The sequence below is a fragment of the Methyloprofundus sedimenti genome (assembly GCF_002072955.1).
Lineage (GTDB): Bacteria > Pseudomonadota > Gammaproteobacteria > Methylococcales > Methylomonadaceae > Methyloprofundus > Methyloprofundus sedimenti.
Window position 1 is genome coordinate 2,344,187 of sequence record NZ_LPUF01000001.1, and the last position, 461,373, is coordinate 2,805,559.

A 461,373-nucleotide genomic window follows, 5' to 3' on the forward strand; every position below is an offset into this window, starting at 1 on the left:
AAATCGCTGAGCTACTTTCACCAGGAAGTCGATTTTTATCCTTTATGGCTATGTCCGATGCGTTTATTTGAAACACCTATCCGAGGCATGGTCAACCCATTAGCCAATGAACAAATGTTTGTTGATGTCGGAATTTATGGTGAGCCTAACGTCGCTAATTTTAATGCCAAAGAAACGATGCGCAAACTAGAAGCGTTTATGCGTGATATTGGTGGTTTTCAGGCTCTATATGCCGATACTTATCAGACACGTGAAGAATTGCGCGAAATGTTTGACCATCATTTACTGGATAAATTACGCGAGCAGACCGGTGCCTTAAAAGCTTTTCCTGAGCCTTTTGATAAGGTATCGCGAGCAGCGAGAACTTAATTTTGTATTGATTTTAGAGAGATGCATCAATATAAATTAGGCAAACTAATTCTTTGTGAGCGCGAGCGACTTATCTGCATTTTGCAGGCATACTGTCAGCGCTCATAAAAAGATCAGTGTATTATGCTTAATTTCTTAGAATAAAAAAGTTGAAAAGGGTAACGGAATTACGCCCGACACCTATTTCAGTTGAGTATAACTGAAAAAAACCTCCGCTTTAAGCCCTCTCAAATCCCTACATTCAATAGCAGCTGTGTTATCAGAGTTACTTTCAAGCGCTGGTTATTTATGTGTGGAAGATGCCATTACAACCAAAGTCCAGCCTCGGAAACTAATATCAACGCTCAGTGAAAATGCTATAAACCATAGAGATGCAGGCCAATCAATCCAGATCATTATTCCGAGTAAAATCGAAATTAACCCCGTCAATCTGTTAGCAAAAGGGTTAGGGATTTCTGCAACGGATAACAAAATATTTCGGTATATGCCCTGAGTAAGCATATAACCAACAATCAAAAGGTTCAAATTATTAGCTGCTTCACCTTCGGGACTTAAAAAAACCAAAAAGCCGACCACAACATCTAATATTCCACCCTGCATATTATAGAGAAAACCTTGTGCGGTTTCTGACGCCAAAGCATCGATACAGCGAAAAATACCTACTACTAATACCACTAAACTAATAACAGGAATCCATGAAGCATTTTCACCCAGAAGGTATACATTAGGTGAAATCAGGCTTAATACAGCCATTAAAATGCCAACACAGATCATTACTGTGCCACGGATTTTGAACCACTTGGGCCTTGAAGTATAATGAATGAATTCTGCGTTTATTTTTGACATTATTTACCTATATTGTTTTATTTTCAAAGATTACTCAGGCTGATAAGTACAGAACCATCTTTTTCATAATGACCATTTTCGATGAGCTCTCTCGCTGCGTCCTGAATTACTTCTCTATGAAGATTAACTGATTGCATAGCGTTATCTTCAGTAGCGCCATATTTATTATGCAAAATTTTCAGGGGAATTCTGCAAAGTATCCTTTTTTTATCTAAAGTTGCTGCAATTGTAGCAACTTTAGTTGTGGCGTTCCAGCTCTCAAGTTTAGGAAAAGAAATCATAGTTTCTTCTCAATCAGGGAGCCCTGAGATGCCGCAAATTTTTTACTTTTATTTATTATACCGTTCATTTTCATTTGTATAGCTCCTTAAAAATAGATAGATATGTATCGTTCTAATCAGTCAATCCTGCTCCACTTTAAATACTCTCTTTGCCCAATTTATTGAGAATGTAATAACGTGAGTCTAATTTGTCATTGTAAATTTCACCAACGATCAATGTAGTATCTAGTGTCTGATGCTGATGCACTATAATCTGGAATTCTATTGGTAATGTATGCTGAAAATGAGGGCTTTTCTGGTTTAATTTTAACTAGCCTATACATTGCTAGAGCCTGATGTATATTTTTTGTAAAACTCAGGAAGGATTGCTTCCATACCAGGTTTTAGTTCATTTAAGATAGCTGTGCAAGCTACTTCCCTGTCATCAAAATGAATCATTTCTGGCTTTAGAACCTGATAAATTTCATGTTCTTTTCCAGCTAGAAGTACAACATCATTATCTTGTGCATCATTAATAATAAATTCTATTGCCTTTGCTCTATTTTGAATCATCACATAGTGATCGAAATTCGAGCCTATCCCCGATTTGATTTCACCCATAATTAGCTGGCTATCTTCCATGCTGCAGTTATCTTCTGTGATTACCAAGAAATCTGCAATATTACCGGCTATCTTTCCCATTTTGGCGCGCTGTCCAGGATCTCGATTTCCACTACAACCTAAAAGTACTAATAGCCGCCCTTGTTGATTTAGAGCAATATTTTTCAGCGTTTTTAACACATTATCAAGACTATCAGGTGTATGTGCATAATCAACTAAGACCGTGAAGGCTTGCCCTGCATCAACAGCTTCTAAGCAACCTCTAGGTGGAGAACAGGAAGATAAAGTTTCCTGAATAATCTTTTCGGAAATATTAATATGCCGAAGTATATTCATTGCTGCCTTAATGTTTAAAAGATTAAAGTGCCCTAAAAGCTTAGTTGTAAAATATATCGGTTCTTTTTTAAAGTGTTGTGGATAAATTGTATGTGCAGTGCCGTCACGCATAAAGCCTAACTTTGTCTGTTGATATGTGGCAAACGTTTTCTGGTAATCCAGATGATCTTCAGTAATATTAGTCAGTAATTTGATATTAAAATCAATATTTAAAATTCTGTCTTGGTCGATTTGTTCAGAAGATACTTCCATAATAAAATGAGTTCCCCCTTGTTCTAGGTATTCCCTCATTTGCTTTACAATATCAACTGATTCTGGTGTGGATAGGTCTTTATTGCCCGAGTTCAATGCACCTAATATAAAAGGTTTGTATCCTGCTGATTTTAGGACTTCTCCAATTAAGTACGAAACGGATGTTTTTCCGCTAGTTCCGGTAATGCCAATAACATAAAGATCCTTTGAAGGATGACTGCCAGGATCTAACTTTATGGATGTCGAGCCTTTAGTAATATGAACTTTGCTTTGATGACCTTTCAACGAAAGTCTTTCACGCTTTGAAGGTAGCTGGGAATCAAAATTATAATCACAATTTAGCTTAATCAGCTCTGAAGAAGATTGAGCTTTTTTATATGAGATATGTGGGCTTTTAGATACACGAGTTTCAGGTGTACGGGCTGTTTTTTCAGTCTCTTTTTTTACATGGTTATAAGACTGTTTTAAATTATGTGTTTCAAGGTTTTTAATTGAGTAGCCTCTTATTGTTTTTTTGAATATGAAATTATAAATTTCAGATTGCTAGCTTTAGCTGCCATGATAGTTTTTTAACTATTATCAGTTATGATGCTGCCTTTATGGCACTCTTTTAGCTGAAAAGTTCCTGGAGAGACGAGTGGCAAAATTTTAAACTACCTATTTTTTAAGTTCCGGTGTCTACATTGTTGTAGCGTAATCACACCACTCCCGTATTTAGTTAAATGCATAACAATTAACGTTTATAGCGGAGAATTTGCCCGCGAAATGGCTCTGTTAGATATTCTGTGTTCTCAGGCTTACCTTGGCTATGCGAATAACCCAAAGTTATCATTTTTTTACTGAATCGAGCATGATAACTACGTCCAGGATCGACAATGATTACTTCACAATGCGGTTTTGCGTGCAGATTAATGAAACCGGATAATAGATCAACATGATCGCCTTCATACAGTAAATCACTACCAACAATTAGATCAAACTTGCCTAAACCGCTCTTTTTATCACCCCATCCAGTGCGCACGAAAGGTATGGTTTTAGCTTTATTGAGTAGCGTATTTTCCAGCAAAAACTGTTCAGCTTCCGGATGATAGTCTGTAGCAGTAATATTTGCCAGGCGATGGTTCAGCATTAAACTTGTCAAACCGATCCCACAACCGACTTCCAAAATACGTTTTCCTGCAATTTTATAATCAAACAGGAGATGAGCAAGCACTTCACTCGATTGCCAGACAACACCGAATAATGACCAGATGGCTGATGATATGCCAAGTTTTTTGGCAATATCATCAACATCGAGATATTGTTGTTTATCTCGTAACGTTCGCAGATGAATATCGACATCACCAAATTCAATTGTTTGATAACAAACTCGTAACAAAGACATTAATTGTACACTCTTAAAAACATGCGGCTAGTAATCCGACGCGGGCAGTTCACACTGATCATTTAACTGAGCATAAGGTGGATTGCAGTCCCAATCATGTCCGGAATAATCGATATGAGCATTCTTCGGAACTATCAAGGGAACGCACATATCTTTTCTCGCCAAATATCCTCGTTCGCATTCCCACCCATCACCATAAATAGAATGCACGAAATACCCGTGCTCAGGTATCTTTACTGCAACGCAAGTTTTATTCTGAGATTTGAAACCACGATCACATTGCCAATCATAGCCATTAGAATTCAAATAGGCATGGGCAGGTATCATAATAACAACGCAAATTTTATCGTCCTTTCGGTAGCCCCGGTTACATTTCCAGCCATCTCCAAAAGGTGAATTTGTCAGGTACGCATTATCAGGCACCTTAATAGCATCGCAAATATTACCATTTTGTTGATATCCAGATTTACATTCCCATCCGCTCCCATAGGTTTGGGCATGAGCATTTTCAGGCATCACTTCATTATTGACTTTTGCAAATACAAGACTAGGGATACTAGTCGTAAGCATCAAAAGAATCAAAAGCTGAACTACATTGTCATTTGATGGTTGCTTTCCACTCATGAATAATTCCTTCTTGTAATCGTTGTATGCAACTAAATTTCATTGCTGGCATATTCGATAGTGTGAAAGTCGCTTGTTACAGATCAACTATAGCAAAGGTATCTGACGACAGAGATTCAATGAGGGGGAGGGAGTAAAGAGTGTTACTAGAATAAAATCTTTACCAGCCGTGCGCTATTGCAACTGTTCTTTGCGGGCCAGCCCGGTCATGGATTTATTTTACTATACACCTAATTGGGTAATTTAGATATTTATAATATCTTCCCGATTTTTTCAAGCATAAATTAAACTCAAGTTTCGAATAAGTAATATTAAACTTATATTAACCTACGGTTTAGGAGGAAGCGTAATCCAGGGGCTTTTACTACAAAAAAATTGAATGATTTCTATCTTATACTGGTCAGTTGTAAGTCCTGTCCAATGAGGACTTACAACTATCAATGTGGTGTCAATTTTAAAATAAGCGAAAACATAAAACTTTTTGAATTATTTTAAATTTTACTCATTGGAAGTAGTGGTATTAGAACCAGAGTTATTTATTCTAAGAGAAGTAGGCCATCAACTGCTTATCAAGTAACATGATTCCGCTCAATAAAGTCTGTACTTTGGGTATGCCGACACTTTGGTTGGCTGGTCTTCTTTTTAGAAGAGTATCTCCGGGTTATAAAATAGTGAGAACTTAATCCTTATAGGAACGGGGGTTTAATAATACCCGAAAGTATGGCGCAGGATTTTAGCTTCACAGGTGTGTTAGGAAAGCAGGCGCATAGCAGGCTACGCAAATGGTTTTCTAGCGCGGCTGTGGAGTCAAAAGGCAATTCAGACTCGGGCATTATTGAATTCTCGTTCCTTAGTGTCGACTGTGTGGATAGCGAGCTAACAGTTTGGCAAAGCCCTACCAACACTAGCTGGCCTGCTTTCCTGTTCAATTCAGCAAATTGAGAAAACGTCCAGTATCTGACCTTTCCACCTACACTTTATTGATGCTTTGGAAGCGGTCTTCACTACGTTGAATTAAAAATGCTAAACCTGTTTTACCGTATTGGAAAAAAAGAGCTATGCTACCTACAACAAATACGGTAACACGGCCTGCAAATCCGGGCTATCAACAAATATATCCGCTTGATCCCGGACAATTTTACGCGCTACCACCCCGCCAAAACCTATACAAAAAGCACCCGCTTTTTTGGCTTCCATATCGGTATTGCCATCACCTACAATAGCTAGATTTAAACCTGTCTTATTTAATTGGGCACAAACTTCAGCTTTTCCGCCATTCCTCGCTAAAGGAGATAGTTGATCGAAGTCTAAATAATCGCCATTGCAAGCGAATAAAACTTCAACTGCATGTACGTGGCTGGCATCAATATTTAATTTTGCTGCTAATGGCAAAATTGCCTGTTTTAACCCCCCACTAATGATATGTACCTGTTTACCCTGCTGGTGTAATTTCTGAAAGACTTCTGCTACACCCTGAACCATTTTTTCGATATATAAATCAGCCAGCCAATCGATCCCTTTCTTATCAGGCTTGATCAACGCCAAGCGCTGCGCATAAATCGATTCTAAAGAAACTTCACCATTCATGGCAGCATTGGTTAATGCAGCCATTTCAGTACCACAGCCAGCACGTTCAGCTAAAACATCAATGCCCTCTATCTCACTTAAAGTACTGTCACAATCAAAACAAATAATATCAAAACTCATCTTAGGCCCATTTAAAAAAACTCTGTACAGCAGGCTTTAGCCTACTGTGATTAATTTGAAATAGCAGAATAATAACCACTCTACTAAGGTTATAGCTCTATTTGTATCACTGCTTTTACAGCGCCTACCTGACACAGCTCTTGTAACACCGATTCATCTAATTTCTCAGAAACACTGATCACAGCCATTGCATTCTGACCATCTTCAGCGACACCGACCTGCATACGTGAGATATTAACATTAGCTTTACCTAGTACCGTGCTAATTGCAGCAATAACGCCAGGCTTATCTGCATGTTGCGTCACTAGTAAAACACCCTCTGGAATTACTTCGATTTCATACTCATTAATATTCACCAAGCGTGGATGTTTATCGCCTAATAACGTTCCAACCAAACTAATTTCTTCATCTCCGTAAAAAGCGGTCAATTTAACTAATGCCAGATAACCTGAAATCTTTTCAGTTTTTGATTCTGTTAAGGTAATACCCTGCCGTTTGGCGATATTTTCTGCATTGACACTGTTAACTGGTGTAGAAACATGGCTTTCTAACAAGCCCACTAAAGCTGCAACTGAAACTGAGCGCGCTTCTGCTTCTGTAGCTTTCCCCAAAAGAGAGACTTTAATGCCCTCTATAGGTTTAGTGGCTAAACCAGCCAGCACTTTACCAAGCCTGGTTGCTAAACCCATGAATGGTTGAGATTTTCTGAGTTTTTCGGCAGAAAGACGGGGTAAATTCAAAGCATTAATTGCTTCCCCGGTTTTTAAAAAGGTCACTGCCTGACGGGCGATTTCAACACTCACTGCCACTTGTGCTTCTCTGGTAGATGCACCTAAATGCGGCGTAAAAACGATGTTATCTAATGCTAATAATGGTGAATCTTTGGGTGGCTCGTGTTCATAGACATCAAGCGCTGCACCCGCAATATCTCCATTTTTAAGAGCATCGTATAATGCTGATTCATCAATGAGTCCACCACGGGCACAGTTAATAATCATGGCTGATTTTTTCATCATTGTCAGTTGCTTTCGACCAATAACTCCACGTGTTTTTTCTAATAGAGGGCAATGTAATGTTAAATAGTCTGCCTGTTGCACTAACTCCTCTAAGCCAACCGATTCGGCACCGCAATCAGCAAAAATATCGGGCGCTACAAATGGATCATAAGCAATGACGCGCATATTCAGCCCTGCTCCACGCTGTGCGACAATACGCCCAATCGTACCAAAGCCTAGAATAGCCAAAGTCTTATGTGAAACTTCCGAACCCACTAATGTAGATCTTTCCCATTTTCCTTCACGTATCGATTTATCAGCTTTAGGTAAATTGCGACTCAGGGAAAACATGTGCGCAATAGCCAGTTCAGCTGTGGTAGTCGCATTTGCATCTGGTGTATTCATGACAATAACCCCCTGCTCTGTTGCAGCGGGTATATCAACATTATCCACACCTATTCCGGCACGTCCGACTAATTTAAGGTTTTTTCCGGCACGTAGCACTTCATCGGTAACTTTAGTATCACTGCGGATTAATAAAGCGTCATAATCAACAATCGTCTCGCACAATTGCTCATGACTCATACCAGTATCAATATGAACTTGTATGCCTTCTTGTTCAATTAAGAAGTTAACCCCTGCGTCAGCTAATTTATCGGATATAAGAATTTTTTTCATATTAAACGCGTTTCTCGAATTAAGTACACTAAATAAGCTATTATTTTACCTGCTTTGCTATAATCTCATGAACTAAATTAATTAACTGTCATGCTTGAATTTAACAAATCGCTTTTATCGGCTCATCTCTGGAAGCATCGACTGGTTTTTTGGCTTGGTGCTATTTTTATAGGCTTATTAATTGCCGCCATGACTTTACTCAGCGAATGGGCGTCCGAGTTTTTTCGCAAGACCTCTGTGAGTTATCCCTGGTTTCAGTTTGTCACTCCTCCTGTAGGACTTGCGCTGATTGCCTGGATAACTTTTCGCTTTTTTCCGGGCAGTCAGGGCAGTGGTATTCCTCAGATTAAAACAGCGCTGGAAATCCCCTATACTTTAAGTGAACGTAAAAAACTGGTTTCTCTCCGTATCGCGTTCGGCAAAGCTTTTTTACCTATTTTGGGATTATTATCAGGCGCATCAGTCGGATTTGGCGGCCCTGCCGTCCATGTTGGTGCATCGCTAATGTCGTCTTTGGGTAAATTAGCTAACTTTCCTTCTCTGTATATGAGTAAGGGTCTATTATTAGCAGGTAGCGCTGCTGGCTTTGCGGCAATGTTTAGCGCCCCTTTAGCAGGAATTCTGTTCGCTATTGAAGAAATGGGACGCACACTGGAAGAGCGCATTAGCACTTTAGTGCTGACAGCGATTATTTTTTCCGGGGTAACAGCTTATTCAATTCTGCATCACACGATTTTTTTTACCGATAATACCTTAGATTTTCCTCTGGATAAAGAGTGGTTAGCCATTCCATTCTGCGGGGTTATCGGCGGTCTGTTAGGCGCAATATTTAGCCGTATTATCGTTAGCGGTTACCATAAATTAAAGAAGCTACAGCTTCCTATTGTGCTAGTTGCCTTTGTCAGCGGCTGTATTATTGCCTTGTTTGGTTATTTATCTCAAGGCGAAACATTTGGTACCGGCTACCAAATGGCTAAAAATATTATCTACAGTTCGGCATCAATTGATCCCATGTTACCGGTGTATAAAATGTTATCAACTTGTGCAACATTTTTTAGTGGCATTCCCGGCGGTATCTTTGTCCCTTCCATCGCCACTGGCGCTGCCTTTGGCGCCAATCTGGCACACTGGTTTCCTATTGCCCCGACGCAAGTCATGATTTTACTGACTATAACTGCTTATTTTGCCGGCATGTTACAGTCCCCTCTCACTTCATTTGCACTGATACTGGATATCACACATAGCCATGAAATTTCCATCCCCATCATTGCGGCAGCTTTTATTGCCTCGGGTGTTGCAAAACTGATTAATCCCCGGCCGCTTTATAGAGAGCTATGTGATGCTTTTCAACAATATCCAGTACCTGTAGCGACTACTGAAAAAGAAAATGTCCCGCAAGCAGAAAAATAAAATCTATATTCTGGCTTTGCTGTTTATCCTCAGCGGCCTTGCGCTGTATAGCTTTTACCCAGGTATTAAAATGGCGCCTGATGTCAGCTTTAAAACCATTAGCAATAAGCAGATACAGTTAAATCAACTACAGGGCAAAGTCTTGCTCATTAGCTTCTGGGCAAGTAATTGTCCTAGTTGCCTCAAGGAAATCCCCGATATTATAAGTCTATATCAGGAGTATCATCAGCGTGGTTTAGAAATTATTGCCATCGCTATGTATTACGACCGTCCGAATTATGTGGTTGAAACCCGTAAAAACTATCAAATTCCTTATGACATAGCGCTAGATTCAAGCATGGATTTAGCGACAGCTTTCGGTAATGTCGCGCTCACACCGACTACTTTTTTGCTTAGCCCACAAGGAGAGATCATCTATCAGATCACCGGCTCTTTTGATTTGCAAGCGATGCAAACACGTATTCAAACTTTATTAACTCAACAAGGAAATTAACAATGCTCTGGTTAAAAGCTTTTCATCTTATTTTTATGGTCACCTGGTTTGCAGGATTGTTTTATCTGCCTAGACTTTATGTCTATCATGCCATGAGTGAGGATAGCATCAGTAACGAACGTTTTAAAATCATGGAGCGTAAATTGTTCTATGGCATTATGACACCAGGAATGATAATTACCTTTATCTTTGGTATCTGGATGCTGATTGATTACGCCTGGGGCATGTATTCCTCTATGGGCTGGTTACATGTCAAACTCACCTTATTAGTGGGCCTGGTTGTTTATCATTATTACTGTTATCTTTATTTACAGGATTTTAAATTCGACCGCAACCAGCGCAGTCATGTTTTCTACCGCTGGTTTAATGAAATCCCAGTGTTATTTTTACTGGCAATTATTATATTAGCTGTAGTTAAACCGTTCTAAGCGTTGGTAACGTAAGCTTGCCCCTGATAACTCCTGGCTAACGCATCATATAATGCACAATAGCCAGGATAATCAACTGAATGAAGGTCAAAAGCCAAAAATAAAGTACAAACAGTGCCCACTTGACCTGCTTTGATTTATTTACACCTTTAAATCTGACTAACAACCAGCCACCAATAGTGCCTACGCACAACATAACAAAGCCAATCAAAGCATAGTTCATCAATAATCCTTAATGGGTGCAGGAGCCAACACTTGTCGTGAACCGCTGCCTTCAGCAGGACTCACTACACCGGCCATTTCCATCGCCTCTATCATCGTTGCTGCGCGGTTATACCCGACTTTAAAGCGTCTTTGCACACTGGAAATGGATGCTTTTCGAGATTCAGTGACAAATGCGACTGCTTGGTCATATAAATCATCTTTTTCTGAATCAATTGCTTCTTGTCCCGAAACAAAAGAGCCGTCATGACTTTCAGAATATTCCTGAGTGATTTCCTGTAAATAATTGACCGGTGCGGTTTTTTTCAAAAATTCAACCACATGATGTACTTCATGATCATCCACAAAGGCACCGTGAGCACGAATGGGAATGTTTGTTCCTGACGGCATAAACAGCATATCGCCATTACCTAACAAAAATTCTGCTCCTCCCTGGTCTAACACTGTTCTTGAGTCGATACGTGAAGACACTTGAAAAGAAATCCGCGAGGGCACATTCGCTTTAATCAAGCCAGTTAACACATCAACTGACGGACGTTGCGTGGCTAAAATTAAATGAATACCTGCAGCACGTGCCTTTTGCGCTAATCGGGCAATCAATTCTTCAACCTTTTTGCCTACAATCATCATCATATCCGCTAACTCATCAATGACAATCACAATGCTGGGCAAAGTACTTAGTGTAGGTATACTTTCTCCTTCAGCTAATCCTGTATCGTAGCTGTACATAGGATCTTTAATCGGTTCACCATTTTTTTCAGCTTCACTCACCAAATGATTAAAGCCCGCCAGATTTCTCACCCCGACTTTAGACATCAGCTTATATCGTCGCTCCATTTCAGCCACTGCCCAGCGCAGTGCATTGGCTGCATCTTTCATATCGGTAACGACCGGGGTTAATAAATGCGGTATCCCCTCATAAACGGATAGTTCCAGCATTTTTGGGTCGATCATTATCATCCTGACTTCATCAGGTGTCGCTTTATACAACATGCTTAAAATCATCGTATTAATGGCAACCGATTTACCCGACCCTGTTGTACCTGCCACTAAAAGGTGTGGCATTTTTGCCAAATCAGCAACGACGGGACTACCGGCAATGTCTTTACCTAATAACAAAGTCAGCGGAGATTTTGATTTAATAAATTTTGATGATTCCAGCCCTTTTCTAAACGACACCATCTCTCGTTGCTGATTAGGTATTTCCAGGCCAATAACGGACTTACCCGCAATGACTTCGACAATTCTAACGCTGGTGACCGATAAGGCACGCGCAAGATCTTTGGCCAGCCCAGAAATCCGACTCACTTTTACGCCTGCTGCCGGTTGCATTTCAAAACGAGTAATCACGGGCCCGGGTAAAACCCCCGTCACTTCTACAATAACATTAAAATCTTGCAAAGATTGCTCAACCAGACGGGACATATCTTCCAGTTCCTCGGCTGAGTAACCTTGCACATTAACCTCTCTTAAATCCAGTAATTCGGTATCTGGCAATGTACCTGGGCTTATATCCTGAAATAAATCAGTTTGTAATTTTTTAGTAACAACGGGTTTAGCAACGGCGGTGGCACTGCTCTCCAGCTCAACACTGTCAAGAAAATTAATGACTGGTGTTATCTTTGCTGTTGCCAAAGGGGGTTTTGCTACCGATTTTGCTGCTTCCTGTACTTGCCTTGGAAGTCCCTTTTCTGGTTCTCTTATTCCAGTATTTTCATCTGTCCCGGGATTCGTACGTGTAAACAGCACTGTTAATTTTTTATAGCATAAAGACATAAAAAATAGCGTATTTTTACCCACCGCTTCCATAAGTCTCAGCCATGAAATATGGGTATATAAGGTTATACCAGAAAAAAATACGGCTATCAGTAATAAAGTCGCGCCAGAATTACCAAAAGTAATGACCGAGGCTTCACCTAATTCTTGACCAATGATACCCCCACTGTTTCTAGGCAGTTCAATTTGACAGCGTAAAATATGCAAATAACAGAACGTACTGGCAGAAATAATGGCCGCTATCAGGCCAATCCAGCGTATAGATTTCATCAAACCGACAGTATCGATCACTTTTCCGGTAAAAAACAAATACCCCTGCCAAAAAATAATGACAGGAAAACTAAAAGCAACCACCCCAAAAAAACTGAACGAAAAATCTGCCAACCAGGCACCTACCATACCACCAGCGTTTTGAATCGCCATTTTCGAGCCACTATGCGACCAGCCAGCATCTTCATGACTAAAAGAAATAAGTGATATTAAATAAAAAAGAGCGACTACGATAAAACCGAACAAAGCAATTTCACGTAAGCCTCTAACCGATCTTTCTTCCATTACCGCCGCCATCATTACACCTAACTTCATAAAAAACAAAACTATAGGCCAATCATTACATAAAACACATGAAATAAAAAGGGCTAATCTTGAATTTTTGATGCTCCACAAGGCTAGAAAATAGTTTCTTATAATAAATATCTCTATATCTGATAGAGGTCATCATTTTGCAATTGTGGTAATATCCTATTTCTTAAAATTATAATAATCTGGAGGATCGTATGTCCAAAATTCGTTCTATTGTTTCCGCTATAGCGCTCGCTAGCTCTGTTTCAGTCGCTTCTGCATGGGAAGCTCTGCCAACTACAGCACCGGCACCGGCAAATAACCCGACAACAGCTGAAAAAGTTGAGTTAGGTCGTATTCTATATCACGACCCTAGACTTTCTTCTACCGGCACTGTGTCATGTGCATCATGTCATAACACTATGTTGGGCGGTGAAGATAACCGACCTAATTCTATGGGTGTTAATGGTCAAACCGGTGGGCGTAGCGCACCCACTGTGTGGAACTCGGCATTTAATGAAGTGCAATTCTGGGATGGCCGAGCTGCCAGCCTGGAAGATCAAGCTGCAGGTCCGGTGACTAACCCGATAGAAATGGGTATGAAAAACTGGGATGATGTTGTTGCCCGCTTGAAATCCATAGACGGTTATCAACCCTATTTTGAAAAAGCCTTTGGTAAAAACTCTATTTCTAAAGACAATGCGACGAAAGCCATTGCTGCTTACGAAAGAACGTTAATTACCCCTAACAGTGCTTATGACAAGTTTGCCAAAGGTGATAAAAAAGCCTTATCAGAACAGCAAATACGGGGATTTAATAAAGTAGTTGAACTGGGTTGTACTGGCTGCCATAGCGGCCCTGCTTTTAATGGTCCTGGAACATTCCAGAAATTCCCCGTTACCAGCAACCCTTATTTAGAGAAAAAATATCAATTTAGCAAGGATAAAGGGCTTTTTGAAGTCACAGGCAAAAGTGGCGATGAACATTTATTCAAAGTACCGACACTACGAAATATTGCTTTAACAGCACCTTATTTTCATAATGGTTCGGTTAAAACACTAGAAAGCGCAGTTAAAATCATGGCTAAATTACAATTAGGTGCAACACTAAACGATGCTGAAGCAGCCGATATTGTTGCCTTTTTAAATGGCTTAACCGGTGAATTTCCTAAACAGGAAATGCCTGTTTTACCTGGTACACCGGGAACATCGTTTTACTAATCGAAAGTCAACACGACTGCCAGTTTTGTTAACTGGCAGTCACCCTTCACGATATTCTTCTTTTAAACCAGAAGTGCCAAAGATCTTAACTATTACCTATTACTAGTAAATAATGATCAGTAATTATTTTGTCTGAATAGTCTAGAAAATCAGGATCAAGAAAACTTACAAATCAGATATTTGTCAATGATCGCGAATTCAAGCAATTAATGCAACACCCTGTGATTTATTTATATCAACCCTCGTTATTTGGCAAAATACTTCCCATGGAGTTCTGTAATTTAACCCTTTTCTTGGACGATGATTAAGTGCTGTAATTGCACTATCAACCTCATCTTGAGTTACCTTATCCAAAGGTTCTTTTTTAGGGAAGTATTGCCTTAATAAGCCATTGTGGTTTTCATTTAAACCTCGTTGCCACGAATGATACGGTTTGGCAAAATAAGTGCCGCAGTCGAGTGTTTTTGCAATGGCTTCATGCCTACAAAACTCACGTCCATTATCAAAGGTAATCGTGTGAACCCAACGTTTAAAAGGCTCAAGAGCATTGATAATCGCCTCTTTCGTTAATTCAGATTCTTTACGCTCAATTGAGATGGCGAAGTTGAGCTTTGAGACCCGTTCAGTCAGCGTCACCAATACGCCTTTATGTCCTTTACCGATAACAGTATCTGCTTCCCAATCACCTAAACGCGTTTTATCATCAACCACTTTTGGTCGCTCATCAATATCAACACGGCTGGGTATCGTTCCGCGATAATCATTTTTTCCATATCGCTTACGATAAGGTTTGGCTTGATGCCTCAAATAAGTATACAAATCGCCACCGGCTGCTTTGTTAGCTAAAATATAACGGTAAATAGTCTCATGACTGACGGAGTCCTTACCTTGTTGTTTTAAGCGTCCTGAAATACAGTCAGGACTCCATTTCTCTTTGATTAAAGGCGTTATTATCTGTTGTAACTCAGCCGTCATCTTGATGTTTTTGGGCTTATCAATATGGCGTTGTTTAGCTATTCTCTCAGCTTGCTTGTAACGATAACCACACTGACCTGTATTACACGTAATTTCACGTCCAATAGTCGATTTATGACGCCCCAATGTGATGGCTATTTGATTCTTAGAAACGCCTTGTTTTAGTTGCGTATAAATGTAAAATCTTTCCTCTTGGGTTAGATGGTTAAACGTGTTCATTGAGCACCTCTTTTTAGTTTCAGGTTTTAGTCGACGGAAACTATACCATCTAACCCTTTAAAGAGGTGTTGCAGTTATTATATGAATTCGGGGATTATGACAATCTGCAAAGTAAAAAGACTTCCAAATCTAAATAGACTTGGAAGTCTTTAATTTTCTTGCTTGAACCGCTCAGAAGCGACTGTTATTCGCATGTTAATTTTTCAGTTATACCTTCTTCTTTACTATTCCCATTTACCTTAGTGGCAATCGCTGCCGTTGCAAATAACACTGATGAAGCAATAACTTCACCTGAAATTAAACCAAACAGGGCAAGAACAAAACCAAGCCCCGTTAATACATCTTTCGCAAATTCGCTCATAGTAATACCCCTAATAAAACAGACAGCGGTTAAAGCCCGCACTGTCATTATAGGAGCGCATAAAAAGTTTTCAATGTCACTAAAAGCACATAGATTATTTCCTTTTTGGATACATTAAACAAGCTGAAAATCCAGCGTATTTAAAAAATCGACTGCACATAGGCTATTAAAAAACTTAAGGTGACTATACTCGTGATTGTTGAAATAATAATACTGGTCGCTATCGGGGCAACACAAACCTGAAATTTTTGTGAAAATATGTAAGCGCTAATACCAACAGGCATTGCTGAAGTAAGCAAGGCTACTGAAGCCCACAGTGGAGCAACGCTAAAAACGTGAAACACTAACACCCAAACCAGAAAGGGAAAAATAATATTTTTTAACAGCACAATCACTAAAGCGGGCGCAATATGGCCCTGTATTTTGTACTTATTGAGTGTGGTGCCAAGAACAAATAAAGCTGTCGGTATTGCTGCTTGACTCATCAAGGTAATCGCTTCTTTTAAAGGCGGGTATATCGGGATCTTAAAAATATTGACCAAGCCGCCCATAATTAAACTGCAGGTTATGGGGCTGGTAATAAGTTGTCTGATGATACCCAGAATATTTTGCAGCAAGGATGCCATTGAAAATGCGCTACGTTCCGCAATGATAAACCCCAGGGTGAATAAAATCAGGTTATGTATAGAAATGATAATAAGCAGGGGTAATATAGCACTTTCCCCCAGCGCATAAAGACAAACAGGTATGCCGACGATCGTTGCATTTGAATAGGCTGCCCCCATGCTAAATACGCTTTGTTCAGCGGCAGAAAACTGGAATAAAATTTTCCCCAGAAAAATTGCCAGTGCATAGATAAATAACAGGACAGCGTAATAAGCAAACAGGAATTCCCATTGCATAGAGGCTGGAATTTTTGCATTGACCGTACCTATAAATAGCAACATGGGGATAACATAGTCGAACGCAAACTTTGCTAAAGCATCGCAATCACTCTGCTTCAAGTGCTGTCGATTGGCCGATAAAAAACCCAATAGTACAATAGTTAATATCGGCATAACCGTATTAAAAACCTGCATATCTACTGTCTTGGTCTACGCGAGTAAAAGCACTATAGCAATTAAATAACTAACATTTGGTTACCCATACCCCTACATCAAGTTTCGACTCTGCCGTACCAAAGAATGTACCAGCTATCGGTGGTACTGATTCAGGCAGTCGCGCAACGGCAACAGCGATATGATCCGATCCAACAATATCGCCAATAGTAGGATCAAAGCCCTTCCATCCTGCACCTGGTAAATACACTTCTGCCCAGGCATGTGTGGCACCAAAATCTATTGCAGAGGGCCCTGAATACAGATACCCGCTAACAAAACGCGCAGCCAGACCTAAGCACCGCGCCGCTTGCATAAATAACACGGCAAAGTCACGACAAGAGCCAGTACCCTTATCCAGTGTTTCCTTCGCGGATTGAACACCAGGCTCTTCTCTTATACGATAAGTGAGTGATTGATTAATATGCGATCCCAGTTTCTGCAACAGCGTATAAGTCTGAATCGGCTCACCGATTTTCCATAAAGTTTCAAGCCATTTAGTAAGTATGATCCACGACTCTGGATCTGGATAGGCCATATAGGGTAATAGTAAAGTCCGGTCATCAACTGGATAAGCAAACGGGTAATCGAGCGCATAATCGGCAACCAGAAAATTGAGTGGATTCTCGTTATATTGCTGGATAAATACTTCACTTTCAATCACCAGCTGAGTGGTAGGCGAATCAAAGGTCGCAATGGCGACCGAATTACCTTCTGTATCTCGATGCCAAAGCAAGTTAGCTGACGGTGTGATACTCAGTTTTAATGATTCAACATGCAATTCATAGTCCTCTCTAGGGCGTAAGTGCAAATAATGAGGACCGAGTTTTACAGCTTCGGAAAAATTATAATAGGTACGATGAAGAATTTTATAGCGTTGCATAGTTTATCCTATTGGGTAATTTCTATAACACGTTGGAGCTTGAGCCGTTAAATAAAGCTATACGATATTTTCATTACTGATTTTTTAGAACTGAAAAACGAGTTCAACACATCTTATCCTTGCTCCTGACAATTGAATTATAAAAAAACTAAATCAATTTACGGCTAACAATGGCTAACCAGGGTTGCTCATTAACAGGTTTTCCTGGTGGACGATAATAATGATCCAGTATTTCGAAACCAACTCCTTCAAGGTATGCCTGACTATCCTGAAATTGCATGTAATGTCCGTATCTTTGCCCGTTCCAGCCTTCCTGATTACCTCTCGGGTTGGATAAAAACAAGATTCCTCCTGGTCGTAAAGCAGCATGCAATTCAGTCAGAACGCGTGGCAATTCCTGGCTGGGTACATGAAACAGCGACGCGTTGGCAAAAATGCCATCAAATGCCAGCTGCGCTAATGTTAGCTTAAGAAAGTTCTGCTGCAAAATCTCGCATTGCGTGTACTGGCGAGCCATACGACAAAACATCTTACTGCCATCCAGTCCGACAGTCCGATGACCTAATGATTGAAAATATTTAACGTCCCGCCCTGGCCCGCAACCAAAATCTAAAATATCAAGGATTTTTCCTGCTGGAAAAGGCGCTAAAAACGCCGCATAATTTTGAGTTACATTATGATCTTTGGTTCCATGCCAAAAAGAGTCGGCATTTTGATCATAATGACTTATGGTAATGCTTTCGATTTCAGTCAATCTGTTAATTCCCTGCTGCATAATTTAAATCTTTATTTCTGATCTGATTTGCCTATTAATATTAAACACAACGTGTTTAGTGCCGCAAAAAACTAATCCCAATATATAATGACTCAAAATTCATTTCACTTAGCCGGATTTCAGACGATGGCGTTTTACCTCTCCAGCAACAACTTATTGTGATATTTGAAATTGCTATGGTTGGCGAAAAAAACGATTAATTTTAACCATGGCTATTACTTGCAAAATTCAGTTTACTTCAGAAATATTGACTATGAGTTTTCTCAGGGCGCTTGAACTCGCTAATCCAAACTCACACTAAGCTGTTCCGGTTGCACTTAAATAATACAAAATGCCTTGCGTGCCTACCTCAGACTCATAAAAACCATGCTTTGTTAATAATTGCCTGTGTAATCAATCTTGCCTATTTCAACACCCTGATGTCGCAGAATTGAGTAAGTGGTGGTGAGGTGAAAATGGAAATTGGGAATAACAAAATCAAACAAATAAGCTTGACCTAAAAAATTAAGCTCTCTACTGCCAAATTTTACTGTTATTGGACGTTCTTCACTACCGTCTATTTGAGCAGCACTAACACTTTCTAAAAATGCTTGAGTCTTGGCGATACGGGCTTGCAGTTCGGCAAAAGTGGCTTCGTTATCTGCATAGCTGGGCACTTCGATGCCGGCCAATCGAGCAGCACAACCTTTAACCATATCGGTTGCAATCTGCACTTGACGGCTAAGCGGAAACATATCCGGTGTTAGACGCCCGTTGACAAAAATAGAAGGATCGATTTTCTTTGCTTCAGCATGAGCGGCTGCTTTATCGAGTATTGCCGATAAATTGCCTAACATACGCAAAAAAGAAGGGATAGAGGCTTGATACATGGTTAGAGACATAAGTGTAGTTACTCCAAATAATGACGAGTGCATTAAATACATTTTATAGGATATATTGACGCAAGAGGTGCATTATTTGCAATTTAAATTAATGCCTTTCGCATGTCAGCATGATCCCTATGGCTCTTTTAAGAAAATACCTTAGCAAACAAGGGTAAAAACAATTCTCTCACTTCTTTAGGTAAACTCATTAACGGTTTATCATTTTTCTGTTCTACAGCCATTACAGCAGCTTGTAATACTTGTAACGGCAACTGCATCTTCGGATATTTTTCAGCTTGATGCTGCCACTTTTTAAATGATGAAGCTAAATATTCATCTTCAACTCGGGATAAAACACCTGAAAACAGTTGCTGCGAGCTTGCTAATATCGCGATATTGTTGTTTTCTTGCAGATAAGCACGCAGCTTTTTTTGCCCTGTATCTTTAAGGTCACTATAGACATTATACCTTGACAGTCACTCTACCCTGGAGTATAGAATAAAGTAGGATATTAATCTGATGCAATCACAGGCAAACTAAGAGCTATGCAAGAATTAATATTAACTGAACCGCGCAGGTATTCGAATGCGCAAATAAAATGTAATCTTTAGACCGGCCAACAAGCAATAGTCATATTACTTTCTGCCGGCGCTGAATATTTATCATTTTCATCATCATAAAACTGAGGATAAAGACCATGCATGTAAGCTACGAACAAGCAGAGACGGCAATTGCAGCAGCGCTTGCTGAGTCAAATAAATTAGGCGTTCAAATGTGTATCGCCGTGGTTGATTCAGGTGCTGACTTAAAGTCGTTTGTCAGAATGAACGGCGCCTGGGTTGGCAGTGTCGATATCGCCATCAAAAAAGCCAAGACCGCTTGTTTTTTTGGCATGAACACCGGGCAAATAGGCCAGCTATCGCAACCGGGCGGACCACTTTACGGGATTGAACACTCCAATGGTGGTTTAATCACTTTTCCCGGCGGGATACCTATCGTCGATACCGATGGTATTCTGATAGGAGCCATTGGTGTGAGCGGCAGCTCGGTAGAAAACGATCATCAGGTTGCCAAAGCCGGCGTTGATGTCATTGGCCTTACTGATTTACCTGAACATCCATGGCGAACCTGATATCTAACGGAAAACTCAACGGCACCAGAGTAGCCTAATGTCCACCTCAGATTCGCTTGCTAACAGCAGCCAGCAATGGGTTTGCCTGCAATGCGGGTATAATATGATCGGTGAAATGCCTGATATTTGCCCGTTTTGCGGAGCTCGACATGATCAGTTCCTGCCCTGGGGTGAAGTCGAGCTGCGATATTGCGTTACCACTCACCCCGTCAATAATACTGTCAGTCAATTGCTATCCGTACCCAAACTAGGGCTGGAGCATGCGGCTTATCGCATTGAAACTGAGCAAGGTGCTGTCTGGATTGATTCTCCTTCCGCATTTAATCGTGAACTCGCACCGGTTAAAGCCATTTTTTTTACCCATCATCATTTCCTCGGCGCTTGCAATCAATATCGTCGTCTCTGGCACGCCGAAGTATGGCTGCATGATTTGGATGCCAAGCACCGCTTATCTGCATTATTTAATATTGACCGACGATTTTCAGATGACTTTAGTGTATTCGGCCTAAATGCTTATCACACTGGTGGCCATACACCAGGGTTTACCTTTTATATTTACCAGGACGTGTTGTTCATCTGTGACTATGTGTTTCTGGTAGATACTGACATGCACTTTAACCCTCACGGCCCGAATCAGGCAACCCGAGAATGCGCTCAGCGGATATATGACATTATCATCGGAAAGCCTCTCAATACAGTCTGTGGATATAACTATGTTGCAAATTTTACCGACTGGTTAATCAAGTTTGAGCACCTTTTACATAATGAACCCTGATCCTGATATGACACAATCTGCAGAACCGCTTAAAGAAAACTATGGCGAGAAAAATACAGCGCAGATTATTGTGTATTACGATGGTGCCTGTCCGAAATGTATTCGTGACAGGCAAAATTATGAAAAACTCTCTGGCCAATCCGGAGAAGCTGTTTGCTGGTTTGATATCACCGGTCAAGACAGTCAGTTGCGTAAGCTGGGTATTGATCCCCAAAAAGCATTATCCGAATTGCATATTCGCGATGAAAATGGCCGCATTGTTACAGAATTAGATGCCTATATTTTGTTAATGCAAAAAGTTCCTTTGCTTAAACCTATTGCCTGGCTGGTCGGCCTACCATTGATTAGGCCGCTTTTAGGGAGGTTTTATCACCAGCAAGTCAATAGCAGGTTAAAAAAAAGAGGCTTACTTTAAAATACCGCTTAGTCAGATCAAAGCGCTCAAATGACTGCCCTGACTTCTCAAAGAAATTTTTTTAAACTGTCGCCATGATTACTAAAATCATCATTGCCCTACTAGCACTAAGCCTAATTGCCTGCAATCCTGCTTATTTAAAAGACAATCATGAGCCAATCGTTGTTCAAAATTGCAGGCAGTTAATTAACATGACAGAGCAGACAATCAAAGATGCCGGGGTAACCGATACTCAAAATGCACGCATTGCCAATTTTCCGTATTTGCGCGTCAATCGCTTCTTATCCAGCTTTCGAGCTGAAGTACAAAATCAAACATTTGACAGCTGGCTGGATTTATTACAAGCCCTTGGCTTACAAGACTGGTCTATAGAACTGAATAATTTACCTTCGCAATATTCCTGGAAACTTGAGCAGCTAACAACAGATTTCTTTCCTGCAATGGCTTCCATACACTCTAAATTGACCTACTGCAGTAACACTTTAATGCGTTTTGAGTTGAGCCAGGATTTCAAACGCGAAGAACTTAAACGTAGCGCTATCGTGCCTTCAGAATATAACACCTGGCAACAAGTTTTAGGTCTTTATCCGCTCACGGCTATTCCTTTCCGTATAGGCATATACCGCTGGCATCAACAGGCAATGACTACCTTTAGCGGCCCCATTCTCTCGCTACCGGTTGAAGGACAAGTAGTGCTTTATACTCCAGCAGACAGCACGATAAAGCTAAGTCAGGAACAGGTAGCCGAAATCTTACAATCGTCTGCTAAGAATCCTTTGCACATTCCAATGCCCACAGAGCATCAGCAACAACAACTGTTTAAGCAGTTTGCGCCGCATTTTGAAATTGATACCGCCTCTGAAAATGATAAAATTGGCGCCCCCCAATGGGATAACAACGACAATATCCTGATAAACACAACCAAGCCAGTGGTCTTTCAGCTCATATCGCATACCCGCATGCAATCCAAAACCTTATTGCAACTGAATTACAACATTTGGTTTCCTGCCCGACCTAAAGAGTGGCCTCTGGATCTGCTAGGCGGTCGTTTAGACGGCATTATCTGGCGCGTGACATTGAACACAGACGGTAATCCTCTGATTTTAGACAGCATACATAATTGTGGTTGTTATCATTTTTTCTTTCCTACTCAATACGCGCGCCTGTCTGAATCCATATCACTGTTTCAGGAACCGGCATTTGCACCGCAGAACCAATTTAATTTTAATTTAGATCAACCAGTCATTGTTCGCCTTGGCAGCAATCAACACTATATCCAGAAGATACATTCAACACCGACTACTGACACGGTGAACCGCAATTATGTTACTGTTAATGCTGATCAACTGCGTTCTCTTGCCTATATCAACGAACACGACCGCAGTTTGTATAACGAAGCAGGCATCATCAACGGCAGCGAGCGCGGTGAGCGCTTTTTTTTCTGGCCCATGGGTATTCCAAATCCGGGGGCCATGCGCCAATGGGGACATCATGCGACGGCTTTTGTTGGTCGCCGTCACTTTGATGACGCTGACCTTTTCGAAAATATTTTAGTGCCAATCACACCACCTGATTCTGATCATTGAAAACCTTATCATTTGTGTTGCTGAGGCCAGTCCTCAAGAAAATACGTTTAGCTTAATTATTCAAAAAAGAGTTTTATATTTTCCTGCTAAGTGCCCATGTTTATTAAGAAATAAAGTTACCCACAAAACCTGTGGATAACTCTGTGTACTACTTATTCAAAACCCTGCTTAAGGCCTGAAGGTATTACTGTTCTGTTAAATTGTGTATTTTTTATGCAGCAGCATATTTATCTATTTTTCAATAACTTACAATTATCAATAGAAATAAAAGATATTTTTAATTTTAAATTTTCTGCTTGCTATCTGAAAAAATCACGGTGTGCATAAATCCTGCTGTTATGTAGTTTTTACTGACTATCGTATTTTCCTTTCTGGTTCAAAAGGCATTAATAAATTCCATAGAAGTTACGCATTGACGACAGGTTGAAATTCTGGGTTTAAATGGCTTATATTTGGCATAAACGTCTCAATAAATGAAGCCATGATATCTTTGAATAAATTTCTTTGCACGCTATAGCAATTACTAATGACCTCTGCGAAGCTCAATTTTTGTAATTGAACAAACCCACAAATTGCAGCAAAAAGGTGATTTTTAATGGCTCCTTTGCTGCGAACCTGAAATCGCTCAATGTTACATACTTGCTTAATTGCACGATGATATTGCTCAATTTGCCAATGCCGATCATGTTGTTCGGTAAAATCCCTACTGCCAAAGGACTTGGTTTGCTCGTCATTAGGTAGTGCACTTATATAATGGCGAAGTTGGTCTTTCAACTTTGTCCGAAATAATTTCACGTACCCAAAATTTTGGCTATGTCACCGTTAAGTATTGAAAATCACCCAGAGCAGAATGTAACAATTGCTCAGGGGTTAGATTGTGGTTCCGATCCATAATTCTGCACCAAGCCAAATAATTAGGTAAATACTTGGTGGCTACACCATGAAAGCGGTCTAGCCATGATTTAAAACGGTGGTGGTATGCATTGACATTTTGTATATGATAGGCCCCTTTAGTCACCCGCTGCCCTTGACTCATGTTAACGATTTCATGAGATACTTTTTCAGCTTTACAAAATGCACCATAAGTTGGATTGCCATCACTCACAAGGAGGGCATCCTGGTCTAGTATTGGCTTTAAATGCGTATCAAGAACAATTTTGCTTATTGGGCCATTACCTGTCACAAAATCTACGGTTTGTTTTGAGCGATCACGAGCAATTAAAATGCACATTTGCTCATCAGAAATCCCTCGCTTAGTCGCACAGCCCCCTCGTTTCCTTGGTTGACGATTGAGATGGCGTTCTCCTTTATGTGACTCAAGTAAGTAGGTTTCATCAGCTTCTGTAATGCCATGAAGAGCACTGGGACGATCCTGCTGAATCCAGCTTAAAAAACGGTGCCGCCATCGAAAGGTTGTATTTCGATGCACATTAATTTCTTTAGCTGCCTGCCGGACAGTCAATGATTCTGCGATAGCTCCTAAGTAATCAAGCCACTTTGACTTGAGGCGTAGATGAGCAAGAGGCGTTCCTGTCAAAGCATTAAATGTCTTTTTGCAGGCTTTACAGCGGTAGCGCTGAAGGCCATCTTTTATTCCATGCCTGTGGCTTTCGGTATGGGAGCAATGAGGGCATTTACCTTTGCTATCAAATATTGTTTCAATTAAATCAAAAACCTTAGGTTCGTCCTCTAGTTGATCCAGTGCTTTCGTTAGAACAGTGCGTTGATGGTGGTCAAGTTGATTTATTTCGGAAATGAACTCTAAAAACTCTGGGGCTTTCATAACTATCTCCTTAATTTACATGGGCTTTATTTACTTATACGCTCTTGTTATATGAAATTCCATACTTTACGGTGACATAGCCAAAATTTTTGAGCCAAACGACCAAGCCTTCCTCTGGAACTTCTAGTTGCTTAACTTGAACCCATGTTCCTTCTTCAACAGAAACCAAGCGGTTACTTTCCAGCGCAAAGAGCAATCCTATCTGATGATTTCTAATCCGTTTAAGATTTTTTACGCAACTGTACCAACTATCTCCTGTTACAAAGCCTGGCTCAAGCCCCCAAGATAATACCTCTGCAAGCATATCCAGAAAGTAGTCATTTTTTGTTTTCCCTTCGGCTTTATCTACCACTCGAAAATTGACAGGTTGGTGTTTTCCTTGAGTATCCGTGTAGTACAAAGTAACAAGGTTAATCCCTTTGACCGCTCGGTGATGCTTGCCTGACCAAAAATGACTGACAAAAGCCATGTACTGACTATGAGGCTTATCCAGTACGCTATCGTCAACACTTAAGGTTCCGCCCTTTAAATTCAAAGTAGGACTGGCTTCGTTATATAAATCGCGCCCGGTATACGATTCACGATTCAGAAATCGGTTGACGCTATCATGTGAAATTGACATAACTTCTCCTAGCCGGCAACAGCTAGCCTGTTTAGGCTCACTTAACAAAAATCCTATGTACATCGGTAAAGTACAACGAGCAGTTGATGGGCGGGTTATTTCTCTTATCAAGGTCTAGATTTATAGTGGATTCGGCATTTTTCTGTATTATGGTTTAACATTGACTGTCAATGCGTAACTTCTATTCCAGATGTGAGTAACTATTTTTGCGACAAACCAATAGCCCTTAGAAATCCGATACATAATTATTTGCAGCACAATCATCTTGTCTATCGCAACTGATGCAGCAGTAAATTTTCCTAGGTAATTACGGTACAATTAAGACTGCTGTTGATAACTCAACACCTCTCAATGAGAATTACTATATGAATCAATTAAAAAGCATTTGTGTCTACTGTGGCTCTAGTTCCGGACGTTCTAAAGCGTATGCGTCATCAGCCAGGGTGCTTGCGCAATCGCTGGTAAATCGTAACATCACATTAGTCTATGGCGGTGCGAGTATTGGCATTATGGGTTTGCTAGCAGATCAAATGTTGGAACTCGGGGGGAAAGTTATAGGCATAATACCAAAAGCATTAGCACATAAAGAAGTTATGCATAAAAATCTGACTGAACTGCATATTACTGAATCCATGCATGAACGCAAAATGTTAATGGCTGAACTTTCTGATGGGTTTATTGCGCTACCGGGTGGTATAGGTACGCTGGAAGAAATGTTTGAAATCTGGACCTGGGCACAACTTGGAATCCACAATAAACCCTGTGGCTTGCTGAACATTGACGGTTATTACGATACCTTAATCCAGTTTCTGGATCATATGTTAGTCGAGCAATTTGTCAAACAACGGCAACATGACCTGTTAATCATAGAATCTCAGCCTGAAAAATTGCTTGAGCACTATGTTAATTATCAGGCTGTTGCAACAACTCCGTGGCTTAACAAAGATGAAACTTAATAGCTTTAATATGAATTAAAAGGTTATTAAACTATACATTTTTTAGAGTTGTTGATTTCATTAAAAAAATAAAGCTATATTTATAACTATGCAAATCGACATTTATGTAGCTGTTTTTTTTCCAAAGTTATCCTGCTATAAAGCCCTTGTTCAGCAGATCACTAAAGTTGCAGAAATTTTTGCTCCTTTTATTTGCAGTCATTAAATATGAACAAAAAGCGAGAAACACGCAGCAAGCTTGACTAATCGATTCATTTCTCGGTGCATTTGCATAGATTTATAGCTTGTACTACTTCTTAATTGGCCACAAAAGTGACTTTTCGACAAAGAACTTAAAAGAGCACGATACAGTTGTACAAAATGTCTGTGCTCTCAGTGAAGAAATGTTACTTTTTGTACTCAATTACTGCTTGAAAACTAGCCAAAAGTTGAGCCATTCCAGCCCCAGAATTCTGCCGGACAATTACTAAATTCAATATATACACGATCGGCACTAATTTTTAGCTGGGTCTTCAATACCTGACTAATGGATTGCGATAAGGATTTTGCCTGTGCAGTTGAGAGCCCAATACTTTTACATTCCACATAAGCTAAAGGTTCGGAGCTGCCACCAAAGAGCATACTTCTCTCACCTTCTAATTCCACCATAATATAGCGTTCAGGCTTTCCTGTTTCACTTGCTAGTAATTGTGAAAACTCATGTAGTAACTCCGTTGTGTTTTCTTCAGCAATACTGACATTGGTTCTGAGTTTTATCAAAGGCATGATTATTTCCTTGTAGTAAATAAAATATTTATAAATAAGTAATAATGTACATTATTAACGACCATACACAGTTCAATCAATGATATCGATTGAATAAATTTTATTCTAACACTTTAATTAGGCAATTTTACTAATACTCGAATTTTGCCTCAGGGCAATCGGGTTTAAAAGTTTTTGAAAATACAAGTTAGATAAGGTATCAGATGTATCATATTAATTATAAATGACAGACAAAGTAACTTACATCTATTATCCATTATTTTTCAAGCATATAAGGCCCAAAAGTAAACAGACAGAAATGACCAACTGCATGTATCACTCTTTATGCGGTGATATGTGCTGCAGACAATTAGGCCGCTATTGAAGAATTTGGGGAAACTAAAAAAGACAGGTTTAAGAAACTATTAGAATTGGAGTACGAAATACCTTCACATGATACCTTTGGCGATGTCATTGCAGTCGTTGATAGCGAAGAATTTTTGTGAATGCTTTTCCAAATAGGTATGCGACTTAGCCGATCTAACAACAGGCGAAGTGATTGTGATAGATGGGAAATGCTTAAGATGTTGCAGTAATAAATAAAGTATCAAAGCTTTCAATTCAGCAGACTATGGTCAAACGCTATCGTAAGAAGATGGAAAATTTAAGAAAAGGATTAACTGAGTATGCATCCGGCGAAGCCAGAGAAAATGTGAGGACATTAATTGAAAAGACTAATTTAAACACCCAAGGCCAATCAAGAAGATCTATCTAGTGATCTTTATGAAGATTTGGCTGGAATACTTAAAATTACTACAGAGGATAAAACTATGAAAGACTGTTCAAGCCATTGATGCCCAACGGCAATAATGAAAAGTCTGATCAATGGTAGCGGGGGCAGGATTTGAACCTACGACCTTCGGGTTATGAGCCCGACGAGCTACCAAGCTGCTCCACCCCGCGATTGATTTGTTCCATTATACTGAATATTTCAGGTCTGGCAAGTTTAATTTTAAATTAAATTGATTATGACTAAACCAAGCCCGGCAATCAGGCCTGCAATGACATCATCTAGCATAATACCAAAGCCACCCGATATTTTTTGATCTATCCATTTTATCGGCCAGGGTTTAAAAATATCAAATATCCTGAACAATACAAATCCCAATATTAGATTTTGCCAGCTAAAAGCAACAAACCACATGGTAATTAAATAACCAGCAATTTCATCCCAGACTATTCCTCCAAAATCATGCTCTCCTAATTTGTCTGCCGCAACACCACAAATCCAGATACCTGCAACTGAACTCAATAAAGTAACAACACTATATAACCAAATATTTGTCTGTATTAAAGCTATATAAATAGGCACAGCCGCTAAAGTACCAAAGGTTCCAGGAGCCTTTTTTGCCAGGCCTGAGCCAAAGCCAAAGGCCAGACATAAAACAGGGTCTAATAATATTTCCCGTGCGCTTATTTGATTTTTTCCTGCTTTAGTCAAAAACATTATTTTTCTTACGTATTAAAGTGCTCGAAGCCACTTTTATTAAAAATTGAGGTTTCTCCATTTTGCATGATGCGTAGCCCCTGCTCTTCTTCAATAATACCTATACAGGTACAGGAGATATTTAATCTCCTGACATTTTCAGTATTTATGGTAAAACATAATTCATAATCGTCACCCGCGATCAATGGCATCTGCCAATCGTCCGTTTTCTGTATATAGCTTGTTACCGCTTCTGACATGGGTATTTGCGCATAATCAAGCTTGGCTCCGACCCCACTATTATTCAGAATATGTCCCAGATCAGCAGCAAGTCCATCTGAAATATCAATACAGGCATTTGCTAAAGAACGTAGTGCCAAGCCTTCTTTAATACGCGGTTCAGGCTTGTTAAATCGTTGTAAAACCTGCTGAACATCCGCCCCCCTAAAACCCTGTTTGATTTTTAAGCCCAAACCAGCGTCACCAATACAACCCGTCACATAAATCAAATCACCCACTTTTGCAGCTGAGCGTTTTAATGCCTGGTTATTTGGCACCAGGCCCATTGCCTGAATACTTAAAGTTAAAGGTCCTGAAGTAGTATCTCCGCCGATTAAATCAAGCTGATATTTATCAGCTAAGGCAAACAAGCCATTAGCAAATGCCTTTAGCCAGTCTGCATCGACTTTTGGCATAGTCAGAGCTAAAGTAATTGCAATAGGCTCAGCCCCCATACTGGCCAAATCACTTAAATTAACAGCCAATAATTTATGGCCTAATTGTTCAGGCAACACATCGGGGAAAAAATGCACATTCTCTACCATAGTATCGGTAGTAATCGCTAATTCATAGCCTTCAGGAATGGAAAGCAGTGCACAATCATCTCCGACAGATAGTCGGGTACTTTTACCTTGCGCAGGGCGGGTAAAGAACTGTTTGATCAAATTAAATTCTGTAAGTGCCATACGCAATGATTACTGTACGTTTTGTAGCTTTTGTAATTCTTTATTATGTTCGTCTAATTGCTTTTGCATATCTGACAGCTTCGGATTGACATATTCAAATGTACTGGGAACATTAACCTGAGCGGGATTATGAACAGGCTTTTTGTCCTGCTCATCCGCTTCTTCTTTCTTAGCATCAGTCGGTTCAATTGAATTCTGTGCTTGTTCTGGTTTTTCTTCAGTTACAGCTGGCAAATCTTCTGGCATTGTTACTTTTTTCTCCTGCCTGTGTTTGAGTAACTGCTCTTCATCAATATATTTACCGTTTATTAAATATTCCGCTTTTGCATGCTCTGGGCATGTTGCTGTTTGATAATAAACCTTACCATTTAACTCACATCGGGTAATCGCTGCAGCAGAGTTCATAAAGACCGAAAGCAAAAATATTAAAATAACGCGCATATAACCTCTTTACTCGCTTTAAACAGGGATGAAATTATAACGCTTATTATCATCGCCTTGCATTATTACTCTCTACTGAATTAATTTTTTATTACCTATTTTGTGTTCGTGAACTGCTTATTGAATGTTTTTACTTCAACCTGTCATTTATGCTATGCTTAAAAAACAACCCTGAATATATTAAGATGATCTTAATTTAAATGACTCGCTACCGGCTTTCAGTTTCTCTGATACTCATAATGGTAATAACACCCGTTACTTCAGCATTTGGCTATTGCCCGGACATGTTGATGATTATGCCCATACCTGGTCAGCAGACACACAATGTAATTGAAAATCAAACAGCGCCTTTTGCACACCATTCAGACAATAGCCGTACTCAAGACCAAACAAGTAACATCGTTAATCATGCTAATGAGCATTGTTACAATCATAGTTGTAGCGGCATTACAACCTCCCCGTCAATGCTTATAGCTCATTTGAGCATAAATCTCCCGTTTCTTGATTTCCCTTCTATATCGCCTGATAGCATCCATTTAGCGCCTGGAATAAAACCCCCCATACTCTGATTCCTCCACAAAAGCTTTAGTGTGTTTGTTATAAGCGCACTGACAGCGAATACTCTAAAGCATACTTTGATTATGCAGTTAGCTCATCCAATGTTGTAAAATCTCAATGAATACAGGCATTTAAAAACCTTCTCAAGATTTTATGAAAAACACCAAGCTCCCTATGGAATTCAGGCTTATATAGTGCTTTGATTCTTTCTGGATGTACAAACTGCATAATCAGAATCTATTCCCTTATGTGAGAAGAATTTATGGTTTTACCCAAAATAGTAGCGAATTTTATTTTGTTACTGATTTTATCCAGCGTTGCTAACGCTGAACAGCCTGGCATTTTAACGCTGCAGACCGCTCTTAATATCGCTGTAATGGATAACCCCAGCCTGGCACAAATACAGATGCGCTCTAAAGCCATGGCAGCGATCCCATCGCAGCTAGGTAGTTTGCCAGATCCGGTAATCAGTTTTAACGCCCTAAATCTGCCTGTCGATAGCTTTGATCTCGCACAGGAAAATATGACGCAATTACAGGGCGGTATTTCTCAGGCTATTCCTTTTCCTGGCAAACTGGCATTACGTGAACAAGCCGCCACCTACCAGGCCGAAGCCGCTGTGCATGACGTTATAGAAGCACGCTGGCTTTTACTGCGGGATGTAAAAAAACTCTGGTGGACGCTTTTTTATCTGGATCGATCACTGGATATTATCATTGCAAATCAGGATCTTTTACGTCAGTTTGTTAAAATTGCCCGTACCAAGTATGAAGTCGGTGAAGGCTTACAGCAGGACGTATTATTGGCACAACTGGAATTATCCAAGTTATTAGATAATGAACTCAGGCTAACCGGAGCAAAAAGTAAAACCCGCGCGCAATTAAATGCATTACTCAATCGACCCGCTGATCAAAAAATCATACTGGCCAAAGAATTTTCAGGCACGCTCCCTACTCTACTTAAAGAGTCTGAATTGTTTCAACAAGCAGAAAACTCCCGGGCAATGCTGGCTTCCCAACGTGAAACGATCAACGCTGCACAATCACGTCTGGATCTGGCCAAAAAAGATTTCTATCCTGATTTTAAAGTAGGCGCATTTTATGGCGGCCGTAGCGATACGCTTTCCGGTCTGGAACGCTCTGATTTACTCACGCTAAAACTAAGCATGACTGTGCCAATTTTTGCCTCCAGTAAACAACAACGTGCAGTTGACCAACGTAGCAGCGAATTAATGCAACAACGCTATGCTTTGCAGGATCAGTGGAATCAAGTCCGTGCTGAAATTTCAACTGCCTATAGTGAATTTCAACAAACTAAAAATCAAGCTGTGTTATATAACAGCGGCATTATTCCACAAGCCAGGCAAACCGTCGCGTCAATGCTGGCCGGCTATCAGGTTAACAAAGTCGACTTTTTAAATCTGGTGCGCAGCCAAATCACTTTGTATAACTATGAAACTCAATACTGGAAAGCTTTAACCCAGGCTAATCAAGCTCTAGCACAACTATCTGCTGTAGTCGGAAAGGAAGAAATTTATGAATAAGTCTACATGGATAACCGCCATTCTCATGTTAATTCTAGGTATCGGTATAGGCTATTGGCTGAATGTTATTTTACAAGATACCCCTTATCCTTTAGGGCACAAAAATATGCCTACGGAGAGCAGCGATAACCCCAAACAACCTTTGTTTTATCGCAACCCGATGAATCCAGAAGTGACATCACCCATACCCAAAAAAGGCCCTATGGGTATGGATTATGTCCCTGTTTATGCCGACGAAAAGCAGCCCGAGCAACGCAAACTATTATTCTACCGTAGCCCTATGAACCCGGAGGTAACTTCCCCCGTTCCCGCTAAAGATGCCATGGGCATGGATTATGTGCCTGTCTATGCGGATAACAATGGCACTGAAAGAGTACCTGTCGGCACGGTTACAATAGACCCAGTCACTGTACAAAATATTGGTGTCCGTACCGATATTGCTATCCGCGAAACCATCACACATACGGTACGTGCGGTCGGTCGAATAGCCTATGACGAAGAACACCTAGTCCGCCTGCACCCAAAAACTGAAGGCTGGATTGAAACCTTACGCATCGATAAAACCGGGCAATGGGTTAAAAAAAATGAAGACTTGCTGAGTATTTATTCACCGCAACTCGTGACCAGTCAACAAGAATACGTGCTCGCGTTGCGTAATCTTAAAGTCTTAGAACAAAGTCCTATTGAGGATATACGCCGCGGCGCGGAAGACTTAGTCAAGAGTTCTCGGGAACGTTTAAAATTACTTGATGTTCCTGCTCACCAAATGCACGACTTAACGCGTACCCAGAACATTAAAAAAAGTCTACATATTCATTCGCCGGCGGAAGGGATTATTATGAATATTGGCGCACGTGAAGGTCAATATGTCACCCCAGCCACCGAACTGTATATGATCGCTGACCTGTCTACTGTCTGGGTTTATGCCGATATTTACGAATATGAATTACCCTGGGTCAAAGAAGGCGATTCAGTGGAAATGCGTTTAGCTGGCGTACCGGGACGAATATTTAAAGGCTTATTGGCTTATATTTACCCTTATGCCGAACCCAAAACCCGCACCATCAAAGTGCGCCTGGCATTTGATAATTCAGAGTTGCTATTAAAGCCGGATATGTTCGCTGAAGTCACCATACTCGCTGGCAAACAGGTCGATGCCATCACCATACCCAGTGAAGCAGTCATCCGTTCCGGCACCAGTAATCAGGTCTTTGTCATACGTGCACCAGGAAAATTTGAACCACGGCCGGTAACCTTAGGATTATCGTCCAACGGAAGAGTAGCGGTATTAAGTGGCATAAAAGCAGGTGAAGAAATTGTAACCTCCGCACAATTCCTGCTTGATTCAGAATCAAAACTACGAGAAGTGACAGCAAAAATGCTCGAGCCAAAAGCATCTAAGTCCACCATGAATATGCCCCCCCTAACTACTGAGCAGATGCCGAGCAGCATGAATCAAGAAAGCGAAACGCACAGCCCTCAGCATGGAGAGAAAATAAATGATTGAGCGCCTGATTGAAAGTTCTTTAAAAGACAGGTTTATCGTTCTTCTCGCAGCCATTATTTTAGGTATAGGAGGTTTATGGTCATTTAAAAATATGCCTTTGGATGCGATACCTGATTTATCTGATGTTCAAGTCATCGTATTTACCAAATATCCCGGGCAGGCACCGCAAGTAGTTGAAGACCAGGTTACCTATCCGTTAACTACTGCAATGTTAGCCGTGCCAAAAGCCAAAGTAGTGCGCGGCTATTCGTTTTTTGGCCTGTCGTTTGTCTATATCATTTTTGAAGATGGCACCGATATGTACTGGGCCCGTTCGCGGGTGCTGGAATATTTAAATTATGCCAGCAACCGCTTACCACAAGGCGTCAACCCTGCTCTGGGTCCCGATGCGACAGGTGTCGGCTGGGTTTACGAATACGCACTGGTTGACAAAACCGGCAAACACGATTTGGCGCAATTGCGCTCAATTCAGGACTGGTACTTGCGTTATCCGTTACAAACGGTGTCCGGCGTTGCCGAAGTCGCCTCAGTTGGAGGTTTCGTCAAACAATATCAGGTAGAAGTCGACCCGAATGCCCTGCTCGCTTATGGCATTCCACTTGCCAAAGTTAAAACAGCCATTCAGCGCTCAAATAATGATGTCGGAGGACGCTTGGTAGAAATGGCTGAAACTGAATATATGGTGCGTGGCCTGGGTTATCTACGTGGCATTGAAGACCTGAACAGCATACCGTTGGGGGTGAATGAAAACGGCACACCTATTCGCCTGCAAGATGTCGCTCATGTGCATATAGGACCTGAATTGCGTCGTGGTTTAGTGGAGTTAGATGGCGAAGGTGAGACTGTTGGTGGTGTGATCATTATGCGCTTTGGTGAAAATGCAAAGTCAACTATTGCTGGCGTCAGAAAAAAACTCGATGAACTTAAACTAGGACTGCCAGAAGGAGTCGAAATCGTTACCGTTTATGACCGGGGCGATTTGATTGAACGCGCAGTCAATACATTAAAAGAAGCGTTAAGCCAAGAATTGATCATCGTCTGTCTTATGGTAGCTCTATTTTTGCTGCATTTACGCTCGGCTTTGGTCATTGTCATCACCTTACCTTTAGGCATTTTAATTGCCTTTATCGTGATGAAAATGCAAGGGCTGAATGCCAATATTATGTCACTGGGTGGTATAGCCATTGCCATCGGTGATATGGTTGATGGTGCTATTGTGATGGTCGAAAACGCACATAAGCATTTGGCTGAGGCAGCCGAAAAGAAGAAATCTGAGCTAACTAAAGATGAGCGCTGGCAAGCTATTGCTAATGCATCAAAAGAAGTCGGTCCCGCGCTGTTTTTTTCCTTATTAGTGATCACTGTATCCTTTATCCCTATTTTTGCCATGCAAGCTCAGGAAGGTCGATTATTCGGGCCACTCGCTTATACAAAATCTTACGCAATGGCTGCTGCGGCATTCCTGACCATCACAGTAGTACCGGTCTTAATGGGTTATTTTATTCGCGGAAAAATCATTCCCGAACACAAAAATCCGGTTAACCGTGCGCTACATTTTGTTCACTCACCGCTATTAAAAATCGCTATGCGCTGGCGGCCTGTCACCTTAATACTTGCTATAGCCTTGCTAGTATCCACAGCGTATCCATTAAGCAAAATCGGCAGTGAATTTATGCCGCCCCTGGATGAAGGCGATATTCTGTATATGCCCAGCACTTTCCCCGGTATTTCCATCACCAAGGCTAAGGAGCTATTGCAGCAAACGGACAAGATCTTAAAAACCTTTCCCGAAGTGCAAAGTGTATTCGGCAAAGTGGGTCGTGCCGATACTGCCACTGACCCCGCACCGCTATCAATGACCGAAACCACTGTGCGCCTTAAACCCCGAGGAGAGTGGCCAAACCCAAAGAAAACCACGCCACAATTGATGTCGGAAATGGATAAAGCCATTCATTTTCCCGGTGTTGCCAACGCCTGGACCATGCCCATTAAAACCCGTATTGACATGCTTTCCACCGGCATTAAAACACCGGTCGGTATTAAAGTATCCGGCCCTGATTTGAATGAATTGCAACGTTTATCCAAAGCCATTGAACAGGCGATGAAAACAATACCGGAAACCTTATCCGCTTTCGGTGATCGTGCGGTCGGTGGTTATTATCTGGATTTTGATATAAACCGCGAGGAAGCCGCGCGTTACGGGCTAACTACCGGTGACGTACAAGATGTGATTCAAAGCGCTATCGGCGGCATGAATATCACCGAAACCGTAGAAGGTTTAGAGCGTTATCCGGTCAATCTGCGCTACCCGCGTGAACTGCGCGATAATATGGAAAGTCTGAAACGCGTCTTGATTCCCACGCCCAGCGGTGCGCAAATCCCGCTAATTCTGGTCGCTGAACTGAACCTAAGACGAGGGCCGCCAGCCATTAAAAGTGAAAACTCGCGGCCTAATGCCTGGATCTATGTCGACATTAAAACGTCTGACATTGGCGGTTTTGTCAGTCTGGCAAAAAAAGTCTTGGCCGAGCAAGTTACAATACCTAAAGGTTATACCGTCAGCTGGTCGGGGCAGTTCGAGTATATGCAAAGAGCCGCAGAGAGACTACGCACGGTCGTACCGTTAACGCTGCTGCTGATATTTCTATTGTTATATTTCACTTTCCGCAATCTGGTCGAACCAGTCATCGTGATGCTAACCATTCCTTTTGGCTTAATTGGCGGTATCTGGACGATTTTCTGGTATGACTTTAACTTGTCCGTGGCTGTTTACGTGGGCTTTATTGCCCTGGCAGGAACCGCCGCCGAAACCGGCGTGATGGTACTGAATTTTATTGATATCGAAATTGCCCGCCTGCGCGAACAAAAACAAGCCCCCTTAACCCCCGAAGAAATTAAATCATCAGTAGAAAATGCCACTGCTTTACGTGTGCGTCCGGTTGCGATCACCGCCTTTACCACCATGTTGGGTTTATTACCGATTATGTGGGCAACCGGTACCGGAGCCGATGTTACCCAGCGCATAGCCGCGCCCGTTCTGGGTGGTATGGTAACGGTACTGATGTTAAGCTTATTGGTATTTCCGGTAATCTACAGCCTGGCTTTGCAAGTACAAGAACGGCGACAACAGTAGCGGGATGTTTTTAATCTGTTTATGCAATTATCATCCATAATGATTCAGACAGCTTGTTTAATAATTTGAATGTGTCTAGGATGAGCAGATCAAAGCCCGCATACCTCTAGGTAAAATTAACTTTGGGGGCTTGTAAATAATTTTTCACTATTTGTCAAAATGATAATGCCATGAAAACATCACAAACAAAATCAAGTACTCAAGATCAGCCCTCAGGTATTTATACCTGCCCTATGCATTCTGAAATACGTCAACCCGAACCGGGAAACTGTCCAAAATGCGGAATGACACTGGAACGACTACCCACATCAGATAATTCCAAAACGACCGAGTATGTTTGTCCCATGCATTCAGATATTGTGCGTACCGAACCCGGTAATTGTCCCAAGTGTGGCATGACTTTAGAACCTAGAGATGTTTCCGCAGAAAGCCAGGAAAGTCATGAACTGACAAATATGAGCCGACGATTTTGGCTAAGTTTACTACTGTCATTACCTGTCTTTATTCTTGCTATGGGACATGACTGGGTTAAACCATTACTTGCTGAAACTATCTCCTCCTTTGAACTGCAACTTATCGAATTCGTCCTAGCCACGCCCGTGGTTTTATGGGCTGGCTGGCCATTTTTTCAACGCGGCTGGCAATCTCTGGTTAAGCGCAGCTTAAACATGTTCACCCTGATATCCATAGGCATAGGCGTAGCCTGGGTTTACAGCGTGGTGGCCACATTTATACCTGATTTATTTCCGCTAACAGTACGCAATCCAGACGGTACGGTTGCTGTGTATTTTGAAGCGGCTGCGGTTATTACTACATTAGTGCTGCTGGGACAGGTTTTAGAGCTACGCGCACGCAGCCAAACCAGTCAGGCCATTAAGCTGCTATTACAACTGGCGCCAAAAACAGCGCGTTTAGTTAATACCAATGGCGAGGAAGTCGATATTCCGCTGGAACAGGTGCAGCCAGGCAATATCTTACGCATCCGACCAGGTGAAAAAGTACCTGTTGACGGCGTAGTGCAGGAAGGTCATAGCACTATCGATGAATCCATGGTCACAGGTGAACCCATTCCAGTAGAAAAAAATGTCGGCGATCACTTGATAGGCGCAACGATTAACAGCACCGGCAGTCTCTTGATGTGTGCCGAAAAAGTAGGCAGCGAAACTCTGTTAGCGCGTATCGTAAAAATGGTCAGCGAAGCACAACGCAGTCGAGCACCCATCCAAAAACTAGTCGATGTTGTGGCCGCATACTTTGTACCCACAGTCATAATTATCGCTTTGCTAACCTTAATCAGCTGGTGGTTATGGGGGCCTGAGCCCCGTTTTGCTCATGCTATCATCAACGCCGTCGCCGTTTTGATTATCGCCTGCCCATGTGCGCTAGGGCTTGCTACGCCAATGTCGATTATGGTGGGTACTGGACGTGGTGCTCAGGTGGGTGTTTTGATTAAAAATGCCGAAGCACTGGAGATCATGGAAAAAATTGATACGCTGGTCGTTGATAAAACCGGTACGCTAACAGAAGGTAAACCGCAACTGATGGAAACGATTGCTAATCACTCTTTTTCTGCACAAGACATACTGCGTTTTGCAGCAAGCCTGGAAAAAGCGAGCGAACACCCTCTAGCCGCCATTGTCAAAGGAGCCAAAGATAAAGGTCTTGATCTGATTCCAGTAGAAAAATTTGCTTCAGTGACAGGGCAAGGCGTTAAAGGCACTGTTAATCAACACTCTATTGCGCTGGGTAATAGTCGATTGATGGAAATGGAACACATTGACATCACAGCACTACAGGCAAAAACCGAAACCTTGAGCCAGGAAGGCCAGACCGTGATGTTTATCGCCGTAGACGGCAAACTTGGTGGCCTTATCAGTGTCGCTGATCCTATCAAACAGTCAACAGCCGAAGCACTTAAAGCCCTACATGCGGCAGGTATTAAAGTGGTTATGCTGACCGGAGATAATCAGATCACAGCCCATGCTGTCGCCAAAAAACTGAACATAGATCGAGTTGAAGCCGAAGTATTACCGGAACAGAAAGCAGCATTGGTCAAGCAATTACAGGATGAAGGTGCCATCGTCGCCATGGCCGGAGACGGTATTAATGATGCCCCGGCACTCGCTCAGGCGCATGTTGGTATTGCCATGGGGACAGGCACCGATGTTGCGATGGAAAGCGCGGGAGTCACATTGGTTAAGGGTGACCTACGCGGTATTGTCCGTGCCCAGCAATTAAGCCGGGCGACCATGAAAAATATCCGGCAAAACCTGTTTTTCGCCTTTGTCTACAATGCTTTGGGAGTTCCTGTAGCCGCAGGCATACTGTACCCGTTCTTTGGTATCTTGCTTTCTCCGATGATTGCCGCCGCAGCAATGAGCTTCAGCTCGGTTTCAGTTATTCTAAATGCATTACGACTTCGGAAGTTATCACTTTAATATTTTTAAACCGAAGTTTCCTAAATTTCAGGAAGAATCCGGGCAGGTAGAGTAATTTTTTAACCGGTTTGTCGATGCATCTAACTCCAATGCATAATCGCAAAGCCCTTTATATTTCTAAAGTTGGCATTTCAATTATTTGGAGATTTCCGTATCTAAAAATGGCCGCATTTTTTAATAACAGTAGCTTTAGCTACAATAATTATTTTCAATATAGAAGAGCAGCTCCATTATTTACTAGCGGGCTTTAACAGCCTGCAGATAATGGAGAAATGCCATAAAACCCTCAATACGGCATTATGCAGGAGCTAAAAATTTATAAACACCCACACCAACAACTACTAACACCACAACACCCCAACCAATAATATTTATATATTGACGCAGTTTGTTTGCAAAGCGCTCTCCTCCCCAGGCCAATAAAAGAGCAATCAGAAAGAAACGTCCACCACGCCCTATAAAAGACGCTAACACAAAAGGCAAAAACATCATGGATAAAGCGCCGGCGGCAATGGTAAAAACTTTATACGGTATAGGCGAAAAACCCGCGACAAAAACAGCCCAAAAACCCCAGTCTTTAAACCATTGCTCTGCGAGTTGATACTTGGTCCAATAATGCGATCCTTCCAGCCATGGCTGAATCAGATCAAAAGCAAAAAAGCCAATCGAATAGCCTAACATCCCGCCTATCACTGAAGCGATAGTAGTAATAAGCGCTAATCGCAAGGCCTTATCGCGTTGAGCTAATACCATCGGAGCCAACATCACATCAGGAGGAACAGGAAAAAAAGAAGACTCAGCAAAACTTAAAGCTGCCAGGTATTTCGTTGCATGACGGTGTTTAGACCATAGTATAGCCTGATCGTAAAGTTTTTGGAACATCGGAAAATAAAGGGAGAATAAGATTTATAATAAATGTCTTTAAGTATCTCATGTTTTATCAAATTAAATTAACAAAAATAGCATAACTGGTTGTTGAGGTCCTGCTTCCATAATGACCCTTTGAAACTTTAATAAACTGTCTGACTTTTTTGATTAGGTCGGAAATAGCATCAGTTGAGTGAGTGACAACGTAAATTTTTTATCAACGTCATACCAGTCAGGAAACCGGTATCTTGTCATTTTGATGTGTGTCAAAAAGCTAATGCTTGCTGAGTATTGTTATACACATTTTCTGTGGATAAGCTTGTGTGTATTTTTTGAGTAACTTCTTAAACCCACTGTATATAGTGGCCTAAGCTTAGATTGTACAAATTAAATACAAGTCTTTTGGATTCCTTTGTGCATCTAATCCTCTATCAATGTAAAATACAATTTATAAGCTTACTGACCTAAGTGACTATAATATTAATTTACACTTTTAATTTTTTATTTAATCCCCTTAATACTCTATTTCGCAATAGATTTGCCATAGCAAACCTAAGCCCCAATTTTTAACCAGAATAAGTTATAAATATCAACCATGAAAACACCCAAAAGTCTTGAATCACTGGTTCTTGATGGTTTTATCGATGAAGTGATCCACCCTCTAAAAAGCGGGAAGGAAGCCGCTGTTTATGTTGTACTCTCTGAAGGTGAAGTTCGCTGTGCAAAAGTTTATAAAACAGCAAACAAACGCAGTTTCCATAATCAGGCCACGTATCAAGAAGGACGCAAAGTCAGAAATAGTCGCCAGGCTCGTGCGATGGAAAAGAAAAGTCAGTTCGGGCGTAAGCAGCAGGAAGAAGTCTGGCAAAATGCCGAAGTCGATGCTTTATATCAACTTGCAGCTGCTGGTGTGCGCGTTCCGCAGCCCTATAACTTCGTTGAAGGCGTATTACTAATGGAGTTGGTCACGGATGAACACGGAGCCGCTGCGCCTAGGCTTAACGATCTTGAATTAAGCCGCGAGCAAGCTCTGGTATATCATGACCTGCTGATTAAAGAGGTCGTTAGAATGCTCTGTGCCGGGCTGGTTCACGGCGACCTTTCTGAATTCAATATCCTTATTGACGCGCATGGGCCTGTAATTATCGATCTGCCACAGGCTGTAGATGCAGCAGCGAATAATAATGCCGCCAGAATGCTGGAACGAGATGTCAACAACCTGGCTACCTACTTTGGACGTTTTGCGCCAGAACTGCTTGCAACCAGCTACGCTAAAGAAATCTGGAAAATCTACGCGAGCGGCAATTTAACACCTGATACCAAACTATCAGGCCATTTCAAGGGTAGTAACAAACGGGCTGATGTACAAAGTATCCTGCAGGAAATCAATGATGCACGGGATGAAGCGATAAAACGTAAGTACGAACACGTCGAATCATAAAATGCTAAGCAAGGAAAAATACCAGGCTACAGCTGAGTACAAAAACCACTAAAGAACATGCACGAAATAATATGAGCAACTTGTAGGATGGGCAAAGGTCTTTTTCGTGCCCATCTTTATATAGAGTACAGCCCTCAGTCTATAGGTAGCTAAATACATTATTTAGCTCAGCCAGCCAGCTTCATTTTTATAAGTAACAGCCGTACATAACCCCAATGTTAAACTCTAAAATATATCTCAATGTTCCTTATGCAGAAAAAGAGGCAGCTAAAGCGCTCGGTGCAAAATGGGATGCCGCAAAGAAAAAATGGTATGCACCAGCAGATAAGGACATAACGCTTTTTGCCAAATGGCAAACTGAATCCCCCTCTTCAACATCATGCCCTAAAAAACCGAAATCTAGTGCCTCTGGCAGCAATATACTTCTGGGCGTCACCACACATGCGCAAGATAAAAACTTTGTTGCCTATAACGGTGATGAGCCGCCGTGGGATTAACCAGCGTATGCTCACAAAATGAACACTTTAAAATACTTAAAGGGTTATCCTGCTGCAGTAAAAGATCAAATACAGATATTGATCAGCAATGATAAATTAGCGGAGTACCTGTTAAAAAAATACCCGGTTGCACATGATATCAGTAGCAATAAAGCGCTTTATATCTATGTCGTGGATTTAAAAAATCAATTTATACGCAAATCCGATTCGCTGAGTAAAGTGGTTTACGATGATAAACTCGATGTATTGCATCAAGCACTTGGCTTGCATTCTTTTGTCGCCAGAGTTCAGGGTAGTAAATTAAAAACCAAAAATGAAATTCGCATAGGCTCAGTATTTAAAAAAGTGCCCATTGAATTTCTCAGAATGATCGTTGTCCATGAATTGGCGCATATCAAGGAGAAACAGCACAACAAGGCATTCTATAAATTATGCCAACATATGGAGCAAAACTATCACCAGCTTGAATTTGATATGCGCCTCTATCTGACCTATCTTGATATGACTGGAAAGCTATACTGAATCAATCTAGATCTTGCGCCAATAAACCGGCATTGCCGCCTATGGCAGCAGTATTTGTTGTTAGTGTTTGTTCATTAGTAAATCTCTGCAAATAATTCGGCCCACCCGCTTTTGGCCCTGTACCGGAAAGCCCGGTACCGCCAAAAGGTTGCACACCAACAACAGCTGAAATCATATTTCGATTAATATATATGTTGCCTACTTTACTATTTTTAACCAGAGTGTTTATTGTGCTGTGAATACGGCTGTGTATACCCATTGTTAAACCATAACCACTAGAATTGATATCTGTAATTAGTTGCTCCAGTTCATTGCTATGATAACGAATAACATGTAATACCGGGCCGAAATTTTCCTTCGTCAGCTGCTCTAGCGAGCTTAATTCAATCAGTGTTGGTGGAAAAAAACAACCCTTGTTTAACGACTTATCAAGTTGCATTTGAAATAAAATACTGGCATGCTCACGCAGAGTTTCAACATGCTCCCTCAACTGCCTGGCAGCATCCATACTGATGACCGGACCTATATCCGTGGTAAAGTCCTGAGGGTCAGCAACAACTAGTTGCTGCATAACACCGATTATCCGCGAAATAATATTATCCGCATTAGCATGAGGGATATATAAAACCCGCAATGCTGAACAACGTTGGCCAGCGCTATTAAATGCTGATTGCACTGCATCCATGATCAGTTGTTCACTGTGTGCTGAGCTATCGGCAATCATCACATTTTGTCCCCCGGTTTCAGCAATCAAAGGAATAATACCGGGAAGTTGTGCAAGTTGCTGATTAATAACTCGGGCAGTCGTCAGGGAGCCTGTAAATGCTACTCCTGAAATACGCTGGTCGCTTAATAAATATCGCCCTACAGTCACCCCATCGCCCGGCAAAAAGTGCAATACATCCTTAGGAATACCAGCCTGATGTAATAGTTGAATACAGCGCATAGCAATCAATGGCGTTTGCTTGGCGGGTTTGGCAATGACTGTATTGCCACTGGCTAATGCCGCTGTCACTTGTCCTATAAAAATCGCAATCGGGAAGTTCCACGGACTAATACAGACAAAAACCCCTCGACCATATTGATAAAGCAGATTTTGTTCACCGGTAGGTCCAGGCAAGGTCAAGGGTTGCGCAAATAATTCCTGTGCAGATTGTGCATAATAGCGACAAAAATCGACCGCCTCTCGCACTTCATCCAGTGCATCTTTAATTGTTTTCCCGGCTTCACGCACACAGAGAGCAACCAGTTCCAGGCGATTTTCTTCCAATAGTTCAGCAGCTTTGAGCAGATAAGTTACGCGTTTATTTACTGCTGATAAACGCCAGTGTTGAGTTGCATCTGCAGCAATACTGATTGCATCAGCAATTGCTTTTGTATCGCTGTCTGTTACATGGCCGACTATTTGCTGGCTATATGCTGGATTGATTATTTGCTGCTCTATTCCCGCATACACTCTACCATTAACCAGTGGTGCAGCGTGCCAGGTTTGTATTTTAAAGGGCTCTAGGTATTGCTGTAGTCCGGATAATACTTCAAGGTCTGATAGGTTTAAGCCAGCTGAGTTAATACGCTGTTTTCCATATAAATCTCTGGGTAACACGCAGTTTGTAGATAACTGTTTTATGTTTTTAAAGTGGGCAACAGGGTCGGCTATGAGTTTTTCAATATTAATATCTGTATTTTCGACCTGATTTATAAAAGACGTATTAGCTCCGTTTTCTAGTAAGCGCCTGACCAGATAGGGCAATAACTCTTGATACATACCGACCGGCGCATAAATACGACAAGGGATTTGACCATTGGTTTGCCTCTGCAGTTGCCTGTACAGTTGCTCACCCATACCATGCAAGCGCTGAAATTCATAGCCTGGATGTTTCTTAGCCTTAACCATTTCCATAATAGCAGCAACAGTATGTGCATTATGCGTAGCGAACTGAGGGTAAAAGACATCGACTTGAGAGAGCATAAACTGTGCGCAGGCTAGATAAGAGAGATCAGTAGCCGTTTTATGCGTAAACACGGGATAATCTTTCAGGCCGTTCACTTGAGCACGTTTAATTTCACTATCCCAGTAAGCACCTTTTACCAGGCGAACGGGGATTTTGCATTGCTCCACTTTAGCCAATTCGGCCAGGTAATGCAGGGTATCAAGCGCTCTTTTTTGATAAGCTTGAACGGCTAAGCCTAAGCCAGACCAGCCTTTTAACTCAGGATCTGATATTACCCTGCTAAATACCTCCAATGACATTTCCAGTCGTTCGGACTCTTCGGCATCTACGGTGACACTAATATTTGCTGTGCGAGCTTTTTTGGCCAGATATAAAAGTTTGCTGCTGATTTGGTGCACCGCCTGCGTATGCTGAAACACTTCATAGCGCGGGCATAATGCAGACAATTTAATGGAAATCCCCGGAGTTTTATATAGATCACTATTAGCATGTCCGGCTAAAGCTGCAATAGCCTGTGCATAAGCATTGATATAACGCTCCGTATCACTTGCAGTTAATGCCGCCTCACCCAGCATATCAAACGAGTATAAATAACGGGATTGCTGGCTGGCAATGTGTAAAGCTGCTTCTATCGTCTCAGCAATAACAAACTGGTAGGCTAACTGCTGCATCGCTTGAGTTAATGCCGTACGAATTACTGGCAATCCTAGACGAGAAGATAGTCGAGAAAAAACGGATTGATAGGCAATGTTAGAGAATTTGAATTGTTGTTCGATTTTAGCAGTGAGGTTAAGCGTATGAGTGGCAAAATTAACCAGCAAAGAATCACTGTGTTGCAGATGTTTTTGCCAATCCGCTGTGCTTAATTTTTCATGTAAAAACAGATCTTGAGTATCGCTGTCCGGTATGCGTAATAAAGCTTCGGCTATTTCCATTAATACGATACCTTCATCTGAATTGAGCTGGTACTCGTGTAAAAATGCTTCCACTAGCGTTTGCTGGTCTCTTTTTTCTCTTATGGCTGAAACCAGAGTATGCGCTTGTTGGTGAATTGCTGTTACGGAATAGTCTGGCAATTTAAGCAATAACGCTTTAATTAGCTTTTGCTCATTCGCAAGATAATGCCGGTTTATTCGTTGGCGATTGTTTTCTAAAATAGTCTGCATGTAAATAGCACTCTTGTGAGCTGTTTATGGACTTATCTTGCAGGACATAAAATCTAAAATGCTCGGCGACAGCCATCAAGTATGATGGTGGTTTACTTGTTGAGCATACAATTATCTGATTTCCCAAAAGCCTCAGCCAACTTTTAGAGCTGCATAAGCATGATAGGTGATCATACAGCAACATAAGCCAATCAAAGAATAATAGCTTCCAACCGAAACCATCGATTAACGCTAGCAGAGTTCTGCTAGATACTGTTGCAAGTGCTTTTGACTAACAGAATGATAAGTTCCAATTGACGCATTTTGTACATTACCAATCATGATCTTAGCCCATGTGAATTCATCTAATACAACGCAATCTGGACCTCCACCCGTTACGATCCTTGTGAGTAAACACCTCTCCACCTAATAACACATATCGTCTAATTGAATAATGCCACACTCAATGGCTTACTGTCATCACAATCTTTCATGACTTTCTGCTTAAGGCTTCAAGCTGTATTGTATGAAACACTGAGTTGATGCATTAAAGCTAAAGAAGAGATCGACGTTTTAGCTTGGCTAATCAAATGCATCGCCATAAACCATGTCGTTAGTTTGTTCAAAAATTGTTCCAATTTTTAGTGAAGTCTGATGATCACAATGCTTACGTGCTTTTTAATGTGCAATAACTACCTTTGTTGCACTCAAGAGAACTAAATCTCTCTGTCCAGACATTTGAACAAAGCTTTCACCCCCTGATATTCAGTTCCATAGTCTTTAAATAACACCGTAAAGCTATTACAACTACAACTTTAGTCCTCGTATTACTTCAAGTAATCTACTCCAATCCCGCGTACTTTATCTTCGTGATGGTAATATTTATATTTAGACAAAGCCTCGATACCATGACAATCAACACAGAAAGTTTTCTCTACGCCTTTATGACGTAAAAAACTATTGCTTATATCACCCTCAATATTTTCCTGTTTTTTATAATCTAGAACTGGGTAATCTTTTTCTTTCGAATCTATTAAAGGTTTCCAGCTATGCGGGTCATGACAAGTAATACAGGCTATTGCACCTAATTCGGAGATCTTTTCATGATTGGTTTCTACTAAAGGCATCACTTTTTCATCAGAACGTAAAACCATATCCTGATATGGGTGCCCGTAAAACGCGATTGGTTTTTCTTTGCCTATACTGTCTTTTTGATGACAATTCATGCACATTTCATCTATCCTAAAACCAGGGGCTGTTTTATCTCGCGCCTGAACCTTTGTATTTATAACCGATGACAGGAATGGGCTTTTTGCTTCACCCCTATGTAAAGTATGACAGGCTCCACAGGCACCTGATTGAAGCGCTGTTTCTTCCTGCTGGTTTTGCGTTTCATCCGCGCTGACACGTAAATCATGATCCGTCCCTATCAACCGCTGCTTGCCAGCATGACAATTCTCACATAGCTGACCATCACGATGATCCTGTAGTAACGCAGGTGTGTTAGGCTTGCCAGAGTGCACAGCATGACAGCTTAAACAACCAATCTTTTTTACCTCTACCCCTGCAATTTTTATCACCTCATCCAGCTCCAGATTCATTGGGTGAATGCCTTTTTTAGCCGCGTCTTTTTCATCCTTGGCATGTTGTCGTTCATGACAGTCGAGACATAATTTTTCAGCATCTTTTATTTTGTCTGTATATAAAGCAGTTCCCAGAGTTCCTTTATGTACACTGTGACAACTTGAGCATTGTACTGTTTTAACTTTTACGCCACGGATTTCAAGTGCTTCTTCCAGCTCAACATTCACTGGGTGAACTCCGGCTTTCCGTGCCGCTTTTTCATCCTTAGGTGCCTGACGTTTATGACAACTTGCGCAAAGCGCGCCATTTTCATCAGTCTGAGTCAGTAGGTTTTTGGTCTTGCCTTCATGTACTTGATGACAGGATTGACAAGCGATTGCATCGTCTTTGGCCAAAACACCGCCACCCGCTAGCAGAATTTTAGGCAACCCTTTTTGTAAATGTGGATCATCTGTGGATAGATGCTGCGCTTTCTTTTCTGGTTTTTGCATTTTGACACCCAAAGGGTGATTCAAGCCAAATTGTCCGGCGTCTTCCCTACCCGATTTTTTAGTATTTTTCTCATGACAGGCCTCACACTGCTCACTACCGTAATCCGTTCCTCGTAACCAGGCATTATGGTTTTCTTCATATAAAGACTGAGGTTGTTCATTATCATTATGTGGCGTATGACAACTCGTACAACTTAGGTCATTTTTATCGCTATGTGGGTATAATTCAGGGATTTTATCCTTACGCAAGGGTTCTTTGTAATACGTCTGTTTTTTTTCTTGCGTGTCATAAACAGTAGGATGTTGATGACCGAATGGAATGGCTTGCCGGGAATCAAAAACCGCTCCATGATGACAGCTGTAACACATATTAACCGACGCAACAGGCAAAACGTTCTCGGAATCAAGCATTTTAGTGACATCGTCATTATTTCCCCAGCTAAAATGACAGACAACACAGTTCTTTCGTGATATTTCTTTTTGTTGTTCAGGTAGCGAGACTAAAACCTGATAGCCAAGTTGTATTTTTTGTATTAGATTAGCCTGAGAGTCTACTACATAGAGATACCCAGAGGGATCGTAAAATAATCGAGACGGTGTGGTCAATTTAATAACTTGCCCGGTCATATCTTGTAATAACCCTAAAAAACGTCCTTGATAATAAAGACTGATCGTCCCTAAATAACTATCACTTATATATTGATAATCCAGTGCATCAAAAACATTACCATTAGGCCGGTACATTTTATCCAGAGAAAAACGACCTGTTTGTGAATAATAGCGCCCCCCTCGATCGAACACTTGCACCCTGGCATTCAACACATCGACAACATTCAAATAACCATCCCGGTCTTGTGCAATTTGAAACGGGAACTGAAACTGTCCTTCCATTTCACCGCGTTCACCTACACAGTGTTTTTCTTTTCCACCCGATAATTCTAAATAACAGATACGATGCCAACGACGGTCTGCATAAATCAGTTCATTCTCTCGAACCAGTAGAGAGACGGGCTCGGGTAATGCGGATAAAGATTTAGGTTCCTTTGTCTCTTGCACTTTTGAACCATCTTCTGCTTCTAGTGACACTGGTGCCGTTAAATTAAAATCGCCTAACCATTTTCCCTGTAAGGAAAAACAGCTGATTTTATGTTGTAACGTATCTGCAACGTATAACACGTTGTTATCAATAGCCAGCGCCATTGCCCGGTCAAAGCGATGTTTGGTCTTTGCTGTATTGATCTCCCGTATTAATTGACCTTCAGTTGATAAAACAACAATTCGCGAATTTAACCCATCTAGTACATAAAGCAAACCTTGTGCGTCACTGACAATATCACTGGGCTGGTTGAAATTCGATTGTATCTCTATACGCTCTTTAGCCATGGGAATTTGCTGAGCGGCTGAGACAACTTGTGTTGGCAGCAATATAAGGAAAATTGCCGCCAACAGCCTGCAAAAAAAAACAAACAGTGGTAAAAACAAGTGCAAGACCTTCTTTACCAGAGTTTGAAATACAATCTTACTTTTTAAGTTACTCAGCATTATTTTAATAAACTCATGATCCGGATACGCTGTTCTTCATCCTTATAACGACTGAAAAACTGAGTCACAATATTATTCTGAATTTTTTGTAACTGATATCTTGTCGCTCCTAACTCAGCAAGATCAAGTAACGGATTCTTCTCGTTATGACAAGCCTCACACTTTGGCCCTTTTTCAGTTAAAGGGGCGTGTATCAAAGCCCTGCGCTCTGCCTTTAGTTCCAAAGCGCTCCCTTCTTGTTGCCAAAGTTTTCTGGTTTCTTCTGCAAACGCGTTATCGTTACGCAAACCGATGGCTTGCTGCTGATAAAACGGAGTTATTTTATAAAAAGAGTTAATTACATAAGTATCTTTGGTGATCACTTTTTTTTCAGGTAAGCTCGTGTCTTTATTCTCAGCTTCCACAGCCTGACGAAATAATTTTGGCTTGGGAGTAACAATACTTGCATCACGGGTATCTTGCCATTGATAACTTAACTGTACGTTCTCAGGCCGAAAATGGCAGGTTTCACAAGCGATATACTGAGTATGCATATTCATAAATGTACGACTGCGTATACTTTTTGTATGTGGAGGAGAAAGATGACAAGTTGTACAAAAGCTATTTCCCAGAGAAGCATCTTCTTTACCGCGCTTATGAAACGGAGGCACTTCCAGCTCTCCTCTTAAAACAATCTGTTTATGTTCTGTCACTTGCTTGAGTGATTTCTGTCTCTGCTCTTCAGTCAGTTGGGTATTATTTAGCGTTTGCAGGTATAAGCCTTCTGCCCATAAAACATTTGAGATACTGCATAGCAGCATAACCAATACTATTCTACCAACCATGCTAGACTCCATTATCTTCTTGATTAATATTGGTTTTTAGCTGTTTAGCATTACTTTCACCTGAAGCTTCTGACTTTTCTTTTTGCTTTGTATCACCTGATACTTGAGTAGCCCCAGTTTCAGCGATAACTGCTTTCTCAGTCACCTCGGCTCTCGGTTTAGGCGCTTTTTTTACTGCAGCACCTTTCGCTGCAGTCTTACGCTTCGCTTTCGATTTACGCCCTATCATAACGCGCTCAAAACGATCACCACCGACAATGGGAATGATTTTCTTGACATGACGAAAACCTATCCACCAGATCGCACTACTTATTGCAAAAACCAAACCGGCCAATAACAAGGGCCAACTACTCCAGAACCACTTTGATTCAAACAAGGCCTCTGCCTGAAACGGCTTATGCATTCGTGTTAAACTGAGCAATGACATGTCATGCATATCGGTCAGGGTAAAGCCTTCATTACCCGGTTTTTTAGCATAACCATGACAATCCGATTGGCCACAGGTTTTCGGTAAATTATCCGGATGTGACGCAGACTGAGGGTCAGTAAAAGCACGTATTTCATGCTTCCAGCCTTCAGGTGAATGGCAATCGATACACGAAGCACCATACGCGGAACCATCGACTATTAAACGTCCATGCAGAGTCTTGGCATAGCTGTCTGCACTATGCACGAAGCGGTCACTCGGAGAGTGTTTTTCCAAAGTCTCTGGATCTTCTTGTTCAACATCGCGCATTTTATCCAGATCACCATGGCAGGCAATACACATGTCATTATTTTCCTGGTTATTCCAGCGCCGCCCCACCAGTCTCCTTAAAATATGCCCACCAAATTGTCCCATCCAGGCCTGGCCTTGATGACAGTTACCACACTCGGTTTCGGCATGATCAAAATCAGCTTTGAATTGCTCTAACTGTGTTTCAGCAATATAGAGGGTATTACTATGACAGCGACGACAAGAAGGGTCTTGTTCAGTTTCAATCTCTTCCAGTCGATTGCCGCCAGTTAAGCCTTTATACCAGCCCCCTTCATGAACTGATTTAACCATTTCTTCATGAATGACATCATGCGAGTATTTAACCCCTTTCGAAGGCTCTTCAATATGGCAAGACTCACTACAATCCGCTTCCGTATTTTCTACTTCATGCGGATAATCGACTACCTCCCGATGGCAATCTTTGCATGGCACACTACCATGCAAGGAGCTCGCATAGTGACTACTATCAATCGTAGCGCTGCGCATAACCCCAAATTCATCTATATAATCTAGCCCTTTATAAGCATGACAAGACAAACACCCATCAGGGTCACTATATCGTGAATTAGCATAAACCTGCTCGTGACCCTGTACGAAAAACAATGTGAACAAAAAAATACGAAACACGCCTACGACAACCCTAATCTACTAATGTATTATAAAAAGGAACCAACAATCACAATTGATATGACGGTTAGTAAAATCATCGCATTGACCACACTGACCCAACTGACCGCGGGCCCAGCTTTTGTATCCCCTCCTTTATTAACATCAAAATGTATGGCCTGCCAATTAGGTAATGGGAAAATTTCAGTATTCTTTTTAATCCGTTTGGGTTCATTCACTTTATGACTAGGAGGTGTTGTCCATGCCAGAGCGTTCCAGTCACAGACATCAACACATTCATGACAAGACATGCATGAGACTTGATCTACAGTGGCAATTTTATCGACCATCTTAATAGCTCCACACATACAATTACGAGCACAAATATTACAGCCGGTACAACGCTCTTTCGCCACTCGAATACGACGTGCAAACGGAAAATTGGCACCAATGCGATTCACAAGTCCATCTGCTGCTCCAATAGGACACATAAACTGACAGTACGCTCTGCCTTTACTGGCAAAGACACCCAGTAGTAGCAATAAACCCAGATTCACCATACCAACACTCGAAACCAGAAAAACCATGCCTCGATACTCACCACTCATGGCTTCTATTAATCGAGGGATGGTGATGAAATTACATAAACTACAGGCACTGATACCTAAAGCCGGCATAGCTACAAGAAAAAAACCAAAATAACCGTAACGAATTTGTACCTGAGGTAAGGAACGAAATTCTATTTTCCAGCGATCATTCAGCATCCGTGAGCTTAATTCAGCCAAACCACCCACTGGGCATAGATAACCACACCACATCCGTCCAAAAAATAAAGTCGTCAGCATAATCAGGCTAAATGCCATCACCCCGATAGCAGCTGCATTCACATGCACGAAAAAATCCTCCCAGCTCATGCCTGGAAAATATAAATAAAAGCGGCGCATGCATAAAGACCCGCACAAATCATCGCTACCGACTAACTGTGGCAAAAAAGCCAGGGGGCCGAGCATACTCGCACTCGCTAGAATTATCAGAAAATATCGGTACTTCTGAACTTTAGGGATTGCTTTTATATCGTTTATGACTTGCATCACTCTTCCTTTTTTGTTGTTTTAATCTTTAAAATCATGACAAACCAGACACAATTGACCATCCTTAGCAGGCAAGCGTAATAAAGCCTCCTGAGTAATGCGCTGATAAGAGAATTGAACATTCATATTATGTAACTGGTTAAACGCTTGTAACCGGGCATCCTTATCCGCTGAAAACACTTCATTCCAGGGGTGCTCTTCATACTCGATACCTTTTTCTAGATCCTCAATAACGACTTGATTACCCGCTGGTTTTTCAGGATCAATCACCCCATATTGATGTGGTGTATGACAGCTGATACAAATAACTTCTTCTTTTTCGCTAAGCGGTACCAGAATATTCAATTCTTTACTGTGCTTATGAATACGCTCCAGCATCTCCTTTTGCGCGGGCTTAACCTGATGTTCGACAGAATTAAAATGAGGGTCTTTTAAATGACAGCCATAGCAAATTTTCTGCATCGACACACGTAACTTTAGTTCTGAAGACTCTAGTTTTTTATCTCGATCCGGCACTTCTTCATGGCAAAAAGTACAATTTTTCTTTTTAATTTCACCTTGCGAATCCAGCATGACATGAATATTGTCTCGTTGCGTTTTTTCCTCATCATGACAGCGATAACAAAAGCCGGTAATACGTCTATAACTGCCACCGATCAAAAAATCTACTGAATTTTTGTCTACTTTCTCAACAGATGTTTTATCAATATCCTTTAGTCCATGACAGGTAGCGCAAATTAATTCACCCTGCTCCCCTAATTTAAACTTTTCAGGCACCTCAATCGCCTTTGATGGTTTAACACCGACAATATGATGAAAAGGGGGTAATTCAGGTTTCTCTTCTGCAAACACAACCGTTGCGAAACCAAAAAGAATAAAAACACGAATAATTTTATCATGCACCCTTAAAGCCCTGTTTGTACAGCCATGCCATGCACATGGCAATCGAGACAAGATCCACCGACCTGATGCACACCACTCAATCCATTACCTGTATCTTCATCTGACTCTTCTACCTGAAACTCTGACTCATGACAAACAACACAATGTTGCGCATAGTTGCCATTTTCTACATCAATAAAAACCGGTTGCGAGCGTACTTGTGGGGGTAATAAAAAAGCGCCCGTATCACTACGATCAATGATCAATTTTTCATTATGAGTACCGTGCATTGCATGACAGTCAGTACATTCCACTAAGCTGCCATATTGATATCCGCTGTCTCGTAAACCTGCATAAGTACGCTCTCCACTCCCTTTAGGATAACCATGCTTATCAATATATCGATAATTTTTTTCCATCATAACCAGCGGATCACGCAAGAATCGTGGCGTCATTTCATAACCCGGCTGCTGTTTATCCTGATTATGACAACGTAAACAAAACTCGGTTTGATTACTGTATGGTAAATCCAGACCCCGTTGATTGATGAAGTGTGTTAAATCCACACTGGCTTCAAATTTACCATCCATATCAGAGCTATCATGACAGGCGATACATTCCGAATCAGCTAGAATACTGTCTTTATCCACGTTAAAATTATGGTTTTTAATCTCATTCATTATCGGGTTTTTAGGCAATAATGCAGAATTATGGCAAAGCACACACTTTCTTGGCGCTGACGTTCCATTCTGACCATGGCACCCCGTACAACTTGCATAACCGGTCTGTAAAACAATGTCACGTATCTCTGGAACAGTGCGGTGAATATTGCGCCTTACATGACAGGCTGCACAATCACTTTGCCCCCAGGCACTACCATCACTGCCATGAGTTTTAGTTAATAAGATTTGATTATTTGCCAGTGAAACATCACGCGCATAAAGCGTTTGACTGGCCATTAACAAACTCGCCAAGAAAAAAATTTCGATAAATAATGAACGATATTTACGCATAATTATTGATTATGACAATCCTGGCAATAAAATGAGTTATGGCATTGTGCGCAATTAGCAGGCATCATGCGCGCTTCTAAACCATGTCGATTTATATAGTTTAAAGGATGATAAGAGCGATTAAGTGTATCCCGCCGGAAATGGCAATTCGTACAAAACTTCTGGTCTAAATGACACGTTTCACATATCGCGGTATCTTGCTTACTATCCTCCTGATGATTCTGGATGTAGCCAGAGTTATGATCGGCTGGCCAGATTTTTTTGGGATCATCATGGCAAAGGTTACAACGCCACGGTCCTCGTAATTCAGTCACATGACAATCATGGCAAATGGCCTCAAGCGGCTCATTGGCAACCGTATTAAGCGGCTTACGTTTGGTTTCATCATGTTCATCATTTTTCTGAAAAGCGTGGCAAAGTAAACAACTATCCCCTTCCTCTTTCATGACTTCATAATGCACTTTATGCGGATAATAAATATCACTGCGTTGATCTCGTTTTTCCCACCAGGTTGCTTCTTTCTTATTATCTTTCGGATCCTGGCTCTGCTTTTCCTGACCTGGCACGGTAGGAATGAAGGGCTGTTCTGCTGCAACGCAAACCATACTCAGAGACAATAACAAACTATAAATAATCCAACGCATTACAACTTGGCCTTTGGCTGAAAATTATCGAAATACCAGGTCGCTTGCAAGCCTGCCTGATATTCATTATCTAAGCGGGAATTAACAATATAACTACCCGATATATCGATAAAAACATCACTGAATAATTTATACCGATAGCCCAACTGCGTTCCTGCTGCTTTATTCTGACCATAAAGGGGGCTCTCATCCAGTGAATACGCTAGATCCAAAACCAATAAAGATTTTCTTGATAAAGAGTATTCAGAACTAAAGTACAGGTTATAACTACTACTGGTCCCAAATTCGAGCATATCAAAATCGCCACTGAGCACAAAGTTTCTAAAATAATGACTCCGCACACCCGCATCAAATCCGTAGCCAATATCTTCCCCTTCATTTCTGGCTGCCCGCTTACCACCGATATGATAGGAAAATGTCTCGGTCAGTTCCTGATCATAACTGACTCTTACTAGATCCTGACGCCCTTGATGATAATCGCTGTAAAACTTTTCTTTAAACGTAGGATAAGGGATTTTTGGCTCATATAATGAATAGCTGACGCGGATGCGACTTGCTTCAGTAATATCCAGTAATAAGCTACTGTATACTTCTTCAAAAACACCCGTATTTGTTTCTAATGTTGCCATGAAAGAAAGTTCATACGCATGCAGGTAACTTTGTTCAAACTCCCCTTCGATGGTATTAGCCATAGTTAAGCGGGTTGAAGTATGCTCATCATGGAATTGCTGAAAGCCAAAGCGAAACAACCAGGTTTTAATCGGCAAGATCCTATTATCCCAATCGAGTTGCTGATTACTCATTAGCTCAAGTCCATAGAGCCAGTCACCTTGAACAGTACGTACATCCTCCTGACGTGTTGGTCTACCACCATAAACATTAAATGTTAAACCCTGGTTAGGTAGCTGATAGCGCACCGCGACGCCATCCAGGCTATAAAACCCTAAACTATCCGAACGTTGAAAACGTCCAGCTTGTATGGTGGTATCCCATTGTTCTATCAGTTTTTCAATAACAAGTTGATAAATATCACCCTCAAACCCAAATAAACTACTCTGCCTGGCAACAAAATCTAAGGATGTCCGCCAACTTTCATTATCAAATGCGACAAAACTACCCCACACTTCACCAAAAACCTGAGAATCATCCGTGTAACGAGTATAACGATTATCGCCTTGAACTTTTGCCTTTACAGTACCATTCCAGTTCCAGGCACTATTCGCACTGGGCATAGGTAATAACAATACAGTTGATAAAAAAAAAGGAACGGCCTTCATGCAAATAAATTCTTCAGCCTTAGTGATTATAAAAGTCGTCGCCTTGACGTTTTTTTATCATGGCCCAACCGACCAGTGATCCTAAAGCCACCACACACCCACCACAAACAGCACAACGCCCTTGTTGTGGAAGAGTACAGCTCGATGCAGTTAACAAATGCCCCGCCGCGATACCTGCACCAAACAACCAGGGAATACTTTGATTAAGACGTGTTATGGATGCATCACTTTTCACACTCTCACTTAAATCACCTACTTTTTTCATTAATTTACCTTCCCTCTTAAACAACAAAAGGAGCGCCTAAACTACAGGCGCTCCCCAGAAAATAGACTCTCACAAGCGAGAATTCGCGAGAATGATAAGTCTGATGCTTAACAAAATAACCATTCTAGTAACTAGCTTCGCTAAATATATCCTTATCAAACCATAAGTTAGACATTTTATTTTTGGCTAAGGCTTCCTTGTAAAACTATTTTTACTTGCCCCTGGTTGCATCCCTGCACTATATTTTGTTCCCCTATTCCCTAGTGAAACTCCTTATTTCCTTTATTATCCTAAAAAGCCAAAGCTTATCCCTTTACTTTGATTCGGCAATCCTTTGCCTCCTTGCCTATACTGCTTTCCTAAACAGTTCCTTAATCCCTGCATTGAGCATCCCGCCCTGCACTATCCTAAATCAAAATCCATATCAAACACAGATCCATTTGCGCCACTCCTAGTCAGTTTAACGTCCAGTCAAACAGGAAAATACCCTCTCGAATAAATTCCTTCTATTGAAATTGATACAGTCCCTACATCAATACCAACACAACATATAAAGCACCATCCATGCCAAAAATACATACCTGTAAATAATTTATGTATTTTGAGAAAATATTACTATTAATTCAATACCTTAAAATAATAAAATCTATTGAAATAAAAAATAGCTAGTCGCAAACCGCCCTAATTAATACATAATTAACAGGCTAAATGCCGCAACTACCCGACAAACCTAAGGCATTTGCCTTACTTTATTTTTAGTTCAGTTTACCTTCGAAAAGTGCCCTTTTTTAACAAAAGACACCCATAGCACTAACTGTTCTCCCATAGATTGAAAGCATAAAAAAAGGGGAAGTAAAATACCCCCCCCTTCTTTTTTAATGCCTGATAATAAAACTCAGGCGATTTAAGCTAGATCGTTATTATTTATCCGCAATAACAAAATAGCCTGGTTCAGTTGTTTTAAAGATGACATAACCTTCTTCATCATCGCTAGCAGGCACTATCATTAACAGATCCGACTCAAGTGCTTTGTAGACAGAATTCAATGCCCAGTTAGCCATAATGACATTAATATCGCTTAGATTGGTTTTAGTACCTTTATAAGCGACTTTAATAAACATTGGCACCCCATTATAGCTATCCACATGCTTTTTACTGCTATCACGTATATCAAAGAAATATACATTGGAGCGCAATTTCCCATAAGAACGTGCATCCAGGATGCCTTGCGCGGCATCTTCCGCGCCATTTATTAATCCTAAAGCACCGCGATAAGTCGGGAACAGGATGTTATTAACAGTATTACCGTCAATTGCCGCCGCCATGTTTCTTAAGTTAAAGTTACCTTTATTAACTTGAAACACGAAAGTATCAGTGCTAGGAAGATCTGGAGCCATTAAGCCGCCAAGCTCCGGTCCAAGAGCGTGTAGCAGGCTGTCTGTATTAAACTTTTTGAACTCACCGATAATCTCGGAAGCGCTGGAGTTTTTCAGACGACTCATAAAGGGATCAATTTTGGTCTCAAACAGAACATCTGAAACATTCTCAGTAATATCACCATTAGCCTGTAGTTTCATATAAGACAAGTCTAGCTTATAAAGTCCTTCTTCTACCAGACGTGGATCAGGAATGGTTCTAATTACTTGTGAATTAGCCTCACCGAGAATACCTTTGGGTGAAATCAATGCACTAAATGCACCACTTTGTTTACGTTCATGGCATTCCTCACACTGCACTGAGTCAGGTGATGGGCGCGTATTATGAGAAATAATATACTCATTTGATTCGCTCAACACTTCAGCTGTATCAGGGTTTTTGTAGCCTTTTTGAGTGAGTAAAGCATCATAAGCTTTTTTTAGCGCAACATACTGCTCATAAGTTTCAGGAGGAAGTACGGTTGGTGAGGGCGCACCGCCACCATGGCCGGCAACCAGTTTAACCGGAAGTGTACCCAGTGATTCGCCGGTAATGACATTTTTAATATTGCCATAAGGATTGCCTTCAGCATCTTCAAGAATTTCCTTAACGACAAGAAGCTCGTATTTTGCCAATATGCGCTTGCTTACTTTATCTTGCCAGTAACTGCGAACTCTAGGGTTATAAGGTACCATGGTTGACTTGCCATTTGCAGCAATGCGGTAACGATACATTAACTGAATAGGTGTACCACGACTTTTCTTATTATTGATATGACACGCCTGACAAGAAACTACATCAAAGTGAGTTTTGGTTATTTTTGTTAAGGACTCTTTACTATAGCCCGCCATATCGCCACTCGCTTTCCATAGTTCACGGTGAGCATCCAGTAAGGTGTCGTGACCTGAAGGAACAACCGCATTTTTTGAGTTGATATGGCACGCTTCACAGGATTTTGCATTAGGCGCATAGTCTAAATCATTGCGCACATCATTGTCTGAGTTCCCTTTTGGGAAATCATGATTAGCGTCTAAATCAACATTAGCTAGTGGCGACTTGAAATACTGCTTCGCATGACAAGAATTACAATTTTCAATATCACGGGTTTGGCCATTGTCATCGGTGTAGCTTTTGCCTTTATGTACATCGTCCTGATAATCATCCACCAAAGTACCATCAGCAGCATCTTGACCTGCTTCGGTCAGCGTTGCAGCTGCAGCATCACCGAAACCGTAAAAACCGCGACGTGAATTACTGGTTAAGTGACAATCCATGCAATTTTCGTTAGCAGGAAAGCGTAACATAGGAATGGTAGTTCTGCCGTTTTCATCAAAGGCATCGGCATGCCAGTTAAAAATAGGCATACCTTTTTCATCTAGTGTAGGCTGCATCGTTGCGGCGCCACCACCATGAGCCGCATGTTCTCCACCTTGCATTGATCTGGCTACGGTCACCAGGTTTTTACCGTCTTTATCAACGACTAATTCCATTAGACCTGATGCTGCCTGGCGAAAAAAGCCTTTACTAGCAAATTGTGAACGGGCAGTCCTGGGAGACGGAATGAGTGTTGTAAGGCCGCTATCTTCTGGAATTTTTAAATTAGAAATGTCTACATGACAGAACATACAGTCTGCTTCACCAACGCCACTTTTTTTCCAGTCCCAGAGCACTAAAGTTTGTTCTCCGGTGACGCTATCAACTTCACGTTCATAGTAATCGCCATCATTGAGGGCAATATCTTCGATCTTTTTTTCATCATAGCGAATGCCATCACGGTCTCTTTCAGCCCAGCCTCCACCAACATGACAAGACATGCAGTTTTTGACCTGATGCGCAGAACCATAGTCTGCAAAATCCAATGGATTCGAGTTGGTTTTTTTGGCTAAAACGGTTGGCGTATCGCCCCCCATACAGTTATAGCCACCGTAATAGCCAGGAGAGACCAGATGTGGTAAACCGCGTGTAGCGCCATAAGTATCACTGGCTTCATCGCGTCCTTGCTGGAAATGAAATGCATGCGTTAAGGCCTCATAATCATGACAGCCACTCCCCGCACAACTTTTTTTCGGGCTATACGGATTATTAGATTCCAGTACATGATTACCCTGCTCATCGAGCAAAGGGATCGGTGGGTGATTAACAGGCTTATCAAACGCGTTCATCACCGCGTAACTGTTAGTAAACATGAAAAGTAGATACAAACAACTCAGATTAATGAGCCATTGCTGCTTTCCATGAGGTTTTGTTGATTTCATAAGTCCCCTCCAGGTAAGTGAAATTCAGGTTCTTTTTAGTAACGCAAAGCTTAGCAATCGTTGAACTTTAACCAGAGCATTAAGTTCCTGTTATTTAAAACAGCCTGAGAGTACCCCCCAAAAAATAAAACCCACACACTTTGTTATCATTCAAAAGTTGAAATATCTTAGCCTTTAAAAAAACATGCTTTTGTTGAAAAAAAACATGCTAACCTCGACCCAAGCAATAATTAAGCCATACATGGCCATCCTGAATACGTAATCACATACAAAGGATATTTTCATAAATATTTTGTAACATTTACTGCAAGTTTAAGACTACAAGTCATTGTTTATTTGTATGTTTTTTAAATTATCACTTGGAATTATCAATTACCTTTATGCTGCATCGTGTACTTATATTAAGACTGACTTTTATTTAAATCAGTAGAAACTCTTTTTCCAAAATTCAGCTGGCAAGCTAAATGGCTCGGTAGTTCAAGCCTTATAACAATGTTTAATTAAAAGGTTTAGAGTGAGCGCAAAGACATCTCGATATTTCTCTTTGTGAGTTAGCGAGAGTTAAATTATGTGAATGTGGAGGAGAAAAATAAAGCAGCTACTTTTAAGCTCACTATATTATGCGACTGAACTAACCGTAACGTTTTAGATGGCCTTCCCTCCGAATCGACGGGGGGGTAGATCCACTTTTTTGAAACCAAATAAGTGCTCTAGTCTTAGAGCGCTAACAATATTGTTTAATTATTTGGTTAAGAGGCTGGTTAAATCAGAATGATTAACCGGGTATTAATTTTTCTTATACCGCTGTTATAACAACGGTATAAGACTTTTTCATCACGTACAAATCAATTTTGATGGACACTGCCACCTAGAAATGACTTTTATTCCACTATTTTATCAATCACCAGAGTCAGCTCTTCACCCTTATGCACTGCAACCTGCTTTGCTGTGACGTAAAAATCCCCTTTAGTGGCTCTCGGACTGCCTGATATGGCAACGCGAGCTGTGATATCAACAAACTCAGCTGAGGAGATTTTTGCAGTGGGCATCGCCGCTTTTGTATCATCCAGTATGATAGTTATCGGCAAATCCTGTACTTGCAATCTTTCTGCCGCTAATGGCATAGGCATTCCCGCTTTAGCGAAAACAAACACACGATCCTGACCACTCACTTTGGCACGCAATGCAGGGCTTATATCCAGATTAATTTTAATACTTGCCGATGCTATGACAGCCTCTTGTGCTGGTTTTGCTTGCTGTACGGGAGCCGGTTCACCTGACTGCTTACGCGCTTCGGCAATAGCAGGGTCAATAAAGTTGCTGACCAGTGCATTCCCGGCTTTGATTTTAGCTTTTTCCCACGAACTAATTGCCTTTGCGTAGGATTGTTGCTGATACGCATCCAGACCCTTTAAAATTAGTGCTGTAGGTTCTTCTGGATCAACTCTTAAAGCTTCATCTATCGCTACCTGCACCACTGGAATCATTCGCTCACCCGCCACTTGATACATCATCTGCGCGTAAGCTGCTTTTGCCGCTGCGTAGCCCGGGTTATTTTCTCCTAACAAGCCCGCAATTTGCTTATATACATCGCCCGCCTGTTGAAAATCTCCCATTGCAGCATAGGTATTTGCCAGCAGAAACCATTTTTCAATATCTTCAGGGTTTTCAGCTAATTTTGCTTTTAAAGCAATTAATGCAACCGAAAAATCAGTAGTGGTTTGTTGATGTTCTTCTGGACTATCAGCTAAGGCTAAATATTGTTGGAATTTATCACTGGCCCCCAGGCTGTTATAGGTTGCCAGACTACCCAGAATAAACACACTGGCAATAACAGCCATGACCAGCCAGTGCTGGATACCAGCGATATTAGCTGTTTTAACTATAGGCTGCTCTACAAACTGTACATCACCTAATAATGTTTTTTCCAGTTCCGTTTTTAATTGCTGAAAGGTGGATGCATCAAGATTGCCTTGTGTTTGTTCATTTTCCAGTTCTGCCAGACGCTCCTTAAATATGCTGATATTTTTCTGTTTCTGTGAAATACCTTGCTCATTGTTTTGCGTCCCTTTATAAATAGCTAAGGGCCACAATAATAGAATTACTGCCAGCAATAACATGGCTGCAATAACTATCCATAGTGTCATCATTATTTTTTTCCTTGTTTTGTTTTAAGCAAAGCATCCAGAGTTTTGGCTTCGCTATTAGATAGTGATGGCGCATGATCATTAGCTTCTTTATAAGCTTTGTTGCGGCTACGAATAATCAAAACGACAACCAGCAGACCTAATAATAAAAACAGGCCTGGTCCAAACCAAAGCAGATAGGTTTGTGGTTTTACTCGTGGTTCATAGAGTACAAAGTCACCATAACGCTCGACCATATAGTCAACAATTTCATCATCGCTTTTACCCGCATTCAACATCTGGAAAATTTTAGTACGCAAATCCTGAGAAATTTCTGCATTTGAGTCAGCAATATTTTGGTTTTGACATTTAGGACAGCGCAATTCAAAAGTCAGATGCTGAAAACGCTTTTCCTTTTCTGGGTCATCGAATTGATATACATCGATCGCAGCTGATAACATAAAACTGCTTAGCAGTATCAATAAACCGAATATTATTTTAATTTTCAACACCGCCCCATCCTTTGATTATCAGTTTTAATTCCAGCCAGTCTTGCGCTGTCAACACACCCACATGGCGATGACGAATAATACCCTGGGCATCCAGTAAATAGGTTTCTGGTGCGCCATAAACCCCCAAGTCCAGACCCAGCATGCCTTCTTCATCATAAATATTGAACTGATATGGATTACCCAGTTGCTGTAACCATTGCAAAGCCAGGTCACGCTCATCTTTATAATTCAAACCTATAACAGGAAGCTCCTCTGCCTGCGCAATTACCAGCAATTGCTCATGTTCTTGCCGGCAGGAGGGACACCAGGTTGCCCAGACATTGACTAACACTGGCCGACCAATAAAGTCTTTTTTAGTTAAAATACGCTCTGGCTGCTGCAAGGCAGGCAAGCTAAATTCCGGAAAGGGTTTATTTATCAATGCTGAAGGCAATTCTCTGGGGTCTATGCTTAAACCTTTCCATAAAAAAGCGGCCAGTACAAAAAATAACAATAAAGGAATAAATAATAGCAGTCTAGGCATGTGCAGCCTCCAGTTTGGCACTGCGTTGACGATAACGTTTGTCTGCAACAGTTAGTAATCCCCCTAAAGCCATTAAGATTCCACCCAGCCATAACCAGCGTACATAAGGTTTATAATGCATTCTAACTGCCCAGGCACCCTTTCCCAGTGGCTCCCCTAATGCAACATATAAATCCCGGAACAAGCTTGGATCAATATCCGCTTCCGTCATCATGGCATTTTTAACATTATAACGACGTTTCTCTGGATTTAAGGTCACAACAGCATTACCGTCTTCCGTAACCACAATAGTTGCCTGGTCTGCCATATAATTAGGGCCTTTTACTACATGCGTTCCCTGAAAAGTAAACAGATAGCCTGCAAGTTCAACACTATCGCCTTTTAGCATACGCATATCACGCTCTTCACTATAGGTTGACACCAGCGTGATGCCTATTGCCGTTACGGCAACGCCAATATGAGCGACCATCATTCCATAATAGCTGAGCGGAAGTTGTTTTAGCCTATTCGTAATCGACTGCGCATTACGAAATTTCCCTATAAATTCGGTGAGCACAGTACTCATAACCCAAAGGCTGACACTAATACCTAGAAAAACCCGGACGTCAAAACCACTACCATAGGTCAGTGGAAAGATAAGACCACACAAGATACTTATTGCTGCAGGCAACCAAAGCTTATCAATTACAGCTTTAACTGTAGTTTCTCGCCATCTAACAGCAACAGACAACCCCATAGCAACTGACATAGTACACATAATAGGTACAAATACAGCATTAAAATAAGGTGGGCCTACTGAGATTTTCCCTATTCCCAATGCATCAATCAATAAAGGATATAAGGTGCCTAATAGTACCGTCACCGCCATCACAGTCAGAAAAACATTGTTAATCAGTAAAAAAACTTCTCTGGACAGCCAGGAAAAACTTGATTCACTTTTTACATTAGGCGCTTTAAGTGCGTATAAGGTTAGTGAGCCTCCCATCGTCAAGGCTAATAACATTAAGATAAAGAAGCCACGCTCCGGGTCGCTGGCAAAAGCATGCACGGAGGTTAAAACTCCTGAGCGGACCAGGAAGGTGCCTAATAAACTTAACGAAAAGGCAAAAATAGCTAATAATAAAGTCCAACTTTTAAACACGCCACGCTTTTCAGTGGCTGCCAAAGAATGCACTAACGCTGTACCAACCAGCCAAGGCATTAATGATGCATTTTCAACAGGATCCCAGAACCACCAGCCGCCCCAGCCTAATTCATAATAAGCCCACCAGCTACCTAAAGTGATTCCCATGCCCAGAAATGCCCAGGCAATATTAGTCCAGGGTCTTGCCCACCGTGCCCATGCGGCATCCATTCTGCCAGATAATAAGGCAGCGATAGCGAAGGCAAAAGCAACCGAAAATCCGACATATCCCATATACAGCATGGGCGGATGAACAATTAAACCAAAGTCTTGTAATAAAGGGTTCAAATCTGCACCATCTGCAGGAAAGCGGGGCAAATAACGAGCAAAGGGGCTGGATGTAATTAATAAAAACGAAATAAAACCGGTTGCTATGATACCCATCACAGATAAAACACGAGCCAGCATATCCAGCGGTAATGCTTTACTAAAACGACTGACAGCAAAAGTCCAGCCACTTAAAATAAGTGCCCATAACAGCAAAGAGCCTTCGTGTCCGCCCCAAATCGCACTCAATTTGAATTGCATCGGCATTTGACTGTTGGAATGTTGTGCCACATATACAACGGAGAAGTCATCCTGCGAAAATGCATAGCCTAAACAAGTAAAGCTGATAACAACAAAAATGAACTGCCCCATCACCAATGGCTTGCCAAAAGTCATCCACATTTCATTACCTGTCGAGGCTCCATACATAGGTATCAAGGCTAAAACGACTGATAAAAATAAAGCTATAATCAGAGCAAACTCTCCTATTTCAGGGATCATTTGGCAACCTCCTGCTTTTTCTTCATCGACTCTGCAATTTCTGGCGGCATATAGTTCTCATCGTGTTTCGCTAAGACTTCATCTGCCTGGAAAATGCCATTCGCATCCATTTTTCCCTGCGCAATAATACCCTGCCCTTCACGAAATAAATCCGGCAAAATGCCAGTGAATTCGACCACCACCTGATGCTCAAAATCGGTTATTGCAAACTGTACTTTTAATGAATCTGTTGACCTTTTAACACTGCCATCAACGACCATTCCGCCTGCACGAATTCTAGCGCCTACTGGAGCTTCACCTTCAGCAATCTGGCTAGTTGAATAAAATAAATTAATATTCTCACTCAGAGAATACATCACCAGGCCTACTATCAAGGCTGTGCCGAAAACCAAGCCTAAAATAATGCTTAATCTTTTTTTTCTTTTTGGGGTCATACTCTTCCCTGTTCACGTCTTAGACGACGTTTTGCATTAATAAAAAACTGCCTTTTCAGCCAGTAAGCTGAGACGATATTATAAATAAATATGACCAAGGCGATGCCGTAACTTAGCCACACATAAAGCCCATGTTTACCCATTTGTAAAAAATCAGCAAATGATGTGAAATTTCCCATTACTAGAATCCTTTAAATAAAACTACCTTTCCCAATCTCTGCAGTGAGCGACATTTTGCATCACAGAATGTGGAGCTTTTGTTGACATATTGGTTTCCACGCAGAGCATGGCAACCAGAAGCCATATCAACTTCAATAATTTTCAATTACTTTTTTTACCCAGTCACTGCGTTTTTCACGCTGTAAAACGTCTATACGTGCGCGACTCATCAAGACCACAGCAAAAAAGCAATAAAAGCCCAGCACCATAACCAGTAATGGCATCCACATTTCCGGAGGCATTGCAGGTTTTTCTGTCACGGTAAAAGTTGCAGGCTGATGCAAGGTATTCCACCATTCAACCGAGTACTTGATAATCGGAATATTGACCAGGCCGACTAAAGATAAAACAGCCGTCGCTTTATCAGCGCTGGCTATATTTGTAAAAGCTGAATTTAAGGCAATCACCCCGATATACAGAAATAACAAAACCAGCATCGCTGTTAAACGTGCATCCCAAACCCACCAGGCACCCCAGGTAGGTTTACCCCAGATGGCACCTGTTGCAAGAGACATAACTGCGATAGATGCGCCGATAGGAGCACAGGCTCCGGCAACCACATGCGCAATTTTCATCTTCCAGATTAAGCCGATTGCGCCTGCCACAGCCATCAACATATAACAGGATTGCGCTAAAATTGATGAGGGGACATGTATGTATATAATACGAAAACTATTACCCTGCTGATAATCTGACGGCGCGAAAACCAGCCCCCAAACCAAACCAACTATTAATAATAGTATTGCTGCCGCACTAAACCAGGGCAATAAAGCCCCCGTAAAATCATAAAACCATTTAGGTGATGCTAATTGATAAAACCACCTGGGCATTTTTATTTTCATTGTTATCATCCTTAAGCATTAATCAATGCAAATATCTTAAAACCAACTAACTTCGTACACTAATCTTTAACGCTGCGGCTATCGCAAAGGGTGCCAGCATTAAACTAAATACTAAAATAGCGCCTAATAAGGCCAGATACCCCTGAATAGGCAAACCCATCGAACCTGCCTGCACTGTACCTGCGCCAAAGATTAACACTGGAATATACAAAGGCAATACGAGTAAAGAGATTAAAACACCGCCTCTACGTAAAGCAACCGTAAGACCAGCACCTATTGCGCCCATTAAGCTTAAAGTCGGCGTCCCTAATAATAAACTCAAAATTAGAGCGGGATAGCCTTGCTCAGGAAGAAAAAACATCATCGCAACTAAAGGTGAAATTATCGCCAGACAAAAACCGCTGACCAGCCAGTGACTCAGTACTTTTGCCATAACTATAACCAGCAAGGGCTCTGGACTGACCAGCATTTGTTCTAAAGAGCCATCCTCGTAATCAGAACGAAAAATACCATCAACTGATAATAAACAGGCTAAAAGAGCAGCGACCCATATGACCCCTGATGCAACTTCAGATAAAAAAGCAGGGTCAGGACTCACGCCTAAAGGAAACAGCACTGCGACCATCAGAAAGAAAGCCAGAGGGTTAATAATATCGTTACGATGGCGAAAAACCAGCAATAAATCACGCTTTAACGCGGCAAAGAAAAAACTCACGCCACTGCAACCTCGTCCAGATTAATCGGACGTATTATTTGTCCCGGAATCATTAGATCATGATGAGTCGTTAAAATAACGGCTCCCCCCTCTTGAATATGATTGGCAATCAACGCTTCCTTTTCCTTGACACCTTGTTTATCCAGGGCAGTAAACGGTTCATCTAAAATCCATAGGGGCGCACTACTTAGATATAAACGTGCCAGGCCAACTCGCCTCTGCTGTCCTGCGGACAAACTATGACAGGGAACATCTTCAAAACCACACAGCCCAACCTGTTTTAAAGCTTCTGCAATAGTACATTTATTTAAGCTCTTGTCCAGTTGCATCATCCAGCGTAGATTTTCTTCAGCCGTTAAAGAGCCTTTAACTCCTGCCAGATGGCCAACATATAGCATCGCTTGAAAATACTGTTCACGCTCGTCATCAAGAGCAACTCCATGCCAATATATTTCCCCGGTATAGGCATCTGATAAACCACATAAAATACGTAATAATGTCGTTTTTCCACTGCCATTTTGACCTATAATCTGTACCACCTCAGCAGCATTGATCTGAAATGAGAAATTTGCAAATAATACTCGTTCGTCTCGTTCGCAAAACAAATTTTTCACTTCTAGCATCTTGGATAATAATTGAACACAGTCGAGAGTTTAAAGAAAATAGTACTGAAGTCATCGCTTTAGAAGATTTTATAAGTAATCTTAAACTATGACTTATATAATTTTTGGGGAAAAACAAGTGAAAAGAGTCCTTTCTCAAATCTGCTGCTTATATTAATAACCGGTTATTCAACCATTTTTAGAGTGACTTTTCAAACATATTTTATAGTGAGTATATTATTATACTCTACCATACTTATCCTCAAAACGAACAATGTCGTCTTCGCCCAAATAACTGCCCGATTGTACTTCAATCATTTCCAGGGGAATCACACCAGGATTTTCCAGGCTATGTATTACACCAAGAGGAATATAAGTAGATTCATTTTCAGAAAGTAGTAATATTTCATCACCCTTGCTAACTAAGGCTGTTCCTTTCACCACAACCCAGTGTTCTGCGCGATGGTGATGCTTTTGTACTGATAATTTAGCGCCTGGTTTGACCACTATACGCTTGGTTTTATGCCGCTCGCCACTATCCACTGAATCATAATGCCCCCAGGGACGATAAACTTTACGATGTAAATCAGCTTCAATGCGTTGACTTTTTTTTAAGACCTCAACAATTTGTTTAACTTCCTGTACTCTATCTTTAGGGGCAATCATCACGGCATCATCCGTTTCAATAATGATCATATCCCGAATGCCAATTGCGGCAACCAGTTTATTTCCCGCGTGTATAAAAGAGTTCTCAGTATCTATTGCGATAACATCGCCTGTTAAAGCATTACCAAAGGAATCCTTTTTTCGTACTTCCCACAATGCCGACCAGGACCCCACATCGCTCCAGTCAGCATCTAGAGGTATCACCACTGCTTTATCTGTTTTTTCCATAACAGCATAATCTATCGAGTCTGATGGGCACTGGATAAAAATATCCTTATTTAAACGCACAAAATCCACATCAATCTTAGCATCCGCAAAAGACAAGCGACAGGCAGCCAACATTTCCGGCGAAAATTTTTCCAGCTCTTCCAGGTATCGTCCTGCTTTAAATGCAAACATGCCGCTATTCCAGTAATATTCTCCACTGTTTAGATAAGTTTCGGCGACCACTGCATCTGGCTTTTCAACAAATTCAGCCACCTTGAAAGCATCGGCAATATTTTCAGCAGATCGTTTAATATAGCCGTAACCTGTTTCAGCAGCTGTTGGAATAATGCCAAAAGTTACCAGATAGCCTTGTTCTGCCAATTGCTCTGCTTTAACCACTGCTTGCTGAAAAGCAGGAATATTTTCGATAACATGATCAGCTGGCAATACCAGCAGGATATCATCATAATTTTTTGCCGCTAAAGCCGCCAATGCTACTGCCGGTGCAGTATTTTTACCTACAGGTTCCAAAATTATAACGTCTGGTTGAGCATCAATTTCCCTTAATTGCTCGGCCATCATAAACCGATGGGCTTCATTACAAACAGCAATAGGGGCTTGTAAATGATCCAGCCCCTGTAAACGGAGTACCGTCTCTTGTACCATAGTTTTATCTGAGACCAGAGGCAAAAATTGCTTGGGGTGTTCGCCTCGAGATAAAGGCCATAAACGGGTTCCTGAACCACCAGAGAGTATTACAGGTATCATGATATTCCTTGTTTTATTTAAATATGGCTAAGTATGAAAACATTTTATAGAAAATGCTAGATTAAAGATCTACATAATTAATATTTGCTCATTGGCTACCGTCTTTTAGTAAATACTATATCCCTTACTTTTTCAATGGCCAACCTTTGTCAGTTTGATAAAAAAGCATGCTGTACTTTTTATTATCGTTGCGGGCGCCTCTTACAAAAAAAAGAGAGTAGCAGTTAAATAATCATCAGCATACTATTCATTGGCACCTTACTTTCGCTAGTGGTTTTTTATTTCGCTGCTCAACTGCTTGAAATCAGCCTTCAGGCATCTAACTTACCGGGCCTTATCAAGAGAACCATCAATCTTTAAGTAGTGAATTCCAGGCAAAACAAGACAATGACATTGCTTCGACAAAGAGCGTGTAAAGTATTTCTAATTTTCTTGAATGTATTTATTATAGCCAATATGAAAGCAATAGCCCCTCTTAAAGACTGCTAGATAATCTGTCATTGCGATTTATATTTTGAACATTACCGCCGCTGCTGACCAAAGTGTTTTTATGATCTGCGGCGGTTCATCGCCACCTTCGAGCATCAACAAAAAATGCTCGTGGTTAATGATAAAAACATATGCATGGCGGTCACCGCCCCATACTTCTTGCGAGCGTGTTGTAAGATATTCACAATGAGTAAACCTTCCATATGAATGTGCGCCCAACACCGAGCGCAAAACATTTTGCGTGTTTTAATTTTTCACGGTACATTAATCCTCAAGTTTTTCCCCGGGCACTCTGGAATATTTTAGCTCACCTGAGTGTAAGATTCGATTAAGCAACAGCAATAGGAAGGAGGATGTATGCCAAGTACAACTGGTATGAAGGGCGGGGGATATTATGACGCCCATTCAAAAGAGCAGCGCTCTGCATTGGAAGCATTTCTTCCCTGGATAGAAGAAGCCATTGCAGACTTGCCGATATTATCTGACAGCCAGGAATCTTTGGGCATTTTGGATATCGGATCTTCTGAAGGAGGCAATGCTATTTACGCTATGAATCGTCTGATCAGTGGACTACGTTGCATATCCAGCCTACCTATAGGGGTGTTTTTTAACGATCTTCCAACTAACGATTTCAATCATCTATTTAAGAATCTTTACCCTGATGGAGAAGCAGCTCTATCAGGCACGAATATCTTTCCCAGTGCAATTGGCGGTACAGCATACGGCCGTATTGTTCCTCCTCAAAGCTTGCATATTGCCACCACTTTCAACACAATCGGCTGGCTTGAGAAAAAACCGGATGCCAGACTTCCAAATTATATTCTCCCTATGGGGCCTGGACCATTAGCTCCGCGTGAAAGCATCTCGGTCTCGGAGACCGAACGAGCACCTTTTCGGATTCAAGCCGCAGATGATCTGCATCGTTTCTATACAGCACGAGCCGACGAGCTTGTTAATGGCGGTAAACTCCTGGTTCAGGTGTTCGGAAGGGATGAAAGATTCTCGACCAGTGATGGTCTTTATGATGTGCTGAGCGATTCGGTGCTTAACTGCGTCGAAGAAGGGACGCTCCCGCTCGAAGTCTATGAAAAACTCGTCTTCCCGATCTATTTCAGAAACCTGGAGGAGCTACTCGCACCTATTGCAACAGATGCACAGTTGGCCAAGTCTTTTCGTATTGACAAAGCCGAGACCTGCGAGGTTTCCGTCCCCTTTAACGTGGCGCTCTCGGATAACGGAGATATAGCTGCATGGTCTCGTAGCTACACAGGATTCTTGCGTGCCTTTACGGAGGCGATTCTTGCCTCAGCATTACCAGGCGATCTTCCTCTGGGTGATACGCTGGACAAGATCTATCATCAAGTGGAACATCGGCTCGCCGCCGATCCTGCCCGCTATGAATTTCACTACATTTCCATTGCTGCATTACTCACTCGTGTCTGAAGAATATTTCTTGCTATATAACGGTAAAGAATGGGGTCTGCTATTGAGAGAAATGATTAGTAAGTTTTAAATATCAAGTTGTCCGGCCCAAGAAAGTTCTATTCTCAACAAGGTCTGCACAACGATTTTACACAACATTGACCTGAATAGCCGACCGACCCACATAAGAAAAAATTGCTCGTAACCGCAGCCCAAGAAATATAAACGGATCCGGAATAAATCCCGTTTTTTTTCAACCCCAAATAATCAACATAATTCGATCGTTTTCGATATCGAGCAACACTTTTTCTGAGAATTTTTCCATCGGTAAAAGAAACAGAAACGACCTATACTTTTTCTTCTCTTGTTAATTGAATAGAATCTTAAAAAACATTTTTCTGTTATTATAACTTTGTTGCAATTCCGGACTGTACAAAATGATAAATCATCGAATTTTGATAAAGGTGTTATTTTGTTTTACACTGACAGCAGTTAATTTTATTGGCAATGCTGTCGCTGGAACTCGCCCTATTGTCACCGTGAAAGGCGAGGAAATTTTTCCGGTGCATGTTCAGGATCGTCTGGTTCGTTTGCTCCATGAATTGGGTGAACCAGCATGGTCAAAAAAAGAGACTGAGAAAATGATGAATCCGGTTTTTTCCTACTTGCGCGCTTTTACGGGCCGCCAGTTTGACCGCACATTAGCAGCTCTTCAGCGGGGCGACAAATATCGTCCGATGATTCGAAAGAAACTTAAACAGTATCAACTCCCTCTTGCCTTAGAAGCTTTACCCATGGCAGAAAGCGCGTTTCGTTATGACGCTCTCAGCAATCAGGGCGCTTATGGCTTGTGGCAATTTATGCCGGTAAGCGCCCGACGGTATGATTTGCATGTGAGCTCTCGGCTGGATGAGCGCGCAGATCCAGCACTAGCGACCAATGCAGCATTGAAATATCTAAAAGATATCAACAAAAAATTTGGTCGCATTTCAATTCTTTTATCAATTGCCTCTTATAATGCGGGCGAGGGTCGAATTCAAGGCATTGTTCGCAAAAGCGGGATAAATCGCAAGGCAAGAGGATATAGTCGGATTGTCCGTTTTCTGCCAGAGCAAACACGCGGATATGTGCCAGAATTTCTGGCAGCTGCGTTAATCCTAAAAGACCCTTCTTTTTTTGGTTTTCCGGTAACCCAATCACATGTTTACCGATATATTCAAATTCCAAAAGCCTATTCCCTGGATAAGTTAGTAAAACTGACACATATTTCCAGTAACACTCTGTACGAATTAAACCCTGAGTTGGGAAAACATAAACGCACTCCGACTAATAATTTTATTCTGCGACTTCCAAATAAATCGGCTATTCAACTCAACAAGCGCTTGCCAACAAGTATTGCCTGGCAACCTGTGACTAATCCCATTGACTTAAAATACCAACTAAAAGCTAAAACGCAGCTAGTTTATACTGTGCGCACAGGTAATTATTTAGGCGGTATTGCTGATCTGTTTAATATCCCCATTCAAGATTTACGTAAGTGGAACCAGATTAAAGGAAATAATATCAAAGCCGGTCAGCGCATTGTCATTTATACTAAAACGCCCCTGATGCGGAAATTTTATCTTATTAAATCTGGAGATAATCTGGGATTAGTTGCACAGACTCTTGGTGTTCCTATTGATCATTTAATGTTTATCAATGGCATGAATAGTCCACGCCAGCTCAAAATTGGAAATCGATTGTTTTACTATGAACAGCAGGTTTGATTATGAAATGCGCACGAAATAATATGAGCAACTTGTAGGATGGGCAAAGGTCTTTTTCGTGCCCATCTTTATATAGTAGCTTGATGGGATCGGGTCAGAGGGAGCCCCGCAGCTCCCGTCTGCCCACAGAACCGTGCGTACGGGTCCGTACACGGCTCCTCACGCAAGACGTATCCATTGAGAAACTTCAAACCAATGCTCTAACTTTCGGTCGGATCGTATTTCCTGCCCTTTCAGATTTATAAACCAACTGTTCGGATAAGCCCTCGTCACTGCTCGCGCATTGGAGAGTTGCCACCGTTTGTTGTTTGAAAAGACGGCTTTTGATGCTTGTTTTCGTGGTACGCCCCGTTTGACCAGTTTTCGATATAGATGCTGTTTTCTCTTTTGTTGATCGACTATTCGTGATCGTAGTCGTCGCCTGATATGGGCTTCGATTTTATTCAATTGTAAGGGGTAGTAAGTCAAACTGTAGTAATTTGACCAGCCCACATACCATTGATTGATCTCGTCCAGTGATGTATCCAGAGTCTGATGTGTACCTCGCGGTGTCAGTGCTTCGATTTTACTCATGGCTGTTTGCAGGGCTTTATGCGCAATGGCAATTGTCCCCTTAACCACGGTAAAACCTAAAAACTTTACCGCATCGGATTTAGCCACCTGGCTTTTCTCCTGATTCACTTTCAGTTTCAGCTTCTTTTCGATGAATTGGCTGACTTTTTCCATCACTCGATCTGCCGCTTTTTGCGATTTTACGAAGATATTACAGTCGTCCGCGTACCTGCAAAATTCCAGTCCACGTTTTTCCAATTCCTGATCCAGTTCATCCAGAACGATATTGCTCAGCAAGGGACTGAGTGAGCCCCCTTGCATTGCGCCTTCCTTGCTGGGGTTGACGATGCCATTGATCATGACGCCGCTACGCAACATGTTTCCGACTAGGCGAAGTATCCGTTTGTCGGATATTTTCTCGCCCATTCGGGCTATCAGCCTGTCGTGATGGATTCTATCAAAAAACTTGGATAGATCTATATCCACCACGTAGGGCTTGCCACTGTTCACTATCTGTTGTGCCGCTTGTACCGCTTCGTGCTGGCTTCGCCCTGGGCGAAATCCATAGCTGTGCGGTGAAAAATGCGGATCAAAGACCGGTTCCAGCAGTAGCTTTAATGTTGTTTGTACCACTCGATCCCGTACCGTCGGTATGCCGAGTAGTCGTACACCTTTGCCTCCCGGCTTGGCTATTTCTACTCGACGGACTGGCGAGGGTTGATAAGTCCAGTTTGCGAGTTCCTCTTGCAACTGACTTAGCTCTTCGTCTAAACGAGTTTCAAAGTCTGCAATGGTTATTCCGTCTATGCCGGGTTTACCTTTGTTTTTCTTTACCTGTTTAAAAGCGACGCCCAAGTATAAGGTTGAGCATAACTGGTCGAAAAGTCTGGGTTCCTCTATTAATAGGTCGTGTTCGTTCAGTTCACTTTTTTTTTCTTTCTTTTGCAATGGGCTTTCTTCAATCTCGCACAACCGATTCGTTCACTGTTTACGACGCGAATAGAGGGTTGTTCCTGTTAGGCTGATCTCAGTCCATCAGTTTATAATCAACGGCCATGGCCGCTTACGTGTTCCGCCCTTCACCTCCAACGTCCTGTTGCTGATTTGATGTTTTACCCTCCTTCATGTCACCATGAATTCATCGGCACCAAACTTTACGATTACTATGGCTTCATCTGAAAACCCTCGGTTCATAACGTCTACATTACTGTAGCGCTTAGGGCTTAAGGAGTCGCAGTTACTCCGACCCAAAGCCGACGGCTCTTCACTGGGTAAGATAGTCAACTATCTCTCGATCTACCTACCTTCAATACAACAACACGTTACGGTGAGAATATTGGACTTCGGTGGTCGCGGGCACCTTATCCCCTTGTTGCCGCCTTACGAAGGTTCACTTTCGTTTAGGTGATCGATTTGGCTAGAGCTTCCTTCAGATTCCGCATTGGCTCCCAATAACCGTGTTTCCCTGTTGGGTAGCTACCGGGAGTTTCTTTGGACACCCTTGCTTTCGCCTACTTTTTCCCTTCTCACAGGGCAAAGGCTGGACTTCCACCAGCTAGCTGACTATCATGCCAGTCACACCGCTAACGCTAAATAAACTATAACCCGACCTACCAGAAAATATTATTATATTCCTACTGGAATAGATAATACCTGCCCTACCCTGATATTATTACCTTTAGAAATTGTATTCGCTTGTTTAAGCTGATCCAAGGTAACCCCATATTGCAAGGCAATACCTAATAATGTTTCGCCTTTAGATATTTTATGCACTGACCCATCAGTTGTAGATGAAGCATTTAAAGCAAGCGAATATTTCTCTGCGTAAGACAAAATGCCTTTTTTAATTGCTTGTGCCATTTTCAATTGATAATGACGACTTTTGAGACGGCTCTCTTCTTTTGGATTTGATATAAAAGCGGTTTCAACCAGAATAGAGGGGATGTCGGGGGATTTTAACACCATAAACCCTGCTTTTTGTACTTTATGTGAATGTAAATCGCCAATATCCCCGAAATTCTTTAATACTTCTTTAGCGACAAGCTGACTGATATCCTGAGAAGCGGTTTGTGATAAATCCAGTAACACAGAAGCTAAAATATCATCTTTATCGTCCAGACTAACCCCTCCGACCAAATCTGCTGCATTTTCGTTGTTAGCCAGCCAGCGAGCTGCCTCGCTTGTTGCGCCTCTACGCGATAAGGTGAATACCGATGCTCCTGTTACACTTGAATTATTAAATGCATCTGCATGGATGGAAACAAATAAATCTGCATTTGCCTTTCTGGCAATGTTCATGCGCTCACGCAGACTGACATAATAATCACCCTTACGCACCATAACGGCTTTCATACCAGGTTGCTTATTAATTGATGCAGCCAGTTTCTGCGCTATTTGAAAGACTACCTTTTTTTCCAGAGTCCCATGCTTTCCTCTAGCGCCTGAATCCTTACCACCATGTCCCGCATCAACAGCAACAATAAACGGCTTAGTAAAATGATTAGTGGTTTTAACTGTTTTGCTTGGTTTGTAGGATGTTTTTTTACTGACGACATGCTGACTTTTGGTCGGCAAATCAATAACTAACCTCGGCCCATATTTTTTATTGGCCTGCAACACAAAACTTTTAGGTGCAACGTTATTCTGTAAATCAATAACCACACGTAAGTCTTTTTTATTTCGATGCGCAGTACGTATGCCTGTTAATAATGGATGACGTTTTTCTGGTTGCTTAAGGTTTTTGTCTAAATAGGAATCAGAAAAATCAATCACTAATCTATCTGGATTTGTTAATTGAAAAACCTTATGACTCGGTATTGCAGACACATCAAAGACTAAACGAGTGTTATTACCCACTGAACTAATACGTAATGATTTTATTTTAGTTTGCGCTGCAAAACAGACCGAGATATTTAAAATAACCAGAACAAATAAAATACTTAATTTCCGCATATCTCTCCCCTTTTTTGTTTATAATCTTAATTAGATTATAGCAGTAGGTAATTGTTTTTACACGGGGAACTTAAATATAATTTATTATTTTATTGCTATATCAAAATAATATACTTTCATACGGGGCTCAATTACGGTAATTTCTTTGTGTGAACCATGGAAGTGACGGGAGATAACAGGTATTTACCGGATAGCTTTATTGCAGTGATTTATATAGGAGCACACAGTACTAAAAGTAAAAGTCACCATCAGAGAGCGGACAACAGTGCCATTAAGGGCAGCTGATGATGAAATTGCATTGAATAGCATAAATTATCCGGGAGGATTGTGTTTTTCCTTACTTTTCAATGCTTAATGGTTTCCCTTCTATACCTGCATAGAAAACTATAATTTCAGCCGCTTCATGACCTTCATTCTTTCCGTAATGCCACTTATTGACAAGTTCAATAATAGTATCCCCAGCTTTCATGTGCAATGTAGTCTTGTCTTCCGCCACGACCGTTAATTCACCCTTTAGTAACATGCCTGCATTAATCAGTGGGTGTTTGTGTAACGGCAATTCTGTGCATGGGGGAATTATGATTTTCAATATCGATATCTCCGGTTGCCCATTTGCATAGTTTGGCAGCAGAGCACCGTCCCAACTTTTACTGGATTGTGTCAGGACGTCCACATCGATTTTATTTTCTATCTTTGCCGAAGCACTCATTAACAATAACAGCACTAAACCTATTACTTTAATTATACTTTTCATTTTGCCTCAATTTTTTACACATAATGACAAGCGTCAGTTGACGCTAACAGATAGTCAATAAATTCTGATAACGCCTTAATCATTGATAAAAAATGCCCTGCATCAGCGATGAACAGGAGCATATTATGTACACCAAAGGTATAGACTTACCTGATTACGTACAACTCACCACCATTAAGTTAGGGAATAAATCTATATTAAACAAAATATTACACTTATGTTGGGTTAGATTTTTATTGCTTTGCAACAAAAATCTAACCTATATTATTAAGATCTGTGCTTTATTTGTTAAATCTTGTTCGCTGAAAAGGCTAATCGATATAATTTATCAATACTCAAAGCAATTCATACCTAATCACCATCGGTGCTGACACTCTAGCAAATGATATGCTATTATTTCCTTACTAGTATAAATGCTTCTCACCCATCGCTCTATGAGTGACCGACATCAACAATAATAATGAAAAAACAAGCACTGGATTCTGACCAACTTTACACACCGTGTAATACCGAGCATTTTCATTTTGAGAATACCGATGAACTTGATGATGTAGATGTTTTTATTGGTCAGGAACGGGCCGTTGATTCCATTGAGTTTGGTATGCGTGTGGGCCAGTGTGGCTATAATATTTTTGCACTGGCTCCCTCGGGAACGGGAAAATTAACCACGATACAGCAACTCGTACATAAGGAATCCAGCCAGCACCCGGCACCGCCGGACTGGTGTTATGTTAATAACTTTATCGAGCACGCAAAACCCAGAGCGCTTGAATTTTCACCAGGAAAAGGCAAAGAATTTCAAAACGATATGCTGCAACTGGTTGATGAACTCAGTGTTGCTATACCCGCAGCTTTTGATGGTGATGAATATCGTGCCAAAAGCGAAGAAATTGAGGAGGAATACCGGCAACGCGAGATTGAAGAGATTAGTCAATTACGTGAAGAAGCCATTAACGCCAGAATTATTCTGACGGAAACACCGACCGGTTATGCATTTTCACCCCTGGATGATAAAAAAGACCCGATCACCCCGGAAGAATTTAATAAGCTAGATAAAGCGGAACAAAAAAAATATCAAAACAGTATTTTGGAATTGCAACAGCATCTGCAAAAATTACTGAATAAATTTCCTGCCTGGCGTAAAGAAGCTAGACGCAAACAGCAACAGCTTAACCGCACAACTGTCTCATTAGCTGTCAATCACACTATTGACGAGCTGAAACATAAATATTCTGACCATAACATGGTTACCTCCTATCTGGAAGATGTTGATGCTGATATTTTACTGCATGTTCGCGACTTTATTCCGCATCGCGAACAAATGTCACCTTTTATGGAGTCTGTTCAAGACGCAAATCCGTTTAAACGTTATCAGGTTAATCTGATTATCTCTAATGATGACAGCCAATTTGCCCCCGTCATTCTTGAAAACCACCCTAACTACGCTAATCTTCTGGGGCGTATTGACCATCAAGCCTATATGGGCACTCTGGTAACAGATTTCACCATGATCAAACCGGGTGCGCTACATCGCGCAAATGGTGGTTACCTTATTTTAGATGCCCGTAAACTCCTGATGCAGCCCTATGCCTGGGAATGTTTAAAAAGATCCCTGCAATTCGGTGAAATTCGTATCGAATCATTAGAACGCTCTCTCAGTCTAGTCAGCACTTCATCACTGGAGCCTGAGCCTATTCCACTCGATTTGAAAGTTATTATCTATGGCGATCGGATCATTTATTATCTGCTGAATCAATATGATCCTGAATTCCAGGATCTATTTAAAATTGCTGCTGATTTCGATGACTCTGTTGGCCGCGAAGGCACAGAACTGGAATATGCCTGCCTGCTTGCTACGCTGGCAAAAAAAGAAAAATTACTCCCTGTCAGTCGCCATGCTGTGGCACGCATTATTGAACAAAGTTCCAGACTTAGCGGTGATGCTGAAAAATTATCTACTCATCTACGCAGCATTAATGACTTGTTAACTGAATCCGATTATTGGGCCAGGTTTCACGGCCATGACGTCATCGCCAATAGTGATGTGCAACAGGCCATCGAACATAAAGTTCACCGGCTGGACAGAATTCGCGAAAAAGTATACGAAAATATCCACCGTGGCACGGTAATGATTGACCTGCAAAATAAAGTGATCGGTCAAATCAACGGGCTTTCAGTCATACAGCTGGGCGAATTTATGTTTGGCCAGCCTTCGCGTATTACTGCCACGACCCGTCTGGGCAATGGTAAAGTGATCGACATAGAAAAAGAAACTGAACTGGGTGGCGCAATTCATTCCAAGGGTGTTTTAATTTTATCCAGCTTTATCGCAGCTCGTTATGCACGTAAAACCCCTTTTTCCATGGCAGCCAGCCTGGTATTTGAACAATCCTACGGGTATGTGGAAGGAGACAGTGCCTCTTTAGCTGAGCTATGCGTCATTTTATCCTCACTAGCGGAAATACCTTTACGTCAGGATTTGGCCATTACCGGTTCAGTTAACCAACTAGGTCGAGTACAGCCCATTGGTGGCGTTAATGAAAAAATTGAAGGCTTCTTTGATATTTGTAAAGCACAAGGCTTAACAGGTAAACAGGGAGTCATTATTCCCGCCAGCAACATCAAATATCTGATGTTACGCTGGGATGTCGTGCATGCGGCAAAAGCAGGACAGTTTGCAATCTATGCCGTAGAAACGGTTGATGAAGCCTTGCAGTATTTAAGTGATATGGACGCCGGTACGTGTAACGATAAAGGAGACTTTCCTGAGCATTCATTTAATGGCAAAGTGCAGCAACAGCTGTTGACCTTTAATACCATCCAACAGCAAATCAGGGCAACTGAAAACACCCATGATGCTGGCAAGTAGATAGTCTGTAAAAGGGCAATTTCTTTGGGATTGGCAAGTAAAAATAAAGTCTAGGGCATCGCTTGTTTTGGTTACATGCTGTGACCAGCGATGCTCCACTGTGGCTTTTTTTCAGTTTCTTTCTGAATTGACATACGATGCCTAACGATAGATATAGCTTGACCCGAAAAACGAAGCGGTGTGATGTGATAGTCAGCCAGCTGCTGAAAGTCCAGCCTTTGCCCTGTAATAAGGAAAAAGCAGACGAAAGCAAGAGTGCTTTCTATAGTTCCAAGCCCCTGTGGAAGCGCCAATCTGAAAGCTCTACGTTCAGTGACACGGAGCATCGCGCCATACATTCCAACGCAGAGCGTTAGAACAAGTTAAATCCCCTGCTACCGCACCTACCTTTAGTCATTCCCACTCCGGCTTCATTGTAATTATTGAGTAAGTATTTGGTATTTAATCAACAAGTTCGCTATAGTTGTTGTTACATCGATGATTAAAATACTCTGTGATGATAAAAAACCGTTTTATAAAGCAGCTTGTTAACAGTTTTATCGACCTTATCCCCATTTTAGTTGTGGTACTGGTTTTTCAAATCCTTATCATTCAACAACCGATTCCTGATGTTGCTGAGCTGGTCATAGGTATGTTATTGGTTGTTCTGGGGCTTGCTTTTTTTATTCAAGGACTGGAACAAAGTCTGTTTCCTCTTGGTGAGGCCATGGCTTTTGATTTTGCCCGTAAAGGCAGTTTGTTTTGGTTGCTGGTTTTTGCATTTTTCCTGGGATTTGGCACTACCGTTGCAGAACCAGCGCTGATTGCCGTCGCTGATGAGGCGGCCTCTGTCGCAGCAGAAGGAGGAATGATCAATAAGTCTAAGGATGCAAAAGATGCCTATGCTCTTGGGTTGCGATTGACAGTGGCTTTGTCTGTCGGGTTCGCAATTTTGATAGGTGTTATTCGCATCATTAAAGGCTGGCCTTTGTATTATCTAATCATTTCTGGTTACAGTTGTATTATTATCATGACTGTATTTGCACCTGATGAAATTATTGGAATCGCTTACGACTCGGGTGGTGTGACTACATCAACCATAACTGTGCCTTTGGTGACGGCTTTGGGCCTTGGGCTCGCGTCGGCAATCAAAGGTCGTAATCCCATGATAGATGGCTTTGGTTTGATCGCTTTTGCTTCCTTGACGCCAATGATATTTGTAATGGCTTATGGAATGATTATATGAGTGAGTTGATGCTATCGCTTTGGGAGACTATGCTGGGTACCCTGCGTGATGTTATGCCGATTGCGGCCATCATTATCGGTTTCCAGATTCTTGTCATCCGTAAACCGATACGTCACCCAAAGCAACTTCTCAGCGGATTTTTTTATGTCTTGCTAGGTATCTCGTTATTTCTGGAAGGGCTTGAAATGGCGCTTTTTCCTCTGGGTGAATTAATGGCAAAACAGTTGACCTCGCCAGAATTTATTCAAGTGGATATTTCCTTGGCTGGCGCACCATGGAGTGCTTATTTTTGGGTTTATGTTTTTGCTGCCAGTATCGGTTTTGCGACCACATTGGCCGAACCTTCCGGCAATCAAGGCACAAGAAATTTCTGGTGGTGCGATTCAAGCCTTGGGCTTGAGATTGGCAGTATCGGTAGGTGTTGCCTTTGGTATTGCTCTTGGTGCTTTTCGTATTGTTACCGGCACGGATCTCTATTTATATATCGTTGCCGGGTATATCATTGTCATTATCCAGACGCTGTTCGCACCTAAGGTTATCATCGGTTTAGCCTATGATTCAGGCGGCGTTACAACGTCAACGGTGACAGTTCCACTGGTAACAGCACTTGGTCTAGGGCTGGCTTCTACGGTGCCGGGGCGTAGTCCACTGCTGGATGGCTTTGGTCTTATTGCATTTGCCAGTCTATTTCCCATCATTGCTGTATTGGGCTACGCACAAATTGCTGATTGGCGCAGCCGTTATAATAATTAAACTATAAGATAAAGAGGAATTTTTAATGCATTTCAAACTGATTATTGTTTTTGTAGAAGATGATAAAACGGATTTGGTTCTGGATACTTCGCGTGAATATGGAGCAACTGGCGCGACCGTGATTAATAATGCTCGAGGAGAAGGGTTGAAAACGTCAAAAACATTTCTGGGATTGACCCTGGAAACACAGCGGGACGTATTACTCTTGCTGGTTGAAGAGCATCTTAGCCGTACCATTTTGGAGGCTATTTCAAAAGCCGCAGAATTTGACTCCAAGCCTGGAATTGGGATTGCTTTTCAGATTGATGTAGAAGATGCCATTGGTGTTATGCGCCAGGTCGAAAAACTCACGCCGATAGTCGAGGAAGAATTATGAATGAAAGAGTAATCGTAAGAGTCTGTGATGTGATGAAAACGAATTTTGTCACTATAGATGGCATCGCTACAATCAGTGACGCACTGGATAAGATGAAAGCCAACAAAACCTCGGTGCTAGTAGTCAATAAACGTCATCCAGATGATGAGTATGGTCTGGTGACGGCAGGCGATATTGCTCGGCATGTGCTTGCCAGTGATAAAGCTCCGGAACGGGTGAATGTCTATGAGATTATGACGAAACCAGTCATATCAGTTCATCCAGATATGGATATCCGTTATTGCTCCAGATTGTTTGCCAAATATGACCTGGTTCGTGCACCGGTTTTGAATGGTCGAGAAGTAATCGGAACAATCAGTCCCAATGCTCTGGTTTTAGATGGGCTATCTAAAATCAATCAACGATCATGAAGAATATTGTCATGATACTCGAAAATGAAAGATACTGTGCGGGAATTGCTTAATTGATATCGATCAACTCTTTAGAGACCTGGTCCTGAAACTCAATGTGACCCATAAAACTGACTCATACCCCGGAATGAATCGTTAGAAATGACATGGCAAAAAGGCTAAAGTTGTTTCCCTGATTCCCGTGGGAACGAGTTAATCACTCTAACAACTATTTATGTTATTTCGTTTTTTGCTATTGTCAATTGGTCTTACTCAAATGAATTTTCTAAACTTTTACTGAAAGCATTTGATAATTCAATGTCTGTTGAAATGGACTCAAATCCTTTGTCTATTCATTTTTCAACAGCCTCTTTTACTTCACTGGAAAAAACAATTTCTCCATGTAGTCTGGCAGAGTAGCTTCTATAGAAAAACTGTTTTCAGACATCATGCCAGTCATACCGCTTCGCGATCACAAGCTAACCTTGTTCGTCAGTTTTATAATTTGCTCACTTTGTCTTTAGTTCCCGAAGGGCAGTTATTATCAAAACCAGGTCTATCAACTTCAATAGTAGCTACTTTAACTTTGCCATCTTTTTTTTCCCAACATAACCGTGCATACTCATAAGCAAACACTGTTCCATCAGATAACGTTGCAATAGTTTCACCCGTACTTTCTTGTTTAATAGAAAATTCTGGACTCCCTGTTTGAGGGTTCTTAATTTTTAAGTATACATTCCCAGAAGTTATAATTTTATTATTTGATTTTCGATTAAACACTGTTGCGATACTAGTTACAACCCTTGGCCTATCATACTTCATCAGTAATTCTAGACCTTCTCTATTTTGCTCGCTATTTAGTTCAGTTACAAAGTCGTTTACATCAAATAATATGAAAACGTGATATAAGCCAGTAGCACTATTTTCAGTTGAAATAGCACCCGAAACATTACCTTCTGCAATCTCTATTCCCGCTTTAGCAGCAGCTTCATAAGCAGCTTTACGAGTTTGATCATTAAAAGCTTCTGTCACTTTTCTTGCAGTAATTGCTTTTTCAAGTTTTGGCAGAAATTTAGGGTCAAAGGAGTTAACACTATCAGACCTTCCGACACCAGCCCACAAGAGATCTGTATTAATAGAACCTTTTTTTCTAAACTCTAAGCCCTTTATTTCCAGATATTTAGAATTCTCTTTTATATCGAAAACTTCTGGGCACCCAGTAAGTCCAATAATAATAAAACAAAAAGCAATTGCAATATTTTTCTTCACGATTATTCCTCACATGTGTACAGGGGTTTAAAAAACTAATCGGGATAGGGATGTAATATTTGAGGTCATAGTAATAATTAAAAAATAATTCCCCAAATATTGTGTGCCATGCCCGACACACATGCCAAAATCAGATGTTGTTGGCAGATATTCGATGAACCTGGGCAAAGCACTAAAATTTTAGATAAACATGACTTCTGAAAACTAGCTGCGCTACCAAGGGTCAGCTGGTTTTTTTTGATAGCATTTTTTTTGATATGCAACATATTCATCCAGTAATTGCCTGATGATCTTTTGATATTGCATATGATATGATTCAGTAACATCTTTAAAATATGAAAGACTATCAGAACTCAGTGAAATAGTAATTTTCGTATTTTTATTTCTTAAAGCCAATTCAGAGGGAAAAGGTAAAAATATGTTACCAATTTAAACTCACCAATGGGCTCACCATTTTGTATTGTGAAATTCCCCTAATAGTTGATAATATTCAATTAATTATGAAGATTAACTGCTAAAGTAATTCTTTTTAGTTCCTATGTCAACTACAACTCCTGAAAAAATCCTGCTTGAGAAAACCCGCGATACTATGCAACGCTTACATTATTCTATTCATACTGAGCGCACCTATTGTGACCGGATTACCCAATATATCCTGTTTCATTATTTGCAAGTTAGAGCCGTTCTACTTATTGAACCTGAGAAGAAAGTTGAGGTTTTTTTAACGTACTTAGCTGTTCAGGATAAAGTGGCTGCATTTACTCAAAATTGGGTCTTTAATACTCTCATTTTCTTGTATAAACGGATCCTTGAGTATTCAAATAATTTATACGCATGTGTTATAGCAAGAGAGAAGGCCTTGTAAGTCCGTTAGATGATTTGTAGTTGTTGCTGAAGATTATGAACCAACAAGGAGAGTCTCGATTAATATTGTTTATTTAAATCACGTGTTGTTTTCAAGGAGGGAGCGCAGACAGATCCGCTTGCTAGCTACTCCAGAGCTGTTGTATCGTATTCATTGCAGGCAAGCCAATACCTGAGTGTTTTATGCTCATGGACTGGCTTCTGAACAATCAAGGTCTTTATCTATATATTTAGCAAAGCGTTGCTCAAAGGCAGAAATATCCTGTTCCTGCTCTGCACTGATAGTGACTTGGGTGACTGAGTGTGTTTGCCAGCTGGGGGCTACATCCAACGGTTCGCTTGTTAGTCTGGCATATTGCTGTTTAGCAAATTCTGCTTTTTCGAGTGTACTAAATAAACCGAGTGAAATCCGCCATTTGAATATCCCTTTCTCGAACAGCCATAAATCTTTTATACCTTGCAGTTTAAGTATTTTCTGCCTGTTTTGTGCTAGCTGAAGAGTCTCAGCTGGCAAAGTAAGCACTATATAGTTACTAATATAAGGTACTTTCTGCCCGGCAAATGCCAATGTATAATTAGTTTGCTTATCTGTTTGGCTGATAAAGTCTGCTTTAGTTGCACTGGTTTTTAATTGATAACAGGCGACAACACTAGCAACGTGTTTAATCGTCTGATTTTTTTCAGCATCGCTTAGCGTTGAATCCGCTGGCTGTCCCTCTTTCTCTTGATGTCTAACCGTTTCTACTGGTTGCGAAAATTGTTCATTGACAGGGGCTGGCAATTCATCTTCCTGTATGACAGCAGGCTGCTGGTAAACGGGGTCAACAAACTCACTTGTCTCCGCATTTTTACTGTCTGTATCTGATAGCTTGCTTTGATTTGAAGCGTTTAATTGCCTGGGGTCAACATAATCCATTGCTTCAATTTCATCAACCGTCTCAGCTTGTTTTTCAGCATTACTGACCAGCTCACCTTCAGCAGTATCAACACTCTGTATGGACTCTTTTGCAATCGCGGGAGAATTGCTGAGTAAGATGATTTTTTGTGTATCACTGTTTGCCGAATCTATGGGGGGTGGCAAATAAATGTCAGGGGCACCTTTACGATATTCCCAGAGGAAGAAGGTAATATTGATCAACAAAACCAGGGAAAAAATAAATTTCACAATATATTTACTCTTTAGCGACGAGAGACAGGCCTTTAAGGACCAGTCGGGCATCAATGATAGCGACTAATTTTAAGCTATCAGCCAAAAATTCTGCATCCCCGCCGGTGAGTATTAATTGCACAGGATTTTTGTATTGAGCCAGTCCTTGCTCTATAAAACCTTTGATAGCGTTAAGGTTGCCATTATATATAGCCGCTTGTGTATCATTTGCCAGGCCCCGCGGGTATTGCTCTGAGCAACTGTTCAAGTTTGCAGTTCCTTTAGACAGGGCCTGTTGCAGCAAATTCAAGCCCGGCATAATCATGCCGCCTAAATGCTGACCAAGCTCATCTATAATATCCAGGGTTAGTGCTGATCCACAGGATACTATGCATACCGGCCTGGTGTAATAATGATATGCAGCTACCATTGAGAGCCAGCGGTCCACTCCGAGCCTGGTATAATCCGGGTAGGCATTGCGCACTCCATGCGCGTATTTCTGTGTTGTTATTTCCTGTATGATGATATCGGGCCATAATTGATAAGCAATGTACATGACTTGCTGTTTGATGCGTTGTGCTCCAACACAGGCCAGATAAATGCTTTCCGGTTTGCTTAATTGCTGCCAGGCAGCGCCTAATAACAGATCAATATTTGCATTAAGATATGCAAGAGCATGCATTTTGCCCAGATTACCGGCTTGCTGCTCCGCCCATTTTATGCGTGTGTTACCAATATCAATGAGTATCATAGACGACGAAAACTCACTTCTCCGGAGGCAAAACTTTGTATTTGTCCTGTTTCAGTTTGTAATAATAACAGGCCTGCATCATTGATACCCATCACAGTACCATCGATTTTTGTATTCCCCATAAATAGACTTACTTGCTGTCCCTGCATACAATCAAACTGTCGCCACTGATCTCGATACTGTGCAAAAGCAGCCGGGGTGTAATGATGCGTCACTGCTATAAGTTGCTCAAGCAGGGTTGCGAGCAGTTGATTGCGTGAAAGCTTATGGGAGTTACCCAGGATTTCGTTGATATCCACCCAATCCTGTTGTATTTGAGCTCCGTCTTGTTCTGCCAGGTAAAGATTTAAACCTAAACCGATAACCGCATGACAAGGTCCATCAGATTCTCCAGATACTTCAACGAGAATGCCGCCTAATTTTCGTTGCTGCCAATAGATATCATTGGGCCATTTAAGCCCTGCGTCATGAATACCATGTATTTTGAGTGCATTAATGACAGCAACACCGATTGCCAGACTTAAGCTCGACAAACTCGATGGGCCGCCTTGAAATTGCCAGGCAATCGACGCGTAAATATTACTGCCAAAAGGAGAAACCCATTGCTTGCCGCGCCGGCCTTTGCCTGCAGTTTGTTGTTCAGCTAAACAACACACTGCAGAAGTTTCAGGGCGGGCATTACATAAAGCAACAAGATAGCGATTGGTGGAGTCTATTTGATCATGAATTTCAAGCTCTGCCAGGCATTGCCTAGTCTTAGTATTCAATAAACTATAAATAAGTGACTTATCCAGCAATTCCAGAGCAGTATGCAGACGATAACCTTTGCCATTAACGGCACTTATCGCTATGCCCTGCTCTTCCAGGCTATTAAGCTGCTTCCAGATAGCTGATCGACTAAGACCAATCTGTTCAGCTAATTCTGTTCCCGAATGAAACTTACCATCAGCTAATATCCGTAATAAAAGCTTCTTGTTTGCTGAAAATTGCACCAGCTTCTCTAAAAATTGATTGAGAAATACACTATTGCAACATAAATTGCTGCCCAAGACTGCTTATAGACTGCGCAAATGAGGCTCCCATTTTTCCGGCAAGACGATCAATCAAGCGTTCTTGAACAGTAAAATCGACGCGTTTTTTAGCACCAATAATATCAGTTGCAACACTGTCATCATTACCAAAATCATCGACTAAGCCGATTTTTATTCCTTGTTCTCCAGTCCAGACCAGACCTGAGAAAGTATCATCATTGATGAGCAGGCGATCACCACGACCTTCTTTTACCGCAGCAATAAATTGTTGATGCACTTGTTCCAGCACGGCCTGCATATACTTCTTATCGCTTTCTTTTTCCGGAGAAAAAGGATCCATTAGTGCCTTATGCGCACCCGCAGTGACCAGGCGACGTTCCACACCCAGTTTTTTCATGGTATCAACAAAACCAAAACCATCCATAAGTACGCCTATAGACCCTACCAGACTGGATGGGTTAACGTAAATTTTATCGGCGGCGGCGGCAATAAAATAACAGCCTGAAGCACAAATATCTGAAGCAACTGCATAAATAGGCAATTCCGGATTTTCAGATTTTATTTTTCTTATCTCATTAAATACATATGAAGATTGAACTGGACTGCCTCCAGGACTATTCACATGTAAAATAATCCCTTTCGTGTTTTCGTCTTTAACGGCATTACGTAAAGATTTTATAATTGCATCCGCATTCGCTTCCTGGCCTTCTGCAATCGGTCCGGTGATATTAATCACCGCTGTATGTCCTTTACCCTCTGCATCATCCATACTTTGTTTTAGCGATGGATACATGCCTATGCCCAGGAGCGCGGCCAGATAAACAAACATTAAACTTTTAAAGAAAATACCCCAACGCCTGGTGCGACGCTGTTCGGTAACAGCGGAAAAAGCAAGTTTCTCTATTACTTCACGTTCCCAACCGGCATTCATGTCTTTTTTTTGATTGGGAGATTCGTCCCACTGGTTTTCACTCACTCTATATCTCCTGCGTTATATTTTACTGTCTGGTGTAAATACTATCGTTATTTTTACTCTATTTAAGGATACTAATTAACAAATAGACATCCTCTTGTTTTATGGGCATTATTGTATATATCAAGGGTACACGCCAGAATGTATAAAATGATGACAAGTTGCGGTTACAGCAGCTATTTTTCTTTATCTAGCAGGGCTTGCAAATCTACGGGTAATGGTGCGATTAATTTCAGGATTTCCCCACTTATCGGATGCGCAAATTGTAATTTATGGGCATGTAAAAATAAGCGTTTATAGCCACGCCGTCTAAAATCTTTATTAATTTCATTTTCGCCATAGCGCTCATCGCCGATAATGGCATGCCCCAGCCATGCTGCATGCACTCTGATCTGATGGGTACGTCCAGTATAGGGTGACGCTTCAACCAAGGTAGTGTCATGATATAAGGCTAGTCGTCTAAACAGGGTTTTAGATGGCTTGCCTGAGGAACTTATTTTTACCATTCGTTCGCCTCCCTGGCTAATATTTTTTAACAAGGGCTGGTCAACGATTATTTTTTGCTGTTCCCATCGGCCATGGAGCAAGGCTAAATAGTTCTTTTTAACGCCGTCTCCTCTAAAATACTCATGCAAAATACGTAATGTACTGCGTTTTTTAGCGATAATTAAACATCCTGAGGTATCACGATCCAGGCGATGAACTAATTCCAGAAAACGGCTATCCGGGCGTAATTCACGTAATGCCTCTATCACTCCTGAACTTATACCCGAACCACCATGCACCGCAAATCCGGAAGGTTTATTGATCACTAATATGGCATCATCTTCAAACAAGATATCCCGTGTAAGACTGGCGGTCAGGTATGCAGGTGCGGATACTAGCTGTTTTTCTTCAGTCACTCTTACCGGGGGAATTCTAACTATATCCCCTATACTTAATTTGTGTTTTGCATCGCAACGCCCTTTATTAATTCGAACTTCACCTTTACGTATAATCCGATAAATATGACTTTTAGGAACGCCTTTAAGTATATTCATCAAGAAATTGTCTAAACGCTGCCCTTCATGTGCATCTGTAATTTCTTTTAACTGAACCTTGGGAATAACTTTACTATCTTCTAATTTCATAAGCCCATAATAGTGTAATCTTCTGTGGTATTCTATAAGTTTATTACAATTGATAATGTAACAGGTTATAATTGTCAAGCTATAGACTGAAATATGAATTGTCTATGCAAAGCTTGATATTTAGGAGTCTATATTCATTTCAAAGACATAACAACATATAAAAAACCGGTTGTTCCCGTGAATAGTCACTGATAATAATAAAGCAAAAAAATAGAATTTGGGTTTTTTCGCTCGACCCATGACGAGCGATACTCGACCTGATAAAGACCGAACGATAAGATAAGACCGTGTATTTTGCTTATCAATCCAGACTGTAATAACTTTTAGATATAACACCAGTAGAGCGCTACTATACCTGTTAGCCATGCTCCTGAACATGTGTTTTCAACTTAACAGTCAATCACTTGATTGAAAGCCATCAAATTATATCGCTATTGCCAGTATGCAATATCAGTCGATGAAGTATGATGATATAAACACCAAAACTTTGAGTCTTTCTGTAAACTTCTGCGTAGTGAAATAACTCATAGCTTGCTATGCGCCATCACAGTTGAATTTTACTAGATCGTCTATTCGGCCTGTTGTTAGTAGCTATTTCTATAGCCATTAACTGGCTGTATTACAAAGTCTTATTTATCTTCTGCACGGAACATCAGGATCAAGCAAGGATAATTTAATGAAAAGAATGCTTATCAACGCGTCGCAGCCTGAAGAACTGCGTGTAGCTTTGGTAGATGGTCAGAAACTATATGATTTCGACATAGAACACCCTTCACAAGAACAAAAAAAATCTAATATCTATAAAGGTATTATTACCCGCATTGAACCCAGTCTGGAAGCAGCATTTGTTAACTATGGTGTTGATAAACATGGCTTCTTGCCACTTAAGGAAGTTTCACCCAGTGCTGTAAATTCAGACGACCCAAATTTAAGTCGTGCAAAAATCAAAGACCTTTTAAAAGAAGGACAGGAAGTCATTGTTCAGATTGAAAAAGAAGAACGTGGCAACAAAGGTGCGGCGTTAACAACGTATATCAGTCTGGCAGGAACCTATCTGGTTTTAATGCCAAATAATCCCAAGGCTGGCGGGATTTCACGTCGTATTGAAGGTGAAACCCGCAATGAATTACGTGACGCAATGGCTGGTCTGGAAGTTCCCGAAGATATGGGACTGATCGTGCGTACTGCCGGTTGCGGTAAAAGTACTGAAGAATTGCAATGGGACTTGAACTATCTATTGCAATTATGGGAAGCGATAGATCGCTCTTCTAAAGAACAAAGCATTCCTTTTTTAATTTTCCAGGAAAGCAATGTCATTATTCGTGCTTTACGTGATCATTTACGTGCAGATATAGATGAAATTCTGATTGATAAAGAGGCCTCTTTTAAATTAGTGCATAACTTCTTGAAACAAGTTATGCCGCATTATCTTAAAAAAGCGAAATTATACAGTGACGATGTGCCACTGTTTAATCGCTATCAGATAGAATCACAAATTGAAACTGCTTATAGCCGTGAGGTCCCGCTACCATCAGGTGGTGAACTTGTTATTGATCATACCGAAGCACTTACTTCAATAGATATTAACTCGGCACGCTCAACTAAAGGTAGCGATATAGAAGAAACTGCGCTAAATACCAATCTGGAGGCTGCTGATGAAATTGCTCGGCAACTAAGGTTACGTGATTTAGGTGGTCTGTTCGTTATTGATTTTATTGATATGTTGTCTAATAAAAATCAACGCTCAGTTGAAAACAGATTACGTGATGCCTTAAAGATTGATCGTGCTCGTGTACAGACCAGCCGTATTTCTCGTTTTGGTTTGCTGGAAATGTCGCGTCAAAGATTACGCCCTTCTCTCGGTGATACAACTCAACTTACCTGCCCTCGCTGTAATGGTCAGGGAGAAATTCGTAATGTTGAATCGGTCGCTTTGTCTGTATTGCGTATTCTTGAAGAAGAAGCAATGAAAAGTGGTACTGATAAAGTTATTGCCCATTTGCCGATAGAATGCGCTACCTTCTTACTTAATGAAAAACGCCCTGCTATCGATCAAATTGAATCACGCTTGAATGTACGTATTATTGTCTTGCCGAGTAAGTATTTAGAGACACCCGCATACGATATAGAACGCATTAAGTCAAAAGACGATGAAGGCACTGAAGAAACTGCCAGCTACACCCAGATAAAAGTAGAAGACACTTCATTGCCGGAATTTGCCAGGCAAGCAACACCTAAACCCGAGCAAGCTGCGATTAAAGAATTTTTGCCTGACGCACCTGCACCCGTGCAAAATAAAAAGACATCGGCTGGCTTGATTAATCGTTTCTGGACTAAACTCATTGGCTCCTCAGAGGAGATCTCAAAAGAACCAGCTGAAGAAACATCAGAAAAAAGCTCAAGACCGGCTAGAGCGCCTGGCGACAAGCCACAAAACAACCGCAGAAACCCGAATAACCGCAGAAATTCACCTAACAGAAACAGGAACCCGAATAATCGCGATCGTAACGCCCAGCAAGGCAATAAACCAGCTGATAACAGTGGTAATATTCAAAAACCAGCCGAGGTGAAAAGCAAAGAGCCCATAGCACCAACGACTGAGAGTAATGCCGAAGCGACTGAGTTAAAACCAAGAAACCAGAATCGCAAACCTAATCGTAGAGGTTATAACAGAAAGCCAAGAGCAGCAAAGCAAGGGACTGAAGACAATCAAGTCTCTGAGCCGTCTTCGCCTACACAGGAAAATACTAAAGTCGAGAAACAACAAGGCCCAAGTGAAGCTCCGGCGAAATTCGAAAAAAACACCGAAAGCCAGTCTTACGCAGCAAATTATCAAAAAATATTTCTGCCGCTAAAACAACACCATCAGAAACAAAACCTGATGTATCTGTATCTAATAAAGAAGACTAAATTAGGTATATAAAGGGCATAAACAGGTCATTCCTGTTTATGCCCTTTATCTTTTTATTTCTGTCTTTAGTGGAATTTATCTGCTATGATTGAAAAAATTTACAGATATTATTTATAGACATTTTAGAGAACACAAGAAACATGGCAAAAGAAGATCAAATTGAAATGGATGGTACGATTATCGAAACCCTCCCGAATACAATGTTTAGAGTTGAGCTGGAAAACGGCCACGTTATCACGGCCCATATATCTGGCAAAATGCGTAAACATTATATTCGCATCCTGACTGGTGATAAGGTTAAGGTAGAAATGACCCCTTATGATTTAACAAAAGGACGCATTACATTCCGTATGCGCTAAGCTTACGCCTAACGCATACCCCCCTAATTTAATTATTTTCCGGTAGACTTAGCTGTTTACTTTCAATGGCAAATGCTAATTCTTTATTCTGAACGGTCACATGTACATGACCACCCTGCTCTAGTTTTCCGAATAATAAATCGTTTGCCAAAGGTTTTTTAATTTTTTCCTGAATCAGTCTAGCCATCGGTCTCGCCCCCATTTTTGGGTCACAACCGTGCTCTGCTAACCAGAGTCTTGCTTCCGCATCAAGACTAAAGGTTACATTTTTCTCTAGTAATAATGTTTCCAGTTCAAAAATAAATTTATCAACAACATTTCCTACAATTGCGATATCCAAAGGCTTGAATTGAATAATCGTATCCAGGCGGTTTCTAAATTCAGGAGAAAATGACTTTTCCACGACACGCAAGCTATCACTAGAATGCTCTTGTCTGGTAAAACCTATAGAAGCGCGGCTACCCTCCTCTGCTCCCGCATTTGTCGTCATCACCAGAATAATATTTCTAAAATCCGCTTTACGCCCATTATTATCGGTTAATGTGCCATGATCCATAACCTGTAGAAGCAAATTAAAGACATCAGGGTGTGCTTTTTCCAGCTCATCTAATAATAATACTGCATGAGGGTGCTTATTCACCTGTTCAGTCAATAAACCCCCTTGATCATAGCCGACATAACCCGGTGGCGCTCCAATTAAGCGTGAAACTGTATGGCTTTCCATATATTCAGACATATCAAAGCGAATTAACTCAACTCCCATCAGGTTAGCCAATTGTTTGGTTACTTCTGTTTTACCAACACCTGTAGGTCCGGCAAATAAAAATGAGCCAATAGTTTTAGTCGCTTCTCTTAGTCCTGCTCTGGATAATTTAATCGCTGAGGCTAAAGCCTCAATTGCATCATCCTGACCAAATACCAGCATTTTTAGATTTTTCTCAAGACTTTTTAACTTATCTTGATCATTGCTAGAAACAGATTTAGGTGGAATTCTTGCAATTTTAGCGACAACTTCCTCGATAGCATGCGCATCGACCAAATTATTACGCAGTTCATCAGGCACCAGTCTTTGTCTCGCACCTGCTTCATCAATGACATCTATCGCTTTATCGGGTAAAAATCGGTCACTAATGTGTCTATCTGATAATTCGGCGGCTACACGCAAGCTCTCCAGAGTGTATTTAAGCTCATGATGCTCTTCAAAACGGCTTTGCAAACCTTTTAAAATCATAAATGTTTCATCAACCGTAGGTTCACTTACATCTATTTTCTGAAAACGACGTGCCAAAGCGTGGTCTTTTTCAAAAATACCTCTATATTCATTATAAGTTGTGGAACCTATACATCGCAATTGCCCAGAGGCTAAAGCGGGCTTAATTAAATTGGAAGCATCCATGACCCCGCCAGAGGCAGAGCCGGCACCGATAATAGTATGAATTTCATCGATAAATAAAATGGCATTGCTATCCATGGCTAGCTGATTCATCAAAGCTTTAAGACGCTTTTCAAAGTCACCGCGATATTTTGTACCTGCAACCAGAGCCCCTAAGTCAAGAGAATAAATAACGCATCCATGTAGAATTTCAGGAATATCTTCTTCAACAATTTTCTTAGCCAGGCCTTCTGCAATGGCTGTTTTACCAACTCCTGCCTCACCAACCAATAAAGGGTTATTTTTTCGACGACGACATAAAACCTGGACAGTGCGTTCTAATTCCAGCTCACGGCCAATTAACGGGTCAATTTTACCTTCGACTGCCTTTTGATTCAGGTTAGTTGTATATTTATCTAATGGAGTTTCAGCTGCTTCTGGCTCAACATTTCCAGCACTTTCTTTTTGCTCTGGAATTTCATGGTCTGCTCTTGATATACCGTGCGATAAATAATTAACTACATCCAGGCGCTGTATGTCCTGTTTATTTAATAAATATACAGCATGCGAATCTTGCTCACTAAATAAAGCAACTAATAAGTTTGCCCCATCAACTTCCTTTTTATCAGACGCTTGAGCATGAAATACAGCGCGCTGCAAAACTCGCTGAAAACCTAATGTCGGTTGTGTTTCTCGTCTGCCTTCTATGGATAATAAGCTGATAGTTTCATCAATAAACTGGGTTAAGTCTCCACGTAAAGCAGGGACATCACAAGCGCAAATTGATAATACCTGCAGAGCACTATCATTATCCAAAAGTGCTAATAACAAATGCTCAACAGTAATAAATTCATGGCGCTTTTCATGTGCTGATACAAAAGCCAGATTCAGTGTTACTTCAAGGTCTTTACTTAACATATTAAATGCTCCTCAAGCCGTTTAGGCTTCTTCCATTGCACACAATAAAGGATGCTGATTTTCGCGTGAATAATTATTTACTATCTCAACTTTTGTTTCTGCCACGTCTTTTGAGAATACACCACAGACCCCCATACCTTGAGTATGTACATGCAACATAACTTGTGTTGCAGCCTCTTCGCTCATGGCAAAAAAATCAACCAATACCTCAATTACAAAATCCATTGGAGTGAAGTCATCATTAAGTAAAATCACTTTAAATAAAGGCGGTTTTTTTAATTTAGGTGTCGCTTCTTGTATAGCTAGTGCATCATCATGGTCTATGGATGTATTAAGGTCACTCATTTTTTTCTACAATTTCAACAATAATCTAATTTAGCATTTAATATTGAGGTTAAATTCTCAATTTCAATTCTTTATAAAGTATAATAGCCTTTAATTGATTAGACTACAGCCTTTTTTACAACTAAAGGATAATTCATGGTTTGGAAGCCTCATGTAACAGTCGCAGCCATCATTGAACGCGATCAGCGTTTTCTTTTAGTCGAAGAGGAAACTGTCAACGGCATAGCATTCAACCAGCCAGCAGGGCATTTAGAACCAGGCGAAAGCCTTATTAATGCAGTAAAGCGCGAAGTTAAAGAAGAGACGGCCTGGCAGTTTACACCTGAATTTATTACCGCTATACAACTTTGGCGTAAAACGCCTGATTTTCCAAGTTTTCTGCGAGTCTGCTTTGTGGGTGCATGCCATAATCATCAGCCTGACCAAACACTGGATGATGGCATTATAGCGACACATTGGTTAACACGCGATGAAATTATTGCCAAAAAATCAGCATTGCGCAGTCCTCTGGTTTTAACAACCATTGACCAATACTTACAGGGTGAACGTTATCCGCTCACCTTATTAAAAACATTTTTAGATTTAGAATAATGAGTAAAAATATTATCGTTGGCATGTCAGGAGGCGTAGACTCTTCAGTAACTGCCGCGCTATTACTGGAACAAGGCCATCAAGTCTCCGGCGTGTTCATGAAAAACTGGGATGAAGATGACGGGACAGATGAATGTACGGCCTTAGAAGACCTGGCTGATGCTCAGCAAGTCTGTGATACCTTAGGTATCGAATTAAAAACTGTTAATTTTGCAAGCGAATACTGGGATGAAGTTTTTGAAGTTTTTCTTGCAGAATTTGCTGCTGGACGCACGCCTAATCCAGATATACTGTGCAACAAACATGTCAAATTTAAAGCATTTTTAAATTATGCAACTGAAGACCTCGGGGCTGAGTATATCGCCACAGGCCACTACGCTCGTGTTAATGAAAAAAAAGGTGAATATTTTTTACTCAAGGGTTTGGACCCAGGTAAAGAACAAAGTTATTTTTTATACACTTTAGGTCAAACAGCCTTATCAAAAACCTTGTTTCCCATTGGTCATTTACATAAAACCGAAATCCGCAAAATGGCTGAAAAATATGGCTTTGCGAATCATCACAAAAAAGACAGTACCGGAATTTGTTTTATAGGCGAGCGTAAATTTAAGGAATTTCTACAGCGCTATTTGCCAACGCAGCCTGGAGAAATGCGCACTTCAGAAGGTCAATATATAGCTCAGCACTCGGGCTTAATGTATTACACCTTTGGTCAGCGACAGGGTCTTGGTATTGGAGGCGTTAAAAATGCCCCTGATGAGCCCTGGTATGTATTAGATAAAGATTTAGACAACAATATACTGATAGTTGGTCAAGGCCATGATAACCCTTTAATGCTACATAATGTATTAGAAGCAAATCAACTAGACTGGTGCAGTAACCAGCCGCTCACTAACATTATCCAATGTACTGCAAAAACACGTTATCGCCAGAAAGATCAGACCTGTAAAGTCATCCCTCTACCCGAGAATAGAGTAAAAGTTGTATTTGAACAGCAACAACGTGCGATTACACCAGGACAATCAGTCGTATTTTATGCCAGCGAGGTTTGTTTAGGCGGTGGAATTATTGAAACTAAATATAATAAATAATCTTTAATCAAAGGATTTGACGATTCGAGTTATTGACACTGTTATGCAATAATCAGGATATCCAAATATTCAGGAAAAATGCATACGATGCTACTATGGGTACTACAGTTTTGCTTTGGCTTATTAATCGCTAATGCCGGTGAATGGCTTATTCACCGTTATTTGCTACATGGACTGGGGAAGCACCCGAAGAGTTTCTGGGCATACCATATATACCAGCATCACCCTATTGCCTGGCAACTCAAAATGCTCGATCCTGGCTACCAGAAATGGCCAGAACTCTGGAATAGTCAGGCGAAAGAATGTCTGGTCTTATTAATTATTCTAATTCTCAATTTGCCTTTTTTCTGGCTCTTGAATGGCTATGCATGGGCAATAACTATGTCTGTATTTGGATATTACTTTCTGCATCGAAAGGCTCATTTAGACATTCACTGGGCAAAAATATATCTCCCCTGGCATTATCAACATCATATGGTTAACCCGGAAGCCAATTGGTGCATATCATATCCCTTGTTTGATTGTCTAATGAAAACAAGGAATCACAAACACAAAAATAAATAATTACATTACCCCCGAATTCATATAATAACTGCAACACCTCTTTAAAGGGTTAGATGGTATAGTTTCCGTCGACTAAAACCTGAAACTAAAAAGAGGTGCTCAATGAACACGTTTAACCATCTAACCCAAGAGGAAAGATTTTACATTTATACGCAACTAAAACAAGGCGTTTCTAAGAATCAAATAGCCATCACATTGGGGCGTCATAAATCGACTATTGGACGTGAAATTACGCGTAATACAGGTCAGTGTGGTTATCGTTACAAGCAAGCTGAGAGAATAGCTAAACAACGCCATATTGATAAGCCCAAAAACATCAAGATGACGGCTGAGTTACAACAGATAATAACGCCTTTAATCAAAGAGAAATGGAGCCCTGACTGTATTTCAGGACGCTTAAAACAACAAGGTAAGGACTCCGTCAGTCATGAGACTATTTACCGTTATATTTTAGCTAACAAAGCAGCCGGTGGCGATTTGTATACTTATTTGAGGCATCAAGCCAAACCTTATCGTAAGCGATATGGAAAAAATGATTATCGCGGAACGATACCCAGCCGTGTTGATATTGATGAGCGACCACAAGTGGTTGATGATAAAACGCGTTTAGGTGATTGGGAAGCAGATACTGTTATCGGTAAAGGACATAAAGGCGTATTGGTGACGCTGACTGAACGGGTCTCAAAGCTCAACTTCGCCATCTCAATTGAGCGTAAAGAATCTGAATTAACGAAAGAGGCGATTATCAATGCTCTTGAGCCTTTTAAACGTTGGGTTCACACGATTACCTTTGATAATGGACGTGAGTTTTGTGGGCATGAAGCCATTGCAAAAACACTTGACTGCGGCACTTATTTTGCCAAACCGTATCATTCGTGGCAACGAGGTTTAAATGAAAACCACAATGGCTTATTAAGGCAATACTTCCCTAAAAAAGAACCTTTGGATAAGGTAACTCAAGATGAGGTTGATAGTGCCATTACAGCACTTAATCATCGTCCAAGAAAAGGGTTAAATTACAGAACTCCATGGGAAGTATTTTGCCAAATAACGGGGGTTGATATAAATAAATCACAGGGTGTTGCATTAATTGCTTGAATTCGCGACCTACTAAAATTTAAGCTTAATTATTATTCAATTTGACAATTTCTCTTAACAAGGCCGTCGCATAACAACCAGGATTTAAAGAAAAACTCAACTCCAGAGAGCTATCATTAATAAACTGCCAGTGTAAATTTTGTATATGACTGCGTAAAGCTCTGCGGTCTTGATCTACCCCAAATGCACACAGCCCTTGCGCTATATCATGGAATTGATCGATAATCTGCTGCTCTAATATTGCGACTTCAGCGCCAGTCTGGTTCTCTCCTTTTCCCCATAATACAGCAGTAGGATGTGCATCTAGTTGTGCCACTCGCTTTAATATAGATTCATCCACAATGTCTGCTTTAAAAAAGCTATGTGAATTATCAAACATTAAGACATCACCGGTCAGTACCTGATTCCAGGATCTATCGGTCACTCGCTTACTAAGAATATGATTGAATAAATAAGACCGGGCGGCTGATAAGTAAATACTACGCAGATTACGGGAGACTTTTTCACCAGAAAATAAGGCGATAGCTTTCTCTATATTGGCACCTTCACGGCCAAAGCGCTGTGCACCAAAATAATTAGGTACGCCTTGCATTTTAATAGTTTGTAATTGTTGTTCCAGAACAGCTTTATTGCCTACCCAGTCTCGCACACGTATGATGAATTGGTTGCCAGCAAGTGACCCTCTTTTTAATTTTCTGCTGTGCCGGGTTGCCTGTAAGACTTTAATGGTTGCAGAATCCAGTCCTTCCCAATCTGGATCCGGTTTACCCGGCAGCCATACGCTAAACCATTGCCGGGTACGTGCATGGCGATCTTTAAGGCCCGCATAACTAACATCTCTTTGGCGGACTCCGGCAAACCGGGCAAGCAGTCGAGCGACATAATCTGTATTTTCAGAGCATTTTTCTATTAAGATAAATGCGTGTTCACCTACGCCTGAAAGCTCAAAAGACTGAATTTCATTGACTATAAAATCATCGGGAGTCGTACGGATAGTCCCCTGACTTTGCGCCCCTCCATATGCGTATGCCCAGTCAGGTAGTAATGTGTGAGTATTCAATAGAGGTATTTATTCAACCTGTCAGTATACGGTGAGCATGTATGTGATCTGCTACCCAGCTATTATTTAGAAATAAGCACGATGGCCTGCACCGCTATGCCTTCTTTACGCCCTTCAAAGCCAAGCTTTTCAGTGGTCGTTGCTTTGACATTAATACAGTCTGGATCGACGGATAGGTCATGTGCAATATTGCTACACATGGCGGTGATATGCGGTGCCATTTTAGGAGCCTGGGCGATGATAGTGATATCAGCATTAACCAGTTTATAACCCTTTTTTTGGACAATGCCATACACATGACGCAGTAAAATACGACTATCAGCCCCTTTAAATTCTGGATCTGTATCGGGAAAGTGTTTGCCTATATCGCCTAATGCCGCAGCGCCCAGCAGAGCATCGCTCAAGGCATGTAATACCACATCACCATCAGAATGCGCTTCTAGTCCTTGTTCATAATCAATTTTTACACCGCCTAAAATCACATCACCATGATCGACAAAACGATGTACATCATAACCTTGCCCAACTCGTATCATTGTTGCTCCAAAAAAAATTGTGCTAATGCTAAATCTTCGGGACGAGTAATTTTTAAATTATCCGCACGCCCCGCGATAATTTTAGGTTGTTTACCCTGTAGTTCCATGGCGCTGGCATCATCGGTCATCACCCAGCCTTTATCTGCTGCTTCTTGTAAGGCATCTTTCAGGGCTCGGTAACGAAACATTTGTGGCGTTAAAGCACGCCATATTTTATTTCTGTTAACGGTATCAGTAATTGCCAGGTCTGCATTAACGGATTTTAAAGTATCATGAGAAGCCAGCGCTAGAATTCCACCAACCGGATGATCATGTAACTCATTGATCAAATGTTCAACATCACTCTGGGTAATACAAGGGCGTGCAGCATCATGCACCAGCACCCAGTCATTATCTGCGGCTCTATCAGCTATTGAATTCAATGCTGATAAAACTGAATCAGCTCTTTCTTTTCCTCCCGCTGCGGTCAAAATTCGCGGATTTTTAGAGATTTTCAATTCTGGCCAATAAGAATCTTCTTTTGAAATTGCAACGATAACAGCAGTTAACAGTTCAACATCTAATAAACGAGTTAAGGTTTGTTCAATAACCGTTTGAGAATTTAATTCCAGATACTGTTTGGGACGATCAGCCTGCATACGTTTACCAACGCCAGCTGCTGGTACTATGCCCCAATATTTATGTGTTTCGCTCATTCGAACTATTCAATTACTTGAAAAAAAGTTTCATCTTGCCTGATCAAACCTAAATCATGACGCGCGGTTTCTTCAATCGCTTCTTTACCTTTACGCAAATCCAGAACTTCAGCTTCAAGTGCCTTGTTGCGCTGCTGCTTTAGCGCTAATTGCTGTTGCAACTGATCTAGCTGGAGCTGGTATTTCTCGGTTTGCTTAAAACTTCCGTCACCATACCACAAGCGATACTGTAGCAGCGAAATCAAAACAACAAGAAAGGCTATAAGAATTTTAATACGTCACCTGTCATACAAACAAATTATCCAGAATGGGCAAAGGATTTGCCCATTCTGTATTAAATTAAATTTATGACAATTTTTTAAATGCACTACGTCCAGCATATTTTGCTTCTGCACCTAACTCTTCTTCAATTTTCATTAAACGGTTATATTTAGCAACTCGATCAGAACGACTTAGTGAGCCCGTTTTAATTTGACCTGTTCCCATTGCAACGCATAAATCAGCAATCGTTGTATCTTCTGTTTCACCTGAACGATGAGAAACAACTGCCGTATAACCGGCAGCATGAGCAGTGTTAATTGCTTCCAGAGTTTCAGTCAGAGTTCCAATCTGGTTTACCTTAATTAAAATAGAGTTTGCAACACCTTTTGCTATACCTTCTTTTAAAGTCGCCGGATCGGTCACAAATAAATCATCACCGACTAACTGGATTTTATCACCGACTCGGTCAGTCAAACCTTTCCAGCCTTCCCAGTCATTTTCATACAAGCCATCTTCAATAGAAATAATTGGATATTTTTCTACCCAGTCTGCGAACAAGTCAGTCATTTCATCAGCTGTTAAGGTTTTACCTTCAGATGTTAATTCGTATTTGCCATCTTTATAAAATTCAGAAGCAGCAGCATCCATTCCTAAAAATATGTCAACACCAGGCTTATAGCCTGCATTGACTATCGCTTCTAAAATAACTTCGATGGCTTCTTCGTTAGATGATAAATTCGGAGCAAAGCCCCCTTCATCACCAACTGTGGTTGCCAAACCTTTTGCTTTTAATACTTTAGCTAAATTATGGAATACCTCAGCACCATAACGAATGGCTTCACGGAATGTTGGTGCACCCACAGGCAGAATCATAAACTCCTGTAAATCAACACTATTATCAGCGTGTGAGCCACCATTGATGATATTCATCATTGGCACTGGCATGACGAATTTACCGCTAGAATTTAGATAACGATATAATGGAACACCCGCCTCTATGGCAGAGGCATGAGCCGCAGCCAGTGAAACACTTAAAATTGCATTTGCACCTATTCGGCCTTTATTTGCAGTACCATCCAGATCCATCATTGCTTTATCAATAGCTGCTTGATCGGCAGCATCCATGCCAACTAAAATGGCTCGAATTTCAGTATTAACATACTCAACCGCTTTTAAAACTCCTTTCCCCAGGTAACGAGATTTATCGCCATCACGCAACTCTATTGCTTCACGTTCTCCAGTAGATGCGCCAGAAGGTACCATCGCACTACCAGTATGACCTGATGCTAATACAACATCGGCTTCTAGTGTCGGATTACCACGTGAATCTAAAATTTCTCGTGCTTTAATATCAACTATTTTGGACATTTTATTTCCTTGGTTTAAAGATTTTCTTAAAAATTTATTTGTAAATTGCAGTTCAGTACAGAACTACTGATTATGTTTATAAAGTATTTTCAATCAATGCTTGTGATTTAACCGCTTGATCAATGGCAACTAAAGTTTCTAATAATTCTTTCATACGATGCAACGGCCATGAATTTGGGCCATCACTTAATGCTTTATCTGGATCTGGATGGGTTTCCATAAACAAACCTGAAACACCTGCAGCTATTGCTGCTCTGGCTAAAACCGGTACATGTTGACGCTGGCCACCTGAAGATGTTCCCTGTCCGCCAGGAAGTTGTGCTGAATGCGTTGCATCATAAACAACAGGACAATGTGTATTACGCATTTCTGCAAGCGAACGCATATCAGAGACTAAATTGTTATAACCAAATGATGCCCCTCGTTCACATACCATAATTTGCTGATTTCCCGTAGCCTTCGCTTTATCAACCACATGCACCATATCCCATGGCGCTGAAAACTGACCTTTTTTGATATTTACAGGCTTACCCTGTTCTGCAACAGTTTGAATAAAATTAGTCTGTCGACATAAAAAAGCAGGTGTTTGCAACACATCTACTACACCGGCAACTTCAGCCAGGGGGGTATCTTCATGTACATCAGTGAGAACCGGCACGCCAATTTGTTGTTGTACTTTTTGCAGTATTTTTAAACCCTGTTCTATTCCCGGGCCGCGATAACTCTTATGCGAAGAACGGTTTGCTTTATCAAATGAGGATTTATAAATAAAAGGAATATTTAATTCCGTGGTTAGTTCTTTAAGAAAGCCAGCTGTATCCAGCGCCATTTGCTCACTTTCAATGACGCAAGTACCCGCAATAAGAAAAAAAGGCTGGTCTAAACCGACTTCAAAATCACATAATTTCATTTATTGGTATCCTGTTTATATTTTGTTGCAGCAACAACGAAGCCTGAAAATAAAGGGTGCCCTTTTCTAGGTGTTGAAGTAAATTCGGGGTGAAATTGGCACGCTATAAACCATGGATGATCGGGCAACTCTACCACTTCCACTAAACGACCATCCATAGATTTACCAGAAAAGCGTAAACCTGCCGTTTCTAATGCTTCCATATAATTATTATTGAATTCAAAGCGGTGGCGGTGACGCTCGGTAATCACGTCTTTTTGATACATCTCGAATACCAGCGAGCCTGGCTGAATTCGACATTTCTGTGCGCCTAAACGCATAGTGCCGCCTAAATCAGAATTCTCGTCACGAGTTTCAGTTTGCCCTTCATGGTCTTGCCATTCGGTAATTAAGCCAATAACCGGATGTGGACTTTTCGGTAAAAATTCAGTACTGTGCGCACCTTCTAAACCAGCAACATTTCGGGCAAACTCAATAACCGCGGATTGCATGCCTAAACAAATTCCCAAGTAAGGGATCTTATTTTCTCTGGCAAACCTTACCGTAGAAATTTTACCTTCTACGCCACGTTCTCCAAAACCACCAGGCACCAGAATTGCATCAACATCTTTTAATGGTGCAACGCCATCATGCTCAATAATTTCAGAATCAATGTATTTAATTTTAACTGTACTACGCGTCGATATTCCCGCATGAGTCAAGGCTTCGCTTAAAGATTTGTAAGCATCACTATGGCCAACATATTTACCTACAATCGCTATAGTTACAGAATCGTGAGGATGCGTCACGCCCTCAACAACGGCCTTCCACTCCGATAAATCGGCAGGTGGCACATCCAGACGCAGTTGATTAACTACAATGTCATCCAGGCCTTGTTCATTTAACAACAAGGGTATACGGTAAATCGTGTCGGCATCAATTGCTGAAATAACGGCTTTTTCAGGTACATTGGTAAACAAGGCTATTTTACGACGTTCAGCGGCTGGAATTCGTTGCTCAGAACGACATATCAAAATATCAGGCTGAATACCTATAGTGCGTAATTCTTTGACCGAGTGCTGCGTAGGTTTAGTTTTAATTTCACCTGCCGTTTTAATATAAGGCACTAAGGTAAGATGGATAAAAAGCGCACGCTCACGACCTAACTCGATACCAATCTGACGAATGGTTTCCAGGAATGGCAAGGACTCAATATCCCCTACAGTGCCACCTACTTCAATGATCGCAACATCCATATTTTCTGCGCTGGCGTAGATGCGGCATTTTATTTCATTAGTAATATGCGGAATAACCTGTACAGTCGCTCCTAAATACTCACCTTTACGCTCTTTACGTAAAACGCTTTCGTAGACCTGACCGGTGGTAAAGTTGTTTTTCCTGGTCAGGTGAGTTTTTAAAAAACGCTCGTAATGCCCTAAATCCAAATCAGTTTCGGCACCATCCTGAGTGACGAATACTTCACCATGTTGAAACGGACTCATGGTACCCGGATCCACATTAATATAAGGATCTAATTTTGTCATGGTTACTTTTAAACCACGCGATTCTAATATAGCCGCTAAAGAAGAGGCCGCAATTCCTTTTCCAAGAGAAGAAACCACACCACCTGTAATAAATATAAATTTTGTCATCGACTAAAAAGGATCTGATAAATAACGAATAAATTCTGTTTGAATAATATTGACTCTAGTTTTGACTTGTAGCAATTTAGCTACTAGGATTTGAAGTTTCCTGGCCCAGCACCTTAAATAAGACTTTTAGTACAATCAACCGTATATTTTAATCGACAATGACCTTTTCGTCATCGCCTTTAATCATTTAATTATTGATATACCAATTTACCATCAATAGCCTGTTGCCAAACCGGCGTAATACAGTTTGTTTTTTCTCCAAAAAAATCAGCGCTAATAAATAAGTTAGCAATGGCAGCAAGCTTGCCATCTAAGTAAATCAAGGGAATAAGATCACGTTGCCATGGAGGAATACCTGAGTCTTGATATAATTTTTTTAAACTATGTCGACCTGCACGGTTGGGTAAACGGATTGTTTCCCCGCCTTGTCGGTATTTAACCTGAATATCAGCGTGCTGCCAGATATGTCGAGGGATACCTGTATCAGCCTTTATAACCAGCAGCTTCCCATTTTCGGGCAAGGACAAGGATTCAATGTTTGCTGCCCAGTTAAAAACCTGATCCAATTCAGGTTTTATGTGTACTGCTACTAAATATAAGTCTTCTCGATAGCGTTGAATAGTCATACCATTGTGCTCAACAACAGGATTTGCTTCTGGACGAGCCAGTAAAATATCTTGCATAATAGCAGTCATCACTTTTTGTGTTGGCATGCGCGCACCCAAGTGATGCAGCCATTCACGCAGTACCCACTGCCGGGTTACATAATCATGCTCAAGCAAGCCGGGAATTGATAAACTGCGTTTTTGACTATCGTATAACAAGTGCATGTTATGTTGCGCACTAACAGATAGCATTGCGTGTGCATCCGCACAGTGCCCTGCTACACGCGCGACTGTTTTATCCAGACTGGGCCAGCGTTTTTCCAGCAAGGGAATAATCTCATGACGCAAGAAGTTTCGATCAAACTGTGTGTCTTGATTGCTGGGATCTTCAATCCACTGTAAATCATGTAGCTCTCCATATTGAATAATAAGCTGCTGACTTATATCAAGTAAGGGTCTAATTAGCATCCCTGCAGCAAAGTTTGTAGCAACGGGCATCGCTGATAGACCTTTTAATCCTGCACCTCTAAACAACTGTAACAAAACTGTTTCTAATTGATCATCACGATGTTGAGCAAAGAGCAGTACATCATCTTTATCCAACAGATTTTTGAAAACCTGATAACGCGCATTGCGGGCTGCTTCTTCAGAACTCTGTCCTGGCAAAGCCTGAGCGTTGACTTTAAGACATTTAAAATTAACCCCGAGATGTTCTGTAATGAGTTGGCAATGTGCCGCCCAGTGATCAGCCGATGCCTGTAAACCATGATGTACATACACGGCAGTAAGCTTATGTTTTAGTTCAGGTATATCAGTCAGTAAATGCAGTAAAACATGGGAATCTACCCCACCACTGTAGCCAATAAAGATATTATTGGCTGTGTGACAGGGTGCTAGCTGAGAATTAATAAATTGAGCAGTGAGTTTCACAAGTTAGTAAATATGCGATGCACACCCAAATTAAAGCACTGTGTGTGCTATTTTACATCTTCGGTAAAAGATCCAAACGCCATAACGCGCTGGTAACGCTTCTCTAATAAGCTATCCATTTTTTCATGGCGTAATGCGTTGATATGACGAAACAGGGTTTCTTTTAAATTATCGGCTGTGGTTTTAAAATCTCTATGCGCCCCACCAATAGGCTCTCTTACCACTTCATCTAATAAGCCCTGCTCTCTCACTCTATCAGAGGTAATGCCCATAGCTTCTGCTGCCAGTTTTGCTTTGTCGGCACTTTTCCATAAGATAGAAGCACAACCTTCAGGGGAAATCACTGAGTAAGTACTGAATTCCAGCATAATCAATCGATCGCCAACGCCAATCGCTAAAGCACCACCTGAACCACCCTCACCGATGACGGTACAAATAATGGGTGTTTCCAGTTTTGCCATTTCAAATAAATTACGTGCTATTGCTTCACTTTGACCACGTTCTTCAGCCCCTATTCCCGGATAAGCTCCCGGTGTATCAATAAGGCAAATAATAGGTAAATGAAAGCGCTCAGCCATTTTCATCACACGCAGTGCTTTCCGGTACCCCTCAGGGCGCGGCATACCAAAATTGCGGATAATTTTTTCTTTGGTATCACGACCTTTTTGATGACCAATAACAACGACAGCCTGGCCATTCAGTTTTGCCAGACCACAAATTATCGCCTTGTCATCAGCGTAGGCGCGGTCACCATGCAATTCATGAAAATCAGTAAACATAAGATCAATATAATCCAGCGTATAGGGTCTCCCTGGATGTCTTGATAATTGTGAGATCTGCCAGTCAGTTAATTCTTTGAAGATTTCTTCTGTTAATGTCTGACTTTTAGCTTCCAGTTCATCTAATGCAGATGAAATATCTATATCATTCGCCGCTTCTACGCGGCGCAGCTCGCTAATTTTTGCTTCTAATTCTGCTATAGGTTGTTCGAAATCGAGAAAATTTAAATCCATGGTTGATGTTTTTTTTAGTGTTATTAGTAGAGTACTTTAGTAAGCAGGACACAAAGCCCTTCTTTGTACACTTTATTTAATTCTTGGTGGCTATTTTATCTAATTCTCGCAAATGTTTTAATTTTTCTGCAATTTTTATTTCCAATCCGCGAGATACTGGTTCGTAAAACCGGGTTTCCTGCAAACCTTCAGGAAAATAATTTTCCCCTGCTGCATAGGCTTCAGGCTCATTATGTGCATAGCGGTATTCCTTACCATAATCCAGATTTTTCATTAATTTAGTCGGCGCGTTGCGTAAATGGTTTGGCACAGGCAAACTACCACTTGCTTTCGCAGTACGCATGGCCGAATTGTAAGCCATATATACGGCATTACTTTTAGGTGCACAAGCCATATAAACCAAAGCTTGAGCTAAAGCCAGTTCGCCTTCTGGACTGCCCAGTCTTTGCTGAGTTTCCCAGGCATTAATGCATATTTGCAACGCCCTGGGATCTGCATTGCCAATATCTTCCGAGGCGATACGCACAATACGCCGTGCCAGGTATAAAGGATCGCAACCGCCATCAAGCATACGACAAAACCAATATAAAGCTGCATCAGGTGAACTACCGCGTACCGACTTATGTATTGCTGAAATCTGGTTATAAAACTCTTCGCCTTGGTTATCAAAGCGGCGTACGCCGCCGACTAAAACTTCTTTGGCTATTGCCTCTGTAACTTCGCTAAGCTGACTTGCTTGAGCTAATTCAACAGCAATCTCTAGTAAATTTAATAAACGCCGTGCATCACCATCTGCAGCAACAGAGAATTGCTGCTTTAATAAATCGGACATGGTGACGCCCAAGTCAGCATAGCCTTTGTCTTTATCGGTTAATACTTTATCAATGACACTTTGTAATTCTTCATCCGTCAATGCATTTAGCACATACACTCTCGCTCTGGATAACAAGGCATTATTAAGAGCAAAAGAAGGGTTTTCTGTGGTTGCGCCTAAAAAAAATACCGTTCCATCTTCCACATGCGGCAAAAATGCATCTTGCTGTGCTTTATTAAAGCGATGTACTTCATCGACAAATAAAATAGTTTGTCGCTGTTCATGCTGTTGTATTTGTTTAGCTGCAGCGACTGCTGCACGGATATCTTTAACACCTGCCAAAACAGCCGAAATAGGCATAAATTCGGCATTAGAATGCCTGGCTATCATTCTTGCCAGCGTCGTTTTACCTGTTCCAGGCGGCCCCCAGAAAATCATTGAATGCAAATGCCCCGAATTGATCGCTTCATACAGCGGCTTTCCAGGCTGCAAGAGATGCTTTTGCCCGGCATAATCCGCCAGTGATTCGGGACGCATCAAATCTGCCAAAGGTTTTGTTCGATCACTACGCATAATTACTTCGGTAATTGCAAATTGCAGTAGTGCTAGCCCTCAAAAACATCTGTACCTGCTGGTGCAGTGAATTCAAATAATTCAGGAGCTAATGTCTTAGGCAAGGTAATATTAGAAAAAATGATTTGCGTGAGTTGACCAAAATTATCACTTAATTCCATGCCATACAGCATATCGCTTTTTAAGCCGACCAAAATATATTTAAAGCTACTCTCGGTATCTTTAGGCGTTAATTTTATCCACAAAATATCACCCTCTTGCCGTTGTCTGACAATGGTATATTTTGCATTTAAATCAACACTGCCACTGAGTAACAAGGCGGGAGTATCACCAATGGACTTGTCTATTTTTTTGATAATAAGCTGTTCTAAATCAGCATCATAAAACCAGACTTTGCCATCTTTGGAAACAATTTGCTGCGCGTAAGGCTGATTATAGTTCCAGCGAAATTTCCCCGGTTGCTGTAAGTAAAAATCACCTTGACTGCTTTGTATTACTTTCCCTGTTTCATCCAGAGATGTCTGGGTAAATTCAGCCTGCAGGTTTTTAGCCCGGGAAATAAACCCCTCTAATTTTTGAGCTGAAGTTGAATCAGCATTAGCGATCATTGACATCAGAAGTATAGACAAAGCTAATATTTTACTCATTAAAAATTTTCCTCTTTAAAATCGTTAAACCAGGTTTTTACTTTATTTAATGTTGGTTCTACACATTCCGCATTTCTCTTTGGCTCGGAGCCGCGTACGAAAGGGTATGCGATATTCTCAGGACATAATTCGCTGGCTTTCAGGCCTGACGTTTTATCAATCCAGACAGAAATAACCGAATCTGGTCTGGATAAAATCACTGATTGCGTTGCCACTTGCCTCATTAACTCAGACCATAGTTTCAGTGAACCACTTGCTCCGGTCACACCCGCTGGTTTGTTATCATCACGTCCAACCCAGAATACGGCTAAATAATCTCCGGTATAGCCTGCAAACCAGCTATCTTTTAAATCATTCGTAGTCCCGGTTTTACCTGCAAGCACCATACTTTTTGGTAGCACGTTATAAGCTAACTTCCCGGTTCCTTCACGCATAACTTCCTGTAACACGGTATTGGTTAAATAAGTTGCTGCAGGATCCAGCTCCTGCCTGATTGCATAAGGGTATCGTTGCAGCAAAGTACCATCTTGAGCCATCACAGCACTAATAGAACGCAAAGGCATGGCAAAACCATCACCGGCTAAAGTTTGATACATCTGAGTTACTTCAAAGGGTGACAATGCCAACGACCCTAACAGCATCGAAGGAAATAAATTTATCGGGCGTTTAACACCGCTTTCCCGTAAGGTTTTCGCAATACGCCCTACGCCAATATCCATTCCGATCCGTACTGTCGCTAAATTATAGGAATGCGCCAGAGCAGTGTGCAAAGCTACATTACCATGTTCTTTACGTGCATAATTTTGAGGCTCCCAGAATTTGCCTTTTTCAGCCTTTACTTTAATCGCTGTATCACTGACAGAAGTAATCAGGGTATATTTTTCAGGGTATTCCAGGGCTGTTAAATATACCAGAGGCTTAATCAAAGACCCAATCGGGCGTACCGCATTTAATGCGCGGTTAAAACCGACTCCCTGACTATCCCGGCCACCTGCCAGAGCAACAATTTCGCCGGTATCGCGACGTGTAACGATAGCCGCCGCTTCCAGATTCCTTGACTGCTTGCGTTTCTCAATTTCAGTTAATTTTTGCTCAATACTGGAATCCAGTGCATCTTGCACTTTAGTATCCAGCGTCGTAAAAATACTCAGTCCATCTGATGTCAAGTCTTGCTCATTATATTCTTGAGTTAACTGACGTTTGACTAAATCAATAAAGGAAGGGTAACGATTTGCAGGCCGGTGTGCATAAGCTACCACTTTGATAGGTTTTTGTTTGGCTTGCAGTGCTTGCTGTTCAGAAATATCTCCGTGAGCCAGCATTTCATCCAAAATCATATTGCGACGCTGTAAGGCACGTTCCGGTTTCTTGCGCAAATCATAATAGCTAGGGCCTCGTACCAGGGCAATTAATGCAGTTACCTGATCCAGTGGAAGTTTGTCTAAGGGTCTGGAAAAATAAAATTCGCTGGCCAGTCCAAAACCGTGTATCGCATGCGCTCCATCCTGTCCTAAAAAAACTTCATTCAGATAGGCCTCTAAAATCTCAGTTTTACTAAAGCGTAATTCCAGGATGACTGACATTAACGCTTCATTAATTTTGCGCAATACACTGCGCTCAGGCGTTAAATAAAAGTTTTTCACTAATTGTTGTGTAATAGTACTGCCGCCTTGCACCAGCCTTCCTGCACGTAGGTTGGCCCACATGGCACGGGCAATGCCTTTAAAGGAAATACCCATATGCTGGTAAAAATCTCGATCTTCGGTAGCCAATAAGCCTTGTAACAGGGTTTTTGGCACTTCATCCAGCTTAACTAGTACTCTATCTTCTTTATGCGCAGGATAAAAACTGCCGATTTGTACCGGGTCAAGACGCACAATGGCAAGTTCTGTACCTGATTCTACATCAACAATAGAAAGCACTTCAGTCGCTGAAAATGTAATGCGTATATACTGTAATTGCTGAGTTTTATCCCAAAACACAAACTGACGGGTTTTTAAACTAATCTTCTGAGCGCTTTTATAATAAGTCGCCTGAGAAGAAAGCTTGCTATCTGAACGATAGTGTAGTTTCTGTAACAGTGTTAAAAACTGCTGGGCATTCAGTTTAGAGCCTGCATAAATTTCTACCGGGTTGGCATAAACACGTGCGGGGATTGCCCAGCGTTTACCTTCGAATTGCTCTCTGAGTGTGTAATCCAGATACCCCAGATAGCAGACAAAAACAAAAAAAAGCAGCACGCTAAATTTAAGCAAAGGTATTTTAATAACTTGCCAGATTTTTTTTAGTAAACCAGGTTTTGGTTTTACGTTGGTTTTTCGCTTTGCCGTTTTTCCTGATTGTCTAGGTTTTCTGGGCTTTTTGGGCTTTTTGGTTTCAACCATTTCTTATTCTGCACTCATTAGTTGATCAACACGCTGGAAACCTCGCGGTAAAACATGTCCTCGTTTTGCTCTTACACCCAGGTAGTTTGCAAGATCAGCAGGTTTAAATGTTAAGGTACGTTTACCTGAAATCAGTTTTAAATTAGCATTTTCAGCAATCACCGTGACCGCAACAACCTTATCGCTGCCCGTTGCAAAATCAGCATTATTAATCTGAATGAGTTTATTGCCTTTGCCTTTAGCCAGAGCGGGTAATGCAGCTGCAGGAAAGACCAATAGCCGGCCTTGCAAAGTAACTACAGCAATTAAATCTCCGCTATCTGCTATTTTAACAGGGGCTAGCAAAGCAGCGCCTTTTGCCAGCGTTACAACGGCTTTACCTGCTTTGTTTTTTGATACCCAGTCTTTTATCTGTACTCGAAACCCGTAACCTGCATCACTGACCATTAATATCCAGTCATCCTCATGCCCAGCCCATAGATGAGTAAATAAAGAACCTGCAGGAGGCTTTAAGCGTCCGGTGAGGGGTTCTCCCTGACTGCGTGCAGAAGGTAAATCATGCGTCGTCGTGGTATAAACACGCCCAGAAGAATCCAGTACAAACACGGGTTGTGTGGTACGTCCCAATACCGAGTCAAGAAAAGCATCGCCAGAACGATAGTTTAATCCGTGCACATCAACATCATGCCCTTTTGCAGCACGTATCCAGCCTTTTTGCGATAACACAATGGTGACGGGTTCATTACTTATTAATGCCGTTGCGTTTAAAGCCTGAGCAACATCCCGTTCAATAATAAACGAACGACGCTCATCACCATATTTATCGGCATCAAGCAGTATTTCTTTTCTAATTAAACGATTTAGTAAACGCGCTGACCCCAGTGTTTTTTGTAAATAATCACGTTCTTTTTCCAGGTCGGCCTGCTCTCCGAGAATTGCTATTTCTTCAAGTTTGGCTAAATGACGTAACTTTAATTCTAAAATAGCTTCCGCCTGAATATCAGTAATTCCAAAACGCTCCATCAGAACCGGCTTTGGCTTATCTTCACTACGGATAATAGCAATCACTTCATCAATATTCAGAAATGCAATCAGTAAGCCTTCTAAAATATGCAGGCGAGCTAAAACTTTATCTAATCTGTGTTGTAAGCGTCTACGTACAGTTTCGGTACGAAAACTCAACCACTCGACTAAAATCTCTCGTAAACCTTTTACTTTCGGACGACCATTTAAGCCAATCATATTCAGATTGACGCGGTAGGTTCTTTCCAGGTCGGTAGTTGCAAATAAATGCGACATAATACCTTCGATATCCGCTCGTTTAGACTTGGGCATAAGGACTAAACGTGTTGGATTTTCATGATCAGATTCATCCCTTAAATCTTCAATCATAGGCAGTTTTTTTGCCTGCATCTGGGCAGCTATCTGCTCCAGTAGTTTTGCTCCAGACACCTGGTTCGGCAAGGCTGTAATGATAATATTATGCTCTTCCAGTTCATACTTGGCACGCATACGAATAGAGCCATTGCCAGAGATATATAATTTCTGGATATCTTCTCGACTACTAATAATTTCAGCATCGGTCGGGTAATCAGGTCCTTGAATAAACTTGAACAGATCTTCCAGCCCAGCATCAGGTTCATCGAGTAAATGCACACAGGCATTGGCAACTTCTCTAAGATTATGTGGTGGAATATCAGTTGCCATACCAACGGCTATACCCATTGTGCCATTAAGTAAGATATTAGGTAATCTATCGGGTAATATTGCTGGTTCTTTTAGAGTGCCATCAAAATTATCCAGCCAATCAACCGTTCCCAGCCCTAATTCACTTAGCAAAGTTTGTGCGTAGGCGGTTAAGCGTGATTCCGTATAACGCATTGCAGCAAAGGATTTAGGATCATCAGGAGACCCCCAGTTGCCCTGCCCATCTACCAGAGGATATCGATAGGAAAAAGGCTGGGCCATTAAGACCATGGCTTCATAACACGCTGAATCGCCGTGCGGGTGATATTTACCCAGTACATCCCCAACAGTACGTGCTGATTTCTTATGTTTGGATACAGCACTAAGTCCCAACTCAGACATCGCATATACTATGCGCCGCTGAACAGGCTTTAAACCATCACCAATATGCGGTAGTGCACGATCTAAAATAACGTACATGGAATAATCCAGATACGCTTTTTCGGTAAAGTCTTTTAGTGGGATTTGTTCAAAATTATCCTGTATACCCATGTGGTGTGTGACTATTTATATTTGCTAGTTGAGAAATGACAGCTATATTATCTTATTGTAACTAGCCTGGTAAATTGAATTTGAAAACTGCTTATCGATAGACGCCTTGTCTAATCGCTACAAGGCACAGAATTTGATGATTTTTAAACTGTAAATAATCACTCTCGCAGAATACACTTATTTAACATCATGCCGTGATAACCCGGAGGAGGATTATTGCTTATAGTCGGATTCGGCAAGGGAACTCCGTGTTTTCCCATGCCGATTCGCTTTACCTGTTAGCGTTCACACACAGAATAATAATTTACATTTTCATGCCGTCTTTTTTATTCTTCATTTTTTCATGATGTTTTTTCATCATCTGCTTTTTCATTTGTCGCTTTTGCTCCATATGATCTTTTATTAGCTTTAATTGTTCATCCATTAACTCTTGTTTCTTTTCAGGGTTTTTCTCATCTTGAATGCGATCTGAAAGATCATTTATTTTCAAAATATATTGCTGCTTTTCCTGAGCCTGTTTATCCTTCATTTCATCAGACATTTGCATCATGCCTTTATCAGCTGATTTTCCTTGCTGCATGTTCATAGGCTTTTCTTCAGAAAATGCCGATATACTGGCAAATGACAACACGAGAACTGCAATTGATTTAGCTATATACTTCATGGTTTTATCCTTATATAAAAGTTGTTAATAATTGTGCTCACTTCCTTCCGCACCTTAATAGAAAAAAATGCCTTTGCATCCCTACTTTTTCTCTACACAGACAATAACACTTTACGATTAATTGATCTAGTACTTCAGATAAACAGGAGAATATCCTTTGGGTTGTGCATCAAGAAATTTAGGCAAGTTTTTTTAGGAGCCCAAAGACTCCCTCTGCCTTTGTGCAGGCAGGCTGCATTCCCAAGATAAATAGTGTGTTGTACAAAAACCTAAAGTTAAAAATCAAAGTTAGTAAATAAAATCAACTGCTTATAGCCTTTAAAACCGCCTGCATACTTTCATTAGCATCACCAAACAACATACGCGTATTTTTATGCACAAACAATGGGTTGCCTATACCGGCGTAACCCATTGCCATACTGCGTTTTAAAACTATGCTTGTGTGGCTCTTCCAGCATTCCAGTACCGGCATTCCGGCAATAGGACTGTTGGGATCATCCAATGCTGAAGGATTGACTATATCATTTGCCCCGATAACAATCGTGACATCCACATCCGGAAAATCGGCATTGATCTCATCCATCTCAAAGACAATATCGTAAGGCACTTTCGCCTCTGCTAATAATACATTCATATGACCTGGCATCCGCCCGGCAACAGGATGAATGCCAAAACGCACGTTTTTTCCTTGAGCGCGTAGTACTTTAGTAATTTCATTAACCGTATGCTGAGCTTGCGCTACTGCCATGCCATAACCAGGAATAATCATTATATTTTTAGCATCGGAGAGCAGTTGAGCTGTTTCTAAAACATCAATCGCTATCACGTCGCCTTCAACCTCCGCGGCCTCACTACCCGATGATCCAAAACCACCCGCGATAACACTCAGAAAATTACGATTCATGGCGCGGCACATAATATAGCTTAAGATAGCACCACTACTACCGACCAGGGCACCGGTAACAATTAACAGATCATTACTCAACATAAATCCAGTTGCCGCCGCTGCCCATCCAGAATAACTATTAAGCATGGAAACTACGACGGGCATATCAGCACCCCTTATAGCCATGACCATATGTATGCCAAATATGAAAGCAATCAAGGTCATTAAAACCAGTGCGAAAGTAGTCTCTCCTGTCTCTACTCCGGTTAAAAAAACATTACCTAGCCAAAGTGTGGCCAATAATAAGCCCAGATTAAGCCAATGCCGCCCGGGCAAAAGATAGGGTTTGCCGGCAATTTTCCCGCATAACTTGCCAAAGGCAATGACAGAGCCCGAAAAAGTGATTGCACCTATAAAAATGCCTATATAAATCTCGGCATGATGAATTGTTTTTTCTATACCCTCTAGATTTACCGAGCTATCAACAAAATTTGCATAACCAACCAGTACTGCAGCCATACCAACCAAGCTGTGCATAATAGCAACCAGTTCTGGCATTTGAGTCATTTCAACTTTTAAGGCAATCTTGGTACCGATAAGGCCACCAATGACCAAAGCGATTATCAAGATCACATAGGCATCAACTGAATCACTTATTATGGTGGCAACTAAGGCAATAAGCATCCCAGCCATACCATAATAATTCCCACGACGTGCTGTTTCCTGATGACTTAATCCGCTGAGGCTCAGTATAAAAAGAATCGAGGCAGCTATATAAGACATTGTAATTAGACCTGGAGATATCATGTGCTTGTTCCTATTTTTTAAACATGTCTAACATGCGCCGAGTGACTAAAAAACCACCTGAAATATTGATCGAGGCAATAAGAATTGCCAGGCCCGAAAGAAGTGTAATCATAAATCCGGAACTGGAAACCTGCAGCACAGCACCAATTATGATGATGCCGCTGATGGCGTTGGTAACACTCATTAAGGGTGTATGTAAGGAGGCTGAAACGCTCCAGATAACTTGATAGCCAATAAAGCAAGAGAGAACAAATACAGTAAAGTGTGACATAAACGATGCAGGTGCAACTGACCCTAAAGCAAACAACAAACTGCCAATAATGAATAGCGGCAATACTTGTTTAATCTGCTTAGGTATTAGCCCGGGCTTTACTGAGGGTACAATATCGGCAACTGCTGGCGCTTCGGTCTGTGGTATTGGTGTAGCAGAGACTGAAATAACGGGGGGTGGCCAGGTTATTTTTCCCTGCTTGATAACTGTAGTACCACGAATCACATCATCTTCCATATTAACATCAATAATGCCATTTTTATCCGGACATAATTCAGTTAATAAATGCCATATATTTGTTGCATAGAGTTGACTGGATTGAGCAGCCATTCTGCTCGGTAAATTGGTATAACCGATAATGGTTATACCATATTTAACAACAACTTCATCTTTAACAGTCAGAGCACAATTACCTCCCTGCTCTCCGGCAAGATCGACGATAACACTTCCAGGCTTCATGGTTTCAACCATTCCTGCTGTTATCAATTCCGGCGCTGGTTTTCCCGGGATCAGTGCGGTAGTAATGATAATGTCTACATCCATGGCTTGTCTGGCAAATAAAGCCATTTCTGCTTCAATAAACTCCTTAGACATAATTTTTGCATAACCTCCCGAACCTGAGCCATCTTCTGCAAAATCCAGCATCAGAAATTCCGCATCCATGCTTTCAATTTGCTCTTTTACTTCCGGGCGGGTATCAAATGCTCGAACTATGGCTCCCATGCTTTTAGCCGTGCCTATGGCAGCTAACCCGGCAACGCCCGCACCAATAACCAGAATTTTTGCCGGTGGCACTTTACCAGCAGCTGTTATTTGTCCAGTAAAAAAACGATCAAAATGTTGCGCTGCTTCAATAACTGCCCGGTAACCAGCAATATTAGCCATAGAACTTAAGGCATCCAGTTTTTGCGATCTGGATAAACGCGGCACACAATCCATTGCCAGTACAGTGGCATTTTTCTCTGCCAGCTTTTGCATTAAAGCTTTATTCTGAGCAGGCCATATAAAACTGATTAAATGTCCTCCTTTGGTTAATAATTCTGTTTCATCAATACCTTGTTCAGGATGTGTTTCAGGGGGTCGGACCTTGATGACAATATCTGCATTCTTCCATAAAGTTTTAGCCGTTTTTCTAATCGTACAACCAACTTCCTTATAGGCTTCATCTGAAATATTAGCTTGCTGGCCCGCACCGCTTTCAACGTTTACCTGAAAGCCCAGTTGAATGATTTTTTCAGCCACTTCTGGTGTCGTTGCGACACGCTTTTCACCCGGATGAATTTCTTTAGGTATACCAATTATCATTGTCGTCCCCTTCATTTTATTATTATAAGTTGAATAGAGCTATGCCTGAGCATAAGAGATTGATGGGGTAAATTCAATCAATTTTTGCATTCAATTATAAGTAGTCTGGTTTTTTCTCTGATATTTGACTGAGATACCCATAGTATGTTGCACAATAGTAGCATCAGATAAAATGATAAAATGCCTGTTCTTCCAGAACTAATCATACTTATTGATTTATGCTATAGTTCACATAACTTAAACGAATTAATTATGTAGCGGCATTTGAGCGTTATGGAATACCCATAGGCCAGAGATAATTCTTTGTTCAGGAATTTCGTTAAATAAATTTAGCAAGCTATCTAAAAAGACCGCCTTCAAGCAATTATTTTCACATCCTGGCTACGCTGCTGAATCAGTGACCAAATAAGAATCGTTGCTATGCTTTGAATAAAGCTCATATACTCAAATGCATACACCCTATAGAGAGAAAAAAGTGGAATTGCTAGTACAAACAGCTCATAGTCTTATTATTCTCAAAACCCTGAAACACACAATATGTTTGCCAGTGAATAAGCGACTTAATACTCCCGGTTTATTTCCTCGTAGCAACACTATTGCGACCAGGCAACGTTATATTTAATAACAATCTAATCAAAAGAAAATTATCATGATCTCAGGCTGTAAAAGAATTTTTTTTAGCATTGCCCTATTCGCATTGTGTTATTCCGCTACTTCACTCGCTGCAGATAGTAATGCTGACAATATAGCAGCTAAACTCACTATTATTGAAGACGTGGGGTTTAAAACACCCGAATCCATAGAGTATTATCCTGCTGAGGATGTCTATCTAGTCAGTAATATTAATGGCAATGGTTTAACTGCTGACGGCAATGGTTTTATTTCAAAAATTAAACCTGATGGTAGCGTTATCAAACTCAAATGGATTGATGGTAATCAGAGTGGAGTAGTCTTAAACGCACCCAAAGGACTGGCTATTCAAGGTAACAATTTATACGTCGCCGATATTAACCAGGTGCATATCTTCGAACTTCCCAGCGGCAAACAAAAAACTTCGGTCAAAATAAAAAACAGTACTTTCCTCAATGGTATTACGCCCGGAAATGGTCATTTTGTCTATGTAACAGACAGTGGATTGAAGGCGGGAAAAAAATCTTATGCACCTTCAGGTACTGATGCTATTTATAAGGTCAGGGCCAATGGTAAATATGAGCTGATTTTTAAAGATAAAAACATGGGTCATCCAAATGGAATTACCGTGGATGGCAAGGAACTTATCGTCGTAACTTTCATGTCAGGAGAAGTGTTTCGTATTGATGCGAAGGGTAAACGACATGAATTACCCAAGCCGCCTAAAGGTGATCTGGACGGGCTTCTTAAGTTAGACGATGGTCGCCTTTTAATGTCTAGCTGGGGCGCATCGGCCCTGTATGTGTTGAATGAAGATAATACTTATAGTATTCTCGCTGATTCTCTTGAAGCAGCAGCTGATCTGGGTTTTGATACAAAACGTAAGCGTGTATTGATTCCACTGTTTAATGAAAATAAACTTGTTTTCCTGCAACTTTAAGCTTTCCATTTGTATTTTCTACATAAATAAAGGAAAAGACTTTGCCCAATGTTGCTGTATTAATGGCTGCCTATAATGGTTCGGCATTTATCGAAGCTCAGTTACAAAGCATTCTGCAGCAACAAGGCGTAACGCTGACAGTTTATATCAGCGTTGATTTGTCCTCGGACGATAGTTATGCCTTATGTTGCATTTTTGCTGATCAACACCCTCAAATACAGGTTTTAGAGTATGGGCAAAAATTTGGGGGGGCTGCCGCTAATTTTTATCGTTTAATCAAGGATGTTGATTTTTCAGCTTTTGATTATGTTGCCCTGTCCGATCAAGATGATATATGGCTGGATGATAAGCTTTTAACTGCCTGCTCAAAACTTGAAAAGGGTAATTTTGATGCTTATTCGGGAAATGTTCTGGCATTCTGGCCTGATGGCCGTGAATTATTAATCAACAAAGCCTTTCCGCAACGAAAATATGATTATTTATTTGAAGCTGCGGGTCCCGGCTGTACCTATGTATTACGTACTTCTCCTATGTTGTTGTTCAAGGAATTACTGATTTCAAAATGGCAACAGGCCCAGCAGGTTAGCTTGCATGACTGGTTTATTTATGCATTCTTTAGAGCCAGAGGCTTATCCTGGTTTATTGATCATCAGTATAAATTACTCTATCGGCAACATGCTGAAAATCAGGTAGGCATACACAAAGGCTGGAAGGCTAATGTAAAAAGGCTCAAGTTGTTACACAATGGCTGGTGTAAACAACAGGTTGTCGGCGTCGCAGACTTAATAGCTGAAAACCATCTTAATGTGCAATCAAGTCTCTGTATTCTGAAAAATATCAGCCATTTAAGGCGGCGGTTTCGTGATCGATGCATACTGTTTTTTATTGCTTTAATTGGACTTTATTAACAATGAAAAAAATTTTAGTTACCGGTGCAACAGGGTTTATTGGCAAGGCATTGGTGCAAGAGCTGGTTGAACAACAATTTGGGGTTATTGCAGGGGTACGCTGCTTTGATAAAACTCAAACAATCCAGCAAATAGAACTGGGTGATTTGGCTTCTGCAAAGGATCTGATAGCTACTTTGCAGGAAGTTGATGTTGTCATTCATTTAGCTGCTCGTGCGCATATTATGCATGACACGACAGATGACCCGCTTGCAGCGTTTCGTAAAGTCAACACAGCTGGCACCTTAAATCTTGCACTACAAGCGGCAGAAGCAGGCGTAAAAAGGTTTATCTTTATCAGTTCGATTAAAGTAAATGGTGAAATGACTGATACTAACTCGCCATTTCAAGTGGAGCTCACAGCTCCGCCTACTGACCCTTATGCATTATCTAAATATGAGGCTGAGCATGGCCTTATGTCCTTAGCGCAAAGTACCGGTATGGAAGTCGTAGTTATTCGACCTCCTCTGGTTTATGGCCCTGGTGTAAAAGCAAATTTCGCTGCCATGGTAGACTGGTTGGCTAAGGGAGCTCCTCTACCGCTGGGGGCAATTCATAATAAAAGATCTTTAGTGGCTATGGATAATTTACTTAATTTTATTATGCTTTGTATAACTCACCCAAAGGCAGCAAATGAGACATTCCTGATTTCTGACAGGGAAGATGTATCTACAACACAATTATTACAAAAAATTTTAAAAGCATTACATAAAAAGACGTTGTTATTGCCTGTTCCTGTTAGCTGGATGAGCTTTGCCGCTGTGTTACTGGGTAAGCAAGATGTGGCTTATCGCTTGTTTACTTCATTACTGATTGATAGCTCAAAAGCAACTGATTTGCTAGGCTGGGAACCAGTTATAACTATGGATAAGCAATTGCAGAAAATGGCTGATTCTTATATAAGATAGACTAAAGGGTTGGCCAGTATTCCGATTATTTTTGCATAAGGTTAGTTAGCTGCATAATATATATAAAATTGTAATTTTTTGTTGCTCATTGTAAGGTTTAATCAGCATATTTATGCAAAGCGGCCACTGGGAATTAGCAATATTAAACTTATTGACTGACAGCCTGCGACCCGCAGCAGTTTGTTAAAATGAACTGAATAACACAATTACTTTTCTTATATCAACATGATATTCAGCAATTGTTAAGTTATGTTTTAATGACAAAATACAGACAACTTTGATGAAATCGTCCTCTTTTCTTGTTCCTGGAGGAATTTTCTCTGCTGTAAATCAGTAGTAATATTGAATTATTTGTACCCACAGTAAGACTAGGACTTTGAACTTTAACTGATTCTTGCTATCATTTGTCTTATGAAACGGGTGAGTATTTATTTTTTAGCATTTTTGACTATATGGATGTCCACCTGGATGGTGACTGATATACATGACTGGTCACTTGCGGATGCTAATCAACCTCATCCTGTTTTCTCTGTGCAACAATCTCAACCTGGCTCTGATATTCAAACAGCTTCAACAGATCATAATCCGAACTGTGAGGTTTGTAGTTACGACCATGGCGGACACATGGGACAAACACTGGCTGCGCGCGCCTATATAGCAAAAAGCTTTCCAGCACACAACACACATCAATTATCCCTTCAATTCGAATTCTGGTATTCCAGAAAAATAGCCCCTAAATTGCGTCCCCCTATTGCCTGAACGCTTTTGGCGTTTGGTAAAGGCATAGTTCTGAGTAACAAGATGTGGGCGAAGTGATGCACTTCGTACCTTAGTATTATCCTGCTTTATATTTTATTAGCCCTGTCTTTTCGGTTAATTTACTTATACCTCTTTATCTAACGCCTCCCCCTATTTCATTTCTCAAGTATGACTTGAGGTATTGTTTTCAGTTCAGGAGGTTCAATGAACCCACGAGTAAAAAACACATCTTACGCGTGCGCGATAGTCTCGTTAACAGCGGCAGGATTTTGTTTATCCTTATCTCAAGCTTATGCAGAAACAGGCATTAATGTCCCTAAGCATCAGCTTACCTTGCAATCGCCCGGTATACCTGTACAGCATACCGCTGCTTTAGTGCCTATTAAAGAGCCAACGGATCAACTGGTGTTAGCACAAGCGCTGGCGCTGGCATTAACGGGCAACCCTAAACTTGCGACATTTTCTCAGGAAATACGTGCCCGCGAAGCCGCCACTATACAGGCCAATCTAATACCCAACCCGACGTTTGGTGTACAGGCCTCAAATTTCGGCAATAACAAATTTAAAGGGGCAGACGGCGATTCGATTACCATAGCATTAAGTCAATTAGTTGAATTAGGTGGCAAGCGTGCCGCCAGAACTGAATTGGCAATGTTAAATCATGAACTGGCGAACTGGGATTATGAAACCCAGCGTATTAATGTTTTAACCCAGGTTACACAGGCTTATATTGAAGTCCTTGCGGTTCAGCAGCACTTGCATTTAGCAGAACAATTACTGGATCTGGCCAGGCAAATGGTTGATATTTCTGCTGCAAAGGTTCGCGCAGGTAGCGTGGCACCACTGGAAGAAACCAAAGCAAAAGTAATACAAGCTTCAGCCCAGATTGATCTGCAGCGTACCCAGAAAAAATTGCTTGCCAGTCGTCAGCGCCTGGCAAGCACCTGGGGAGGCACGCAGGTATTATTTCAATCTGCACTAGGCGACCTGGAAGCTATTCAGCAACCGCCAGTATTGCAGGATTTAATCCAGCGCATTAAAGACAATCCCGATTTAGCGCGGTGGGCAACTGAAATTAATCAGCGCCAGGCATTAATCGGACTGGAGAAATCTAAAGCAATTCCCGATATCACCCTTAATCTGGGAGTTAATAATTATCTTGATGATGGCAATGCTTATAACTTGAATGCCGGATTTTCCATGCCTTTACCTTTATTTAATCGCAATCAGGGCAGTATTCTTGCAGCGCAACGACGCTTGAACAAGGCAGAGGATGAGCGTCGAAATACTGAAATCAACACCATGACTGCGCTCAATGTTGTTTATCAGCAACTCAACTCAGCCTATGTAGAAGTCACGACATTACGCGCTGATGTCATACCCGGTGCGGAAAGTGCATTTAAAGTGGCAAGTCGTGGTTACCGTTTAGGTGAATACGATTTTCTGCAAGTGCTTGATGCTCAGCGCACACTTGTTGGCGTAAAAACCCAATACATACAGGCTCAAGCAGATTATCATATGAATGTCGCCGAAATTGAACGATTAATCGGTGGGAGTCTAACCTCATCGGCTATAAAAATGAGCGGAGGCATCCAATGAAGCCAGTCAATTTAAAATTAATATCCTATATTTTTTCCCTATTCATTATTTTATCTGTACCGCCTTTCGCTTTAGCAGAGGAACAAGGACATGCGCATGGGCAACACGAAGATGAAGAACCAGAGCTCAATTTTTCAACTGTTCAATTGCAAGAGTTCGACATAAAACTGGCTCAGGCAAAATCTGGGGTTATTATTAAAACCCTGGATTTAACGGGTGAAGTCATTGTTGCACCCGAGCGTTTGTTTCATATTGTCCCTCGTGTTTCAGGTGTCGTACGTCAGGTATTTAAACATTTAGGTGATAAAGTAGCAGCAGGCGATCTTTTAGCAACACTTTCCAGTCGTGAACTGGCAAATGCTAAAGCAGAATTTGTCGCTGCAGATAGTCTATTACAGCTGGCAAATACCAACCTGAAACGTGAGCGGGAATTGTATAAAAGCAATATCACGGCAAAACGGAGCTACCTGGTAGCCAGACAAGTTCAGGCTGAAATGTCGATTAATCGTAAAGCTGCTGAGCAACGCCTGTTGGCTACCGGTTTGAGCGAAAAATCCATTCTTGCTGTGATCCGTAGTGTCGATAAAGACCTGACATTGTATGAATTACGCGCTCCAGCGGATGGCGTTATCATTGAAAAACATGCGGCTCAGGGTGAAGTGCTGAATATCAATACCCGTAGTTTTACAGTGGCTGATTTATCCCAAGTCTGGGTTAACCTGACGGTATATCAAATGGATTTACCCTCTATTCATCAGGGGCAACAAGTATCAATCAGCACTCACTTTGGCATAGCGGACCAACAAACGGAATCCATAAGTCACATTAGCTGGTTAAGTCCAACATTAAATGAAAAAACCCGTAGCGCAACTGCCAGAGTGGTGATTGACAACCCGAATGGCTATTGGCGACCCGGTTTATTTGTCAGCGCTAACGTAGCTATCGCAAAAAAGCAGGCTGATATTGTGATTCCTTTAACAGCGCTACAAACCATCGACGGGCAAACCAGTGTTTTTGTACAACATGATGATGCCGGCTTTGAGGCACAAGCGGTACAAACCGGACGCAGAGACTTTCAACAGGTTGAAATTATCCAGGGCTTAAAACCGGGACAAACCTATGTCAGCCAAAATGCCTTTTCCTTGAAAGCACAGTTGCAGAAAGGTGAATTTGCTGAAGGCCACAGCCATTAGCTTTGGATGTACTAACAAATGGATGCGCTGACGAAAGGAAGCGCATCACTGCAATAAAAGAAAGTTACGCTTCGTGTCTCTCAGCACATCCTACGAATACAATACTCCTCTGGAGATTTTATGATCGATCACATAATTAATTTATCTTTGCGCAGTCGGCTGTTAATGCTGGTGCTTGCCGTTGTGGTGATTGCAACGGGCTATCGAAGTTACCAGGGCTTGCCTGTCGACGCCTTTCCTGATGTCTCACCTAATCTGGTGCAAATATTCACCATTACTGACGGTCTGGCGCCTGAAGAAATTGAAATGTACGTGACTTATCCCGTCGAGGCAGCCATGACCGGCTTGCCAGGGATAGAGAAAATCCGTTCAGTCTCGAATTTCGGTCTATCGGTGGTCAATGTCTATTTTGAAGATGATGTAAGCATTTACTTTGCCCGGCAACTGGTGGGCGAACGCTTACAGGAAGCGCGGAATCAGATTCCGTCCAGTTTTGGTGAACCATCAATGGGTCCCATTTCAACAGGAATGGGTCTGGTGTTGTTTTACTACCTTAAAGATGATACCCAAAAATATTCATTAGAAGATTTACGCACCATGCAGGACTGGATTGTTAAATTCAACTTGCAAACCGTGCGCGGCGTCACCGAGGTTCTGGGCATAGGCGGCTTTGAAAAACAATTCCATGTGGTTGTGAACCCTGATGCTTTGTTACGCTATCAAGTAACACTAAATGAATTAACCGAACGGGTTCGGGCTAATAATCTCAATGTCGGCGCACAGTATCTGGAAAAAAACAGTGAACAGTTCATTATTCGTTCTGTGGGTTTGGCTAAAGGTATTGATGATATAGAAAATGTTATCGTTAAAACCGTGGATGGGCGTCCCGTCTATTTATCGGCACTTGCTGAAATAAAAATTGGCGGCGCAATTAGACGAGGACTACAGACTCGAAATGGTGAAGGTGAAGTAGTTGCCGGTATGGCCATTAAATTGTATGGCACTAATGCATCCACAGTAATTGAACGGGTTGAACAGAAAATACAGGATATCAATAGAACCTTACCCGAAGGTGTCAGTATCGTGCCTTATTATCAACAAAAAGATATTGTTGAAGGTGCTGTTAATACGGTCAGCAGTGCTTTAATACAGGGCATTATCCTGGTTGCCTTGGTGCTATTGGTCTTTATGGGCGGCTTTCGTCCCAGTCTGGTGGTTGCGCTTTCCATTCCTTTTTCGGTGATGTTTACCTTTATCGCCATGGGATTACTGGATATGTCTGCCAATTTAATGTCATTAGGTGGACTGGCTATTGCCATCGGCATGATGGTTGATGGCACCATCGTGATGGTCGAGAATGTAGACCGTTTATTAAGAGAATCCAATCCTGATGAGTCACGTTTACATGTCGTAGGTAGAGCCTGCCGCGAAGTGGGACAACCCATTTTGTTTGCCATTGCCATTATTATCATTGTATTTTTACCGCTATTTACCCTGGAAGGTGTGGAGGGAAAAACCTTTAGACCTTTGGCTTATACGGTTGCATTGGCCATGCTGGGTTCTTTGGTTTATGCCTTATTCCTGGCTCCGGTCTTATCTGATGTATTGATGCGACGCAAGTCAGTAAAGGATGAAAAGCTGGGGCTGGATGAACGTATCCTCAATGCGTTGTTAAAACCTTATCGACCTTTAGTTACATACTTTGTTAATAACCGAAAACTTGCGATTGCACTATCAGGTGGACTGTTGTTATTAGGTATGGTGATTTTTCCATTTCTGGGTTCCGAATTTACCCCTAAATTACAGGAAGGCACTATTGTGGTACGTTTGACGATGGCGCCCTCAATATCCATCAATGAAAGTAAACGTAATACCCTGATTGTGGAAAAGCTATTATTAAAAATTCCCGAGGTGATAGAAGTCACCAGTCGCATTGGACGAGGAGAGGTAGGAGCACATGCTGACCCCATTAATTCAGCGGAAATGTATATCATTCTTAAAGATAAAGACCAGTGGCGACAACCAGGCGACCAAGGATTTATTGAAAAAGAAATTCGTCAAACTGTGGCTGAACTTCCTGGTATTACTGCAAATTTAACTCAACCCATTGAAATGACGGTAGATGAGCTATTGGAAGGTGTCAGAGCAGAATTGGCGGTTAAATTATTTGGTGATGATTTAGGGCAACTCAAAAGCAAAGCGGATGAAATCGCTGCCGTTATCAAAAAATTTGACGGCGCAGCAGACGTACAAGTTGACCAGGTCTCTGGAACGCCGCAACTGGTTATCACCCCGGATCGTCTTGCCATTGCCCGTTATGGTCTTAATCTGGCTGATGTACAAGATGTTATTAGCAGTGCTATCGGTGGCGTGACTGCAGGACAGGTATTTGAGGGGATACGCCGTTTTGATATTCTGGTGCGTTATCAAAAGCAAGACCGGGATAGTATCGAAGCAATTCGCAATTTATTAATCAGTGGACCTGAAGGGATCAAAGTGCCTTTAGCACAAATTGCGACCATTGAAGAAATTGTCGGACCTAGACAAATCACTAGAGAAAATAACCAGCGCTTTATCAGTATTCAAGCTAATGTGATTGATCGGGATATAGTGTCGTTTGTCGAAGAGGCACAGCAAGTGATTGATAGCAAGATAAAACTGCCGCCTGGTTACTTTACTACCTGGGGTGGACAGTTTCGTTTGCAACAGGAAGCGAATAAACGTCTGGCTGTTGTGATTCCAGTGACTTTAATCATTATTTCCTTATTGCTCTACAGTAGTTTTGGCTCTGTTAAAAATGCGGCGTTAATTTTACTCAATATTCCATTGGCATTAGTCGGCGGTGTAATTGCTTTGTGGATTAGTGGGCAAAATTTATCTGTCCCTGCCTCTGTGGGATTTATCGCTCTATTTGGGATTGCTCTGGAAAATGGCATGGTATTAATGACTTATTTAAATCAATTAGTGAAGGATGGCGTGTCTATTGATGAAGCCTCCATTAAAGGCGCTTGTTTAAGAGTGAGACCAGTTTTAATGACAGCAGTAACCACGGCATTAGGACTCATTCCGTTATTGTTGGCATCAGGCACTGGCTCTGAAGTGCAAAAACCTTTGGCAACTGTCGTAGTTGGGGGGCTTGTGACCTCAACATTACTGACCTTGTTAGTCATACCGGCATTGTATAAATGGTTTGCAACATCCGATAAATAAATTGATGCACTTTCCTACTGTAGGATATGCTTAGGTACAAAGCGCATCAAACAACCACACTTTTATTATGATGCGCTTCCTGTTGTCCGCACATTCTACATTTTGGATGTTATATTAATGACAAACTATCGACGCATTTATATGCCTGGCGCGACTTGGTTATTCTGACTTTTGCCGGAATGGTGACTTTGTGGCAGGCCATTGCAGCCGATATGGGGACTTCTTTATTGGTGGTAGCCAATGGATAGAGACTGTTAAAGCCCAAAAACACATGAGAATAAGCATTACCGGAGTGCAAAAATATGTTTTTGCACTCCTTTTTCATCCAACGTAAAATTAATCGGTTTTGTGGGTTGAATAATAAGAATAAATCGCAGGAAAAACCAGCAAGACGATGAATAATGAAGAGACTATGCCTCCCACCATAGGCGCAGCAATACGCTTCATGACATCGGCTCCAGCACCGGCACTCCATAAAATCGGTAATAAGCCAATAAAAGAGGCCAGACTAGTCATTAGCATCGGACGGATACGTTGGCTGGCACCGTCAACAATTGCTTCAAAAAGATCTGCTTTAGTGAGTTGGTCATTGTCAGCTATATGCTGCCGATAACTTAAGTCTAAATAAAGCATCATCAGTACGCCCATTTCAGCCGCTAGTCCCGCCAGTGCTATCATACCCACCCCTACCGCAATACTGATATTGTAATCCAGCGCTGCCAGCAACCACACAGCACCTGTTAGTGAAAAAGGAATAGTGATCAGAATAATCAGGGCTTTGACCATAGAGCCGTGATTAATAACTAACAGGATAAAAATAATCAATAAGGTGATAGGTACCAGCAGCATTAATTTTTCTTTAGCGCGTTCAAAATACTGGAATTGTCCAGCCCAGGCTATCCGAACACCTTGAGGAAGAATGGCTTGTTCATTCAATACTTGTTTGGCAGTCGTTACATAATCAACGATGCCTAGATTATGTACGTCAACAAAAACAAAAGTGACCAGTTGCCCATCTTCATTACGCAACATCGGAGGGCCAGTAACAAATTCGATATCAGCCAGTTGACTGATAGGAATATGTGCACCACTGGCTGTCGGTACACGTATACGTTGCAGTGCTTCGGGATTATCCCGAAATTCACGGGCATAACGCAGATTAATCGCATAGCGTTCCCGACCTTCAATAGTATTGGAAACCGTTAACCCGCCCACTGCAGTCATCAGCACTTCTTCAACATCATCCACCGTCAGTCCATAACGGGCGATTTTATCCCGGTCAATATTAAAATCGAGAAAGTAGCCTCCTGTCAGTCTTTCGGCGTAGATACTTCGAGTATAAGGTTGAGTGCGCTGATCCTGTTGCAAGGTTTGTTCAATATTGATTGCTGTTTTTTCAATACTTGCCAGATCATCACCAAAAACCTTGATGCCCAGACTGGAACGAATGCCAGTGGCCAGCATTTCTGTTCGCGTCTGGATGGGCATCCACCAAATATTAGGCATACCGGGGTATTGCAGCTGTTCATCCATTTCAGCGATTAACTTATCCCAATTCATATCTTTGCGCCACTGCTCTTTGGGCTTTAAGGTAATCACGGTTTCTACCATCGACAAAGGAGCAGGATCTGTTGGACTGGTGGATCGACCAATTTTGCCAAATACCCGTTCGACTTCAGGAAATTGTTTTAACTGTCTATCCATCGTTTGTAACACTTTACCGGCTTCGGTAATGGACATGCCGGGTAGCGTTGTGGGCATATACAGGATGCTACCTTCATTTAGCGGTGGCATAAATTCACTGCCCAGCTTTAAAAAAACCGGAATCGTCGCCAATAAAGCCAATACTGACATAACAATCACAGCCGCTCGCCAGCGCAAGGTAAAACGCACGATGTGTTGATACAAGTTAATCAATAAGCAGTTCAGACCGTTGTTGTCACTGTTGATTTTGCCACGCATCAATAACACCGCCAATGCCGGTGTCAGGGTAATGGCCAGTATTGCAGCAAAGCCCATAGAATAGGTTTTGGTATAGGCCAATGGAGAAAATAAGCGCCCTTCTGTGCCTTCCAGTGCGAATACCGGAACAAAAGCCAGGGTTATAATCAGTAAAGAGAAAAATATACTCGGACCGACTTGCTGCATAGCCTGAATAATAAGCTCACGGCGATGAACTGAGTCTGGCTTGCTGGCTAATTGTTTGTGAATATTGTCGATTATCACAATAGCCGCATCCACCATGGCGCCAATAGCCACAGCAATACCGCCCAAAGACATAATATTGGCACTCAGGTGTTGTGCCGACATGGGGATAAAGGCTAACAAAATAGCAACCGGCAAGCTGATAATAACAATTAAAGAAGATCGAAAATGCATCAGAAACAGCATGATCACTACCGAGACAATCAGCATTTCTTCTATTAAGGTCAATTTGAGGGTGTCAATGGCTTCTTCTATTAATCCCGAACGATCATAAGTGGTGATAATTTCAACGCCTTCAGGCAGACTGCCGCCAATTTCCAGTAAGCGTTGTTTGATACGCTGAATAACATCCTGCGCATCTTCACCATAGCGCATAATAACAATACCGCCTACGGTTTCACCTTCGCCATCCAGTTCGGCCAGACCTCTACGCATAGCGGGTCCCATGCTAACCTGGGCAATATCACGTATGCTAACCGGCACGCCTGTTTTACTGACCGATAAAGCGATGCGTTCAATATCAGCAACACTGTTGATATAGCCTCGTCCGCGAATAAACTGTTCATGACCGGCTATTTCCAGCACTCTGCCACCAACATCATTATTGGAACGTCGGATGGCTCTGGCGACTTGATTTAAACTCAAGCCATAATCAGCCAGTTTATTAGGATCAACGGTGACTTGATATTCTTTTTCAAAACCGCCAATAGCGGCGACTTCTGCCACACCTTCAACCGATTCCAGCCAATAACGCAGTTTATAATCTTGCAAACTACGTAGATCGGCCAGATTATGTTTGCCTGATTTATCCACCAAGGCATATTCATAGACCCAGCCCACACCGGTAGCATCAGACCCCAAGCTAGGCTGTACACCTTCCGGTAAATCGGATGCGGCACTATTGAGATATTCCATCACCCGGGATCGGGCCCAGTAAATATCGGTATCGTCGTTGAAAATAACATAAACAAAACTTAAACCCATAAAGCTTTGTCCACGCACAAATTTAACATTCGGTGCGGAAAGTAAGGCGGTAGTCAGTGAGTAAGTGATTTGATCTTCAACCAAATCAGGGCTGCGCCCTGGCCATTCGCTGTAAATAATCACCTGTACATCGGATAAATCCGGAATCGCATCCAGTGGCGTATTCACTAATGAACGATATCCCCAAAAAGCCAAAAGCAAGGTGATAATCAAGGTTAATTCGGCATGTTTAGCGCAGTAGCCGATAACAGATGCAATAGCTCCGGTTGTTGTTATAGGTTTGTTTACCATTGTGCCAACCCCGATTTCAATTTGCTTTCTGCGGCAATCAAGAAGTTTCCGGAAGTGACGATGATATCGCCTTTAGCGAGCCCATCCAGCACTTCAATCATATCGTCATTCCGCAAGCCCGTTTTGATTTTGACAGGCAGTAAACGACCATGACCTTTATCAACAAAGACTATTCGTTGTTCTCCTGAATAAATCACCGCCTGTTCAGGAACAACCATGCGTTCCCCAAGATCAATGTGTAACGACAGTGTCGCAAACATATCGGGCCGTAATAAACCGTTGGCGTTGTCTAGTTGTACGCGAATAATGGCACTGCGTGTTTGCGGGTTTAAAATAGGATCAACAAATATTACTTTCGCAGTGTAGGACTGTTCAACATGTCCTGGCAGTATAATATGCGCAGACATGCCAACTTTAATCCAGGGTAAATCAGCTTCATAAACTTGACCTTCCACCCAGACCGTCGATAAATCAGCCAGACGTAATAATCGGGTTCCTGCTTTAACAGCAGATCCTGCCACCAAGTTTTTTTCAATAATTGTGCCGTTAACCGGTGAGGTTATCGGTAAATATTCGATGGCTTGGCTACGTTTTTCCAGCGCTTTAATCTGGGTGCTGTTAATATCCCAAAGTGCTAATCGCCGCCTTGCTGCTTTGCGTAAACCAAAAGCATAATTTTGCTTCAAACTGTCCAGGTATTCGTCCTGGGCTGAAACCAGGTCGGGGCTATAAACAGTAAATAAAGTTTTGCCCTGTTGCATCGTTTTTCCCAGGTAGTCAGCATTTAGTTGACCTATCCAGGCATCGTATTTCAAATTAATATCAGTGATTTGAGATTGGTTATAAGTCACTCTTGCGTCTGTACGAATGATTTTTAGCAGTTTTCGGCAGACGACGTCTGTTGTAGTCACACCAATTAATTGTCTGCGATAGCTATCCACATTAAAGGTTGCCAATTGTTGTTTAGGAATATCTGCCTGCTTGTGTTGTGGAGATAATTCACTCGCTGTGGCCTGCATCAATTCCACGCCAGTGCGACTGGTATTCATGTCGAACACTAACTTGGCATTGCCATATTTTGGCGATTCAATAGCAATAGAGATTGGCCAACTACCATTCATCGGTAAGGAATAATGCCCTTGGTAAAGCCCTGCGTGGCTATTGTCTATACTTACTGGTTCTCGCATGGCTTGCATGGAACCCATTGCCGGCATTTCAGCATAAGCTTCAATATTGGCATCCGTAATTGCCTGGTCTTTGCCATCACGTAGTGAAATGGTCAGTTGATTATTACCAATTTTTGGTTTGTCTGGATTGAGTTTTATCTGGATTTGATAATGACCTGCCTGGTAAGTCGCACCAAAATTTTGTTGTTTGGCTGGGGGGGCTGTTGGCTGATTGTACAAAAAAAAGACTATGCCTATTAATAGCAATGACAGCATAAGGCCTAAACTGGTTTTGATCACTGTTTTCATTGTATTAACCGCCCTATCTGTTCATTAGTTGACAATGGCTCCAGACTTCCCGTGGCTTGTTCAAGTTTGGCAAAATTACGATGCACATTAGCCAGTGCCTGTGCTGTTTGAAGTTGAGTTTGCAAGCGGTTTTTTTCACTGCTAATCAGGGATAAAAAATCCCCTTTTCCCGATTGATAATCAGCTTTTGCGGCGGCCAGATTTGCATTAGCCAGTGAGGATAATTGTTGACGATACAGATGCAGCAAATGCAGGCTTTCTTCTACCTGCGAATAAGCAACCGCCAGCTCTTCATTTATTCTGGCCTCAACATCAATCTTGCGCCAATGTGCTTGTTGACTATTCGCTTTTGCCTCTTGTTCGGCTGCACGGCGTTTGCTTTGATTCAGCGGTATATTAATACCGATCCCCATATTGAATCGCTTATCTTCATTATCCCAGAGGCTGTTGTATCCCGCGGATACTTTAAGGTCCGGGTAATAGTCTAATGCCGCCAGTTTATTTTGTGTTTTATAGGCATTGATATCCGCTGTTATCGCCTTAAGTTCAGGACGCGATCGTAAAGCTATTTTTTGCAAAAGTTTAAAGTCGGGGAGTTTATTGCTTTCGCTCAGTTGTGTTGGTAAAGACAGGGGTGAATCTACAGGACGATTCAATAAGGTATTGAGTTGAGCAAGAATTACTTTCTTTTCATTTTGTAATACGATAGTTTGATGTTTGAGTAATGTTAGTTCGACTTCAGCATGTAAAACATCTTGCTTGCTAACTTTACCTGTACTGTATTGAGTCAGTGCAATATCTCTGAATTCTTGCAATAGCGTTTGGTTGATTTGATTGATAGCAATCGCCTGATGAATAAAATAGCTATCTGCAAAAAGGGTTTTTGCCTTACTTGCTAAAAGCAATTGTAAGGTTTTTATATTTTGCTGTTGGCTTATTGCCTGATATTCAGCTACTTCACCACGTAAAAATAATTTACCAGGAAAAGGTATTTTTTGTGATATTTCAAAACGCTGGCCAAAATCCAAATTCTGTCCATTCGGTTTCTGACTATCTCCTGTTAAAGGTGCAAAGCTATATTGAAATTGAGGATCATCCAAAGCAGATTGCTGTTCAATTCTTGCCAGCGAAGCTTGCCAACTTGCCTGCGCAATGTTTAATCGAGGGTTAGCTTGTAATACCAGTAGAACCAGTTGACTTGCGGATAAGATATTAACAGAATCGGTGTGTTTTAATTCATTGGCAGCTGAATTAATTGGCTGAACTAGCGTCAGCAGCAAGACCAATAGCCTGGTCGGATAAAAATGAGTTTTCATGAGACTCTCTCTGAGTGTTTTAACACAGAGGTAACGCTCTACAGTCATTAAATAAAAGATATTGGCGTAGGATGTGCTGAGGTACGAAGCGCATCTGTGAGAGTATTTTCTGTGATGCGCTTCCTGTCGTCAGCGTATCCTACGATGTATTTTTTATTTAATGCACATGAGGCTGTACGTTACCTCAAAAAAATTTCAGTCTATTACTGAAATATGGGAGCGAGAGTTTCGGCCTAAAGACGAAGGCGACGGGTAAGGAGATAAATTGGATTATCACGATTGAATGCAGGCGGTTCAAGCGCGGCTAGCAAAAAAGGTGATGATATCGGTAGAGGTGCAGGTGAAAATTTTTGGAAATCTATGATGGGTGGCGGCTGTGGACCGTCAAGTAAAAGCGTCAGATAATCTACAGTTGATGCGCTACTCATCATGCCTGCATCATTTAAAATATCATAACTAAGCTCACAACATGCGGTTTCTGCCATTTGTTCATGCATGCCACAATTATCGGCCATTAAGCAAATAGCCGAATCATGTTCACCACAGCAGCAAACCATCTTGGGTTTACTTTCCATTGAATCACAGGCATACAAGGTTTGTATTTGTGAAAACAACGCAGCTAGCAATACAAGTGTGCTGAATATGCGCTGTAGATTGATATTGCGGAAAACATTCATATTTTTATTCTAATAGAATCGATTCAAAGATGCAATCAGTCGCCAATGCTGTTATCGAGACGCAATGTCAGAAAGTTAATGCGAGCTCCGTTTGGTCATAAAGGCACCCAGCAAGGGCCATTTTTAGAGACCGCTCTAAGAGCAGTACGATTCACAACGCTATCGGGAAAAAGTTTGTTCAATACTGTTTTAATTTCAATAAAAGCCATCGTCTGGCCATCACTTTCCCCGGGATTGACGTTGGCAACACTTATGGTCAAAAAAAGCGTATTAGTACAGCGGCTCTTGATAAAAGATCAGTATCAAGCCTATCTGGAAAAAAGCAAATCCGGAAATAAAACCGGCAATGTTTTTTCCTGGTGAATCCAGCTTTAATTCCAGCCACCGACCTATCGCCATTATCAAGGCAAATAAGCCCATAAAAGTATGGCCAATCTGGATAAGAAAAGAGCTTTTTGCCTGAAACCCGACATGGGAATGCGTTAATAACATCAAGCCGCCGAACGCGCATAGAATCGGAAAAATGTAAGGTAACTTGCTCTCCGGGTCGCTGGTCATTCGAGCACGCAACTCAATTCCACCTAATAAAAATACTAACAGGGTTGCGATACGATGCTGAAATATTTCACCATTTTCCAGCATGCTTTCCCAAAAGCCCATCGTGCCATTAGGCCAGGTTTCGGCATCAGCACGTAACAGAATAAAGATACCCAGGCCAATAAAACCAACCGGCCAGTAACGTGTCCAGGTAAGTGATTTTCTGTAGGATAACATGGCAAACAGGCTCATCACCGTGACAAAAATACCGGCAATATTATGATTGTAATCAGACCAGGCAGTTGCTGCTGCCGAAGGCGTTTGGCCAATGATTGCAGTACGCCCTGCTTCTCCAGCAAGTAAAGCAGCATGGCTGGGCGAGGTGGTAAGCGGAATACGTGGCGCAAAAGAATGTAATACTTCACCCCAGGTAGCAGTTAACCCGGGAATATCAATGGCCGGTGGTTGAGAGGCAAGACTGGCCGCAGTAAACAATAAAGTAATCAGTACAAAAGTCTCTGCCTCAATATAATAAGGCACTCGATTGAATACATCATGCTTATTGGCTGAGGATGCATATTGTAATACCGCGCGCCGATTCAGCCAGGCAAAGCCTAAAGCAATCGCCAGCAGTAAAAATTTAACTAGCAGGATATTGCCATAACCGGTGCCAATAAAACCATTCCAGCTAGTGATATAGTTTAGAGCCATAGGTGTACCCGATAGTAATATCCCGGCTACCGCAATCATACCCAGCCTGGAAAAGCGTCGCAAACTATCTGGCCAATAGCTGTCAGGAATCTGTTTCTGCCGGGTTAGCTGCCAGATACTGACTAACTGAAATACACCGCCAATCCATACAGCGGCAGATACCTGGTGTATTGTGGTTAGTGCCATTAAAATCACGCGGTACTCAAATCGACCTGCGGCATGCACTAGCCAGGCACCTGAAATAATCATGAGTCCAGCAATTATCGCTGCATTAAACCACTGCTTACGTGAATAAGCATTGTGTCGTAATACTGAATAAACAAAAGTCGCTAAAGCTATCGCTAAAGATAATCTAAAAATGCCCCCTATAAACTGTGTTGTTGAGGCAAATTCCGGAAAAGGCCAGCGCTCTAATATAGAATCCATTAGCCAGATCTTTAGTATGATCTTGATAAACTGAACAATCGCTAACGCAAAAGCGCCTTGATAGATTAAGCGGATAGTTTGTTCTGTTAAAATAATGTGTACTTTATTTTGCTTATGCGCATATTCCCAGGGACGTAAAATAAATAGCCCCCAGACTAAACCGCCAATTACTAAAGAATAGCAAATAAGATCAATACCCCCGATAATGGAGTCTAGAAAATCAGCAATACCTTCCATCTTGTTTCCCTATGGCTGTACTGTGAAATGAATAACATCTTCAGTTATATGCCCGTCTGCTGCAAAAATCTTATAATGTAAAGCATACACACCTGCATCAAGTGCAGGCATATCTATGAGTGCGACCCCTGGTTCTTTACCCGCTGTCACACTTAACACTTCTTCTACATCTCCCGTACGCACAAGAAAAACTTGTGATAAACCCAGCTCTATATTAGAGTTAAAATTTAACTTAACCTGACTGGCTTTGCCTGCACTAACTGTTTGTAATTTTAAAGAATAATCTGTCACCACTGCATGGGCATTAACTAACCCGGTATAACAACAAGATAAAAGTATCAAGCGACATAATAAGCGTTGCATTTGACAAGTTCTAAGGTGCATATAAGTATTCCCTATAAATATTACTGAATAAAACCCTCTATTTTATAACCGAATTTACATTGAATAAAGAATTTTACTTAACTCACATACAGTTGCGCTGTTATGCCAGGTCAATTTATTCAAAAAACTGCTTGAACTTAGCCGCATAGTTTATTTTGGCTATGTCACCGTTAAGTATTGAAAATCACCCAGAGCAGAATGTAACAATTGCTCAGGGGTTAGATTGTGGTTCCGATCCATAATTCTGCACCAAGCCAAATAATTAGGTAAATACTTGGTGGCTACACCATGAAAGCGGTCTAGCCATGATTTAAAACGGTGGTGGTATGCATTGACATTTTGTATATGATAGGCCCCTTTAGTCACCCGCTGCCCTTGACTCATGTTAACGATTTCATGAGATACTTTTTCAGCTTTACAAAATGCACCATAAGTTGGATTGCCATCACTCACAAGGAGGGCATCCTGGTCTAGTATTGGCTTTAAATGCGTATCAAGAACAATTTTGCTTATTGGGCCATTACCTGTCACAAAATCTACGGTTTGTTTTGAGCGATCACGAGCAATTAAAATGCACATTTGCTCATCAGAAATCCCTCGCTTAGTCGCACAGCCCCCTCGTTTCCTTGGTTGACGATTGAGATGGCGTTCTCCTTTATGTGACTCAAGTAAGTAGGTTTCATCAGCTTCTGTAATGCCATGAAGAGCACTGGGACGATCCTGCTGAATCCAGCTTAAAAAACGGTGCCGCCATCGAAAGGTTGTATTTCGATGCACATTAATTTCTTTAGCTGCCTGCCGGACAGTCAATGATTCTGCGATAGCTCCTAAGTAATCAAGCCACTTTGACTTGAGGCGTAGATGAGCAAGAGGCGTTCCTGTCAAAGCATTAAATGTCTTTTTGCAGGCTTTACAGCGGTAGCGCTGAAGGCCATCTTTTATTCCATGCCTGTGGCTTTCGGTATGGGAGCAATGAGGGCATTTACCTTTGCTATCAAATATTGTTTCAATTAAATCAAAAACCTTAGGTTCGTCCTCTAGTTGATCCAGTGCTTTCGTTAGAACAGTGCGTTGATGGTGGTCAAGTTGATTTATTTCGGAAATGAACTCTAAAAACTCTGGGGCTTTCAGAAACTTCTCATTATCCACGGGAAAATATTAAAAAGTTGCTTTACAATATATTCTATGAACTCGCCTAAACCTGAATTACCAGAGATAAACAAAGAAGATCGCACACCGCTAGTCGATGTGTTATTGGAAATGCTTGCCTGGCAACAAAAGCAGATTGATGAGTTAGCACAAGAGATACTCAAGCTTAAAGGTGAAACCACAAAGCCTAAAATCAAACCGAGTACAATGGATAAGGAGGGTGCCCCAGGAAGTGATGACTCCTCATCAAAAAGGAAAAAAGGCCCAAGGCGCAGTAAAAAAGGCAACCTCAAAATAGATGAAACCCAAATTATTCAGCCGAATGAAATCCCAGAGGGTTCACGCTTTAAAGGGTATCAGGATCGTGTTATTCAGGATATTACCTTTCAAACTCATAACATTCGTTATCGTTTAGCAGAATATATAACGCCAGAGGGTCTTACGATTTTAGGTCAGCTTCCTGAAGACATTCAGGGAGGTAGTTTTGGTAAAAGCCTTATTGCCTTTATTCTCTATCAATACCATCACCAACATGTCACACAGCCATTACTACTGGAACAAATTCGTGATTTAGGCGTCGATATTTCGAGCGGTAAGCTCAGTTATATACTAACAGAAGATCTGGACGATTTTCATGCCGAAAAAGATGAATTACTGAAGACGGGATTATCCGTTTCTAAATATAACCTGAGTTCGGGATAAGAAAAGGTGGGCAGTCTTTTGAAAATCTGAAAAAATAGAAACAACCAAGAATTTATTTTTTCTAAGACTGCCCAATGCTAAGTTTAACCCGATTATTTTGTGATGTAGATGATTTTTGTAAAACCTTTTTACCCCACTGGGAGAAAACCCAAATAGAAAACGGTGAAAAGAAAAGACGGAAAAAGCGTTGCATTAGCCCCAGTGAAATAATTACTTTGATTGTTTACTATCATCAGTCAGGGTATGACACATTTAAATGGTTTTATTTACGCTACTTGCCCAAAAACTTATCTAAAGCTTTCCCAAAGGTGCCGAGTTATAACCGTTTCATTGAATTATTGCCCGATATTATCGGTCCTTTAACGGCTTTTATGCAAACACGTTGTGGCCGAAGTGAAGGTATTGCATTTGTTGATTCAACACCCCTTTGCGTTTGTAAAAATATTCGTATTCCGCGCCATAAAACTTTCAAAGATGTGGCCCAACGAGGCAAGTCTTCTACGGGCTGGTTCTATGGGTTTAAATTACACATTATTGTGGATGATCGAGGGGAAATACTTTCTTTTTCAATCACGAAAGGGAATGTTGATGACCGTAAACCCGTACCAAAATTGGCTAAAAATCTGATTGGAAAGCTTTTTGGCGATAGAGGATATATTTCTAAAAAACTCACTGAACTTTTAGCAACCGATGATGTTGAGTTAATCACAACTCTCAAGAAAAATATGAAACCACGAGTCATAGCTGCTTTTGATGCACTTTTATTGAGAAAGCGTAGCATTATTGAAACTATCAATGATCAACTTAAAAATATTTTTCAGCTTGAGCACTCTAGACATCGTTCGCTTACGAATTATATGATCAATATTGTTGCTTGTTTAGTTGCTTATTCTTACCAGGAAAAAAAGCCTGCACTCAACTTACGTAGAGAAGATTTATTACCTTTGTTATGACGTCTTATCCCGAACTCAGGTTAAATATATTCATACAGATGATACTGGCGCACGGCATAAAGGGCAAAATGGCTATTGCACACATATTGGCAATGATTTTTTTGCCTGGTTCAGTAGTACAGAAAGTAAAAGCAGAATCAATTTTTTAAACTGTCTATCACAAGGCAAAACAACGCTTTATACATTGAACACAGGTGCCATTGAATACATGGCACAAAATAAGCTGTCTGTTGTAATCTTGGCGACACTGGAAAATATCAGTGTCTGCATTAACACGGCACCTGACTGGTGCGAATGGCTGGATCAGCAAGGCATCGTTAAACCTCGGCACAGAAAAATAGTCACGGAAGGTGCTTTGATGGGAGGGCTGCTAGACCAAGGCATTTCCTCTGACTTTTCAATTATCAGTGATGATGCAGGGCAGTTTAACGTCTTTGATCATGCCTTGTGCTGGATCCATGCCGAACGAGTGATTAATCGCCTGATTCCTTTAAATGACAGCCATACCAAGGCAGTAGATGACGCACGCGACCAGCTTTGGTCGATTTACCATGACCTGAAAGCTTATAAACTTAATCCTGTTACCGAACAGGCGAGCAGTATCAGGCAGCGCTTTCAAATCCTATGCAGTACCAAAACCTGTTACGAAACGCTTAACCAGGCCCTCGGGCGAATGGGGAAAAATCAACATGAACTCCTCCGTGTACTCGACAAACCCTACCTCCCACTTCATAACAATTTAAGCGAACGGGATATAAGGGATTACGTCAAGAAACGAAAAATCAGCGGGAGTACACGAAGTGATGCAGGGCGGAAAGCCCGTGATACTTTTGCCAGTCTCAAGAAGACCTGCCGAAAGCACGGCATGTCATTTTGGGGTTATTTAAAAAGTCGCTTACTGAAGTTAGAAGGGATTCCTCCGTTATCGGAAGTCATTCGTGCGGCCGCTGCCAGTGGATAATGAGAAGTTACGGCTTTCATAACTATCTCCTTAATTTACATGGGCTTTATTTACTTATACGCTCTTGTTATATGAAATTCCATACTTTACGGTGACATAGCCTTTATTTTTAATGGTTTAACAAAAGAGTCTAGTTCTTATTTTTGTAACTCATATCCGGGATATTAGATTTAAGCAAGGGCTTAAGTATTGTTTATCATCAATCTGGAGAAAAAGGTATAGACTGTTGCTTGACCAGAGAAGTGATAAGTCTTCCTGATTACCTAGAAGCTTCAGCTATCTTAAAAAAATGCGTGTAAATTCTTTAGAACTCTGGAGGCGCTAACCCATGAGTGCCTTGACATAAAAAGAACAGACGAGCATGGCCAGAATACACAAAATACTAAAAAAAATTAATGGTTTTGCGTAGGCTAATTTAACTTTATTTGGGATTATTATGGATATTGGGAAAACTTTGATGATACTGGGTGCTTTGATTTTAATCACTGGAATTGTAATTTCCTATGCCCCCTGGTTGATTAACTGGTTTGGCAAGTTACCAGGGGATATTCATATTAAAAATGAAAACAGTACGGTTTTTATCCCAATAACATCAATGATCATAATTAGTTTAGTATTATCAATACTGCTTAATCTATTATTCAGAAAATAAATTGTGTTGAATTTACTAATTTTGTCGCTTAACCTTTGCATATCCTGGCTCATGTGAACGCTTACAATATTGTCAAAAGAAATCAGTTTATTGAGGGGGATTTATCCTTTCACCTAGAACTAATAACCCGAGTAAGAAAAGAAGGGAGGCAAATCTTGCATTAATACATCATTGCAAGACCTGCCCCGCATTCTTCCTTTTTTCATAGATAATCTGTTTTATAAACTTGATGAGTCAGGCAAGTTATCTGAATATCGGAGCCATTCCCGGGTTAGGAAAGCTCCGATATAAACTTTGTTTTATCGAGAGCCGTTCAAGAATCATCTCGATTAAAACGTTTGTCTTTCATATTATCAAACTTCTCAAGTTGTTCAGGTGTTAACTGCTTACGAATTTCATATAAATTTTGAATACGCTGCACCGTCATATCCGCCATAATTTTTGCTTTGGCATCAGCCAGTTCGCGTACCTTGTTAGCATCAAAAGTTTTAGCACTACCCTGTGCTCGCAAAGCTTTACGAATTTCAAACAACTCATCGCGTTTTGTTTTCATTTGATCACGTGACTCATTTTTAATATTATGAATCGCCTGACTCTGTTCTTTGGTCAGATCCAGTTTTTTCAATGCGTGCACCATCTGATCGCCTCGACGACCCTCCTTATGTTCGCCCTTTTGACCACCACAGGCATGTGCTACTCCAGCAACACCCAGACTACTCACCAATATACTTGCTATAATCAAGTTACGATTTTTCATGCGTTTCTCCAAATTTAATGTAGTTTAATTTAATAAAGCAACAATCATTGCTGCCTTGGTTGAAATTATGCATGAAACAACTGCAAAATTGGGTCAGAGCTGGGTAAAGCTATGTAAAGATTTGTAAAGACATAAAAACAACTTGTGAATCTATGCCAAAATTCAGTTATACACATTACACATCACAGGCTTATGACGCACATTCTTATAATTGACGATGATTCCGAACTATCCTCCATGTTAGGTGAATACCTGTCAGCTGAAGGTTTGAGTATTGATTATGCCTTCGATGGTAAGCAGGGATTACAAAAGGCCCTTGCTGGACAGTATGACGCCGTAGTGCTTGATGTAATGATGCCGGAATTAGATGGCTTTGAGGTTTTACGACGTATTCGAGGTCAATCCAGTGTGCCAGTGCTAATGCTCACAGCCAAAGGTGATGATATTGATCGTATTGTCGGCCTGGAAATAGGTGCTGACGATTATTTACCCAAACCCTTTAATCCACGTGAATTACTTGCACGCATCCGTGCCGTATTACGTCGTACCCAGAATAACAGACAACATGATCTGCAAGAGCAAGTTCAACATATTGGTCCGCTGCAAATCAATCCATCATCGCGCACAGCACTGGTACGGGGACAGGTTCTCGATTTAACCAGCACTGAATTCAATCTATTACATAGCCTGGTGAAACAGGTCGGTAAAATTGTCAGCAAAGAAAACCTGTCTGCACATGGCCTGGGTCGAGCACTGGAAAAATACGATCGCAGTATCGATATGCACATGAGTAATTTACGCAAAAAATTGGCGCAATATGAACTGGGTTCAATGATTGTTACGGTGCGTGGTCAGGGTTATCAATTATCGGACGAGGCATAAGATGGGGCGATTATTCTGGAAAATATTCTTTAGCTTATGGCTGACTTTATTAGTTACCGGCACTATTGTTGGCGGACTGGTCTGGCAACACAATAAAGAACGCATTGAACAACTGGAAGTAATAGCGGATAACCCCCGAGCAGATTTTAGCGTAAATGCATACGCCAGAATTCTTCGCAAACAGGGCCGTAAAGCAATGGAAGAAGTTATTGAGCGACACATCAGAGAACATCGTCGAGCCTTACCCATATTGATTGTAAACAAAGAAGGCACCGACCTTCTGGGCAGACCAGTGCCCCATTTTCTGCTAGAGAAAGCTCGCGAGGCGACCAACGATCCACAACAATCAGCCATTCAACAGGTCAGCACACCAGAAGGTGAAGCGTTTTTATTATTTGTACCACACCGAGATCTTCGCAGGTTACAGCAAGAAAACAGTTTTCCGAAACACTTGCCATTAATACCGTTATTCATTGTATTACTAGGTAGTTTACTTTTCAGTGCAAGCCTTGCCTGGTATATCACACGCCCTATTTGTCATTTACGCAAAGCGACAAATCAGTTTGCTGAAGGAAAATTCGATACGCGTGTAATGAACAACATTGGTAATCGCAAAGATGAAATTGCTGACCTGGCCAGAGACTTCGATCATATGGCCGAACAGGTACAGAAATTAGTTGCTACACAAAAACGCTTATTGAATGATGTTTCACATGAATTACGTTCGCCACTGGCGCGTTTGCAGGTGGCGATTGAAATGATACGTCAGCAACCTGAGAAAACCAACGAACTGATACAACGTATCGAAAAAGAAAACCAGCGACTTGATGAATTAGTTGGTGAACTGCTAACACTCTCGCGACTGGAAGCCGATGTTTATCATAATGAAAATGATTACTTTGATATTAACGGTTTAGTAACTTCCATCTCGGATGACGCACGTTTTGAAGCAAAGAATCAGAATAAACAGGTGGTGTTTAACAGTGCCAACGAAATTCTAATCAATGGCAGTATCGAACTGATACGCAGAGCAATAGAAAACGTCATCCGCAATGCAATATATTACACACCCGAACAGACTCAGGTTACGATTACTCTCAAACATGAAAACAGCCATGTCATTATCACTGTATGTGATAGCGGTAAGGGTATTCATAAAGAAAAACTGACCGATCTATTTCAACCATTCGTGCGTATCAATGACACTAATCAAAATATAAAAATACCGGGTTATGGATTAGGCCTTGCAATAACAAGACGTGCCATCGAGATACACAAAGGCTCTATTAAAGCATATAACCATCAAGAGGGCGGTTTATGTATCGAAATGCGCTTTCCAGCTTAAGCTTTGGAAAGCGCCATAGGGGCAGCAAGTCTCGGCCTCATTCGTTTCGCAAGCTGAGGCCGTTCAAGGCTTCGTCGCTGTCACGAGCATGTCAACGCCTTCGCGATAGCTTGAACGCACATCGGCGAAGCCAAGAGACCGCATCGTCGATAGAGTGGTCGAAGAATACATAATGTGCTCTGGCGATTCGTCGCTGAGCAAATGCACAATCCAGTCTTCAAGTAGATCCTGACGCTCCAACTCAGTAAAAGCCTTGAACCAGTGACGAACATCGGCTTGCGTTGAAGCCAGATGCTGAGCGCGATCATCCATAGCGAAGCGGTCGCCGTTTGCGAACAGGCCGCCTGGTCTAAGCACACGCAAGATTTCAGCAAAGACCTTGTCCCGATAGTCATGCAGGAAATTGTGGATCGTATAATTCGAGGCGACAATGTCGATACTCGCGTCAGGCTGCTGCTGCAAAAAATCCAGCGCGTCGCTCTCAATGAATTCAACACGACCAGCGTTGATATACTCCGCCAGATTTTCGCGTGCCTGCTCCAGCATTACCGGAGAAGCATCGAAGGCTCGAAGATGCAGGTTTTCACGCTGTGAGAGCAACGACAAAGTGCTCAGTCCTGTGCCGCAGCCGATCTCAAGCCCCTGCAAAGCAGTATCAGGCTGCCATGCTGCAATGGCAGAGCCAAGATTTCGAGTCAGAGTCACGACATTGGGACACATAATCGAAAGGAAGCCGTAATCCTCGCCGATACGACCAGTAAACGGATTATGTTCGGTCATGGAAAACATGACATCATTTTCGTTCGAATTCATAAATTAGCCTTACAGTTTTTACAAAAAAATACTAAGTTGTGCTTGGTTGCACCTAACATTCAACCTGGAAACCGCCGTTGAGCACGGATTTTCCACAAAACCGTGCAGCGGAGTATAGTCATCACCCAACAGGAGACAAACATGTACGATCATTATATTTTAAATTCGGTCACTTAGCGTTTTTTATAGCGATCAACTGCGATTTCCAGGCTAAATTAACCAACCTGGATTCATATTCTAAGTGTAGTAAACCACTGACTTATTTTCTGCACAGCAAACTACGTATAAAAACAACGTAGCGGGTTGAATGCCAGTTTATAAAAACTTAGAATAGCATCACATTTGAATTCAATACCAGAATCTAATTTTACGCTGCCCCCAGTTATTCCTGAGCATTAGCAATGCGAGATAACCTGCGGTTATGCACCTTGTTACTCCACACAGCACCATACTGCGACGACCAGAGCGTACCTTTTAGTCTCTGACCGCAAGCCTTGATCGCGAACGGTGAGGCAGCTTTAACAAGGCCGCCGTGGCGTTGGCCAACAAGAGTGAACAACAGTTGCTCATCCTTATCGCTTATATCAAGTAGGTCGGGTAGTTAAATGTGGTATGGTTGTTGAAAGATGGCGTTGTTGAAAGACGGTTTCTACGTCTGGGTAAAAAGAGCGATGGGATGCTGAAAGTGAGCAGCGGATTAAGCCGGAGAATTTGTAATTTAATTTATATTGGAAGTGTATCATGAAGCATAATCGCGTACAGCGTTCTCGATTCGGCAGAATTATGGGTATTTTCTTAATGGTTTCAGCGACCAGCGTAGTTGCGGAAACCCGACAGGAAATGAATTCCTGGACCTTCCATCATGAATGGGACAAGTTGAATAACGTCAAATATACGCTGGCGCGTTATCGGGTCAGAGGGAGCCGCAGCTCCCGTCTGCCCACAGAACCGTGCGTACGGGTCCGTACACGGCTCCTCACGCAAGACGTATCCATTGAGAAACTTCAAACCAATGCTCTAACTTTCGGTCGGATCGTATTTCCTGCCCTTTCAGATTTATAAACCAACTGTTCGGATAAGCCCTCGTCACTGCTCGCGCATTGGAGAGTTGCCACCGTTTGTTGTTTGAAAAGACGGCTTTTGATGCTTGTTTTCGTGGTACGCCCCGTTTGACCAGTTTTCGATATAGATGCTGTTTTCTCTTTTGTTGATCGACTATTCGTGATCGTAGTCGTCGCCTGATATGGGCTTCGATTTTATTCAATTGTGAGGGGTAGTAAGTCAAACTGTAGTAATTTGACCAGCCCACATACCATTGATTGATCTCGTCCAGTGATGTATCCAGAGTCTGATGTGTACCTCGCGGTGTCAGTGCTTCGATTTTACTCATGGCTGTTTGCAGGGCTTTATGCGCAATGGCAATTGTCCCCTTAACCACGGTAAAACCTAAAAACTTTACCGCATCGGATTTAGCCACCTGGCTTTTCTCCTGATTCACTTTCAGTTTCAGCTTCTTTTCGATGAATTGGCTGACTTTTTCCATCACTCGATCTGCCGCTTTTTGCGATTTTACGAAGATATTACAGTCGTCCGCGTACCTGCAAAATTCCAGTCCACGTTTTTCCAATTCCTGATCCAGTTCATCCAGAACGATATTGCTCAGCAAGGGACTGAGTGAGCCCCCTTGCATTGCGCCTTCCTTGCTGGGGTTGACGATGCCATTGATCATGACGCCGCTACGCAACATGTTTCCGACTAGGCGAAGTATCCGTTTGTCGGATATTTTCTCGCCCATTCGGGCTATCAGCCTGTCGTGATGGATTCTATCAAAAAACTTGGATAGATCTATATCCACCACGTAGGGCTTGCCACTGTTCACTATCTGTTGTGCCGCTTGTACCGCTTCGTGCTGGCTTCGCCCTGGGCGAAATCCATAGCTGTGCGGTGAAAAATGCGGATCAAAGACCGGTTCCAGCAGTAGCTTTAATATTGTTTGTACCACTCGATCCCGTACCGTCGGTATGCCGAGTAGTCGTACACCTTTGCCTCCCGGCTTGGCTATTTCTACTCGACGGACTGGCGAGGGTTGATAAGTCCAGTTTGCGAGTTCCTCTTGCAACTGACTTAGCTCTTCGTCTAAACGAGTTTCAAAGTCTGCAATGGTTATTCCGTCTATGCCGGGTTTACCTTTGTTTTTCTTTACCTGTTTAAAAGCGACGCCCAAGTATAAGGTTGAGCATAACTGGTCGAAAAGTCTGGGTTCCTCTATTAATAGGTCGTGTTCGTTCATTTCACTTTTTTTTCTTTCTTTTGCAATGGGCTTTCTTCAATCTCGCACAACCGATTCGTTCACTGTTTACGACGCGAATAGAGGGTTGTTCCTGTTAGGCTGATCTCAGTCCATCAGTTTATAATCAACGGCCATGGCCGCTTACGTGTTCCGCCCTTCACCTCCAACGTCCTGTTGCTGATTTGATGTTTTACCCTCCTTCATGTCACCATGAATTCATCGGCACCAAACTTTACGATTACTATGGCTTCATCTGAAAACCCTCGGTTCATAACGTCTACATTACTGTAGCGCTTAGGGCTTAAGGAGTCGCAGTTACTCCGACCCAAAGCCGACGGCTCTTCACTGGGTAAGATAGTCAACTATCTCTCGATCTACCTACCTTCAATACAACAACACGTTACGGTGAGAATATTGGACTTCGGTGGTCGCGGGCACCTTATCCCCTTGTTGCCGCCTTACGAAGGTTCACTTTCGTTTAGGTGATCGATTTGGCTAGAGCTTCCTTCAGATTCCGCATTGGCTCCCAATAACCGTGTTTCCCTGTTGGGTAGCTACCGGGAGTTTCTTTGGACACCCTTGCTTTCGCCTACTTTTTCCCTTCTCACAGGGCAAAGGCCGGATTTCCACCAGCTAGCTGACTATCATGCCAGTCACACCGCCTTTACCACAGCGTGGCTTGTATGACAGGCTCAGGATGGCGATTGTGTGTAAAGAGAATAAGTTGCAGTTTGCGTTGGATGCCAACAGCTTGCTGGCTTCGAAAGACAGGGATTTTGAATTTGAATATCAAATCGATAAAAGGACACCCGTCACGATTACGATGCGAGGGGATAGTGATAAGCGACATGGTTATACTGATGAGAATGTCGATAAAATCGTTCAGGATATGCTGAATGGCCAGACAATGTTTATCCGCGCTCATACCATGATTAGAACGGTATTGACCAGTCTGATATCCCTAGAGGGTGCCGAACAACCGATTCAACAGGTATTGCTAGACTGTGGTGTTACGTTATCGGGTGAATACGCTGAGCAACCGGCTTATAGTCTGGCCGATTTTGAAAATGATTTCAATTCGTTTTCATCGGAACAACAGCGCCAGCTATTGGAACAGATCAAAGTGATTATCGATAATATGCGCTGATGATTAGGCTAGTTCCCGTCTAAAAAGAAGGAAAGCTTAGAGGGGGTCATTCTATCCGTTTCACTTTTGGATTCTCAATTCAAGATCTGAACCACTGCTTTCTTTATGCTTATTATTTCCACCAAGATGCTCATAGAATATTGCACTCAATTGGTCATGAACCCCCCATCCCGTATCAGCCGTATCATTTACTATTCCTAAACAACGGTGGTTGAACATATCTTCTAACTTAGCACTAATAATTAATTTTACTGCCTTGTCATACATGCTTTCCATACTTAGATAAAATGGTTCATCGATATCACCATAGCAGTTTGTAAATTTCACACCCATTTCGACATAAAAAACCATTAACTCAGCAAGTTGTATTTTATCTTGGGATAGTTTTTTAAATTCAGTTATGCTCTTCCTTGCAACTGATAACCTTGCTTTGCCAAACCCTCTTTTTGGAAAAAATTCATTTTCAACTATATCTTTATGCTTATTTAAAATGGATGAATTACTTTCAATATCATATTTTAAAATATAGTAATCTTTAACAAAGCTATTCTTTTTAAAAAGCTCAACAATTTCCTTGATCAGTTCTTCTTTTGACGAATCCTTAAGATTTCTTTTTAAGTCATTTACTTTCATAGCGAGGTAATTTTTTAAGCATAACGCCAAATTCAGTGGCTGCTGGCAGATATAAGATAACACACTGAACTTTGATAAAAAGTGACCGCTGGAAAAACTGCGCTGCTAGCGGTCAACTGGAATTTTTTGTTAGTTTTTGTTTTATTAAACGAAACCTTATGCTTCATTATTGTTTATAAAACGCTCTTCTATAGCTTTTTCATCCGTGTCCCTATCTTCAGAAGTAAACAGGTCTACCTTGAGCCTTTTAGTTGATGAACTACCTTGGAAGCCTTCTATTAATTTTCGAATTTTTTCTATTTCTTTATATAATTTATAGGAAGGTTCACCACCTAATTCAGTTATTCCTTCGTATTCCCCCAAATCTATAACTGATGTTGATAAATATTGATACCCTTCAGTGTCAAAATATTCAATTCGAATTTCGAAACTTATCTCAAATATCTTGTCTTTTAGTTCAGAACTTAAATCTAAAAAGCTGAGTATAAAACTAGTTCTTTTCTCCTTTGGGGCAAGCGATGATATACCTGTTTTGAGCATATTTAGCTTAACAAATTTATTAACTATACCCTGTTCAGTAAGCTTTAATTCCTCACCATTTTTTCCAGAAAAAATAAATTTAATATTTTTCGGGCTCTTCCCGACTTCGCGGGGTAGTCACTATATGTAGTATATTGCTATTTGATTATTTAGGTGCAGGCTGGGTATGATAGCCATCTTTTTAGACGGCAAACTTTAAATAAATGAACCCGATATTGTTACAAATTCCTTTGGATTTACCCGATGTGCAAATAGAGGCATTTGATACTGAGTCTAAAAAAGGAATTATTATTAAAGTCCAAAGTACATGCAAAGGCACAACTTGTCGGCAATGCCATCAGCCTATCGATAAGTTTTATGGCTATGGCAAAGAAATTACGTTACGCCATTTACCGATCTTTGAACAGTCCGTCTGGATTAAGATCAAACCGAAGCGTTACCAATGCCCTTATTGTGATCAAGGCCCGACAACCACTCAGCGCTGTAGTTGGTATGATCAAAAAAGCCCACATACTAAAGCCTATGAACAGTGGATATTGCGCGACCTAATCAATAGCACAATAACCGACATCAGTATCAAACGTGGCATTAATGAAGCGGCTGTTGAAGGCATTATTAATCGTTATATTCGTCAAGAAGTGGATTGGGAGACAATAAAAAGCCTGCCATTACTTGGACTTGATGAGATTGCGTTAAAAAAAGGACATAAAGATTTTGTTGTTATCATTTCAGGGATCAATGAAGGCGGAGAAAAATGCATTTTGGCCGTATTGCCAAATCGCAAAAAGGAAACAGTAAAAATATTTCTACAAAGCATTCCCGTGGAAATTAAAAGAACAATACAACGTGCCTGCGTTGATATGTATGACGGCTACAGTAATGCAGTGTATGAGGAACTTCATGGCGTTGAGGTTGTGGTTGATCGATTCCATGTGACCAAAAGCTATCGAGCCTGTGCAGACAACGCAAGAATAAAAGAGATGAAAACACTGAAAAAGACGCTTTCTAGTGAGGATTATGCCCAACTGAAAGGCGTGATGTGGTTATTCCGAAAATCACTCTGGGACTTGAATGAAGAGCAACAAATTAAATTAATACAGCTCTTTAATTATGCGCCAGAGCTTAAGCAAATTTATATTTATCGGGAAGCATTGACGGGTATTTTTAACCGACCTTTAAGTAAAAGTCAGGCAGAAGCTGAGCTAAATTCATGGGTCGAGCAGGTTAGAAATCTGAAGTTGGACTGTTTCAACTCATTTATAGTGACCTTACAAAACTGGCAGCATGAAATCACTAATTATTTTCTTCGCCGTGAAACCAGTGGTTTTGTAGAGGGACTGAATAACAAAATTAAGGTGATCAAAAGACGTTGCTATGGCATTTATGATATAGGGCGTTTATTTCAGCATATTTGGCTTGATGTCGAAGGCCGACGTTTATTCGGATATGCTTAACACTATATGTTGTGGTCACCCCGCGAAATCGGGAAGAGCCATTTTTCGCTGTTCCAGAACCAGTATTTTCCAAATGTAAATCCATAAACTGCATTGATGCTATATTTGATTGCAAATATATCTCTAAATTTGGTCTGATGGAAGCCCTGCGTATTTCAGTTATTTGTTCTTTTGTAGCATTAACCAATCCTTTCTGTTGCTCCACCGAATTTTTAAGTTCTTTTGCCTGTAACTCAAGAGCTTCTGTACTTTGCTGAAGTTCTTTACCTTGTTGTAGGAAACCTAAAATTAGCCAAAAGATGGCTAATGGACCAAAGACGCCAGCTAAAAAATCACCAAGCTCATTTAATGGTAATGTTCTCAATTTATCCAGTTGAGGACTAATTAAGCAATAAATAAATACCGAGTAAAGTATTGTGACCAAAACCCCAATAACTGTTAATAATCTAGCCATGAACCTTTATCCTATCCATTAAATTAGGGTAACGCTATTGAAAAAGCTAACGCCAGCCATAACCAGAGGCAAAAAGCTGCAGAGTGAGGAACGAGCGGCGCAGCTTTTTGACGTCCGAGTTTATGGCATTGTTAGAAATAACTGGGGTCAGGTATAAATAACTGTAAATAACTGGGGTCTAAATAACTGGGGTCAGGTACACATTAATCCACCCCAGTTATTCACCTTCAGAATACGAGCTTGCCAAAATATCAGAAACTGTTATTGAGTAAACTTCACTTCATCATTGATTTAAGGCAATTTGACCATATTTTCATACGGTTAAAAAAACATTTTACAATGTTGCCGTTGCCGTGTTTGAATTGTTTTTTAAGTGCTTTTTTCACTTCCCAGGTACCTTTATAGCCTAATGGAAATACCACTAAGTCACCCGCTTTGAAAGTAGTTGAAGGGCCGCCATCTGCAGGTGTCATTTCACATTCACCTTCTAAAATAAGTGCAGTTTCTGTGGTAACGAATTCCCATGGGAATGTAGATACTTCTTTTTCCCAGGTTGGCCAGTTAGCAACGCCCAGTTCTTTTAAAAGTGCTTCGCTTGGGTTGCTATCAACTGTAATTTCTTTCATGTTATTCCTATAGTTAGATTTATGCCCAGAATCAGAATGACTTGGGATGTGCTTTAGTATGTTGTTCTCCCCCCTTTTTTGCCTGGAAGAATCCATTCTTTTTCAATAATCTCATCGTTAAATAATGCATATCTAAGCGCTCCAGTTAACCGCTGGAAGCACCGCTCGTTTTTTAACGGCCATATTTTTTATCAAGGTTCATATTATCTCTTACTGCCTCATCTGAGCTTGTCGTTCCTTGTAAAAGTAGTCTCTCGACAGACCCGCAATGGGTCGTCATCTGCCAATCACTATCCTGTTTACGGTCGATTGCTCTTTGAGGAATACCGGCCATTAGTTTTATCAAGCCCGGCAGTATCTGTATGACAAAATTGTGACTAAAACATTAAACACTTAATTTAAGGTCTAAAGGCCGTAACATCTTTTCTTTTGCTAATTATCCAGCCTTTGTACACAGAGCATATAATGCTGTGAGTCTAAACCAGCAATGATGCAATCCTTATAATCTTTATACAAATCATCATAAGTAGCACTTTCTTTTAGATAGCCTCTTGTACCACGCCCAGAAATCAAAACGGCTATTGCTACTAATATGAGATTGTTCTTTGTGCTTTTATCTCACAAGTGGAATGGCAGCATTTGCCGATGGTTTAAAAGTAACTTTAAACACACTGCCCCAAAGCTGTTTTTAGCCACAGCGTTTTTCAAGCGTATTTTTATTTTTGAACTTTCAGAAATTACCATCTAAAACAAGAGTTTAGATGGTAGGCACGAGTGAATTCGAATCACCGACCCCCACCATGTCAAGGTGGTGCTCTAACCAACTGAGCTACGCGCCTAAAGAATCTTAAACAAGATATGTTTAAGAGCAGCTATTATATCCGAGCGGGCTTATTTTGCAATAGCTATATCAACATTTCTGCCTGTAATCGTTTTATTTCATCCCTGACTCGCGCGGCATCTTCAAATTCCAGGTTTTTTGCATGTTTATACATTTGATCTTCCAGTTGGGCTAACTTTTTCTCTCTATCTTTTGCTGACAACTTTTGGTAACTGGCGCTTTCTTCAGCTACTTTACGTTTTGATTTTTGGTTCAGCCCTGCCCCGGGTATGGTCAGCTCTAATATATCGGTCACCGATTTAAAAATTGTCGTTGGCGTAATACCCTGTTGCAGATTAAATTCTATCTGTTTTTCTCTGCGTCGTTGCGTTTCTTCTATTGCTTGTGCCATGGACTTGGTGACTCGATCACCATATAGAATCGCTTTACCGTTTGAATTTCTGGCGGCTCGACCGATGGTCTGGATTAATGAGACGACAGAACGCAAGAACCCCTCTTTATCTGCATCCAGAATAGCAACTAAAGACACTTCGGGGATATCCAAACCTTCACGCAGTAAATTAATTCCGACCAGTACATCAAATATACCCAGGCGTAGATCACGTATAATTTCCACCCGTTCGACTGTATCGACATCTGAGTGCAGGTAGCGTACTCGCACCCCGTGATCCATCAGATATTCTGTCAGATCTTCAGACATTCTTTTGGTTAATGTAGTGACCAGAACCCGTTCCTTTTTCTCAACACGCAGACTAATTTCAGATAATAAATCATCCACCTGAGTCCTTGCCGGGCGTACTTCAATTTCAGGGTCTAATAGTCCTGTCGGCCTGACAACCTGTTCTATAAATCGCCCTGAATGTTCTTTTTCATAGGTACTCGGTGTCGCCGAAACATAAATCCTTTGGCCTATCTGGCTTTCAAATTCATCAAAACGCATTGGCCTGTTATCCAGAGCGGAGGGTAATCTAAAGCCATATTCAACCAGCGTTTCTTTACGCGAGCGATCTCCTTTATACATCGCGCCTATTTGCGGCACTGTGACATGACTTTCATCAATAATGACGACCGCATTTTTGGGTAAATAGTCAAACATGGTTGGCGGTGATTGACCATCATCCCGCCCGGATAGGTAACGTGAGTAGTTTTCAATACCGGAGCAGTAGCCTACTTCGTATATCATTTCAATATCAAACAAAGTACGCTGTTCTAACCGCTGCGCTTCAACGAGTTTATTTAATGAGCGTAATTGCTCCAGGCGCTCTTTTAATTCAACTTTGATTTTTTCAACGGCTTCCAGTAATCGTTCCCTTGGAGCAACATAGTGACTTTTGGGGTAGACGGTATAACGTGCGACACGATGTAAAATTTCGCCCGTCAAGGGATCAAATAAAGACAGACGCTCAATTTCATCATCAAATAACTCTATACGTAAGGCTGCTTCATCAGATTCGGCCGGAAACACGTCAATAACATCACCACGCACACGATAGGTTGCTCTGCGTAATTCAATATCATTGCGCGTATATTGCATACTCGCTAAACGGCGTAAAAGATCGCGCTGCTTAATCATATCGCCACGCACCAGGTGCAAGACCATTTTGAAATAAGATTCTGGTTCACCCAGACCATAAATAGCCGATACAGTGGCAACGACAATCGTATCCTTGCGCTCTAGTAAGGCCTTGGTCGCTGACAGACGCATTTGTTCAATATGCTCGTTGCGTGAAGCATCTTTATCTATAAAAGTATCTGATGCAGGTACATACGCTTCCGGTTGATAGTAATCGTAATAAGAAACAAAATACTCGACGCTATTTTCCGGAAAAAACTCTTTCATCTCGCCATAGAGCTGCGCCGCCAACGTTTTGTTCGGTGCCATAATCATTGCAGGACGCTGTATCTCATTAATCATATTGGCAATGGTAAAGGTTTTTCCGGAACCTGTTACCCCCAATAAAGTCTGATGTACTTCGCCATCGGCCAGCCCTTCGACTAACTGCTTGATAGCCGTGGGCTGGTCACCTGCTGGTTTAAATGGACTTCGAAGCTTAAATTGTTTACTCACTCTGGTGTTTCTCTAACCTTAGTGTAACGCTGAGCATAGCGTAAAGAGTTACGCATAATCTCATTGATCAGCGTTCCCTGATTTTCAAATTCTACATCATCAAGAAAGCGGAAATATTTACGCACTAAAAAATCAATAGTACGCGCATAGCGACTACACAAATTTTCAAACTGATTAAACTCCTCAATATTAATGTCTGCCGGATCAGATAGCGCTTTCACTTGCTGATAAGAATAATCCAGCCTGAATAGCTGTTTTTCCAGGGCACTGTTTAGCTCTTGTAGATAGGCTAAACTCATAATTCAACAGCCTGCGGTTTTATCATAGTAATAAACTCATGATTTCCTGAGCCAGATTCCAAGATTAAATCCATTTTTTGCTTGCCAAAAATATCAAAAAACTGCCAGCGAATTTTACGTAAATCATTTTTCGTAAGTAGGTTCGACTCAATAAGTAAATCAATATCACCACCCTTCTTAGTGTCATCAACTCGACTGCCGAACAAGTAAACATGCGCCCCGGCATCGAGTGCCAGTACGCTACTTTTTATAGTATCAATTTGTTTGCTTGTTAAGCGCATAAGCTTTGCATAATCTAAGTTCTTGTAAGGCATGGAACAGTCGCATTAAAGGCCGACTGAAGCCATGCCCTACAGGAAAAAAAAGTCTGCTTAATGTGCTAATTTAACCTTCTACCGCATCCGCTTTATCTTGATAGCTTTTAATCTGATCAAAATTCAAATAGCGATATGAATCTTCTGCAGTCTCATTAATCTGATTAGCATAAGCCATATACTCTTCAGCTGTGGGAATTTTACCTAAAATAGAACATACGGCCGCCAGCTCTGCTGAAGCAAGATAGACGTTAGCACCATTTCCCAAACGGTTCGGGAAGTTACGCGTGGAGGTTGAAACGACAGTGGCATTGTCGGCAACGCGCGCCTGATTTCCCATACATAATGAACAACCGGGCATTTCAGTACGTGCGCCTGATTTTCCAAATATGCTGTAGTAACCTTCTTCAGTTAATTGCTCCTGATCCATTTTAGTGGGTGGCGCCACCCAAAGCTGTGTAGGTAGTTTGCCTTTTAATTTGTCTAATAATTTACCTGCTGCGCGAAAATGGCCAATATTAGTCATACATGAGCCTAAAAAGACTTCGTCAATTTTAGTTCCTGCAACATCAGACAAGGTTTTTACATCATCCGGGTCATTCGGACAGGCCATGATCGGTTCTTTAATGGCACTCATATCTATATCCAGCACTGTATGATATTCAGCGTCGGCATCCGGTTCCATCAACTCAGGCTTGGCCAGCCAGGCCTGCATTTCATTTATGCGCCGCTGAATTGTCCGTACATCACCATAGCCCTCTGATATCATCCATTTCAACATGGTAATATTAGAGTTGATATATTCTCGAATGGGCGCTTCGCCCAACCGAATAGTGCAACCTGCTGCAGAACGCTCTGCAGATGCGTCAGATAATTCAAATGCCTGCTCTACTTTTAAATCAGGTAAGCCTTCAATTTCTAATACCCGACCGGAAAAAACATTTTTCTTGCCTTTTTTCTCAACGGTTAACAGGCCTTTTTGAATGGCTGCCAGTGGAATTGCATTGACTAAATCACGTAAAGTAATACCTGGCTGCATCTCGCCTTTAAAACGCACTAATACCGACTCAGGCATATCCAGTGGCATCACCCCCGTTGCCGCAGCGAAAGCCACTAAGCCAGAACCTGCTGGAAAGGAAATACCAATAGGGAAACGGGTATGCGAATCACCACCCGTACCAACAGTATCAGGTAATAACATCCGGTTTAACCAGGAATGAATAATGCCATCGCCTGGACGTAAAGACACACCGCCACGGTTCATTATAAAGTCAGGCAAAGTGTGCTGCATCTCGACATCAATGGGTTTTGGATAGGCCGCCGTATGACAAAAAGACTGCATCACTAAATCAGCAGAAAAACCTAAACAAGCCAGGTCTTTTAATTCATCACGAGTCATCGGTCCGGTGGTATCCTGTGAGCCCACTGTGGTCATATGTGGCTCACAATAGGTATTTGGTCGCACACCCGCAACACCACAGGCTTTACCAACAATTTTTTGCGCTAAAGTAAAACCTTTAGTGCTATGCTCAGTATCACCAGGTCTGCGAAAAACTGTAGAAGCCTCAAGATCCAATGCTTTGCGAGCACGATCGGTTAAGCCGCGACCAATAATTAATGGAATACGACCACCAGCACGTACTTCATCTAATATAATATCGGTTTTTAAAGCGAACTCACAGATCACGGCATCCGTTTCATGATTTTTCACCACGCCTTGATACGGATAAATATCAATCACATCACCCATGGCCATATTTTCGACTTCACATTCAAATGGCAATGCGCCAGAATCTTCCATGGTATTGAAAAAAATCGGGGCAATCTTGCCACCTATACACACGCCACCTGCCCGTTTATTGGGCACATATGGGATATCCTCGCCGGTAAACCAAAGTACCGAGTTAGTCGCTGATTTACGTGACGAGCCGGTTCCAACTACATCACCAACATAAGCAACGGGAAACCCCTTTTCTTTTAGCGCATTAATTTGTTGTTCAGTATTGGTAATTCCCTCTCTGGGAATTTTTAACATCGCCTGCGCATGCAAGGGAATATCAGGACGAGACCAGGCATCTGGAGCTGGAGACAAGTCATCGGTGTTGGTTTCACCGGTGACTTTAAAAACCGTGACGGTTAATTTTTCCGGCACTTCTGCTTTACTGGTAAACCATTCTGCATCCGCCCATGACTGAATAATTTTTTTGGCAAATTCATTACCTGCATCTGCTTTTTCCTGGACATCATGAAAGGCATCAAAAACTAGTAAAGTATGTGACAAAGCATTTGCTGCAATTGGCGCCAGTGCTTCAACATCCAGTAAATCAACCAATGGCGCGATATTATAGCCACCCAGCATAGTACCTAGTAATTCAGTTGCACGCGGCGCATCTAAAATAGGTGAAGATATTTCACCTTTAGCCAGTGCCGCTAAAAATCCAGCTTTAACATAAGCGGCTTCATCGACACCCGCTGGCACTCGATGCGTTAGTAAATCCAGAATAAAGGCTTCTTCACCTGCTGGTGGCTGTTTAATCAATTCAACAACTGCAGCAACCTGGTCTGCGTTCAAAGGTTGTGGAACAACACCGTTTTTTGCTCTTTCAGCTGCATGTTGACGATATTGCGCTAATACTTCAATTGCTGTTTCTTTAGTTTCAGACATAATATTTACCTTGTTTAAAAATATACTGTTTTGTACTTTATCTAGTAAGGATAAAGTACGAATTGCTTGCCTGGTGATCAATAACTGGATAATTGTGCTTGTTCTCCAGTGCCAGAGCAGGTGTGATTACAAGAAATCTATTTAACTGGTTGTAGGGCGCGGCTTTAGCCCGCTTTTAATAGTTCATTTAAGCATCGGCGGGCTAAAGCCGCGCTATATTTCGGAAACGGGGTGATCACTTAGCTCCTGCTGCTACTACAACATTTAGTAGTAGTAGATATATACCTAAAATATTAAAAAACACAATATATAGTTGATAGCGGAGCTCTAAGTACCTACCCCGCTAAAGGAATACGTCTAATCTTCAACTTCCCGTATCAACGCCATCATTTCATTGACCGACATCTTACCACTAACTTCGCCGCCTTCTAATAAGCTACTCGCTAAATCACGTTTATGCGCGTGTAAATCGACGATTTTATCTTCAATCGTATCTTTTGCTAGTAGACGATAAATGGTCACTGGACGTTTTTGTCCCATACGATGCGCTCTATCCGAGGCCTGATCTTCTACCGCAGGATTCCACCACGGATCCATATGAATTACATAATCTGCAGCCGTTAAATTTAAACCCGAACCACCGGCTTTTAAGCTAATTAAAAAAACATCACCCTCACCTGCCTGAAATGCATTCACTGCTTTTTTACGCTTGACAACAGGAGTACTACCATCCAGGTATTGATAATGGATGCCTTTTTTATCTAATAACTCTTTAATAATGGATAAGTGTCCAACAAATTGGCTAAAGATTAAGGCTTTATGTCGATTAGAAATCAACTCATCAACTAATTCTTCAAAGGCTTGTAATTTAGCACTGCTTATTGGACTGTCCTGCATAACCAGTTTAGGGTGACAACAGGCGCGGCGTAGTTTCATAATCTCTGCTAACACTTTGAGATGCTGCTGACCTGCTTGCTGACCTTCTTCCTGTGCGGCTTGCATGGCCTGTACTGCATTACGGCGCATAGCTTCATAGAAAATACGTTCTTCTTTGCTCAGTTCTACATGGATGGTTATTTCTGTTTTTGCCGGTAATTCTTTTAGCACATCGTTTTTAAGCCGACGGAGAATAAACGGTCTAAGTAACTTTTTTAAGCGTTGCTGAGTACTATGATCCTTATTGTTCTCTATCGCCTGGGCATAACGCTCATTAAACTTTTTCAGAGTACCCAGTAAGCCAGGATTAATAAAATGAAATAAATTCCAAAGCTCACCCAGATGGTTTTCAATCGGTGTGCCCGTAGTAATTAATTTAAAGTCACCTTGCAGCGCCATCGCGGCCTGAGAGCGCTTGGTTAAGCCATTTTTTATCGCCTGCGCTTCATCAGCAACAATAATATTCCACTGTTTGTTTATCAACAAGTCTGCTTCCGTCTGCAACAAGCCATAACTGCAGACGATAACATCAAATTCCGCCGCATCGGCAATGATCTTTTGTCGATTCCCGACACCAAACTGCTGTACATTTAAGGTCGGGGCAAAATGCTGTGCTTCTTCCAACCAGTTCATACATACCGACGTCGGCGCTAATATCAGAGTCGGTCCCAGAGTTGCACGCGACAGAATTAAACTAAGCGCCTGAATGGTTTTACCTAGCCCCATATCATCTGCTAGGCAGGCGCCGGCACCCCAATGCGCCAAACGTGCCATCCATTGATAACCTTCCAGCTGATAGTCACGTAACTCACCTTGCAAGGTAGAAGGTAATTCTGGCTCTAAATCTGCCATAGATTCAAGTTTTTCAAGCTGTTCCAGCCATTTTTTATCTGCTTTAACATCCATACCCTCCATTGCATCATTTAAGGCTGGTGCGGCTAATGCATGGAAGTGTAATTTATTACCTTTTTGTTCGCCTAAACCGGCAACATCATCTAAACGCTGGCGTAGTTCATTGGTAAGTGAAATAAACTGCCCGTCTTCCAGCTTTAAAAAGCGTCCCGATGTTGCCTGTAATAAATTAATCAAGCGCTGCATATCATAGACTTGTTCATCATCGATCTGCACTTCGCCTTCCACACTAAACCAGTCTTTTTCTTTACGTACTGAAAAATGCGCCTGATTTAAACCCGCCTCACGACTGACATTTATTTTCTGCCCTTTTGGCCACTCCATGACCACAAAATCTTCAATAGCCTGTATTTGCAGTAAAGCTTCTAATGCCATTTCGGGATCATCTAATAGCCACCTGGCATCTTTACTTTGATAAAGTTCAGGGCATTGCATTTGCAGTTGTTCTAAATATCCCGTTTCAATTGCAAAATCACGCGTAGTCTGCATTTGCTTACCTGCAATTTCAGCTAACACTGTCGTACCGCCAACTGCAGGTTTATAGATCGGGCCTGCATCCGCAAACGGTTGCACAAATACTTCAATTTGTAAACCATCACCCACACGTTGAAGATGCATGTGTAGACGCGAATCCACCTCAACACTTTCTACATTCTTTGCAACACCTTCTATATCAGATTGTATCGTCAGCATAGATGCAATGGAAGCGATAGAGTCTATCACTTGCTGCTTGGCTTTATGCGGGACGGATAAGCCTTTCGCACCCAAAATTCCAGCAACCTGCCGATGTTGCTCATTTATTTGATAAACCAGCACTTGATTATCAGCTGTTCTTGCCACCAGAGTCTGTTCGTTATTAATAGCCGGGTGCAAGGAAATATGTAAGTTACTCGCTTTACTGGTCACTAATAATTGCGGCTCTGCCTTGTTAATAGCAACTGGCGTATCAAATTTATCGGCATTAGCCCAATAAACATAGGGATGCCCTATTGCCGAAATAACGCCTTGCCCTGTGACAGAAAAAAACTCTGAATGGCCATAGCCATAGTAGTTGCTTTCATATTCAACTTCAATTTGATTACAAATCTGCTTATCTTGATCGCTTAGAAAGTCAAAAGTATCCTGTTCGTAGTGTAATCTTTTTAACGCAATCGGGCGGCCTTTTGTCCATCGCCCCAACTTGCCCATTTTTTGTTCACGCGGTTCTAGTGTTGCATAGTTTCCATCTAGCGTTAACAACCAGACCAGGCGTGACTCAGAATGAATGGTATCTGCGCCATCAGTACTAAGTTCATTTAAGTGTGACAGAGCCTGAAGTGCTCTTTCCCATTTTTCGACAGGCGGCACTAAGTCAACAATATGAATACAGGCTGCATTTTTATACTTAATAGCAAGCCGCCCGATTTTACTATCCTTGACACCCAGTTTTTGTAGCAAGGTTGCACTGACAGCTGCGTAGAACAATACGCCCTTTTTTTCCGCCTGATAACACTGTTTGGTTAACTTATTAATAAACTTTTTATCATATTCGTCGCTAAGGGAGAGGCCATCACACCAATAGGATAACAAAGCATAAAATAATATTTCGTAAGGATCAGATAATTGCGACAACAAAACAGGGTTATATTTTAGGCTACGTTGCTGACCTAAAATAACATTGGCTCCCTCCTGTAATCGCACATGAAAAGATTTAAAATGATCGCCTTCCTTGGTTTTAACAATCATAGCTAATTGGCTTTTCAAGAAACTTAACTGTTCAGGCTGTTTAGATTTTAACAACGCTAAATTAAAAAAATAGCCATGTATGCTGGGCAAAAAGATATTTCGTTTACGTGTTTGTTTTTTGATTTCCTGAAATGCAGCCTGGTAAAACGCCAGCGCATCATCATTACGGTTTTCTATAAAACACAGGCTGCCTTTAAGAGTTAATCCGCGGATCGATTGATCATCTTTAAGCAGATTTTCTATGCCCTGTGTATCAGCTCGAACAATTTTATATTCAGCAAGACCCTGAATTAAAATATCCGTATGCGCACTACAAGTATCGATATTTTCCTGCAACAATTGTATTGCAAAATCATTCTCTTCAAGCGCAAAAAGCTGGTATTCAACATAAGTAGATAAAATAAATTTTTTAATCTGCTCAGTGAGTTGATCAAACCAGGCTTTATCAAACGGCGAAAAAAACAATAGACTAATAACCGACTCAATATGCGCAGGAAAAGAATTTTCCAAACTATAAAAACAGCTGGCAAATTTCTCTGCTTCTTCTGCATATAGAAAAAATCGAAGACTCCTGACCTGATATATCAGCTTAAGATGCTGCGGGACGTAGTTTCTATCAGCAAGACAAAAACGGGCTAACTTAGTAAATAGACCAGGATATTCTCGAAATGCAATTTTTACCAGCACTTCACTGAGACCACCGGTTACGCAGCGCCAGCCATCTGTTGATATGACTATGAAACCTTCATTTGCTAGTTTTTCGCGTAGCGGTTTAGCGACTTGTTTATAAACTGAGGGTTCTACACACTTTAATGCGCGTAAAATCTCTTGCAATCGTGTCTGTCCAACTGGCACAAATAAAACCGCAAGTGATAATAAAATTTGTTGCTCATCTGCAGAAAGTTTATGAAATTTTTTTACTAAGATTTCTGTGTTTGACATACTTATAAAGGAGTAGTCTTTAGCCACGATGGCTAAAGACTACTTAGCTCTGCAGCAGGGTTATCTGTTATTGTGCAGGTAAATATTGCCCATCCGGCGTTCTGTTTAAACCAGACTTGCCTTAATCTGTTGTATCCCTTTTTCCGTTAAGCGCTGCTGATCCTGATCTAATACATCGCCGTTAAGAGCAGTCGATAATTGACCCATAGTGGCTATCATTTCATCAAATACCTGTGCAGCATCATCCAGTTCTCTTGGTTGCATAAAAAAAGTGATCCCGGGACAAACATAAGTTTCCCAGTTATCACCAGGAAAAATACCAGGACCAGCCATACTGGCTACCGCATAATCAACCTGATTTAAATCATCCAGCTTCTCAAAGACCTTGACATTGCCATACACTAAACCTACATTTTCACATGCCTCTAACAACTGAATACCAGAAAAGCCATCTGCTTTCTTGGCCACAATACTCAGTTGTATTAGTGGTGGTAATACTTTTTTTTCAGCAGCAGCAGCCGGTTTACTTTGTTGCGCTACTGTCTTAGCTTGTTGCACATTTTCAGCAACGCCATTTTGCTGAGATTCCTGTATATATTCAGTGTTTAAGCGTGTTTTTACTTCTGAATTTTTATCTCTAGTCGTGATCGGGACAATATCAAAATCATCATCTTCAATATGTATTATAAGGTCTGGATCTATATTTTCCAGAGGGTCACCATTATCATAAAAATTGATATTCTTACGTTTTGATCCACCACTCAGCAATCCCCATATGATCATTCCCAAAATAACCACGGCACCGACCGCTATGATAACTATTCTTAATAATTCTTTATCCATTTTAATTCTCTGCCATTGCTACTGCTTCTTGAATATCCACCGCTACCATACGTGAAACACCGGGTTCCTTCATGGTAACACCTGCTAACTGCTGCGCAATTTCCATAGTCACTTTATTATGTGAAATATATAAAAATTGTACGCTTGCTGACATTTCCTCAACCATTTCAGAGAAACGCCTTACATTAGCCTCATCTAAAGGCGCATCGACCTCATCCAGCAGACAAAAAGGCGCTGGATTAAGATCAAAAATAGAAAAAACCAATGCTACTGCCGTTAATGCTTTTTCCCCTCCCGATAGCAAATGAATAGAGCTGTTACGCTTACCGGGGGGCTGGGCAATAATATTTACGCCACTTTCCAGTAGGTCGTCATCTGTTAAAGATAAATACGCCCTGCCACCGCCAAAAAGTTTAGGAAACTTTTCTTGTAAACCGGTATTTATTTTATCAAATGTTTGCTTAAATCTCTGCCGACTTTCTTCATCTATTTTTGCAATCGCCTGCTCCAGGATTTGCAATGCATCCAATAAATCAGCATTTTGTTCATTAAGAAAATTCATACGCTCAGATTGCGCCTTGAATTCTTCTATTGCCGTTAAGTTAATCGTGCCTAACCTGTCAATCTGACGAGTCAAGTCATCTACCTTTACTTTCCACGCAGACTCATCTGCATGAGCTGCTATTGTTTGTATAATTTGCTCCGCATCGGCTTCTAACTCATCTAATTGTTCGGTCACGGTTTGCTGACGTACCTGACTTTCCTGTTGCTCGAAGCGGATACTATCCAGCAATTCCTTTTTTTTCTCCAGATGTTGTTGTACTGCTGCATACTGCTCGGCAGATTCAGTAATTTCCGCTTCTAATGCTGCTTGTTGTTCGCGAACTCGCTTTAAAGCCTGTTCTAAATTATCTTTATCCTGTTGTAAAGTTTCCAGTTGATAACGTTCATCATCCATCGGCTCTAAAGTCTGTTGTAATTTTCTGTCTAATTCAACAATGCGTTCCTGGGCATGCTGATTTTGCTGCTGTAGACGTTCTATTTGTTTTGTTGTTAACGCATCAGACGATTTTAAACTGGCCATTTTCGCCTGCAACGCATGCACCTGTTGACGGCTTTCATTAACCTGTTTATCGATTTGTTCACCTTCCGTTTGCAGACTGTCGCTATTTTGTTCTAATTGTAACCTGATTTCCTCAAGAGCTTGCATAGCCTCTTCAGCCTGTGCTTTAATCATCGCAGCTTCTTCACGTGTAGCAGTATTATCCAGCAACTCCCGATTTATGTCTGTCATTTCATTCACAACCTGTGTCAAGCGCTGCTGCTGCTGCTCCACACGTGCTGAATGCGCACTGAATTCAGAATTTTTCAGCGAAAGTTCATTACTAATATACTTATATTTTTCCTGACAATCTTCACGCTGCCTTTCACTTTGTTTTAAAAATTCCTCTGCAGTTTCCAGTTGCTCTTCCGTAACGACAACACGCGCTTGTAATTGCACCTGTTCCTCTTTTAGTAAACGTAATTCCTTTTCTCTTTGTAAAACTCCCGATTTTGCATCATGATCGTGAATCACTTTAACCCAGCCATATCCCATCCAGGTGCCCTGGGTGGTTATAACCGATTCATACGGTTTCAACTGCCCCACTATCTGCCGGGCCTGTTCTGAATTGTCTGCACAGTAAATGCCTGATAATAAACCATGTAAATTCCACGGAGTTTTAATTTTATCTATTAGACGAACCAGGTCATTTGCAGATTGCTCCTGTAAAGGGTGCTGAGTTTCAAATAAGGTTAATGATTCATCGCTTAAAGAAGATAACTCAGCAATCACACTATCTGCATTATCAATACACACCGCCTCTAAATAAGTTCCTAAAACTATTTCTACCGCTCCATCCCAGCCAGCCTCTACATCAATAAATTCAGCCAGGCGCTGATTATCGGTGAGCGCCATCCGATCCAGCCAATGGGTTAATTTCTTATTATCCTTACCCATTGCATGTTGCTGCAGCATTTCTAAAGAAGTGACTTTACCTTTAATCGTTTGCAATTCAGAACGATCCCTATGCAACACCTCGTGATATTGTTTAATCTGGTGTCTTAATTCAGTAATGGATAAATGCACCGTATCCAGCAGGATTTGCAATTGATCCCGCTGCTCTTCAATCAGCTTAATCGATTGGTCAAGAATCTCTATTTCTTCCTGCAGACCTTTTTCACTCAATTCATCATGCTCGCCCTGCAAACGCTGTAAACGACTTTGCAGTTGAAAGGTCTGGTTTTCCAGTTGTGCCACTTGCATACGCTTTACTTCAGCCTGCTCGCGGTAATTCGCATATTGATTTTTATAAGCTTCCCATTCCTGTTGCCAGGCAAGACGTTTTTCTTGTACGGCACGCTGAATTTCCAGCAACTCATCTTCTCTTTCCCGAGCGACCAGCAAAGATTCCTCGGCTTCAACTAGAGATTCTTTGATCTCATCTAGTTGCATCAGGTCTTCATCTAAATTCTCCTGTAGATGTTCGGCTTGCTCACGCAAACGGGCAAGTTCTAATTCAGTTTCTTCATGTGACTGCTCATTATGTTTGATAACCTGATCCAGACGGCTCACCTCAGCAACGACTTGATAATACATACCTTGTTGCTTATCTACTGCTTGCTGTTGTGTTTTATGCACCAACCGCTTTTGCTCTAGCGTCTGCTCTAGTTCTTTGCGTTCCATAAACAGCTGGTTATGCGTTGTTGCTGCATCCTGTAATTTAACTTCCAATTGCTCTGCAGTTCTGTGATGAGCACGCCAGCGCATGGCTAGCAACTCCAGTTTTAACTGACGCTCCTGAGATTTTAGTGTGGTATATTTTTCTGCTTTTTCTGCTTGCTTTTGTAAGTGACTGAGTTGTTTTTCAACTTCTTCACGCACATCATCCAGACGCACCAGATTTTCACGCGAATGGCGTATACGCATTTCAGTTTCATTACGCCGTTCTTTATATTTGGTAACGCCCGCCGCCTCTTCTATATGTAGCCGTAATTCATCAGGTTTTGCCTCCACCACCCGGGAAATTGTTCCTTGCTCAATAATAGCGTAACTTCGCGCACCCAGGCCCGTGCCTAGAAATAAGTCAGTAATATCTTTACGCCGACATTTAGTACCATTAAATTGATAAATGGACTGGCCATCTCTGCTAACCTGACGTTTAATAGCGATGGTATTATATTTGGCAAATTCGCCTCCCGCACGCCCTTCACTGTTATCAAAAACTAATTCCACAGAAGCGGTACTGACAGGTTTGCGTCCTGAGGAGCCATTGAATATGACATCGGTCATACTACCGCCACGCAAGTGTTTAGCTGAGCTTTCGCCCATTACCCAACGTACTGCATCGATAATATTTGATTTCCCACACCCATTAGGCCCAACAATACTAATTAAATTCCCTTTAATTGGAATTGTAGTAGGATCAACAAATGATTTAAAACCTGAAAGTATAATTTTTTCCAGCTTCATTACTGGTAAAATAGCCTATTTTAAAATAAAACGGCCATTATACTTTATGAAACATAATGTATCAGGCTAAATCACTCTTATCAGCACAATTTATTATGGCAACAAAACCTAGCAAAGACTTACAAGCATTCGATAACCCCAAACCCGGCCGTGACTTTACTATCCGTATTGATACACCAGAGTTCACTTGCCTTTGTCCATTAACAGGCCAGCCTGATTTTGCCAAAATCACGATTGAATATGTGCCTGATCAATTGTGTATAGAATTAAAAGCCTTAAAACTTTATTTTTGGACTTTTCGCGATCGAGGAGCCTTTCATGAAGCAGTCACCAATGAAATTCTGGACGATATTGTGAAAGTCGTACAACCTAATTTCATGCGGGTCCGGGCAGACTTTAATGTTCGAGGGGGGGTGTATACTTCAGTTATTGCAGAGCATCGCAACCCTGACTGGCAAGCGCCAGAGTTAGTTCAATTACCATAATAATATCCGTAGGATGGGTAGAGCCCTGGCGAAACCCATCAGTCGATTTTCACCTTAACACCCCTTAATATGACTTTTAAAGAAAGCCTGACCACACTCCCTCAATACATATTGCCGCATCATCCTTTATCAAGGTTAATGCGTCAACTGACGCATAGCAATAACAAAACCTGGAAGAACCTGTTTATCAAACAGATAGCTAGCCATTATGGTGTCAATATGGATGAAGCGATAGATTCAGATATAAATGCCTATCGTAGCTTTAACCAGTTTTTTACCCGCGAACTAAAACCCGGCGTGCGTGCCATTGCCAATGAAAAAGGTGATATAGCCAGCCCAGCAGATGGGACAGTCAGTCAGGCAGGAGATATTACAGAAGGTAATATTATTCAAGCCAAAGGAAAAAGCTATACAGCAACTGATTTATTAGGTGGCGATGAGGAACGCGCCGCGCCCTTTAAAAATGGTAAATTCACCACAATTTATTTATCGCCTAAAGACTATCACCGCTTGCATATGCCACTAAATGGCACACTACAAGAAATGATTCATGTGCCTGGACGCTTATTCAGTGTTAATGCCGCAACAGCAAATTCGGTGCCGCGTTTATTTGCCAGAAATGAGCGTGTTGTCGCTATTTTTGATACCGAAATTGGCCCTATGGCGCTTGTTCTAGTCGGTGCCATCTTTGTTGCCAGTATTGAAACGGTTTGGCATGGCGAAGTAACCCCCCCGACTGTAAAAGATATACGCTCATGGCAATATATCAGAAAAAATGCACCAAAACTCAAACGTGGTGAAGAAATGGGACGTTTTAATATGGGCTCAACAATTATTGTTCTGTATGGTAATGATGTGATGAAATGGGAAGATGGGTTTGTCGCAGGGAAAGAAGTTCAGCTGGGTGAAAAAATGGGTCATACACTGATCTAAGTAATTCAGCGTCTATTCTTCCGGCTTCTATGGTCCGGAAGCAGAACTGGAAAAACTCCGTAAACCGCTCGCAGAATTGAATCCTCAGTACTTGTACTTGAGTATGGCTTTCGCCGCTAAGGAATGCCCATTCAGCCGATCAGCACTGTGCAGGCAAACTATCTGCGCTCACAGAATGAAAAAATCATATAATGCATATTCGTAAACAGATATACTCGGTAAAATCTTATTAAGTCTGGAAAATCGGCTACCAACTTAAGACGGGACATTCAATAGACTTGTAGGGCGCGGCTTCAGCCCGCCTTTAAATGATCTCTGGCATTGGCGGGCTGAAGCCGCGCCCTACAGTTTTCAATATGTCCCGTGTTAAAACGATAGCCGGAAAATTTTAATCTAACTTGCAAGGCAAAAAAAGATGAAATTATCAAAAAACACAAAGAAAATAGCTCAGATAATTGCTTTAATACTCACCGTTGGCGGGGTTATTTATATAAACTCTACTGCCACAATGAGTATGGGTAATTTTTCTGGCAACGGCAGATAGATCAGATGTAACGTCCACAAGCATTGGAGCTAAGTGCAGGTGATTATTTGTTAGTAAAAAATTCAACAGCGGCAATATAATCAGCGCTGATCTTATCCATCATATAGCTTACTTTAAGAGCCCTACTTTGCTGCATCAAAGTATGTAAGCCGAGTGCTGGCGTACCATTTGCCTCTGTTTTTGCGCGTAGCGACTTAAAAAAATATAGCGCAAAATTATCGATTATTTCCCTTAATCACCTAAAAACCAGCACTGCTAAAGCCTGCTTGTATGGGTCAGCTATTTCCTGTTGTTACCCAAGGTACTGGATAGGCCAGCCTACCCTTTTTGTGACGCATAACATCACTAATACCGAAAGATGCTCCGGATAAATTTCATTAAAAAGCTGAACTTTGTCCTGCTTTATTAAACCATTACATATATTGGCAAGTTTTGTGTTGCGAACATTCGGAAATTAACTGTTGAAAGGTAGCGTGGTAGTTAACAGTGCTCTCAAATTATGTTAATTACACTTAACCTGAGTCTGCGTAATGAACGTCCACTATTCAAACTTTTAATGTAGAGCGTAAACACAGGCATTACCTCATGTAAATAACATAAAAATCATACAGTATAATTTGTACGTACAACTGCTGTATCTAAGGTATTATTCAGGAAGAGAATATGACTTTAAGTAGGGGGAATATAATGAGTTCAATTTCTACACATAGCCATCGCCTGGATATGCGGATTGATTTAGAAACTAAGCAAATGGCTGAAAGAGCATCAGCTGCATTAGGGTGCTCTTCTTTAACTGAATATATCACGCGCTTAATCCGTGATAATTCACCAGGCATTATTCAGCAACAAACACAAATAACACTCTCTAATCAACAGCTTGATCAATTTATTACGCTGTGTGAAGACCAGACAATAAAACCTAGTAAATCACTATTGCAAGCAGCACAGCAATTAGATAAAGAAGGCTACTAATGGCCCTTGCTGCACAATTTTAATTACTTGATTCTAAACTTCATGCGAATAAAGTATTAGATTGCGGCCATGATGAGATGAATCAGTTTTTGAAGCGGTATGCCGATAAAAATAGAAAACCAGGTTTAAGCTCTACCTGGGTGCTGCCTGAACAGATTGAAGCTAAAGGCGAACATAAAATGAAGCTAGGCGCTTATTACACCTTAGCTTCATCAACGGTTAAGCAAGAGGATATTCCTTATGATAAAAAATTACCTGCTTATCCTGTACCCGTTGTACTGTTGGCGAGAATTGCAGTTGACAGACATTACCAAAAGCAAGGGCTTGGTCAAAAAACTTTAATTACTGCATTACGTAAAGCACTCGAATTAACTGAGAAAGGTTTACCGGCCTTAGGCGTGGTACGTGATGTACTTGATGATAATGCGTTATCTTTTTATCAAAAGTTCGATGATTTCCAGCCCTTGGATAATAATACTATGCGGCTGTTTATTTCATTAAGGTGATAAAGCAGTTAGGTTAGTTATTTTTATAAAAATAATGGCAGTTAGCCTTTAACTAAATCAAATTGCACTTACGAGATCAACTGGGTAAGGCCCTGAGGTATCACCACAAATAAATCAAATTAAAGGGTTCAGACAACTGTAGCCCTCGAAGCAGCCCTATGATACTTGTCATGCGCGTTATACAATGGGGACTTCCAGAAGGGATACTCTGTCGTCCTGCTTAAATAAAAAATAATTTCGAGGCTAAATCACTTCAACTTGCGCCCATCGTACTTAACATTTGGAGTTACCTCCGCCTGCCCGATGTTTACTAACTGGTGGTTGACCTACCTTGCCAGAGCGGGACTTTCACCCGCTGGAATCATCAACCTTGCTCGGCCGCACAGTCTATTGATTCAGTGCTATTAGTTGTTTAATGCTTCAAGATAATTTTTCCTAAAACTCACCTTTATCTCGGTGTGCTGCCAGATTAATCTTATTCGGCAAATATTTAACTGGCAAACAAATCTTCACACCTTCTTTATTCTTAAAATAAGCCCTAACACTTTCGTTTGTGTAATAGTCCTTAATACCTTTTGAAATTATTACTCGGTAATCATCATCAAGACTTATTAAGTGCTCATCGAAAGCGGCGTCATAAGTTGCAGACAGGCACAAACCATTTCGCGGATCTAAGCGAATGGTTTTATCTTCAGCCCAGGGAATAATATGACTTGCACGATTTACTGTTTGAATATTTAAACCGGTAATACAACACGACTGGTTGTAAATTTTTAAAATAATTTTTCTAAAAACATACTGATTAGAGCGAGTTTTGACAGAACGAATAACATCCAACCCTTGCGTCCGATCTAAGCCTTCTACTAAAAATTCTGGGGGGGTTAAACTCTACATCAAGTTTATTAGGGAGTTCATCTTCACTTCCTTTATAGTCATCAAAAATATTGAACAAACGCTGTTCATAACTATTTTCAATAAGAAATGATTCGTAACTTTTAAGCGCAGCAGAGCAATAACCATTCTGCAAATAACTTTTAGGAATACCGTGAATATTCCATGCACTGGCATCTTTCTTTTTTGCCTCGTCGAGTACAAATAAATACAACTCATGGACACGATCAACCGAATCAATCGCCCATATGTTTTTTACAATCAGTGAAATTGAAAGGTCTTCTTTCGAGCATCTCACATAACAAGTCTAAAGCTCGTATATAAGATATGGCTTTACCACTACCCGTTATATTATTGGATTGGATGAATTGGGTAAAATCTGATTTATAATTTGGCATTAAAAATAATTGTTAAGGAACAATGAACGTAGATCAAAGACCTAATGGAATGAATGGTCCGCCTCACTTTATAAAAGGCTTCAAATGAGCCATGATGTTAGTAACAAACAAAACATCAAAATAAAAGAGAGGCAGGCCATGGATAATCATAACTCAGAAAACAACATAACTGTATTAGGAATTGATTTGGCAAAGAGTAGCTTCCAGCTACATGATGTTGATGATCCCCCGTAGGCGTAGGTATCTTTTACTTAAAAATCTTCCTTTTTTATCAATTATAATATTTTTCATTAACGTCCAATCTCAACAGACTGACCTTCTCTATCTGTGCGTCACTCAAAATTTCAATCAAATGGTTCACGATAAAAGGGGCAGACTCGATTGAATGGATAGTTAGCATATAATATTATGGAATGGTCGGTCCCATTTCCTGATACGTTCAGTGATTATAAATCAGCTCATCATAAAAAAACCATAAAAAAAGGGCCTTACGGCCCTTTCTCTATCGATAATCAAAAAAAGCGCTTAGCTTTCTTCTTTCTCTACTTCTTTCATGCTCAGTCTAACGCGGCCCTGACGATCAATTTCCAGTACTTTAACTTTTACCACATCCCCTTCAGTCAACTTGTCGCTAACTTTATCGACATGTTCACTAGTGATTTGGGAAATATGCACCAGACCATCTTTACCTGGCAAAATGGTAACAAACGCACCGAAATCCATTAAACGTGCAACTTTACCTTCGTAAATTTTTCCTACTTCAACTTCAGCAGTAATTTCTTCTATGATTTTCTTGGCTGCTTCACCGGCTGCTTTATCGACAGAGGATACATTAACAGTACCATCATCGGTTAAATCAACGTTCGCACCGGTTTGCTCAGTAATACCACGAATAGTCGCACCGCCTTTACCAATGACTTCGCGAATTTTGCTTGGATCAATTTTAAAGGTAATAATTCTTGGTGCATAATCAGACATTTCTTCACGGGTTGAAGATAATGCTTTATTCATTTCACCTAAAATATGTAAGCGTCCGGCTTTTGCCTGATCTAAAGCAGCGCTCATGATCTCGGAAGTAATACCATCAATTTTGATATCCATTTGCAAAGCAGTAATTCCTTGTTCAGAACCTGCTACTTTGAAATCCATATCACCTAAATGATCTTCATCACCAACTATATCGGACAATACAGCAAATGCATCGCCTTCTTTAATCAAGCCCATTGCGATACCCGCAACCGGTGCTTTTAATGGTACACCTGCATCCATTAGTGCCAGGCTGGTACCACAAACAGAAGCCATAGAACTGGAACCATTTGACTCAGTAATTTCAGATACGACACGAATGGTATAAGGAAACACTGTCATATCCGGCATAACAGCAGCAACACCCCGTTTTGCTAAACGACCATGACCAATTTCACGACGTTTTGGTGAACCAACGAAGCCTGTTTCCCCGACACTGTAAGGAGGAAAATTGTAATGCAACATAAATGGCTCTTTATATTCGCCAGCCAGTGCATCAATAATTTGTGCGTCACGTTCAGTTCCCAGCGTTGCAACAACCAAGGCTTGTGTTTCGCCACGTGTAAATAATGCCGACCCATGAGCACGCGCTAAAACACCTGTACGTACAGCAATCGGTCTGACTACATCTAAATCACGGCCATCAATACGCTTTCTATCGCTTAAAATTGCCGAACGTACAACTCTTTTTTCGATTTCTTCAATAATGTCACGTATCGCTGATTCCTGGTATTGATCATCTGCTGTCAACTTTGCTACAACAGACGCCCTTATATCACTTAGCGTATCTTGACGCGCTAATTTTTCAGCAATTTGATAAGCAGAGGCAATGGATGCTTCTACTTCAGTAGTAACAAGTGCTTCTAATTCTATATCGGCTACAGGCGCAACCCAGTTATATAAAGGTGTATTTACTTCAGCGGCAAATTCATTAATCGCCGTAATCGCAACCTGCATATGTTCATGGCCAAATAGCACAGAACCCAGCATAATTTCTTCGCTTAAATTATCTGCTTCAGATTCCACCATTAACACAGCATGTTCTGTTCCAGCAACCACTAAATCCAATAATGAATCTGCTAATTGCTCTTTATTTGGATTTAATGCATATTCACCGTTTATATAGCCTACTCGTGCTGCACCAATAGGGCCATTAAAAGGTAAGCCTGATACTGCTAAAGCAGCCGAAGCGCCTAATAATGCCGGAATTTCAGGATCAACATCAGGATTCAATGAAACAACGGTGATGATAATTTGAACTTCGTTAGTATATCCATTTGGAAATAACGGACGAATAGGTCTATCAATTAGACGACACGTTAAAGTTTCCGTTTCCGTTGGACGGCCTTCTCGTTTAAAAAATCCACCCGGGATTTTTCCTGCCGCATACGCTTTTTCTTGATAGTTCACTGTTAATGGAAAAAAATCACCGCCATTGGCTTCTTTTTTACCGACTACTGAGACTAAAAGCGATGTACCTTCGACATCAATCATGACTGCGCCGCTAGTTTGACGGGCAATTTCACCTGTTTCAATACTGACTAATTGTTGGCCATATTGAAATTCTTTTCTGATCGGTTTCAGATTCACTATTGTTTTTCCTTCGTATTATAAATTGGATTTGTAGCGTTATAACTCAAGAACGAGGCAATAAAAAAGCGGTACAGAGTACCGCTTCAATTATTTAAGCTTTATTTACGTAAGCCTAAACGTGCAATTAGAGATTTATAACGTTCTACATCTTTTCTTTTCAGATAATCCAATAGTTTACGACGCTGATTAACCATTCTTAATAGTCCACGGCGAGAGTGATTATCTTTTTTATGTGCCGCAAAATGCGGTGTTAAATGATTAATATGAGCGGTTAATAACGCAACTTGTACTTCTGATGAACCTGTATCTGTATCAGATAAACGGTATTCTTCAACAACTGCTTTTTTTTGTTCTGCTGTAAATGGCATTTTAATCCCTATGATTAGTGTGTTATTAGAGCTTATGCTCTGGTTATATGTTTCCACGATAGGGTGTAGAAACACGAAAAAAATTAATTAAGGTTAAATAATTTTCTTGGCTGTATTTTAGCATTCATTAACATTTCACCCAAGCCTAAAAATTGTCCCTCATGATATAAGCGTCGCAGGCCCTCATTAGAGTCTTCATTCGATACAGAAATTTGTTGGCCGTGTAATATCAGATCAGCATCTGAATGCGATATATTTATTGCCGGAATAGCCTGCAATGGCTTGTCAACCGCTATTAATATTGTCAGCAATTCATTATCTGAAGGTACCGCCTGTAATTGTTCGATAGTTAAAGCATCTTCCAGTTTGAACTGGCCTGCAACAGTACGCCGCAATTCCTTTACCGTTGCGCCGCACTTGAGAGCGTGCCCTATATCTTCTGCCAAAGTTCTGATATACGTGCCTTTTGAACATTGCACATCCAGAGTCAATAAGCCATCTGCATAGCCCAGACATTGAATAGCATAGATTGTAATTTTTCTTGCCTTACGCTCAACAGTGATGCCTTCACGTGCCAATTCATAAAGTTTTTTACCATGATGTTTTAATGCTGAATACATCGGTGGCACTTGTTCTATCTGGCCGATAAATGAAGCCAGACAAGCTGCAAGCTGTTGCTCGGATATTTCTGGAACGTCTTTAACAGCTAATACTGTTCCATCTACATCACCTGTATCGGTCATGACACCCAGCTGTATGACTGTCTGATAGCGCTTATCATCAGCAAGCATAAAACCCGATACCTTAGTTGCTTCTCCTAAACATATAGGCAGCAAGCCTGTTGCTAAAGGATCCAGACTTCCCGTGTGCCCCGCTTTATTGGCATTATAAAGACGTTTTACTTCTTGCAATGCTTTATTCGAGCTGATGCCCTGGCGTTTATCTAACAGGACAATACCATGAATATCACGCCCCTTTTTATGTCTTGCCATGCCTTAGCCATCACCTTCAGGTACATCTTCTGAAGGCTTGGGTTCGACTAATAGCTCTGAGACGCGCATTCCTTTTTCAAAGGAATCATCATAATAAAACTTTACATAAGGCACACTTCTTAGGCGCATGCGTTTGCCCATTTCCGAGCGAATAAAAGGTGCAGCATCATTAAGCCATTTAATATTATCTTTCTGGCCCTGCTCATCCGCACCTAAAGCGGTAATATATATTTTTGCAGACGTTAGATCCTTACTCAGCTCAACTTCGTTAACGGTAATAAAACCAATGCGCGGATCTTTAATGTCCTGTTGCACAATAACCGCTAATTCTTTTTGCATTTGCGAGGCCACACGTGCACTGCGTTTAAACTCTCTAGCCATTATAATTCACGCTGCACTTCAAAACGCTCAAAGACCTCGATCTGATCACCGATTTTGACATCGTTGTAATTTTTGACACCGATACCACATTCCATGCCCATCTTAACTTCAGTTGCATCATCTTTAAAGCGACGTAATGATTCCAATTGACCTTCATAAATCACCACGTTTTCGCGCAATACACGAATCGGTAAATTACGTTTAACAAAGCCATCTATAACCATACATCCGGCAATCGAACCAAATTTTGGTGAACGAAAGACATCTCGTACTTCTGCCAGACCAACAATTTTTTCTTTGATCTCCGGTGATAACATGCCACTCAGTGATTTCTTCACTTCGTCAATGGCATCATAAATAACACTGTAATAATGCAAATCAATATCTTTTTCGATAATTAACTTTCTAGCTGTTGCATCAGCACGAACATTAAATCCCATTAAGATAGCGCCTGAAGCTAATGCCAGGTTGGCATCTCCTTCATTAATACCTCCAACTCCGCCATATACAACTTTAACGGATACTTCATCAGTTGATAGTTTATTCAGCGATTCACGTAAAGCTTCAAGACTTCCCTGAACATCGGTTTTTATAATAATATTTAAATTGGATGTTTCTCCGGCTGCCATTTTAGAAAATACTTCTTCTAATTTTGAAGCTTGCTGTGCGGCATTGCGTGACAATTTACTTCTATCTTCTCTATGCTCAGCCAGGTCTCTTGCAGCTCGCTCACTGGTAACAACAACAAAATCATCACCTGCATTCGGCGTACCGGATAGGCCTAGAATTTCTACTGGAGTAGAAGGTCCTGCTACTTTAACATTGGCACCATTTTCATCGAACATGGCTCTAACGCGACCATATTCATGTCCACACAATACGATTTGGCCTTGTTCCAGCGTTCCTTTCTGAACCATAACTGTTGCTACAGCACCGCGCCCTTTATCAAGTCTTGATTCAATTACCAGACCCGATGCTTTACCTTCATTGGGTGCTTTTAATTCAAGAATTTCAGATTGCAAAATAAGCGATTCAATCAGGTCATTAACCCCTTCACCTGTTTTTGCAGAAACCTTGATAAATTGCACATCACCGCCCCATTCTTCAGGCATAACCCCAATGGCTGAAAGCTCCTGCATTACTTTGTCAGGATTCGCTTCAGGTTTATCCATTTTGTTCATCGCAACAATCATCGGTACGCTCGCGGCGCGTGCATGCTCAACCGCTTCTTTGGTTTGTGGCATAACCCCATCATCAGCAGCGACAACAACGATAACAACATCGGTAACATCAGCACCACGTGCACGCATTGCTGTAAAGGCGGCGTGACCTGGTGTATCCAGAAAAGTTACAGCGCCATGATCTGTTTTAACCTGATAGGCACCTATATGCTGGGTAATTCCGCCTGCTTCACCTGAAGCAACCCGCGTTTCACGAATATAATCTAATAACGAGGTTTTACCGTGATCAACATGCCCCATAATGGTGACAATAGGTGCTCTAGGAAACTCCTTGCGTTCATCAGCTTCTGTGTGCTCTGCAAGCATATCAGTTTCATGATCTTCTTCGCTGGTCATAATAGGATTATGTCCCATCTCTTCAACTAAGATAACCGCCGTTTCCTGATCGATGCTTTGGTTAATCGTTGACATGATGCCAAGCTTCATTAAATGCTTGATCACTTCAGCAGCTTTGACACTCATTTTCTGGGCTAATTCAGAAACAATAATATTTTCCGGAATACTGATATCTTTAGCAGCAATTTCCGTTGGCATTGCAAAAGTATGCTTGGCATTGGGATCAACAATAAATTGTTGCTCATTTCTACCCTTCCCGCCTTTTTTACGCCCTTTTTTGCCATAAGATGGCTTTGCACCACCCGCTGGTTTATCTGCCCTTCTATGCACCGTTGCCGCTTTATCGGCTGGTTTTCCGGTGGCTGCAACTGCTGGTTTTCTGGCAACTGTTTTTTTCGCCGCGCCTCCTCCTGCTTTCCTTTCGGCAGCCACTTTTTTAGCTGCCGCCTGTCTCCTTACTTTTTCAGCATTGCGTTCAACAGATGCTTCCAGTCGTTGTGCTTTTTCTGCCTTATGACGCTCAGCCTCAGTTTCCTTCTCTTTCTTAGCGCGTTCTGCACGAGCATCTTCTTCCTGCTTTCTCACTGCAGCCTGCTTTGCTTCCAGCTCAGCTTTTTCTCTTGCAGCCTTATCTCTATGCAACTGTTCTTCAACTTCCTGTTTTTGAGCACGCTCTTCCAGGTCTTTTTTAACGCGCTCCAACTCTTCACGTTCTGCATCTGACATAGCATCTTCACGCTTAATATAGGTTTTTTGTTTATTTACCTGAATATTAATTGTTTTAGTATTTTTCCCGGGTACTGTGCCCTGCTTTAAAGAGGTGACAGTGCGTCGCTTTAAAGTCACTTTTTTTGCTGTACTTGCTTCAGTTTCCTCATCCTTACCATGGCGTTTACGTAAATGACCTAAAAGCGCCATTTTTTCATCGTCGTTAATCGTATCCTCAGCAGAATGCGCAACAATGCCCGCCTCTTTCATTTGCTCTAATAGGCGTTCCAGAGGTATCCCAACTATACCAGCTAATTCTTGTACTGTTTTATCACTCATATTTAACCCTCGCTGTTTTCATTGGCAAACCAAGGTTCGCGCGCTTTCATAATCAATTTAGCGGCTATTTCCTCATTCATACCTGAGATTTCAAGTAAATCATCTACCGCTTGTTCAGCTAAATCATCCATCGTTATAATGCCATGGCTGGCTAACTCGTAGGCTAACTCTTCCGACATACCTTCCATAGTCAGTAAATCTTCAGCTGGTTTTGCTGTTTCAATCTTTTCTTCGGATGCAATGGCGTTAATAAGTAAAAAATCTTTCGCACGTGATCTTAGCGTCTCCACTAACTCGGCATCAAAGCCATCAATTTCCAGCATCTCACTACTAGGAACGTAAGCAATTTCTTCAACTGAATTAAAGCCTACCTCAACCAGAACTGTTGCAATATCCTGATCGACGTTCAACTGCTGTGTAAACTCTTCAACTAACTTGAGTAAAATTGCTTCCGAATCTTTATTAACTTCATCGGCATCTTTAACATTAAGTTCCCAGCCTGTTAGCTCGGTAGCTAAACGCACATTCTGACCACCACGGCCTATCGCCTGAGACAAGCTGTCAGAAGACACCGCCACATCCATAGTATGCTTGTCTTCATCAACGACAATAGATTCAATTTCAGCGGGAGCCATCGCATTAATAACAAACTGCGCGTCATTGTCATTCCATAGAATAACATCAATACGTTCGCCATTTAATTCATTAGAAATCGTCTGCACTCTCGAACCGCGCATCCCGACACAAGCACCAACTGGGTCTATACGCAGATCATTACTGCGCACCGCTATTTTTGCTCTTGAGCCGGGGTCACGTGCTGCACCTAATACATTGATTAAGCCTTCACCCACTTCAGGTACTTCCAGACGAAATAAAGCCAATAATAATTCTGGAGCGGTACGACTAACAAATAATTGCGGACCACGCACCTCAGTACGCACCTCTTTTAAATATCCTCTTATGCGATCACCGACTCTTACCGACTCTCTTGGAATCATATGTTCACGTGGAATATAAGCATCTGCATTTCCACCTAAATCCATGTAAACGCTGCCTTTTTCAATACGCTTAATGACTCCTGTGACCAATTCACCAACCCTGTCCATATAGGCATCTGCTACTTTTTTACGTTCAGCTTCACGAACTTTATGGATAATAACCTGCTTGGCAGCTTGTGCTGAAATTCGCCCAAATTCTACAGGCTCAATTTCATCTTCGATAAAATCGCCTACCTCTATCTCCGGGTTATCTATTTGCGCAATTTTCAATGAAATTTGTGTGGTCGGGAATTCAACGCCTCCAGAAAATTCAGAACTTTCCTCTACCACTTGCCAACGTCTAAATGTCGTATTAGCACCCGTAATCCGATTTATGGAAACTCGTGCTTTAATAGGGAACTCATAACGCGATACAGTTGCACTTTCCAGTGCAGACTCGATTGCCTGAAATATTACTTCTTTTTCTATATCTTTTTCATTGGAAAAAACATCTACAACCAATAAAACATCTTTATCTGCCATCTAGACCTCCTTAAATTGAATAGTCTGGCTCAAGCCGTGCTTTTGACATCGCTTGAAATGGAACTTTATAAACCTGACCATCCTGCTGCAGATAAACATTATTATCTTCAACCCTTTCGATCAACCCTGTTATCTTGCGTCTACCACCTACAGGCTTAAATAAACTTACCTGTGCAGTATGACCAATAAATTGTTCAAATTGTTTTAAATTAAATAGCGGCCTGTCCATGCCTGGTGATGAAACTTCCAAATTATATTCCCCTGAAATGGGGTCTTCGACATCCAGCACGCCACTTACTTGATGACTCACCTTAGTGCAATCTTCCATACCTACACCCTGCTCACTATCAATATAAATACGTAAAAACCCATGTTTAGGATGAGAATTATATTCAATTCCCACGCACTCATAGCCCAGGCCTTCGACCACAGGTTTTATTAATTCAAGTAAATGTTCAGGAGCTTGTTTCATTTCGTCTCACTTTCTTGCACACATAAAAAAAGAGGCTAAAGCCCCTTCCATACACTACCTTAATCACTTTTTTCTAGTGCCTAGAAACAGAAAAACCCCAAAAAGGGGTCTTTCAAAAATCTGGTAGCGGGACTGGCTATCCACTGTACCTGCTTGGCATTGCCAAAGACATTACAGCGCCACAAACCACCACTTTAGATACGCTACTTTCAAATATCGAGGGAGTCAGTATCTATCAATCACATCATTCTAACACTAACCTATCCATTTTAACAACCATAGGAAGTAAAAAGAGATAAAAATAATAAGACTTCTGAAAAAAATACCTTAACCCATTTTCTATGCACTTTACAGAAAAAGAGCGTAAAACGTTAGTAATAACAGCCTAGTGCCGGCAACCTCAAACAATTAAAACACGCTATTTGCGTACATTGGCCAGTATAAATCAATTTACACCGAGTGTGCCTGATTGGATTTTGATAAACACAGTAATCGTACACACCAAGGCTTATAGTGCATCTAACCTTGCTATTCTCAGACATATTGCACTTAACCTGACAAAAAAGAAAAATCATCCAAAGTAGGTGGTGTAAAAGCTAAACGATTGCAAACAGGCTGGAGCAATGATTATTTACTAAAAATTATTGGCATTATTTAAGCCCGATTAACTTGAATTTTGCCCTGTAATATATATTAGTGTATTCTCAATTTATTTAAGTTTATAAGGCATTTAACCTGTTTTTACATCAACTATCAACATACATAAGGAATCAATATGAATAAAATAAGTGACGCAGAACGGCAAAAAATACTTGAAAGCCCCCCTGTTGGGACCTGGGTACTGATGCTATCAGTTGCTGGCGGTATGGTTGCCGCCTGGCTATTTCTTTATTACGGGGTATTTCTCTCTCGTGGCATTATTAATTAAGGTGGCAAGATGCATATAGATCCCTTAGAAAGAAAATGGGTGCAGGTATCCTTGGGCATGTGCGCCCTGTTTGTTTCAATTATAATGTTAGATGCCCTGTTTCATGGTGTGAACGCGCCTAGTAATGTCGAAACGATAGACTCACGAAAAATTCATCTCAGCGAAGAATTTGGCGAAGATAATTTAGGTGTTCAGGTAGCAGAAAACGGTGAAATTACCGTCCGACTGGTGGCAGGTCGTTATGCTTTCTTCCCTAAAGAAATTACGATTCCTGCGGAAACAAAAATCACTTTTCGCTGGGTCAGCATGGATGTCTTGCATGGCGTACATATGCCGATGACCAATATGAGTACGATGATTGTTCCTGGCTATGTTTCTCAGGTTGAAAGTTCTTTTCCTCGTCCTGGTGAGTATCCTATGCTGTGCAATGAATATTGTGGCTTAGGTCATGACCATATGTGGAGTAAGGTTTCAGTCATTGACAGGGAAGAATGGGACGCCAGCAGAGCGACACCAGACGCAGCAACCAATGATACTACTGATGAGGAACAAAATAATGAATGATTCTACTGCTAAAAATTTAGCCCTGAGTCACATGTGGGTAGCGTTTTCGGCGTTTATCCTTGCTTGTTTTATGGGGGAATATCAGGTACTAGAACGTAGTGGCCTTTTTGATTCACTGAGTTCGCCTAGTGTATATTTTGCCTCTGTCAGTACCCACGGGGTGTTGATGGCTTTCGTATTGACGACTTTTTTTATTATGGGTTTTGGTTATTATACTGCCAGTCACTCTTTAAAAGTCCCGGTATGGAACCCTAAGCTGGCCTGGACGGGGTTTGCAATTGCTCTATCAGGTGTGGTTATGGCCGCTATACCCTTGCTTTCTGGCTTAGCTTCGGTGCTATACACTTTTTATCCACCCGTTCAGGCTCATGTTGCTTTTTATATGGGTGCAACCCTGCTGGTCATTGGTTCATGGGTCTGGTGTGTCATTATGGTAGTGATGTTTTACCAGTGGAAAAAAGCCAATCCTGGTCAAACAGTACCTTTAGTGATGTTTGCCACCACAGCCAATGCACTTTTATGGTTATGGACCAGTGTCGGCGTGGCTTTAGAAGTTTTATTCCAGTTAATTCCCTGGGCCCTGGGCTGGATGGATACCCTAGACCCTGGCTTGGCAAGAACTTTATTCGCCTGGACTTTGCATCCTATTGTTTATTTTTGGTTAATTCCTGCCTATACCGCATTTTATGTATTTGCACCCAAACAAGCCGGTGCTTATTTGTTTAGTGAAGAGGCGGCACGTATGGCTCTTATCGTCTTAGTCGTGTTTTCTTTACCTATAGGTTTTCATCATTTATATATGGATCCCGAACAAGCAAAAGGCTGGAAATTACTTCATGGTTTAGGTACTTTTATCGTTACTTTACCAACGTTAGTTACCGGTTTTACTGTCATTGCTTCTTTGGAAATTGCCGGACGTTTACGCGGAGGAAAGGGGTTATTTGGCTGGATTGGAACCTTACCCTGGGGAAACTCGATGGTACTATCCGTTATCCTGTCTTTACTGATGCTGATTTTTGGTGGCTTCGGCGGTATTGTTAATGCCAGTTATGCGATGAATACCATGATCCATAATACTGCCTGGGTCCCAGGACATTTTCATCTGATCTTTGCCGGTACCACAATCATTATGTATTTTGCGATAGCCTATTACTTATGGCCTATTCTGGTGAAAAAACCATTATTCTCAAAATCATTGGCCCTGGTACAACTTTGGACCTGGTTTATTGGTATGAGCATCATGACAACACCCTGGCATGTTTTAGGTTTATTAGGCCAGCCTAGACGAATCTCCAGTGTGCAATATAACAACTTACTGACCCTCTCTTGGGAGCCTTATGAGTTGTTAATGATTTTAGGTGGTTTAGTGTTATTAGGTTCAGCGTGTTTATTCTTTTATCTATTAGTAAAAACACAGTTCGGCGCAAGTACGGAAGTTTTTGAGGGTGAAGTAGAATATGCTGAACCATTACATGCCGTTAAGGATTTACCTGAATATTTAAATGATTTCAAATTGTGGAATAAAGCCATTGCAGTATTAATGACCATCAGCTTTGGTATACCAATTTTACAATTCTTTTTTATGGACACCTATGGTTCAAGCGGATGGGGATATTAAATATGAAACATCTTTTATTATTAACAGTTTTAATAATGCCCTCTTTTGTATCAGCTGAACCTGCTTCTAATATGGTCTGGATGCCTGAAACACTGGATTTTGTCAAAAATGGCAATGTACAAAAGGGTGAGCAATTAGCCCTATCTTGTGCAAGCTGTCATGGTGAAAAAGGGATTAGTGCCATGGGTATGTTTCCTTCCCTAGCAGGCCAGACTGCTAATTATACCTATAAGCAATTACGTGATTATGCCGATGGCAAGCGTGATAATCCGATGATGAATTCGGTTGCCCAAGGCCTTAGCGAGCAGGATAGTGCTGATTTAGCAGCCTGGTTTCAATCTTTACCAGCCGCGCAAAACAAAACGTCTAATCAAGACTTGAGTAAGGCACAAGTATTAGTTGATCAAGGTAACGGTAAAAAAATCTTACCCCCTTGTTTTACCTGTCACGGCACTTCAGGCAAAGGCAAGCGCATGGACATCCCTGCTTTAGCCGGTCAACAGGCTGAATATACTGTAAAAACATTGATGGAATATAAAAAGGGTACCCGCCACAATGATATTTATAGCCGTATGCGAGTGATTTCTAAACAGCTGAGTGATGTTGAAATTAAACAGCTGGGCGAGCTATATCAGCAAATGAAGTAAATGAAAAAGCCAGCCCGTTATTCATCGGGCTGGCTTTATTCTATACAACAATCCCTGTAGAGCAAACTTCAATCCACTCTATATCTAAAACTTCCTAAGCCTCAACGATTTCAAAATCATGGCTAATTTCGACCGCTTTTTCTAGCATAATAGAAGCTGAACAATATTTTTCTGCCGAAAGCTTAACAGCACGAGCAACGACAGCTTCTTTTAAGCCTTTTCCTGTGATCACAAAATGCACATGAATTTTGCTAAACACTTTAGGAATCGTTTCTACTCGTTCAGCTGAAATCTCAGCGACACAATCAGTAATATCTTGACGGCCTTTTTGCAGAATCAGCATAACGTCAACTGAAGTACATCCGCCCATACCCAGTAACAGCATTTCCATCGGGCGAACGCCCATATTCTTACCACCTATTTCAGGCGGTCCATCCAGTACAACAGCATGACCACTTTCTGATTCTCCCAGAAACATCATCCCCTCTACCCATTTAATACGTACATCCATTAAAATAACCTTCTGATTGAAAAAAAAGCTAGATTAGCATACATTAGATCGGACTAGATACAAACCTAAGATAATCCATCCAGAAGCAAATCATGTTTATTAATTCTTTAGCCGCTTTTTTTGCCTTTACATCATTTATCAGCCCTATAGAAACAGGCCTGATCTTACTGGTAACAGCTTATAGCATTTATATATTAACGCCTGCAAAAACAAAAAATTACCCTGATTTCAATAGCTTAACAAAAAATGACAGCAGCTCTATATACATGTATATACAGTCAGCCTGGCTAGGAAGGCAGTCACTGACAAGCGCATTTTTCCCCTTTTTTATTATTTTTAATAGCGCCTTATTGTATGCTGATTATCGTTCGAGCAATGGAACCTACTCTATTGCGAGTTGGCTTACGATACTAGTTATCCTCGCTTTACCAGTTTTCTGGTGGACAATCTCAGTCTGGCGCTGCTCTATACATGCCAATCGTCTTTGGGCAAGTGCGGCACGTTTTTTTACCGTTGCCGTGTATTATGAATATATATTGCGCCTTATTATTGGCTATTATTACCCGCAAATATGGTTTAATTGCCAACAGCTAATTATGGAAATTGGCGATTGCATTTAAAGAACTCCGCACGGACATTACCGCACGGAGCACTTATAAAGAAATATATACTATGCTTTATATAACCTCAGCCTATCACTTTCGCTGCAAAACTGCATAATTACTCAGCGACACAATCAACATTGGCAATCATTGTCTGTAACTCACCCTTATTATATAAATCCATAATAATATCGCAGCCACCGACCAGTTCACCACTAATGTAAAGCTGCGGATACGTTGGCCATTGCGAATACTCTTTTAAGGCTTCACGGACTTCCAGATCTTCAAAAATATTGATATACATAAATTTTGCACGACAAGCCTGCATTACCTGAACTACTTGCCCTGAAAACCCGCACTGAGGAAAATCAGGTGTTCCTTTCATGTATAAAACAACGGAATGACTGCCTAATTGATCTTTAATTCTATCGATTACTTCCATAACATTTATCCAAATAAATAAAAACCTACTGATTTTATCAGGATTTATCACACAAAAAAAGTACCTCAGCTAAACAATTATTCCTTGCTCATTAAAATTAACAAATCTATAATCAGCGCTTTTTTTAAAAAGATAGTGAGAGCCTAATGCTAGTTTTATATAAAAGACCATTATGACAAGTCATATTATGCCCACATATGGGCGGCTAAACGTCGCTTTCACGAAGGGAGAAGGCGTATGGTTGTGGGATGAGGACAATAAACGCTATTTAGATGCGTTATCCGGTATTGCGGTCTGTAGCTTAGGACACGCACACCCCGCTGTACATGACGCTATCTGTGCGCAAAGCAAGCTGCTACTGCATACTTCAAATATATACAATATTCCTAAACAGGAACAGCTAGCGACCAGGCTATGTCAACTTAGCGGAATGGATAATGTTTTTTTTAGCAACTCTGGTGCTGAAGCGAATGAAGCCGCAATTAAAATAGCGCGCATATATGGACATGAAAAAAATATAGCGAATCCGGCTATTATCGTCATGGAACGAAGTTTTCATGGGCGTACTATGGGCACCTTATCCGCAACAGGAAACCCCAAGGTACAAAATGGTTTTGCACCATTATTAGATGGTTTTGTACGCGTACCCTTTAATAATATTGAAGCTATTGAAACGGCTTTAATCGAGCATAACAATATCGTCGCTATCCTGGTTGAACCTATACAAGGTGAAGGTGGTGTCAATATTCCTGCACTGGACTATCTCAACAATATTCGTAGCATATGTGATCAGCATGATTTATTAATGATGTTAGATGAAGTGCAAACGGGTATTGCAAGAACTGGCGCATGGTTTGCATTTCAGCATAACAATATCATTCCCGATGTCTGTACTCTAGCGAAAGCATTAGGCAATGGTGTGCCTATTGGTGCTTGTATGGCTAAAGGAAAAGCAAGCAAATTATTAACAGCAGGCAAACACGGTTCAACTTTTGGCGGCAATCCCTTAGTTTGTGCAGTAGCACTTGCTGTACTGGAAACCATAGAAAATGACAATCTTTGTCAGCAGGCAAGTGATAAAGGCGAGGCTATTAACCAGGCTTTTCGCGAACGACTTAACAATAACCGACATATTATAGGTGTACGCAATAAAGGCCTGATGATCGGTATAGAGCTGGATAAGCCTTGCACGGAATTAGTGGGTATTGCCTTGGATTCTGGCTTATTAATAAACGTAACGGGGGATAGAAGCATACGCCTACTACCACCTCTTATCATTAGCAAAGAACAGATAGAGCTGCTGGTAGATACCTTATCCAGCTTGATTGACAGCTATACGAAAAAATAATAAACCCTATGAATAAACCCAGACACTTTATCAGTTTACTTGATCTATCGAGCGAAGAATTTCGCACTTTAATCCAGCGTGCTATAGAATTAAAGAATACACGGAACCCTGACTTTCAGCCTTTAAAGGGTCAGGTATTAGCCATGATTTTTGAAAAGTCATCGACGCGCACGAGAATTTCTTTTGAAACTGGTATGGCTAACTTTGGTGGCAGCGCGATATTCTTATCTCCGCGAGATACTCAGTTGGGTCGAGGCGAGCCTATTAGAGACAGTGCCAAGGTTATTTCAAGCATGGTGGATGCCATTATGTTACGTACCAATGACCATGCAACCGTTACCGAATTTGCAGAGCATTCCAGTGTCCCGGTCATCAATGGACTAACAGACCTATTACATCCCTGCCAGTTATTGGCTGATATGCAAACCTACTTTGAGCATCGTGGTGATATTAAAGGCAAAACAGTGGCCTGGATAGGTGATGGTAATAATATGTGCCACTCTTATATTAATGCTGCAATCCGCCTCGGTTTTAACTTACGTATTGCAAGCCCTGAAGACTATCTACCTGATACAGATATTGTTAAATCAGCAGGCAATCTTGTGCAGTTATCTAACTCCACAATGGAAGCGACCAAAGATGCCAGTTTAATTGTTACCGATGTCTGGGCTAGTATGGGACAAGAAGAAGAGCAACAACTACGCATACGTGCTTTTAAAGATTTTCAGGTCACTCAGGCGATTATGGATAATGCTAATTCTGATGCATTATTTATGCATTGTTTGCCTGCACATCGCGGAGAAGAAGTTGCAACAGAAGTCATTGATGGGGTACAAAGTGTTATTTATGATGAAGCAGAAAATCGCTTGCATGCACAAAAAGCCCTATTAGAATTGCTAATGTGCACATAAATTCGTAAACTAACATGTTACTCTGAAAAGACAGAGTATAATTGCTGCTTTAAATATCAGGACCTATTTGTGAAATATTTTTTTTATATTATTTTAACTGCGTTTAGTTGCACTAACGCCTTTGCAGAAACTGTTTATGTGTCTGACAACATGAAACTCACATTGCGTAGTGGTGAAAGCAATAAACATAAAATCGTCAAAATGATTTCCAGTGGCACCAAACTGGAATTGCTAAATAATAATAAAGACACTGGTTACAGTAAGGTTAAAACCAGTCAAGGGTTAGTCGGTTACCTGCCTACTCGTTTTATTCAAAACAAACCGATTAACAGTTGGTATTTAACAAAAGCGAACCAGGAACTCGAATTGTTAAAATCAGAAAACGATCAACTAAAAGCATCTTTAGCAGAAATACAACAAAACAATAGCGGCTCAAACACAAGTGATACCGAACTGATTAAAGAACGCGATCAACTCAGTACTGATCTGAATGATATACGCCAAACTGCTTCAAATGCCATACAACTAAAACAACAACGCAATGAATTACAAGAACGGGTGGTCAATGTTGAGCGTGAATTACAACAATTGAAACGCGAAAAACAGGCTTTAGAAGATAGCACCAGTCAGGACTGGTTCTTATATGGTGGCATATTATCTTTTATAGGCATATTTTTGGGATTATTGATCCCCAAAATCAGCTGGCAACGTAAATCGCATGGTAGTTGGGATACTTTATAACCCATTACTGCATTCTCTTTGTCGTGTAATCTTGATTAATAGGTAATGTGCATTGCACTGTATCAACTACACACTCTAATTAACTCTCCAAACATACGGCTAAAATCAGATGGCTAATGATAACAACACTCGCACCTTTTCATCCAAAGTAGTAGATGGTATGGAACGCGCGCCAAGTCGCGCCATGCTACATGCAGTAGGTTTTAAGGACGTAGATTTCCAGAAACCACAAATAGGTATTGCTTCAACCTGGAGCATGGTCACGCCTTGTAACATGCATATTAATAAACTTGCTGATGATGCAGCTCGCGGTGTTGACGATGCAAACGGCAAAGCCATTATTTTCAATACCATTACTATTTCTGACGGTATCTCGATGGGTACTGAAGGCATGAAATATTCACTGGTTTCGCGTGAAGTCATTGCCGATTCTATTGAAACTGTTACTGGTTGCCAGGGCTTTGATGGACTTGTTGCAATTGGCGGTTGTGATAAAAATATGCCAGGGTGCATGATTGCCATCTCGCGCTTGAATCGTCCTGCTATCTTTGTTTATGGCGGTACGATTTTACCAGGCTGTCATAAAGATAAAAAACTCGATGTAGTTTCAGTGTTTGAAGCTGTCGGTGCACGGGCAAATAACCAGATTGATGATGCAGAACTTGCTGCCATTGAAGCAAAAGCCATACCCGGCGCAGGTTCATGTGGAGGTATGTACACAGCCAATACTATGGCTTCAGCAATTGAAGCCCTGGGTATGAGTTTACCGGGCAGTTCAGCACAAGCCGCTATTTCAGAAGAAAAACGTGAAGATTGTGAACGCGCCGGTGCGGCAGTATTAGAACTACTAAAAAAAGATATTAAACCTAGCGATATCATGACCAAAAAGGCTTTTGAAAACGCCATTACCGTTATTATTGCTTTAGGTGGTTCAACCAATGCCGTGTTACATATTTTAGCCATGGCAAACTCGGCAAATGTTGATATCCAGCTGGATGACTTTACCCGTATTGGAGCAAATGTGCCTATGGTTGCCGACTTAAAACCAAGCGGCCGCTACCAGATGGCAGAGTTAATTGAAATTGGCGGTATTCAACCATTGATGAAAATTTTACTTGATCGCGGACTACTGCATGGAGATTGTTTAACCGTTACCGGAAAAACTCTAGCTGAAAATCTGGCGGATGTCACACCTTATCCTATCGATCAGGATATGATTTTACCTTTAGATCATCCGATCAAAAAAGATAGTCATTTAGTGATCTTATACGGTAATTTAGCCTCAGAAGGCTCAGTTGCCAAAATTACCGGTAAAGAAGGCTTGCATTTTACCGGCACAGCAAAAGTCTATGATGCCGAAGAACAAGCTTTACAAGGTATTCTAAACGGCGATATTGTTAAAGGTGACGTCATCGTTATTCGCTACGAAGGTCCGAAAGGCGGCCCGGGCATGCGGGAAATGCTATCACCAACTTCTGCAATTATGGGAAAAGGCCTGGGTAAAGAAGTTGCATTAATTACAGACGGGCGTTTTTCAGGCGGTACACATGGTTTTGTAGTGGGTCATATTACTCCCGAAGCCTATGTTGGTGGCCCATTAGCAATTGTTGAAAATGGCGACAAAATTACCATTGATGCCGAAAGTAAAAACCTGACTTTACACCTAGAACAGGCTGAAATCGCAGCTCGCCTGCAAAAATGGCAGCAGCCGGCGCCAAAATATACTCGAGGTGTGTTAGCAAAATACGCTAAATTAGTTAGTTCTGCTTCTCAAGGCGCGGTAACTGATAACTAGGTAAACGCACAGTGTCAATAAAAAATAGTATACCGTCATTCCCAAAAGCGGTTTATCGGGAATCTAGTCACCGCCTACATTTCTGCTAAAACTTGTGCCCTGTCTAGTCGGGTTATATTTTTTGCTGAGCAAAAAAAAATATAACCCGACCTATATTAGATTTTTTAAATTGTTATAAAACGCCTAGATGCATAATTTTGACTCATTTGTTAACTGGTTTCGGGACTTCTCTCCCTATATCCATGCTCATCGAAATAGTACCTTTGTTATCTATTTTGGTGGTGAGGCTGTTTTAGATACAAGCTTTGATAAGCTGATCCATGACTTTGCTTTATTAAATAGTCTCGGCATACGTCTGGTTTTGGTGCATGGTATACGCCCGCAAATTGATCAACGCTTACAAAAACAAAATCAACAATCCCAATTTCATCAGCAATTACGCATCACTGACGAAAACGCACTACAATGCGCTAAAGAATCAGCCGGACTGGTTCGAGTAGAAATTGAATCTTTACTTTCTTTGGGTGTAGCGAATTCACCGATGTCTGGAGCCAGAATCAAAGTTATCTCTGGTAATTTTGTGACGGCTCAACCCATAGGTGTACTCGAAGGCATAGATTATCAATATACCGGTAAAGTACGCCGCATAGATAGCGCAGCAATAAATCAGCAACTTGATTTTGGCCACATGGTACTGATTTCCCCCGTTGGCTATTCACCCAGCGGTGAACTGTTTAATTTATCTGCCGAACAAGTCGCCACCGAAATAGCCATATCATTACACGCTGACAAACTGATTCTGATGACTGAACAAGGTTGTCAATCGTCAAAAACAGGTCATATTGCTCAAATGACATCAGCTGAAACACGCATTTTTATTGAACATGAAGCCCGACTCGCAATCAGTACCAAATGCGCCTTACAGTCTGCTATACATGGCTGTCAATCGGGGGTTAATCGGGTACATATTTTAAATAGACATATTGATGGCGCATTATTAATCGAACTCTTCAGTCGTGATGGCATTGGCACACTGATCAGTTCAACTGAATTTGAAACCATCCGCCCGGCTTTACTAAGTGATATTCCTGGTATTCTCGAGTTAATCAACCCGCTTGAACAACAAGGCTTATTAATAGCGCGTTCACTGGAACATCTGGAATTAAATATTAACGATTATATTGTCATAGATCGTGATGGTCTGATTATTGGCTGTACAGCTTTACATCAAATTGAGCGATATGCGGGCTTAATCGCTTGTCTGGCGGTACATCCGGATTACAGAAAAGCAGCACGGGGTAATCAATTACTGGAACAGATATATAGCAAAGCCAGGAAAAACTCCTTAAAGCAGTTGTTTGCCCTGTCAACTCAAACTATGCACTGGTTTAAAGAACGAGGGTTTCAAGATAAATCGTTTCAAGACCTGCCCCCAGCCTTACAAAAAAATTATAACCACCTGCGTAATGCTAAAGTGTTAAACAAAGTCATTTAGAGTACTGGAGCTAATCAATTTGAGACTTAGATTACCGTATAATATCAGCGCCATACTTAATACCCTTATCAGTTGTATAAGGATAAAACACGAAACACGCAAGCTGCAGTCGTTAGCGTATCGTATATTTACTTAATAACTTATACACATAAGAGCAATTGTTCATTGCCGTGCATTCGCGTAAAATTAACCTACTCTACACATTACATACTCGCACCTTATGAAAAAATTAATAATTCTTATTTTCAGTGCCTTGTTTATCGAGGCGTGTACCGATGAAAACAAGACAAGCACCACGACTCCGGCAACAATCACAAAAGATGTACAGTCAACAGAAAGTACAGCAAAACCAGAATCGACAACAGCAGCATGGAATGGCTCAGACCTTTCTGACGCAACGATAAAACAAGTACAGGAAGATAAATACATCTATACCCAGTGCGTTTATAAAGAAGCCCAGAAGCAAGGTTATCAAAAAATTGATTCACGTGTTGCGACTGATGCTGTCATCAAACAATGCGAATCTGATCTAACAAAAATTCGAACAACGTTTATCAACGCAGGAGTGCCTAAAATTATCGCTGACCGTTATCTGAGAAAAACACGTATTGAAGTAACACGTAAAATTTTGCATTCATTAATGTTTGCTGAAGCTGCCCGTAAAGCAGGGGCGACTCAATAGCACTATTCAATACACACAGCTCCAGCTTATCCTTATAAAACCTTAAAACACTTATGAATCCCAGCCAATATAAAATCGATCTAGAACTTATTCCCAGCACTTTTGATGCCATTCATGCCTATTTAGCAGCGACTGTATTTGGTTTGGCACTCACCATAATTATCCTTTTATTTGCCATGTTGATCGGCTTGATGCGCAGAAGTAAACAAGCAACTCAAGCGCTAAAAAATACTACAGAACAGACAATTTCTACCCAAATTCCTAAACTTCAACCAGAAGTAAAAGTTGTCGAAAAAATAGTTGAAGTTGAGAAAATTGTAGAAGTTGAGAAAATCATTGAACTGCCTGCGCCAGAGCCTATCGTATTAAAAGAAACAACCCCGGATGCAGCATTACAATTATTAAATTTATTGCAAAAAGAAGCCCGCTTTATTGATTTTATTAAAGAAGATGTCAATGCTTATAGCGATGCAGATATTGGTGCTGCGGCTCGGGTTGTACATACGGGATGCAATAAAGTAATCAATGAGCATTTCAAATTAGCGGCAGTACGCCCTGAATCAGAAGGCAGTAAAATCACATTAAACAAAGGCTTTAATGCAGCAGAAGTTCGCTTAACGGGAAATATCATTGGTCAACCTCCTTTTACGGGTACTTTAGTCCATAAAGGCTGGCAGGTGTCAGATATTAAACTGCCCAAACTAACAGACGGTCATAATGCTAATATCATCGCAGCTGCGGAGGTTGAACTATAATGGGTTTTTTTGACATGAACAAACTAGTGAATGATTCAGAGCAAACAACTGAGCACGACGCATCACAAAACGAAGAGGTTACATCTACAGACCAAGAGTCGGATCTTCAGGCAGATAACGCTAATAACGAAATAGAGGAGGACGCAACAGAGCACTCTTCAGACTCTGCCTTTAATAAGCCTGAAGGCACTCATTACTCCATAGGAATCGATTTAGGAACAACACATTGTGTACTTTCCTATGCTGACATATCCGATCCTGATGCCGATGAAATAGTTCAACATGTTCTACAAATTCCTCAGCTGACAGCTCCAGGCGTAATCGAAGAAAAGGAACAGTTACCCTCTTTTTTATATCAGGCACATGAAGCTGAAATTAATGAAGGAGAAACAGCCCTGCCCTGGACTGCAAAACCTGATTATTTAGTCGGTGAAATTGCTCGTAATTTAGGCACTAAAACCCCTATTCGTTTAGTGTCTAGCGCAAAAAGCTGGCTATGTCATGCTGGTGTAGATTGTAAATCAGCGATATTGCCTAATGACGCTCCTGAAGATGTCGAACGTGTTTCACCTTTTCAAGCCAGCTCAGCCTATTTAGAACACCTTTGCGCTGCCTGGAATAAACAACACCCTGACGCACTGATACAAGATCAGGAAATAACGCTGACTGTTCCCGCTTCTTTTGACCCGGCTGCTCGGGAATTAACCGCAGAAGCCGCGCAAAATGCGGGCTTAAAAAATGTTATTTTGCTGGAAGAACCGCAGGCAGCATTGTATAGCTGGATCGAGAAAAGTGAAGGCGATTGGCGTAATCACGTCAATGTAGGCGATATTATTTTAGTTATTGATGTCGGTGGTGGTACTACCGATTTATCACTGATTGCTGTCACAGAAGAAAATGGCTCTCTCGGCTTGACTCGTATTGCTGTCGGTGACCACATATTATTAGGTGGTGATAATATGGACCTGGCTTTGGCCTACACGCTAAAAGCCAAACTGGAACAGAATGGAGGCAAACGCCTGGAAGGATGGCAAATACAGGCATTAACTCATGCTTGCCGCGCAGCTAAAGAAAAAATTCTCAGTGATGATGAAGCGGATAATATTCCTATCGTTGTTCCGAATCGTGGATCATCTTTAATTGGCGGTACGCTACGCACAGAGCTTAATCGCGATGAAGTGAATACGGTTTTACTGCAAGGCTTTCTACCTGAGGTTGCCAGTAATGAACAAGCTGTTAGTCGAGCACGTTCTGGTTTACGTACTGCAGGTTTACCTTATGCACAAGATGCCGGAATCACACGACATCTAGCTAGTTTTTTATCACGACAATTAAATGCTGTTGATGAATTAAATGATATTACCCTATCGGAAAATGCCACGTTCATTCACCCGACTGCAGTATTATTTAATGGCGGTGTTTTAAAAGCCGCACGTTTTGCAGATCGTTTGATGGATGTCATCAACTCATGGTTACAAAATGAACAGGCACCTGATGCTCGTTTATTAACCGGAGTAGATTTAGATTTAGCTGTTGCGCGTGGAGCTTCTTATTATGGCTATGTGCGTAAAGGAAAAGGAGTCCGTATTAAAGGCGGAACAGCTGCCTCTTATTATGTAGGAGTGGAAAGCGCTATGCCGGCTGTTCCTGGCATGCCTCCCGAGATTCAGGCCTTGTGTATTGCTCCCTTTGGCATGGAAGAAGGCACCGAAGTTGAGTTACCTAATGATGAGTTTGGTGTCATTGTTGGTGAACCAGTTCGTTTCCGTTTTTTTGGCTCTAAAACACGCAGAGAAGACAATGTGGGGACCCGTTTAGATTATTGGTCAGATGAAGAGCTAGAAGAACTAGATGAAATAGAAATCACCTTACCTCAAGAAAATCGTAAAGCAGGTGAAGTAATCCCCGTACATCTTTCGGTCGCCGTCACTGAAATAGGAACATTAGCATTACAAGCTATTTCCAACCAGGATGATAACCGCTGGAAAATTGAGTTTGATGTACGTTCCGGTGATGAGTAAGTAATCCAAACCTACCGTTCCCACACAATGTTGTGGGAACGGGAAATAATATTATTGTGAATAATAAATCAGCTCAGTATCATATAGGCATAGACTTAGGCACTACACATACCGTAGTTGCCTATGCTAAAACCCGGCAAAAAAACGCCACTATTCAAATTTTTGAAATACAACAGCTGGTTGCGCCTGGTGAAGTATCTACACAAAATTTATTACCCTCAGTTCGCTACCATCCGGCTGAAGGTGAGTTATCTGCCGCAGACATGGCCTACTCACCCTCCGGTGAAAAAGCAATAATTGGTACTGCCGCCCGGGTTTTAAGTGCAAAAACCCGGGGACGTTTTGTTAGCAGTGCAAAAAGCTGGTTATCTCACCCTTCTATTGATCATACCGCTGCCATTTTACCCTGGGGCAGTTCTGAAGATGTATTCAAAATTTCCCCGCTTGATGCCAGTGCCAGTTATTTAAAACATGTGCGTCAAGTCTGGAATCATCAGTTTCCGGACCAGCTCTTTGAACAACAAAATATCGTTATTACTGTTCCCGCTTCATTTGATGAAGCCGCTCGTTCATTAACATTAGAAGCTGCAAAGATAGCAGGCCTGCATCACATTCGACTGCTAGAGGAGCCTCAAGCTGTTTGTTACGACTGGTTACGCCGACATAACGACAATCTCAAAAATACACTGGATAACATTAAACTCCTGTTAGTATGCGATGTTGGCGGTGGTACCACTGATTTGACCCTGATCAAAATCGATCATGGTTTGGATGAGCCTCAATTATCACGTATAGGCGTGGGTGATCATCTAATGCTTGGTGGCGATAATATTGACTTGGCTCTTGCTCATCTGGTTGAATCACGTTTGACGACAGAGAATAAAAAACTATCGGCAGCTGATTTATCTCATTTACTCGAACAATGCCGTATAGTCAAAGAACGCTTGTTAGCGGACGATGCGCCTGAACAATTAAATGTCACTTTACTAGGCGGCGGGTCTAAATTAATCGGCGGTACACGTTCGGTAAATTTACACCGCGATGAAGTACAGAAAATCGCTTTAGATGGTTTTTTTCCGCTATCAAAACTTACTGATCTACCAGACAAAAAACGCAGTGGCGTCGTTGAATTTGGCCTGCCCTATGCTGCCGAACCAGCTATAAGCAAACATATTGCCGCTTTTTTAAATACCCATCGGCAAGCTACGCAAAGTGCATTAGCTAATGAAACTATTGTTCCAGATGCTCTGCTATTGAATGGTGGTGTATTTCGTAGCCAGCCAATTACGCAGCGCACGATTGACTTAATCAGCTCATGGCGTGGTGCACCGCCAGTACTGTTGGATAACCAGCATCCCGAACTGTCAGTTGCCTATGGTGCCGTAAGCTATAGTATTGCCCGTGAACATAAAAAAATCAAAATTGGAGGCGGTGCATCACGCAGTTACTTCTTGTTAATAGCTTCTGAACAAGAACAACAAGGCGTTTGCATCTTACCGCGTGGCAGTGAGGAAGGTAATGAAATTATTTTAACCGATCGCCAATTCTCTCTACGTCTGGGACAGCCCGTCAGTTTTCATTTAGTCTCATTAACAGGGGGACAGCAGTATAAAGCCGGAGATATTGTCACAATTAATGAAGACTTTCATCCCCTGCCCCCACTAGCAGTGGCATTTAACCAGCAAAACAGTGATAACAGCTCAGAAGTCACTGTACAATTATCAGTCACCTTATCCGAAGTAGGCACCCTACAAATCCAATGTGTTGCTATGCAAGATACTTTGCAACGCTGGGATGTACAATTTCAAATCAGAAAAAGCAAGGCCACTCTGCTCGCGAAAGAATTACCTGCCGGCTTTAGCAAAGCTGTCGAATTAATCGAAAGCATTTTCGGTTCAAAATCTAAAAATATTAACCCGAAATCAGTCAAAAGTTTACGTGCTGATTTAGAAAAATGCTTGGGCCTGCGTAGCGACTGGTCTAGTCATTTATTGCGTGAATTGTTTTCTGTGTTACTGGAAGCGCGTAAAAATCATCGCCGCTCAGCCAACCATGAGCGAGTCTGGCTAAGTTTAATCGGTTATTGTTTACGCCCTGGTTTTGGTTACCAATTGGATAATTGGCGTGTCGAGCAACTCTGGAAAAGCTATAGCAATCAAATTCAGTTTGTAAATGAAACCCAAAACTGGAGCGAATGGTGGACTTTATGGCGTCGTATTTCTGGAGGCTTAGATACAGAGGCACAAGAACTTATTTTTAACGACCTGGCTAAATATTTAAACCCCGCCTCGGCACGCCTGGGCAATACAGCCAAGCAAAGCAAACAACGGGGCTATGATGACATGGTGCGTCTTGCTGCAGTACTAGAGCGCTTACCCATAGAACAAAAAACACAATTAGGTGGGTGGTTATTAACACGCCTGCAAAAAGCCAGTGAACCAGCACAAACCTGGTGGGCTGTTGGTCGCATCGGTGCACGGGTACCTTTTCACGCAAGCATGCATTTTGTCGTGCCTAACGATACAGCATCAAAATGGCTAAAACAAATACTTGAAGTAGACTGGAAAAAAATACCGCAGGCAGGATTTGCTGCAACCTTAATTGCTCGTATGAGCGGCGATAGAACACGCGACATAGACGATGAACTTCGTGCAAAGGTCATTGAACAATTAAAAGCCAGTAAAGCCCCTGTTTCATGGATAGAAATGCTTGAATCAGTTAAGCAACTGGATGCTAGTGAGGAAAAACAGATATTTGGTGAGTCTTTGCCCCCGGGATTAACCTTAATTAGGAATTAAAAAAGGTCCTGCTGCAGCCATGTGTATGCATTTAGGCTCATTAGGCTATGAGCAGAAATTATCAAATCCAAAAACGTCTACATCACTGACAAGAAAAGTAATGAATTAGAAGTCATCATCAATAGCGTTTGCATATAATCTACAATAAACCCTCGCCTTCATCAAAGCCTGTTCTTTCTAAGCAATACAGGTGTAAAGCGCACAATAAAAGATTGATAAAATACTACCCAGATAATAACTGGAGTAACTGCTGGCAGTATCAATACACCGAACTGGTAACCCAGAGCAATGCAGTCCATTTGCCATGATGGCAATCTGATATTACCTATCAATTCCGGTGACATTTGTAAAAATAGCACTTTTGTCGATTCAAAACCAATCCCCCAGACTTGAATCAGCAGAAACAAAAACAGATTAATAAAGATAACACCCAAAGTCCTAAAAAAACTAAACGGTGAAGCCAAAGTAAGTGCCAATCCTAGAGGCAAACCATAGCTATATATTAACGGATTAACAGGAATCGGTAATTCTGCAACCATCCCTCTGGGTGTATTCTGTGCGGGTACTGTCACTTCAGCAATAACCTCTACCAAAGAACCGCTTTGCTCGATCCCGATTATCAGTTTTGGAAATACAGACTGTAACAAAGGTTCAGCTACGCTGATCACTATCCATGTTGTTAGATCGGCAAAATAATACCACCCCCAGTAGCACAAAGGTAAACATAGGAAAACCTTAATAATAAAAGCAGTCAAGGGATTAATTTGCATGGTCATTAGCCTCTACTTCCTGGGCAACCGGTAATAGCTTGAGCCACAATAAAAATATAATTAATACATCTAACATGATGAGTGCTTGCCAGATATACAAATGGGCCCATTCAAAAACATCTTTATTCCATTGACCAAGATAAAACAAAGAAATTATACGCACAATATTAAGCAGCTCCACAGCAAAAAAACCTGTTATTATTCCCCAGATTTTATATTTCCAGGGCGACGGGAATGCTAAGATAGCTGCGATTAACACTAAAATAGCTTCAACGCCATTACAGCCTGACTGTATAGACACTGAAAATCCTGAACCAACTTGCTGTAAGATAACGCCGTGTGAAATAACCTGGCCATCAAAAAACTTTACTATCCAAACACTAATATAAGCAATTATTTCAGTAAACGGAATAATGATATTCTGGTGCACCTTGTTAGATTGTACTATCCAGAACAGACAAATTTGTATGCCCAGAAAATATAAAAAAAACTTATACACGCATATAACCCCAAATAATTATTAAGAGAGAGTTGAAAATTTAAAGCCTGCTCTAAAGCAAAAAACTAAAGTATTTTTCTCGTCTGCTCCGGAGAGGGAAAATAGTTTGTGACGCTTTACGCCAAGTCGTGCAAAACTTTCCCAAATGAATTCCCGGATAGGAGCGTGGGAATTAGCAAATTTTAGTATCACCAGGATTATTTCACCCGATAGCGAAACTTTCAGCAATTGACAACATCAGTTTTTCCAACAATATCACAGGCAGTGTTGAAAAACGAGTCGATATTATCATGTTCGTATTCACCACCGCTGTTTGTAATACAACTCTAGTCTATATTTCGCATACGGAGATCGTTTAAGTTAGCCGTTAAAAAAAGCTGGTTAAACGGCTACTTCCAGGATCGGTTTGTTAAACTAACCGTGCCTATGCAAAAAAATAAAGATATGCTTTAAAGCGAAGATTTCAGAGACTATAACAGCGGACAGAAGCGCCTCTATTCTGTGAATTAGTGTCCATTCATAGGCCCAAGCTTAATAAATTTATGATTGCAAAAACTACAAAAGTACAGTTAATTAGTGAACATAATTAACTAGATTTCTGTGAATCCTTAGCCGTAAGTGCCAAAGCGACATATCCCCAGCCATGAAAAATCATATCGATAGCTATTAACAACCCGATAATCCACGTACCTGACATTGGCCACGCCGTCATAATCATACCGCCAAAAATTAAAGATAATAAACCACTGATTAATGAAATCCACCAGCCCTTTACCACCTTAAGCTGGAAAGCCATAGTAATCCGCATGATACCCACAGCCATAAAAACTGCAGCGATCATCATAGTAATAATTTCCGAGGCAACTAACGGATTACTTATGATAATGACACCGCCAATCACATAAGCAACAGCAACCAAGACATGCAGAATGATACTTTTCCATCCCCTGCACCCCAACGCTTGAATTAACTGGAATGCACCTCCAAATAGCATCAGAAAACCAAAAAACATCATACTGACCATAGTTAAGGCAAAGGTCATGCCTAAACCAATCGTCCCTAAAAGTATAAATGAAATTCCCAGCGCAAGCAGCCAACCCCATTTATCATGTAGCTCACCAAGTAGATTGCCAAAAATCAAGTCTTCCTGTGTCTGTGTATTCATAGTTTATTCCTCGTTATTATTATTTATAAAATTAGATCTTACACCACTCATAGCATACTCAAAAAAATATTTTACTTTGTTTTTCATTCAATGAAAGCAAAAAAAACACAAGTATAAAACTTCAAAACAATCACTTTTATTTCTTAGCCGGAAATAGTGCACCAAAATATCGATTAATGCGCTTAAAATCACCTAAATGCTATTAAGTAACTTCACAATGTTATCTATCACACTTATTCTTTTATTCAAATCTTGTTTTATAAAACCCAAAATCTGGGCATTCAACCCTTCTGGTAATTTATATCATTGACTTTATTGATAAATTTTCAAATTGATTTGCTGAGCTTGCTGAAACTGTTCAATTGCTATACTTCTATGGAGCAGTTGCTATTGGATAGAAAATTATTGATGCTACTCATTGCAATATAATCTGTAAAAATAAATAGTTGATTGAATCTGAAAAATCAGTTGTTCATGTTATCTAACTTAAGTCGATTGTTTTTCCAGGTTAAAATAACAGGCTAATAAGTGAGCCCTTTAGTCTTAATAGGCTGCGCATAAAAAAAGCGGGCTAAAAACCCGCTTTTCACAAATTACCTAAGTTAAGCAAGCCAGTTCAATAACTAAATTTCTCAGATAAATAAATTTCAAACGGTCAAGCTTAAATTTAGACGGCGATATTGGGTAAGAGAGAGCTACGCAACTCCCTCTTACCTGATAGGGTGTAGATAAAATACAAGTCATTCCGAAACAGCGTCAAGTGTTTTGTAATAGTACTGCGAAGCCAATACCGAGCTTGCGATGGCATGGCGAAGCGGTAAGGCGCAGGCCACCGCAAGCATGGCATCACGCAACTTTTCGCTACGGATACCGGACGGTCCCCGTCGCAGCTTTCACGAAAAATAGTGGCACGCTATTCAGGTATTTGTAGTTGTTCATACCATGCATCCATAGTGCCGGCATCCAGTAATCCTCCAAATCGTCCGCCGTAACCATAAAGGTGACCATTTAGAGTACCCATATATAGTCCAGTTTCTGGATAATAACGCGCATAATATCCTAGTATGCAGAAAGACTCTTCAGGACCAGGAAATAAGTCATAGTATTTAGTTTCTATCGCATCAAAAAGCGCATCAGTTCGCGCATCATATGCAAAATCAACATGCAACTTAATTTGATTATTATAGCCAGTTGTTAGATTATCTGGGTTAGTACAATCTGGTTTACCTGGCATTGCAATATAAAGACACATAGAACCATTTAAATTAACATAGATATTGTCTTTATCAAATGTCACTAATTTTGGATCCAGTCCATAAGGTGCAAAACTAGTTTCGACAGTAACATTAATTATATCAGGTAAGTTATCTTCGCTATCCTGAAAATGAAAGCCTTGTGGAGAGTCATATATATACTGATATGAAGAGTCACCAATTTCAGCAAGTTCGATAGAAAAATATGTCAATTCTATCGTTTGCTGGTTAAAATCTATATTCCAGTTGAAATAATCAACATCCTCAGTAGATACAAAAAAATCCAGTTCATCAGGGTAATAATAATCACTTGCGAAAACATCTTGTTCATTTCTGATTTCCTTCAATGAAGTAACATCATCAGAATTCCACAATTCAAATTTCACATTGACGTAATGTTCATCAAATGATCCATGCGCCAATGCAAATGGGGATGTTGCTATCCCTGCAAGCAATAATGAAGAAACTGTTAATGGCTTAAAGTTCATATTTTAATCCCCCTAAATAAATTATAACGTGGAGCTGTATTACCAAATTCTAAAAGGTTAATACTAAGTAAATACAATATGTTTCACTAATATACCGATTAGAGTATATAAAACCACCTAACTGCGATCAATAAACTAAACAATGTTATTTAACACACTCGTTATTTTGTTCGAATATTGTTGCTGAAACCCCAGGATATGTAGATTGAATCTCCCTGACTATTCAGATAATATACCTTATTTATAAATTTTCAAATTAATTTGCTGAGCTTGCTGAAACTGTTCAATTGCTATATTTCTAGGGGGCAGTTGCCACTGGATAGGAGATTTTTGATTATTCAGTAAATATTCATTCGCTCGGGAAAAAGGTTTCTGATCAAAAAAGCCTCGGTAAACAGAGAGAGGCGAAGGGTGAGGAGCTTTTATAACCAGATGTTTACTGGAATCAATAAAGCCTCCTTTTTTCTGTGCATAACTCCCCCAGAGCATAAACACGATATGTTCTGCATGTTCATTGAGCTTAGCTATCACTTTATCCGTAAACTGCTCCCACCCTTTTCCCTGGTGCGATGCCGCCTGGTTTTTTTCAACACTCAATACACTGTTTAACAACAATACACCTTGAAGGGCCCAGCTAACTAAACAGCCGTGCTCGGGGGCTGAAATGGATAGATCCGTACTTAATTCTTTAAATATATTGACCAGTGAAGGAGGTGGAGAAATTTCAGGCGCAACTGAAAAACAGAGTCCATGCGCTTGCCCGGGACCATGATATGGGTCTTGTCCTAGTATGACGACTTTAACATTAGCAAAGGGGGTTAAATTCAAGGCACTGAAATATTGGCTAGCTCGCGGATAAATAATTTTACCCTGGCGTTTTTCTTGTCTTAAAAATTCACCTAAGTCCTGCATATAATTCTCTGAGAATTCGTTTTGCAATAATTCCTTCCAGGATGCTTCCATCTTTACCTGGCTAGTGATTTCTGAATTGATACTACTCATTGCAATATAATCTGTAAAAATAAATAGTTGATTGAATCTGAAAAATCAGTTGTTCACGACATCTAACTTAAGTCGACTGTTTTTCCAGGTTAAAATGACAGGCTAATAAGTGAGCCCTTTTGTCTTAATAGGCTGCGCATAAAAAAAGCGGGCTAAAAACCCGCTTTTCATAAATCCTCTAAGTTAGTAAGCGAGTTCAATAAATCGTTACTTGCTGTTCTCGCTTAATTTTATTACATTTCCTGATGACCTTGCACTCCGGCATTGCCACTTAATTGTGTATCATCAGCATGTGCTTTAATTTCAGTTTCTGCATCAGGATCAGCTTTAATTGGTTCTTGCGGTTCTTCTTCTGGCTCATCTACAGGAGGAGCTATTTTTTCACCACTTAAAAGCTTATCAATCTGGAGTTTGTCGATTGTTTCCCAATCCATCAAAGCCTGAGCCATATTATGCAATACATCAATGTTATTATTTATAATGTCTTCAGCACGCTGATAGTTTCTATCGATAATGATTCGGATTTCATCATCGATAGTTTTTGCCATTTGTTCAGACATAGGCTTACTTTGCGCTCCCATATAGCCCTCACTGTCACCATAGTCCATAGGTCCCAGCTTGTCCGATAAACCCCATTTGGTGACCATATTTCGTGCAAGCTGTGTTGCACGTTCAATATCATTTGAAGCTCCAGTAGTTACTTTATTTTTACCATAGATTATTGCCTCGGCAATACGTCCACCGAACAGCCCTGAAATCTGGCTTTCGAGTTTATCTTTGCTGGCACTATATTGATCGCGCTCAGGTAAAAACATAGTAATACCTAAAGCACCACCACGCGGCATGATACTGACTTTATACACAGGATCATGTTCAGGTACATGCTGTCCAACAATCGCATGCCCCGCCTCATGATATGCAGTCATTAGAAGATCTTCTTTACGCATGACCATGGAGCGTTTTTCAGCGCCCATCAGTAATTTATCACGTGCTCGGTCTAAATCATTCATGGTAACCACACGCTTATTATTCCGTGCCGCTAACAAGGCTCCTTCATTAACCAGATTAGCTAATTCGGCGCCTGAAAAACCTGGTGTACCACGTGCTAAATCCTTGATATTGACATCTTCAGCCTGAGGCACTTTCTTGATGTGAACTTTTAAAATCTGCTCACGCCCTTTAATATCAGGCAAGCCTACATGAACTTCTCTATCAAAACGCCCTGGTCTTAATAAAGCCTTATCAAGGACATCAGCACGGTTAGTTGCAGCAATAACTATAATGCCTTCATTACCACTAAAACCATCCATTTCGACCAGCAGTTGATTTAAGGTTTGTTCTCGTTCATCATTACCGCCACCACCAGGCCCTGAACCACCCCGCTGACGACCCACTGCATCAATTTCATCAATAAAAATAATACAAGGTGCGCGCTTTTTAGCTTGTTCAAACATATCACGCACTCGTGATGCTCCAACCCCAACGAACATTTCTACAAAATCAGAACCCGAGATTGAGAAAAAAGGCACACCGGCTTCGCCAGCGATTGCTCTGGCTAATAATGTTTTACCTGTTCCAGGAGGTCCAACCAATAGCACGCCATGAGGAATTTTTCCCCCGACAAATTCATATTTCGATGGATCTTTCAGGAAATCAACCATTTCCACAACATCTTCTTTTGCTTCTTCTACACCGGCAACATCAGCAAAGCCGACTTTAATTTGATCTTCTTCTAATAATTTAGCACGACTTTTGCCCATACCCATCTGTCCACCACCACCGCCGCCAGCGCTTCCTCCCTGTTGTTTGCGGAAGAAATAAACCCAAACGGCAATCAATAACAACATAGGAGCCCAGGAAATAAAAATCTGCGTGAGCATAGATTGCTTTTCAGGTGTTACTACTTTAATTTTAACTCCGTACTCAATCAAGTCATCTATCAAGTGATTATCACCCGGATTATAAGTAACAAAAGGCTCACCGCTACGCAGTTTACCTTTTACCATTTCACCATTAATAGTCACTTCAGATACCGAACCATTACGTATGTTATCGATAAAATCTGAATATAAAATTGTATAATTTTTTTCATAACCAGGCTGCATTCTGCCCATTATGGTAAAAAAAATAGTACCGATCACAACAAACATTGCGACCCTCATAAGAATTTTCATCATTTTATTTCTCTATATTATAGCTATTATTTTTATTCTTAGATTTTGCTGTATTTTGCCTGCCTCTTAATGGTATAAAATAACACAAAGATAACAATCCATCATTTTTTATTAATTAAGGAATTATACTATGCCCATTTCATCCGACCTTGCTGAAGAACTTAATATTTTGGCACATTACAAGTTAACATCGATACAGGAAGGTATTAAAGTTCATCATACTGCCGCACCTGAGACTATTGCAGCAATAAACCGTCTACACGAAAAAAATTTAGTCACTCGGGATGATGGTGGCTATTTAACTGATTTAGGTATTGAAACCGCTGAACACGTACAAAAAGCATTAACTATCTTAACATCTAAATAAAATTAGCTTAATACTAATCATAGACTATATTAGCATATTGTTAATTAACAATTTAACATTTCCAGGAGGATATCTAAATTGAAATTTACTCCCAGCGCAATTAGAAAAAAAATGAAATACTCCATATTGGTTTTTTTCTGTACTTTTTTTATGGGCGGTTGCTCCTCCCTTTCACTGAGTACCGATTACGATAATTCAATTGATTTTTCAACTTTTAAAACCTACCGTTGGCATACGGAAAATGAACACAATACTGCCAGCTTAAAATATTTAAACAATATATTGGATCAACGAATCCGGTCAACTATAGATCAGGAACTGCAAATAAATCATTTCATTAAAAAAGAAGATGGGGCGGTTGATTTCTGGGTTAACTACAGTGTCGTTATTGAAGATAAAACAGATATCCGTACCTATAATAACTATAACGGTTTATACCCAGGATACAGCTATAGAGCAGGCTATGGATACTATGGCAGAGGAATTGGCGCTGCATATGGCGTTGGCTCTGAAACTCAGATTACTCAATATAAACAAGGTACACTTATCATCGATATTATTAGCCCAAAAACAGATCAGCTAATTTGGCGCGGCGCTGCCGACGGCCGATTACCTAAAAATGCCAATAGAGAAGAAAGTGACAAACTTGTTCATCAATATGTAACTAAAATTCTATCTAATTTCCCACCAAAGGAATAATAACTGTTTGCTTGAGTGCCGCTACGCTAGCTGCGGCACTCAAAACGGCTATTTCAATGGTAAACCCGCTTTTTTCCAATCAGGAAAACCACCCCGATAATAATATACTTTTGTCCACCCCCATGCTACGGCCTTTTCACTGGCCACCGCGCTACGCTGGCACATATCACCATTACAATAAAAAACTACCGGTTGATTTTTTTTGACCACAGCCAGCAAAGAATCTTCTGTTAAATCCAGTTCTAAATCAAGAAGTACTGCCCCCTGAATATGACTGCTTTGATAGTCTGTTACTCTACGTACATCAATAAAAGTGACTCCCTGTTTCATCAGTTTTTTTGCACGTTCAGTGCTAATAGTTATAGCTCCTTCAACTTGTTTGGGCGCCGGTGCTTTAGCTGCAACACTCTCGGCCATAAACAATACTGCCAACAACATAAATAATGAATGTAATTTCATCAATAACTCCTATAACGAATGATTTTGTATTTATTGTTTTAACATACAAAACGCTACTATAAAATAATTATTCGCAATAGCAGCAATTCTCAGTTTGGTTTTTTCATATTTCTGGCACCGGAATGTCTAGCTCTCCCAGCATAAATTCCATTAATTACTGCCAACTATCAAAAACCATGTAACGGGTGAGAGCTCTTAAATCATCAAAAAATGGGCTCTTCCCGATTTCGCGGGGTGACCACAACATATAGTGTTAAGCATATCCGAATAAACGTCGGCCTTCGACATCAAGCCAAATATGCTGAAATAAACGCCCTATATCATAAATGCCATAGCAACGTCTTTTGATCACCTTAATTTTGTTATTCAGTCCTTCTACAAAACCACTGGTTTCACGGCGAAGAAAATAATTAGTGATTTCATGCTGCCAGTTTTGTAAGGTCACTATAAATGAGTTGAAACAGTCCAACTTCAGATTTCTAACCTGCTCGACCCATGAATTTAGCTCAGCTTCTGCCTGACTTTTACTTAAAGGTCGGTTAAAAATACCCGTCAATGCTTCCCGATAAATATAAATTTGCTTAAGCTCTGGCGCATAATTAAAGAGTTGTATTAATTTAATTTGTTGCTCTTCATTCAAGTCCCAGAGTGATTTTCGGAATAACCACATCACGCCTTTCAGTTGGGCATAATCCTCACTAGAAAGCGTCTTTTTCAGTGTTTTCATCTCTTTTATTCTTGCGTTGTCTGCACAGGCTCGATAGCTTTTGGTCACATGGAATCGATCAACCACAACCTCAACGCCATGAAGTTCCTCATACACTGCATTACTGTAGCCGTCATACATATCAACGCAGGCACGTTGTATTGTTCTTTTAATTTCCACGGGAATGCTTTGTAGAAATATTTTTACTGTTTCCTTTTTGCGATTTGGCAATACGGCCAAAATGCATTTTTCTCCGCCTTCATTGATCCCTGAAATGATAACAACAAAATCTTTATGTCCTTTTTTTAACGCAATCTCATCAAGTCCAAGTAATGGCAGGCTTTTTATTGTCTCCCAATCCACTTCTTGACGAATATAACGATTAATAATGCCTTCAACAGCCGCTTCATTAATGCCACGTTTGATACTGATGTCGGTTATTGTGCTATTGATTAGGTCGCGCAATATCCACTGTTCATAGGCTTTAGTATGTGGGCTTTTTTGATCATACCAACTACAGCGCTGAGTGGTTGTCGGGCCTTGATCACAATAAGGGCATTGGTAACGCTTCGGTTTGATCTTAATCCAGACGGACTGTTCAAAGATCGGTAAATGGCGTAACGTAATTTCTTTGCCATAGCCATAAAACTTATCGATAGGCTGATGGCATTGCCGACAAGTTGTGCCTTTGCATGTACTTTGGACTTTAATAATAATTCCTTTTTTAGACTCAGTATCAAATGCCTCTATTTGCACATCGGGTAAATCCAAAGGAATTTGTAACAATATCGGGTTCATTTATTTAAAGTTTGCCGTCTAAAAAGATGGCTATCATACCCAGCCTGCACCTAAATAATCAAATAGCAATATACTACATATAGTGACTACCCCGCGAAGTCGGGAAGAGCCAAAAAATGTTTTCCTGCTCGCCAAGCTATCTCGTATTAGCGCGTAACATTGATCAAACCACTCAAGCACCGTATGAACTAAAAAGGCAAGAATATTCAGGCTTGCCAATAATGAGGATAGATGTTTTTTGCCATGCCCAAAGTTATGTTTGAAATTATAATCTTTTGTTTTTAATGTGTTATTGTTTTCATTTTCGATTTTCCATCTGGTACGGCCAGCTTCAATAATCTATTTGATATTTTTTCTATCCAGCAGGTAATCTGTTGCAAAAGAATTACGGTAAATGACGTTGTTCTCTTTATCCGTGATCGTTAACTCACACCAAGTAACTAATAAGGCATCATCCGTATTACGTAAAGGAACTTGATTGACAAATCGGTACTGCTTTCTGAGTTTTTTCTTTCTTGTCCATTCATTGATAATCACTGACCCAACTTCACCGAGTCGACCGAAATCATCAACCCACTCGTAAAGCGTCTTATGCGAGTCTGGCTTGCAAACCAGGATAAAGTGCTTGTTCATTTGAATGAGTTGTTCACAGAAAGGTTGCTTGCAATATAAATCATCCCCTAAAAATGTCGTATTATCAGGCAATCCATCAGCCTCTTTTTTTAGCCAGCGCTTTGAAGCAGCCAATTCATAATCCTGTTTTTCACTGCCGTCTTGTGGCGTGACAAATTCAGGGTCCAAGGGAATAACAGAGGATTGCTTGGGCGAAACGATAACGGGAGTCACGGCAACATGCGAGTAATGTGTTTTCCCATTTTTTAGATCTTTGTAGTGGTCAAGTAAATTCGTACATAACGATCGGTTTTTTAAGCGGCTTCTTTCTCCGCTTGGATTGGGGTTAAATAATTGTTATAACTATGTACACGGAAACTATTGTAATACTTGATGTATTGCATAATATCTTTCTCTGCCTGTTCATAAGATGAATAAAAAGTCTTAGGCATCCATTCAGATTTAAAGCTTCTAAAACAACGCTCCATCGGTGCATTATCCCAACAGTTACCACGCCGACTCATGCTTTGCTTGATCTCATATTCCGACAATTGCTGCTGGAATACCTTACTGGTGTAATGGCACCCCTGATCAGAATGAAACATCAAGTTCTTGGGCTCTCCTCTAGCCGCATAAGCTAATTTTAACGCTCGTGTAGTCAATACTGAGTCAGGACTAGTTGAGCAAGCCCACCCCACGATACGGCGCGCATTTAAATCAATCACCAATGCTAAATATATCCAGCCTGTACCCGACCAAATATAGGTGACATCACCACACCAAACTTGATTAGCCAGTTCGGTAGAAAATTCACGGTTTAAGTGGTTATCCGCTATGTTTGATGGCTTTTCAGCCACCTTGTAACGATGTGCGCCTGGCTGTTTACTTGTCAGCTCCGCTTCTTGCATTAAACTCCGTGTTTTGAAGCGTCCAACAGATTCACCTTGCTGTTTTAATTGAGCAGAAAGGGTACGACTCCCCGCTGAACTGCGGCTCGCTTCATGTAACGCAATAACCTTGGATTTTAACCTGTCTCGCTCAGGATCTGCCTTGTTTGCATGCTTACGGTGGTAGTTGTAACTACTACGACTCATCTCAAATGTTTGCAATAATTCGCATTGTTTGTATTGCTCTCTTAACTCATCAATTAGCATTAAAATTGATACACGTCCGATATTAAGAGAGCTGAAGCCTTTTTTAAAATCTCTTTCTCCCTCTTTAGTTTCTTTATCTGACTTTCCAAATCTTGAATCTTTTGCTGATCAGAAGTAATCGCTCGGCTTCCTTTTGGCGTAACACCATGACGCTCTTCTTTTAATTGAGTGACCCAACGGCGCATTGCTGTAGTACCAACGCCCATAGCTTCGCAAGCATCATTTATGGAATATGCCTGATCTAATACCAGACTGGCCGCTTCATGTTTAAATTCTGTTGTATAACTTTTTCGTTTACTCATTGGTCTGCATCTTTGATTAAGGGGTTATTATAAACTCCTATCGTTTAGTACAGGATTATTAGACCACTACAAAGACATTCAGGGAGGTAGCTTTGGTAAAAGCCTTATTGCCTTTATTCTCTATCAATACCATCACCAACATGTCACACAGCCATTACTACTGGAACAAATTCGTGATTTAGGCGTCGATATTTCGAGCGGTAAGCTCAGTTATATACTAACAGAAGATCTGGACGATTTTCATGCCGAAAAAGATGAATTACTGAAGACGGGATTATCCGTTTCTAAATATATTCATACAGATGATACTGGCGCACGGCATAAAGGGCAAAATGGCTATTGCACACATATTGGCAATGATTTTTTTGCCTGGTTCAGTAGTACAGAAAGTAAAAGCAGAATCAATTTTTTAAACTGTCTATCACAAGGCAAAACAACGCTTTATACATTGAACACAGGTGCCATTGAATACATGGCACAAAATAAGCTGTCTGTTGTAATCTTGGCGACACTGGAAAATATCAGTGTCTGCATTAACACGGCACCTGACTGGTGCGAATGGCTGGATCAGCAAGGCATCGTTAAACCTCGGCACAGAAAAATAGTCACGGAAGGTGCTTTGATGGGAGGGCTGCTAGACCAAGGCATTTCCTCTGACTTTTCAATTATCAGTGATGATGCAGGGCAGTTTAACGTCTTTGATCATGCCTTGTGCTGGATCCATGCCGAACGAGTGATTAATCGCCTGATTCCTTTAAATGACAGCCATACCAAGGCAGTAGATGACGCACGCGACCAGCTTTGGTCGATTTACCATGACCTGAAAGCTTATAAACTTAATCCTGTTACCGAACAGGCGAGCAGTATCAGGCAGCGCTTTCAAATCCTATGCAGTACCAAAACCTGTTACGAAACGCTTAACCAGGCCCTCGGGCGAATGGGGAAAAATCAACATGAACTCCTCCGTGTACTCGACAAACCCTACCTCCCACTTCATAACAATTTAAGCGAACGGGATATAAGGGATTACGTCAAGAAACGAAAAATCAGCGGGAGTACACGAAGTGATGCAGGGCGGAAAGCCCGTGATACTTTTGCCAGTCTCAAGAAGACCTGCCGAAAGCACGGCATGTCATTTTGGGGTTATTTAAAAAGTCGCTTACTGAAGTTAGAAGGGATTCCTCCGTTATCGGAAGTCATTCGTGCGGCCGCTGCCAGTGGATAATGAGAAGTTACGCGCATTACTTTTACCGCGTTCTTTTTCCATCATTTTTTGGTACTCTAAAAAGGATGGAGATTGCATAAAGAAGACTGAAAATGCACTGAGAGCAGCATCTGACATGTCGTATTTCTGATAAACTCCATCACCACTTCGCGCATCGGGAAAAGTCGTAAAGGTTTATTTGATCTGGTCAATTAAACTTTTTTGCGTGAATATTGAAATTTCTGTTGTTGTCACTTATCAGTGCATTTTAAGGTAATAGTTTTTATCAATTTTACCACTTAGGAACGCGGATTAAATAATACCCGAAACCAACCTCTAATAAATTTTGGCAATAACCAATGGACCGGGTATCCTATTTAGCCATGATGATACAAGCTTACTCCCCAAAAATAGAATCCCAAATACTCAATTTTTATAATAGCCTATCAGAAAAAGATCGTCGCCGTTTTGCAGCAATTGAGGCAATATTGTGGGGTATGGTGGGGTCACTTATATCCGTTCTATTTTGCAATGTGGCGACCGAACAATTACACGAGGATTACAGGAGTTAAATGCAGAACTTTCTAATGACAGTACACGCATTCGCCAATCAGGCGCAGGTCGTAAACTTATTCTGGACACAACAAAAGGATTGGAGGATGCATTTTTAGAGGTCATAAAAGAGCATACGGCAGGCTCTCCCATGAATGAAACAATCAAATGGACAAATTTGTCACGTCCCGAAATTTCTGAAAATATCATGCAAAAAGGGTATGCAGTGAGCGTTACAGTCGTTGATCAACTCCTTAAAAAACATAATTTTCAGCCTCGCCAAGCCTTTAAGGTCGAAGCCGGAAAAAAAATATTCCTCACCGTGACGAGCAATTTAAAAATATTACTCAACTTAAACAAGATTACACAGAAAAAGGATTACCTGTATTAAGCATGGACGTAAAAAAAGAATTGATAGGTAATTTTTATCGTGCAGGGCAGCTATATACTCAAGATGTGATTCGCGTAAACGATCATGATTTTCCATCACTGGCAGAAGGTAAAGTCACTCCGCATGACCTATATGACATCAATCAAAACATTGGATATATCAGGCTCGGGACCAGCCATGATACATCTGAGTTTGCGGCAGAATGTATTCTTCGCCTATGGTGGTTGGAATATGGAAGATATGAATACCTTGGAGTAAAGTCGCTATTATTGTTGTGTGATTGTGGAGGGAGCAACAATGCACGTTATTACTTGTTTAAAGAATAGCTACAAAAATTATCCGATGAACTTAATCTTGAGATTCGTATTGCACATTACCCACCGTATACATCCAAGTACAATCCAATTGAACACCTCTTGTTTCCTCCTATTACAAGAGCATGCCAGGGTGTCATTTTTAAAAGTGTCGAAATAGTCAACGACTTGATTGCTAAAACCAAGACCTCTACGGGACTAAAAGTGGTAACCAATATCCTTAATAAAATTTTTTAAACGGGTCGTAAAGTAGCCAATGATTTCAAGGATAATATGCGGATTCAATTTAATGAGCTCCTGCCTCAGTGGAACTATACAGCCGTTCCTGCCAGCTCGGTAGTTTCGGGTTTAATTAAATCCTGAGTCCTTAATCCTAAATTGAGAATTGCTGCCGTTTTAAATCATGGCTAGACCGCTTACATGGAGTAGCTACCAAGTATTTACCTAATTATTTGGCTTGGTGCAGAATTATGGATCGGAACCACAATCTAACCCCTGAGCAATTGTTACATTCTGCTCTGGGTGACTTTCAATATTTAACGGTGACATAGCCTTACATAATGTCAAAAAAAGTTCAGAAATCACTAATCGACAAACTCAGTCCAGCGACAACGCTCTTTCACTAGTTCTGACATATTTTTTGTTCCAATTCCTTTAGCAATCAACGCAACAACTCGATCATCACTGTCATAGCCTGTATGTGCCGTTAAAGGGTTAGCAAAGCTTCCCATACCAAACATATCAATGACAGGAGCGACATTAATATTAATATTGGTGACTTCCGCACATAAGCGTGAATCCAAATGACTTTGCACAAATTGCTGGGGAATAGCGTAGCTTAATAAATCATTAGGATCACTAAAAGCCATAATAGAGGTTTTATCAACCAACCTTTGTTCATAATGCTCACTGCCCGGGATACAGTACTGATCTTTTTGATTAATTACTTCTGGCGGCTTTTGCCCCATCTCTAACAAAGGTAGTTGATTTGACATCAAATAAAAAGGAATCTGTTTCCGCTGGAAACCTTTAATAAATTGAGACTCTATACTCGTAGGATCACCATTGGCTACTTTAGAAACGCGATTTGCAATACTTTGCATACCATCCATAACAATACGACTGCCTAAACTATGTGAGACAATTGCATATTCATCATCAGGCAGATACTTAATGGCTTGTTTATTAATGACGCAGTTATCATTACTGGTTTCTGGTAAATCCCCCCAATTCCGTCCAACCATCCAACAAAATGCCTTTCTGAATGAAGCCAGCATTTCATCATGACTTTTACCTTGATAAATCATTGGGTCAGGACTGGTATCATTGGAAAACTGTTTTAACATTTGATTCACTTCAGCACGATCATAGGAATATTCGCCTGAGGTATCATATTTAATCTTTTCTTTTTCTGGATTAGTGATCGCTGACCAAGTCAATTCATAAAAAAGCATTTCCTGACTTTGGTCCTCATTCAATAAGCGTCTTACTCTTAATATTCCTAATTTTGTATCTGGAAACTCAGTATCCACTAAATTAATTTCCTTATAACGGCTACTTTTTACCGTTAAATTTAATTCAGCCGCTAATTTTTCCTGAAATTGCGTACTATAGCCTGGTACATGCGTTCCGACACCATGTACCATCAATACTTTCACCGTATCTCCCGGCATCTCAAGACTATTTTGCATACCCGGAAAACTTTTTCCATTAATTTTACAGGCCCGCACATCCTCTTGCTCTTGCTTCTTTAAAACAGCTGTAGCAATCCCCTCACCAAAACTTGCGCAGCCTGAAATAGTCAGGCTTATTGAAAATAAGATTAGTTTTTTCATTGTTTAGGTCTCATGTTGGAAGCGCTGCGCATTGGCAGGTAATTTATTAAAAATTATGTGTTTAGGCAGGCAGTATTTTTCCGGATAATATACACCGCCTAAATACAAGCCATGTGGAGGTGCAGTGACCCCTCCGATCTGTCTATTTTTACATGTTAGTAATTCTTGTGTCCATTGTATAGGCTTATCACCGGAACCTATGGACATTAAAACACCGGCAATATTACGTACCATATGATGTAAAAATGCATTAGCGGATATATCCATAATCACTTGCTCATCCTGTCGATAAACTTCAACAAAATGCATCAGGCGCATAGGACTCACTGATTGACACTTAAGGGCTCTAAATGAAGTGAAATCATGGGTTCCTACTAATGCCTGAGCCGCTTGATGCATTCGCTCTGCATCGAGGTGGTGCTGACACCAGGTGACGCGATCGCGTTGCAAGGCTGACCTAGTCGGTCGATTAAGAATAATATAACGGTAAAATCTTGCTATAGCACTGTAACGTGCATGAAAATCGTCCACTGCTGCTCGCACCCAGATCACACGTACATCATCTGGCAAGTTGGCATTAATCCCTAATAACCAGGAACGATGACTGCGTTCTGCATGGGTATCAAAATGCACTACCTGCTCTAAAGCATGTACGCCTGTGTCGGTACGGCCCGTACAAATTATTGTTACTGCATGATCGGCAACTTTGGATGCGGCATGCTGCACAGCATCCTGCACTGTCCGCAAACCGCCTTCCTGCCATTGCCAGCCAAAAAAGGCACTGCCATCATACTCCACCCCTAAAACAATACGCTGCATCTTGATCTGGTATTATTTTGCAGCGGGTAAGCTTGGTTGATTCTTGTGTTCAACAAGCACATGTACATAGTGGTTTGCTTCCGCTATGGATCTTTCCATGGCCTGTATTAATTGAGAAATATCAAAACAAATTTCTGAAAATTCCTGCTGCAAGGCGGCAATAGCATTAGCGTTAAGATTGTGCTTTAAAAACAGTACCTGATCTCTGAAAGCACCTAAGACAGGCTGTATTTTTTGTTCAGCTTTTAACATTGCTTTGATTAATCGTGAGTAATGTTGTTTGGATAATTTTAATTGCTGCCTGCTCTGTCCGCGTAAAGATCGATTAGTATATAAATTTAATTCTGCTTCCCATTCCTTGAATAATGCATCACTTACTTCCTCAATAGCTTGAATTTTGTTGTTTACAATTTCCGAGCGCATATTACAAAAATCAAATTGTTGCTTTAATAGTTTATATTTATCTTCCAGACTACCTGACTTAACATTAACCACTGATTTAAAACGCTCTAAGGCATCTAAAAATTGTACTTTTGTTTCTTGCAGACTTTCACTGGCATCTTCTACGCGTATTACGACAAGATCACGTTTATGCTGACCAAAAGATTCCTTGGTACGGTAATAAACATGCTGAAAATTATAGGCCACAAAACGCGAGAGTAATTTAACAGATCGCTCCGTTAAGCCTCTAAATGAAAATAAAGAACGGGAATGAGTATATTTAGACATGCTTTTTTAAGCTAGCGGAAAAATTAGATATTTGGTGATACGAAATACATTCTATAGTTAGAGTATGCTTGCGCACGAAGTCGACAAACGCATCATCGATTATACCGAAAGTAGATAAATGTTGTAACGTACTATTAGCTGAAAAGTCAGCCGATTTAACCAAAATTAAATGATCTATAGCTAACTGTACGGCTAACCAGGCTGCAAGGGTGTCAGAAGTGATATCCCAGTTTGCTGGAATACCTGCAGCATCTAATTCACTGCTCAAAGGTGACCAGATTACCACATTCTGCTGCATGCTAGATCGAATCATTTCAACATTGTTTACAATAACTAAATCAGCACATAATCCTTGAAACAATAAAGCCATTTGCTGCATCGCCAGGATTGCCATATAGTGTGCAGTCCTGTCATTATACTGCCATTGTTGTTGCGTTATGCGCACTTGATCAGCAAATACCCCCCCACCAGGAACAATAACAACCTGCCCTTTACCATGTTGTTTCGCTAGTTGCAGAAATTGAGCAAGTTCTGTATGCGACAATAAACTGCCGCCTAATTTTACCACGATCATGAGACTTGCATTTGTTGCAGCAGATTTAATAAGACAGCGGCTTTATCAAAACTTTCCTGATATTCTGCTTCAACTTCTGAATCATTCACGATGCCGCCACCAGCCCAAAAGCGTATAGTATTGTCTGAGTGCACTAAAGTACGGATAGTGATATTGCTATCCATATTGCCATCAAATCCAATATAAGCAATAGAGCCACAATAAATACCACGCCGATGCGGCTCTAGCTCCTCAATAATTTCCATAGCTCGAATTTTCGGCGCTCCAGTGATAGACCCACCCGGAAAACAGCTGCGTAATAAATCCAGTGCATGGCTATTTGCGGCTAACTGGCCAGAAATAGTACTCACTAAATGATGCACTGTCGCATAACTTTCCAGAGCAAATAATTTAGGTACTTTAACTGAACCAGGTAGGCAGTTTTTGCTGATATCATTGCGTAATAAGTCAACAATCATGACATTCTCGGCACGATCTTTAGGACTGATTAGCAAATCTTCAATTTGCTGTTGATTGGCTAATACATTTTCTTTTCGCGGGCGGGTGCCTTTAATAGGCTTTGTCTCTACCTTGCCAGCGGAAACTTTTAAAAATCGTTCCGGAGATGAACTCAATAGCTGCACACCAGGGACATTTAAATAAGCACTAAAAGGAGCCGAGTTTATTTGTCGTAATTGGCAATAAGCATCCCATGGGTCGCCCTGGCATGTAGTTACAAACCGTTGTGCCAAATTTACCTGATAACAATCCCCTTCTTTTAAATAATTTTTAATTTTAGCAAATGCCTGCTTATAACTTTCCATAGTCATATTCGATTGAATCTCGCCAGTGACCTGAAAATTCAGTATAGTTCGTTCTTCAGGGTACTGGCTAAACTGCTGTATTAAGGCTTGCCAATGCTCTGTACTATCAGCGCTTCCAACTAAATAACTTCGTTTTTGCCGGTGATCAACCACTACGGCCCATTGGTAGATTCCAATAGCCATATCCGGCGTATGTTCGGCATCTTGTGCAATTTCAGGTAGTGTTTCTAAATTCCTTGCTAAATCATAGGCAAAGTAGCCGATTGCCCCACCATTGAAAGGAACTTCGGGAAATGCTTGCTGCAAAGGTAATTGTTGCTTAACCAGGGTAAAAGGGTCTAGTTTCGATATACTGCTTTTCCCTGCTTTGGTTATCAGGGTTTGTTTGCCTTTTGTAAGTAAGGTGCAGACAGGCTGGGTTGCAAAAATATCATAACGCCCCTGGCGTTTTTCTGCTGAACCGCTATCTAAAAAAACAGCCCATTCTTGATCTGCTACACTGGAAAATAATCGTGTACTATCTGATAAATAAGGTAAAGCATAAAGCTGGGAATTTGAACAGGGCGTAGACATTAATTGAATTAGACAGATTTCATAGGAGTGACTGAGCGATAAACCATGGTTTGATCGTTACATCATAAGCTACAGAGCATTACGTATAGCTAATATTTTGATTAATATTGCCAATCTTAACAAATATTACTTTTACAAGCACCCTCTATAGCTAAATAAGCTACCGCAACTGCCGGAGCACAATCGGCAATCTGCATGGCTGTTTTTTGTGCAGTGGTAAGAAATAGTGTATTAAAGTCGCGGTATTCAATACCCAGTCTAGACGCAATTTCCCGGGCTAAAAAACGCCCAACGCCGGCGCCAATAATCCGTTTGTTAATAGTATGATCTGTACGTAGTAATTGTTGTTCACAGGCTGACTGTATTCTGCAAAGCTGTTGCTCTCGAATAGCATAAGCCAGTTGCAGCCATTGCGCTGCTGGAAAATCTTCTACATCACAGCCAACCATACGCGCTAAACGCCGAGTACTAGCCTGCACTGTTTTAGCATGACCATCAGCAGTATCACTTTGGTCATGTCGCTCATCAAGTTCATTTGTCAGCCTGTATACATCAGCCATGGTTGCAAAATATTCACTCATGACGCCGACTTCTTTGCCCGCAAAATAAACTGATTGGGTAACAGCCATTACTGCAGTTCTTACAATTCCTGTATAGACTAACTCACCAGAACTTAAACGTTGAAAATCTGTATAGCCTAAAACATCAAGCTGCTTGTTATGAAATAACAATATATCTGTCGTGGTACTCCCAATATCGACCAAGAGCCCCTGCTCTTGTTGCCGGGCCGCATAGGTAGCACTCGCTAGCCAGTTAGCAGAAGCTATCTTATCAATGTATTCTGGTGTGACTTGTTGTGCAGAAATAAAACCCAACTGTCCTGCATAAACTAGCAGTGTTTGCTGTTTCAATACCTGCTGAGTAAGGTCGATTATTTTAGCAACACCCTCTGCTCTATTGGAAAATAAATCAACTAATTCCCCGGACATTGTGATTACATGCAGGGTTAGTTGATGCGGTACTCTAGCAAGAATATTTGTCAGTGCATATTCTAATTTTTCCAGACCCTGCCACAAAGGACATGGCTCCTGATAAACGGCCATTACCTGACCCTCCGCGCTGAGCCAGGAGGCCTTCAGGTGGGCACCACCTATATCCCAACCGACAATATCGGTTGGTGCTATATCAGCTTGCATCTGCATTTCCTTGATCAATACTCACTAGCACTTGCTGGCTTCTAATTTTATTCAGTAGCGGGGGCTTGCCAGATAAATTTAAAACCAGTTCTGCGACATTAACCCCTAAAGCTTCATTAATGCCCGCATAAGAAGTGGTTAAGCGTGGGTTTATTTCTAAAATCAAGTTTTCGCCTGTTTCCGTTTCTATAAAATCTATACCCACATAGCCAAATAATTGTGGAATTGCTGTCGCTATCTGCTGACAAAGTAATTGATAGCATTGATTATTTTTGTTGTTAATATTTACTGTACAAGCAGATAATATAATTTGCTGTTGTTCACTATGGGTATGCTGCTCATTACAACAAATAAAATAGGCTTTTCTCTGGTAAAACAGGCAAGATAAACTGAGTGATTTACCCGATATATAAGGCTGAATAATATAGGACTTTTCAGCTAGCAGTCTAGGTACAACGTTTTGCCAGTCATCAGAGGAATGTATTTGATAAACTTGATCACAACCCGCCGAATCGTTTGATTTAATGACCCAGCTTCCTTGTCGTTGTGCTTGTGAAGAATCATATAAACAACTAGATACACAAGCTATACCAGCATTTTGTAATAATTTTGTGGTCATTAACTTATCTTGGCATATTTCCACGGCCTGGTGTGCGGAAGTATATAAAAATTTTCCTTGTTTACCGAAAAACCGGCACCATTGCGCAAGAATGCCATCTGTTTCAGGCGCAATTAACCAGACGGCATCGTATTCAGATTGCCTTCTGAAGAGCAACGTTTGTAAGCCCTCTTCCTGACTCATCATTACATATTCAATACCTGCCGCTTGGTTTTCAAGGTTTAAATCAAGTCGCTGATCCTGTAACACCAATAAATTCAAATCTGCTATTGTGCATAAATCGTCAATTAGAGCATTGCGCATTAAATACCCTTCCTGCAATAATGATGCGGGTAAGGGTTGGTTTATAAAGCCCCCGCCCGTAATAAATTCAAAAACCAATAAACGCATAATGCAAATTATTCCTGTCATTGATATAAAAGCTGGCCAGGTCGTACTTGCCAGACAAGGCCAAAGACACAACTATCAACCACTCTCGACTCCACTTTGCCGCTCCAGTCAAATAGACGATGTACTTGATGCTTATTTAAATGTCTCTTCATTTACCAGCATCTATATTGCTGACCTTGATGCATTAATGAATGCTGGCAATAATCACGCCTTAATCAATTCACTATTCAGCCGTTACCCTTATTTAAACTTTATTATTGATAGCGGCTCGGCTAAGCCGCTTTACAGGCCCCCACATACACAACAATTTACGCCTGTTATTGCTACGGAATCAATAGTAAAACAGGATTTAGCTAAATTAAAACAAGACTCAGATAACTTCATCCTATCCCTTGATTTTTCAGCTCAGGACACGCAAATGGGCGAACGTCATTTGTATAAATCACCAGATTTATGGCCTAAACGACTAATTCTTATGACCCTGGGGCTAGTAGGGAAAAATAGTGGTCCTGACTTGATCAAATTAGCAGACTATCATCATAACTACCCAGAGCATGATTTTATTGCTGCCGGAGGGGTTCGCCATGTAAAAGATTTATTGCAACTCAAAAAGATCGGTATCGAAATAGCCCTGGTTGCCAGTGCATTACATAATAGAAGTCTGACAAGCCGTGATATCGAGCAACTAAATTAAACTGTATAAATTGTGATATGCCAACCAAGGAATGAGTATTTATTAACTTCGACATTTGATAAGGAATGCAATAGCTTTAACTATTGCTGTGCATGACGAAAAAAGCTAAAGCTTTTTTACTCCTACTCACAAGTTATTAACGCCTCATTCCTAAGTATTGCTTTTTCCTAGTGACTGAATCATCCGTTGCTCTACTCTTAGTAAGTCTTCTTCCGTATCAACACCAGCCTCTGGTGCCGTACTGACTTTTGCGACTAATATTTTCTCCCCTTCCCAGAGAATTCTTAATTGCTCAAGCATCTCTATTTTTTCTAGTATGGAGGTTTCCCACTGCACATAGCGTTGTAAAAAGCCAACTCGATAAGCATACATACCTATATGTCTTAAATAAGTATTTTTTCTAATTAATACATTATCTAGTTGCTGGAATTCTTTTCGATCCCAAGGAATAGCAGCTCGGCTAAAATAAAGCGCGTAGTGATATTTATCTACCACGACCTTAACCGCATTGGGGTTAAATATTTCTTCAGCTAATAATACTTCAGCAGCTAAAGTTGCAACCTCAGCAGTATTTTGTTGGGCTAGAGAGTTAGCTGCCAAAGAAATATATTCAGCAGGAATAAGTGGTTCATCGCCCTGCAAATTAACAATAATATCCTCTGTATTCCATTGATAAACTGCAGCAACTTCAGCCAATCTCTCTGTGCCGCTATTATGCTGGTCACTCGTCATTAGCGCATCAAAACCGTAGTTTTTTACTGCATCCAATATTCTTACATCATCAGTTGCAACAACTATCTCTGCTGCTCCAGCTGCTTTAGCCCGGTCACAGACATGCAGAATCATCGCTTTTCCGGCGATATTTATTAAGGGTTTTCCTGGTAATCTGGAAGATCCATATCTTGCAGGAATAACGACCTTAAATTCACTATTCATTACAATTGTTCAATTTCTTCACGACTTAAAGTTCTTGCTTCGTCTTCAAGCATAACCGGAATATCATCTCTTATCGGAAAAGCAAGACGGTCTGCTTTACAAATAAGTTCCTGTGCATTCTTGTCGTAAATTAACGGGCTTTTACAAATCGGGCAAGCCAGAATTTCTAATAATTTATTATCCATTACATTCTCATAGTATTTTACTGATAGGGATATTTTACTCTATCTTAGTGAATTTCCATGAAACTATTCACAAATATTATATTTTTATTAGCACTCTTGCTTATTGAGTGCTAAAATCTGTCCATGTTTAATTATTGGAGTCTTTCATGCCTAATTCATTAGCCTTACCTATTACTTTAACAGCTAAGAACTTTGATTCTTATCTAAACGTGATTGGTCAAACTAATAAATTAAATACTGAAGAAGAGCGAGCGCTTGCCATACTCTATAGAGATAACGAGGATCTTGAGGCTGCGAAACAACTTGTTATGGCAAATTTGCGCTTTGTTGCCCATGTAGCACGGGGATACAATGGCTATGGCTTACCTATGAACGATATTGTTCAAGAAGGTAATATTGGTTTAATGAAAGCAGTAAAGCGCTTTGATCCTGATTTAGGCGTGCGCCTGGTTTCTTTTGCAGTACACTGGATTCGAGCTGAAATACATGAATATGTCATTAAAAACTGGCGTATAGTCAAAGTTGCCACTACCAAGTCGCAACGAAAGATTTTTTTCAACTTAAGAAAATCCAAGAAACAACTTGGCTGGCTCTCAAAAGAGGAAGCTGAAGCTATTGCTGCAAATCTGGATGTAGACATTAAAACCGTTTACGAAATGGAAACGCGTCTTGATGGGAAAGATATGGCGTTTGACCTGCCTGAATCCAGTTCTAGTGAAGAGTCTTATAGTGCACCTGTTTCTTATTTGCAACAGCACAATGCGGATCCAGCCTTATTACTGGAAAGTGCTGACTGGCAAGAACATAAAGAAGCCCTTTTAAGCAGCGCCTTACAGGGTCTGGATGAACGCAGCCAGGATATTGTAGCCAGTCGCTGGCTAACAGAAAAAAAGATGACATTGCATGAACTGGCTGAACGCTATAACGTGTCAGCTGAACGTATTAGGCAATTGGAAAAAAATGCCATGAAAAAACTAAAAGGGGCTGTCAGTATTACCGCTTAATTTCCATTATTATTAAAAAACCTTTGTTGCTTATCAACAAAGGTTTTTTGCCCAATTTTTTCCTAACTTAATCTGTCTATAATGGTTTGTGCTTCAAGTTTTTGCGCATCATTACCTTGCGCCAGTACTTCTTGAGCAATCGATTTTGCTGCAGCATCATCCCCCATATCAATATAAGCTTTAGCCAAATCTATTTTTGTCTCAAATTCATCCATATCTGTTAAATCTGAAACTTCTGTATCATTTTTAACTGAGTCAGTTGTTTCGATAGCTGACGCAGCGGGAACCTCATCAAAATCAAAGTCAAAGTCAAAATCATTATTTTCAGCTAACTTTACTGACTCAGATCCATTCTTCGGCTCAGTTATATCACTACTGTTAAAATCAATAGTTTCCAGATCGGATACTAAATCTGGCTCGTTATTATCCGAGGTTTCTATAGATTCAAACCGACTTAAATCAAAATCAATACTTTCAATATCCTGATCAATTTCGGTAATATCTGCCTTATCTAAATTCACCTTATTATTTGTATCAACACTATCCACTATAGATAGTGAATTTAAGTCAAAATCAGCTTCAATTGATTTACTATCTTTACTATCCGACTTAGATATTGCCTCAGCAACTAACCCTATATTATCATTAGCAATATTATGTGATGCATTTAAGTAATCATCAGGGGGTACACCAATGGCTTCAAATTCTGCTTCGCCCTGACCGGTAGAAAATAAAATACAATCTGGAATAAGCTCTTTACCCATTTCTGAAACTTTAGACCAAAAATCAATATCAGTTTGCATTCCTAAGGCAACTAACTCATTTGCATAATTCTCAAACCCAACTTTATTTTCACTCGCATAAAATATTTCCAGAAGTTTTAATTTATATTCATCTTTCTCAGGATGATCTGCAATAGCATGACGCATTAATGCTTCAGCTTGTTGATATCGACCATACGCAAGATATACATCGGTTTCTGAACTTGGGTCAACTTCTGCGTGATCGGATTCAAATACATCAAAATCACCCGGTGCAAATTCACTTAAAAAAGAGCTTTCACCTACGGCACCAATATCATAAGAGTCATTTTTATCTAGCACAGGAAGCGTTATTTTTTCCTGTGTCCCTGCAGCAGATATTTTACGTGCAGATGAAAATATACTGTTTTCATTAATCTCTTCTTCTGTTTGACGCCTACGCCCAAGCAACCAGCTAAACCCAAAAAGAACTAAAAGCCCCGTACCGAAGTAAAAATAATTAATCCCAGAATCATTATCAGCTTGCCCTTTATCAACAGAAGTTTGTTTCAACTCTTCTTTAGCTAATGAAACATTTTTCGCAGTATATTCCTGGCTATTAATATCTTGTTCAGCTTGAACAGTCGATTCTATTGATGCGCTTGGTTCAGCACTTATTGTCTCAGAATTTTCCTGCTCTTCAATTCCCTCTGTATTACCCAAAATATTCTGATCTAAACTCGTATCATATTTTAATTCTGGTGCAAGTTGCGCATTTTGCATCGCCGCCAGTTGCTGATCTTTAATAGCCATTATTTCTTGCATGATGGCAAATTGTTTTTCCAGATTAGCCAGCCGTTCCTGTAATTGCAAATTTTCAGTGGCTAAATTTTCCGCCTCAGTAGTATTTGCTGTTAGAGCCGCAGACTGAGCAATTGCATCTTCGCTAGGTGATTCCAATGTTAATTTAGTGCTGCTATCACTCGCTTCTTGTACCTGTGGTTCTAACTCAGATACAACGATATGCTCTGGTTCCTCAGCAATCCTACCTTCCCAGGCCACCATCTGTCTATTAAACTGGCTACGAGCCTGTGCTTTAGATAACTTAATAATCTCAGTTTTTTGGGGAATTTTTAATGTTTCTCCCGCCATTAAAGCATTAACATTTTTCTTATAAAATACTGTCGGATTTGCTTTATACAAAGCCATCATCATTTGTTCTACGGAAACATCTTCATACTGATTAACTTTTTCAGCAACTTTCCACAAAGAATCATTTCTCGTAGTAGGTCCATATTCATCCTTTACTGTCAGGCTATTAAAATCATTTTGCGTGGTAGGCTCAGTCTCAGCAAGGTTGCTGCTTTTTTGAGGATTAACTGTTGGCACAACCGCCATATCAGTTATACCTTGTTGATAAACAACAGGGGGATCTATTAAAACTGTATACTCTTTATATATTTCACCATTAGGCCAACTAACTTCTACCAAAAAATCCAGAATAGGTTCCTGCAAAACCTGATCAGATGTTACTTGGATAACAGTTTTTCCATTAGATTTCACAATAGGCTTGAATTTAACCTTGGATATAAAGTAATTCCAGGCAATACCTAACTTTTCAAATTGATCTGGCGTAGCCAAATTTACCCTGATATCATCGACATGCTCACCAGCACTTAAAGATAAGGCTATTTCAGCATTTAGCTTTTGATTTAAAGTCGAATGTAGTTTTATTTCACCAACACCTAAAGAATGCGCTGCCATGGGTGCCAACAAAGACATGGTTACTATGGTTTTAGTCAGTTTACGCAAGGCACTCTCCTAATTAAACTTTTTCCATGAGGGGATTTCCCGAATACAGTCAAATATACCTCTAACTCTAGACTAGATGTAATTTTTTACTAGCTCTTCTGCAATTTGCACACTATTCAATGCTGCTCCTTTACGCACATTATCAGCAACAACCCAAAGGTCTATACCTTTTTCATGAGAAATATCTTCTCTGATACGCCCGACAAACACATCATCATTACCAGAAGACTCTGTAACCGCAGTTGGATAACCACCGTCCACCCGCTCGTCCATTACTGTAATTCCAGGTGAAGCAGCTAAAATTTCACGTACTTTTTCGACACTGATTTTATCACGTGTTTCTATATGAATTGCTTCAGAATGACCGTAAAAAACAGGGACACGTACAGCGGTCGGATTCACAAGGATACTATCATCACCCAAAATTTTCTTAGTTTCCCATACCATTTTCATCTCTTCTTTGGTATAGCCATTTTCCATAAACACATCAATCTGTGGTAATACATTAAATGCAATTTGCTTGGGGTAAACTTTAGCCTGCACTGGTTTACCATTTAACAATTGTGCAGTCTGATTAACGACCTCTTCAATGGCTTCTTTACCTGAACCGGAAACCGCCTGATAAGTACAAACATTAATGCGTTCTATTCCCACGGCATCATATATAGGTTTTAACGCAACCAGCATCTGGATGGTTGAACAGTTAGGGTTTGCAATAATCCCTCGCGTCTTATAATCAGCAATTCTTTCCGGGTTTACTTCAGGAACTATTAAAGGGATATCTTCGTCATAACGAAACTGTGAAGTATTATCAATCACTATACAACCTGCAGCAGCAGCCTTAGGAGCATATCCTTCTGACAGCGAAGCACCCGCTGAGAATAAACCTATATCAGCTTTGGAAAAATCAAATTCAGCTAAATCCTGAACGCTAAGTGAACCTCCGTTAAAAGGAATGCGCTTACCTGCTGAACGTTCACTGGCTAGGGCATAAACATTATCCACAGGAAATTTTCTTTCTTCCAGGATAGAAATCATCGCCTCACCTACCGCACCTGTAGCGCCTACGATAGCAACATTATATTTTTTAGTCATTGTTATGTCTCATTGTTAACGCTTTAATTACTGCATCTCCCATTTCTGAAGTGCTCACTTTTTGCATACCCTCTGAATAAATATCTGCAGTTCGTATATTTGTATTCAGTGCATCATTCACTGCCTGTTCTATGCTATCAGCTGCAGCACCAAGATTAAAGGTATAACGCAGCATCATGGCTGCTGATAAAATAGTCGCTAAAGGGTTAGCAATTCCTAGCCCGGCAATATCTGGAGCAGAACCATGAACAGGCTCATATATTCCTTTACTGTTGATATCCAGTGATGCGGATGGCAACATACCAATTGACCCCGTAAGCATGGATGCCGTATCAGATAAAATGTCACCAAACATATTGCTAGTAACCATCACATCAAACTGCTTAGGTGCACGTACTAATTGCATAGATGCGTTATCGACATACATATGAGTCAGTTCTACTTCAGGATACTCTTTACCAACTTCAGTCATGACCTCACGCCATAATTCAGTACATTCCAGAACATTCGCTTTATCAACGGAGCACAAGCGTCGATCTCTTTTTTGCGCAATTTTAAATGCTGAATGTGCAATCCGTCGAATTTCTGATTCACTATAAACAAGCGTGTTATAACCTTGCTTTTCACCATTATCCAGAATTCTGAGGCCTCGCGGTTGACCAAAATAAATCCCGCCTGTTAATTCACGAACTATCATTATATCCAGGCCAGACACAACTTCAGGCTTTAGTGTCGAAGCATTGGCTAATTGCGGATATAGAATCGCAGGACGTAAATTAGAAAATAATTGAAGTTCAGAACGTAAGCCTAATAAGCCCTTTTCAGGACGTAGAGAAATATCCAGTGATTCCCATTTATAACCACCTACTGCCCCCAATAGGATGGCATCTGCTTGTTTTACTAATTCAACTGTCGCAACTGGCAAAGGGACTCCTGTCGCATCATACGCCGCCCCCCCAATCAAACCCCGTTCAAATTCCAGACCGAGACCCAAATTTGAATTCAAATATTCCAATACCTTAATGGCTTCAGCAATAATCTCAGGACCTATACCATCACCTGGTAATATTGCAATTTTCTGTGTCATTTACGTACAAACCTTTTCTTGTTTTAAATTTAAACAAATAGCCACGGAGCGCGTTTTGCTCGTTCTTCTTCGTAAGCTTTTATTTTTTCAGACTGCAACAAGGTTAAAGCAATATCATCCAGACCATTCAGTAAGCGATATTTTCTGCCTGCGTCAACTTCAAAAACAATCTCCTGGCCAGTCGGAGTTGTAATTGTTTGCGCCTCTAAATCAATAGCTAATTGATAACCGGGCTGTACTTGCTGAAATAATTGATCCACTTGCCCTGTTGTTAATACAATTGGCAAAATACCATTTTTAAAGCAATTATTATAAAAAATATCTGCATAACTCGGCGCAATAATCGCACGAAAACCATAGTCTTCAAGAGCCCATGGCGCATGCTCGCGTGAAGATCCACACCCAAAATTCTCGCGTGTTAATAATATCTCAGCACCTTGATAATCTGCATTATTCAAGATAAAGTCTTTTTTTAATGGTCGCTGAGAACAATCCATTTCTGGTTCACCTATATCTTGATAACGCCACTCATCAAATAAATACGGACCAAAACCGGCACGGCGAATTGATTTTAAAAATTGTTTTGGAATAATCGCATCAGTGTCAATGTTAGCTCTATCAAGAGGCATAACTGTTGTGTTTAATTTTTTAAATGCTTGCATAATTCTTTGCCCTCAAGCCCAGTCTCTTACATCAACAAAATGTCCTGCTATACCAGCTGCTGCAGCCATTGCAGGGCTTACTAAATGGGTCCGCCCACCATAACCTTGTCGACCTTCAAAATTACGGTTTGAAGTAGAGGCGCATCGCTCCCCAGCTGCTAACTTATCCGCATTCATTGCCAGACACATTGAACACCCTGGTTCGCGCCACTCAAACCCTGCAGCAATAAAAATTTTATCCAGGCCTTCTTTTTCAGCTTGTTGTTTAATCATTCCTGAGCCGGGTACAACTAATGCCAATTTGACATTATCGGCGCGTTGCTTACCTTCAACTACGCTAGCCGCAGCCCGTAAATCTTCAATTCTTGAATTAGTACAAGAGCCAATAAAGACCTTATCAATTGCAATATCGGTAATGGCCTGTCCCGCTTCTAAGCCCATATATTGCAGTGCATTTTGTATACTTTGCTGTTTTACTAGGTCAAATTCTTCAACAGGATTGGGAACCTTCGCATCGATTGCAACAACCATTTCAGGTGAAGTGCCCCAGGTTACTTGGGGCTTAATCAAACTGGCCTCTATTTCCACGACTTTATCAAACTTAGCGCCCGAGTCTGAATGCAAATCCTGCCATAACCTTTCGGCCATAAACCAATGCTCACCTTTTGGTGCATAGGGTCTATCACGATAATAATCTATAGTTTTATCATCTACTGCAATCAAACCTGCTCGTGCCCCTGCTTCAATGGCCATATTACATACGGTCATGCGTCCTTCCATCGAGAGCTCTGTAATCGCTGGTCCTGCAAACTCGATAGCATAACCTGTCCCCCCGGCCGTGCCAATTTCACCAATAATCGCCAGAACAATATCTTTGGCTGTTATCCCTGCACCAACATAACCATTGACCTTAATTAAAAAGTTTTTGGATTTTTTTTGGGTCAGACACTGCGTTGCTAATGCATGTTCAACTTCTGAAGTTCCTATACCAAAGGCAAGTGCGCCCGAAGCACCGTGTGTCGAGGTATGAGAATCTCCACAAACAATAGTCATACCCGGTAAAGTTGCGCCTTGCTCAGGACCGACAACATGTACAATTCCCTGACGTATATCTGACATATCAAATTCGGTAATACCAAATTCAGCACAATTTTTTTCCAGTGTTTCCACTTGCAGACGTGAAACAGGATCAGCAATACCGACGCTTCTATCAGTTGTTGGTACATTATGATCAGCAACAGCCAAATTACGTGCGGTACGCCAGGGCGTTCTATTTGCTAGCCGCAATCCCTCAAAAGCTTGCGGTGAAGTCACTTCATGAATTAGTTGCCTGTCTATATAAATAAGAGAGGATCCATCCTCTTCCACAGAAACAACATGATCATCCCAAAGTTTGTCATATAAAGTTTTTGCTGACATATATATTCTGTACCGTTATTATTATTTTGAAAGTTCGGCGACTTGCTTTTCTAATTTCTTCAATCGCGTCCATACTTCACTTAAACGTTGAAAAATAGCTATATTTTTTGTATATTTTTTAAAAGGTTGCGCAGGACCATAAGCATAAATGCCCGACTCTTTGATGCTGCTATGCACACCTGCTCTATGTAGTAACATGGTGTCATCAGGAATATGTACGTGATCCAGAACACCTGTCTGTCCCGATGCAATCACTCTTTTACCAAAGTGACTCGAACCCGCTATCCCGGTCTGAGCAACCAGAATACAGTCATCTTCAATAATCACATTATGGGCTAAATGGCATTGTGCATCGATAATACAGCCATCATGCACTTTTGTTTCAGTGTATGTTGCCCGATCTATCGTCGTAACGGAACCAATTACGACTTTATTACCAATAACAACTCGACCTGTCTGCGGGATACGGTGATGATGGAATTGCTCATCTTGTGCAAACCCCTGTCCATCACTACCAATAACACAGCCTGCTTTTAAAATACAATCTTCTCCAATATGGCAATCATATGACACCACACAATTCGAATAGATAACTGTTCGGGCACCAATTACAGCATCAAATTCAATCACTGCATTAGCCATAATAACGACAGCAGAACCCAACTGTACGTTTCTGCCTATCACTACGCCAGGGCCAATAACTGCATCAACTGGCACTAACACAGACTCATGAATTACTGCTGTGGTATGAATACGTCCCCACTCTGAATTGTACACATCTCGATCAACATATTTTTGGCGTATATATGCCATTGCCATACGCACATTTGGAGCCAACAGGATAGCGGTATTATCAAGTTGTATCTTATCTGCTATTGCCTGTGTCGTTACAATTGTTGCTACACCTGCAGTCAAGACCGATGGTAGATATTTTTCATGTTCAACAAAAACCAGGCCTCCTTGTCCAGCCGCTTCAGCAGGGACAATACCCGTTACTCGAGTATCAGCACCTAAGTGCGCAGTAATTAAGCCTTGTTGCTTAAAATCCTGAAAAATTTCTGAACTTAAAATATCCACTACAACTCCTTGGCTTTATGCTAATGCTTTAAAAACCTTAGCGGTAATATCTGCCACTGCACCTACACCTGTAACTGTGGCAAACTGCACTTTTCCCTGATCAGCCATGTTAAGATAAAAACCAACCAGAGGCTTTGTTTGCTGATGGTATACATTTAAACGTTTTTTTACTGTTGCTTCCTTATCATCATCTCGCTGAATTAAGGGTTCCCCGGTTGCATCATCCTTATCTGCTACTTTAGGCGGATTAAATTCGACATGGTAAGTACGCCCCGACTCCAGATGTACACGTCGACCGCTCATACGTTTAATGATCTCATCATCAGCAACCGCAATTTCTAAAACATGATCTATCTGCACGCCCATAGCTAGCAAACCTTCTGCCTGGGCAATTGTACGCGGAAAGCCATCTAATAAAAAACCATTGGCGCAGTCTGCCTGAGTGATCCGGTCCTTAATTAATCCTAAAATGATATCATCTGATACCAAGCCTCCCTCATCCATAATTTTTTTAGCTGCTTTACCTAGTTCTGTACCTTCCCGAACAGCTGCACGCAACATATCACCAGTTGATATTTGCGGAATAGCAAATTTCTCAGTTATAAATTGTGCCTGAGTACCTTTACCAGAACCAGGACTACCTAAAAGAATAACGCGCATATTTGACTCCATTAGCTGCCGCTAAAAACATTTAACTAAAAAACCGACTGTTAACTTACGTTTTTCAGTTCATTTCAAATTAACATAACGAATCATTTTATAACATTCGATAATATAACTCTTGTAAAATTATGTATAAATGCCTATTCTGGGCGGCTAAATAATAATTATGAGGAGAGATATACACATGCTTGTTGAAGATTTAATGACCCAAAAGGTATTTACAGTAGAGCCGCAAGACATGATAGACCGCGTTTTTTTTCTGATACATTACGAAAAAGTGCGCCATTTACCGGTAGTAGAAAAAGGCAAAGTAGTGGGTATCGTTTCAGATAGAGACCTGTATAAAGCACTGGGGCCAAAAAGTAATTCCAGCTCAATTGCAGCTGAAGGTACAACTGAATTACACGTACTACCCAAAAAAGTGACTCATATCATGCATCGTGGCGTCATTACCGTTCAACCTGACACTTACGCATCTAAAGCTGCAGCCTTGATGGCAGAAAACAGAATTGGTGCATTACCAGTAGTCGATGCTAAAAATAAGCTAGTCGGTATACTGTCAGCGACTGACATACTGAGAGTGTTCTCAAAAATTGAACACGCCAGTGAAAAACGCGCTGAACAAATCGCTGCCAAGGCACATTAATGTCTAAAAGTAAAAAGCCTCGATGAGGCTTTTTACAACAGGCTCTAACTATTAAGCTTTAGGGCGCATATGAGGAAATAATAAGACATCACGAATAGAGGGCGCATCGGTAAACAGCATTACCAGGCGATCTATTCCAATCCCTTCGCCTGCAGTTGGCGGCATACCATGTTCTAAAGCGGTAATATAATCCGCATCAAAGTGCATTGCCTCATCATCTCCAGCCTCTTTTTCCTGCACCTGCTGCATAAAACGCTCCGCCTGGTCTTCCGAATCATTTAACTCAGTAAAACCATTGGCAATTTCTCGTCCACCTACAAAAAACTCAAAGCGGTCGGTAACATGCGGATCATCATCATTCCGCCTTGCCAGAGGAGAGACTTCTACTGGGTAAGCAGTAATAAACGTGGGATTCATTAATCGGCTTTCTACTGTTTTCTCAAATATCTCTATCTGTACTTTACCTAAACCATAACTATCTTTGACTGGAATTCCCAGATTTTCAGCTACTTTTACTGCAGCTTCACGGTTATCAAGATCGGTTGGAGACAAGTCAGGATTAAAGTGTAAAATCGAGTCAAACACTGTCATACGGTCAAAAGATTTGGAAAAATCATAGTTTTCCCCCTGATAAGTTATTACCGCCTGGCCGACAACATCTTCTGCCAGCCCTTTTAACATAGCTTCAGTTAGATCCATTAACTCTCCGTATTCAGCATATGCCTGATAAAACTCCAGCATAGTGAATTCAGGATTATGTCGAGTAGATAAACCTTCATTACGGAAATTTCGGTTTATTTCAAAGACCCTTTCAAAACCACCGACAACCAAACGTTTTAAATAAAGTTCTGGTGCTATACGTAGATACATGCCTAAATCCAGAGCATTATGAAAAGTCTCAAAAGGACGCGCTGTTGCACCACCGGGAATTGCCTGCATCATCGGCGTTTCGACTTCAAGAAATTGTCTTTCAATTAAAAACTGACGAATATAGGCAACAATTTTTGAACGCATCAAAAAAGTATTGCGCGATTCATCGCTCATAATCAAATCCAGATAACGCTGTCTGTATTTAATTTCCTGATCTGCAATGCCGTGAAACTTCTCGGGCAAAGGACGTAACGATTTGGTTAATAAGCGAATATCATCAATCTTGACACTGAGCTCACCAACCTTGGTTTTAAATAAAACGCCTTCCGCACCGATAATATCGCCGATATCCCACTTTTTGAACTGCTCATTATAAAACCCTTCAAGCAAGTTATCACGAGTCACATAAAGCTGAATTTTTCCCGACATATCCTGAATATGTGCAAAACTTGCTTTACCCATTATGCGTCGTGTCATGAGTCTGCCAGCTAATTTAACACGCACAGGCTCTGCTTCTAGCTCTTCTTGTGTTTTTTCGCCATATTCTGCGATCAGTTCACCCGCAACGACATTACGGCGAAAATCAGTAGGAAAAGCAATCGCACCATTTTCACGTAGTGCAGCTAATTTTGTACGGCGTTGTTTAATTTGCTCTTGTTCATAGTGTTCTAATTCTGACATTTTTTAATTTTATAAATGATTAGTTTTTTGTTTTGTAATATGGATAAAGGCTCAACATGACCATTTCCAGTCTATTGTTCACTTTGCCAATCCAGGGAAAGCAAGTTTTGATAAATTTACAAACCACTCTTCAAACTGGCTTCGATAAACTGATCTAAATCACCATCAAGGACTGCTTGTGTATTGCCAGTTTCGACATTAGTACGTAAATCTTTAATTCGCGACTGATCTAATACATAAGAACGAATTTGACTGCCCCAGCCTATATCGGATTTATTATCTTCTACAGCTTGCTGTGATTCGCTACGCTTACGTAGTTCCAACTCATACAGTCTGGACTTAAGCTGTTTCATAGCCGTATCTTTATTCTTATGCTGGGAACGATCATTCTGACATTGCACGACAGTATTAGTGGGAATATGGGTGATACGAACTGCCGACTCGGTTTTATTCACATGCTGCCCACCCGCACCACTGGCACGATAAACGTCAATACGCAAATCGGCCGGGTTTATATCTATTTCAATATCATCATCTATCTCAGGAGAGACAAATACAGAAGCAAAGGAAGTATGGCGACGGTTACCCGAATCAAAAGGTGATTTTCTAACCAGGCGATGTACCCCTGTTTCGGTGCGCAACCAGCCAAAAGCATAATCACCTTCGAATTTAATAGTTGCACTTTTAATTCCGGCTACCTCTCCCTGTGACTCCTCGATCAACTCGGTTTTAAACCCTTTACGCTCACCCCAGCGCAAGTACATACGCTCAATCATTGCAGCCCAATCCTGAGCTTCTGTACCACCTGAGCCTGATTGTATATCTAAAAAAGCATTATTAGCATCCATTTCGCCGGAAAACATGCGCCGAAATTCTAAACCCATCACCTGCGCTTCAAAACCAGCTAAATCGTCAACAACCGTATCGACTGTTTCTTCATCCGCTTCAGCAACTGCCATCTCAAGCAATTCAGCGGAGTCGCTTAAGCCTTCCTCCAGCTCCAAAATAGTATTGACTACCGTTTCTAACTGCCCCCTCTCTTTTCCTAAAGCCTGGGCCTGCTCTGGGTTATTCCATATTTCAGGACTTTCTAGTTCACGTAAAACTTCTATCAAACGCTCACTTTTTACATCGTAGTCAAAGATACCCCCTGAGAGTTTCAGTACGATGTTTTAAATCATTTATTTTATTGTTAATCGGATTTATTTCTTGCATTGAATTAATATTTACTCTGACATACCAGCTATTAAAAATTGGGGTTTATTATATACTATTTCAAACGCTCATTAAGCACACAAATAAATCAACAGGAGTATTGTTTAACTCCAAATAAAACAGCTGACTTAAGTCTAATTAGCTATTCATAAATATAATTTATAAAGGCTACGCTGATTAATCTTAGGCTAATCCCAACGAGTATCCCTGACCTTTAAACGTCCACTCTCAACCTTTACCGATAAACTCGGAATATCTTCGTAAGCAGGTGCAGATCTCACTTCACCTGTTTTAATACAAAATCTGGCTCCATGCCGAGGACAAATAATTTCATCACCATCTATCTCTCCACTGGCAATCTCAGCACCATCATGCGTACAAGTATCTTCCAAAGCATAAAAACCATCTTCTAATTTAAAAACGACTACTTCAATACCATCGACATCCACCACAATGTGCTCACCAACTGCCAGAGCATTTTCCGCTACAACATCAATCCATTCAGACATGTTTTCCTCTTTTTAGTTTTTTATATAAACATCATATCTAAGCAACTTACTTTTAAAACTTTGCGTTGGTTTACCGCCTAATGGTAATGCATAGTCAGGACTTTTAACCACCACCTTTTTTGCCGTTGCTTGCCATGCGACGTCAAACAATGCTGCCCTATCCATATCATCACCGAGTAAATCACGCAAAATCAACATCGCTTTTTTGGGTAAAGCAGATTTTTTACGTTTAACTGGAAACATGGGGTCTATATAGACACAATCAGGCGAGTCAGTTAATTGTGCTAATATATCTATCGCATCACCAGGCAACAGTTTTGGAACAGGCAACGCTAATCTTGCCACCCAATCTAGACGTTCTAGACGCTGGAAAGCATCTCCCAGTAATTCCAGCATCACCGGCGAGCGTTCAATACAGCTTAGTTCATAGCCCATACGAAAAATATGCAAACTATCTTGTGCCCAACCTGTAGTCGCATCGACCACCGTTCTGGTTTTTCGTCCGATTGCCTGAGCCAAAGCCCCTTCCTTTGGTGCTGGCCATGATCGCTGCTCTCCTTGCCTTGGTTCAATTTCAACCATTAAACCTCCTTTTTTCAGCAGCTCTTTATCCAGAAGTTTTAAGCAGCCATCTCGCCAGCTTAAAAAAAAATCTTCAGGGGTTTTGTTATCAACTGAATGATAAAGAGGTACAGATAAACGCAAGGACAAGGCTTGAGACAAAGCTAATTCATATGGCTCGTTATGTAAAACAGCTAATTTACCTCTATAGGAATACACAAATAATTAGTCAGAAATATTAAATATTAACGGCATGTGATCACTGAAAGCTAGCCACTTATCTGCTTTACCTACGTTAATATAATTCTCATCTTTTATAAAAATAGTTGAAGACGAAAAGGCATAATCAACATGATAAGGTTTATCAAACTGATGCAAATGATAAAGAGTTGGGCGACTTTCGTTTCCTTGTACTTCATTAAAATACTGATGATAAAGACTATGAATATCTATCTCTTCAAGCTCTCTCACGACATCACTATGATTCCACCAGCAATCCCAAGTATGCCAACGCGAATTGCTATTTAAATCACCAACTAATAAAAATGGAGAAGCTTTCATCTTTTCTTTATGTAGTTGTATATACTTCCAAAGCTGCCCAATATAGGGAAAATTTGGAGAATTTGCCTGCTTAGTCCAAACCGCCAACAAGTTAATTGAATCATTTACTCTACAAGGCAAAAAAGACTCAAGATTATTATTGTTCCAATCAAGCTTTTTAAGCTTAAAGGATGATCGTGAAAATATTCCAATACCCTTGTTTTTGTTTCTACCTTGCCAGCAAAACTCTCCTGCCCACTCTTTATAAATTTTAGTCGATTGGGCTGGATCTTCACACTCCTGAATCACCATTAAATCTACGTCAAGCATCTCTTCAATAAGGTGAAATTTTTTCCTAAAAGCGCCATTGCAATTCCAAGAAATTACTTTCATTTTACCGACTAACTAAAAATTCTTTATTCAGTAGAAATCGACGCTTGCTCATTTTTTAAAGCAGCATCTAAAGTATGCCAGGCCAAAGTCGCACATTTTACTCGGGCTGGATATTCACGAACACCCGCTAGAACCGCTAATTTACCAATCGCTTCCAGGTTTATCTCGTCTTCTTTGCCTGTGGTCATTTCATGAAATTGTTGAAACAAAGCATCAGCTTCCGCTTCCGTTTTACCTTTGACAATTTCCGTCATCAATGAAACAGAGGCTGTCGAAATAGCGCAACCGGAACCTTGAAAACTGGCATCAATAATTTTATCGCCATCCATTTTTAGAAATAAGGTCAGGCGATCACCACATAAAGGATTAAAGCCTTCTACTTTACGATCTGCATCTTCCATGACATGGAAATTTCGTGGATTTCTATTATGGTCAAAAATAACCTCCTGATAGAGGTCGCGTAAATCATCAAACATATTTTTCTCAGTTTTTACTCAGGCTGCTAGCCAAAAATTTTAATTAAGTCTTCAATACCCGCCATCAAGACATCAATTTCTTCTTTAGTATTATACATGGCAAATGAAGCACGTGCGGTCGCCGGCACTTCAAAAAAATCCATGACAGGCATAGCACAATGATGTCCTGCTCTTATTGCTATCCCTAAACTATCCAGCATCGTACCTATATCATGCGGATGAATTTTATCTAAAACAAAGGATAAAATAGCGCCTTTATTATTATTATCACCAATAATGCGTAGACCTTTAATTTGTCTTGCCTTCTCGGTCGCATATGCTAATAATTCCGCCTCATAAGCTGCGATATTATCCATGCCGATTTCATTCAGATAATCAATGGCTGCACCTAAGCCCACTACATCCGCAATATTCGGTGTACCGGCTTCAAATTTATAAGGTAAAACATTATATTCCGTTTCGGTAAAGGTTACTTTACGAATCATATCACCGCCACCCTGATAAGGCGGCATCGCTTCTAATAAGGCTTGTTTTCCATAAAGCACACCAATACCTGATGGTGCATACAGCTTATGCCCGGAAAATACATAAAAGTCACAGTCTAAAGCCTGCACATCCACTGACATATGCGGGATCGCTTGTGCACCATCTAATAAAACCGGGATATTTTTTGCTTTTGCAGCAGCAATAATCTTTTTCACTGGATTGATCGTACCCAGCGCATTAGACATATGCACCACAGAGATCAATTTAGTTTTATCACTGATTAATTTTTCAAATTCTGCAAAAATCAGTTCTCCCTGCAAATCAATCGGGGCAACTTTCAGTACCGCACCCGTTTCCTGACATAACATTTGCCAAGGCACGATATTAGAATGATGCTCCATCGCAGTGATCAGGATTTCATCACCCGCTTTAATATTCGCTTTACCGAAAGTTTGCGCAACTAAATTAATAGCCTCGGTCGCACCACGGACAAAAATAATTTCTTTCGTGCTTTGCGCATTAATAAAATCTTTAACCTTCTCGCGCGCGCTTTCATAACGATCAGTCGCTTTAACACTTAAAGTATGCACGCCACGATGTACATTGGCATATTCATGACTATAACAATACACAATACTGTCAATCACTTGCTGAGGCTTTTGACAGCTGGCGGCATTATCTAAATAGACGAGTGGCTTGTTACGGATTTTCTCTTTTAAAATTGGAAAATCTGCGCGGATTTTTTCTACAGGGAAGTCAGTCATTTTTCTATATTATTCAATTTACTTCTAAGCACTGTTTAAAAGTGAGATTATCTTACAACCATTTCTGTTCAATACCTTCCTGCGGAAATCTAGCCAGCAAATGCTCTAAAACCTGATCATGTAAATCTCTAATTTTAATCTTTTCAACCATTTCATTGGCGAATGCAAAGGTCAGTATATTTCGGGCCGTTTCTTCATCCACACAACGTGATTGCAAATAGAAAATAGATTTCTCATCTAGTTGCCCGACTGTGACTCCATGAGCACACTTTACATCATCCGCATAAATTTCTAATTGTGGTTTGGTATCTGCTTCTGCATCATTAGACAACAACAAATTACGGTTATTCATCTCCGAGCTGGTTTTTTGTGCTTGCTCAGCCACCACAACCCGCCCTTGAAAAACACCGCGTGCTCGTTGATCTAACACACCTTTATACAGTTCTCGGCTAATTGCATACGGTTTCAAATGATTAATCCGCGTATGATTATCAATATGTTGGCGCTTAATACCGAGATATAAACCATTTAACTCACACTCAGATGCCTGCTCTAAATCAGTGCGTATATCATTTCTGGCTAACAGGCCACCAAAAGCGAAATTATGATGTTTAAAGCGAGAATCGGCAGCTTGTTTAACGTAAGTTCCACCAAAATGGTAGGCTTTCTCACCTTCCAATTGCAATTTATATAAGGTTAATTCGGCATTCTTCCCAATAAAAACCTCCATTACAGCAGCCGATAAATACGCATCATCACAACCGATAAAGGTTTCAATAACTTCAGCCTGCGCCATCTGATCAACAGCAATAATATGACGTGTATTGGCCATATAATCAGCCTGAGTCACGACATGTATAACGTGAACTGCTTTACTTAGAACCTCTTTAGCTGGCACATGAATAAATAAACCATCAGTAAACCATGCAGCATTGAAGGCGACAAAACTATGCTGCTCATGATTCACTGCCAGCTCAAAATAATTCTGCAAGTCATCTGGATATTGCTCTAAAGCACTCGCCATATCAAGTACATGCACGCCATCGGGTAAACCTTCTAAGTCGGACAATGCAGCTGAAAAATGACCATCCACTAAAACGACAGTCCAGGCATTATTAAGACGATAGGCATTTAACCAATCGATATCCACAGCGCCTATTTCAGCCTGTACAACAGGACTAAATAATTTCTTCTCAATGGCAGAAACGTTCGTATAGCGCCAATCTTCCTCTCTTAAAGAAGGAAATCCATTGCTAGCAAAGGATTCCAGGGCTTGCTTTCTTAATGCTTTTAACCAGCCAACTGATTGCCCAGGTAATAAAGCTTCGACCTTTTCATATTCAGCGGGGTATAGACTATTTACTTGCTCGGCACTCATTATGCTACCTGCTCTTCAACCCAGCTATAACCTTTTGCTTCTAGCTCTAAAGCTAACTCAGGACCGCCCGACTTAACAATTCGGCCATCCGCCAAAACATGCACAATATCCGGTTTAATATAACCTAAAAGGCGCTGATAATGGGTGATCATCAAAAATGAACGATCCGCTGCACGTAAAGAATTAACACCAGCTGCAACCACTTTTAAGGCATCAATATCCAATCCCGAATCGGTTTCATCTAAAATACACATGCTAGGCTCTAAAATAGCCGCTTGTAAAATCTCGTTGCGTTTTTTCTCACCACCGGAAAAACCTTCATTTACAGAGCGATAGAGGAATTTCTCATCCATTTGCAATAATTTAACTTTACCTTTAACCAAAGTTAAGAAATCAAAAGCATCTACTTCAGGTAGGCCTTGATGTGTACGCATAGCATTTAAAGCCGCTTTTAATAAATAAATATTGCTTACACCCGGAATTTCTACAGGATATTGAAACGCCAAAAAAATCCCTTCACGCGCTCTTATTTCAGGATCCATTTCTAATAAATCTTCGCCTTTATAAGTTACCGTTCCCTCAGTAACGTTATATCCCGATTTACCGGACAATACATGCGATAAAGTACTTTTACCCGAACCATTAGGTCCCATAATGGCATGTACTTCACCCGCGTTTATCTCTAAATTCACACCTTTAAGGATAGGCTTATCGCCTACGCTGACATGAAGATTTTTTATGCTAAGCATTCTATTTACCTGATTTAATTTTTTAATTATTTGTGTAAGTTGAGTTAGATTAACAAGCGTAGTGCGTTAACGTAACCCCAACATCTGAATAGTTCACTTTGTTGGGTTACATTTTTATTGCCGCGCAAGAAAAAATCTAACCCACCCTTACAGTATTTGATTAACCTACTGAACCTTCTAAACTAAGCCCTAACAAAGCCTGCGCTTCAACAGCAAACTCCATCGGTAATTCTTTAAAGACCGACTTACAGAATCCATTGACAATCATCGACACGGCATCTTCTGCAGAAAGACCGCGTTGCTGACAGAAAAATAACTGATCTTCGCTAATTTTAGAGGTTGTCGCTTCATGCGCAACCAGTGCGGAAGGTTGCTTCACTTCCACATAAGGAAAAGTATGCGCACCACAACGATCACCAATTAATAAGGAATCGCACTGGGTATAATTACGTGCATTTTCTGCATTTTTACCGACTTTAACTAATCCACGGTAAGTATTTTGCGATTTCCCTGCAGAAATGCCTTTAGAAATAATGGTGCTGCGGGTATTTTTACCAATATGAATCATCTTGGTGCCGGTATCGGCTTGCTGATAATTATTGGTCAAAGCAACTGAATAAAACTCACCTACCGAGTTGTCGCCGATTAATACGCAGCTAGGATATTTCCAGGTAATGGCAGAACCTGTTTCTACCTGTGTCCATGAAACTTTAGAATTTGTACCCCTACATTCTGCACGTTTAGTCACAAAGTTATAAATACCACCGACACCGTTTTCATCGCCAGGATACCAATTCTGTACCGTAGAATATTTTATCTCGGCATTATCCATGGCAATCAACTCTACGACAGCGGCATGCAGTTGATTTTCATCACGCATAGGTGCAGTACAACCTTCTAAGTAACTCACATGACTGCCTTCATCGGCAATAATCAAGGTACGTTCAAATTGCCCTGTATTCGCAGCATTAATCCGAAAATAAGTCGACAATTCCATCGGGCAGCGCACACCTTTAGGAATATAGACAAAGGAACCATCAGTAAACACAGCTGCATTTAAAGAGGCAAAGAAATTATCGCCTGAAGGGACGACCGTTCCTAAATACTGTTTAACTAATTCAGGATGCTCTTTTAAGGCCTCAGAAATTGGACAAAAAATAACGCCAGCATCGTGTAATTTACCCTTAAAAGTTGTCGCCACAGAGACACTATCAAACACGGCATCAACTGCTACTCCAGCCAAGCGCTCCTGCTCATCCAAAGGAATACCTAGTTTTTTATAGGTTTCCAGTAGTTTTGGATCAATCTCGTCCAGACTTTGCGGTTTATCTGAGTCTTTTTTAGGTGCTGAATAGTAACTAATCGCCTGATAATCGATAGGCTCAATATTTAACTGCGCCCAATTAGGTTCAGTCATTGTTTGCCAATGTCGAAACGCTTTTAAGCGATATTCTAGCATAAATTCTGGCTCACCTTTAATGATCGACAATTTAGCAATGACATCTTCATCTAAACCAGGCGGAAAAGTGTCCACCTCCAGTTCAGTCACAAAGCCTTCTTTATACTTTTGGCCAATTAGATTATCTATTTCTTGTGCGCTTGTTGACATAAATACTCTTTATCTATTTTAAACGATACAAACTGGCCACTGGCACAGTAATTTCTTGAGGAGATTTAACAGGTAACAACATATCAGCTAAAGTTACTGACTCCAGGGCCAGTTGCACAGTTCGATTGACTATCCGCCAATTATTGCCGATTTGACAGCCCGCGACTTGCTCACAACTATTTTCCAGAGAACTGCATTCAGTCAGGGAAATCGGCCCCTCCAATGCAGTAATCACCGACGCTACTGTGATTTTCTCAGGCGTTTGTACTAAAGCATAGCCACCTTTAGCCCCTCTGATAGAACTTAGTACATTTGCCTTAAGCAATAATTTCAAAATCTTACTCACTGTAGGCAAAGCAATGCCCGTTGCCCTTGAAATCTCTAGGGCTGCATGTACTTGAGCCTGACTTTTAGCCATAAAACTCAAAATTACTGTTGCGTAGTCGGTCAATTTACCCAGACGTAACATGTTTACTCCTTCAATTTAGGACTATTTTAGTACTCTTTAATTCCATAGTAAATAGCTAGGTTATTATTTTATGATTAATTTTCTCTGATTCCAATAGCGACTATGAGTATCCCTATAGCTTTCAAGCTGGTTTCTATTGTCATTAAATCTAATGCTGATAGCCCCCTGGTCGCCGGTGATAAAATATTTTGCGGCAATAGCTTGATACCGCTCTATTACCTCTACATGTGGAAAACCAAAGCGATTCGGGGAGTCAGCCGGAATTAAAATTTTTTCAGGTTTTACCAGTGCCAGAAAAGCAGTACTGGATGAGGTGTTACTGCCATGATGGGGAGAAATTAATATATCAGCCTGCAATGACTCACTGCTATTTTGAATTAAATAATCCTCTGCTGCTCTCTCAATATCAGCGGTCAATAGCACACTGCTTTGTGGAGTATCTATACGTAAAACACAGGAATTATCATTTTCATTTTCAAAACCATGCTCTGGGGGCGATAAAAACTGGAATTTTATCTGATCCCATTCCCAGCTATATCCTGCAGAACATTGAATTGCATTATAAGTAGCTAACTGATCAGGAACACTGCTAAGTACTTGCTGCACAGAAATTGAATTTAACAAAGTCTCAGCCCCACCAATATGATCATTATCAGCATGGCTAATAATTAGTTTATCCAGTCTAAGAATATGCCTGTAATATAAAAATGGAAGAATGACATTTCTACCCATATCAAATTTATCTGAAAACCTTGCACCCGTATCAAATACCAAAGCATGCTCAGCAGTTTCAACCACCACAGATAAGCCTTGCCCTACATCCAGGAGCGTTAAATTCATTGCCCCTGGTACCGGTTTTTCAGGCTTGACCAAAAATACCGGTAACACTAAAAAAATGCCTAGAAAACGACCGGGGATGCCTTTTGGTGCCAATATCAACAACACGCCCAACAACGCCACGATCATCTGCCATAATTGAGGTTTGGGGCGAACAATACTGGCCATCGGTAAATCTACTAAATACTCTAATACCTGCCATAAAGCCTGCAATACACTATCGACAATTTGCAGCAAGAATACCGCTATTTCAGGCAGTATCTGCAATAAAGTAAGCGCCAATAATGACAAGGGAACCACAACAATACTAACCACTGGCACAGCTATAATATTTGCAACTGGCGCAATCAGTGACACACGTTGAAAGAAAAATAACAATACCGGCAATAGGCTCAATGCCACAAAAGCGTGAATTTTGAGGCTACTAACAAAACGATGCTCTGGGCATAAGCGAGCTGACAGAACATAAACAATACTAAAAACTGCCAGAAATGATAAATAAAACCCCGCTGATAACACGGCCATAGGATCTACCAGTAACACAGCTAACAATGCCAGTGCAAAAACATTTAACGTTTTGACATGCCTACGCATGACCAGGGTCAGCATAAATATACCCAGCATAATCAATGCACGTTGCGTGGGTATAGAAAACCCAGCAAGCGCTGCATAAAACAAAGCAGCAATAAAGGCAAAACAAGCTGCGATTTGTGGTGCTGAATAGCGGTTCGAAGGCAAACGTAGCCAGCAATTAAAAACCAACCAATACACCATTCCCGCTATTAATCCAATATGCAGACCAGAGATAGCCATTAAATGGTTAGTGCCGCTGCTAGACAATACCTGCCATTGCCGGGCAGATATCTGACTTTTATCGCCTATGCTTAGCGCTTTAATTAAAGCCATGGATGCAGGACTAATATCTTGTTTGATCAATAAATCTGCCAGTTTTTGCCGTATAACAGATATGCTTGACCAGGGAGATTTAGTTGCCAATAAGATCGCTGTTTCAGCTTGTCTTATATAGCCTGTGGCGCCTATATGCTGAGTAAACAACCATTTTTCATAATCAAAACCACCGGGATTAAGCGTGCCATGTGGTTGTTTTAATTTTACATAAAATTGCCAGCTTTGCCCTGCTGTAATTTTTTGCTGTGGATAGTACCAGCTTAACCGCAACTTATCAGGTAAAAGCACAGCGGTATGAGTTAGCTGGAAGTCAAAACGTACTCTTTGCGCATTATATTCAGGTAAACCAATAATATCCCCCTGAATTAATAATTCTTTACCTTGCAAATCAGGCGTTAATTGCCTGGATAAAAAATGATCTGCAGAAATACTGGCAAATACTAAGCCAAATAGAAAATATGCTACACGTCTATAATTAAAATATGCCATTAAAATGGCAACGATTAGCGAGAGTGCTAATCCTAAAAAATCTGGCAGTACAGCCCATTGCTGACAAAACAACACACCTAAAAAAAAGGATAGAACAGATAAAAACATACCTAGTACACCCTATAAAATACTGACAATCACTATTAAGCAAACAAACTTTTGATGAATTGCTGTGAGTCGATTTTTACCTGCAGGCAATACCGCTAAAACTTATCTTCACTCTGCTTAAAATCAACGCTAAAACCTGTTACACTTAAAAAGTTATTTATATTAATGGAAATCATTCATCATGCCGAAAAAGCTTATAAAAAAATACATGCCATCGCCTGAATCCATTAAGGAACACAAACACCTGGCTTTTTTAGGCGAAAAGTTACATGATCCTAATCTTTGGCATTTAAACCGTCGATCTGTTGCAGCAGCCTTTGCTGTGGGTCTTTTTGTTGCATGGATCCCCACTCCCGGACAGATGATAATCTCTGCTATAACCGCACTTTTTTTCCGCGCCAACCTGCCAATTTCGGTCGCTTTAGTCTGGATCACGAACCCTTTGACTATGCCACCGATGTTTTATTTTGCATATCGCTTCGGATTATGGACCCTGAATCTACCTCCACCTAGTGCTGATTTTGAGTTTTCGCTGGAAAGCGTCACATCAGGCTTAACTGACATAGGCGGACCATTTCTTCTGGGCTGCCTGATACTCGGTATTGCTTCATCGGTGATCGGCTATTTTAGTATTCGTTTGTTCTGGCGCTGGCATGTTGTTAAACAATGGCGCGCACGTTCTGAGAGATAAGCGAACAACTAATTACCCTATTAATTATTAAGGACGGATAGACTGAAAAACCTCATACTCGTACTACGGAGCTGGTAATATAACAGATAATGTCAATGCCCTACTCTCCGTAGCATGTATGTATTTTGTATCCTAAACTACAATCACCCCATCAGCCATATGCAACACTCTATCCATACGCCCGGCTAGTTCTGGGTCATGTGTAACAATCAAAAAGCTGATCTGCAACTCCTGATTCAGCTCTAACATTAACTGATAAATACTTTCAGCTGTTTTACTATCCAGGTTTCCAGTTGGCTCATCCGCTAAAATACACTTGGGTTTGTTTATTAATGCCCGCGCTATTGCTACCCTCTGCCGTTCACCACCGGATAATTCACCTGGTTTATGCTTGATTCTATGCTCTAAACCCACACGTAGTAAAATGTCTTCTGCGGCCTGTTTTGCCTGAGCGATTGAACTACCACCGATTAAGGCTGGCATGGCCACATTCTCTAAAACGGTAAATTCACCTAACAGATGATGAAATTGGTAAATGAAACCTAATGACCGGTTCCTTAATTTAGATAATTTTGCCTGGCGTACTTTTTTTAAATTCACGCCATCCAGGATCACTTCACCACTCGTCGGCTTATCCAGACCACCCAGCAAATGCAATAAGGTACTTTTACCTGAGCCAGATGCTCCCATAATAGCAACCCGCTCTCCAGCAGATACGGAAAAGTCAATATCCTTTAATACTTCGACATCCAGATCACCTTGCTTAAAACGCTTGCTTAATTGGTGGCATTGTAAAATAGGATGATTACTCATAACGTAACACCTCCGCTGGATTAACTCGTGAAGCTTGCCATGCTGGATATATGGTCGCTAACAAAGACAGGCTAAAAGCAACTATAGCAATAACGTACACATCAACCCATGCTAATTTTGAAGGTAAAGTACTGATATAGTAAACATCAGCAGCCATAAAATGGACTCCGAAAAACTTTTCGATTGCAGGCACGATAGTTTCGACATTTAAGGCCAATAAAACTCCACCCACAGTGCCCAAGGCGGTTCCTATCAAGCCAATAATTGCGCCTAAAACAATAAAAATACCCATCACTCCCTTCGGTGTTAAACCTTGCGTTTTTAAAATCGCGATATCACCTCGCTTATCAGTAACCACCATGACCAAAGTGGACACAATGTTAAACGCTGCAACAGCGACAATTAATAATAAAATAATAAACATCACTCGCTTTTCAGTTCTAATTGCCTGAAAAAAGTTACTATGCGCATTTGTCCAGTCACTGACAAAATAATCACCATATAGTTGACGAGCTAACTCATGTGATATTTCTGGTGCATTAAACAAATCATCCAGCTTTAATCGCAGACCAGAAACGTTACTACCCATACGAAATAATTTTGCAGCATCATCTATATGAATAATCGCCATATTCCGGTCATACTCATACATGCCTACCTCGAAAATACCGCTAACAGTAAAACGACGTAGACGAGGAATAATACCAGCGGGTGTTGAATTTACCTGTGGGCTGATGACAGTGATTTTATCTCCGACGGTCGCACCTAAATAAGTTGCCAATTCAGCGCCCAGGACAATTTGGTATTTTCCAGCCTGTAGGTCTGAGAGTTCGCCAACTTTCATTTTTTCACCCACTTCAGAAACGGCAGGTTCCTGATCAGGTAAAATACCTCGCAGTAAAGTTCCACTCACTCTACGTCCGGCATTAACCATAACCTGACCATTTACAAAGGGAGCGGCTCCTTCTATATGTGGCAGGTCTTTGACTTTTTCTTTCAAAACCTGCCAATCATCCAGCTCTCCACCACGACCGGTGATAGTCGAGTGCGCGGTCATACCTAAGATTCGTTGACGCAATTCATCTTCGAACCCGTTCATTACAGATAGTACGGTAATCAGTGCTGTCACACCCAGAGCGATACCTAGTACAGAAGTTAAAGTAATAAAGGAAATAAACTGTGTACGGCGTTTTGCGCGCGTGTAGCGCAAGCCAATGTAAATAATAAGGGGTTTAAACATATAATGTATTAAAAAAATAAAAAAACTTAGGATTACTTACATTTTGGACATAAGCCATATAAATATAAACTATGGTCGGTGAGTTCATAACCTAGTTTCTGGGCAATCTGGTTCTGGCGATCCTCAATGATGTCATCAGTAAATTCATCTACTTTACCGCATTTAACACAAACCACGTGATCGTGGTGATGACCTTTATTTAACTCAAAAACTGAGTTACCTCCTTCAAAATGGTGCCGAGATACCAGGCCTGCTGCTTCAAATTGAGTTAATACACGATATATTGTGGCCAATCCAATTTCTTCATTTTCACTTAACAGGATCTTATAAACCTGCTCCGCATTTAAATGGCGCTCATTGGTTTCCCGCTCCATAATTTCCAGAATTTTCATCCGAGGCAAGGTTACCTTCAAACCGACATCTCGTAATTCATGTGTTTCCACTTTGCTTTTACTCCTAAATATAATTCATACGCCTAGAGAAACGTATACATCAATACATTGTATAGCTTTTCAGGCTAAAAAATAAAATATAGTTTACATTCACTTTTTTAGTTTTACTTTAAAACATCAGGTATGATTGCATTAAGAAAATTATTACTAACTGAAAAAATCTCAATCAAATGCTGCACACTTTACGCCTAATAAGTTTTTTAACCACATTCGTCTTTTTATCAGCCTGCTCCACTCTGGCCGTTGATGTCCCTTTGGTTTATAAAATTGATATAGACCAGGGTAATGTGCTCACTCAAGATATGGTCAATCAGCTACGGCCTAATATGACCAAACGCCAGGTTATTTATGTTTTAGGTTCACCATTATTAATAGACCCTTTTACCACCAACCGCTGGGATTATGTTTATTCGGTACAACCAGGTGGAGAAGATCGATTTGAGGATCGTATTGCATTATTTTTTGCCGGCGAAAATTTAATACATGTAGAGGGTAACTTAACACCAGCTTTAAATCCAGCGCCTCCTCCCCCTACAGAAATGACCATAGAAGCACCTAAGCGAGAACTCAAAAAAACATTATATGAAATGATCGTCGGGGTGTTCAGTTTTGATGATGACTAACGACTCTGCTTTGCCGCTCGCTGTCGTCGCGCTTCCATTGGATCAATCACCAGGCTTCTATATATCTCAACGCGATCATTTTCTTGTAATCGTGCACTCAAGAGACACACCTGACTAAAAATACCTACTTTATTTACTGCGAGATCTATTTCAGGAAATTGTCCGATAATACCGGATAATTCTATTGCCTGTTCAACTGTGCAGGATTCAGTAACTTGCAAAGGTATTATCAATTGCTTATCGGACCTGGCATAGGCAACCTCAATATTCAAAAGTAACTCCTGAATAAAATAATGTTAAATAGAATTTTCCCTGCTGGCCCTGCAATATACTAATATATTTGCTTGGCGCGTTCAGTAAAGGAGGTGACCATGGTATTACAAATTTGATTAAATACTGTACCAAAGGCAAAGTTTGCTAATACACCGTTTATCTCAAATTCCAGATCCAGAGAAATTTTACTTGCATCTTCGCGTAAAGGCATAAAATTCCATACGCCATCTAGCGAAGAAAATGGACCATCTAGCAAAGATACCGTGATGCGTCCGCCCTCATCATTTACGTTGCGGGTTGCAAAAGAACTTTTCAAGCCACCTTTGGCAATCTGTAACTCCGCCTTGACCACATTCCCGTTACGACTAATTATTCGACTTCCAGTGCACCAGGGTAGAAATTCAGGATAAGCTTCAATATCGCTAACTATGTCATACATTTGATGCGCCGAATATTTAACTAATGCACTTTTATTGACCGCCGTCATTAGCTAAATACTCCAAACACGCCTAGAACATTCAAAAATACGATAAATACGGCGGCTGGAGCAATATACATGACCAGAAATTTCCAGATAGAAAATAAGTCGTCATTCGCTAAATTTAACTCCTCTTTACTATGCTTTTCAAGCATGATTCTTCCGGCAAAAATAGCAATAAAAAAACCACCGAGAGGAAGCATTATGTTTGCAGTCAAGTAATCAAGTGCCCCAAAAATGTTGGCTCCAAAAAAAGTAAAATCTGACCATGTATTAAATGAAAAGACTGTTCCTAAACCCAGTAACCAGGTTAAAAACCCCATAGCCATACAGGCTTTTTTACGTTCAATTTCATAATTCTCAACACACCATGCAACAGCAGGCTCTATGAGTGAAATAGCAGAAGACAATGCGGCAAAAACTAATAATATAAAAAATAGCAGCCCAAACAACCAGCCCCCCGTCATATTTCCAAAGGCGATGGGTAAAGTCTGAAAGATCAAACCTGGCCCCGAACCTACTTCCAGGCCATTCGCAAAAACAATGGGGAAAATTGCAATACCCGCCAACAGCGCTACCAGCGTGTCTACCCCGGCAATAATAATAACCGTTTTAGCAATAGAAACATCTTTAGGTAAATAAGAGCCGTAAACCATAATTGCCCCCATGCCCAAACTAAGAGTAAAAAAGGCGTGTCCCATCGCTGTTAAAACACTTGAACCAGTAATATCACTGAAATCCGGTTTGAACATAAAATTCATGCCTTGCATATAGGCACCTGTTGTCATTGCATAAGCAACTAATAACATCAGTAGAATAAATAGCCCCGGCATTAAAAAGCGCACCGCTTTTTCCAGGCCGCCTTGTACACCACGCGCAACTACTGCCATGGTTGTAACCATAAACACGGTATGCCAAAAAATCTGCTCTACTGGACTGAACTGTAAATCAGCAAAAAGACTGCTAATTTGCTCAGCACTTTCGCCAGAAAAACTCCCCGTAAAAGCTTTTAAAACATAAGCCATAGCCCAGCCAGCAATTACGCTGTAATAGGATAAAATCAGAAAACCTGCAATAACGCCTAACCATCCCAGATAATGCCAGTTAGTACTTGCCCCAGCCTCTTTGGTTAAAACTTCCAGCGTATTAATCGGGCTTCGCCTGCCTCGCCTGCCCATCATTGTCTCGGCAATCATAATAGGAATGCCAATGGCCGCCACACAGATCAAATAAATAATGACAAAAGCCCCACCACCGTTTTCTCCGGTTATATAAGGAAATTTCCAGATATTACCCAAGCCAACTGCCGAACCAGTAGCGGCAAGTATAAATGCAAAACGTGAAGACCATTCACCATGAATAGATTGATTTGTATCGGCCATTAAGCTACCTACGCGTTAGAAAATTTAATTTTTACCGGTAAATTAAAGTAAAATACAGGCATTGTTTTTAAAATATAGTGTATCGCAATGTATTTTATTTAATACCGTCAGCAAGAAATCCTTATTGCATTAAATAAAATACACTGTAAATTTAATTATTATACATTTTCCTCAGTATTAAAAAATAGAATTGGAACCTTATGTCTGGAAAGAAATCCAAGAAAAATAAACAAAGCGATAATACAATCGCAAAAAATCGTTATATTTCACACGAATATTTTATCGAAGACCGTTTTGAAGCCGGGCTTGTTTTAGAAGGCTGGGAAGTCAAAAGTATGCGTGAAGGAAAAGTGCAATTAAAAGAAAGTTATGTGTTTATAAAAAATGGCGAAGTATGGATATCAGGCATGCATATTTCAGCACTTAATACCGCATCTACACATGTCACGCCTTTTGCAACACGAGTACGCAAACTACTTTTACACGCCCAGGAAATCAGTAAGCTCATTGGCAGCGTCGAGCGTAAAGGCTATACCCTCGTGCCTACATTTCTATACTGGAAAAATAACCGGGCAAAACTGGAAATTGGCCTGGCAAAAGGTAAAAAATTACATGATAAACGTGCAACCGAAAAAGACCGTGACTGGCAGCGGGAAAAAGCACGTAATTTAAAACTAAATTAAGCCATATGTCTCAAAGCTCAGGTCTGCTCGATAGTGATAACAGCTTATTGTTAATTGTCGACATGCAAACAAAACTACTCAACGTCATGCCGGAAGGCGCAGCTGATGACATGGTAAAAAACAGTCAACGATTAATAACCGCTGCTAATTTACTTAATATTCCTATTCTTATTACCGAGCAATACTCAAAGGGTTTAGGGCATACGGTCGAAAGTTTGACTGCTGAATTAAATGATTCCCCTGTTGTTTTTGAGAAAACAAGTTTTTCTTGTTACAGTGCTGAGAATTTCAGCAGCACTCTTCAAGAAATGGCACGCAAACAAATCGTCATTGTTGGACAAGAAGCACATGTTTGCATCCTGCAAACCGCTTTAGAACTTATGCAACATGATTACCAGATACATATAATCGAAGATGCTGTTTGCTCGCGAAAAGCAGAACATAAATTTAATGCTCTACAACGCATGCAGCAACAGGGTGCGACCATTAGTAATTATGAATCTGTTTTATTTGAATGGATTAAAGATTCCAGGCATGAATACTTTTCTGTGATTTCCCGTTTATTGCACTGACTGAGTAAAGGAATAAGCATATCTCACTGAAGTGAAGATCCTTAATGACTACTGATAAAAGGTCGCGTAACAAAAAGCAGCTTATCAAGGCCATAATAAGGACCATAAATTCTCTAGTGATAATTCTGATACCGCTTTTATAGCATTTGCCTGTTTTAAAAAACCATCATCTGAATTAAAAATAGATCTTGGTTTTGTCCAGAGTATTATCTGAAAAAACCACCAAAAACTGAATTACCGCAAAAATACAAAATGTTTACCTTTATAATTTAAACACTATTCAACCCCTTATAAATATGCCATTAAACACCTTTATCAACACAATAAAATCCAATCAAGCTGTCAGCTTTGATGACACCATGACTATCATTAATGATTCGTATCATTACACACCAACAACATTTATCAACGGTTTAGATGAATTCGCAATAATTAACACAGCGGGAAACAATGAAGGCTCTTGCAAAATCTTTGCCTTTGCCCTGCTCCAGCAACTTGATCAACACCAGACCTTAAATTTGTTTGGTGACTATTATCAAGACGTTTTAAATGATCCAAACGGCACCAGCCATCAAAATATTAGAAATTTTATGCAATATGGATGGGAAGGCATCAAGTTCAGCGAACAAAATACTTTACGCCTAAAATAAAACATGGCAAAAAACGTAGACTACCTGATTATTGGCCAGGGACTGGCTGGCAGCCTACTCAGCTGGGAATTGATCAAGCATGGCTGTAGCACACACCTGGTAGACAACCAGCAAGAAAATGCCTCTCATATTGCAGCAGGACTCATTAACCCGATCACAGGGATGCGCTTAGTTAAACACATTGACATAGATATTTTGCTTCCTTGTGCAAGGCAAACCTACCGAGAGCTAAGCGAGTTTTTTAAACAGGATTTCTACATAGAAAAACCAATGTTGCGCATCTTACGTAATGAAATAGAGCTGCGTAAATTTCAGCAACGCATTCAAGAAAATGCATATCTAAATTATCTGCAAACAGAACTAAAGACAGCGCCTGATTCAATTAACGCACCATTGGGCATGATTCAGCAAAAGCAAACGGGTTATCTATTAACACACAGCTTATTAACCTGCCTGAAAAACTTCTTGCAAGAAAAGCAATCCTATCAAGTCACTCAGTTTGATTATCAAGATCTCCAGATAAATAAAGACATACGCTGGCGGGACATCACTGCAAATAAGATCATTTTTTGTGAAGGCTATCAAGCCATAGCCAATCCCTGGTTTAAATATTTACCTTTTCAATTAGCAAAAGGGGAAATATTAACCCTGACAACAAAACAAACACTGGCACCAGAATTATTATTGTACGGCCAATGGCTAATCCCGCTGAATAAGCACCAATTTCGTACCGGTGCTACCTTTGATAACATCAACCTGAATACAAATCCCAGCGTTCAAGGCAAGAATACACTACTTAATGCATTAAAGCAGATAGTACCAGCACTTCACTCTGCAACAGTAGATAAACACCAAGCCAATATACGTCCAACAACACTGGATAAAATGCCCTTTATAGGATTGCACCCCGACTATGAAAATCTAGCTATATTTAACGGCTTTGGTGCAAAAGGCAGCTTGCAAATACCCTATTACAGCAAATGCTTTGTTCACCATTTACTGCGGCAAAAGCCTATTACTCCTAAAGTTAATTCTCAGCGTTATAACAACCATAAAAACATGTTATAACAATAAAAAAAGTCAGGGAGCCAAATAATATTGCACATTTGTCATCCAAACAAAACTTTCATGCTTACTTTCTACACAGAAGCTAAACTATCTATTAAAGAATTTATATTATGAGTAATTTTGTTCATATCGTCTGTCCAGCGTGTTTATCTGTTAACCGAATTCCGGCGATACGGCTTAGTGATAAACCACAATGTGGCAAGTGTCATCGGCCTCTTTTTTCTGCTCTACCAGTTGATTTGACTGCAAGCAATTTCCAGCAACACATCAAGCGTAATGACATTCCGGTACTTGTTGACTTCTGGGCCCCCTGGTGTGGCCCTTGTAAGTCGATGGCTCCAGCCTTTAAGCTAGCAGCAGCTCAACTGGAACCCAAAATACGTCTGGCAAAGCTTAATACAGAAACTGAACAAGCTATAGCTGCTCAATACGGGATTCGAAGCATTCCAACTTTAATGCTATTCCACAAGGGTAAAGAATTAGCAAGACAATCAGGTGCCATAGATACTCAAGCTATTATTAGCTGGGCTAATCAATATATTGCATAATCTTAAAGCAATTGTATACACATTACGTGTATAGACTAGCCCAGAAACTAATATTTATTCATTGTCATAATTCTTGTCATGTTAGCGTGTTATTATGTATGCCACTAGAATGCCTCTGATGATACTTCGCGCGGTCACGGATGTGGTTGTATAGCGAGCTGATTTTTAGTCGAGAGAAAGGCGCTGAAACAGGCGCATAGCACACGCTAAGCAACTATTTCAGCAACGCGGCTAAAATCGGCCGCTAGAAAACCGCGTATGTAGCCGCGCGAAGTATGTCTACTGTAATGCATGTGTGCTGGTTTCTCGACCAGTCACAACTCCACTTCAACCAAACCCTATCGAGCAAACATGACAGCAATCCCATTACACTTTGAGTTGCCTGAAAACCTGACTGCTATAAAATTTTTAAACAATCTGCATAAAAAATTGAATTTGAAATAGTCTCTCAACAGTATGCAATCAAAACTTTTTATGACAGTTTCGACTGGCGACTCTACCGTGCCGATATTGTTTGTGAACTCAACCAGTCTAAATCAGCCTCTCATGTCAGCCTTCTCGATAGAAATACCGGTGAGCTCATTGCATTGGAAGAGCAAAAAGATATGCCACATTTTTGTGATCAGTTCCGCGACGGGCGCTTAAAAACCCAATTATCTCCTCTACTGGAAATGCGGGCATTATTGCCTTTATCTCAATTACCACATCAGGTACATCGCATTAATGTACTTAATCAGGATAAAAAAACAGTCTTGCGCATTAGACTGGATGAATATGAATCATTGCCAAATCGCATTAGCTTACAGCGCTTAAAAGGCTATGAAAAAGCTGCAGAAAAAGTAAGCTTACTGTTGCAACAAGCTCTGCAATTAAAGACCACAACGCCCTGCTCGATTTTGGATCATGCCCTTAAATTACAAAGTCGCAAAGCACTGGACTACAGCTCTAAACTATCGATAAAGCTTGATCCGAAAATGCGCGCTGATCAAGCCAGCGTGATCATCTTTCAACAGTTATTGCGCACTATGCAAATCAATGAGAGTAACACCATAGCCGATGTTGATAGCGAGTTCTTACATGACTTTCGTGTAGCTATCAGGCGTACTCGTGCAGGTTTAAGTCAGATTAAGCACGCTTTACCTTCTTCTGTGGTCGCGCGTTATGCTGTTTTTTTTGCTTGGTTAGGACAGATTACCGGGCAAACACGGGACATGGATGTATATTTATTAAGTTATAAACAGTATAAAGCCGCTCTACCTGTTTCTTTAAGAGAGGATATCACACCCTTATATGCATTCCTGAAAGAAAAAAAAGGGCAGGCACAAAAAGATTTAGCTGAAAAACTTTCTAGTTCTACTTACAGGAAGGAATTGGCCAACTGGGAACAATACTTAAAAGAACCCTTAGAAAAAAAAGACAAGGGCGAAAATGCAACTTTAAGTATTAAAGAATTAGCTGACCAACGTATCTGGAAAGTTTTTAAACGCGTTATTAAGGAAGGTGAATCAATTAATAAATCCTCACCCGCTGAAGAACTCCATGAGCTGAGAAAAACCTGTAAAAAACTGCGCTATTTAATGGAATTTTTTGAAAGTCTGTATCCAAAAGATAAAATGAAAATATTAATAAAATCACTGAAAGGTCTGCAAAGTGTATTAGGTGATTTTCAGGATTACGAAGTCCAGGAAACCAATATCAAGCATTTTAGTGAAGAAATGATGGCCAACAACGTACCTCCCAATACATTCCTGGCAATGGGTGTGTTAGTACAATACTTAGATTCCATAAGGTGCGCTGCACGCAATGATTTTGCCAGACAATTTGCACTTTTTGAAAAAGCAGAAAATCAGTCCACTTTTAAATACTTATTTGCGCATAAGGCATAAGAGATAACAGATGAAAATAATCGCAACTTATAATATTAAAGGCGGAGTTGGTAAAACGTCAACAGCAGTAAATCTGGCTTATATTGCCTCGCAGCATGGCTATAAAACACTCGTGTGGGACCTGGATCCTCAAGGTGCAAGTAGTTATTATTTTAGAGTAAAACCTAAAATAAAAGGGGGCAGTAAACAGCTTATAGCGGGTGATCGTGACTTAGATGGATTAATAAAGGCGACCGATTTTGAGAATCTGGATTTATTGCCAGCAGACTTCTCCTTCAGAAATTTAGACTTAGTCTTAGATGCGCGAAAAAAACCAACCCAGCGCCTAAAAAAGTTACTCGCACCGCTCACTAAAGAATACGATTTTATCATTCTAGATTGCCCGCCCAATATTTCATTATTATCGGAATCCATTTTTGAAGCTGCCGATATATTGCTCTCTCCTATTATCCCAACGACTTTATCTTTACGTACTTTAGAGCAATTAAAGAAATATATTAAGGATAATAAATTAAAGCATATTCAATTGATTCCTTTTTTCTCTATGGCAGATAGACGAAAAAAAATGCACAGGGAGATCATCGAAACACTAGTAGAAAAACATCCTGATATTTTGCAGACAACCATTCCTTATGCAAGTGATATAGAACGCATGGGCTGGGAACGCATGCCATTGGGAGCATACATAAGCAAGGGACGTTCTACAGAAGCCTATCAACAACTTTGGCAAGAAATAATGACACTCATTAAATAAAATAGTCGCCAGATTCACGGTCTTAACAAAAGCACTGACCGCGTATTCAATCTGAAAAAGCAAACAGTCATAATTCTGTCATATATTGAGTCGTATAATTAATAGTTAAATCACTACACACTTAATGCCCCTTATATAACTATTGGAGAACGAGCTTATGTATAAACATATATTTCTTAAATTGACTGCACTTGGTCTATTGATTGCCAGTCACGCGACACTTGCTGAGCCTCATTATAATGTTAACGATTATTATCAGGTGTACAAAGATGGACGAATTTATATTTTTGATGATTTTGCGACCTATAACAGCTTTAATCAGGCTGGAGAAACGGCTTACCGGTTAACTCGCATCGGCGCAGGCCCCAATGGCGAAACTCTGGTTTTCGGTTTACAAAGTAAAGATAAAGAAATGAGTTCCGGTTTTGGCTCAGTCGATTTATATGAAGGAACGGCAGAAGGAATTAACGAAGGATTCTATGGTGAAGTAATTAAAGACGGGCGCATCTATGTATTTAACGAATGGCCTGATTTAAAAGAATTTTTATCTGTTGGAGAAGCTACTTTTCGCTTTACTGAGATAGGGGCTGGTCCTAATGGCGAAACAGTCATTTATGTACTAAATAAAAATAATAAAAAACAACAGCCGACTGCATTAATGGCTGAATTTGCGCGTAAACACACAAAATAAGTTATTATTTTCATTTAATATCAAGCTCTCTCACCGAGGGAGCTTTGTTTTTTTATGCGAAACTTTTTGCTCCCCCTTCTTTGCTTTTATTCAGGTATGATGTGCATAGCTAGCAAAAAAAAACCTACTAATGCAAACTTTAGCCCCCACCATTCGCAATACAGTTCGTGCCGTTATTATTCGTGATGGACGCATTCTACTGCAAAAAAAACAGGATGCATTAAAAGGCGTGCGCTACACGTTACCTGGCGGAGCACAAGATCCAGGTGAAACTTTACTGGAAGCCTTGCACCGGGAATGTCAGGAAGAGTTAGGCACAGAAATAATTGCCAGCGAAATTTTACACTTAGCTGATTTTTTTAAGCAAAAATCCCTACCAGAACCGTATTTACAGCATCAGCTTGAAATCCTGTTTCATTGTCAAATTGCTGATTCTTATATACCGAAAAATGGTCCTAAACCTGATAAGCACCAGATAGCCATCGAATGGATCACCATTGATGAGCTGTCTCAAATTCCTTTGCTTCCTGCAATTCTAAAAAAAATCCTGACTAAGCTAAATCAACCCGTTAATCCTATTTATCTTGGAAAAATAAATTGAGCGCGCAATTACCCAAAAATCAGCGTACTAACCTCAGGTTTCTATTTGTCGAAGTAGGCACACAAATTTCTAATCTACAGGATTACATTGTCAAAGAGGGCAAAAACTTTTCTACCGGAAGCTTTGACCGTAGTGGTTATATTCATAACCTAAAAATTCGCATTCATAACGATGGCTATTTGCAAATTCAAAACGCAGGAAACAATGAAAGTGACATCATTGCTTTTCGCGCTATAGACAATATCGCTAATAACCTTGAGCGTATTGCCGAATTATGCCTTGATTGCATGCATCATATTGCGGATTTAAGCAACAAAGACTACCTTTCTGGTGATAAATATGAACAATTACTGGCTCATGTTGCTCAGGGTATCAGCCTGAGTGAGCGTGCCAATCAGAATAGCGACTCTCAACAGGCGCTCAAAATAGCTGAAGTACAACAGAAATTAAGTAAAAACTGCCAACAACTAATCGATAAATACAGCAAAGAATTTAAATCCGGGAAAAATGCCGAGGACTTGATTGCCGCCCTTTTTGTGGTAAAAAGTATCAAATCCATGGACGAGGCACTACTGAAAATTTGTAATGCAACTTTGTCCAGAAACCTGGGACAGACAATCAATGTGGATCGTTTTAATTCCTTAACTCGCTGCGTGGACCATTTACAAAAAAATGGTGCTAGCAAAAATCTTGTTTTAGATACTATTGCTGAAACGCGTTCAGGCAGTGTAATTTCAGGTGTCAGCGAAGCTAACAAAGACGCTATCATCGCCATTTTCAAAGACGGAAAAAAACAAAAACTTAAAGAAGAACTACAAAGCGTTGAACGCTGGCATGAAATTTATCCAGGTATTGCCCCCAGAATATTGTCTTATCAGAAACAGGGACAGTCAGCTGCATTACTGATTGAACATTTAGAAGGCTCAACTTTTGAAAATATCCTGTTACAAGGTTCCGATAAATTACAAAAACAATCCTTACAACAACTTACTGAAACCTTAAATGACATCTGGCATAAAACCTTGCAGAAAAAACCCGTTAATGCGCAATATGCGCAGCAACTATTAAAGCGTTTGCCTGATGTCTATTCTATACATCCAGTATTTGAACAACAACATATCCATATTGCCGGAATTAACATCCCTGCTTTCACAAAACTATTAAAGCAGACGAATAAATTAGAGCAATCCCTGGCTGCACCTTTTTCCGTCTATATACATGGTGATTTCAATACCGATAATATTATTTACGCCCCCGGGCAAAAGAAAATCAATTTTATCGACCTGCACCGTTCCTGCTTTATGGATTATGTACAGGATGTATCCGTGTTTATGGTATCTAATTACCGCTTACAAGCGCTGGATCATCCGTTCAGACAAAGGGTATTACACGTTAATATGGCCATGTATCATTTTGCTGCAGAATTTGCCCGGCATCATAAAGACCCTACTTTTGAATTACGTCTGGCGCTTGGGCTGGCACGTTCACTAGCGACTTCAACTCGCTTTACACTGGATAAAACTCTGGCCAAAGCCATGTTTTACCGCTCCCGCTTATTATTAGAACAGGTACTTGCCGTTAATATAAAACATAGTAAAGATTATCGAGTGCCCATTAAGGAGATTTTTATTGCTTAATTTAAAAATTGCTGTGGTTGGGCTGCCCGGAAAGTGGTCAACTGAAACTTTAGCTGATGCCGTTGAAAAAAAAACCGGCTTCCGTTTGATTGTTGATATGGATAAGGTTGTATTGAATCTTGATAGCCTTGAGCTTACCTATCAAGGCCACAACTTATGTCAACTGGATGCTATTATTATTAAAAAAATTGGCCACCAGTATTCCCCCAATAGTTTAGACCGACTGGAATTATTACGCGTTGCTGAAAATGCAGGAGTTAAAGTGTTTAGTCAGCCCGTCAAAATATTACGCTTAATCGACCGGCTTAGTTGTACTGTTACCTTACGTAATGCGGATATTCCCATGCCGGCGACCGTTATCACCGAAGAAATTGATGAAGCAATTGCAGCAGTCAACAAATTTGGTTCGGCAATTTTCAAGCCTCTGTATTCGACAAAAGCGCGCGGTATGTGTGTCATTAGCAAAAAAGATGGCAAAACTAAAGTACGCAAAAATATCGAAGCATTTAAAACAGCTAACCCGATGATGTATATTCAGCAGAAAGCCGCCTTAGGCGGCCGGGATATGGGGTTGATGTTTCTAGGCGGCCGTTATTTAGGGGCCTATGCCAGAGTGAGTAAAAATGATGCCTGGAATACCACGATTAATAGTGGTGGCGAATATGCAGCCGCTGATCCTTCGACTGAGATCATTGCAATGGCAAGTAAAGCACAGGACTTATTTGATATGTCCTATACCACAGTCGATGTCGCTGAGACGGATAAGGGTGCCATTGTTTTTGAGGTCTCTGCCTTTGGCGGTTTTCGGGGGGGCAAAGAAGGGTTGAACCTGGATGTTGCCGAACTATATGTGGATTTTGTTTTAACTAAACTTGAACAAAAAACACCTTATGTTGTGTCTATATAACCCACCAACAGTATATATAGCAAACCAGATGAAATAATCCAAAAAGACAATGATACCAAATACAAAAGTGCAGGATTTAAGCACTAAACTCATACAGGGAGCCACCTTACTTGACCAGAGCTTATTTGTGCAATGTGATGATTGCGTTATCAGTGTACAAAGCAACTCGGTAGCCTTATTAAATGAGCTACAGCGATATTTTAAACACCTTGTTATTCATCAGAGTCAACAGAGCGAAGCTGATATAGTCGTTATTGCAATTGAATCTGCGGCTCTGGAACTCCCCTGCGCCTTCAAAGACTGGCCACGACAAGAAGGCAAAAGCGGTCGTAAAGATGCTTATTATCAGCTTCAAGGGGGCAGACTTATTCAGAAAGTTCGCACTGGCATGGTGTTTCTACAAAGTGAAACAAGCAGAATTGCCGTAGGCCCTTGTGTAAAAAACCCTAATCAGGTCATTAATTTCATTAACAGTCAACATATGAACTGGCTGCAACAACGCGGTTGGCTGATTTGTCATGCTGCGGCTATTGCCTATAAAAATCAGGCTTATGCCATAGCAGGATTTTCAGGGGGGGGTAAATCCACCTTGATGCTACGTTTAATGGACAACGAGCAAATAGACTTTATCAGCAACGACCGCTTATTTATCCGCAATATAAACAATTGTATAAAAGTGACTGGTATTGCCAAACTGCCACGCATTAACCCTGGCACCATTGTTAATAATCCTCGCCTACAATCATTAATTCCAGAACAGCAAAGAGTACAACTACTCGATTTACCAAAACAGCAACTATGGAATATTGAAGAAAAATATGATGTTGATATCGAAGCCATTTATGGTCAGGGGCGTATTGGAAATAACAAACCACTACACGCATTGATCATCTTAAACTGGCAACATGATAGTAAGCAGACCTTTCAGGTCAATAAAGTAAATCTGCAACAGCGTCGCGACCTATTAGCTGCGGTTATGAAATCTCCAGGCCCTTTTTATCAGGATGCACAAGGTACATTCTTAAATGAACACGCTGAATTTGATGAATCGGCTTATTTATCAATTTTAAATCAGGTTAATATTTTTGAAGTCAGCGGCAAAATTGATTTTGCCGCATTGCAATGCTATTTTAATCAACATATTATTAGTGAGGCACGTTAATGAGCAGACAACTATTGATATTACGCCATGGCAAATCTGACTGGGGTGTCGAAATCAAGGATTTTGATCGACCGCTCAAAAAACGCGGCAAACGTGCTGCTCAGCGTATGGGATCCTGGCTACAGCAACAGAATCTGGTTTCAGACTATATCCTTAGTTCACCCGCAGAAAGAGCCAGAAATACCGCAGAAAAATTAGCTAAAGCAATGGGCTTAACTGCACAACGAGTGCATTATGACTCACGCCTGTATGCCGCTAATCAAGAGCATCTAAAAAATGCTTTGGCAAGTTGCCCACCCGATGCGCAACGAGTCTTGTTAATTGGCCATAATCCTGAACTAGAATCTTTGTTAGCGTTTCTGAGTAAAGACAAGCTGCCTACACCTGATGATGGTAAATTACTGCCTACTGCCACATTAGCTATCTTTAGCATGCCTGATGACTGGCATGCATTAAACAGGGGCTGCGGCGAACTATTGAATATTATCCGTCCGGCAGATCTTCCAGAGAGTTTCCCATTTAATGGTCTGCTAGGTATAGAGCAACGCGAACGACCAGCCTATTACTATACCCAGTCAGCTGCAATCCCTTATCGCATACACAATAATGAATTACAGATTTTATTAATTTCCTCGAGTGGTGATAATCATTGGGGAATTCCCAAAGGCATTATAGAGCCGGGTCAGTCAGCTGCAAAATCAGCTGCTATTGAAGCCTGGGAAGAAGCAGGCATAGAAGGCATTATCAGTGAACAAATGCTGGATTATTACCTGCATGAAAAATGGGGCAGCACTTGTACAGTGCAGGTATATCCAATGTTAGTCACTCAAATGCTTAACAATGAGGAATGGCAGGAAAGTCATCGTCGCAGACAATGGCTGCCACTGCAGAAAGCGACTTTTTTAATCAAACAAAAGGCGTTGCAGGCTATGTTTACAAGTTTAGCCACCCGTCTTGCAAGCAAGACAGATTAATGGCCAGAGTCATTGCTGCACTTATCAGACATGGTGATTATCATCAATTAGCTGATACACCCAGTGCGCATCAGCCTTTTGCCTTAACGGCTAAAGGCTTGGCACAGGCATCTGACCTGGCTATACTGATAAATACATTTTGTACTACGCGAGGCTGCCAGATTAACCCCGTTATTGCTACGTCTAAATTGCTCCGAGCCTGGCAAACTGCAAAACAATTGACTACAGCGCTAAACAATCCCGGCATCCAGATACATGAATATACGGATCTGGCTGAGCGCTGTGTAGGCAGTGTCGCGAACTTGTCGGTCACACAAATACGCGAACTGATTAGACTGGACCCACGGCTCGATGATTTACCCAAAGACTGGAAATCCAACAGCCATTATTGTTTGCCATTTCAAGGCGCAGAGTCCTTGCTTGATGCAGGTAAACGCGTAGCCACCCTGTTACGTGCGGAAATGCAGCCTCTGAAACCACATAGCCAAAGCGATCAATTAAAAATATTTGTCGGTCATGGCGCAGCATTTCGTCATGCCGCCTACCATTTAGGCATTATAAACTATGAACAAATTGCACTACTTAGTATGTTCCATTGTCAACCGGTATTTATTGAATACACGGGTAATGGCAACTGGCAACATATTGGAGGAGAATGGAAAATCAGAAATGCACACAGCCAATTTACCGATTAATTATGATATTTAACCCGCTAAAATTACCCTCTTATAAAGGCCTGAAATGGATAACCACAGATTTACCCAGGAAAGCCCAGAACTGGCCATTAGGAAAAGTACATTCTTCTGCAAAAGATCAGAGTAGTCCGGCAGGTTTAGCAGAACAGTTACAGCAATCATTACTGGATCATCCCTGGGTATGGCCAAAGACACCGGTATTATTCTTTTCTGATCTACATGCTGATGCTGATGCCTTTATTGCCTCTTTAGTCGCATCGGGTGGCATCAAAAAAACCGGACCGTTTGATCAGCAATTTAAATTAACGCATACCGGGCGAAAGGCACGTTTTGTTATCGGCGGAGATTGTTTTGACAAAGGCCCAAGTAATTTAAGATTGCTACGCTGTCTGCGGCTGTTAATAGACAGTGGAGCCAAGGTGCATATTCTGGCGGGTAATCATGATATACGCGTTAAACTCGGCATTCATGCAGTCAATCTAAACAAAGATCTGAAAAGCGAACATTTTTTTATTCGTATGGGTGCCAAAGCCATTCCCTTTCTAAAAGAAATACAACAGGAATATTTACAGGGCAAACATGCACTAAAGCATATTCCCGACGAACAGGAATGCCGTAAACGTCTGTACCCATCTGAAAGCTGGTTTAAAACCTTTCCTGAGGCGGCGAAAAATCTGTTATCTGACAAAATTATCAACAAAGAAACCAAGCGCTTGCGTGAAAAAATCAATGAATTTGAACATGACCTGCAGAAAGCCGGAATGGATATACGCATAGCCTACGCAGCAGCCATCAAATGGCAGGAACTCTTTTTAGACAAGGACGGAGAATTTTACTGGTACTTTAAGAAAATGCGCCTGGTTTTACATAAAGGCTCGTTTTTATACGTTCATGCGGGTATTGATGACAGTATCGCTCACATGATCCATAAAAAAGGGGTTAATTATTTAAACCAGCAATTTAAAAAGCATTTGCATGACGAAATTTTCGACTTTTACTATGGTCCCCTGGCAAATACCATTCGTACCAAATACCGGGATGTCGATATGCCGATGACCAGGCAAGGCAATAAAATGCTGCGTGAAAAAGGCATCTACGCCATCGTTCACGGTCATAAAAACCTGCGTTATGGTCAGCGTATTATGCTCCGCAAAGGTATGGTCAATTTTGAATGCGATGCTTCAGTCGACCGGCATACTCGTAAGAAAGAAAAAATAGGCACCTTGTCAGGCCATGGTGCGGCAGTCACCATTTTTCAACCACAAGGCAGAGTATTAGGGATCAGTACCGATTACCCTTATATCAAACTTTTTCAATCTCCCGTATAAGCCCTTATGAAACAAGATAAACAAAGTTTTAAACATGAGTCCTTACAGGATGCAAAAAGTATAGAAAAGATTCTCAAAGCCATCAGTGAAAATATCGGCAAAGGCCAGCTTAAGTTCAGTGATGAAGAAGATGAAATCGAGTTTCAACCTGAAGGACTAATGACATTAAAAATAAGCGCCGCGCAAGAAACTCATCAACAAAGCTTTAATATCAAAGTCAGCTGGCAGAGAGAAAGTGAAGAATTGAAGCATAAGACATTAAAGATTAGTCGATAATAGCGAAACCAGGCTAACACCCTGACTTTTGTTTGCCACTTTTCCATCCAGTGCAACTATCCGTGCGCAAACGAAAAATTTATTTTTTCTCGTCGCACTGATACACTCTCTATATATCATACTTCGCGCGGTCACGGATGCGGCTGTATATCGAGTTGATTTTAGTCGAGAGCAAGAGCTGCGCAACTGTTTCAGCAACGCGGCTCTATCGGCTAAAATAGACCGCTAGAAAACCGCCTATGTGACCGCGTGCAGTATACATACAACAAGGAGCTTAATATGCAAATCAAACCTCCAACACTCATCACTCTGCTTAGTTTGTTATTGATTTCTGCCTGTGCTGAATCTCAACAACCCGCCCAAACATTAAACACATCAGAGTTATCTATCGCCACGTTTGCCGGCGGCTGTTTCTGGTGTGTAGAATCAGATTTTGAAAAAGTCCCTGGCGTACAGCAGGTTATCTCCGGTTTTAGCGGCGGAAATGTAGCTAATCCAAGTTACCAGCAAGTCTCTGCCGGAACGACCGGCCATGTAGAAGCAGTACAAGTCTATTATGACCCCAAAGTCATCAGCTATAACGATTTACTGCAGGCATTCTGGCGACAAATTGACCCCACCGATAATCAAGGTCAATTTATTGACCGGGGCAAACATTATCGCCCGGTGATTTTTTATCATAATCAGCAACAACAGCAACAGGCAGAACTTTCCAGACAAAACCTGCAGGCTTCAGGACGCTTTGATAAACCCATAACAATTGAAATAGTTCCGTTCAAGAACTTTTATGCTGCTGAAGACTATCATCAGGGCTATTACCTGAACAACCCTCTGCGCTATAAATTTTATCGTTACAACTCAGGTAGAGACCAGTATTTATCTGAAATATGGGGGGATGATTTAAAATTCAGCCCATCCTCTTCCTCAAAACAGCAATACAGTAAACCTGGCGATGCAGAATTACGCAAGAAACTCAGCCCGTTACAATATCAGGTCACCCAGCAAGAAGCGACCGAACCGGCTTTTGACAACAGCTTCTGGGATGAAAAAAGGCCCGGTATTTATGTTGATGGTGTCAGCGGTGAGCCACTGTTTTCATCCACAGATAAATTTAAATCAGGCACAGGCTGGCCCAGTTTTACTCAGCCTTTAGTCACTGATCATATCGTTGAAAAAACTGATTATTATTTGCTTTATCCCAGAACCGAAATTCGCAGTAAATATGCGGATTCGCATCTCGGACATGTATTCAATGACGGACCACAACCAACAGGACTGCGTTATTGCATTAACTCAGCTGCACTACGTTTTATTCCAGCAGAAGAACTTCAGTCTGCAGGGTACGGTGAATATCTTGAACTTTTCACTCAAACAGATAAATAAGCTTTGTGCAGAGTACAACTAAATCCAGCATGCTAAAATTCAGAATTATTTGTCGCTATTATTTCCCATCACACAACAGAGCCCTTAATAATGATTATTCAAAACCAACAACATGATATTCAAACACCAAGCGGAGCAATGCGAACTTATGAATATCGCCCCGTTGCACCAGGAAAATACCCAACCATCATTTTCTATTCGGAAATTTTCCAGCAAACCACGCCTATCGCCAGAAGTGCAGCTATATTAGCCGGATTTGGTTTTGTCGTATTAGTGCCGGAAGTGTTTCACGAGTTAAACCCTATCGGCACCGTATTAGGTTACGATGATGTGGGTAAGGATAAAGGTAATCAGGATAAAGCTGACAAACCTTTAGAAAACCATGACAGTGACACTCAGGCGATGATTGATTTTGCACAAACAAAAGATTATTGTACCGGTGTAGTCGGCGCTATGGGCGTCTGTATAGGCGGGCATTTAGCCTATCGTGCTGCCATAAACCCGAGTATTAAATCTGCATTTTGTTTATACCCGACAGATATTCATTCAGACACCCTGCCCGCTGCACAAAATAATGACAGCTTTACTCGCACCCCGGATATTAACGGTGAAATATTTATGGTGTTTGGCAAACAAGACCCTCATGTACCCCAGGCAGGTCGAGAAAAAATCTACCAGAATCTGGTGCAACATAATATCAATTACAACTGGCTGGAAGTCAATGCACAGCATGCTTTTATGCGTGACGGCGGTGAAAGATACGATCCGCAACTGGCGCTTAAAATGTACTATACCGCGACCGAATTTTTTACTCGCACACTGGCAAATTAGGCTGTGAATAGATATACAGGCCGGTTTGACTGATTTACTGGATAATAATGAAGTGAGAAAAAATGTATCCTTCGGTAATAAAAATTGTACCTAAAGACAATTATCAAGTTTACGTAGAATTTGATAATAATGAATGTAGAATATTAAACATGGAGCCATATTTAAATTTTGGTGTATTTAGCAAAATTAAAGACTTAAATTTGTTTTCACAGGTTCGTGTTTCCTTTGACACGGTTGAATGGGGAAATGGTATAGACCTTGCCCCCCAGTTTGTATATGAAAAATGTATTAAAGAAAAATGCCTAACGAACTGGGTTAGATTGTGATCACGATGCGAACCAAAGGGATGTTCAGGTCCCGAATTGAATTGTGATTCGGGACTTCTGACTTTTGCCCCCCCCCGAGTGTCACATTCAACGTAGGGTGGGCAAACAGCCTTACCGTTTGCCCACCATTTGCCGATAAACACGGTGGGCAAAAAACTGCCCACCCTACCAGGCTCGCTTCGGAACAAACCGGAGTACTTTCTATCGCAACCTAAATTCAATCAACCTTCATTCAAGGTGTGCCAGAGATCACTTGAACTGACCGTAAAAATGCGCCTGAAAAGATTTACGGAAACTCTCATGGCAGGCTAGACAGGTATTTTGCAGCTCTGAGAAGGCCAAAATCACACCGTGGCCATCTTTTTCGGCTGCAACTTCAGCCAGTACACGAGCCGCATCATGCGTTTTACCGTCATAGCCCTTGAACTTGCTGACATTGCTACCCGCAAAGCTCAAAATGCGTACTTTCTCAACCAAGGGTGGCTGTGGATGATCAGCTACCTGTAGAGCAATTTTTTCGACAAGTTCCCAGTCCTCACGAGAAATACCGTCGATGATGGTTTGCATATTCTTACCCAGATCTTGCATAATTTTGCGCAAGGCCAGGGGCTCTGTGGTGTCAGCTAAAGTTTCGGCAAACACCTGACCACTGGCAGCTATGATGGCTAATCCTGTCAACAATATGATTCTAATAATGCTAGCTGTTCTCATATTCAGTATTCTCCGGTTTTCTATATTGATTTTAGGTATTGGTTACTTCTATCCGTAACGTGTATGGCTGGAAAAAATTTCTGCGAAACTGTGATTCTCATACGCTTTTACTATGCCGTTGTCGGTTCTAACTCTGCTGCTAATTGTACAAATCCAGTATCTTCCATAATTGCATACATGGCAGGCAAGACTAGCATGATCAAGACTGTGGATGTCAACATACCAAACACAATACTGGTCACTAAAGGCACAAGAATTAATGCCTGAGAACTGGTCTCAAACAGCAAGGGCGTCATACCAGCGATGGTAGTGACAGAAGTGAGGAAAATAGCTCGGAAACGATCGACTACTGCTTGCCTGGCCGCGTCGTGCAAGACCATGCCCTCTTCTACCCGATATTTCACAAATTCGACTAGCAGGATCGAATCATTCACGACGATACCCGTCAGGGAAACAAAACCGATCATACTCGGTAGGGTGAAATCCAGGCCCATAATCAAATGCCCCCAGATCGTGCCGATGAGCGCAAGGGGAATATTGATCATGACGATTAACGGTTCGCGAAAATTGCGAAATTGCAGACTAAGTAAAAGGAATACGCCAAATGACCCAAGCCCGAAACCTGAGAGTATAGAAAACTTCGTTTCAGTGCCGTTTTCGACTTCGCCTTTAAGCGTAAACGTGATGTCAGGATAACGTTCCTGCAATGTGTTTAAAAAGTTGTTTTGTAAGCTTGCGACGACTTCCGAAGTATTGGCAATGCCTGCATCCACATCGCCATATATATTGACAGTGCGCTGGTGATTGATATGACCGATTCGAGAAAATTCACGTTCTTCGGTAATAATAGCGACACTGCTTAACGGGATCTCTTTTCCGGTTTTTGAAAACACAGTGAAATTGTCAAAATCGCGTAACTCATTACCTTGTTGATTGCCCAGTCTGGCAATGATCTCATAGGCTTCTCGCCCTTTGTAAATCTCACTGATTTTAACGTCCAGATAAGCTGATCGTAGTTGCGCGGCAATACTACGGGAATCAATGCCTGTGGCTAATGCACCTGGCTTAAGTGAGATACTGTATTTCGGTTTACCTGGACGAAGGTCATCCAGCAAGTTGCTAACGCCATTATAGCCCCTGAGCCAGTTTTGCACCTCCCATGATGCCCTTGACAGTTCATCCATGTCCTGGCCACTCAGACGAATGTGAATAGCACGTCCCGCAGGTCCCAGCTTGGGCTCTTTATATTGGATACTTAGCACGTCGGGTAGTGCCCCGGTGTGTTTTTCCCAGAGCTGGGTTAACTCAAGAATATTTGTATGGCGTTTTTCGGTGTTAAGTATATCGATACTAAGGGTTGCCAGATGCGTTCCATTTTCGGGGACATCGCCATGTTCACCATATGAAAGCTGCACATTTTTAACCAGCTCTTCTGATTCATTTTTGCTAAGCGCTTTATTGGTTTCATCCAGCGCATTGAGCAATCTCTCCACCACCTGCTCGGTTTTTCTCAGTGGGGTGCCTTGTGGTAGTAGAATTCTGGCTTCCAGATTATTGCCTTCCAGATCTGGGAAGGCTTTGAATTTAACGGTGCCAGTTACCACCAGACCGACTGAAAAAATCAACATAGCCAGCGTTATACCGACAGTAATATATCTAAACTGCATAGCGAGTTGAGCGGCATGTCCGACCCCGGTGCGTAATCGATCAAACCCGGCTTCAAACTTCACTCGCCATTTTGGCGGTGTATTGTGGCGCCCATGTTCTAGTGAGTGCTTCAGATGGTGTGGCAACACCAGAAAGGCTTCGATCAAACTGATGGTAAGCACTGACAACAAAACCACAGGCAGCACACCCAATATCTGTCCCAGATCGCCTTCCATCATCAACAGGCTGCCAAATAAAAAGGCGGACGTGAGATAGGAAGAAAAAACGCCACGAAAAACTTTATTGGTACCATCGACAGCCGCATCCAGCGGCGACTTCCCTTTGCGGTATTCATGATCAATACTTTCAGATAGTACTATGGCATCATCCATTAAAATACCAATAGCCATAAGCAAGGCGACCATTGAGATCATATTGATACTCACGCCAAACACGACCATCATGGCAAGCCCACCCAAAAATGAAATAGGTAAGCCGAGGGCAATCCAGAATGTATAACGCCATGAAAAAAATAGTAGCAGCATCAACGCTGCCAGAACCAGACCCTGCCAACCATTTACTAACAGCAGTTGTAACCTGTCACGCACTGAAGTCGAAGTATCATTAACAATAGTCAGTTGTGTTCCTTCAGGCAGAATTTTATTTTCATTTTCAACAAACTCAATCAGCGCGTCGGCAACTTTCATTGTATCATCGATAGTATTTTTACTGACTTTGAGTAGTGCAGCCGGTTTACCGTTTAACTCAATGCGTTCTTCAGGTTTTTCAAATTTATCCTCAATTTTGGCAATATCACCCAGCTTAATTTCGCCACCTTCAGGCATATTGATAATAGTGAGATCTTCCAGTTCATCAGTAGTCTTTCTGATATTATCAAAGTGAATTTGATAGGAAATTTCACTATCTTCCAATGTCCCTGCGGGTAATTCCAGTGCCTGAGCGGAAATTAAGTCGGCAATATTCTGAATACTGAGATTGTATTTTTGTTGAGTATCAGGGCGAATCAATACCTGTAACTGATGTGTGGAAAAACCGTCCATGCTGACGATTGGAATTTGCGGCATGGCAATAAGGCGGTCACGGTAATATTCTGCCAGTGCTTTTAATTCAGTAGCTGTTAACTTATCTGAGGTGATGGCAATATTGGCAACCGGGTTTATTCTCCCCAGCTGTTTGATCACAGGCTCTTCGATATTCTCAGGGAAATTCTGGATGGCATCAATTTCAGTTTTAATATCATCAGTAAACTCACGCATATTTCCCGCTTCCTGCATCTCCAGTGTAAAAATGGCAACATTGTCACGCGCATCACATTCCTGTTCTTTTAAAAAACTGATGCCATCTGTGGCATCTTCCAGCGGGTTGCAAATACCATCTTCAACATCTGCCGGGCTTGCTCCAGGATAGGCAACCGTAACCTGTACCTTACTGGGCTTGAGCAGTGGAAAGGATTCTTTATTAAGACTTTTTAATGAATTAAAACCAATGGCGATGATTGCCATCATCAAGATATTGCTAATGGTGGGGTGTGCCGCAAAATAGCGAATCATTGCACAACACCTTCAATTAACTCAGGGGGTGAAACAAGGTTGTCGCTATCATTAACTTTATTCCCATTAATATGGTTTGGGCTGATGGCCTCTTCACCAGCAGCCTCTTTGGCCATTTGCTTTTCATACTCACTTGCCATGACAAGTTTAAGCGGCAAACCATTAATAACAGGTGTAACATCGGTGATAATAATTTTTTCACCCTCTTTCACACCATCGCTGACAACTACAAGTTGTCCTTGTTTGTGAAGAATATTTAGCGGCCGAATTTCCAGCTGGTAATTTGTCCCGGAAGCATTTTCTTTGGCAACATAGACGCGCCCTTGGTGGATAGCCTTTCTTGGTATAACCAGCATTCCCCGTGCGGGTGAAAAAAATTCAACGGCTGCATACATGCCTTTTAGCAAGGGTGGACGTTTGCCAGGAATGACGCCTGTATAAGGATTATTGACCGCAACAACCAGACCAATTGTATCCCGAACAGGGTCAATGGACTCACTAATACGTAACAGTTCACCTTGCCATTTTGTGCTAATCCCTTCATATCCGACCAGGCTAACGCTTGCTTGCATTTTAATTTTTGCAAATGCAGACTGCATGTCTTGCGGGTTTTGTAGATTTAAACGTTGATCGCCAAAGCCCATTAACATTGGGTAAAACTGACGTACGGACAACTGTGCATTGATTTCAATAGCCTGTGTGCCTAATGCTTCAAACAACACGCTGCCAACAGGTGTATATTCACCTTTTTCGACTAAAACTTCTCCAATGCGCGCATCAAAAGGTAGACGAATTTCGGTACGCCCCAGGGTATCCTGGCTTTGTGCAAGCTGAGTTTTAGATTGTTTGATTTGTGCCTGGCTTACGGATTTACGACTGGTGTAGCTTGCGAGCCTGCCTTGTAAATCTTCGACCTGCTGTTGAAGTAGCAAAACCTTCTGCTCTTCTGCATCAACGGTTGAACGGGCAATTAGACGTTTTTCCCAGACACTAAGCAAACGGTTTAATTCTTTTGTACCAGTGTGTAGATTCTTTTTGGCAATTTCGAGTGAGCGGCGGGTGCTACTTTCCTCAACTTCCAGTTGTTCCAGGGATGATTGACTACCCGCTAGTCCCGCCTCGCTTTGATCCAGTGAAAACTCAAAAGCCGTAGGTTCAATACGTATAACCACGGTTCCCTTTGCCAGGCTAGCGCCTTTTTTCAATGCAGGGTGAATATAACTAATCTTGCCGCTAACTTCCGTTTTGGCTTTCACCAAAACCGCGGGCTCTACATTACCATAAGCCATAGCACGACTGCGAAATGGCAGCTTCTTCAAGGTAATGACTTCCACCGTTTTAACAGGAAATTGCAGTACCTCATGCTGGGCAGGTGGTGCAGATTTTATCTTGTAAATAACCAGAGCCAGGGCTGTAATAGCAATCAATGGTAGAATAAATGCGTTTTGAAAGACTTTTTTCATCTGCTGTGCTCAATACCACGGCGATAGATCGCAAAAACACCCGCCGCCTTATCTTCTATATTTCCAGCATCTCCGTCCAGTAATGACTGCATAACCAGGCCTTGAATGGTACCTATAAACAATGTACCTGCTGCCAACGTATTTATAGCCGGATCAATTTCACCTTCAGCTTTACCCTTTTCTATCAATACCGCCAAACGCTCAGCGTATTTTCGGATCAGGGTGCGCGTAATGCGCTTGGCTGCGGTATCCTCAGCACGCTGTAATTCGCCAAATAACATACGCGGTACACCTGGATAGGCAGAGACAAACTCAATATGAGTCATAAACACCGCTTCCAGTGCTGCAAGTTGACTTACTGCAGACTTAGCCGCCTTATCTACTCGTGCTAGCAAGCGTTCCGCAAGCCATTCCATTACTGCCTGCCAGATAGCCTCTTTATTAGGGAAGTGACGAAACAATGCCCCTTGAGTCACATTCATGTATTTGGCAATGGCTGCGGTGGTTATATTGTCAGGATTTTGTTTGGCAGCAAGTTCAACCACGGCCTCTACGGTTACCGCACGACGTTCATTAGCGGGCAGATGTTTGCTTTTCGATGTCATGACACCTCCAGAAAATAGTAATTGATTACTATCTTCTGTTATGAGAAATCAAATGTCAACCCCTGCTCCGAATTAAAAAAATATTAAACACTGGGGGGTGAAAGTCCCGCTCTGACAAGGTAGGTCAACCGCCAGATAGCAAACATCGAGCAGGCGGAGGTAACTCCAAATGTTAAGTAACCAAGCAAACAAGTGGTCAGGTCCCACACACAAGCAGAGGCATGTTCAGGTCCCGAATTGAATTGTGATTCGTGATTCGTGATTCGTGATTCGGGACCTCTACCCCCCCAACGTAGGGTGGGCAAACAGCCTTACCGTTTGCCCACCATTTGCCGATAAACACGGTGGGCAAAAAGGCCTGCCCACCCTACTCACCGTAATCCATATCATCGTCTTGAATTAATTTATTGCCACCCCAATTAGTCGGATATATCCCCTGATTGACATAGCGATGAAATGTCGAATATGGCCATTCACTCACAGCTTTTACCAGACCATGCTTAACCGGATTGTCATGAATATAATTCATATGACGCTGATAATCATTTTTATCACGGATTTGATACTCCCAAAAACGTCTTTGCCAAATGGTGCCTTCCCGATGTTTTTGTTTTGAGGCATTAAGCCATTCCGGTTTGTGTAAGCTATCCTTTGCAGACTTTGTAAATTGCCTTTTGATGCCATTCCAGCGTACCGAAAAATCGTTATCATTTTCCGGCAAGGTCCAAATGCAATGAAGATGATCGGGCAACAATATCCAGGCATCAATTGTAAATGGATAGCGTTTTCGTGTATTGCTTAGCGCATTGCGTAACCAGACACAAGAATCATCATCGGTTAAAATATTCCATCGTCGAAATGTCACCACAGTAAAGAAATAACAAGCCCCCGGTGCATCCGCACGACAGTAATTCGACATATCAATGACCTCCCATATTCAACGTAGGGTGGGCAAACAGCTTTACCGTTTGCCCACCATTGGCCGATAAAAAAAAAGGTGGGCAAAAAAACCTGCCCACCCTACCGGGCTAGCGCTTCAAACCAACGTGGAGTATCAGGGCTGTGTCCGCAATTATTCCCATTCATGTAGAAAAACATAGCAGAATAATCAACTATAAAAAGGTCACCTAATGCCGCACTATTTAAAATATACTGTTTTTATACCATATCCCATAAAATAAGTTATATAACTTATTTTTCAGGTACCTATGCGATAATAAAGTTTAAAATTCTGATTTTTCAAAGGCAGTGATTGCGGATACTTTAGAGCTGTCCAAAATTTGTACGATCTAATGCCAAGCCTTTACTGGTAAAGGGTTGAACGAGTTACACAAAAACAACTCACAATGTTATCCACAGAAAATGTGGGTAACTGTCATCTAGCTGTAATAAGTAGCTGTGCCTAACTCTGTATCGGGTTGATTTATCCCCAAATAATGCTGAGGAATGACACAGGTTTGTTTTGTGGTACAGGTGCTTTTACTCATGGGTTTAAGGTGCTTATCCAGAGAAATTAGAGGGCTTAATAATAATTATTAGCTTTTACGCAAGAAAATGGCCCTCTTTTTTAGCTAGTTCAATTTGCCTTTTGATTTCTTTTTTATACTCCGCGAATTCAAGCAATTAATGCAACACCCTGTGATTTATTTATATCAACCCCCGTTATTTGGCAAAATACTTCCCATGGAGTTCTGTAATTTAACCCTTTTCTTGGACGATGATTAAGTGCTGTAATGGCACTATCAACCTCATCTTGAGTTACCTTATCCAAAGGTTCTTTTTTAGGGAAGTATTGCCTTAATAAGCCATTGTGGTTTTCATTTAAACCTCGTTGCCACGAATGATACGGTTTGGCAAAATAAGTGCCGCAGTCAAGTGTTTTTGCAATGGCTTCATGCCCACAAAACTCACGTCCATTATCAAAGGTAATCGTGTGAACCCAACGTTTAAAAGGCTCAAGAGCATTGATAATCGCCTCTTTCGTTAATTCAGATTCTTTACGCTCAATTGAGATGGCGAAGTTGAGCTTTGAGACCCGTTCAGTCAGCGTCACCAATACGCCTTTATGTCCTTTACCGATAACAGTATCTGCTTCCCAATCACCTAAACGCGTTTTATCATCAACCACTTGTGGTCGCTCATCAATATCAACACGGCTGGGTATCGTTCCGCGATAATCATTTTTTCCATATCGCTTACGATAAGGTTTGGCTTGATGCCTCAAATAAGTATACAAATCGCCACCGGCTGCTTTGTTAGCTAAAATATAACGGTAAATAGTCTCATGACTGACGGAGTCCTTACCTTGTTGTTTTAAGCGTCCTGAAATACAGTCAGGGCTCCATTTCTCTTTGATTAAAGGCGTTATTATCTGTTGTAACTCAGCCGTCATCTTGATGTTTTTGGGCTTATCAATATGGCGTTGTTTAGCTATTCTCTCAGCTTGCTTGTAACGATAACCACACTGACCTGTATTACGCGTAATTTCACGTCCAATAGTCGATTTATGACGCCCCAATGTGATGGCTATTTGATTCTTAGAAACGCCTTGTTTTAGTTGCGTATAAATGTAAAATCTTTCCTCTTGGGTTAGATGGTTAAACGTGTTCATTGAGCACCTCTTTTTAGTTTCAGGTTTTAGTCGACGGAAACTATACCATCTAACCCTTTAAAGAGGTGTTGCAGTTATTATATGAATTCGGGCTCCCTGTAAGGTAGCAGAATAAAATAAACAGCTATTCCCAGTAAAAGCCAGTGCTTAATCCTAAACGCAAATTCAAGTTGGTCCAGCATTACAGGATGAGTCATTAGATAATGATTGAGTGAGTCAAAAAAATCCATAGTCATATCTCCATAAAAGGGGATTACGGTTGATAGAATGCAGATTGATTATAAACCTAGGGTCAAGCTCTGTGTATCTTTGTGTTTTGTAGGGTATGCATAACGCGCGTTATGGTAAATTTGGGTGGGGAAATAGCAAGATGGGCATTGATCGACCCATAGCAGCCTGTCGATGAATTATTTTTTACACAGAATAACTTGCTGTGTTCAGAGTCAGGACAACGCATGACGATGTCTTTTTTTCAGCAAGATGAACTACGCATAAGAGAGCAATATCCATGTGGTTAAATGACAATAAAATAAACGAAACTCAGATACGCACTTATCGAGAGTCTTTATTGCGCGCTACCCCAAATTATATTGTGATTGATAACTTATTTAATGAAGAAAAACTTAACGAAGTATTGAGCCTTTTGCAGCAAAAACATCGTTGGCAAACACAAAAACACACTTATTCGGCTTTATACGTCGATAACGAACAGTGGCAAACAACTAATATTGAAGAGCGCTTTGTACAGCGTGAAATATGGCAACGTCAAATTAACGAACCTGATTGCGCTGACACCAGTATCGCGCAAAATTTATTGGACTTTTTACGTAGTAAAGAGTTCATGGCGGTGTTATCGCACATTTTTAATGTAACAATCACTGATATTAACGTAGCTACCCCAGACATTAATACTAACTTTTTTCGCCTTGGCACTAAAGACTTTGTAAAACAACATGCTGACGATTCTCCTGGAAGAGAAATTTGCATGCTCTTGTATTTTAATAAAGATTGGAATATCAATTCTGGTGGTGAGCTAGTATTTTTTGGTAAAGGCGATAAACAAGTCAGCATCGCACCATTATATAACCGTTGTGTTTTGTTTAACCCTTCATCAATAGGCTCTGAACATTGGGTGACAATGCTAAATTCTCAAGCATCAACTGAATATCGATATAATGTGGTAAGTTGGTATTGGTCAGAGTAATTCCCTTTCTAAAATACACCAAATTTAGATAGAATAGGTTGGCTTTATCGGCCAACCTTTATCTGTATACCATCTATATCAGATACTAACCTATCAAGTAAATCTTGGCTCTTCCCGATTTCGCGGGGTGACCACAACATATAATGTTAAGGAAACAAAAAGGGTTCAGGTCCCGAATCACGATTCGGGACCTGAACATCCCTCTGGAATTTCAAGTTATTTTTCTAAATCAACTCATAAATTTGACGCAATTATCCGCCTCTTTACAAATCAGAGAACAACGCAATTTGGGACCCTGCCCCCACGTATTCCGTTTGTAATCGACATGCACAGTATATAGAGAAGGCTGATACAAAGTATTTTTTCACCTTATTTATCCTATCGATTAAATATGTATTGAGGTTTGAAAATAGAAGTAATCCGAATCGCTTTTATCGGCGGGAGATAAAGGTGCATTTTTAGCAAATTCACCTTTAAATAGATGTGCCCAGCCTGTTTCTAAGGTGACTATATTGGGAATGGCTTTCCAACGCAAACGCGCTTCCATTTGTTGACCAATATAGCTTCCACTTTGGCCTGATGGATCACGAAGCCTTCCGCCAACCCAGGTGTCTTTGCTTTCTGCTAACCAATAGGCACGGTGTGCGATAAATCCAGTTAAATTCTTGATTGGCCTGAATTTTAAACGAATCCCCGGAGAATTGATGTTTGCACGAGCAAATGCACCCCAAATGCTGGTTGGGCCAAATTCAAAGCGACGAGCACCGTATAAAGTTTCAAAGCGATTATTGTTACTATCAGTTGGGTCTTTGTCTCCGCTGGCATAATCATATTGAAATATTAATTGCGGCTGCCAGGGAAGGTCAAAGCTATAACCTAGAGAGAAGTGACCAAAATAGGCAAAATGATTTAAACTTCGTTGATCAATTGATGCTGCTGTGGCATATGAGGTGCCGCTTTGGATGACTGCTTCCATTTCAAAGTCAAATTGTCCGGGCATTGCGAACTTAACCCAGCGAAAGCCGGGGGTCACTAGCTTGCGATTTGTTGTGGGAGTCTCTGGGGTATCTTTTTCATTTAAATAGTATACATAGAGTTCTCCTACGGTGTTCAGTGGTAGGTTTACAATGCTAAAAAAACTCCCTATAAAAAAACGCTCAAAATCTTCTTGATCAAACTTGGTACTACCCGCTTGCAGTGATGTCTGGTCATTAGGTAAACGAGACACTGGCAAGACCGCAAAATTGCGCCATTGCCAATGATTGGGCTGGCTAAGAATCATATCAATACCGGTGAAGTTATTGATGGTATTGCGGTAGCGGTTACGTGCTATCAGGCGACGACTTCCGACATCCATTGTCTGTCGACCTGCTTGAATATCAAAATGCAGGCCACTTTCAAAAATATCATCGCTTTGCCAACCTATATAAGCTTGCAGTAATCCAGTCTGATTAATTAATGAAGTGCTATAGGGAGTATTTTCCCCTCCTAAAGTAATACGGGCATCAATAAACTCGGCTCCTAAGCGAAAATTAGCATATTTTATACCCATAAACACATTGGTACGAAATGCAATAATCTGGTCGCCGCCATTAGTTCCGCCTTTAAATGCAGGCGTATAACCTTCATAGCGGGTACGATGGTCAATTGTAAAAGTCAGCCATTCAGGTAGTTTTAACTGTTCTTGTAAACTCCAGTGTTCTGTAGCATGGCTAAGGTTGCTATAGAAGATGAGTACAAGAGTAGATAAGTATATGAGTTTTAACTGATTCATAAAGTCAATTTAATGTGTTTTATATTACATATATAAATAATTGTAAAAATGGTATTAAAGTGAGGTTCCCATATCAAAAATATCAAAGGGCTTCAGACTTGATTGATAGCGATGAGACGAATACGCTCTCACCGCTTATGCTTACAACGTAATTTAAGTCTAAAGTCGTCTGTTGTACAATACCGGTGCGCACTACTTCTACAAATGGTGCCAGGTCCCGAATTGCGATTTGTGATTCGGGACCTGGCACCTTGCGTGCCTTTATTCCGTGGGACAGTGACGGTAACCGAACTTACCGTGCTCAGTTCTTGTTGATCTGTAAATGTTACTTGCACAGTGTAAATTCTACCTGTGCTCTGTCCGCTCTGCTCCACGCGTAGGTTAACGTTGAGAGGACCAGTCAGTTCCCAATCCGGAGCCGATCTCCCTGTCCTTGCACAGGTTCGTTACTGCTGACCTCGGTGATTTGGCAGACCTGCGCGTTTACACTGCACGTATCGGTTGCGATTGCGATTATAATATTCAATTTCCTCTGTCAAAATTAGATTCTTTATTGCTGGCTGAGACGCATTAATAGCAACCGATTTGTCTATTATTAATCGGGTGTTTATAATCAGCAAAATTCGCCAATCCACAGAGCACTCAAGTTAGCACCATTTATAAGCTATGAAAAAATTTATAATAAATTGAAAAATAAAAATATATAGCAGGGATGTTTTTTCGTAGCCTCTCGCACGAACAGTAGCATAATTAAATTCATATGTCCGATTTCACTCTTCCAATATGAAGTAAGCCGAGACTCTGTTCATGATAGGAAGATGAAAACTCTCATGAACGACACACAACTTGAAACACTAGTCCAAGTTCGACAATTTATGGAAAGTACTGAAACGGTTAGTTTCCAAATTGAGAGAAAAAATTCGCGCTATCGCTGGCTACAGAAAACCTTGGTCAAATTTCGCTATCTGCAACTCTGCAAGATAAATAATCTCTTGGGAATGTTCTCGTATTGCAATGATACGTTAATACAAGATTTGAACCCCATTCATTGACTTCATGTTCTGCCCTTTTTGATTAGAAAACTGATAAAGTGGGTGTGAATGGTAGAATGATAGAATTCTAAGGTTTTCATATTTTTACATCAGACTTATGTTTTCTTTATATTCCAGCTTCGCTATCGATTTTTTCAGTTTCCTGATTTGCGTTGTATTGATTGTTAGCTATCATATGTTTCTGCGTTTTAAAATTAAAAAAAATCCGGCCTATACGGTCCAGGCGGTAAATGCTATGGCGCGCAAAATCTGGGTTGAACATGTTATGGCCAGTGATAAGGATATTCTGGCTATTCAAACGTTGCGCAATACAACAATGTCAGCCACTTTTCTGGCCTCTACGGCAGTTTTGTTAATTATGGGGGTATTAACATTAAGTAGCCAGGACGCCCATTTAAATGGTGTCTGGCATATACTGAATGTGATTGGTGATGTTCCAGTCAGTATCTGGCTAACCAAGCTGATATTGTTGCTACTTGATCTGATCGTGGCCTTTTTTAGTTTTGCCATGTCGATACGGATCTATAATCATGTGGGTTTTCTGATTAACGTGCCTTTGACACTCAAAAATCAAGTCATTACCCCAGCTTATGTGGCAACTCATCTGAATCGTGCAGGTCATTTTTACAGTACCGGCATGCGAGCTTACTATTTTCTTGTACCCTTAACGTTTTGGTTATTCGGACCTTATTTTATGTTGACGGCTACTGTGGCATTGCTGGTCGCACTATATTATCTAGATCGGGCGCCTCAAATTAAGATTGAGCGTGATATCGATTAGTATATTATTCAGGCTCCCACACGATAACGGACATTATGATTAACGGGCGCAAAGCCACGTTTATAAAAACCTATAGAACGATTCAGATGAATCGATGAAATATTTTTACAATAATTTGTTAAATAATTCTCATTTATGGCCGTTCGACTCTGTTCTGTGGCTTATATATAAAAGGCGGCATATCTCTAATAATGTTGCGCAAAGCGCATAAAAGTTAATAATTACTCTGCATGACTGAATAAGCTAAAGTTAACAAATAAATAATAGTGGTGATATATTTAGTTTTTTACAGCCATTTCTGCTTCTGGGTGCGATTCACCCCATATTGTTTAAGGACACTATTTTTGTACCAACAATATTTTAATTTTAACAGCCCGCCTTTTTCTATTGCCCCGGATCCTCACTTTATTTTCATGAGTGAGCATCATCAGGAAGGCCTGGCCCTTTTATTGTATGGGATTAAACAAGGTGGTGGATTCGTTGCTTTAACAGGTGAAGTGGGCACGGGCAAAACAACCTTATGTCATTGCTTGCTTGAGCAACTGCCGGAAAATGTGAATATAGCTCTGGTTTTAAACCCAAAGCTTAATACGCTGGAATTGCTGGCCACAATTTGTGATGAATTGCAGATTGAGTATGATGAAGAAAAACAGAGCCTTAAGCATTTAATTGACCGATTAAACAAGCACCTGCTCGCAGCCCATGCGAATAACAGAAAAACCATTCTGATGATTGATGAGGCTCAGAACCTGAGCCTGGATGTGCTGGAGCAGATTCGGCTACTCACTAACCTGGAGACCAGCAAATCAAAACTGTTACAAATCATTCTAGTGGGGCAGCCCGAGTTAAAGCATCTGCTAGAAAAGCCTGAATTACGCCAGCTTAATCAACGAATTACTGCACGCTATCATTTACCTCCCTTATCTTATGCTGAGACTCAAACGTATATTTCACATCGCCTGACGATCAGTGGAGGTCAGGCATCGCTTTTTAACCGGGCCGCCGTAAAAAAAGTTTATCAATTATCCAAAGGAATTCCTCGATTAATTAATGTAATTTGTGACCGAGCTTTATTAGGTGCTTATGCTGACGATCAAAAAACGGTCACAGCAAAAACTGTTGTTCAGGCAGCTCATGAGAACTTCTACCCCTCCTATTCACCCATTACTCCTTTTATAAAAAAAGTTTTAACCAGTGTATCGATATTGGCACTTTTACTGATAGCTGTCTTTTTTATATCAAAAGAAAATAATCTCAAAGACTCAGTTTATTTATTGCCATTCAATAACAAAATTGTTCAGGAACAAAAGCAACCACTCACCTCACAAGCACAAAATAAACACGTTAATTTGCCCGCTGGACCGATCAAAACAAATAAAATAATACCCTCGAATGAGGTTAAACAAACCAAACCTAAGGATTTCAAATCAGTCATTAACCAACACAATATTTCTTTTGATATTGCACGCCCCCAATTGATTCGCAATTTTGACAAACGATTACTGAATATTTCAAATTGTAATCAACTCAAAAAGCTGGGCATAGAGTGTTTATTTGAACAATCAAATTGGGAAAATATGATTGCTCTTGATAGACCTGTCATGATGGAATTTTCTCTATCAGCGACAAAACATGTTTATGCATTATTGGTGGGCTTGAAGGGTAATGATCCCGTCTTTCAATTTGATAATGAAGAATTGAGCTTTCCGCTTAAGCAGGTATTGGCAGCCTGGGATGGTTATTATTTATTGTTATGGCAACCGCCCAGTAAAAATATTAAACTTATTTATCCCCAACAGAGATCTACAGCCGTTTTATGGCTTAGAAAACAATTATCTGTCTATATGAAAACTTTGACCCGGTCAAAACAGGCTGATCATTTTGATGATGAATTAAAAATGGAAGTGATGAAATTTCAAAAACGACATAAATTATCTGTTGACGGAATTGTAGGCTTCAGAACGTTTATTCAACTACAAAATAAGGATTCACAAAATAATTACACGATGTTAAGGAAGAATTACTGATGTCTTTTATTTTAAATGCCCTAAGGAAATCTGAACAGGAAAGGCTATCAAACCATGCTGACACACTGGAAGATAAAATATTGCTTCAGCAAGTAGCAAACAGAAGAAAAAGACCTGATTTTTTAATGATTTTGATCATTATTAACTTTCTTTTGTTGGCCTTTTTTATTGGATATTTCATCCTGCAAGAACAGCGAAGTAATAATAAAAAACCAGTCAAGGCTTCAGCACAAGTTAATACGCCTGCGCAAATAAAAAAAGCACAACCCGTGCTAGTTCAAGCAGCCAAACTCAACACGACGCCTGAGTTCACTATTGCTCAACAAGTTAATAGCCATCAGGCAAAGAAACAAAAAAACAGCAAACCGCAAACCAGTTCAAAAATTAAGCAAATAATTAAACCAGCTGCTCTTGTTAAACAACCTCAACCCAAAAAGGTCATGAAAAACATAACTGAGCGCAAACCAGTCATCCAAAAACCTGATTTGATAGAGCGCAGCCGAGAAAATGATCCGCCGTATTTATCAGACATGCCTTATGATTTTCGCCTGTCAGTACCCAAACTCAATATAAATGCCTTTGTTTACACAGAACACCCAGAAAATCGCTTTATCATAGTGGGTATGCGCAAGTATCAGATAGGTCAGAAAATAAATGATGAGATGGAATTACAAGAAATTCGCCCTGATAGCATCGTCGTTGAATATCAAGATAAAGTCTTTCAAATTCATAGGTAATAATAACAATAAAGCAGGATATGAGCTTTGTGCTAGAAGCATATAACTTTCTAATTTCGTCACCTTATAAGGCGGAGAGTCCCTACTTTTGCGAAATCTCATTAAGAAAACAAAGAGGTCTGTGTGGTCATTCATGATGCCAAACTTCAAAGAAACACCCTATATATTCAAAAAATTTTCTTAACTTATTATAGTATTTATGTCAACAGGTAATTATTAGAATTAAAGTCAAAAACAGCAGCAATTCTCAATTTAAAGAAATTCAATAACTTATGCCTAGACATGGTAACTTCTCATTATCCACTGGCAGCGGCCGCACGAATGACTTCCGATAACGGAGGAATCCCTTCTAACTTCAGTAAGCGACTTTTTAAATAACCCCAAAATGACATGCCGTGCTTTCGGCAGGTCTTCTTGAGACTGGCAAAAGTATCACGGGCTTTCCGCCCTGCATCACTTCGTGTACTCCCGCTGATTTTTCGTTTCTTGACGTAATCCCTTATATCCCGTTCGCTTAAATTGTTATGAAGTGGGAGGTAGGGTTTGTCGAGTACACGGAGGAGTTCATGTTGATTTTTCCCCATTCGCCCGAGGGCCTGGTTAAGCGTTTCGTAACAGGTTTTGGTACTGCATAGGATTTGAAAGCGCTGCCTGATACTGCTCGCCTGTTCGGTAACAGGATTAAGTTTATAAGCTTTCAGGTCATGGTAAATCGACCAAAGCTGGTCGCGTGCGTCATCTACTGCCTTGGTATGGCTGTCATTTAAAGGAATCAGGCGATTAATCACTCGTTCGGCATGGATCCAGCACAAGGCATGATCAAAGACGTTAAACTGCCCTGCATCATCACTGATAATTGAAAAGTCAGAGGAAATGCCTTGGTCTAGCAGCCCTCCCATCAAAGCACCTTCCGTGACTATTTTTCTGTGCCGAGGTTTAACGATGCCTTGCTGATCCAGCCATTCGCACCAGTCAGGTGCCGTGTTAATGCAGACACTGATATTTTCCAGTGTCGCCAAGATTACAACAGACAGCTTATTTTGTGCCATGTATTCAATGGCACCTGTGTTCAATGTATAAAGCGTTGTTTTGCCTTGTGATAGACAGTTTAAAAAATTGATTCTGCTTTTACTTTCTGTACTACTGAACCAGGCAAAAAAATCATTGCCAATATGTGTGCAATAGCCATTTTGCCCTTTATGCCGTGCGCCAGTATCATCTGTATGAATATATTTAGAAACGGATAATCCCGTCTTCAGTAATTCATCTTTTTCGGCATGAAAATCGTCCAGATCTTCTGTTAGTATATAACTGAGCTTACCGCTCGAAATATCGACGCCTAAATCACGAATTTGTTCCAGTAGTAATGGCTGTGTGACATGTTGGTGATGGTATTGATAGAGAATAAAGGCAATAAGGCTTTTACCAAAACTACCTCCCTGAATGTCTTCAGGAAGCTGACCTAAAATCGTAAGACCCTCTGGCGTTATATATTCTGCTAAACGATAACGAATGTTATGAGTTTGAAAGGTAATATCCTGAATAACACGATCCTGATACCCTTTAAAGCGTGAACCCTCCGGGATTTCATCCGGCTGAATAATTTGGGTTTCATCTATTTTGAGGTTGCCTTTTTTACTGCGCCTTGGGCCTTTTTTCCTTTTTGATGAGGAGTCATCACTTCCTGGGGCACCCTCCTTATCCATTGTACTCGGTTTGATTTTAGGCTTTGTGGTTTCGCCTTTAAGCTTGAGTATCTCTTGTGCTAACTCATCAATCTGCTTTTGTTGCCAGGCAAGCATTTCCAATAACACATCGACTAGCGGTGTGCGATCTTCTTTGTTTATCTCTGGTAATTCAGGTTTAGGCGAGTTCATAGAATATATTGTAAAGCAACTTTTTAATATTTTCCCGTGGATAATGAGAAGTTTCTAGACATGGCTTAAATACTCATTTCTGAAATTTTAAATTTTCGATAAAAATTCCAAAAACTGGAATTAAAATTGAAAAAAGTGCCTTTTTTTCATAGAAAATGCACTGAGTGCTGAAAAAATGATTCAGGATCGAAACATAAAGTAACTGTAACTAGTTGATTTATATTACTGCTCCTAAATTGAGAATTGCTGCAAAAACAGCACGCTTTATCCTGATTCCCCTTCTTAAGCTATCCCTACAACTAATAATGAATACAAATAAGCTTGAAACATTACAATTCTCGGCACTGAATGATGATAAAAAACGTCAGACAGAAGCAACCTGGTTGATCCACGCCTGCGCACTGGCAAATGGAAGCGTTGCATTTGGGTTAGCGAATACCCTGGCTGGCGATACGGTCTTAATCACAGGGGTCTCTTTATATATGATCTACCGCCTTGGCCGTTTATATAAGGCCGAAGATGTAAATGGCAAACAAATATTACGCAAATTATCACTCATTATGCCGGACCGTTAATAGGCGCGAAATTATTATTTTGGTTACCGGTGATAGGTAACTGGGCCAATGCAGCAAGCATGAGTTTACTGACAGAAATGGTAGGCTGGAGTTGTATTATTTTATTTAGCCAGGGACGTTCTACTGATCAGCTAGAGAAAAGTGACTGGAAGCAATTATTAAGCGCAGCGAAACAACACGCAAGTGACCATCAAAAAGCGAATAAAGTTATGCTGGCCTCGATGACCAAACAAGAAAAATCACAGTTTGCAGCCTTAAATAAGCAATTAGCCAATACAAATCTAACCGCGTTTGAAAAAGACAGTGTATTTCAAAGCTTGCTTGATCTATATGCTACGGTCGCTCAACGTACTAAAATGGAACAGACTGAAACCATATTAAACCAGACTCATAATCGAAAATAATAAAACAAGGATAAAAAAGCTAATCAGCAATAATTAAACAAAAAAACATTAGTAACCAAAGGGAGCAGAATAAAAACACCCGAATTCATACAATAACGGTAACCACTAATAAGTTTGACGAATAGACTATAAAGAGATAACCTGAAATGACTAGTTGTAGCCCTTCAACACTAGTGCGTTGTCCAGGCTAATTAAGATAACAAATAACTGATTGAGAATCTAATTATGAATAAAGTTTCTTCTTTTCATACACTGCTCGCTTGTTTTATAGTTCTATTGGTACTGATAGTTTTGCACATAATACCTCTGCCAATATTAGAATTGCTGATTTTATACGTTATGATTTTTCGGCCATTGTGGTTTAAAAAACTGGTAGACCAAGTTTATGATCGATAGAGTTATAATCATACTTTCAATCAAAAGTACAAAAAGATGAGCGGATTCATTGGGTCGACCCGCTTATCATCCAGAAACCGTGTTGATAGACCAAGCATGAAAATTAAAATAATCAAACAATATTCAAGTAACTGATATTAAATGGCTTCGTCGCGACAATTTCAAATAAAAAGAGCCAAAGACCTTTTGGAGGTCAACATGAATGAAGATAAGTTTAATATGGAAATCAGAAAATTTCTGAAACACGTTGGAGTTACATCTCAACGTGAAATTGAACATGCTGTGATGAAAGCGGTCGAATCAGGAAAGTTTAAGGGTCCTGAAGCCTTCGATATAAAAATGACTTTGGAAGCTCCTTCTTTAGGCCTTAGTCATTGTGTTGAAGGAAAAATTACAATGGAATGATTTCTACTAACAAGTATAAAATGAATTTCTTTTTAAATAGATGGAAGGAGACCACAAGATGGATCAATTGACTAAACAAACTTGTGTTGCTTGCAGAATAGGTGCAGCACTTGCGACAGAGGAAGAAATTAATGAATTTAAGCGGCAACTACCGGATTGGAAAATTATTAAGGAAGATGAAATAAAACGCTTAAAACGAGTTTTTAACTTTAACAATTTTGTAGACGCAATGGCATTTACTCAAAAAGTTGCTAAGCTTGCCGAAAATGAAAATCATCATCCCTCCATATTGACAGAATGGGGAAAAGTCACCGTTTGTTGGTGGTCTCATAAAATAAAAGGCTTGCACGTTAATGACTTTATTATGGCTGCTAAAACTGACCAGTTATTAACATGAGAATGGGCGGGCTTGTGTAATAGCTTGTTAAAAGGAAATATGATGGAAATTACCTTAAACCATACAATTGTTGCTTCCAGAAACAATGTCGAATCAGCCAAATTCTATGAGAAAATATTTGGGTTTGAATTTATTAAAGAGTGGGGGCACTTCGCTGTGGTTAAAGTGAACTCAACCTTAACATTAGATTTCTACACGCAAGAAAACTTTTCTAACAATCATTATGCTTTCAAGGTTAATGATCAACAATTTGATGAAATACTGGATCGCGTAAAATCAGATAATATTAGTTTTGGCAGTGGTCCTCGTTCAAGCGATGACGGAAAAATAAATCATCTCTATGGTGGTCGTGGTGTTTATTTTAAAGATCCTAATGAACATCTACTAGAAATAATAACAACAGATTACCTGATTGAATAATTAGCTTTCTAACATAAACCTGATAGATCATCTTTTCTGTGAATGAGACGGGTACTGGAGGTAACAAACAAATGAGTGTTTATACATCAAGGTTAAAGTTATGTCGGAACAACTTTTAAATCTGTACCCTCTTTGTGGTCAGCAACAAAACCTGAAAGATTTATACCTGGCTCACCGGGTAGATAGATTAGGTAGTATGACCTCACCTTTTGTTTATGCAAATTTTCTGTCCAGTCTAGATGGCCGCATAGCACTTGAAGATAAGGAACAAAACCTTATCGCTTATATCCCTAAACATATAACAACAGTTTCAGACTTCAAACTGTTTATGGAATTACATGCACAGGCTGATTGCCTTATTACTCATGGCGGATATATGCGAGCTCTAAACGAAAACAGATTGGGTAATGTGCTGCAGGTTAAAAGTAAAGAGCTTATTGAGTGGCGATGCAATAATGGATTAAAACCACAGCCGACAGTCATTATTGCCAGTGCAAGCATGGAGTTTCCTATGCACCCCAGTCTGCACGAACATCAACAAGATTGTTTTATTGCGACAGGAAAAAATGCTGATGTTGAGAGAATACGCTATTGGCAGGATCACGGGTATAAAGTTCTGATTTCAGGTGAAGAGCAAATGGTTCAGGGAGCAGCATTAATTCAACAATTGAAAAAACTAGATTACAAAAGCATTTACCTTATCGCAGGTCCCAGAATGCTTGACACTATGATCAGAGAAAAACAGCTTTCCCGTTTGTATTTGACCATTACCCATCAATTAATAGGTGGACTGGATTTTCGTACTTTATTGACGGGTCCTCCGCTTGAAAATAAAGTTAATATGAAGCTTAAATCGCTTTATTATGAACCGGATTCACCCCCCGGTTCAGGTCAGTTTTTTATGCATCTCGATTTATAATGGCTATGTCACCGTAAAGTATGGAATTTCATATAACAAGAGCGTATAAGTAAATAAAGCCCATGTAAATTAAGGAGATAGTTATGAAAGCCCCAGAGTTTTTAGAGTTCATTTCCGAAATAAATCAACTTGACCACCATCAACGCACTGTTCTAACGAAAGCACTGGATCAACTAGAGGACGAACCTAAGGTTTTTGATTTAATTGAAACAATATTTGATAGCAAAGGTAAATGCCCTCATTGCTCCCATACCGAAAGCCACAGGCATGGAATAAAAGATGGCCTTCAGCGCTACCGCTGTAAAGCCTGCAAAAAGACATTTAATGCTTTGACAGGGAACGCCTCTTGCTCATCTACGCCTCAAGTCAAAGTGGCTTGATTACTTAGGAGCTATCGCAGAATCATTGACTGTCCGGCAGGCAGCTAAAGAAATTAATGTGCATCGAAATACAACCTTTCGATGGCGGCACCGTTTTTTAAGCTGGATTCAGCAGGATCGTCCCAGTGCTCTTCATGGCATTACAGAAGCTGATGAAACCTACTTAACCTGAGTTCGGGATAAGAAAAGGTGGGCAGTCTTTTGAAAATCTGAAAAAATAGAAACAACCAAGAATTTATTTTTTCTAAGACTGCCCAATGCTAAGTTTAACCCGATTATTTTGTGATGTAGATGATTTTTGTAAAACCTTTTTACCCCACTGGGAGAAAACCCAAATAGAAAACGGTGAAAAGAAAAGACGGAAAAAGCGTTGCATTAGCCCCAGTGAAATAATTACTTTGATTGTTTACTATCATCAGTCAGGGTATGACACATTTAAATGGTTTTATTTACGCTACTTGCCCAAAAACTTATCTAAAGCTTTCCCAAAGGTGCCGAGTTATAACCGTTTCATTGAATTATTGCCCGATATTATCGGTCCTTTAACGGCTTTTATGCAAACACGTTGTGGCCGAAGTGAAGGTATTGCATTTGTTGATTCAACACCCCTTTGCGTTTGTAAAAATATTCGTATTCCGCGCCATAAAACTTTCAAAGATGTGGCCCAACGAGGCAAGTCTTCTACGGGCTGGTTCTATGGGTTTAAATTACACATTATTGTGGATGATCGAGGGGAAATACTTTCTTTTTCAATCACGAAAGGGAATGTTGATGACCGTAAACCCGTACCAAAATTGGCTAAAAATCTGATTGGAAAGCTTTTTGGCGATAGAGGATATATTTCTAAAAAACTCACTGAACTTTTAGCAACCGATGATGTTGAGTTAATCACAACTCTCAAGAAAAATATGAAACCACGAGTCATAGCTGCTTTTGATGCACTTTTATTGAGAAAGCGTAGCATTATTGAAACTATCAATGATCAACTTAAAAATATTTTTCAGCTTGAGCACTCTAGACATCGTTCGCTTACGAATTATATGATCAATATTGTTGCTTGTTTAGTTGCTTATTCTTACCAGGAAAAAAAGCCTGCACTCAACTTACGTAGAGAAGATTTATTACCTTTGTTATGACGTCTTATCCCGAACTCAGGTTACTTACTTGAGTCACATAAAGGAGAACGCCATCTCAATCGTCAACCAAGGAAACGAGGGGGCTGTGCGACTAAGCGAGGGATTTCTGATGAGCAAATTTGCATTTTAATTGCTCGTGATCGCTCAAAACAAACCGTAGATTTTGTGACAGGTAATGGCCCAATAAGCAAAATTGTTCTTGATACGCATTTAAAGCCAATACTAGACCAGGATGCCCTCCTTGTGAGTGATGGCAATCCAACTTATGGTGCATTTTGTAAAGCTGAAAAAGTATCTCATGAAATCGTTAACATGAGTCAAGGGCAGCGGGTGACTAAAGGGGCCTATCATATACAAAATGTCAATGCATACCACCACCGTTTTAAATCATGGCTAGACCGCTTTCATGGTGTAGCCACCAAGTATTTACCTAATTATTTGGCTTGGTGCAGAATTATGGATCGGAACCACAATCTAACCCCTGAGCAATTGTTACATTCTGCTCTGGGTGATTTTCAATACTTAACGGTGACATAGCCTTTATAATTGACTCATCAGCTTATCAACCGGGAATTGGCTAACAAAACCTAAAAGGGCAGACTCGATTGATAGCGTTAAAACAATTACGCCCTGACTGCTCGCTTTTTACGACGTTACTCTCCTGTAGTGCAATACCGGCGAGCTAAGGCAGCGCCCTACTGCTTGGCAAGATTTTTATCGAACCATCCTTTTTACCTGAACTGGGCATACATGTCATTAACCCAGTCTGTTTTCTGTTGAAATTGCCTGATCAGATCCTCCAGTTCTAGCGGTAAACGCTCCGGCCAATCCAGGCCATATTTCTCTGGCATACAAAAAGGTGCTAATAAAGAGGCGGCAGCCAAATCAGCCCGTGTAAATTGATTACCGACAAGAAAATCATGTTGCAAATAATGTTGATGCAAACGCTCGATGGCAACAGCCATTTTTTGTTGCGATTCCCGGGCTGATAGTTCATTAATATTCATTAATGATTGCATCCTGTTTTTTAATTTCGGAAATATCCTGCGTAAAATCAACTTCCCATACCAGGGTCCATTATGGGTAAAAAAAGGAATCACAACATCTGGGTGTTGCAACAATATATGATAAAAACTGCGGCGGATATGCGGGCCTATTTCCTTGTCAACATATCTTTCCCATTTTAAGGCCTGTTCTTTAAACTGAAGATCATCTGGTGTAAGACCAGGTTGTGGAAAATTTTTATCCAGATAAGTGATGATATGCGCTGATCCTTGAATAACCTTATTTTTATCCACTAAAATTGGCACAGATGAATGCCCTGCCAGTTCTTTGGTTTTCATTACATGAAGTCCAGGAAGCAGGTTTTTTACCCGATAATCTAGTTGCTTGTAATCAAGTGACCAGCGAACTTTTTCGCAATAGTGAGAAATAGGAAATTGATATAAAGTTATCATACGCTGTACCTTTGAGTGTAGTGAATCCCTACGTTCTCGGTGTGGTGAAAATTTTAACTATTTTTATGTAGCCTAAAATACCTTAGGCAAGTTACCTGCGCTCCTGAAATACCTGGCTGTTGATGCTGCTCACAGGCCAGTATATGCCCTGATATTGACGTTGCCAGATTTGTCCGTTGTTTTCTCTCTGCTCTAAAGAAGTGTACGAATAGTGATACAGTAAAGCCCGGATATATCTTGGCGGTTTATCCGCAAACGGGTTTTCATCCAGCAATGATAAAACCTCCGGAGAGCCTTGCAATAATTTATTTACCAAACTGTCAAACCAGGAACCTTTGCGCGGTGGACCCAACGCGGCAAACCACATTTGCCAATCCAGCCGCGGTTGATGTGGAATATTCCAGCCTAGCTCACGATTTAATTTTCCCGGTTTATATTTGAATTCATAATCTAACCAATACTGCCCATCATTAGATCCTTGCACAATAATTTCATTGCGCTTTGTAGTCATCACCGCAAAAGGTCCGTAATTATTGACTAAAGAAAATGTAGAAATCGTTCCAAGTAATGATTTCATTGGGCCAAACAAAGGCATGCGGGCATGATATAGCCAGATCTGACTGGCACATAACAATATAACCAGACTACCCCATATTCCTGCAACGGTGTGCGCAATATAACCCGGCACGACTTTTTTCTGCTGAATAAACGCGCTTAGCTGATGCGGCAATATTTTCTCAACGTCCCGATCCTCCAGCAAAAACAGACACAGCAAAATCACTAGTATATTGAAAAAGTTATAATTGCCCGTCAGTATAATGCTCCCCTGAAGCAGGATAAATGAGCAGCACGCAAAAAGCCGAAAGGGTCTTGGCAAAAAGACAAAAAATGGCACAACCAGCTCAATAAAAAACACCCCGCCTACACTGACTTTATGCAACCAGTCCGGCAAATGATGAGCGTAATAAGCAACAGGTGTGGGTAAAGGCTGGGTTTCATAATGAAATTTTAAAGCGTTCAGATTTGCCCAGTTCGGATCACCACTCGCAATTTTCACCACGCCGCTCATAAACATAAATCGTGCGAGTAAAAAGCGCAATAAAAGGATAATAATACTTGAGCCCCAGGTAAGGAAAATGGCTAAAAAACCTACCTCAAGTAATAATACATCCCATTGGAAATGCGTAAAATCCTGACCAACGTTAACAATCGACAAATACAATACATAACAAACAATTAACGCAGCCCGTGTAAATACGTTTAACAACAGCAGGCAGGCTGCGGCCATGCCCGCATAACAGATAAAACTAAGCATAGTATCAGCAGCATTTATCCAGAAAACTGTCGGCGTATGCCAAAATCTCTGCTGCTGATAAAACTGTTCAATCAATGTTAAATGCCTGTTGACAGGCAATAGACCATTCGCACCTATTAACCCTTCTATTTGTACCGAAATGGAAACAAAGGCAGAGAAATAGACTAATGCCAGACCTCGCAAAAATACCCAGCCAGGTATAATAGAGTTTGAACTGTATCGATTCCAGTATATTTCAGAAAATAGCTGCATACCAGAATCGGTACAAGACTAGAATATTTTTCTGTACATGCAAACTTAAGTAATAAAGTTCCTAATCTTCAATCTTCAGCAACCAGCCATCGCTTCCTTTACAACCATTTGTAGCTTTCGCATCAATTTCGACTCGTGCAAAAGTGTCTTGCAGGGAGGCGGGAAGCTTTCCTGAAACGGAGTAGCCATTGTTTACTTTATTAATAGTGATTTCTACAGGCTGTTTTTTTACACTGACTTCAATACTGTCTGGATTGGTCGAGGTTGAAGTCTGAAATGAAAACTCGGATTGTGCTGCTACGACAGCCATGTGGGGTGGAGTGAATTGGGTGAATTTAGGCTTGTTACAAGCCTTTTTACTACTACTGCTACTCCCATAAGCTAATAAGTTACTACTGAATACGGCAAGTATAAAGACAGTCATAAATTTAATAGTGTTCATAAGCTAGCTCCAAAATTGAATTTAAATTACGACTTTCACTATACTCTTTTTTTAACTGCCTATATAAAATTATACTTACTGCGGTGTCAGTGTTAGCGTTTTTTATTGGCTTATCAATATCAAAAAATACCTGAAGTACCAAATGAAATATGACATTGATAAGGCCAAACGACGAAGCAAAAAACTAGTTTTGATATTAAATACACGGCGTCGTTTTAGTATCAAACTATAAGTAAATCCGGACTTTCCCGTATGATCTCGCTAAGCATCATAACTTATCAATAGTACTTAGCTTTTGAAAACAGATTCACATATAAAGCCACTCTCGATAAATTTACAACTCATTTTAAAAATCATCAAAACTGGAATAATTTAACTCTTCTCTGAGTCGTTTCTTTTCCATATACATGTCAATCTTTCTTCTGGCAGCAAACTTTTTTGAGGCTCTTTCATCCTCCATCGCATATTGCATATATTCGTTCACTGATGTATCAATAATATCATCATCGGAGGAGTCATCAGTTTCACTAAATTGATGTTTAACAGCAGCCTTTGATGTATGTTTGGATGACGTTTTATTCATGTCTATCAACCCTGGATTCAATTAAGTAAGTGAATTTCATTTTTAATCGAAAAATAATCTTTTGTAAAGAAAAAAATAACAAATTCAGCAATAAATGACTGTGCTTTTATCTGCGATTTGCATATATTTACCTGGTATGATTATCAAGCAAAAAGCAGAGCATTTTATCTCTGCGATGCATTAAAAAATTTAAATTGGTCAGGCCAATCACGATAATTAAATACCTGCCCCGTTGTTCTGATATTAGCAATGCTATTCAGGTCAAGATCTGCATATACCCATTGAACCTGGTTTAATTGACCGATTGCTAAAACACCATCATCAGGAAAGCCATAATCAACGGGAGTATAAACAGCAGCCGCACCAATGTTAGTATCTACGGCTTCTGACCAGAGTGCATTTCCTACAGTCGGTGATTGAACTACGTAACATTGATTTTCCAGAGCACGCGCCTGACAGCCGATACGAACGCGATGGTAACCTGCCAAGGTGTCCGTGCAACTGGGAACCAGGATTAAATTAGCGCCCATTTCAACTTGTTTGCGGGCAATCATCGGAAATTCGCTGTCATAACAGACGTTAATCCCAATGTTGCCAAAACATGTAGCAAATACTTTTATCTCTTCACCAGAGCTGATAAACCATTGTTCATTTTCAAATCGAGTCATTTGCAGCTTGTCTTGAAAATCAACAGTCCCATCGGGTTTAAAAAAATAAGCGCGATTTCGATATCTGTTATCTTTTAGCTTGACCGGAAAGGTACCGGGTTGCAGATAAACATTGTGCTGTATAGCCAGTTGTTTAAACAGGCTTAAAAAGTCTTCATGCAAATCCTGCATGGCGTCTAGTTGCTTGTCTAAACTTTGAATGATATCAGCAGAAAAAAGTGAAACCAGCTCCATACTGCCATATTCGGGAAATAATAAAATTTCACTCCCCTGGTTGACTGCTTCATTTACCCAATGATTTATTTTTTTTACATATTGCTGCCAGTTTTGCAATCGAGTAATATCATATTGCGCAGTTGCCAACCTGACTTTATCCGTTACTGTCATACTTTTTTTAACCAGAAAATCATGGCTTTTGATGTTTCCTCTGACTGATCTAAATCTTTCCAGGCATAATGAGTAACGAGCTCAGGATGTTTACTATAACCTCTTTTATTCCAGAATTTATCCAGAGGCACGTAATCAAGAGGACGCAAGGGATGATCATCAGCGCGTTGTACACAACAAAAACTAAAATACTCAAAGCCGCCTAGTTCTCGTGCATGGTTTTCGCGTTCTGCAAAAAAACGTACGCCCAGGCCTAAGCCGCGATATTGTTTTTTTAACACTGACTCTGCACAATAGAACACTTTCTTAGGGTCGTAACCATGCGTAACAAAGGGCTGCATAAATTCCTCCGATTCATATTGCATGGGAATACCAGTTGATGCGCCAATGATTTTGTCGCCATCCAATGCCAATACGATAACCGCTTGTTGACAACGAATATAGGTCTGCAGATAGTTTTCTTCGTAGGCAAGGTTGCCATCATATAAATAAGGAAAATCTCTAAAGACTTCTATACGTAATTGAGCAAGATCAGGAATATATTGTTCTAAAGCCTGACCAGAGCAACGCAGAATGCTAACTTCCCGGGACATAGCGACTCCTTTTTATTTAGCGACTTGCGCAATCCAGTCTTCTAGATTGTAATAATTGCTGATTCGTGCCACTTTATTGTCACGAATATCAAAAAAAGCACCTGCCGGCAGGCGATATGTTTGTCCATTAGCTTCAGGCAAACCTTCGTCTGTTTTTAAGTATTCACCCAAAACAACAAATTCAGCTGCTGCACGAGTGCCATCCTGGTTAGTCATAATAACCATATCGACGAGCTGTTCTTTATAGTGTGTGTTCATGCGCTGCATAAACTGTGCAAACGCTGCTTTCCCGGTTTCACGTCCACCCTGATTGATGTCGTGGATGACATCATCAGTAAGCAGACCTAAAAATGTATCCATATCACCCGCATTGAAGGCAGCGTAATATTGTTTAATAAGATTTTCTGTTTGATTATTCATGCTAGTTAAATATTTTATGGGTTTATGAGTGATGGAGATGCTATTTCAATCGAGTACGTTGAACTATGCCCATCATTTTATAAGTTAATAAGGCCGCAGCGAAGTCGTAGGCATGAAAACCTTTAATGGGCGCAAATTCCATAATATCAAAGCCGATAATTTCGCGCTGCTTTGCCACTGATTCAAAAAGACTCAGGGTTTGATACCAGCCTAAACCACCTGGAACAGGAGTTCCCGTAGAAGGAAAAACGGCAGGATCCATACCATCAATATCGAGGGTAAAAAATACTTTTTCCGGGAAGTCATCGGGCAATCGTAACGTCTGAATATTATTGGGTACTAATTCGTCGGCATCTTGATACAGTACTTTAAATTCTTTGCGTATCGCGATTTCTTCTTCACAAAAAGCACGTATGCCCAGTTGATAGAGGGGAATCCCCATATCTACTGCGCGTTTCATTACCGAAGCATGGCTGAATGGGTCGCCTTCATAGGCTTCTCGTAAATCGGCATGCGCATCCACCTGAACAATACCGAAATCTTCTATACCCGCTGCTTTTAGGCCTTTCAAGACACCATAAGTGACCGTGTGTTCACCGCCAAAAACGACTGGTAAGGCTTTGTGCTTAATAATTTGTTGTGTTGCTGTAGCGATATCCTCGAGAACCTGCTCAGGTGGCACACTACAATCTATGGTCTCACAGGTATAGATACCCTCAGCGCAGGGTTTACTGCGGCCATCCCATTGCTCCAGTTGCCAGGATGCATCCAGTATGGCAGCTGGGCCTAATGATGTTCCACCGCCATAAGAGACCGTTTTTTCATAAGGTACGGGCAATACATGAAACAAGGCTTGCTCAGGCGCTGGCTGTTCAATTTCGGAGCCTAGAAAAATAGGGTACTTGAGTGTTTTATTCATTAAGACAGCCTGTTTTTAAAATTTTCATAACTGAATTGTTTAACAATACGCAAAGCATCTGTTGCAGAATTCCACAGGGCAATCGCCGGTAATCGGGTGCCATTAAAGGTCGTCGTTTTGACCATGGTGTAATGTGCCATATCTTCAAAAATGAGTCGTTGTCCAATCCCTAAAGGGTGATTAAAACTATAATCGCCAATAACATCCCCCGCCAGACAGGTTAATCCACCAAGCCGATAGCTGTAAGGTAGTTTATTAATTTCGTCGGCACCACTGATATCAGGACGATAAGGCATTTCCAGTGTATCTGGCATATGACAAGTAGCGGAGGTATCAAGAATAGCCTGATCAAGCTGATTCCAGGTAATATCCAGAACCTCGCAACTGAGAATACCCGTACCAATTGCAATCGCTTCACCGGGTTCCAGATAGACCTGTACATGATGCCGCGCAGAAAAATCCTGTATCAGTGCGATTAAGCTATCAACCTGATAGCCAGGCGCAGTAATATGATGTCCTCCACCAAAGTTAACCCATTGCATTTGAGCCAATAAATGACCAAATTTTTCTTCCACCGCTTTTAAAGTACGCTGCAAGGGCTCAAAACCTTGTTCGCATAAGGTGTGAAAATGCAAGCCACTAATGCCTTCCAATAAAGACTCATCCAGTTGTGCAAGCGTAATTCCCAGTCTAGATCCGGGCGCACAAGGATCATAAATGGGGACTGCACCTTCTGAATGCTCTGGATTGATGCGTAAACCAAAATTCAGTTCAGGGCGTTTAGCTTTAGCGGCTTTACACAGGGGCTTAAATCGTTGCCATTGATGACAAGAATTAAACACAATATGGTGAGCAAACTCCAGTAACTCACGCAAGTCTGCTTCACTATAAGCAGCAGAAAAAACATGAACTTCACAGCCGTAATACTCGTGTCCCAATTTTGCTTCATACAAACCACTCGCACAAGTACCGCTTAAATATTGTGCTGTCAGTGGCGCCAGACTCCACATGGAAAACGCCTTAAGCGCGGCTAGAACCTTGGCGCCACTTTGGTCGGCAACGTGCTTCAGTATTTTAAGATTACGCTCGACTGCCACTTCGTCTACCACAAAGCAGGGCGAAGGTAATCTGCTAAGATCCAGTTTGGAAAAATCAGTAAATTGCATTTATTTATGGGTCTAGATTAAAGTCGTCCAGTTCGATGACTTGCCACGGTAAGCCGTATTTGTTCATATCATCAAGGAATGGATCAGGATCAAACTGTTCAATATTCCAGACACCTGGTTTTTTCCATTTGCCTTCCAGTATCATTTTTGCACCAATCATAGCAGGCACACCGGTGGTATAAGAGATTGCCTGCGACTGTACTTCTTTATAACAATCCTGGTGATCTTTAATATTATAAAGATAAACAATTTTTTCTTTGCCATCTTTGATGCCGCGAACCACACAGCCAATACAGGTTTTTCCTTTGGTTCTTGGACCTAATGAAGCTGGATCAGGCAATAACCTGGCGAGTAACTGAATCGGCACAATTTGCTGGCCGTTATATTCAATTGGTTCGATACCTGTCATGCCGACATTGCCCAACACTTCTAAATGCTTTAGATAATTATCGGAAAAGCTCATCCAGAACTGTGCCCGTTTAAGCGTTGGGAAATGCTTGCTTAAGGACTCCAGTTCTTCATGGTACATACGATAGATATTGTAGGTACCAACGCCGTCAGGGCAGGTAAATGATGCTTTTTTAGACATCGCAGGCGTGGTGATAAATTCACCCTCCTCCCAATGCCTGCATTCTGCGGTAACTTCGCGAATATTAATTTCGGGGTTGAAGTTAGTAGCAAAAGGATAACCATGATCACCGCCATTGACATCGATAATATCCAGCTCATGGATTTCATCAAAATAATGTTTGGCCAAATAGGCGGTAAAGACATTAGTGGCACCTGGATCAAAGCCACTGCCTAATAATGCAGTTAAACCGGCTTTTTCAAATTTATCCTGATATGCCCATTGCCATGAATATTCAAACTTGGCGGTTTCTAATGGTTCATAATTAGCCGTATCCATATAATCAACACCTGCTTCCAGGCAGGCATCCATAATAGTTAAATCCTGATACGGCAAAGCCACATTAATGACTAATTCAGGTTGCTCTTTTTTAAGCAAAGCAACTAACTCCGGTACGTTGTCCGCATCAACCTGCGCAGTACGAATTTTACCGCCTAACTGTTCAGCAATGGCTTTACATTTTGCTTCTGTTCGACTAGCGAGGATAATCTCACTGAATACTTCCGGTAACTGCGCGCATTTATGGGTAACAACGCCACCAACGCCACCAGCGCCAATAATCATTATTTTTGACATAGTGTTTCCTTAATTTAACGTTCGAAATAAGTAGAGCCCTGCAGATTTTCGCGAAAAGCCAGGAGCATTTTTTGGCGCATCGCAACGGTTATCTTGCCTTCTCTAACGGCTCGTTCTGCAATTCGTCGAAATTGCTCTTGCATTTCTTTAGGCTCGTATTCCACATAACTGAGAACATCTGCAATGCTGTCTCCATGAAATTCACGCACGAACTCAAAGCTGCCATCCTCATTGATATGCACACTCACTACATTGGTATCGCCAAATAGATTATGTAAATCACCTAAGGTTTCCTGATATGCCCCGACCAGAAATACACCTAAATAATATTCCTCATGTTCTCGTAATGGATGCAATTTTAATGTATTGACAGTACCCTCCGGACTGGAGAAATGATCGATTTTTCCATCACAATCACATGTCATATCGGCTATTACAGCATCGCGTGTAGGCTCTTCATTCAATCGATGAATAGGCATGACCGGGAAAATTTGATCAAGCGCCCATATATCAGGGAGTGACTGAAATAAACTGAAATTTCCGTAATAAATATCCGACAGTAATTCAGGCAAATCTTCCAGCTCATGCGAAATTCGTTTAGCTTCAGGTAATAATTCAGCAATGCGATCCAGTATCGCCAGATTAATATTTTCCGCAAGTGCCCGCTCTCTAAGAGTCGCCTGACCACGATGAAATAACTCACGCACTTCATCTCGATAGTATATAGAGTCGTTGTAACATTCTTGTATATTATTGAGTTTAACCGTCTTTAATACGCTAAATAAATTCTGCAATAAATCATGACTTCCTTCAGGCAAGGATTCTGGCAACAAACCTGGTTTATGATCACGCACGTCAAGAATGTTAAACAATAGCATTGAAGAATAAGCAACCAAGGCACGTCCAGACTCGGTCACGATGACGGGATGAGAGATACCTAATGGATCAAAACACTCCTGTATGGTTTCAACGATATTGATACAGTACTCATCGAGCTGATAATTCATGCTATGAGTACTATTGGATTGGCTACCTTCATAATCGACAGCCAGTCCCCCGCCGAGATCGAGATACCCCATAGGCGCACCTTCTGCAATCAAACCGCGATAAAACTGACACGCCTCTAAAACACCGCTACGAATATTACGTATATTAGGGATCTGTGAACCTAAATGACTATGCAGCATTTGCAGACAATGCAACATATTAGCCTGTTTTAGTTGCTCGATCACAGTTAGCAAGGCATTCGTTGACAGGCCAAAAATAGAACGGTCACCACTGTCTTCATTCCAGTGACCTTCAACCATAGAGGCTAATTTTAAACGCACTCCGATTAAAGGTTCTATCTCCAAAGCCTTACTTCTTGCCAATATAATAGGCAATTCAGCCGGAGTTTCCAGCACAAAGAAACAGGGTATACCCATTTGCCTGGCATACAAACCTAAATCAACAAAAGCTGCATCCTTATAACCATTACAAATAATTAAACTTTCATGGTTTTGCAGTTGTGAAAGCGCAATGATAAGTTCTGCTTTGCTGCCAGCTTCCAGACCATGATGATAATGACTGCCATACCGTGCAATCTCTTTAATAACATGACACTGTTGATTAACTTTAATAGGAAAAACGCCACGATAGTGATTTTTATAATCGGCATTTTTGATGGCTGATGCAAAGGCATCATTTAACGCTTTAATACGTTGGTCTAATAGATTTTCAATGCGCAACACAGTTGGCATATCCAACCCGCGCTCTTTCATCCCTTCAACTATTTTAATTAATGGAACCGAAACTTTTTTACCATTACTCTCAACAGTAGTAATGACTTCACCTTGTTCGGAAATATTAAAATAATTGACACCCCATTCCTGAATACCATATAGCTGAGCACTTTTTTCAGCACTCCATGAAGATGGGGTTTGATCTTTAACTTTAGAAGATGATTTACTGCCTTTCATAGAAAAATATCCTGCGCAATCATCTTTTTAACAGACGAGTTCATTTACAAAACAGCGAACTATATTGCCTTTTGAATATTTTGTAAATTAAAAAATGATGTTATCCGTGTAATTAACCTACACAGCTGTGCAAATAGAAATTTCATCGGCATACTAGCCTGCTAATGCCGAGTCATATTGGTATAACTTAAGGTATTCCTCTTTTAATGCCGCGGAGAAATTTAAGAGAGATTAATCAGTGTTTTGAAACGCATAGTGTATAAACAACAAGATACTTTAAGCTATTCCACCGATATGATTTTCATAGCGATAGCCTATCAGCTGGCTATATAGAACTACTTACCAAGGAACGTGCATGAATAAAAATCAGTGATGGGAAAAGCAATAGTGTGCCCATCAAGCTACCTCAGATAGACTGATAGCTGTACTATATAAAGATGGGCACAAAAAAGACCTTTGCCCATCCTACATGTTGCTCATATTATTTTGTGCATGTTCCAAAATACAGTAGTCCAAGGCAGGTACGTATTTTCCCACGTTATTATTTGCCATTGCTTGCAACATATCAATTAAGGGCAAATAATCTGTCAGCGTCTTGAACTACATAATTCTGCAAATGCAGAAATAAAAAGCAAGAAAATGATCTCGTCTATATCAGTGTGAATTAAATCTCAATCTGCAGTACATCCACACCTTCCCAGACTTGCTCGGTAAATTCTTTATCCATTTTAGGCATACCCTCTTTCATCCAGTCAACAATAACGCGAGCAATATTAGGATAAGTAATATGCACCGCATGATTATGATGCAACCACTCTTCAATAATATCAGGTTGCATATCATTCATAGTATGCCCATAGCCTAGTTGCTTTAAAGCGGCAGCATTAGATATTTGCTCCATCTGTGAATGTAACGGTTTAGCTAGAATTTTCTTGCCTAATTGCAAGGCTTCACTGGCAAGTTCAAAGCCGGCATTACTTATAATCCCCGCACAATCATATACATCTTTTTTAAACCCCTCTCTAGATAAGGGGTGACTAGTGATATGCGCATATTTGCTAACCACAGGAACTGGAGAATAAAGATGAAAGTGAAAATTTTCAAAGGGACATAAATGCTTGATGACTTCCTGCTGATTTTCAAAGGGCAAATAGACAACTATTGTATTTTTTTTAATTTCCCCTGGAAAATCAGGCGTTTCAATTATGGGCGGCAAAATAGGCTGACCAAAATGATGCCAGTGTAAACCTACTCCAGTATTGGCAGGTGCAAAATTCTTCATGACCAGCTCTGCAATTGGATCAGAACCGGTGCGTGGAATATCATGCTCAAAAGCATATTGATGACCAATACCCAACACCTTTACTTTTTGCATCCTGGCCGCCCAGGCAGTGACTGGTTCAAAATCGCTAATAACCAGGTCATAGGAGGATAAATCCAGACCTTTAACATCTTTAATAAAAGTAATAGGCTTCGCTTCAAAGACAGACTTAATGTAATTCACCTGCCCTTTACCAGTATTGAATGTCAGCCCCTCTTTATGCTGATAACCATTAAAAACCTGCATATCAAAAAATTGGTCACTAGGGCGACCAGTAAACTGATAGGTGACATCAAAACCGGCCGCAGCTAATTCCTTAGCCATCACTCGTGCGCGAGTAATATGTCCATTTCCTGTACCCTGAACTCCATAAAATATTTTCATAAAATTAATTGATTTAAGCTGTAAATAGCGACACTAACACCAAGAATCATTCCAACCAGAGTATCCGTTGGAAAATGCACGCCAAGCACAACACGAGAAAACCCGACTAGCGCGGCCCAGAATAATAAAGGAAATAATAAAACAGGGATAAAAAAACCAGATATGCTGGCTACCATAAAAGCCGCTGAGGTATGCCCTGAAGGAAAGCTAAATTGATCAGAAGGTATAACCAGACTATGAAAGTCTTTTATAGCGGCTTGTGGGCGGTTACGTTTAAAGCTATTTTTAAGCACATAATATAATGGCCTTTCAATAAAAAATGCAAGCAGCAATACTTGTAAAAAAGGGCTATTCCAGCCTTCCTTAACATACAACACCGTCATTAATAGCAAATATAAATAACCGTCCCCCGTTCGGGAAATATAACGTGCGGCAATAACCAGATTTTTATAGAAACCTGCGTTGATTAGTCGGGTGAATATAAACACATCACATTTGTGCACAGAATAGATCAGTTTCATTTTTTCTTACCCCTTATAAAAACTTACACGTTATTTAATGCAATCTCTTAAATCTTTTTATTATTAAACGCAAAGGATAGTTATCTTGTGTGACAAAATGATGAAGCTTATTTGAAGTTTTTATGACAAACCATATTTGGAGAGCACATAGAAGGATATAACAGAAAAATCATACGATCTTCTTCACCTTTATATATCTTCATGTACATCATCTCTCGAGGTAACCTGATAGAGAGCACCAGGAATTCAAGTCTGAAAAGTCTAGGCATGTTATCAACTGTAGCAATTGTCAGTTCAGGATCTGGTCCCGCGCGACTCAACTAGACGCGCTTCGAAGATAACCCCGATTTCTTACAGAGTATTTTTAGAGACTATATAAATATTTCGGTGGGCAGCGATGGATAACATACGTCCGATTACGCTACGCTAATCGGACCTACCGTGCTACTTCCGTGTATTCAGACATGGAGCCAGTTTTCCACTGTTAAATTTTTAACCCGCCTAAATTCACGCTCATTTACCGTGATAACGGTTAGACCTAAAGATTGAGCATGAGCCGCAATCAATAAATCATGCTGGCCAATGATTAAACCCCGTTTTTCAAGATCAACCCGAATAGCGGCATAAACCTCATCAACCGACGCTTCTAATGCCAAGATGGGTAAACTGTTTAAAACCTGCTCAACATTGAATGATAATTTAGCGGATTGTTTTTTAGCTGCACCATAGCGTAACTCACACGCCACGATAATACTGGTACAACACTCATTTTCCACACCCAATACGTTGATTTTTTCTGCAACCCTACCCGCCGGGTTCTTAATTAACTCAGAAAGAATATTGGTATCCAGCAAATAACGATACTCAGCCATCAGAAAATATCTTCAGGTTCTATGGGTAAATCAATAAACTCAGGAAAATCTTCATCAACAGGGGATAAAGTCGCTAACATGGCAGTTAAGCTTTTTTTCCTGACGGGCTCAATAATTAACTTATCCCCCTCTTTATGAATAATGGCTTCTGTGCCCTCTAATTCAAATTCTTTGGGAATCCGTATGGCCTGATTACGCCCATTTCTAAATAAACTAACGTGTCGTTCACTGTGCATTTTGTCTACCCCCTAAAATAATAGCATATGCCAAAGCATAGGCTGCTTAAATAAACTTGTCAATCCCAGTATCACTAAATTTGCGGCGCACGCTCTAAAAGATCACCTTCCCAACATCCGGCTAATGAAGCCAGTGTCGGTTTAGAGGTCGTTGGTACGGGTTCTGACGCTTCCTGTTCCATCGCAATAAAAATCACTTCAGTGCATCGATGGCATAATTCCAAAGGCACTGGAATTACCTCTTGCGGGTCATCTATAATTTCTAAAAAGTAAACCCCCAGCTGAACCGGGGGTTTACTTTTTAGAAATTACCAATATATGGTTATTGAAAACATGAGTTATTGTGCTATATATCAATAACCTATAAACAATAAATCCTTAAGTCAACAGCATTGTCTCGGAGTCCTCCCGGTGGGAGCGATGGCATACACTACGATTGATGCTGCCTGCTTCCCCACTGAGTACCTGCCGATCATGGGACACGCCGAGCCGATATCGTTTAATATAACGATGACGCCGGTTACCGACCCTCAGGATAAAGGGGTCAGCAAGGGATAAACAGGGATAAAGGGGTCAGAGCCATTTAATGTAAACCTCACATATAGTATATATTAACTTACTGATTATAAAAATTAAAAAATATCTATTAAAAAGGGCTTTGACCCCTTTTCTCCTTTAAGTAATAGCTTTCAGCCAGCACCATCCTCCCCCCGCGACTAATGCCGGCAGTTTCTAATATTTATACATAAGGAGTGCTCATGAGCATCGAAGATTTAAATTACCAAGCAAAAATCATTGCCCCAACTAAACAACTGTATGCACAACTTAGCAAGCAAGCGAATGAGCTACTTGCCCAAGCTAAAGAATCTGTCTTAGAACTTCATGCCAAAGTTGCTGAAACTGGCTTAGAATTTTATGAGCACCCAATAGACACGGCCACTCGCTGGCAAGCAGAAGCAACAGAAAAAGGCAATCAACTCTATGCTGATTTCAACGACAATATATTGCCAGCAGTCAAAGCAGATTATGACCAGCTGATTGTTACTATGATTGATTACGGACTACAATCGCGCCAAGCATTTCAAGTTTTCCTAGATAATCCAGAACAAATTACCGTTGAAGCATTTACCGCTCTTAATCAAAGCATAATGTTCTATCTAAATAAAACACTCGATATATCTTTAGTAGCACTTAAAGGAGTAAGCGATAAAGCTGATGAAATTATCAGCTTATTAATTAAACAACCCATGGAAACCATGGAAGCTTTCTATTACCAATCTCTAACTGCGCTGTTAAATAGCTATTTTGATATCGTTTCGTCAGCGCTTGTTTCACTTCAATAAAAAAGCGGGAATAACTTAGGAATGAGCATGAAATAAAACCAGCACTTTGGGGCGTATTACTTAGCTCGGGTAATGATGCCGAATAAAAGCAAGATGTCATCTCAAAGGAGAGATCTTGCTTTTTTGTGCTTTGACTCATAAAAAGATTCCTCCTAAGGTCGAAAACACGGGGTCAGGGGAGTAACTATGGCATACACCACGATTGATGCTGCCTGCTCCCCCACCCAGTACCTGCCGATCGTGGGACACGCCGAGCCGATGTCGTTTAATATAACGATGACGCCGGTTACCGACCCTCCGAGCTAGGAAATTCAAGTCTGAGAAGTCTCGGCATGTTATCAACTATAGCAATTCGCAGTTCAGGATCTGGTCCCGCGCGACTAAACTAGATGCGCTTCAAAGATAAACCCGATTGCTTACAGAGTATTTTTAGAGGCTATATAAATATATCGGTGGGCAGTGATGGATAACATACTTTCATATTGGGATAAAGGGGGCTGAGCCATTTAATGTAAACCTCATATATAGTAATATTAACTTACTGATTATAAAGATAAAAAATATCTATTAAAAAGGGCTTTGACCCCTTTCCTCCCAATGTGAATATACGCTATGAACCGGGGGCATGAACGGATGCCTCCTGGTGCATGAGACTAAAAAAGCATGATTGCAAGACATGAGCGTGTGCGATGTTTTAGTTTTCAATTGTTAAAAAATAACCTGAATTCGCAATTCAATTCGGGACTTGAACATCCCTCTGGAATTTGCAAGCTATTTTTCCTATCTGCTGGAGATAATACATCGGTATGGATTTATACAGCCCTGAATCAATTAAATATTTTAAGCTCTTATTCGTCTTTTTTTATCCAGTCGTTTATTACCTTTGCTTGTTCATTATCAAGTAATTCAGCAAATGCACCTTGTTTAAACCCATCTCTATTAAAATCTAGGAGGTTCGGGAACTTGACACCAGATTCTAAGATTTTGTGTTTTGCAACTGATGCAGATATTTTCGGAAAAAATGTAGCAATTATGTTTCCAAAAACAACTTTAACTTGAAAGCCATTGTATTCTCCCCCAGAGGCATCCTTTAACATTTTTACCGATGTAACTTGAACTTTATACTTGAACCACGATTGTGGTTTATCATCAGACTTACCACATATGATTAAATAATCGTTAACATCAACTAAGTCAAAGTCTGCGGCTAATTTTGTTTTGTTTTGATAATATAAAGGATGAGAATATACAACAGGTACCCCTTCATATTCTTCAACTGTTTTAACACATTGATTATGTGGAGCATAAATTAAGAATGTATTCATAATGGTTTATACCTGTAAAATTTGTAAAAAGAAGTTTAAGCACCTAATAAAGTTACATATTTTGTAAAAAAATACCTATATCTGAAAAATATTGGTTTGTAACCCCATGTGCAGCGGGATGGTTCATAATTAAATATTTAGTTTCCGTGTTATTCGCATAAAAGAACTTTCCTAAATGGGTATTAGATAACTGTAAATCTTGGCCTGCTATTTTTTTCCAGTAATCCACATAACTCATCCCATAAAATATAACTATCTCTGGTTGATGCACTTTTATTCGCTCTTTTAGATGCGCAATCCGTCGATCAACATTACTCAGTGTATATAACTCTCGAGACTTCAAAGTTTCAATATTAGAATATTTTCCATATAGCCAAGATGCTGCCGATGGTGATGGCAAAGGAAGTAGCTCTATAAGGCAGTGGTCACTGTTATGTCGAGCTAATTTATCTCTTTGATAAAGCTTACAGGCTTCAAGATCCGCATTTTTTCCTTGGTATGTAAGTAATATTCGGATTAATTGTTTCCAGGTATTCTGGAACTTTGGCTGTTGCCTAAAATACTCATCTACCTGGATTCCCGTGTGGAATAAGTAAATATCTTCTAATTCCGGTTTTAAGTGATGATTCCAAGTGTTGAGTCTGTTTTGAATTTCTAGCAATGAACTTCCACCACCTTCTTCCATGCCAATAAACCAGATATCTCCCTCATAATTACCATAACCGTAAAAAGATTCAATATATTTAGCCAGTAAAATATTATCGAGTTTATCTTCAAGTGTTGTAAAAGGAACTTGTTTAGGTTTCTCAGTATTTATATCTTCTTGTTCACTATCAGAGTTAACAGTTTTACATATCCGAAAAAAATTAAGTCTATCTTGTGTTGAAGAAGCTATTTCATAGCAATGCTTCAACTTAATAGCAACATCGTAATTGTTACCATTAATCTGATATTTAGCATTCTGTTTGGCTAAATATTTCTTATGAGAAACCAGGCTTGAATCTTTTCCTTTGACTCCTCCCCAGTGATGTATAGATTGAAAATGTGTATTAGTGAACCCCTGACTTTCAAGCTTTTCTAGAAGATCAAGTGTGTTTTGTGGTGAAACTTCCATAAGAGACCTCGATTGTTAAAAACACTATATTCTTTTTAAGTAGATTAAAAGAAAGGGTACTTTTCAGTGGTTTGTTTAATGGCTTGGTGTAAACCTATATCATCTAGAATTAAGGAGTCCAGCTGATGGATTCGTTGAGCAACAATATAATTTTGACTATTAGACTGATATGCACTTATTTTTTTCAAATAACTCATGTGCGCTTTCACTGATGCTTTACTTCCAAAGTGATGAAGTAATGAAAATGTTTTGTTATCCAAATTTAAACGGTTCATTTCTTCAATGGTATTTTCAGGTTTTAAAAATTCTTCACTAAGTCTTTGCTCTTTGAGTTTATCAACTAACGAACGAACTTTATCTACATCATCTTTATGAATTAGAAAGGTCGTGGATTTAAAGCCCATTCCACTCATTTTATTAAGATACTTTTGGACGGCTTCTATATTTGACATCTACTTAACTATTAAAATTTATTGTGTATGTTAAGGTGCATTTTAGTGATTTTGTTAATTTAGTCAACAATTAATTTTAACTGCGAAGTTGGTTGATTGATATTTTTTGAGTAGAGTTTATATACTTGAGGACAAATAACAGCTATTTATTGAGCACGTATTGACTATAAATTACTCAATAATGTATCGTTAGGGCTCATGGAATTTAGCATTGAGGGAGCCAATCAATTTAAATTTTCTCTAGTGTCTTGTCTGGTTGATCGTAAGCGAACGTTCGGCTCGAGAATAATTGAGTTTAGTTATTGAGATGTTAAACTGTCAGTTCATTACCAAAAGTAGTATCAGGGTGAAATTGAAAGCCCAATAGCCAGGAAAAACCGTGGCTTGAATGGGGCACAAGCTATTTGAAACCTCTATTGCATATTTCAATCCTGATTTTAACAACATTGTATCGACACTCCAGATAAATGATCATAGGATATAATTATGAAAAATAATTGGCCATATTTTGGATTAGTAATAGCACTTCTTTTTGCGTCAGGGGACCCCAAGGCAGAAGATATAGTGATATACGATAGTGGACTTATATACGAAAACTATTGGGGAGATTTTGATAGAGTCATTAAGCCCTATAAACGATCGTATAGGAGTAGTGATGATAATAGAAAGAAAAATAGATTAAGAGAAAATAAACGCTATCGTGTCAGAGAATATGATAATTATGATGAGGCGGATCAATACGCAGAAGATTTAATGAATGACTATTTCAGATGACTTATATTTTAAACATGTAGTATTTTTGTCTTAATCTCAATCAAAAGGGTCTCGATTGAAATTGCTTGTTTCAATCCCCGCTTTTGGCTGACAAGCGCCCATCCAGATTCGTAGTTTTAGGCGAATTATAGGGCTAGGCTGAATGGTCAGTAACCGACCCAAAGGGGGCATTCAATGAATTTCTTTAAATCGCCCGAGTCTATCTGCCTTGTTAGGTTTGTTATGGTTTATATGCTGAACCTTAATGTTTCTCGATAACCATACCATGAACAATGGTGAACCAGCTGAACTGTCTCACCATTCCACCAAATGCATTGCGTCCACGATAGTTACAGCCAACTTGCCATCCGTTCTTGTTTTGAGATACCGGCGTGCAATTATCAATTTCTATACTGTCGGGGTCATTTGCATACCTTTCAAGGTACCTTTCAACTTCTCGATAAGAACCATCCCAGGGACTTTGTACAGGAGCCTTACCAAACTTTGCAAGTTTTGCTTCACGTTCATTTCTACTTTTCTCTTCTTTGATTCGTAACTTTTCCTTTGCTTCTTTAACTTTCACTGAGTAAAAGCTAAGTTTATTTTTATATTTATCATCGTTAGGGTTATAGGCAACAAGTTCTTTGTACAAAGCCAAATTTGTTTCGTACTGTGATACAGGAATTTTTTTTAGTTTAGCAAGTATTTCTTTTGTCTTTTCCTTTACCTTCGCCTCTTCTTCTGCTTTTGCTATAGCTATCAACCCTGATTTTGCTTTTTCTTGCAAATCCATCAGTTCTTTGTTTTTAGAAGGCAAATATTTTTCAGATAGTGATACAACTCCTTTGTAGTCACTATTGCCTAATGCCATTTTAAGTTGATTTAATATCTTGGTTGAATTTTCATTAAAGTAGTCTAAGTTTTGTTGACGAATTGCAGCAACTTTTTCTGCTTTTTCTTGAGCTTTCTGTGCTATCAACTCTTGAGTGACTCTCTCTTGCTCTCGGTATTGATAATTAAAATACCCAAGCGCTATAAACAATACTAATATTGAAATACTTCTTATCTTTACCGAAAGTTTTTTTTTGGTTATTAAGTAAACAAAATTTCTAAATGGTGGGAGCAGTAATAGCGATATTAAAATAAACGACAGCCCGTGCGAGGGAACTCCAAAAAGAATAACTATTCCTATCAACAAGAACAAGACACCAAAAAACCAATTTAAGGCAAGATACACATACTTCATTCATTTTCTCCGTCTAGTACTCACGCATCTTTATGATGATTAACCAGTTGTTACTCAGTAGGTATTAGTTTTTTTGCTCTATACATTTTGAGGTATTAAAATTTTATTCCATGAGGAATAATCAGTTTTACAGCAGTAACCCAACGTATGATGGTTCTTTGTCGAACTTGACATTTATCGTATCTCAAAGCTTAATAGCGCATCGTTTTCTGCCTTCGTTAAATTGCTTTATTATCTTATTTTAAAGCAGTTATTGTAGAATTTTTTACCCTTATATCAATTTACCTGCCCTCAATTTTTGTTAAATTTCTATATAAGTTGCCAATTTTATAGCTGACTCTATACTAGAAACTTTGACTTTTAATTCTCCTCTGACGTTCTCTTCAGGGAAAATAGAGGATCAGGTCCCGAATTGCGAATTCTGGTTATTTTTTAACAATTGAAAAACTAGAATATCGCACACGCTCAGCTCTTGCAATCATGCTTTTATAGTCTCATGCACCAGGAGGCATTTGTTCATGCCCCCGGTTCATAGCGAATATTCACATTGCATTGTTTTGTAATCAAGGAGAAACAGTATAAGATTGGGTATATGTCTTACCAGGCTGACAAACATTGCGGCTCACTGGACTTTCACAGGAAGTATCGGTAATTTCCGCCTTTAACTCGCCTTTTTGTGTAGGCACAAAATAAAACCGGAAATTAGGATCGCTACTGATCGCAATATCAGTTTTAGCAGTCAGGATGGGCTTATCGTTAAAGCTCACTTTAATCTGTTTAATAAAATGCGCCCTTCTGGTAAATCGTGTCACTTGATCCATTTGCATACCGGTAACATTGGGGTGGCTAATTAATAACTGCGCCATCGTCGGTTTACCATCTTGTATATCGTCATCCAGTCTAAATTTCATTTTACCCAGGCGCTGCATAGCTGCATCATAGTCAGCGCCTATCGGTGCAGAACAACCGCCACTGGCTTTAACAAATTTTTTGACCATAAACAAATCGCCGTTGTTCATTTCGGCAATTGCTCGAATATAGCTATAGGTATTTACCCGTACACGCATGGCAATATCAGCTTTACCGCTATCCGGCGTAAATTCAAATTCACCAATTAAGGGTACCGGATTCTTGTCAATTAATAATACAATTCGTTTAATATATTTATCTTTGCTCTGGTTAAAGCTTGCTGTTACTTTAATTGGCACCAGCGCAGGGTCTTCTGCTCGCACGGGTGCAGTGAGTTGAATTACCGCATCACCTTGTTGAATGGTTTTTCCTGCAAAGAACTGTGGCTGTAACACCTGATTCCAGATAGTTTCATCTGTTGCTGCATAGGATAAGTTTGGCATGGCAAAAACAGCCATGAAACATAAAACAATTTTTTGTATTTTCATAAACACACTCTATATAAGAATTTAATGATTGACCATGCCAGACAATAACGCAATATGGGTAAGTTCTGCAACTGTTTGCACATTTAATTTTTTCTTTATCTGTGTACTATAATTTGCAATGGTTTTATAACTCAAGCACAGTTCTGCAGAAATTTTATGTGCAGTTTTACCTTTGGCTAACAATATAAAAATATCGAACTCTCTACTGGATAAGGTATCTATTATCATTTGATGATCAACGGGCACTGTATTATTTTCCTCAGTCATGCTTTGGCTTAAAGCCTCTTCGATATAGGTCCCTCCATTGAAAATATGCTGTATGGCATCAATTAATATATCAGCGGCACTGTTTTTACTAATAAACCCTTTTGCCCCGGCCTTGATAGCCTGATTAATAAATACCTGCTCATTATGGACACTGAATACCAGAATTCTGGCGTCACTATCCCGTGCACAAATCCGACGAATAGCCTCAAGGCCTCCAATCCCCGGCATGGAAATATCCATTACCATAATATCAGGTTGTCTGGTTTTATATAATTGCATGGCTTCCTCGCCGCGCTCAGCTTCGGCAACTACCTCAATCTGATCATAGGTTGCCAATAACATTTTAAACCCGGCTCGCACGACAGCATGATCATCAACCAGAATTACTTTAATTTTCTTCATAGCGGGATTATTGCCATTATTGTCATTCCTTGCTGTGCGTATGAATTAATCTTTAGTTCCCCTCCGAGCGTTGTAACTCTCTCTTGCATCCCACGTAAACCAAAGCCTGATTTTATACTTTCCATATCACACCCCTGACCGTCATCCTTTACGCTTAAATAGACACTATTATTTTCAATGCTGAGCTCGATAGCAACATGCCGTGCATTAGCATGGCGTACAATATTTGTCAGACATTCCTGTATAACTCGAAACAAATGAATGGTAACGTCCTGTTGCAAAACATCAACCCTATCAGAGCATTCGACTGATACACTGATATTCGGGTTCCTGCTCTGCCATTGCTTAAGCATATTATCTAACGCGGCTTTTAAGCCAAGCTCAGTTAATATCAATGGATGTAGTTGATGCATCATCGTGCGTACAACCTGCATTAAATGATCACAGATTTCTGATATCGATTGAGTTATTTTCAGCGTGTCAGATTTTGGATGCCTTGCAGTGACCGCCATTACTTTAATAGCGGTCAGTGATTGCCCTAATTCATCATGCAACTCTTGCGCAAGATGTTGTCGCTCCTTTTCCTGAATATTCAACAGGTGTTTTGTTAACGCGCTATTTTCCTGCTGGGCGAGTCTTAGCTCAGCTGTCATATGATTTATTGCATTGGCAATACTGTCGTATTCCAGCGTATTAAATTCAGGTAATTGATATTTATAATTACCTTTTTCAATGGCCTGTAGTCCATCAACAATTTGCTCTATAGATTTTAGCGAGCGGTTAAATGCCAGATTTACAGTAATAAATGCCAGTATGGTAAATAACACAAAAGACAGAAAAAACACTATCGTTTCTTGCCAGACTTCGGTAATTTCATCCAGTGGATTCGCTTGAATAGTTAATATACTCTGCTGATCATCAGCGCTGGTAAAGGGATATTCAGTGTGCGAATAAGAGCCACTTACTAATTTTATAAACCACCCAGGAGGTATATCCTGAGGTTGATCCAGAGCATTATCTCTGACCAGACTAATCACCTTGCCAGAAGGTTTTTTTAACTGGATATTTAAATGTCGTATAGCGTTAAGTGCGGTGAGTTGCTTGATCCAGTCCCGATTATTCCAGCTTTGCGCAGTATTGTTTTTGGCTATGTCACCGTAAAGTATGGAATTTCATATAACAAGAGCGTATAAGTAAATAAAGCCCATGTAAATTAAGGAGATAGTTATGAAAGCCCCAGAGTTTTTAGAGTTCATTTCCGAAATAAATCAACTTGACCACCATCAACGCACTGTTCTAACGAAAGCACTGGATCAACTAGAGGACGAACCTAAGGTTTTTGATTTAATTGAAACAATATTTGATAGCAAAGGTAAATGCCCTCATTGCTCCCATACCGAAAGCCACAGGCATGGAATAAAAGATGGCCTTCAGCGCTACCGCTGTAAAGCCTGCAAAAAGACATTTAATGCTTTGACAGGAACGCCTCTTGCTCATCTACGCCTCAAGTCAAAGTGGCTTGATTACTTAGGAGCTATCGCAGAATCATTGACTGTCCGGCAGGCAGCTAAAGAAATTAATGTGCATCGAAATACAACCTTTCGATGGCGGCACCGTTTTTTAAGCTGGATTCAGCAGGATCGTCCCAGTGCTCTTCATGGCATTACAGAAGCTGATGAAACCTACTTACTTGAGTCACATAAAGGAGAACGCCATCTCAATCGTCAACCAAGGAAACGAGGGGGCTGTGCGACTAAGCGAGGGATTTCTGATGAGCAAATGTGCATTTTAATTGCTCGTGATCGCTCAAAACAAACCGTAGATTTTGTGACAGGTAATGGCCCAATAAGCAAAATTGTTCTTGATACGCATTTAAAGCCAATACTAGACCAGGATGCCCTCCTTGTGAGTGATGGCAATCCAACTTATGGTGCATTTTGTAAAGCTGAAAAAGTATCTCATGAAATCGTTAACATGAGTCAAGGGCAGCGGGTGACTAAAGGGGCCTATCATATACAAAATGTCAATGCATACCACCACCGTTTTAAATCATGGCTAGACCGCTTTCATGGTGTAGCCACCAAGTATTTACCTAATTATTTGGCTTGGTGCAGAATTATGGATCGGAACCACAATCTAACCCCTGAGCAATTGTTACATTCTGCTCTGGGTGATTTTCAATACTTAACGGTGACATAGCCTTGTTTTTATAACTAAATTCAAAAAGCTGGACAGCCAGTTTAACGGAAGAGGCAACTTCATTGTTAATGGCGTTACGTGCATGCCAGATAGAAATTGAACCACCCAGCAGCAGGATGCAAATAGCCGATATAAAAATCCTTAGATTTATTTGATAACGTAAACTCTTGCTGAATTTTTGCTGTTTTAATCTTCCCATTCTAGTTCAGCATAGGCGCTACTAAGATTTTTCTTATGAAAATCATTGAATAATTGCCATTGTTTTTTATCCGGGTAACTCACTTTTTGCAGAACATCTTCCAGATAAACCCCCTGCTTAATTTTGCTACGAATAACACTTGCCAAAAATTGCAGATATCGCTTTTCTGGTTGCATACTTTCTGGCCAGTCACGCACGATAGGGCCATGCCCAGGGATAACAACATCAAACTGGCGCTTTTCAAGTTTATCTATTTCAGTCAGCCAGCCTTTCAAACTTCCATCTAACACGGGCAAGTGACCGACAAATAATAAATCCGACAACCAGAGAGTATTGGTTTTTTGATCTAATACACTCAAATCATTATCAGTATGGGCAGTAGGATGTGCAGTAAGCGTTAATAATCGTCCTCCTAGATCCAGTTCCAAAGTGTTCGCAACCGTAATAGTTGGAGCAATAATATCTTTTTCAGTCAGCTCGATACCAATTTGCTCTTTAGAACGCGCAATGTAAAAAGGCCCTCTTTCAGCCATTGCTCTGGCCAGCTTTTTATGACCGATAAATTTTATATTGGCTATATTTTTGAACGCACTATTTCCAAATATATGATCGGGATGAACATGGGTATTTATCACATAACAAACCGGTACCCTGGTGATTTTTTTTATGCTCTGTTTTAATTGCCTCCCTTGCGCTGGCGTTCCGCCGCTATCAATGACAGCCACACAACTACCACCAACTATAAAGCCTATATTGGCAATCTCATCATGGTTATGTATATCGGGTAGCTCTACCAGCCCTTGATGGACGTAAATACCTTGCGCAACCTGCTTGATATTAAAAGCAGCCCAGACAGGAATTGAACATAAAAATATAATTATCAATAAGGCATAGCGCACTTGTTTACTCCAAAATTAGCTAACGAATTACAGGGTGCTCTCTTTCATACATAATGCCAGAAAAGCTTTGGTAGCCCTGGATTGTAAGGCAGGTTTGGGTGCAATAATATTTAATTGCCAGGTCAATCCCTGGCCTGGGCCTATTCTACGTGACACTAGCCCTTTAACTTCATTCTTCAAAGCTAATGATGAAGAAAAGCCTATACCTAACCCTGCTCTCACTGATTCTTTAACAGCCGAAACCCCTGTCACTTCGATATTCACGGGCGCGGTAATTCCTGCAGCTGATAAGGCGGACTCAATGACATGCCTGCCCCCTGAACTTCGCTCACGCCAGATAACCTGATGTTGCGTAAAAACCTCCAAAGGTACAAAATCCGTATATTGAGTGATAAGCACATGATTTTCAGGTAAAACCAGCACGACTTCATCCTTCTGCCAAGGGATAATTTGATAATTACTAGGCAACTCAACACCATGCAATGAACCTTCAATAAAACCTAAATCCAGGCTATATAAATTTTCCAGGGTTCCTGCAGTATCCAGCGTTTTCATAAAAACTTGCACGCCTTCATAATTAGTCTGTAATTCGACAACAAATTTAGGCAAATAATAACTGGCAATAGTCATGGTTGCACCGATACGCAAAACACCGGTACTTATTTTTTGCAAATTACGCACATACTCCAGAGCCTGATTAAAACAGCTATCCATCTTATCTGCATACCTTAATAATCCCTGACCTGCTGCGGTTAATTCAATCTGATGTCCTTTACGCTCATATAACGGCTCACCAACAAAAGTCTGCAGTAATTTTAATTGACCTGAGACTGCTGGCTGCCCTATATTCAAATGCTGGGCTGTTAAGGTAATACTTTTTAATCGAGCAACAACGGCGAAAGTAAGTAAATGCTGAGGGTTCAATATGGATTCCTGAATTTATGAGCGGTCAAAATTTGTTTTCTCTGATAATATCATTTTTTGTGATACACATCTAAAGAAAAGAATACTTGAACAGAAGATAACAGTTTTGTTAAAGTGAATAAAATTAGCCATATTAATAGATAATAAAAAATACATTTGGCGCATAATTAGCGGCTGAATCAAAATAACGTAAGAGTTGGGGGAAAAACGAGTGGCAGTCATTACTATAAGCCCGGATCAAATTAGCAAGAAAAAACGCAAAGGCCCAAAAGGTCACTCCGTTGATCATATGGCATTAGAGCAAATTCAATCGCTCCTGGCGAATGAGTCTCGTCAACGCGATTTATTGATAGAGCATTTACATAAAATCCAGGACACATATCAATATATATCCTCTAAACATCTCGTTGCACTTGCACACGAAATGAACCTTTCCCCTGCTGAAGTCTTTGAAGTCGCTTCTTTTTATCATCATTTCGATGTAGTAAAGGAAGGGCAAACGCCCCCACCCGCTTTAACTGTTCGTGTCTGTGAATCGCTCTCTTGTTCAATGTCTGGATCTAATGAACTTACAGAAGCTCTAAGCAATGGCTTGAATGCTGAACAGGTTAGAGTGCAAAAAGTTCCTTGTGTAGGCCGTTGCCAACACGCACCAGTCGCAGTTGTTGGACAGAAAGCAATAGATAATGCGACTCCTGAAACCGTTATTGCTGCTGTCAATAATAACGATATTAAAGCGGATATTACTGATTACATCAGTATGGAACAATATCAATCAGATCAGGGCTATCAAACACTTAAAGGCGTTTTAGAAGGCACCATTAGCACTGAAAGTGTTATCAAGAAAATGGAAGATTCCGGTCTGCGTGGTTTAGGAGGAGCCGGGTTTCCGGCAGGCAGAAAGTGGCGTATCGTAAATGGCTTTGCCGGGCCGCGTTTAATGGCTGTAAATATCGACGAAGGTGAACCGGGTACTTTTAAAGATCGTCACTATCTGGAATCTGATCCGCATCGATTTTTAGAAGGCATGTTAATTGCTGCATTATGCGTAGGCTGTGACGAAGTCTATATTTATCTACGTGATGAATATGCTGGCTGTCGTGAGATTCTAACAAAAGAAATTGCTAATCTACAAAACAACCCGCCGTCTGATAAATATCGTTTACCACCTATTCATTTACGTCGAGGCGCAGGGGCTTATATTTGCGGCGAAGAATCAGCAATGGTTGAATCAATAGAAGGCAAACGGGGTATGCCTCGCCTAAGACCTCCCTTCCTTGCAGAAGTGGGCTTATTCGGTCGCCCTACCCTCGAACACAATATGGAATCAGTATACTGGGTGCGTAATATTGTTGAAAAAGGCCCTGAATGGTTTACTTCACATGGTCGAAATGGACGCAAAGGCTTACGTTCTTTTTCTATTTCAGGCCGTGTCAATAAACCGGGAGTGCATTTAGCTCCTGCAGGTACCACTATGCGCGAATTGATTGAAGAGTTCTGTGGTGGTATGCAAGAAGGACATAAATTCTACGGCTATTTCCCCGGCGGTGCGTCCGGCGGAATTTTACCCGAGTCAATGGCAGACATCCCAATGGATTTTGACACTTTAAATGAACACGGTTGTTTTATCGGTTCTGCTGCTGTTGTTGTTTTCTCTGAGCAGGATAGCGCCAGGAAATTAGCCATCAATGCGATGAAATTCTTTGAAGAAGAGTCTTGTGGCCAATGCACACCTTGTCGTGTTGGTACTGCAAAAGCAGCGGTTCTTATGCAACAGGAAAACTGGGATACCGATTTACTGGAAGAATTATCCTCAGTGATGGTCGATGCATCTATCTGCGGATTAGGGCAAGCTGCGCCTAACCCCTTACGCTGTGCTATCAAGTACTTCCCAGAAGAGATTAATTAATAGGTAATAAAACATGGCTGCTAATCCGGACACATTAAACCAACCCATGATCAACTTCACTCTTGATGGCGAAGAAGTCTCAGCTTTTGCAGATGAAACAATTCTGCAAACAGCAAAACGTCATAATAAAGAAATTCCACATCTTTGCTATAAGGAAGGCCTGCGCGCTGATGGTAACTGTCGAGCCTGCGTAGTTGAAATCGAAGGCGAAAGAACCCTGGCGCCTTCATGCTGCCGTATGCCAACAGCAGGTATGAAAGTGCAGGCCAGCAGCGAGCGCGCTATTAGATCCCAAAAAATGGTTCTTGAACTGCTTAAGTCTGATATACCTGATCAGGGTGAATCACCTTACAAAATAGATTCTGAACTGGACCAGTGGGTTAAAAAACTGCAAGTAGGTGCGCCACGTTTTACATCGCGCGCTCAACCCGCCGCAGACTTATCCCACCCGGCTATCGCAGTCAATATGGATGCCTGTATTCAGTGTACCCGTTGTCTTCGCGCCTGCCGTGAAGAACAAATGAATGATGTAATCGGTTTCGCTAACCGTGGCGCACATGCTGAAATCGTCTTTGATATTGCAGACCCGATGGCAGCGAGTAGCTGTGTTGCCTGCGGTGAATGTGTACAAGTCTGCCCAACCGGAGCATTAATGCCGGCCAATAATGTCGGTCTTGAAGTAGTAGATAAAACGGTTAATTCAACCTGCCCTTATTGTGGTGTCGGTTGTTTAATCAAATACCACGTTAAAGACGATCAAATTCTTTATACCGAAGGCCGTGATGGTGATACCAATAAATTTCGCCTGTGTGTTAAAGGACGATACGGTTTCAACTATATACACAATCCATTACGTTTAACCAAACCCTTAATAAGGCGCGAAGGTGTTGCCAAGACCACTGAATTATTAGATCCGAATGATTTGGATACTATATTCCGTGAGGCAAGCTGGGATGAAGCTTTAGATTTCGCTGCTGGCGGTCTGATAAAGATTCGCGATGAAAAAGGGAAAAAAGCTTTGGCCGGCTTGGGTTCAGCCAAAGGCAGTAATGAAGAAGCCTATTTATTTCAAAAACTGGTCAGAACCGGTTTTGGTTCAAACAATGTCGACCACTGTACGCGCCTTTGCCATGCCTCCTCTGTTGTTGCCTTATTAGAATGTCTAGGCTCCGGCGCGGTATCCAACCCTGTTGAAGATGTAAAATTAGCCGACGTTGTTATTATTATTGGTTCTAACCCAACAGTTAACCACCCTGTTGGCGCAACTTTTATGAAAAATGCGACTAAAACGGGTACCAAGATCATTTTAATTGATCCAAACCGTACGGCTATTGCAAAATACGCCTCCCATGTCCTGCAGTTCCGCCCAGATACTGATGTTGCTTTACTAAACGGAATCATGCACGTAATTCTCGATGAAGGCCTGCAAAATGATGCTTACATCAAAAAATACACCGAAGATTTCGAGTATATGAAGCAACACTTGAAAGATTATAGCCCTGAAAAAGTTGCGCCCATTTGTGGCATTGATGCTGAAACATTGCGTGAAATTGCCAGATTGTATGCGACATCAAAAAACTCAATGATTTTATGGGGCATGGGTATTTCGCAACATATCCATGGAACTGATAATTCACGCTGCTTAATTGCCATGGCCTTAATGACGGGACAAATTGGTCGACCTGGTACAGGCTTGCACCCATTACGCGGACAAAATAACGTACAGGGCGCATCTGATGTCGGTTTGATTCCAATGGTCTACCCGGATTATGAGCCTGTCGAAGATCCAGTAAATCAGGCTAAATATGAAAAACTGTGGAATGTAAAATTAGATCCAAAGCGTGGTTTAACGACCGTGGAAATGATTCATGCCATTTTAGACAATGAAATATATGGCATGTTTGTCGAAGGTGAAAACCCGGCCATGTCGGATCCTAACCAGAACCATGTACGTGAGGCTTTTTCCAAATTAGAACATTTGGTGGTGCAAGATATATTTTTAACCGAAACAGCAGGCTTTGCCGATGTAATTCTGCCCGCGTCTGCCTTTTATGAAAAAACCGGCACCTTCTCGAACACTGATCGACGTGTGCAAATGGGACGCCAGGCCGTTAACCCGCCAGGTGATGCCAAACAGGATTTATGGATTCTGCAGGAAGTTGCCAATCGTTTAGGGTGTGGCTGGACTTATCAGGGCCCTGAAGACGTGTTTGAAGAAATGCGTTTGGCAATGGGCAGTATCGCCGGGATGACATGGGATAGATTAGAAAATGAAGATTCCTTGACTTACCCATTAGAAAATGTCGGCGACCCGGGTGAACCTATTATTTTTACCGACGGATTTCCTACTGAATCAGGAAAAGGACGCTTCGTCCCTGCATCCTATATTCATGCCGATGAAATGCCTGATGATGAATATCCGCTTATCTTTATCACCGGTCGCCAGTTAGAACATTGGCATACAGGTAGTATGACACGCCACTCACCTACTCTGGATGCCATAGAGCCAGATCCTGTGGTTATGGTACATCCGGAAGATTTACATAAACTAGGTATACAACCAGGCGACATTATTACTATACAATCCAGACGCGGAAAAATATCCGCTTATGCGCGTGCTGATATAGGTATACAAAAAGGCAGCCTGTTTATGGCTTTTTGTTATAACGAAGCGAGTGCCAATTTAATTACCAATGAAGCACTAGACCCCTCGGCCAAAATTCCGGAATTCAAATTCTGTGCGGTTAAAGCTAGTGCAGGTGGAGAAATCTCAGTGCGTATAAACTAAACATTTTTGTCGCATCATTACACAATTAATGGTGCGACAAACTTTAAATTTTTTTATACTACGGCTAGTCAACAGCTGAATAATAATCGTTGCTATCCTGTAGCTGCTGAATTACGACCCTTTATAACAACACAGCCACCACTGAAATCAAACCCTCATAAATAAATTCTGACAAAGAATTTGTTTGCTTATCTCATTATCTGATTTTAGTAAGTGCGATCCTTAGGCTCAAGCACTGAATGAGCGAATATTTTTATGCAACTAAATCATTGACCTATGAGTAAATCCACGGAATATCCGCGAGAATAAACCCATATTTTTTAGTAAATGAAGTGTTATACACAACAGTAAACCATCATAATCAGTAAATAACTCAAGATAATCATGAGCAATAAAAAACAAGTAAAAGTACTTTTCGTGTGCATGGGCAACATATGTCGATCGCCTAGCGCTGAAGGTGTGTTTAAAAAATTAATCAAAGAACAACAACTGGAAAAAAGCTTTGCAATTGATTCAGCGGGCACACATGCATACCATATTGGAGATGCCCCTGATTTACGTTCACAAAAAGCTGCAAAAGAGCGTAATGTAGACTTAAGTCATTTACGTGCCCGGAAATTTATTATGGGCGATTTTGAGGACTATGATTACTTGCTGGCAATGGATGAAGAGAATCAAGCCATTATGATGGAAGCTTGTCCCGAAAAATATCAACACAAAATAAAATTATTTCTGGAGTATGCGCCACATTTAGAAACAAATGAAGTACCGGACCCTTATTTTGGCGGTACTTATGGATTTGAAAAGGTGCTGGATTTAATCGAAGAGGCCTCAACCGGCTTTTTAGAACAACTAAAGAAATCAGGAGAAATCACATGAAAAAATATCTACAAAGCTTAATGTTCCTGGTCTTAATATTCACTGTCACTATCAGCCACGCGCAAGAGGATTCGCGTGTCAGTCATGTTGTAGTGGTCTGGTTAAAAGAACCGGGTAATACGCAAATGCGTGAGCAGTTCATTAATGCCAGTCGTGCTCTGGAAACATTGCCTGGCGTACTGTCTCGTCATGTCAGTGCGGTTATTCCCAGTGACCGGCCTAAAGTTGATGATACTTTCGATGTTGCTGTAACAGTCACATTTAAAAATGCTGAAGCGCTTAAAAACTACATGCGAAACCAAAAACATAAAGATATGCTAAACAAGCAACTTAAACCTCTGGTGAATAGAATCGTAGTCTATAATTTTGGTAATATTTGAGCTATTATCATGGGAATAATTTCTAATACAGTTAATTATTTGGATGGCGGCACCTTATTGCAGGCTTTTTTTGCTTATGACGATACCATCGAAGGTAGACGACCTGCGGTATTAATCGCTCATACCTGGTGTGGTCGTGATGAATTTGTCAATAATAAAGCCAGACAACTCGCTGAATTAGGCTATGTCGCTTTTGCGCTGGATATGTATGGCCACGGAGTTTTGGGTAAAACGCCCGAAGAAAATGCGGCACTAATGCAACCCTTTATTGATGACCGGAGTGCATTACAGCAGCGTATCGATGCCGCTCTCTATGCCGTCAGGTTGCTACCCTGGGTCGATGATTCCAAAGTGGCTGCCATCGGCTTTTGTTTTGGCGGGCTGTGTGTTTTAGATTTAGCGCGTATGGGCGCAGATCTAAAAGGAGTGGTCAGCTTTCATGGTATATTAAATGAGCCTCAAAACAAGGCAACAAAACCTGTGCTTGCTAAAGTCCTGGCTTTGCATGGCCATGATGATCCTATGGCATCAGATGCTCTGGTCTCAGCTTTTTGCCAGGAAATGACAGATTTGCAAGTCGATTGGCAATTACATCAATATGGCAATACCGTGCATGCTTTTACTAATCCTCTTGCTAACGCCCCTGCTTTAGGCACTGTTTATAATCAAATCGCAGATAAACGCTCATGGCAAAGTATGAAAAACTTTCTTGATGAGATATTTGCCTAAAAGTTTAAGACCTTGTCAGTGCAAAGTTAATACAGTGACATAGGCAGTTCAGCCTGGTAGGGTGGGCAAACAGCTTTACCGTTTGCCCACCATTTGCCGATAAAACAAGGTGAGCATAAAAACATTGCCCACCCTACCTGAATATCCCCTTGATACGTTATTCATCACACATAGACTGTGCCGCTAAGAACACGCAGAAAGAACGCTATACTGCTCACGAATTTAAACATTATGCATCGCGCAATAAATAACCTACCCCATATTACGCAGGATTTTTGTTTGCCTTCAAGCTGTAGAAATAGGCACATAGCAAGCTACGTAACTATTTCTACAACGCAGCAGATGGACAAAAAGAATAGCAAGATGGGTGGGGTATTTGTTGCGAGTTGCCTTAGCCAATACTTTAGGTTTAGCTGATGGATATGCGTCATTAAGAGCTTTTTATAGAATAGAGATTATGGAAAAGATATTGATAAAAAACATAATAAATAAAAGTTTGAGATTACCAGTGGTCATTTTATGAGCGCAGCAATACGTCTTGATAAACATTTGGTCGCATTGATTAAATGTTCCCGTGGTGAAGCCCAAAAGTATATTGAAGGGGGCTGGGTTCTGGTTGATGGCGTGATAGTGGATCAGCCGCAATTTAAAATATTAGAGCAAAAGGTTGAATTACACGCGGATGCGACTTTAACGGCTGTCCTGCCACGTACACTATTGCTAAATTTACCCGAAGGATTTGATGTCAGTTCACCCATAGCGCCGCTGCAACTGATTACACCTGAGACGCATACACAAGATGACCGCTCCGGTATTCGCGTACTTAAACGCCATTTTGCAAGACTTACACCGACAACACCTATTGAGCCTGGCGCGACAGGTTTAATGGTGTTTTCTCAAGATGGAAAAATCGTGCGTAAATTGGTTGAGGATGCAAAAACCATTGAGCAGGAATATATTGCTGATGTCAGCGGAGATATTGATCCGAATGGCCTGCAAAAACTAAACGCCCCGATGAAACAAAATGGCTGGCTGTTGCCTGCCGCGAAAGTCAGCTGGCAAAGTGAAACACGGCTGCGTTTTGCGCTAAAAAATGTCCATTCAGGCCAGATTAGGTTTATGTGTACAAGTGTAGGTTTAACCGTAGTCACAATGACACGCTTGCGTATAGGTCGTGTGTCTATGGGTAAATTACCACCCGGAGAATGGCGTTATCTGCCTGAAGATAAGTGGTTTTAAGCTGCTACGGAAATTGAACATAATTCGAATTAGCCTGCATCAATAGTGCAGATATGGTTTTGAGAAAGGCTTGACAACAACTAATGAAGCACTGCATCCTAATTATTAGATCACGTAGTAGCCGCGTGCGGCGAAATGTACCATGAAAGAATTGAGAAAGGGATGAAGACTTGTTGGTTTACTCGACGAGCTCTGTATTGATAATACGCTCAAGGTGAACGATCTAATGAAAGCTTCTTGCAGATTCCGCATTGGCTCCCAATAACCGTGCGTCCCTATTAGATAGCTACCGGGGGTTCTATAGACATCCGTGCTTCCGCCTGCTTTTTCCCTTTTCACAAGGCAAAGGCTAGATGTTCGCCAGCTATCTGACTATATCACGCCAGTCATATCACTTCGCCTGTGCTCAGTGTCCATAACTTTCAGTGTCAGATGGTAATTTTATTCAACTTTATCTGCATTCCACTGTATAGAATTCATAGTACCTTTACATAAGTTTGCTCCTTGCCCACTGACCCACCCTTCGCCTTTGCTAAAATCTTTAGGAAGATCAGCCAATGTGGGGCCAAATTTACGGGTCTTACATCCTTTAGCGTCTGGGTTGTTACAACAACATTTCATTGTTGCTACATGTTTCTTTATCAATGCTGAATCCATAATTAAAGGAGGCATCCATTTGCTACTGGTACTCCTGGTTAGCCAGGTATGCAACGTTGTACTCGGGCGGCCTGTGGCGAAATCAATGCTGTCACCACAAGTCCCCGAGGTGGTCATATTGTGACACTGTGTGCAGAGTTGCGGCATACCATCAATTGCTTCAGTCGTGACCTGTAAAAAATCAGCATCACGAAAACGATCTATAAAGGGTTTGCCTACGGGTAACATGGGTAATTTCGACATTGCCTGAATGCGAGGTAATCCTTGTTTTGAATTGATATAAGGGCTGTATTTAAAGCCATGTGCATTATGACAATCAATGCAGCCTGCATTCGCGGTGAAACCTGGAGATTTAAAAGCCTGATTAGCATTCCGATACCAGAGTTCTTCAGGAAAGTCTTTTGGTGGTCTTGCCTGATCCGGGTTGTACTTATTTAGATAATCACTTTTCCCCGGTAACTGCGCATCCAGCGGCGGTAAAAAACCAGTAACAGCATCTCCATATTGTGTGAGGTAGCAACTTTTTCCTGTGTGGGTGTTACGTAGTATGACGCCTATATCGTTAAAAGTATTATACAAATAGTAAAGCTCTGTCTTTTCAGCTCCATGCGCATTGTCATACTGCTCTTTTCTCTGTTGTTGGTTCATTCCCAGGTTGGTTTTGGTTTTTCGAAACCAGGTTTTATTGAGCTGGTTTCCCTTTTGCCGGCAATTTAATACCATGACATTTTCATTATCCAGTTGTAAAACCTGTATATGCGAATATGTCCAACACCCCATATCACCTCCCAGCCAATGTGGATTGTCGCATTTTTTCGCACTTGAGAGTTCATCCCAGTTATCTCTTTGGATTTCATGCTTATCTACAAAAATCGGTATTTGCTCACCATCCAGACATGAGAGTAGAGGTAATTTCCGGGTGATGCCAAGCTCAGCCTTGCATTCTTTAACATACTGATACACATCATAATTTGATGAAATTTCCTGATTAACCGGTGCCAAGAAAAAAAACAAGCAAATAAGAATAATAACTACTGAGATTAGTAATTTTTTCATGAATTATTAGCTCCAATTAAGCGGAAAATTGGCATTGTTAAACAGGTCGTTATGTTTTATCTCAGAATTCTATGTCCAGCTATACAGAGACTGTATCTATCAAAACCTCATTAGAGTCTAGATATTATGTGAATAAATTACCTCAAAATGAATTGAAATAAAAATTTTTTTATAGCCGACGACTTTAAGCTCTTGAAAAAGTATCAAAAGCGCCTTACATTTATCTAATGAGTAGTGAATAGAAAATAAGCAAACTGATTATTTATACTTCTCGCGGCCACAAATGCGGTTGTATATTTCTAAAAACTTAATTTTGTATACAACTGTAGGGCGGTAGCTTATGTATATTACCCAATACATTAAAACCAGACTCGAAATTTCCTCCATCTTCTTATTCGCGCTGACTTTATTTAGCAGTGCTACTTTGATGTTTGTTTTACAACCCATGTTTGGTAAAGCGCTCTTACCATTATTTGGAGGCTCAGCTTCTGTTTGGAACACCTGCATGGTTTTTTATCAGAGCATACTCTTTTTGGGCTATTTTTATGCTCATCTACTGTCCACTCATTTCAGTTATCGCAAACAGTTTCTGGTACATTGCACGCTATTAATTGTTAGCCTTAGCTTTTTACCTGTAGGCATTCCAGAAAATAGCTCGCCCCCAGCGGGAAGTAACCCAAGCCTTTGGTTATTATCAAGTTTATTGGTTTCTATCGGACTTCCTTTTTTTATTTTGTCGACTACCTCACCCTTATTACAAAAATGGTTTTCCCGCATTGGACATCAGACAAGTAATGATCCCTATTATCTTTCAATAGCAAGTAACAGCGGCAGTTTACTGGCCTTGCTAAGTTACCCATTTATACTGGAGCCTAACCTGGGCTTAACTCAGCAACAGCAGATCTGGAGCAGTAGCTTTCTTTTTTTATGTGCCTCAATCTTATTATGCATGACTCAATTAAAGTCCCATCAACTTCAAACGAGCAACATTAAAAAATCATCGACAATTTTTATTCAGAAACCCGGGCTAAAATTACAACTTCAATGGCTGCTATTAGCTTTTGTACCCTCTAGTTTATTATTAGGCACAACTAATTATATTAGTATTGATATTGCTACTGTTCCATTATTATGGGTTATTCCCTTAGCCCTATATTTATTGTCATTTATTATTGTATTTTCCCGGTACAGTGCAATCATTCATAAAAAAATATTTCTAATCCATCCCTGGTTTATCACACCTTTTTTAATTTATTATTTCTCAGATCAGAAGCTAAACTCTTTTTCCCTGGAAATAGCATTGCATTTGCTGGCTTTCTTCATATCCATCATGGTATGCCATGGCGAATTAGCCAAAAAACGTCCCTCAACACAGTACTTGACTCAGTATTACTTAATAATGTCTTTCGGGGGTATGTTGGGTGGTATTTTTAATAGTTTTATCGCCCCATTTATGTTTAGCTCTATCTATGAATACCCGTTAATGATTGTATTCGCCCTGATGTTAAACCCAATTCATAAAAGAGTTAAATTGTATCTTAAGAAAAATCTCACAAAGGTTATTTTCTGTTCCTATATACTCACTTTCTTTGTCGTTGCATATTATAATTCTTCTCAATTTGGAAACCCATTACTCGTCAGTATATTGATTGCAACAATATTGCTTGCAGGCTTCATTTTCTTTAAAAGAAAACCGATCTATTTCCCTTTATTTGGGCTGCTTATCGTTTCCTGCACTGCACCTGAAAAGCAGCAAGGTCATGCTGCTCAGCTTTTACATCAAAGCCGAAATTTTTATGGCGTCTTATCGGTTATACAAAATAAGAACATCATTGTAGGTAATCAAGTTGAAATATTACATGAGATCTTCAGCGGTACTACCCAGCATGGTTCTCAATTAAACAGTAACTCTAATTTGCAATGTGTGCCGAATGGATATTACAGTGAAAAAGGCCCTTTGGGAGATATCTTCTCAAGTTATAGTACAGTGAATAGCAACTGGCAGGTTGGAGTCGTCGGTTTAGGTGCTGGAGAAATGGCTGGATATGCAAAAAAGTCGCAAATATGGACATTTTTTGAACTAAACCCAGCTGTAGTGGAAATTGCAACTAATCCCGAATTTTTTACATTTTTAAAAGAGTGTATAAATCATTATGATGTTCAATTGGGCGATGCCAGAATCACACTAAAAAAACAACAAAATCATTTCGATCTACTGGTTATTGATGCGTTCACTTCTGATTCCATACCCACTCATTTATTAACCAAAGAAGCCATCGAATTATATTTTTCCAGACTTAAAAGTGACGGATTGTTAGTTTTTCATATATCAAACCGTTATTTAGATTTAAAAAAAGTTTTGTCAAATCATGCTCAAAACCTGGGCTTGATAGCATTAATTAAAGAGTTTCGACCGCAGCAAAATATACCATTAGTTTATAGGTCAGACTGGTTTATATTAGCTCGAAATAAGGACATCCTTAAGCCCTTGTTATCTGACAAATCAGCAAGCAACTGGCAATTCCCATCACAGCATCCAAATATAGTTGCCTGGACTGATGATTTTACAAGTATTATGACTGCATGGAAGTAAAACAGGTAGCCGCTATAGATATGGATTTCTTATCGGTAAATTTCGCTTTATATTGCATATAATTGATTTTCAAAAGTTTGTTTGCATTCATGAAGATAGCGAAGCTATTGAAACTATAAATTGCGCTCTTAAGTGATCATCTTTGGTGCCTGCCCAGGGGCTAATACTGGTGAATTAACAATCAATTCCCTCGCCTGAGGGAAAAGATATTTAAAAGGGTATTTTTTCTCTTTACTCAGCACAGCAAAGGAAAGCTTAATTCAATAACATTGGCATAGAGGTATAAGTAACCTGTTTTTTCCATATAGCAGAGTAACGCTAATGGAAAAATGACAGATTGTGAGCTGTTTTGCGGGTAATGATTTATGCTAAAACACTCAGAAAATGTCAATATCACTCTGCCCACAGACAAATCTAGACTGACTTGTCCAGGCTTTTTCAATACCTGGACAAGCACTGCATGTTAAACTCTCTGACGCAAATTCTTACCCATACACAAGCGTTAAAATCCTTATTCACTCTACAGAAAAAAGATGCTTATGAGTATTATCAAACGAACTCAATTACTTATAATCGGTGCCGGTCCCTATGGTCTTGCTGCTGCGAGACTTGCGAAAAATCGAGGACTGGACTATCTCGTTTCCGGATTATGTATGAGTTTCTGGAAACAACATATGCCGGCAGGAATGAATCTCCGAACCCACTGTGACTGGGGTAAAAGCAGTGAACTTGAGTATTTTCTACAGCAGCGCCAATTGACTCTCGGACAAATATCTCCGGTTCCACGTCAATTTTTTATCGACTATGTCGAATCCGCTACAAATTCTCAGCAGTTGAACTGGTCACCCGAACAAGTAGTCCAAGTGAACTATGAACAGAACATTTTCAAGTGCATTATGGATAACGGTGATGTTATCTGCGCGCAAAATATACTGGTAGCCACCGGTTATTATGACTACCGTTTTATTCCTACTGAACTAGCGGCAATGTTTCCCGAAGAACTCTGCACTCACACAGCAGACTGTACAGATTTCAGTCAGTTTGCTAATCAACATTGTCTGATTGCCGGTGGTCGACAGAGTGCTTTTGAAACTGCCGCCCTGCTGACATCCCATGCAGCATCCATCGATCTGGTCTATCGGCATGCCCGTCCTGAGTTTGTACGCTCTGACTGGTCCTGGACGGATAAATATATGCAACGCACTCGCATGCAGCCGGGCTGGTGGCGTGATCACTCTGCTGAGGAAAAAGAGGCCATTAATCAGCAATTTTGGCATGATGGCAGGCTGCAGCTGGAAGACTGGCTTGAGCAGCCGGTCAGTCATGCAAAGATTAACCACCACCCTGAAACGACTATCAATGGCTGTGTACGACAAGCAGATGGTACATTGCAGGTCACCCTATCAGGAGATCAAAAAATCATAGTGGATCAGGTAATCTGCGCTACCGGTTACAGCCCTGATGTGCAAAAAATTCCATTTCTTGCGGCTGGAAATATCCTCCACAGTCTGGAAATATACAAAGCTCTGCCAGCACTCAGTAATGCGCTTGAAAGCAATATCCCTGGTTTATATTTTACCGGCATACATGGTGTTAACGATTTTGGACCGTTTCTATTTTTTGTTGCTGGATCTACAGCAGCTGCCGAAATCGTTATCAATAACATTGAAGCCCATATAAACGACAAATAATTAAATGTTTCGAAAAAAACGTAAACCTAATACGACCTAAGTTTTTTCTAACCCAAAAATCATCAGACCGACTCGTCATTTTGGTGTCATCCCGTGCATAGAAAGGGCTTGGCGCTATAAGCTCCTTTTTATACACTAAAATCTGCTTTTTATCGTATTAGAAATAGCTAAACAGTTAGCGTCTAGGTAAAATAGTGTTTTTTTATTTCATCAATACCTCATAAAGATTCATGCGCACCTCACAATTCCCACTTAGTACCGTTAAAGAAACGCCAGCCGATGCTGAAATTACCAGCCATAAATTAATGATTCGAGCGGGGCTTATCCGGAAGCTGGCTTCAGGTCTTTATACCTGGCTACCTTTAGGCTTACGTGTACTTCGTAAAGTTGAACAGATAACGCGTCAGGAAATGCAAAAAGCAGGAGCCCTGGAAGTGCTAATGCCGGCATTACAGCCTGCGGAATTATGGCAAGAAACCGGACGCTGGGAGAAATATGGCCCGGAATTGGCGCGTTTAAAAGATCGTCATGATAGAGACTTCTGTCTAGGTCCCACGCATGAAGAAATTATTACTGATCTAGCGCGCAATGAATTAAAAAGTTATAAACAGCTTCCTATCACCTACTTTCAAGTGCAAACAAAATTTCGTGATGAAATTCGCCCACGTTTTGGCATTATGCGTTCGCGGGAATTTATTATGAAAGATGCCTATTCATTTCATTTAACCCCGGACTCTTTGCAGGAAACCTATGATGTTATGCACCAGGCATATACTAATATATTTAGTGGATTAGGCCTTAATTTCCGAGCAGTAATAGCTGACTCTGGTTCGATTGGCGGCGCTGTTTCTCATGAATTTCATGTACTGGCCGACTCCGGGGAAGATGCTATTGCGATTTCGTCAAATAGCCAGTATGCCGCTAATGTAGAAAAAGCAGAAGCTATTATGCCTGCCGGCGAGCGTGCTAACGCAAGCCAGGCGCTGACATTGATTGATACGCCAAACCAGCATAGCATCGAAGAACTGTCTTCCTTCTTGAATATTGCGCCACAACAATGTCTTAAAACGCTGATTGTTCGGGGCACGGAAGAGTCGTTGATAGCGCTCTTATTAAGAGGCGATCATGAGCTTAATGAAATTAAGGCGGAAAAAATAGAGGGCATTATTACGCCACTTGAATTTGCAACTGACGCAGAAGTCATCAATGCTTGTCAATGCAAGCCGGGATCAATTGGCCCTATCGGCTTGAACATCAGAATCATCGCAGATCGCAGCGTCAGCCTGTTATCTGACTTTGTATGTGGCGCGAACCAGGAAGATAAACATTATACCGGCACTAACTGGGAAAGAGATTTACCGCTGCCAGCTGAAATTGCGGATTTACGCTCTGTCGTCGAAGGTGATCCTAGCCCGGATGGCAACGGTACTTTAAGTATTGTTCGTGGTATTGAAGTCGGTCATATCTTCCAGTTAGGCACAACCTATAGTGCGGCAATGAATGCTAATGTCATCAATGAAGCGGGCAAAAGTGAAACCATGACGATGGGCTGTTATGGTATCGGTATTTCACGTGTCGTCGCTGCAGCTGTTGAACAAAGTCATGATGAAAATGGCATCATCTGGCCTAATAAACTGGCCCCTTTTCAAGTGGCTTTGTGTCCTATGAATATGCATAAATCAGAACGTTTGCGAGAAGCAGCCAATAAGCTCTATCAAGAATTATGTGATGCAGGTATTGATGTGCTTTTTGATGACCGTAAAGTACGTGCTGGTTTTATGTTTTCCGATATGGAACTGATAGGTATTCCGCATCGTATAATAATTGGTGATCGTGGCCTGGATACTAATTCAGTGGAATATCGTGCACGCACTGATAGTGAAAATCAGGAAATTGCATTAGACAACATTGTTGCCTTTATTCAAGAAAAAACTAACTAATATTACAATATTGAATGATGGGCATACATGTCCATCCTATATCGACAAGGAATTATTATGCCTAAAGCCAGTGAATTAAAACGTGGAATGATTATAGAAATCAACGGGACTCCTCATGCAGTTAAACTTGTTGACTCTCGGAGCCCTTCATCGCGTGGCGCATCAACTCTGTATAAAATTCGTTACACGAATCTTAAAACAGGACAAAAACTGGATGAATCCTATAAGGGTGATGATTTTCTTAAAGAAGCAGACTGTATACGCGTAAAAGTCCAGTATTCCTATAATGATGGCGACAGTTATGTCTTTATGAATTCTGATGATTACAGCCAATACACGCTAAATGAAGATGAACTGGAAGGTCAAACCGGCTATATTACCGAAGGTCTGGAAGGTATTACCGCCTTGATTATGGAGGGTAATATCCTGGGTATAGAGCTCCCTGCTTCTGTTGATCTGGAAATAATAGAAACAGCGCCAGGCATTAAGGGTTCTTCAGCAACAGCCAGAACAAAAGCGGCTGTTTTACCGACAGGTATCGAAGTTCAAGTGCCTGAATACCTGGAAACAGGAGAGGTGATAAAAATTAATACTGCCACAGGAAAGTTTATGTCGCGGGCATAATCGTCGCTACCCCTTTATAATACAAGTACTAATTTACAAAATTCATATTTTTTATGAGTTTGAATGATTGACAGCATAGACAAACAAGCTTCATCAAACGCTTGGCTAGTGCACAACACGCCATGGATGGCGTGTGAAAATTTCCGCATCACAGCAGGAAAAGACTGTTTGTACTTTTTTAAGCCACTACTCTCATTTGTAATATGATGCTAATGGCCCTTATTTTGCATTTCACTCGCGCCTGTCCCCAATACTAAAATCGTGAATTTATTGACAGTATGTGAAGCCGTCCCGGGCAAAGTATATACAACAGAAGCATGACATAACACGATTCATTTTTAAAATAAAATATTCATGCGTATACTTGGTATTACACTCGTATGAATATCTACCAACTCGTCATCTTTAAGCGCTTTATTTAAACCTGATTTTATTATTTGCAGATTAGGACTCACATTAAACCAGGGCGTGACTGCGGCAGTGTAATAGAACTCAATAGCATCCTCATGATTCAAACCTAGATCAAAGGTATCACGGAGAAAAGGCACAAACTGATCACTAAACTGCGACCGTGCCCAAGCTATACCAAAACTATCGTCTGGACGTTTTGGTATCACACCTTTACCGCCAATTCCCAAAGTATAGGAGTATTGAATGGGGTTAGGGTTACCATCTGTGACACCAAAGCTGAAAAACAGTCCGGCGTTTTTAAAGGTAATAGTTAACATATCCTGATACAAAATGTATGGCTGTATACAATATAGGTATATCAGAACATCGTTTATGTAGTGCCTATTTAAAAAATTAAACTCCACGTTCTTAGATCGTGGAGTTTTAAGTAAATATAAAAACTATAATATCATTTTAGCTAAGGTTCTACATTCGAATTTCTTTACTTGTTTATCACCTTTTCTCGATTATTGTACGCCGCCTGGTGAGAGGATTTCTTCTACACCTTATTAAAACAAGGCCGAGCGATAGCTTTTTTTAAAAAAAGGATTACAATCAAGAAACTTGGATTCTACTAACAAGTTGAATTCATTTTTAGTGATTTAAACAATTATTAAGTGACCCTTGAAACGATTGATTTAATTGAAACACTCATTCGCTTTCCTTTAAGCCCTGACCAAGTATCAAGTTGGCTATATAATAAATTTATGGGATCAACAACATTAGTCATGAATATATTTATCAGCATATATGCTCAGATATATACCTAATGACAACTTACACTCGCATGTTAAGACGGTCTCTCATGTACCGCTTAAATAATCGCACAAGGACAAGCTTAAATTATAAAACACCTAGTGATGAGTTTTTCGAACAACTAATGCATAAACCGCATATTAACCAAAGTTGCACTTGAAACTTGAATCCGCGTAATATTTAAAAATAAAAAGGCCCCTCTATGAATACTTTTAGATCAATTTGTTTATTTTTTATTATTCTTCCAATATTTACTGCTTGTCAATCAGTTGGCGAAGTGGACTCTGCATTTGTGGACCCAACCAAAATGGATCGGGAAGTTGATATTGCCTTAGCGAATCTTTACGAAACTACACCATCGGCTAAATATTTGGCGACGCGTGCAAAAGGCATATTGGTTTTTCCTGATGTTCTAAAGGCTGGATTTATAGGTGGTGCTGAATACGGTAATGGTGCCTTGCGTAAATATAACCAGACTGTTGGCTATTACAATATTGTTGCCGGTTCTTACGGTTTTCAGGCCGGTGTGGAATCGTTCACTTACGCACTATTCTTTATGAATGAGGATGCGCTTTCCTATCTGGACAACAGTGATGGTTTTGAAGTAGGGGTGGGGCCCAATGTCGTCGTTATGAACAAGGGTATGGCCAGGAATCTCACGACCATGACGCTCCGTGATGATGTATATGCCTTCGTGTTCGGACAGGAAGGTTTGATGGCTGGAATGGGATTGCAGGGTTCGAAAATAACCAAGGTGGCCAAGTAACTAAGCAATCGAAAACAAGCATGCTGTCTTTTTATGATTATCCAGCTATTCACAGGCAACATATGCAGACCCGAAATCCGGGAGAATTGACCACTACGGTATGACTTAGAATGGTCGAAACAAGGAATGCGGTTTCTCGCACTACTATTTTATCCATGGTTTTCAAGCTGATTCAGAGTGCTTGAAAACCACTGGAGAAAAACCTGAAGTTTTAAACTTCTGACTTATGTCTTTGATGGGGTACAGTTTGTCAATGGCAAGAAACTGAATATCAGTCATTTAAAATCAAAATGAAATATCTATTACCTCATGTAATGTCTATTTTTAAGTTTTTTAATTCAGATTGCACTGCTCAACAAGGCTTTTACACTTGCAAAAAGCCTTCACTGCATCACAAAATGCATCAGGCTGTTCTGCATGTAACCAGTGCCCTGCTTTTGCTATCGTTTTAATCTCTGCCTTGGGAAATAAGTTATAGACATTTTCTTTAGCTACATAATTAGAAGTTTCCCCTGCCAAAAATAATACTTTATCCGGATAAGGACTAAGCGCATTAGTATCCGGAAAAGCAATAATATTATTTGCTGTCTTCGCAAAAATATCTAAATCGATACGCCAAATATATTTGCCCTCTTTCAATACCAGATTTTGCAATAAAAACTGTCTGAAACTTGATTCGGGTATTGCTGCAGATAATAAGTTATCTGCCTGTTTTCTATTAGTAAGCTGCTCTAAAGGTAATAGTTGTAATGCCCGAATAAGATTATCAAAGCTATGACGATAACTGACGGGTGCGATATCGACTACAATTAAATGATTAATTCGCTCAGGCCGTGATAATGCGAGCCACATGGCTGCTTTACCGCCCATACTATGGCCTAATATATTTACCTTAGCCAATTGCTGTTTATCGAGCAATAATTCTATATCTGCTGCCATGGAAGGATAATCCATTATTGAATCATGCGCTGATGCGCCATGATTACGCATATCAACAAGATAGACATGCTGATATTCGGCTAATTTTCTGGCAATTTGACGCCAGTTTCGCGATGAAGCAAAAAATCCGTGTAGTATTAGTAAAGCAGGTGCTGTCGACTCGCCATACTCCTCAAAAGCGAGATTTATAGCTTTATTCATAAGCCTTACCAGATATTGTTGCAATGACTGAACGACTACCGCCATGATTACGATGCTCGCACAAATATATACCCTGCCATATACCCAGGTTTAATTGGCCTTGAGTAATAGGTATATTAATACTAACGCCTAATATACTACTTTTTAAATGTGCGGGCATATCATCATCGCCTTCGTAATCATGTTGATAATAAGGTGCTCTTTCAGGGACAAAGATATTAAAATGGCTTTCAAAGTCTGTTCTGACAGTCACATCTGCATTTTCATTAACTGTTAATGATGCTGAGGTATGTTTAATAAATAAATTAAATAAGCCATATTCAATTTGATTGATATCTGGAATTGCTCGCAAAACCTCACTTGTTATCAAATGAAATCCTCTGGATTTTGCTGCTAGTTGGAATTCTTTTTGTATCCACATAATGAAACTATCTAAAAAAATAAACATAAAAAAAGCGACTCTAATGGCCGCTTTTTTAAATCGAAACGATTAAGCACTAAATCAAAAATTCAGATTTATCCCGACCTGACTCATTAAGTGCGCGCATCCACTTAGGCATAACTCCTCGTCCAGTCCAAGTCTGACTTGCATCATCAGGGTTGCGATATTTGGGAGCTACTTTAGCACCTTTACGCTTGTGCATTTTTTCTGCTTCATGAATTTCAACGGTGACACCTATTGAAGCCGCCAGTGCTTTAATCTGTGTAAAAACTTCTTTACGTTGGCTTGCTTGTTTAACTTTTAATGCAGCTTCTGCATTTTCTATCATTGATTGTAATTCATTGACAGATAAATTATTTAAATCAGTCATATTTGTTAACCTTTTAAAATACTACTATTCATTTAATGATTATTTTCATTCAGAAAACATCATTATTCAAGTTTAACTATAACAAAAATAATAAAAATTATTATTTTATTTACTTTTTTCAACTGAAAAATCAATTTTATGTAATATATCCCCTTGCTGGTTAATAATTCGTACCTGCCACTGTCCTATAGAATTATAAGGAAATAGTTTACTAGTAGAAACACGCCATCTATCACCTCTAATATTAATTTTTCGTTTATAAATAGATTTGCCGTCTTTTAACCATTCATGAAATACAGTTTTACCTTGCATATTTTTCACTTCCGTGAAATAAGTAACGCTTTTCGCCTTACTCTTATCGACAAGAATTGGCAATTCAATTTCACCAAAAGGTTCTAGCTTATTAACTCCCTGTGCAAATTGAGCACGGGTAATATTAGGATTGAACTCTTCAATATTATTGGTTGGAATCTTTTGTACGTTCGCTATAACAACTTCTTTTTGTATTGCTTGTTTGGCTATTTTCTCTGATGCATCATCAGTTGCAGAACTATCAACACGGTGCTGCTGAGCAATAGTTTCTTTTACAGGAGTCTGTTGCACATCATTGACAACATCAACTTGTGCTTTATTTGCTAGAGTAATATTTGATGAATTTTCTATTGCTGGCTTGTTAATAGCCGTTTCTTTGACGGAATCTACATGGTTTGTAACAAACTCATTTTCTTCAGAGGGAGGTTTTTCAGTTTCACTGTCATTCAGACTACTGAAATAATATGCGGGAAGCATAACTAAAAGTATTAATACGATGAGCGCATAAAGAATTTTTTTAAAATTCCATACAGATATCATTTCAAGTTCAGGATCTTCCATGATACGTTGTTCAGTTTTTGATTTTACTTTTATCGATATTGTTTTATCTGCTTTCATAAATTCATTTATTAGCCGCAAGTGTTCTTTATTGCATCAGTTGTCTTAGGCATAAAACTTATACAAGAAAATAAACCATTCGACCATGAATTTTTTATACCATAATCTGCTGCATCCTCCATGTGCAACCCAAAGGGGAATGCTCCATTAGTCTATATAGCTATTTTTTCTGCTTAGAAAAAAAGATATGGACATTTGAGTACAAATCCATCAACCGCGCCGCCTTCCGTGGCCGGCAAAATCCTGTTTTACGATTGTTATAACATTCAGATATTAGCTGTTATAAGATAATTTATCACCGAAAGCAGCAGACCAATCTTTATTAAATCGCTCAACCGCTGGCTGTACCGCTGGAAAATTAACCATTTGCTCAATCACATCAACTGGCAATGTTATAGCTCCACAACCTGTTGCTAAAACATCCATTACTTGTTGATTCGATTTAAAACTTGCTGGTGTAAGAATGGTTGATAATTCATGCTGATTCAACAAATGCTGAATTTCAGCACAAACGCCTACACCATCATTATTCAACGTATCAATACGGTTAAGATAAGGTGACATGTAATCAGCGCCATTGATTGCCGCAAAAAAACCTTGCTGTACTGTATAGATAGCTGTCGCTAAAGTACGTATATCAGTTGGTTGTAATCTCTTCATTGCCGCCAGACCAATCGGTGTAGCAGGAATTTTGACTACAATATTATAAGGCAAGGCTACCAGTTTATTAGCTTCTTCAATGATACCATCAACAGTAGTACTCAGTGCCTGTACGAAAAGCAGTGCGTCTTCACCTAAAACTTCAACGATAGCAGGCAATACATAATTTACCCCTTTACCAGAACCTGCCATAATAGACGGGTTTGTTGTAACCCCTGCTACAGGTAAGTATTCATTAATTTCAGCGATTTTTGCTACATCAGCCGTATCAAGTAATAATTTGAACATATTGCTTATTATCCTCTATTTTTAGTTTAGTTTTCAGATTGTGATTGTATGGCTGTCATAACAACTGTATTAACGATATCAGTTACTGTACAACCACGACTTAAATCATTTACAGGCTTATTCAAACCTTGCAAAATTGGTCCTATTGCTATTGCCCCAGTAGAACGTTGCACCGCTTTATAGGTATTATTACCTGTGTTTAGGTCAGGAAAAATAAACACATTCGCGTTCCCTGCCACTTCACTATTAGGTAATTTTGTCCTGGCAACGCCAGCATCAACGGCTGCATCATATTGCATAGGACCTTCTATTTTTAATTCAGGGTGTGCACGTTTAGCTATAGCTACTGCTTGCCGCACTTTATCCACTGCCGCCCCCTTACCTGACTCTCCGGTAGAATAAGACAGCATTGCAATGCGTGGCGATATATTATACATCTTTGCGGTTTCTGCTGCACTCACTGCAATATCGGCCAATTGTTGAGCATTTGGATCAGGATTAATCGCGCAATCACCATAAACCAATACTCTATCTTCCAGACACATAAAAAACACACTGGATACTATTGAGGTACCTGGCCTGGTTTTAATGATTTGAAAAGCGGGGCGTATCGTATGCTGTGTAGTATGTACTGCTCCTGAAACCATGCCATCAGCATGATTTAAATGCACCATCATAGTTCCAAAATAGCTTACGTCAGACATAATATCATAAGCCATATCATAAGTAATGCCTTTCTCTTTACGTAGATTAAAATATGCTTCAGCATATAAGGCACGTAACTCAGATTTTAAAGGATCAATTATATTAATATCGTCTAATTGCAGGCCGAGGCTCTGAATTTTTTGCTGTATTTTGTCAACATCACCTAAAAGAGTAATTTTTACAATTTTTCTTAACAGTAAGATTTGTGCCGCACGTAAAATACGATCTTCGTCACCTTCAGGTAAGACAATATGTCTAATATTCTTTTTTGCGCGCTGAATTTGCTCATATTCAAACATTAATGGCGTCACCCTCTCAGGGTGCTCGGCACTGATACGCTGCCTCAGTTCCGAAAAATCCAGATTCGCCTCAACAAGACCTAATGCTGTCGCAATTTTTCGCTCATCTTGTGAATAAAAGCGCGATTTTACATCTTTTATTTGCATAGCTGTTGAAAAAGTATCGTGCTTAACCGATAAAACAGCAAAAGGCATATCGGCTAAACCCGCTAATAAATGCTGTACCTGAAACGCAGTCCCTTGCTTGCCAGTTAACAACAAACCTGCTATCTGTGGATAGTTGCTAGAGGTATATGCCATAAAACAGCTAAGAATAATATCAGCTCGATCGCCCGGCGTAATAATTAAATCCCCCTCGTCCAAAAGCTCAAGAAAGTTAGGAACTTGCATGGCTGCCACTTTATAGTTATTCACCAGCTTATTTAGAGTTTGCTTATTTCCAGACAAGACTTGCGCACTTAATTGGCTGGAAATATTACCCATACTTGGCTTAAATAAAGAAGGTTCAACCGGCACAATATAAACGGGAAATCGACCCTCAGGTTTATGACTAAAACGTTTACGCAATGCCTCAACCTGCTCAACTGCCACTCCATTAATCACGCAAGCCAGTAAATCACAGTGAAATTCCTGCAAAGCATGTTTGAGCCCGCTAACAGCATCAATAATTTGTAAATCATTACGTCCTTGCCCTTGCACAACCGGCATAATCAGGCAACCCAGATTATTCGCAAGATCTGCATTAAAATCAAATTCAAAAACAGAATCATCACCCACATAATCCGGCCCAACACATAATACATGCTCACACTGTTCGCTAAGCGCACGAAATTTAGATAAAATTCTTTTTAATAATTCATCATATTTATTATTTTCAATTAATTCCTGGGCTTCTTTCATCTGGCAGCCGTACATAGCATCATTTGAAAACTCAATCTGATACTTATGTTTTACCAGTTGAATTAATTCATCCTGCTTTTCTTGAGATTCAATAATCGGCCTAAAAAAACCGATTTTTCCTGCATAACCGGATAACATATCCATTATGGCCAACATGATAATTGACTTACCACTTCCCTGTTCGGCGCCTGTTACGTAAATATTCTGTTTGTTCATTAATTAATCAGCTTTTTTGAGCCTTAAAACGATTGCCATTCCAAAAACTCAGTTAGTGAGTTATTGAATATAGTGAGATTTTAAATGCGAAGATAGGTGATGAAAATGGTGTATAACCATACTGCATTAACAACTTAGTTATAAGTCAGGTATTTGAAAATTTAACATCTAGACATTATTAAATTAATCCAGAAAAATAAACATAATTAATCAAACCTGTAAATTTCAGTCTTTATATTTTAGCATTAATTGCGGGGTGTATACTTCGTGTTAAAAATTCTTTTTTGCTGCCTATTTCATTTTGAAAAAATACCGGTTAACTCTTCGGGGTCGAAATCATCCACCTGAATGGCAACTAATCTGGCTTGTTCCGCTGTGCTCAGTATATCTGCTTCAACCTGGCTAATGATGTTCTTAGCCATTGCACTTTTGATAATGGATAAGATTGGACCTTTATCTAACTTCCCTTGTTTTTGTGCCGCATGTATTTTAACTTCAACCGGTATTGCGGATAATACTGCTTTAAATGCAACTTCTATCCTGCCAGTAGCATCTTCCGGATTGTCATTAATATATATACCTGAGGTTAAACGATCCCGAACCGGGCTATCGTTTAAAAGTAGCTGAGCAAGTTGTCCAATAAGCTTATCCTGGGGAGGCAAATAAGGCTTTCCCAATGGAAATAATGCGCTACGTAATATTAACGCCGGTATACGCGCGGGCAATAACCAGAAAACAGCCAGTAAGGATTGCTGGGCACGATGTAAGCTATATTGGCAAGCCCAATTCAGGAGTGCAATATCATCTTCCTGTGAGCCTTGGCCTTCAAAGTGTTTGAGCGCGCATGAACACAGATATAAATGGCTAAGCACGTCAGCCAAACGACCCGAGATTCTCTCTTTGCGTTTTAATTTACCTCCCAGTGTCAGCAGTGCAAAATCTGCTGTCAATGCAAAACTGCTACTAAGTCGAGCAAGTTGCTGGTAATAACGACGGGTATTTTTATCACCGGGGGTTGTGCTAAAACGTGCATTACTCAGCCCAAACCAAAAACTCCTCCCCATATTTGCCAGGAAAAAACCAATATGTTTACATAACACCTTGTCAAAATCTTTTAAGGCTATATTGATATCCGTTTCATTCAACGCTGTCATTTCGCTCTGTATATAAGGATGACAGCGCACCGCTCCCTGACCGAAAATCATCATGGTGCGAGTCAGAATATTCGCACCTTCCACAGTAATTCCCACGGGAATAATTTGATACAGCCGACCGATATAATTTGACGGCCCTAAACAAATACCAGAACCACCTTGAATATCCATGCCATCATTGATAATACGCCGCATGCCTTCAGTTAACTGATATTTAACAATGGCTGAAATAACCGAAGGTTTATGCCCGTCATCCAGTGCGGCACAGGTAACCTGGCGCGCTGCATCCATTAAATAAGTCGTTCCTGCCATACGTGCCAGCACTTCTTCTATACCCTCGAAAGCGCCAATCGGTAAATTAAATTGGGTACGTACACGCGCATAGGCACCGCTGTTACGACAAACAAACTTAGCGGCTCCAACACTTAGCGCTGGCAAGGATATCGCACGCCCTGTAGACAAACATTGCATTAGCATTTTCCAGCCTTGCCCCACTCGCTCGGAACCACCAATAATCCAGGCTATCGGGATAAAAACATCTTTCCCCCAATTAGGCCCATTCTGAAAAGCGGAGTCTAATGGAAAATGTCGCTTACCTATGGAAATCCCTGCCGTATTTGTTGGTATCAGCGCCACGGTAATACCTAATTCACCTTTATCGCCCAATAAATGTTCCGGGTCATAGAGCTTAAATGCCAAACCCAATACTGTCGCTACCGGTCCCAGGGTGATATAGCGTTTTTCCCAATTTAAACGGATACCTAATTGTTCTTTGCCTGCAAATTCAGCATAACAAACAACGCCGGTATCAGGCATTGCCCCCGCATCACTTCCAGCCTGAGGCCCGGTCAGTGCAAAGGCCGGTATTTCCTTTCCCTCTGCCAGGCGCGGCAGGTAGTGATTTTTTTGTTCTTCACTGCCATAAGCAAGTAGTAATTTAGCAGGCCCCAAAGAATTAGGTACCATGACCGTAACAGCTGCTGAGGTACTACGACTGGCGATTTTCATAACAATCTGCGAATGTGCAAATTCACCAAACTCTAAACCCCCATATTGTTTAGGGATAATGATGCCACAAAATCGGTTTTGTTTAATAAAGTCCCAGACTGCCGTAGACAAATCACGACGCATATGAGTAATATCCCAGTCATCTAACATGCTGCATAAAGTCTCCACTGGACCATCGATAAAAGCCTGCTCCTCATCAGTTAAACTTACAGCGGGCAAATCTTTGAGTTTTTGCCAGTCAGGGTTACCCGTAAATAATTCAGCATCCCACCAGGTATCACCTGCTTCCAGAGCCTCGCGTTCGGTTTGTGACATTTTAGGCAAAGCCTTACGCATTTTATTGAACAACAGACGGGTAAGAAAATTACGTCGTACCGGTGTTATAAATAGGCTAATAATCACGATTAAAACAATAAACAAGACTAATTCTGACATGGGATACCTCTATATTAATTTCTGAGCGGTTTTCCGGTTTTAAGCATATGTTCCAGTCGAGCCAGCGTACCAGGCTGTTGCACCAGATATATAAAGCTTTCAAGCTCTAAATCAAGTATATTCTGTTCAGTTAAAGGCTGAGTAATATCAGCATCACCACCACTTAATACCCGTGCCAGTTGCTGAGTTATTTGTACATCATAGGCTGATGCCTTGCCCGCTTTATGCATTGAATCTATTGTGATAGCCAAAGCTGACCAGGCACTTTTCCCGGGCAGTTGATAGACAACCTGTTCTGGTATTTGGTAATCATTTACCAAAGCCAGTGCTCGCGCTTTGGCATCAGCCAGCAAGCGTGATTTATTCATGCTAATAACATCAGAATTGGCCATATATAATAACTCTTTAGCTTCCTGAGCCGATCCGGATACTTTAGCAAGTCCAATGGTTTCAAAAGTTTGCGCAATTGCTGGCATTGGACCTCCGGGACGTTTCGGTAATGTTAACCAACGCCCTAAAAGTTCCTTACAGCCCCCCCAGGCGGGCACCAGACCGACACCGACTTCCACTAGCCCCATGTATAACTCGGCATGCGCCTGAATAGCATCACAGTGAAGTAAGATTTCACAGCCGCCCCCTAAAGCCAGTCCAGAAGGTGCGGCAACGACCGGAAAAGGCGCGTACTTTAATGCTCGAAAAGTATTTTGACCTAATTGCACTATCGATTTGACAGTATCCCAATCTCCGCCAAGAATTGCAGGTGCCAATAAGTTTAAATTGGCGCCTGCTGAAAAATGTTCACCTTCATTATAAATAACCATAGCTTTGTATTCAGCCGAGACTATAGCAATACTTTGCTGAATTAAGCCCATCGTATCAGGATTCTGCGTATTCATTTTGCTGTGAAATTCCAGACAAACTATGCCATCGCCAATATCCCAGAGGCTTGCTGATGCATTTTCCTGAATAGCCGGTTTTTGTAATTTGATATCACTAAGCAGTATAACCCCGTCTGCTCGCTCTATCGGGCGGTAATTGCCTGACTTATCCCGGTATTGCAAAAGACCTGACTCAGTGCGGTATAAGCTTTTCCCATCAACGATAAGTTCAGGCAAAAGCTGGTGCTCTGGTTTGATTTTTTGCATAAACCATTCGACTCCTAAACGGTCTAACAGTTCAAATGGCCCATACCGCCAGTTATAACCAAGCCGCATTGCACTATCTATAGCATTAATATTATCTGCAATTTCCGGGATTAATTCCGCAGCATAAATAAAGGTGGCTGACCATACTCGCCATGCATAAATACTCAGTGCATCATCAGCTTCAAGAAATTGTCTTAAATCAGCCGGATTATGTGTTATTCCTTCAATTTTAAAACGTTTGCTCAGATGATAAGTCCCCCGCTGTAGATCAATCACCTGTTTAATTTTTGTTTTACCTTCGGCTTGTAAACGATAGAAACCTCCCTTGCCCTTACGTCCGGTATTGCCCTCTGAAATCATGGTTTGTAATATCTGCGGCACCGCAGTAATGCTATGCAATCGGTCTTCAGGCTTTAACACCTGTTTAAAATTATTGAGTACATGCGGCATTAAATCCAGCCCGATTAAATCTAATAAACCAAATATGCCTGTTTTGGGAATACCAAACAGACTCAGTGCAGCATCACATTGCTCAACACTCAACTTAAGTTCAATGGCTTCCAATACTGCCGTTTGCATCCAGAATGTACCAATACGATTGGCAATAAATCCAGGTGTGTCTTTACAGAGTACGTTACCCTTACCTAATTTAACATCAGCAAAATCACAAACAGCCTGAAATAGATCTTGATCCAACTCAGCTGAAGTCACTAACTCCAGCAAGCGCATATAACGCGGCGGGTTAAAAAAATGCGTAATCATAAAGCGCCGCTTAAAACTACCTGTCTGCTTAGCGGATAATATTTTCAGCGGCAAAGTTGAGGTATTTGAGGAGATCAGCGTATTAGGCCCACAGATACGATCTAGCTTTTGATACAATTCCTGTTTGATAGCCGGATTTTCAATCACAGCTTCAATCACCCAGTCGACCTCTGCCAGTTGCTCTAAATCGTCTTCTATATTACCCGCAGTAATCAATCGGGCATTTTTGCTGTGCATAAACGGTGCTGGCCTGGTTTTTAGCATTTTTGCTATAGCACCTTCAGCAATAGTATTACGCTGACTGCTGTCTTTAGCCACAATATCCAGTAAATAGACTGGAATGCCAGCATTAGCTATGTGAGCGGCAATACCACTCCCCATCACACCTGCACCAATAACGGCAACTTTTTCAATATTCATGACACTGCCTCCAGTATCGTTGCAATGCCTTGACCTCCTCCTATACATTGAGTTGCCAGAGCAAATTGTTTCTTCTCACGCTGCAGCAGACTCGCCGCCTTACCTGTAATTCGAGCACCGGTAGCACCTAAGGGATGCCCTAAAGAGATTGCTCCACCATCAATATTCAGCCTCTCTGCAGCAATTGGTAAATCCTGTAATACAGCCAGACTTTGAGCAGAAAAGGCTTCATTAAGTTCAACTATGTCCATATCAGACAGAGATAATTTAGCCCGTTGTAGTGCTTTTTTTGTCGCAGCAACAGGGCCAATACCCATAATTTCTGGCAAACAGGCGGATACGGCTATCGCTTTAATACGCGCTAATTTTGCTAATCCATGAGCATCGGCATACTCCTCACTACAGACCAGCACTGCAGCAGCACCATCGGTAAGCGGTGAAGACGTGGCCGCGGTAACACTACCATCTGATGAAAATGCTGGTTTCAACTCAGCCATGCTCTCCGCATTGGAATCAGGGCGCAGACATGTATCCCGAATAATTTGCGTCCCGCGACTGGATACGATTGGAATAATTTCCTCGTCCAGCAAGCCTTGCTGCTGGGCTAGATATGCTTTTTGCTGACTCAATAGTGCAAAAACCTCCTGATCAAACCGTGAGATATGATATTTATTTGCCAGATTTTCAGCTGTTTCACCCATATTGATATATGCCTGGGGATAGCGTTGATATAGCTCCGGGTTAGGTAAATAATTGTACCCTCCCATAGGTATCCGGCTCATCGACTCAACACCCGCACAAATATAGGCATCACCTGCATCCATCTGGATTGCACCCGCTGCAAAATGTATGGCCTGCATAGATGAACCACAAAATCGATTAATTGTTACACCCGCGACACTAACCGGGAGCTCTGCCAGATAAACTACCAGTCGAGCCATATTCATTCCTTGCTCTCCTTCAGGGAAAGCACATCCCAGAATTAAATCTTCTATATCATTTGCATCAATACCCGATTTAGCAATCAGTGCTTTCACGACTTGTGCTGTCATATCATCTGCTCTGACAGTCATCAGAGCACCTTTATTAGCCGGAGTGAACGGCGACCTTGCGTAGGCTGCAATTACCACGTTTTTCATGAGACTATCTCCCGTGTTGGTAAAGAGTGTACCTGTATATTTTCATTCTCCAGAAAGTGACATTGTTGCTTCAAAAAGTCATCAATCAAGCACCATATATTGTTGATATTTTCCATTAATATGCCATGTCGATCGGCATTGATGACATGCAATTTTTTTTCTATTGCACCCAGTTTTTTGAACACGGTCTCAGCACTCTGAATTGACACTACTGGATCCTGATCAGCATAAATTAATAAAGAAGGTGTTTGTATATCAGGCAATAATTTTTCAATATCCTGGATTAACATGCGTAGTTCGTACAAAGCTCTTACAGGAGTATTGTGATAGTTGATTTCAGGGTGTTCAGGGGCGTTTTCGATAAAAGGTTTTACACCTTCAAATGATGACATCCATTGCACAAAAGTATTCGTGTTATGTAACAATGGCACTAGCATGAAGGTAGAATTTACAAATTTTATCGGTACTGATACAGCAACTACGCCTAGTATTTCACTATGTCTTTCCGCCGCAAGTTTCAGTCCCAGAGCACCACCGGTTGAAAAGCCGATAACAAACATCCTGGGACAATGCGCCTGCAAAACATTGAAACCCCTTTGCACACCTTGAAACCATTGTTGATAACTCAATTCTCGTAAAGCATAAGGTGAAGTACCGTGCCCTTGAATTCTAATACCCAGCACTGTATATCCTTGCTGTGCAAGGTAATGACCATATTCACGCAATTCAGCCGGGCTGGCTAACAAACCATGTATCAATAATATTCCATAGCCATTGGGCTCTTCAGCTTGAATAAAAAATGGAGTGGGATCCGCCGTGACTGTTTCCAGTTGCTCTGTTATTGCATCACTGGTTTTAGGGCTAAAGCTTTTTTGTTCAAAAGCCAGATTGAGTTGCTCATCCTCAAAATGCCAGGCGGCTAACTGACAGGGATCAATTTTAAAATAGCTACGATCAGCATCCATTAGGTGATCACGAATAATGCGTAAAGGTTCAGCTTCGTTGTTATAGACAGCAATAGGATTTTCCAGACGAATCTGGTCAAAATCATGATCGGCGCATAATTTGGGTAAAAAATGATAACACCCGTCCTCCTCGCTAATCAGTTCAGCTTCTTTGGCAATACAGATAAATTGATCAAAACGAGAATTAGTTCCATAAATCAAGTCACCATACTCATAAGGGTTTAACAAACTGCGATGTAAATGAATAGTGGTTTTCTTCTGTAAGGTTTTAATAGCAATATACAGAACTGTATAAAATTGTTTTTTAGTGATCTGTTGCCTATTAGCAGTGATAAGGCTCATGATTAGCGTCGAGGCTAAATGACTTAGATTCACCGTCACATTCGCATAAATTCTATGCATGTATTGATTGCGTGCACATTTTGCATTATTAACAAAATAATGGCCTAACAAACGTTCCCTCCAATTTCTGGGCGCAGTCTTCAGTTTGAATACATCATCAAGTTCAACAATATTTGGTGCCACTTTATCCATCATATAATGTGTATGCTTACCCCAGACACAACATGGATTGACAGGGTTTCCCATACGTATATCCATATCCGTATCTTTGAGCATAATATTACTTTCGATTAATAATTCTTCAGATTGCCGCAGCGTCATTCCTTTAGAAAGCAACTCCACGCTTTTAAACAACAGGTTTTCCGAAGCACGAATTGGGTAAAAGGTAATATTGGAAGGTACAATTAAGGTAGGCTTGAGTGCTGAAGCCATGAGCTCGTCAAGATTTTCAAATTTAAGCAGCTCTTTCCAATGCTGCAAGCGATCCATATCTCTTTCATTAAACGCATAACGAATAGCAGCTTTCAACGCCTCTACACCCTGACCTAAAACAGCAGGGCCAGTATGTTGCTTACGCCTGTTACCGGCAATGCGTGAATAAATACTATAGTGGCCTTTTTTATCGATAACACGACGATCTTTTACCATACCACCTTCTGGAAAAATAATGACTTTACGACCGCGTAATATCTGCCCCGCTAACATGGCAAACAGACGTGGATGATCATGCGGAAAAACACCTACTTCTTTAAGGTAATTTGACAAAAAGTTAGTTTCACTAAAAAACTCACCCGATGCGATAGCGCAACTATAAACACCGGTTTTTTCATACAGCAGGAATTGAGGAATAAATGTTTCGAAACGGGAAAAATGATTGAATAAGAAAATATCGCCTTGAAGAGTTTGCTCGTCGGCAAATAATTTGAGGTTAACACTCAATAATTTTTTAACTGCTCCAAATAACATTACCGAGCGCTTGTAATAGGCACTATCTATATCAGGCCAGTCTTCAGGATAATTCGTCTGTTTCATGGTAACCTTCTTTTCCCGGATATTTAAAGATTAACCGGATGAGTTTTTAAGTTAGTGAGCTTATTTAATAATTCTTGCCAATATTAAAACTAAGTCGGATTTCTTACTAATTACTTACAGCATAGTTTGAATTACTTGAAATATCCAGTTTGTAAATCCTTTTCCAATACAACAATACACTAAAAAAGTTTGTGGACTCTTCCCGACGGTCTTGTATGTGCATTTATGCTCAAATAGAGAACATACGGCAATTATCAGGAATATATTGGTTTGATTTTAAATTTGGAATACCCTGTATCCTGAATTTCTCAAGCGCGCTTTCTAATTACTCCAACACTCATATTGAGCTGTTGTCAGTTGGTTTTTAGCGTCATTTCAAATACCTGTTTTATTGCTTTAATAATTTGGCAAAGCGCTATATATAAGCCATATTGGTCTGGTCAACTAACTGACAACATTGCTCCAGTTGCTACTCCATCTCCTTAACCTCAGTATTGCACCGAAGCGCTTGTAATTGCACTTTCATCAGATACAGTATATTTATATTACAGTTTCGGTCTAATCAGAGAGTGAGCTTTTCTGACTAGTGTTCTGTATGCTTGTCCGGGGATTAAGCAGCGAAAATGGCAGCCATTCATGAGTTGGTTTACTTCGTTATCTGCCTTTCAAAATTTGGTTCGTCTCTTTTTTGATAGCATCACTATAATTTTTTATCACACAGTGAATGACTGCTTTTTAATCAACTTCGGTGAACTCAATTTTGTTGATTACCTGTCCTTTAAATGCCAAGATTGCAGCAGGAGTGTTAAAATTGATTTAGTGCTTTATGTATAAAGCTGTAGAAAAGCTTATATTTACATTTATCGGGCGTTTTTAGCATCCTTTTTTTATATACAGAACTATAAAAGAGCAACATTTACAGGTGTAAATATATAATTACATCTCAACAAACATATTATTTACATGGCAAAATTAAACTTTTTATTACATCACTCCAGTCTAATGATTTCTGATTTAGACGCTTCTACTAAATTTTATACTGAAATTATCGGCTTACAGCAGGTGGCGCGACCTGATTTGGGCTTTCCAGGTGCATGGTTTCAGCTAGGTGAAAATCAACAATTGCACATTCTTTTATTAGATAATATTGATCCGACAACAGGAAGGCCTGAGCATGGTGGCCGTGATCGGCATGTCGCGTTAACAGTCGATAATTTTGATTTAGTACGTGATTCTCTGGAAAAAAATAATATTTTTTATACAATGAGCAAATCCGGGCGCAAAGCTTTATTTTTCCGTGATCCTGATGCCAATGCAATTGAAATTATTGGTCGTGATTAATATAGTGATTGATGACTGGTTCGAGTTCATTCGTATAAAAAAATGAATTTAGTACTTTCCACGCCCAACTAACTATTTATTACTCGCAAGACGATATACTATGGATTTTTTGTCCTTACATCTGCCCACATCTTTTTTTAACTGGTTTACGCCTGTTAGTACCAGCTATGCTCTAATTATTGCAGCTGAAATGGGCGACAAAAGCCAATTGGTTTGCATGACCCTGGCAGCTAAACACCGTGCTATGCCAATTATTCTAGGGGCTGTCATAGCTTTTGCTTTACTTAATACCCTGGCAGTGATCTTTGGGGTAGCCATTGCTAGCTGGGTTCCTGCTTATATTGTTGCCGCACTTGTTTGCGTACTTTTTGCAAGCTATGGAATCCACGCATTATTTTTTAACGGTGTTGAAGAGGAAGAAGAACAGCTACAAGAAAAAAGTGGCCATAATATTTTCTTTACCACCTTCCTGTTAATTAGTGTAGCTGAATTCGGTGACAAGACTCAGCTCGCTGTTGTTGCATTGAGCAGCACTGCCCTACCTGAGGCAATCTGGATTGGATCTACACTCGCATTAGCGACCACATCAATTTTGGGTGTTATCGCTGGTCGTACTTTATTAAAAAAAATACCACTGACATCATTACATCGTTTGAGTGGCTTTATCTTTATTATTTTAGCTGGTTTTGCGGCTTATCAAGCTTATTCCCATTTTTATGCAGCCTTTGATTCTATTCCCCAATTCTTAACCACTGTACTGTAAGATTGTCACTTTTTCCAGGTGCACGCAAAAGAACCGTTTCCGCTTGCTTTTCCAAATGTAACTTTTACAGTTCTGTATTAGCCAAAGCGACAAACTCATGTTCCTTGGTGAATGCCCAAAAGCCATCGCTACAAAGAATAAAAGTTTCTCCTATCTGTGGAGCGAAAGAAACATGAATATCAGGTTTGAATTTATTAGTGATGCAAATACTTCTGGTGAGTTGATTTTGTTTCGGGTGTGTGTCCATTTTATGCTCAGCCAGTACACCTTCATCAAATAATTGCTGCGGAATCGAATGGTCTTTGGTCCGCCATATAATGTCATTTTGATTGATTCGGTAAGTACGTGAATCACCGCAATGAACATTAATACTTCTTTAATCAGTTAGAATTAAAATGGTACACGTAGTATAAGCATTTTGAGCATCAGGAATATCGTAAAATCCTTTTGCCATCTTATCAATGGCATTATTAAACCACTTTAGTACGGTTTTTTCAGGTGCCTGATTAATTAAATGAGCATATTCAGTAGTAAGCTGCATAAAACTCTGGCAAAACAACCGGGCAGCAATGCCTAGTGCCCGCCTAAGCCATCTGCCACCAAAAATAAAGCATAATCTTTATCAATTTTATAGAGCATATAATCCTGATTTTCTGCTCTATCTCCAATTGATGTAAGTTGATGAAAACTTATATGATGCATTAGAGTCTTGCATTTCTCATAGTACGTTTCATATCTCTAACTGCTATTTCTAAACCCGAAAAAACGGCTTGGGCAATAATGGCATGGCCGATATTTAATTCAACAATTTCAGGTATTTTGCAGATCTCTTCAACATTGTATAAAGTTAAACCATGGCCCGCATTAACTTGCAGCCCCGCACTGTGAGCATAACTTGCAGCTTTCTGGATCCGCTCTAGTTCAGTCTTGCGTTGTTGTTGATTAACTGCATCTGCGTAACGCCCGGTATGCAACTCTATCACTGGCGCACCAGCGCTAACAGCAGCATCTATCTGCCGTACTTCAGGGTCAATAAAAAGCGACACTTCTATATCAGACTCTGCCAGATATGCACAAGCGTGTTTCATCTTATCCAGACTCGAAGCAACATCCAAGCCCCCTTCTGTGGTTAACTCCTCTCTTTTTTCGGGTACCAGACAACAGGCAAAAGGTTTTACCTGGCTGACAATTTTGAGCATTTCATCTGTCACTGCCATTTCAAAATTTAGCCGCGTGTGGATGATATCCTTTAACAAATACATATCTCGATCTTGCATATGACGACGGTCTTCGCGCAAATGAGCCGTAATACTATCAGCTCCTGCCTGCTCAGCTATTAAGGCAGCCTGTATTGGCTCAGGGTAACTTGTGGCTCTTGCCTGTCTTAAGGTGGCTATATGGTCAATATTGACCCCTAACAAGATTAATTGCTTTTGCATGATTTTTTTTGTATAAGTTTAGAAATTAAAATACGACTTTTCAGGGGCTTACCTTGCAAATAAAAGTCGATAATCTGGCGCATTAGTTGCTTAGCTGCATTTAATTGCTGGGTATCGCTATACTTTCCATATCGCATTGCGATCAGTGTGGCACCATGAACCTGACCATTATCATTAATGGTTGCCCCCTGCTCTATGTCGTATTGATAGGTGTGGACTGCTTGAATGGGTAACTGTGTCAGGTAATCAACATCTAATTGTAAGCCGTAACCTATCGCTTGTAGTAACTGAATCTCAAAGGTACGTAAGGCCGCCTCAATCTCGCGAGTCGACTTTAATTGCTGTAAACAGGTCAAATAATTAAGGAATACATCAGGATAAGGCTCGCCAACGGGTATAAAGCGCCTTAAGAGTTCATTGAGATAAAAACCACAGTATGTATTAAGACCAGGAAGAATCGTATCTGACTGGCCTGCTTCTACATGGCTTAACGTTTTAAGATTTCCCGAACCAATATAGCTAATATTTAGCGGGACAAAAGGTTGCAACAAACCCAGATATTTTGCCTTTTGGCGTCTGACGCCTTTGGCTATCAGCGAAACACGTCCGGATGTCTGAGTAAATACATCAATGATAAGACTGCTTTCCTGATAATTTTGATGGTGTAATAAAAACCCCGCTTGCAGGCTTTGAGGCATAAAATTATTCTTTAAACCCCAGGCTTTGTATAGCACGTTCATTATCAGACCAACCCGATTTCACTTTGACCCACAACTGCAAATAAACCTTAGAACCAATTAAATTTTCGATATCTTTTCTAGCCTCTATACCGATATTTTTTAGAAATTCCCCATGTTTACCTATCACTATATTTTTTTGAGTTTCGCGTTCTACCCAGATAAGTGCATAAATTTTAGTAATATGCGGCAGTTCTTCATATTTTTCAATTTCTACCGTCAAGGCATAAGGTAATTCATCCCCCAGGCGGCGGGTTAATTTTTCTCTAATAATCTCAGCGACTAAAAAACGCTCAGGTCGATCGGTAATCTGATCTTCTGGATAAATAGTATTACCTTCCGGTAACAGCTGCATAATTAGATTATCTAATAGATCCAGATTAGTCTGTTTTAAGGCGGATATCGGCACTATTTCTTGAAAAGGAAATTTCTTCTGTGCATCAGCAAAAAATGCAAAAATAGCTTCCTTGTTTTTTACTCTGTCGATTTTATTAACTGCCAGAATAACAGGGATATTTACACGTTCTAATTTTTTAAAAATAACATCATCATAATCCTGCCATGCCAGGCCATCAATAAGCCAGACTACCAGGTCTACTCCTAAAAGTGTCGTATCTGCTGTTCTATTAAGATAGCGATTAAAGGCTTTTTTGCTACTGTCATGCATACCCGGAGTATCCATATAGATAGCCTGGCCTTTATCACTGGTTTTAATTCCTAAAATCTGGTGCCGCGTGGTTTGTGGTTTACGTGACGTAATACTGATTTTTTGCCCTAATAAATGATTCATCAGGGTCGATTTTCCTACATTGGGCTGACCAATAAAGGCGACATATCCGCAATTCATTTTGAATCCCTGGCTATTTGTGCAAGCATAAGTTCTGCTGATTGTTGTTCGGCTTTTTTTCTTGAAATGCCGACACCGATAAATTTTTTATCAAATAAAGTAATTGAGCATTCTACTTTAAAGGTTTGCTCATGTGGCAAACCCGTCTGGCTGATTAAAGAATACTCAGGAATATCTAATTGCCGAGCCTGCAAATACTCCTGTAACCGTGTTTTAGGATCTTTTTGCCAATTATCCAGATGCAAAGCCGCAATACGATCAGCAAATAAATCCAGAATCCAGGCTTTGCAGTTATCTATCCCTTGATCTTTTATTATCGCACCCATAATTGCCTCAACAGCATCGGATAAAATAGATGCGCGCCGATATCCGCCACTTTTTAACTCACCCGAACCCAAAATAAGATAATCACCAAAGTTATGCAGGCGTGCTAATTCGGCTAAAGACTCCTGATTCACCAGGCTGGCTCTAAGACGACTTAAAACACCTTCGGGAGCATCAGGGAATTTTTCAAACAGAGCTTCTGCAATAACAAAGCCTAAAATAGAATCACCTAAAAATTCCAGGCGCTCATTGTTTCTAGCGCCCATACTACGGTGTGTAAGTGCTAAAACGAACCACTCAGGATGGTTAAAAGTCAGTCCTAGTTTTTTACTAAGACGTTCAGGCGCTTTGATCATTTAACCCCTACTTCTATAGAATCATCAAAATCTACCCAGACACTTAAATTACCAAAAATCAGTTCTTTAACATGATAAACAATCTGGACTTTTAAGTACCCACCTCTGGAAGTAATTTTTACATTATTCTTTTTAACATCATAAACATAGTTCATATTAAATTGCTTGGATAGCGAGGTCCAGACTTCCTGCTTACTTTTTTTCTCTATATCGGTGCGATGTTTTAAGGTTTCCAATGCATGAACGACTTTACTGTGATTCATATATATAGGGCTTATTTTTAAGACCAATAAAGTAAGAAATGCAATAAGCCCTAAAATTAATATCAAAGAAATTAAAGTTATTCCCTGTTGTTTTTTATGCGTAGTATACATATGCCTGTCGTGTTATTTAATAACGGTACCAATACGATTAAAACCAATACCGGTATTTTCCCAGTCCCAGTTCATCCAGATAAAAAATGCCTTACCAACCAGATTTTCTTCAGGTACAGTACCCCAGTAACGACTGTCATTACTGTTATCCCTGTTATCACCCATAACGAAATAATGTCCCTTCGGTACAATAAATGTCCCTTTAATATTAGGCGCATTATGATTGATTAAAATATCATGTTCAACAGTCTGTAAATCTTCACTGACAAGTTCAGCTCCAGTCATCGTTTTCCCCTGTCCAACCCCTTGATAACGACCTAATGGAACTTGCTTCATTGGAATGTCGTTAATGGTTAATTGTTTATTCATATAAGATATTCTGTCACCAGGCAAACCGATAACACGTTTAATATAATCAACGCTTGGATTTTTAGGATAACGAAAAACCACGGCATCACCCCGTTCAGGTTCGTTAATTTCAATAATTTTTTTATTAATAACCGGTATACGAATACCATAAGTGAATTTATTCACTAAAATAAAATCACCTATCAATAGCGTTGGCATCATTGAGCCTGATGGAATTCTGAACGGTTCTGCTATAAATGAACGTAATATAAAAACAATTAACACTACCGGAAAAAAAGAACGTGCGTATTCCACAATAAGTGGTTCATTTTCTTCAACATACTTAGTATTACTACGTTTAAGGTAATAGGCATAGCCACCCCAAATAATTCCTGTTACTACAGTTGCTGAAAATAAAAAAAATGAGAAATCAAAATTCATATCTGTATCCTTACCTTAAGATTCTTTATTAACTTGTAAGACCGCCAAAAAGGCTTCTTGCGGAATTTCAATATTTCCTACCTGTTTCATGCGTTTCTTTCCAGCTTTCTGCTTCTCTAATAGTTTTTTCTTACGGCTAATATCACCGCCATAACATTTTGCGGTTACATTCTTGCCCATTGACTTAACAGTAGAACGAGCAATAATTTTGCCACCAATAGCTGCTTGAATCGCAACTTCATACATTTGCCGTGGAATTAACTCTTTCATTTTTTCCACTAATTCACGTCCGCGAGTCTGGCTTAAATCTCTGTGTACAATAATCGAAAGTGCGTCGACTCTATCGCCATTAATCAGCACATCTAATTTAACCAAAGCCGCTTCTTCAAAGCGTTTAAACTCATATTCGAAAGAAGCGTAGCCCCGGCTAACGGACTTAAGACGATCAAAGAAATCCAGTACCACTTCACTTAATGGGAGCTCATAATGTAATGAAACCTGACTGCCCAGATATTGCATATTGACTTGTACACCACGTTTTGCGATACACAGAGTAATGACGCTACCCAAATATTCTTGAGGAACCAGAATATTCGCTTGAATAATCGGCTCTCGAATCATTTTTATAGAACCAATATCAGGTAAATTGGCCGGATTATCAACATATAAAACGTCACCTTTATTGGTTTCGACCTCGTAAATAACGGTTGGTGCGGTGGTAATTAAATTGACATCATATTCGCGTTCCAGACGTTCCTGTATGATTTCCATATGCAACATGCCCAGAAAGCCACAGCGAAAACCGAAGCCTAAGGCTTGAGAGGATTCAGGTTCAAATTGCAATGCTGCATCATTTAAACGCAGCTTACTTAATGATTCACGTAAATCTTCATAATCATCTGAGCTAACCGGATAAAGCCCTGCAAAAACTCGTGGCTGAACTTTCTGGAACCCAGGCAATGCCTTGGCACACGGATTACCAGTCAGGGTAATCGTATCACCTACCGGCGCACCAAAAATATCTTTAATAGCACCGACAACAAAACCTACCTGCCCTGTTTTTAACTCCAGTGTATCTAATCGTTTAGGGGTAAAAATGCCAATTCGTTCAGCAATAAAACTGTTCCCCGTGGACATAATAGTAATTTTTTGCTTTTTACGTAAACTCCCATTAACAATTTTTACTAATGATACAACACCTAAGTAATTATCAAACCAGGAGTCAATAATAAGTGCTTGTAAGGGACCTTCTACATCGCCTTCAGGTGGAGGAATAACATGAACAAGTTCCTCTAGAACCTCAGCAACACCCAAGCCTGTTTTAGCACTAATTCGCAAAGCTTGTTCTGCCGGAATACCAATGATGTCTTCAATTTCCTTAATGACTTTTTCAGGCTCCGCTGAGGGCAGATCAATTTTATTTAACACAGGCATGACTTCCAGGCCTAGTTCAATAGCTGTATAGCAGTTAGCAACACTTTGTGCTTCGACACCTTGTGCTGCATCGACAACCAGAATAGCTCCCTCACAAGCGGCCAATGAACGCGAGACTTCATAAGAAAAATCGACATGTCCCGGTGTATCAATAAAGTTCAACTGGTAAATTTCGCCGTTTTTTGCAGTAAAATTGAGAGTGACACTTTGCGCTTTAATAGTAATCCCTCGTTCTCTTTCTATATCCATGGAATCGAGAACTTGCGTATTCATTTCACGCGCTGATAAACCATCGCATAGTTGAATGAAACGGTCTGCTAACGTTGATTTCCCATGATCAATATGCGCAATAATTGAGAAATTTCGTATATGTTGTAAATCCATTGTGTATTAATAAAAGAATAATCAGCAACTAGCTTAAATGGGGTTGGTCGCTATTTAAAAAAGGTATTTTATCAGAAGCAGGCATGACAAGTGCTAAGTATTAATTGATTTAACCATTAAGCACTTAAAACAACATCAAATCTATTGATAGTTGCAGTAATCTCATGTCTTTTTATCAGCGTTATTGGGATTAACAACTCATCTTGACTTAGTCCACGTTCAGTTAATGAATCTTGTTCAACATAGATATTTTCAATATCATAGATTTCTAAAGAACGATAAATCGCAGCAATATCTTTACAGGCGATCTGTTCGCTAAGTTGATCTTTCTGCAAATGGTAGACTGCGTCATCTAATAGCAACATACTCACTTGTTGATCAAAAGCTGCAGCAATTAACACCTGATCTAAAACTTCCTGTACTTTAGATCCCCTATATGCGGCCGCTTGCATCACAAACAAAAATGATTTCATTATTGATGTTCACTCATATTGTCATTTGATAAATAGCTTGTTGCATCCACATCTACTGAATTCAGCATTAATAAAGCACCTAATTCCATCATTGCTTTGCGGTAAACTTTACGTTTGAAATATACGACTGATTTTAGTGGCTCCCAATATTCGACCCATTGCCAATCATCAAATTCAGGCTTGTTATGCCGATCGAGGGTAACATTGGCTTCATCTCCGACTAATTGTAACAAATACCAGATCTGTTTTTGCCCGACACACAATGGCAGCGAATTACGCCGAATATACTTTTCCGGTAACCTGTACCTCAACCAATATCGAGTGCGTCCAATAATTTTGACATGCTTTGCATCCAGGCCCGTTTCTTCACGCAGCTCACGGAACATTGCCTGCTCAGGATTTTCTCCTGCTTCCATTCCTCCTTGAGGAAATTGCCATGAATTGACACGCGACCGTTTTGCCCAAAAGACATGTCCTTGCGCATTACAAAGGATGATGCCGACATTAGATCGGTATCCTTTTGAATCAATCATTGTTAAAACCTATTTTTTACTGTTCGCAATAAGACCTGTAATGATAAAATCTATCACTGAACATATAGGAACTCTTGTTATTCAGTCCCTATGAATTACTCATGTGTCCATTGTTCCATAAATACATGAGTGATGCTATCAGCTAATATGAATTAACGGAAAACAAATCTACCATGAGCTTAGCGATTTTCGATTTAGACAATACCCTGCTTGCTAACGATAGTGATTATTTATGGGGACAATTTTTAGTTGACCAAAAAATTGTCGATGCAAGTTATTATGCACAAGAAAATGAACGTTTTTATCAGGAATATAAACAAGGCCAATTAGATATTATGGAATTCCTGAATTTTTCTTTAAAACCACTCGCTGACAATACTCTGGAAAATTTATATCAATGGCGCTCTCAGTTTATAACAGAAGTTATACAACCTATTTTATTAGAACCTGCCCGCGAGTTAATCAGCAAGCATCAACAGATGGGTGATACATTACTGGTTATTACTGCGACTAATCAATTTGTTACCGAACCCATAGTAAATTTATATGGTATTAAACATTTATTAGCCACCATACCAGAGCTGATAGCTGATAGGTATACTGGTAAAGTATCGGGTACTCCGTGTTTTCAGGAAGGAAAAGTGGCCCGCTTGCAACAATGGCTACAAGATACCGGTTATAATCTAGAAGGCAGCTGGTTCTATAGTGATTCACATAATGATTTACCGCTTTTAAAACTGGTTGACCACCCTGTTGCTGTCAATCCGGATGATGTATTGAAGCAATATGCCGAGCAAACAAACTGGCCAATCATCAGTTTGCGCGAACAGCGATGTCCAGTACATCATTTTAAGTAAAACCTATTCGGTCGGTGCATTAGCATTTATTTCTCGGTTTATCTGCTTCTTGCAGGATGATTACTGGACTTTCAAGGAATCGCTTATTATCATAATAAAAACCAAGTATGGAAAATCGTATTTCCTCATTTAAAGCCAGTTTTTGCCGCTTACCGGCAAAACTAATTAGCAGTTTCAACTTTAAAAATACAACTACAGTCTCCGTGAAAAAGACATTTAAAACTTCCCCAGGATCTCCTTACCCATTGGGTGCAAAATTAAAACTCGATGGTGCTAATTTCTCCATTTTCAGCCGTCACGCAACCTCTGTAGAACTTTTACTTTATGACAGCACAGATAGCCTTGAGCCGATTCAGGTTATTTATTTGGAAAACGAAATAAATAAAACATTTTATTCATGGCATGTTCATATTCATGAGCTTCCTGCGGGCACCTGGTATACATGGCGTATGGATGGACCAAATTGCCCCTCTGAAAACGGCTTACGCTTCGATAAAGAAAAACACCTGCTTGATCCATTAGCACGCGTTGTAAGTGATAATCTCTGGGACAGAAGTAAAGCATGCTTACCTGGTGATAATGGCCATACGGCAATGCGCAGCCTGGTTGTTGACGAAAACTATGACTGGGAGGGAGACACGCCGTATTCTTTCAAAAGCGAAAATGCCATTATTTACGAATTACACGTTGGTGGCTTTACCCGTGATAAATTATCAGGTGTGAAAAATCCCGGTACATTTTCTGCCTTGATTGAAAAAATACCCTACCTGAAAGCTCTGGGTATTTCACATGTTGAGTTAATGCCGGTAATGGCTTTTGATGAACAAGATATTCCTCCAGGAACAGCAGCTCTCGGTTTAAAAAATTATTGGGGCTACAGTACACACAGCTTTTTCAGTCCTCACCCAAGGTATTGTGTAACACCAGAAAAAGGAACTCATTTGGAGGAATTTCGTGACCTGGTTAAAGCACTGCACCAGGCGGAAATTGGCGTCATAATGGATGTGGTTTTTAATCACACATCTGAAGCGGGTTCTGATGGACCTGTAATCAACTTTAGAGGCATAGGAAGCAGTATTTTTTATCATCTGGATGCAAATGATAAAAGTAAATTTCGTGATTACACGGGCTGTGGCAACACAGTTAATGCCAACCACCCCGTAGTAGCAAATTTTATTATCAGCTGCCTGGAATTTTGGGTGCGAGAAATGCATATCGATGGTTTCCGCTTCGACCTTGCGAGTGCTCTCGCTCGCGGTCAGAATGGTGAAGTACTCCAGGATCCACCTATTTTATGGGGCATTGAACTCTCGGAACAACTCGCAAAAACCAAATTAATTGCTGAAGCATGGGATGCTGCCGGGCTGTATCAAGTGGGTAGCTTTCCAGGTTACCGCTGGGGAGAATGGAATGGAAAATACCGCGATATTATGCGTCGTTTTATCCGTGGAGATAAGGGGCTGACTGCAGAAGTTGCTACCCGTCTCTGCGCTAGTAGCGACCTCTATAAAAAACAGGACCGCTTACCTATAAACAGCATTAATTTTATAACCTGTCATGATGGCTTTACTCTGAATGATCTGGTCAGTTATCACCATAAACACAACCTGGCGAATGGCGAAGATAACCGCGATGGTTGCAATAATAACATCAGCTATAACTGTGGTGCCGAGGGAGAAACTGATGATGTCAATATACTTGAATTGCGCAAAAGACAGGCAAAAAACAGTATCGCCATACTGTTATTAAGCCAGGGTGTTCCCATGCTACTTTCGGGTGATGAAGTTCTTAATACCCAGAATGGCAATAATAATGGCTATTGCCAGGATAATGAATTAACCTGGTTTGACTGGAGCCTTACTAAAAAAAATTCAAATATGTTACTTTTTGTGCAGCAAATGATAGCGCTGCGCAAACGTCACCCATCCCTAATGAGGAGGCGCTTTCTTACCGGTGAATGTGTCCCTGGACGACATATCCCTGATATTCAATGGCATGGCATTAATCTCGGTGCACCACAATGGCTAGATCCTGAATCCCAGGTCCTGGCTTTTACCTTGGCGGCTGTTGACAATGAAGATGATGAAGCTGATTTACATGTCATATTTAATATGTCTGGAAATGAATTCAATATGCAAATACCAATAGTGGAAAATCGCAAATGGTATTTAGCTATTAATACGTCTTTAAGTTCAACCCAGGGTGGTGCTGTCAAACCTGAACAACAAACTCCTATAGGCGATCATAACTACTTTGTGCAAGCGAAATCAGTCGTCGTGCTTGAAGGCAGATAATCTTCAGCCTTAAATGATTTAACTAACCTGCAGCAGTGCTTCTAAGTACAGGAAAAATCGGGTTTGCAAAAAAATCTGTATACAATATGAGAATGGTACTTAAACCTAAGCACACTAAAGTACCATTCCCATATTATCCGGGTATGTGATCATTATCACTAAGTTATTGCCTGTAAGTACAACTGATTATTAACAGAGTTCAATCTTTTTAGCATTCATTCACTACCCAGCTCAATAACTGGAGCATGTTTAATCAAGAAAAATCAAAAACGATGATCTCCTGGTTTCCATTTATTAAGTAACCAATTGCATTTTCGGTTTTTAAACGATCAATAAAGATTGCTTTATTTCACCAAAAATTATTAAATTTTATTCCCCCCTGGGATTGTAAATTTAACCTTTGATATAATCGATCTTGATTATAAAATTCAAAGCAGTACTTATATTCATCCTGTCATCCAGACATGGTCTGATAATCATTCATATAAATATTTACATATTTTACTGTTTACCATACGCGTTATACCAAAAATTTACCTGATACCCATAACCTTCAGCCATACTTAAGCTCGCTCGCCATTCCTTGCATGTTGTTAGCAGGAATCTATTGCTTAGGCCTATAGATTCCCGATAAAAGACTACTGGAATAACGAAGTTGATTTTTTTTAGCCAAATATCCTCTAACAAACAATCAATTACTTAGAGATCGAAAAGTGGCGAACTTAGGTTAAAATTATCTCTCTAATTAACAATACGCGAAAACCTATCAGCACTGTTTTGTGGCTGAAATATCACTTCAACTAAAGGCTCGCGAGTAATTGCTAGTTTATTAATAGCCAAACTAATTCATAACCAAAACCAGACTTCTAAATATCTTCTTCATGTGCTACTTGACAGGCACATGAGGTGTCTTTACCTTCTGTTTCAAAAATTTGATGTGATTCATCGCGGTTAATTCAAGCCCTAAATGTGACAGCTATCACTCACTTTCCTTTAAATTCTATCATTCCGACCTATATTGCTATTTTTCCAGGAAAATCAGCACTGAGCGAACGTATATGCAAATCTCTTTGCGGAAAGGGGATCTCAATACCTTCTTGACGCAATGCTGCGATCAAGCGCAAATGAAGGTCATGTGTTACGGGTAAACGATGAGCTAATTCACTGACGTAGAAGCGAATAGAAAAATTAAGCGAACTGTCTCCAAACTCTAAAAAAAATACGCTAGGTTCCGGGACTTTAAGTACCAGAGGTGTGGAGCTTACTGCTGCTAAAATAACCTTATGTGCCAACTCTACATCTGCATCATAAGAAATACCTAGCGGTATCACAACACGCGTCACTGAATCAGTTAATGTCCAGTTAACCAGCTGATTAGTAATAAAGGCTTTGTTAGGTATAATCAATTCCTTCTGATCCCAGTCTATAATTGTCGTAGCGCGCATCTGTATCCGGGAGACCCTGCCACTAATATTATCAACAGTGACAGTATCACCTACTCGAATAGGACGTTCGAATAACAAAATAATACCTGACACCATATTGGCAAAGATTTCCTGTAAACCAAATCCCAGACCCACGGTCAAGGCTGCAACCAGCCATTGCACTTTCCCCCAACTTCCACCTAATTCATTGGCCACCAAAATAAACCCCAGGGTGATTAATGCATACTTAGCCAATTGGTTAATTGCATATCTGCTGCCTGCCTCTATTTCTAAACTCCTGAATACGAATACTTCCATTACGCCAGGAAAATTTATGACGGCAATAATGATTAGAAAAGTGTAAAGACTAGCGATAATTAGATTACTCAAGGTCACAGCCTGAAGTGTTTCTACACTATTAATCATGACAGTTTGCTGCCACAAAACAATATTATCTATAAATGAAAATGCAGGAAGCATATCTTTCCAGACTAACCAAAAACCAATCAATAAAAAAGTACTGATTAGTGCATTAACAATTTTTTCAGTTTGTTCATTAATTTTAGGTATATCAAGTAACTCATTATCAACGGCAATATTTTTTTCAACATTTGAAGATTCCGAACGTTGAGACTTTAGTCCTTCAGACTTACTCTTTGTACGAGCATTTTTTAAAGCTAACTCTCGTTTGGTTAACCCAAGCCAGCGTAGTATTAAACTGTGTACTATGATAGCTATAAAGATCATACGCAGGGTAATAATAGCTTTCTGCTGTAATTCCAGAGCACTAATATAATATCCCATGATTGCAAAACCAAATATAGTGACTGGAATACAGGTAAATAAAATTAACCAGAAATAACGTATATTAGCCCACCATAAATTGTTATTTTTAATAAAATAGTTATTTAAAATCCCTTTCCCAGGCATAAATAAACGTATTGCAAATGTCAATAATACTATCGTAAAAACAATCAACCCTAGACGTCCAAGACTATCACTATGTTCTGCAGCATTATTGGCTGAGGTCATATAAATAAGAAAGATGCAGGGAATAATGACAACCTGCAACCATGCAAGCTGTTTTCTAACCAGGCGTACTGACTTTTTTTGCCATCCAAAATGTAGTTCTGCAATACCCTGATCTTCCAGAAACCGACTAAAGAACTGTAATATCATTAAAACTATGGCTGCATGATGTAAGCCAGCTCCAATTGCACGGCTAAAATCTTCCTGAAAAGGAAGCAAACTTAACAACCAGCTTATATACATCAACATCAATGGCGCAGGCAGTACTACAATAAAATTAAATACCAGAACCTGAAATGTATAATAAATTTTATCTGTAAATGGTTTGCCAACTTTCTCTCTGATAGCACATACATCCTTCCTTATATAAGTGTTTACATATAATAATAAAAACCAGCATATTCCGGCAAATATACTCATAAATAATTTACTATCAATAGCCTTTAATAACTCTTGTGTAAATTGTAACCAGCGAGCAGGTGAAATAAACCAACGCATTGAATGATACACATCTAATGGGTAATTTAAATCAACGGGTAGTGAACTGGGCACCCACAATAAGCGTTCATCCAGATAGGATGAATATTGGTCAATCTGAGTCAATAGTTGTTCGTTAGCAAATTTATAATCATCTAAAACCCGTAATTCTTTTAAATAGGTGTTACTTAGTTCAGTTAGTACATCCTTCTGATTATTTAGTAATTTCTGTAATTCTAGACTAATTCCCTCAGTTTCTCCTGGCGAAATATCTGCTGCATAACCGTCTAATCGTATTTGCTGTAACTGCAGATCTAACTCGATTGGTATATTGAGTAATTGCTTTTGTCTCTGCTCAATCTTATACAATGCCAGGCTAATCTGGCTCGTCACATCACTTATATCGAATTGTTCTTGGTACTGCTGTTTATTATCGGCCAGATTATTTCTTTGCTCTCGCAGAACGCGACCTAGAATGGGATTTAAGCCAGCGAGTTTTATTTTTTTCTCAGCGTTTTTAAAATCTTCTTCAATTGCCCTCTTGTAGGCTTCAATCTTATCTATTTCATGATCATATTGATTGATAGTCCGAACGATAGTTTGTAAATTTCGAATCGACTGAATATTATCCTGAATAATTTTCTGGATAACAGCTGGTTTTTCAGCACTTTCTCTTTCCGTTTTCAATAACTCTTCTTCCAGAGTTTCAGCTTTTTCTAACTGTAATTTCTCAGCTAGTGCCGCTTGCTGCTCAACAATGCCCTGCAAATATTTTTTTTGCACTGTTAACTGTTCCTGGCTTAGTTTGTTTAACCGAATTTGTAGCGGGTTACTTTCCGCTTCCAGCTCCAGTTTTTTAAGTTCTGCTAAAAGAGCATTAATTAAAGTATTTAAATTGATTTGATGTGCTTGATATTCATACTTATTCTCTGCAGGAAGACGCGCAATATTAATGTCTGATTTTGCCTGCTTTAAACGCTTGTTTGCAATCAACGTTTCTTCCCTTATTTTTTGAGGTCGAAGCGATAAGTTATTTAATTCTGTTTCAAGTTTACTTAATTTATCGTCAACGGCTCTGAGCTTACTTTTTGTATTAACAATCAATAAATCTAATTCTTCTGCTGAATAATGCCGATCCTGGTTAAACAATTCTCCATATTCTTTGCTTACCGTAGCTTGCGCTTTAGTTCTTAGTTTTTCTGCTGCTGTTTGCAATGTTTCTTGATATGAATTTGAAAGAAATTCAAACCACTTTTGATCGCCTATATTTTCATCTGCTAGTTGATACCAGTTCATCTCTCTAGCTTTACTTTCTGGATCAATTTCCTGCTTGGCAGCAAGTGTTTCCATTTTTTTTTGCAAGTCTTCGCGTGATATTTCAAAAGGCAATGCTTCTCCTGCGACCAGTTCCGCACAGACATTAACACTATGGCTAAACAAACTGAGTGATAGAGCACACATAAATATAAAGTGTTTAATATGCAAAATTATGCCTCATGTTGTTATCGGAATTAAAAAATACCCGATCCACTAAAAAATCGTCAGAATAAGGTACTACGCAAGTGTACCCACGTGAAGTATAATACAATTCCAATCATCGAATAATATACTTTAATGATAGCCTTTATACGTTCTATTTTTCAGTCTCGAGCATTAAGCGATGTCTAAACAGCAAAGCTATGATGTGCTTATTATTGGCAGTGGTGGAGCCGGCCTTAGCCTTGCACTTAAACTAGCTGATCAATACAAAATCGCCGTTTTATCTAAATTTGCCCTGACTGAAGGTAGCACTTTCTATGCTCAAGGCGGTATATCTGCAGTTCTGGACTCTCAGCAAGCCTCAATAGAATCGCATATCCGGGATACTATTATTTCAGGTGCCGGCTTATGCGATCCTGATATAGTTAGACTCACCGTCGAGTATGGCAAAAAAAGTATCGAATTCCTGCACCAACAAGGCATGGCTTTTACTGAACGGCAAAATAAAAAAGGTGAAGCTGAATTACACCTTAATCAGGAAGGTGGGCATTCTGAACGACGAATCGTACATCATGCAGATGCTACAGGAAAAGCGCTATCACTCTCACTGATAGAAAAAGCGCAACAACATCAAAATATCACATTGTTAGAGTTTCACAATGCGATTGATTTAATTACCGCAAACAAACTTGGTTATAAACAACAACGGGTTTTGGGAGCCTATGTTTTAGATACACAAAGCAAACAAGTTAAAACAATTACTGCGAATATTGTTGCCATTGCAACTGGCGGCGCAAATAAAGTGTATTTGTATACGACAAATCCCCAAATATCCTCCGGAGATGGCATTGCTTTAGCCTGGCGTGCAGGCTGTCGAATTGCCAATATGGAGTTCATGCAATTTCATCCTACCTGTTTATATCATCCTGATGGTCATTCATTTTTAATCAGCGAGGCTGTGCGTGGTGAAGGCGGCAAGCTGGTATTGCCTAGTGGTTATGCCTTTATGCATGACTATGACTCACGCGGTGAACTTGCCCCCAGGGATATTGTGGCTCGTGCAATTGATCATGAAATTAAAAAGCGCGGGATTGATTGTGTTTATCTGGATATTAGCCATAAACCTGCGGATTTTATAAAGCAACATTTTCCGTCAATTTTCCAACAGTGCCTTGATCTGAATATTGACATTACAATATCCCCTATCCCGGTTGTACCTGCCGCTCATTACACTTGCGGAGGAGTTATGACTGACAACTATGCGCGAACGGATATTCCCGGCTTATATGCTTTAGGTGAAGTAGCGCATACAGGATTACATGGTGCAAACCGTATGGCAAGTAACTCCTTATTAGAATGTCTGGTATTTGCTGAACGTGCCAAAGAAGATATTCTCCAAAAAGACCTTACACAAACCTTACCTAACATACCTGACTGGGATGAATCAAAAGTTATAGAATCCAAAGAAGACGTCATGATTGCACAGAACTGGGATGAACTGCGTCGTTTTATGTGGAATTATGTAGGCATAGTGCGCACAACACAGCGACTGCAAAGAGCCGCCCGTCGTCTGGAAATCTTAAAAACTGAAATAGCCGAGTACTATCAGCATTACCGTATCAATAGTGATTTATTAGAATTACGTAATCTAGTAATCGTTGCGGATTTAATCATCCAAAGTGCTTTAGCGCGTAAAGAAAGCCGAGGGCTACACTATACGCTGGATTATCCTGAACTGGATAAAACTCAAGATGGCGTAAATACTATCCTTACACCTGAAAAGTGATGAAATATCATGACTAAGGTACTTACAATTGACGTCTCATCTGAAAATAATATTCTGCTATGTATATTTCACGCAATTTTTTATAACTTGAGGTGAAGACAATAAAGTCATATATATTGATAATGTTTATAAAGATCCAAGCAATTCAAACTTCCCGAATTCATATAATAACTGCAACACCTCTTTAAAGGGTTAGATGGTATAGTTTCCGTCGACTAAAACCTGAAACTAAAAAGAGGTGCTCAATGAACACGTTTAACCATCTAACCCAAGAGGAAAGATTTTACATTTATACGCAACTAAAACAAGGCTTTTCTAAGAATCAAATAGCCATCACATTGGGGCGTCATAAATCGACTATTGGACGTGAAATTACGCGTAATACAGGTCAGTGTGGTTATCGTTACAAGCAAGCTGAGAGAATAGCTAAACAACGCCATATTGATAAGCCCAAAAACATCAAGATGACGGCTGAGTTACAACAGATAATAACGCCTTTAATCAAAGAGAAATGGAGTCCTGACTGTATTTCAGGACGCTTAAAACAACAAGGTAAGGACTCCGTCAGTCATGAGACTATTTACCGTTATATTTTAGCTAACAAAGCAGCCGGTGGCGATTTGTATACTTATTTGAGGCATCAAGCCAAACCTTATCGTAAGCGATATGGAAAAAATGATTATCGCGGAACGATACCCAGCCGTGTTGATATTGATGAGCGACCACAAGTGGTTGATGATAAAACGCGTTTAGGTGATTGGGAAGCAGATACTGTTATCGGTAAAGGACATAAAGGCGTATTGGTGACGCTGACTGAACGGGTCTCAAAGCTCAACTTCGCCATCTCAATTGAGCGTAAAGAATCTGAATTAACGAAAGAGGCGATTATCAATGCTCTTGAGCCTTTTAAACGTTGGGTTCACACGATTACCTTTGATAATGGACGTGAGTTTTGTGGGCATGAAGCCATTGCAAAAACACTTGACTGCGGCACTTATTTTGCCAAACCGTATCATTCGTGGCAACGAGGTTTAAATGAAAACCACAATGGCTTATTAAGGCAATACTTCCCTAAAAAAGAACCTTTGGATAAGGTAACTCAAGATGAGGTTGATAGTGCAATTACAGCACTTAATCATCGTCCAAGAAAAGGGTTAAATTACAGAACTCCATGGGAAGTATTTTGCCAAATAACGGGGGTTGATATAAATAAATCACAGGGTGTTGCATTAATTGCTTGAATTCGCGCTTGGTCATTGGCATTTCATAGCGATTAGTTAGTTTTTAAAATAATATTTATCAAAATCCTGATAAAAAGATAAATTAATGATAAATAATATATTTTAGATTATTTATGCCTCTCACAATGACAATTTTATAGTTGCATAATGCTCAGCACTCGATTTACCAAACACTCTTTAGTCACTGAAGTGCATAAAACTATTCAGCCGTATTTGTCTGATCAAAGCTTCAGTATTGATGCGACTATGGGAAATGGTCATGACACTTTATTTTTAGCCAGACATAGTCATAAAGTCTATGCTTTCGATATACAGGAGAGCGCAATCAAGACAACGCGCCAGCGCCTGGAAAATAATCACTGTTTGGATAAAGTTAATTTAATTCATGCAGGCCATGAAGAGATGCTTAAACATGTTCCGGTAAATAAAAATTTCGCTGCCATTATTTTTAATCTAGGCTATTTACCCCATTCAGACAGCGCTGTTATTACTCAGGAAAAAAGTACGATAAGAGCACTCAGTGCTGCAATAAGCCTGCTAAGTACGCATGGCATTATCAGTATTATGGCTTACCCAGGTCATACCGGAGGGCAAACAGAATTACAGGCTATTATCCACTGGTGTCATGACTTACATAACAAAGACTTTGTAATTACCTTCATACGCAGTATGCAAGAAACAACTGATTCTCCAAGATTCTTTACTATCCAGCCCCCTACAAATTAAACAAGACATAAACCGGCTCCTTTATCTTGCATTTTCAATCCAAGTCTTAATTGCCCTTTGTCCTGGTATCTTGTCTGGACTTTTTTCTGGCATAAAGATAGCATGAATTAATTAGGTAGATATTGCTTTTCTAGAAAATATTATTAAACATTCAGACTAACACAACAATGGCCCTATTACTTTTTTCTTTACGACATGTACCTGATGATGAAGCAGCTGATATCCGTGAATTATTGGAGGAAAACCAGATCGATTTCTATGAAACCAATGCCGGCAACTGGGGTATCTCGATGCCTGCCATCTGGTTGCGAGATAAACAACAACATGAATATGCCCGTCAACTGATTGATGAATATCAGCAGGAGCGGTGTAAAGTTATTCAAGCAGAATATGCCAGGTTCAAACAGACAGGTGAAGCCAATACTTTTTTAAAGAACCTGTGGCATTATCCCGCACAAACAATTCTGTTTATCTCAGCAATCATTTTGGTACTTTATGTATCAATCAAGCTGGTGCTGGAATTTGGGTTGTAGATTATTCCTTGTTCTCAGCTGAAACAAAGGAACAAGCATAACAGTTACTTAAAGCACGCAATTTTTTTGGAGCGCAGAGGCAGACGGGCATCTGCACTAAGCAGGCAAGGAACCTACGCTCCTAAGATGAAATTTCACATATTCCTAAACACTATACAAACATATAAAATTATCCTTAGATTACCGAGAAAGAGTCTCGATATCTGCCTCACGCAAGCCTGCTATATACTGCGCCACATGCTACCATTAAATTAAGTCGTGCGTAGTGACTGCTTTAATCTATATAAGCGGAATTGAATCACAGATCCATTTCCGCTTCAGTTCTCAGAACGATTTAAACATTTCCATTTTTACAAGTCATGATCCTTAATAAGGCCAAACCCACTGATCATCTTCAGGTTTGTCAATACCATGTTCATAAGCATAGTTACGACAGTCAATTTGTTGATCACGCAGATGTTCTTTAACGTGAGCACCTGAAATCTGTAAAGATGGAATACGATCGATGGCATCTATTGCCAGGCTGAAACGGTCGGTTTCGTTTTGAATAGCCAATTCCAGAGGGGTATTGATACTGCCTTTTTCCTTGTAGCCGCGCACATGCAAATTCTTATGGTTATTGCGACGATAAGCCAGCCTATGAATTAGCCAAGGGTAACCATGAAAATTAAAGATGACCAGTTTATCAGTAGTGAACAAGCTATCAAAATCACGATCCGAAAGCCCATGTGGGTGCTCACTGCTGGGTACTAATTTGTATAGATCCACGACATTGATAAAGCGAATTTTGATTTGCGGAAAGTTCTCACGCAATAAGACAACCGCGGCTAAGGCCTCCTTGGTTGGAATATCTCCCGCACTGGCCATCACTAAATCTGGTTCAAAACCGCTATCGTTACTCGCCCACTCCCAAATACTAATACCTTTGGTGCAGTGCTTAATGGCTGCATCCATATCCAGGTATTGCAGATGTTTCTGTTTATCGGAAACAATCACATTTATATAGTTGGTGCTTTGCAGGCAATGATCTGCAACAGAAAGCAGACAGTTCACATCCGGTGGCAGATAGATACGGGTAACGGATGGGCTCTTGTTGACAACCAGATCAATAAATCCCGGATCCTGATGGGTAAATCCATTGTGATCCTGCCGCCAAACGGTAGAAGTAATCAGCAGGTTGAGCGATGAGATTGCCGCGCGCCAAGGTACATCCTTGGACATGGCGAGCCATTTTGCGTGCTGGTTAAACATGGAATCAATCACATGTACAAATGCTTCGTAGGTAGAGAAGAAACCATGCCGTCCGGTCAGTAAATAACCTTCCAACCAGCCTTCCAACGTATGCTCAGAAAGCATTTCCATTACTCGGCCATCTGGCGATAGTTCGCCGCCGTCAGCATCTTTCGGTAGATAATCCGCTAACCAAGTTTTTTTGCTTGCAGCATAAATGTCGTCCAGCTTGTTGGAGCTATTTTCATCGGGGCCAAAGACACGAAAATTACTCATGTTTTCGCTCATGATATCGCGCAGGAATTTGCCTAGCGGTCGCGTGTTTTCCGCAGTGATTTTACCAGGATTTTCTAGGACCAGCGTGTAATTCCTAAAATCCGGCATACGTAATGCTTTGCGCAACAAGCCACCATTAGCATGCGGATTCGTGCTCATGCGCTGTGTACCTTTAGGCGCCAGCGCCTTAAGCTCGGGGATTAATCTACCGTTGCCATCAAATAATTCTTCGGGGTTGTAACTGCGCAGCCAATCTTCCAGTTGTTGCAGATGCGCTGGGTTTTCTTTTACACCTGCAAGAGGCACCTGATGTGCACGCCAAAATGCCTCCACCTTGTGACCATCGACTTCCTTGGGACCTGTCCAGCCTTTAGGGCTGCGTAAGATGATCATTGGCCAGAGAGGACGTGCTGGAATACCTGTGCGGCGTGCATCTTCCTGAATGCGTCGAATTTCCAACACACAAGTTTCCAAAACACTTGCCATCAATTGATGCATTGTTTCAGGGTCACAGCCTTCCACGAAATAGGGTGTATAACCGTAACCTTGGAACAGACTTTCCAGTTCCTGGTGAGAAATCCGCGACAATATTGTCGGATTATTGATTTTATAACCATTCAAGTGCAATATCGGCAATACCGCGCCATCACGTATAGGATTGAGGAATTTATTAGAATGCCAGGAAGTCGCCAAAGGCCCTGTTTCCGACTCACCATCACCTACCATGACCGTTACAATCAAATCAGGATTATCATAAGCCGCACCGTAAGCATGAGAGATACTATAACCTAGCTCACCGCCTTCATGAATGGAGCCTGGTGTTTCAGGTGTGCAGTGGCTACCGATACCCCCAGGGAAAGAAAACTCCTTGAAAAACTGCAATAACCCCTCTTCATCTTCGCCTTTATTGGGATAAATTTCCGAATAGCTCCCTTCAAGATAAGCCGGAGCCAATACCCCTGGTGCGCCGTGGCCTGGTCCCGCCATAAAAATAGCATCAAGCGCATACTTGTTAATAAGCCGGTTCATATGGATATAGGTAAAGCTCAGGCCAGGACTTGATCCCCAGTGCCCAAGAAGCCTATTTTTAATATGCTCAGGCTTTAAAGGCTCCTTTAAAAGAGGATTCTCACGCAGATATATCATACCAGCGGCGAGGTAATTACAAGCTTCCCAATAAGCATTAATTCTGTGCAACTCAGCTTCATTTAAAGGCGTGCCAGGAGATGAGTTTGTTGAACTATTTGATTCAGTCATAGGTATGCCTTTTTAAAGTGGTTGAAAAAGATAAATTATAGCCAATAGTCAGGAACAAGATAAATACAGTTTATTATAGGAAATTATCTATCGAGATTATGACAATTGTATTAATCAGACTGATGCTGCTCAACATAGGTCGTAAAAATCCAGACCTTAGAACGTCACTTTTTAGGCAGTAACAGAGTTTAAAATAGCTCGCAAAATGCCATAGTTATATTAGATTGTAATAAAACTATAATATTTAATCAATAGAATATCATGTGCTATAAATCGCATGTCACTGATCATTTTAGAAGTTACGCATTGACGACAGGTTGAAATTCTGGGTTTAAATGGCTTATATTTGGCATAAACGACTCAATAAATGAAGCCATGATGTCTTTGAATAAATTTCGTTGCACACTATAGCAATTACTAATTTTCTCCGCGAAGTTCAATTTGCCAATGCCAATCATGTTGTTCGGTAAAATCCCTACTGTCAAAGGACTTGGTTTGCTCGTCATTAGTTAGTGCATGGATACAAGTATAACAGCAGTATCGCTTGCCAAGAGGTGAGCATCAAATAACTTAGGCAAACATTTTTTTGGAACGCAGACTCTCGGCCTGAATTGAGCAGACAAACCGCCTCAAATCTTGATATTTTGTTTTTTATACATATTTCTAAACGTTAAACAAACGCCTAAAATTTTCATTAGACTGCCGGGTAATAATGTCCAGACTGGTTTCACGTAAATCCGCCAAATATTGTGCAACATGTTGCACATAAATAGGATAGTTGGATTTGCCGCGAAATGGAACCGGGGCGAGATAAGGTGAGTCGGTCTCTATTAGATAACGATCAGCAGGGACTTTTTTAGCCACTTCCTGAATTGCTTTAGCATTTTTAAAAGTCACAATTCCGGAAAATGAAATATAAAAATTCAAGTCCATTGCTTGCCGGGCAAAATCCCAATCCTCGGTAAAGCAATGAATGACACCTCCAACTTCATCAGCACCCTGCTCTTTTAGTAAGCGTAAAGTATCTTTAGCTGCATCGCGGGTATGGATAATAAGCGGCTTTCTGGTCGCTTTGGATGCAGCTATATGATTTTTAAACCGCTCATGCTGCCAGGTCAAATCCCCTTCACTACGAAAATAATCCAGTCCCGTTTCGCCAATAGCTACCACACGCTTATTTTCTGCCAAGGCGATTAATTCATCAGTACTGGGGTCCTGCCCTTCATCTACATTAGGATGTACACCTACTGATAAAGAAATATTCTGATAAGGCTTTACCAGATCACTCATTGCGGGATAAGCCTCAAGATCAATGCTAATACATAGCATATGTTCAATTTTATTTTTTACTGTTGCCTGCATAAAACAGGAAAAATCATTCTCATAAGGGGTTAAATCGAGTTTATCCAGATGACAGTGTGAATCTATTAACATGTTTATAAGAATCTCTTGGTAACATTAATTATAAAGTTTTTTACTTGGTGCGCTAAGCCTGGCACCAAGTATAATATGGCTATGTATTACTATAAATGCTTAATCTAACATGAAAAACGCTCTGATCCCAATATTAGGTTTTGCTGCACCAAGCGGTACGGGGAAAACCACCTTATTAACCCAGCTGATTCCTCGGCTAAAGCAACATAATATGCGTGTCGGTTTGATAAAACACAGCCATCATAATTTTCAAATTGATAAACCCGGTAAAGATAGTTTTCGCCTGCGTGAAGCGGGCGCTACTCCCGTTATGCTGGTCTCTAGTCATAGAAGTGCGCTTATTACCGAGTTTGCTACACCAACAGAACCCAGTCTGGATGATCAACTTAAGTATTTTGACCAATCCTGTCTGGACTTAATTCTGGTTGAAGGCTTTAAGAAAGAACACTTCCCTAAAATCGAATTACATCGCCCCAGCCTTGAACAACCGGTGTTTTATCCTGATGACGCCTCTATCGTAGCCATTGCTTCAGATCAGGCGATAGATTTAGAAAGAGAAATTGTCAGTCTGGACCTAAATAATATTCCACAAATAGCAGATTTCATCCTGCATACTTTTTTAAACAAATCATGACGGATTTATGTCATTCAAATTCTTTAATTAGTCTTAGTCAGGCTTTAGAAAACATTTCTAATACACTTTCGCCTGTTAAAGGTGAAGAAGTCGTTAATTTACATACCGCACTAGGCAGAGTATTAATTGAGAACTGCAGCGCTCCTTTTGACCTGCCCGCTTTTCCAAATTCTTCTATGGATGGCTATGCGTTTACTAGTGCAGATATCCAGAAATCAGCATTTGAGTTGATTCAGGCTGGTATATCATGGGCTGGCCGACCTTTTGACGGAATACTTGCTCGCGGTCAATGTGTGCGAATTTTCACCGGGGCAGTTGTACCTGCTGGTGCTGATAGTGTGATTATGCAGGAACTGGTAGAGGCAATAGATTCTACTATCCGTTTCCCTGCTAACACTCAGGCACGTCAGAATATTCGTTTCGTTGGTGAAGATGTTAAACAGCACGAATGTTTATTGCTGGCGGCAAAACAATTAACTGCGATCGATTTAGGCTTGCTTGCCTCTGCCGGTATTTATGAAGTGCGTGTTAAACGTAAAATACGCATTGCTTATTTTTCTACTGGAGATGAATTGCGCCCTGTTGGGAGTCGTTTAGCCGAAGGTCAGATTTACGATAGTAATCGTTATACATTAGCCGCTTTACTCGAAAACCCTTGCCATCAAGTCAATGATCTCGGAGTTATCGCGGATAATAAAGCACAGATCCGCTTAAGCCTGTTGCAGGCAGCACAAAGCCATGACGTGATAATCACTACAGGCGGAGCATCTGTTGGGGATGCCGATTTTATTAAGGAGATTTTAGATGAAATCGGGCGAGTAGATTTCTGGAAGCTCGCCATAAAGCCTGGGAAACCTCTTGCTTTTGGGCGTATTCAGGATTGTTATTTCTTCGGTCTGCCCGGTAATCCCATATCGGTCATAGCCACTTATCAACAAATTGTAACGCCTGCGCTGCGTCAATTAACGGCTTTAACTCATAAGGTCATTCACCTCAAAGCCGTTTGTAAAAGTCCTTTATATAAAAAACCTGGCAGACAGGAGTTTCAACGCGGCGTATTAAGCCAGAATAACTCAGGTGAATTTGAAGTTATCTCTGCAGGTAAACAAGGTTCAAATATATTAAGTGTCGGTAGTCGCGCTAATTGTTATATTATCCTGACAAGTGAACAGGGAAATGTAGACCCTGGCAAACTCGTTCTGGTAGAGCCTTTCAATTTATTTTTATAAACAAGGAGCATTCAAACATGTTAGAACTCCATCAAAAAGCACCTGATTTTGCACTTTATGACGCGCATGAAAAATTGTATCAATTGTCAGATTATCGGAATCACTGGCTGGTTATTTATTTTTACCCGAAAGACAATACCCCTGGTTGTACAAAAGAAGCCTGTGCAATCCGTGATGATAGTGAAGCATTTGCTAACATGAACACCAAGGTCATAGGTATCAGTACTGATAACAGCAAAAGTCATCTTGGTTTCAGCACAAAGCACTCTTTACCTTTTACACTGCTTGCCGATCCTGAAGGCAAGGTCTGTGCTGCTTATGATGCTTTATTTAAACTAGGTCCGATTAAATTCTGTAAACGGCATAGTTTTATTATTGATCCAGACGGGAACATTGTGAAAATATATCGTACAGTTTCACCCAGTTTGCATAGTCAGGAGCTGTTAAAGGATTTACAAGATTTACAAAAATAGACAATTAACTATTCTGAGACTATCCTCAGGAGAATAAGCATTAATATTTTATCGGGTTACATTTTTTAATGCTACGCAATAAAAAATGTAACCCTTCCGAAGGTTTTATTTCTTTACAATAGTTGCCCAGGCGGATAACCAGGCATCGCCTTCATAATAATCAGCTTTCTTTTTTAAATTACCGGTTAACACTTGTTTTAAGGTATTTTCAATAATACCAAAAAAATGACAATAAGCACGTTGCCCATCAATCGCTTTAATCTCGCCTTCCTTAATTCCATTCTGTAAAATTTTAATAATTTTTACAAAAGGGGGCGTTTCCATTATGGGTTTCTCTTCAGGTAAAAATTCACTGATATTTAGCACTAATAGAAACTGCATCACTTCTGGTGCTTCATCAGTTAAACGGAACCATAAATCGACAATTTCTCTAAGCTGTTCTGACGACTTTCGGTTGCGTCTGCGTATATCATCAATCGAAACATTTAACCTATCGATAATCCATAGATATAAGGCCTGGGCAATTTCCTGTTTATTTTTAAAATGCTTATATATCCCGGCACTTGTTTTAACCCCGGAAAGCTCAGCAATTTCAGTTAATGATGTATTAAAATAGCCCTTTTCTGCAAATAATTTCAAAGCCGCAACTAAAATATCATTATGCAGTTCTTCTTTGTCTTTTTGTATTTCCTGATCCATGTTGTTTTTTTTAGATTTATTCCAGTCTATTATTATTGATCAATTTGTCATGGAGCTATAGGCGACTTTTAAATAACTCATCATTGACCAAAGAGTTAAAATTGCCGCTATATACAACATGACCAAACCGAATAATTGCATCGATACGCCCACAAATTCTTCACTATACAACAAACAACCAATGGCAATCATTTGCGCTGTTGTTTTCCATTTTCCTATTTGTGAAACTTTTACTGTCGCGTGCTGGCCAATTTGAGCCATCCACTCGCGTAATGATGAAATCGTAATCTCTCTACCAATAATAACCGCAGCAGGTAGTGTCATCCAGATACTGGACTCTGCCTGAACTAATAAAACTAAAACAAAGGCTACCATAATCTTGTCAGCGACAGGATCTAAAAAAGCACCAAACTTGGTTTCCACTTGCATTTTTCTTGCTAAATAGCCATCTAACCAATCAGTAATCCCAGCTACTATAAAAATAAACGTCGTAGCAATATTAGAGTATTCCCAGGGTAGATAGAAAAAAATGGCTAATATGGGAATTAACGCAATACGTGTTAGAGTTAGTAAAGTGGGTATATTTAAGTTAATCATCTTGATGATGGAATGTATCGTATATTCGTTGCGCTAGTTGTCGGCTAATTCCATCTATACTGCAAAATGCATCAACACCTGCTCTTGAAATTGCTTGCATACCGCCAAACTGCTTTAATAAAATCTGTCGCCTTTTAGGACCTAGTCCTGCAATGGTTTCTAAAATTGATTCTTTTTTTGCTTTTCCCCTGCGAGCTCTATGTCCTGTAATAGCAAATCTGTGCGCCTCATCTCTGATATGCTGAATCAGCAGTAAACCGCTTGCCCCAGGTGTCACATCAATCGGCTGCTCCTGACCAGGTAAAATCATTTTTTCCATACCAGCTTTCCTATCAGGACCTTTAGAAACACCGACTATCATAACACTATTTACCTGTAATTCCGCTAATGCCTTTTCAGCTTCATTCACCTGGCCTTTGCCACCATCAATAAATAATATATCTGGTGCTTCATGTTCGCCCTTAACCAGGCGTTTAAAGCGCCTGGATACTGCTTGATAAATTGCGGCATAATCATCGCCGGGGGTAATTCCGGCAATATTAAAGCGACGGTAAGCCGATTTTACCGGGCCTTCTCGATCAAATACCACGCAAGATGCAACCGTATACTCGCCCCGAGTATGACTAATATCAAAGCACTCCAATCGTTTAGGCATTTCCTGACAACCCAGTTCCTCTTGTAAACTTAAAAATCGTGCGTAAAGGCCTTGTTTATCTGCTAACTTAGTGAGTAATGCATTGTCTACATTTGCACAGGCCATTTGCAACCATTTGGCGCGATCACCACGCACATTAGTTGAAATTGCCACTGCATGCCCCGCATGATCAGTTAATACTTCGACTAATAATCCCTTTTCTTCAGGCGTATGACTGACAATGAGTTCATATGGAACATTTTTATCTAAATAATATTGCGCAATGAATGCTTGCAAAATATTTTCCGGAGTATATTCATCTCTAATTTCAGGAAAGAAAGTTTTATTGCCCAAATTCTGTCCATTACGAATAAAAAAAATTTGCACACAGGCAATACCTGCCTTCGTTGCACAGGCAACGATGTCAACTTCACCACGTTCTCCATGCACATAGTTTTTCTCTAAAATGGTACGTAATTGACTAATCTGGTCCCTGACTTGTGCTGCCTGTTCAAATTCTAGATCGGTAGCCAGCTGGTCCATATCATGTATTAACTTATCAATCAATAAGCTGCCCTTACCTGCCAGAAATAGCTTGGTATTATTGACATCCTCGGCATATTTTTCCTGACTAATCAAACCTACACAAGGTGCCGTACATCGTTCTATCTGATGCTGTAAACAAGGTCTGGAACGGTTTTTATAATACGAGTCTTCACACTGACGTACGGGAAATATTTTTTGTAATTGCTTTAAGGTTTCTCTTACCGCTCCTGCACTAGGGTAAGGACCATAATAATTACCTCTTTTCTTTTTTGCTCCGCGATGTGAACTAATTTGCGGGAATTGTTGTTCAGAAGAGATGTAAATAAAAGGATAGGATTTATCGTCTCTTAAACAGATGTTATATCGCGGTTTATGTTTTTTAATCAGCTGGCTTTCTAGTAATAGTGCCTCGCCTTCCGTGTGCGTTACGGTGACTTCTATACGTTTTATTTTTGCAACCATTACCTGTTGCTTTGGGGATGCAGCACCTTTTCTAAAGTAACTAGAGACCCTGTTTTTTAAATTTTTAGCTTTGCCTATATAAACAATAGTGTCTTTATCATTGAGCATTTTATAAATGCCTGGCAAACGTGTCAGGTTTTTCAGGAAATCTTCTATATCAAATGCCTGTTGACTATTTGCTGTTTTATCAACTTCTGTCATGTAAAGAAACTCATTAACTTTAATAGAGATTTGTCGTAAGTGGTAAACACGGCTATAAGTCACTCCATTGAATAACGACATTACACGTAACAGTAAGCGTAGTCACTGATGCCACTTCAATTTGTAATGAAAATATGGCCCCCTCTCACCGTGCCGTTGACCTATGCACCATATTAATTACGTAAAAAAGGTATCTGACATAAATACCAGCCTAATTGAACTTAATATCGCAAAAAAATATTTCATTTTTATAGAATAAAAAAAGCTAATGCTTAGATTTAGTCAGCTATGTAACGATAATCCAAGTTGCGATTAATAAACACATCTACTAGAAATTTTGCCCTTGATCATATAGTTAGTGAGAATTTCTGTATTAATATCAAGGGTAAGCAGTCTTTTTCATAGTAGAGGCTATCAAACTATAAGCTGTCACCCAGGCATCTTCTACTTCATCGGTAAAATAATCACCCAGATTCTGTTCTAAAACCCATAATAAAGCCGCTCCGACCGTTTCATAATGAGCCGCCTGCACACCATATATAATATGTCGATTACCCATCGCCTGAAGCATAGCTTCAACAGCTTGAAAATCGTCTATAGAGTTGACTACGACATTTAAGGTGGTCATTAGTTTTTCACCTTGAAAATCTAACTTGCCACGAAATAACGATTTAACTTTAGGGTCTAATTCAAACAAGCGTATATAAAATAATTCAGCGAATTTTTCTTTAACAGGCATAATTCGTCGCCAGGAATTTCGAATATATTTTATCTGTTCAGGTGTCAGAGGATATGGCTCTTCCTCTATATATTGTTGTGCGTATCTTGCTTGATTTTTTTTATTTTGAATGAGTAACAAGTACGCTAATAAAATTACCATAAATAAAACACCATACATCATAAGAAAATCCTCATTATTTGCCTGCTTCCCACGTCCAGTTCTGTAAAGCAGTGCTATACGTGACATAAGGTGTCACACACCGTATTCCTGCACTGGACATGGGAACAAACAATAGTATAAAACTAATTACTAAACCCAGGTATCACGTAAAGTAACAGTACGATTAAACACTAGCTTGCCAGCCAAACTATCCTCAGTATCCAGACAGAAATAGCCTACCCGTTCAAATTGAAAACGACTGCCTAATTCAGCTCCCGCAAGACTGGCTTCAACTTTAGCCGCCGCTATAACTTGCAGCGAGTCAGGATTTAAAGCATCACAAAAATTGTCTTCTGCACCCGGATTTGGCACTTTAAATAGCCTGTCATATAAACGCACTTCAGCATTCAGCGCATGAGCAGCGGATACCCAATGAATCACACCCTTTACTTTTCGTCCTTCTGGATTTTTACCTAAAGTGTTTGCATCATAAGTACAACGCAGTTCAACAACTTTGCCCTCGGCATTTTTTATCACCTCATGACATTTAATCACATAAGCGCCACGTAAACGTACCTCGCCACCTGCTATCAGGCGTTTGTACTTAGGAGGTGGCACATCGGCAAAGTCATCCTGATCAATATAAACTTCTTTTGCAAATGGAACTATCCGCTTACCCATTGCTTCAATTTGTGGATGATTACTCGCTTCTAAGTGTTCGACTAGATCATCAGGATAATTTTCAATCACCACTTTTAGTGGGTCTAAAACTGCCATTACCCTGGCGGAAGTATTATTTAAATCTTCACGAATACAGTTTTCCAGAACCCCCATTTCAATCGACGAATCTTTTTTAGTGACGCCAATGCGTTCACAAAAATCACGAATAGCAGACGGGGTAAATCCCGCACGTCTCAAGCCTGCAATTGTTGGCATACGAGGATCATCCCATCCACTCACATGCCCATCAACTACCAGTTGATTTAATTTACGCTTACTGACTATTGTGTATTTCAGTTCTAAACGTGCAAATTCAATTTGCCGTGGATGACAATCAATCGTTATATTATCCAGCACCCAGTCATACAACGGGCGATGATCGGCAAATTCAAGCGTACATAAAGAATGCGTAATACCTTCAATGGCATCTGAAATACAGTGCGTATAATCATACATCGGATAAATACACCACTCATCACCTGTGCGCTGGTGATGTACACGACGGATCCGATATAAAGCAGGATCACGCATATTGATATTAGACGATGCCATATCAATTTTGGCACGTAATAAATATTGACCATCGGCAAATTCACCCGCACGCATACGGGCAAATAAATCCAGATTTTCTTCTATACTGCGATTGCGATCAGGACTTTCTTTACCCGGTTTAGTCAGAGTGCCCCGATATTCCCGAATCTGATCAGCATTTAAACTGTCAACATATGCCAGACCTTTTTCTATCAGCTCTACAGCATAATTATATAAAGCTTCAAAGTAGTCAGAAGAGTGCCTTAACTCTGCCCATTCAAACCCCAGCCAGTGCACATCTTTTTCGATTGCACGCACATATTCAATGCTTTCTTTTTCAGGATTGGTATCATCAAAACGTAAGTTACATAAGCCATTATTTTCAGCTGCAACACCAAAATTCAAGCAGATTGATTTAGCATGGCCTATATGTAAAAAACCATTGGGTTCAGGAGGGAAACGAGTTATAACTTCCCTATGTTTGTTTTCAGCCAGGTCTTTTGAGATTATTTGACGTATAAAATTTGTAGCAGGAATGCTTTCAGGTGTTGACATTGAGTATATGGATCAATTGTTAGTTAAAGCACATTGACTATAACAATGCGCATGATAAAGGGTGATTTTATCTTGTAATCTGGAGCATTAAGATACCATAATATATTGCGATAGCAACTATAATCACCCTATTCTATCAAGCAAATTAAATGACTATTATGCAAGCGCCTAAAACCAGAAAAATCAAGGTGAATTACAATACCGGTGAGCATTTGTCACCCTGGCGTGAATCACTCAACGACATTATTTTTGGCGCCGAAACTCAGACAGGGAAGTTTTTCGATATCGTGCTGATCATCGCCATTGCTATTAGCGTGTTATCGGTTATGCTCAGTAGCGTAGACGCAATTCACAAGGAATACAGCAAGATATTTTTTTATACCGAATGGACTTTTACCATTTTATTTAGCGTTGAATATATCTTACGTTTAATCTCGGTACGTCAACCTAAACTCTATGTACGCAGTTTTTTCGGGATTATTGATTTACTGTCCATCTTACCTACTTATATAGGTCTGCTGCTACCCGGCATAAAATACATGCTGATTATTCGCATACTGCGCTTATTAAGAATTTTTCGTATTTTTAAGCTGGCCGAATATGTTGAAGAAGCTGAAACCCTGATGACTGCATTAAAAAACAGCAGTCAAAAAATTCTGGTGTTTTTGTATACTGTTTTAACTCTTTCCATTATATTCGGCTCTTTGCTTTATGTGGTTGAAGGCAGTGATTCAGGCTTTACCAGTATCCCAAAATCTGTGTATTGGGCGATCGTTACCCTAACTACCGTGGGCTATGGCGATATTGCTCCACAAACGCCATTAGGCCAGATTATTGCTGCTATTATCATGATTATGGGTTATGGCATTATCGCAGTACCTACCGGGATTTATAGTGCTGAACTCATCAAGTCTTATTATCCAGCGAAAATCTCGAATGACGCTTGCCCTAATTGCGGAAAAATTGGCCATGATACTGATGCAGACTTTTGTAAGTATTGCGGCGGGAGTTTAGCTGAAGTTAATGAATGAAACATCACACAAGCTAATCTGCCATACACATCTAGGCAATTGTTACTCTGGAGAGTAGATTTTTGCCTGCCCGAGTAACAAGCTGCAGACAGGATAAAACCAACTCCCCCAATGCTATGTGTGATTAATGCCACCCGCCATACTGCGTGGTCGGATCACCACGAAAACCGGTAGAGGTTTTATTTGCATCAGGCACACCCACAGTGCTATCAGCTGCCAAAACCATATTCGCACGAGTATAGCCACCTAACTCCTTAGCTCGATTAGCAATTTTAGTTGTTAACGGACTAATATCATATCTGGATACTGCCGTTGAAATAACCACCGCTTTTAACTTTTCGGAGCTACCTTTAGGATTAACTGTGATCACAATCGGCAAGGTCGTTCCAGCTGGAATTTCAACGCTATAATTTTTACTATTGTCCAGGCTGGCAGTAGCAACCACACGGCCAGTCTCATCCACTACGTTAATATCACCTTCCCGAACGGGTCCTTTTTCATCTAAAACAGTGCCTTTCAGTACCTTAGCTTGTTTATATTTTTGCACTGAAACCTTAATAGCTGGTGATTTTTTTTGCTGATCACCGCAAGCACTTAAAAGCAGACTCGTCATTGATGTGATAAATACCGCTTTGATCATTTTATTTTTATTATAAACATGCATGAGCAACTTCCTCTCTATTAATTAGTATTCGAACTTGACTTGAGCATGAACACACCCGCCCCTTATAAAAGTTGTATCATTATATCGCAATGTACTCATTATTTTATTGCTTGCTTAATGTCTTCCACTCGGCGTCACTATGGGCTATTTGAATTAATTTATTTCCGCCTGTAAATCTTTCTTTTTTTTAAAAAAATTTTATTTTACCTTAATTTAAACCTGGTTACCTGAACAAATGATCTGCCCCTAATTTTAGATGTTAACATTCAATCGTTTCCACCCAAAGCTAGTACAGTGTGAATTTATAGCCCTATATCTTGAATTCTAGATACCATAGATGTATTAGCATTTATTTATTTAATAATGCTTCTGGCATTGAAAGCTTAATCAAATTAAAATGATGAAGATATATTATGAACTAAGTGTGATTTTTCTAAATTCACGCTTTTTAACCTCTCATTTTGAACTTAACCTCTATTGATGACAAATCATAAACTGACCCACCTGAAAGAACTGGAAGCTGAAAGTATCCATATTATTCGTGAAGTTGCAGCAGAATTTGACCGTCCGGTAATGCTTTACTCTGTGGGTAAAGATTCAGCGGTAATGTTGCATTTAACACGTAAAGCCTTTTATCCAGGAAAACCACCTTTTCCATTGATGCATGTTGATACCACATGGAAATTCAAGGAAATGATTGAGTTTCGTGATAAATATATCAAAGAACTCGGTTGGGATTTAATAGTTTATTCAAATCAAGATGGTATCAATCAAGGTATCGGACCGTTCACCCATGGCAGCAAAAAACACACTGACGTGATGAAAACCGAAGGTTTAAAACAGGCACTGAATAAGTATAAATTTGATGCTGCTTTTGGTGGTGCGCGACGAGATGAGGAAAAATCTCGTGCCAAAGAACGTGTTTATTCATTTCGCGATAAAAATCATGGATGGGACCCTAAAAATCAACGTCCTGAGTTATGGAACATCTATAACGGCAAAATTGACCAAGGCGAAAGTATTCGTGTTTTCCCTATTTCTAACTGGACAGAGCTGGATGTATGGCAATACATACACCTGGAAAATATCCCGATTGTTCCGCTTTACTTTGCTAAAAAACGTCCCGTTGTTGATAAAGATGGCATGTTAATAATGGTCGATGACGATCGCATGCCAATCGGCCCTGATGATAAAATTGAAATGAAAATGGTACGTTTCCGTACTTTAGGTTGCTACCCGTTAACAGGCGCGGTGGAATCAACTGCCACTACGCTACCAGAAATTATTCAAGAAATGTTATTAACCACCACGTCTGAACGTCAGGGTCGATTAATTGACCATGACTCAGCAGGCTCAATGGAGCAGAAAAAGCGTGAAGGCTATTTTTAATAAATTTCTCTTTTCGATTTTTGCTTAATCTCATTTCAGGAAATAAACACCATGTCTCACCAATCTGACTTAATTAGTACCGATATAGACGCTTATCTGGCGCAACACGAACGCAAAGAATTATTACGTTTTTTAACCTGTGGTAATGTCGATGACGGCAAAAGTACGCTGATCGGTCGCTTGTTATACGATTCAAAAATGATCTATGAAGATCAATTAGCAGCCGTGCAGTCTGACAGTGTTAAATCAGGCACTACGGGGGCAGGAAAAATAGATTTAGCACTATTGGTTGATGGTTTACAGGCAGAGCGTGAGCAAGGTATTACTATTGATGTTGCGTATCGTTACTTCTCTACCACAACGCGTAAATTTATTATAGCGGACACCCCGGGGCACGAGCAATATACGCGTAATATGGCAACCGGCGCATCCACGTGTGATCTTGCCGTTATTTTAATCGATGCGCGTTATGGCGTACAAACGCAAACCAGACGTCACAGCTTTATTGCTTCATTATTGGGTCTTAAACATATCATTGTCGCTATCAACAAGATGGACTTAATGGACTATAGTGAAGAAGTCTATGAAAAAATAAAGGCTGATTATTTAGACTTTATTAAGGAACTGGATGGTTTAGATGATATCTACGTTATCCCACTGTCTGCTTTAGACGGTGATAATGTGGTCAATAAAAGTACAAATATGCCCTGGTATACAGGTAAATCCATGATGGAAACTCTTGAAACAGTGGAAATTTCAGAAGATGGCAACTTTCAAGACCCGCGTTTTCCAGTGCAATATGTTAACCGCCCTAACCTCGACTTCCGTGGTTTTTGCGGCACAGTTGCCTCAGGCGTTTTCCATAAAGGCGATGCAGTAACAGCCTTACCATCAGGAAAAACCAGTACCATCAAGTCTATAGTAACTTTTGATGGCGAGCTTAAAGAAGCTTTTCCGCCTATGGCTGTGACCTTAACACTCAACGATGAAATTGATATTAGCCGTGGCGATACTATTGTCAGTAGTGATAATCTTCCAAGCGTAGCTGATAAATTTGATGCCAGTATCGTCTGGATGACTGAAAATCCACTGATTCCAGGCAAGCAATATATTATTAAATTAGCCACTCGCAGTGTTTCAGGGTCAATTGCCAATATTCAGCATCGTATCGATGTTAACACCTTAGAACACCACGATGCCAAAGAGTTAAAACTGAATGAAATAGGTGTCTGCACTGTTTCGGTCAATGCACCTGTAGTCTTTGATGCCTATAAACGAAGCAAAGGCACCGGTGCCTTTATTATCATTGACCGCCTGACTAATGTCACAGTGGGTGCCGGAATGATTTCCGGTCAAAGCATGAATGCTGAATTAAGCCATGTCAGTGCCGAAGAACGAGCCGCACGCTTTGGACAAAAAGCAGTTGCAATTGCTTTGACAGGCACAGATAGCGAACAAATAGCTTATCAATTAGAAAGAAAATTATTTGACAATGGTCATGCAGCGACTGTTTTAGCTGCAGACTTAGTCCAAATTGATGCCGCGATTTCAGTAATTAAACAGGCTGGCTTGATTTGCCTGTGTACTATCGATGCAAGCTGCGATCTCAGTTTTGACACTGATAAGATCACTCTTGACCAGATTCATTTAGCTCTAAAAAAGCAAAATATCATTCTATAATAATTTTTTTTAATATATTGAGCCGAGCTGTACAAAGCTCATTTTATAGAACTTTATCAATAAATAAGGAACAATTAAATGTCAAAAAAAATCACTAAGGCCGTATTTCCGGTCGCTGGAATGGGAACCCGTTTTCTACCTGCCACCAAAGCTAGTCCCAAAGAAATGCTGCCTATAGTCGATAAACCGTTGATACAATATGCGGTAGAAGAAGCTGTTGCAGCTGGCATAGACACAATGATTTTTGTTACCGGTCGTAACAAACGCGCAATCCCGGATCATTTTGATAAATCTTACGAACTAGAAAACGAATTAGCTGCAAAAGGCAAAACTAAGGAATTGGAAATGATACAAAATATCATTCCACCACATGTTTCCTGTGTTTTTATACGTCAATCTCAAGCATTAGGCCTTGGGCATGCTGTTTTGTGTGCAAAACCTATTGTCGGCAATGAACCTTTTGCAGTTATTTTAGCTGATGATTTAGTCGAAGATGCTGAGCGTGGTTGTATGGCACAAATGACACAATTATTTGCTCAACAATCCTGCTCTATCCTAGGTGTTGAAAGAGTTGATCCGAGAGAAACAGATAAGTACGGTATCGTACAAATAGAAAGCAATGACACTTCTGCAAGTAAAGTGACCTCTATTATTGAAAAACCGAAGCCTGATGCCGCACCGACAAATCTGGCGGTTATTGGACGCTATATATTAACCCCCGCTATTTTTGATAAAATTGAAAAAACAGATAAAGGCGCTGGCGGTGAAATTCAGCTCACCGATGCTATTTCTGAGTTGCTGAAAGACGAAAAAGTATTGGCTTATGAATTTGAAGGTACTCGATATGACTGTGGTTCTAAATTAGGTTTTTTAATTGCAACCGTAGAACATGGTTTGCTACATAAAGATTTAAAAGATGATTTTCTTGCTTACCTAAAGTTACTTGCAAAAAAACATAACAAATAAACTTGTGTATGCTTTTTCTTTGTCTCTGGGGAAAAGCGTTTTATACTTCCCCATTTATTATATTCGCTGATGGATACAATTAGCATACGTGGTGCTAGAACGCATAATCTTAAAAATATCGACCTTGATTTACCTAGAGACACATTGATTGTTATTACCGGTTTATCCGGTTCAGGCAAATCATCACTCGCTTTCGATACCATTTATGCTGAAGGACAACGCCGATATGTAGAATCCTTGTCGGCTTATGCCCGCCAATTCCTTTCCATAATGGAAAAGCCTGATGTCGATCATATCGAAGGCTTATCTCCTGCTATCTCCATAGAGCAGAAATCCACATCACATAATCCTCGTTCCACAGTAGGAACCATCACCGAAATCTATGATTATTTAAGGCTTTTATATGCTCGGGCCGGCACACCCTGTTGTCCTGAACACGGGCTGTCGCTTGCAGCACAAACTATTAGCCAGATGGTTGATCATGTACTGGAACAACCTGAAGGTGAACGTTGGATGCTCTTGGCACCTGTGGTAAATGATCGCAAAGGGGAGCATATTCAATTACTGGAAGACTTGCAGGCACAGGGCTTTATTCGTGCGCGTATTGATGGAGTGGCTTATGAACTTGATGAGTTACCCGAGCTGGACGGCAAGAAAAAACATACCATTGAAGTCATAGTTGACCGTTTCAAAATTCGTGAAGATATAAAACTTCGCCTGGCTGAATCCTTTGAAACCGCTTTAAGAATTGCTGATGGTGTGGCTACTGCAGTTTGCATGGATGACGACCGCAAGGATCCCAGGCAACTGATTTTTTCGGAAAAGTATGCCTGCTCACAGTGTGGCTATAGCATTACCGAACTAGAACCGCGCATATTTTCCTTTAATAACCCCAAGGGAGCATGCCCAGCTTGTGATGGTCTGGGTATCAAACAGCATTTCGATCCTGAGCTTGTAGTGCATAATAAAGAACTCAGCTTGGCCGCTGGCGCAGTGAGAGGCTGGGACAGACGTAATGCCTATTATTATCAAATAATCTGCTCGCTTGCTGAACATTTTGCTTTTAGTCCTGAAACACCTTTTCAAGAACTGAGTGAGGAAATTCAGCAGATCATTCTTTATGGGAGTGGACGTAAAGCGATAGACTTCACCTTTGTTACTGGTAGTGGTAAAAAGCGTAAAAAACGGCATAGCTTTGAAGGTATTATCGCCAATATGGAGCGCCGTTATCTGGAAACAGAATCTCAAGTGATACGTGATGAATTAGCAAAATATCAGACAAATATACGCTGCCCAAGTTGCCAGGGCTCACGTTTAAATATGGCTGCTCGCAATGTATTTATCGACTCCAGGCCACTTTACGAAATTACAAGACTACCCATTCGACTGTGCCTGGTTTTTTTTCAAACACTGCAACTACCTGGACAACGAGGCCAAATTGCTGAAAAAATTGTTATTGAAATTCAGCAACGCCTGGAGTTTCTGGTTAATGTTGGCCTTGATTACCTTACTTTAGATCGCAGTGCCGATACCCTGTCTGGTGGTGAAGCTCAACGCATTCGTCTGGCCAGCCAAATCGGTGCGGGACTGGTAGGCGTAATGTATGTTTTAGATGAACCTTCTATCGGTCTACATCAGCGTGATAATGATCGCTTGCTAAAAACACTATTTAGACTTCGCGATTTAGGCAATACTGTGATTGTCGTGGAACATGATGAAGATGCAATTCGTGCAGCACAATATATCGTGGATATAGGTCCCGGTGCCGGTGTTCATGGAGGGCAGATTATTGCTCAGGGAACACCTGAAGATGTGATAAATAACGAGCATTCAATTACCGGACAATACCTTTCTGGAAAACTTGCCATTACCGGTCCTAGGCAACTTACAGCGAAAAATGATAAACAACTGATTACAGTACGTAATGCACACGGAAATAATTTAAAAAATATCGATGTCAACTTCCCTATCGGTCTATTTACTTGTGTGACAGGCGTATCTGGTTCCGGTAAGTCAACACTTGTTAATGACACTTTATACCGCTATGCAGCCCGCGCCATTAATCGCGCCACCACCTTACCTGCACCTTGTGATGCCGTCGAAGGGTTAGAAGATTGCGATAAAGTAGTTGATATAGATCAAAGCCCAATTGGCAGAACACCTCGCTCTAATCCAGCCACCTATACGGGATTATTCACCCCTATCCGTGAACTTTTTGCTGCCACTCCCGAATCCCGTTCTCGTGGCTATACACCCGGCAGATTCAGCTTTAATGTTAAAGGGGGACGTTGTGAGTCTTGTAGAGGCGATGGTGTTGTCAAAGTAGAAATGCATTTTCTACCTGATGTTTTTGTACATTGTGATATCTGTGCAGGTAAACGTTATAACCGTGAAACACTGGAAATTCGTTATAAAGGCAAAACCATTAATGAAGTTCTGAAGATGACCGTTGAAGAAGCCTATCTGTTCTTTAAACCAGTCCCCGTTTTGGCGCGTAAACTGCAAACTATGCTAGATGTCGGCTTGAGTTATATTACCCTTGGGCAAAATGCGACCACCCTGTCTGGCGGTGAAGCACAGCGTGTTAAATTATCCAAAGAACTCTCCAAGCGTGATACCGGAAAAACACTCTATATTCTGGATGAACCTACTACCGGTCTACATTTCCACGATATACAACAATTACTTAATGTCCTGCATACCCTGCGCGACCATGGCAATACTATAATTGTTATCGAACATAATCTGGATGTTATTAAAACAGCAGATTGGCTAATTGATATAGGCCCTGAAGGCGGTGATGGCGGTGGAACTGTGGTCGCTGAAGGAACACCAGAGCAAGTATCAACTATGGAAAAATCCTATACAGGTCATTATCTAAAACGTTTTTTTAATTAGTGTTTATAATAATAGGGAATTACTGAAACAGCTTATTAAATACGCCTAAAGCCACGTCGAATAACCGCTTGTTAAGGATAGTTTTTAGTAATTAGCAGACAAAAAAGAATTCTAGTATTTGGATAAGGCATTGCTTGCGTGCCTTTTAACATTTCCTACACATACCAAGGAAAAAATATGCAATCGTTTATACAGCCAGTGATTGACAGATATGGAACTTCTTCTGATCAATTACTTCCTATCTTACGAGATATTCAATCCGAATTTCAGCATATTCCTGCTGAAGCCATAGAATGTGTTGCGCTATCTCTCGATATACCCCGCACACAAATTATCAGTGTCATAGAGTTTTATAGCTTTCTTCATTCTACTCCACAAGGCAAGTATGCCCTGCTGGTAAGTGATTCAATTACGGATCATATGCTGGGTAAACAGGATTTAATGTCCTATATGGCCAGCCAGTTAAAAGTAAGCATAGGCGAACTTCGCACCGACGGTTTAGTCAGTTTAAATAATACTTCTTGCTCAGGCATGTGTGATCAAGGTCCTGCCGGATTAGTCAATGGCTATGCTTTAACTAATCTGGACCGTCCGCGTATTGACGCTATTGTTAAACTTATTGAGCAGAATATCCCTGTGCAACAATGGCCAAGCGAGTTTTTTATGGTAAAAGATAATATTTACCTGCCTGGCTTATTACTGCAAGATCCAATAGCACCTGGTGATGCTTTAAAAGCTCGTTTTCAAAAGGGTTTGCAACAGACCTTGACAGAAATTGATGTCTCTGGATTACGTGGTCGTGGCGGCGCCGGATTTAAAACGGCCATGAAATGGCGTTTTTGTTCTGAAGAAATAGAAACGGAACGTTATGTGGTTTGTAATGCTGACGAAGGCGAGCCAGGAACGTTTAAAGACAGAGTCTTATTAAACACATATGCACATCAGGTATTTGAAGGCATGACTTTATGCGCAAGTATTATTGGTGCAGAACAAGGTTTCTTGTATCTTCGTGGTGAGTACTTGCATTTATATGACAAATTACAAAATATTCTGCAACAACGCCGCCACTCAGGATTATTAGGTAACAATATACTGGAACAAGGCTTAAACTTTGATATTGAAATACGTATGGGATGTGGTGCGTATATTTGCGGCGAAGAGTCTGCCTTAATAGAATCTCTTGAAGGTAAACGCGGCATACCCAGAAACAGGCCGCCCTACCCGGTATCTCAGGGTTATCTTAACAAACCCACCGTAGTTAATAATGTAGAAACCTTTTTTGCGGCAAGTAAAATTGCACTCGAAGGTGGGCAATGGTTTGCTGATGTTGGGACAAAACAATCACAAGGCACGAAAATACTGAGCATTAGTGGTGATTGCACAAAACCGGGCATCTACGAATATCCATTTGGAACCAGCATTAAACAAGTACTGCACGATTGTGGCGCGGCATCAGATATCTTAGGCATACAAATTGGCGGCCCTTCAGGTACTTTTATAGCAGAGAATGAAGTTCACCGTACCCTGGCATTTGAAGATCTCGCCACAGGCGGTTCCTTTATCATTTTCAATCAATCACGCAATATCCTCGATATTGTCAAGAACTTCACTCATTTTTTTGCGCATGAAAGTTGCGGCTTTTGCACACCTTGTCGAGTCGGAACGTTACTCTTAAAAAAACAGCTGGATAAAATAACCGAGGGCTACGGCTCTGCGGGGGATGTTGCAGCGCTGGAAGAACTCTGTCAACTGGTTAAGAACCTGAGCCATTGCGGTTTAGGGCAAACAGCTGCCAATCCGATTTTGTCAACCTTAGAACGTTATCCTGAAAGCTATCAGCAACGCTTGAAAAAAATCAGTTATGAACCTGGCTTTGATTTAGATGCTTCACTGGAAACTGCCAGACGTTTAGCTAATCGTAACGATGCCGGTGCACACTTGGCACAAGTAGAGGAAGATTAATCATGAGTAAAACAATCACCATAGATGGCAAGGAAATACCTTATGAAGATGGCCAGACTATCATGGATGCAGCTATCGCAGCCGACATTTATATTCCGCATTTATGCCATGATCCAGACTATGAGCCCCATGGTAGTTGTAAACTTTGTACGGTCAATGTTAACGGCAGAAATTGCTCAGCCTGTACTTTCCCTGCACTGGAAGGACAGAACATTATCAATCAAAGTGCCGATCTGGAACAGGATAGAAAACGCATAACCCAAATGCTATTTGTGGAAGGCAATCATTTTTGTCCTTCATGCGAAAAAACAGGTGACTGTCAATTACAAGGCGTCGCCTATTATTTAGATATGCATGATAACCATTTCCCGCATTTTTTTGCCAATCGAGAAATGGATGCCTCACATCCGGATATTTTAATCGATCACAACCGCTGTATTTTTTGTAATTTATGTGTGCGAGCCAGCCAGGAAAAAGACCATAAAAATGTCTTTGCAATCAGTGGCCGTGGCATGAACAAACATCTGATTGTTAATTCTATAACAGGCAAATTAAAAGACAGCAATATCCATATTAATGATCATGCCGCGCATATCTGTCCAACAGGTGCAATCCTGATTAAACGCACAGGCTATAAAGTGCCGATTGGAGAACGTACCTACGATAAACAAAAAATTGATGCCGTCGCATTAGCTAAGGAGAACAAACATCATGGCCGCTAAGTTAAGAGTTGCCACAACCTCATTGGCAGGTTGTTTTGGTTGCCATATGTCTTTCCTGGACATAGACGAACGCATGATCGAATTAGCTCAACATGTCGAATTCGACCGTTCCCCTATTACCGATATAGAACATTGCGGTCCTTGTGATATAGGCTTAATTGAAGGGGGCGTCTGTAATTCAGAAAATGTGCATACGCTACGCGAATTCCGTAAAAACTGTAAAGTTCTGGTTGCCGTAGGCGCTTGTGCCATTAACGGCGGCTTGCCCGCCATGCGCAACCATTTTAAGCTCGAAGACTGTCTGAATGAATCTTATATTGATGGCATGGGTTTAGAAAATGCACAAATTCCCAGCGACCCCGAACTACCATTACTTTTAGATAATGTACATCCCATTCACGAGATAGTAAAAGTAGACTATTACATGCCCGGCTGCCCACCCTCAGGTGATGTATTCTGGTCATTTTTAAGTGATATTATTGCCGGACGGGAACCGAGTTTGCCTTATGAACTGGTGCATTTTGATTGATGTGTGCGGATCAAGTTTAAAATGCAACGGATTGGAAAAGCCTGAAACCAGGAGAAATCCATGCAGGAAATTACCGGAATTAACCATATAGGCATAAGAGTAAGTAACCTTGAGCGGGCAAGGGAATTCTATGAACAACTCGGGTTTGTATTTATAGTCGGCCCAATTGGCCCTGAACCGGTTGCAATAATGGAGCATCCATCCGGCGTTAATATCAATTTTATTCTTAATGCCAATTCAGGTAGCACTGAAAATATACTGATGGATATCCCTGCAAAGCACCCTGGATACACGCATTTCGCACTGAATGTTTCTAATATAAAATCTGTAGAGAAAACTCTAATTAAACTGGGCATACCTGTCACAGAAGGCCCAATTAAACTGACCGATGGTGGAGTTATGTTATTTATTCGTGATCCTGATAATAATGTTATCGAATTTCACCAGAACGCATAACAAAATGGCCATATCTTAGATTGACTCAAAACAACTATCAGTGAGCATTCAACAATTTAGCTAAAAGCAAAGGAAACTAAGCAATGCAATATTTCATCAAACCTCTGGCCGTCCTCGCAGCCTGCACCTTGCTGGCGGCACCCAATCTGACCACCGCCCAGGCGAGTGACGTAATCCCCCCCTCGCTGATTACACCGGATAAAATGGAAACATCCCTCGGCACGCTTGAATTTAAAGACGGCGCGCCGAGCAATGAGACTTCCACCACGGTTTATGACTACCTCGACCTGATGCACGCTGTCGAGGCTTATACGAATGCCTATCAGGGCGCCTCAGTGGCATCCCTGTTTAAAGGTTTCCACGCGGCTGGAGTGTCTGACAACACGGCTATTGTCTGGTCGGAACTGATGGATTCTAAGTCTCTATTCCTGACGGCTAATGCAGATACGGTTTATTTTTGGGTCAACGTTGACCTAAGCAAGGGCCCAATCGTAGTCGAAACACCCCCAATGGCATTGGGTGTTATGGACGACAGCTGGTTCCGATGGGTTACTGACTTTGGCTTGCCTGGCCCAGACCGTGGTGAAGGCGGGAAATACCTGCTGGTTCCACCTGGCTACAAAGGTGAGCTACCTGAAAGCGGTTACTTTGAGAATAAAGTACGTACAACTCGCGTAACCATGCTTGGTCGTTTGTTTCTAGAAGACAACAGTCCAAAAAAACCGGTCGCGGTAATCAAGAAAACACTCAAAATTTATCCGTATGAAGCCGGTGGATACGGCACCAGTATCGCTTCTGCCTTACAAGGAAAAGCGACTTTATTACGTTCGCCGAAGCATAAACTGGAATGGAGTTTCTTAAGACCTCAACCACCTGTGAAATTCACTGAAGGTACTGGCCTGGCTATCAATACAATCCCACCAAGTGATTACAGTTACTTTGAATTAATCAATGACGTGGTTCAACGTGAGCCTGCGGATTCTCTTGACGCAGAAATTCTTGGTTCACTCGCAGCTATCGGTATCGTCAAAGGTAAAAAGTTTAACCCTGACGCGAGAATGAAGCAAATTCTTACTGACGCCGCGGCTATCGGTTCGGCGACTGCTCGTACCTTAAACTGGAACCCACGTGATACAGAAGGATTTAGCTACTATCCTAACTCTACCTGGACTAACATGCTTTTTGTTGGCGGCTATAACTTTGAGACACCCCCACCGAAAGTTAGCGCGGATGGAACTATCACGCCCTATCCCGCAACCGGGGCCCGTACACTCAACTCTCGTACGGCAATGTTCTTCTACGCAACAGGTATTACTCCCGCGATGGTTATGCGCCTGACAGGCATAGGCTCACAATATCTTGCGTCATTCAAAGATTCCCATGGCGACTACTTTGATGGAGCAAAGACCTACAAAGTGACACTACCTAAAGGTATCCCTGCTGAGAAGTTCTGGTCTTTGACGCTTTATGACAACCAGACACGTTCAATGCTACAGACGCCACAGCGCTTTCCGCGTGCCGGCAGTCAAAGCTATCCTGGACCAGCAGCTGTCGCTAACGCCGATGGTTCTACGACCGTGTATTTCAGTCCTAAGAAACCCGCTGGAGTGAACGATGGTAACTGGATTCAAACTGATCCGGCTAAAGGATGGAACACTTTGATACGCTTCTACAGTCCACTGGAATCATTCTTCAACAAAACCTGGCGTCCAAGTGAAATCGAGTTGGTGAATTGATCAAAATTGGAGCATAGCATGAAAATAACAAGGCGTAGATTTCTGAACGCAGCGATGGCAAGTATCATTACCTTAACCTTTATCACTGGTTGCGCGGTCAAGAACGACGCCATCGTGCAAGCGGAGAAAAATGAGAACAATGCACCTGGCATCGCCGAAACCAAGGCTATTGCCGAGGAAGGCTTTATTTATGGTTTGCCCATCGTAATGAACTATGCGGTGATGTATGCGTTCAGCGTGGACAAAAACTCCAGTCAATACAAAGCTCCGTTTAACGTCATCGATAACTTGCATCGTGTCTTCACCTACAAAGACACGGCCATCATCTCGCCTAACAGCGACACGCCTTATTCTTCTTTGTGGCTAGACTTGCGCACCGAACCAATCGTGCTGTCGGTTCCCGCTGTGGAAAAGGAACGTTACTTCTCGGTAATGCTGTGTGATGGCAACACCTACAACTATGGCTATATCGGCAGCCGCGCCACTGGCAATGAACCCGGCGACTACCTCGTAGTTGGTCCTGACTGGAAAGGCGAAACACCGGCGGGCATCAAGAAAGTTTTCCGCTCCGGCACCCAGTTCTCCCTGGTTGCCTACCGCACTCAGCTTTTTAACCCTGATGACATGCTGAACGTGGAGAAGGTCCAGGCCGGTTACAAAGTACAGCCGCTGTCGGCGTATCTTCACCAGCCCGCGCCACCCGCGGCCCCAACTATCAACTTTCCGCCGATTGACAAGGAGTTGGTCAAAAAGAACTTTTTCCAGTATCTCGACTTTGCCTTGCAATTCGCTCCGGGCACTCCGGAGGAAGCGGAAATTCGTTCCAAACTTGCTCGCATCGGTATCGGTGCCGGTAAGAAGTTCAATTTTGAAGAACTTGATCTGGAACACATGCTTGAAGTGGGATTGGGTATGAAAGCCGGCGAGGCCAAAATCGAGGCCATCATTGCTGCGGGCGGCAAGGATCAACATGGCTGGCGCGTCGGTGGGCTAGCCGGCGGCAATGCTGCCTACTTTAGTGGCAATTGGCTGGCTCGCGCCGGCTTGGCGAAAGCAGGCATCTACGCAAATGACCCGGCTGAAGCTATGTACCCATTGGCTAAAGTGGATGCTAACGGCGCACCGCTCGACGGTAGCAAACATAATTACACGCTCACTTTTGCTGCTGGACAGTTCCCGCCGGTGAACGCTTTTTGGTCCGTGACGCTGTATGATGGCAAGAGCCAGCTCCTGATCAAAAACCCCATCAACCGTTACCTCATCAACTCGCCGATGTTGCCGAACATGAAACTAAACAAGGACGGCTCGCTGACGATGTATATCCAGAAAGACTCTCCTGGTGCGGCTAAGGCAAGCAACTGGCTGCCCGCACCGAATGATACCTTCTATCTACTTCTGCGCCTCTACTGGCCCAAGACGGAAGCGCCTTCCATCTTGCCGCCCGGTGAAGGCACATGGCAACCGCCCGGCATTGTGAAGGTGAAATGATTCGTCAGTGAAACGCGCGGGTCGTCTCTATCGGGTCAGAGGGAGCCGCAGCTCCCGTCTGCCCACAGAACCGTGCGTACGGGTCCGTACACGGCTCCTCACGCAAGACGTATCCATTGAGAAACTTCAAACCAATGCTCTAACTTTCGGTCGGATCGTATTTCCTGCCCTTTCAGATTTATAAACCAACTGTTCGGATAAGCCCTCGTCACTGCTCGCGCATTGGAGAGTTGCCACCGTTTGTTGTTTGAAAAGACGGCTTTTGATGCTTGTTTTCGTGGTACGCCCCGTTTGACCAGTTTTCGATATAGATGCTGTTTTCTCTTTTGTTGATCGACTATTCGTGATCGTAGTCGTCGCCTGATATGGGCTTCGATTTTATTCAATTGTGAGGGGTAGTAAGTCAAACTGTAGTAATTTGACCAGCCCACATACCATTGATTGATCTCGTCCAGTGATGTATCCAGAGTCTGATGTGTACCTCGCGGTGTCAGTGCTTCGATTTCACTCATGGCTGTTTGCAGGGCTTTATGCGCAATGGCAATTGTCCCCTTAACCACGGTAAAACCTAAAAACTTTACCGCATCGGATTTAGCCACCTGGCTTTTCTCCTGATTCACTTTCAGTTTCAGCTTCTTTTCGATGAATTGGCTGACTTTTTCCATCACTCGATCTGCCGCTTTTTGCGATTTTACGAAGATATTACAGTCGTCCGCGTACCTGCAAAATTCCAGTCCACGTTTTTCCAATTCCTGATCCAGTTCATCCAGAACGATATTGCTCAGCAAGGGACTGAGTGAGCCCCCTTGCATTGCGCCTTCCTTGCTGGGGTTGACGATGCCATTGATCATGACGCCGCTACGCAACATGTTTCCGACTAGGCGAAGTATCCGTTTGTCGGATATTTTCTCGCCCATTCGGGCTATCAGCCTGTCGTGATGGATTCTATCAAAAAACTTGGATAGATCTATATCCACCACGTAGGGCTTGCCACTGTTCACTATCTGTTGTGCCGCTTGTACCGCTTCGTGCTGGCTTCGCCCTGGGCGAAATCCATAGCTGTGCGGTGAAAAATGCGGATCAAAGACCGGTTCCAGCAGTAGCTTTAATATTGTTTGTACCACTCGATCCCGTACCGTCGGTATGCCGAGTAGTCGTACACCTTTGCCTCCCGGCTTGGCTATTTCTACTCGACGGACTGGCGAGGGTTGATAAGTCCAGTTTGCGAGTTCCTCTTGCAACTGACTTAGCTCTTCGTCTAAACGAGTTTCAAAGTCTGCAATGGTTATTCCGTCTATGCCGGGTTTACCTTTGTTTTTCTTTACCTGTTTAAAAGCGACGCCCAAGTATAAGGTTGAGCATAACTGGTCGAAAAGTCTGGGTTCCTCTATTAATAGGTCGTGTTCGTTCATTTCACTTTTTTTTCTTTCTTTTGCAATGGGATTTCTTCAATCTCGCACAACCGATTCGTTCACTGTTTACGACGCGAATAGAGGGTTGTTCCTGTTAGGCTGATCTCAGTCCATCAGTTTATAATCAACGGCCATGGCCGCTTACGTGTTCCGCCCTTCACCTCCAACGTCCTGTTGCTGATTTGATGTTTTACCCTCCTTCATGTCACCATGAATTCATCGGCACCAAACTTTACGATTACTATGGCTTCATCTGAAAACCCTCGGTTCATAACGTCTACATTACTGTAGCGCTTAGGGCTTAAGAAGTCGCAGTTACTCCGACCCAAAGCCGACGGCTCTGTAGTGGGTAAGATAGTCAACTATCTCTCGATCTACCTACCTTCAATACAACAACACGTTACGGTGAGAATATTGGACTTCGGTGGTCGCGGGCACCTTATCCCCTTGTTGCCGCCTTACGAAGGTTCACTTTCGTTTAGGTGATCGATTTGGCTAGAGCTTCCTTCAGATTCCGCATTGGCTCCCAATAACCGTGTTTCCCTGTTGGGTAGCTACCGGGAGTTTCTTTGGACACCCTTGCTTTCGCCTACTTTTTCCCTTCTCACAGGGCAAAGGCTGGATTTCCACCAGCTAGCTGACTATCATGCCAGTCACACCACGAGACTGCTCGCGCATTCACAGACAGGAAAGAGGATACTCAACTATAGACGCGCCATTTTTTCCATATGAAACTGCAGAAGAAAAAAGTAATTTAATAATTTAAATTTACTCTGACCTCAGTTTTCTAGTGCTTGTAATTAGCACATAAGTCTGTCACCCTATTCATAGGTCAGTTGTTTGCGGGTAATCTTTGTTCTCTATCTCTTACTGGAGAATAAACGATCAGACTGCAGGTGATTGGCTGTTTATTCTATCTAATTCAAGTTTTGCACTTGTTGGTTGAATCCAAGAAATATTATTAAAGGAAACAAATTGAAAAAATTTATATTAACAATCGTATTGAGTTTTTTTGTATCTGCAATAGCAGTTGCTGGTGACCAAGTAATGAAGAATGACAACCCCAACGCTTCAGAAATGGAAGGAAAGCATATGAAGAATTCTAACCAAAATTCTTCACGTTTTGACACAGTAGTGGAAAAAACAAATAAACCATATACAGCTATCAAGTACCAAAAATAACTTTAGTTATAGTGTAGCAAAAGATCAATTTAGTATTTTAAATAGCTCCCAGCGCCATAGTAAATGGATATGGGGTTACCCAAACATTAGGCAAGCATATAAAAACGAGTCACCTGTTTGCTGAGTGGTCGTATGGAGCAATGACATAATACGGAAATTTCGTGTTCTACGTTGTTTTATACGAGCGACTTATTTTATTTAAATCTTGATGTTAAAAAATATTCCTCACCCACGATATGTTTGATAAGAGAAGAGCAAAGTGACCAGAAGTTAAGGTCTGATGTCTTGTACTACTTTTATAACAATTTTCTTCACCAGTCGAGCTGGTGATAAAAGCATTATTCTAGTAACAGTTCGCTGTGGGTTGCTAGCAGCATTTCTGTATACAATTTGATTAAATCTTTAAAAGCGATTTCGTTGGCGACTATCAGCTTGTCAAAATAATTCCAATCTTGCGGGCTATTGGTAAACTCCACCCGGATAAAGCTTTAAAAAATCATCACTCTGACTTGCCGGCAATTGAACAAGCAACTTAACTTGCCCGGTAAAATCCTTGCTAATAATTTCTCCAGAGAAATTGTTCAAAGTATATTCAAATGACTGCAGTTGATTATAATCAACAACAAATAACAATGTAGCCAGCTCAATAAATTCGATAATATCAGCTACTTCAATGGCTTGTTTAGCGGCATTACCATAGGCGCGCGTCAAACCTCCTGCACCTAATTTAATCCCGCCAAAATAACGCACCACCACACACAATACGTTAATTAAGTCATGTCCTTCTATATATTTAAAAACTGGTTTTCCAGCCGTTCCTGAGGGCTCACCCGCATCATGAAACCGGCAAATAATACCTTTCTCTGTTTTAATGCGGTAGGCAAATACTATATGGTTTGCAGATGCATGCTCGGTACTTAAATTTTTTAAATAGTCGACTGCTTGTGTTTCACTGCTACAGGGATAAATTAAGCCGATAAAGCGTGATTTCTTAATACTTTCTTCTATTTTGGCCGGGTCTTTAACGCATTGCACTCGATTCACCTATGAGTTTGCTTTCTTTTATACCTCAGAATAATATGCTTTTTTCTCAATTAGAAGCTTTAACAATAATAAATTTCGCATTCGAAGCGACAAGCTCGACGCTAGAAAAATATTTTTTCAAACTTGCCTGATAACCCAGGTGGCGATTACCAATGACCCACAATTCACCACCTGTACGTAATACTTTTTTTGCCTGATTAAACATGCGCATGGCAATATGACTACCAATTGTTGTTTGCTGGTGAAAAGGCGGATTACATAAAACCAGGTCAATACTATCAGGCGCAAAATCGGTTAATGCATCTGCAGCCGTAAATGTTGCTTTTCGAGTTTTAAATGCATGCTCAAAATTTTGCTGTGCTGAAGCCACAGCCATAAATGATTCATCTATAAAATGTAGCTGAGCAGCAGGATTGTTTGCAGCAAAAATAAGTCCGACTAAGCCATTTCCACAACCCAGATCGACTACTTGCCGGTATTTATTATGTTGCGGCAAATTCGCCAAAAAATAACGCGTGCCTATATCCAGGTTTTTATGTGAAAAAACATTGGCATGATTACAAATCTGATAATCGGTATTTTCCAGTTGATATGTGAGCGGATAGGGATTAGCCGGAATACAACGCTGCTCATCAGGCGTTGCATAAATTAAACGCGCTTTTTTAACGGCTTTTGACGGTACGGTTCTACCCACCAGGCGTTCAACTGTCTGCCATACTGAAGCGGGTAGATTTTTAACCATACCCGCGACAATAAGCTGGGTATCCGGTTTTAAAGCACTCTGCAGACGAATTAAAATATCTTCTAAATAAGCTAACGTTTTAGGTACTTTAATCAAAATAAAATCAAACTCACCAGCTGGCAATCGTAAACTATTAAATAATTGTACTGCATCTACTGGCAGCGCATTTAGCGCTAAATTTGCAACAGTTGCCTGCTGGGAAATAAAAGAATCTGAGACAGAACAGGGTTGCACGGCATGTAAAGCCACAGCTAAAGCACCAAAACTATCATTGATTAGCAATACTCGAGGATTTTCAAACAGCGCGAGTTTGGCTGCTACATCGTTTAATAAATACTCATCCGCCGCATCCCAGGCACGTAATTTTTCGCCTTTTTCCACGGGGAAGCGTTGTAATTGCATGTGCCCTTGAGCAACTTGAAGTGTCGTTTCTAGCATATTTTTAACAGCAAGGTTTGTTCTGAATAGTTAGAAACTAATAACCAGCATAAAGACTAGATAACCCTTTCAATATCAGTCTGAGAAAAATCATTGCCTTGAAACAACAAAGGTTGATTTAAGTGTTTTGCCGTAGCGTAACTACAACAATCACCAAAGTTTAGTTTTGCAGGATGTCTGCCTTTTCCATATTTTTTCCAGGCAGTACGCGCTAACAATGCCTGTTGGGCATCAAAAGCAATGATTGTTGGAATAATCGTTTTTAGAAGCTCATCGTACTGGGCTGCTCCAGGCTCGCCTTTCTTATATTCAATAACCATTGATGATTCAACAATACTGACAGCACTAATATAAATACTATCTGCTTCTATCAAATGTTGCGTAAAATCCTCTCCTTCAGTTTCTTCTAATAAAATGGCTATTAAAACGGATGAGTCAATAACCACTACTCATCACCCCATAAGCCCATCTCACTTTTCACATAACCTAAAATATCATCAGCTGTACGGTGATCAAGGGTAGGCAGACTAGAACATTTTCTAGCAATCTGCATAATAGCCTGGTATTTACCATTTTTGTCTATTGCCATAGTTGCAACTTGCCTAGCTTGCTCTTTAAGCTTTTCCTCAAACTCAGTTACCTGCTGCTGAATAGCTGTTGGAGGTAAATTATCAGGGATGTTGATGGTAATTTGCATATTTTTCTCCTAAAAACAATTCGATTATACACACTTGTCAAAAAGTACAGTTAGATGAAGATTTCCTGCATTTGCTTTTTTGAGAGGTAGATCTAGTTAATTTCATGTGTATTTGAGACTAGGTTCCTCAATTTATCAAGAACTACAAGACAACATCGAACACCCGGCTTTAGTGCGCGCCCAATCCGGACGCTTTTCTGCCCAGGCCTGATATTCGGGTTGTTCATCATAAGGGTGACGTAATACGTCTAACAATTCATTAACCATACTATTATCGCCCTGCTCTGCTTTATCGATGGCTAACTGGGCTAAATAATTTCTCAACACATACTTAGGGTTGGTGGCGTTCATCGCTTCCTTTCGACGAACATCATCTGTTTTATCTTGTTGTACTCTGCCAATATACTGGCGTAACCACTTTAGTATTTGTGTTTTATTGGCCTCAGTCAATTGCTCAGGTTGATAATAGGCATCTTGTAACTCGGCTAATAACTGGGCATCGCTTAATGCTATTTCTGTAGAAATATTCGCCAGTTTACGATAGAAAATCGTCATATCAGTTTCTGTTAACACTAATATTTTTAATAAATCATCCTGCAGCTCTTTATCTGTCTCGGGTTCAAACACCTGTAAACCTAACTTTTCATTGAGCATGTTTTGATAAGACTGGATAAAAGTTTTGCTGTATAAAGTTAGCGCATCTTGCAGTGGTTTGACTTGCTCTATCAATGGATAAATGGCATTTGCAAGCTGGTTTAAATTCCATGCAGCAATCTGCGGTTGATTGCCAAAACGATAACGACGCTGTTCTCTATCGGTGGTATTAGGCGTCCAGTCCGGGTCATAATTATCCAGCCAGCCATAAGGGCCATAATCTATAGTCAGGCCTAAAATAGACATATTATCAGTATTCATTACCCCATGCACAAAGCCTACGCGCTGCCAATGCACAATCATTTCCGCCGTTTTAAGACAGACTTCCTTAAACCAGGCCTGATAGGTGTCTATGCCAGGCTCACCTAAATGCGGAAAGTCGGTGCGTATGGTGTAATCAACCAATTCACGCAATAAAGCTACATTTTGTCGGGCTGCATGAATTTCAAAACTACCAAAGCGAATAAAGGATGGCGCAACGCGACACACCACAGCGCCTTTTTCCAATTGTGGATTACCGCTATAAAACATGTCCCGGACAACTTGTTCGCCGGTAGTAATCAGGCTTAATGCCCGTGTGGTTGGCACACCCAGGTGATACATCGCTTCACTGCATAAAAACTCACGTACTGATGAGCGTAGCACAGCAAGGCCATCAGCCGTCCGCGAATAAGGTGTCAGTCCTGCACCTTTTAATTGCATTGCCCAGCGCTCGCCTTTTTTATTGCGCACCTCACCTAAGTTAATAGCTCTACCATCGCCTAATTGCCCTGCCCAATGTCCGAATTGATGGCCGCCATAGCACATAGCATAAGGCTGCATCCCAACAACTAACTGGTTACCGGCAAAAATCTGGGTAAAATATTCCGTAGTACAATCTGCTTCGGATAAATCAAACAATGCTGCCACTTCTTTCGCGTAAGCAATTAGTTGAGGCCTGCTTACTGTAGCTGGCTTAACTGCAGAATAACAGGCATGTTCAACCTGCCTAGGGTGTGGCCCAGTACTGGTATCAGCCGGTAAATCCTGAACAAAGCGATTATCAAACTGTAATTCGTCGAGTTTATGTTGCATATTGATGTTTGAGTTTATTGTAAAATTGATTCCTCTTCATAGTCAGACATGAATCAATTCGAAGCTGCTATTGGCATTCTGTTGATTTAATCTACACTCTACCTGTTAACGTCACTTGTAGATCAAATATTATGCCTAATATTACCAGCAATCAGATCTTTTCCCAATCTGCCAAACATTTCTGGCAAACATGGTTATTCGCATTAATCTGGAATGCCAGTGTCTGGTTTGCCATTATCAACGCGGGGCAAAATATCCTGGCCGCTTTTGAGGCAAATCCGGTTTTTTACTGTTTTATTAGTTTTCCCTTCATCGGTTTATTCATCATCTTTCAAGCCATCCAACAAACATTAGCCTGGTATAAATTTGGTAAAACGCCGCTGACCTTAAACCCCTTTCCAGGTCAAGTAGGTGGCCGTTGTGCAGGTCAGCTTGATCTACCCGTTCCGGCAAAATATGCCGGTCATGCAAAAGTGAGTCTAAGCTGTATCCGCCGTTATCATCAGCGTAATAATAATGGTAAAAGCAGCTGGCATACACAATCATTGTGGCAAGATAGAATCACCCTCAAGCCTGATAATGATGGTCAGAAAATACGTATAAATTTCTCTTTTAATCCCCCTGCCGATTTACCTGAATCAGAACCTGAAAGTGATGACTATCATATATGGAGCCTACAGGTTCGTCTGCCACTACCAGGTATTGATTATGACCGAATCTTTCAGTTGCCTGTGCAAACTGCTGATGAACAGGCAATTTCTGCTACTAAACGCTTTAAACCGAAAACATCGACCATTATAGCCCATCAGGATACTGATAGCAGTGCTACCCCGCAGATAATACAGTCGGCTTCTGGCACTCAGTTCTATTTTGGCTACGGACGTTCCAGGGCTATGGGAATTAGTCTGATGGCATGCGGATTATTTCTTGCTGTGTTTGCTCATTATTTCTTTGCAGGCTTTTTAAACTTTCTCCCAATAACAACCGGCTTAATGGCTGCATATGTTGAATTAATTGCCTTGACACTGTTTATTTTAGGACTATTTTTGATCGCCAACAGCCTTAGTGTAGAAGTGGGCTTGATGGGAATTAGAAAACAGCAGCGTATCTTTGGTTTTACTTGCGAAGAAATAACAGATGCCGAGAATATTGCCGATATCGTCATAGAACAAAATGCTTCATCAAGCTCGGGAAATACAGCACGTGTCTGGTATCGACTAAAATTAATCAAACATAACGGTCAGACTATAGAAATCGGAGATAGTCTTGAAGGTCAAAGTTATGCAGCACTCATCAGGCAACAAATGCTGGCCGCACTGGGCAGTTCATGGCAGCCGGCAAGACGACACAAAGCACCGGAAAAAAATAAACGACCGCTACCCGTTTGGTTAAAAAGAATAGGCAAAGTACTATCCTACTCTTTTATCATTGCGATTATTTGTGATTTAAGCCAGATGTTCCCAGCAATAATTATTTTTTTGACACAGTATTTGCCCTGAAAAAAAAGCATGCAACAGTAAACTTGTCAGTTCCACAGCTTTCGCATAAGCTTCCCAACCATGCTGCACAAGATGCTTAGCCGGTTACACAAGCTATCATTGGAATATGTTAATTGGTGTTTGTACGTGCTTTAACTTTATTGCGTTGAGGGATACTTGACTACAGCAAATAAATGCCAATTGCTGTATTGATAACGAATAAATATAATAGTGCATAAGGCAAAATTCACCCTTTTATACATCATAAAAATAATTTATCTATGCTATATAACCCATCGAATACGCCATATGACTCACTTATAAGAATATTATAATAGAGCCTATCTCACATTAATTACGATATGGTATTATACCTGCTATGGAAATCAATCAAATTATAAGCTCCCCCATTTTTATTGCCTTTTTTATTGGCTTATTCAGTAGTCTGCACTGCGTGTCCATGTGTGGGTCTATTATCGGCACCTTGTCATATAGTTTAAAGCCTGAAATACGCAAAGATAAATCAATAATGATTAGATTTATCTTTAGCTATAATTTTGGTCGTATATTCAGCTATATGCTGGCAGGCTTTATTATAGGATTAATTGAATCGGTACTCACTTTTCCCTTAGGCGCAGAACATGGGCATAGAGTTTTACAGATTATTTCAGCACTTATTATTACCGGAGCTGGCTTTTATATCGCTGGTTGGTTTCCAAGTTTTGCCTATATAGAAAAGACCGGATCATATTTCTGGAAGACCATAGAACCTTATGGCCGCAAGTTAATTCCTGTTGCCAGCTTAAAGCAAGCCTTTCTATTTGGTATGGTTTGGGGCTGGATTCCTTGTGGCCTGGTTTATACTGCACTTGCTTTGGCGGCCACTTCCGGCGATATAACTATTAGCTCACTAACGATGTTAACCTTTGGATTAGGAACTTTACCAGCTGTGATGGGTACAGGCATGGTTAGTTCATTTATTACCCGTTTATCAGGTTTAAAAACAACAAAACAAATTATCGGTATGTTATTAGTACTGGTAGCAATTTTTAGCGTATGAGCCATTTTAAAGATATCATCAGTCATTCACCTGCATTTGATAATGTACTGCGTAGCGCACGCATGGTTGCTGCGACAGATGTCACTGTACTTATCAAGGGAGAAACTGGCACAGGTAAAGAGGTATTAGCCACAGCCATACAGCAAGACAGTCACCGCGTTAATAAACCTTTTATAACCTTGAATTGTGCTGCATTACCTGAATCACTTATTGAATCCGAATTATTTGGCCATAGAAAAGGTTCATTTACCGGAGCTATTGCAGATAAAAAGGGAATTTTTCAAGCAGCTAATGGTGGAACTTTATTTCTTGATGAGATCAACTCTTTACCTGTCAGCATACAGGCCAAGTTATTACGTTTTCTAGAAAATGGAGAATGTTTAGCCGTAGGTGATACAGAACCTTATTTAGTCGATGTGCGAATCATCTCAGCAACCAACTGTGACCTGCAACAGCAAATAGATGCAGGAAAATTCAGAGAAGATTTATATTTTCGACTTAATGTCATTCCCTTAGAGATACCCGCATTAAAGGAACGAGTTGAAGATATTGAGCATTTGATTAAACATTTTAATGATCACTTTTCTGCACAGCATTCCAGAATTGCACCGAAATTCAGCAAACAGGCAATCAAGATCCTGCAAAATTACGATTGGCCAGGCAATGTACGAGAGTTACGAAACTTATGTGAACGTACATCAGTCCTGTTATCCGGGCAGCTGATTGAAGCGGAAAACTTTCCACATGACTTTTTTTCAACTAAAACAAGCAACTCAAATAACCAGGACTTTGCTTTACCGAGTGTCGGTATTAACCTCAACAAACTGGAAGCCGACCTCATCCATCAAGCATTACAGCGAACCAATGGTAATCGAGCTAAATCTGCACGTTTACTAGGGTTATCGCGAGATACCTTGCTGTATCGTATCCAAAAGCATGGATTGGCAAATCAGTAAATTTATTCGTTGTCTTCTACATGAGGAGATGTAAACTAAAGACCACTCCTCCCTGATTTTTTACTCAACTTTTAAAGATAAGTCAGTATTTAACTGATTATGTTCTGCATCAGCTATCACTTTGCCATCGAGTATAAAGATTCGTGACTGAGTGATACCCTCCTTGTTAAGCATATAAGCGGCAATATTTCTAGCTCGGGTTAATGCTAAAATGGCCAGTTTATTATTATCTGGCTTAATCATGGCTGTTAACATATTATTGGCAACGGTATAAAAATCCCCCATCTCTGGATAAGTTAATTTAGGGGTACCGAAAATAGACCGTTGCGCCAAGTCAGGAAATGTCTGAATAAATAAATCAGCTAGTAAACGTTGATATTCATCTCCAGATAATTCTATATACGCAGCCCGTCTTGTTTTACCCGCTTTCTTTAATTCATCCGCGTGTATTTGCTTTAACTTATCCATTAAAGCAACCTTGTTCATTGCCGGCCAGTCCTGGTTTGTATAGGCCATTCCCCTGATATCAAGACTAAGTTCTGTTTTTTGCACCAGAGCCGTTGCCAGCTCATCTAATTTTTTACCCTGTTCGGCATTTATTTCAGCGTTACCCGCTTCAAATGTAACAACACTGTAATCTGCATTACTGCCTAGAAATGAACCTATTGCAGTAAAAGGTGATGCGGCTACTTTGGTCAATAGATTAATAAATACATCAAGTACTAACCCCCTCAAACTAAACTCAGGATCATCCATGCTGCCTTTTACCGGCATATTAATATTAATCCTGCCATCTTTATCTTTAAGCAGAACAGCGGCTAAACGCAAAGGCAATTTTACAGCATCTGGATTATCTACCTTTTCCCCCAGCTTAAATTGATCAATGACTAATTCATTAGTCGCGGTTAATTTTTTATCGCTAACTTGATAGCGTAAATCAAGTGACATTTTACCTTTTTCTATCTTATCGCCAGAAAACTCAACCATATAAGGCGATAAAAACGGTAAAGGAAAACTTTTAAAATGCATCGCTATATCTAAATCGTCCATGCTAGCGTTAAAATTCCCCTGTACTACAACAGGTGATAAATCAAATGCTTTACCATTTAAATCAACTTTTGTTTTGTTTTTTTGGTTTGAAGAAATATTACTTATGCCACCTTTTAAATCATTTAAATGCACGACAAAAGGCAAAATAAGTGAATAATCTGAAAAATCAGATTCTCCATGGCTAATATTAGTCTTATCAATTTTATAAACAAACGGGCTGGCAGCGTTTGTAGTTGCTTTTTGTTGCTTATCTGATTTCTCAGCAACGATGATATCGTTGATATTGGTTGTCTTATCCTCCTTGATAGTGACCCTTGCGTAGGGCCGATCTAAACTAACCGATTTAATTTTTAACTCGCCCGGATGTAAATTAAAATCCAAACCTGCCAATGTTAATTTCTGCCATTTAAGAAAATCCTGCTTTAAAATCTGGTCGCGAGTATGCAAATCCTTAATATCAATTTGCCCCCGATACTGCAGTTGTAGATCCGCTTGCTTAGCTTGAGAAATGGCTAACTTACCCTGGGTATTAAAATTACCTCCGATAATATCCAGGCGCGCAGCTTGATTAATATACGGTTCAAAACTGTCTATTCCTACCTTGCTTATCGCTATATCAAGATCTGTTTTAAAGGGTTCAATAACAGATTGTCCGGATATATTTATTATTCCTTGTTGATTAAATCGTGAGCTAAATGAGATCGGTAATTGCGCCCCTTGCTGGTTATTAAACTCGGTAACAGCAAAATTCACTTCCGTTAAATTCAAAGAGACCGGCCTTGCTGTCGTATAGTCTTTAAATTCCAGAGCATAATTGTCAATTTTAAATTCTGCTAGCTCTAGCAACCAGGGCTTTGCTTGAGTATCACTCATTTTGGATTCGGCGCCTTGCTCTTCTGGTTTTGTGGATGCAGGGGCAAATAAGCTCTGGTAATTAAACTCACCATTTTTCGCCAGCCATGCTTTTATAAGCGCATCATTAGTATGGATGGCGTTTATTTTGACATTTTTGTCCTGTAAATTAAAATCGATGTCACTTACCTGTATCAAAGGAACTTTTATCAGTTCAGCCTCTTTATTGGTAGATAAAATAAGTTCCCGAAGATTCATATAACCTTGATTTGCTGTTATCTGTACTAATTCGTTTGCTAGTAAGTGATAGTTTTTAACCCCCATATCCACAGCAGCAATATTAAGTAACACTGCTTCTTCATTGCGTTTATCACTGAAGTTAATTTTTGTATCCTTAACGGCTATATCTTGAATATTTAAATTCCAGGGCAACACTTCGGTTTGCTGCGCTTGTTGTGGATTTTCTTTAGCTGTTTCTAATTCACTTTCTTTAACAGCAAAAGCTCCCTGATAGTTCAACTGCCCAGATTGTTCAAACCACAGTTTAAAATCAGCACCTTTAGATGCAACTTTTTCAATATCAATAGTGTGTTTATTTAAATCAAAGCTAAGCCCCTCAACTAAAAAATACGGCATGCTTAAAAATTCTTTATTATATTTCCTGTCAACAAAGGTAAGATTTTGAGTAAGTAAACGACCTTCAGTTAATTTAAAAAATAACTCGTCTTCAGAATAGGAAAGTTCATATTTAAATGTAATAGACTGGTTGCCTGCCAGCCACTTAAACTGCACTAAATCCTGTAAAAACAAGCTCCATACATCGCTGAAGTGTAAATCTTCTACAGTAATTTCGCCTTTAGATAAGATAGGATTAACACCAAAGTTACCAAGCCATTGCAACTTGCTTTCCTTACCTAAAGCCATAGAAAAACCTAAATCTGCACCTTTATCGGGTAAAGTAGCAAAATCATCCAGTTGCAGGTTAATATTGTGTATAATTTTATTAACAGGTTCGCTTTTTAGTGCATCAATTCTAGCAAATTGTCCATTAATAAGAGCTATTTTATTGATGATAATAGGGAAGATACCTTCCGATTGCTCTGTTTCCTGTTCTTCCTTGCCACTCAATAAATCACTAAAATTATATTGCCCATCTTTTAATGATTCTATTCGAACAAAAGGCTCCGTTAGCCTTAAAATATCTAACACTAAAGTCAGGTTTCTAATACTAGACCAGACTTGAATATTGGTAAAAAGTTCTTTAAAGGAAACAAAAGTCTGCAAGTCTTTCTCTTGCATAGAAAAACCCTGCAGACTTAATTTCAGAGAAAACGGATTAAATTCAACAAGTTCAAGTGATGCTTTACGTCCTGTTTCAGTTTCTATCAGCTCAGGCAGTTTACTTTGCATATACTTAGGCAATAACACAAAGCCAGCTAATGTATATAGCAACACCAGACCCACAGTAATCAGAACTGGTTTTCGATATCTTTCAATTAACTGTGGCATACTCATAAACTTCAAAAAAACTCCGTAATAAAACATTAGCTGATTACCCATAACTCTCAGCCACAGTGAAATAAAGATTTAAATATCAGTATGTTAAAGACGTCGTCATTCCCGAAGTCTTATATCGGGAATCTATGTTTAACCTACTAGATTCCTGCTAGAAACATGCAGGAATGACGAAGTATAGCTGATAGTTGTGGGTAATCAGGAAACATTATTATCGACATAGTAGAAAAAACCGTCTTTATTCTAGTTAATACATACATGGAAAACCTGCTATCGACTATAAATTATGGTAGCCCGTTTCTTCATGTAAAACAATATCCAGCCCCTGCACTTCGCCATCTTCCGATACACGTAAGCCCATCAAATAATCCAGAACCTTCAAAATGATATAACTGAAAGCCACACTCCAGATAATTGTCGCCACTACCGCTAAGGCCTGGATGCTAACTTGTTCAAATATAGTAATACCGTCCAGGCCCAGGCCGCCCATACTTTTGGCTGCAAATACACCGGTTAAAATTGAACCCACTATGCCACCTACACCATGCACCGGAAAAACATCCAGAGAATCATCTATATGTAAATGACGTTTGACAATTTGTACGGCATAAAAACAGACAATACCTGCTGTTATACCAATGGCCAGTGCTCCAGCAGGGCCAACAAAACCTGACGCGGGAGTTATTGTACCTAAGCCTGCAACCATACCTGTTACAATACCTAACACACTCGGCTTACCAAAACGTATCCATTCAATGACCATCCAGGTCAACGAGCCAGCTGCTGCACTAATATGAGTGACTAACATTGCCATACCTGCAGACCCATCAGCCGTTAATGCACTGCCCGCATTAAAACCAAACCAGCCCACCCATAACATCCCTGCTCCGGTAACTACCATCGGCATATTATGCGGAGGCATTGCTACGGTCGGAAAACCTCTCCTCTTGCCTAACATTAGTGCAGTAACCAGAGCAGAAACACCTGCGGTAATATGAATCACAATCCCACCAGCGAAATCCTTTACACCCAAATCAGCTAACCATCCACCACCCCATACCCAGTGACAGACAGGGACATAAACCAGCAGCGCCCAAAGCGCACTGAAAATCATCATCGAAGAAAATTTCATTCTCTCGGCAAAACCACCCACAATTAAAGCCGGGGTAATAATGGCAAAAGTCATCTGAAACATAAAAAACACAGTTTCAGGGATGTCACCCGTCAAACTATCTGTCCCCATATTCGGAACAAACGCCTTAGACAATCCTCCAATAAAGGGTTGAGCCCCTCCGCCATCAGTAAAAATCAAGCTATACATACCTGCCAGCCACATAATTGAAATCATGCAAGTTATGGCAAAACACTGCATTAAGACAGACAGAACATTCTTACTACGAACCAGGCCTGCATAAAACAATGACAAGCCAGGCAAAGTCATAAACAGCACCAGAGCCGTTGCCGTTAAAATCCAGGCTGTATTTGCCTGATTAAGTTCACTAGCTCCTGCAAAACTTGGCAATAGAACTAAGGCCAGAAATAAAATACTTTTTTTATTTTTATTATATAAATTATTCATCTTCTTAAATACTCAACTAAATAGCTTCTTCGCCTGTCTCTCCAGTACGAATTCTTATGACTTGTTCCAGCGTAGTAACAAAAATCTTACCATCACCTATCTTGCCTGTATTTGCTGCCTTCGCAATGGCTTCTATCGCCTGATCTACCCTATCTTCGGCTATTGCAATTTCCATTTTTACTTTAGGCAAAAAATCAACCACATATTCGGCTCCTCTATACAATTCTGTATGACCTTTTTGACGACCAAACCCTTTCACCTCTGTTACAGTTACTCCAGCAATTCCGAGTTCGGATAAAGCTTCACGCACATCATCCTGTTTAAACGGTTTTATTATCGCAGTGATTAATTTCATATTTGCTACCCTAAAATATTAATAAAGACAAAACATCATTTTACACAATAATTACAGACGGGTTGTAGACAAAAGTATTTTATAGCCTGATTTCAATCATTACTTTCCCCTAGTGAAAAATAAATTTATCCAGATAGTCAGTAGTTGGTATCATAATCGGTCATATTTTTCAGCGTAATGAAACACTTTCGTTACAAATCCTTATAACTCTTCACAAGGTAAACATGCTCTTACTTTCAAAAAAACAAGACTGGCTCGGCAATATTCGTGGTGACGTGCTAGCCGGAACAGTTGTCGCGCTTGCCCTAATTCCCGAAGCCATTGCTTTTTCTATTATTGCCGGAGTAGACCCTAAGGTAGGTTTATACGCCTCTTTTTGTATTGCCGTGATTACCGCATTTGTGGGTGGCAGACCAGGAATGATTAGTGCCGCCACTGGTGCGATGGCATTGTTAATGGTGACTCTGGTTAAAGATCATGGCTTACAATACCTTTTAGCTGCCACTTTATTAACCGGTATCTTGCAGATCATATCCGGTTATATAAAGCTTGGGAGCCTGATGAGCTTTGTCTCACGCTCAGTCGTAACCGGATTTGTCAATGCCCTGGCTATTCTTATTTTTATGGCCCAATTGCCCGAGTTAACCAATGTCAGTTGGCATGTCTATATTATGACCGCTACAGGGCTGGGCATCATTTATTTATTTCCCTATGTACCTTTTATAGGTAAAACTATTCCCTCGCCTTTAGTCTGTATAGTTGGATTAACTGGCGTTGCAATATATCTTGGCCTGGATATACGTACCGTAGGTGATATGGGTGCTTTACCCGATACACTGCCACTCTTTTTGTGGCCAGAAGTCCCTTTAAATTTTGCAACACTGCAAATTATCTTCCCATATTCGGCTGCTTTAGCAGTAGTAGGTATGCTTGAATCCTTAATGACTGCCACTATTATCGATGATCTAACAGACACGCCCAGTAATAAAAACCGCGAATGTAAAGGACAAGGAATCGCCAATATAGGTGCCGGATTATTAGGCGGTATGGCAGGTTGTGCAATGATCGGCCAATCAGTGATTAATATAAAATCGGGAGGACGAGGACGTTTATCTACATTGGTTGCAGGTGTATTCTTATTAATTATGGTGGTTTTTTTAGACGCCTGGATTAAACAAATTCCAATGGCTGCCTTAGTTGCCGTGATGATTATGGTTTCCATAGGAACCTTTAGCTGGGACTCAATTATCCATTTAAAATCACACCCGCTCTCTGCTAATCTGGTTATGATCATGACGGTTTTTGTGGTTATCTGGACTCATAATCTGGCTTACGGTGTCTTTGTCGGTGTGTTATTAGCCTCACTATTCTTTGCCAACAAAATTGCACACTTCATGTATGTAGAATCAACAATAAGTTCTGATGATGAAACACGTACTTATGTTGTTCATGGCCAGGTATTTTTTAACTCGGCCGATAAATTTACCAGCAACTTTGACTTTAAAGAAGTCGTAGAGAAAGTAGTTATCGATCTTACTCATGCTCACTTTTGGGACTTATCAGCGGTCGGTGCACTGGACAAAGTCGTTATCAAATTTAGACGTGAAGGTGCAGATGTAGAACTCATAGGCTTAAACGATGCCAGCGCCACAATTATTGACCGTTTTGGCGTGCACGATAATCCTGAAGAAATTGAAAAAGTTATAGGAGGACACTGATGAACAGCAGTCATCTGAAACATACGCAACAACTTGTACTAGCTTGTATTGATGGTTCCGCTATCAGTTCAGCTGTTTGTGATTATTCAGCCTGGATAGCTCAACGTGTCAATGCGCCACTAAAACTGTTGCATAATATTGAGCATCAGGAAACACCCGTCGTTTCTGATTTAACTGGGAATATCGGTTTAGGTAGCCAGGAGCACCTGCTTGAAGAACTCACGCAACTAGAACAGCAACGCAGTAAGTTATTAATGCAAAAAGGCAAGCTGATACTGGAAGCCGCCAAAGAACGAGTTCAACTTGCAGGCATCTCCGACCCTATAACCGCTAAACGACATGGTAGCGTAGTTGAAAGCCTGATAGATCTGGAAGATAATATTCGTGTTTTAGTGCTGGGTGTACGCGGTGAAGACCATGAAAAGCAAAAGGGAAAAATTGGCTCTCATCTGGAAATGATGATTCGCGCTATTCGCCGCCCTATTCTTGTAGTGAATACTGACTTTAAAAAACCCGACACAATCATGCTTGCTTATGATGGTAGTGAAGCAGCTGAAAAAGCGGTTGACATGGTTGCTATCAGTCCACTATATAAAGGTCTGACCTGCCATTTAGTGTGTGTTAGTAATATTGCTGAAGAATTAATCCAGCAAGCCACTGAAAAGCTCAAAAAAACTGTCGATCTTAATTTAATTACTGCCGCACTAAAAGGGAAAGCAGAGCAGGAATTATGTATATATCAGGAAAACCATAATATAGATTTAACTATCATGGGCGCATTTAGCCACACACGATTACATGAAATATTACTTGGAAGTTTTACTGTAAAAATGCTTCTTAAAACAAAAAAACCACTGCTGTTATTAAGATAAAAAAGTGTCTGATATTTCACATATCAAACACTTTTTAAAAAGATATATCCACCTGACTTATTTATTGACCGACAATACCTTAAGTCAGGCTGGAAAAAATATTACTTCGATGTACTACCAGTAAACTCAGGATAAGCTTCCATTCCACACTCGGAAAAATCCACACCTTGGTATTCTTCTTCTTCAGTAACACGTATGCCCATCACTGCTTTAATAATAAACCATGTAATCAGGCTTGCGACAAAAACAAAACCAAAAATACATGCAATACCTGTTAATTGTGTAACCAGGCTGGCTTCATCATTCGATAGACAGACCGCCAATAAACCCCATATACCCACCACACCATGTACAGAAATCGCACCAACAGGATCATCAATTTTAATTTTATCTAAGCTGACTACAGCAATGACAACCAGGATACCGGCTATTGCGCCAATAATAGTTGCTAATAGCGGTGTCGGTGTTAAAGGTTCAGCAGTAATCGCAACTAAACCTGCTAAAGCTCCGTTTAAGGTCATCGATAAATCAGCTTTACCAAATAGTAGATGAGCGGTTACCAGCGCAGAAATAACACCACCGGCAGCGGCTGCATTAGTATTAACAAAAACCATTGCAACCGCGTTTGCTTCCCCTATATCAGAAATTTTAAGTTCAGAACCACCATTAAAGCCAAACCATCCCATCCATAATATAAACATTCCTAAGGTTGCTAATGGCATATTACAACCAGGAATTGGGTGAATTTCACCATTGGTGCCATACTTACCTTTACGTGCGCCTAATAATAGAACCGCTGCCAATGCTGCTGTTGCACCACATAAATGTACAACACCTGAACCAGCAAAATCTAAAAACCCCATCTCGTCAAGAAAACCGCCACCCCATTTCCAATAACCTTGAATCGGATAAATAAAGCCTGTCATTACGATTGCAAAAACTAAAAAAGCCCATAATTTCATGCGTTCCGCTACGGCACCTGAAACAATAGACATAGCTGTGGCAACAAAGACTACCTGAAAAAAGAAGTCAGCCATTGCTGAGTAATAAGTTTCACCTTCGCTTTTTAAAACATCTACAGCTGTATGATCTTCACCCAGTAAAAAACTCATCCCAGGCCAAATACTATTGACTGCATCTGCTGGATACATAATGTTATATCCACATAGCATATACATAACACAAGCTATAGCAAATAATGTGACATTCTTGGTTAAAATTTCTGCGGTATTTTTTGATCGTACCAATCCTGCTTCGAGCATGGCAAAACCAGCCGCCATCCACATAACCAGTGCACCACTTATTAAAAAATAAAACGTATCTAACGCGTAACTTAATTCGGTTAATTTATCCACTTTAATTCCTCTCTATAATTCAAATTTTTATATCGCTTCATTTCCAGTTTCACCAGTACGAATTCTGATCACCTGTTCCAAATTAGTCACAAATATTTTTCCATCGCCAATTTTCCCGGTATTTGCGGCATTGCTAATAGCTTCTAATGCTTGGGTAACCAACTCATCAGTTACTGCTGCTTCAATTTTTGCTTTTGGTAAAAAATCAACAACATACTCAGCCCCCCGATAAAGCTCAGTATGTCCTTTTTGACGACCGAAACCTTTTACTTCAGTTACTGTGACGCCGGCGATTCCAATATCAGATAGTGCTTCGCGCACATCATCTAATTTGAAAGGTTTAACAATTGCTGTAATCAATTTCATTTAAATCTCCGTTAATTATCAAATTCATTTTATACATAGCACAGCTCATGCCATAAATTTATACTACTGATTTTTATGTGTTTTTTAATTATTTTCAGCTAACTTACCTTTACTATCCGCACCAATATGTAACATCCATTTTAAATTGCATTGCTGGCAATAAAAGTACAGTGTTAACCTATGTCAAATAACAGCCTTATTTGCTTGCCCTCTGCTATAAGCCTTTATAACTAAGGCTTTAGCAACAAGTTTATGATAATAACAATGCTGTTAGTGCTGTTGTTTACTTAGGCTACGCAATTATATAGATAAAAACTTGATAGATCTCACGATCTCGTTCCTATTCTCCCGAAAGGGTAGGCATACGGGTATACTCAGCGCTCGGCAACACAAAGCACTAGAACAAATAAAACTATCCTATAATTCAAAAATCCAGACCCTGAACCATTACAGTGCTAAAATGACCCGTTTTGGTGCGCAATCACAAATTCGTGAATTAACAATATCCATACAACTATGATTTATAATGTTTTTTCACAGATGGCACCATAAATGCATTAAAGAAAAAAACGTGCATGACCTGTCATATGCGCGTTATTTCTAATTTTTTTATTTTAGTTTTTATAGGACTGTATATATGAGCAAGAAAAAATTATTTAAGCGCACTTTACTGAGTAGTGCGGTAATCCTGGCAAGTTTTCAGGTATTAGCTAATGACGATGATGTGAATCATCTATCTAATGAAGACATTGAACCTCAAACATCATCAGATGCTGGCATGATTGAGTCTTTAAGCGGCTTCAACCTTAACGACACGAAGTTTATGAAAGACACAGGCTTCGAAGTAGGTATGTGGGCCTCAGCAGGTATTACCGGCAATACTAACGGTGATACAACCAACTCACCCATTTCATTTAATGATCGAGTCAACGAAGTTTTATTTAATGAACTAAACTTCTATATTGAACGTGCTGTTAATAAGGAAGGCGATAGCTGGGATGTTGGGGGTCGCATGGACTTCATGTATGGTACGGATTCAAGATTTACCCAGGCATCAGGCTGGGATAATGAATGGTGGGTTAACCAGAATGGTGGTTACTATAATATAGCAATGCCCCAATTATATATGGAAGTATTTGCTCCGATCGGGAATGGTATTACTGCCAAGCTAGGACATTTCTACACCACTATTGGTTATGAAGTAGTTCCAGCACCGGATAATTTTTTCTATTCACATGCTTATACCATGTTATATGGAGAACCATTCACCCATACCGGAGCTATGTTTAGCTATGACATTGATGACAACTTCTCTATAAATGCTGGAGCGGTCATGGGCTGGGATAATATGACTTCAAATGCGGGTGCCTGGAGCTTTTTAGGGGGCACTAGCTGGACCAGTACCAACCAGGCAACTTCCGTCAATGTGCAATTAATTTCTGGAGACACAAGCGATACTGAAGCGAGCAATAGAACCATGTACAGTATTGTTGCAACCCATGACTTCACTGATAAATTTCATTATGTATTTCAGCACGATTTCGGTACTCAAATACAAGCTAACTCTGTTGGTCAAAGCGGCGGTAACTGGTTTGGTATCAACCAATACTTTACTTATGACATCCTCGATAACGTCGGCGTTGGACTACGTGCAGAATGGTTTAATGACAAAGGTGGTGCGCAACGTGTAAATGCCGTTGGTGCCAATTACCTTGCAGCCTCTTTTGGTGTTAACTACACTCCTCTTAGCTGGTTAAAACTACGTCCTGAAGTACGTTTTGACTGGGCTGATGAGGAAGTTTTCAACAATAATACGGGTGATAGTCAAATCGAATTTGCTATGGATATGATTGTAACTTTCTAACCAGAAGCATACGAATTACCATGTAAAAGCTTGCGTTGTTTTACAACGCAAGCTTTTTTTATGCCTGATACTTTGTAATATTGATATTTAAACGTTTTTTGTATTGTAAAAAATCCAGGTAAACTGAGTTTTTACAAGAATTTTAAATAGCAACAATCTTATTCAAATCAAATTCAGCCACTTCTTTGCGCCCCGCATAGCCACGAGTATTAGATAAAATGCGTGTTCCTTCTATGCGGTAATCACCAATACTATGGGTGTGCCCATGAAACCATGCTGAAATATCATGCCCATGAAAAAGTGCTTTAAGATCATTACAATAAGCGAGCTTTTTAATTGCATTGGGTGAATCGTTCCAGCTCCAGTGCGTTGGTGTATGGTGTGTGACAACAACGGTTTTACCCTTAAATGGTCTAGCCAGCGCTTTTTCCAGCCATGCCCTGGAGTGCATATGTAATTCAGTGAAGTGTTGCGCATTAAACGGCTCGTATGCAAAGCGAATTTTTCTAAAATCATTCAAATTTTTGCTTAAAGCTAAAGCCGTTTCCTCTCCCTCTATAAACAAATCAGTCCATAAAGAACAACCCAGGAAGCGAACACCATTATATATAAAGGTATTATTTTCCAGGAAATGTATATTGGTATTGGCACACTTTTCTTTTAGCATACACAAGGTATCGCAGTATTCATGATTATAAAATTCATGATTCCCGGCAACATAAATGACAGGCTTTTTAGACGCAATTAACCATTCTATGGCTTGATCGTAAACCCCAATATCACCAGCTGCGATAATAATTTCTGCATTATTATCAGGTAAATTCAGTGACCCAAATTCAAGATGTATATCTGAGAAATAATTTATTCTCATAAAAAAGTAACCTGCATGATTTTTATTTTAACATTCTTTATTTATTTAGAGTCAGTGACGGCTAAACTTGCGGAAATATGATTCTCAATAACAAGAAAATCGTGCAATTTATAATTATAAACTAACACTTTGTATACAATTATCAAGAAACCTTATCTGAACTAAACAGCAATCTATTTTTTTCAGCATGGTTCATATATACTTCAGTGTAATTGTAATTACGAAAAAAAACCATACACCATGTCAATTAGTCCCAGAAAAAATACTCATCAAGTTCTAGTCGGAAATGTTAAGGTTGGCGGTGCTGCGCCGATAGTCGTCCAATCCATGACTAATACAGATACTGCCAATATAGCAGCAACGGTTAAGCAAGTTATGGAACTTGCCAATGCAGGCTCTGAACTAGTGCGCATTACAGTGAATAATGAAGAGGCAGCTGAAGCAGTTCCAGAAATACGTAAGCAACTGGATGCTAACGGTTTCTCTGTTCCTCTCGTAGGTGATTTTCATTTTAATGGTCATAAATTATTAGAAAAATACCCTGAGTGCGCAAAGGCTTTAGGAAAATTCAGAATCAATCCGGGGAATGTTGGCAAAGGCGCTAAAAGAGATACTCAGTTCCAGCAAATGATTGAATGCGCCGTTAAATATGACAAACCTGTACGTATTGGTGTCAATGGTGGTAGTCTGGATCAAGCTGTATTGACTCGCCTACTGGATGAAAACAGACAAAAAGCGGAACCGGATGAACTGTCTGCAGTAACCCGTGAAGCTATTATTATTTCTGCCTTAGAAAGTGCCGCTGCCGCGGAATCTTTCGGTTTATCTAAAAACAAAATCATTCTTTCCTGTAAAATCAGTAATGTTCAAGAACTTATCAGTATCTATCAAGACCTTTCCAGCCGCTGTGAATATGCATTGCATTTAGGATTAACCGAAGCAGGGATAGGCTCCAAAGGCATCGTTGCCTCATCAGCAGCACTATCCGTATTAATGCAAAAAGGGATAGGCGATACTATTCGTATTTCCTTGACTCCTGAGCCGGGTGCAGCGCGTACCAAAGAAGTCATAGTTGCCCAGGAGATTCTGCAAACCATGGGCTTTCGCTCGTTTACTCCAATGGTTATTGCCTGCCCTGGCTGTGGTCGAACTACCAGTGATTATTTTCAGAAATTAGCTATGAATATACAAGGTTTCCTACGCGAACAAATGCCAGTCTGGCGTGATAAATATAATGGCGTAGAAGAAATGGAAGTTGCTGTTATGGGCTGTGTAGTTAATGGCCCCGGCGAGAGTAAAAATGCTAATATAGGGATCAGTCTTCCAGGTACTGGCGAAACACCTGTCGCACCAGTATATGAAGATGGCGAGAAAACAGTTACCTTAAAAGGCGACAGAATTGCTGAAGAATTTCAGGAAATTGTAGAAAGGTATATTGAGCGCACCTATAGCGCTTAAATTTGAAATATAAAACAAGGTTATGTGTGATTTAAGTAGCCGTTAAACGGCTATTTTATAACGAATTCATGGATTTATTTGCTTCTTTAAGGACGGGGATAAACGCCCCCGTTACTCGACTAAATAATTGACTATACGGTTCTAATCTAATGAGTACAACTGAAAAATCTGTAAGCACCTCACTACACTATCTGGAAGAAAAACTCGCGGATAAAAATCCGGTACTACTTCAAGCCTTCAGGCTTTATCATGAACTCGATCAGGTCGCATATGATCTTGGACTTATCGGCATGGATGACTCATTAGTGAATAAAACCTCTTGGTCACCAGTTATCACGGTGATCGGTGATTCACCCTCAGGGCGTAATGAATTTATCAATCGATATTTAGATACGGCCATTCCAGCCATAGATACTTTTGCTAACCATGCACAATTTACGGTACTCATTCACCACCCTGATGAAGTACCGAGAAACCTGCCAGGTACAGCTGTCGACGGTGACCCTCAGTTTCCCTTTTACCATATTAGCGAGCGTCTGAATCAGATAGAAAAAGATGAAAGCCGTCATATCAATACCTATCTGGAATTAACGACTAATAATAGCAGCAAGCTAAAAGACAAAACAATTATTCTTGCACCTGGGTTTGCTCCAAATATCAAGTATGAAGGCGTTGCCTTACTACGTGAACATGCCGCTACTCTTTCTGATCTTGTCTTTGTATTTTTTGATGCCAGCAAACCGAATCTCGAAGATTACCGTTCGGCTCTGGCACCTTTCTTGAAAATGACCACCCTGAGCCATAACCCTGGTAAATTTATCTATGTCATTAATCAAGATCCAGATTCTGTTAATACAGTAGATCTTGCTAGCTGGAAACAGCAGTTAAGCAACCTAGGTCTGCAGTCAGGTCAATTTTTTGTATTAAAGCAAAGTACAGAAACAAACAATCAATTAGCCATAGAACAAAAACTCGCAAATATTGATGTAGAAAGTGCATATCGTATACTGCATACATTAGAGCAGCATATTAATGAATTTGAATCGGTAGTCATACATGAAGTTAAAAAAGCAATCATACTATGGAAAGACCGTTCTCATTTTACTGTTATCGTGTTACTCAGTTTCATCGCGCTTACACTGGTAGCAGGGGAAATTCAATTTGGACTCGTTGCTGTACTTCTAGATCCTTTTGTCGCATCAATTTTCTTATTTTTATTGATTATCATACTTATCCCTTTTCATATCTATAGCAGTAAAATACATGCTAAATTTATCAGTAAAAAACTAGTAGAACGTCAAATTGAACTAGGCTTGATGGAAAATCTATCTGCGTTATTTGAAAAAAGTTTAACTTTTTGGCATATTCTTCTCCCTTTTGAACAACCCGTTGGCTGGAATAAAGACGTACAGGAAACATTAGACATGATAAAAACCCGTGCTAAAGGCCTGGTACAATCACTTAATAATATATTTAATTCCAGCATCACATCTGCAAATAGTAAAAAGAAGATACTTTTTTGAATTTGTAATGACAGTCAGGTAAGTTGTTGGAGATTACTTTGCCAAACCCGGTTAAACACGCCCTTATTTAATCCCAGATTTGCACCCTGTTATTTACAATATTTTTATTATTGAGTTGAAGTTATGAAAATCACAATAATCAATAAACAGGTCATAATGGGCATGTTATTCTTAATGTCACTGATAAGTTCTGTAGCATTGGCATCATCTTACCCAACAGATGTACCGCGCATCATGTTTTCTACAGATGTGGCTAATGGCATCATTAGCACTCATGGCGCTCAAGGCTCTAGCCCTGTTTCTTTTTCGACAACTGCAACTTATCAACGCGATACTGCTGTTGCGCCACAAGATGTAGATGACGGCTTTACTTTAGCGATGGCTCTGAATCTTGATGCTGTTGGACTGGTTGAAGTAGATTCTATTATTCCTACTTATGGAAATGCCCCTCTTCCGGAAGAAATGGCTGTTGCACTGTTCCTGACACATGTTATGAAACAGCGATCAGACATTCCGGTAGTTCCCGGGGCAATGGCACAGGCAAGCCAGACTTTACACGCGACATCACAATGGTTTTCGGGGGCTAACATACAAATTGAGGGTTCCGGCGGCTCTTTTGCCATTTCCTGCCGAAATTCGGGTGTCGAAATGATGTATCGTCGCTTAGTGACTAGTAATAAGCCGATTACAATTTTAGCCATTGGCCCGTTAACTGATGTAGCTTGTTTATTAACCACGAGTCCAGAAATTAAAGCAAAGATATCAGAAATTATAATTCTGGATTCACGCCTTGAGGGTGAGTCTGTCAGCGTCAATGGTAAAATTGTTAATGATTTCAACTTTCGCATGGACCCTATAGCTGGTGCTCTTTTATTTGCTTCTGAAGCGGCAAGGGAAATCCCTATACGCCTTATCTCATTCAGTTTATCTGGCCAGACTTCTCAGGCAGGTGATTTGATTGAATTTAACTCAACTACGCTAAAAGGACCCACTCCGGCAACACCTGAGTCACAGTTTAGCCTGAATTTACTGCTGGAATCTTCGGTTCCCCGGATGCAATACTGGGAAGGTATTTTTGGAACGCCACAAGGTCCGTTTGATCAATATACACTCGCAGCAGTTGTGTGGCCTGAACTGTTTAAATGCCAGGCCGGGATAGCCTATATCCAGCAATGCCCTTACCCTGCATGGAGTCCCTTATTTCCAGTTGATGCGGATGGTAATCCAACCCAAGAGCCTTATAATGCGCCAGAAAATCCCTGTATGGATCACGGCACTGAAAATGGCAAAAGTCTTTCCGAAATATCCGCTGAATTAGTTGTCAGTTTAAACCTGAATAATCCGGGCTCTTTAATTCGAGGTATTACCGGCATAGATGGCAATATTCCGAAATTAAATCAGAGCGCGCTTCCTGTGACTGTCTGTACTGACTTTGCAAGCCCCTCGGCAAGACAATTGTTCCAGGAATTACTATATGAATATACCTGGTAAAATAAATTTGATCAGCACAGATAGGGTTCTAAATCTTTAGCTTATTTTGCAAATCAATCGCGTACTGTTCTAAATTTTTAAGAAATTGACTATCAATTCCCTCTTGTTGCTTTAATTGGTCTATTTTTTGCCAGTATGTGCCGAAATCAAGAAAACCATGGGTATCTATATTACTTAATCGTTTAGTACAAAATTGCTTCCATCGTCTGATCTCTTCAGAGTTTAATGTTTCAGGGTAATTTCTTGCCCGATACCTGAATAGCATTTCAGCTAATCTTGAATTTCCTCCCTTAAAAGTAAATTTCGCTAATTTTTCAGGCTTTGTAGCACGGAGTTTATCCATACTTTGCTTATCTTGTGCAGAAAAAAAACCACCGCTATAAATCATTAAATCTGGATCTGAAACGGCATCAGAAGAAAATGACTGCCCACCAAATACTTTTTTGAGCTTTGTTTGTAAATCGCCTGACTGTTGAATTAAGTCCTTATGTTTCTGGCATTGCTCAACATCGATACCTAATCGATCTGCATCTTGAGCACGCAACACTTTAGCTGGAGCGACTATCGGGCATTTATTGATATGAATGGTTTTTAAAGGGATACGCTCTATCCCTTCCGGTAAATCAACCTTAGCTGTGAAAATTCGTTGCTGAATTTCTTCTGCAGATAACTTAAGCATCGCTTCCGGATCGACTGATAAATCATAAACGATTACTCCATTATTATTGACCGGATGCTGACAGATCGGTAAGACTAAGGATAAATATTGCTTTTCAGCACCATACATTCCAGAAACATGGACAACCGGAGTATAACTGCCTAGCTTTAATAATTCCTTAACCTGGTGCTTGCCTCGATTTTGTAAAAAAAACTGAAATAGTTTTGTTTGTTCCTGTTGAATCAACTTAGCTAATGCTATCGTCGCATAAACATCGGACAAAGCGTCATGTGCTGCCGCATGTTCTATACCATTTGCTAGTGTCAGTTTTTCCAGGCGAAAACTAATTTTTCCCTCTGCATCAACTGGCCAATGAATTCCTTCAGGACGTAGTGCATGAACTGTACGTATTAAATCTATTAAATCCCAACGTGAATTACCATTTTGCCATTCGCGTGCATAAGGATCATAAAAATTACGGTATAACAGATTGCGAGTGACTTCATCATCAAACCGCAAGTTGTTATAACCTAAAGTACACGTATTTTCTTGCGCCATGTGTTTATGAATTTGAGCGATAAACTCTGCTTCACAAACACCTTTTTCAGCCGCCATTTGTGGAGAAATTCCTGTGATACAACAGGCTTCCGGCTGCGGCAGAGTATCGTCAGTGGGCTGACAGTAAATGACTAATGGCTCGCCTAGAATATTAAAATCAAAATCTGTCCTGATACCCGCAAATTGTACTGCTCTATCGCGCTGTGGATCGACTCCAAAAGTTTCATAATCATGCCAATAAAAACTATTTTCTGTCATATTGTTGTTAAATTATCCTTAGGTACTTATTCAGAATTTCTATAATGTAACAGATAGATACAGATTATCGGTAAATTTTTGATTGGTATGGGTTCTCGCGCGAAGTATGGAAAGCAGAAATCTTTGTGGTTTACGTGAATAATTTTTATGTTATATTGAATCAATTCCCTGATTAGCTAACTGGTCTGCTTTTTCATTACCGATATTACCCGAATGTCCCTTTACCCAGGTCCAGTCTATTTCATGCTTTTGCATTACAGCATCCAGACGTCGCCACAAATCTTCATTTTTAACGGTTTTTTTTGCCGCTGTTTTCCAGCCTCTTTTTTTCCAGTTGGCCATCCATTCGGTAATTCCTTGTAAGACATATTTGGAATCACTGTATAACTTAACCGCACAAGGTCTGTTTAAAGCTTCTAATGCCTGGATAGCAGCCATTAATTCCATACGATTGTTAGTCGTTTTCTGTTCACCACCAAATAATTCCTTTTCAGCATCACCTCTTTTTAACCAAACGCCCCAGCCTCCTGGTCCCGGATTCCCACGACAGGCACCATCGGTATATATCTCAACTATCTGTATCATATTGTCTTTGTCTTATGGAAATATCAATAAATTTAGCCAGCGCAAATTTAGCGTGATATTCTCGTACTGGCGTTAAGGGGATAAGATGATAACATCTTTTAATTGCTTTAATACCATATGCAGCGACTCTCAGCTCCTGTCCTCTTCCTTCAGCATGTCCTGAATTAATCCGTGTTGCATCAAAATTAAATCCGGCAGCGAGCTCAACTTCAAAATTTAATAAGCGTAACCAGTCTTCAATTCTGGTGCGAGACACCAAACCAGGAAACCAGGGCGTGTTTCTTGCTCTGCGTTTCATATATTGCAGATTAATATAAATGTTCCATGGATTAAAGCTGATAATCGTCAACTTGCCTTCAGGTTTTAATATACGCTCAACTTCTCGTAATACCTGATGCTTATTGGTGTCGAATTCAAGTAAATGCGGCAATATAACCATATCGACAGATTCAGACTTAAACGGCAGGGCAATTGTAGTTCCTCTTAATAATTTATTTTTATAGCATGAGTCCTGTTCGTCATCCATGACATAAAATTGCTCGTATAAACTACTATCAATAAATTCATTTTCCCAGCCCAAAGCACCAATTTGTACAATAACCTGTTTACAACTTACGGTAACAGAGCGCTTTAAAAAAGCCGCTTCCTGCTGTTGTAAAACCTGCCCTTTAGAAGTGTTAAACCACTCATGTAATACCTTACGGTGCATCATCTTTACTCATAGAAATTAATAATTAAAGATACCAGATTGTTAAAGCAAATAAACTACTTTTTTACCAGATAATTCCTACCGCAACTATTGACACTACAAAAAATAAAGTTGCTAAATCTTTTATGACATGTAGAAGCCAATGCTGCTGGTCTTGCATTATGATATCAATTCGATTGGTTATTTGATCTTGCATATGGACTTTCTGTTGCATTTTAGTTCTCCTATTTATTAATATAACTACGCATTTGTCCGACTAATACGCCCTGTATTTCTACTTGTTCAGGTCTGAATTTCATCGCAGACATATTTGAATTTGCTGGAATCAACAACGTTTCATGCGGGTATTGTTCTATAAATTTCAAGGTTGCCTCTGCTTTATCAATCAAAGCTACGACAATTTCACCATTTTGTGCACAACTTCTTTGTTCAATAATGACCCAGTCATCATTAAAAATGCCCTCCTCTATCATTGAATCTCCTTTTACTTGCAGGATATAACATGAATTGTCAGTTTTTATTTGTTCTGGGATATTGATATAACTGATCTGCTCTATTGCTTCTATCGGTTTCCCGGCGGCTATAAAACCGACAAAAGGTATACCCGCTGATTCATCATCGGGTCGCTTATATTGCTTGGCTTTTTCAGTTAAGCGTATGCCTTTTTGCTTTCGATCTGATATTTCAACCAGACCCGCCAGCGTTAATGCTTTTATGTGCTTATGCAAAGACCCTCGTGAATTTAAGCCAAGGGCGGAACATACTTGATCTAAAGTTGGTGGATAAGCAAAATCTTGCTGATTACCAAGCAGAAATTCAAAAATATCCTGTTGTTTGCGGGTCAGTTCATTCAATGTTGTTCTCCTTTTGTTCTTAAAAAGAATATCAGGAGAACGAATAAAGAACAAGTTTTATTTATTTTTATTCCTGTGCATTTATTGCTTGAATTCGCGAAGCATGTTTACGTAGCTAGATAGCAAACCCTATATATATTAGTCATGTTAAAATCAATATAAAATTTACACTTCCTTTCGCCCTAATACATGGATGATTTATATTGATGCAGATTGATCTTATTGCCGTCGCAATTATATTGCCCTGCTGTTTAATAGTACTTGCCAGTAACAGGTTTCCTGCTGACAGTATATTATTAGGTGTATTAAGCATATTGCTTATTAGCGGAATATTAACGCCAGCAGAAGCTTTATCTGGATTTTCAAGCCCGGGCATAGCGACGATAGCGGTACTTTATGTCACTGTTGCAGGTTTACGCGAAACGGGCTCTATCGCATGGCTGGGCCGCCTGCTTTTAGGCCGACCCGCTAATATGACTCTGGCACTTATAAGGTTACTGTTACCAGCGGCTACTCTCAGTATGTTAGTTAATAACAGCCCTGTAGTCGCCATGTTTACCAGCGCAGTTCAAGACTGGTGTAAACGTAGCGGATTTAGTGCTGCAAATTTTCTTTTACCGCTTAGTTATGCCTCTATTTTAGGCGGGACCTGTACGCTGATAGGTACTAGTACCAATCTTGTTGTTGATGGCTTAATGCGACAATCTGGATTCCCCGGCTTTAGTTTATTTGAAATTGCCGCTGTAGGCATACCCATTACGCTAGCAGGCTGTTTATACCTCATTGTTGTCAGTCCCTATCTGATTCCTGACAGAACAGGTGCAATCGAAAAATTCAGTAATGTACGTGAATACCTGGTCGAAATGTTAGTGAAATCTAATTGCGAATTATCAGGACAAACAATACAAGATGCTGGCCTGCGCCATTTGCCTGGATTATTTTTAATTGAGATCGTACGCGATGGAGATATTATTCCAGTGGTTTCTCCGCAAACGGTGATTCAGTCAGATGATCGTCTGGTATTTGCAGGTGCTGTAGATTCGGTTGTTGAATTACGACGTATCCGCGGCCTTGTAGTTGCTTCAGACCAGGTATTTAAACTCAAGGGACACGACCACGAACGGCGTTTATTTGAAGCTGTTATTTCAGCAGAAAGTCCTGTTGCCGGGCTTAGTATACGCGAGGCTCGATTCAGATACCGTTATAATGCAGTTATCTTATCCATTGCGCGAAATGGTAACCGCTTAAAAGGTAAAATTGGCGATATAGTGCTTCAGGCGGGAGACACTTTATTGCTGGAAGCACAAAAAGGATTTCTGTTTAAATTTCGTAACAGCCGAGACTTTCTATTGGTTAGCAGATTAGAAAATTCGCATAATATACGGCATAATCGTGCCCCCTGGGCGATAAGCATAATACTATTGATGATTATGCTGATTATAAGCGGTGCTATGAATATTTTACCCGCTGCTGTATTAGCTGCAGGTGCTATGGTGGTAAGTGCCTGTTTAAACATGGAAGATGCGCGTAACAGTATTGATTATAAAGTCTTATTGGTTATTGCCTGTGCCTATGGGTTAGGAACAGCCGTTCAAAAGGTCGGACTTGCTGATATGATCGCTGGCCAGGCGCTATTAATCGCAGGAGGTAACCCTCTGATGATGTTAGCTCTGATTTATATTGCTACTGCATTACTAACAGAATCTATAACCAATAATGCAGCTGCAATTGTTATGTTTCCAATTGCCATGAGTGGCGCACAGGCTCTGGATGTAAATACAGCACCCTTTGCCATTGCAGTCATGATTGCTGCTTCTGCCAGCTTTTTAACACCTATAGGCTACCAAACAAATCTAATGGTATTTGGCCCTGGTGGTTATAAATTCAGTGACTATGTGAAATTAGGCCTGCCACTTAGCCTGTTAGTTGCAGGCATAACCCTATGGGTAATTCCCCAGGTTTGGGCTTTTTAGTTAGCTGTGCAAAATACGCATCGAGTAAAGATCATAATAATCGCTACATACATACTGCTCTGATTTGTGCATAGAATAAATTACATCACCCCCCTCACACTTGAACTGCATTCTTAGGGTTAAATTGTTAGTGCAGCGCATTTTCAGAAACACAATGACTGTGTTTTCAACCTGTTTTGTTATGAAATTAATTTAGGCGACAACTATTCTGACGCAGGGGTCCTTTTGCGATGCAAAATATATATTAGCTTAGATCTTTATAAAAGCTTTTATAATTTGGAATCCAGACGATATGGTACTTACATTCCCATCTTATATGCTTTAAACTTTCAGGCGTATTTATCGTTTGTTTCCTTATCTTTTTGAACTTTAGGCGGTTCACAGATAGTGAAACTCTCAAATGATGCCTGTAATTGTCAAATTTTTCTTAGTCCCATAGCAGACAGAGCTGGGGATCTACTTATAATTAATTTTTCTTAAACACAATTAAAGAGCGAATCCCGTCATGTTAAATCGTATTAAATTCCCCGGTATTGATCGAGCCGATTCTGATCGGATGCCTTTTGTCCGCATGGCTTTCATTACGCTGATGCTACTAATATTTGGATTAATTTTTATCATGATTGAGCTTAATCCTAATCTGGATCATATGAGAGTGAGCATATTATCGGGTCCGAAAGATAGTTATTTTCACCAGATGGGTGAACAATTGGTCAGTGATGCAAAAAAGTACCAGGGAAAACTGGTTAACGTTGCTACGGAAGGTAGCCATGATAATTTACAGCAATTAAGGGTGGCGGCTGCAAAAGGCGGGGTCCGATTCGCACTAATGCCGGATGGTATTGATTATCCAGACACAGGAAAATTTCAGCTGGTTGCCCGAATCCCCAGGCCGCTCACTTTTTTTGTTATCGGACGTAATGCAAACCGGTATCAATACCTTGCAGACTTGAAGAATGCCCATATTGGAATAGGCCCCAAGGACAGTGGTAACGCTTTGATCGCCAAGTATTTACTGGAAGATAAGGATCTAGAGGAACTTAACTTCCGATTGTCTTATTTTGACCCGAAGGAACAACTAGAACAACTGCAGATGGGTAACATCGATGCTGCTATATTTCTCACCAGCATGGATGACCCTTTGATCAAAGAGGCGTTGCGCAGTAAACTGGAGATAATTAGTTTTGCTAACCCCGAGGCTATTATCAAACGTAAGCCAGCATTCAAAATAGAGAAAATTTATGTTGGTCAGTTCGATCATGTAAGCCTGCTCCCCGAAAAAAATAAAACAGTTTTCACGGTCGAATCGCTACTGGTGGCAAACAAAGGGGCATCCCGTACTGATATCGTAGTCCTGCTAACTCTGTTGAGCAGGGAATTTCCTGAATTTATTGAATATAATCGCCAACAGCCGAAAAATATGGAGCTTCCATATGCCAGAGATTTGCGCACATTCATAGATAATGGTGGACCAACCTTGCTTGATGAATATGCGCCAGCTTTGGTGTCACTGATGCCACCAGCCAATATGTTTCATTATGTGCTGGTAGTCAGTCTATTAATGAATGTACTGGGAATATGGAACCGTTTTCGTCTGTGGCAAATTGACAAGACCAGGGCTGAGCTGGAACTGCAAATTGTACAATATTTCGGTGCCAATCTTTCGCTGGCGGAAATCAGGAACCTGGATACCTGGAGGATGGATGGAGCTAACCTGGAGAAGATCAATGAGCTTATAGAACGTTATCAAAGATTGTTGCAGTGCTGTAAAGGCTACACGTCTTCTTTAGTAACTCCAATGGGTATGGAGAATATTTACCGTTATCATGAAGAACTTATTAGTGAACAGTTATCAGCCTTAAAAAAAATTTCACAAGCCTAGGCTTATTCGATGCTGTAGAGCTGAATGAACTGGTTCTGATGAGTTCTACATAAGATCGTCTAAAAACAGTAAATAACGCCAAATACAATACATAGTTCAAGCTTAATATTCATTGCTTTAGCGATACCATTTTATATGGGCTTCTTCCGCCGGAATATTAACATGACGGTGATTCGCTACCAGCCTTGGAGTGTATTCAGCCGCAGGGCGGTCAGCGGGGACTTTGGCTTCATACAAATAACTGTTAACGGATCCCGGCAAGGCGGCTTTACGGTCCATAAGCTGACAAAAAGGCATGGCATTTTCCAGCCCATCGGCATAAACTTCTACTCTGACACTGTCTGCTAACAAATCATCCAGATACACATGCAGGGTAATATAATGCTCTGAATCTGATGATTCAATTTGTAAATTTTGCATATAAACAGCTGACCAGTGTTCAGCTAAAAGTGTTTGCCAAACAGCCAATTTCTTTGCGAGAGTCGCATTATTAACAATGCGCTGTTGATATTGAGTACATGCGGGCAGATAATACCGCTCCACATAATCGCGCAACATTCTATTACTGCTAAATTCAGGTGCTAAAATCGCCATGCTGGAGCGTATACGAGCAACCCATTGCTCAGGAATACCACGCTCATTACGTTGGTAAAATTCGGGCACAACCCGCTCTTCCAGTATACGATAAAGTTCATTCGCTTCGACCGCATCCCATTCAGGTTCGCTATGGGTTTGTCCATCCCCCAAAGCCCAGCCGACTTCAGGTGTGTAGGCTTCAGCCCACCAGCCATCCAGTTCGGATAAATTAAGGCCACCATTAGCCAATAGTTTCATGCCGCTGGTACCGCAGGCTTCCCATGGTCTGCGCGGTGTGTTGATCCAGACATCGACGCCTTGCACAAACTGCTCAGCCATGGCCATATCGTAATCAGCCAGAAATACCATATGACCCCGAACTTCTGGTCTGCGCACAAAGTTAGCCATTTCCTGAATTAATTGTTGCCCCTCTTTATCTGATGGGTGCGCTTTGCCTGCAATCACCAGCTGTACGGGATAATGGGAATTAGTCAGTAAACGTATTAAACGATCCGGGTCATGAAGCAATAGATTTGGGCGTTTATATTCAGCAAAACGACGGGCAAATCCCAATGTTAAGGTATTGGGGTCGAATATATTTTGCACTAGAGATTGTTCATCCTCTGGCGCTCGTCGTAACTTCAATTTTTCGATAATCTGCTGGCGGACATACTTCACTAATTTACCCCGGCTTTCACCACGAAAAGTCCATAAGTCTTCGTCTTTAATAGACTCTATTTGTTTGCGCAAAGTGTCCACTTTCCCCGCCCAACGCCCTTTACCACAGAAGCACGTCCATAAAGCATCGGCAAAAATTGAATCCCAGGTAGGTACATGCACACCATTGGTTACATAACCAACAGGGATTTCTGTTATAGGCCAGTGTGGATATAGCTGATGAAACAACATCTGACTAACCTGAGCATGTAAACGACTCACGCCATTTACTGCCGCACAGGTACGTAAGGCAAAATAAGTCATATTAAACGTTTCTTCTGAACGTTCTATAGAACTTTGTCCTAACGCCAGGAATTGATGAAAGGAAATCCCTAGTGTTAGCACTATTTCACTTAAATACTGTTGCATCAACTCAGGACTATAACAGTCAAAACCTGCACTCACTGGTGTATGGGTTGTAAACATATTGCCTGCCCTGGTAGCCCAGAGAGCTTCAGCAAAAGTGACCTGATAGTTTCTTTTGAATGCACGAATACGCTCTAAAGCCACAAATGCCGCATGGCCTTCGTTCAAATGGCAGATTTCCGGTTGTATTTCCAGTGCTTCAAGCACCCGCCATCCACCAATTCCCAATACAATTTCCTGCAACAAACGCATTTCCTTCCCGCCACCATATAATTCTGCAGTAATAGCCTGATCTACAGGATTATTCATAAGATCATTGCTATCCAGTAGATACAAGGAAACACGGCCTACCTGAACTTCCCAAACGCGCAAAAACAGCTCACGCGCGGGTAATTCCAGAACAATCGTCAGACGATTGCCATGCTTATCCAGTGCGCGGCGTATAGGCAGTCCAGAGGGTTCATTATAGGGATAGAAAGCCTGTTGAGCCCCTTGAGCATCAATCATTTGCCTGAAATATCCCTGCTGATACAACAGACCGACTCCGACTAAAGGCAGATTTAAATCGCTGGCTGACTTTAATAAATCGCCCGCCAGAATACCCAAACCACCAGCATAGATGGGTAACGCTTCACCCAGCCCATATTCCATACTGAAATAAGCAATTGTGCCTAATTGAGAGCCCGGGTATTCAGATTCAAGCCAGCCATCTTGACTATAGTAGTCAATTCGCTCCCCGTTTAATGCTTCAAGCTTGCTTAGAAAGGATTGATCCTGAGCAAGTGTTTCGAGACGCTCCTTGCTGACATTTTGCAGCAGCAACCACGGATTCTGGGTTTTTTCCCATATTTCTGGCGCCATCGTCTGCCATAAGGCATCACCAGCATGGCTCCACGTCCAGCGTAAATCTAGTGAAAATTCAATTAATATTTCCAGTTCAGCTGGAAGAGTACGGGGTAAATAAGGAGAATTCATCGTTAATTTCCTCTAAATTAGGTTTTCTATACTTGATGATGTTGACTATGCAGAGAGTCTTTAAGACGACTATGCAAGCGACTGAATGTCTTTGTCGTTATATTTATAATCCAGGCAATTGGCTCCCAGAAATAGGAAAAAAATATCAAAATACAACTTTTGTGTGTTCTGGACAGTACCTTGTTCCTCATTTCGAATGCTTGAATTTTAGGATAATGGTTGATAAATAACAGAAACATAAGTAATAAAGAGCGTCGCATGATCCACCTTTACGCCTTATTCACTTTTCTGAGGTCCGCACCCGCCAACGAAAGAGCATCATGCAACGTCGAGAAAATAAATTTTTCACCAATTGCAGAAGTAATACCATGTCGATCCATGTCCGCCCGCAAATAAGCATTTACGCGCCCGAAGACCAATTTGATATTTCGACTCTGCAGATCTTCACACAAATCAAGCAAGGAGCGTGCTGCTGAGTAGTCGATGTCCGTCATTGCCCCCGAGTCCACCACAAACCAGCGCACCGGAGCCGGGGCATAGGCTATCAGAGCACGCACTTCATCGGCGAAGCGGTTGTCGTTTGCATAGAACAAATCTGCACCAAACCGATAGACCACCAGTCCTGGCTCTGTCTCTAGCCCCGGCTTTGTCGGTACTGGCATCCAGCGGCCCGCCTCATCCGGTAGCATCACAGCCGTATGCGGACGATAACTGTGATGCACATGCCGGAGTAACGACAAGGCGATCGCCAGCAGGATACCCTGCTCAAGCCCTACCAGCGCCACTACCACAGCCGTGACAATGGCCAGATTAAACTCGCCCGGACTTTCTCTACGAATATCGCGCAAGCTTCGGATATCGACGAGCCCTACGGCGATAGTAAACACAATACCAGCGAGCACACTCCGAGGTAGATACTGTAACGGTCCGGTAAAGAACAGTAGTACCAGCAATACAGTTCCAGCAAATATCAGCTGTGCAACCTGACTACGCGCACCGGCAAGATCAGCCATTGCCGTCTGTGTGGGACTACCATTGACTACGAATGCACCGGACAAAGCTGCGGCCGCATTCGCTGCTGACAAACCCAGGATATCGGCATCCTCCTCCACGCGTTCATGATGTCGTACTGCAAAAATGCGCGAGGTTGCCGCGCTTTGGGCGATAATAATTACGAAGCAAGACAAAGCGACAGGAACAAGTTTAAGCAGCTCGTTCCAGCTCACAGCGGGAAAAGAAAACGCAGGCAATCCACCTGCCACCGGCCCGATAGTTGCAATACCATGACCGGCAAAATCGTATACATAGCTGACGCCGATTCCCGTTAACACTGCAAACAGCGGTACGGGCAAGCGCGGCAAATAGTGACGAAAGCCAAGGATGCTGGTCACGACCAACGACGATATACCGAGTGTGGGAAGATTTATCTGCTGCAGGCCCTCAATAAACTGCTGTAACTGTTCGATCGTTTTGTGCGCATATACGGGTATGCCGGCCATTTCACCCAGCATAGCGATACTAATTTGGAATCCAACACCGGTAAGAAAACCAACCAGCACTGTACGCGAAAGGAAATCAGCAAGAAAGCCGAGTTTGAAGATTCGTGCCAGCAATAGGAGCACTGCCGTCAACAGCGCAACCATACCCACTAAAGCCATGTATTTCACACTGGCCTGCGGTGCCATACCGGATAGTCCACTGGAAAAGATAGCCGCAGTAGCAGAGTCCGCCGCTACAACCAGATGGCGCGAGGAGCCAAAGATAGCGAACATTACCAGCGGCAACAGCACCGTGTAGAGTCCGGTAATGGTCGGTGTGCCGGCAATACGCGTATAACCCAGCACCTGCGGAATGTTCATCGACGCCAGCGTCAAACCGGCTATAGCATCACGCATTACACCGCCCCGGCTAAAGGGTCGAAGGCCTGCAAAAAATGTCAGCTTCATAGTTATCCCCGGCAAATTTCCCATAAGTATCCAGTTTGCATGAGCGAACAAGCTTGCACCTTCAACCTAGAAACCACAGTTGAGCTCGGATTTTGTGGAAAATCTGCGTGTGAAAGACAAGGCACAGCTCACAGGAAATGGCCGTAACCCTTGGCAAGAGCTGTAACTCAGTATTTCGTGCTCAGATTTATTCACAAAACCATGAAGCAGAGCATAGTCACCCAACAGGTGACAATCAGTTACGATCATTATATTTTATACTCAATCACTTATAATGTTGTTTAGCGGTCAACTACGATTTCTAGGTTCAAGCCTTGCTTTTACTTTTCTTGTTTTTCTTGCTCTCCACGTCAATCTTGCCACTCTTTTTCCCTGCTTGCTTCTCCTCGGCAGCATGATACTTGCTGCGAATATCTTCCATATCCACATGAGCAGGCGGCAGTTTTAAACCCATTTCACTCATGGTATCCGCGACGATCTCCGAGATCGCGAGGTTGCGAAACCACTTGTGATTAGCGGGGATAACATACCACGGTGCATACGGAGTGCTGGTCAGTTCCAGAGCATCTTCGTAAGCCTGGGTGTATTCAGGCCATAACTCACGCTCGGAATAGTCGGCATCGCTGATTTTCCAGTTCCGGGCGGGGTCATCCAACCGCTGTTTGAAACGTGACAATTGCTCATCGGGACTGATGTGCAAAAAAAACTTCAGAATCCTTGTGCCGTTGCTTGAAAGCATCTTTTCGAAATCGTTAATCAGATCATACCGCTTTGACCAAACCCCCTTTTCAACCAGCTTGTGTACACGCACAACAAGCACATCCTCATAGTGCGAACGGTTAAAGATAACTAGCTCCCCCTTGCCTGGTGCATGCTGGTGAGCTCGCCAGAGAAAATCGTGAGCAGCTTCCTCTTTGCTCGGCTGTTTAAAACCAAACACCGATGTTCCCTGCGGGTTCATGCCGCTGAATAAATGCCGCACCACGCCGTCTTTGCCGGCGGCATCTAATGCCTGTAACACCACCAGTAGGGACTGACCGCCATCTGCGTAAAGCAGGTATTGCATTTTGTCCATGTTCTCAAGGTGCTCCTGTATCTTCGGCATCGCCTGTGCGTGCGATTCATGCTTACCGGTGTACAAAGGATCAATTTTATTCAGATGGACCTTTTTACCGGGTTCGACGACAAATTTTTTACGATAATCCATGTTTACGTCCCTTATTTAATTAAGTTAATCTAATAGCTTTCCAGGCAGTCGTTTCACTAAATGAAAAACCATAAATATTGATGTGTCACCAAGTAACACTTCGTTCGCCTTTTGTTGAATATGAGCTCAAAAAAACAAATAGATTAATTACCAGATTACAAAAGTCCAGACGGCCCAAGCCATCAGAAATATTAGCAAAGCAATTGAGGTGATACCGTGCGGTTGCTTTGCATGGTGCATGATGACGTGACGTTTTTTCTTTTTTTCTTGACTGTTTGTTTTTGAATTTGACACTTTTCTTACCTCTAAAATAAATGCTTTCGCATAGTTCCCACGCCGTTGCGTGGGAATTCATTCAGCAATGCTCTAACATTGCGTTACGCCGGAGTATGGGTGCGATCTTAACTATTAACCATGCATTTGCAATAACTGATTCACTACCCCCAAACTTTTTAGATGACGTTCCGTACGATAATCCACATAGCGTTCAGTAATCAGCCTGACTGCGCCCAGCAGAAACATCCAGACTAGATTGTAAGCCCATATCCAGCCGATCAGCATCCATGAAATGGGATCAACCAGCCAACCAAATCTACACATCAGGACGGCCAGTATCTGGGTAAACAAGATCGTCAGGAACAAAGGTGCGGCCGGGAAAGGGCGCAGAAAAAACCAGCGTTCCGTGCGGGTAACAAACAACAGCAAATGCCCGCCGGCAACCAGTTGCAAAAACATCAGGGTTTGTAACTGGGTCTGTGTTGCCAGGCCGAAGAACTCTTGCTGAAGCGGGTCTGAAAGCACTTCCATGCCAATCAATAGTAAACCGAACGATTCAACAATCGAAAACAGGCCAAGCACTGCCGAAACACCCAGCAGCCGGGGCATTTTCCAGCGAATCGGTTTTTCACTGACTGGCGTGTTGTCATAGGCGATGGCCATAATCGGCACGTCATCGAGTAGCGACATGGCGACGATCATAATGGGCGTCAGCGGTGTAAAACCGAGAAATATAGTTGATAGCACCACCAGGAACATAATGTCCATGGTCAATGCCACACGGTAAATAGTATAACTGGTAATGCGTCCAAAAATACGTCGCGCTTCGTCGATGGCACTGTTGATAACCGACAGTCCAGGAGCTGTAAGAATCAGCGCAGCTGCGCCGCGTGCCGCATCAGTAGCCCCGGAAACAGCGGTACCGCAGTCGGCTTGCTTGAGTGCAGGTGCGTCGTTGACGCCGTCACCAGTCATTGCCACCAGATGCCCGCGTGACTGCAAAGCCTTCACGATAGCGTATTTGTGCTCAGGAAAGACACGTGCGAAACCGTCCGCTCGTTCTATCAAATCGACAATTTCCGATGGCACATTATTAGGATCCATATCTTTAGGGAAGGCATCTGCCGCAGCAAGGATATTGGTTCCCATGCCAAGTTGCCTTGCCGTTTCAATAGCGATTGCGGTGTCATCACCGGTAATCATTTTCACCTGCACCCCTTTTTCGCGGGCATTATCAATAGTCCTTTTCGAATCATCACGCGGCGGATCAAACATGGGGAGTACGCCCAATAACGACCAGGTTACTCCGTCATCCTCTGAGCGTGCCACACCCAGCGCTCGCGAGCCCTTGGCAGCCAGTGCGGCAACGATATCCTTGACCTGTTGCGCAACCTCCGCTGAAGGTTTGACAATATCAACTATCGCCTGTGGCGCACCCTTGGTGACTACAAAGGCCTTGCCTGCGGGATCGGTTACGTTTGCTGCTGTGCGTTTGCTTACCGGATCAAAAGGCAAGAATTTGAGTTTTTTCCAGTTGTTAAGCGTGCTTTGATCCTTGAGCGCTGAAATAACCGCGGTATCAATGGCATCTTTATCTTCAATGTTCGATGCGAGTGCTGCGGCCAGAATGCAGTCTTGTGCGTCATTGCCCGCTATCAGAATGGGCTCTGCCAGTGTGAGTTGATTTTTGGTCAAGGTCCCGGTCTTGTCGGAGCAGAGAATATCGACTCCCGCCATCTCCTCAATCGCCGAAAGCTTGGAAACTATCGCTTTTTCCTTCGATAATTGCAGTGCTCCCAGCGCCATAGTCATCGAAAACACCGTCGGCATTGCTACCGGAATTGAAGCAACCAATAACACCAGTACAAATTGCAGGATACCCAGGGCATCGTTGACATCCCAGTCGTCGGCAATGACAATATCATGATAAACCCTAACGGCAACCATGATCAGCGCAAGCAAAACGGCGAGGATAATAAGAAAGTTGCCAATCTGGAACATGGCCTTTTGCGCGTGACTGACCGCTCCAGCACCTGCCACCAGTTTAGCGGTACGTCCAAATAAAGTATTAGAGCCCGTGTTAATGACTACGCAAACCATTTCTCCTTGTTTGACCATACTGCCAGAATACCCCCCATCGCCAACCTTCTTGGCTACTGGTAGTGATTCGCCGGTTAGTGCCGACTGGTCGATGGACGCATAGTCTCCACTAACCATCCTCACATCGGCAGGAACGACCATACCCAAACGTATCTTGATGATATCACCCGGAACCAGTGTCGCTGCGCCTAATGTTTGCCATGTGCCATCACGCATAACGGTGGTTTCAAGTGCCAGCCCTTTTTTTAGCTCCGCCAGGGCATTCGAGGCCTTGCGATCCTGCCACATCTCGAGTCCAACGTTAAACAATAGCAAGAAGCTAATGATTGCGAAGTCATCCCAGTGACCAATTATAGCTGAAACAAGCGCCGCAGCCTCGATCATGTAGGCAATAGGCCCCATGAAATGACCCAGAATTTTGGCGGTCAGACTTTCCTCTTTTTCAACCAGAGCATTCGGCCCATATTGGGCAAATCGTTGTTGAGCCTCGGCACTGCTTAGCCCCTGGTCAGCTTGAACGCCGAGTTGAGCAAGTAAATCATTGACAGGTATTTTCTCAAGATCAGCACCGACTGTATTCCCAGTGGCAGGTAATTCTATATTTGACATCGCAAATTTCCCGTTTGTATAAAATTGAGTGGAGAATTGAATTTGAATTTTTCACAGTAAAAACAGCTCATTCTGATTAGAAAATCACTTAACAAAAGATATATCTATTGTTGAATAGTCTGCTTTATTATGTATGTACAAAATAAGTGACAGCACACAGTGGCAAATTTCGTCCATTTGTTTCTCTTGCCTGGATTTAACCCTTTATCCAGGTAATAGCATTCTGAAATTCTGATATTTTATAGGTAGCCACCTGACCATCCATGAAATAGGAGCCAACCTTGGTTGCCCATGCCACCCATTGCTGGTCACTTACTACCGCAACTTTCTCGAAGTCATGTCGATGTTGTAACCCAAATAAAGCATCATCCCAGGCAGCGTCTAACTCCCATCCAGTAAAATTTTCATCTAAATAAAGCAACACTCTTATTTTTCCAAATTGATCTATCAACTGCTTGAGCTGAGGAATAAAAATCTTTTCGTAATCTTCGCTGGTTAACATGCCCTTTGCTTTAACAACCAACGTTTTTCCTGCCGTTTCTGGCATAATTTCTATCATGATAATAACCTCTTAGGTGTTAATTGATGCGTTAATGTAATAGCAGTGAAACTAGAAAGAATATTTTTTGCCCACTGCTTTTATATTTGTCTACCCTGCCATTCGCTTTTCGACCTCCAGTATCTGCAATGTTGTTTTGATAACAGTGTCCGGATTCAAACTAATGGAATCAATACCGATCTCAACCAGAAATTCAGCAATCTCAGGGTAATCAGAAGGTGCCTGTCCGCAAATACCCGAATGCCGGGCATTCCGTTTAGCGCCTGCAACAGCAAGCCGAATCATCTCTTTAACCCCTTCATCACGCTCATCAAAGTCAAAAGCAACGATTTCAGAATCCCGGTCCACCCCCAGTGTTAATTGGGTGAGATCATTTGAGCCTATAGAAAAGCCATCGAACAGCGTGGCAAATGCATCAATCTGAATCACATTGTTAGGGATTTCACACATCACATAGATTTCAAGTCCATGTATACCCTGCTTCAAACCCAGTTCGGCCATTTTGGCCAGTACTTGCTTGCCCTCATCCACGCGTCGGCAGAAAGGAATCATTAAAATAACATTGCTTAAGCCCATATTATCGCGCACCCGTTTCATTGCCGCACATTCCAGCGCAAAGCCCTGCTCATAAGCAGGATGAGTATAGCGGGATGCGCCCCGGAAACCGAGCATCGGATTGGCTTCTGTTGCTTCAAACTCACTGCCACCCAGCAAGGAAGCATATTCATTGGTTTTGAAATCGGACATACGCACGACTACAGGCCGGGGATAAAAAGCAGCAGCGATGGTTCCTACTCCTTCAGATAAACGCTGCACAAAGTAGTCAGCAGGACTGACATAATTTTTAGTTAATTGCTGTATGGCTCTCCGCTCTGTTTCACTCTCTACTTTCTCCGGGTGCAACAAAGCCATCGGATGCACTTTGATGTATTCATTGATGATAAATTCCATTCTTGCAAGACCTACACCGTCACAGGGTAGAAAGCTGTGTTTAAAAGCCAGTTCCGGATTACCCAGATTCAGCATAATTTTTGTTTTCGGACGCGACAAGGTGGCAAGGTCAGTGCGTATAATATCAAAAGGGATGTCATCACGATAAATCTTACCGATATCCCCTTCAGCACAGGATATTGTTATTTGCTCGCCGTTCGCGATCGCGCTGGTGGCATCGTCACAGCCAACTACCGCGGGAATCCCCAATTCACGAGCAATGATGGCAGCATGGCAGGTGCGCCCACCTCGGTTAGTCACGATAGCAGCCGCTATTTTCATAATAGGCTCCCAGTCAGGCGTGGTATTATCGGCAACCAGCACTTCACCGGGTCGAAAATCAGCAAGGTGTGCCGTACTGCTGATAACATGCGCCGGGCCAGTGGCGATTTTGGCACCGACAGAATGACCAGTAGCGATAATATCACCACTGCCTTTAAGCTGATATTCTTCCAGTATCGTGCCCTGTTGTTGCGAAGTGACAGTTTCCGGCCTCGCCTGCACCATATACAGTTCACCATCCAGGGCATCCTTGGCCCATTCCATATCCATCGGACGTTCATGGCCAATCTGCTCGCTGTATAGTCGCTCTACTTTAATGGCATAATCTGCCAGTGTCAGTACATCCTCATCGGATAAACAAAAGCGTTCGCGCTCAGCTTTGGAAGTGAGAATATTTTTGGTGGCTTCGCGAGTATTCCCTTCGGAGTAAACCATTTTTATTTTTTTTGAACCCAAACTGCGCCGTAGCACACAGCGATACCCTTCTTCAAAAGTCGGCTTATGCACATAAAATTCATCCGGTTCAACAGCACCTTGCACAACATTTTCACCTAAACCATAGGCAGCTGTAATAAAAACCGCATCACGAAAACCTGATTCAGTATCCAGAGAGAACATCACGCCACTGGTCGCCAGATCGGAACGTACCATTTTCATGATGCCAATTGATAATGCTACATCGAAATGATCAAAACCCTGATCTATTCGGTAATGTATAGCCCGGTCGGTAAATAAACTAGCAAAACAGCGTTGGCAGGCATCCAGTAACGTTTCTTCGCCATTAATATTCAGGTAGGTATCCTGTTGCCCAGCAAAGCTGGCAGTCGGTAAATCTTCCGCTGTGGCCGAACTGCGTACTGCCAGAGTCAAACTTTCACCATATTGTTCATGTAATTCACGATAGGCAGCAATAATTTCACTTTGCAGATCATCCGGCAGCCCTGCGGCATAGATAATTTCTCGGGCACGTTTACCAGACCGAGCCAGATGCTTAACATCTAGTGAGTCAATATCCGCCATAGTTTCCCTTAAGGCTTCCCAGGCATGCGCTTCATCGAGCACATAACGATAAGCCTCGGCAGTCACAGCAAAGCCATTGGGTACTTTGACGCCTTCAGGTGCTAATTTTTGCACCATTTCACCCAATGAAGCGTTTTTGCCACCGACTAGCGGAATATCGTTAATACCAATTTCGTTAAAAAAACGTATATATTTGTAAGTCATAGTTTTTCTCCTATTCAGCTATATCGACAGATGTAACATTATTAGTGCATAAATATAAATCTTTTAGTCTTTTAGTCTTTTAGTCTTTTAGTCTTTTAGTCTTTTAGTCTTTACCGAATTATATTTCAATAATTTCAGAAGCTATTTATACGATTGTGTTTCGTGCTTTTAGCCCGACCAGGGTTAAATCGGATCACACGCGCTCAAACCAATGACTAATAGCGCAGAGTTTACCGGTCTGATAAACGATACAATGATGGCTAGTGAAACACTATGTATAGCAGTATAACCAAAATAAACCAACATAATGTAATGTTTTTTCTGGCTCTATACTTATAGCTCAGCATTCACCCTATACAGGCACATGGTATTAAGCGCAATCATCAAATCGCAGTAGAATTGACTTTTAATATGTTGCTATATGCTGAGGTAATAATCGGCATGATGATGAATCTGATCTGTAACATGATAAGACATGGATAATATCATCAGCATTCATACTTTCAATATTTTGGCTCTTCCCGACTTCGCGGGGTAGTCACTATATGTAGTATATTGCTATTTGATTATTTAGGTGCAGGCTGGGTATGATAGCCATCTTTTTAGACGGCAAACTTTAAATAAATGAACCCGATATTGTTACAAATTCCTTTGGATTTACCCGATGTGCAAATAGAGGCATTTGATACTGAGTCTAAAAAAGGAATTATTATTAAAGTCCAAAGTACATGCAAAGGCACAACTTGTCGGCAATGCCATCAGCCTATCGATAAGTTTTATGGCTATGGCAAAGAAATTACGTTACGCCATTTACCGATCTTTGAACAGTCCGTCTGGATTAAGATCAAACCGAAGCGTTACCAATGCCCTTATTGTGATCAAGGCCCGACAACCACTCAGCGCTGTAGTTGGTATGATCAAAAAAGCCCACATACTAAAGCCTATGAACAGTGGATATTGCGCGACCTAATCAATAGCACAATAACCGACATCAGTATCAAACGTGGCATTAATGAAGCGGCTGTTGAAGGCATTATTAATCGTTATATTCGTCAAGAAGTGGATTGGGAGACAATAAAAAGCCTGCCATTACTTGGACTTGATGAGATTGCGTTAAAAAAAGGACATAAAGATTTTGTTGTTATCATTTCAGGGATCAATGAAGGCGGAGAAAAATGCATTTTGGCCGTATTGCCAAATCGCAAAAAGGAAACAGTAAAAATATTTCTACAAAGCATTCCCGTGGAAATTAAAAGAACAATACAACGTGCCTGCGTTGATATGTATGACGGCTACAGTAATGCAGTGTATGAGGAACTTCATGGCGTTGAGGTTGTGGTTGATCGATTCCATGTGACCAAAAGCTATCGAGCCTGTGCAGACAACGCAAGAATAAAAGAGATGAAAACACTGAAAAAGACGCTTTCTAGTGAGGATTATGCCCAACTGAAAGGCGTGATGTGGTTATTCCGAAAATCACTCTGGGACTTGAATGAAGAGCAACAAATTAAATTAATACAACTCTTTAATTATGCGCCAGAGCTTAAGCAAATTTATATTTATCGGGAAGCATTGACGGGTATTTTTAACCGACCTTTAAGTAAAAGTCAGGCAGAAGCTGAGCTAAATTCATGGGTCGAGCAGGTTAGAAATCTGAAGTTGGACTGTTTCAACTCATTTATAGTGACCTTACAAAACTGGCAGCATGAAATCACTAATTATTTTCTTCGCCGTGAAACCAGTGGTTTTGTAGAAGGACTGAATAACAAAATTAAGGTGATCAAAAGACGTTGCTATGGCATTTATGATATAGGGCGTTTATTTCAGCATATTTGGCTTGATGTCGAAGGCCGACGTTTATTCGGATATGCTTAACACTATATGTTGTGGTCGCCCCGCGAAATCGGGAAGAGCCAATATTTTGTCAGTAACAGGCTTTAAACGCTGGTGGCGCCTGAAGGTGTGATGGCTCAACCGGTGACTTTAGCTTTTTCAGTGCCAGTGGTGATTACAATTGCTATTATCTGTTTACAGGCTTTACCGGATATTTGGTATCTCGTTGGCAAGGACTGCTCTTTTTAGGGTATTATGCTGTTTTGTTAACTGGTTGAGATTAGATTCGATACAGTATGCCTGTTTGGTGTAATTTAATAGGCTATTTGTTTGAGACCGTATTACCATTAGCAGCCTTGATTCAGGTTGTTTTTATATTACGTCAGATGAAGCGCTCTTTTAAAGAGCAAAAATAATACTTGTTAATTTTTGGAGTAGACAAATGAATTGGATAATTGTATTTGTGGTATTTTTACTCTCAGCTTGTTCAGGAAAGTCCACCAATAAGACATTGCCTACTCAGCTTGTTGATACGCAGGCTTCAGCAGTAACGCAAGTTGTTCAGCCGCGCAAGCTCACTAAAGGTGAGGCTTTGTATTTGCGTAATTGTGCAGATTGCCATGGATGGGAAGGTCGCGGTAACGGCCCAGCAGCTGAATATATCGATGTAGCCACACCGGTCTTACAAAATAGTCAATTACTTAACAATCAATCAGAACAGCAATTTGTTGACTGGGTTTTAAATCCGACCAGCAAACTTCAGGTGACTGATAAGGCCGGACCACAAACCAATACTGAAGCCAGTGCCTTGTTAGCTTACTTAAGAAAACAACCGGGTATTAACTGGGCTCAGACAGAAGCCGGACAAGAAACTTATGATCAGTTATGTGCTAATTGTCATGGTTTATATGGGCATGGTGATGGTAGTTTCTCAGCAGAGATGCCCGTGCCAATGCCTGATCTGAGTACCGCGAGTTATCAAAATCAGTACAATGATCAAGAGTTACTGAGCTTCATTAGTCAGGGAAAAGGTGCGATGCCCGGGTTTGATGAGGTATTGAGTGCTCAGGAAATCAGGGAGGTATTAGCTTTTGTACGTTTGTTATCACCGGGTTATGAGAGCTACGACAAATATTGCACTACGTGTCATGGTGCAGATGGTGCACCGGTACAACTATTAGAGATTAATGAAGGTGAAGGTACAGAGAGCGAATTTATTGATATTAGCATTCCGACACTCGATGCAAAATACCTTAATGCGCATACTGATGCCCAGCTTATTCCAAAAATTCAGCATATGCTTAAACAAAATCAGGTATCTATGCTGCATTTTTCTGGGGATATCAAACCTGATGAGGCGACACAGATATTCCGTTATTTACGAGACGTTATGATCAACGATTAATAAGGTTGCCGTTATTAGGGGGAGTGAGGCGAATAAAGCCATACGTTTGAGCTCCCCAGATTAATATCGTCTTCAGTGAGAGAAATTTTTATACATGAATTTTTTCGCCAACGCCAGGTAGATTTTGTATCCCGGCCCAATCGGTAACCTTGCTGCAGCAAAGTATGACTGGAGGAAACTTGTTACACAGATCGAGATTACATGCATTCTTGGTGATTAATCATCATATCTAAAGCTGTAATACTTTACTCCCCCTCTTTCCATAGTCTCCATGAGAATTTATACTGGAATATTCTGTATTTCCTGGCGCAGAGCGAGAGCAACGAAATAGGTTCTCAATTCAATTCTTGGCAAGCTTTCACCTAATACATTCGTCGCCTAAATAACCACCCCGCGCAGCTCATCGTTATAATGCCAATAATTGCCAAAGGCCAATATTGATCGACTAAATTGCTGACCGAAAACCCCTCAAGAAAAACGCTACGCACAATAACCAGAAAATAACGCAAAGGGTTAATTAAAGTAAACTTCTGAACCCAGACTGGCATATTCGCAATAGGTGTTGCAAAACCGGATAAAATAATGGCAGGTACGATAAATAAAAAACCACCCAATAAGCCTTGTTGTTGTGTTATTGAAAGAGAAGAAATCATCAATCCAACGCCAATAATGGCAAAGACAAATAAAATAATACCGATATACAAAGCAAGCAGGCTGCCGAGTAAGGGAATTTTAAACCAGAGTACCGCCACCGGAATAATAAATGAGGCTTCTACTACACCGATGATTAACCCGGGTACCGCCTTGCCGAGCAATATCTGAAAAGGGGTTAACGGTGTGACAAGTAACTGATCAAAAGTACCCTGTTCACGCTCTCTGGCAATGGAAAGCGCCGTCACTATTATGGTGGCAACCAGCGTTAACAAACCTACAATACCCGGGACAATAAACCAGCGACTGGCAAGATTAGGATTAAACCAGGAACGAATTTGCAATTGTGCCGGCGGTAATGACTGCTGATGCTGTTTTGCCCAGTCCAGATTAAATTTTGCCAGAATACTTTGCATATAGTTCAGTGCAATTAATGCCGTATTTGAATTACGACCATCAATCAGAATTTGTACAGCAGCTGATCGTTGTTCTGTATATAGATCACGACTAAAGTGTGGGCCGAGATGTAACACAGCCAGAACCTTTTGTTCATCCAGAGCGGGAGCAATCTGTTCAGAATGAGTAATAGTTAAAACCGTGGCAAATACAGGCGAGGCGGTAAAGTGACTAATAAAATCTCTGGAGGCAATACTTTGATCTTCATTATAAACCGCAATAGGCACGTGATTAAGATCAAAGCTGGCGCCATAGCCAAAGACAAAAAGCTGAATAATAGGTGGTCCAATCAATACAAAGCGGCTTTTCTTATCTTTTAAAATCGCTAAAAATTCCTTGATCAGTAATGCGTAAATCATTGCCCACATAATTACTCCAGACGTTTAGGGGCTTTTTTTATCGCCAATATGAAAAACAGGCTAGCCATTAATAACAGGGCAGCCGTATTAGGTAAAATAATCGCCCAGACATTGCCCGTCAAAAAGACAGTTTGTAAAATGGCCACGAAATAACGCGCCGCAACCAGATAAGTAAAAGCCTGCACAGCTATTGGCATACTGTCTATATCAAAAATAAATCCGGATAATATAAAAGCAGGTAGAAACGTCGTAATAATCGCAACCTGCCCGGCAACAAACTGGTTTTTAGTCATAATAGAAATTAACAAACCCATCCCCAGAGTCACCAACATAAATATACTGCCAGTGAGCAACAAGACCCAAAACGAACCACGTAAGGGTACATCAAACAGAAAGACTGCCATCGCAATAGACAGCAACATGCCGCCCATGCCCAGAAAATAATAGGGAATCAATTTTCCGACCAGCACCTCACCCATAGTAACAGGGGTTGCAATCATGGCTTCCAGAGTACCACGCTCCCATTCACGCGCCATCACCAGAGCGGTTAATAATGCACCTATCAAAGTCATAATCACTGCAATCAGCCCTGGCACCAGATAGTCTTTGCTAAGAATGGCACTGTTATACCAGATCCGCTGTTCGGCAATCACGGGATATACTATGGATATGCCGCGAGTTTGTGCAAGGTGTGTCAGCCATTCATTCCAGGCACCTTGAATATAACCCGAAATTAATCGTGCGGTATTCGCATCTACGCCATCGACAATCACCTGAATACCTGGAGAATTTTGCTTAAATAACTCACGACTAAAGTTCGCTCTCAGGTGGATAATAGCACTGATTTTTCTCAATTGCATCGCCTGTTCAGCAGTACCCATATGCGTATAATGGCTATTGTTAAAATACTCGGAATGCTCAAATGCAGCCGTAAAACTCGCTGTTTCAGGGCTGCTTTTGTCTATCACCCAACCCACAGGAACATGTCTGGCATCCAGCGACACGCCATAACCGAACAATAACAACAAGAACACGGGCAAGACAAAAGCAATCGCCAGACTGCTAGGATCACGCCAGATTTGTAGAAACTCTTTGATGATCAGCCCCTTCAGACGCATATACTTTTTAATATGACTATCGTTCATACCTGTCTTGCCTCAACCAACTGGATAAAGGCATCTTCCATCGTCGGATCTGGTAACGCTGCAGTACTGACTTGCTGTTTGATTTCAGCAGGTGTTCCCGTGATTAAAATACTGCCTTCACACATAATTAACAGACGATCACAATATTCAGCTTCTTCCATAAAATGCGTGGTAACAAGTACCGTCACACCACTCGCTGCAAGTTGGTTGGTACGATTCCAGAATTCCCGTCTAGCTAAAGGGTCTACGCCTGAGGTAGGTTCATCAAGAAACAGAATATCCGGCTCGTGCATCAAGGCGCAGGCCATTGCCAGACGCTGCTTATAGCCCAGAGGCAAATCTGTACACTCACTGTGCTGATCTACACTCAGCTCAAATTGCTGTAAAGCCCATTGTATTCGTTGATCACGCTGTTTATGGGACAAACCGTAAGCACTACTGAAAAATGTCAGGTTTTGCAGCACACTTAAATTGGCATACAGCGAGAATTTTTGCGACATATAGCCAATTCGAGACCGGGCTTTGGCAGGAGCCAGGCGTATATCAACTCCCGCTACCCGTAACTCTCCATTGCTTGCAGGAAGTAAACCACATAGCATACGAAAGGTGGTCGTTTTACCCGCGCCATTTGCGCCTAATAAACCAAATATTTCCCCGCGTTTAACCGAAAAATTTAGCTTTTTAACCGCTTGAAAATCGTCAAACCAACGATCAACGCCCTCGACATGAATAATCGTGCTATCAATTATGGAAGTAGTGTCTTTAAGAGAAGGTTCAATATTTCCCACCTTTGCAGCAGGATGGCGCTCTCTTAACAGACTAATAAAAACATCTTCCAGGCGCGGGGGTGTTGCTGCAATACCGACTGTTTCCAGTGCCCCGGTGAAAACAGGCAAACCTTGATGACGGTGAATAATACGCACTTTTTCACCCTGTATGACCGCATCAATGATATTCGGTTGTCTGATCAGCTGACTTTGCAGCAGGCGGCTAGACAGTTCTGGATGGCTAACCCGATAACAATGTCCCTGCATTTTAGATTTTAATAAATCCGGACTGTTAGCATCCACTAACACGCCTTCATCCAGTATCACTACTTGCTGACAACGCTCAGCTTCATCCATATACGCAGTACTTAATAATACCGTCATACCCTGACTTTTAACCTGTTGCTCAATTATGCTCCAGAGCTCTCTTCTGGAAACAGGATCAACTCCGACACTCGGCTCATCGAGTAATAACAGGCCGGGCTGGCTAAGCAAAGTACAGGCGAGTCCCAGTTTTTGCTTCATCCCTCCTGATAAGCGCCCTGCCAAGCGTTGAGTAAATGCCGCCAGTCCGGTCATGCGCATTAAATCCTGAAAGCGTTGTTGTCGAACTGCAAGACTCACACCATGTAAATCAGCATAAAGATTCAGATTTTCTGCAACACTCAGGTCTTCATACAAGCCAAAGCGCTGCGGCATATAGCCACACAAGTGATGAATATCATCGCCCTGCTGTACGCTATCAAGACCAAAAACATGTATTGTGCCATTGCTGGGGACTAACAAACCCGCTACCAGACGTAGCAAGGTCGTTTTCCCGGCGCCATCAGGTCCTATCAGACCAACTACTTCGCCTTTGCTAATCGTAAGCGAAACATCCTGTAAAGCATGAATGGTACGTTTACCATTAGTAAACTGTTTGCTCAGCTGTTGTATTTCAACTGCCCAAACGTCTTCTCCTGTATCAGAAGCCGTCATGGCCGTGTGTTACAAGTAGACTTTGCTTGCTGATCAGGCTCTGCCTGCAAATCAATATTCACCGTAACAGGCATACCCAGGCGTAATTCATTTTGTGGATTACAGGCAAACACTCGCACTTGATAAACTAGATGAGTACGCAGTTCAGGCGTTTCAACTGATTTAGGGGTAAATTCAGCCGTTGGCGAAATAAAACCTATCCAGCCCTGATACGATTTATCTGGATAGCTATCCGTGGTGATGCGCGCAGACATACCGTATTTTAATTTTCCCAACTGATTTTCAGGCACATAAACTCTCGCCCAGACCGGATCGATTAATGCCAGCGTATAAACGGGTATACGACTATCGGCCATATCGCCCGGCTCCAGAATGCGATCCTGAATAATACCATCGGCAGGGGCATAAAGATGGCCATCCTGCCAGATTTTTTTAGCCAGTTTAAGACTGCTTTCATTCGCTTTCAATAAGGCTTTTGCTTCATCAATATCTTCTAGCCGAGGGCCGATGACCATAAGTTCCTGTTGTTGTTTAAGTGCATGAAGTTTTTCCTGTGCAGTAATATATTCCTTATTCGCGCGGTCAACAGACTCAATAGACGTCAATTGCTTTTTCACCAGTTTTTGCAAGCGCTGAAGCTCTATTTTAACAAATGCCACCTCGGCGGATGCTGATTTAACATCGGCCGTTGCCTTACGAATATCTTCAGGGCGTGACCCAGTAACTAAGCGACTAACAACCTGCTGTTGCGCCGCAGTTTTTGCCTCAGCATAGTCGATAGCATACTGAAAACGCTCTAAATCCTGAGTCGCCAATAACTGGCCGTGTTTAACCCGGTCACCCTCTTTCGCCGCCATCATCGCAATGTGTTCAGCATCATGAAAAGCCAACTGTATCTGGCGAATATCAATATTGCCAAACAGCGTCAAGCTCGTTTCTTCAGTTTTTGAGAGGCTATTAAAATCCCAGATAGCCCATGTAATACCTCCTAGTACAAGAAGCAGCAAAATAATTTTAAGTGACTTTTTCATAATATCAAAACTCTGTGGAAAGCAAATGACGGGTAGTGAAAATAAATATCTGGCGTGCAAGAACCTATTTTAGTAGTTTTAAAACTTTTTAAAAAAGGCTTTTGCACCCCAATATTTATACTTGCTAGTGAATATAAGCAATGAAAAAAAACCAAACTTCCAATACACTAGAATTTAAACAGAATACGGCGAGCTACTCTGTAAAAAATGGATACATATGATAACGAACAGTGAATCATTCATATATTTCCTTATCCCTTTAGTTACCGGGTAGCCAAGGCCCGGTAAAGAAAGCCATTAAAAAATCATTCTTCTCTGAATCAGCTGCACATAACAACTTAATGACAATGCGATTCGAAAGTTCAAACCCGAAAAAATAGTATTCCAGCCAGATGAACGATAATCAGTCTGCGTTCAAAACCACTCTTCGAGATTATACTGCTGATGTAACTCAGGAATTTCGACATGCGTATTTTGAAGTTTTTTGGCAAATATTGGCATAACTTCTTTATCTCCATGTACCAGAAAAGTCGTTTTCGGATCGCCTGTTTGTTGATGCCAGGCCATTAATTCACCCTGATCAGCGTGGGCTGAGAAGCCACCGATAGTAAAAACGCTTGCGTTTACCGGGATTTCTTCACCAAAAATTTTGACAGTTTTCGCGCCATCCACAATCCGCCGTGCCAGGGTCCCATAAGCGGCAAAACCAACAAAAACAATGGTATTTTTTCGATTCCAGAGACCGTGTTTAAGATGATGTGTGATGCGTCCACCCGTACACATGCCCGAACCGGCAATAATTACAGCACCGCCAACGATATTATTTATCGCCATTGAATCAGCGGTTTCTTCAGTAAAATGTAAACCAGAAAACATAAAGGGGTCTTGACCTGAGCTAAAAACTTCACAAGTCTCTTTATCAAAACATTCGGGATGGCGCTGAAAAATCTGGGTAGCAGAAATCGCCATAGGTGAATCAAGAAAAACAGGAAGATAGCTTGGTAACTTCCCGTTTTCTATCCCTTCACGCAAATAATAAAGTAACTCCTGCGCACGTTCCAGCGCAAAACTTGGAATAATAACATTCCCGCCCTTAGCGATGGTTTCATTGATCGTTGTGTAAAATTCCTCTAAGGTCGGTTCCAGCGTTTTATGTAAGCGATCGCCGTAGGTAGTTTCCATCACCACAATATCAACATGCGGAGGTGGCGTTGGATCTTTGATAATAGCGCGTCCGCTATAACCTAAATCACCGGAAAACAGTATTTTTCGCTGTTTGCCCTGGTGCTCAATGTCTACCACTATGGCGGCGGAACCTAAGATATGTCCAGCATCAATAAAGGTTACCTGAATTTCTTCACTAATGGAAAATTTTTGATTGTAGCCTGCCTTACGTCCGAAAAAATCAAAACAGTTTAGAGCATCAAGCTTGTCATAAAGCGGCTCAACCTTATTTTTATTGCCATGCCTGGAGGCTTTTTTAGATTTATAACGGGCTTCACTTTCCTGTAAACTCGCCGAATCCAGCAAAACCACGCGGGCTAATTCACAAGTAGCGGAAGTAGTAATAATTTCCCCGGTAAACCCTTGTTTAACAAGCAATGGAATGCGACCGCAATGATCAAGATGGGCGTGGGTTAGCAATAGATAATCAATACTGGCAGGATCAAAACCAAAAGGCTTTAAATTTTCCTCTTCCAGATCTCGCCCCCCTTGATAGAGTCCG

At 40.8% G+C, this 461,373-nt stretch carries 394 protein-coding genes, 2 tRNA genes and 10 pseudogenes (2 of these 406 only partly in view); 160 read left to right on the top strand and 246 right to left on the bottom strand.

Annotated elements, in window-relative coordinates; all coding sequences use genetic code 11:
• A protein-coding gene (locus AU255_RS10380) for an FAD-binding oxidoreductase (protein WP_080522799.1) crosses the window boundary here: on the top strand, window positions 1-369 show its 3' end. The gene continues 1,134 nt to the left of window position 1, outside the view; 369 of the gene's 1,503 nt are visible here — the last part of the coding sequence; the start codon falls outside the window, past its left edge; its stop codon occupies window positions 367-369.
• Between the two features lie 282 nt (window positions 370-651).
• On the opposite strand, the gene AU255_RS10385 is transcribed toward AU255_RS10380, so the two are convergent.
• The 7 genes from AU255_RS10385 to serA form a co-directional block, all read right to left on the bottom strand.
• Entirely contained in the window at window positions 652-1,215 is a 564-nt protein-coding gene (locus tag AU255_RS10385; RefSeq protein WP_080522800.1) for a hypothetical protein, read from the bottom strand.
• Window positions 1,216-1,238: 23 nt separating this feature from the next.
• Window positions 1,239-1,496, bottom strand: a complete 258-nt coding sequence (locus tag AU255_RS10390; protein ID WP_080522801.1) for a DUF1488 family protein — start codon at window positions 1,494-1,496, stop codon at window positions 1,239-1,241.
• Between the two features lie 315 nt (window positions 1,497-1,811).
• Entirely contained in the window at window positions 1,812-2,969 is a 1,158-nt protein-coding gene (locus AU255_RS10395) for a Mur ligase family protein (protein ID WP_080522802.1), read from the bottom strand.
• Window positions 2,970-3,417: 448 nt separating this feature from the next.
• Entirely contained in the window at window positions 3,418-4,068 is a 651-nt protein-coding gene (locus AU255_RS10400) for a class I SAM-dependent methyltransferase (RefSeq protein WP_080522803.1), read from the bottom strand.
• Window positions 4,069-4,095: 27 nt separating this feature from the next.
• On the bottom strand, window positions 4,096-4,692 hold the full coding sequence (locus tag AU255_RS10405; protein WP_080522804.1) for a hypothetical protein: 597 nt from the start codon (window positions 4,690-4,692) through the stop codon (window positions 4,096-4,098).
• Between the two features lie 1,065 nt (window positions 4,693-5,757).
• Window positions 5,758-6,399: an HAD-IB family phosphatase gene (locus AU255_RS10415; protein ID WP_080522806.1), complete on the bottom strand. Its 642-nt coding sequence runs from the start codon at window positions 6,397-6,399 to the stop codon at window positions 5,758-5,760.
• An 89-nt stretch (window positions 6,400-6,488) separates the two neighbouring features.
• Window positions 6,489-8,072: a phosphoglycerate dehydrogenase gene (gene serA / locus AU255_RS10420; protein ID WP_080522807.1), complete on the bottom strand. Its 1,584-nt coding sequence runs from the start codon at window positions 8,070-8,072 to the stop codon at window positions 6,489-6,491.
• A 90-nt stretch (window positions 8,073-8,162) separates the two neighbouring features.
• On the opposite strand from serA, the gene AU255_RS10425 reads away from it, so the two are divergent.
• Genes AU255_RS10425 through hemJ form a run of 3 tightly spaced genes read left to right on the top strand, consistent with a single transcriptional unit; the run spans window position 8,163 to window position 10,403 of the window.
• Window positions 8,163-9,482 (top strand): chloride channel protein, encoded by a 1,320-nt coding sequence (locus AU255_RS10425; RefSeq protein ID WP_080522808.1) that lies wholly within the window; start codon window positions 8,163-8,165, stop codon window positions 9,480-9,482.
• The gene (locus AU255_RS10430; RefSeq protein ID WP_080522809.1) at window positions 9,460-9,975 is read left to right on the top strand and encodes a TlpA disulfide reductase family protein; all 516 of its coding nucleotides are present in this window, start codon (window positions 9,460-9,462) and stop codon (window positions 9,973-9,975) included. The genes AU255_RS10425 and AU255_RS10430 overlap by 23 nt, the downstream gene beginning before the upstream one ends.
• Before the next feature lie 2 nt (window positions 9,976-9,977).
• On the top strand, window positions 9,978-10,403 hold the full coding sequence (gene hemJ, locus AU255_RS10435) for a protoporphyrinogen oxidase HemJ (protein ID WP_080522810.1): 426 nt from the start codon (window positions 9,978-9,980) through the stop codon (window positions 10,401-10,403).
• A 37-nt stretch (window positions 10,404-10,440) separates the two neighbouring features.
• Here hemJ and AU255_RS10440 read toward each other — a convergent pair whose 3' ends face one another.
• Together AU255_RS10440 and AU255_RS10445 are read right to left on the bottom strand one after the other, a co-directional pair.
• Window positions 10,441-10,626 carry a hypothetical protein gene (locus AU255_RS10440; RefSeq protein ID WP_080522811.1) on the bottom strand — a complete coding sequence of 62 codons (186 nt, stop codon included), beginning with the start codon at window positions 10,624-10,626 and terminating at the stop codon, window positions 10,441-10,443.
• The gene (locus tag AU255_RS10445; protein ID WP_233144613.1) at window positions 10,626-12,986 is read right to left on the bottom strand and encodes a DNA translocase FtsK; all 2,361 of its coding nucleotides are present in this window, start codon (window positions 12,984-12,986) and stop codon (window positions 10,626-10,628) included. Before AU255_RS10445 ends, AU255_RS10440 begins: the two co-directional genes overlap by 1 nt.
• Window positions 12,987-13,177: 191 nt before the next feature.
• On the opposite strand from AU255_RS10445, the gene AU255_RS10450 reads away from it, so the two are divergent.
• Entirely contained in the window at window positions 13,178-14,182 is a 1,005-nt protein-coding gene (locus AU255_RS10450) for a cytochrome-c peroxidase (RefSeq protein ID WP_080522813.1), read from the top strand.
• Between the two features lie 198 nt (window positions 14,183-14,380).
• On the opposite strand, the gene AU255_RS10455 is transcribed toward AU255_RS10450, so the two are convergent.
• The 6 genes from AU255_RS10455 to AU255_RS10475 all read right to left on the bottom strand — a co-directional run bounded on the left by AU255_RS10455 (window position 14,381) and on the right by AU255_RS10475 (window position 19,373).
• Window positions 14,381-15,376, bottom strand: a complete 996-nt coding sequence (locus AU255_RS10455) for an IS30 family transposase (protein WP_080522814.1) — start codon at window positions 15,374-15,376, stop codon at window positions 14,381-14,383.
• Between the two features lie 184 nt (window positions 15,377-15,560).
• Window positions 15,561-15,737, bottom strand: coding sequence for a hypothetical protein (locus AU255_RS20365; RefSeq protein ID WP_198942588.1), 177 nt, complete (start codon window positions 15,735-15,737; stop codon window positions 15,561-15,563).
• A 140-nt stretch (window positions 15,738-15,877) separates the two neighbouring features.
• Entirely contained in the window at window positions 15,878-16,816 is a 939-nt protein-coding gene (locus AU255_RS10460) for an AEC family transporter (protein WP_080522815.1), read from the bottom strand.
• Between the two features lie 49 nt (window positions 16,817-16,865).
• Entirely contained in the window at window positions 16,866-17,717 is an 852-nt protein-coding gene (locus AU255_RS10465) for a transglutaminase family protein (RefSeq protein WP_080522816.1), read from the bottom strand.
• A gap of 148 nt (window positions 17,718-17,865) precedes the next feature.
• Window positions 17,866-18,471 carry a class I SAM-dependent methyltransferase gene (locus AU255_RS10470; RefSeq protein WP_233144614.1) on the bottom strand — a complete coding sequence of 202 codons (606 nt, stop codon included), beginning with the start codon at window positions 18,469-18,471 and terminating at the stop codon, window positions 17,866-17,868.
• A gap of 395 nt (window positions 18,472-18,866) precedes the next feature.
• Window positions 18,867-19,373, bottom strand: coding sequence for a DUF1993 domain-containing protein (locus AU255_RS10475; protein WP_080522817.1), 507 nt, complete (start codon window positions 19,371-19,373; stop codon window positions 18,867-18,869).
• 679 nt (window positions 19,374-20,052) lie between these two features.
• Between AU255_RS10475 and AU255_RS10480 the strand changes: the two genes are divergently transcribed.
• The 4 genes from AU255_RS10480 (at window position 20,053) to AU255_RS10495 (ending at window position 23,263) form a co-directional block, all read left to right on the top strand.
• Complete coding sequence (locus tag AU255_RS10480; protein WP_080522818.1) at window positions 20,053-20,487, top strand: GlcG/HbpS family heme-binding protein; 435 nt, start codon at window positions 20,053-20,055, stop codon at window positions 20,485-20,487.
• A 37-nt stretch (window positions 20,488-20,524) separates the two neighbouring features.
• Window positions 20,525-21,262, top strand: a complete 738-nt coding sequence (locus AU255_RS10485; RefSeq protein WP_080522819.1) for an MBL fold metallo-hydrolase — start codon at window positions 20,525-20,527, stop codon at window positions 21,260-21,262.
• Window positions 21,252-21,677: a thiol-disulfide oxidoreductase DCC family protein gene (locus AU255_RS10490; protein ID WP_233144615.1), complete on the top strand. Its 426-nt coding sequence runs from the start codon at window positions 21,252-21,254 to the stop codon at window positions 21,675-21,677. Before AU255_RS10485 ends, AU255_RS10490 begins: the two co-directional genes overlap by 11 nt.
• A gap of 74 nt (window positions 21,678-21,751) precedes the next feature.
• Window positions 21,752-23,263 carry a hypothetical protein gene (locus tag AU255_RS10495; protein ID WP_080522820.1) on the top strand — a complete coding sequence of 504 codons (1,512 nt, stop codon included), beginning with the start codon at window positions 21,752-21,754 and terminating at the stop codon, window positions 23,261-23,263.
• 405 nt (window positions 23,264-23,668) lie between these two features.
• Here AU255_RS10495 and AU255_RS10500 read toward each other — a convergent pair.
• The 3 genes and pseudogenes from AU255_RS10500 to AU255_RS10510 form a co-directional block, all read right to left on the bottom strand.
• A pseudogene (locus tag AU255_RS10500) lies at window positions 23,669-24,073 on the bottom strand (transposase); the annotation flags it as partial.
• A gap of 1 nt (window position 24,074) precedes the next feature.
• Window positions 24,075-25,046, bottom strand: coding sequence for an IS1595 family transposase (locus AU255_RS10505; protein ID WP_080522391.1), 972 nt, complete (start codon window positions 25,044-25,046; stop codon window positions 24,075-24,077).
• Window positions 25,047-25,119: 73 nt separating this feature from the next.
• A pseudogene (locus AU255_RS10510) lies at window positions 25,120-25,776 on the bottom strand (IS701 family transposase); the annotation flags it as partial.
• A 257-nt stretch (window positions 25,777-26,033) separates the two neighbouring features.
• On the opposite strand from AU255_RS10510, the gene AU255_RS10515 reads away from it, so the two are divergent.
• Window positions 26,034-26,624, top strand: a complete 591-nt coding sequence (locus tag AU255_RS10515; protein WP_080522822.1) for an LOG family protein — start codon at window positions 26,034-26,036, stop codon at window positions 26,622-26,624.
• Window positions 26,625-27,041: 417 nt separating this feature from the next.
• Here AU255_RS10515 and AU255_RS10520 read toward each other — a convergent pair whose 3' ends face one another.
• Entirely contained in the window at window positions 27,042-27,389 is a 348-nt protein-coding gene (locus AU255_RS10520; RefSeq protein WP_080522823.1) for a phenylpyruvate tautomerase MIF-related protein, read from the bottom strand.
• Between the two features lie 359 nt (window positions 27,390-27,748).
• Here AU255_RS10520 and AU255_RS21405 point away from each other — a divergent pair, with 359 nt between their 5' ends.
• Window positions 27,749-27,874, top strand: coding sequence for a transposase family protein (locus AU255_RS21405; protein ID WP_080523337.1), 126 nt, complete (start codon window positions 27,749-27,751; stop codon window positions 27,872-27,874).
• A gap of 380 nt (window positions 27,875-28,254) precedes the next feature.
• Here AU255_RS21405 and AU255_RS10530 read toward each other — a convergent pair.
• The 4 genes from AU255_RS10530 to AU255_RS10545 all read right to left on the bottom strand — a co-directional run bounded on the left by AU255_RS10530 (window position 28,255) and on the right by AU255_RS10545 (window position 30,260).
• Window positions 28,255-28,331 (bottom strand) — tRNA-Met (locus AU255_RS10530).
• A 49-nt stretch (window positions 28,332-28,380) separates the two neighbouring features.
• Window positions 28,381-28,875, bottom strand: coding sequence for a phosphatidylglycerophosphatase A family protein (locus AU255_RS10535; RefSeq protein WP_080522824.1), 495 nt, complete (start codon window positions 28,873-28,875; stop codon window positions 28,381-28,383).
• Between the two features lie 8 nt (window positions 28,876-28,883).
• Window positions 28,884-29,819, bottom strand: coding sequence for a thiamine-phosphate kinase (thiL, locus tag AU255_RS10540; protein ID WP_080522825.1), 936 nt, complete (start codon window positions 29,817-29,819; stop codon window positions 28,884-28,886).
• Window positions 29,820-29,828: 9 nt separating this feature from the next.
• Complete coding sequence (locus AU255_RS10545) at window positions 29,829-30,260, bottom strand: hypothetical protein (protein ID WP_080522826.1); 432 nt, start codon at window positions 30,258-30,260, stop codon at window positions 29,829-29,831.
• A gap of 820 nt (window positions 30,261-31,080) precedes the next feature.
• Here AU255_RS10545 and AU255_RS10550 point away from each other — a divergent pair.
• From AU255_RS10550 to AU255_RS10565, 4 genes are all read left to right on the top strand, one after another.
• Complete coding sequence (locus AU255_RS10550; protein ID WP_080522827.1) at window positions 31,081-32,361, top strand: TolC family protein; 1,281 nt, start codon at window positions 31,081-31,083, stop codon at window positions 32,359-32,361.
• Complete coding sequence (locus AU255_RS10555) at window positions 32,354-33,868, top strand: efflux RND transporter periplasmic adaptor subunit (protein WP_080522828.1); 1,515 nt, start codon at window positions 32,354-32,356, stop codon at window positions 33,866-33,868. Before AU255_RS10550 ends, AU255_RS10555 begins: the two co-directional genes overlap by 8 nt.
• A complete protein-coding gene (locus AU255_RS10560; RefSeq protein ID WP_080522829.1) occupies window positions 33,861-37,001 on the top strand; it encodes an efflux RND transporter permease subunit in 3,141 nt (1,046 codons plus the stop codon). The genes AU255_RS10555 and AU255_RS10560 overlap by 8 nt, the downstream gene beginning before the upstream one ends.
• A 170-nt stretch (window positions 37,002-37,171) precedes the next feature.
• Complete coding sequence (locus tag AU255_RS10565; RefSeq protein WP_080522830.1) at window positions 37,172-39,439, top strand: copper-transporting P-type ATPase; 2,268 nt, start codon at window positions 37,172-37,174, stop codon at window positions 39,437-39,439.
• A gap of 297 nt (window positions 39,440-39,736) precedes the next feature.
• On the opposite strand, the gene AU255_RS10570 is transcribed toward AU255_RS10565, so the two are convergent.
• Window positions 39,737-40,321 (bottom strand): YqaA family protein, encoded by a 585-nt coding sequence (locus tag AU255_RS10570; RefSeq protein ID WP_080522831.1) that lies wholly within the window; start codon window positions 40,319-40,321, stop codon window positions 39,737-39,739.
• Window positions 40,322-40,901: 580 nt separating this feature from the next.
• Here AU255_RS10570 and AU255_RS10575 point away from each other — a divergent pair.
• The 3 genes from AU255_RS10575 to AU255_RS10585 all read left to right on the top strand — a co-directional run bounded on the left by AU255_RS10575 (window position 40,902) and on the right by AU255_RS10585 (window position 42,766).
• Window positions 40,902-41,747, top strand: coding sequence for a PA4780 family RIO1-like protein kinase (locus AU255_RS10575; RefSeq protein ID WP_080522832.1), 846 nt, complete (start codon window positions 40,902-40,904; stop codon window positions 41,745-41,747).
• A 215-nt stretch (window positions 41,748-41,962) separates the two neighbouring features.
• Window positions 41,963-42,244 carry a DUF5710 domain-containing protein gene (locus AU255_RS10580; RefSeq protein ID WP_080522833.1) on the top strand — a complete coding sequence of 94 codons (282 nt, stop codon included), beginning with the start codon at window positions 41,963-41,965 and terminating at the stop codon, window positions 42,242-42,244.
• A gap of 18 nt (window positions 42,245-42,262) precedes the next feature.
• A complete protein-coding gene (locus tag AU255_RS10585; protein WP_080522834.1) occupies window positions 42,263-42,766 on the top strand; it encodes a YgjP-like metallopeptidase domain-containing protein in 504 nt (167 codons plus the stop codon).
• A gap of 1 nt (window position 42,767) precedes the next feature.
• On the opposite strand, the gene putA is transcribed toward AU255_RS10585, so the two are convergent.
• The 23 genes and pseudogenes from putA to AU255_RS10695 all read right to left on the bottom strand — a co-directional run bounded on the left by putA (window position 42,768) and on the right by AU255_RS10695 (window position 70,075).
• Complete coding sequence (putA, locus tag AU255_RS10590; RefSeq protein WP_080522835.1) at window positions 42,768-45,884, bottom strand: bifunctional proline dehydrogenase/L-glutamate gamma-semialdehyde dehydrogenase PutA; 3,117 nt, start codon at window positions 45,882-45,884, stop codon at window positions 42,768-42,770.
• Between the two features lie 231 nt (window positions 45,885-46,115).
• On the bottom strand, window positions 46,116-46,205 hold the full coding sequence (locus AU255_RS21410; RefSeq protein ID WP_408606482.1) for a transposase: 90 nt from the start codon (window positions 46,203-46,205) through the stop codon (window positions 46,116-46,118).
• A 173-nt stretch (window positions 46,206-46,378) separates the two neighbouring features.
• Window positions 46,379-46,480: pseudogene (locus AU255_RS21415) on the bottom strand (IS1595 family transposase); the annotation flags it as partial.
• A 210-nt stretch (window positions 46,481-46,690) separates the two neighbouring features.
• Window positions 46,691-49,321, bottom strand: coding sequence for a cytochrome c3 family protein (locus tag AU255_RS10600; RefSeq protein WP_158083102.1), 2,631 nt, complete (start codon window positions 49,319-49,321; stop codon window positions 46,691-46,693).
• 158 nt (window positions 49,322-49,479) lie between these two features.
• A complete protein-coding gene (locus AU255_RS10605; RefSeq protein WP_080522837.1) occupies window positions 49,480-50,304 on the bottom strand; it encodes a hypothetical protein in 825 nt (274 codons plus the stop codon).
• 1 nt (window position 50,305) lies between these two features.
• Complete coding sequence (locus tag AU255_RS10610; RefSeq protein ID WP_158083103.1) at window positions 50,306-51,673, bottom strand: multiheme c-type cytochrome; 1,368 nt, start codon at window positions 51,671-51,673, stop codon at window positions 50,306-50,308.
• A 44-nt stretch (window positions 51,674-51,717) separates the two neighbouring features.
• Entirely contained in the window at window positions 51,718-52,758 is a 1,041-nt protein-coding gene (locus AU255_RS10615) for a 4Fe-4S binding protein (RefSeq protein ID WP_080522839.1), read from the bottom strand.
• A gap of 21 nt (window positions 52,759-52,779) precedes the next feature.
• Window positions 52,780-53,661: a hypothetical protein gene (locus tag AU255_RS10620; protein WP_080522840.1), complete on the bottom strand. Its 882-nt coding sequence runs from the start codon at window positions 53,659-53,661 to the stop codon at window positions 52,780-52,782.
• 2 nt (window positions 53,662-53,663) lie between these two features.
• Window positions 53,664-54,653: a hypothetical protein gene (locus tag AU255_RS10625; RefSeq protein ID WP_080522841.1), complete on the bottom strand. Its 990-nt coding sequence runs from the start codon at window positions 54,651-54,653 to the stop codon at window positions 53,664-53,666.
• Between the two features lie 2 nt (window positions 54,654-54,655).
• Entirely contained in the window at window positions 54,656-55,297 is a 642-nt protein-coding gene (locus tag AU255_RS10630; protein WP_233144616.1) for a hypothetical protein, read from the bottom strand.
• Window positions 55,297-56,574: a hypothetical protein gene (locus tag AU255_RS10635; RefSeq protein WP_080522842.1), complete on the bottom strand. Its 1,278-nt coding sequence runs from the start codon at window positions 56,572-56,574 to the stop codon at window positions 55,297-55,299. The genes AU255_RS10630 and AU255_RS10635 overlap by 1 nt, the downstream gene beginning before the upstream one ends.
• 19 nt (window positions 56,575-56,593) lie before the next feature.
• Window positions 56,594-56,839: a hypothetical protein gene (locus tag AU255_RS10640; RefSeq protein WP_080522843.1), complete on the bottom strand. Its 246-nt coding sequence runs from the start codon at window positions 56,837-56,839 to the stop codon at window positions 56,594-56,596.
• 920 nt (window positions 56,840-57,759) lie between these two features.
• Entirely contained in the window at window positions 57,760-60,510 is a 2,751-nt protein-coding gene (locus AU255_RS10645; protein WP_080522844.1) for a hypothetical protein, read from the bottom strand.
• 881 nt (window positions 60,511-61,391) lie between these two features.
• Window positions 61,392-62,660, bottom strand: coding sequence for a c-type cytochrome biogenesis protein CcmI (ccmI, locus tag AU255_RS10650; RefSeq protein WP_080522845.1), 1,269 nt, complete (start codon window positions 62,658-62,660; stop codon window positions 61,392-61,394).
• Window positions 62,660-63,148 carry a cytochrome c-type biogenesis protein gene (locus tag AU255_RS10655; RefSeq protein WP_269844786.1) on the bottom strand — a complete coding sequence of 163 codons (489 nt, stop codon included), beginning with the start codon at window positions 63,146-63,148 and terminating at the stop codon, window positions 62,660-62,662. The genes ccmI and AU255_RS10655 overlap by 1 nt, the downstream gene beginning before the upstream one ends.
• A complete protein-coding gene (locus AU255_RS10660; protein ID WP_080522846.1) occupies window positions 63,135-63,671 on the bottom strand; it encodes a DsbE family thiol:disulfide interchange protein in 537 nt (178 codons plus the stop codon). The genes AU255_RS10655 and AU255_RS10660 overlap by 14 nt, the downstream gene beginning before the upstream one ends.
• Complete coding sequence (locus AU255_RS10665; RefSeq protein ID WP_080522847.1) at window positions 63,664-65,622, bottom strand: heme lyase CcmF/NrfE family subunit; 1,959 nt, start codon at window positions 65,620-65,622, stop codon at window positions 63,664-63,666. Before AU255_RS10665 ends, AU255_RS10660 begins: the two co-directional genes overlap by 8 nt.
• Window positions 65,619-66,056 (bottom strand): cytochrome c maturation protein CcmE, encoded by a 438-nt coding sequence (ccmE, locus tag AU255_RS10670; protein ID WP_080522848.1) that lies wholly within the window; start codon window positions 66,054-66,056, stop codon window positions 65,619-65,621. Before ccmE ends, AU255_RS10665 begins: the two co-directional genes overlap by 4 nt.
• Window positions 66,053-66,235, bottom strand: coding sequence for a heme exporter protein CcmD (gene ccmD, locus AU255_RS10675; RefSeq protein ID WP_080522849.1), 183 nt, complete (start codon window positions 66,233-66,235; stop codon window positions 66,053-66,055). The genes ccmE and ccmD overlap by 4 nt, the downstream gene beginning before the upstream one ends.
• A gap of 132 nt (window positions 66,236-66,367) precedes the next feature.
• On the bottom strand, window positions 66,368-67,117 hold the full coding sequence (locus tag AU255_RS10680; RefSeq protein WP_269844787.1) for a heme ABC transporter permease: 750 nt from the start codon (window positions 67,115-67,117) through the stop codon (window positions 66,368-66,370).
• Window positions 67,118-67,163: 46 nt separating this feature from the next.
• On the bottom strand, window positions 67,164-67,832 hold the full coding sequence (gene ccmB / locus AU255_RS10685) for a heme exporter protein CcmB (RefSeq protein ID WP_080522850.1): 669 nt from the start codon (window positions 67,830-67,832) through the stop codon (window positions 67,164-67,166).
• Entirely contained in the window at window positions 67,829-68,455 is a 627-nt protein-coding gene (gene ccmA, locus AU255_RS10690; RefSeq protein ID WP_080522851.1) for a cytochrome c biogenesis heme-transporting ATPase CcmA, read from the bottom strand. Before ccmA ends, ccmB begins: the two co-directional genes overlap by 4 nt.
• 219 nt (window positions 68,456-68,674) lie before the next feature.
• Window positions 68,675-70,075: a mannose-1-phosphate guanylyltransferase/mannose-6-phosphate isomerase gene (locus tag AU255_RS10695; RefSeq protein WP_198942590.1), complete on the bottom strand. Its 1,401-nt coding sequence runs from the start codon at window positions 70,073-70,075 to the stop codon at window positions 68,675-68,677.
• Between the two features lie 846 nt (window positions 70,076-70,921).
• Between AU255_RS10695 and AU255_RS10700 the strand changes: the two genes are divergently transcribed.
• Both AU255_RS10700 and AU255_RS10705 read left to right on the top strand, forming a co-directional pair.
• A complete protein-coding gene (locus AU255_RS10700) occupies window positions 70,922-72,007 on the top strand; it encodes a class I SAM-dependent methyltransferase (RefSeq protein WP_198942591.1) in 1,086 nt (361 codons plus the stop codon).
• 416 nt (window positions 72,008-72,423) lie between these two features.
• A complete protein-coding gene (locus AU255_RS10705; RefSeq protein ID WP_080522853.1) occupies window positions 72,424-73,752 on the top strand; it encodes a lytic transglycosylase domain-containing protein in 1,329 nt (442 codons plus the stop codon).
• 159 nt (window positions 73,753-73,911) lie between these two features.
• Here AU255_RS10705 and ltrA (AU255_RS10710) read toward each other — a convergent pair whose 3' ends face one another.
• The 3 genes from ltrA (AU255_RS10710) to AU255_RS10720 form a co-directional block, all read right to left on the bottom strand.
• The gene (gene ltrA / locus AU255_RS10710; protein WP_233144617.1) at window positions 73,912-75,252 is read right to left on the bottom strand and encodes a group II intron reverse transcriptase/maturase; all 1,341 of its coding nucleotides are present in this window, start codon (window positions 75,250-75,252) and stop codon (window positions 73,912-73,914) included.
• Between the two features lie 678 nt (window positions 75,253-75,930).
• Entirely contained in the window at window positions 75,931-77,256 is a 1,326-nt protein-coding gene (locus tag AU255_RS10715; protein ID WP_080522854.1) for an N-acetylmuramoyl-L-alanine amidase, read from the bottom strand.
• Between the two features lie 337 nt (window positions 77,257-77,593).
• Window positions 77,594-78,010 carry a cupin domain-containing protein gene (locus AU255_RS10720; RefSeq protein WP_080522855.1) on the bottom strand — a complete coding sequence of 139 codons (417 nt, stop codon included), beginning with the start codon at window positions 78,008-78,010 and terminating at the stop codon, window positions 77,594-77,596.
• Window positions 78,011-78,470: 460 nt separating this feature from the next.
• Here AU255_RS10720 and AU255_RS10725 point away from each other — a divergent pair, with 460 nt between their 5' ends.
• The 5 genes and pseudogenes from AU255_RS10725 to AU255_RS10750 all read left to right on the top strand — a co-directional run bounded on the left by AU255_RS10725 (window position 78,471) and on the right by AU255_RS10750 (window position 83,643).
• Window positions 78,471-80,879 carry a Lon protease family protein gene (locus tag AU255_RS10725; protein ID WP_080522856.1) on the top strand — a complete coding sequence of 803 codons (2,409 nt, stop codon included), beginning with the start codon at window positions 78,471-78,473 and terminating at the stop codon, window positions 80,877-80,879.
• 496 nt (window positions 80,880-81,375) lie between these two features.
• Window positions 81,376-82,104, top strand: coding sequence for a DUF1538 domain-containing protein (locus AU255_RS10735; RefSeq protein ID WP_080522858.1), 729 nt, complete (start codon window positions 81,376-81,378; stop codon window positions 82,102-82,104).
• A pseudogene (locus AU255_RS10740) lies at window positions 82,101-82,857 on the top strand (DUF1538 domain-containing protein). Before AU255_RS10735 ends, AU255_RS10740 begins: the two are co-directional and overlap by 4 nt.
• A 25-nt stretch (window positions 82,858-82,882) precedes the next feature.
• Window positions 82,883-83,233 carry a P-II family nitrogen regulator gene (locus tag AU255_RS10745; protein ID WP_080522859.1) on the top strand — a complete coding sequence of 117 codons (351 nt, stop codon included), beginning with the start codon at window positions 82,883-82,885 and terminating at the stop codon, window positions 83,231-83,233.
• Complete coding sequence (locus AU255_RS10750; protein ID WP_080522860.1) at window positions 83,230-83,643, top strand: CBS domain-containing protein; 414 nt, start codon at window positions 83,230-83,232, stop codon at window positions 83,641-83,643. The genes AU255_RS10745 and AU255_RS10750 overlap by 4 nt, the downstream gene beginning before the upstream one ends.
• Window positions 83,644-84,120: 477 nt before the next feature.
• On the opposite strand, the gene AU255_RS10755 is transcribed toward AU255_RS10750, so the two are convergent.
• On the bottom strand, window positions 84,121-84,891 hold the full coding sequence (locus AU255_RS10755) for a hypothetical protein (protein WP_080522861.1): 771 nt from the start codon (window positions 84,889-84,891) through the stop codon (window positions 84,121-84,123).
• 538 nt (window positions 84,892-85,429) lie between these two features.
• Between AU255_RS10755 and AU255_RS10765 the strand changes: the two genes are divergently transcribed.
• Window positions 85,430-85,756, top strand: a complete 327-nt coding sequence (locus tag AU255_RS10765) for a phage integrase N-terminal SAM-like domain-containing protein (protein WP_080522862.1) — start codon at window positions 85,430-85,432, stop codon at window positions 85,754-85,756.
• 186 nt (window positions 85,757-85,942) lie between these two features.
• On the opposite strand, the gene AU255_RS10770 is transcribed toward AU255_RS10765, so the two are convergent.
• The 5 genes from AU255_RS10770 to rluC form a co-directional block, all read right to left on the bottom strand.
• Window positions 85,943-86,920: a hypothetical protein gene (locus tag AU255_RS10770; protein WP_080522863.1), complete on the bottom strand. Its 978-nt coding sequence runs from the start codon at window positions 86,918-86,920 to the stop codon at window positions 85,943-85,945.
• A 7-nt stretch (window positions 86,921-86,927) separates the two neighbouring features.
• Entirely contained in the window at window positions 86,928-87,653 is a 726-nt protein-coding gene (locus AU255_RS10775; RefSeq protein ID WP_080522864.1) for a type III pantothenate kinase, read from the bottom strand.
• The gene (gene birA, locus AU255_RS10780) at window positions 87,650-88,645 is read right to left on the bottom strand and encodes a bifunctional biotin--[acetyl-CoA-carboxylase] ligase/biotin operon repressor BirA (protein WP_080522865.1); all 996 of its coding nucleotides are present in this window, start codon (window positions 88,643-88,645) and stop codon (window positions 87,650-87,652) included. Before birA ends, AU255_RS10775 begins: the two co-directional genes overlap by 4 nt.
• Before the next feature lie 31 nt (window positions 88,646-88,676).
• Window positions 88,677-89,660 carry a S49 family peptidase gene (locus AU255_RS10785; RefSeq protein ID WP_408606484.1) on the bottom strand — a complete coding sequence of 328 codons (984 nt, stop codon included), beginning with the start codon at window positions 89,658-89,660 and terminating at the stop codon, window positions 88,677-88,679.
• 173 nt (window positions 89,661-89,833) lie between these two features.
• Entirely contained in the window at window positions 89,834-90,787 is a 954-nt protein-coding gene (gene rluC, locus AU255_RS10790; RefSeq protein WP_080522866.1) for a 23S rRNA pseudouridine(955/2504/2580) synthase RluC, read from the bottom strand.
• A 676-nt stretch (window positions 90,788-91,463) separates the two neighbouring features.
• Between rluC and AU255_RS10795 the strand changes: the two genes are divergently transcribed.
• On the top strand, window positions 91,464-93,710 hold the full coding sequence (locus AU255_RS10795; protein WP_080522867.1) for an Rne/Rng family ribonuclease: 2,247 nt from the start codon (window positions 91,464-91,466) through the stop codon (window positions 93,708-93,710).
• A 128-nt stretch (window positions 93,711-93,838) separates the two neighbouring features.
• On the top strand, window positions 93,839-94,057 hold the full coding sequence (infA, locus tag AU255_RS10800; protein ID WP_080522868.1) for a translation initiation factor IF-1: 219 nt from the start codon (window positions 93,839-93,841) through the stop codon (window positions 94,055-94,057).
• A gap of 28 nt (window positions 94,058-94,085) precedes the next feature.
• Here the strand turns inward: infA and clpA are convergent, their stop codons facing one another.
• Together clpA and clpS are read right to left on the bottom strand one after the other, a co-directional pair.
• Window positions 94,086-96,347, bottom strand: coding sequence for an ATP-dependent Clp protease ATP-binding subunit ClpA (gene clpA, locus AU255_RS10805; RefSeq protein WP_080522869.1), 2,262 nt, complete (start codon window positions 96,345-96,347; stop codon window positions 94,086-94,088).
• Between the two features lie 21 nt (window positions 96,348-96,368).
• Window positions 96,369-96,692 carry an ATP-dependent Clp protease adapter ClpS gene (gene clpS, locus AU255_RS10810; protein WP_080522870.1) on the bottom strand — a complete coding sequence of 108 codons (324 nt, stop codon included), beginning with the start codon at window positions 96,690-96,692 and terminating at the stop codon, window positions 96,369-96,371.
• A gap of 135 nt (window positions 96,693-96,827) precedes the next feature.
• Here clpS and AU255_RS10815 point away from each other — a divergent pair, with 135 nt between their 5' ends.
• From AU255_RS10815 to AU255_RS10830, 4 genes are all read left to right on the top strand, one after another.
• The gene (locus AU255_RS10815) at window positions 96,828-97,283 is read left to right on the top strand and encodes an NUDIX hydrolase (RefSeq protein WP_080522871.1); all 456 of its coding nucleotides are present in this window, start codon (window positions 96,828-96,830) and stop codon (window positions 97,281-97,283) included.
• On the top strand, window positions 97,283-98,374 hold the full coding sequence (gene mnmA, locus AU255_RS10820) for a tRNA 2-thiouridine(34) synthase MnmA (RefSeq protein WP_080522872.1): 1,092 nt from the start codon (window positions 97,283-97,285) through the stop codon (window positions 98,372-98,374). The genes AU255_RS10815 and mnmA overlap by 1 nt, the downstream gene beginning before the upstream one ends.
• Before the next feature lie 87 nt (window positions 98,375-98,461).
• Entirely contained in the window at window positions 98,462-98,938 is a 477-nt protein-coding gene (locus AU255_RS10825; RefSeq protein WP_080522873.1) for a sterol desaturase family protein, read from the top strand.
• Window positions 98,939-99,040: 102 nt separating this feature from the next.
• Window positions 99,041-100,036: an IS30 family transposase gene (locus AU255_RS10830; RefSeq protein WP_143735847.1), complete on the top strand. Its 996-nt coding sequence runs from the start codon at window positions 99,041-99,043 to the stop codon at window positions 100,034-100,036.
• Window positions 100,037-100,061: 25 nt separating this feature from the next.
• Here AU255_RS10830 and truD read toward each other — a convergent pair whose 3' ends face one another.
• The 16 genes from truD to AU255_RS10910 form a co-directional block, all read right to left on the bottom strand.
• Window positions 100,062-101,096 (bottom strand): tRNA pseudouridine(13) synthase TruD, encoded by a 1,035-nt coding sequence (gene truD, locus AU255_RS10835; protein WP_143735905.1) that lies wholly within the window; start codon window positions 101,094-101,096, stop codon window positions 100,062-100,064.
• Window positions 101,097-101,158: 62 nt separating this feature from the next.
• On the bottom strand, window positions 101,159-101,632 hold the full coding sequence (gene ispF, locus AU255_RS10840) for a 2-C-methyl-D-erythritol 2,4-cyclodiphosphate synthase (protein ID WP_080522875.1): 474 nt from the start codon (window positions 101,630-101,632) through the stop codon (window positions 101,159-101,161).
• Window positions 101,629-102,327 (bottom strand): 2-C-methyl-D-erythritol 4-phosphate cytidylyltransferase, encoded by a 699-nt coding sequence (ispD, locus tag AU255_RS10845; protein WP_080522876.1) that lies wholly within the window; start codon window positions 102,325-102,327, stop codon window positions 101,629-101,631. The genes ispF and ispD overlap by 4 nt, the downstream gene beginning before the upstream one ends.
• 5 nt (window positions 102,328-102,332) lie before the next feature.
• On the bottom strand, window positions 102,333-102,572 hold the full coding sequence (locus AU255_RS10850) for a septum formation initiator family protein (protein WP_332889044.1): 240 nt from the start codon (window positions 102,570-102,572) through the stop codon (window positions 102,333-102,335).
• Between the two features lie 100 nt (window positions 102,573-102,672).
• The gene (gene eno / locus AU255_RS10855) at window positions 102,673-103,956 is read right to left on the bottom strand and encodes a phosphopyruvate hydratase (RefSeq protein WP_080522878.1); all 1,284 of its coding nucleotides are present in this window, start codon (window positions 103,954-103,956) and stop codon (window positions 102,673-102,675) included.
• A gap of 76 nt (window positions 103,957-104,032) precedes the next feature.
• Window positions 104,033-104,866, bottom strand: a complete 834-nt coding sequence (gene kdsA, locus AU255_RS10860; RefSeq protein WP_080522879.1) for a 3-deoxy-8-phosphooctulonate synthase — start codon at window positions 104,864-104,866, stop codon at window positions 104,033-104,035.
• On the bottom strand, window positions 104,863-106,497 hold the full coding sequence (locus tag AU255_RS10865) for a CTP synthase (protein ID WP_080522880.1): 1,635 nt from the start codon (window positions 106,495-106,497) through the stop codon (window positions 104,863-104,865). Before AU255_RS10865 ends, kdsA begins: the two co-directional genes overlap by 4 nt.
• A gap of 191 nt (window positions 106,498-106,688) precedes the next feature.
• Window positions 106,689-108,032 (bottom strand): tRNA lysidine(34) synthetase TilS, encoded by a 1,344-nt coding sequence (tilS, locus tag AU255_RS10870; RefSeq protein WP_080522881.1) that lies wholly within the window; start codon window positions 108,030-108,032, stop codon window positions 106,689-106,691.
• A 47-nt stretch (window positions 108,033-108,079) separates the two neighbouring features.
• Complete coding sequence (gene accA / locus AU255_RS10875; protein ID WP_080522882.1) at window positions 108,080-109,045, bottom strand: acetyl-CoA carboxylase carboxyl transferase subunit alpha; 966 nt, start codon at window positions 109,043-109,045, stop codon at window positions 108,080-108,082.
• A 76-nt stretch (window positions 109,046-109,121) separates the two neighbouring features.
• Entirely contained in the window at window positions 109,122-110,432 is a 1,311-nt protein-coding gene (locus tag AU255_RS10880; protein WP_080522883.1) for a replication-associated recombination protein A, read from the bottom strand.
• 32 nt (window positions 110,433-110,464) lie between these two features.
• The gene (gene lolA, locus AU255_RS10885; RefSeq protein ID WP_080522884.1) at window positions 110,465-111,079 is read right to left on the bottom strand and encodes an outer membrane lipoprotein chaperone LolA; all 615 of its coding nucleotides are present in this window, start codon (window positions 111,077-111,079) and stop codon (window positions 110,465-110,467) included.
• A complete protein-coding gene (gene mrcB / locus AU255_RS10890) occupies window positions 111,079-113,463 on the bottom strand; it encodes a penicillin-binding protein 1B (RefSeq protein ID WP_080522885.1) in 2,385 nt (794 codons plus the stop codon). The genes lolA and mrcB overlap by 1 nt, the downstream gene beginning before the upstream one ends.
• A 3-nt stretch (window positions 113,464-113,466) precedes the next feature.
• Entirely contained in the window at window positions 113,467-115,701 is a 2,235-nt protein-coding gene (parC, locus tag AU255_RS10895) for a DNA topoisomerase IV subunit A (RefSeq protein WP_080522886.1), read from the bottom strand.
• 304 nt (window positions 115,702-116,005) lie between these two features.
• Window positions 116,006-116,365 carry a hypothetical protein gene (locus AU255_RS10900; RefSeq protein WP_080522887.1) on the bottom strand — a complete coding sequence of 120 codons (360 nt, stop codon included), beginning with the start codon at window positions 116,363-116,365 and terminating at the stop codon, window positions 116,006-116,008.
• 301 nt (window positions 116,366-116,666) lie between these two features.
• Window positions 116,667-118,055, bottom strand: coding sequence for a Re/Si-specific NAD(P)(+) transhydrogenase subunit beta (gene pntB, locus AU255_RS10905; protein ID WP_080523344.1), 1,389 nt, complete (start codon window positions 118,053-118,055; stop codon window positions 116,667-116,669).
• A gap of 13 nt (window positions 118,056-118,068) precedes the next feature.
• Window positions 118,069-119,634, bottom strand: a complete 1,566-nt coding sequence (locus tag AU255_RS10910; RefSeq protein ID WP_080522888.1) for a Re/Si-specific NAD(P)(+) transhydrogenase subunit alpha — start codon at window positions 119,632-119,634, stop codon at window positions 118,069-118,071.
• A gap of 649 nt (window positions 119,635-120,283) precedes the next feature.
• Here AU255_RS10910 and AU255_RS10915 point away from each other — a divergent pair.
• From AU255_RS10915 to AU255_RS10945, 7 genes are all read left to right on the top strand, one after another.
• Window positions 120,284-121,204 (top strand): NHL repeat-containing protein, encoded by a 921-nt coding sequence (locus tag AU255_RS10915; protein ID WP_080522889.1) that lies wholly within the window; start codon window positions 120,284-120,286, stop codon window positions 121,202-121,204.
• Window positions 121,205-121,245: 41 nt separating this feature from the next.
• Window positions 121,246-122,112, top strand: coding sequence for a glycosyltransferase (locus tag AU255_RS10920; RefSeq protein WP_143735906.1), 867 nt, complete (start codon window positions 121,246-121,248; stop codon window positions 122,110-122,112).
• Between the two features lie 2 nt (window positions 122,113-122,114).
• Window positions 122,115-123,059 carry a UDP-glucose 4-epimerase family protein gene (locus AU255_RS10925; protein ID WP_080523346.1) on the top strand — a complete coding sequence of 315 codons (945 nt, stop codon included), beginning with the start codon at window positions 122,115-122,117 and terminating at the stop codon, window positions 123,057-123,059.
• Window positions 123,060-123,470: 411 nt separating this feature from the next.
• Entirely contained in the window at window positions 123,471-123,818 is a 348-nt protein-coding gene (locus AU255_RS10930; RefSeq protein WP_143735907.1) for a hypothetical protein, read from the top strand.
• 204 nt (window positions 123,819-124,022) lie between these two features.
• A complete protein-coding gene (locus AU255_RS10935) occupies window positions 124,023-125,417 on the top strand; it encodes a TolC family protein (RefSeq protein WP_080522891.1) in 1,395 nt (464 codons plus the stop codon).
• Entirely contained in the window at window positions 125,414-126,610 is a 1,197-nt protein-coding gene (locus AU255_RS10940) for an efflux RND transporter periplasmic adaptor subunit (protein WP_080522892.1), read from the top strand. The genes AU255_RS10935 and AU255_RS10940 overlap by 4 nt, the downstream gene beginning before the upstream one ends.
• A gap of 120 nt (window positions 126,611-126,730) precedes the next feature.
• Complete coding sequence (locus AU255_RS10945; RefSeq protein ID WP_080522893.1) at window positions 126,731-129,820, top strand: efflux RND transporter permease subunit; 3,090 nt, start codon at window positions 126,731-126,733, stop codon at window positions 129,818-129,820.
• 336 nt (window positions 129,821-130,156) lie between these two features.
• On the opposite strand, the gene AU255_RS10950 is transcribed toward AU255_RS10945, so the two are convergent.
• The 7 genes from AU255_RS10950 to AU255_RS10980 form a co-directional block, all read right to left on the bottom strand.
• Entirely contained in the window at window positions 130,157-133,300 is a 3,144-nt protein-coding gene (locus tag AU255_RS10950; RefSeq protein WP_080522894.1) for an efflux RND transporter permease subunit, read from the bottom strand.
• Window positions 133,294-134,775 carry an efflux RND transporter periplasmic adaptor subunit gene (locus AU255_RS10955; RefSeq protein ID WP_080522895.1) on the bottom strand — a complete coding sequence of 494 codons (1,482 nt, stop codon included), beginning with the start codon at window positions 134,773-134,775 and terminating at the stop codon, window positions 133,294-133,296. Before AU255_RS10955 ends, AU255_RS10950 begins: the two co-directional genes overlap by 7 nt.
• Window positions 134,772-136,091, bottom strand: coding sequence for a TolC family protein (locus tag AU255_RS10960; protein ID WP_158083104.1), 1,320 nt, complete (start codon window positions 136,089-136,091; stop codon window positions 134,772-134,774). Before AU255_RS10960 ends, AU255_RS10955 begins: the two co-directional genes overlap by 4 nt.
• Window positions 136,092-136,324: 233 nt before the next feature.
• Window positions 136,325-136,768: a hypothetical protein gene (locus AU255_RS10965; protein WP_080522897.1), complete on the bottom strand. Its 444-nt coding sequence runs from the start codon at window positions 136,766-136,768 to the stop codon at window positions 136,325-136,327.
• Window positions 136,769-137,038: 270 nt separating this feature from the next.
• Window positions 137,039-138,679 carry a copper resistance D family protein gene (locus AU255_RS10970; protein WP_080522898.1) on the bottom strand — a complete coding sequence of 547 codons (1,641 nt, stop codon included), beginning with the start codon at window positions 138,677-138,679 and terminating at the stop codon, window positions 137,039-137,041.
• Window positions 138,680-138,688: 9 nt separating this feature from the next.
• A complete protein-coding gene (locus AU255_RS10975) occupies window positions 138,689-139,063 on the bottom strand; it encodes a copper resistance CopC family protein (RefSeq protein ID WP_233144619.1) in 375 nt (124 codons plus the stop codon).
• A 159-nt stretch (window positions 139,064-139,222) separates the two neighbouring features.
• Complete coding sequence (locus tag AU255_RS10980) at window positions 139,223-140,194, bottom strand: IS1595 family transposase (protein ID WP_080522391.1); 972 nt, start codon at window positions 140,192-140,194, stop codon at window positions 139,223-139,225.
• 54 nt (window positions 140,195-140,248) lie between these two features.
• Between AU255_RS10980 and AU255_RS10985 the strand changes: the two genes are divergently transcribed.
• The 4 genes from AU255_RS10985 to AU255_RS11000 all read left to right on the top strand — a co-directional run bounded on the left by AU255_RS10985 (window position 140,249) and on the right by AU255_RS11000 (window position 143,480).
• A complete protein-coding gene (locus AU255_RS10985) occupies window positions 140,249-140,914 on the top strand; it encodes a hypothetical protein (protein ID WP_080522900.1) in 666 nt (221 codons plus the stop codon).
• Between the two features lie 74 nt (window positions 140,915-140,988).
• On the top strand, window positions 140,989-141,867 hold the full coding sequence (locus AU255_RS10990; protein ID WP_080521034.1) for an IS982 family transposase: 879 nt from the start codon (window positions 140,989-140,991) through the stop codon (window positions 141,865-141,867).
• Window positions 141,797-142,828: an IS66 family transposase gene (locus tag AU255_RS10995; RefSeq protein WP_143735908.1), complete on the top strand. Its 1,032-nt coding sequence runs from the start codon at window positions 141,797-141,799 to the stop codon at window positions 142,826-142,828. The genes AU255_RS10990 and AU255_RS10995 overlap by 71 nt, the downstream gene beginning before the upstream one ends.
• A gap of 457 nt (window positions 142,829-143,285) precedes the next feature.
• Entirely contained in the window at window positions 143,286-143,480 is a 195-nt protein-coding gene (locus AU255_RS11000; RefSeq protein WP_332889052.1) for a DUF2905 domain-containing protein, read from the top strand.
• Between the two features lie 313 nt (window positions 143,481-143,793).
• Here the strand turns inward: AU255_RS11000 and AU255_RS11005 are convergent, their stop codons facing one another.
• Complete coding sequence (locus AU255_RS11005; RefSeq protein ID WP_080522903.1) at window positions 143,794-144,237, bottom strand: Spy/CpxP family protein refolding chaperone; 444 nt, start codon at window positions 144,235-144,237, stop codon at window positions 143,794-143,796.
• 192 nt (window positions 144,238-144,429) lie between these two features.
• Between AU255_RS11005 and AU255_RS11010 the strand changes: the two genes are divergently transcribed.
• On the top strand, window positions 144,430-145,119 hold the full coding sequence (locus AU255_RS11010; protein WP_080522904.1) for a response regulator transcription factor: 690 nt from the start codon (window positions 144,430-144,432) through the stop codon (window positions 145,117-145,119).
• A gap of 1 nt (window position 145,120) precedes the next feature.
• Complete coding sequence (locus AU255_RS11015) at window positions 145,121-146,464, top strand: ATP-binding protein (protein ID WP_080522905.1); 1,344 nt, start codon at window positions 145,121-145,123, stop codon at window positions 146,462-146,464.
• Between the two features lie 63 nt (window positions 146,465-146,527).
• Here AU255_RS11015 and AU255_RS11020 read toward each other — a convergent pair whose 3' ends face one another.
• On the bottom strand, window positions 146,528-147,277 hold the full coding sequence (locus tag AU255_RS11020) for a class I SAM-dependent methyltransferase (protein ID WP_080522906.1): 750 nt from the start codon (window positions 147,275-147,277) through the stop codon (window positions 146,528-146,530).
• A gap of 976 nt (window positions 147,278-148,253) precedes the next feature.
• Window positions 148,254-149,567 (bottom strand): group II intron reverse transcriptase/maturase, encoded by a 1,314-nt coding sequence (ltrA, locus tag AU255_RS11025; RefSeq protein WP_080522907.1) that lies wholly within the window; start codon window positions 149,565-149,567, stop codon window positions 148,254-148,256.
• 646 nt (window positions 149,568-150,213) lie between these two features.
• Here ltrA (AU255_RS11025) and AU255_RS11030 point away from each other — a divergent pair.
• A complete protein-coding gene (locus AU255_RS11030) occupies window positions 150,214-150,714 on the top strand; it encodes a hypothetical protein (protein ID WP_080522908.1) in 501 nt (166 codons plus the stop codon).
• Between the two features lie 60 nt (window positions 150,715-150,774).
• On the opposite strand, the gene AU255_RS11035 is transcribed toward AU255_RS11030, so the two are convergent.
• The gene (locus tag AU255_RS11035; RefSeq protein WP_198942592.1) at window positions 150,775-151,347 is read right to left on the bottom strand and encodes a DUF6155 family protein; all 573 of its coding nucleotides are present in this window, start codon (window positions 151,345-151,347) and stop codon (window positions 150,775-150,777) included.
• A gap of 156 nt (window positions 151,348-151,503) precedes the next feature.
• Window positions 151,504-151,887: a hypothetical protein gene (locus tag AU255_RS11040; RefSeq protein ID WP_080522909.1), complete on the bottom strand. Its 384-nt coding sequence runs from the start codon at window positions 151,885-151,887 to the stop codon at window positions 151,504-151,506.
• A 203-nt stretch (window positions 151,888-152,090) separates the two neighbouring features.
• Here AU255_RS11040 and AU255_RS11045 point away from each other — a divergent pair, with 203 nt between their 5' ends.
• On the top strand, window positions 152,091-153,341 hold the full coding sequence (locus AU255_RS11045) for an ISL3 family transposase (RefSeq protein WP_080522378.1): 1,251 nt from the start codon (window positions 152,091-152,093) through the stop codon (window positions 153,339-153,341).
• On the opposite strand, the gene AU255_RS19795 is transcribed toward AU255_RS11045, so the two are convergent.
• From AU255_RS19795 to smc, 10 genes are all read right to left on the bottom strand, one after another.
• Complete coding sequence (locus tag AU255_RS19795) at window positions 153,247-153,795, bottom strand: hypothetical protein (RefSeq protein ID WP_143735909.1); 549 nt, start codon at window positions 153,793-153,795, stop codon at window positions 153,247-153,249. The two genes, AU255_RS11045 and AU255_RS19795, sit on opposite strands and share 95 nt — an antisense overlap.
• Before the next feature lie 275 nt (window positions 153,796-154,070).
• Window positions 154,071-154,421 (bottom strand): cupin domain-containing protein, encoded by a 351-nt coding sequence (locus AU255_RS11050; protein WP_080522910.1) that lies wholly within the window; start codon window positions 154,419-154,421, stop codon window positions 154,071-154,073.
• Window positions 154,422-155,183: 762 nt separating this feature from the next.
• A tRNA-Val gene (locus AU255_RS11055) sits at window positions 155,184-155,260 on the bottom strand.
• A gap of 66 nt (window positions 155,261-155,326) precedes the next feature.
• Window positions 155,327-157,330, bottom strand: coding sequence for an excinuclease ABC subunit UvrB (gene uvrB / locus AU255_RS11060; protein WP_080522911.1), 2,004 nt, complete (start codon window positions 157,328-157,330; stop codon window positions 155,327-155,329).
• Window positions 157,327-157,629, bottom strand: a complete 303-nt coding sequence (locus AU255_RS11065; RefSeq protein ID WP_080522912.1) for a hypothetical protein — start codon at window positions 157,627-157,629, stop codon at window positions 157,327-157,329. Before AU255_RS11065 ends, uvrB begins: the two co-directional genes overlap by 4 nt.
• Window positions 157,626-157,943: a nucleotidyltransferase domain-containing protein gene (locus AU255_RS11070; RefSeq protein WP_080522913.1), complete on the bottom strand. Its 318-nt coding sequence runs from the start codon at window positions 157,941-157,943 to the stop codon at window positions 157,626-157,628. The genes AU255_RS11065 and AU255_RS11070 overlap by 4 nt, the downstream gene beginning before the upstream one ends.
• 70 nt (window positions 157,944-158,013) lie before the next feature.
• On the bottom strand, window positions 158,014-160,608 hold the full coding sequence (acnB, locus tag AU255_RS11075; RefSeq protein WP_080522914.1) for a bifunctional aconitate hydratase 2/2-methylisocitrate dehydratase: 2,595 nt from the start codon (window positions 160,606-160,608) through the stop codon (window positions 158,014-158,016).
• A 357-nt stretch (window positions 160,609-160,965) separates the two neighbouring features.
• Window positions 160,966-165,123 carry a DEAD/DEAH box helicase gene (locus AU255_RS11080; protein WP_080522915.1) on the bottom strand — a complete coding sequence of 1,386 codons (4,158 nt, stop codon included), beginning with the start codon at window positions 165,121-165,123 and terminating at the stop codon, window positions 160,966-160,968.
• 105 nt (window positions 165,124-165,228) lie between these two features.
• The gene (locus tag AU255_RS11085) at window positions 165,229-165,966 is read right to left on the bottom strand and encodes a cell division protein ZipA C-terminal FtsZ-binding domain-containing protein (protein WP_080522916.1); all 738 of its coding nucleotides are present in this window, start codon (window positions 165,964-165,966) and stop codon (window positions 165,229-165,231) included.
• A 1-nt stretch (window position 165,967) separates the two neighbouring features.
• Entirely contained in the window at window positions 165,968-169,477 is a 3,510-nt protein-coding gene (gene smc, locus AU255_RS11090; RefSeq protein WP_080522917.1) for a chromosome segregation protein SMC, read from the bottom strand.
• Window positions 169,478-169,572: 95 nt separating this feature from the next.
• Here smc and queF point away from each other — a divergent pair, with 95 nt between their 5' ends.
• The 4 genes from queF (at window position 169,573) to AU255_RS11110 (ending at window position 172,917) form a co-directional block, all read left to right on the top strand.
• Window positions 169,573-169,962, top strand: a complete 390-nt coding sequence (queF, locus tag AU255_RS11095) for a preQ(1) synthase (RefSeq protein WP_080523347.1) — start codon at window positions 169,573-169,575, stop codon at window positions 169,960-169,962.
• Window positions 169,963-170,031: 69 nt separating this feature from the next.
• On the top strand, window positions 170,032-170,895 hold the full coding sequence (asd, locus tag AU255_RS11100; protein WP_080522918.1) for an archaetidylserine decarboxylase: 864 nt from the start codon (window positions 170,032-170,034) through the stop codon (window positions 170,893-170,895).
• Between the two features lie 1,231 nt (window positions 170,896-172,126).
• Window positions 172,127-172,411, top strand: a complete 285-nt coding sequence (locus AU255_RS11105; protein ID WP_233144620.1) for a type II toxin-antitoxin system TacA family antitoxin — start codon at window positions 172,127-172,129, stop codon at window positions 172,409-172,411.
• A 77-nt stretch (window positions 172,412-172,488) separates the two neighbouring features.
• Window positions 172,489-172,917, top strand: a complete 429-nt coding sequence (locus AU255_RS11110; protein WP_080522919.1) for a GNAT family N-acetyltransferase — start codon at window positions 172,489-172,491, stop codon at window positions 172,915-172,917.
• A gap of 435 nt (window positions 172,918-173,352) precedes the next feature.
• Here the strand turns inward: AU255_RS11110 and AU255_RS11115 are convergent, their stop codons facing one another.
• Both AU255_RS11115 and AU255_RS20100 read right to left on the bottom strand, forming a co-directional pair.
• Window positions 173,353-173,754: an HNH endonuclease gene (locus AU255_RS11115; protein WP_080522920.1), complete on the bottom strand. Its 402-nt coding sequence runs from the start codon at window positions 173,752-173,754 to the stop codon at window positions 173,353-173,355.
• Window positions 173,720-174,106, bottom strand: a complete 387-nt coding sequence (locus AU255_RS20100; protein WP_080522921.1) for a hypothetical protein — start codon at window positions 174,104-174,106, stop codon at window positions 173,720-173,722. The genes AU255_RS11115 and AU255_RS20100 overlap by 35 nt, the downstream gene beginning before the upstream one ends.
• A 184-nt stretch (window positions 174,107-174,290) precedes the next feature.
• Between AU255_RS20100 and AU255_RS20105 the strand changes: the two genes are divergently transcribed.
• Window positions 174,291-174,440 carry a hypothetical protein gene (locus AU255_RS20105; RefSeq protein ID WP_158083105.1) on the top strand — a complete coding sequence of 50 codons (150 nt, stop codon included), beginning with the start codon at window positions 174,291-174,293 and terminating at the stop codon, window positions 174,438-174,440.
• A 291-nt stretch (window positions 174,441-174,731) separates the two neighbouring features.
• Here the strand turns inward: AU255_RS20105 and pnp are convergent, their stop codons facing one another.
• The 7 genes from pnp to rimP all read right to left on the bottom strand — a co-directional run bounded on the left by pnp (window position 174,732) and on the right by rimP (window position 183,182).
• Window positions 174,732-176,816 (bottom strand): polyribonucleotide nucleotidyltransferase, encoded by a 2,085-nt coding sequence (gene pnp / locus AU255_RS11125; protein WP_080523349.1) that lies wholly within the window; start codon window positions 176,814-176,816, stop codon window positions 174,732-174,734.
• 107 nt (window positions 176,817-176,923) lie between these two features.
• The gene (gene rpsO, locus AU255_RS11130; protein ID WP_080522922.1) at window positions 176,924-177,193 is read right to left on the bottom strand and encodes a 30S ribosomal protein S15; all 270 of its coding nucleotides are present in this window, start codon (window positions 177,191-177,193) and stop codon (window positions 176,924-176,926) included.
• Window positions 177,194-177,276: 83 nt separating this feature from the next.
• Window positions 177,277-178,185, bottom strand: coding sequence for a tRNA pseudouridine(55) synthase TruB (gene truB, locus AU255_RS11135; RefSeq protein ID WP_080522923.1), 909 nt, complete (start codon window positions 178,183-178,185; stop codon window positions 177,277-177,279).
• Between the two features lie 3 nt (window positions 178,186-178,188).
• Window positions 178,189-178,566 carry a 30S ribosome-binding factor RbfA gene (gene rbfA / locus AU255_RS11140; protein ID WP_080522924.1) on the bottom strand — a complete coding sequence of 126 codons (378 nt, stop codon included), beginning with the start codon at window positions 178,564-178,566 and terminating at the stop codon, window positions 178,189-178,191.
• Window positions 178,566-181,190, bottom strand: a complete 2,625-nt coding sequence (gene infB / locus AU255_RS11145; RefSeq protein ID WP_080522925.1) for a translation initiation factor IF-2 — start codon at window positions 181,188-181,190, stop codon at window positions 178,566-178,568. Before infB ends, rbfA begins: the two co-directional genes overlap by 1 nt.
• A 2-nt stretch (window positions 181,191-181,192) precedes the next feature.
• Window positions 181,193-182,710, bottom strand: coding sequence for a transcription termination factor NusA (nusA, locus tag AU255_RS11150; RefSeq protein WP_080522926.1), 1,518 nt, complete (start codon window positions 182,708-182,710; stop codon window positions 181,193-181,195).
• A gap of 10 nt (window positions 182,711-182,720) precedes the next feature.
• The gene (rimP, locus tag AU255_RS11155) at window positions 182,721-183,182 is read right to left on the bottom strand and encodes a ribosome maturation factor RimP (protein ID WP_080522927.1); all 462 of its coding nucleotides are present in this window, start codon (window positions 183,180-183,182) and stop codon (window positions 182,721-182,723) included.
• 521 nt (window positions 183,183-183,703) lie between these two features.
• On the opposite strand from rimP, the pseudogene AU255_RS19800 reads away from it, so the two are divergent.
• From AU255_RS19800 to AU255_RS11170, 5 genes and pseudogenes are all read left to right on the top strand, one after another.
• A pseudogene (locus tag AU255_RS19800) lies at window positions 183,704-183,840 on the top strand (ISAs1 family transposase); the annotation flags it as partial.
• Between the two features lie 117 nt (window positions 183,841-183,957).
• Window positions 183,958-184,110, top strand: a complete 153-nt coding sequence (locus AU255_RS20375; protein WP_198942593.1) for a hypothetical protein — start codon at window positions 183,958-183,960, stop codon at window positions 184,108-184,110.
• Between the two features lie 9 nt (window positions 184,111-184,119).
• Window positions 184,120-184,674, top strand: a complete 555-nt coding sequence (locus AU255_RS11160; protein WP_080522928.1) for a cupredoxin domain-containing protein — start codon at window positions 184,120-184,122, stop codon at window positions 184,672-184,674.
• Window positions 184,667-186,292: a b(o/a)3-type cytochrome-c oxidase subunit 1 gene (locus AU255_RS11165; RefSeq protein ID WP_080522929.1), complete on the top strand. Its 1,626-nt coding sequence runs from the start codon at window positions 184,667-184,669 to the stop codon at window positions 186,290-186,292. The genes AU255_RS11160 and AU255_RS11165 overlap by 8 nt, the downstream gene beginning before the upstream one ends.
• A 35-nt stretch (window positions 186,293-186,327) precedes the next feature.
• A complete protein-coding gene (locus AU255_RS11170; protein ID WP_233144621.1) occupies window positions 186,328-186,939 on the top strand; it encodes a c-type cytochrome in 612 nt (203 codons plus the stop codon).
• Window positions 186,940-187,033: 94 nt separating this feature from the next.
• Here AU255_RS11170 and AU255_RS11175 read toward each other — a convergent pair whose 3' ends face one another.
• The gene (locus AU255_RS11175; RefSeq protein ID WP_080522931.1) at window positions 187,034-187,450 is read right to left on the bottom strand and encodes an OsmC family protein; all 417 of its coding nucleotides are present in this window, start codon (window positions 187,448-187,450) and stop codon (window positions 187,034-187,036) included.
• 92 nt (window positions 187,451-187,542) lie between these two features.
• On the opposite strand from AU255_RS11175, the gene AU255_RS11180 reads away from it, so the two are divergent.
• Window positions 187,543-188,070: a hypothetical protein gene (locus tag AU255_RS11180; protein WP_080522932.1), complete on the top strand. Its 528-nt coding sequence runs from the start codon at window positions 187,543-187,545 to the stop codon at window positions 188,068-188,070.
• Between the two features lie 100 nt (window positions 188,071-188,170).
• Here the strand turns inward: AU255_RS11180 and grxD are convergent, their stop codons facing one another.
• Window positions 188,171-188,494 carry a Grx4 family monothiol glutaredoxin gene (gene grxD / locus AU255_RS11185; protein WP_080523350.1) on the bottom strand — a complete coding sequence of 108 codons (324 nt, stop codon included), beginning with the start codon at window positions 188,492-188,494 and terminating at the stop codon, window positions 188,171-188,173.
• 172 nt (window positions 188,495-188,666) lie between these two features.
• Here grxD and AU255_RS11190 point away from each other — a divergent pair, with 172 nt between their 5' ends.
• The 9 genes from AU255_RS11190 (at window position 188,667) to AU255_RS11230 (ending at window position 201,040) form a co-directional block, all read left to right on the top strand.
• Window positions 188,667-189,842, top strand: a complete 1,176-nt coding sequence (locus AU255_RS11190) for an acetylornithine transaminase (protein ID WP_080522933.1) — start codon at window positions 188,667-188,669, stop codon at window positions 189,840-189,842.
• A gap of 8 nt (window positions 189,843-189,850) precedes the next feature.
• The gene (argF, locus tag AU255_RS11195) at window positions 189,851-190,753 is read left to right on the top strand and encodes an ornithine carbamoyltransferase (RefSeq protein WP_080522934.1); all 903 of its coding nucleotides are present in this window, start codon (window positions 189,851-189,853) and stop codon (window positions 190,751-190,753) included.
• Window positions 190,754-190,822: 69 nt separating this feature from the next.
• Window positions 190,823-191,494, top strand: coding sequence for a TIGR04211 family SH3 domain-containing protein (locus AU255_RS11200; RefSeq protein ID WP_233144622.1), 672 nt, complete (start codon window positions 190,823-190,825; stop codon window positions 191,492-191,494).
• A gap of 109 nt (window positions 191,495-191,603) precedes the next feature.
• The gene (gene ilvD / locus AU255_RS11205) at window positions 191,604-193,289 is read left to right on the top strand and encodes a dihydroxy-acid dehydratase (protein WP_080522935.1); all 1,686 of its coding nucleotides are present in this window, start codon (window positions 191,604-191,606) and stop codon (window positions 193,287-193,289) included.
• A gap of 187 nt (window positions 193,290-193,476) precedes the next feature.
• On the top strand, window positions 193,477-194,784 hold the full coding sequence (gene argA, locus AU255_RS11210; RefSeq protein ID WP_080522936.1) for an amino-acid N-acetyltransferase: 1,308 nt from the start codon (window positions 193,477-193,479) through the stop codon (window positions 194,782-194,784).
• A gap of 220 nt (window positions 194,785-195,004) precedes the next feature.
• Window positions 195,005-195,466, top strand: a complete 462-nt coding sequence (locus tag AU255_RS11215) for a hypothetical protein (RefSeq protein ID WP_080522937.1) — start codon at window positions 195,005-195,007, stop codon at window positions 195,464-195,466.
• 53 nt (window positions 195,467-195,519) lie between these two features.
• The gene (locus tag AU255_RS11220) at window positions 195,520-196,221 is read left to right on the top strand and encodes a DUF2760 domain-containing protein (protein WP_080522938.1); all 702 of its coding nucleotides are present in this window, start codon (window positions 195,520-195,522) and stop codon (window positions 196,219-196,221) included.
• A gap of 14 nt (window positions 196,222-196,235) precedes the next feature.
• The gene (locus tag AU255_RS11225) at window positions 196,236-198,242 is read left to right on the top strand and encodes an Hsp70 family protein (RefSeq protein ID WP_080523352.1); all 2,007 of its coding nucleotides are present in this window, start codon (window positions 196,236-196,238) and stop codon (window positions 198,240-198,242) included.
• A 56-nt stretch (window positions 198,243-198,298) separates the two neighbouring features.
• Window positions 198,299-201,040 carry an Hsp70 family protein gene (locus AU255_RS11230; RefSeq protein ID WP_080523353.1) on the top strand — a complete coding sequence of 914 codons (2,742 nt, stop codon included), beginning with the start codon at window positions 198,299-198,301 and terminating at the stop codon, window positions 201,038-201,040.
• A gap of 161 nt (window positions 201,041-201,201) precedes the next feature.
• Here AU255_RS11230 and AU255_RS11235 read toward each other — a convergent pair whose 3' ends face one another.
• The 6 genes from AU255_RS11235 to ftsH form a co-directional block, all read right to left on the bottom strand.
• A complete protein-coding gene (locus AU255_RS11235) occupies window positions 201,202-201,816 on the bottom strand; it encodes an exosortase H-associated membrane protein (RefSeq protein ID WP_158083106.1) in 615 nt (204 codons plus the stop codon).
• Window positions 201,800-202,309: an exosortase H gene (xrtH, locus tag AU255_RS11240; RefSeq protein WP_080522940.1), complete on the bottom strand. Its 510-nt coding sequence runs from the start codon at window positions 202,307-202,309 to the stop codon at window positions 201,800-201,802. The genes AU255_RS11235 and xrtH overlap by 17 nt, the downstream gene beginning before the upstream one ends.
• Window positions 202,310-202,895: 586 nt before the next feature.
• Window positions 202,896-203,474: an HdeD family acid-resistance protein gene (locus AU255_RS11245; protein WP_080522941.1), complete on the bottom strand. Its 579-nt coding sequence runs from the start codon at window positions 203,472-203,474 to the stop codon at window positions 202,896-202,898.
• Between the two features lie 913 nt (window positions 203,475-204,387).
• Entirely contained in the window at window positions 204,388-205,215 is an 828-nt protein-coding gene (locus AU255_RS11250) for a hypothetical protein (RefSeq protein ID WP_080522942.1), read from the bottom strand.
• 237 nt (window positions 205,216-205,452) lie between these two features.
• Window positions 205,453-206,217: a uracil-DNA glycosylase gene (gene ung / locus AU255_RS11255; protein WP_080522943.1), complete on the bottom strand. Its 765-nt coding sequence runs from the start codon at window positions 206,215-206,217 to the stop codon at window positions 205,453-205,455.
• A 233-nt stretch (window positions 206,218-206,450) separates the two neighbouring features.
• Window positions 206,451-208,394, bottom strand: a complete 1,944-nt coding sequence (gene ftsH, locus AU255_RS11260) for an ATP-dependent zinc metalloprotease FtsH (protein ID WP_080522944.1) — start codon at window positions 208,392-208,394, stop codon at window positions 206,451-206,453.
• A gap of 127 nt (window positions 208,395-208,521) precedes the next feature.
• Between ftsH and AU255_RS11265 the strand changes: the two genes are divergently transcribed.
• Window positions 208,522-208,758: a TIGR02647 family protein gene (locus AU255_RS11265; protein WP_080522945.1), complete on the top strand. Its 237-nt coding sequence runs from the start codon at window positions 208,522-208,524 to the stop codon at window positions 208,756-208,758.
• 111 nt (window positions 208,759-208,869) lie between these two features.
• Window positions 208,870-209,457, top strand: a complete 588-nt coding sequence (locus tag AU255_RS11270; RefSeq protein WP_143735910.1) for a DUF4136 domain-containing protein — start codon at window positions 208,870-208,872, stop codon at window positions 209,455-209,457.
• A 48-nt stretch (window positions 209,458-209,505) separates the two neighbouring features.
• Here the strand turns inward: AU255_RS11270 and AU255_RS11275 are convergent, their stop codons facing one another.
• From AU255_RS11275 to AU255_RS11290, 4 genes are all read right to left on the bottom strand, one after another.
• Window positions 209,506-209,916, bottom strand: coding sequence for a rhodanese-like domain-containing protein (locus tag AU255_RS11275; protein WP_080522947.1), 411 nt, complete (start codon window positions 209,914-209,916; stop codon window positions 209,506-209,508).
• A gap of 253 nt (window positions 209,917-210,169) precedes the next feature.
• Complete coding sequence (locus AU255_RS11280; RefSeq protein ID WP_080522378.1) at window positions 210,170-211,420, bottom strand: ISL3 family transposase; 1,251 nt, start codon at window positions 211,418-211,420, stop codon at window positions 210,170-210,172.
• A 339-nt stretch (window positions 211,421-211,759) separates the two neighbouring features.
• Window positions 211,760-212,266: a hypothetical protein gene (locus AU255_RS11285; RefSeq protein ID WP_143735911.1), complete on the bottom strand. Its 507-nt coding sequence runs from the start codon at window positions 212,264-212,266 to the stop codon at window positions 211,760-211,762.
• A gap of 80 nt (window positions 212,267-212,346) precedes the next feature.
• Window positions 212,347-213,488, bottom strand: a protein-coding gene (locus AU255_RS11290; protein WP_143735875.1) for an IS3 family transposase whose coding sequence is annotated in 2 segments (ribosomal slippage) — window positions 212,347-213,233 and window positions 213,233-213,488 — 1,143 coding nt in all. Because the reading frame shifts where the segments join, the coding sequence is not laid out codon by codon here.
• A gap of 448 nt (window positions 213,489-213,936) precedes the next feature.
• Here AU255_RS11290 and AU255_RS11295 point away from each other — a divergent pair.
• From AU255_RS11295 to AU255_RS20810, 4 genes and pseudogenes are all read left to right on the top strand, one after another.
• On the top strand, window positions 213,937-214,713 hold the full coding sequence (locus AU255_RS11295) for an IS66 family transposase (RefSeq protein WP_198942594.1): 777 nt from the start codon (window positions 213,937-213,939) through the stop codon (window positions 214,711-214,713).
• 469 nt (window positions 214,714-215,182) lie between these two features.
• Window positions 215,183-215,635, top strand: coding sequence for an ISAzo13-like element transposase-related protein (locus tag AU255_RS21105; protein WP_198942595.1), 453 nt, complete (start codon window positions 215,183-215,185; stop codon window positions 215,633-215,635).
• A pseudogene (locus AU255_RS20805) lies at window positions 215,587-216,186 on the top strand (ISAzo13 family transposase). The gene AU255_RS21105 and the pseudogene AU255_RS20805 overlap by 49 nt, the downstream one beginning before the upstream one ends.
• Window positions 216,187-216,341: 155 nt before the next feature.
• Window positions 216,342-216,500, top strand: a pseudogene (locus AU255_RS20810) (IS1595 family transposase); the annotation flags it as partial.
• A gap of 33 nt (window positions 216,501-216,533) precedes the next feature.
• Here the strand turns inward: AU255_RS20810 and AU255_RS11305 are convergent.
• From AU255_RS11305 to AU255_RS11335, 7 genes are all read right to left on the bottom strand, one after another.
• The gene (locus AU255_RS11305; protein WP_080522950.1) at window positions 216,534-217,784 is read right to left on the bottom strand and encodes a hypothetical protein; all 1,251 of its coding nucleotides are present in this window, start codon (window positions 217,782-217,784) and stop codon (window positions 216,534-216,536) included.
• Between the two features lie 3 nt (window positions 217,785-217,787).
• Window positions 217,788-218,603, bottom strand: a complete 816-nt coding sequence (gene truA / locus AU255_RS11310) for a tRNA pseudouridine(38-40) synthase TruA (RefSeq protein WP_080522951.1) — start codon at window positions 218,601-218,603, stop codon at window positions 217,788-217,790.
• A gap of 12 nt (window positions 218,604-218,615) precedes the next feature.
• A complete protein-coding gene (locus AU255_RS11315) occupies window positions 218,616-219,332 on the bottom strand; it encodes a DUF2959 domain-containing protein (protein WP_080522952.1) in 717 nt (238 codons plus the stop codon).
• Window positions 219,325-219,906: an amino acid kinase family protein gene (locus tag AU255_RS11320; protein WP_080522953.1), complete on the bottom strand. Its 582-nt coding sequence runs from the start codon at window positions 219,904-219,906 to the stop codon at window positions 219,325-219,327. The genes AU255_RS11315 and AU255_RS11320 overlap by 8 nt, the downstream gene beginning before the upstream one ends.
• Complete coding sequence (pabB, locus tag AU255_RS11325) at window positions 219,903-221,282, bottom strand: aminodeoxychorismate synthase component I (RefSeq protein WP_080522954.1); 1,380 nt, start codon at window positions 221,280-221,282, stop codon at window positions 219,903-219,905. The genes AU255_RS11320 and pabB overlap by 4 nt, the downstream gene beginning before the upstream one ends.
• 116 nt (window positions 221,283-221,398) lie before the next feature.
• On the bottom strand, window positions 221,399-222,478 hold the full coding sequence (locus AU255_RS11330) for a hydantoinase/oxoprolinase family protein (RefSeq protein WP_080522955.1): 1,080 nt from the start codon (window positions 222,476-222,478) through the stop codon (window positions 221,399-221,401).
• The gene (locus tag AU255_RS11335; RefSeq protein WP_158083107.1) at window positions 222,468-223,487 is read right to left on the bottom strand and encodes an ATP-grasp domain-containing protein; all 1,020 of its coding nucleotides are present in this window, start codon (window positions 223,485-223,487) and stop codon (window positions 222,468-222,470) included. Before AU255_RS11335 ends, AU255_RS11330 begins: the two co-directional genes overlap by 11 nt.
• A gap of 1 nt (window position 223,488) precedes the next feature.
• On the opposite strand from AU255_RS11335, the gene AU255_RS11340 reads away from it, so the two are divergent.
• The gene (locus tag AU255_RS11340) at window positions 223,489-224,181 is read left to right on the top strand and encodes a HisA/HisF-related TIM barrel protein (RefSeq protein ID WP_080522957.1); all 693 of its coding nucleotides are present in this window, start codon (window positions 223,489-223,491) and stop codon (window positions 224,179-224,181) included.
• 150 nt (window positions 224,182-224,331) lie between these two features.
• Here AU255_RS11340 and kdsB read toward each other — a convergent pair whose 3' ends face one another.
• Window positions 224,332-225,117 (bottom strand): 3-deoxy-manno-octulosonate cytidylyltransferase, encoded by a 786-nt coding sequence (gene kdsB / locus AU255_RS11345; RefSeq protein WP_080522958.1) that lies wholly within the window; start codon window positions 225,115-225,117, stop codon window positions 224,332-224,334.
• A complete protein-coding gene (locus AU255_RS11350) occupies window positions 225,117-225,302 on the bottom strand; it encodes a Trm112 family protein (RefSeq protein ID WP_080522959.1) in 186 nt (61 codons plus the stop codon). Before AU255_RS11350 ends, kdsB begins: the two co-directional genes overlap by 1 nt.
• A gap of 146 nt (window positions 225,303-225,448) precedes the next feature.
• Between AU255_RS11350 and rpoH the strand changes: the two genes are divergently transcribed.
• Window positions 225,449-226,306 (top strand): RNA polymerase sigma factor RpoH, encoded by an 858-nt coding sequence (gene rpoH / locus AU255_RS11355; protein WP_080522960.1) that lies wholly within the window; start codon window positions 225,449-225,451, stop codon window positions 226,304-226,306.
• Window positions 226,307-226,368: 62 nt separating this feature from the next.
• On the opposite strand, the gene AU255_RS11360 is transcribed toward rpoH, so the two are convergent.
• From AU255_RS11360 to adk, 7 genes are all read right to left on the bottom strand, one after another.
• A complete protein-coding gene (locus tag AU255_RS11360; RefSeq protein ID WP_158083108.1) occupies window positions 226,369-228,810 on the bottom strand; it encodes a FimV/HubP family polar landmark protein in 2,442 nt (813 codons plus the stop codon).
• A 120-nt stretch (window positions 228,811-228,930) separates the two neighbouring features.
• Window positions 228,931-229,953 carry an aspartate-semialdehyde dehydrogenase gene (locus AU255_RS11365; protein WP_080522962.1) on the bottom strand — a complete coding sequence of 341 codons (1,023 nt, stop codon included), beginning with the start codon at window positions 229,951-229,953 and terminating at the stop codon, window positions 228,931-228,933.
• Window positions 229,946-231,040: a 3-isopropylmalate dehydrogenase gene (leuB, locus tag AU255_RS11370; RefSeq protein WP_080522963.1), complete on the bottom strand. Its 1,095-nt coding sequence runs from the start codon at window positions 231,038-231,040 to the stop codon at window positions 229,946-229,948. The genes AU255_RS11365 and leuB overlap by 8 nt, the downstream gene beginning before the upstream one ends.
• 29 nt (window positions 231,041-231,069) lie before the next feature.
• The gene (gene leuD / locus AU255_RS11375; RefSeq protein WP_080522964.1) at window positions 231,070-231,702 is read right to left on the bottom strand and encodes a 3-isopropylmalate dehydratase small subunit; all 633 of its coding nucleotides are present in this window, start codon (window positions 231,700-231,702) and stop codon (window positions 231,070-231,072) included.
• 12 nt (window positions 231,703-231,714) lie between these two features.
• Window positions 231,715-233,121, bottom strand: a complete 1,407-nt coding sequence (gene leuC, locus AU255_RS11380; RefSeq protein ID WP_080522965.1) for a 3-isopropylmalate dehydratase large subunit — start codon at window positions 233,119-233,121, stop codon at window positions 231,715-231,717.
• A 21-nt stretch (window positions 233,122-233,142) separates the two neighbouring features.
• Complete coding sequence (gene lpxD, locus AU255_RS11385) at window positions 233,143-234,198, bottom strand: UDP-3-O-(3-hydroxymyristoyl)glucosamine N-acyltransferase (protein ID WP_080522966.1); 1,056 nt, start codon at window positions 234,196-234,198, stop codon at window positions 233,143-233,145.
• Between the two features lie 15 nt (window positions 234,199-234,213).
• Window positions 234,214-234,858 (bottom strand): adenylate kinase, encoded by a 645-nt coding sequence (adk, locus tag AU255_RS11390; protein WP_080522967.1) that lies wholly within the window; start codon window positions 234,856-234,858, stop codon window positions 234,214-234,216.
• 187 nt (window positions 234,859-235,045) lie between these two features.
• On the opposite strand from adk, the gene AU255_RS11395 reads away from it, so the two are divergent.
• On the top strand, window positions 235,046-235,507 hold the full coding sequence (locus AU255_RS11395; protein WP_080522968.1) for a CBS domain-containing protein: 462 nt from the start codon (window positions 235,046-235,048) through the stop codon (window positions 235,505-235,507).
• Between the two features lie 51 nt (window positions 235,508-235,558).
• Here AU255_RS11395 and lysS read toward each other — a convergent pair whose 3' ends face one another.
• From lysS to AU255_RS11455, 12 genes are all read right to left on the bottom strand, one after another.
• On the bottom strand, window positions 235,559-237,058 hold the full coding sequence (gene lysS / locus AU255_RS11400; RefSeq protein WP_080522969.1) for a lysine--tRNA ligase: 1,500 nt from the start codon (window positions 237,056-237,058) through the stop codon (window positions 235,559-235,561).
• Window positions 237,059-237,174: 116 nt separating this feature from the next.
• Window positions 237,175-238,273 (bottom strand): peptide chain release factor 2 gene (gene prfB / locus AU255_RS11405; protein WP_143735912.1). Its coding sequence is split into 2 segments (ribosomal slippage): window positions 237,175-238,197 and window positions 238,199-238,273, totalling 1,098 coding nucleotides; the frame shifts between segments, so codons are not numbered across the junction.
• A gap of 188 nt (window positions 238,274-238,461) precedes the next feature.
• On the bottom strand, window positions 238,462-238,782 hold the full coding sequence (locus AU255_RS11410; protein WP_080522971.1) for a non-heme iron oxygenase ferredoxin subunit: 321 nt from the start codon (window positions 238,780-238,782) through the stop codon (window positions 238,462-238,464).
• 12 nt (window positions 238,783-238,794) lie between these two features.
• Window positions 238,795-239,562 (bottom strand): class I SAM-dependent methyltransferase, encoded by a 768-nt coding sequence (locus AU255_RS11415; protein ID WP_080522972.1) that lies wholly within the window; start codon window positions 239,560-239,562, stop codon window positions 238,795-238,797.
• A gap of 6 nt (window positions 239,563-239,568) precedes the next feature.
• Window positions 239,569-240,276 (bottom strand): endonuclease/exonuclease/phosphatase family protein, encoded by a 708-nt coding sequence (locus AU255_RS11420; RefSeq protein ID WP_080522973.1) that lies wholly within the window; start codon window positions 240,274-240,276, stop codon window positions 239,569-239,571.
• A 23-nt stretch (window positions 240,277-240,299) separates the two neighbouring features.
• Complete coding sequence (gene sufU, locus AU255_RS11425; protein ID WP_080522974.1) at window positions 240,300-240,752, bottom strand: Fe-S cluster assembly sulfur transfer protein SufU; 453 nt, start codon at window positions 240,750-240,752, stop codon at window positions 240,300-240,302.
• Window positions 240,753-240,778: 26 nt separating this feature from the next.
• Entirely contained in the window at window positions 240,779-242,002 is a 1,224-nt protein-coding gene (locus AU255_RS11430) for a cysteine desulfurase (RefSeq protein WP_080522975.1), read from the bottom strand.
• A gap of 52 nt (window positions 242,003-242,054) precedes the next feature.
• Window positions 242,055-243,380 carry a Fe-S cluster assembly protein SufD gene (gene sufD, locus AU255_RS11435; RefSeq protein WP_080522976.1) on the bottom strand — a complete coding sequence of 442 codons (1,326 nt, stop codon included), beginning with the start codon at window positions 243,378-243,380 and terminating at the stop codon, window positions 242,055-242,057.
• Window positions 243,380-244,129 (bottom strand): Fe-S cluster assembly ATPase SufC, encoded by a 750-nt coding sequence (sufC, locus tag AU255_RS11440; RefSeq protein WP_080522977.1) that lies wholly within the window; start codon window positions 244,127-244,129, stop codon window positions 243,380-243,382. The genes sufD and sufC overlap by 1 nt, the downstream gene beginning before the upstream one ends.
• A 160-nt stretch (window positions 244,130-244,289) precedes the next feature.
• On the bottom strand, window positions 244,290-245,738 hold the full coding sequence (gene sufB, locus AU255_RS11445) for a Fe-S cluster assembly protein SufB (RefSeq protein ID WP_080522978.1): 1,449 nt from the start codon (window positions 245,736-245,738) through the stop codon (window positions 244,290-244,292).
• A gap of 13 nt (window positions 245,739-245,751) precedes the next feature.
• On the bottom strand, window positions 245,752-246,207 hold the full coding sequence (locus tag AU255_RS11450; RefSeq protein WP_080522979.1) for an SUF system Fe-S cluster assembly regulator: 456 nt from the start codon (window positions 246,205-246,207) through the stop codon (window positions 245,752-245,754).
• 63 nt (window positions 246,208-246,270) lie between these two features.
• Entirely contained in the window at window positions 246,271-248,550 is a 2,280-nt protein-coding gene (locus AU255_RS11455; protein ID WP_080522980.1) for a DNA internalization-related competence protein ComEC/Rec2, read from the bottom strand.
• A gap of 181 nt (window positions 248,551-248,731) precedes the next feature.
• Between AU255_RS11455 and AU255_RS11460 the strand changes: the two genes are divergently transcribed.
• Window positions 248,732-249,241: a DUF2062 domain-containing protein gene (locus AU255_RS11460; RefSeq protein WP_080522981.1), complete on the top strand. Its 510-nt coding sequence runs from the start codon at window positions 248,732-248,734 to the stop codon at window positions 249,239-249,241.
• A gap of 132 nt (window positions 249,242-249,373) precedes the next feature.
• Here the strand turns inward: AU255_RS11460 and lolD are convergent, their stop codons facing one another.
• From lolD to fur, 3 genes are read right to left on the bottom strand one after another with little or no spacing between them, the layout of a single operon-like run.
• The gene (gene lolD, locus AU255_RS11465) at window positions 249,374-250,054 is read right to left on the bottom strand and encodes a lipoprotein-releasing ABC transporter ATP-binding protein LolD (RefSeq protein ID WP_080522982.1); all 681 of its coding nucleotides are present in this window, start codon (window positions 250,052-250,054) and stop codon (window positions 249,374-249,376) included.
• A complete protein-coding gene (locus tag AU255_RS11470) occupies window positions 250,047-251,294 on the bottom strand; it encodes a lipoprotein-releasing ABC transporter permease subunit (protein WP_080522983.1) in 1,248 nt (415 codons plus the stop codon). The genes lolD and AU255_RS11470 overlap by 8 nt, the downstream gene beginning before the upstream one ends.
• A 32-nt stretch (window positions 251,295-251,326) precedes the next feature.
• Window positions 251,327-251,737 (bottom strand): ferric iron uptake transcriptional regulator, encoded by a 411-nt coding sequence (fur, locus tag AU255_RS11475; protein WP_080522984.1) that lies wholly within the window; start codon window positions 251,735-251,737, stop codon window positions 251,327-251,329.
• 179 nt (window positions 251,738-251,916) lie between these two features.
• On the opposite strand from fur, the gene AU255_RS11480 reads away from it, so the two are divergent.
• On the top strand, window positions 251,917-252,369 hold the full coding sequence (locus AU255_RS11480) for an outer membrane protein assembly factor BamE (RefSeq protein ID WP_080522985.1): 453 nt from the start codon (window positions 251,917-251,919) through the stop codon (window positions 252,367-252,369).
• Here AU255_RS11480 and AU255_RS11485 read toward each other — a convergent pair.
• The 3 genes from AU255_RS11485 to AU255_RS11495 are packed head-to-tail and all read right to left on the bottom strand — an operon-like array spanning window position 252,366 to window position 254,502.
• Complete coding sequence (locus AU255_RS11485; protein WP_233144623.1) at window positions 252,366-252,641, bottom strand: RnfH family protein; 276 nt, start codon at window positions 252,639-252,641, stop codon at window positions 252,366-252,368. The genes AU255_RS11480 and AU255_RS11485 overlap by 4 nt on opposite strands.
• A 59-nt stretch (window positions 252,642-252,700) precedes the next feature.
• Window positions 252,701-253,129: a type II toxin-antitoxin system RatA family toxin gene (locus tag AU255_RS11490; protein WP_080522987.1), complete on the bottom strand. Its 429-nt coding sequence runs from the start codon at window positions 253,127-253,129 to the stop codon at window positions 252,701-252,703.
• Window positions 253,129-254,502, bottom strand: coding sequence for a sodium-dependent transporter (locus tag AU255_RS11495; protein WP_080522988.1), 1,374 nt, complete (start codon window positions 254,500-254,502; stop codon window positions 253,129-253,131). The genes AU255_RS11490 and AU255_RS11495 overlap by 1 nt, the downstream gene beginning before the upstream one ends.
• A gap of 200 nt (window positions 254,503-254,702) precedes the next feature.
• Between AU255_RS11495 and smpB the strand changes: the two genes are divergently transcribed.
• The 19 genes from smpB (at window position 254,703) to AU255_RS11590 (ending at window position 271,474) form a co-directional block, all read left to right on the top strand.
• Window positions 254,703-255,185: an SsrA-binding protein SmpB gene (gene smpB, locus AU255_RS11500; RefSeq protein ID WP_080522989.1), complete on the top strand. Its 483-nt coding sequence runs from the start codon at window positions 254,703-254,705 to the stop codon at window positions 255,183-255,185.
• Between the two features lie 5 nt (window positions 255,186-255,190).
• Window positions 255,191-255,757 (top strand): isochorismatase family protein, encoded by a 567-nt coding sequence (locus tag AU255_RS11505; protein WP_080522990.1) that lies wholly within the window; start codon window positions 255,191-255,193, stop codon window positions 255,755-255,757.
• 296 nt (window positions 255,758-256,053) lie between these two features.
• Entirely contained in the window at window positions 256,054-256,407 is a 354-nt protein-coding gene (locus tag AU255_RS11510) for a HopJ type III effector protein (RefSeq protein ID WP_080522991.1), read from the top strand.
• Between the two features lie 3 nt (window positions 256,408-256,410).
• Window positions 256,411-257,475: an NAD(P)/FAD-dependent oxidoreductase gene (locus AU255_RS11515; protein WP_080522992.1), complete on the top strand. Its 1,065-nt coding sequence runs from the start codon at window positions 256,411-256,413 to the stop codon at window positions 257,473-257,475.
• 110 nt (window positions 257,476-257,585) lie between these two features.
• Entirely contained in the window at window positions 257,586-258,023 is a 438-nt protein-coding gene (trxC, locus tag AU255_RS11520) for a thioredoxin TrxC (protein WP_080522993.1), read from the top strand.
• 605 nt (window positions 258,024-258,628) lie between these two features.
• Window positions 258,629-259,909: a CHAD domain-containing protein gene (locus tag AU255_RS11525; protein ID WP_143735913.1), complete on the top strand. Its 1,281-nt coding sequence runs from the start codon at window positions 258,629-258,631 to the stop codon at window positions 259,907-259,909.
• Window positions 259,910-259,919: 10 nt separating this feature from the next.
• On the top strand, window positions 259,920-260,663 hold the full coding sequence (locus tag AU255_RS11530; RefSeq protein WP_080522994.1) for a ParA family protein: 744 nt from the start codon (window positions 259,920-259,922) through the stop codon (window positions 260,661-260,663).
• Between the two features lie 157 nt (window positions 260,664-260,820).
• On the top strand, window positions 260,821-261,354 hold the full coding sequence (locus AU255_RS11535; RefSeq protein ID WP_080522995.1) for a hypothetical protein: 534 nt from the start codon (window positions 260,821-260,823) through the stop codon (window positions 261,352-261,354).
• Window positions 261,355-261,484: 130 nt separating this feature from the next.
• The gene (locus tag AU255_RS11540; RefSeq protein ID WP_080522996.1) at window positions 261,485-261,955 is read left to right on the top strand and encodes an NUDIX domain-containing protein; all 471 of its coding nucleotides are present in this window, start codon (window positions 261,485-261,487) and stop codon (window positions 261,953-261,955) included.
• Complete coding sequence (locus AU255_RS11545) at window positions 261,952-263,592, top strand: phosphotransferase (protein ID WP_080522997.1); 1,641 nt, start codon at window positions 261,952-261,954, stop codon at window positions 263,590-263,592. The genes AU255_RS11540 and AU255_RS11545 overlap by 4 nt, the downstream gene beginning before the upstream one ends.
• Window positions 263,585-264,499, top strand: a complete 915-nt coding sequence (locus tag AU255_RS11550; protein ID WP_080522998.1) for a GAK system ATP-grasp enzyme — start codon at window positions 263,585-263,587, stop codon at window positions 264,497-264,499. The genes AU255_RS11545 and AU255_RS11550 overlap by 8 nt, the downstream gene beginning before the upstream one ends.
• 49 nt (window positions 264,500-264,548) lie before the next feature.
• Window positions 264,549-265,661: an HprK-related kinase B gene (locus AU255_RS11555; protein ID WP_080522999.1), complete on the top strand. Its 1,113-nt coding sequence runs from the start codon at window positions 264,549-264,551 to the stop codon at window positions 265,659-265,661.
• The gene (locus AU255_RS20400; protein ID WP_198942596.1) at window positions 265,661-266,635 is read left to right on the top strand and encodes a histidine phosphatase family protein; all 975 of its coding nucleotides are present in this window, start codon (window positions 265,661-265,663) and stop codon (window positions 266,633-266,635) included. The genes AU255_RS11555 and AU255_RS20400 overlap by 1 nt, the downstream gene beginning before the upstream one ends.
• The gene (locus AU255_RS11565) at window positions 266,635-267,330 is read left to right on the top strand and encodes a histidine phosphatase family protein (protein ID WP_080523000.1); all 696 of its coding nucleotides are present in this window, start codon (window positions 266,635-266,637) and stop codon (window positions 267,328-267,330) included. The genes AU255_RS20400 and AU255_RS11565 overlap by 1 nt, the downstream gene beginning before the upstream one ends.
• Entirely contained in the window at window positions 267,291-268,658 is a 1,368-nt protein-coding gene (locus tag AU255_RS11570; RefSeq protein WP_080523001.1) for a metallophosphoesterase family protein, read from the top strand. Before AU255_RS11565 ends, AU255_RS11570 begins: the two co-directional genes overlap by 40 nt.
• A gap of 6 nt (window positions 268,659-268,664) precedes the next feature.
• Window positions 268,665-268,934: an amphi-Trp domain-containing protein gene (locus AU255_RS11575; RefSeq protein ID WP_080523002.1), complete on the top strand. Its 270-nt coding sequence runs from the start codon at window positions 268,665-268,667 to the stop codon at window positions 268,932-268,934.
• Between the two features lie 279 nt (window positions 268,935-269,213).
• Complete coding sequence (msrA, locus tag AU255_RS21420) at window positions 269,214-270,317, top strand: peptide-methionine (S)-S-oxide reductase MsrA (RefSeq protein WP_080523003.1); 1,104 nt, start codon at window positions 269,214-269,216, stop codon at window positions 270,315-270,317.
• Between the two features lie 90 nt (window positions 270,318-270,407).
• Window positions 270,408-271,148 (top strand): dienelactone hydrolase family protein, encoded by a 741-nt coding sequence (locus AU255_RS11585; protein WP_080523004.1) that lies wholly within the window; start codon window positions 270,408-270,410, stop codon window positions 271,146-271,148.
• A gap of 62 nt (window positions 271,149-271,210) precedes the next feature.
• Window positions 271,211-271,474 carry a DUF2442 domain-containing protein gene (locus AU255_RS11590; RefSeq protein WP_080523005.1) on the top strand — a complete coding sequence of 88 codons (264 nt, stop codon included), beginning with the start codon at window positions 271,211-271,213 and terminating at the stop codon, window positions 271,472-271,474.
• Window positions 271,475-271,723: 249 nt separating this feature from the next.
• Here the strand turns inward: AU255_RS11590 and AU255_RS11595 are convergent, their stop codons facing one another.
• The 6 genes from AU255_RS11595 to AU255_RS11620 form a co-directional block, all read right to left on the bottom strand.
• Complete coding sequence (locus AU255_RS11595; RefSeq protein WP_080523006.1) at window positions 271,724-272,185, bottom strand: cytochrome c; 462 nt, start codon at window positions 272,183-272,185, stop codon at window positions 271,724-271,726.
• A gap of 110 nt (window positions 272,186-272,295) precedes the next feature.
• Window positions 272,296-275,403, bottom strand: coding sequence for an efflux RND transporter permease subunit (locus AU255_RS11600; protein ID WP_080523007.1), 3,108 nt, complete (start codon window positions 275,401-275,403; stop codon window positions 272,296-272,298).
• Complete coding sequence (locus AU255_RS11605; RefSeq protein WP_080523008.1) at window positions 275,400-276,866, bottom strand: efflux RND transporter periplasmic adaptor subunit; 1,467 nt, start codon at window positions 276,864-276,866, stop codon at window positions 275,400-275,402. Before AU255_RS11605 ends, AU255_RS11600 begins: the two co-directional genes overlap by 4 nt.
• Window positions 276,863-277,471, bottom strand: coding sequence for a TetR/AcrR family transcriptional regulator (locus AU255_RS11610; RefSeq protein ID WP_080523009.1), 609 nt, complete (start codon window positions 277,469-277,471; stop codon window positions 276,863-276,865). The genes AU255_RS11605 and AU255_RS11610 overlap by 4 nt, the downstream gene beginning before the upstream one ends.
• Before the next feature lie 367 nt (window positions 277,472-277,838).
• On the bottom strand, window positions 277,839-278,390 hold the full coding sequence (locus AU255_RS11615; protein ID WP_080523010.1) for an REP-associated tyrosine transposase: 552 nt from the start codon (window positions 278,388-278,390) through the stop codon (window positions 277,839-277,841).
• Between the two features lie 696 nt (window positions 278,391-279,086).
• Window positions 279,087-280,082 carry an IS30 family transposase gene (locus AU255_RS11620; protein WP_143735847.1) on the bottom strand — a complete coding sequence of 332 codons (996 nt, stop codon included), beginning with the start codon at window positions 280,080-280,082 and terminating at the stop codon, window positions 279,087-279,089.
• A gap of 508 nt (window positions 280,083-280,590) precedes the next feature.
• On the opposite strand from AU255_RS11620, the gene AU255_RS11625 reads away from it, so the two are divergent.
• Window positions 280,591-281,286: a 2OG-Fe(II) oxygenase gene (locus AU255_RS11625; protein WP_080523011.1), complete on the top strand. Its 696-nt coding sequence runs from the start codon at window positions 280,591-280,593 to the stop codon at window positions 281,284-281,286.
• A 385-nt stretch (window positions 281,287-281,671) separates the two neighbouring features.
• Here AU255_RS11625 and AU255_RS11630 read toward each other — a convergent pair whose 3' ends face one another.
• Entirely contained in the window at window positions 281,672-283,060 is a 1,389-nt protein-coding gene (locus AU255_RS11630; RefSeq protein ID WP_080523012.1) for an alginate export family protein, read from the bottom strand.
• Between the two features lie 1,149 nt (window positions 283,061-284,209).
• Here AU255_RS11630 and AU255_RS11640 point away from each other — a divergent pair.
• The 3 genes from AU255_RS11640 (at window position 284,210) to AU255_RS11650 (ending at window position 287,657) form a co-directional block, all read left to right on the top strand.
• Window positions 284,210-284,893: a DUF599 domain-containing protein gene (locus AU255_RS11640; protein ID WP_080523014.1), complete on the top strand. Its 684-nt coding sequence runs from the start codon at window positions 284,210-284,212 to the stop codon at window positions 284,891-284,893.
• Between the two features lie 413 nt (window positions 284,894-285,306).
• On the top strand, window positions 285,307-286,920 hold the full coding sequence (locus AU255_RS11645) for an ExeA family protein (protein WP_233144624.1): 1,614 nt from the start codon (window positions 285,307-285,309) through the stop codon (window positions 286,918-286,920).
• A complete protein-coding gene (locus AU255_RS11650; protein WP_080523016.1) occupies window positions 286,920-287,657 on the top strand; it encodes a general secretion pathway protein GspB in 738 nt (245 codons plus the stop codon). Before AU255_RS11645 ends, AU255_RS11650 begins: the two co-directional genes overlap by 1 nt.
• Window positions 287,658-287,953: 296 nt before the next feature.
• On the opposite strand, the gene AU255_RS11655 is transcribed toward AU255_RS11650, so the two are convergent.
• On the bottom strand, window positions 287,954-289,534 hold the full coding sequence (locus AU255_RS11655) for an IS66 family transposase (RefSeq protein ID WP_080520980.1): 1,581 nt from the start codon (window positions 289,532-289,534) through the stop codon (window positions 287,954-287,956).
• 305 nt (window positions 289,535-289,839) lie between these two features.
• Here AU255_RS11655 and AU255_RS11660 point away from each other — a divergent pair, with 305 nt between their 5' ends.
• From AU255_RS11660 to AU255_RS11705, 9 genes and pseudogenes are all read left to right on the top strand, one after another.
• Window positions 289,840-290,109 carry a hypothetical protein gene (locus AU255_RS11660; protein ID WP_080523017.1) on the top strand — a complete coding sequence of 90 codons (270 nt, stop codon included), beginning with the start codon at window positions 289,840-289,842 and terminating at the stop codon, window positions 290,107-290,109.
• A gap of 59 nt (window positions 290,110-290,168) precedes the next feature.
• Window positions 290,169-290,513, top strand: a complete 345-nt coding sequence (locus AU255_RS11665) for a hypothetical protein (RefSeq protein ID WP_143735914.1) — start codon at window positions 290,169-290,171, stop codon at window positions 290,511-290,513.
• Between the two features lie 594 nt (window positions 290,514-291,107).
• Window positions 291,108-291,314 carry a DUF6494 family protein gene (locus tag AU255_RS11670; RefSeq protein WP_080523355.1) on the top strand — a complete coding sequence of 69 codons (207 nt, stop codon included), beginning with the start codon at window positions 291,108-291,110 and terminating at the stop codon, window positions 291,312-291,314.
• A gap of 58 nt (window positions 291,315-291,372) precedes the next feature.
• Entirely contained in the window at window positions 291,373-291,711 is a 339-nt protein-coding gene (locus tag AU255_RS11675) for a 4a-hydroxytetrahydrobiopterin dehydratase (protein ID WP_080523019.1), read from the top strand.
• Window positions 291,712-291,753: 42 nt separating this feature from the next.
• Window positions 291,754-292,131 (top strand): VOC family protein, encoded by a 378-nt coding sequence (locus AU255_RS11680; RefSeq protein ID WP_080523020.1) that lies wholly within the window; start codon window positions 291,754-291,756, stop codon window positions 292,129-292,131.
• A gap of 100 nt (window positions 292,132-292,231) precedes the next feature.
• A complete protein-coding gene (locus AU255_RS11685) occupies window positions 292,232-293,050 on the top strand; it encodes a RibD family protein (RefSeq protein ID WP_080523021.1) in 819 nt (272 codons plus the stop codon).
• A gap of 83 nt (window positions 293,051-293,133) precedes the next feature.
• Window positions 293,134-293,596 (top strand): annotated as a pseudogene (locus AU255_RS20820) (transposase); the annotation flags it as partial.
• Between the two features lie 91 nt (window positions 293,597-293,687).
• The gene (locus tag AU255_RS11700) at window positions 293,688-294,566 is read left to right on the top strand and encodes an IS982 family transposase (RefSeq protein WP_080521034.1); all 879 of its coding nucleotides are present in this window, start codon (window positions 293,688-293,690) and stop codon (window positions 294,564-294,566) included.
• Window positions 294,567-294,587: 21 nt separating this feature from the next.
• Window positions 294,588-295,103, top strand: a pseudogene (locus tag AU255_RS11705) (IS1595 family transposase); the annotation flags it as partial.
• Window positions 295,104-295,297: 194 nt separating this feature from the next.
• Here the strand turns inward: AU255_RS11705 and AU255_RS11710 are convergent.
• The 16 genes from AU255_RS11710 to AU255_RS20110 form a co-directional block, all read right to left on the bottom strand.
• Complete coding sequence (locus AU255_RS11710; protein WP_080523024.1) at window positions 295,298-296,023, bottom strand: glutathione S-transferase family protein; 726 nt, start codon at window positions 296,021-296,023, stop codon at window positions 295,298-295,300.
• 91 nt (window positions 296,024-296,114) lie between these two features.
• Window positions 296,115-297,590, bottom strand: a complete 1,476-nt coding sequence (locus AU255_RS11715; RefSeq protein WP_080523025.1) for a lipase maturation factor family protein — start codon at window positions 297,588-297,590, stop codon at window positions 296,115-296,117.
• Between the two features lie 61 nt (window positions 297,591-297,651).
• Window positions 297,652-298,032 (bottom strand): hypothetical protein, encoded by a 381-nt coding sequence (locus AU255_RS11720; protein WP_080523026.1) that lies wholly within the window; start codon window positions 298,030-298,032, stop codon window positions 297,652-297,654.
• A gap of 346 nt (window positions 298,033-298,378) precedes the next feature.
• Window positions 298,379-298,615, bottom strand: coding sequence for a PA3496 family putative envelope integrity protein (locus tag AU255_RS11725; protein ID WP_080523027.1), 237 nt, complete (start codon window positions 298,613-298,615; stop codon window positions 298,379-298,381).
• 164 nt (window positions 298,616-298,779) lie between these two features.
• A complete protein-coding gene (locus tag AU255_RS11730; protein ID WP_080523028.1) occupies window positions 298,780-299,670 on the bottom strand; it encodes a carbon-nitrogen hydrolase family protein in 891 nt (296 codons plus the stop codon).
• Window positions 299,667-300,263, bottom strand: a complete 597-nt coding sequence (locus AU255_RS11735) for a GNAT family N-acetyltransferase (RefSeq protein WP_080523029.1) — start codon at window positions 300,261-300,263, stop codon at window positions 299,667-299,669. Before AU255_RS11735 ends, AU255_RS11730 begins: the two co-directional genes overlap by 4 nt.
• Before the next feature lie 12 nt (window positions 300,264-300,275).
• Entirely contained in the window at window positions 300,276-300,683 is a 408-nt protein-coding gene (locus AU255_RS11740) for a ketosteroid isomerase-related protein (protein ID WP_080523030.1), read from the bottom strand.
• A gap of 40 nt (window positions 300,684-300,723) precedes the next feature.
• Entirely contained in the window at window positions 300,724-301,602 is an 879-nt protein-coding gene (gene speB / locus AU255_RS11745; RefSeq protein ID WP_080523031.1) for an agmatinase, read from the bottom strand.
• Window positions 301,602-302,768 carry a carboxynorspermidine decarboxylase gene (gene nspC / locus AU255_RS11750; protein ID WP_080523032.1) on the bottom strand — a complete coding sequence of 389 codons (1,167 nt, stop codon included), beginning with the start codon at window positions 302,766-302,768 and terminating at the stop codon, window positions 301,602-301,604. The genes speB and nspC overlap by 1 nt, the downstream gene beginning before the upstream one ends.
• Before the next feature lie 4 nt (window positions 302,769-302,772).
• Window positions 302,773-303,972 carry a saccharopine dehydrogenase family protein gene (locus AU255_RS11755; protein WP_080523033.1) on the bottom strand — a complete coding sequence of 400 codons (1,200 nt, stop codon included), beginning with the start codon at window positions 303,970-303,972 and terminating at the stop codon, window positions 302,773-302,775.
• Window positions 303,973-303,986: 14 nt separating this feature from the next.
• On the bottom strand, window positions 303,987-305,930 hold the full coding sequence (speA, locus tag AU255_RS11760; RefSeq protein ID WP_080523034.1) for a biosynthetic arginine decarboxylase: 1,944 nt from the start codon (window positions 305,928-305,930) through the stop codon (window positions 303,987-303,989).
• Between the two features lie 664 nt (window positions 305,931-306,594).
• Window positions 306,595-307,635, bottom strand: coding sequence for an MJ1255/VC2487 family glycosyltransferase (locus AU255_RS11765; protein ID WP_080523035.1), 1,041 nt, complete (start codon window positions 307,633-307,635; stop codon window positions 306,595-306,597).
• A complete protein-coding gene (locus tag AU255_RS11770; protein WP_080523036.1) occupies window positions 307,632-308,156 on the bottom strand; it encodes a phosphatase PAP2 family protein in 525 nt (174 codons plus the stop codon). Before AU255_RS11770 ends, AU255_RS11765 begins: the two co-directional genes overlap by 4 nt.
• Before the next feature lie 458 nt (window positions 308,157-308,614).
• Window positions 308,615-309,028 carry a type II toxin-antitoxin system VapC family toxin gene (locus AU255_RS11775; RefSeq protein ID WP_080523037.1) on the bottom strand — a complete coding sequence of 138 codons (414 nt, stop codon included), beginning with the start codon at window positions 309,026-309,028 and terminating at the stop codon, window positions 308,615-308,617.
• The gene (locus tag AU255_RS11780; RefSeq protein WP_080523038.1) at window positions 309,028-309,264 is read right to left on the bottom strand and encodes an antitoxin; all 237 of its coding nucleotides are present in this window, start codon (window positions 309,262-309,264) and stop codon (window positions 309,028-309,030) included. The genes AU255_RS11775 and AU255_RS11780 overlap by 1 nt, the downstream gene beginning before the upstream one ends.
• Before the next feature lie 74 nt (window positions 309,265-309,338).
• Window positions 309,339-309,494, bottom strand: coding sequence for a hypothetical protein (locus AU255_RS20110; RefSeq protein ID WP_158083110.1), 156 nt, complete (start codon window positions 309,492-309,494; stop codon window positions 309,339-309,341).
• A gap of 528 nt (window positions 309,495-310,022) precedes the next feature.
• On the opposite strand from AU255_RS20110, the gene AU255_RS11785 reads away from it, so the two are divergent.
• On the top strand, window positions 310,023-310,607 hold the full coding sequence (locus AU255_RS11785) for a hypothetical protein (RefSeq protein ID WP_080523039.1): 585 nt from the start codon (window positions 310,023-310,025) through the stop codon (window positions 310,605-310,607).
• An 848-nt stretch (window positions 310,608-311,455) separates the two neighbouring features.
• Here the strand turns inward: AU255_RS11785 and AU255_RS11790 are convergent.
• From AU255_RS11790 to AU255_RS11800, 3 genes are read right to left on the bottom strand one after another with little or no spacing between them, the layout of a single operon-like run.
• The gene (locus tag AU255_RS11790) at window positions 311,456-311,932 is read right to left on the bottom strand and encodes a hypothetical protein (RefSeq protein WP_080523040.1); all 477 of its coding nucleotides are present in this window, start codon (window positions 311,930-311,932) and stop codon (window positions 311,456-311,458) included.
• Between the two features lie 52 nt (window positions 311,933-311,984).
• Entirely contained in the window at window positions 311,985-313,046 is a 1,062-nt protein-coding gene (locus AU255_RS11795; protein WP_080523041.1) for a hypothetical protein, read from the bottom strand.
• A 44-nt stretch (window positions 313,047-313,090) separates the two neighbouring features.
• Window positions 313,091-313,498, bottom strand: coding sequence for a hypothetical protein (locus AU255_RS11800; protein WP_080523042.1), 408 nt, complete (start codon window positions 313,496-313,498; stop codon window positions 313,091-313,093).
• Between the two features lie 486 nt (window positions 313,499-313,984).
• Here AU255_RS11800 and AU255_RS11805 point away from each other — a divergent pair, with 486 nt between their 5' ends.
• Window positions 313,985-314,272, top strand: coding sequence for a hypothetical protein (locus AU255_RS11805; protein ID WP_080523043.1), 288 nt, complete (start codon window positions 313,985-313,987; stop codon window positions 314,270-314,272).
• Between the two features lie 241 nt (window positions 314,273-314,513).
• Here AU255_RS11805 and AU255_RS11810 read toward each other — a convergent pair whose 3' ends face one another.
• The 4 genes from AU255_RS11810 to AU255_RS11825 all read right to left on the bottom strand — a co-directional run bounded on the left by AU255_RS11810 (window position 314,514) and on the right by AU255_RS11825 (window position 318,600).
• A complete protein-coding gene (locus AU255_RS11810; RefSeq protein ID WP_080523044.1) occupies window positions 314,514-315,497 on the bottom strand; it encodes a hypothetical protein in 984 nt (327 codons plus the stop codon).
• 563 nt (window positions 315,498-316,060) lie between these two features.
• Window positions 316,061-316,894, bottom strand: a complete 834-nt coding sequence (locus AU255_RS11815) for a quinoprotein dehydrogenase-associated SoxYZ-like carrier (protein WP_080523045.1) — start codon at window positions 316,892-316,894, stop codon at window positions 316,061-316,063.
• A 21-nt stretch (window positions 316,895-316,915) separates the two neighbouring features.
• Window positions 316,916-317,563 carry a response regulator transcription factor gene (locus AU255_RS11820; protein WP_080523046.1) on the bottom strand — a complete coding sequence of 216 codons (648 nt, stop codon included), beginning with the start codon at window positions 317,561-317,563 and terminating at the stop codon, window positions 316,916-316,918.
• Entirely contained in the window at window positions 317,560-318,600 is a 1,041-nt protein-coding gene (locus tag AU255_RS11825; RefSeq protein WP_080523047.1) for a sensor histidine kinase, read from the bottom strand. The genes AU255_RS11820 and AU255_RS11825 overlap by 4 nt, the downstream gene beginning before the upstream one ends.
• A 190-nt stretch (window positions 318,601-318,790) precedes the next feature.
• Between AU255_RS11825 and AU255_RS11830 the strand changes: the two genes are divergently transcribed.
• Complete coding sequence (locus AU255_RS11830) at window positions 318,791-319,762, top strand: IS1595 family transposase (RefSeq protein WP_080522391.1); 972 nt, start codon at window positions 318,791-318,793, stop codon at window positions 319,760-319,762.
• 186 nt (window positions 319,763-319,948) lie between these two features.
• Here AU255_RS11830 and AU255_RS11835 read toward each other — a convergent pair whose 3' ends face one another.
• Together AU255_RS11835 and AU255_RS11840 are read right to left on the bottom strand one after the other, a co-directional pair.
• Window positions 319,949-320,860: a quinoprotein relay system zinc metallohydrolase 2 gene (locus AU255_RS11835; RefSeq protein ID WP_080523048.1), complete on the bottom strand. Its 912-nt coding sequence runs from the start codon at window positions 320,858-320,860 to the stop codon at window positions 319,949-319,951.
• A 27-nt stretch (window positions 320,861-320,887) separates the two neighbouring features.
• Entirely contained in the window at window positions 320,888-321,784 is an 897-nt protein-coding gene (locus tag AU255_RS11840; protein WP_080523049.1) for a LysR family transcriptional regulator, read from the bottom strand.
• Between the two features lie 211 nt (window positions 321,785-321,995).
• Between AU255_RS11840 and AU255_RS11845 the strand changes: the two genes are divergently transcribed.
• The 6 genes from AU255_RS11845 (at window position 321,996) to AU255_RS11870 (ending at window position 329,708) form a co-directional block, all read left to right on the top strand.
• Window positions 321,996-323,693: an NAD(P)H-dependent oxidoreductase subunit E gene (locus AU255_RS11845; protein ID WP_198942597.1), complete on the top strand. Its 1,698-nt coding sequence runs from the start codon at window positions 321,996-321,998 to the stop codon at window positions 323,691-323,693.
• Between the two features lie 13 nt (window positions 323,694-323,706).
• Window positions 323,707-326,481: a formate dehydrogenase subunit alpha gene (gene fdhF / locus AU255_RS11850; RefSeq protein ID WP_080523050.1), complete on the top strand. Its 2,775-nt coding sequence runs from the start codon at window positions 323,707-323,709 to the stop codon at window positions 326,479-326,481.
• A 384-nt stretch (window positions 326,482-326,865) separates the two neighbouring features.
• A complete protein-coding gene (locus tag AU255_RS11855) occupies window positions 326,866-327,360 on the top strand; it encodes a low molecular weight protein-tyrosine-phosphatase (RefSeq protein WP_233144625.1) in 495 nt (164 codons plus the stop codon).
• Entirely contained in the window at window positions 327,357-327,740 is a 384-nt protein-coding gene (locus tag AU255_RS11860; protein ID WP_080523051.1) for a Dabb family protein, read from the top strand. Before AU255_RS11855 ends, AU255_RS11860 begins: the two co-directional genes overlap by 4 nt.
• A gap of 9 nt (window positions 327,741-327,749) precedes the next feature.
• Window positions 327,750-328,469 (top strand): dienelactone hydrolase family protein, encoded by a 720-nt coding sequence (locus AU255_RS11865; protein WP_080523052.1) that lies wholly within the window; start codon window positions 327,750-327,752, stop codon window positions 328,467-328,469.
• A gap of 519 nt (window positions 328,470-328,988) precedes the next feature.
• Entirely contained in the window at window positions 328,989-329,708 is a 720-nt protein-coding gene (locus AU255_RS11870) for an rRNA pseudouridine synthase (RefSeq protein WP_080523053.1), read from the top strand.
• A gap of 441 nt (window positions 329,709-330,149) precedes the next feature.
• On the opposite strand, the gene AU255_RS11875 is transcribed toward AU255_RS11870, so the two are convergent.
• Window positions 330,150-331,421 carry a hypothetical protein gene (locus tag AU255_RS11875; protein ID WP_080523054.1) on the bottom strand — a complete coding sequence of 424 codons (1,272 nt, stop codon included), beginning with the start codon at window positions 331,419-331,421 and terminating at the stop codon, window positions 330,150-330,152.
• Between the two features lie 1,414 nt (window positions 331,422-332,835).
• Here AU255_RS11875 and AU255_RS20825 point away from each other — a divergent pair.
• From AU255_RS20825 to efpL, 4 genes are all read left to right on the top strand, one after another.
• A complete protein-coding gene (locus AU255_RS20825) occupies window positions 332,836-334,014 on the top strand; it encodes a spermidine synthase (protein ID WP_233144626.1) in 1,179 nt (392 codons plus the stop codon).
• Between the two features lie 539 nt (window positions 334,015-334,553).
• Complete coding sequence (locus tag AU255_RS11885) at window positions 334,554-335,705, top strand: NAD(P)-binding domain-containing protein (RefSeq protein WP_158083111.1); 1,152 nt, start codon at window positions 334,554-334,556, stop codon at window positions 335,703-335,705.
• Window positions 335,706-335,935: 230 nt separating this feature from the next.
• Window positions 335,936-337,645 (top strand): proline--tRNA ligase, encoded by a 1,710-nt coding sequence (locus AU255_RS11890; protein ID WP_080523057.1) that lies wholly within the window; start codon window positions 335,936-335,938, stop codon window positions 337,643-337,645.
• 57 nt (window positions 337,646-337,702) lie between these two features.
• Window positions 337,703-338,269: an elongation factor P-like protein EfpL gene (gene efpL, locus AU255_RS11895; RefSeq protein ID WP_080523058.1), complete on the top strand. Its 567-nt coding sequence runs from the start codon at window positions 337,703-337,705 to the stop codon at window positions 338,267-338,269.
• Window positions 338,270-338,607: 338 nt separating this feature from the next.
• Here efpL and AU255_RS11900 read toward each other — a convergent pair whose 3' ends face one another.
• Entirely contained in the window at window positions 338,608-338,997 is a 390-nt protein-coding gene (locus AU255_RS11900) for a carbohydrate porin (protein WP_080523059.1), read from the bottom strand.
• Window positions 338,998-339,677: 680 nt separating this feature from the next.
• Between AU255_RS11900 and AU255_RS11905 the strand changes: the two genes are divergently transcribed.
• Window positions 339,678-340,241, top strand: a complete 564-nt coding sequence (locus AU255_RS11905; protein WP_080523060.1) for a lipid-binding SYLF domain-containing protein — start codon at window positions 339,678-339,680, stop codon at window positions 340,239-340,241.
• Between the two features lie 333 nt (window positions 340,242-340,574).
• On the opposite strand, the gene AU255_RS11910 is transcribed toward AU255_RS11905, so the two are convergent.
• The 10 genes from AU255_RS11910 to AU255_RS11955 form a co-directional block, all read right to left on the bottom strand.
• Window positions 340,575-341,381: an alpha/beta fold hydrolase gene (locus AU255_RS11910; protein WP_080523061.1), complete on the bottom strand. Its 807-nt coding sequence runs from the start codon at window positions 341,379-341,381 to the stop codon at window positions 340,575-340,577.
• A complete protein-coding gene (locus AU255_RS11915) occupies window positions 341,374-341,802 on the bottom strand; it encodes a secondary thiamine-phosphate synthase enzyme YjbQ (RefSeq protein WP_080523358.1) in 429 nt (142 codons plus the stop codon). The genes AU255_RS11910 and AU255_RS11915 overlap by 8 nt, the downstream gene beginning before the upstream one ends.
• A gap of 76 nt (window positions 341,803-341,878) precedes the next feature.
• On the bottom strand, window positions 341,879-342,193 hold the full coding sequence (locus AU255_RS11920; protein WP_080523062.1) for an H-NS histone family protein: 315 nt from the start codon (window positions 342,191-342,193) through the stop codon (window positions 341,879-341,881).
• Between the two features lie 105 nt (window positions 342,194-342,298).
• The gene (locus tag AU255_RS11925; RefSeq protein WP_080523063.1) at window positions 342,299-343,123 is read right to left on the bottom strand and encodes a DUF2914 domain-containing protein; all 825 of its coding nucleotides are present in this window, start codon (window positions 343,121-343,123) and stop codon (window positions 342,299-342,301) included.
• Between the two features lie 273 nt (window positions 343,124-343,396).
• Window positions 343,397-344,071, bottom strand: coding sequence for a transaldolase family protein (locus AU255_RS11930; RefSeq protein WP_080523064.1), 675 nt, complete (start codon window positions 344,069-344,071; stop codon window positions 343,397-343,399).
• Window positions 344,072-344,097: 26 nt separating this feature from the next.
• Entirely contained in the window at window positions 344,098-346,191 is a 2,094-nt protein-coding gene (pta, locus tag AU255_RS11935; RefSeq protein ID WP_080523065.1) for a phosphate acetyltransferase, read from the bottom strand.
• Window positions 346,192-346,487: 296 nt separating this feature from the next.
• Window positions 346,488-348,788, bottom strand: a complete 2,301-nt coding sequence (locus AU255_RS11940) for an acyl-CoA dehydrogenase (protein ID WP_080523066.1) — start codon at window positions 348,786-348,788, stop codon at window positions 346,488-346,490.
• Window positions 348,789-348,802: 14 nt separating this feature from the next.
• Window positions 348,803-351,115, bottom strand: a complete 2,313-nt coding sequence (locus AU255_RS11945; protein WP_080523067.1) for a 3-hydroxyacyl-CoA dehydrogenase/enoyl-CoA hydratase family protein — start codon at window positions 351,113-351,115, stop codon at window positions 348,803-348,805.
• Window positions 351,112-352,254, bottom strand: coding sequence for a thiolase family protein (locus tag AU255_RS11950; protein WP_080523068.1), 1,143 nt, complete (start codon window positions 352,252-352,254; stop codon window positions 351,112-351,114). Before AU255_RS11950 ends, AU255_RS11945 begins: the two co-directional genes overlap by 4 nt.
• Window positions 352,251-354,593: an alpha/beta fold hydrolase gene (locus AU255_RS11955; protein ID WP_080523069.1), complete on the bottom strand. Its 2,343-nt coding sequence runs from the start codon at window positions 354,591-354,593 to the stop codon at window positions 352,251-352,253. The genes AU255_RS11950 and AU255_RS11955 overlap by 4 nt, the downstream gene beginning before the upstream one ends.
• A gap of 963 nt (window positions 354,594-355,556) precedes the next feature.
• Between AU255_RS11955 and AU255_RS11960 the strand changes: the two genes are divergently transcribed.
• Both AU255_RS11960 and AU255_RS11965 read left to right on the top strand, forming a co-directional pair.
• Entirely contained in the window at window positions 355,557-355,934 is a 378-nt protein-coding gene (locus AU255_RS11960) for a VOC family protein (protein ID WP_080523070.1), read from the top strand.
• 100 nt (window positions 355,935-356,034) lie between these two features.
• On the top strand, window positions 356,035-356,697 hold the full coding sequence (locus AU255_RS11965) for a TMEM165/GDT1 family protein (RefSeq protein WP_080523071.1): 663 nt from the start codon (window positions 356,035-356,037) through the stop codon (window positions 356,695-356,697).
• Window positions 356,698-356,761: 64 nt separating this feature from the next.
• On the opposite strand, the gene AU255_RS20830 is transcribed toward AU255_RS11965, so the two are convergent.
• From AU255_RS20830 to AU255_RS12015, 12 genes are all read right to left on the bottom strand, one after another.
• The gene (locus AU255_RS20830; RefSeq protein WP_233144627.1) at window positions 356,762-356,944 is read right to left on the bottom strand and encodes a hypothetical protein; all 183 of its coding nucleotides are present in this window, start codon (window positions 356,942-356,944) and stop codon (window positions 356,762-356,764) included.
• 129 nt (window positions 356,945-357,073) lie between these two features.
• Window positions 357,074-357,238 (bottom strand): hypothetical protein, encoded by a 165-nt coding sequence (locus tag AU255_RS20835; RefSeq protein ID WP_233144628.1) that lies wholly within the window; start codon window positions 357,236-357,238, stop codon window positions 357,074-357,076.
• Window positions 357,239-357,270: 32 nt separating this feature from the next.
• On the bottom strand, window positions 357,271-357,399 hold the full coding sequence (locus AU255_RS21120) for a hypothetical protein (protein ID WP_269844789.1): 129 nt from the start codon (window positions 357,397-357,399) through the stop codon (window positions 357,271-357,273).
• Window positions 357,399-358,136 (bottom strand): pyridoxine 5'-phosphate synthase, encoded by a 738-nt coding sequence (pdxJ, locus tag AU255_RS11975; protein ID WP_080523072.1) that lies wholly within the window; start codon window positions 358,134-358,136, stop codon window positions 357,399-357,401. Before pdxJ ends, AU255_RS21120 begins: the two co-directional genes overlap by 1 nt.
• On the bottom strand, window positions 358,121-358,834 hold the full coding sequence (gene recO, locus AU255_RS11980; protein WP_158083112.1) for a DNA repair protein RecO: 714 nt from the start codon (window positions 358,832-358,834) through the stop codon (window positions 358,121-358,123). Before recO ends, pdxJ begins: the two co-directional genes overlap by 16 nt.
• A gap of 4 nt (window positions 358,835-358,838) precedes the next feature.
• Window positions 358,839-359,720, bottom strand: a complete 882-nt coding sequence (gene era, locus AU255_RS11985; RefSeq protein ID WP_080523074.1) for a GTPase Era — start codon at window positions 359,718-359,720, stop codon at window positions 358,839-358,841.
• On the bottom strand, window positions 359,717-360,400 hold the full coding sequence (gene rnc, locus AU255_RS11990; RefSeq protein WP_080523075.1) for a ribonuclease III: 684 nt from the start codon (window positions 360,398-360,400) through the stop codon (window positions 359,717-359,719). The genes era and rnc overlap by 4 nt, the downstream gene beginning before the upstream one ends.
• Complete coding sequence (locus AU255_RS11995; RefSeq protein WP_080523076.1) at window positions 360,397-360,774, bottom strand: DUF4845 domain-containing protein; 378 nt, start codon at window positions 360,772-360,774, stop codon at window positions 360,397-360,399. Before AU255_RS11995 ends, rnc begins: the two co-directional genes overlap by 4 nt.
• Before the next feature lie 12 nt (window positions 360,775-360,786).
• Window positions 360,787-361,563 carry a signal peptidase I gene (lepB, locus tag AU255_RS12000; protein WP_080523077.1) on the bottom strand — a complete coding sequence of 259 codons (777 nt, stop codon included), beginning with the start codon at window positions 361,561-361,563 and terminating at the stop codon, window positions 360,787-360,789.
• A gap of 15 nt (window positions 361,564-361,578) precedes the next feature.
• On the bottom strand, window positions 361,579-363,381 hold the full coding sequence (gene lepA / locus AU255_RS12005) for a translation elongation factor 4 (RefSeq protein ID WP_080523078.1): 1,803 nt from the start codon (window positions 363,379-363,381) through the stop codon (window positions 361,579-361,581).
• A 116-nt stretch (window positions 363,382-363,497) separates the two neighbouring features.
• Complete coding sequence (gene tusC / locus AU255_RS12010) at window positions 363,498-363,854, bottom strand: sulfurtransferase complex subunit TusC (RefSeq protein WP_080523079.1); 357 nt, start codon at window positions 363,852-363,854, stop codon at window positions 363,498-363,500.
• Complete coding sequence (locus tag AU255_RS12015) at window positions 363,854-364,387, bottom strand: RNA pyrophosphohydrolase (RefSeq protein ID WP_080523080.1); 534 nt, start codon at window positions 364,385-364,387, stop codon at window positions 363,854-363,856. Before AU255_RS12015 ends, tusC begins: the two co-directional genes overlap by 1 nt.
• Window positions 364,388-364,560: 173 nt before the next feature.
• On the opposite strand from AU255_RS12015, the gene AU255_RS12020 reads away from it, so the two are divergent.
• Window positions 364,561-365,244, top strand: coding sequence for a histidinol-phosphatase (locus tag AU255_RS12020; RefSeq protein ID WP_080523081.1), 684 nt, complete (start codon window positions 364,561-364,563; stop codon window positions 365,242-365,244).
• A 107-nt stretch (window positions 365,245-365,351) separates the two neighbouring features.
• On the top strand, window positions 365,352-367,538 hold the full coding sequence (gene glgX, locus AU255_RS12025) for a glycogen debranching protein GlgX (protein WP_080523082.1): 2,187 nt from the start codon (window positions 365,352-365,354) through the stop codon (window positions 367,536-367,538).
• Between the two features lie 1,013 nt (window positions 367,539-368,551).
• Here glgX and AU255_RS12030 read toward each other — a convergent pair.
• Entirely contained in the window at window positions 368,552-371,929 is a 3,378-nt protein-coding gene (locus AU255_RS12030; RefSeq protein WP_080523083.1) for a mechanosensitive ion channel domain-containing protein, read from the bottom strand.
• A gap of 199 nt (window positions 371,930-372,128) precedes the next feature.
• Here AU255_RS12030 and nadB point away from each other — a divergent pair, with 199 nt between their 5' ends.
• From nadB to AU255_RS12050, 4 genes are all read left to right on the top strand, one after another.
• Complete coding sequence (nadB, locus tag AU255_RS12035) at window positions 372,129-373,733, top strand: L-aspartate oxidase (RefSeq protein WP_080523084.1); 1,605 nt, start codon at window positions 372,129-372,131, stop codon at window positions 373,731-373,733.
• 245 nt (window positions 373,734-373,978) lie between these two features.
• A complete protein-coding gene (locus AU255_RS12040) occupies window positions 373,979-374,974 on the top strand; it encodes an IS30 family transposase (protein WP_143735917.1) in 996 nt (331 codons plus the stop codon).
• Window positions 374,975-375,121: 147 nt separating this feature from the next.
• On the top strand, window positions 375,122-375,700 hold the full coding sequence (locus AU255_RS12045; RefSeq protein ID WP_080523085.1) for a tRNA (mnm(5)s(2)U34)-methyltransferase: 579 nt from the start codon (window positions 375,122-375,124) through the stop codon (window positions 375,698-375,700).
• 167 nt (window positions 375,701-375,867) lie between these two features.
• The gene (locus AU255_RS12050; RefSeq protein WP_080523086.1) at window positions 375,868-376,233 is read left to right on the top strand and encodes a DUF6164 family protein; all 366 of its coding nucleotides are present in this window, start codon (window positions 375,868-375,870) and stop codon (window positions 376,231-376,233) included.
• 366 nt (window positions 376,234-376,599) lie between these two features.
• On the opposite strand, the gene AU255_RS12055 is transcribed toward AU255_RS12050, so the two are convergent.
• From AU255_RS12055 to AU255_RS12060, 3 genes and pseudogenes are all read right to left on the bottom strand, one after another.
• Entirely contained in the window at window positions 376,600-378,996 is a 2,397-nt protein-coding gene (locus AU255_RS12055) for a phosphoketolase family protein (RefSeq protein WP_080523087.1), read from the bottom strand.
• 299 nt (window positions 378,997-379,295) lie between these two features.
• Window positions 379,296-379,518: pseudogene (locus AU255_RS19810) on the bottom strand (IS701 family transposase); the annotation flags it as partial.
• 141 nt (window positions 379,519-379,659) lie between these two features.
• Complete coding sequence (locus AU255_RS12060; protein ID WP_080523088.1) at window positions 379,660-380,430, bottom strand: TatD family hydrolase; 771 nt, start codon at window positions 380,428-380,430, stop codon at window positions 379,660-379,662.
• Window positions 380,431-380,539: 109 nt separating this feature from the next.
• Between AU255_RS12060 and mobB the strand changes: the two genes are divergently transcribed.
• The 3 genes from mobB to AU255_RS12075 are packed head-to-tail and all read left to right on the top strand — an operon-like array spanning window position 380,540 to window position 382,766.
• The gene (gene mobB, locus AU255_RS12065) at window positions 380,540-381,064 is read left to right on the top strand and encodes a molybdopterin-guanine dinucleotide biosynthesis protein B (RefSeq protein ID WP_080523089.1); all 525 of its coding nucleotides are present in this window, start codon (window positions 380,540-380,542) and stop codon (window positions 381,062-381,064) included.
• Window positions 381,061-382,293, top strand: coding sequence for a molybdopterin molybdotransferase MoeA (gene moeA, locus AU255_RS12070; RefSeq protein ID WP_080523090.1), 1,233 nt, complete (start codon window positions 381,061-381,063; stop codon window positions 382,291-382,293). Before mobB ends, moeA begins: the two co-directional genes overlap by 4 nt.
• A gap of 17 nt (window positions 382,294-382,310) precedes the next feature.
• Window positions 382,311-382,766, top strand: a complete 456-nt coding sequence (locus AU255_RS12075) for a peroxiredoxin (protein WP_080523091.1) — start codon at window positions 382,311-382,313, stop codon at window positions 382,764-382,766.
• Window positions 382,767-382,871: 105 nt separating this feature from the next.
• Here the strand turns inward: AU255_RS12075 and AU255_RS12080 are convergent, their stop codons facing one another.
• The 5 genes from AU255_RS12080 to AU255_RS12100 all read right to left on the bottom strand — a co-directional run bounded on the left by AU255_RS12080 (window position 382,872) and on the right by AU255_RS12100 (window position 388,591).
• Window positions 382,872-383,465, bottom strand: a complete 594-nt coding sequence (locus AU255_RS12080) for a TetR/AcrR family transcriptional regulator (protein WP_080523092.1) — start codon at window positions 383,463-383,465, stop codon at window positions 382,872-382,874.
• 39 nt (window positions 383,466-383,504) lie between these two features.
• Entirely contained in the window at window positions 383,505-384,062 is a 558-nt protein-coding gene (gene pgsA, locus AU255_RS12085; RefSeq protein WP_080523093.1) for a CDP-diacylglycerol--glycerol-3-phosphate 3-phosphatidyltransferase, read from the bottom strand.
• On the bottom strand, window positions 384,055-385,905 hold the full coding sequence (uvrC, locus tag AU255_RS12090; RefSeq protein WP_080523094.1) for an excinuclease ABC subunit UvrC: 1,851 nt from the start codon (window positions 385,903-385,905) through the stop codon (window positions 384,055-384,057). The genes pgsA and uvrC overlap by 8 nt, the downstream gene beginning before the upstream one ends.
• 379 nt (window positions 385,906-386,284) lie before the next feature.
• Window positions 386,285-386,872: a globin family protein gene (locus AU255_RS12095; RefSeq protein ID WP_198942598.1), complete on the bottom strand. Its 588-nt coding sequence runs from the start codon at window positions 386,870-386,872 to the stop codon at window positions 386,285-386,287.
• Window positions 386,873-386,935: 63 nt separating this feature from the next.
• Complete coding sequence (locus AU255_RS12100; protein ID WP_080523095.1) at window positions 386,936-388,591, bottom strand: glutamine--tRNA ligase/YqeY domain fusion protein; 1,656 nt, start codon at window positions 388,589-388,591, stop codon at window positions 386,936-386,938.
• Between the two features lie 149 nt (window positions 388,592-388,740).
• On the opposite strand from AU255_RS12100, the gene AU255_RS12105 reads away from it, so the two are divergent.
• The gene (locus tag AU255_RS12105) at window positions 388,741-389,622 is read left to right on the top strand and encodes an ion transporter (protein ID WP_080523096.1); all 882 of its coding nucleotides are present in this window, start codon (window positions 388,741-388,743) and stop codon (window positions 389,620-389,622) included.
• Between the two features lie 124 nt (window positions 389,623-389,746).
• Here the strand turns inward: AU255_RS12105 and AU255_RS12110 are convergent, their stop codons facing one another.
• Complete coding sequence (locus AU255_RS12110; RefSeq protein ID WP_143735919.1) at window positions 389,747-390,286, bottom strand: hypothetical protein; 540 nt, start codon at window positions 390,284-390,286, stop codon at window positions 389,747-389,749.
• 480 nt (window positions 390,287-390,766) lie between these two features.
• Here AU255_RS12110 and cysD point away from each other — a divergent pair, with 480 nt between their 5' ends.
• From cysD to AU255_RS12160, 10 genes are all read left to right on the top strand, one after another.
• A complete protein-coding gene (gene cysD / locus AU255_RS12115; protein WP_080523097.1) occupies window positions 390,767-391,675 on the top strand; it encodes a sulfate adenylyltransferase subunit CysD in 909 nt (302 codons plus the stop codon).
• 51 nt (window positions 391,676-391,726) lie between these two features.
• Window positions 391,727-393,355, top strand: coding sequence for a sulfate adenylyltransferase subunit CysN (gene cysN / locus AU255_RS12120; RefSeq protein WP_080523098.1), 1,629 nt, complete (start codon window positions 391,727-391,729; stop codon window positions 393,353-393,355).
• Window positions 393,356-393,433: 78 nt separating this feature from the next.
• Window positions 393,434-394,321, top strand: coding sequence for a UTP--glucose-1-phosphate uridylyltransferase GalU (gene galU, locus AU255_RS12125; protein WP_080523099.1), 888 nt, complete (start codon window positions 393,434-393,436; stop codon window positions 394,319-394,321).
• 69 nt (window positions 394,322-394,390) lie between these two features.
• Window positions 394,391-397,219 (top strand): excinuclease ABC subunit UvrA, encoded by a 2,829-nt coding sequence (uvrA, locus tag AU255_RS12130; protein ID WP_080523100.1) that lies wholly within the window; start codon window positions 394,391-394,393, stop codon window positions 397,217-397,219.
• A gap of 177 nt (window positions 397,220-397,396) precedes the next feature.
• Window positions 397,397-399,181 carry an NAD(P)H-dependent oxidoreductase subunit E gene (locus AU255_RS12135; RefSeq protein ID WP_080523101.1) on the top strand — a complete coding sequence of 595 codons (1,785 nt, stop codon included), beginning with the start codon at window positions 397,397-397,399 and terminating at the stop codon, window positions 399,179-399,181.
• Window positions 399,182-399,183: 2 nt separating this feature from the next.
• Window positions 399,184-399,903, top strand: coding sequence for a 2Fe-2S iron-sulfur cluster-binding protein (locus tag AU255_RS12140; RefSeq protein WP_080523102.1), 720 nt, complete (start codon window positions 399,184-399,186; stop codon window positions 399,901-399,903).
• On the top strand, window positions 399,893-400,432 hold the full coding sequence (locus AU255_RS12145) for an NADH-quinone oxidoreductase subunit B family protein (protein WP_080523103.1): 540 nt from the start codon (window positions 399,893-399,895) through the stop codon (window positions 400,430-400,432). The genes AU255_RS12140 and AU255_RS12145 overlap by 11 nt, the downstream gene beginning before the upstream one ends.
• A gap of 60 nt (window positions 400,433-400,492) precedes the next feature.
• Window positions 400,493-400,888 (top strand): VOC family protein, encoded by a 396-nt coding sequence (locus tag AU255_RS12150; protein ID WP_080523104.1) that lies wholly within the window; start codon window positions 400,493-400,495, stop codon window positions 400,886-400,888.
• 83 nt (window positions 400,889-400,971) lie between these two features.
• Entirely contained in the window at window positions 400,972-402,624 is a 1,653-nt protein-coding gene (locus tag AU255_RS12155; protein WP_080523105.1) for a DUF1254 domain-containing protein, read from the top strand.
• A gap of 18 nt (window positions 402,625-402,642) precedes the next feature.
• Complete coding sequence (locus AU255_RS12160) at window positions 402,643-404,112, top strand: DUF1254 domain-containing protein (RefSeq protein WP_080523106.1); 1,470 nt, start codon at window positions 402,643-402,645, stop codon at window positions 404,110-404,112.
• Between the two features lie 98 nt (window positions 404,113-404,210).
• On the opposite strand, the gene ltrA (AU255_RS12165) is transcribed toward AU255_RS12160, so the two are convergent.
• Window positions 404,211-405,524 carry a group II intron reverse transcriptase/maturase gene (gene ltrA / locus AU255_RS12165; RefSeq protein WP_080523107.1) on the bottom strand — a complete coding sequence of 438 codons (1,314 nt, stop codon included), beginning with the start codon at window positions 405,522-405,524 and terminating at the stop codon, window positions 404,211-404,213.
• A 975-nt stretch (window positions 405,525-406,499) separates the two neighbouring features.
• Between ltrA (AU255_RS12165) and AU255_RS12170 the strand changes: the two genes are divergently transcribed.
• Entirely contained in the window at window positions 406,500-406,706 is a 207-nt protein-coding gene (locus tag AU255_RS12170; protein ID WP_080523108.1) for a hypothetical protein, read from the top strand.
• A gap of 459 nt (window positions 406,707-407,165) precedes the next feature.
• Here the strand turns inward: AU255_RS12170 and AU255_RS12175 are convergent, their stop codons facing one another.
• From AU255_RS12175 to AU255_RS12195, 5 genes are all read right to left on the bottom strand, one after another.
• Window positions 407,166-407,741: an IMPACT family protein gene (locus AU255_RS12175; RefSeq protein ID WP_080523109.1), complete on the bottom strand. Its 576-nt coding sequence runs from the start codon at window positions 407,739-407,741 to the stop codon at window positions 407,166-407,168.
• A gap of 55 nt (window positions 407,742-407,796) precedes the next feature.
• The gene (locus AU255_RS12180) at window positions 407,797-408,930 is read right to left on the bottom strand and encodes a methyltransferase (protein ID WP_080523110.1); all 1,134 of its coding nucleotides are present in this window, start codon (window positions 408,928-408,930) and stop codon (window positions 407,797-407,799) included.
• A 56-nt stretch (window positions 408,931-408,986) separates the two neighbouring features.
• The gene (locus tag AU255_RS12185; protein ID WP_080523111.1) at window positions 408,987-409,376 is read right to left on the bottom strand and encodes a type II toxin-antitoxin system VapC family toxin; all 390 of its coding nucleotides are present in this window, start codon (window positions 409,374-409,376) and stop codon (window positions 408,987-408,989) included.
• Window positions 409,376-409,627 carry a hypothetical protein gene (locus AU255_RS12190; RefSeq protein WP_080523112.1) on the bottom strand — a complete coding sequence of 84 codons (252 nt, stop codon included), beginning with the start codon at window positions 409,625-409,627 and terminating at the stop codon, window positions 409,376-409,378. The genes AU255_RS12185 and AU255_RS12190 overlap by 1 nt, the downstream gene beginning before the upstream one ends.
• A 135-nt stretch (window positions 409,628-409,762) precedes the next feature.
• Window positions 409,763-411,355, bottom strand: a complete 1,593-nt coding sequence (locus tag AU255_RS12195) for a protein adenylyltransferase SelO (RefSeq protein WP_080523113.1) — start codon at window positions 411,353-411,355, stop codon at window positions 409,763-409,765.
• A gap of 131 nt (window positions 411,356-411,486) precedes the next feature.
• On the opposite strand from AU255_RS12195, the gene AU255_RS12200 reads away from it, so the two are divergent.
• From AU255_RS12200 to AU255_RS12210, 3 genes are all read left to right on the top strand, one after another.
• Complete coding sequence (locus AU255_RS12200; RefSeq protein WP_080523114.1) at window positions 411,487-412,854, top strand: hypothetical protein; 1,368 nt, start codon at window positions 411,487-411,489, stop codon at window positions 412,852-412,854.
• 358 nt (window positions 412,855-413,212) lie between these two features.
• Window positions 413,213-413,893 carry a sulfite exporter TauE/SafE family protein gene (locus AU255_RS12205; protein WP_080523115.1) on the top strand — a complete coding sequence of 227 codons (681 nt, stop codon included), beginning with the start codon at window positions 413,213-413,215 and terminating at the stop codon, window positions 413,891-413,893.
• Window positions 413,890-414,849 (top strand): sigma-54 interaction domain-containing protein, encoded by a 960-nt coding sequence (locus AU255_RS12210; protein ID WP_080523116.1) that lies wholly within the window; start codon window positions 413,890-413,892, stop codon window positions 414,847-414,849. Before AU255_RS12205 ends, AU255_RS12210 begins: the two co-directional genes overlap by 4 nt.
• A 60-nt stretch (window positions 414,850-414,909) precedes the next feature.
• On the opposite strand, the gene AU255_RS12215 is transcribed toward AU255_RS12210, so the two are convergent.
• The 3 genes from AU255_RS12215 to glnK all read right to left on the bottom strand — a co-directional run bounded on the left by AU255_RS12215 (window position 414,910) and on the right by glnK (window position 420,200).
• A complete protein-coding gene (locus AU255_RS12215; protein WP_158083113.1) occupies window positions 414,910-418,260 on the bottom strand; it encodes a DUF748 domain-containing protein in 3,351 nt (1,116 codons plus the stop codon).
• Between the two features lie 283 nt (window positions 418,261-418,543).
• On the bottom strand, window positions 418,544-419,845 hold the full coding sequence (locus tag AU255_RS12220) for an ammonium transporter (protein ID WP_080523118.1): 1,302 nt from the start codon (window positions 419,843-419,845) through the stop codon (window positions 418,544-418,546).
• A 16-nt stretch (window positions 419,846-419,861) separates the two neighbouring features.
• Entirely contained in the window at window positions 419,862-420,200 is a 339-nt protein-coding gene (gene glnK, locus AU255_RS12225) for a P-II family nitrogen regulator (protein ID WP_080523119.1), read from the bottom strand.
• Between the two features lie 224 nt (window positions 420,201-420,424).
• Here glnK and AU255_RS12230 point away from each other — a divergent pair, with 224 nt between their 5' ends.
• Window positions 420,425-421,918, top strand: coding sequence for a SulP family inorganic anion transporter (locus tag AU255_RS12230; RefSeq protein WP_080523120.1), 1,494 nt, complete (start codon window positions 420,425-420,427; stop codon window positions 421,916-421,918).
• Entirely contained in the window at window positions 421,918-422,790 is an 873-nt protein-coding gene (locus AU255_RS12235; protein ID WP_080523121.1) for a universal stress protein, read from the top strand. The genes AU255_RS12230 and AU255_RS12235 overlap by 1 nt, the downstream gene beginning before the upstream one ends.
• A gap of 101 nt (window positions 422,791-422,891) precedes the next feature.
• Here the strand turns inward: AU255_RS12235 and AU255_RS12240 are convergent, their stop codons facing one another.
• Together AU255_RS12240 and AU255_RS12245 are read right to left on the bottom strand one after the other, a co-directional pair.
• Window positions 422,892-424,145 carry an ammonium transporter gene (locus AU255_RS12240; RefSeq protein ID WP_080523122.1) on the bottom strand — a complete coding sequence of 418 codons (1,254 nt, stop codon included), beginning with the start codon at window positions 424,143-424,145 and terminating at the stop codon, window positions 422,892-422,894.
• Between the two features lie 27 nt (window positions 424,146-424,172).
• The gene (locus AU255_RS12245) at window positions 424,173-424,511 is read right to left on the bottom strand and encodes a P-II family nitrogen regulator (protein ID WP_080523123.1); all 339 of its coding nucleotides are present in this window, start codon (window positions 424,509-424,511) and stop codon (window positions 424,173-424,175) included.
• Window positions 424,512-425,148: 637 nt separating this feature from the next.
• Between AU255_RS12245 and AU255_RS12250 the strand changes: the two genes are divergently transcribed.
• Complete coding sequence (locus AU255_RS12250) at window positions 425,149-426,375, top strand: porin (protein ID WP_080523124.1); 1,227 nt, start codon at window positions 425,149-425,151, stop codon at window positions 426,373-426,375.
• A 142-nt stretch (window positions 426,376-426,517) separates the two neighbouring features.
• On the opposite strand, the gene AU255_RS12255 is transcribed toward AU255_RS12250, so the two are convergent.
• On the bottom strand, window positions 426,518-427,246 hold the full coding sequence (locus tag AU255_RS12255) for a metallophosphoesterase (RefSeq protein WP_080523125.1): 729 nt from the start codon (window positions 427,244-427,246) through the stop codon (window positions 426,518-426,520).
• 240 nt (window positions 427,247-427,486) lie between these two features.
• Here AU255_RS12255 and ispG point away from each other — a divergent pair, with 240 nt between their 5' ends.
• From ispG to AU255_RS12270, 3 genes are all read left to right on the top strand, one after another.
• Window positions 427,487-428,704, top strand: a complete 1,218-nt coding sequence (ispG, locus tag AU255_RS12260; RefSeq protein ID WP_080523126.1) for a flavodoxin-dependent (E)-4-hydroxy-3-methylbut-2-enyl-diphosphate synthase — start codon at window positions 427,487-427,489, stop codon at window positions 428,702-428,704.
• Window positions 428,705-428,853: 149 nt separating this feature from the next.
• Window positions 428,854-430,227 carry a P-loop NTPase family protein gene (locus AU255_RS12265; RefSeq protein ID WP_080523127.1) on the top strand — a complete coding sequence of 458 codons (1,374 nt, stop codon included), beginning with the start codon at window positions 428,854-428,856 and terminating at the stop codon, window positions 430,225-430,227.
• A 123-nt stretch (window positions 430,228-430,350) separates the two neighbouring features.
• Window positions 430,351-431,718, top strand: coding sequence for a nucleoside hydrolase (locus AU255_RS12270; protein ID WP_080523128.1), 1,368 nt, complete (start codon window positions 430,351-430,353; stop codon window positions 431,716-431,718).
• A gap of 28 nt (window positions 431,719-431,746) precedes the next feature.
• On the opposite strand, the gene sbcB is transcribed toward AU255_RS12270, so the two are convergent.
• From sbcB to lexA, 5 genes are all read right to left on the bottom strand, one after another.
• Window positions 431,747-433,192 (bottom strand): exodeoxyribonuclease I, encoded by a 1,446-nt coding sequence (gene sbcB / locus AU255_RS12275; RefSeq protein WP_080523129.1) that lies wholly within the window; start codon window positions 433,190-433,192, stop codon window positions 431,747-431,749.
• Between the two features lie 150 nt (window positions 433,193-433,342).
• A complete protein-coding gene (gene rnhA, locus AU255_RS12280) occupies window positions 433,343-433,777 on the bottom strand; it encodes a ribonuclease HI (protein ID WP_080523130.1) in 435 nt (144 codons plus the stop codon).
• The gene (locus AU255_RS12285; protein WP_080523131.1) at window positions 433,761-434,489 is read right to left on the bottom strand and encodes a class I SAM-dependent methyltransferase; all 729 of its coding nucleotides are present in this window, start codon (window positions 434,487-434,489) and stop codon (window positions 433,761-433,763) included. Before AU255_RS12285 ends, rnhA begins: the two co-directional genes overlap by 17 nt.
• Window positions 434,490-434,550: 61 nt before the next feature.
• Window positions 434,551-434,700 (bottom strand): hypothetical protein, encoded by a 150-nt coding sequence (locus tag AU255_RS20115; RefSeq protein ID WP_158083114.1) that lies wholly within the window; start codon window positions 434,698-434,700, stop codon window positions 434,551-434,553.
• A 10-nt stretch (window positions 434,701-434,710) separates the two neighbouring features.
• Window positions 434,711-435,340, bottom strand: coding sequence for a transcriptional repressor LexA (lexA, locus tag AU255_RS12290; protein ID WP_080523132.1), 630 nt, complete (start codon window positions 435,338-435,340; stop codon window positions 434,711-434,713).
• A gap of 206 nt (window positions 435,341-435,546) precedes the next feature.
• On the opposite strand from lexA, the gene AU255_RS12295 reads away from it, so the two are divergent.
• Entirely contained in the window at window positions 435,547-437,313 is a 1,767-nt protein-coding gene (locus tag AU255_RS12295) for an SLC13 family permease (RefSeq protein WP_080523133.1), read from the top strand.
• 505 nt (window positions 437,314-437,818) lie between these two features.
• Complete coding sequence (locus AU255_RS12300; protein WP_080523134.1) at window positions 437,819-439,195, top strand: TAXI family TRAP transporter solute-binding subunit; 1,377 nt, start codon at window positions 437,819-437,821, stop codon at window positions 439,193-439,195.
• Window positions 439,196-439,312: 117 nt separating this feature from the next.
• Here AU255_RS12300 and glgP read toward each other — a convergent pair whose 3' ends face one another.
• From glgP to ppsA, 6 genes are all read right to left on the bottom strand, one after another.
• Window positions 439,313-441,829, bottom strand: a complete 2,517-nt coding sequence (glgP, locus tag AU255_RS12305; protein ID WP_080523135.1) for an alpha-glucan family phosphorylase — start codon at window positions 441,827-441,829, stop codon at window positions 439,313-439,315.
• A 269-nt stretch (window positions 441,830-442,098) separates the two neighbouring features.
• Window positions 442,099-443,775 carry a SulP family inorganic anion transporter gene (locus tag AU255_RS12310; RefSeq protein ID WP_198942599.1) on the bottom strand — a complete coding sequence of 559 codons (1,677 nt, stop codon included), beginning with the start codon at window positions 443,773-443,775 and terminating at the stop codon, window positions 442,099-442,101.
• A 307-nt stretch (window positions 443,776-444,082) separates the two neighbouring features.
• Window positions 444,083-444,982, bottom strand: a complete 900-nt coding sequence (locus AU255_RS12315) for a polyphosphate kinase 2 family protein (protein WP_080523137.1) — start codon at window positions 444,980-444,982, stop codon at window positions 444,083-444,085.
• Between the two features lie 408 nt (window positions 444,983-445,390).
• Window positions 445,391-447,967, bottom strand: coding sequence for a plasma-membrane proton-efflux P-type ATPase (locus tag AU255_RS12320; protein WP_080523138.1), 2,577 nt, complete (start codon window positions 447,965-447,967; stop codon window positions 445,391-445,393).
• A 196-nt stretch (window positions 447,968-448,163) separates the two neighbouring features.
• On the bottom strand, window positions 448,164-448,526 hold the full coding sequence (locus AU255_RS12325) for a SpoIIAA family protein (protein ID WP_080523139.1): 363 nt from the start codon (window positions 448,524-448,526) through the stop codon (window positions 448,164-448,166).
• A 90-nt stretch (window positions 448,527-448,616) separates the two neighbouring features.
• On the bottom strand, window positions 448,617-451,022 hold the full coding sequence (ppsA, locus tag AU255_RS12330) for a phosphoenolpyruvate synthase (protein WP_080523140.1): 2,406 nt from the start codon (window positions 451,020-451,022) through the stop codon (window positions 448,617-448,619).
• A gap of 624 nt (window positions 451,023-451,646) precedes the next feature.
• Between ppsA and AU255_RS12335 the strand changes: the two genes are divergently transcribed.
• Together AU255_RS12335 and AU255_RS12340 are read left to right on the top strand one after the other, a co-directional pair.
• Window positions 451,647-452,897 carry an ISL3 family transposase gene (locus tag AU255_RS12335; protein WP_080522378.1) on the top strand — a complete coding sequence of 417 codons (1,251 nt, stop codon included), beginning with the start codon at window positions 451,647-451,649 and terminating at the stop codon, window positions 452,895-452,897.
• A 400-nt stretch (window positions 452,898-453,297) separates the two neighbouring features.
• A complete protein-coding gene (locus tag AU255_RS12340) occupies window positions 453,298-454,260 on the top strand; it encodes a c-type cytochrome (RefSeq protein ID WP_080523141.1) in 963 nt (320 codons plus the stop codon).
• 362 nt (window positions 454,261-454,622) lie between these two features.
• On the opposite strand, the gene AU255_RS12345 is transcribed toward AU255_RS12340, so the two are convergent.
• The 5 genes from AU255_RS12345 to AU255_RS12365 form a co-directional block, all read right to left on the bottom strand.
• A complete protein-coding gene (locus tag AU255_RS12345; RefSeq protein WP_080523142.1) occupies window positions 454,623-455,735 on the bottom strand; it encodes an ABC transporter permease in 1,113 nt (370 codons plus the stop codon).
• Between the two features lie 2 nt (window positions 455,736-455,737).
• Entirely contained in the window at window positions 455,738-456,871 is a 1,134-nt protein-coding gene (locus AU255_RS12350; protein WP_080523143.1) for an ABC transporter permease, read from the bottom strand.
• The gene (locus tag AU255_RS12355; RefSeq protein WP_080523144.1) at window positions 456,868-458,616 is read right to left on the bottom strand and encodes an ATP-binding cassette domain-containing protein; all 1,749 of its coding nucleotides are present in this window, start codon (window positions 458,614-458,616) and stop codon (window positions 456,868-456,870) included. The genes AU255_RS12350 and AU255_RS12355 overlap by 4 nt, the downstream gene beginning before the upstream one ends.
• A complete protein-coding gene (locus tag AU255_RS12360; protein WP_080523145.1) occupies window positions 458,613-459,647 on the bottom strand; it encodes an efflux RND transporter periplasmic adaptor subunit in 1,035 nt (344 codons plus the stop codon). The genes AU255_RS12355 and AU255_RS12360 overlap by 4 nt, the downstream gene beginning before the upstream one ends.
• Before the next feature lie 414 nt (window positions 459,648-460,061).
• On the bottom strand, window positions 460,062-461,373 hold the 3' portion of the coding sequence (locus AU255_RS12365; protein ID WP_080523146.1) for an MBL fold metallo-hydrolase. Its footprint extends 89 nt past the window's final position; the window shows 1,312 of its 1,401 coding nt (coding positions 90-1,401); its start codon lies off the right edge, out of view — the gene reads right to left on this strand; the stop codon is at window positions 460,062-460,064.

Coding starts and splice junctions, on each gene's coding strand:
- AU255_RS10385 (WP_080522800.1), bottom strand. CDS start 1,215: ATGTCAAAAATAAACGCAGAATTCATTCATTATACTTCAAGGCCCAAG.
- AU255_RS10390 (WP_080522801.1), bottom strand. CDS start 1,496: ATGATTTCTTTTCCTAAACTTGAGAGCTGGAACGCCACAACTAAAGTT.
- AU255_RS10400 (WP_080522803.1), bottom strand. CDS start 4,068: ATGTCTTTGTTACGAGTTTGTTATCAAACAATTGAATTTGGTGATGTC.
- AU255_RS10405 (WP_080522804.1), bottom strand. CDS start 4,692: ATGAGTGGAAAGCAACCATCAAATGACAATGTAGTTCAGCTTTTGATT.
- AU255_RS10415 (WP_080522806.1), bottom strand. CDS start 6,399: ATGAGTTTTGATATTATTTGTTTTGATTGTGACAGTACTTTAAGTGAG.
- serA (WP_080522807.1), bottom strand. CDS start 8,072: ATGAAAAAAATTCTTATATCCGATAAATTAGCTGACGCAGGGGTTAAC.
- AU255_RS10425 (WP_080522808.1), top strand. CDS start 8,163: ATGCTTGAATTTAACAAATCGCTTTTATCGGCTCATCTCTGGAAGCAT.
- AU255_RS10430 (WP_080522809.1), top strand. CDS start 9,460: ATGTCCCGCAAGCAGAAAAATAAAATCTATATTCTGGCTTTGCTGTTT.
- hemJ (WP_080522810.1), top strand. CDS start 9,978: ATGCTCTGGTTAAAAGCTTTTCATCTTATTTTTATGGTCACCTGGTTT.
- AU255_RS10440 (WP_080522811.1), bottom strand. CDS start 10,626: ATGAACTATGCTTTGATTGGCTTTGTTATGTTGTGCGTAGGCACTATT.
- AU255_RS10445 (WP_233144613.1), bottom strand. CDS start 12,986: ATGAAGTTAGGTGTAATGATGGCGGCGGTAATGGAAGAAAGATCGGTT.
- AU255_RS10450 (WP_080522813.1), top strand. CDS start 13,178: ATGTCCAAAATTCGTTCTATTGTTTCCGCTATAGCGCTCGCTAGCTCT.
- AU255_RS10455 (WP_080522814.1), bottom strand. CDS start 15,376: ATGAACACGTTTAACCATCTAACCCAAGAGGAAAGATTTTACATTTAT.
- AU255_RS20365 (WP_198942588.1), bottom strand. CDS start 15,737: ATGAGCGAATTTGCGAAAGATGTATTAACGGGGCTTGGTTTTGTTCTT.
- AU255_RS10460 (WP_080522815.1), bottom strand. CDS start 16,816: ATGCAGGTTTTTAATACGGTTATGCCGATATTAACTATTGTACTATTG.
- AU255_RS10465 (WP_080522816.1), bottom strand. CDS start 17,717: ATGCAACGCTATAAAATTCTTCATCGTACCTATTATAATTTTTCCGAA.
- AU255_RS10475 (WP_080522817.1), bottom strand. CDS start 19,373: ATGTCTCTAACCATGTATCAAGCCTCTATCCCTTCTTTTTTGCGTATG.
- AU255_RS10480 (WP_080522818.1), top strand. CDS start 20,053: ATGCATGTAAGCTACGAACAAGCAGAGACGGCAATTGCAGCAGCGCTT.
- AU255_RS10485 (WP_080522819.1), top strand. CDS start 20,525: ATGTCCACCTCAGATTCGCTTGCTAACAGCAGCCAGCAATGGGTTTGC.
- AU255_RS10490 (WP_233144615.1), top strand. CDS start 21,252: ATGAACCCTGATCCTGATATGACACAATCTGCAGAACCGCTTAAAGAA.
- AU255_RS10495 (WP_080522820.1), top strand. CDS start 21,752: ATGATTACTAAAATCATCATTGCCCTACTAGCACTAAGCCTAATTGCC.
- AU255_RS10505 (WP_080522391.1), bottom strand. CDS start 25,046: ATGAAAGCCCCAGAGTTTTTAGAGTTCATTTCCGAAATAAATCAACTT.
- AU255_RS10515 (WP_080522822.1), top strand. CDS start 26,034: ATGAATCAATTAAAAAGCATTTGTGTCTACTGTGGCTCTAGTTCCGGA.
- AU255_RS10520 (WP_080522823.1), bottom strand. CDS start 27,389: ATGCCTTTGATAAAACTCAGAACCAATGTCAGTATTGCTGAAGAAAAC.
- AU255_RS10535 (WP_080522824.1), bottom strand. CDS start 28,875: ATGTTTTTGACTAAAGCAGGAAAAAATCAAATAAGCGCACGGGAAATA.
- thiL (WP_080522825.1), bottom strand. CDS start 29,819: ATGGCACTTACAGAATTTAATTTGATCAAACAGTTCTTTACCCGCCCT.
- AU255_RS10545 (WP_080522826.1), bottom strand. CDS start 30,260: ATGCGCGTTATTTTAATATTTTTGCTTTCGGTCTTTATGAACTCTGCT.
- AU255_RS10550 (WP_080522827.1), top strand. CDS start 31,081: ATGGTTTTACCCAAAATAGTAGCGAATTTTATTTTGTTACTGATTTTA.
- AU255_RS10555 (WP_080522828.1), top strand. CDS start 32,354: ATGAATAAGTCTACATGGATAACCGCCATTCTCATGTTAATTCTAGGT.
- AU255_RS10560 (WP_080522829.1), top strand. CDS start 33,861: ATGATTGAGCGCCTGATTGAAAGTTCTTTAAAAGACAGGTTTATCGTT.
- AU255_RS10565 (WP_080522830.1), top strand. CDS start 37,172: ATGAAAACATCACAAACAAAATCAAGTACTCAAGATCAGCCCTCAGGT.
- AU255_RS10570 (WP_080522831.1), bottom strand. CDS start 40,321: ATGTTCCAAAAACTTTACGATCAGGCTATACTATGGTCTAAACACCGT.
- AU255_RS10575 (WP_080522832.1), top strand. CDS start 40,902: ATGAAAACACCCAAAAGTCTTGAATCACTGGTTCTTGATGGTTTTATC.
- AU255_RS10580 (WP_080522833.1), top strand. CDS start 41,963: ATGTTAAACTCTAAAATATATCTCAATGTTCCTTATGCAGAAAAAGAG.
- AU255_RS10585 (WP_080522834.1), top strand. CDS start 42,263: ATGAACACTTTAAAATACTTAAAGGGTTATCCTGCTGCAGTAAAAGAT.
- putA (WP_080522835.1), bottom strand. CDS start 45,884: ATGCAGACTATTTTAGAAAACAATCGCCAACGAATAAACCGGCATTAT.
- AU255_RS21410 (WP_408606482.1), bottom strand. CDS start 46,205: ATGATTGGTAATGTACAAAATGCGTCAATTGGAACTTATCATTCTGTT.
- AU255_RS10600 (WP_158083102.1), bottom strand. CDS start 49,321: ATGGCTAAAGAGCGTATAGAGATACAATCGAATTTCAACCAGCCCAGT.
- AU255_RS10605 (WP_080522837.1), bottom strand. CDS start 50,304: ATGGTTGGTAGAATAGTATTGGTTATGCTGCTATGCAGTATCTCAAAT.
- AU255_RS10615 (WP_080522839.1), bottom strand. CDS start 52,758: ATGCAAGTCATAAACGATATAAAAGCAATCCCTAAAGTTCAGAAGTAC.
- AU255_RS10625 (WP_080522841.1), bottom strand. CDS start 54,653: ATGCGTAAATATCGTTCATTATTTATCGAAATTTTTTTCTTGGCGAGT.
- AU255_RS10630 (WP_233144616.1), bottom strand. CDS start 55,297: ATGCGTTGGATTATTTATAGTTTGTTATTGTCTCTGAGTATGGTTTGC.
- AU255_RS10635 (WP_080522842.1), bottom strand. CDS start 56,574: ATGAAGGCCGTTCCTTTTTTTTTATCAACTGTATTGTTATTACCTATG.
- AU255_RS10640 (WP_080522843.1), bottom strand. CDS start 56,839: ATGAAAAAAGTAGGTGATTTAAGTGAGAGTGTGAAAAGTGATGCATCC.
- AU255_RS10645 (WP_080522844.1), bottom strand. CDS start 60,510: ATGAAATCAACAAAACCTCATGGAAAGCAGCAATGGCTCATTAATCTG.
- ccmI (WP_080522845.1), bottom strand. CDS start 62,660: ATGATGACACTATGGATAGTTATTGCAGCCATGTTATTGCTGGCAGTA.
- AU255_RS10660 (WP_080522846.1), bottom strand. CDS start 63,671: ATGCCTAGACTGCTATTATTTATTCCTTTATTGTTATTTTTTGTACTG.
- AU255_RS10665 (WP_080522847.1), bottom strand. CDS start 65,622: ATGATCCCTGAAATAGGAGAGTTTGCTCTGATTATAGCTTTATTTTTA.
- ccmE (WP_080522848.1), bottom strand. CDS start 66,056: ATGACCCCAAAAAGAAAAAAAAGATTAAGCATTATTTTAGGCTTGGTT.
- ccmD (WP_080522849.1), bottom strand. CDS start 66,235: ATGGGAAATTTCACATCATTTGCTGATTTTTTACAAATGGGTAAACAT.
- AU255_RS10680 (WP_269844787.1), bottom strand. CDS start 67,117: ATGAAAATAAAAATGCCCAGGTGGTTTTATCAATTAGCATCACCTAAA.
- ccmA (WP_080522851.1), bottom strand. CDS start 68,455: ATGCTAGAAGTGAAAAATTTGTTTTGCGAACGAGACGAACGAGTATTA.
- AU255_RS10695 (WP_198942590.1), bottom strand. CDS start 70,075: ATGATACCTGTAATACTCTCTGGTGGTTCAGGAACCCGTTTATGGCCT.
- AU255_RS10700 (WP_198942591.1), top strand. CDS start 70,922: ATGCCAAGTACAACTGGTATGAAGGGCGGGGGATATTATGACGCCCAT.
- AU255_RS10705 (WP_080522853.1), top strand. CDS start 72,424: ATGATAAATCATCGAATTTTGATAAAGGTGTTATTTTGTTTTACACTG.
- AU255_RS10715 (WP_080522854.1), bottom strand. CDS start 77,256: ATGCGGAAATTAAGTATTTTATTTGTTCTGGTTATTTTAAATATCTCG.
- AU255_RS10720 (WP_080522855.1), bottom strand. CDS start 78,010: ATGAAAAGTATAATTAAAGTAATAGGTTTAGTGCTGTTATTGTTAATG.
- AU255_RS10725 (WP_080522856.1), top strand. CDS start 78,471: ATGAAAAAACAAGCACTGGATTCTGACCAACTTTACACACCGTGTAAT.
- AU255_RS10735 (WP_080522858.1), top strand. CDS start 81,376: ATGATAAAAAACCGTTTTATAAAGCAGCTTGTTAACAGTTTTATCGAC.
- AU255_RS10745 (WP_080522859.1), top strand. CDS start 82,883: ATGCATTTCAAACTGATTATTGTTTTTGTAGAAGATGATAAAACGGAT.
- AU255_RS10750 (WP_080522860.1), top strand. CDS start 83,230: ATGAATGAAAGAGTAATCGTAAGAGTCTGTGATGTGATGAAAACGAAT.
- AU255_RS10765 (WP_080522862.1), top strand. CDS start 85,430: ATGTCAACTACAACTCCTGAAAAAATCCTGCTTGAGAAAACCCGCGAT.
- AU255_RS10775 (WP_080522864.1), bottom strand. CDS start 87,653: ATGATACTCATTGATATTGGTAACACACGCATAAAATGGGCGGAGCAG.
- rluC (WP_080522866.1), bottom strand. CDS start 90,787: ATGAAATTAGAAGATAGTAAAGTTATTCCCAAGGTTCAGTTAAAAGAA.
- AU255_RS10795 (WP_080522867.1), top strand. CDS start 91,464: ATGAAAAGAATGCTTATCAACGCGTCGCAGCCTGAAGAACTGCGTGTA.
- infA (WP_080522868.1), top strand. CDS start 93,839: ATGGCAAAAGAAGATCAAATTGAAATGGATGGTACGATTATCGAAACC.
- clpA (WP_080522869.1), bottom strand. CDS start 96,347: ATGTTAAGTAAAGACCTTGAAGTAACACTGAATCTGGCTTTTGTATCA.
- clpS (WP_080522870.1), bottom strand. CDS start 96,692: ATGAGTGACCTTAATACATCCATAGACCATGATGATGCACTAGCTATA.
- AU255_RS10815 (WP_080522871.1), top strand. CDS start 96,828: ATGGTTTGGAAGCCTCATGTAACAGTCGCAGCCATCATTGAACGCGAT.
- mnmA (WP_080522872.1), top strand. CDS start 97,283: ATGAGTAAAAATATTATCGTTGGCATGTCAGGAGGCGTAGACTCTTCA.
- AU255_RS10825 (WP_080522873.1), top strand. CDS start 98,462: ATGCTACTATGGGTACTACAGTTTTGCTTTGGCTTATTAATCGCTAAT.
- AU255_RS10830 (WP_143735847.1), top strand. CDS start 99,041: ATGAACACGTTTAACCATCTAACCCAAGAGGAAAGATTTTACATTTAT.
- ispF (WP_080522875.1), bottom strand. CDS start 101,632: ATGATACGAGTTGGGCAAGGTTATGATGTACATCGTTTTGTCGATCAT.
- ispD (WP_080522876.1), bottom strand. CDS start 102,327: ATGAGCGAAACACATAAATATTGGGGCATAGTACCAGCAGCTGGCGTT.
- eno (WP_080522878.1), bottom strand. CDS start 103,956: ATGTCCAAAATAGTTGATATTAAAGCACGAGAAATTTTAGATTCACGT.
- kdsA (WP_080522879.1), bottom strand. CDS start 104,866: ATGAAATTATGTGATTTTGAAGTCGGTTTAGACCAGCCTTTTTTTCTT.
- AU255_RS10865 (WP_080522880.1), bottom strand. CDS start 106,497: ATGACAAAATTTATATTTATTACAGGTGGTGTGGTTTCTTCTCTTGGA.
- accA (WP_080522882.1), bottom strand. CDS start 109,045: ATGGATTTAAATTTTCTCGATTTCGAACAACCTATAGCAGAATTAGAA.
- AU255_RS10880 (WP_080522883.1), bottom strand. CDS start 110,432: ATGCGTAGTGATCGAACAAAACCTTTGGCAGATTTGATGCGTCCCGAA.
- lolA (WP_080522884.1), bottom strand. CDS start 111,079: ATGAGTAAAATATTAGCTTTGTCTATACTTCTGATGTCAATGATCGCT.
- mrcB (WP_080522885.1), bottom strand. CDS start 113,463: ATGGTTGAAACCAAAAAGCCCAAAAAGCCCAGAAAACCTAGACAATCA.
- parC (WP_080522886.1), bottom strand. CDS start 115,701: ATGGGTATACAGGATAATTTTGAACAAATCCCACTAAAAGACTTTACC.
- AU255_RS10900 (WP_080522887.1), bottom strand. CDS start 116,365: ATGAAGTATATAGCTAAATCAATTGCAGTTCTCGTGTTGTCATTTGCC.
- AU255_RS10910 (WP_080522888.1), bottom strand. CDS start 119,634: ATGATAATTGGTATACCTAAAGAAATTCATCCGGGTGAAAAGCGTGTC.
- AU255_RS10915 (WP_080522889.1), top strand. CDS start 120,284: ATGATCTCAGGCTGTAAAAGAATTTTTTTTAGCATTGCCCTATTCGCA.
- AU255_RS10925 (WP_080523346.1), top strand. CDS start 122,115: ATGAAAAAAATTTTAGTTACCGGTGCAACAGGGTTTATTGGCAAGGCA.
- AU255_RS10930 (WP_143735907.1), top strand. CDS start 123,471: ATGAAACGGGTGAGTATTTATTTTTTAGCATTTTTGACTATATGGATG.
- AU255_RS10935 (WP_080522891.1), top strand. CDS start 124,023: ATGAACCCACGAGTAAAAAACACATCTTACGCGTGCGCGATAGTCTCG.
- AU255_RS10940 (WP_080522892.1), top strand. CDS start 125,414: ATGAAGCCAGTCAATTTAAAATTAATATCCTATATTTTTTCCCTATTC.
- AU255_RS10945 (WP_080522893.1), top strand. CDS start 126,731: ATGATCGATCACATAATTAATTTATCTTTGCGCAGTCGGCTGTTAATG.
- AU255_RS10950 (WP_080522894.1), bottom strand. CDS start 133,300: ATGGTAAACAAACCTATAACAACAACCGGAGCTATTGCATCTGTTATC.
- AU255_RS10955 (WP_080522895.1), bottom strand. CDS start 134,775: ATGAAAACAGTGATCAAAACCAGTTTAGGCCTTATGCTGTCATTGCTA.
- AU255_RS10960 (WP_158083104.1), bottom strand. CDS start 136,091: ATGAAAACTCATTTTTATCCGACCAGGCTATTGGTCTTGCTGCTGACG.
- AU255_RS10965 (WP_080522897.1), bottom strand. CDS start 136,768: ATGAATGTTTTCCGCAATATCAATCTACAGCGCATATTCAGCACACTT.
- AU255_RS10970 (WP_080522898.1), bottom strand. CDS start 138,679: ATGGAAGGTATTGCTGATTTTCTAGACTCCATTATCGGGGGTATTGAT.
- AU255_RS10975 (WP_233144619.1), bottom strand. CDS start 139,063: ATGCACCTTAGAACTTGTCAAATGCAACGCTTATTATGTCGCTTGATA.
- AU255_RS10985 (WP_080522900.1), top strand. CDS start 140,249: ATGAACTCGCCTAAACCTGAATTACCAGAGATAAACAAAGAAGATCGC.
- AU255_RS10990 (WP_080521034.1), top strand. CDS start 140,989: ATGCTAAGTTTAACCCGATTATTTTGTGATGTAGATGATTTTTGTAAA.
- AU255_RS11000 (WP_332889052.1), top strand. CDS start 143,286: ATGATACTGGGTGCTTTGATTTTAATCACTGGAATTGTAATTTCCTAT.
- AU255_RS11005 (WP_080522903.1), bottom strand. CDS start 144,237: ATGAAAAATCGTAACTTGATTATAGCAAGTATATTGGTGAGTAGTCTG.
- AU255_RS11010 (WP_080522904.1), top strand. CDS start 144,430: ATGACGCACATTCTTATAATTGACGATGATTCCGAACTATCCTCCATG.
- AU255_RS11015 (WP_080522905.1), top strand. CDS start 145,121: ATGGGGCGATTATTCTGGAAAATATTCTTTAGCTTATGGCTGACTTTA.
- AU255_RS11020 (WP_080522906.1), bottom strand. CDS start 147,277: ATGAATTCGAACGAAAATGATGTCATGTTTTCCATGACCGAACATAAT.
- ltrA (WP_080522907.1), bottom strand. CDS start 149,567: ATGAACGAACACGACCTATTAATAGAGGAACCCAGACTTTTCGACCAG.
- AU255_RS11030 (WP_080522908.1), top strand. CDS start 150,214: ATGCCAGTCACACCGCCTTTACCACAGCGTGGCTTGTATGACAGGCTC.
- AU255_RS11035 (WP_198942592.1), bottom strand. CDS start 151,347: ATGAAAGTAAATGACTTAAAAAGAAATCTTAAGGATTCGTCAAAAGAA.
- AU255_RS11040 (WP_080522909.1), bottom strand. CDS start 151,887: ATGCTCAAAACAGGTATATCATCGCTTGCCCCAAAGGAGAAAAGAACT.
- AU255_RS11045 (WP_080522378.1), top strand. CDS start 152,091: ATGAACCCGATATTGTTACAAATTCCTTTGGATTTACCCGATGTGCAA.
- AU255_RS19795 (WP_143735909.1), bottom strand. CDS start 153,795: ATGGCTAGATTATTAACAGTTATTGGGGTTTTGGTCACAATACTTTAC.
- AU255_RS11050 (WP_080522910.1), bottom strand. CDS start 154,421: ATGAAAGAAATTACAGTTGATAGCAACCCAAGCGAAGCACTTTTAAAA.
- AU255_RS11065 (WP_080522912.1), bottom strand. CDS start 157,629: ATGAGTTTAGCCTATCTACAAGAGCTAAACAGTGCCCTGGAAAAACAG.
- AU255_RS11070 (WP_080522913.1), bottom strand. CDS start 157,943: ATGCCTTACAAGAACTTAGATTATGCAAAGCTTATGCGCTTAACAAGC.
- acnB (WP_080522914.1), bottom strand. CDS start 160,608: ATGTCTGAAACTAAAGAAACAGCAATTGAAGTATTAGCGCAATATCGT.
- AU255_RS11080 (WP_080522915.1), bottom strand. CDS start 165,123: ATGTCAAACACAGAAATCTTAGTAAAAAAATTTCATAAACTTTCTGCA.
- AU255_RS11085 (WP_080522916.1), bottom strand. CDS start 165,966: ATGGATAAAGAATTATTAAGAATAGTTATCATAGCGGTCGGTGCCGTG.
- smc (WP_080522917.1), bottom strand. CDS start 169,477: ATGAAGCTGGAAAAAATTATACTTTCAGGTTTTAAATCATTTGTTGAT.
- queF (WP_080523347.1), top strand. CDS start 169,573: ATGGCAACAAAACCTAGCAAAGACTTACAAGCATTCGATAACCCCAAA.
- asd (WP_080522918.1), top strand. CDS start 170,032: ATGACTTTTAAAGAAAGCCTGACCACACTCCCTCAATACATATTGCCG.
- AU255_RS11105 (WP_233144620.1), top strand. CDS start 172,127: ATGAGTTCAATTTCTACACATAGCCATCGCCTGGATATGCGGATTGAT.
- AU255_RS11110 (WP_080522919.1), top strand. CDS start 172,489: ATGAATCAGTTTTTGAAGCGGTATGCCGATAAAAATAGAAAACCAGGT.
- AU255_RS20105 (WP_158083105.1), top strand. CDS start 174,291: ATGAGCCATGATGTTAGTAACAAACAAAACATCAAAATAAAAGAGAGG.
- rpsO (WP_080522922.1), bottom strand. CDS start 177,193: ATGCCATTTACAGCAGAACAAAAAAAAGCAGTTGTTGAAGAATACCGT.
- truB (WP_080522923.1), bottom strand. CDS start 178,185: ATGGCAAGACATAAAAAGGGGCGTGATATTCATGGTATTGTCCTGTTA.
- rbfA (WP_080522924.1), bottom strand. CDS start 178,566: ATGGCTAGAGAGTTTAAACGCAGTGCACGTGTGGCCTCGCAAATGCAA.
- infB (WP_080522925.1), bottom strand. CDS start 181,190: ATGAGTGATAAAACAGTACAAGAATTAGCTGGTATAGTTGGGATACCT.
- nusA (WP_080522926.1), bottom strand. CDS start 182,710: ATGGCAGATAAAGATGTTTTATTGGTTGTAGATGTTTTTTCCAATGAA.
- rimP (WP_080522927.1), bottom strand. CDS start 183,182: ATGAAACAAGCTCCTGAACATTTACTTGAATTAATAAAACCTGTGGTC.
- AU255_RS20375 (WP_198942593.1), top strand. CDS start 183,958: ATGAATAAAATAAGTGACGCAGAACGGCAAAAAATACTTGAAAGCCCC.
- AU255_RS11160 (WP_080522928.1), top strand. CDS start 184,120: ATGCATATAGATCCCTTAGAAAGAAAATGGGTGCAGGTATCCTTGGGC.
- AU255_RS11165 (WP_080522929.1), top strand. CDS start 184,667: ATGAATGATTCTACTGCTAAAAATTTAGCCCTGAGTCACATGTGGGTA.
- AU255_RS11170 (WP_233144621.1), top strand. CDS start 186,328: ATGCCCTCTTTTGTATCAGCTGAACCTGCTTCTAATATGGTCTGGATG.
- AU255_RS11175 (WP_080522931.1), bottom strand. CDS start 187,450: ATGGATGTACGTATTAAATGGGTAGAGGGGATGATGTTTCTGGGAGAA.
- AU255_RS11180 (WP_080522932.1), top strand. CDS start 187,543: ATGTTTATTAATTCTTTAGCCGCTTTTTTTGCCTTTACATCATTTATC.
- grxD (WP_080523350.1), bottom strand. CDS start 188,494: ATGGAAGTAATCGATAGAATTAAAGATCAATTAGGCAGTCATTCCGTT.
- AU255_RS11190 (WP_080522933.1), top strand. CDS start 188,667: ATGACAAGTCATATTATGCCCACATATGGGCGGCTAAACGTCGCTTTC.
- argF (WP_080522934.1), top strand. CDS start 189,851: ATGAATAAACCCAGACACTTTATCAGTTTACTTGATCTATCGAGCGAA.
- ilvD (WP_080522935.1), top strand. CDS start 191,604: ATGGCTAATGATAACAACACTCGCACCTTTTCATCCAAAGTAGTAGAT.
- argA (WP_080522936.1), top strand. CDS start 193,477: ATGCATAATTTTGACTCATTTGTTAACTGGTTTCGGGACTTCTCTCCC.
- AU255_RS11215 (WP_080522937.1), top strand. CDS start 195,005: ATGAAAAAATTAATAATTCTTATTTTCAGTGCCTTGTTTATCGAGGCG.
- AU255_RS11220 (WP_080522938.1), top strand. CDS start 195,520: ATGAATCCCAGCCAATATAAAATCGATCTAGAACTTATTCCCAGCACT.
- AU255_RS11225 (WP_080523352.1), top strand. CDS start 196,236: ATGAACAAACTAGTGAATGATTCAGAGCAAACAACTGAGCACGACGCA.
- AU255_RS11235 (WP_158083106.1), bottom strand. CDS start 201,816: ATGACCATGCAAATTAATCCCTTGACTGCTTTTATTATTAAGGTTTTC.
- AU255_RS11245 (WP_080522941.1), bottom strand. CDS start 203,474: ATGAATACACAGACACAGGAAGACTTGATTTTTGGCAATCTACTTGGT.
- AU255_RS11250 (WP_080522942.1), bottom strand. CDS start 205,215: ATGAACTTTAAGCCATTAACAGTTTCTTCATTATTGCTTGCAGGGATA.
- ung (WP_080522943.1), bottom strand. CDS start 206,217: ATGAGTAGTATCAATTCAGAAATCACTAGCCAGGTAAAGATGGAAGCA.
- ftsH (WP_080522944.1), bottom strand. CDS start 208,394: ATGATGAAAATTCTTATGAGGGTCGCAATGTTTGTTGTGATCGGTACT.
- AU255_RS11265 (WP_080522945.1), top strand. CDS start 208,522: ATGCCCATTTCATCCGACCTTGCTGAAGAACTTAATATTTTGGCACAT.
- AU255_RS11270 (WP_143735910.1), top strand. CDS start 208,870: ATGAAATACTCCATATTGGTTTTTTTCTGTACTTTTTTTATGGGCGGT.
- AU255_RS11275 (WP_080522947.1), bottom strand. CDS start 209,916: ATGAAATTACATTCATTATTTATGTTGTTGGCAGTATTGTTTATGGCC.
- AU255_RS11280 (WP_080522378.1), bottom strand. CDS start 211,420: ATGAACCCGATATTGTTACAAATTCCTTTGGATTTACCCGATGTGCAA.
- AU255_RS11305 (WP_080522950.1), bottom strand. CDS start 217,784: ATGAAAAAACTAATCTTATTTTCAATAAGCCTGACTATTTCAGGCTGC.
- truA (WP_080522951.1), bottom strand. CDS start 218,603: ATGCAGCGTATTGTTTTAGGGGTGGAGTATGATGGCAGTGCCTTTTTT.
- AU255_RS11315 (WP_080522952.1), bottom strand. CDS start 219,332: ATGTCTAAATATACTCATTCCCGTTCTTTATTTTCATTTAGAGGCTTA.
- AU255_RS11320 (WP_080522953.1), bottom strand. CDS start 219,906: ATGATCGTGGTAAAATTAGGCGGCAGTTTATTGTCGCATACAGAACTT.
- pabB (WP_080522954.1), bottom strand. CDS start 221,282: ATGTCTACGCCCTGTTCAAATTCCCAGCTTTATGCTTTACCTTATTTA.
- AU255_RS11330 (WP_080522955.1), bottom strand. CDS start 222,478: ATGCAAGCTGATATAGCACCAACCGATATTGTCGGTTGGGATATAGGT.
- AU255_RS11335 (WP_158083107.1), bottom strand. CDS start 223,487: ATGCGTTTATTGGTTTTTGAATTTATTACGGGCGGGGGCTTTATAAAC.
- AU255_RS11340 (WP_080522957.1), top strand. CDS start 223,489: ATGCAAATTATTCCTGTCATTGATATAAAAGCTGGCCAGGTCGTACTT.
- kdsB (WP_080522958.1), bottom strand. CDS start 225,117: ATGAATAGTGAATTTAAGGTCGTTATTCCTGCAAGATATGGATCTTCC.
- AU255_RS11350 (WP_080522959.1), bottom strand. CDS start 225,302: ATGGATAATAAATTATTAGAAATTCTGGCTTGCCCGATTTGTAAAAGC.
- rpoH (WP_080522960.1), top strand. CDS start 225,449: ATGCCTAATTCATTAGCCTTACCTATTACTTTAACAGCTAAGAACTTT.
- AU255_RS11360 (WP_158083108.1), bottom strand. CDS start 228,810: ATGGCAGCGCATTCTTTAGGTGTTGGTGAAATAAAACTACATTCGACT.
- AU255_RS11365 (WP_080522962.1), bottom strand. CDS start 229,953: ATGACTAAAAAATATAATGTTGCTATCGTAGGCGCTACAGGTGCGGTA.
- leuB (WP_080522963.1), bottom strand. CDS start 231,040: ATGACACAGAAAATTGCAATATTACCAGGTGATGGTATAGGTCCTGAG.
- leuD (WP_080522964.1), bottom strand. CDS start 231,702: ATGCAAGCATTTAAAAAATTAAACACAACAGTTATGCCTCTTGATAGA.
- leuC (WP_080522965.1), bottom strand. CDS start 233,121: ATGTCAGCAAAAACTTTATATGACAAACTTTGGGATGATCATGTTGTT.
- adk (WP_080522967.1), bottom strand. CDS start 234,858: ATGCGCGTTATTCTTTTAGGTAGTCCTGGTTCTGGTAAAGGTACTCAG.
- AU255_RS11395 (WP_080522968.1), top strand. CDS start 235,046: ATGCTTGTTGAAGATTTAATGACCCAAAAGGTATTTACAGTAGAGCCG.
- lysS (WP_080522969.1), bottom strand. CDS start 237,058: ATGTCAGAATTAGAACACTATGAACAAGAGCAAATTAAACAACGCCGT.
- AU255_RS11410 (WP_080522971.1), bottom strand. CDS start 238,782: ATGTCTGAATGGATTGATGTTGTAGCGGAAAATGCTCTGGCAGTTGGT.
- AU255_RS11420 (WP_080522973.1), bottom strand. CDS start 240,276: ATGAAAGTAATTTCTTGGAATTGCAATGGCGCTTTTAGGAAAAAATTT.
- sufU (WP_080522974.1), bottom strand. CDS start 240,752: ATGTTTGATGATTTACGCGACCTCTATCAGGAGGTTATTTTTGACCAT.
- AU255_RS11430 (WP_080522975.1), bottom strand. CDS start 242,002: ATGACTGACTTCCCTGTAGAAAAAATCCGCGCAGATTTTCCAATTTTA.
- sufD (WP_080522976.1), bottom strand. CDS start 243,380: ATGAGTGCCGAGCAAGTAAATAGTCTATACCCCGCTGAATATGAAAAG.
- sufC (WP_080522977.1), bottom strand. CDS start 244,129: ATGCTTAGCATAAAAAATCTTCATGTCAGCGTAGGCGATAAGCCTATC.
- sufB (WP_080522978.1), bottom strand. CDS start 245,738: ATGTCAACAAGCGCACAAGAAATAGATAATCTAATTGGCCAAAAGTAT.
- AU255_RS11450 (WP_080522979.1), bottom strand. CDS start 246,207: ATGTTACGTCTGGGTAAATTGACCGACTACGCAACAGTAATTTTGAGT.
- AU255_RS11455 (WP_080522980.1), bottom strand. CDS start 248,550: ATGTTTTTATCTGTTCTATCCTTTTTTTTAGGTGTGTTGTTTTGTCAG.
- AU255_RS11460 (WP_080522981.1), top strand. CDS start 248,732: ATGCCGAAAAAGCTTATAAAAAAATACATGCCATCGCCTGAATCCATT.
- lolD (WP_080522982.1), bottom strand. CDS start 250,054: ATGAGTAATCATCCTATTTTACAATGCCACCAATTAAGCAAGCGTTTT.
- AU255_RS11470 (WP_080522983.1), bottom strand. CDS start 251,294: ATGTTTAAACCCCTTATTATTTACATTGGCTTGCGCTACACGCGCGCA.
- AU255_RS11480 (WP_080522985.1), top strand. CDS start 251,917: ATGCTGCACACTTTACGCCTAATAAGTTTTTTAACCACATTCGTCTTT.
- AU255_RS11490 (WP_080522987.1), bottom strand. CDS start 253,129: ATGACGGCGGTCAATAAAAGTGCATTAGTTAAATATTCGGCGCATCAA.
- AU255_RS11495 (WP_080522988.1), bottom strand. CDS start 254,502: ATGGCCGATACAAATCAATCTATTCATGGTGAATGGTCTTCACGTTTT.
- smpB (WP_080522989.1), top strand. CDS start 254,703: ATGTCTGGAAAGAAATCCAAGAAAAATAAACAAAGCGATAATACAATC.
- AU255_RS11505 (WP_080522990.1), top strand. CDS start 255,191: ATGTCTCAAAGCTCAGGTCTGCTCGATAGTGATAACAGCTTATTGTTA.
- AU255_RS11510 (WP_080522991.1), top strand. CDS start 256,054: ATGCCATTAAACACCTTTATCAACACAATAAAATCCAATCAAGCTGTC.
- AU255_RS11515 (WP_080522992.1), top strand. CDS start 256,411: ATGGCAAAAAACGTAGACTACCTGATTATTGGCCAGGGACTGGCTGGC.
- trxC (WP_080522993.1), top strand. CDS start 257,586: ATGAGTAATTTTGTTCATATCGTCTGTCCAGCGTGTTTATCTGTTAAC.
- AU255_RS11525 (WP_143735913.1), top strand. CDS start 258,629: ATGCCACATTTTTGTGATCAGTTCCGCGACGGGCGCTTAAAAACCCAA.
- AU255_RS11530 (WP_080522994.1), top strand. CDS start 259,920: ATGAAAATAATCGCAACTTATAATATTAAAGGCGGAGTTGGTAAAACG.
- AU255_RS11535 (WP_080522995.1), top strand. CDS start 260,821: ATGTATAAACATATATTTCTTAAATTGACTGCACTTGGTCTATTGATT.
- AU255_RS11540 (WP_080522996.1), top strand. CDS start 261,485: ATGCAAACTTTAGCCCCCACCATTCGCAATACAGTTCGTGCCGTTATT.
- AU255_RS11555 (WP_080522999.1), top strand. CDS start 264,549: ATGATACCAAATACAAAAGTGCAGGATTTAAGCACTAAACTCATACAG.
- AU255_RS20400 (WP_198942596.1), top strand. CDS start 265,661: ATGAGCAGACAACTATTGATATTACGCCATGGCAAATCTGACTGGGGT.
- AU255_RS11565 (WP_080523000.1), top strand. CDS start 266,635: ATGGCCAGAGTCATTGCTGCACTTATCAGACATGGTGATTATCATCAA.
- AU255_RS11570 (WP_080523001.1), top strand. CDS start 267,291: ATGGAAAATCAGAAATGCACACAGCCAATTTACCGATTAATTATGATA.
- AU255_RS11575 (WP_080523002.1), top strand. CDS start 268,665: ATGAAACAAGATAAACAAAGTTTTAAACATGAGTCCTTACAGGATGCA.
- msrA (WP_080523003.1), top strand. CDS start 269,214: ATGCAAATCAAACCTCCAACACTCATCACTCTGCTTAGTTTGTTATTG.
- AU255_RS11585 (WP_080523004.1), top strand. CDS start 270,408: ATGATTATTCAAAACCAACAACATGATATTCAAACACCAAGCGGAGCA.
- AU255_RS11590 (WP_080523005.1), top strand. CDS start 271,211: ATGTATCCTTCGGTAATAAAAATTGTACCTAAAGACAATTATCAAGTT.
- AU255_RS11595 (WP_080523006.1), bottom strand. CDS start 272,185: ATGAGAACAGCTAGCATTATTAGAATCATATTGTTGACAGGATTAGCC.
- AU255_RS11600 (WP_080523007.1), bottom strand. CDS start 275,403: ATGATTCGCTATTTTGCGGCACACCCCACCATTAGCAATATCTTGATG.
- AU255_RS11605 (WP_080523008.1), bottom strand. CDS start 276,866: ATGAAAAAAGTCTTTCAAAACGCATTTATTCTACCATTGATTGCTATT.
- AU255_RS11610 (WP_080523009.1), bottom strand. CDS start 277,471: ATGACATCGAAAAGCAAACATCTGCCCGCTAATGAACGTCGTGCGGTA.
- AU255_RS11615 (WP_080523010.1), bottom strand. CDS start 278,390: ATGTCGAATTACTGTCGTGCGGATGCACCGGGGGCTTGTTATTTCTTT.
- AU255_RS11620 (WP_143735847.1), bottom strand. CDS start 280,082: ATGAACACGTTTAACCATCTAACCCAAGAGGAAAGATTTTACATTTAT.
- AU255_RS11625 (WP_080523011.1), top strand. CDS start 280,591: ATGTGGTTAAATGACAATAAAATAAACGAAACTCAGATACGCACTTAT.
- AU255_RS11630 (WP_080523012.1), bottom strand. CDS start 283,060: ATGAATCAGTTAAAACTCATATACTTATCTACTCTTGTACTCATCTTC.
- AU255_RS11640 (WP_080523014.1), top strand. CDS start 284,210: ATGTTTTCTTTATATTCCAGCTTCGCTATCGATTTTTTCAGTTTCCTG.
- AU255_RS11645 (WP_233144624.1), top strand. CDS start 285,307: ATGAGTGAGCATCATCAGGAAGGCCTGGCCCTTTTATTGTATGGGATT.
- AU255_RS11650 (WP_080523016.1), top strand. CDS start 286,920: ATGTCTTTTATTTTAAATGCCCTAAGGAAATCTGAACAGGAAAGGCTA.
- AU255_RS11655 (WP_080520980.1), bottom strand. CDS start 289,534: ATGAACTCGCCTAAACCTGAATTACCAGAGATAAACAAAGAAGATCGC.
- AU255_RS11660 (WP_080523017.1), top strand. CDS start 289,840: ATGAATACAAATAAGCTTGAAACATTACAATTCTCGGCACTGAATGAT.
- AU255_RS11665 (WP_143735914.1), top strand. CDS start 290,169: ATGAGTTTACTGACAGAAATGGTAGGCTGGAGTTGTATTATTTTATTT.
- AU255_RS11670 (WP_080523355.1), top strand. CDS start 291,108: ATGAATGAAGATAAGTTTAATATGGAAATCAGAAAATTTCTGAAACAC.
- AU255_RS11675 (WP_080523019.1), top strand. CDS start 291,373: ATGGATCAATTGACTAAACAAACTTGTGTTGCTTGCAGAATAGGTGCA.
- AU255_RS11680 (WP_080523020.1), top strand. CDS start 291,754: ATGGAAATTACCTTAAACCATACAATTGTTGCTTCCAGAAACAATGTC.
- AU255_RS11685 (WP_080523021.1), top strand. CDS start 292,232: ATGTCGGAACAACTTTTAAATCTGTACCCTCTTTGTGGTCAGCAACAA.
- AU255_RS11700 (WP_080521034.1), top strand. CDS start 293,688: ATGCTAAGTTTAACCCGATTATTTTGTGATGTAGATGATTTTTGTAAA.
- AU255_RS11710 (WP_080523024.1), bottom strand. CDS start 296,023: ATGATAACTTTATATCAATTTCCTATTTCTCACTATTGCGAAAAAGTT.
- AU255_RS11715 (WP_080523025.1), bottom strand. CDS start 297,590: ATGCAGCTATTTTCTGAAATATACTGGAATCGATACAGTTCAAACTCT.
- AU255_RS11720 (WP_080523026.1), bottom strand. CDS start 298,032: ATGAACACTATTAAATTTATGACTGTCTTTATACTTGCCGTATTCAGT.
- AU255_RS11725 (WP_080523027.1), bottom strand. CDS start 298,615: ATGAATAAAACGTCATCCAAACATACATCAAAGGCTGCTGTTAAACAT.
- AU255_RS11730 (WP_080523028.1), bottom strand. CDS start 299,670: ATGACAGTAACGGATAAAGTCAGGTTGGCAACTGCGCAATATGATATT.
- AU255_RS11735 (WP_080523029.1), bottom strand. CDS start 300,263: ATGTCCCGGGAAGTTAGCATTCTGCGTTGCTCTGGTCAGGCTTTAGAA.
- AU255_RS11740 (WP_080523030.1), bottom strand. CDS start 300,683: ATGAATAATCAAACAGAAAATCTTATTAAACAATATTACGCTGCCTTC.
- speB (WP_080523031.1), bottom strand. CDS start 301,602: ATGAATAAAACACTCAAGTACCCTATTTTTCTAGGCTCCGAAATTGAA.
- nspC (WP_080523032.1), bottom strand. CDS start 302,768: ATGCAATTTACTGATTTTTCCAAACTGGATCTTAGCAGATTACCTTCG.
- AU255_RS11755 (WP_080523033.1), bottom strand. CDS start 303,972: ATGTCAAAAATAATGATTATTGGCGCTGGTGGCGTTGGTGGCGTTGTT.
- speA (WP_080523034.1), bottom strand. CDS start 305,930: ATGAAAGGCAGTAAATCATCTTCTAAAGTTAAAGATCAAACCCCATCT.
- AU255_RS11765 (WP_080523035.1), bottom strand. CDS start 307,635: ATGAAAATATTTTATGGAGTTCAGGGTACAGGAAATGGACATATTACT.
- AU255_RS11770 (WP_080523036.1), bottom strand. CDS start 308,156: ATGAAACTGATCTATTCTGTGCACAAATGTGATGTGTTTATATTCACC.
- AU255_RS11775 (WP_080523037.1), bottom strand. CDS start 309,028: ATGGCTGAGTATCGTTATTTGCTGGATACCAATATTCTTTCTGAGTTA.
- AU255_RS11780 (WP_080523038.1), bottom strand. CDS start 309,264: ATGCACAGTGAACGACACGTTAGTTTATTTAGAAATGGGCGTAATCAG.
- AU255_RS11785 (WP_080523039.1), top strand. CDS start 310,023: ATGAGCATCGAAGATTTAAATTACCAAGCAAAAATCATTGCCCCAACT.
- AU255_RS11790 (WP_080523040.1), bottom strand. CDS start 311,932: ATGAATACATTCTTAATTTATGCTCCACATAATCAATGTGTTAAAACA.
- AU255_RS11795 (WP_080523041.1), bottom strand. CDS start 313,046: ATGGAAGTTTCACCACAAAACACACTTGATCTTCTAGAAAAGCTTGAA.
- AU255_RS11800 (WP_080523042.1), bottom strand. CDS start 313,498: ATGTCAAATATAGAAGCCGTCCAAAAGTATCTTAATAAAATGAGTGGA.
- AU255_RS11805 (WP_080523043.1), top strand. CDS start 313,985: ATGAAAAATAATTGGCCATATTTTGGATTAGTAATAGCACTTCTTTTT.
- AU255_RS11810 (WP_080523044.1), bottom strand. CDS start 315,497: ATGAAGTATGTGTATCTTGCCTTAAATTGGTTTTTTGGTGTCTTGTTC.
- AU255_RS11815 (WP_080523045.1), bottom strand. CDS start 316,894: ATGAAAATACAAAAAATTGTTTTATGTTTCATGGCTGTTTTTGCCATG.
- AU255_RS11820 (WP_080523046.1), bottom strand. CDS start 317,563: ATGAAGAAAATTAAAGTAATTCTGGTTGATGATCATGCTGTCGTGCGA.
- AU255_RS11830 (WP_080522391.1), top strand. CDS start 318,791: ATGAAAGCCCCAGAGTTTTTAGAGTTCATTTCCGAAATAAATCAACTT.
- fdhF (WP_080523050.1), top strand. CDS start 323,707: ATGGCTGCTAATCCGGACACATTAAACCAACCCATGATCAACTTCACT.
- AU255_RS11855 (WP_233144625.1), top strand. CDS start 326,866: ATGAGCAATAAAAAACAAGTAAAAGTACTTTTCGTGTGCATGGGCAAC.
- AU255_RS11860 (WP_080523051.1), top strand. CDS start 327,357: ATGAAAAAATATCTACAAAGCTTAATGTTCCTGGTCTTAATATTCACT.
- AU255_RS11865 (WP_080523052.1), top strand. CDS start 327,750: ATGGGAATAATTTCTAATACAGTTAATTATTTGGATGGCGGCACCTTA.
- AU255_RS11870 (WP_080523053.1), top strand. CDS start 328,989: ATGAGCGCAGCAATACGTCTTGATAAACATTTGGTCGCATTGATTAAA.
- AU255_RS11875 (WP_080523054.1), bottom strand. CDS start 331,421: ATGAAAAAATTACTAATCTCAGTAGTTATTATTCTTATTTGCTTGTTT.
- AU255_RS20825 (WP_233144626.1), top strand. CDS start 332,836: ATGTTGGGTGGTATTTTTAATAGTTTTATCGCCCCATTTATGTTTAGC.
- AU255_RS11885 (WP_158083111.1), top strand. CDS start 334,554: ATGAGTATTATCAAACGAACTCAATTACTTATAATCGGTGCCGGTCCC.
- AU255_RS11890 (WP_080523057.1), top strand. CDS start 335,936: ATGCGCACCTCACAATTCCCACTTAGTACCGTTAAAGAAACGCCAGCC.
- efpL (WP_080523058.1), top strand. CDS start 337,703: ATGCCTAAAGCCAGTGAATTAAAACGTGGAATGATTATAGAAATCAAC.
- AU255_RS11900 (WP_080523059.1), bottom strand. CDS start 338,997: ATGTTAACTATTACCTTTAAAAACGCCGGACTGTTTTTCAGCTTTGGT.
- AU255_RS11905 (WP_080523060.1), top strand. CDS start 339,678: ATGAATACTTTTAGATCAATTTGTTTATTTTTTATTATTCTTCCAATA.
- AU255_RS11910 (WP_080523061.1), bottom strand. CDS start 341,381: ATGAATAAAGCTATAAATCTCGCTTTTGAGGAGTATGGCGAGTCGACA.
- AU255_RS11915 (WP_080523358.1), bottom strand. CDS start 341,802: ATGTGGATACAAAAAGAATTCCAACTAGCAGCAAAATCCAGAGGATTT.
- AU255_RS11920 (WP_080523062.1), bottom strand. CDS start 342,193: ATGACTGATTTAAATAATTTATCTGTCAATGAATTACAATCAATGATA.
- AU255_RS11925 (WP_080523063.1), bottom strand. CDS start 343,123: ATGAAAGCAGATAAAACAATATCGATAAAAGTAAAATCAAAAACTGAA.
- AU255_RS11930 (WP_080523064.1), bottom strand. CDS start 344,071: ATGTTCAAATTATTACTTGATACGGCTGATGTAGCAAAAATCGCTGAA.
- pta (WP_080523065.1), bottom strand. CDS start 346,191: ATGAACAAACAGAATATTTACGTAACAGGCGCCGAACAGGGAAGTGGT.
- AU255_RS11940 (WP_080523066.1), bottom strand. CDS start 348,788: ATGTCAGAATTAGTCTTGTTTATTGTTTTAATCGTGATTATTAGCCTA.
- AU255_RS11945 (WP_080523067.1), bottom strand. CDS start 351,115: ATGAATATTGAAAAAGTTGCCGTTATTGGTGCAGGTGTGATGGGGAGT.
- AU255_RS11950 (WP_080523068.1), bottom strand. CDS start 352,254: ATGAAAAACGTGGTAATTGCAGCCTACGCAAGGTCGCCGTTCACTCCG.
- AU255_RS11955 (WP_080523069.1), bottom strand. CDS start 354,593: ATGAAACAGACGAATTATCCTGAAGACTGGCCTGATATAGATAGTGCC.
- AU255_RS11960 (WP_080523070.1), top strand. CDS start 355,557: ATGGCAAAATTAAACTTTTTATTACATCACTCCAGTCTAATGATTTCT.
- AU255_RS11965 (WP_080523071.1), top strand. CDS start 356,035: ATGGATTTTTTGTCCTTACATCTGCCCACATCTTTTTTTAACTGGTTT.
- AU255_RS20830 (WP_233144627.1), bottom strand. CDS start 356,944: ATGGACACACACCCGAAACAAAATCAACTCACCAGAAGTATTTGCATC.
- AU255_RS20835 (WP_233144628.1), bottom strand. CDS start 357,238: ATGCAGCTTACTACTGAATATGCTCATTTAATTAATCAGGCACCTGAA.
- AU255_RS21120 (WP_269844789.1), bottom strand. CDS start 357,399: ATGCATCATATAAGTTTTCATCAACTTACATCAATTGGAGATAGAGCA.
- pdxJ (WP_080523072.1), bottom strand. CDS start 358,136: ATGCAAAAGCAATTAATCTTGTTAGGGGTCAATATTGACCATATAGCC.
- recO (WP_158083112.1), bottom strand. CDS start 358,834: ATGCCTCAAAGCCTGCAAGCGGGGTTTTTATTACACCATCAAAATTAT.
- era (WP_080523074.1), bottom strand. CDS start 359,720: ATGAATTGCGGATATGTCGCCTTTATTGGTCAGCCCAATGTAGGAAAA.
- rnc (WP_080523075.1), bottom strand. CDS start 360,400: ATGATCAAAGCGCCTGAACGTCTTAGTAAAAAACTAGGACTGACTTTT.
- AU255_RS11995 (WP_080523076.1), bottom strand. CDS start 360,774: ATGTATACTACGCATAAAAAACAACAGGGAATAACTTTAATTTCTTTG.
- lepB (WP_080523077.1), bottom strand. CDS start 361,563: ATGAATTTTGATTTCTCATTTTTTTTATTTTCAGCAACTGTAGTAACA.
- lepA (WP_080523078.1), bottom strand. CDS start 363,381: ATGGATTTACAACATATACGAAATTTCTCAATTATTGCGCATATTGAT.
- tusC (WP_080523079.1), bottom strand. CDS start 363,854: ATGAAATCATTTTTGTTTGTGATGCAAGCGGCCGCATATAGGGGATCT.
- AU255_RS12015 (WP_080523080.1), bottom strand. CDS start 364,387: ATGATTGATTCAAAAGGATACCGATCTAATGTCGGCATCATCCTTTGT.
- AU255_RS12020 (WP_080523081.1), top strand. CDS start 364,561: ATGAGCTTAGCGATTTTCGATTTAGACAATACCCTGCTTGCTAACGAT.
- glgX (WP_080523082.1), top strand. CDS start 365,352: ATGGAAAATCGTATTTCCTCATTTAAAGCCAGTTTTTGCCGCTTACCG.
- AU255_RS12030 (WP_080523083.1), bottom strand. CDS start 371,929: ATGTGTGCTCTATCACTCAGTTTGTTTAGCCATAGTGTTAATGTCTGT.
- nadB (WP_080523084.1), top strand. CDS start 372,129: ATGTCTAAACAGCAAAGCTATGATGTGCTTATTATTGGCAGTGGTGGA.
- AU255_RS12040 (WP_143735917.1), top strand. CDS start 373,979: ATGAACACGTTTAACCATCTAACCCAAGAGGAAAGATTTTACATTTAT.
- AU255_RS12045 (WP_080523085.1), top strand. CDS start 375,122: ATGCTCAGCACTCGATTTACCAAACACTCTTTAGTCACTGAAGTGCAT.
- AU255_RS12050 (WP_080523086.1), top strand. CDS start 375,868: ATGGCCCTATTACTTTTTTCTTTACGACATGTACCTGATGATGAAGCA.
- AU255_RS12055 (WP_080523087.1), bottom strand. CDS start 378,996: ATGACTGAATCAAATAGTTCAACAAACTCATCTCCTGGCACGCCTTTA.
- AU255_RS12060 (WP_080523088.1), bottom strand. CDS start 380,430: ATGTTAATAGATTCACACTGTCATCTGGATAAACTCGATTTAACCCCT.
- mobB (WP_080523089.1), top strand. CDS start 380,540: ATGAAAAACGCTCTGATCCCAATATTAGGTTTTGCTGCACCAAGCGGT.
- moeA (WP_080523090.1), top strand. CDS start 381,061: ATGACGGATTTATGTCATTCAAATTCTTTAATTAGTCTTAGTCAGGCT.
- AU255_RS12075 (WP_080523091.1), top strand. CDS start 382,311: ATGTTAGAACTCCATCAAAAAGCACCTGATTTTGCACTTTATGACGCG.
- AU255_RS12080 (WP_080523092.1), bottom strand. CDS start 383,465: ATGGATCAGGAAATACAAAAAGACAAAGAAGAACTGCATAATGATATT.
- pgsA (WP_080523093.1), bottom strand. CDS start 384,062: ATGATTAACTTAAATATACCCACTTTACTAACTCTAACACGTATTGCG.
- uvrC (WP_080523094.1), bottom strand. CDS start 385,905: ATGACAGAAGTTGATAAAACAGCAAATAGTCAACAGGCATTTGATATA.
- AU255_RS12095 (WP_198942598.1), bottom strand. CDS start 386,872: ATGTCACGTATAGCACTGCTTTACAGAACTGGACGTGGGAAGCAGGCA.
- AU255_RS12100 (WP_080523095.1), bottom strand. CDS start 388,591: ATGTCAACACCTGAAAGCATTCCTGCTACAAATTTTATACGTCAAATA.
- AU255_RS12105 (WP_080523096.1), top strand. CDS start 388,741: ATGACTATTATGCAAGCGCCTAAAACCAGAAAAATCAAGGTGAATTAC.
- AU255_RS12110 (WP_143735919.1), bottom strand. CDS start 390,286: ATGCATGTTTATAATAAAAATAAAATGATCAAAGCGGTATTTATCACA.
- cysD (WP_080523097.1), top strand. CDS start 390,767: ATGACAAATCATAAACTGACCCACCTGAAAGAACTGGAAGCTGAAAGT.
- cysN (WP_080523098.1), top strand. CDS start 391,727: ATGTCTCACCAATCTGACTTAATTAGTACCGATATAGACGCTTATCTG.
- galU (WP_080523099.1), top strand. CDS start 393,434: ATGTCAAAAAAAATCACTAAGGCCGTATTTCCGGTCGCTGGAATGGGA.
- uvrA (WP_080523100.1), top strand. CDS start 394,391: ATGGATACAATTAGCATACGTGGTGCTAGAACGCATAATCTTAAAAAT.
- AU255_RS12135 (WP_080523101.1), top strand. CDS start 397,397: ATGCAATCGTTTATACAGCCAGTGATTGACAGATATGGAACTTCTTCT.
- AU255_RS12140 (WP_080523102.1), top strand. CDS start 399,184: ATGAGTAAAACAATCACCATAGATGGCAAGGAAATACCTTATGAAGAT.
- AU255_RS12145 (WP_080523103.1), top strand. CDS start 399,893: ATGGCCGCTAAGTTAAGAGTTGCCACAACCTCATTGGCAGGTTGTTTT.
- AU255_RS12150 (WP_080523104.1), top strand. CDS start 400,493: ATGCAGGAAATTACCGGAATTAACCATATAGGCATAAGAGTAAGTAAC.
- AU255_RS12155 (WP_080523105.1), top strand. CDS start 400,972: ATGCAATATTTCATCAAACCTCTGGCCGTCCTCGCAGCCTGCACCTTG.
- AU255_RS12160 (WP_080523106.1), top strand. CDS start 402,643: ATGAAAATAACAAGGCGTAGATTTCTGAACGCAGCGATGGCAAGTATC.
- ltrA (WP_080523107.1), bottom strand. CDS start 405,524: ATGAACGAACACGACCTATTAATAGAGGAACCCAGACTTTTCGACCAG.
- AU255_RS12180 (WP_080523110.1), bottom strand. CDS start 408,930: ATGCTAGAAACGACACTTCAAGTTGCTCAAGGGCACATGCAATTACAA.
- AU255_RS12190 (WP_080523112.1), bottom strand. CDS start 409,627: ATGCAAATTACCATCAACATCCCTGATAATTTACCTCCAACAGCTATT.
- AU255_RS12195 (WP_080523113.1), bottom strand. CDS start 411,355: ATGCAACATAAACTCGACGAATTACAGTTTGATAATCGCTTTGTTCAG.
- AU255_RS12200 (WP_080523114.1), top strand. CDS start 411,487: ATGCCTAATATTACCAGCAATCAGATCTTTTCCCAATCTGCCAAACAT.
- AU255_RS12205 (WP_080523115.1), top strand. CDS start 413,213: ATGGAAATCAATCAAATTATAAGCTCCCCCATTTTTATTGCCTTTTTT.
- AU255_RS12210 (WP_080523116.1), top strand. CDS start 413,890: ATGAGCCATTTTAAAGATATCATCAGTCATTCACCTGCATTTGATAAT.
- AU255_RS12215 (WP_158083113.1), bottom strand. CDS start 418,260: ATGCCACAGTTAATTGAAAGATATCGAAAACCAGTTCTGATTACTGTG.
- AU255_RS12220 (WP_080523118.1), bottom strand. CDS start 419,845: ATGAATAATTTATATAATAAAAATAAAAAAAGTATTTTATTTCTGGCC.
- glnK (WP_080523119.1), bottom strand. CDS start 420,200: ATGAAATTAATCACTGCGATAATAAAACCGTTTAAACAGGATGATGTG.
- AU255_RS12230 (WP_080523120.1), top strand. CDS start 420,425: ATGCTCTTACTTTCAAAAAAACAAGACTGGCTCGGCAATATTCGTGGT.
- AU255_RS12235 (WP_080523121.1), top strand. CDS start 421,918: ATGAACAGCAGTCATCTGAAACATACGCAACAACTTGTACTAGCTTGT.
- AU255_RS12245 (WP_080523123.1), bottom strand. CDS start 424,511: ATGAAATTGATTACAGCAATTGTTAAACCTTTCAAATTAGATGATGTG.
- AU255_RS12250 (WP_080523124.1), top strand. CDS start 425,149: ATGAGCAAGAAAAAATTATTTAAGCGCACTTTACTGAGTAGTGCGGTA.
- AU255_RS12255 (WP_080523125.1), bottom strand. CDS start 427,246: ATGAGAATAAATTATTTCTCAGATATACATCTTGAATTTGGGTCACTG.
- ispG (WP_080523126.1), top strand. CDS start 427,487: ATGTCAATTAGTCCCAGAAAAAATACTCATCAAGTTCTAGTCGGAAAT.
- AU255_RS12265 (WP_080523127.1), top strand. CDS start 428,854: ATGAGTACAACTGAAAAATCTGTAAGCACCTCACTACACTATCTGGAA.
- AU255_RS12270 (WP_080523128.1), top strand. CDS start 430,351: ATGAAAATCACAATAATCAATAAACAGGTCATAATGGGCATGTTATTC.
- sbcB (WP_080523129.1), bottom strand. CDS start 433,192: ATGACAGAAAATAGTTTTTATTGGCATGATTATGAAACTTTTGGAGTC.
- rnhA (WP_080523130.1), bottom strand. CDS start 433,777: ATGATACAGATAGTTGAGATATATACCGATGGTGCCTGTCGTGGGAAT.
- AU255_RS12285 (WP_080523131.1), bottom strand. CDS start 434,489: ATGATGCACCGTAAGGTATTACATGAGTGGTTTAACACTTCTAAAGGG.
- AU255_RS20115 (WP_158083114.1), bottom strand. CDS start 434,700: ATGCAACAGAAAGTCCATATGCAAGATCAAATAACCAATCGAATTGAT.
- AU255_RS12295 (WP_080523133.1), top strand. CDS start 435,547: ATGCAGATTGATCTTATTGCCGTCGCAATTATATTGCCCTGCTGTTTA.
- AU255_RS12300 (WP_080523134.1), top strand. CDS start 437,819: ATGTTAAATCGTATTAAATTCCCCGGTATTGATCGAGCCGATTCTGAT.
- glgP (WP_080523135.1), bottom strand. CDS start 441,829: ATGAATTCTCCTTATTTACCCCGTACTCTTCCAGCTGAACTGGAAATA.
- AU255_RS12310 (WP_198942599.1), bottom strand. CDS start 443,775: ATGAAGCTGACATTTTTTGCAGGCCTTCGACCCTTTAGCCGGGGCGGT.
- AU255_RS12315 (WP_080523137.1), bottom strand. CDS start 444,982: ATGGATTATCGTAAAAAATTTGTCGTCGAACCCGGTAAAAAGGTCCAT.
- AU255_RS12320 (WP_080523138.1), bottom strand. CDS start 447,967: ATGTCAAATATAGAATTACCTGCCACTGGGAATACAGTCGGTGCTGAT.
- AU255_RS12325 (WP_080523139.1), bottom strand. CDS start 448,526: ATGATAGAAATTATGCCAGAAACGGCAGGAAAAACGTTGGTTGTTAAA.
- ppsA (WP_080523140.1), bottom strand. CDS start 451,022: ATGACTTACAAATATATACGTTTTTTTAACGAAATTGGTATTAACGAT.
- AU255_RS12335 (WP_080522378.1), top strand. CDS start 451,647: ATGAACCCGATATTGTTACAAATTCCTTTGGATTTACCCGATGTGCAA.
- AU255_RS12340 (WP_080523141.1), top strand. CDS start 453,298: ATGAATTGGATAATTGTATTTGTGGTATTTTTACTCTCAGCTTGTTCA.
- AU255_RS12345 (WP_080523142.1), bottom strand. CDS start 455,735: ATGTGGGCAATGATTTACGCATTACTGATCAAGGAATTTTTAGCGATT.
- AU255_RS12350 (WP_080523143.1), bottom strand. CDS start 456,871: ATGAACGATAGTCATATTAAAAAGTATATGCGTCTGAAGGGGCTGATC.
- AU255_RS12355 (WP_080523144.1), bottom strand. CDS start 458,616: ATGACGGCTTCTGATACAGGAGAAGACGTTTGGGCAGTTGAAATACAA.
- AU255_RS12360 (WP_080523145.1), bottom strand. CDS start 459,647: ATGAAAAAGTCACTTAAAATTATTTTGCTGCTTCTTGTACTAGGAGGT.